Genomic DNA, 461373 nt, shown 5'->3' on the forward strand with positions numbered 1-461373 from the left:
ATTGCTGTTTGGGTAATTCTTCATTCCTCATTCTTCACTCCTCATTTTTTTATCGACTATGCTAATCAAAACCCGGGGCATCGTCCTCAGCTACCTTAAGTATCGCGAAACCAGCATCATTGCGCGCATCTACACCGAGCGCCTGGGCGTGCAAACCTACGTAGTGAACGGCGTGCGCAAAGCCAAGCCACCCGGGCGCATTGCGCTGTTTCAGCCCTTCACGCTGCTGGAACTGGTGGCTTACGTGGCGCGCGGCAGCAGCGGCCTCACGCGGCTGTCGGAGTACCGGTGCGCCGAGCCATTCCAAAGCCTGCCCTACGAGGTGCAAAAAAGCAGCGTGGCGCTGTTTCTATCGGAAGTAGTGGGGCGCGCCGTGCGCGAGGAAGAGCAGAATGAGCCGCTGTTTCAGTTCCTGCACGATTCCATGCTGGCGTTTGACCGGCAAACCGAGGGCGCGGAGAACTTTGCGCTGGTTTTTCTGCTGCAGCTGGCCATGTACTTAGGTTTCGGCGTGAGCAGCGGGGCCGAGCTGACGGACCAAGTCATCATGGCCGGGCACGCGCCGGTAGCGCCGGGCGCTAGCAATCCGGCCACGCTGCGGCTACGCGAGTTTGAAGGCTATTTTGACGAATTGCTGCGCGACCCCAGCACCAGCACCATCCCCAACGGCCGCGTGCGGCACGAATTGCTGAACGTGCTGATTCGCTACTACCAGCTGCACGTTGAGCAGTTGGGGGAAATTCGTTCGCTGGATATCCTGTCGCAGGTGCTGAATTGAGCCCAATAGAGGTTAAGCCGAAGATTACTGGAAGTCCACCAGCTCCACTTCGAAGCGGAGCACCGCATTGGCCGGAATATCGGCCCCGGCGCCGCGCGTGCCGTAGGCCAGGGGCGACGGGATGAGTAGCACAGCCTTGCTGCCCTTGTTGAGCATGGCAATGCCTTGGTCCCAGCCCTGAATAACCTGGCCGGCGCCCAGCGCAAAGGCAAAAGGCTCGTTGCCGTGCTTGGCCGAGGAGTCGAACTCCTGTCCGGTGGTAAGCACCGTGCCGCGGTAGAGCACGCGCACGTTCTGGCCTTTTTTTGGTGTGGGGCCGGTGCCCAGCTTCTTGAGGATGTAGTAAGTGCCACCAGCGGTTTTGCGAGCCGTGGCGTGATTCTTTTTCAGGTAGACCTGGATGATGGCGTCATCCTTGGCCAGCTGCCCGGCCGACTTGGCCAGTTCTTTCTTGGCAAACTCGGCCTGCAGCTTTTCGTGGCGCGCCGTCATTTCGGCCATGGTCACCAACTCCTGGGCGCTGGCCAGCACCACTAGCGTGTTGCCGCCCTTGCGCAAAAACGGCGGCACGGACTGCCGGAATGTGTTGGCAAAAATGGTGTCGGCCTGGAAGCGGAACACGGCGCTGTCGCCGGGCAGCAGCAGACCCAGGGCTTCTTCCAAGCCGCCCCGGGTGGGCTGCGCGGGCAGGGCCACGGGCTGCGGCAGGGGTTGCACAGCGCGCGATTTCATCAGCACGGAGTCGCGTCCGGTGCGAAATTCCATGAACACGGTGAGCACCTGGCCGGCGCGGCTGGCATAGGGCGCGTCGCTGGGGGCCAGGGCGCGGGGCTGGTAGCGGCCCCCGGCATCTTTGCGAAAAAGCCGGTACTCGGTGCCCGTGGGCAAGCGCGAAAAGCTGCCCTCCGAGGATTGGGCCACGGCCGCCCCCCCAGAAAATAACAAACCGAAAACCAGCGCAAACAGAACAGAACGCATCAATAACAAGAAATGGCGAGGCAGCCGTTGAAGAAAAATAGCAGTAAGCAAACAAGAGGTTGATGTACAGCGCGTCAGCGCACGCTCAGCACCTGCAGCTCAAACGTGAGGTCTGTGTTGGGCGCAATCAGAAACCGGGAGTCGTCGTCGGGGTGGCGCACGCCTTTGGCCCCGTAGGCCAGGGCCGCCGGTATATATACCCGAACGCGAGAGCCCGCCGGCACGAAGGGCAGCAGCTCTTCCCAGCCGGCAATGGTTTCGTGCCGCCCCACCCGGAAGCGAAACGCGGAGCCCCAGGCCTGGGTGGCGTCAAAAATGCGGCCATCGGGCAGAAAACCGGTGTAGCGAACGGCCACGCGGCTGCCCGGCACGGCCAGCGCCCCGGTGCCGCGCTCCCGAAAGGCATAGCGCACGCCGCTGGGCGTTTGCTGAAAGACGAGGCGCGTCGTGTCGGCGCCTTCTACGGGGGCGCTGGGCGCGGTGGGCACCGTCGGCTTGGCGCCCGCCTGCGCGTGGGCGGCGGTGGCGGCCAGCAATAGTGCCAGCCCCCAAACTCCACCCTTATACCGAAAAGCCCCGCTTCTTTTCACGCGCGTTTTAGGTTAGTTAGAGAACGTCGAGGATTTCCACGTCAAACATCAGGGCCGAATCTGGCGGAATGCCCGTGACGCCATTTGGGCCGTAAGCCAGGCGCGACGGCACCAGCAGCAGCTTGCGGTCGCCCTTGCGCATGAGGAGCAAGCCTTCGTTGAAGCCGGCAATGCCCCCGCTGCCCCCCGTGAAGACCACGCAGCCGCACTGCGTCTTGTTGTCGGCCGAGTTGTCGAAGATGGTGCCCTGGGGGTAACTGGGGTTGCCGGCAGAAGCCGGGTAGCCCGAAGAGGTGCCGGGGTTGGCGCCGTTGCTCAGGAAACGGCCTACGTATTTCAACCGCACCTGCGCGCCTTTGGTCACCTGCGGGCCCGTGCCGTCAACGATGGGCACCAGATACAGGCCCGAGTTGGTGCGCGTGGCGATGGCCAGCAACCGGTTACGGTTCAAGTAGTTCTTGATGGTGTCCTCGTCAATGGCCCGCATCTGGCTGTCGTGGTCGGCCAGTACCTTTTGGTTAGCGTTTTGGGAGTTGCAGCTCCACAGGGACGGGGTGGCCAGCAACAGGCACGCCGCCAGCACCCAATAGCGCGAACGGAGCAGAAGATTTTTCATGGCGAGGCTAAAAAAGATTCCGACCAACGGAGCCCGGGCAGCTGTGCCGCGATGCCCGTTGGCCGGAAGTTAATTGGGATTAAGTGGCCAATGCTGACTACTTAATACGATAAATGGCTATTGAACGTCAACAAGTTCCACCTCGAAGCGCAGGGGCGAATCGGCGGGAATGTCGGCGCCGGCGCCGCGGGGGCCGTAGGCCAGCGACGAGGGGATGAGCAGAATGGCGCGGCTGCCCTTGTTGAGCAGGGCAATGCCTTCGTCCCAGCCCGGAATCACCTGGCCCAGGCCGAGGGGGAAATCAATCGGCTTGCCCATCTTGTCCGACGAGTCGAACTCCTTGCCGCTGAGCAGCGTGCCTTTGTAGTTCACGCTCACCATCTGGCCGGTGTTGGGCTTGGCACCAGTACCCGGCTTCAGCACCTGGTAGTACACGCCCGAGGGCGTTTTCTGCATCGTCAGGTTGTTTTTCTTGATGTAGTCCTGCAGCACGGCGTCGTCCTTCTTCAGCTGGGCCTGCACGGCGGGCTCGGCCAGGGCTTTGGCCTGGGCGGCTTTCTGGGCCTCCATCTGCTTCTGGAACTCGGGGTCGGCCATGCGCTTCTTCATCTGCGTCATCATCGAGCGCTTCTGCAGTTCGGGCTGCATGGCCTGGGCCTCGGCTTCGGTGAGGAGCTTGGGCGTGGTGGCCACGTACATCAGCACCACGTTGCCGCCTTTCTTGATGAAGGGAGGGGCGGGCTGGCCCATTTTGGGCTTAAACAGCGAGTCGGCCTGGAAGCGGAACACACCGCTGTCGCCGGGTTGCAGCAGGGAGATGGCCTCGTCGGGGGCGCCTTTCTGCTTCAGCTCTTTCAGGGGCAGGGGCACGGCCATGCCCACGTCGCGCAGGCTGTTTTGCCACACCGAGTCTTTGCCGGTGCGCACCTGCACGTTGCCCAGCATCACCTTGTTCACCCGGTCTTTGTAGGTGGGGTCGCCCTCGGCGTTCACATCGGTGCGACGCTCGTAGCTGTTACCGACTTTCTTATAAATCTTGTATTCGATGCCGGACTTGGTTTTGGCAAATTCGCCGTTGTCCTTGTTGCAGGCCGTGAGCGAAGCGAAGCCCAGCAGGCCGGCCGCCAGGGCCAGCTGCCGCGCGGAGCGGGAGGTAAAACGCATGAAAATTAAAGAAGTGAAGAATCAGAAACGGTTCAAAGTTACGCCACCGGCGGCGCTACGGCGGCGGGCACGCCCGTTAATTGTTCCTTGTACTCGGGTAGGATGCCCAGGAAGCGCTCCACGGTTGCATCCAAGGTGTCGTAGCTGATGCCGCCGGACGCGTTGTGGTGCCCACCCCCGTCGAAATGGCGGCGCGAAAAGTCGCTCACCGAGAAGTTGCCCACCGAGCGGAAAGAGATTTTGACGGCCACGCCGCGGTCGATGAACACGGCCGCGAACTTGATGCCCTCAATGCTCAGCGCATAGTTCACCAAACCCTCGGTGTCGCCGGTTTTGCTCTGGTACTCGCGCAGCTCGTCCTGCGTGATGGCGATGTAGGCGGTGTTGAATTCGCGGTTCACCACCAGCTTGTCCTTCAGCACGAAACCCAGGAAGCGCAGCCGGATTTCGGAGTGCGAGTCGTAGATGAGGCGGTGCACCTTCGACAGGTCCACGTTCACCTTCAGCAGTTCGGCAATGATGAGGTGCACGTTGCGCGAGGTGCTGGGGTGGCGAAACGAGCCCGTGTCGGTCATGATACCCGCGTACAGGGCCTCGCCGATGCCCTTGGTGATGAGGTCCTGGTCGCCCAGGTCGCGGATGATTTCGAAAATGAGCTCGGCCGTGGCCGCCGCCGTGGGCACCGAGAAAACGATGTCGGCGAAGCTCTCGGGCTCCTGGTGGTGGTCGATGAGGACCTTAACCCCTTGGGCCTGCCGCACGTATTCGCCCAGCTCGTTGATGCGGCCCAGGCAGCTAAAATCGAGGCAGCAGATGACCTCGGCGCGGTTCACAAGGTCGCGCACCTGGCGGTCGTTCTGCCGGCGGTCGTACACGACTACCTCGTCGTTGCCCTCCATCCAGTTGAGGAAGGCGGGGTAGTCCGACGGCGTCACGACCGTGACGTGGTGGCCCTTTTGCTTGAGGTAGCCGGCCCAGGCCAGCGACGAGCCCAGCGCGTCGGCGTCGGGCTTGTGGTGAGTGGTGATGACAACCTGTTTGGGTTGGGCCAGCAACGCCTGCAGGGCGGAAATGGAACTAGACATCGACAACGTGAAAGGCCCGGCGCCGGATGAAAAGAGCGGAGGGCCGGTGGCTTACAAATATTTGGGCCGGCAAAAGTCGGAAGAAATCTTTTCTTAACAGTCAAGTCGGGCCCGAAGGTTCGGGCAAACCAGACGAGGGACCCAACAAAGCAGGCGAATAAAATGGTCCATTCCGCGGAAGCAGTTTTTTATGGCGCCGCCGCATTTGCACCGCAACGGGCAGAAAAACTGCCGCCGTCGGGTCCGGAGTTGGGTGCGGCCCACTGATTGTGGTAGTTTTGTGCCTTCAAATCTTTATTTCAAATTCTGAATTTCTTTAAAATGGCCACCAACCGCACGTTCACGATGATTAAGCCCGACGCCGTCCAGGAAAACCACATCGGTGGTATCCTGAGCATGATTGAGGCCGGCGGCTTCCGCATCGTGGAGCTTCAAAAAGTTAACCTCACCCCCGAGCGCGCCGGTCAGTTCTACGCCGTACACGCCGAGCGCCCCTTCTACGGCGACCTGGTGAAGTACATGTCGAGCGGCCCCATCGTGGCGGCCATCCTGGAAAAGGACAACGCCGTGGCTGATTTCCGCACCCTCATCGGTGCCACCAACCCGGCCAACGCCGAGGAAGGCACCATCCGGAAGAAGTACGCCAAGAGCATCGAAGCCAACGCTGTGCACGGCTCCGACTCTGACGAAAACGCCCAGATTGAAGGCGACTTTTTCTTCGGCTCGAAGTAATTTCGGCCGCCGCAAGGCAGCAAAAAGCCCGTTCTGCTTGAGCAGAACGGGCTTTTCCTTTGTGCTAAAAGCTGACTTTTTTTGTGCCAATCTTGTATTGACGAGCTTAAAATTAGCGGTTGAAGCCGATGGCTTTGGGTTTGGTAGGTTCGTTCACAAAGGTGGGTGTCTCGCGGTTGTAAAGCTCCGCCAAGGTGATGGGTTCGGTTACGGGCGCGGTTTGGCCTAGCTCCGTTGCAAGGGCTTGGGCTTTGAGCTGTGCTAATTGGCCAAACTCGTAGGAGGCAATGAGGCGGCCTTTGCGCAGCAGGGCCTGGTCGATGCGGGCCAGGTCGGCATTAAAGGTGCAGATGATTTGAATGTGGAAGCCGTCGGAAAGCAGGCCGTCGGACAGGTTCAGCAGGTTGCTCACGGCGTTGGTGCTGGTGTCGGTGCCGCGCTTGGCCAGCAGCTCCTCGGCGTCTTCGATGAGCAGAATGGAATTGGTGTTGTCGTGCAGCAGGTTGATGAACTCCGGGTCGGCGATGCGCTGGGCCAGGTTGGGCGGAATAAACAGCTTGGGCTTGTCGGTGAGGCCGCAGAGGTGACGGATGTAGCTGGTTTTGCCGGTACCGGGCGGGCCGTGCAGAATCACCAGGCCTTTGTCGTCGGGCTGCTGCAGTCGCTTCACGATGGCCTCGTGCACGGGCAGCAGGTCGTCGTTGTAGTGCGTGGCCAGGTCGAGGGAGGGAATGCGGAGCTTGAGCGGGGAGAATTCGAGCCGTCGGCTGGTCTGGCGTAGCACCTGAATGCGCTGGCGTTCCTGCTGGCCGGTGTCGAGGTGCGCCGAGAGCAGGGCGCGGACTTGCGTCAGGAGCTCCGCGTCGGTGTGCCGGGAGTAGTATAACAGCGCGCCCTGGTCGCCGAAGTAGTCGTTATCGGCAAAAAATAGCAGCAGATGCTGGCCCAGTTGAATGGCCTGCGCTTGGATTTCCGGGACTTGCCCCGGCTTCTCCACATAGACTGATTGCGCCACCGTATTCGCGGGCACATCCAGGAAGGTGGCCAGGTTGGTTAGAACGGTTTGCCGCGCTTCGGTTTCAGCTAAGTGGTAGATTTCCCGGTAGGGGTACTCCCCGAAGCTGAGCCAAAACCAGGCCAGCGGGTTAAAATAATGCTCGCCCAGGTGGGGGAGTAGCCCTGCCGGAGTTACGCCAGCAATCGACGGAGTAGGAGTCATTTAAAACGAATAAGCTCAGCCTAAGCCGCGGAAGGCACCACCTCGGGGTGCGCCATTTCGGCTTCCTGGGCCACGTGCTTGTGCTTGAAGATGAATACAAACAGCACCGCAATGGCCAGCGCGTAGCCCGCAAACGTGAGCCAGATGTTGTGCCAGTCCTTGTTACCGGCGGCATCGGTGAAGTATTCCTGAATGATGAGGCCGCTGAGCGAGCTGCCCAGCACGGCGCCGAAGCCGTTGGTCATCATCATAAACAAGCCCTGGGCGCTGGCCCGGATGCTGGGCTGCGTCTGGGTTTCGACGAACAGCGAGCCCGAGATGTTGAAGAAGTCGAAGGCCATGCCGTACACGATGCACGAGAGGATAATCATCCAGAGGCCGCTGCCGGGGTTGCCGTAGGCAAACAGGCCGAAGCGCAACACCCAGGCAATCATGCTGAACAGCATGACCTGCTTGATGCCGAAGCGACGCAGGAAGAAGGGAATGGCGAGGATGAACAGCGTTTCCGAAATCTGCGAGATGGACATGATGATGGCAGGGTACTTCACGGTCATCGTGCCCTGGTAGTCTGGGTTCTTGTCGAAATCGTGCAGGAAGGTGTCGCCGTAAGCATTGGTGAGCTGGAGAGCGGCACCGAGTAGCAGCGCGAACAGGAAGAAGGTGAGCATCTTGCGGTCGCGCAGAATGGCGAACGATTTGAGGCCCAGGATTTCGGCCAGATTCTGGCTGGAGGTGTTGGCCGACTGCGGCGGGCAGGCCGGCAGCGTGAACGAGTAGATGCCCAGCAGAATGGCCGCGCCGGCCGCCACATAGAACTGGCTGGCTGACTTCTCGAAGCCCAGCAAGCTCACCGTCCACATGGCCACGATAAAGCCCACGGTGCCCCACACGCGGATGGGGGGGTAGTCTTTCACCACATCGAGCCCCTGCCGTTTCAAGATGGAGTACGACACGGCGATGGACAGCGCCAGCGTGGGCATGTAGAAAATCATGTTCAGCAGAATGACCCAGAAGAACGTACCGGGGTCTGTGACCTGCGGGATGGCGAACAGCACGAGGCCGCCCAGAATGTGCAGGATGCCGTAGAGCTTTTCCGCGTTCACGTACTTATCGGCCACGATGCCCATGAGCGAGGGCATGAAGATGGACGCGATGCCCATGGTGGAGAAAATGGCGCCAAACTGCGCGCCGGACCATTGCTTCGTTTGAAACCAATAAGCGCCGATGGTGATGAGCCACGAGCCCCAAATGAAAAACTGGAGGAAGCTCAGGATGGTAAGGCGCAGCTTTGTATTCATGCTGGGAACAACAAGAGAGGGTGGGATAAGGCAAAAGCAAGCGCGGCGCAGGGGCCACAGCCGTCAAAGATAAATAAAAAAGCCCCTGCGAAGCGCCCCGTTGAGGGCGGGCTTCGCAGGGGCTTTTTTGGGTGTTGGGTACCAGGTTTTCGGTGTTGGGTTTTGGGCGTTGGAGGGCTTTAGCTGATAAAAAACGCGCAGCAAAACACTATGCTACACCGAAAACCTAATACCCAACACCAAAAACCTAACACCGGCCTACGCTTCGTAGGTGGGCGAGAACGTGCCGGCGGGCTGGCCGTCGGCCGTGGGGTAGTCGGTGTAGCCGTCGGCAAAGCCGTTGGGGCCGGGCGCGTAGAAGGTGGCGAAATCGGGCTGGGCCAGTTCTTGGCCGTTGCGCAAGCGCTCCACCAAGTCGGGGTTTGAGATGAAGGGGCGGCCGATGGCCACGAGGTCGGCTTTGTCGGCCAGGGCGGCCTCAATCTCGTCCGTAGTGGTGTAGCCGCCGGCCAGGATGAGCGTGCCGGTGAACTTCTGGCGGATGGTGGCCACGGTTTCGGCCGGCAAGGCGGGGGCGCCCATGCTGGAGTGGTCCACGAGGTGCAGGTACACCACGCCAATCTTTTGCAGCTCCTCGGCCAGGTAGGCGTAGGTTTCGTCGATTTCGGGGTAGTGCGGCATATCCGAGGCCACGCCCCAGGGCGAGAGGCGGATGCCGGTGCGCTCCTTGCCAATGGCTTCGGCCACGGCGCGGGTCACTTCGAGCACGAAGCGGGCGCGGTTTTGCACGCTGCCGCCGTACTCGTCGGTGCGCTGGTTGGAGTGGGGGCTCAGGAATTGCTCCAGCAGGTAGCCGTTGGCACCATGCAGCTCTACGCCATCAAAACCGGCTTCGAGGGCTAGCTTGGCGCTTTGCACGAACTCGTCGCGCACGCGGGCCAGCTCCTCGGTGCGCAGGGCGCGCGGGGTGGCGTTGGGCTGCATCTGGGCCTGGTCGGTCCACATGTCGCCGACGGCAGCAATGGCCGAGGGAGCCACGCCCTCGGCACCTTCGGGCAGGTTGTGGCCGTGGAAAATGCGGCCGGCGTGCATCAATTGCACGAAAATGTGGCCGCCGTGGTGGTGCACCGTCTCGGTGATGCGCTGCCAGTTGGTGACCTGCTCCTGGTTGAACAAACCGGGAATTCGGGCGTAGCCCAGGCCGTCGGCCGCGGGCGAAGTGCCTTCGGTGATGATGAGGCCGGCGGTAGCACGCTGGCGGTAGTACTCGGCCATTAGCTCGTTGGGCACGTTGCCCAGGGCGCGGCTGCGCGTCATGGGGGCCATCACGAGGTGGTTGGCGAGGGTGAGCGGGCCGAGTTGGGCGGGCTCAAAGGCTTTGCTTGACATGAGGTCGAATGAATTGGCGTCGTGCGTGCGTCGCCGGGTTGGATGAAACGCGGTAATAAAGCAGGTAGGTACACGAATTGTTTTCGACTGGATGTTGCTCCTGCAAAAGGCGCTTTTGTCAGAGAGAAGCTACACTATAGCCCCCTTAGAATCGAGACCAAGCTAAACTTCACTTGAAAGCAGTAATCTTTAACACGCAGGCCATATCTTGCTTTTAGCTTATAAATAGTGTTTTATGTTTTTATATTTACTAATGCCCAGCTTGATTGGATGGGGCCTATTTAGGCTAATCGGGTTATGGCTCAGCGACACGTTGCCATACTTCGCCCGCTGCGCTCGCATCTATGCCCGAGCGGCTATTTTGTGGGGGCCTCTACAGTTGGGCTGGTTCTATGGATTGAGCCAGAATTACAGCAGTTACGTTGCAGACACCAGTAAACCCCCTATCAGCAGCAGGTGGAGTAAAGGCGATGGCTATGTTAAAGGCAGCGATTCCGTGTTAGTATATACGTATCCGGAAAAATTGATTTACACGCCTACTTACCACTATGGTGTTGGTTATAAATTCAGCTTGGGCAATCCTATTGCCAAGTTCCTCTACGACCTGTTTGGCGGTTGGTGGGTGACATACTTCATGTCTTTCGTGGATGTGGTAATTATCGGTACTCTGTGCTGTGTATTCGTTAGGTTCGGTTGGTGATGAGCAGGAAGAGCCAAGGGGCATATATCATAGATGTTAAAGATAAACCTGTTTCTTAACACCAAAAAAAGGCCCGCCTCCTACCGGAGACGGGCCTTTTCACTAGCAACGCTACCGAAACTACGCCGGGTTAGCCGCGGCGTAGCGCTTGTTCACCTCGTCCCAGTTGATGAGGTTGAAGAAGGCGGCGATGTAGTCGGGGCGACGGTTCTGGTATTTCAGGTAATAGGCGTGCTCCCACACGTCGATGCCGAGGATGGGCAGGCCTTTGCAGCCAGAGTCCGGCATCAGCGGGTTGTCCTGGTTGGGGGTGGAGCAGATTTGCACCGAACCGTCGGCCTGCTTGCACAGCCACGCCCAGCCCGAGCCGAAGCGCGTGGTGGCGGCTTTGGTGAATTCCTCTTTGAACTTGTCGAAGGTGCCGAAAGCCTTGGTGATGGCGTCGCCTACTTCGCCGGTGGGCTGCCCGCCGCCGTTGGGCGAGAGGATGTTCCACCACAGGGAGTGGTTGTAGTGGCCGCCGCCGTTGTTGCGCACGGCCGCGGGGGCCTTGGCAATGTTGTGCAGGATTTCCTCGATGGACTGGTTTTCCATCTCGGTGCCGGCAATGGCAGCATTCAGGTTCGTCACATAAGCCTGGTGGTGCTTGCTGTGGTGGATTTCCATGGTTTGCGCGTCAAACGTGGGTTCGAGGGCATCGTAGGAATACGGAAGTTTCGGAAGTTCGAAAGCCATGATAAAAGGGGTTTGGGTGGTGAAGCGTACGAATGGTGCGTGGTAGTAAAACAGCCATTCCCGGGCATGGTTACGGCTGCCGTTTACTTAAGGCCAAAAGTATAGCATCACCACGGAATTTCGACAGGGCCGCGCGGCCGACCGCCGAAGCCTAACGCGACTGCCGCGCCAGAAACTCCAGCGTCTCGCGGTGCCGCTTTTCGGCCAGGTCCTCGCGGTAGGAAGCCACGGCCCAGATAGCGGCCGGAATCCAACCGATGAGCGTGATGTGCAGGATGCCGCACAAGAGGCCTTTGAGTACATGGCCCCGGAATATCATCGAGATGCCGGGCAATAGGATGGCGAATAACATAATTGCAGAAGAAAATGGGGAGGGTGAAGAAAAAGTTGGTGCCGAAACGGCCTGGAAAACTAAAAGAGTGTCATACAGCGCATCAGCGAAGCGTTTTATCGCGCAAGTCCAGGCTTTCGTTACACGGCGAAGAGGCTTCGCTAACGCTCTGTATAACGTTCAACTTACCGCCGCTTCGCGCTGAAAAATTGGCGCATGAGCGCGGCGCATTCTTCGGCGCGCACGCCGCCGCGTAGCTGGGTGCGCGGGTGCAGCAGCTGGCCGTGGCGCCGGTAGCCCACCTTGGGCTCGTCGGCTCCGAACACCACGGCTTTCAGCTGGGCCCAGTAGCTGGCGCCGGCGCACATCACGCAGGGCTCGATGGTGACGTAGAGGGTGCAGTCGGCCAGGTATTTATTGCCGAGATGGTTGGCGGCGGCCGTCAGGGCCAGCATTTCGGCGTGGGCGGTCACGTCGCGCAGGCGCTCGGTCTGGTTGAAGCCCCGGCCAATGATTTGGTTGTTGAACACCACCACCGCGCCGATGGGGATTTCCGCAGCGGCCAGGGCCTTCTCGGCCTCGGCCAGGGCTTGCTGCATGAAATAGTCGTCGGTCACGGCTTACTTCTTCATTGCAATGGCGCCCAGCACGGCCTGGGCCGTGGGCTGCCACTGGGCCTGCTCCTCGGCCGGAGCCACGAAGGTGAAGACGTAAAGCTGCGTGCCCTCAATCGCATATTGCACCGCCTGGTAGCGTTTGATGGGCGCCATCTGAGCGCCGGTGCGGCGGGCATCGGTCACGGTGGATACGAATTCAAAGTAAATGAAGTCGCGGCCGTTCACGGTGCGAATGTCTTCTTTCAGGAAGTCGACTTTGGTGTAGAGGCGCTGGATGCTGGCTTTGTAAATCTTAATCAGCACACCATAATCGAAGCTTTCGAAGGTGGTGGGGCGCACGGCCACGCTGTAGTCGACGCGCCCACTGGGGTTGGAAAACACGGCCAGCGGCTTGCGCGGCGAGGGGTATTTCACGGCAATGCCGTCGTCGGGCAGCGGGGCGAAGCCGGCCGGCACGCCCACGCTCAGGTTCGAGGCCAGCTTCACGGTGGTGAGCTTGGGCTTGGGCGCGAAAGCCGACAGGCTCAGGAACAGCAGAAACGACAGGATTTTCATGGATAATTCAGGAATAGCAGAATACAAAAGAACGTCATGCAGAGCGGAGCGAAGCATCTTTACCGCAATGCTAAATGATTAGTGGTAGCGGTAAAGATGCTTCGCTCCGCTCTGCATGACGTTCTAGCCAAGCGGGTTCGTTCAACCTAGCGGCGGATGGTGGGGTACTTGATGCGGACCTTCTTCCAGTACACGTAGTTGCCGGTTTTGGCCTCCACGAGGTAGGTGCCGGCCGGAATCTTGCCCAGGCTCACCGGGGCGCCGGTGTTGTTCTGGGGGTCGAGGTCGGTCTGGTATATCACCTTGTTTTTGTAGTCGGTCATCACCAGCGTGCCGGGCTTGGTGAACTGCTGCGTAAAGCTGAGCTGGATGTCGGTCGAGTTCGGCTTGGGGTACACGTCGATGCCCGAGAGGGTTTCGATGCGCTTGATGGGGCCGTCGAGCGTGACGGCGCCGGCCGTGCCTTTGGTTTTAATCTCGGCTCCGTCGGTTTTGGTTTTGGTCTTGATTTTGGTTTGGGCCTGGGCGGTGCCGGCGGCCAGCAGCGCGGCGGCCAGGGCCAGAGAGGGGAGGAGTTTCATGGGAAGTTTGAAGGGATTGAAGCGACAAAGGAACGCAGCTACCGCGGCCCTTTGCATATCCCGTACCAAAAACGGCCGAAGCGGGTTGCCCAGGCCGCCGTGCGCTGCCCGGCTGGATTTCCAACGGGCCGTCGCATTTTCCTGTGATGGTCCGTAGAACGTCCAACGAGCATCCACACTTTTCTGTAGTGGTCCGTCGGGCATGCTACGGGGCACTGGCTTTTTTTGGGCGGTCCGTAGGCTGTCCTACGAGGCATCACATTTTTCTGTAGTGGTTCGTCGGACGTCCGGAGGGCTTGCATGGGCTTTGATTTCCGCCCCGCCGCTGCGGTGGCTACCTTCGCACAAAAAAGCGGAGCAAGAACAAAGCTCTTCGAATCCGTTCTTATCCGTCAAATCCGTTAAAATCTGCGGTCCATGCTACGTACCCACACCTGCGGCGAACTCCGCGAAGAACACATTGGTCAAACCGTTACGCTGTGCGGCTGGATGCAGCGCACCCGTGATAAAGGCTCCATCCTCTGGATTGACCTGCGCGACCGGTATGGCCTCACGCAAGTCGCCATCGAAGAAGGGGTGGAAGCAACGGCCCTGCTCGAAACCGCCCGCGACCTCGGCCGCGAGTTTGTGCTGCAGGTAACCGGCAAAGTAGCCGAGCGCTACTCTAAAAACGATAAAATACCCACCGGCGCCATCGAAGTGCGCCCTGAGAAAGTGGAGGTGCTCAACCCCGCCAAGCTGCCGCCCTTCCTCATCGAAGACGACACCGACGGCGGCGACGACCTGCGGATGAAGTACCGCTACCTCGACCTGCGCCGCACCCCCGTGCGCAACAACTTGGTGCTGCGTCACAAAATGGCCCAGGCCGTGCGCCGCTACCTCGATGGCCAAAACTTCATCGAAGTGGAAACCCCGGTGCTCATCAAGAGCACGCCCGAAGGCGCCCGCGACTTCGTGGTGCCCTCGCGCATGAACCCCGGCGAGTTCTACGCCCTGCCGCAAAGCCCCCAGACGTTCAAGCAGCTGCTCATGGTGTCGGGCTTCGACCGCTACTTCCAAATCGTGAAGTGCTTCCGCGACGAAGACCTGCGCGCCGACCGCCAGCCCGAATTCACACAGATTGACTGCGAAATGGCCTTCGTGGAGCAGGAAGATATTCTGGATATGTTCGAGGGCTTGGTGCGCTACCTGTTCAAGGAAATCAAGAACCTCGATTTCCCCACCGTGCCCCGCATGACCTACGCCGACGCCATGCGCGACTACGGCAACGACAAGCCCGACACCCGCTTCGCCATGAAGCTCACCGACCTCACCGCCACGGCGCAGGGCCAGGGTTTCCCCATCTTCGACAACGCCGAGCTGGTGCTGGGCATCAACGCCGCCACCTGCGCCGCCTACACCCGCAAGCAAATCGACGAGCTGACCGAGTGGGTGAAGCGCCCGCAAATCGGCGCCACCGGCCTCGTGTACGCCCGCGTGGAAGCCGACGGCTCGGTGAAATCCTCGGTTGATAAGTTCTATTCGCAGGAGGAATTGCAGAAGTGGAAGGCCGCTCTGCAGGCCAACCCCGGCGACCTGCTGCTCCTGCTGGCCGGTGCCGAAGCCAAAACCCGCAAAGCCGCCAGCGAGCTGCGCCTCGAAATGGGCCGCCGCCTCGGCCTGCGCGACCCCAACTCGTTCTCGCCGCTGTGGGTGATTGACTTCCCGCTGCTCGAATTCAGCGAAGAGGAAAACCGCCACTTCGCCATGCACCACCCCTTCACCTCGCCCAAACCCGAGGACCTGGCCCTGCTCGACAACCCCGCCACCATCGGCCAGACCCGCGCCAACGCCTACGACCTCGTGATAAACGGCGTGGAAATCGGCGGCGGCTCCATCCGCATCCACGACCGCGCCGTGCAGGCCCGCATGTTCTCGCTGCTCGGCTTCACCCCCGAAGAAGCCCAGGCCCAGTTCGGCTTCCTGCTCGACGCCTTCGAGTACGGTGCCCCGCCCCACGGCGGCCTGGCCTTCGGCTTCGACCGCCTCTGCAGCCTCTTCGGCGGCTCCGACAGCATCCGCGACTTCATCGCCTTCCCCAAAAACAACTCCGGCCGCGACGTGATGATAGACTCGCCCTCGCCCATCGCCGACGCGCAGTTGAAGGAACTGAGCATTAAGACCGATGTGGTGGTGAAGTAGGGGAACGGGGATGGCTCTGCAAGATTATCCGCATAAGTTTTTCGGCTCCCGGTTGTACGCTTTCTTAAGTGTATTAATGGGTGCCGGATTTTTTGGCGTGATAGTATCTGGTGCAGCAAAAGGCCGTGTAAATGAAGGAGCTACTTTATTTATGCTTGCTATTGCGGCCTTCTTTTTCATAATTGGTTGGCGGCAGATGACGAGTAAAACACCTCATTTGCAATTTGGCCCTGCTGGATTCTGGACGCCGAAGCTAGGGCATCTGCCGTGGCACCAAATCACGCTACGAATAGGAAGTGTGCACACGGGCAAAACAGGAAGCATGGCTACCATATACATTCTCGAACGTCAGACCCGTCGACATATCGAAGGGATAGTAATTGGCGGTCTTGACCATTCCTCGAGCCATATTGAAGAAGCTTTGAGAAGCTACAAAAAGGCTGATATAATCACTTAGCAGAACTGTCCCCTTTCGCCCCGACATGCCCACTTTGCATCTGCGCCCATTTTGATAAAGAGTAGAAAATTGACAAACGAAAAGCGGCGACTGATTCTTCAGTCGCCGCTTTTCGTTTAACAATGCAGCCAGGCTTTTCAAGTTTATGCCTATTTACAACAATGCGTAAGCTCTTCTGTAAGAGCAAAATTCGCCGTTGCCTTACGAACCGTTCAACGGGTAATCAGCAGCTTTGAACGAACGGCAGACCTAGTTAGACGAAGCTCAAAATCCGGCCGTGCACCGACTTAGTAGGTTTGTATCAGTTAAGCACTTCAAGCCCCGCATATATGACTAAGCTGTACATCTTCGCCGCCGTTTTCCTGTTCTGGAGCGCCCTTGCGGCCTCCCTCATGCAAGTGCAGCTGGTTGCCTCATCGATGCACAAGATGCGGGTGCCCACTTATCGGTCCATGTCTATGCGCGCCACTGTGGTAGCGCAGACCAATACCCCTGCTACTACTATTGCCTATAACTAAACAACTCTATCAGCTATTCTATATTATAAAGCGAGTTGCTATAAACGATGCTATGTTAAAGCAGCAATGCCGAACCTGTCAGGTTCGGCATTGCTGCTTTAGGGCTCAAAGGGCGGACGGTGGCCAGTCAGCTACCGCCAGGCCGTGTTTTCCTTGAAATCGACTGGGTACATGTTCAGGTATTGCACGATGCGCGGGTAGCTGCCGCGGTTGGGGCTGCTGCCGTGCGGCAACGCGTGGTGCCAGATAACGAAGTCGCCGGCCTCGGCGGCGATGGGTACCACCTGCGCCTGCAGGTTCACGCGGCGCGGGTCGGTGCTGGCGGGCAGGCCGGCCAGCCAGCTTTCCAGCCGGCGGTGGAAGCCCGGCACGCAGCTAAAAGCGCCCTGGTGGGCCGGCGTGTCGCAGAGGTAGAGCAGGCCCTGGGTGCCGAAACGGAGCGGTGGTTCCAGGCTCATGTCCCAGTGCAGGGCCGTGCCCTGGTGCTGGTAGGTGGCCGTTTCGGGCGGGTTGAAGCTGGTGCGGTCGGTGGTTTTCCACAGGTCGGCGGTTTGCCAGAGTTGAGCGAAAGCTTTGTGAATCCGCTTCGACTGCCGGTTGGCCCGCAAGGTGGGGTGATGGTAAAAATCCATCATCATTCCTTTGCCAATGGCTTTCTCATACCACGTGGCGGGCTCGTGCGGGTCCATCCCCAGCTTTTCCCAAACAGCATTCTCTGTAGCCCGGGCCTGTTCTTTCGACACCGCCGCGCGCAGGATGACGTAGCCGTGCTCCTCCCAGAAAGCCAAATCCTCCGCGCTCAGCACGTCTTCCATTTCCTCTATCTCGCGCAGGTTTTGCCGCAATCCTTCCGGGTAGGGCTGGCCGGAAAATACACTGTTGAGCCGCGCCACATCCAGCGGGTCGAGCCGGCCCTGGTGCTTGCTCAGAATCCAGCTTTCAAACTCTGCAAAACCCGGGGCCGCGTTCATCAGGTACTGCATGGTTTCTTCGAGTGGCAGGCCCAAGCCATTCAAAAGCAAATTGTCTAGTCGCCAGTTCTGCTCCGTTTGCTCCACGAAAACCCCGTTGCGCTTGGCCAGCACCGTCGACCAAAAACGCTTCAGGTATTTCACGCCCAAGCTCCCGACTTCCTCGGTACTGGGTGCACTTTCTTTTGCTCTCGGCTTGAAAATATTCTGCAGAAACATAAAGCGGATTATTAGGTAGACACTCGATTGCCGCCAGCAAGTTAACAGCAGTGCATAAAAAAAAGCGGCAACTGAAACCTCAGTTGCCGCTTCTGATTCAAGCCGTTGCCCGCGCTTAGAAATTCCGCTCGCCCGTCTCGCGCTTGCCCAGCATCACCGAGCCCACCATGGCGGCCAGCAGCAGGATGGAGGCCAGCTCAAACGGCAGCGCGTAGTCGCGAAACAGCACCATGCCCAGCCGGTCCACCATGCCAATCTGCGAGTCGAAGCTGGCCGGGTCGTAGCCCGCGGGGTGCACGTTGCGCAGCGCCGCTACCAGAATCAGCAGCAGCGAGCCACCGGCAATGGCGGCGGCAAACTTGGCCAGTGCCGGCTTGTGCGGCTCCGTTTCCTCGTTCAGGTTCAGGAACATAATCACGAACAGGAACAGCACCATGATGGCGCCGGCGTACACAATGATGTTCACCGCCGCAAGAAACTGTGCGTTCAGCAGCAGGTAGTGGCCCGAGAGCGTGAAGAACGTGAGGATGAGGAACAGGACGCTGTGCACCGGGTTTTTGGCCAGCACCACGCCCAATGCACTCAGCAGGGCCACGAACGAGAGAAAAAGAAAGAGAGGGGACATTGAGGTGTCATGCTGAGCGGAGCGAAGCATCTTATCACGCTTGCGCCGCGAGGATTAACATATTCTGACGAAAGCAGCGGTGATAAGATGCTTCCTTCGTCAGCATGACAGACAAACTACGCCGTTTGCGTCCGCAGCGTGTCGGCCTGCTCGGGCGTGAGCTGAATGCCACGCTTGGAGCGCAGGTCCGGCGCCACGGGCTCCACCAGCCGGTCTTTGCCGTAGATGAACTCGTCGCGCTCGAAGCGCGGCGGGGCCATTTTGTCGGCTTGCAGGTACACAGCGGCCTTCGGGCAAGCTTCCTCACACAGGCCGCAGAAAATGCAGCGCAGCATGTTGATTTCGTAGCTCACCGCGTACTTCTCCTCGCGGTAAAGGTTTTCCTCGCCTTTCTTGCGCTCGCCGGCCACCATCGTAATGGCTTCGGCGGGGCAGGCCACGGCGCACAGGCCGCAGGCCGTGCAGCGCTCCCGGCCTTTCTCATCGCGCTTTAGCACGTGCAGGCCGCGGAATACGGGGGAAAAGGGGCGGGTTTCTTCGGGGTAGCGAATGGTTACCTGCTTCTTGGTGGCAGCCCGGAAAAAGTGCTGCATCGTAATCGACAAGCCCTGGAAGATGGCCGGCAGGTAAGCCCGCTCAGCCAGCGTCATTGGCTTTTTGGTCAGGACTTTGGCGCGTTTGCTTAAGGATTCCATATTGGTTATTGAATTACGCCGAACGTAATCAGGCCGCCCGTCAGCAAGATGTTGAAGATGGCCAAGGGGATAAGAATGGTCCAGCCCAAGCGCATCAGCTGGTCGTAGCGGAAGCGGGGGAGCGTCCAGCGCACCCACATGAAGAAGAAAATGCCGGTGAAAATCTTGGCGAACATGGCCACCACGCCCATCAGCACGAAGATGTTGTGAGCCCAATCAGCCGAGAGGCTGGTTTTGTTGGTCAGGAAATCCAGGAACTCATACTGGAACGGGTAGTTGAAGCCGCCGAAGTACAGCACCGACATCACGGCCGTGGCCACGAATACGTTCACGTACTCAGCAAACAGGTACAGGCCCATTTTCATCGAGCTATACTCTGTGTGGTAGCCGCCAATTAACTCGGTTTCGCACTCGGGCAAGTCAAACGGCGTGCGGTTGGTTTCGGCAAATGCGCAGACAATGAAGATGATAAAGCCCAGCGGCTGCTTGAACACGTTCCAGGTGAAGATGTCACTCAAGTGCCAGCCGCCGCCCACGTGCGTCTGCTGCAAGGTGATTTCGCGCAACGACAGCGTGCCCGACATCATCAACACGGCAATCAGGGCCAGGCCCATGGCTAGTTCGTAGCTAATGTTCTGCGAGGCGGCGCGGATGGCGCCCAGCAGTGAAAACTTGTTGTTCGATGCCCAGCCGCCAATCATGATGCCGTACACGCCCAGCGAGACAATGCCGAACACATACAGCATCCCCACGTTGATTTCGATGCCCTGCAGGTGAATTTCCGTATCACCAAACTTTAGGAAGTTGCCGAACGGAATTACCGCCGACGACATCAGCGCTGTAATCATGGCCAGGCAGGGCCCAAACACGAACAGCGCCCGGTTGGCACCAGCCGGGAAGAATTCTTCTTTGGTGAAGAGCTTCACGGCATCAGCCAGCGGCTGCAGCAGGCCGAAGGGGCCGGCGCGGTCCGGGCCCACCCGGTCCTGCAGGAATGCGGCAATTACGCGCTCGGCGTAGGTGCAGTAGGTGGCAATCAGCAGCGAAATGCCGAAGGTTGCCAGAACGACGAGGCCTTGCCAGCCCAGAGCGGGAAGAGTCATATTCTATATGTCATGCTGAACGGAGTGAAGCATCTTATCACGTTCGTGCAGCTATTGGGTTAGTGTTTCTGACGAAAGCAGCAGTGATAAGATGCTTCCTTCGTCAGCATGACAGACGTTTTTAGTTATTCAAGCCACCCAGCCGCAGCGGTGGGTTGCGCTCCAGTTCGCGGGTAGTGCTTTCGGGCAAATCCTGAATCACCTGCGGGTTCACCACCGGCAATTCGTAGTGGTTTTGGGCGATAACCGAAGCGCGGTTGATGTGCGCCGGACCTTCAAGCACCCAGTCAGCAGTTTCCTTTTTGTCGAAGCGGCACTCGTTGCAAATCCACTCCTTCACCTCGCCGTACTCGTCCTTGCGGGCCGTCACGCGCAGCACGTCTTTGCCTTTGTACCACAGCGTTACGCGGCCGCCGCACTTCTCGTGCGTGCAGTCGCGGTGCGCGTTCACCGGCTTAGTGAACCACACGCGCTGCTTGAAGCGGAAGGTCTTATCGGTGAGGGCGCCCACCGGGCACACGTCAATCACGTTACCCGAGAAGTCGTTGTCGATGATGTTCTCGATGTAGGTGCCGATTTCCGAGGCATCGCCGCGGCCCAGTACGCCGTGCACGCGGTTGTCGGTAATCTGGTTGGCCGTGTACACGCAGCGGTAGCACAGGATGCAGCGCGTCATGTGCAACTGAATGAGCGGGCCGATGTCGATTTTCTCGAAAGTGCGGCGCTCTTCTTCATAGCGGGTAGTGCCTACGCCGTGCTCAAAGGCAAAGTCCTGCAGGTCGCACTCGCCGGCTTGGTCGCACACCGGGCAGTCGAGCGGGTGGTTGATGAGCAGCATCTCCACGATGCCTTTGCGCACGTCGAGCACCTGCTGATTGATGGTGTTTTCCACCACCATGCCATCCTGCACCGTGGTGATGCACGAGGCCACCAGCTTGGGCATGGGCCGCGGGTCCTTGGCCGAGCCGGCCGACACCTTCACCAAGCAGGCGCGGCACTTGCCGCCCGAGCCCTTCAGCGGGGTATAGTAGCACATGGCGGGCGGCACGACGCCCCCGCCAATCTGGCGGGCCGCGTTCAGGATAGTGGTGCCGTCCGGAACCTCTACCTCAATGCCGTCGAATGTTATTTTAGCCATTGTATGGGAGGATAATCGTCAAGAATATTAAGCCAGTACGGCTGCGCCGCGGTAGGCCGCGCCGGGAGCCGTCGCTTCTTTGGGGTTGGTCACATGCCACTCAAACTCGTGGCGGAAGTGGCGCACGGCAGCGGCTACGGGCCAAGCAGCCGCTTCGCCCAGCGGGCAGATAGTGTTGCCCTCAATCTGCTTGGCCACGCTCACCAGCAGGTCGATGTCGTGCATCGAGCCATGGCCGTGCTCCAAGCGGTGCAGCACTTTTTCGAGCCAGCCCGTGCCCTCGCGGCAGGGCGAACACTGTCCGCAGCTTTCGTGGTGATAGAAACGCGAGAAGTTCCAAGTGTTTTTTACGATGCACGTGGTTTCGTCCATCGCAATGAAACCACCGGAGCCCAGCATGGTGCCCGTCACAAACCCGCCGTCGCTCAACGACTCATACGTCATCAGGCGGTTTTCACCCGCTGCAGTTTTCAGAATCAGTTCTTTGGGCAGAATTGGCACGGACGAACCACCGGCCACTACAGCCTTGAGGTCGCGCCCTTTCCAGATGCCGCCGCAGTACTCATCAGAATAGATAAACTCCTCGACGGGCACGCCCAACTCAATTTCGTAGATGCCGGGTTTGTTCAGGTGGCCGCAGGCCGAAATCAGCTTGGTGCCCGTGCTTTTGCCCACGCCGAGTTTAGCATATTCGTCGCCACCCTCGTTGATGATGGGCACCACTGCGGCGATGGTTTCCACGTTGTTTACCACCGTGGGGCGGGCGTAGAGGCCCTGCACAGCCGGGAATGGCGGCTTGTTGCGCGGGTTGCCGCGTTTGCCTTCCAAGGATTCCAGCAGCGCGGTTTCTTCGCCACAGATGTAGGCGCCGGCGCCGGGGTGCACGTGCAAATCAAGGGAGTAGCCCGAGCCGAGAATGTTCTCGCCCAGGAAACCGGCCGCGTAAGCTTCGGCAATGGCTTTTTCCAGAATGCGCAGCACGTACAACAACTCGCCGCGGATATAGATGTAGCTGGTGCGTGCGCCCAAGGCATAGCTGCCCGTAATCATGCCCTCGATGAGCAGGTGGGGCAGTTTCGACATCAGCTGACGGTCCTTGAAGGTGCCCGGCTCCGATTCGTCGGCGTTGCAAACGAGGTAGCGCGGCACGCCCTCGGGCTTGGCCAGGAAGCTCCATTTCATGCCCGTGGGGAAACCCGCGCCGCCGCGGCCGCGCAGGCCCGACTTCTTCACTTCTTCCACCACTTCGTCGGGCGTCATGGTTTTGAGCGCCTTTTCCACGGAGCGGTAGCCGCCGTGCTTGCGGTACACCTCGAAGGTATTGATGCCCTCGACGTTGATATGTTCAGTTAATAGCTTGCGGCCCATAGTGGTAAGCGTTGTGCTGATGGCCAGCCTTTAGTAATTTTTCAGCGAGTTCGGCAGGCCCGTTTCCTCCCAAGGGAGGATGGGGCGGTGCACCAGACTCTTCAACTCATTGAGCATGGCATCCACTGCTTCGGGCGTGTCGAGCTGCTCGTAGTATTTCTCGCGCACCTGCACTATAGGGGCAAAACCGCAGGCAGCCAAGCACTCCACTTCCTTCAGCGTGAAGGTGCCGTCGGGCGAGGTGCCGCCCACTTTGGCGCCGGTGATGCGCTCCAGGTGTTCGGTCAGCTCATCAGAGCCGCGCAGCATGCAGGGGCCCGTGCGGCAGATTTCTAGCACGTGCTTGCCCACCGGCTTCAGGTTGTATTGGGTGTAAAAGGACGAAACCTCGTACACCTCAATCGGCTTGATATTCAATGTTTCGGCTACCAGGTTCTGAACTTCGGGGCTCACCCAGCCGCCGAACTCGGCTTGCGCGATGTGCAAAATCGGCAGTAGGGCCGACTTGCTCCGGTCTTCTGGATAGTGCGTGAGCAGGCGCTTGATTTCCGCCTGAGCGGCAGGGGAGAATTGCGGTTTGGTGGGCGCGGTGGTCGGCTCCATAGCAGTCAATTTCAACAAAAACTAAGCGTCCAGCTCGCCGGCGATGACGTTCATGGACGAGAGAATGACAATGGCGTCCGACAGCGTCGTGCCCACGGCCATCTCGGGGTAAGCCTGGTAATAGATGAAGCAGGGTCGACGGAAGTGCAGGCGATAGGGCGTGCGGCCCCCGTCCGAAATCAGGTAGAAACCCAGTTCGCCGTTGCCGCCTTCCACCGAGTGATACACTTCACCAACGGGCGCGTCAATCTCGCCCATCACGATTTTGAAGTGGTAAATCAGCGCCTCCATATTCTTGTACACTTCCGGCTTGGTGGGCAGGTAGTAGTGCGGAGCGTCGGCGTGGTAGGGGCCGTCGGGCAGCTTGTCGAGGGCCTGGTTGATGATGCGCAGGCTCTGCCAGATTTCCTCGTTGCGCACGATGAACCGGTCGTAGGTATCGCCGTTGGTGCCCACCGGAATGTCAAACTCGAAGTCCTCGTAGCTCGAATACGGGTTCATGGCGCGCACGTCGTAGTCCACACCGGCGGCCCGCAAGTTGGGGCCGGTGAAGCCGTAGCTCAACGCTTTTTCCGCCGAAATTGGGCCCACGTTCACCACGCGGTCCATGAAAATGCGGTTGCGGTTGAACATGGCTTCAAACTCCTTCATCACCGCCGGGAAGCTTTTAAGCCAGTCGCGCAGCTTTTGCAGCGCCACGGGCGAGAGGTCGCGCTCCATGCCGCCCACGCGGCCCATGTTGGTGGTGAGGCGGGCGCCGCACACCTCCTCGTAGATTTCGTAAATCTTCTCGCGCTCTTGGAACACATACAGGAAGCCGGTAAAGGCACCGGTGTCCACGCCCAGAATCGAGTTGCAGATGAGGTGGTCGGCAATGCGCGCCAACTCCATCATAATCACCCGGATATACTGCGCACGTTTCGGCACGGTCACGCCGAGCAGCTTTTCCACCGTCATGTGCCAGCCCAGGTTGTTGATGGGCGACGAACAGTAGTTCATCCGGTCGGTGAGGGTGGTAATCTGGTAGAACGGCTTGCGTTCGGCCAGCTTCTCGAAGGCGCGGTGGATGTAGCCGATGGTGGGCACCCCGGACACGATGCGCTCGCCATCCATTTGCAGGATGTTCTGGAAAATGCCGTGGGTGGCGGGGTGCGTCGGGCCCAGGTTCAGCGTCGTCAGCTCCTGGCTGAAGTCGTTGAGAATGGGCATCAGCTGGCCGGGGCTCTGAGCGGCGGCCTCTTCGTGAATCTTGTGGGTGCCTTCCAGCGTGTCGTTTACTGCCATGATGTGATAATCAGGGGCCTAGCGGCCGAAAAACAGGTCGGTTTTGTCTTCGCGGGTGCCGTCTTCCACCGGGTATTCGCGGCGCATGGGGTGGTAGTCCATGTCTTCCACGTTGAGGATGCGAATGAGATTGGGGTGGCCGGTGAAGATGATGCCGAAAAAGTCGTAGGCTTCGCGCTCCATCCAGTTGGCCGTGTTGTAGAGGTCGGTGAGGGTGGGCACCACCGGGTCGGCAATCGGGAAGAAGATTTTCAGGCGGAGCCGGATGTTCTTCGTCATGCTGTGCAGGTGGTAAATCATGCCCAGTTCTTTCCCCACGTTCTCGGGGTAGTTGATGCCGCACATCGTGGTCAGGAAGTGAAATTTCAGTTCCTGGTCCTGCTGCAGGCCGGCAATGATGTCGTGGATGCGTTCGCGCGTGGTGGTCGCCGTGAGCAGGCCGTAGGGCTCGTGCACGTCGGTAAAGGTGCCCTCGCCAAACAGGCGGGTAAGCAACGCCATAACCTGCGCGTTCTGGGCCTTTATCGGGTCTTCGGCAACGGGCGCTTCGGGCGCGGCGGCAGCATCTAGAGGAGACATGTATTCTTGTTTTTGGCTTTGGGTTAGTTGTTCTCAGGCTATGTATGGCGCAAGCGTCTAAAACCCAAAACAACCAACCGTAAACCAGTCAATTACTTGATGTTGTAAGACGCCAGCAGGGCCTGGTACTCGGGCGCGTTGCGGCGGCGGAAGGATTCATTTTTGGCCAGGTCCTGCACGCGCATCAGGCCGTCGAGCACCTGCTCGGGGCGGGGCGGGCAGCCGGGCACGTACACATCAACCGGGATAATGCGGTCGATGCCTTGCAGCACGGAGTAGGAATCGAAGATGCCGCCCGAGCAGGCGCAGGCGCCCATGGCCAGCACCCAGCGGGGCTCGGCCATCTGCTCGTACACCTGCTTCACGATGGGCGCCATTTTCTTAGCAATGGTGCCCATCACCATGAGCAAGTCGGCCTGGCGGGGCGAGAAGCTGGGGCGCTCCGAGCCGAAGCGGGAAATGTCGTAGTGCGAGCCCATGGTGGCCATGAACTCGATGCCGCAGCAGGACGTGGCGAAGGGCAGGGGCCAGAGCGAGTTGGCGCGGGCGATGCCCACCACCTTCTCCAGCGAAGTGGCGAAGAAGCCAGCACCCTCAATGCCTTCGGGAGCCTCAACGGTCTTTATTTCAGGAACTCGATTATCAGTCATCAGTTCTTTTTTTCGTTGTTGGGTTGTGGCGGTTACGCTTGGCTTTCGTGCCGCACAGTGGGGCAGCTGGAAACCAAAATCAATCTGCCAAAAACCAAAGGTTAAGCGGCTTTCGCTATCTGAGCGGGTCGATTTTCCAACACCGGCGCGGCGGGGAAAGTTTGCCGTGAAGGCTCTTCATTCCAGCGCAAGATGCCTTTTTTGATGATGTAGAAGAAGCCGGCCAGCAGCAGCGTCATGAACACAATCATTTCGATGAAGCCGGCGCGGCCCAAGGCGCGGAAGTTCACGGCCCAGGGGTACATGAAGATAACCTCGACGTCGAAGAGCACGAACACGATAGCCGTGAGAAAGTATTTCACCGAAATCGGGGTGCGGGCATTGCCGACGGATTCGATGCCGCACTCGAAGGCTTCGTTCTTCACCTGGCTGGTGCGCTTGGGGCCCACTAGGTGCGAAACGACCATGGCGAAGGCCACAAAAGCCAGGGCCAGACCGAATTGAATGACAATGGGAAGATAGTCGGAGGGCTGATAATTGGCAGCCGGCAGGGCTAGGTACATAGTGGTCAATTATATAGCATTCAGGCCTCACGGGCGCTGAAGGGCAAAGGTAGCGCCCACGGGGTTGGGGCGCAATGTTGGCGGAGCTACCACGCCATTCAGACGTATATTTGAAGGGTTAGCAACAAGATATGGGACAAGCCGAACCGCAGCCGCGCCGCTACACAGTGGAAGAATACCTCGCTATGGAAGAAAAGAGCGAGGTGCGCCATGAGTTTTTCGAAGGCGAAATCTTCGCCATGGCCGGCGCCGATATATCGCACAATCTAATTGGAGTCAATCTGGTCAGTGCTTTTAAGCAAAGCTTGCGGGGGAAATCCTGCCGGGCTTTGATGGAAGGCGTGCAGCTAGCCGTGCAGGAGGGCCGGCACTACACGTACCCCGACGTGATGATAACCTGCGACGCGGCCGACCAACAGGCCAAGCGCATCGTGAAGGCGCCGGTGCTGCTGATTGAAATTCTGTCGCCATCGACTTCAGAGTACGACCGTGGCCGGAAGTTCAATCAATACAAGCAGCTGCCCTCTCTGCAACATTACCTGCTGGTATCGCAAACGTCGTGGCTGGTGGAGTGGTACCGCCGCGAGCCGGGCAACATCTGGAGCTTCACGCCGCTGGTGGAAGCCGAAGATGCGCTCTTTATTCCCGACCTAAACATCAACCTGACCGTGGCCGAGATTTACGAGGGCACGGATGTGGCGCCGCTGCGGGTGGCCGAGGAGCCCATTGCTGCTTACGCCGGGCAGCGGCCACAATAAAGCGCCTGAGCAAACCGAATAAATGAAAAAGGCCCGCATCGAGTGATGCGGGCCTTTTTGCTTACAAGCCTTTGTCGCGGTTCAGGTCCTCGGCGGGCTCGGAGCCGAGGAAGGGGTAGCGGTAGTCGGTGACGGGCACGAAGGTTTCCTTGATGGCGCGGGGCGACACCCAGCGCAGCAGGTTCAGCATGGAGCCGGCCTTGTCGTTGGTGCCGGAGGCGCGGGCACCGCCGAAGGGCTGCTGGCCCACCACGGCGCCGGTGGGCTTGTCGTTGATGTAGAAGTTGCCGGCGGCGTGCACCAGCTTCTTCGAGGCCAGGTCGATGGCATATCGGTCTTGCGCGAATACGGCACCCGTGAGAGCGTAAGGCGAAGTGGTGTTCACCAGGTCCAGGGTTTCCTCAAATTGGTCGGCATCGTACACGAACACCGTCACCACGGGGCCGAATAGCTCCTCGCACATCGTCACGTACTTCGGGTCTTTGGCCAGAATGACGGTGGGTTCGATGAAATAGCCTTTCGACTTGTCGTAACCGCCGCCGGCAATGATTTCGGCGTTGGGGTCGGCTTTGGCGCCGTCGATGTACTTGGCCAGCTTGTCGAAGGAAACTTCGCTGATGACGGCGTTGATGAAGTTGCCGAAGTCTTCCACGTCACCCATTTTGAAGGAGGCTAGGTCTTCCTTTACGTAGCCCAGGATTTCATCGGCCAGGTTGGAAGGCAGGTACACGCGCGAGGCGGCCGAGCATTTCTGGCCTTGGTACTCGAAGGCGCCGCGGGTGATGCCCACGGCTACGGCTTTGGCGTGGGCCGAGCGGTGGGCGAGGATGAAGTCTTTGCCGCCGGTTTCGCCCACAATGCGCGGGTAGGACTTGTAGTTGGAAATGTTCTGGCCGATGGTTTTCCAGATGCCGTTGAACACGCCCGTGGAGCCGGTGAAGTGAATGCCGGCAAAGTCGCGGTGCGAGAAAATGACGTCGCCGGCCGTGGGGCCGTCCACGTACACCAGGTTGATGACGCCATCGGGCACGCCGGCTTCCTTGAACAGCTCCATCAGCACCTGGGCCGAGTAAATCTGGGTGTTGGCGGGTTTCCACACCACCACGTTGCCCATCATGGCCGCCGAGGAGGGCAGGTTGCCGGCGATAGATGTGAAGTTGAACGGCGTGAGGGCAAACACGAAGCCTTCCAGCGGGCGCTGCTCCAAGCGGTTCCACATGCCGGGCAGGCTCTCGGGCTGCTGCTTGAAGATTTCCTGCATGAAGTACACGTTGAAGCGGAAGAAATCAATCAGCTCGCAGGCGGCGTCGATTTCGGCCTGGAAGGCATTTTTGCTCTGGCCCAGCATGGTGGCCGCGTTGATGCGGGCGCGGTAGGGGCCGGCCAGCAGGTCGGCGGCTTTGAGAAACACGGCGGCGCGGTGCTCCCAAGGCAGCTCGGCCCAGGCGGTGCGGGCGGCCAAAGCAGCCTCAATGGCCAGCGTTACGTGGCTGGCGTCGCCCATGTGGAAGTGGCCGATGGTGCGCTGGTGGTCGTGGGGAGGGCTGATGCGCTCCATCTTGCCGGTGCGCACCTTCTGGCCGCCGATGTACATGGGAATATCGAGCTCCAGCCCGCGCAGGCTTTTGAGCTGCTGCTGCAGCTCCAACCGCTCTTTGGAGCCGGGCGCGTAGCCTTTGACGGGTTCGTTGATGGGAACGGGGACGTTGAAAAAGCCGGTGGCCATAGGGTTTCGGGTTAGGTTTTGGGGGAAGGGTTGGGGTGGGAGAGGGCAAAGGTAGCAGTCAGGAGAGACTGCACTTTCTGTATAAGAATTGATGTCTACAGGCGTCAATTAGTTTGGGAGATACCCGTCGCGCCGCCGATTACGCCAAGCTCGATTCGAGGTTATTCCGTCATACATAAGCATGAGGGTAACTAAAGTCACTGCGAGTAACTTACCGTTGTAGATTGATTCAGTAGATAAAATAGCGCGTTTCGGGTCGTCGACGTAGTACACTTTCGTTTGTTGGCCTACAGCAAAGTTTTCGATGCTTGAATCCGTCTGAACTCTTGCGTAAAGTGTTTGACCCTGTGCGTGTTGGTACTTGACAATCATATAGCTAATGCCGCTCCTATTAGCTTTCCCATTGTATAGTTTTTGATGAATGTATGCTTGCGCAGCGGCGCCATGAAGCATTTGCCAATTCTGCACGACAACTTCAAGCAGTCCAAGCATCAAGAGAACCGAAACCGGCAGCAATAGCCAAGCCCGAAGCCAAAGTCCTATGCTTTTTAATTGAAGCATGTGTTCATCAAAAAGTCAGAGTATCACAGCCGCTCCAGCAGCGCCCGCACCTGCCGCGTCAGGTCCTCGCGCGAGCCGGTGTTGTGCAGCACACCATCGAAATGTGGGTAGTCGTCCATAGCGGTTTCGCTAGGGTGGTTGTCGTCGCGGGTGCCGTCGCCGCGCTGGTGCAGCGGGTCGCCTTCCACGCGCAGCATCAGGCCGCCGCGGGCCCGGATGGGGTCGGCCTCGTTGGCGAAGCGCACATCGGGCACCAGCACGAAGGCATCGCCCGGCAGGCCGGCAAAAAAGGCATCAACCCACACCAGCGGTTCCCAGGCGCGCAGGGCGCTGCCCACCTGCTGCAGCATCTCGCCCCGCGTGCGGCGGAAGGTGGGCACCAACTCGGCCTTGCCGCGCTGGGTGTAGTAGGGCGCCACGTCCTCGCCGGTGAGGGCGGCGCACACCGATTTAATCGAGTCGCCAAAAGAGCGAATTTGCCACTGGCGCTCGGGCTGCAGCTGTTGCAGGATGCGGGCTACGGTGTCTTTGCCGCTGCCGCGGCGGCCAGAGAGGCCAATTAAGTGAATCATGTTGGTGCTTGGTTGTTGGTGCCCGGTGCTTGGTCATTGAAGGGCCTGGGCTACTCAGCTACAAACCAAGCGCCAGGCACCAACAACCAAGCACCAATCACAAAAACGCCTTCAACTCGCTCAGGCAGCTGATTTCGTGCGTGGTTTGGGCAAAGTGGCGGCGCTTCTCGGGGTTGAAATACACTTGGTCGATACCAGCGTTGTAGGCGCCCAATACGTCGCATTCGAGGTTGTCGCCAATCATGAGGCTTTCAGCGGCCGCGGCGCCGGTGTGGGCCAGCGCGTGCTGAAACATGCGCGGGTCGGGCTTGAGGTGGCCGCTGTGCTCGGAGGTGATGAGCGACTCGAAGTACTGCGTCAGGTTTGATGAGGCCAGCTTGATGGCTTGAATATCGTTGAAGCCATTGGTGATGAGGTGCAGCCGGTACTTGGGTTTCAGGTAGTCGAGCACCTCGTGGGTATAGGGAAACACGGCCGATTTCAGCGGCAGCAAGTCGGTGAATTCGGTTGAGATGCTGGCGGGCACCTGGTCTTCGGGCACACCCAGCTTGTCAAAGGTGCGCGCAAACCGCACCTCGCGCAGCTGCGTCTGCGAAATTTTGCCGGCCTGGTACATGCGCCACAGCGCGTGGTTGACGTCACTGTACACCTGAATGAACTGCGCCGCCGAAAACGTCCCGAAACGCGCAAAATCGTGCTGCATATACAGCGTGTGCAGCGTGTCGTGGGCATTTTTCTCAAAATCCCACAGCGTGTGGTCGAGGTCGAAGAAGAGGTGGCGGTATTTCATTCTGGATATGGGTTGTTGGGCGTCAGCTGTTAGGCAGGTACGAAAGGCCATTGGTGCTGACAACCGACAACCAGCGACTAAAATTACACCGAACCCGCCAGCGCCATGCTGAGCACGCCCGCCAGCATAATGCCCTTGCACAGCGTGCTGAGCGTATGAAAATGCCGCCGCCGGTCGGCCCGCAGCAGGAGGCGCGCCAGCTGGGCCAGGGGCAGCAACACCAGCAGCGCCAGCCAGGTGCCCAGCGGCCAGTGCCCGCTGCTAAACAAGCGCGCCGTGGCGCCCAGCGTGAGCAGGGCCAGGCAGGCCAAGAAGAAGCCCGTCACCCATTTGGTGCGGGCCACGCCCCAAACGAGCGGCAGCGTGCGGCAGCCGTGCTGGGCGTCGCCGCGCATGTCTTCGATGTCTTTCACAATCTCGCGCACCATGGTGAGCAGGAAAGCAGCCAGCGCGTAGGGCCACACCACGCTGTGGGTTTCGTGGTGCGCCAGCTGCCACTGCAGTTCCGGCAGCAGCACCAGCGCCGCCGTGAGCGTGGCAATGCTGGCGTTGCCCACCAGCGCCACCCGCTTGAACCGCGCCGAGTAGCCCCACAGCAGCAGCGCCGTGCCCAGCGTGACGAGGCCCAGCACCGGGTGCAGCCAGCCAGCCAGCAGCACCCCGGTGCCGCTGAGCAGCATGTGGGCCAGCATGGCCTTGCGGCGGTTCACCACGCGGCCCACCACCAGCCGGTCGGGCCGGTTGATGGCGTCTATTTTGACGTCGTAGTAATCGTTGATGATGTAGCCGGCCGCGGCCACCAGCAGGGCCGACAGCACCAGCGCTCCGAAGCGCGCATCCAGCAACGACGCGCGCAGCGGCGCCCCGGGCAGCAGCAAGCCCGCCCGCACCAGCACCATGCACAGCAGCATAATGAGCAGGTTGGGCCAGCGCACCAGCGTGGGCAGGGCCGTGCGCAGCCGCTCTGGCGCGGGCGGGGCAGCGGCAGACGGCGGCTTGGGTGAGGGCGAGTTCATGGGTGGGGCGGCGTGGTGCAAAGGTCGGAGAAACCAACGGCCCCGCGCCACGGCGGCCGCGCCGGGCAACAAAAAAGCTTCTCCGAGACGGGAGAAGCTTTCTGGGCGGCAGATGCCGCTGGGGTTTAGGCGAGGTAGCTCAGATTTTGCGCACGTTCACGGCGTTGATGCCCTTGCGGCCTTCCTGTGTTTCGAATTCCACCCGGTCGTTTTGCTGCACCGTGAGGCCGTTGAGGCCGGTTACGTGAACGAAGAAGTCCTGTTTGGTTTCGTCGTCGGTGACGAAGCCGTACCCTTTGGCCTCGTTAAAAAATTTGATGGTGCCGGTTTTCATGCAAAAACAACTAAAAATGGAAAGGTGAAACAACTGCCGGGTAAAGGCGACGGCAAGGCCTGGAATGGGGTGGCACACCCCGTTCAGGGCAACTTACGCGGGAAAGCGGCCCGGGGTTGGCACCGGGCCCCAGGCGGGGCCGTGGGCTATTGGTTATCGCGCCATTCGTACACCCACTTGGCCTGGATTTGCTCCAGGTGGCCTTCGTTGGCCTGCTCGCGGGTGCCCTCAAAATTGTCGAGGCTCAGCACCCAGTCAATCAGGTCGGTGAAGCGGATGCGGTAGATTTTGGCCTCGGTGAAGTCGTCGCCGAACTTCTCGTAGAGCGCCATGGCAATGTCCTCGTGGTCGGCCCAGTGCATGGGCGGCTCAAAGTGGTTCATTTCAGAAGGGTTGAGTTTTGAGGGTTGAATGTTGAATGATAAGATGAGTGAGCAGCTATTGAACTCGACGAGTTGCTTCGTAGTCAAAGTGACGAGAGCAAGCCATTGAACCCTCAAAACTCAACATTCAACACTTCCAGAATTAGTGTCCCAAAAAGTGTTGGGGCGGGATGGTGACGACCAGCTGCATGTCCTTGTCTACCACGCACTGGCAGGCCAGGCGGGAGTTGATGCGCGGGTTTTCGGCGCGGTCGATGAAGTCTTCTTCCTTGTCCGAAATCTCGGGCAGGTCGTCGCCGCCGGTATTCACGTAGATGTGGCAGGTGCTGCAGCCGCACACGCCGCCGCAGTTGTGCTGCAGCTGAATGCCGTTGTTGAGGGCCACGTCGAGCACCGATTCGCCGGCGGCCGCCACGTGGGTTTGGGCCGGCTGGCCGTCGCTGAACTGGAAGGTGATGGTGGTGGCAGGAACAGACAAAACAGGAAACTTATAAGTCGAAAAAACACGGCGTTTGCAGCCGCAAAGGTACTCCGCCCGGCCCCGGCATCAAAGCTGCGCCTGAATGCTGGCCGTGAGCTGCGCGTAGAGCGTCTGCCAGGCCGGGTGCGCCGCCAGCGCCGCCGTGTGGGCGGCCAGCGTGGGTGCGTCGCGCCGCACGGCCGGCCCGGTTTGCACCGTGAAGGGCGGGTGGGCGAGGGCTTTGTCCACGGTTTCGCGCACCAGCGGGGCCAGCAATTCCGGCGGCAAGGCGGCTTCGGCCAGCAGAGCATCGGCAATGCCCAACAGGTGGTTGGTGAAATTGTTGGCAAACACCGCCGCTACGTGCAGCTTCAGCCGCTGGGCCGAGTCGAGCCGGCGCACGTGCCGGCTGAGGCTGTGGGCCAGTTGCAGCAAGGTGGCTTCCGAAGCTGCGTCACCGGCTTCCACGCACAGCGGCACGGTGGGCCAGTCGATGTCCCGGCCGGGGCTGAAGGTTTGCAGCGGATACAGCACCCCGCCCCGCACGGCCGGCTGCGCCTCAAAAACCGATAGCGGCAGTGCCCCAGCCAAATGCACCACCAGCGCGCCCGCGGGCCAGGCGGCGGCGGCCAGCAGGGGTGCCACGGCGGCGTCGGGCACGGCCAGCAGGTACACATCGGCCGGCGGCAGGGGAGGAGTGAGGGCGGGCAGCACCAGCGTCCCGGGCAGCGGGGCCGCCAGCGCCTGGGCGGGCGCCAGGCGGCGGTTCCAGACAAAAACGACCTGATGGCCGGCGGCTACCAGCGCCGGGGCCAGGTGGCGGGCCACCCGTCCGGCACCGAAGATGCCGATGCGCAGAACAGGAACAGATGCGGATGTTTCCAATCGAAAATCAGGTGCTTGATGTGCTGAAAAAGAAAGTAGTAAGGCGGGGGTAAGCCATTAAAAAAGTCTTAACCCGCGGCATGTATGGTAAAAGTTTAGCAACTTGTACCCTCAAAACTACTGTGGACGGTCCCGGCCCACCCGGGCTTCATGCTGAAGTTGCGTATTTCCCCTTTTCTTTCCCTTTTTCCTTTTTGTATTCACCCATTTTACCCCTTTTTCTATGAACCACCAATACGACCGCACGGGGCCAACCTCGCGCCTGCGGCACTGGGCTTTGGCTGCCTTGCTGGCAACCGGGGCCGTTGGCTCGGCGCATGCGCAGCTGGGTTACGCTGCCGCTAACGTCACCAACACGGCCGGCACCTACACCGACCTGGGCACCTCCGGCACGGCCATCAGCACGGCCAACAACGACGACGCCAACTCGGCCGCTACGCCCATTGGCTTCAACTTCGTGTTCAACGGCACGACGTTCACCAACTTCGTGCTCAACACCAACGGCTTCATCAAGCTGGGTGGCACGGCTCCCACCGGTGCGCAGTACACCGACGGCGGCCAGAGCATCATCAACGGACCCATCGACGGGCCCGACACCAACCTGATTCTGCCTTTCAACCAGGACCTCGGCCCCGGCTCGGCCGGCAGTACTGAGTACCGCGTGACCACTACGGGCACTTCGCCCAACCAGGTGTGCACCATTCAGTGGAAAAACGTGTCGGACAAGGCCCGCGGCGCCATTGGCACCCAGTACGCCAACTTCTCCTTCCAGGCCAAGCTTTACGAAAGCTCGAACCAAATCGAGTTCGTGTACGGCACGGCCACGCCCGGTGCCACCAGCGCCGACGTCGCCAAGTTCTGCTTGGTGGGCATCAAGGGCTCTACTACCGCGGCTTCCATTCTGGGTACGAAGGCTTCGACCACGCCGTGGTCGGGCACTGTATTTGCCGCTGGCGCCTATACCGCCAACGGCCATAACGTGCGCGTGACGCAACTGCCCGACCCGGGCCGTACTTACCGCTTCAGCATCCCGGTGGCCAACGACGCCGCAGTGTCGGCCATTCAGGGCTACGCTTCGGTGATTGTGCCCGCCAACAACCCCGTTACGCTGCGCGCCGTGGTGCGCAACGCCGGTACTACCGCCCTGACCACGGCCACCGCCGTGACACTGACCATCAGCGGCGCCAATACCTACACTGCTACGCAAAACATCGCCACCATCGCCCTCAATGGTTCGGGTGTGGCCACGTTCTCAGGCATCACGCTGGCCAACGCCGGCCAGAACACGGTAACCATCTCGGTGCCCAGCGACGGCAACAACACCAACAACACGTTGTCGCAGACGATGGAAACCAGCGCGACTACGTTCTCGGCCGCTACCCCGAACGCCTTGGCTGCCAACAGCGGTTTCCAGGCCGGCGAGGATGGCTACTACGCCACCAAGATGACCCTGAACACCCCGCGCAGCATCACGGCCGTAACGGCCCTGCTGACCGATGTGGGCAACCAGGCCACGGCCAAAACCTCGGTGGGTGAGCGCGTGTACGGCGTGGTGATTAACGCCACGACCGGTGCCGTGCTGGCCCGTTCGGCTGACTATACCATCACGGCGGCTGACTTCAACGTCTTCCACACGTTCACTTTCGCCGCGCCGGCCACGGTGCCGGCCGGCGACGTGCTCATCGGCATGGGCCAGGCGGCTTCCACCGGTACGCTGCCGTTCTATCCCTTTGGCGTGCAAGCCGAAGACCCTAACCGCCCCAATACTTATTACATTGGCGACGTAGTAGCAGTTGCGCCTCCCACGGCTGCCCTGACGGCTGCTACCCAAACCGGCTTCAAGTTTCCCTTCGGTGCCATCACGGCAGCTCCGGCCAACAACGACCTGGCTGTGAACGAGATTCAGGGCTACGGCTCTATCGCCGTGCCTGCGGGCAACCCGTTCACCCTGCGCGCCGTGGTGCGCAACGCCGGTATTGTTGCCGTTTCGGCCCCGGTGACGGTGACGCTGACCATCAGCGGCGCCAACACTTTCACCCAGACGCAGACCCTGACGTCGCTGGCCGTGGGCGCTACCAGCGTCGTGACCTTCAGCAACATCAGCCTGACCAACGTGGGCGCCAACACGGTGACTGTGACCTTGCCCAACGACGACGTGGCCGGCAATAACACGGTGACCCAGGCCATGGCCACCAGCGCCACGCGCTTCTCGCACATTGTGGCTGGGGTGCCCCCGGTTAGTGCTTACGGTGTTACGCCGGGTGCCGCCGCCACTACGCGCGCTTATTGCGTGAAGTACACGGTGAATACCCCGCGCGACGTGACGGCCGTGCGTGCTTTCATCTACAACGACCCGAATCTGGTGACCCGCAACACGAACGTGTACGGCGTGGTGCTGAACCCGACCACCGGCGCGGTTATCGCGCGCTCGGCCGACTACGCCATCACGACTGCCGACCTGGGCCAATTGCACACCTTCAACCTGTCGGGCAGCGTGCCCGCCGGCGATTTCCTCGTGGGGATGGCCATTGTGGTACCCGCGGGTGCTTCCACCGACATTGTGTACCCCATGGCTTACCAGTCGGAAGTGCCGGCCCGCACGGGTATGTTCTACTCGGCTAACATCACCACGCCGGCGGCTCCTGTTGATGTAGCGACGCTGAACGTTCGCTTCATGCTGGAGGCTGAAACGGCTGCTCCCGCTACCTGCCCGGTGCCCACGGCCTTCGTTTCGACGGGCTCGACGCCCACCACGGCTTCGTTCAGCTTCACGGCCGCCGCTGGCGCCACCGGCTACCAGATTGTGTACGGCCCGCAAGGCTTCACCCCGGGCGGTGCCAACAGCACCACCTCGCCCACCTTCACCGGCACCACCTACACGCTGAGCGGCCTGACGGGCGGCACGACCTACGAGTTCTACATCCGCACGATTTGCAGCGCCACCGACCAGAGCGCTTACGCCGGCCCGGTGCGCGTCATCACGGCCTGCACGCCGCCGGTTATCAGCACTTACCCCTACGCCCAGAACTTCGACGTGATTACGGCTGGCCAAACGCTGCCTTGCGGCATCACCGTGCTGGACAGCAACAACGACGGCTTCACCTGGCGCGCCACGGGTACCGTGGATGCCAGCCTCGCCACGGGCAACATCTCGCGCTCGAGCCCGAACGCCATGGTGTATAGCTACAACTCGGCCGACGTGACGGTGGGTGCCAACGACTGGTTCTTCAGCCCGGCCCTGACCATGAACAACACGCAGCGCTACCGCTTGCAGTTCTACTTCCGCGCCGCCGCCGGCTACCCCGAAGGCCTGGAAGTGAAGTACGGCACGGCAGCTACCGCCGCTGGCCAGACGACCACCATCTACACCAACACCAACATCACGAGCACGCTGTACCGTCCGGCCAACAACACCACCACGCCGGTAGTAGCCGACATCACGCCTGCCAACGGCACGTATTACATCGGCTTCCACGCCATCAGCGCTGCCAGCTCGGGCTTCCTGGCCGTGGACGACCTCACAATTTCGGCCGGTCCGCTGGCTACTTCGGAGGCGCTGAAGCGCGCCGTGAGCGTGTTCCCGAACCCGTCGAACACGGGCGTGTTCAACCTGGAAATCCACGGTGCCAACGCCAAGCAGGCGCTGGTGGTGGAAGTGACCAACATGCTGGGCCAGCGCGTGTACACGGGCACGGCCAAGGACAACTTCCAGAACAGCGTGAACCTGTCGAGCCTGCAGTCGGGCATCTACTCCATCACCGTGCGCAACGGCCAGGAGTACACCCAGCAGCAGATTGCGATTGTGAAGTAAGCTGCGGCTGATTTCTTGTTAAGGCAAAAGGGCCGCCCGTTTGGGCGGCCCTTTTTGTTTGGGTGATAAGACCGTTACTGAGCTCCCAGCTTTTGGGGTCTTCGTCCGTGGAGGCCGGTTGAACGACGTTGGGGCGGGGCCTGCCCCTGCCCGTTCGTCAAACGAAATTGTTAAACCGGCACGAATAGCCGGGCGGGGGCAAGCCCCGCCCCTACGTCGTTTGAACAAGCATCAGTGTCAAGAAATACATCGGATTGAAGCGCAACCTCCGGCCTATTCGGAAGCCCACTTCGCTTTAGCAGGAAGTACTTCCGGTACATGTAAAAGCCCACCCCGCCGAGACGGGATGGGCTTTTGGCATTTCAGCAGCAAGCTGCGGCTAGCTCACCGGTTGGGGGCGGGCGGCCCGGCGGCCGGCTTCTTCGGTAGCTTGGGCTTCGGGGGCTTCGTCGGCCACCACGCCTTTGCCGCCGCGCTGGCGCACACTCAGGCCGAAGCCTAGGGCCATGAGCAGGGTGCCGCTCCAAAGCAGGTTGATGAAGGGCTTTTCCATGGCCTTGAGGATGACGTAGTCCTTTTGGGTGGTGCTCACGCCGAAGGTGAACTTGCCGGCCGTGGGGTCGATGGCGTTGAGGGTAAGGCGCACGCCGAGGTCTTCCACCTCGTCGGGCACGCGGCCTACCATGCGGTTGCGCACTACAAACACGGGGTGGGCGTGGTACTGGCGCTTCTCACCGGTCACAATCATGTCGGCCTGCAGGGCCAGGTCGCCCTTTTGCAGGTTGAGGCCGGCGGTTTCGTGGGCCGGCTCAATGGCCCGGAACACGGCAAAGTAGTCGTTCAGGAAAATAGTGTCGCCCACGGCCAGCACGTGCTCGGTGGCCTCGCTCCAGGGCTTCTCCTTGCGCGGGTCGAGCACAGAGCTCACGTGGGTGTAGATGTCGTGGCCCCAGAACTTCTTGATGGCCGGCGAGGCCAGCAGGCCGCCGCCTTCGCCGCCGCCCATCTCGTCGTTCACCTGCGCGCGCGGGTATAGTGCAAACTGCTCGCCCGACTTCACATTCTTGTAGTTGATGCGGTAGTAGGTGTTTTCGGGCAGGATGTTCACCGTGTCGCCGGTCTTGTAGTAGGTCTTGCCGTCGACGGCAATGGGGGCGCGGGCCAGGGCTTTGTACTCGTCGTCGGTGCGGTAGAGGAACTGCTTGTCGACGTAGCCGGGCACGCCGGGCACCTCATAAAACTGGCCGGTGTAGGTGAGCTGGTAGCCGTGCATGGGCGTGGTTTCGTTGCGCCACAGCAGCACGTTGTCGCGGTTCAGGTCCTCGCTGAACTCGCGCGAGTACAGCAGGCCCGATACGTTGCGCGAAATGATGTTAGAGTAGCCCGCCGAGGCCAGAATGCCCAGCAGCATCAAGGCAATGCCCAAGTGGGCCACCGCGCCGCCCGAGAGGCGGACGCCGCGCCGCAGCAGGGTGAAAATCATCCCAAAGTTGGCCAGCACCCCAAACAGGCCCGCCAGCGTGAGCACCACGTAGGGTGCCGATATGGTGAGGCCATTGTAGCGCACCAGCAGTACCACCAGGGCCGTGCCCAGCAGGGCCAGCAGCGTGGGCGCGGTGAGCGAATTAATGACGGTTTCGCGGTTGTTGCGCTGCCACCACATTATCTGGGCGATGCCCGAGAGCAGGGCCACGCCCACGCCCATCCAGAGCTGCAGCTTGGAATAGTGGGCAATCTGGTCGGCGGGCAGGGCCACGTTGGTTTTGATGCCAATCAGTCCCATGAAGGAGTTATACACCGGAATGCTGGTGGTGAACAGCACCTGGAAGGCGCCCAGGCACAGCACCGTGGCCCCCACAAACACCCACAGCTCGGGGTTATACGCCGTCAGCTCTTTGGGCGAAACCGGAATCTCTTTCCAGCGCGAAATCAGCAGCGCCACCGCCAGCACCGCAAAGGCTGCGAGGTAGATGAACAGCTGTCCGCTCAGGCCCAAATCCGTGAAGGAGTGCACCGAGGCATTGCCCAGCACGCCCGAGCGGGTGAGGAAAGTGGCGTAAAGAATAAGCACGAATGTGGCTACCACCAGCGCAAAAGCGGTGCGCAGGCCGGTGCGGCGCTTCTGCCACAGCACCAAGGCGTGCAAGGAGGCCACCAGCACCAGCCAAGGAATGTACACGGCGTTTTCGACGGGGTCCCAGTTCCAGTAGCCGCCGAAGTTCAGGGTTTCATAGGCCCAGTAGGCGCCCATCACCACGCCCACACCCAACACGCCGCCGCCCACCAGCGTCCAGGGCAGGGCGGGCTTCACCCAACTGGTGAGCTCACGCTTCCAGAGGGCCGCGATGGCGAAGGCGAAGGGCACCAGCGTGAGCGCGAAGCCCAGGAACAGCGTGGGCGGGTGAATCACCATCCAGTAGTTCTGCAGCAGGGCGTTGAGGCCGGTGCCGTCTTTGGGCACGAAGTTGGGGTTCATCTTCCACACCGGTAGGTCGGTGAGGAACTCGCGCAGCAGGATGAAAGGGGAGGAGCCCACCTTCACGCCACCCAGCACCACGCCCAGAATCATGCTCACCAGAAACAGCTGCACACCGCTGAACACGGCCATCACCGGTGCCTCCCACTTGCGGTTGAAGCGCATGATGCAGAAGCCCAGCAGCACCTGCCAGAATATCCAGAGCAGGAACGAGCCCTCCTGGCCTTCCCAGAAGCAGGAAATCATGTACTCCACCGGCAGGTGGTTGGAACTGTGGCTCCAGGCGTAGTAGTACTCGTAGCGGTGGGCGTGAATGATGTTGAACAAGCACCCGATGACCACGAAAACAGCCGCGCCGTGCACGAAAAACGCGCCCCGGGCCAGCCGCCGCCAACTGGCGTCTTCCTCACCCAGCGCCCGGCCCCGCGAAGCCTGAAAGTAGCCGTACGCGGCCACCAAAGCCGCCGCAAACGCCAAGATGACGCTCAGGTGGCCGATTTGTCCTACTAATAAGTTCATAAGCTAAAGAATATCCGGCAAATTTACGGCCGCGCCGCCGGAGCCGGGAGCTTCAACAACAACCGGTCGGTGAAAAAGGCGCCCCGCGGCGGATGACAAGTGATTTCAACGGCAATTTTTTCCAGGCCTGCGTCCTGCCACTTGCGCACGGGCACCTCGGCCTGGCGCGCATCGCCGGGCTGATTAACGAGCTGCCGGGCCAGCAGCACCCGCCCGGTGCCCGGGTCGGTGATGATGACCGACAGGCGGGCCTTGTTCGGGTATTTGCGCAGGGGCAGCGTCACCACGTCGGTGCGCGGGGCGGTGCCGGGCAGAGGCGCGGTGGCAGCGGTGCCGTAGGCGTACCACCACTGGCGCAGGCGGTCGGCGGCCGGGCCGGCATCGGCGCGGGTGGTCACCACCTGGTAGTCGTAGATGCCGGGACCGGGCAGCGTGTCGGCCACGGCGTAGGCGGTTTCAGGGCGGCCGTAGGTGTCGCGGCGCACGGGCACGTAACGCACCTCGGTGCTGCGGTACTGATGAATCTCGCGGCGCATCACCCGGCAGCCGGGCGTGCTGGCCAGCGAATCGGGCACGGTCCAGCGCAGCTCTACGACGCGGCTGGCGGTGGGCAGCAGGCGGGTAGGGTTGGGCGGGAAGTAGCTCACGGGCATGCCGGTGGCGGTCTGGCTCACTTGCAGCGTAAACTGGCAGAAGTCCTTGAGGTAGCCGTCCACGTCGAGCAGGTAGGGCTGGCCGGCGCGCAGCGAATCCAGCGTCACAAACACGTCGTCCTGGGTGCCCAGGGAGGTACAGCTCAGAATGCGGTAGGTGGCCGGCTGGCAGGGCGTGCCCATGAGCACCACCAGCTGCACACCGCGCACGTCGCGGCACTTCTGCCCGCCAATGTTGATGAAATAGCGCCCCGCTGTTTTGGGTGTGAACTCAAACCATTGGTCGTTGTGGTACTCGATGCATTTACCGGTCAGACGCTCATCTACACAGCTGCGCTGCACGGTGCAGCCGGTGGTGCTGGAAGTCACAGTTTCTTCCGGGCGCAGCACGCGCCGGTTTTCGATGTTGTCGTTGGGCGCCTGGGCCGCGGCGGTAGCGAAGAAGCAAACCACCAGCCCCAATGAAAAAAGCACCCGGTTTCCGAAGCGACGTATCGTTTCAGAAACCGGGTGCCGGGGTGCTTGCGGGCGGGCCAACTACTACTGAACCGAAGCCGTGGCGCCTTCCAAATCCTTCTTCACGTATTTGCTGGGGCACTTCAGTAGAATTTGGTCGGCCATGAACACGTCACCCTTCATGGCGCCGGTGATGACCACTTGCTCTGAAGCGTCGAAATCTTGGGGCTTGGGGTTATTGTACACCACGCGCTGGGCAATCTGGGTGCTGTCCACGAGCGTGAAGGCGAAGTAGTTGGGGTCTTTCAGCGGGTCGTATTCCAGGCCCACGGGCTGCTTGCGGGCGTCGCGCGGGAGGCGACCCACCACGTGCACCTTGGTGGTGTTGCCCTCGGCGGCGCGGGCGCGGGCCTCGCCAAAGCCTACGTACATGCTGGCGTCGGCGGTGGTGCTGAGGATGATGGCGGCGGCCACCGCGATGATGGCAATGATAAACAGGCTAGACTTTTTCATTGTGAATCAGCAACAGGTTTGGGACGCGGGTGGTGCCGCGCAATGGCGAAAAAATCAGGAATTAGCTTCTTTTTCCAGTTTACTCACCTTCCGGTCGAGGGAGAACAAATACACCAACAAGCCGGCCACGATGATGACCACCACCGCCACCACCACGTAAATCTTACCGTTCTGGCGTAAGGTATCGGCCATGTCCACGCCGTCGGGCGTGGGGGCCTGGGCTGCCGCCCGTTGGGCGAATTGAAACAACAAAACCAGGAGGGCGCACGCGCGCAAAACGCTATTTTTCATCGTTGCGAATTTTCAGAAATTCCAGCCGGCTGCTGATTTGCGTCAGCCAGAAGGCAAAAAGTACCCAGCCGATGACGGCGGTGTAGAACACGGGCCGCATGGTGCTGTCAAGGTCGTATTGGTTGAAGCCGGGGTTGCCGGTTTGGCCGGGGTGCAGGCTGTTGCCCGACACGCGGGGCAGCACAAACAGCAGCGGAATGGCCGCCGCAAACGCGAAAATGTTGTAGATGGCCGACACCCGCGCCCGCTGCTGCTCGTCGCGGAACGAGCCGCGCAGTATCAGGTAGGCGCCGTAGATGAGCAGGGCCACGGCCGCCCCGTTGAGGCGCGGGTCCTCCTTCACCCACCACGAGCCCCAGGTGAAGCGGGCCCACAGGCTGCCCGTCATCAACCCCAGCACGCCCAGCACAATGCCGCTTTTCACCGCTTCGTGGGCCAGCACGTCGAGCCGTGTCGACGGATTGCGCAGGTACAGAATGGAATACCACACCGACACCATGAGCACCATGAACATGGAAAACCACATCGGCACGTGGAAAAACAGGTTGCGGATGCTCTCGTTCACAATGGGCAGGCGCGGCACCGGAATCAGCAGCCCGGCCACCGAGCCGGCCAGCAGCAGCACCGCCGTCAGCGCCTTCCACAGCATGCCCGGGGTGCGCTGCTCAATCAGCCGCTGGCCGCCCCAGATGCCCCCCACCGTGAAGGCGAGGCCCACAATGCTGCCAATGATTTTTGCGGTCGTCATACTATTCAACTGCTTGCGGCGCGGCTTAGCCCCGCCATAAAAAAGGAAACAACACGTACGAGGCTGCGCCCACTATCATATTGAGCGCCAGCAGCGTCAGCAACGACTGCTGGCTCACGCCGCGGTCCAGCCCGTCCAGCGCGTTCTTGCTCACCTTAATGAGCAGCAGCAGCATGGGCACCATCAGCGGGAAGCCCAGAATGGCCATGAGCGTGGCGCCGTTGCCACCGGCCTTGGCCGCAATGCCCGACACCAGCGTGAGCGTGGTAGCAAAACCCACGGCGCCCAGCAGCAAGTTCAGCACGAACAGCGCCGGGTCCTGAATGGGGTTGCCCAGAAAAACCGTGTAGAGAAACAAGCCGAGTAAGGCCACCGCGGTGAGCAGCAGAGCGTTGTAAATAATTTTGGCCAGAATGACGGCCTGGGGCCGCACCAGTGTGTAGTAATACAGCCGCTGGCCGGGGCTTTCCTGCATAAAGCCCTTGGCCACGGCATTGAGGGCGGCAAAGAGCAAAATGACCCACAGCAGGGCGTTCCAGGCCGGCGGTGGGGGCGTGCCACCGCGCAGGCTGAAGCTCAGGAAGCACACAAACACCGTGCTGCCCACGTAGAGCAGCAGCCCCCCCAGTGCCGCCCGCTGCCGCCATTCCAAGCGGAAGTCTTTGGCTAGCAGGGTGGAAATTTCGCGGAGTAGGGGCACAGTCGAAGGCTACGGTTCGGGCCGCAAAGATACGCCAGACCCGACCCGAATTATTCTCCCACCCGCACTTTTGCCGTGGCCGTTCGGTCTTGCTGGCTCACCGTCAGCACGTAGAGACCCGGCGGCAACTGCCCCGTCGGTACCGTGAGTTGGGCATTGCTGGGCGTGGTTTCGGTGGTGTAAACTGATTGCCCTAACGCATTGCGCAGCGTCAGGCTGGCCGAGGCGCTGGAGGGCAGGCGAATAGTCAGCGCTTCATGTACCGGGTTTGGGTAAGCGGCTAGTTCCAGAACCGCCGCAGCCTGACGTGCCTCCAATACGCTGGTGGCGCGCATAGGCATAAAGTTGAGCAAGCCAAGCGCCGCTTGGTCTACCTGGTGCACGATGTGGCTTTCGGCCACGGCGGCCGAGTTGGTACCCCAGTCGTTGTTCTGGGCCAGCATGTTGTCGGGCATGTTCAGGTAAAAGTCGTATACTTGGCCACCGTTGCCGTTGTTATAGAACTGGTTGAGGCCCACGTTGAGGCTGTCGGCACTGCTCACGTTGCCGAAGCTCATAGTGGGGCCGGGGTTGGTGCTGGTGCTTGAGGTGCGCAGCACCGTCACGCCCCACAGGTTGCCGCGCAGCACGTTGCGGCTGGCAACGCCGGTGAGCGTAGCGTTGCCCTGCAGGTTGATGCCGCTCCCACCGGTATTGGCGTTGGGGTTGATGTTGTTGTTCTCTATAACGTTGCGGGTGATGACCGCCTGAATGCCTGGTCCCTGCAGCACAATGCCATAGCGGTTGTTGGCAATGCGGTTTTGGCGGATGCGCACCACCGTATTGCCAGACACGCCCAGCAAGTTGGACACCGCCACACCGCCAGCCATATTGTATGGCCCCCCGATAACCTGGCAGCGCTCAATCACAATGGGCGTAGCGCCACCAATGCCCAGGTTAATCTGTGGGGTGTTGGCATTCTCGGTGTCGTTGTTCCGAAACAGGCAGTTCTGAATCACCGGCGAGGTATTGCGGTTGGACGGACTCTGGACGCCCGCGCGGGCGTTGGCATAAATGCGGCAATTGAGAATGCGCGGCGCCCCGCCCGACGGGCTGATGGCCCCGCTGTTGGTGGCGGTGCTGCCAATGCGCGCCACTTGGTAGCGCACCACGCAGCTATCCAGCAACAAGTCATTATCAAGAATGCGAATGCCGCCGCCATACTCCACAATGGTTTTGCGCAGCCGCGAGCCCTGGCTGGTGGCCGAAAACGTGAGCCCGCTAAACGGCGCCGTGCTGGCCTGCGCCGTGATTTTCACCGAGTCGCGCGGGTTCACCAGCAGCACGCCATCCACCGTGAGCAGGGCCGCCGCGGCCACGCGCAAGGTGGCGTTGGTGGTGATGGAGAGCGTATCGGTGGGGCTGAGGCGCAGGTTGCCGTTCACGGCGTAGGTGCCCGGGCCGGTGAGCACCACGTTGGAGCCGGTGGCAGCCGCCAGCTGGGCCAGCGTCCAGCGCACGCCGGTGCCGGGCGTCTGGTACTGGGCAAAAGCACTGGAAGCAGCCAGCGTGAGCAGGGCGGAGAGTAGCAGCTTTTTCATAGCGGAAAGGGCTTGGTGGACGACGGGCGAAGAACGGAAGTGCCAGGTTACCGGGCCGATGCAATATACAAAAAGGCTCCTGGCAACGAAGCCAGGAGCCTTTTCAACGCAATGACGAATTAAGCGCTAACAGTTAAAAGTCGTAGCCGAGCGTGAAGTAGAATTTTGGCCCCTTGGTTGTATAGTCTTCTTGGCCCCAGGCCACGTCTACTTTGCCGTAGAAGCCGAGCAAGGTGGTGCGCGCGCCCACGCCGTAGCCAATGAGCAAGGGGTTACGGAAGTTGATAACGGTGGCAGTGAAGTAGTTGCCATTGCCGCCCGCCTTCACGGTGTTGGCCGAGTTGTCGACGCCGAAGGGGTTGGTGCCCGAATAAGCCGTGCCGGCATCGGCGAAGCCCGTGAGCTGCAGGTTGCGGAAGAAGCCCGAGTAGATGGGCCGGTGCGCGAAGTACTGCACAATGGGAATGCGCAGCTCGCTGTTGAACAGCACGTAGCGCGGGCCGCTACGGGCGCTGTAGTTGAAGCCGCGCAGGTTGGTCACGAAGTCCTGGTTCATCACTTGGTCGGCAGCCGAGTAGCCAGGCAGGAAGCGAGCCTGGGTGTAGTCGGCGTTAAGCCAGTCGTCCATGCCGCCGATGCGGAACACCTGGGCACGCGGGCCAAAAAACTGCCCGTAGCTGGCCCGGTTGGCCCACACAATGGAGCGGCTGATTTTCTGATAGTGACGCAGGTCAATCACAAACTTGCTAAAGCTAAGGCCCTTGTCGCCCAGGCTATTCAGGCTCTGCAGGCTGGCTTTCAGGCGCGTGCCCACCACCATGTTCACGCCGGTGTTGATGCTGTTGTCGAACACCAGTTCGCCTTTGTAGCCAATGTAGTTGGTGCTTTGGTCATTGGCCGTCGATACATCGCCCAGCTGCGTGCTTGAGATATTCACAAAGCGCGGCCCGCCGCGCAGGCTCAGGTTGTGGGTGAGGGGGTAGGCAATGGTGGGCGCTACCTCGTGGCGGCCGTAACGGTAGTTATAAGAGCCAATGCCGAAGAAGTAAGCCTGCTTCTGATAGCCCACGCCCCAGTCGTAGCGCTTGGTGAGGTTGGTGTAGCCCACGCGGATGTTGCTAGTGCGCAGGTCGAACAAGCCAAAAATGCTGGCGTCGATGCGCTGGTTTTCCAGCACGTCGGTCAGTGCCGCCTTGAACTGCAGGCCCAAGCCCAGCAGCGGGTCCACGTACAGCGCCGTCGACACGTTGTCGGCCATGAAGCGCGTGTCGTACCGGAAGGGGCCCGTCAGCGGATTATCCACCTGGGACTGCGCGGTAGCGGCCGCAGCCGTCGAAGCAGCGGTGGGCGTGAGGCGCCGGCGCTTGGCGGCCGCGGCCTGGGCCGGCTCGTCTTCCTCAAATTGATAGTCGCTGGTGTTCACCTGGCCGGTCGATTTCCCCTTGGCTGGGGCATTGGCGGGCGCACTGGCGGAATCGGCCGCCGCCGCTGCCACCGACGATGGCGAAGGTGTAGGCACCGGCGCTGGCTTGGGTGGCGTCACGGTGCGCGGCGGAGCCGAACGGTCCTCCAGCGTTTGCTGGCGGGTGGTTTTGGTGAGGGGCAGGGCCGTGGGCGGCAGCGCGTACTCGGGGTAGAGATAGAGGATGTCGCGCGCCTGCGCCGGCGCCACAAACACCAGTGCCTTGGTGGTGGCGCTGTAGTCAAAATCCTGCGTGTTGGGCAGCCAACTGGTGAGAATGCCGCGCTGCTTGGTTTTGAGCGAGTAGCGGTAGATGGCCCGCACGCCGCTTTCCTCGCCCAGGTACAGAATCTCGTCGTCGGAAATGGCGCGCGGGCGCGTCTCGTTCGAAATGGTGCTCACCAGCGTCTCCACCGGAATGGCGCGGCCGTCGAGGTGGTACTCAAACAGGTCGTAGTTGTTCACCACATTCTGGAAAGTGGCCGGTCGGGCACGCCCCGCCGAGTCGAGGTAGCGGTTTGAGCTGAACACGATGCCCTGCCCGTTAGGCAAGAACACCGGCTGCACGTCGTCGAACAAGTCGTTGGTGAGCTGCTCGGCCTGCCGGCTACCGGCGCGCAGCACATAAATGTCGTTTTGCCCGTTGCACACAGCGCTAAAAGCCAGTGCCTTGCCATCGGGCGAGTAGCTCATGCTCAGCACTTGGTCGTAGGGCTCGAACAAAGAAGCGGGCCGCGAGAAGCGAATGGATTCGGCCACGCGGCGCACCAGGCCGCGGCCGTCGGCGTCGCGCAGACGCAGGGTCATTTTGCCCCGGCTCATTTCGGCCACGGCCACTTGCGCGTTGCCACGCCAGGCTATCACTGGCAGACGGGTTTCAATTTGCTGGTCGGGAGTTTTGTAGCCGCCGCGGCTCAGGGTGCGGCGGTGTGAGCCGTCGCGGTTCATCACTACTACGCGGTAGCGGCCCTGCTCATTCTGGGCGTAAGCCACCAGCTGGCCGTTGGGGCTCACCACGGGCTGCGAAAACACGTCGGCGTGGCGGTTGCGGCCGCCCAGCCGAAACTTCTTGTCGGGCTCGGTCAGCGAGGCCACGGCCGCGCCGTTCTGCTCGCGGTAGTACGCCAGCCAGTCTTTCAGAAAAACCTTAAACGGCACGTTCAGCGAGGAGCTGATGCCCACCTCAATATCGCGCGTGATGCGCGTCAGGTTCAGAATGTTCTGAATGGTGGTGTAGCCGTAGCGCTCAGCCACATAGTTCCAGATGCTCTGGCCGGCCAGCGTGGAGTTGCGCAGGAAAAACGGTGCCGTGCGGTTGCCGGTGGGGTACTGCTTCACCATGTCGCGCATGTAGCCGTCCATGTCCACGCTCCAGCCCTCGGCCGCATAGGCCGACGCTCCGCCGATAAACCAGTCGGGCAACTGGAGCAGGTAGCTGCTTTGCAGCACTTCCTTCAGCGAGCCGCCGTACATCATGTCGTTGAGCAGCACCTGAGTTATCTGGGTGCTCAGCTTGCGCTTGAACTCGGTTTCCTGGCCTTCGAAGGCAATCTGCACCTTGCTCATGCGGGCCAGCGGGGTTTCACCGCCGTTCACCTGCTGCAGGGTGGCCGTGAGGCCGATGTTGCTCTGCCGCAGGTCGCCCACCGAGTTATAGAACAGCAGCGTGGATTTCGAATAGGGATAGTAGCCAATGAGCGCCGTGATGCGCTGCAGCTCCTTCTCGGCGTACTCGGCGGCGCGGCGGGCACTGGCCTCGCCGCCTGCGTAGTACATCACGTTGAAGTTCTGGGTGCTGAGCTGCTGCCAGTTGAACTGCTTGTACTGGATGCGCACCCGCCCGAACGGTTCCTGCGCCGTCTGGGCCCGGGCCGCGGGGCTGTAAAGCAACGGCAGCAGCAGTGCCAGAGCTCCCAGCGTGCGCTTGGCGGATAATGGAATGGTCATAGAGAAGGCAACGAACAAGAGCGGATTTTAGTCCGCGGTAACGCATAGAAGTTGGCGAAGCCGGCGAAAGGTTCCGCCCCGGGAGCCAGTGGGCGCGGCCCGTTGAAGTAAAGGCATTTAGCCCGAAAATGTTCCACTGCCGCGCCGGGAATATCGGGACTCTTTCCCTGCGCTCCAATAGTACTCAAATTACGCCAACCGGCCGCAGGGCGTTGTAGCGCTGCAGGCTGGCGTCGGGCCATATTTCGGCGCGGCCTTCCAGGCAGTCGGCCAACAGCGTGGCCAGCCGCGGGGCCAGCATCACGCCCTTCGAGCCATAGCCGCCGCAAAAGCTCAGGGCCGGCACGGCAGGGTGGGGGCCCAGCAGGGGCCGGCGGTCGCGCACGGCGGGTCGCACCCCCGCCCGTTGCCCCAGCACCGCAAACGGCAAGTCGGTAATCACGCTCAGGCGCGCCGCCAGTTCCTCGCGCCCTACCGCCGTGATGCCCTCGCTGAACGGCGGCCACCGATAAGTAGCGCCCACCCGGAACTGCCCCGCGCCCAACGGCACCACGTAGGCGCCGCGGTTGAGCACCTGCGCGTCGCTCAGCCCCAGGCATTCCACGTCCAGCACCTCGCCCTGGTTAGGAGTGAGCGGCAGCCAGTCGAAATACGGGTTGCGCGCCGTCGCCGCGCCCTCGCAGCAAATGACGTGACGGGCGCGCACCTGCCCGGCATAGCTGGCGCCGTCGGCACCGATTTTCAGCTGCGTCCAGTCGAAGGCCTTGGCTCGCAGCCAGCCGGCGTTGTGGCCTTCGGTGGCCAGGGTGGCCAGCAATTCCCGCACGGCCACGTGGCCCCCACCGCGCAGCCAGGCCCCGCCGAATGGTGCGTGCACGCCGGGCAGGTTGGGGTCGGTGGTCGTCAGCTCGGCCACGAATTCGCCCCAAGGGCGGTCGGCGCTGCGGGCCAGCACGGCGTTTTGCTCTTCGAGCGAGTTGAAAAGCTTGAAAATGGGCGTTTCGTAGAAGAAAGTCTGGCCGTATCGTTGTGCCAGCTCGCGGTAGAAGGCGCCCGCGAAGGGCAGCAGCTCGGCCGCGCGCCAGGAGAGGGCAAAGCGCTTGCCCGCCACCGGGTTCATGAGCCCGGCTGCTACGTTGGAGGCGGAGTTGGCTTGGCCGGGGTCGAACACCAGCACGCGGTGGCCGCGCTCGCGCAGCACATACGCCAAGGTGGCGCCCGCAATGCCGTGGCCCACTACCAGAAAATCATAGTCCGTCATGGCTGGCAAGGTAAGGACGCTTCGCTTAATGAGGTGTCAGGTGTTCGGTGTTGGGTTTTAGGTATTGGATGTACATGAATGAACAACATCTTCCCAACACCGAATACTGAATGCCGAACACCAAATACCGAACACCCAATACCTAAAACCCGACACCCAACGCCCTTTCCCCATCGCGTCGTACCTTTCCGCATTGCTTCGAAACCCCTGCATTGTATGACTGTTGCCGGCTTTGCCTTCAATCCATTCTCCGAAAATACCTATCTGCTGATTGACTACGCCACCCGGCAGTGCGCCATCGTGGACGCCGGCTGCTACACCGCTGCCGAGCAACAAGCGCTGCGCAGCTATATCGAAACCAATCAGTTGCAGGTCAGCCTGCTGCTCAATACCCATTCCCATATCGACCACGTGCTGGGCGCGCAGTTCGTGCTCGACACCTGGCCCGGCACCCCGTTCCTGGTGCATCGCCTCGACCTGCCCACTCTGCGCGCCGTGCCCACCTACGCTTCCAACTACGGCTTCCCGCAGTACCAGCCTGCCGAGCCCACCGGCGAACTGGTGGCCGGCCAGCCCGTGCGCTTCGGCGAAACCGAGCTCGAAGTGCGCTTCACGCCGGGCCATGCACCGGGCCATGTGGTGTTTTACCACGCACCCACGGCCACCGTCATCGGCGGCGACGTGCTGTTTCAGCGCAGCATCGGGCGCACCGACCTGCCCGGCGGCAACCACGCTGAACTGATTCACAGCATCAAAACCGAGCTGTTCACCCTGCCCGACGACACGGTGGTGTACCCCGGCCACGGCCCCGCCACCACCATCGGCGACGAGCGCCGTCACAACCCGTTTCTCATTTAACAATTAACATTTATCATTTAACAATCCACCAAGGGGCCATTTCCGCCTCGTGGGTCGGGTTGAAGAAGATGAGTGGAGATGCGTGATTGTTAAATGTTAATTGATAATTGTTAAATGAAAAGACACCTGCCCAACGCCATTACCTGCCTCAACCTATTGTGCGGCTGCCTGGCGCTGACTTATATCTTCTCAGGCGACTTGGCCACGGGCGCCTGGTTTGTGGCCGCCGCCGCCGCCGCCGATTTTGCCGACGGGCTGGTGGCCCGGGCCCTGCGTGTGTCCTCAGCCATCGGCAAAGACCTGGACTCGCTGGCCGACATGGTGTCGTTTGGGGTGGTGCCGGGCGCCATTCTGTTTCACTTGCTGGGGATGGCAACCGGCCCCTTGCGGGAAACTTCAATAGCTGGCATGCCCATGGTTGCCGGAATAGTAAAAGCTGCCCATCCACCCCTGGTAGCATATGTAGGCTTTCTGGTCAGCATCTTCTCGGCCTTGCGCTTGGCCAAGTTCAACAACGACACCCGCCAAACCACTTCTTTTATCGGCCTGCCTACGCCGGCCTGTACGCTGGTGGTGGCCTCGCTGCCGCTCATTCTGGCCTACGACCAATTTGGGCTGCGCGACGTGGTGCTAAATCCGCTGGTGCTGCTGGGCCTCACGGTGCTGCTCTCGGGCCTGTTGGTGGCCGAACTGCCGCTGTTTGCGCTGAAGTTTAAAACCCTGCGCTGGGCCGATAATCGGCGCCGGTTTATTTTTCTGTTGCTGGCGGCAGGATTATTGCTAGCGCTGCGAGCCGCCGCCGTGCCCTTGGTGGTGCTGCTTTACGTGCTGCTCTCGGTGCCGAAGACGGCAGCCCGCAGCGGTTCGTGACGGCCCGTGCAATAAATAGACTATTTGATTGTTATGATAGCACTGTCGGGTGAACCTGAAGCCCGGCCGTGCTGTTGCCGGGCGAGGGAGGCGGCAGGACGTCAGGCAGGTATTTTAATGTAGTGTGTATGCGTCTTTTTTTTCTCTTCGTTGCAGTAGCGGGAATGATGGTAGGGGCGGTGGCTCCGGCGCGGGCTCAGTCGGGCGCGCTTGTCACCACGCACGGTACCATTCGCTGGGGGGGCTACACCGAGGTGCCGAGCCTCCGGGCCCGCAAGCAGAGGGTGCCCACTTTCAGCGAAGCCAAGCATGGCATGGACGAACAGGTGGGCTGGTACACGTTGCGCCTGGCGGGCGGCGCCGTGAGCCAGGGCGAACTAACAAACCTGGTATACGAGCCCTTCTCGGCTGACGACGCCAAGATGTTCGACGCCAGCCGACTGCCCGCCGGCCCTGACCCGCGCCTGAGCACCGGCACCGAAATGAAGCGCCCCGTGACGCGCCTGAGCCTGCGCCCCGTCCGCCGCAGCCCCCAAACCGGTCAGCCCGAACGCCTCGTGTCGTTCGATTACCAGTACGCGCCCGACAACAAAACCGTAGCGGCTCGCAGCACTGGTTTTCACAACTACGCCAGCAGCTCGGTGCTGCAAACCGGCGACTGGTACAAGATGGGCGTGGGCGAAAGTGGCATTTACAAGCTCGACAAAGCAGCGCTGGCCGACATGGGCCTGAATACGCAAACGCTCAACCCTAGAAACCTGCACATCTACGGCAACGCCATGGGCATTTTGCCCCAGCCCAGCTCGGTGCGGCGCCCCGATGACCTAGAGGAGAATAATATTATGTTCGTAGGCGACGGAAGCTCTACCCTCGACGACGGCGAATACTTCCTCTTTTACTCGCCCGGCCCCCACACCTGGGAGGCGCAAGGCGGCGTGTTTCGGCACCGCAACAACATCTACACCGACACGGCCTACTACTTCGTGACGGTCAACAACGCGCCCGGTCGGCGTGTGGCGCCGGCCCCGGCGGCGGCTGGGGCCATGCCTGCCAGCATCACCACCTTCACCTACCGCGACTTCGTTGAGCACGACTTGGTCAACCTGTTGCACTCGGGACGCACTTGGTTGGGCGAGGGCTTCCGGCCCGGCGGCCAGGCTCAGGCATTTTCGTTTAGCAACATTCCCGATTTGGTGGCCAATGTGCCGGTGAAGGTCACGAGCTCCCTGGTTGCTAGTAGCCTGTCGGCCAGTACGTTTCAGCTCACGCTAAACGGGGCGGCGCTGGGTACGGAAACAATACAAGAAATAAGCACGCAGGCTTTCACGCCAATTGCCAAGCAGGCCGTCACCACCCGGCAGCTCGCCTTGTCCAATCCGGGCACGGAGCTGCGGGTGGGGCTCACTTACAACAGCAACGACGGCAGTGCCAACGGCTACCTCGATTACCTGGAAATCAACGCCCAGCGCAACCTCCGCCTCAGCGATGCCCAACTGGAGTTTCGCTCGCTGAGCAACATCGGCCCGAACGCCCTCAACCAGTACATGCTGGCCAACAGCACCGGGGCGGTGGTGTGGGACGTAACCAATCCCCGTCGGCCCGCTTCCTATGTGCTGAACGGGGGCAGCTTCGTGGCTCCGGCCGATACCCTGCGTGAATTTGTGGCTTTCCTGCCCAACGGCAACCTGACGAAGAAACCCCGCAAGTTTGGCCGCGTGCCCAACCAGAACCTGCACGCCCTCGCATCGGCTGATTTGATTATCGTGACCTACCCGACGTTTCTGGGCCAGGCACAGCGGCTGGCCGACCACCGCCGCACCCACGACAACCTGCAGGCCGTGGTGGTGACCACCGCCCAGATTTACAACGAGTATGGTTCGGGCGGGCAGGACGTGACGGCCATTCGTGACTTCGTGAAGCAGATTTACGACCGTTCGCCGGCGGGCAAGCAGATGGAGCTGCTGCTGTTCGGCGACGCGTCGTACGACTACAAGTCGGACCCTTACAACCCGGATAAAACCGATGGCGTGTGGCCCGCTTGGTGGCGAAACCGGGTGCCGTTCCGCAACGATGCCGACTTTGACAAGTTCAACCAGAACTACGTGCCCACTTACGAGTCGCGCGAGTCGTTTGCGCCGTTCTACGGCGGGGTGAGCTACGCTTCCGACGACTTCTACGTGCTGCTCGACGACAACGAAGGCGAATGGCCGGAAGGCAACAGCAGTGAACTGCTGGATATGGGGGTGGGCCGCTTGCCCGTGCGCCAGCCCAAAAATCAGCTGGCCGACGTGACCCAGGCCCGCGAAATGGTCGACAAGCTTATTTCCTACGATTCGCCGCAAGGGTACGGCAAGTGGCGTAACCGCATCACGCTGGTGTCCGACGACGGCGAGGGCGACCTGTTTGTGAGCAGGGGCTCGGAAATTGTGGCCAACGGCATCCAACGCAATTACCCGGTTTACAACGTGCACAAGGTGTATCTGGACCTGTACCCGCAGGTGGCCTTGTCGGCGGGCCAACGCTCGCCCAACTGCGAGCGCGCCATCAACCAATCGGTGGAGCAGGGGTCGTTGATTGTGAACTACCTGGGCCACGGTGGCCCCAAGGGCTGGGCCGATGAGCAGATTCTGACCGATGCCTCAGTAATGCTCCTGCGCAACCCCAACAACTTCACCTTCTTCACCACCGGCACCTGCGACTTTAGCTATTTCGACAACCCGGACTTTACGTCGGCCGGCGAGAAGGCCCTGACCGACAACCCCACGGGCGGTGCCATTGGCTTGTTCACAACCACCCGCGTGGTCGACGCCGGCCAGAACGCCACCTTGAACGAAGCTTATTTCAACCGTGTGCTGCAGCCCATCAACGGCAAGATGCCGCGGATTGGCACCATCGTGATGATGAGCAAGAATGACCACCACGGAGTGGGCCCGGCATACGACCTCAACGACCGTAATTACACCCTGCTGGCCGACCCCAGCATGACGCTGGCCTACCCCGAGCAGACGGTGGTGCTCGACAGCGTGCGGCAACGGGTGCGGGGCCAGTGGCAGTCTGCCGATACGCTGCAGGCCCTGGCCCGCGTGCGGGTGCATGGCAAGGTGCTGAACGGCGGCGCGTTGAGCACAAACTTCACGGGCCAGGCGCAGGTCACCATTTACGACAAGCCTGGCACGGTGATGACCCTGGGCGACGAAATCAACGGTCCGTATGGTGCGGCCGACGGACCAAAGCCGATAGTGGTGCAGGAAAGCGTGATTTACGGCGGCCTGGCCAACGTGGTGAACGGCGAGTTCAACCTGACGTTTGTGGTGCCGAAAGACATCAACTACAACGTGGGCCTTGGCAAGGCCAGCCTCTACGCCTACGACCCCGCGCGCCGCACCGATGCCCATGGTTACCAGCTGAAACTGGTGGGCGGCGCCGATAGCAGCGCGCCCGCCGACGATACCCCGCCGGAAATCCGGCTCTTCATGGACGATGAGTCCTTTGCCTTCGGCGGTCTGACGGCGCCCAACACCACGCTGCTGGCCTTTCTCACCGACGACAACGGCATCAACACCACGGGCGCCGGCATTGGCCACGACATCACGGCCACCATCGACAACGACGTGAACAAGCAGCTGGTGCTGAATGAGAGCTATGTGTCGAGCCTAGGCGACTTCCGTTCGGGCAAAGTCACCAATCTGTTCAGGGGACTGGCCACCGGGCCGCACTCGCTGCGCCTCAAGGCCTGGGATACGTACAACAACTCGGCCGAGAAAGAAATCCAGTTTGTGGTGGCCACCAACGAGAAGCTGGCCCTCGACCACGTACTGAACTACCCCAATCCGTTTGCCAACGGCACCACGTTTATGTTCGACCACAACCAGGCGGGCGCCGAAGGGGGAATGCTTGACGTGCAAGTGCAGATTTTCACGGTGGCCGGCCGGCTGGTGCGCACGCTCACGGCGTCGGTGCCCAGCACCAAAGCGCACCAGGACGGCATTAGCTGGAACGGCCGCGACGATTTCGACGACCAACTGGCCCGTGGCGTGTACGTTTACCGCCTCAGCGTGCGTTCGGCTACTAACGGTACGGCGTCGAAATTTGAAAAGCTCGTCATCCTCAATTAATATAATCCGCTTTTATTTGCGCCCGGGCCGCGCATGGCCTTTTCTCCCACCAGTATGCAGTCACTCGTTTCCCGTTCGCGCATGGCGCTGGTTGCCGGCTTGCTGGCTTCGGCCGGCACGGCCCACGCCCAGCTCGACCCCCACGCCATCACCACGGCCGTGCCCATTCTCACCCTCAGCCCCGACGCCCGCGCCTCGGGCATGGGCGAGGCCGGCGTGGCCACTTCGCCCGATGCCAACTCGGCCTACTTCAACCCGGGCAAGCTGGGCTTTCAAAAGTATAAGTACGGGGCGTCGCTGTCGTACTCGCCCTGGCTGCGCAACATCACCGACGATATGAGCTTGTCGTACCTCTCGGGCTACGGCAAGGTGGGCCAGCGCTCGGCCTTCGGGGCCTCGCTGATGTACTTCGACCTGGGCAACATCGACTACCGCGACGGCCAGAACCTGCCCAACGGCAACTTCAACCCCAAAGAGTACGCCCTGACGGTGTCGTACGGCCTGCAGCTGACCGACAACTTTGGGGTGGGCGCATCGGCGCGCTACATCCGCTCCAACCTTATCGGGGCCATTGGCAGCAGCGATGCCAAGCCGGGGCAATCGGTGGCCGTGGACCTGGGCGCTTACTATGCCAAGGACGTGACCATTGGCTCGGGCCTGTACAATCTGGCCTTCGGGGGCACGATTTCGAACATCGGCAACAAGATGACTTACTCGGACCCCCAGAATCCGAGCTTTCTGCCCACGCAACTGAAGCTGGGCACGGCCATCACGCGCGAAATCGACCAGTACAATAAGATTACGCTGGCTTTTGATGCGACCAAGCTGCTGGTGCCGTCGCCATACTACGAAGACGGCGTGAGCCGGAACGACCCGCGCATCAAGGCTATCAATGCGGAGCGCAACAACCAGGCAATCATCGGGGCGCTGTTCTCATCGTTTAGCGACGCTCGGGGCGGCTTTAAGGAAGAGCTGCGCGAAATCAACCTCTCGACCGGCCTCGAATACAACTACAACGACCTGCTGTATGCGCGCGGCGGCTACTTTTATGAAGCGCCCGACAAAGGCGACCGCCAATACCTGAGCCTGGGCCTGGGCGTGCGCTACCAGGTATTTGGCATAGATGGTACCTACCTGGTGCCCACCGGCAACAACTCGCAAAACAACCCCCTGGCCCAAACCATTCGGGTGTCGTTGCACTTCAACCTCAATAAGCTGGCTGAGGCCTTCGACGAAAACGGCGCTGGCGGCACCAGCGGCGACGCTCCGTCCAACTAAACTTCTGGGGTGGCCAACCACTTTTAAACGTCATGCTGGGGCTCTGCTCAGCATGACGTTTTGCTTTTACATCTATAATTTTTTGAAAACCAGAATGCTTGACCGTACCATAGCGCCTCCCGTTCAACCCCTGGCCCGTGTGACGCTGCCCGCGGCCGATGTGTTGCCGTTGCCCAACGGCGCCCGCCTGCATGTGCTGGCCAACGACGCCCAGCCCGTGGTGCGCCTGCAGGCCGTGTTCCGGGCCGGTAAGCTGGCCGAGCCCAAACCGGGCCTGGCCACTCTCACGGCCCGCATGCTGCTGGAGGGCACCCGCACCCGCACCGCCCGCCAGATTGCCGACGAAGTGGCCTTCTACGGCGCTTCACTGGAGTGCGACGCGGGTTTCGACCGCGCCACGCTCACGCTGTATTGCCTCACCCGCCACCTGCCGGCGCTGCTGCCGCTGGTGCAGGACGTGCTCACGAACCCTGCCTTCCCCGAGTCGGAGTTGCAGCAGCTCAAAACCCGCACCGTCCAAAACGTGCGCGTCGAGCGCCAGAAAACCAGCTTTCTGGCTTCGGAGCGTTTCAATGAGCTGTTATTTGGGGAGGAAACGCCTTATGGCCGTGCCTTCGACGCCGAATCGTATCAGGCCCTGACGGCTGATGAAGCGCGGGCGTTTCACCAGAATACTTACGTGGGCGCCAACGTCGAAATCTTTCTGTGCGGCGACGTGGCCGCAGAGCAAAATATTGTCGCGGAGACTTTTCAGCAACTACCGACCGGTACGGCTTCGGCTGCTGCTTTGGCTACGGAGGCCACTTTTGCACCAGCAGAAACCAACCGGGTGCCGGTAGCAGGCAGCCTGCAGGCTTCTATCCGGATGGGCCGGCTGTGGCCCAGCCCCACGCACCCCGATACCCACCGGCTGAAGCTGCTGGCGAACGTGCTGGGCGGCTATTTCGGCTCGCGCCTGATGCGCAACATTCGCGAAGACAAGGGTCTGACTTATGGCATCTACGCCAGCGTAGCTCCGCGCGAGGCGGCCTCGTCGTTGGTCATCGGCACCGATGTGAAAGGCGAAAGCGCCGACTTTGCGGTCAGCGAAATTGAGATGGAGCTGCGCCGCTTGCAGGAAGAACTGATTCCGGCCGAAGAGCTGGAGACGGTGAAAAACTACATGCTGGGCAAGTTTGCCAATGAGCTGTCCACGGTATTTGAGCAGTGCGACAAGTACAAGAACCTGGTGTTCCTGGGGCTGCCGGCCGATTACTACACTGAGTTTGTGAGCCAGACCGAAGCTGCTGATGCCGAGTCGCTGCAGGCCCTGGCGCAGCAATACCTGGCACCCGAAGACCTGCAAACGGTGGTAGCCGGACCTAGGAATTAAGCTAAGAGTTAAGCATAGTGCATAGAAAAGGCCCGTCTGTTGAATCAGGCGGGCCTTTTCTATGCACTATGCTGCAGGTGTTTGAATGGCCGGCGGCGTGGGGTTGTACTCGGGGGTGGCGGTGCGGTGCTCGGCGCTTTTCTTGCCCTTGTCGTCCTTCACGTCTCGGCGGCTGAAGGGCCGGATGATAAGGCGCAGGGCTTGGTCGGTGCTGAAGTAGCTGAAGGCCCAGTCGATAAACGCCACCACCTTGTTGCGGAAGCCTACCAGTGTCATCAAGTGCACAAAAAGCCAGGTGGCCCAGCCGAAGAAGCCATTGAAATGTAAATTCTTAGGCAGGTCGACCACGGCCTTGTTGCGGCTCACAATGGCCATCGAGCCCTTGTTGTTATACACAAAATCTTTGGGCGTTTCGCCGTGCAGGATGCGCTGTAAATTCTCGGCCAGGTGGTCGGCGTGCTGCTGGGCCACGGGGGCCAGCATGGGCAGGCCGCGGGGCATGTCCTCGGTCACCATGTTGGCCACGTCGCCAATGGCGAAGACATTGGCCAGGCCCGGCACCTGGTTCCACAGGTTCACGTTGATGCGCTTGTTGCGGGTCACCACTTCTGCGGGTAGGCCGGGGACTTCGGCGCCGTTCACGCCGGCGGCCCACACCAGGTTTTCGGTTGGAATGTATTCGTTGTCGGTGTAATAAGCCCGGCAGTTCTCAAAGTTTTTGATGGACGTATTCAGCATCACCTTCACGCCCAGTTCGTCGAGGTAGCGCTTGGCGTCGGCTTGCGAAGCCGGCGACATGGGCCCGAGCAGCGCCGGCCCGGCCTCCACCAGAAAAATCTGCATGTTGCGCAGGTCCAGCTCCGGGTAGTCTTTGGGCAGCACGTGCTTGCGCATCTCGGCCAGCGAGCCGCTGATTTCCACGCCCGTAGGCCCGCCACCTACCACCACAATATTGAGCAGGGCCTGCCGCTCCTCGGGGTTTTCGGTGAGCAAGGCCTTCTCGAAATTCTGAAAGATGAAGCTGCGCAGGTTCAAGGCATTGGGTATGCTCTTGATTTGCATAGCGTTGCGCTCGATGCTCTCCAGCCCAAAGAAGTTGGTGAGCGAGCCCGTGGCCAGCACTAGGTAGTCGTAGCGAATATCGCCCACGCTGGTGACGACGGTGTTGGTGGCGGGCTCCACGCTGTGCACATCGGCCATGCGGTAGAAAAAGTTTTTCTGGCCCGCGAAAATTTTCCGAATAGGGTAGGCGATGCTGTCGGCCTCCAGCGCACCCGTAGCTACCTGGTAGAGCAGCGGCTGGAAGTTGTGGTAGTTGTTGCGGTCGATGACGACCACTTGGACCGGCGCTTTGCGCAGCGCCTTGGCCAGGCGCAGGCCTCCAAAGCCGCAGCCGATGATGACCACGCGGGGGTGCGCCGAGGCGGGAAGATTCGTATCCATGAGCTAGGAATAAAGCAGCGTGCAAACCATTGCTTTACCCCAAAAGCGGAGCATAAGTTGCCCCAAAATGCCCGCAACGGGCTACCGACGAGCTATTAGTCGTCGTTGTATTTCTTTTTAAACTCGCCGTTTTTCACCTGCTTCACCAGCTTCAGCCAGCTGAAGGGGTTGATGAGCGGGTTGTTGGCGTACACGCTGGGCCCAAAGCCGGCGCGCACGTCCTGGTTGTACTGCTGGTTTTGCATCGTCTGCCGGAAGTTGGCCACCGCGCCCATGGGCTGCGTCCGGAAAATGCGGTTCATTAGCTCCTCGTTGAGGTTGTCGGCGGCGGCGCTGCCTTTCTCGGTGGGCAGGCGCAGGGCCAGGAAGGCTTTCTTGAAGTCGCGCTCGGTGGTATAGGGAAACACGCGCACTTCGGGCAGCACGGTGGCGTCCTCAATCAACTGCACCACCACGGAGTAGCTCTGGCGCTGGTAGTCGGGCGGGATGATGATGGTTTGGTTGGCGTAGCCCAGCGAGCGGATGACGATGCTGTCGCCGGCGAGCACGGCCATGGAGAAGTAGCCGTAGGCGTTGGACGAGGTGCCGCGTCCGGCCCGGGGCACGTAGATGCTGGCGCCGGGCACGCCCAGCAGGCTGTCGCCGCTGGCCACGATGCCGGAAAACTGCACGATTTTGCGCTTGCCCTGCGCGTGCGCCGACGGGGCCGCCAGCAGCAGCGTGCCCAGCAGGGCCACGGCAAAGAAGAGGGAAAAGCGACGAAAGCGCAAGAAATCAGGCATGTTCGGAAGTCAAGTAAACAAATATACGGCTTTGGGGCCAGGGCCGATGGTACCTTTGGGCGCAAGCACCCGAGGCGGCCGTTCCTCATCACCAGACAGCAGATGCGCTTGAAACATTTCACGGTTGCTTTTGGTCAGCAACTTTTTAAATCGTTGGGCGACGAAAGCCGCGTCCGCATCCTGCATTTGCTATGGCGCAACAAGGAAATGGTAGTGGCCGATTTGGAGCAGGTGCTTGATTTCACCCAGACCAAAACCAGTCGGCAATTATCGTACTTGAAGAATGCAGGTTTGGTGAACGTGCGCCGGCTCGATAACTGGATGTACTATTTCCTCAAAGAAGAGGCGGCCGAGTTGTTGCAAGAGTTGCTTGGCTACATGGAAAAAGACCCGCAGCTGCTGCGCGACCAGCAGACATACCAAACCCTGTGGTCGAACCGCGAGCTGGCCGCGTATAAGCTGCAAAACCGGCACTGGCACGGGCTATGAAAGGCAAAAAGGTAAGAGGGTATGAGGGCAAATACTGCATCTAATGCTCTGTTTGTCAATCATGTGTTCTGTTAATTCCTGCCCCTGCACCCTCCCACCCCCATTCCCTAATACCATGAGCACCTCCCGCCGCTTCTTCGTGTGCACCAGGCAAAAATCCGAAGTAGGGGAGGACGTAGCCAAAGCTCTTAAAAAAGAGCTCAAGCACCAAGGGCTGAAAAAGCAAGTAGTTGACGGCCACAAGCAGCGCACTCAGGTGCAAACCTGCGACTGCCTCGACCTGTGCCGCGACTGCAAAAAAGGCCCCGGCGCGGCCCTTATCGTGTATCCCGAAGGCACGGTGTACGGCAACGTGCGCCCCGCCGATGCCGCCGAACTGGTGGCCGAGCACGTGGGCCGGGGCAAGGCCCTGAAGCGGCTGCGAATAGAAGAATAAGCTCATCATTGGGGGCGCCTCCAACCGTAGCGCGCTGTAATCCGTTGATAGGGCAATTCATCCGTTACTCATTCGCCGCTCCCATGCGCTTTTCTCTCGCAGCCCTGCTTCTGACCGGGCTGGCTTTCTCCGCTGCCGCCCAGCCGGCGGCCCCTTCCGATACCGCTTCTCTTGATACTGCCCTCCGCACCGGGCTGGCGCCGCTGGGCACCCGCACCGGGCTGGCGCCGCTGGCCACCCGCGCCGCGGCGCAGGCCCAGGGCACCAAGTCGTTTGGCCAGCTGGGCAGCAGCGGCCGTCTGAGCTTGCTGCCCATTCCGGTGCTGTTCTACCAAGCCGAAACGGGCTTCGGCTACGGCCTGGGCGCGCTGCTTAGCGGCCGCTTCTCGGCCGATACCCTCACGCGCCCGTCTAACGCCCGCGTGCAGTACTGGACCACCCAAAAGGGCCAGTCGCTGCTGCAGCTGGTGCACTCCGTGTACACGCCCGGCGAGAAATTCTATCTCAACGGCGAAATCAGCGCCTACGACATTTTGCTGTATTACTACGGCAAGGGACCGAACTCGCTCAGCGCCGATGAGTCGGAAACCAATTACAATCTGTTCATCATCAACCAGCGCCTGCAGAAGCAGATTGCGCCCAAGCTGTTCTTCGGTGCGCAGTACCGCTACACGGCCATCTCGAAGCTCAATATCCCGGGCCGCAACCTGGATAACACCGCCTCCAATATATTCAATACCGAGCCGCGCATGACCGAGCGCGAACGCCAGAACACCCGCGTGTCGGGCCTCGGCCCGGTTATTTCCTACGACACGCGCGACGTGCCCCTGGCCGCCTTCAAAGGCAACCTGCTCGACTTCGGCGCTACCTTCAATGGCACGGGCCTGGGCTCCGACTACCGGTTCGTGCGCTACCAGCTCGATGCCCGCCACTTCCAGCCCCTGGGCTCCAACCGCACCATTCTGGCGGCGCAGTTCCTCGGGCAGTTCCACACCGGCGACGTGCCCTTCCGCGAGCTGGCCGGCCTGGGTGCCAACCTCGGCGGCACGCTCTACAACAACGCCAACCTGCTGCGCGGCATCTACGAGCAGCGCTTCCGCGACCGGCAGATGATTATGTTTCAGGCCGAAATCCGACACAAGCTGTTTCCCAACGGCGGCGCCGTGCTAAGCCGGTTCGACGGGGCCATTTTTGGCGGCGTCGGCAACGTGAACAACTACATCGACAAGTTTGCTCTGAACGACACGAAGTACGCCGGTGGCGCCGGCATTCGCTTCAACTTCATCCGGCGCGACCGGGTGAACCTGCGCCTTGACTACGCCGGCGGCACGGGCAGCTCGCCGGGCATTTTGTTTGCTATTGGCGAAGCATTCTAATGCGCCTGAATCGACTGTTATCAAGCCCCTGCTTCCTTGGAAGCAGGGGCTTTTTTTGGTGTTTATACTTAACTTTTTAAGCATTAATACTTAAAAATTGTGGGCTGTCCTAGGATGTCGTATGGTTGAGTTTTGCCGATGAAAAAATGTGCATGGTTAAGCGCTGCATATTGAGGCAGTTAAGTTTCTAAAAAAGAATGCTGAAGTTAGGGAGTAGCTGAACTGTTGACGAGGGCTGCTAAGCTGGGCCCTATCCTTCTGATGAAAGTGGGCGTACACCCGCCCGATGAACCACGCTACGCCCGCCCGTTTCCTCGCGTCCGACGAGGGCGCTTTTACTATCCTTTCCCAAGCCACGGAATGGCTGTTTCCGGTGCCGAAGCGTGACCGCAGCGCCCGTCTGCTGCACCAGCAGCTGCCGTTGCCGCACCCCGGGCTGCGCATGAGCGTCATCATCCCGGCCAAGGACGAAGTGGCCAACCTGCCGGCCACGCTTGCCGCCCTGGCCGCGCAGGTTGATTTGCAGGGCCAGCCCTTGCCGGCGGGCAGCTTCGAGGTGATTGTGCTGGCCAACAACTGCACCGACCACACCGCCGACCTGGTGCGGGAGCAGGCCGGCCGCTTTCCGCACCTGGCGCTGCACGTGGCCGAGCTGTGCCTGCCCGCTGCCCAGGCCCACGTGGGCCGGGCCCGCCGCCTGCTCATGGACGAAGCCTGCGCCCGCCTGGAGCTGCTGGGCCGGCGCCACGGCATCATCGCCAGCACCGACGCCGACACCCGCGTGGCGCCCACCTGGCTCGCCGCCATCGAGGCCGAAATAACGGCGGGTGCCGATGCCGTGGGCGGGCGCATTTTCACCGAAATGCGCGGCCGGGCCCTGCAGCGGCTCCGCCGCATCCAGACGGCCGATGCGGCCTACCGCTTGCTCTGCGCCCGCCTCGAAGGCCTGCTCGACCCTGCGCCCGCCGACCCGTGGCCGCGGCACCACCAGCATTTTGGCGCCAGCCTGGCCCTCACCGCCCAGGCCTACCGGCAAGTGGGCGGCCTGCCCGAGGTACGTTTCCTGGAAGATGAGGCCCTGTGCCAGGCGCTACGGCAGCACGATTTGAAGCTGCGCCACAGCCCTGCCGTGCAGGTGCTTACCTCGGCCCGGCGGCAGGGCAGGGTAGAAGTAGGCCTCTCGTGGCAGCTGCGCGAGTGGCTGCACATGAGCCGGCAGCAGCGCGAGCCGCAGGTCGAAAACCCTGTGCAGCTGGCCCGGCGCTGGCAGGTGCGCCGCCAGCTGCGCGCCTGCTGGAGCAACAGCCCCGGGGCGGAAACTGCGGCGCTGGTCACGCGCCTGGGCCTGCCCAAGGCGAAGCTCTTAAAACACTTGCGGCAGGCTCCATCATTTGGGAAGCTCTGGGATTGGGTGTTGGCGCACAGCCCCGCGCTGGCCGTGGCACCGGTGCCGCTGTCGCAAGCGCTGCTACTGCTGCCGCGGCTTATCCAAAGCCACGTGGTGGCGGAGGGGCGGGCCTTGGCGGCCTAGCGCTTCTCCAGCAAGTCGAGCCGGTACTGCTCGTGCCGCTGGCCGGCAAGGTGGCGCAGGGGGCCGTCTTCCATTGTTTTGGCCAGGAAAAACGTGTGCACATCATCGCCCGTCAGGGGGTAGTCGTGCACCGGCGGCGTCCAGTGCACCAGCAGCAGCTGGCCGCCGGAGGGCAAGGCGGCAATCATTTTCTCCGCGGCACGGGCCAGGTCATCCGGCGACCAGTAGTAGCCTACTTCCGACAGCAGAATCAGGTTGAAGGTCTGGTCGGGAAACTCGTTGGGCACTTGCATCAGGCGGATTTCCACCTGCGGTAAATCGGCGCAACGGGCGCGGGCCTGGGCCAAGGCCGCCTCGCTTACATCCACCGCCAGCAGGTGGCCGCAGCGCGGCGCCAGCTGCGCCGTGAGCACGCCCAGCGAGCAGCCAATTTCAAAAACCTCGGCGTAGTGCAGATGCGGCAGCGCTGCCAGGGTCGCGGCGTACTTCTCGCGCTCGTAGGGGCTGGTTTCGAAATTCCACGGGTCGCGGTTGGCCTGGTACACGTGGTCGAAGTACTCTGGCGGCAGAGTATTGGGCTGGTTTTCGTTCATGGCGCTACGGCTTCAAAAAAGACTTCATAAGGCGTCTCAAAGTGCGCCAGCATTTCTGCTGACAATAAAAACCCTTCGGCATCGTCCATAAACACCCCCGGTGCCACCTGCGAGCGGTGCGCCGCAATGGCCCGCAGCTTCTGCGGCAGCCCAGTGGCAATGTCGAGCCGGAAGCCTTGCACTCCGTCAGAGGCCGTGGGCAGGTCGTCGGGGGCGGCACGCTCCCAGGCCCACACCACGTATTCGAGCCGGCGGGGCGGCTGGGGCATGCCGGCCAACGCGGCCGCCACCAGCTGGCTGGTAGCGCGGTGGTCGGGGTGAGGGTCGCGACGCCAGGGCACCAGCACGGTGGCCGCCGCCTGCTGCTGCAGGAACTGTTGCAATGCAGTCACGGCAGTAGTAAAGCCAGTTTCGGCGCCTGAACTGGGCACGCGGCTATCGGGCAGGCCCAGCAGTAGCGGTTCGTTAGCATCAAAACCGAGCAAGGTGAGAGCGTGCCTAAACTCGGCTTCACGCACCGCTTGCCGTGCTGCCAACGAAAACAATTGCGAACGGGGGTGAGACATTGTGCCGTCGCTCACCAGCACCGCGGCTACGGGCAGGCCCGCTTGGCGCAGTAGCGCCAGCAGGCCGCCGCAGCCTAGCGCCTCGTCATCGGGGTGGGGCGCCACCACCACGGTAGCGCCCAGCGAGGCGGCGAAACTGCCCGGCCGCACCGAGTAATTGTCGAAAGGAAGGGGATGCTCAGCCAAGGGAAAGCCGCTTTTGCGGGAAGGCTAGCTTACGAAGGTTTTGCCTTCGAGTACGAAACGGCCCACGTCGGCCAGGGCGCCGTCGGGGGCGGGCTGGCGCAGGTAGTGGGTCAGGTCGCGGTGCAAGCGCTCGAAGGGTAGGGGCTCCAGCAGGCCACGGGCACCCACGCAACGTTCGGCCAGTTGCAGCATGTTGAGGCAAATGGTTTCGATGGCGGTGCGCATCATGTTGGCATAAGCCACGGTGGCCTCAGCATCGGCGGTGGCGCCGGGGCGGGCGGCGTGCTCGGCCGCGCCGCGCAGCCACTGGCGGCCGCTTTCCAGTGCGATGCTCATCTCCCCCAGGCGCTGCCGCTGGTAAGGGTCGTCGATGCGGCCCAAACCCTGCAGAAAGCGACAGGTTTCCTCAAACACCGCCTCGGCGCCGCCCAGCTGCACCGCCGCAAACCGGATGGCGCCGCCGCTGAATGCCGGCTGCTGGTAGTAAGCATCGGGCGGGCCAATCAGGTCGTCGGGCCCAATTTCCAGCCCGGTTAAATCGGCCCGGAAGCTGGCCGTGGCCCGCATGCCCAGCGGCCGCCAGAACGAGCGGTCCAGCGCGGGCGCCTGCGTATCGGCGGGCAGCACGAAAAGCTGCCAGCCCCGGCCCTTCGGCAACGCCCCGGTGATGAGCGGCCGCGCCAGGTACCCCGCGCCCGAGGCAAACGTCTTGGCCCCGCGCAGGCGGTAGCGGCCATTGGGCATGGCCTCCAATCGTACGCCATCGGTTGCAATCTCGGTGTTCCACATCCCAAACAGCTTGCCGGCGCGGGCATCGGCTGCATAGCGTGCCGTCTGCGCCGCCGTACCCAGCTGCTGAATCAGCAGCAGCGCATTCAAATGACCTTCGTAGACGCGTCCCACAGCCAGGTTGCCGCGTCCAATGTGCTGCAGGGTGTGCAGCAGTGGTAGGGTGGCTGCCGGCACGTTGAGTCCCGCCCCGCCCAGGTCGGCGGGAAGTGCCGCCGTGAGCAGGCCAGCCGTTTGCAGCCAGGCAAATTCCTGACTAGGGAAAGCGCCTACCTCGTCGGTGGCGGCAGCTTGCGCAAACAGCTTGGGAGCTAGCTGGGCCGCCGCCATCTCGGCTTGCGCAGGTGTGGCGGGCCCGCGCGACGGGCCCGGCGAGTCGGCCGAGGCGACGGCTTCGGGGGCTCCGGTGCCCAGTTCGGCGCTAGGGCTATATATGAAATCGGCAGACATACACTTGCGAAAACGGAGTGGGAAGGATAAGCTATACCGTAAAATGCCGCACGTTGTTCATTTTTCCACATTGCTAGCCCCGCCGGCTATTGGCGGGTAATAATTCGGTAATGCGCGGGTTGGGAAGCCGGCGGGTGGGGGCTTTACCTTTGCGGCGGCAATTGTGCCCAGCTTTTCCCTTCTTTTTATGTCGTCTCGCCCCATTCGTGCCGCCCTGCTTTCTGTGTATCACAAAGACCGACTGGCCCCGCTGGTGCAAGTGCTGCGGCAGCACGGCGTGCAGCTGTACTCCACGGGCGGCACCCAGAAATTCCTGGAAGAAGAAGGCGCTGAAGTAACCGCCGTAGAAGACCTGACCGGCTTCCCCGAAGTATTTGGCGGCCGGGTGAAGACGCTGCACCCCAAGGTGTTCGGCGGCATATTGCACCGTCGCCACGAGGATGGTGACCTGGCCCAGGCCGAGCAGCACGGCATCCCGCCCATCGACTTGGTGGTGGTCGACCTCTATCCGTTTGAGGAAACTGTGGCCAGTGGAGCCCAAGAGCAGGACGTTATCGAGAAAATCGACATCGGCGGCATTTCCCTGCTACGCGCCGCTGCCAAAAACTTCCGCGACGTGCTGGTAGTCAGTAGCCGCGACCAGTACGAGGCCGTGACCGAGCTGCTAACCCAGAAGGAAGGCGCCACCGACCTTGACGACCGCCGCCATTACGCCGCCGCCGCCTTCGCCACCACCTCCCACTACGACACCGAGATTTTCAAATACGTGAGCCAGGACACGGCCGTGGCCGGCGCGGCCCTACGCCTCAGTGCCCAGCCCGCCACGCCCCTGCGCTACGGCGAGAACCCCCACCAGGCCGGCACCTTCTACGGCGACCTGTCGGCGCTGTTCGACCAGCTGCACGGCAAGCAGCTCAGCTACAACAACCTAGTGGACGTGGACGCCGCCGTGGCCCTCATGGCCGAATTCAGCGACGGCGCGCCCGCCTGCGCCATCCTCAAGCACACCAACGCCTGCGGAGTAGCCCAGGCCGCCACCCTGCGCGACGCCTACGTAAACGCCCTGAGCTGTGACCCGACGTCGGCCTTTGGCGGCGTCATCATCGTGAACAAGGAAGTGGACGCGGCCACCGCCGCCGAGCTGAACCAGTTGTTCTTCGAGGTGCTAATTGCGCCCGGTTTTGCGGCCGAGGCGCTGCCCGTGCTGCAGAGCAAGAAAAACCGCATTTTGCTGCGGCAGAAGCCGGTGGAGTTTCCAAAGAAGCAGATTAAGACGCTGCTTAACGGCATCATCGAGCAGGACGCCGACCGCCAGACCGAAACGGCCGCCGACTTCCGCACCGTCACCCAATCGGCCCCCACGGCCGAGGAAACGGAGGCGCTGGTTTTCGCCGCCAAAATTTGCAAGCACACCAAGAGCAACACCATCGTGCTGGCCCGGGCCGGCCAGCTGCTGGCCTCCGGCGTGGGCCAGACCTCGCGCGTAGACGCTCTACGCCAGGCCATTGAGAAGGCCCGCGCCTTCGGCTTCGACCTGCACGGCGCCGTGATGGCCTCCGACGCCTTCTTCCCCTTCCCCGACTGCGTGGAAATTGCCGGCGCCGCCGGCATCCGCGCCGTGGTGCAGCCCGGCGGCTCCATCAAAGACGCCGACAGCATCAAAGCTGCCGATGAGTTGGGCATGGCCATGGTGCTGACGGGCATGCGCCACTTCAAGCACTAGGGGATAGAGGCCGTCCGTCATTGCGAGTGGAGCGCAGCGGAACGCGGCAATCCGTCCGGTTCTCAGCGACCAAGTTTTCAATGTAACAACGCTCAAACAAAAGCCCCGGCCTTGCAAAAGGGCCGGGGCTTTGTGGTAAAAAAGGAGACTTTATCACAATTCAGGGCTGGTCGCAATAGAGGACGGATTGCCGCGTTGCGCTGCGCTCCACTCGCAATGACGGACTTAACATGTCTGCCGGGCAAGGCAGCCCCCTTAGCAGAATCCCATAATCCCGTTCACCAACCCGGCCCAAACCTTCCGTACCTTTGCCCATTATTTCGCTTCGGTCCCCGCCGACGCCTCGCCTTATTGCATATAACTCAATGGGTTTCTTTAATTTCCTGACCAGCGACATCGCCATCGACCTGGGCACGGCCAATACGCTCATCATTCACAACGACAAAATCGTGGTGGACGAGCCGAGCATCATCGCCAAAGACCGAACTACGAATAAAGTCATCGCCGTGGGCCGCCAAGCCCAGCAGATGCACGAAAAAACCCACGATAACATCCGCACCATCCGCCCGCTGAAGGATGGCGTGATTGCCGATTTCCACGCCGCCGAGGAAATGATTAAGGGCATGATTAAGATGATTGACACGCGCACGCGGTTGTTTCAGCCCTCGCACCGCATGGTCATCTGCATTCCCTCGGGTATCACCGAGGTGGAGAAACGCGCCGTGCGCGACTCCGCCGAGCACGCCGGCGCCAAGGAAGTCTGGATGATTCAGGAGCCCATGGCCGCCGCCATTGGCATCGGCATCGACGTGGAGCAGCCCGTGGGCTCGATGATTATCGACATTGGAGGGGGCACCACCGAAATTGCGGTTATCGCCTTGTCGGGCATCGTGTGCGACCAGTCGATTAAGACGGCCGGCGACGTGTTCAATCAAGACATCCTCGACTACATGCGCCGCCAGCACAACCTGCTCATTGGCGAGCGTTCGGCCGAGCGCATCAAGATTGAGGTAGGCGCCGCCCTCACCGAGCTCGACGTGGCTCCGCCCGACCACGAAGTGCGCGGCCGCGACCTGATGACCGGCATTCCGAAAGTTATCAAAGTCACGTTCTCAGAAATTGCCATTGCCCTCGATAAATCGGTGGCCAAAATTGAGGAAGCCGTATTGAAAGCCCTCGAAATCTCGCCGCCCGAATTGTCGGCCGACATTTACGAAAACGGCATTCACCTCACCGGCGGCGGCGCGCTGCTACGCGGCCTCGACAAGCGCCTCGCGGCCAAAACCAAGCTGCCCATCCACATTGCCGAAGACCCGCTGCGCGCCGTGGTGCGCGGCACCGGCAAAGCCATCAAGGACATTCATGCCTTCCGAGGTGTGCTACTGACTTAGTCTCAGAACAAAAATGCCAGCCCGTCATGCTGAGCGTAGCCGAAGCATCTCTACTGCGAAGAGTAATTAATTACTTCGGCACGCGAGAGGCTTCGGCTGCGCTCAGCATGACGTTCTTTTAGCAGTTGCTTTTCTAAATAATTAATTACCACCCGTGCGGAATTTATTTCTTTTCCTATTTCGCTTTCGCGGGGCGTTGGTATTCGGCTTGTTAGAAATAATTAGCATCTATTTATTCGTTACCAATAATTCGTATCAGCGAGCGGCGTTTTTTAATTCGGCCAATTCCTATGCGGGCATAGTGCTGGAACGCCGCACGCAGATAACGGACTACTTCCACCTGGCAGATTTAAATACGCAGCTGGTGGCCGAAAATGCGGCCCTGCGCCAGCAGCTGTACCCGCCCGACACCATGAGGCGCGAGGCCGACTCGGTGGCCGTGCCCCCGGCCCGTACCGATACGCTGCGGCGCGTGCGCTACCAGCGCCCCGCCAGCCGCCCCGATACCTTGCTGCTGGGCCTGCAGCGCCTAGCCGCCCGCGACCCGAGTTATCCACTCATTCCGGCCCGGGTTATCAACAACCGCCTCAGTAATGTAGATAACTTTTTTACCCTGAATGTGGGCACAGCCAACGGTGTGCAACAGGGCCTGGGCGTGGTGGCGGCGGGCGGCGTAGCCGGCCGCGTGCAGGCCGTGACGGAGCACTACGCCACCGTGGCCAGCCTGCTGCACTCCAAAACCACAATTGCCTCCAAAATCAAGCGTGACGGTACCTTCGGCACCATCAAGTGGCTGGGCGACGACCCCACCCACGCCCTGCTCGACAACGTGCTGCGCGAAACCAAGCTGGTGAAAGGCGACACAATAGTGACTTCGGGCTTCAACGCGGTGTTTCCGGAAGGCATTTTCATTGGCACCATCGATTCGTTTGTGAAGGAGCCGGACAAGAATTTCTGGACCATTCGGGTGCGGCTGGGCGTCAATTTTGCTAACCTGACCTACGTGTATGTGGTGACGAGCCGGCCCAAAGCCGAGCGCGACACCGTGGAAGCGCACGCGGGCATGCTGCCGGAAGGAGGGAAGCGCAAATGAGTGGCCTGCGGTTCATCTTCGTCCAAATACTGCGGTTTGCGATGTACGCGGGCCTGCACGTGATGCTCATTAGCCGGCTGGTGCTGTTCGACTTGGGCTGGTGCTTTTTCTATTTGGGCTTCCTGCTGTTTTTGCCCTTGCGCACGCCTATTGTGGTGCAGTTGCTGTTGTCGTTTGCGATGGGGCTGACGATGGATGTTTTCTACGACACGGGCGGGCTGCACGCGGCGGCCGCCGTGCTGCTGGGCTTCCTGCGGCCCTGGGTGCTGCGCCTGCTCACCCCGCGCGACGGCTACGATTCGGCCGATACGGTGAACGTGCACCAGATGGGCTGGCAGTGGTTCGCCGTGTACCTCACGCTGCTGGTGCTGCTGCATCACGCCGCCTTCTTCATTCTGGAGCTGGGCAGCTTCCGCCACATCGGCCTCACGCTAGGAAAGATATTTGTGAGCGCACTCTTTACCGGGTTGGCGTTGTTAATCGTGCAGCTTTTGTTTTTTCCGGTGCGCCGGGGACGGAGCTAGTGGTTTTGATAGAGATAGAAAAGAACGTCATGTCGAGCGCCGCCGAGGCATCTGGCGTGCCGAAGTAATTAAAACAGTGCAACGATGCGAGCGAAATGCCTTGGCGGCGCTCGGCATGACGTCCCAGAGAATACCGCGTAATGCAATACCTAGAAGGCCGTAAATACGTCGTACAAGGCATCTTCTTAATTGTGGTGCTCGTCTTCCTCACCCGCTTGTTTTTCATGCAGGTGATGGACGGCACATACAAGCTGGCTGCTGATAAGAACACCCTGCAGCGGTTGGTGCAGATACCCTACCGCGGCCTGATTTACGACCGCAAAGACCAGCTGCTGGTGCAAAATGAGCCCGTGTACGACCTTATGGTGGTGCCCCGCGAGGTGAAGCAACTCGATTCGGCCCGCTTTTGCGAGCTGCTGCAGATTCCGCAGGAAGACTTGCGCAATAGCCTGCGGATTGCCAAGAAGTACTCGCGCAACAAGCCCTCGCCGGTGGTGCAAAACCTGACTACGCGCGACCTGGCGGCTATTTCCGACCGGCTGGCTGACTTCCCGGGCTTCCGCGTCCAGGCGCGCATGGCGCGGGCCTACCGCACGGCCAACCTAGCCCACGCCTTGGGCTACGTGGGCTCCATCACGCCGGCGCTGCTGGAGAAGCCCAAGTATGCCAAGTATCAGCCTGGCGAAAACATCGGGATTTCGGGCCTGGAATCTTATTACGAGCCCATCCTGATGGGGCGGCGCGGCGTGCAGTACAAGATGGTGAACGTGCGCGGCATCGAGAAAGGCAAGTTTCGCGACGGCGAATTTGACACGCTTTCCGTGGCCGGGCAGGATTTGCACCTAAGCATTGACGCCGAGCTGCAGGCTTATGGCGAGAAGCTGCTGGGCGGCCGGCGCGGCTCCATCGTGGCCATCGACCCCAAGACGGGCGAGATTCTGGCCTTCGTTTCGGCCCCGCACTACAAGCCGGACTTGCTGACCGGTAAGGGCTCGGGCAACCGCTACATGGAACTGCTCAACAACCCCGAACAACCGCTGTTCGACCGCCCGCTGATGGCCACCTACCCGCCCGGCTCGGTGTTTAAGCTGGTGAATGAACTGGTGGCGCTGCAGCTGGGCGTGGTGCAGCCGGGCACCGGCTTCGAGTGCAACCAGCGGCTGGTGCGCTGCACCCACCGCCACGAGTACCCGGCCAACGTGAGCATTGCCATCAAAAACAGCTGCAACCCTTACTTCTACCAGGTGATGCAGGCGGCGGTGCTGCGCGGGCAGGGAAAGAATAAATACGAGGACACGCACATTGGCCTGGGCCAGTGGCAGAAGATGGTGAAAACCTTCGGCCTGGGTGAAAAGCTGGGCGTGGACATGCTCCAGGAAAAGCGCGGCCTGATACCCTCGCCGGAATTCTACGACAAGAAGTTCTTCAACAAGAAGGAAAACCGCCAGCACCGCTGGAGCTACCGCAACGTGTACTCGCTTAGCATCGGGCAGGGTGAAATCGGCATCACCGGCGTGCAGATGGCCAACGTGCTGGCCACCATTGCCAACCGCGGCTGGTACTACACGCCGCATTTCGTGCGCAGCATCGGCAACGGCGGCCCACTGCCGCAGTTTCGCCAGAAGCATTACACGGCCGTCGATACTTCGCTCTTCAAGTACATCATCCCGGGCATGCAGATGGTGGTGGACGGCAACGGCGGTACCGGCAACCTGGCCTCGCTGGCCGAGCTGGGCATTTCGGTGGCCGGCAAAACCGGCACCGTGCAAAACCCCCACGGCTTCGACCACGCCACCTTCGCCGCCTTCGCCCCGGTGAACGACCCGAAAATTGCCATCGCCGTGTTCATCGAGAACAGCGGTTTCGGGGGCACCAGCGCCGCCCCTGCCGCCGGCCTCATGATTGAGAAGTACCTGCGCGGCAAAGTGGCCGGCTACCGCCACCGCTGGGAAGATTGGGTGATGTACGGCGACTTTACCAAGAAGCTGCACTAGGCATCGGAAGCTGTTTATGTTCAGACGTGGGGCCTCACCCCTGACCCTCTCCCCGATGGAGAGGGAGCACCGGTTATGTACGAATGAGAAGTGGCCTGACTCCCCCGCTCCTTTGGGAGTGGGGGGCTGGGGGCGAGGCCCCCGTTAGAACTACGCTAACAATTAGCGCGCCTACCGCGTTGTAGCACCTCCCAAATCAACACCAAAAACACCATGGAATCCCTGCAAGGAAAAGTTGCCCTCGTCACGGGCGCCGGCAAAGGCATTGGCCGCGCCGTGGCCCTCGCCCTGGCCGCCGAAGGCGCGCAAGTAGGCCTGCTGGCCCGCACCGATAGCGACCTGCAAGAAGTAGCCGCCGAAATAATTGCCGCTGGCGGCAACGTGGCCACCGCCGTGGCCGACGTGGCCGACCGCACCGCCGTGAACGTGGCCGTGGCCAAAATCCACCAGGAACTCGGACCCATCGACATCCTCATCAACAACGCCGGCATCGGCAGCTTCGCCAAGTTTCTGGAGATGGAGCCCGAAAAGTGGGAGCAAATTGTACAGGTCAATCTGTTCGGTACCTACTACGTGACCCGCGCCGTGCTGCCCGACATGATTCAGCGTCAGGCCGGCGACATCATCAATATTTCCTCTACCTCCGGCCTGCGCGCCGCCGCCGGCAGCAGTGCCTACAGCGCCTCTAAGTTCGCCGTGATGGGCCTCACCGAAGCCCTGATGCAGGAGGTGCGCAAGCACAACATCCGCGTGTCGGCCCTCACGCCCAGCACCGTGGCCACGCCCCTGTCGATGAACAACAACCTCACCGACGGCAACCCCGACAAGGTGATGCAGCCCGAAGACCTGGCCGAATTCATTGTGTCGCAGCTCAAGCTGAACCGCCGCATCTTCATCAAGGAAGCCGGCATGTGGTCGACCAATCCGTAATTATTGCGGTTTCTTGAGTTGCCAAAGTGCCCCCGTAACGTGTGTTGCGGGGGCGCTGTGTTTTTCAGGAGTGCTATAAGCGCTCAAACGGCACGTCCTGAATCGGGTATGCCTTCCAATCCTTGTAGTCAAAATGCCACCACTCCGCCGGCAGCACCGCGAAGCCGTGGGCTTCCATGCGGGCGCGCAATAGGTCGCGGGCGGCCCGTTGGACTTGGGTGCCGCCCGCGTAGGCCACGTATGAGCGGGGGCTCATCTCGTCGTATTCGCCCGGCATCGGCACTTCCTTATTGGCCGCGATATCCCAGAGGCTTAGGTCAACGGCGCAGCCGCGGTTGTGGCGCGAGCCCTTGCGCGGGTCGGCCACAAACTCCCGCTTGGCTACCGGCGTGTGGTCCCACATCTGCTTGGTGATGCGCCAGGGCCGGTAGCCATCAAACACTAGCAGGCAGTAGCCCAGCGGCTTTAGCTCCGCATTCACTTGCACCAGCGCCTCGGCTGCCGGCCGCTGCAGAAACGCCCGCGCCTGCGGGTAGAGCACCCGGCCCATGAAGTTGTGCGCCGTGGCGTAGCGAATATCCAGCTTAATAGTGGGGTCGAGCTGGGTCAGTTCTACCAGTTCCGAAGCCCTAGAAACGCCCGTTTCGCGCGGTGGCTGGGCCGCGCAGCTGCTGAAGAGGCTCAGGCAACACGTCAGCCAGAGATACAGAAAGGGGTGGCAGATTTCCATTCGAACTGATATCACTGTTTGGGTCAATGATTTTATGGTTGCCGCATGCGACTGCCCTTGGGAAGCTTGCTGAACAAAATGCCAGGGGTAGCAGCGTAATGAAACCCTTGAAATACTCCGTAGTCTGCTCGCGCATTGCGTTCGGTAAGGGCCGAGTCGAGGAACAGGCCCGTGGGTCGGATTTCATAGTATAGCCGAGGATTGTAAACCATTCGACGGCGGCCTTAGGCGTCATCCCATTCCTCACCGGAATCTTCTATTCCATAGTACTCCAACTTGCCGTCATGGTCCCAGTCTTTGGCCGAGTCGTTGAATGCTACCAAGGTGTCAATTTTAGCAATCTGGCCGTTTACGATGTGGAAGCGTCGGGCTAATTCCAATGACGGACGGTTGTTGAAAGCAACAAGAAGCTCTCCATTGCCTTCGCCAGTGGGCACCCAGATGGGATAAAGTTTCTCGGTTGTAGGCAGCGCGTAATAGTCATACATCAGGCCATCATTAGCCGTGTCGCGGTAAATAATCCGGTTGTTGCGCTTGATGGTAAAGGTCAGTTTCAAATCACTCGGCTCGCGAATAATTACCGTATCTGCTGGCCGTATGGATTTGATAATAACGACCAAGCCAGGCGCAACAGCCTTCCGTTCCTCGAGCGGAATATGCAGGGCTGGTACGTCTTCCGAACGAAGCTCATCTGATGCATCCACGGTTGTATCGGTCGGGTGAGTTTGCGCGGCCACAAGTGAATCTGCTCGTTTCGGGGTGACTGCGGAGGCTGGTGTTTCTGCTGTCGAAGTTCTTTTGCTTTCGCAGCCAACTACTAAAAACCAAAAGAGGAAACCTCCCGCTATTGAGCGAATAAACAGACTCCGCATAATTGCCGGTGCTTTTTCTAAAGAACCAAGACGGAAGTTAGTAGTCGGTTTTAAATGACAGCAATGAACCAATAAAAAAGGCGACCCGTACGGGTCGCCTTTTCAGTATTTCGAAGGCGGGTTTCTAAAGCAGCCCGCTCAAAAAGCCCGGTGCAATGCCGAGGATGATGGTGAGCAGCGCCAGCACCACCAACGTCGCCGACTGAATACCGTCCACCGGCACGGGGGTGGCATTTTCGTCGGCCGGGCGCAGGTACATGGCGATGAGCGGGCGCAGGTAGTAATAGAGGCCCACCATGCTCATGATGACGGCGAATACTACAAGACCGATATAGCCCTGACCCACGGCCGCCGCCAGCAGGAAAAACTTGCCAAAGAAGCCCCCCGTGAGCGGGATGCCGGCCAGCGACAGCATGGCCACCGTCATCACAAAGGCCAGTAGCGGGTTGGTGCGACCCAGGCCGTTGAGGCCGGCGTAAGAGTCGTTTTGGCGGTGGTCGTTCACCAGTTTCAGCACGCCGAAGGATGCTACGGTAGCGATGGAGTAAGCCAGCGAGTAGAAGAAAATGGCGCTGGCGGCTTCGCCTTTCAGCACGCCTTTGCTGGCCACGAGGCCGATGAGCAAGTAGCCGGCATGGCTCACGCTGGAGTAGGCCAGCATACGCTTGGGACTGTCTTGGGCGGCCGCGCCCACGTTGCCGAGTAGCAGCGTGAGGGCACACATGGCCTGAATGGTGGGCATCCAGAAGCCCTGAGCCGCTGGCAGGGCCACGGCCAGCAGCTTGAGGAAGGCGGCAAAACCGGCCGTCTTCACCACCGTGCTCATGAAGGCAGTGAAAAAGGTGGGCGTGCCCTCGTACACGTCGGGCGTCCAGAAGTGGAACGGCGCGGCCGACACCTTGAAGCCGATGCCGATAATCATCATCAGAATGCCGATGTAGAGCATGGGCTGCAGGCTGGCATTGGCTGGGGCGGCCACGGCAGCGGCCAGCTGCGAGAGGGCAAAAGTGCCGGTAGCACCATAGAGCAGCGCCACGCCAAAGAGCAAAATGCCGGTTGCAAACGCGCCCATCAGGAAATACTTGAGGGCGGCTTCGTTGGAGCGCGAGTCGCGCTTGCTGCTGCCAGCCAGCACGTACATGCTGATGCTCAGGATTTCAATGCCCACGAATAGCATCAGCAGGTGGTCGTAGCCTATCATCATGATGGCGCCCACCAACGAGAACAGCAGCAGGGCGTAGTATTCGGCCAGGTTAGGCTCGCCCGAAACCACGTAGCTGCGCGAGAAGGGCAACAGCACAATGGCCGTGAGCAGCACAATGCCGGTGAAGGCCACCGTGTAGTGGTCGACCACCAGCATGTGGTTGAAGTACGACGCGGGCTCGCTGTTCCAGTCGGCGTAGTTGGCCCCGAACACGGCCAGCAGCAGCAGCATAGCGCCGGGCAGCAGCACCTTGTTCGAGCGCAGGAAGCCCAGGAACAGGTTGACGATGCCGAAGACGGAGAGGAGAATGATGGAGGTCATATCGGGTAACCCCACCCCCGGCCCCCTCCCCTCCGGGAGAGGGGGAGCCTGGAGATTTCAGGGCTTTTAACTGAAGTAAATCAAAAGCCCCTCCCCCGGAGGGGAGGGGATGGGGAGGGGTTAGCGGCCGCGGGCGACTACTTCTAATATGCTTGCAACGGCCGGCTCGGCCAGGTGCAGGAACGAGTTCGGAAACAGGCCAATCCAGAACACCAGCGCGATGAGCGGCACCAGCACCAGCAGCTCGCTACCGGTGAGGTCGGTGATGGTTTCGGAGAAGGCCGAATCGGGGCCGAGCATCACGCGCTGAAACATGCGCAGCAGGTACACGGCCGAGAAAATGATGGTGAGGCCGGCCACGGCGCCCACCCAGGCGTTGTATTGATACACGCCGGCCAGCAGCAGAAATTCGCCCACGAAGCCGCCGGTGAGCGGCAGGGCCACGGTGCTCAGCAACATCACCAGGAAGCAAACGGACAGCACGGGCGTGCGACGGGTGAGGCCGCCGAGGTCGGGGATGTAGCGGGTGCCGGTGCGGCGCTCAATGGCGTCGGCGATGAAGAACATGCCCACCACGTTCACACCGTGGGCCAGCATCTGCACCACAGTGCCCTGCAGGCCGGTAGCAGTGAGCGAGAACACGCCGGCAGCCATTAAACCCACGTGCGAGAGCGAGGAGTAGGCGATGAGGCGCTTCACGTCGCGCTGGCGAATGGCGATGATGGCGCCATAGATGATGCCGATGACCGAAAGGATGATAACCGGCTTCTGCCACTGGCTCACGCCCAGCGGCACGACAGGAAGCAGCCAGCGCATGGTGCCGTAGATGCCCATTTTCAGCATGATGCCCGAGAGCAGCATGGTGGCCGGGGCGGGGGCGTCGGTGTAGGTGTCGGGCTGCCAGGTGTGGAAGGGGAAGATGGGCATCTTCACAGCGAAGGCCGCGAAAATCAGCCAGAACAGCCACGACTGCTCGGCGGCGCTTAGTTTCAGGCTGTAAAAGGCCGACAGCTCCGAGGAGTGCGCGGCCAGCGAGCCGGCGGCAGGGCCGGTTTGCAGGTACAGGTACACGAAGCCGGCCAGCATCAGCAGCGAGCCTACCACGGTGTACAAGAAGAACTTGAGGGTAATGGCCACGCGACGCTCGCCGCCCCAGGCACCGGCCAAGAAGTAAATCGGAATGAGGGCCACTTCCCAAAAGAAGTAGAATAGGAAAGCATCGAGCGAGGTGAACACGCCCAGCAGGCCGGTTTGCATGAACAGCACGAGGGCGTAGAAGGCCGTCGGGTTGTCGAAATCGCGCTTGAAGGCGCTGAGCAGGATAAGCGGAACCAGAAAGGTGGTGAGCAGCACCAGCAGCAAGCTCAGGCCGTCGAGGCCAAGGTGAAAGTTGATGCCGGCCGAGGGAATCCAGCTGTAGTTGAGGTCGAAGCCGGCAGCGCCGCTGTTTTTGAAGGCGAAGGCGGTGTACACCGCGAGGCCAAATTCGATGAGCGAGGCGCCCAGCGCGAGGGCCCGGGCGGTGGCTCCCTTGGTGAGCAGCAGCAGCAGCGCGGCGGCCAAAGGGAGGAAAAGCAGAACAGCAGTCAGCATCGGCAATAGCAGAAGGGCAGCAGCGGCACCGGGAAACCGGCCCGCAAATTGAGCGCAAACTTACGCATTGACCCGCAAGGGTGCACTGTTTTTGTGCAAGTTCTACAGTCGGGCCACCCGGCGGCTGGCCAGCACGCGCCCCGCGGCATCAAGCCACTGCACCGTGTAAAGCCCCGGTGCCAAAGCCGCTACTGAAACGGAAGTCTCGATTCCGGCCGTCGGCTGGCGGCGCACTTGGCAGCCCAACGCGTCGAGCAGGCGCACGTTGACGGCGGTTGGGGCGGGCTGGCGCAGGGTAAGGATTTCGACGGCGGGATTGGGGAAAGCGCCGTAGCTGGCGGCTTCGGAAGAAGCTGCCGTGGCCATGGGGCGGCAGAACACGGCCATGATTTTCGTCCAGAGCTCGTTGTCGAACGACGACGCGGCCAGGGTGCGCTGGCCCGCCGACTGGCCCTGGCGCACCACCACGAGCCCCAGGCTGGGCACCACGTAAATCTTTTGGTCGTTTTTGCCAAGGGCGGCAATCATGTCGGCGGGTGCGGCCGGTGTGAAAGACCCCGAGAAAGTCAGCTGCGAGCCGGGCAGCTTGTAGCTGGCCTGGCCGTTGACCCACCAGAGGTAGCCGTAGCTGCGGTTCATCGTCTGGCTGGGGGTGGTCATGGCCTGGAAGTAGGCGCCATCAGTCATAATCTGAGTGCCGTTCCAGGCGCCGCGGGCTAGGATGAAGAGGCCGAACCGGGCCATGCTGCGGGCTTTGCTGTAATACACATCGTTGACCCACACGCCCGTCATGCCAATGCGGTTGCCGAGGCGCTGGTTGGTGTATTGCGTCATGCTACTGGCGCCGCTGGCTTGCGTGAGCACGTCTTGCAGGGTGCGGTAGGCGCCGGTGTGGTAGGCCCAGCGCGTGGCGGACGGGGCGAGGTAGCGCAGGCAGCTAGGCGTGGTGCTTTCGTTGTCGCAGGGCGCGGGCGGGGTGTCGTCGAGCCCGGTGGTCATCGTGAGTTGGTGCCGGATGGTAATCTGGCGTTGCTGGGGACGGGTGGCGCTGGTCCAGCGGCCCAGGTAGCGGGAGGTGCTGTCGTTGAGGCTCAGAATGCCGTCCTGCTGCGCCAGGCCCACCAGTGTGGCCGTGAGCGACTTGCCCGCCGAGGCCCAGTACCAGACTGAATCGGCGGTGTAAGTGCCGTAGTATTGCTCCACCACCATGCGCCCATCTTTTAGAATGAGCAGCGACTTGCTGCCCTTGCGCCCGGCAAAAGCCAGCAGCGAATCGAGCTGCGGCTGGCACCAGCCCAGGCTGGCGGGCGTGGTGCTGGCCCAGGTACTGCCGGTGAGGGAAGGAAAGTAGAGCGTCTGGGTTTGGGCCTGAGCCGGATTATCACTCAAAAGCAAGCCCAGGAGGCAGCAGCAAGCGAGTAGCAGTTTTTTCATCGGCGCAAAGGTCTTTACAATCGAATATCTACCTAGACTTGCTGACCAGCTACCGGTTTAATGGATTGACTAATCCAGCTAGCAACTGTTTTGCCATAGACATGAATCATCCCATCCTGCGCGTGGCCCGGCCCACCGATAACCTGCCTGCGCTGCTGCGCTTCTATTGCGACGGCCTGGGTCTCCAACAATTGGCTTCCTTCTCGGCCCACAACGGTTTCGATGGCGTGATGCTGGGCCACCCGCAGGCGCCCTACCATCTGGAGTTCACGCATCAGCCCGGCCACAGCGTAGGCCGCGCTCCCACAGCCGACAACCTGCTCATTTTCTACTTGCCCGACGCAGCGGAATGGCAAGCTGTGGTGCAACGTATGGCAGCTGCTGGGTTTGCGCCGGTTCCTTCTTACAACCTATACTGGGACCAGCAAGGCCGCACCTTCGAAGACCCCGATGGCTACCGCGTGGTGTTGCAGCAGGCGGCGTGGGCATTATAGCCCACAAAATCACCGGCTAGAATTGCGGATATAAATCCGATTGCTACTTTTGTGTAAGTGCTTACATAAAACAGCTATGGATTTCTTACAGCAGCTTGGGCCCGTAGCCCTGGGTAGCCGGTTGCGGCGGCTGAGCGAATATTTTACCAGCGAGGCGGCCACGATTTACACCGATTACAATTTAGAATTTCAGCCGCGCTGGTACCCGGTGTTTTATCTGGTGGCGCACCGGCCCGGCATTTCCAGCAATGAGATTGCCAGTCAGATTGGCCATACCCACGCCTCGGTCAGCCAGATTGTGAAGGAACTGGTGCGTCATAGCTTGCTGACCATGCGCACCGATGCGCACGACCAGCGCCGGCGGCTCATGACCCTCACCCCGCTGGGCCAGGAAATGCTGCCCCGGCTACGCGCCCAAACCGACGACGTGCGCCGCAGCATGCAAGCCTTGCTGGCCGAAGCCGATGTAGACCTATGGCAGGCCCTCGACCGCCTGGAGGCGCAGCTGCAGCAGCAAAGCCTGCGCACCTGGGTGGCGCAGGCCCGGCAGCAGCGCGAAGCCTCGCCCGTGACACTCCGCGACTTCCGGACCGGCGACCAGCCCGTTTTCCGGCAGCTAAATGAGGAATGGATTTCGCGCTACTTTAAGCTGGAACCGGCCGACTTAAAGGCGCTCGACCATCCTGAAGAATACATCCTAGAGCCGGGCGGCGGCATCCTGCTGGCCGAGCTGCATGGCCAGGTGGTGGGCACCTGCGCCCTAATTAAGATGGACGACGGCCGCAGCTACGAGCTGGCCAAAATGGCTGTGTCGCCGGCCGCGCAGGGGCAGCAGATTGGCTTTCTGCTGGGCCAGGCGGCCATCCAGCGGGTGCGCGACTTTGGCGGTACCCGCGTGTACTTGGAAAGCAACGCCATATTGAAACCAGCGCTGGCGCTCTACCGCAAGCTAGGCTTTCAGGATTTGGCCGAGCCGAATCCGTCGCCCTACGCCCGTGCCGACGTGCAGATGGAATTGCTGCTGCGCTAACTTGGCGGCCAATGGCTACTTCGGAACCCGTCGTTTCGCGCCTCGCGCCCACGCCCAGCGGCTACCTGCACCTCGGCAATGCCGTGAACTTTGTGCTCACCTGGCTGCTCACGCGCCAAGCCGGCGGCACGCTGCACCTGCGCATCGATGACTTGGACCGCGCCCGGCTGCGCCCAGCATATCTGGATAACATCTTCCGCGTCATCGACTGGCTGGGTATCAACTATGACCACGGCCCCAGCGGCCCCGACGACTTCCTGCGCCACCATTCGCAGCTGCTGCACCTGCCCGAGTACAACCGCGTGCTGCGTCGCTTGGCCCAGCAGCCGGGCTTGGTGTATGCCAGTCAACGTACCCGCACCGGTGGCCCCGAAGCCTTTGTTGCGCTCGAAATACCGGGCGCCGCGTGGCGAGCACACGTGCCGGCGCATACCGAAATCCGGTTCAAAGACGCTTGGCAGGGCGAAGCCAATGTTCCGCTGGGTGCGCTGATGCCAGATTTTGTCGTTCGCAAAAAGGATGGTGTAGCCGCTTACCAGGTAGCGTCGGTGGTGGATGACTTGCGCCTCGGCACCACGCTCATTGTGCGCGGGCTCGATTTGCAGCCCAGCACGGCCGCGCAATTGTGGCTAGCCGGCCAGCTTTCCGAAATGGCTGCTTTTAATGCTTTGCGCGTTCAGTTCGGCCATCACTCGCTGCTGACGAACGAGGCCGGGCAAAAGCTGTCGAAATCGGCGCAGCTGCCGGTGAATGCCGGCATCCTTGCGCAGCGCGAGGGCCAGCGGGCCGTGTTTGGGTCGGTAGCAGAGCTGCTGAAGCTGCCGGCCGCAGCGGGGGAGTCGTTGGAAACGTTGCTTCAGGCGTTCAGCCGCACGCCCGGCCTCTCTCGCCGGGAGTAGGACCGAGCGTTCGGTTTCGCGCGATTGATTTACCGCACCTCCTTTTTGAATTCTTCGGCCCAATGGTCGGCCAGGCGGGTGGGTTCGGGCAGCTTGTAGCCGCGCAGGCAGGCCAGCGTGAGGCGCGTGGCGGTGGCCTGGTCGCAGCGGTGGCCGGGGCTCACGAACAGCGGCAGCACCTTGTCTTTGCTGCGAATGACTTCGCCAATGACCTCGCCGGATTTAGTGTCGAGCAGTTCCGTGATGCTGCCGCGCGTTATGCCGGGCTCCTCAAACGCACCGGTCAGCTTCTGCTTGGCCACGCCGAAGGTGGGCATATCGAGCAGCACGCCCAGGTGGGCGGCAATGCCCATGCGGCGCGGGTGCGCAATGCCGTGGCCGTCCACCATCATTACATCGGGCTTGTTTTGGAGCTTGGCGAAGGTGTGGATGACGTTGGGCGCCTCGCGGAAGGAGAGGAAGCCGGGCACGTAGGGCATGTCGACGGGGCCGTAGTTGTACACTTTTTCGACCAACTCCAGCGAGGGAAATTTCAGCACCACAAACACCGACAGGATGGTGTCGGGCGTGGGAAATGAGGAGTCGCAGCCCGCAATGAGGCGCGGCTCCTGCGCCAGCGGCTCGTGGCGCACGCGCTGGCGCATTTCGTGTTGCTGCTCGGTCAGGCTTTTAACGAGGACGGGGTCGGGTGGGGGGCCGGGGGGGCGGTAGTAGGCCATTCGGGGAGTGTTGAGGATTGAGTTTTAAATGTTCAGTTCGGGAGGACTGCTTTTCAAAGTCGAAAAGCCCATCTGTAGCATCTTCCGGCGGTGCGGGGCGTATGAGGGCCATACGTTTCTTCGTTGGCTATGTCTGAACCCACTGCTGAGCAACCCGCTGCCACCGGCTCCGGCCCGCTGCTGGAGCGTCGCTATTTTATCGATGTTGCCCGCCCCCGCCTCACGCCCGCCCAGCTCATGGCCGAGGTGCAGGCCGACGTGCCCCGCTTTTCGCCTGGGGTGCTGGCCGATTTTAAGAAAAAAGATGGCGACGACGACCTGAAGGCTGGCGACGAGTTCAGCATCAAAATCCTGGGTCCCTGGAACGGCTGCGTGCGCGTCACTGACGTAAGCGCCACGGCGTTCGAATTCATTACCCTCGAAGGCCACCCCGAAGCCGGCCGTATCCGCTTCGAAACCCACTACCTCGACGAACGGCCCGACGTGCTGCGGTTTGAAATCCGCTCCTCGGCCCGCTCGCGCGACGGGCTGGTGGCCTTTGCCTACGATACCATTGGCGGCGGCAAGCTGCTGCAGGAAGCCACCTGGACGGAGTTCTGCCAGCGGGTGGCAGAAGCCAGCGGCGGCCAGGCCCTCGGCAACGTAGTGGTTGAAACCTTCCGGCACGACGAGGCCGGCCACACCGAGCATACCCGCCATGCCTGACCAAATTGCTGCCGTTCCCGCTTCGGCCAAGCCCGCCGCCTGGGAGCAGTACCGCGCCCAAATCGAGTCATACAGCGAGGCCAAAGTCAACTACGATTTTGCCCGCCAAAGCGAGTACACCAGCGAAACCGGCTGGCGCCTCGACGATTACGCCACCGACCTGCCCGCCGAAGCCCCCGGCCCGCCCGAAGCGGCCGGCTCCTTCGCTGCCGCGCAGGAGGTGCTAAAGCGTTACGCCTTCCCGCCGCCCGACCTCATCACCGGTTATTTCGACCCCGAAACCCCGCTCGAAAAGCGCATTATGGTGCTGCGGGCTCGCTTCCTTTTTTTTAATTTCTACTTCGGCGTGCGCGTGAGTGACGTGACCGACGAGGCAGCCCGCGACACGCCCGACGGCCCCGAGCGGGTGTGGGGCTACGGCTACCGCACCCTCGAAGGCCACTTCGAGCGTGGCCAGATTGACTTTACCATTCACAAAAACCTGACCACCGGGGCGGTGCAGTTCCGCATCCACGCCGTGTCGCAGCCCGGGCAGATTCGCAACCCGTTCTATTGGCTCGGCTTCAAGCTGTTCGGGCGCATGCTGCAGCGCAAGTTCGCCCGCGAGTCGCAGCGCCGGATGCGGGAATTGGTGGGCGCGCAGCTAGCCGGCCAGCCGCTGCCGCAAACCTTGAACGCGTCGGCGGGTTCTAGCGACACTTGAATACTCGGCATGCCGAGTACAACCAAGGCAGCTCGCGTACCGAAGTGAACCCAGTCGATGGAGTTACTACCGCAAGCGAGATGCCTCGGCTGCGCTCGGCATGACGTTCTCACTTCTCAAGTCAGTTCTTAACACTTAACCCTTCCCCAAATGCTTCCAACGAAAGCTTACGCCGCACCGGCCGTCAATGTCCCTCTAGAACCGTTCAACTTTGAGCGCCGCGACGTGGGCCCGCACGACGTACTGATTGATATTCAATTCTGTGGCGTGTGCCACTCCGACCTGCACCAAATCCGCGACGAGTGGGGCGGCTCCGTATTCCCGATGGTACCCGGCCACGAAATTGTGGGCCGCGTGACCAAGGTGGGCGACCACGTGAAGAACTTCAAAGTGGGCGACCTGGCCGGCGTGGGCTGCATGGTTGACTCCTGCCGCACCTGCCCCAGCTGCCAGGAAGGCCTGGAGCAGTACTGCGAAACCACCGGCATGGTGGGCACCTACGGCGGCATCGAGCCCCAAACCGGCCGCCCCACCTACGGCGGCTACTCCTCGCAGATTGTGGTGGATGAAAAGTACACCCTCAAGGTGTCCGACAAGCTCGACCTGGCCCGCGTGGCGCCGCTGCTCTGCGCCGGCATCACCACCTACTCGCCCTTGCGGCAGTGGAAGGTGGGCCCCGGCCACCGCGTGGCCGTGATGGGCCTCGGCGGCCTGGGCCACATGGCCGTGAAGCTGGCCGCCGCCATGGGCGCCGAAGTGACGGTGCTCAGCACCTCGCCCAACAAAGAAGCCGACGCCAAAGAGCTGGGCGCCCACAAGTTTGTGGTGACCAAGGACGCCGCCCAGCTGAAAGAAGTGCGCAACTACTTCGACTTCATCATCAACACTGTATCGGCCCCACTCGACCTGGCCGCCTACCTGAACCTGCTGCGCCGCGACGGCACCATGATTCTGCTGGGCGTGCCGCCCGAAGCGCCGCAGGTGCATGCCTTCCAGCTCATCGGTAAGCGCCGCCGCATTGCCGGCTCGCTCATCGGCGGCATTGCCGAGACGCAGGAAATGCTGGACTTCTGCGCCGAGCACAACATCATGTCCGACATCGAACTGATTGACATCAAGGACATCAACGAGTCCTACGAGCGCATGCTGAAAGGCGACGTGAAGTACCGCTTCGTGATTGATTTGGCCACGCTTGACAACTAGCGTTAGGCTCAGTCGAACATAAAAAAAGCCGGCCTCCCGTAAGGGAAGCCGGCTTTTTACTTTTCAATAAATTTATAACAACAGTTGGCTACTCAATTACAAGGCGCTGCCAGCTTTGGCCAGCCGTGGTGGTGGCGCCCAGCAGGTACACGCCGGGGGCCAGGCCGGTCAGCGGCACGGTGCTGCTGGCCTGGGAGAGCGGCCAGCGGCGCACCAACCGGCCTTGCAAGTCGTTCAGCAGCAGCGGGCCGGTGGGCGGGGCCGGCAGGCGCAGGCTGAGCCGCTCGTGGGCCGGGTTGGGGAACACCTCGGCCAGCGGCACGGCCGTGGCGGCGCGCGTGGCCAGCGCGGTGTTCACGAGGCGGGCGAGGCCGAAGCGCGGCTGCCCGGCCACGCTGGTGAAGTTGCCGCCGAGTACCACGGCGTTGGTGCCGGGCTGCAGGTAAACAATGGCCGCGGCGGGCGAAAACGACTCGTTGCCGATGGTGACGGGCTGAAAGCCCGCGTCGAGGCTGCCGGTGGTGGTGAGGCGCACCAGCCGCTCGGTTTGGGAGGTGGCGCCGGGCGCTACCACCAGCAGCTTGCCGTCCGGCTGCTCCACAAAGCTGTGGGCGGCGTTGGCGGCCGTGAAGCTGGCATCGGGGGCGCCGCTGGGCAGCAGGCGCAGCAGGCCGTTGGGCGCGGCCTGGCCGTTGAAGGTGGTGAAGTCGCCGTTTACCAGGATTTTGCCGCCGGTCAGGGGCCCAATGCTAAACAGCGAAGCCGGGCCGCCGCCGCTGCCAATGGAGAAGCTGTTGTCGATGGTGCCGTCGAGGTTCAAGCGCGTCACGTAGCTGCGGGTGGCGTCGTTCCACACGGCCAGCGTCTGGCCGTTGGCCAGGCCCACGGCGTAGCGGTAGCCGGCCGTGTTGCCCGTGCCCACGCTGGGCACTTGCCACGCAGCACCAGCGGGCGGCGCAAACTGGGTGTTAACGGTGCCGTTGGCGTTGAGGCGGGTCAGCACCGTGCGGCTCTGGCCGTTAACTTTGGTGGCATTGCTGCTCACCAGCAAGCCGCCGGCGGGGTGCAGGGCAATGGTGGCGCCCAAAGGGTTGTACGGATAGGGCCGGCTCCACTTCAGCTCAGCCGCCGTGAAGGCCGCGTCGAAAGTGCCATTAGCCAGCACGCGGCGCACCAGGGCGGTGCTGTCGCTGTTCTGGTAAACGGTGTAGAAAGTGCCATCAGGCTGCGGAAAGGCGCTGTATGGATACTCTGAGCCGCCGGTGCGGGTGTAGGCGGGCGGCAGCGCTATCTGCGTGTTGTAGGTACCATCGGCATTGATGCGGTGGAAGGGCGAATCAGTGGAGGTGCTTACCACCTGGCCATTGAAAGAGAGCGAAGTATAAGTATCGATAACTAGCTGGCCATTGTTTTGCGGCGTCAGCCCCGCATAAACGATGTTTTCCAACAGCAGCGAATAGCTGGTATCGGTAGCCCCGTTGGCCAGCAGGCGCGCCGCGCCGTTGGCATTCTGGCCGCCCAGCACGTTGAAAAACCCAATGGCTAGGTATTGGCCGCTGTTCAGCTCGCTTACGTTCATGATGGTGGCGCCGCTGTTGCCGGAGCTGGCTGGCGCCGCAAACGTGGCATCCACCAGCCCTATCGTGGTCAGGCGGGCCAGGCCGTAGCGGGGCTCGGTGCCCAAGGTGCTGAAAGAGCCCGATACCAGAATGGTGCCGTCGGCGCGCTGCCCCAGGCTGAACACCACGCCGCCCGAGCCCACCGTGGCAAAAACGGGGTCCAGCGCGCCGCTGGGCAGCAGGCGGGTCAGCACGTCGCCGCGGCTGGTGATGGTGGTGCCCCCCACCAGGATTTTGCCGTCAGCCTGCCGCACCATGTCGAACACGAACCCGGTGCTGGTGAGCGGCGAAGTGAAGGTGACATCGCGGGCGCCGGTCGGCGTGAGGCGCACAATGTTGAAACTGGTTTGCCCGTTCACGGCATCGAACTGCCCGGCCACCAGGATGTTGCCGTCGGGCTGCACAATGATGCGGCGGGCCTGGCCGTAGCCACCCGTGGGGCTGGTGAACCCGGTGCCAATGGAGAAGCTGGCGTCGCGCTGGCCGCTGGGCAGCAGCCGCACCATTCCGTTGGTGGGCTGCCCGTCGAAGGTGGACAGCAGCTCGCCGCCCACCAGAATATTGCCATCGGCCTGCACGGCCATGCTGCGCACCGGCCCACGCCACCCGGCCCCACTCGAACCAAACGAAGCATCGCGGCTGCCGTCGACGTTGAGGCGGATGATGTTTTGGGCCGCCACGCCGTTGTAGCCGGAGAGGTAGCCCTCGCCGGCCACCAGGATTTTACCGTCGGGCTGCTGGGCCAGGGCCGTTACGGTAGCGTTGGGGCCACTGCCCGCCTGCGCCCGAAACGCGAGGTCGGGGCTGCCATCGGCGTTGAGCCGGGCCAGGCAGGGCGACGGCTGGCCGTTCATCAGCTGAAAAAAGCCGGCAATGAGCACCTTGCCATCGGCCTGCTTGAGGCTGGTGAGCACGCCCCCGCCCGGCGCCGTGAGCCGGCTGGGGGCAAAGCCGGGGTCGAGCTGTTGGGCAACGGCCGAAAGCCAGCCGCTGCCGCTCAGCAGCAGGGCTAGTAGACAGGAGTAGAAAAGACGCATAAGATTAAAATGATAACTAAGCAGGAAAGACACACTTCCCTGCAAAGTTATAGATTAATCAGGCGTCAGGCCCTACGCGCTAGTTTTTTGTGAAGAGGTACGGGTCTTGCTCCAGTCCGTCGTTCACGCGGATTTCCAGCGTTTTCACTTGTCCGCCTTCCGCCGTGAACGGCGCCGGAAAAATCCCATAGGCCGCATTGGAAAAAGTACTGCGGAAGGTGTCGCCGTCCATATAGTCCAGCGTGGTGGTGAGGGCGGGATGGTGAGAGAAACGCACAAGCAGCTGCTTGCCCTTGGCCTCCACCGTGATGGGGCCGTAAACCGGGTGCGTGTAGGTGCCGGCGTAGTTTTTCAGGCTGCGGGCCGGCTTGCTTTTCTTGGCCACGCGGGCAGCTAGGTCCGCCACGTTCTTGGCGGTTTCGGCGTTGCCGGCCTTCGAAAAACCGTAGAGCTGGCGGCTGCGGTCCACGTAGGGCACGGCCAGGTAGGCCTCGAGCAGCTGGTAGCGCAGGGCCTCGAAAAAGCTTTGGTTGTCCTGGTTGGTGAGCACGGCAATGCCCAGGCCCTCCTCGGGCACGAAGCACACGTTGGTCACGAAGCCGTTGGCGCCGCCCGTGTGCCAGTAAATCTGGCGGCCGTTGTAATCGGCTGAGAACACGCCCAAGCCATAGGTGCGGAAGTGCATTGGGAAAATGGGCGACTTGCTAGTGCCTACGAGCGTGTTGCCCTCGCGGGTGCGGCGCAGCGTGGCCCAGGGCATGATGCGCTGGCCGTTGTACTTGCCGCTGTCGAGCTGGAAGCGCAGCCAATGGCCCAGGTCGTTCACGTTGGAAACCAGGCTGGCGGCCGGCCCGAAGTTGTCGACCTCATCGAACGGCACCCGCGTGAGCGGGCCAAAGGCCGTGGTGTAGGGCAGAGCGATGTTAGCCCGCTGGCTGGCGCCGGCCGTGCTGGGCGAGGTGCTCGTCATGCCCAGCGGGGTGAGGATGCGCTGCTGCACAAAATCCTGCCAGGTGGTGCCGCCCGTAGCCGCCGGAATAACTTCGCCCGCCGCCAGGAAACCGTAGTTGCTGTAGCCGTACTGCTGCCGGAACAGGCCCGTGGGCTTCAGGTAGCGCACTTTTTGTAAAATCTCCGCCCGGCTCAGGTTGGAATCCCAGAAGGTGAAGTCGCCCTGGAAGGTCTTGGTACCGAAATGGTGGCTGAGCAGGTCGCGCACCGTGAGCAGGCGCGTGCTGGTGGAGTCGTAGAGCCGGAAATCGGGCAGGTACTTCCGCGCCGGGTCGTCCAGCTTCAGCTTCTTCTCCTCCACCAGTTGCGAAATGGCGGTGCCGGTGAATAGCTTGGAATTGGAGGCAATGAGAAACAGCGTGTTGGCGTCTACCGGCTCGGGCTTGCCCACGGCGCGCACGCCGAAGCCCTGCGAAGCCACCACCTGCCCGTCTTTCACCACCACCACGGCCAGGCCGGGGATGTTCCAGAGCTTGAGGCCGCGCTGCACGTAGCGGGCCAGGCTGTCGCGCACGAAGGCGTTGCCGGTAGCGGCCGGGGTGGTTTGGGCGTGAGATGAAAACGAAAAAGCAGCGGCCGAAGCCAGGGCAGCCAAAAAATGTGGGAAGCGCATGGGCGAATAAGAAACAGCTTTGCAATACTGCCAAAGCTACGGCCAGGCCCGCACACCGCCTGGCCATGCTGCGCCCCAGGCTAGGGCCGAATGCGCCGGAAGCGCCCGGCCCGGTACGCATAGTTGCCCGGCGTGATAGGCGTAAATCCCCGCACGGCCTCGTCCTCAAACCCGCCTTCCTGCTGCACTTGGCCAACGATGACGCGCCCGCGGCGCACGGTAATTTCTCGGTGCGCGTAGGCGTAGTTGCCACCTTCCATCTCGTCACTTTCAATGACGGAATGAGGCGGAATTTCTTCGTCGCGGCCGTCCAGGCTGTGCCAAATGACGTGCGGTGGCCCGTCAAAGGAAATGAGCAAGGTGTGTTCTTCTTTTTCTCGGATGCCCGATGCGTAATTGCCGCCTTCCATTTGCACCAGCAGCTCTTCGGGCGGGCGCTGGTCCAGCTCCACGGCGCGGGCCGTGAGGTAGGGCAGCGACTTTAGTTCGCCAAACCACGCATTCAGGTCCAGCTCAACCCAGCGCATGGGGAGGCCGCGGGGCCGGTAAAACAAGAGCAGGCCCTCGAAATCTTCGGTTCGCAGCACTCGGCAGCGCGCGTCCCACTGCCCCCTGCCCATGACAACAGTGTCTTCGGGTGGCGAGGCGGCGCGTATGCTATCCAGCTGCGGGCCAGTCCAGTACTGAACAGCCAACTCAATGGGGCGTAGGGTATCCGGGAATAACGTCTGCTTCTCAGGGCGCTGGGCTGCTGGCCCGGCGCTGTCAGCCCGGGCCCTGGAGTTGGCTGGCGGTGCCTCCAACCGGGGCCGGGCCTGAGGCGCAGCACGCTCAGCATTGGGCTGCTGATGGGCCTGGCAAGCACCAAGCAACAGGGCCACTACAAAGCCACTGGCTCTGTTCCGGGCGCGTCTCCGCATCGTCAACATACCGGAAGTGAAATCATTGCCAAGGGGCGGTGCCTTACACCACGCGCCGCATCACGGGCGCGGGCGCACCGTCGGCGTACACCACATGCTCGTCGCGGAAAGGCTCTTCACCCCGAAATTTCTGGATGATGCGGGCCGTGGTGATGATGTCCTTCTGGCAGTAGTGGGCGATGCGCGGCAGGTCGTTATCATCCCAGTATACCCGCGCCACGTCGGCCCCGCTGATGTCGTCTTTGGGCGTGGGGATGCCGAAGATGGCGGCCAGCAGGCTGAGCGAGGTGTAGGATTTGTGGTCGCCGAATTTCCACAGCTCCATGGTGTCGTGGTGGGGCACTTCCCAGGGCTTTTTGCCGGCCAAGTCGAGCTGGGGGGGCAGCGGTAGGCCGTTTATCAACAAGCGCCGGCCGAGGTAGGGAAAGTCGAATTCCTTGCCGTTGTGGGCGCAGAGCGTGAATTTGGGCTTAAGCGCGAGCAGGGCAGAAAAGTCGCGCAGCAAGGTTTTCTCGTCGTGGTCAGCGAAGCTCTTCACCCGGAAGCGCCACAATTCTTCTTCCTTATCGAACACAAAGCAGCCCACCGACACGCACACTACCTTGCCGAACTCGGCGTAGATGCCGGCCTGCTCAAACAAGCTGGCGGCCGACAGCCGGTCGGGCAGGGGCTCGGCGGGCAGGGCGCGGCCGGTGTAGCCCTGCTGGCGGCGCAAGCTCTCGCTTTTGTGTTCCCACAGCAGCCGCAGCGTCTCGTCGAGGCTGTCGTGGCAGTCCACGCAGGGCACGGTTTCGATGTCGATGAAGAAGAGCTGGTCGAGCGGGGTGCGGTGGAGGTGCTGCATGGTAGAGGGCGCGGCGTCGGTATGAAGACCCCGAATATACACGAGGTTCGCGGCTGTGCCCAGGAAACGCCAAACAAAATCGGCCAGGCGGCCGGTAATGGGCACGTTGCCATCAGGTTGGCGATTTCGGTCCTTATTTTCGCCACTATGTTGTTCTATTTCGGCCCTCATAGCGGGTTGTTGCTGCCTTTTGTAGTGCCCGGCGCGGCGGCCACGCTGTGGCTGCTGGCCCGGGCCTGGCGGCGCGGCAACGCCTCCGATGCCCTGCTGGCCCTGCTCATCCTAGTGCCCACCCTGAGCGTGAGCCAGTGGATGCTGGGCTACGCCGGCTGGTTCGACAGCCACGACGGGCACTCCACGGTGATGTTTTACGTGCCCTGGCGGGCCAACATGGTGCTGGGCGGCGCCTATTACCTGTACTTCCAGAGCCTGACTAACCAAGATTTCCGCTGGCGCCCGGCCCTGAAGCACTTGCTGCCGGGCCTGGTGGAATGGGGGGCCTTCGCCGCCGTGGCGGTGTACGACCTCCTGTGGTGGCGCGGGGTGCGGGGCCGCCCGCTGCCCGATTTTTTCGGCACCAAAGGCGCGGGCGCTACGCTGCTCGACGAAACGGCTTTGCCCGCCGCCTTGCTCAGCTCGGCGCTGCTGCTGGGCTACGGCCTGCGCCTGCTGGCCGACTACCGCCGCTACCGCCGCTACCTCGACGACAACTTCTCCGACCCCGAGCGCCTGCGCTTTGCCGGACTGCGCCAGTTGCTGGCTCTGCAGGCGTTGGTGTTGGTGCTGAGCTTGTTATTTACGGGCCTTAACCAGATTTATGATTTCAGCTACGACGCGGCTTGGTACTTCTTCGCCCTGCGCGGGGTGCTGATTTACGGGCTGATTGTGGTGGGCATTCAGGCCAACTACGCGGCCGCCACCAGCTCCCTGCGCTTTGGGGCCGTGCCGAAGCCGATGACCGAAGCCGAACTGTCCGCAGGGTCGGTTTCGCTGCCCGGTGCTGCCGAAGCAGTAGCTGCCGCGCCGGTCGAAACACCGGTTGCCGGCACCGCTCCCGCCGCGGAAGAAGCCGGGTTATCCATTCGTGACGAGCCGGCCGTTTCCGCCGGAAGGGCCGCCCCGGAGCTGGCCCCAGAGCTGCTGCCGTGGCGCGAGAAGCTCCTGCACCTGATGAATGAGGAGCAGCCCTGGCTGGAGCCCGAGCTCACCCTGACCGAGCTGGCCCACCGCCTGCGCACCCACCCGGCGCTGCTGTCCAAGGTCATCAACGCGGGCTGCGGGCAGAACTTCAACGACTTCGTGAACACCTACCGGGTGCAGGAAGCCCGCCGCAAGCTGGCCGACCCACGCTTTGCGCACTACTCGCTGGTAGGCGTGGCGTTGGAGAGTGGATTTAACTCAAAATCAACGTTTAACCGCGTGTTCAAGAAGCTGCTGGACCAAGCGCCCAGCGAGGTGATACGGCCCAAATCATAAGTTGGGACGGGCCACATCATAGATTGGAGCGCCGCGCCTGGCCCCACGAAAGACCTTTGACGCAGTCTTTCACCAAAGCGCTGGCGGTTATGAAAAAAGGTATGGCAATGGTCCCCGCGGGGCGTGGGTTGGCACAAACGACCAAATGGGAAAAAGCCCCGGATTGCGGAGGGGTCGCAAATAATTGGGGCGGCTGTAACGTTTGCGTGTCGGCGCCGGTAACCACGGCGCTTCCGGCTAAAAAGTCCGGGCCCCCACGCAACTATGGCCGCCCGATTCGCATCTGTTGGCCCAAACTTCCCTTTTCTCTGCAAATGAAATCTTCTACCTGTTGTGCGCTACTCGCGCTGTTGGGATTGGTGTGGACGGCTCCGCGCGCGGCGGCCCAGGCGCCGGCGGCCCCGGCCGCAGCCATTGGCACCGGTTCGCTGACCGGGGTGGTGCTCGACTCGCTCAAGAAAGAGCCCGTGCCGTATGCCACGGTGGTGCTGCTGCCACCCGCTCCCAACGACAAGCCCATCACCGGCGTGGCAGCCGACGACAACGGCCGCTTCTCGCTCAACAAACTGGCGTCAGGCCCGGCCCGCCTGCGGGTGAGCTACGTGGGCTATGGTACCCAAACCAAGGACGTGACCATCACGGCCGGCGCGACGGACGCAGGCACGTTCCGGCTGCCGGTGGCGGGCACGGCCCTGGCCGAGGCCGTCGTCATCGGCACCAAGCCGGTGGTGGAAGTGAAGTCCGACCGCATCGTGTACAACGCCGACCAGGACGTAACGAACGCCGGCGGCACCGCCTCCGACGTGCTACGCAAGGCCCCGCTGCTGGCCGTAGACGGCGACGGCAACGTGAAGATGCGCGGCTCCAGCAACTTCAAGGTGCTCATCAACAACAAGCCCTCGCCTACGCTGGCCAGCAACCTGGCCGAGGCCCTGAAAGGCATCCCCGCCGAGCAGATTCAAAGCGTGGAAATCATCACCACGCCGCCGGCCAAGTACGACGGCGAAGGCACGGCCGGCATCATCAACATTGTGCTGAAGAAGGGCTCGACGCAAAGGCTGAACGGCCGGGTGAGTGCCTCGGGCGGCAACCGCAACTCGAACGGCAACGCCTCGCTCAACTTCAAAACCAAGAAGCTGGGCTTCACGTCGTCGGCCGGCACGGGCGGCTGGTACGGGCCCAGTGCCTACGACCGCACCCGCACCGACAAGCGCAACGGCTCCGTGTTGCAGCTCGACGGCGTGGGCAACTACGGCGGCCGCTGGAACTACGGCAGCCTGGGCCTCGACTACGACCTAAGCGAGAAGCAGAGCCTGTCGCTGGCGGCCTCGATAAACACCTACCGGGGCGCCGATTTTAACAACGTGGTGAACCGCTACACCGCTTTCAACCCGGCCAACAGCCAGCTGTATACCCGCAGCACCACCAACCGCTTCAGCGGCTTCAACGGCGAGCTGACGGGCACCTACACCAAAACCTTCGCCACGGCCCGCAAGGAGTGGAGCGTGCTGGGCCAGTACGCCAACAACAGCGGCACCTTCGGCTACGACTTCGACCAGTACGCCAACTCGGCCGTGAACCTGGAAACCGGCCAGGCCAGCTACCGCGAGCGCAGCCGGGGCCGCACGCCGGGCCACGAAATCACCTTCCAGACCGATTTGGTGCAGCCTTTCGGCGAGAAGCACACCCTCGAAACCGGCCTGAAAGCCATCTGGCGTCGCACCGGCTCGGTGGCCGACGTGGAAGGCAAGCAATTCAGCGACGGCGACTTTGTGCTGCTGCCCGCCCGTGCCACCAATTTTGACTACGACCAGAACGTGCAGGCGGCCTACGCCACCTACACCGCCAAGGCCAGTAAGAAGCTGAGCGTAAGCCTGGGCGGCCGCCTGGAGCGCACCTCGCTGGCGGCCCAGTTCCGCACCACCAATTCGGAGCTGCCGCTGCGCAGCTACCTCACGCTGCTGCCCAACGGCAACGCCCAGTACGCCTTCAGCGACAACAACAGCCTGCGCCTGGCTTATAGCAAGCGCATTACGCGGCCCTACATCGACTACCTGAACCCGTTCGTGGACCGCTCTGAGCCGCAGAACATTTCCTATGGCAACCCCAACCTCGACCCTGAGCTGACCGACTCGTACGAGCTGAGCTTCAACACCAACGGCAAGGCCGGCTCGCTCAATATCTCGGGCTCGCTGCGCCGCACCGGTAACGCCATCGAGTCCATCCGGAAGACGGCGGCCGAGGCGGGCTTCACCGATGCCGCGCCCGGCACCACGGTGCGCACTTACGCCAACGTGGCGTCCAACTCCTTTTACCAGCTCAATTTCTACGGCACGGCCAAGCCAGTTGAGGGCTGGGACATCAGCGGCGGGCCCGACGTGCAGTACATCGTGCGCCGCAGCCCGGCGTTGGGCATCGAGCGGCGCGGCTTCACGGCCGGCCTCAACCTAAACACGTCCTACAAGCTGCCCAAGAAATTCACGCTGCAGGGTTTCCTGTATAGCTCGCTGCCCTCGCCGGAGCTGCAGGGCCGGGGCGCGGCTAACCTCTACTACCAGATGGGCGTGAAGAAGACCTTCCTCAAAGACAAAGCCGACTTTGTGCTGAACCTGGCGTCACCTTTCAATAACTACTGGCGCTACCGCTCCACCACCGACACGCCCGATTTCAGCGAAGTATCCAACAACTACGGCTACATGCGCGGCTTCCGCGCCAGCCTCAGCTACCGCTTCGGCACCGAGCAGCAGGGCAAGCAGCGCAAGTCCATCTCGAACGACGACGTGAAAGGTGGCGGCGGGAAGCAGGGAGGGCAGTAGGAGGGAAGGGCACTAGCCCATGTCAGAACATCATGCCGAGCGCAGCCGAGGCATCTCGCTCGCGCCAGTAATCCTATTGATGGGGTTTACGGGCGCGAGCGAGATGCCTCGGCTGCGCTCGGCATGACCGTTTTTTCTCCCATTACCAGCCTTTTTTCAAGGCAACCCAACGGCTGGAAAGCGCATCAGTCAGGCAACAAGCTGTAATAAACCGGCGCGCCTTGCCGATAAATTGATAAACAGTACCTTGCGCCATCTCTAACCCGCTGCAAAAAAGTATGCCCCTCACCATTACCAACCTTTCCAAAACCTACGCCAACGGGGTGCAAGCCCTCAAAAACGTCAGCCTCGACATTCCCACGGGCATGTTCGGCCTGCTGGGCCCCAACGGCGCCGGCAAAAGCAGCCTGATGCGCACCATTGCCACGCTGCAGGACGCCGACACCGGCTCTATCATGCTCGATGGGCTGGACGTGCTCAAAGACAAGGACGGCGTGCGCCGCATCCTGGGCTACCTGCCGCAGGAGTTCGGCGTGTACCCCCGCGTGAGTGCCGAGGAACTGCTCGACCACTTGGCCGTGCTCAAAGGCATCGGCAACGGCAAGGAGCGCAAGGAGATAGTGGAGGCGTTGCTTCAGCAAACCAACCTCTGGAACGCCCGCAAGAAGAACCTGGGCGGCTACTCCGGCGGCATGAAGCAGCGCTTCGGCATCGCCCAGGCCTTGCTCGGCAACCCCAAGCTCATCATCGTGGACGAACCCACCGCCGGCCTCGACCCGGCCGAGCGCAACCGCTTCCACAACCTGCTGAGCGAGATTGGCGAGCACATCATCATCATTCTGAGCACGCACATCGTGAGCGACGTGACGGACCTGTGCCGCAACATGGCCATTATCAGCCAAGGGCAAGTGCGCCTCACCGGCGACCCGCTCTCGGTGATGGAGCAGCTGCGCGGCCGCGTGTGGCGCAAGCTGGTGAGCAAGGACGAGGTGGCCGCCGTGCAGGCTACGCACCACGTCATCAGCTCGCGCCTGTTCGCGGGCAAAACCATCGTGCACGTGCTCAGCGACGAGCGTCCGGATGCGGGGTTTGAGGAAGTGAACCCGGATTTGGAGGACGTGTATTTCGCGCAAATCAGCGAGCGGCCGGCGGCCGTGGCGGTTTAGAACGGCCTATTGGCGCAGGTGGGGCGCCTCACCCCCTGACCCCCTCTCCCAAAGGGAATGCAACCGAGCATTCTTCGGGGGCACCGGAACAGCTTCTGGCGTTAGGCTCCCCTCTCCTTGGGGAGAGGGGCCGGGGGTGAGGCCCCCCACCTGCGCAAACTCACTTTTCACCTTCCTCATCTGCAATCATGTTCCTCCCCATATTCCTTTTCGAACTAAAATACCGCCTGCGCCGGCCGGCCACTTGGATTTACTTCGGCGTGCTGCTGGTGATGGCCGCGCTGCTGTCGGCTGCGGCGGGCGGCATCTTCGGCTCGGGCGCCAACGTGAGCCTGGGCGGCGATGGCGGCCGCGTGCACGTCAACTCGCCGCATTCCATCGCCGGCACCATCACCATCCTGAGCTTGTTCGGCGTCATCATCACCTCGGCCATCATGGGCAACCCGGTGTACCGGGATTTTGAGCACCGCACCTTCTCGCTGTTTTACACCAAGCCCATCAGCAAGTTGGGGTACCTGGGCGGGCGTTTTCTGGGCTCGTTTGTGATTTGCCTGTTGGTATTCAGTGGCTTGGCGATGGGCTTGTTTATCGGCGGGCTGCTGCCGGGCGTAGAGGCCGACAAATTCGGGCCCTATCACCTGAGCTACTATTTGTGGCCCTACGTGGTGTATGTCATTCCCAATCTGCTGTTTACCGGAGCCGTTTTTTTCACACTTGCCACGCTCACACGCAACATCCTGAGCACTTACATCGGCTCGGTGCTGCTGCTGGTGGCCTACTTGATTGCGCAGTCCTTCATTCGCGACCTCGACAACATCAACCTCGCCGCGGCCCTCGATACCTTCGGTTCGACGGCCAGCTACTACACCACCCGCTACTGGACGGCGGCTGAAAAAAACACCCTGCTCGTGCCCCTCAGCCGCTACCTCGTGCTGAACCGGGCCATCTGGTTGGGGGCGGCAGTGGCGCTGCTGGGCTTGTGCTACGCCCGCTTCCAGTTCTCGGCCTTCGCTTCCGATAAAGCGCCTTCGAAGAAAGCCCGCGCCGCTGCTCAGGCCGACCTGCTGCCGGCCGCTGCCATGGGCGGGCGGCTGGTGCTGCCGCGCGTATCGCAGCTTTTTAGCCGTGGCATGAACCTGCGCCAATATTGGAGCCTCACCAAGCTGGAGTTTCGCGGCATCGTACGCAGCGTGTACTTCGCGGCCATCGTGGGCGCGGGCGTCATTTTCATCCTGGCCATCGGTTGGCAGGTGGGTAAGATGTACGACACCAGCACCTACCCCGTGACGGCCGAAATGGTGGAGGTGTTGAGCGGCAACTTCAGCCTGTTCATCCTCATCATCATTACCTACTACGCGGGCGAGCTGGTGTGGCGCGAGCGCGACGCCGGCGTGGCCCAGATTACCGACGCCCTGCCGGTGCCCAACTGGGTGCCGTTTCTGAGCAAGCTCTCGGCGCTAGGGCTGGTGCAGGTGGTGCTGCTGCTGGTGGTGATGGCCTGCGGCCTGCTGCTCCAAACCCTGAAAGGCTACTTCCACTACGAGCCCGGCCTCTACCTCGAAAGCCTGTTTGGCTTCAAGCTAATTGATTTCCTGCTGCTGTGCGTGCTGGCCATGCTGGTGCAGGTGATTGTGAACAACAAGTACCTGGGCCATTTCGTGATGATGGTGTACTACCTGTTCACGATTTTCCAGGGCCAGCTCGGCATCAACCACCACCTGCTCGACTACGCCGGCAACCCCGGCACGCCGTATTCTGACATGAACGGCTACGGGCACTTTGTGACGGGCTATAGCTGGTTTAAGCTGTACTGGGCGGCCGGGGCGCTGCTGCTGGCGCTGGCGGCCAATGTGTTCTGGGTGCGGGGCACCGACGCGGCCTTCGTGCGTCGCCGGGCCGAGGCCAGCCGCCGCTGGGGCCGCCCCGCCTGGACGGCCCTGGCCCTGGGCCTGCTGGTGATGCTGGGTGCCGGCAGCTTCATCTTCTACAACACCAACGTGGAAAACGTGTACCGCACGCCCAAGGAAACCGAGAAGCTGCAGCTGGGCTACGAGCAGAAATACCGCCGCTTCAAAGACTTGGCCCAGCCCCGTCTGGTGGCCGTGAACCTGAAAACCGACCTCTACCCCGCCACCCGGCAGGTGCACATCGACGGCCGCTTCTGGCTGAAAAACCGCCACACCCGCGCCCTCGACACCGTCATCATCCAGGTGCCGCAGGAGGCGCGCGTGCGCCGGCTCACGCTGGGCCGCCCCGCCGCCACCCTGGCCCTCAACGACAGCGCCGTGAACCTGCGCCTCTACCGCCTGGCCCGCCCCCTGGCGCCCGGCGACTCGCTGGAAATGACCGCCGTGCTCGACTTTGGCGAAACCGGCTTCCCCAACTCGGGCTCGAACACCGACATCGTGCAGAACGGCATCTTCATGAACAGCGCCACCTACCTGCCCGGCATCGGCTACAGCGAGCAGGGCGAGCTGGGCGACGACGACGTGCGCAAGCGCAACGGCCTCAAGCCCAAGGACCGCCTGGCCTCCGCCTCCGACCTCAAAGCCCGCCAGAACTCCGGCCTGAGCCAGGACGCCGACTGGATTCGCTTCGAAACCGTGGTCAGCACCAGCGCCGACCAGCTGGCCGTAGCCCCCGGCCGCCTGCTCAAGGACTGGACGCAGGGCAACCGCCGCTACTTCCATTACAAGATGGAGCAGCCTATGCTCAACTTCTACACCTTCCTCTCGGCCCGCTACAAGGTGTATAAGGATGCCTGGCAGGACTCGGCCGGCCACCGCGTGGTGCCCATCGAAATCTATTACCAACCCGGCCACGAGTACAACCTCAAGCGCATGGCCCAGGCCGTGAAGGAGTCGTTTGCCTATTACACCAAAAACTTTGGGCCCTACCAGCACCCGCAGGTGCGCATCCTGGAGTTTCCGAAGTACGCCAGCTTTGCTCAGAGCTTCGCCGGCACCATTCCCTTCTCCGAAAGCATCGGCTTCATTGCTAAAGTCGACCCCAACGACCCCGAGGACGTGGACTACCCCTTCTACGTGACGGCCCACGAAGTAGCGCACCAGTGGTGGGGCCACCAGGTGGTGGGCGCCAACGTGCAGGGCGAAACCATGCTGGTCGAAACCATGGCCCAATACTCGGCCCTGATGGTGATGAAGCACCACTACGGCCCTTACACCATGGGCAAATTCCTGGACTACGAGCTGAACAGCTACCTCTCGGGCCGCGCCTTCGAGCGCAAAAAGGAAGTGCCGCTGGCCAAGGTCGAAGGCCAGGGTTACATCCACTACCGTAAGGGCTCGGTGGTGATGTACGCCCTGCAGGACTACATCGGTGAGGAGAAGGTGAATACCGCACTGCGCAGCTTCCTGGACCAGCACAAGTACGAAACCGCGCCCTACTCCACCGCCCCGCAACTCGTGGCCGAGTTCCGCAAAGTGACGCCCGACTCGCTCCAAAACCTGGTCACGGACCTGTTCGACCGCATTACGCTCTACGAAAACCGCCTCACCGATGCCTCCGTGAAAAAGCTGCCCAACGGCAAATTCCAGGTGAGCATGACCGTGCAAAGCAAAAAGCTGGTGGCCGACAGCCTCGGCACCGAGCGCCCCGGGCCTGAAAACGACTACCTGCCAGTGGCCATTTTTCCCGCCCAAGGTAAGGGCCAGAAGCCCGTGCCGCCGCTGCTGCTCACCAAGCGCCGCTTCCACGCTGGCACCAACAAGCTGGAGTTTGTAGTAGCCACTGAGCCCGCCAAAGTTGCCATCGACCCCTACCACGAATTCGTGGACCGCGTGCAAAAAGACAACAGCAAAGAAGTGAAGTTGTAGCCACGCAGCAACCTGGCAATAAAAAAGCCCCGGCCAGATGGCCGGGGCTTTTGCTTTCTAATACAGGGCCGGATTAACCTTTCCGCACCTGTTTCAGGTCATGCTTCACTTGCTTCTTGGCGGTTTTGAGGTATTTCTTGAGTTGGTTCTTCCGCGACACCACAATCACCCGGGCGTGGGTCAGGCTCACCGTCGATTCTTCGGCGCTGGCGTTCAGGGTCATTTTCTCATCGGCGTAGCCCGCGTAGGTTACCACGGCGGCCAAAGCCCCGGCATTGGCCGGCACGGTAAATTCAAATTCGCCATCGGAGTTGGTCACAGCCATTTGTTTGGTGCTGGTGAGGATGACCACGGCGCCGGGCAGCGGGCCGGCTGGGCTGGTGATTTTGCCCACCAACAACATTTTCTCCGCTGGAGCATCGGCGCCCACCGCGAGGTCGTGGGAAGTATAGGCTGCGTTGCTGGCTAACGCTTGGGCTTGGCTGGTCAGGCCAGCAGCGAAGGTCAGGAAAGAAGCGAGGAGGAGAGCAAAGAAGCGCATGAGCAGTAAGAAAAAGGCCAGTTGGTTATGAAGTCGTTGTTGAATGATACAAATGTCGACTTGCACCGAAACCAGTTTCTTCAAGCTTCGTCCAACAATGGGATTTTGCCGGTGAATGCCGGGTTTCCGCTAGTCAGCAGAAAACACGCTGCTTTACCGCATTACCGCCACAGAAAAACCCCGACCATATGGGCCGGGGTTCTCGTTGTGGGACTGGCTGTGCAGAAGAAAAGGTGATGCTTTAAGCCAAACATGCGCGCGGTTGCGAACCGCACTACGCGGCTTTATTTTTTGAGCGCCTGATTGGCGTGCACCAGGTAGATGGAACCCATGGCCTGCACCGGCGTCAGAGTGAGCTCTTCTTCCTGCAAGCCGCCGTAGCTGCACACAAGCTTTACGGTTTTGGCATCGGCCGGCACTTGCAGCTCGAATGCACCCTCCGCATTGGTCACGACAATGGTACGGCTGCCTTTCAGCCAAACCGTGGCCCCCGGCAACGCGCCTTGCTCGTTCTGAATGACCCCGTGAATCAGCTTGGTTGCGCCACTGGCGGGCGCTTTGCCACCCTCAGGGTCGGCTTCGACAGCTAGTTCCTTAGGTTCAGGCACGCTGTTAAAAGCATACTGGGCATGGCCCTTAAAAGGAGCTATCGACAAAAAAAGAGCTGCTGCAGCAGCTGAAAAGCAAAGGCGGGTGATGCGTTGCATTAATACAAGTATTAATTGACTGATGCAAACATACAACCATCTAGCACATTTCTGCAAGAATTTGCCTTGTTAAATTCAATTTATTTCTGTGATTAAGCCAAAAACACAATGTTCTTAAATTGAAATAACCCCAAAACTCAACCTGCATAGTAAGAGGCGTTTTGGAGTTAACTAATTGACTATAAGAAATAGATTCAAGAATGGCTCGCTGTATCGGCTTGCTGTTGCTGCCGAAAAAGCCAATATGAATACCCGTAGCAAAAAAGCACAGTTCCAACTGTCAGGCCCAGTAGGGCAGGAAGCACCAGATGGCCTGGTAGCGCGAACGCCATCGCCACCGATAATGCACCCGCAACGCAGGCCAGCATGCCGCCAATCCGGTGCGTGCGTGCCCACACGGCAGGGCTTTCCAGCGTCCAGGGTGTGCGGATGCCCACAAAATAGTTGGGCTGAACCGTGCTGAGGTAATTGCCCATGAAAACGAAGAAGGTGCCTAGCAACACTGCCAGCCCTTTGCCGGGTGGCGTGCCGGGGTGCGCGCCCAGGTAAAGGCTAAAGCAGGCCAACCCACTGAGCAGCGCCACCAGCGCCAAACGCAGCTTTTGAAAGTTGGCGTTGTCGCCGTCGAGCCGGCGCTTGGGGTCCAGGTACGGCAGCACGCTGAGCAGCACGGTCGTGCCCAACGGCAGCCCCAGCGTGAGTAGCCACAGGTGTTCGCGGCCGGTGTAGCCATCGGCCTGCCCGCTGCTGTTGAAATGCGTGGGCACCTGCGCCGGCAGTGCCTGCCACACGGCCCACAAATACACCGACGGCAAGGCCACCACGACCAGCGTCAACAACTGCCAAAACAAGTTCTTTTTCATGGAGAAAAGCAAGAGCCCGCAATCAGGTTAGGATTTGAATTGATACAGCCAACCCAGTAATTCGTCAAACACCGTCATATTCAGGGTGTACACCACGAACTGGCCTTGTTTCTGGCTGGTCACGAGGTCGGCCTGGCGCAGCAGGTCGAGGTGGTGGCTGATGGTGGGGGCCGAAAACTGGAACTGCTCGGCAATGGCCCCGGCGGTGAGGGGCCCGGCGCGCAGCCGCTCCAGAATGGCGCGCCGCGTGGGGTCGTTCAGGGCTTTAAAAAGAGCATTCATAGTCGCGGTTCAATGTTTAGGCAAATGTCTAAATAAAACAGGCATAAAAAAGCGCGGCCTCTTTTCGAGAGGCCGCGCTGAAAATATTTTCGATGCAGCTTAATAAACGCTAATTAAGCCGGTTGCTGAACAATAGCTTCGGCGGGCTTCTCCGCGTGGCGGCCCCAACTAGCGCACCGGCTGCGCATTTGCTGCCGGAATTTTTCGCGGGCCTCGGGGCTCAGGTGCTCCATGCGGCCAGCCATGCGTTGCTGCCATTCGCGGCGCTTGCGGGCCCAGGCACCCGCGCGGCCCCCGCCCGGCTTGAAACCGAAGAGAATGCGGCTGAGCAGCAACAAGCCATATGTTTGCGTCAGACTGATGGCCGGTAAGTGGAACAGTTCCGGCATGAGCCAGTTCCAGAGGGCTTGCGTGACGAAGCCAATGGCGACGAGAAATAGCGCCGCGAAGAAGAAAAAGCGAAGGCCGCGCAGCAGCCAGAATTTACGGTCCATGATAGGTGAGTAATGAATTGGTGAACTGGTGAGTGGGAACTTGGAATCGGACGTGGCCGGCAGATGCCAGCAAAACATCAAACTCGCCATTTCACCCTCTCATCATTTCTCCTTTAGTCAGTGAATAATTCGGTATACAAGGTTTGCAGGCGCTTGCGCAGGTGCAGCACGGCGTAGTGCTTGCGCGAAATGAGGGTTTTGAGCGGCACGCCGGTTTCTTCTTCCATTTCGCGGAAGGTCTTGTCCTCCAGTTCGTGCCAGATGAACACCTCGCGCTGGGCGGCCGGCAGTTCGGCCAGGGCGTCGCTGAGGGCTTCCATCAGGGTTTCGCGCAGTAGGCGGTTTTCGGGCGAGTCGTCGGGGGCGGGCAGCAGGTCGGCCAGCAGCAGGCCCTCGCCGTCGTCGGAGGCTTCGGCGGCGCCGAAAGCTTCCTCCAGGCTCACCGGCCGCTTGCGGCGGTAGAGGTCGGTGATGCGGTTGCGGGCCACCCGGAAGAGCCAGGCCGCCGCCTGCTCCACGGGCTTGAGCAGCCGGTAGCTTTCCACGAGCTCGGCGAAGACGTCCTGCAGCAGGTCTTCGGCCTCGGCTTCGTCGGGAATGCGGCGCCGGATGAACTGCAGCAGGCGCGGGCGCTGCTGGCGCACGGCTTCGGCAATCTGGCGGTCTTGCTGCGAAGCCGTCATCGGCAAAAGAGGATTGGGGAGCGAAAGTGCCAAGGGTTCCATTGTGCCCAAGCAGACGCCGGGCCTTCGAAAATACTTTAAGAAATTTTGAGGCCCGTCTGTCATCCTGAGCGTAGTGAAGGACCTTTTCACCGCTGAACGATTAGCAGTAAGTTATTCCAAGCGTGAGAGGGTCCTTCGCTGCGCTCAGGATGACAGACGGACGCTAATGAAATCGAACCGATAACAAACGCAAATTCGACCTCACGTTTTTCGTTTTTCAGGGTACCTTTGCCGGCCGGCCGGCTGCACAGTGCCCTTTCGCCGGTTCATCTGCATGGACCCCACCGTTTCCCAGACCGTTCCCGAAGTTATTCGGACCGTTCCGCTTCAGTACTACGTGTTTTTTGCCTCGGCCCTGTTTGCCATCGGCGTAACGGGGGTGCTGGTGCGGCGCAACGCCATCATCATCTTCATGTGTATTGAGCTGATGCTCAATGCGGTGAATATCCTGCTGACTGCTTTCTCCGCTTATCGCGCCGATGCCAACGGGCAGATTTTCGTGTTCTTCATCATGGCCGTAGCCGCGGCCGAAGTTGCCGTGGGCCTGGGCATCATCGTCATGATTTACCGCAACTACCAGACCACCGACGTCAACCTGCTCAGCCGGCTCAAATGGTGAGGTGGTGAAATGGTGAAATGATGGGTTTGATGTTTTGGCCGCTTAAGCCGCGCATCCAACCTCTCCTTCGCCAGCGCACCGCATCAACCCACCATTTCACTACCTCACCATCTCACCAATGGAAACCGTTCTCCCCGGCGCCAACGCCCCGTATTCTACGTTTCTTTACGTTCTCATTCCGCTGCTGCCTTTCGTCGGCTTTCTCATCAATGGGCTGCTGAACAAGAAGCTGTCTGGCACCGTGGCCGGGCTCATTGGCAGCGCCACCGTGCTGGGCTCGTTCCTGATTTCGGTGATGCTGTTCCTGAATTTCCAGTACCAGTACACCGTGCAGCTGTTCGACTGGATTACGGTGGGCTCGCTGCAGATTCCTTTCCAGTACCAGATTGACCAGCTCTCGCTGATTATGCTGCTGCTCGTGACGGGCGTGGGCTTCCTGATTCACGTGTACAGCATCGGCTACATGCACCACGACGAGAACGTGGGCAAGTTCTTTAGTTTCCTGAACTTGTTCGTTTTCAGCATGCTGCTGCTGGTAATGGGGGCCAATTTCGTCATCCTGTTCATCGGCTGGGAAGGCGTGGGGCTGTGCTCCTACCTGCTCATCGGCTTCTGGAATAAGAACACCAACTACAACAACGCCGCCAAGAAAGCCTTCATCATCAACCGCATCGGTGACCTGGGTTTCCTGCTCGGCATCTTCCTGATTTATCTGACCTTCAACTCGGTGCAGTATGCCGAGGTGTTCCAGAAAGCCAGCCTCGGCCAGTTTGGTACCTATGGCGTGGGCGTGTGCACGTTCATTACGCTGCTGCTGTTTGTGGGCGCCATGGGCAAGTCGGCCCAGCTGCCGCTCTACACCTGGCTGCCCGACGCCATGGCCGGCCCCACGCCGGTTTCGGCCCTCATCCACGCCGCGACGATGGTGACGGCGGGCATCTACATGGTGCTGCGCTCCAACGTGTTGTTCACCCTCGCGCCGCATACGCTCGAAGTGGTGGCCATTGTGGGCGCGGCCACGGCACTGTTTGCCGCTACCATTGGCCTGGCGCAGAACGATATTAAAAAGGTGCTGGCTTACTCCACGGTGTCGCAGCTGGGCTATATGTTTCTGGCGCTGGGCGTGATGGGCTACTCCACGGCGCTGTTTCACGTGCTCACCCACGCCTTCTTTAAAGCGCTGATGTTCCTCGGAGCTGGCTCCGTGATTCACGCCATGAGCAACGAGCAGGACCTGCGCCGCATGGGCGGCCTGCGCAAGGCGCTGCCCATCACCTTCCTCACGTTCCTCATCGGCTGCCTGGCCATTTCGGGCATCCCGCCCTTTTCGGGCTTCTTCTCGAAAGACGAAATCCTGGCGCACGCCTACGAGCACAACAAAGTGCTGTGGGCCATGGGCTTGCTTACGGCTTTCCTGACGGCGTTCTACATGTTCCGCCTGCTGTTCCTGGCTTTCTTCGGCGAGTTCCGCGGCACCGCGGAGCAGAAGCATCATTTGCACGAGTCGCCGGCGTCGATGACGCTGCCGCTCATCATTCTGGCCGTGCTGGCGGCCGTGGGTGGATTTATGGGGGCGCCCATGTTCACGGGTGGGCACCACTACCTGGCCGAGTACCTGGCCCCGATTTTCACGTACTCGCAGCGCATCATGCCAGCCGCCTTTACGGCCGAGCCCGACCACAACACGGAGCTGATGCTCATAGGCTTGTCGGTGGCCGCTGGCGTGCTGGGCATTGTGCTGGCCTACGTGATGTACGTGGCCCGCGCCACGCGCCCGGCCGAAGACGAGGCCCAACGCTCGGCTCCCGAAAGCCTGGTGTACCACAAATACTACATCGACGAGCTGTACGACAACCTGTTCACCAAGCCGGTGATGTGGCTCTCGACGGGCCTCTACAAATTTGTAGAAAACGGCATCATCAACCCCGCCGTGGGCGTGTTTGGGCGCGCCGTGAACGGGGGCGGGGCCCTTCTGCGCTACGTGCAAACCGGCGCCGTGGAAACCTACCTCATCCTGATGGTTATCGGCATTGTGCTGATTCTGGGTTTAAATTTCGGTCGGTTTTAAGCTGCTAAACCTGTGAAAAATGCGCGCAACATGAATGCTTGGGCCCAACGGGCGCTGGTGGTTTTGCTGGCCGGCACCATGGTCAGCTGCGGTTCGGACAAGCCCAAGGCGCCGGAGGTGAATCCGCGCGACCAGTTTTTGGGCGAGTGGAAAAGCGACGACACCAATTCGCAGACCCATACCGTTATCCGGCGTAAGGGCGACACCTTTTTCATTCACGAGGGCCTGAATGACCTGACGGGCATCTACGATTCCACTGCCCAGGTCATTATGATAGATAACGGCATAAAGAAAGTGCCAGTCAAATACCTGCCCGAAACCAGCCAGCTTTTGGTAAGTGGTGGCAGCCGGGATGCTAAGTTTTCGCGGGTAAAAAAGTAGACGCCAGCGAGCGGCCTGCTTAGGCTTTGCCGGGGCAAACGCGCTGGCCATCATAGTCGTGCGCCTCCGCATTGAATGTTGCAAAGCTGCGCATTTACGGCGCTACGTAGTCTGAGCTATAAGGGTTTAGTTTTAATGAAAATGCTGTTGAGCTAGATAAGACGAACAACTTTTTTATGGGGATGGGGTATAGCAGCACATCCGAAACGGCCCGCCGGGTCGTGATTGGGCACGTGCTTTTTCTCCCACCATCACCTAAAAAATATGCGTCTGAAACCTCAACTCCTTCGGGGAGCCGCGCTCGGGGCCGTCATGCTAGGCATGAACGCTCCGCACGCGCAGGCTCAAACCGCCGATAAAAAAACGGCCATCAGCGGCTGGGTAAGCTCGCTGCAATACACCGGCAACCTGGGTTCCGACTTCTGGAAGCGCAGCGGCGTCGACATCGAAGTCGGCGGCGGCGGCGGCATCACGCGCTACCTCTCGCCATCCTTCGACCTGGGCGTGTACGGCAACTACGAGACCTACAAGTTCTCGTCGAACACCAAGCCGGGCGAAAACTTTGAAGCCCGCGTGGGCATGATTGATTTGGGCCTCAAGCTCAAAATGAACAACGGCAAGATTCTCAAAGAAGACTTCTTCCTGCAACCCTACCTGATGGCCGGACCGGGCCTGTTCATCACCAACAGCAAGGGGCGGTCGACCTCGCTCGGGCAGGCCGGCCCTACCGATTTCTTTCGCCAGATTCGGCGCGGTGAGGTGTTTGGCGCGGGCGGCTTGCGCTTCCGCCTTTCGCCCTCGGTGTTTGCCGATGTGCAGCTTGGTTACTTCTACCCCTTCACCGATGAGGTGGACGGCGTAGTGCAAAACGATGTGGACAGCCGCAACGACCGGTTTCTGCGCTCCCAGGCGGGCCTCACGGTGGCCTTCGGCCAAGCCAAAGACGAAGACAAAGACGGTGTGCCCGACCGCAAGGACAAGTGCCCCGGCACGCCCGCTGGCGTGGCCGTGGACCCCAACGGCTGCCCGCTGGATAAGGACGGCGACGGCGTGCCCGACTACCAGGACAAATGCCCCGACGTGAAAGGCCTGGCTGCCCTGCAAGGCTGCCCCGACCGCGACGGCGACGGCGTGACCGATGCCGAAGATGCCTGCCCCGATACCCCTGGCAAAGCCGAGCTACGCGGCTGCCCCGACTCGGACAACGACGGTGTGATTGACCAGAACGACAAGTGCCCCGGCACCCCGGCCGGTGTGCGGGTAGACGCCAACGGCTGCCCGCTTGACCGCGACGGCGACGGCGTGCCCGACTACCAGGACCGTTGCCCCGACCGCCCGGGCCCGGCCAGCAACAAAGGCTGCCCCGAGATTAAGGCCGAAGCGAAGAAGCGTCTGCAGGAAGCCACGAAGTTCATCAACTTCGAATTCAATAAGGCCGTGCTCCTCCCCAGCTCGTACCCGACCTTGAAAGACCTCGCGGCACTCATGTCGGAATATCCCGACTATACCATGAGCATTGCCGGCCACACCGACAGCAAAGGCGCCGACGACTACAACCTGCGTCTCTCGTATGACCGCGCTGCTTCGGCCCGCACCTACATGCTGAGCCAAGGCGTACCGGCCGACCGCATCGAGTCGCGCGGCTACGGCGAAACCAAGCCGATTGCCGACAACGCCAAAGCTGCTGGCCAGGCGCTGAATCGCCGCGTGGAGTTCGACCTCTACCTCACCGGCGAGCCCAACTCGGCCGAGGTGAAGTACGGCCCGGCGCCCACCATCTCGGAGCTGCAGAAGACGCCCGAAGGCCGCCCCACGGCAGGCAAGGCGCCCGTGAAAAAGGCTCCGGCCAAAAAGGCGCCCGTGAAAAAAGCTCCCGCCAAGCGCAAGTAAGCGACAAGGCATAGGTAAGAAAAAGGCCCGCTCTCACCGAGAGCGGGCCTTTTTTGTGTTCATTTTCCACTGGTTTCTTCCTCACAACAGCTGCTTAAAACACCGAATACGTGACTGCCAGGTAGTACAGCCCGCCCACGCTCGGCCCACCGAGGTAGGACACATAGTAACGGTTGAGTACATTGCTGGCCCCGAGCTTGAAGCGCACCTGCGCGGCGGGCACGGCGTAGCTCATCTGCGCGTCGAGCGTGTTGAAGGCGGGTACGGTGCCATTCACCAGAAACGTCTGGGAATAATAGCCCTTCTGCCAGCGGTAGTTGAGGCCAAAGCCGAAGTTGCGGTAAGCATTTTCGTTGGCTAAGCTCAGGTTATAGGTCCAGCGCGGGGTGTTGAAGCCGTCTTCCAGCCCGTCGCCGTTTTCGGTGCGGTCGAGGCGAGTATAAGTGGTGTTGGCCCCAAGAAGGTAGCCGCGCGCCACCTCGTAGCGCAGCCCGGCCGAGCCGCCGTAGTTGGACACCCGGCTCTGGGAATTGGTCCAGAGGCGGTAGCGGGCCTGGCCGTTGCGGGCATTCAAGGCCGTGGCAATGGTGTTGAGGTCGGCGCCGGTGTTGAGTGCCGCGCCGGCCGCCGTTTGGGGTACGTAGGCTTCCACCTGGGCGATGAAGTCGCGGTAGGAGTTGTAGTAAAAATCCACGTCGAGCAGCAGCTGGCCCGCATCGCCAAAGACCCCCTTGTAGCCTACTTCGTACGAGCGAATGTATTCTGGTTTGAGGTAGCTGTAGGGGTTCTTCACCAGCAGGTTCTGGCTTTGTGCAATGGCCTGCTGGCGCTTCTGGGCAGCCGTGGCACTTGAGTTATTGGCATTAATGGCCGCCGTCACCGCATTGTTAAAAGCATCGATGCTGGTGCGCAGGTAGCTATTCTCAAACACGCCGTCCGACATCACCCGCAGCCCGCCAATGCGCTTCACCTGCCCGCTGTTCACATTCGAGAAGCCCTCAAACAAGCTCGGAAAACGGTAGCCGCTCTGGTAGCTCACCCGGAAGTTTTGCTGCTGCGTACGCGAGAAAACGGCCGTGAAGCGTGGGTTGAGCTTCAGGTCGAAGTAGTCGTTTTTATCGGCCCGCAGCGTGGCTGTGAGGCGCAGCCGCTCGCCCAGCAGCCGGCCGCCGGCCTGCACAAAGCCGCCGGTTTTCGAATAAGTCAGGTTATCGGCCAGCGGGTCCTGGCCGGGGTTGGGGTTGATGAAATAGTTGCCGTCGGGCACCACGAGGTAGGTGCGGTGGTCGGCTCCGGCCAGCAAGTCGAGTTGGGTGGGCAGGGCGTGGCCGCCGCGCCGCAGGGCTTCTGCCAGGTTCACCTGGGCTTCGCCGTGCAGCAGGTTGGCGCGCACGCGCAGGGCCGCGCCCTGGTCCCAGTTGTTGATGCTTTGCAGCTCGCTCAGGCGTTGCGCGAAGGGCTCAGTGCCGGGTTGCAGGCGGCCGGCATCCGCAGCGGCGCGGGCGGCGGCGTGAGCCGTCGCCACGGGCTGGCCGGTGGCCACGGCGGCGTTCCAGGCGGTGGAGTAGTCGGCGTTCCACTGCGCATCGGGCTTGAAGCTGCGGTCGAGGTTCTCGCCCATGGAGCGCAGGTTGTAGCTCTGGCCGGTGTTTTCGCGGGTGAGGTAGGCGCGGGCCTGCACCACGGGCGTCGTCAGGGTGAGGGCGTGCTGCTGCAGGCAGTAGCCTTGCAGGCGGAAGCGGTTCGAGCGCTGGTACACGTTGTCGAACCCCGCCACGCGGTAGGTGTAGGCCAGCTCCGTGCCGGGGCGAAAGCGGTAGTGCACGGCCGCGTCGGCCTTCAGCAGCCGGATGTTGTAATCCACCAAATCCCGCTCATCGTAGCCGGTGCGGGCAACCGCGTACTGCTTGCCGCCCAGCGTGAGCGTGCTGCGGTCCGACGACTCGTTGCCGTAGCGGTTCACTTGGTCGGGCGCGGGGTTGTCGGCCCCCAGCAGGCCGGTGCTGGCGTTGCCGGTGGGGTTGAGGTCGGTCTGGTCGTTGGCAATCCAGTCGTAGGCCCGCAGGTAGGTGCTGTTGATTTTGAAGGCCAGTTTATCGGCCACCAACACTTTGGCGTAACGCACGCTGGTTTCGGAATAGATTTTCCCGGTGCTGCTGCCTGCGCCCAGCGTTTTCACGTTCGGGTCGTTCAGGTGGTTGAGGCCCGTTTGCTGCCGCACACTAAGTCCTTCCGAGCTGAACGGGTTTTTCGTCTGAAAATTCGCCAACCCGTTGATGGCGTTCAGCCCATACAGCGCCGAGGCCGTACCCGGTACCACTTCTACCGAACTGATGTCCAAATCGCTCGGCCCTAATACATTCCCAATTGGCCCGCCGATGTGCGGAGCTTGGTTATCAACGCCATCCACCAATTGGGCGAAGCGCACGTTGGTGGTGTTGGTGAAGCCCCGCGCATTGATGACCTTGAAGCCAAGGCTGGGCGTGATGACCTGCACGCCCTTCAGGTGCTCGATGGCGTCGAAAAACGACGGCGCGGGCGTGAGCCGCAGGGCACGCGGGTTAAGCTTCTCCACGGTCACCGGCGACTGCAAAAAGCTCTCTTCCACGCGCGAGGCTGACACGACAACTTCCTCCAGGCTCAGATTTTTGCGAGTAGTGTCAATGGGCGCTACGGCTTGGGCAAAAGCAGCTGATGCACAGCCCAGCGGGGCCAGCAAAACAATCGAGAAGCAGATGAAACGAGGCGTAGCGAGGGTCGCAGAATATTGCAAAGGAACAGCAGTTAAGTTGCGTTATATTGGCGAAGATATAACGCTTCGCGGCTTGCTAACTGCCCTGCAAACGCTTTGTTTCGGTGGCCATAAATTCCTGAAACCGTTCTTGCAGGGCTTTGAAGGCTGTTATGGCCTCCTGGCCCGCTTCCGTCACGGCGGCCCCGCCACCTTTGCTGCCGCCGGTTTGGGTGGCGACCAGCGGGGCGGTGGCCTGCGCGTTCATGGAGGCCACCAGGTCCCAGGCCCGTTTGTAGGACATGCCCATGGCCTGCGCGGCCTTCGAGATGGAACCCAGCGCGGCGATGTGCTCCAGCAGTTCCAGCCGGCCGATGCCGAGAAAGCGGCCGTCCTCGGATTCCAGCCAGAGGCGGCCGTTGAGGCGGTAGGTTTTGGCGGGCAGGAGCAGGTTTTTCATGCAGCAAAGATGCGGTGGCAAAGCATTTTGCCCGAATCTTACACGGAAGGAAACGCTAACCGCGGCCCAAAAAAGCCGTTGAGAGAAGCACATCATTTTCCACTTCTATCCTTCTTTCCTCAAAGCACATGACAGCGTTCAAAACCAAAGCCTACGGCGCCAGCGATTCTATTTTCAACGGTCTCTCCGAGATGGAGATTGAGCGCCAAGCGCCCAAGGCCGACGAAGTGCACATCGACATTCTCTACTGCGGCGTGTGCCACTCCGACCTGCACCAGGTGAAAAACGACTGGCACAACACCATTTACCCCTGCGTGCCGGGCCACGAAATCGTGGGCCGCGTCATTGAAGCGGGCAGTGCCGTCACCAAGTTCCGGGTGGGTGACATCGTGGGCGTGGGCTGCATGATTGATTCCTGCGGCACCTGCCCCAGCTGCCGGGAAAAAGAAGAAAACTACTGCGAAGGCCCCGTGAGCTGGACAGCTACCTACAACGGCTACATGAAGCCGCAGAACAAGGATTTCAACACCTTCGGCGGCTATTCGACCAACATTACGGTGAAGGAATCCTTCGTGCTGCGCATTCCCGATGCGCTGGACATCAAGGCTGCCGCGCCCATTCTGTGCGCCGGCATCACTACGTATTCGCCCCTGAAACACTGGAACGTAGGCCCCGGCAGCAGCGTGGCCGTGGTGGGCATTGGCGGGCTGGGCCACATGGGCGTGCAGCTGGCCCGGGCACTGGGCGCCACCGTCACGGCCATCACCCGCGACAAGGAAAAACAGGCCGACGCCGAGCGCCTGGGCGCCCACGAAGTCTTGATTTCGAGCGACGCAGCCGCCATGAAGGCGCACGAGTTGAAGTATGACTTCATCCTCATCACCATCCCCGACGCCTTCGAAGTGAACGACTACGTGACGCTGGCCAAGCGCGACGGCGTCATCACAACCGTAGGCCTGTTGGGGCCCTACAAAGCTCCGCTCAACAACCAGGAAGTGGCCATGCACCGCCGCTCGGTGGCCGGCTCCATTATCGGCAGCATCGCCGAGACGCAGGAAGTGCTGGAATTTTGCGCCCAGCACAACATCCTGCCCGAGGTAGAAATGATTGATATGCAGGACATCAACAAGGCTTTCGACAAAATGATGGACGAGGAAGTACGCTTCCGCTATGTAATTGATATGGCTTCGCTGAAGGAGAAGCAATAGGCCAGCCTCGTTAAAAATCGGAACGTCATGCTGAGCGTAGCCGAAGCATCTCTACCGCTGAAGAATTATTTACTCCCACAGTAGAGATGCTTCGACTACGCTCAGTATGACGTTCTTTTTGTGGTTTATGTCATTTAATTAACCACCCATCACACCATCCCCAGCATCTGCTGGGCGTTGCCAATGGCTGAGGCGTCGATATCATTGTTGAAGTAGAGGTACGCCTCCTGCACGCACGGCTGGGTGTTCAATTCATCCCGCACGCGGCGCAAAAATCCTTCGTCGTAGGGCGAGCGGTAGAGGTCGGGCACGCCGTGGAAGCGGTAGTAGAGCGTGGGCGCAGTGGCCACCACGGCATCGGGCAGCTGGGGGTGGCTTTGGCCGCAAAAGATGACTTGGCGACGCGCCAGCTCCTCGTACACCGCCGGCTGCCACCAGCTGGGGTGGCGGAATTCGAGCACGTTCTGGAAGCTGGGGTCGAGGCTGTCGAGGATGCGGGCGAGGCGGTCGGGCTCGTAGCTCATGCGGGGCGGCAGCTGGAAAAGGATGGGGCCCAACTTTTCGAGCAGGCCGCGCCCGGTGGTGTCGTAGAAGTCGGCCAGCAGCTGCTGCACGTTGTGAAACTGCTTGTAGTGCGTGATGAGCTTGGGCGCCTTCACCGCAAAGCGGAAACCCTCTGGGCTCTGCCGGTACCAGTTTTCGAGGAAAGAAAGCTGCGGGAAGCGGTAGAACGTCACATTCAGCTCCAAGGTGCGAAAGTGCTGGCTGTAGTAGTCGAACCACAGCCGCATGGGCATCTTTTCGGGGTAGAAACGCCCGCGCCAGTGGCGGTAGTGGTAGCCCGAGCAGCCGATATGAAAAGTAGCCATAGCTCGTGCAAACGCGGGCCCCGGCCGCGGGGTTAAAGCTGAGCTTGCAGCAGTTGCTGCATCTGGCGCGCATTTTCGACGCCCACGGCCCTGATGCCGTTGTTGAAAAACAGGTACACCTGGCGCACGTTTTCGGCGGTCTTGACTTCTTCGGCCACGCGGGCCAGAAACTCCGGGTTGTAGGACGACTTGTACAGCTCCGGTACGCCGTGGAAGCGGTAGTAAATGGTGCTGGTGTTGGCAACAACTTCATCGGGCAGCTCCAGCGGCAGCGGGTAGCTCTGGCCCACGAAGGCCACGCCGTGGCGGGCCAGCGTGCGCTGCACCTCCCCATCCCACCAGCTGGGGTGGCGGAACTCCACCACGTTCTGGAAAGCCGGGTCGAGGCTGTCAAGCAGGCGTTGGAGCAGCTCCTCGGTATAGGCGGCTTTGGGTGGCAACTGGAACAGCACGGGGCCAAGTTTCTCTTTCAAGCCCTCGACCACCGTGCCGTAGAAATCGGCCAGAATGGGCTGGGCCTCGGCGTTGAATTTCTTGTAGTGCGTGACCTGGCGCGGCGCCTTCACGGCAAAGCGGAAGCCGGCCGGACTTTGGGCGTACCAGGTTTCGAAGGCCTTGAGCTCGGGTATGCGGTAGAAGGTCACGTTCAGCTCCAGGGTGTTGAACTGGGTGCAGTAGTATGCAAACCACTTGCGCGGCGGCAGGCCTTCGGGGTAGAAAACGCCCTTCCAGTCGCGGAAGGAAAAGCCGGAGCAGCCGATGTAATAAGCAGGTTTCATCGCGGAAGGGGAGGAGCAGCGAGGGTAGGCTTCTACGCAGGCCAGCAAGTGTGCGACTGAAGGCCGCAGGTGCTACCTTTCGCAGGCGGCGGGTTGCCGTTCGATTTTCTTTTTCATTCCTGCGTATGAAAAAACTACTGCTTTCCGCCACCTTTCTGCTTGCCGCTGCCGTGTCTCAGGCCCAGGAATTTCAATACAAAACGCCGCCCAAGGCCATTCAGGACCTGTTGCTGGCGCCGCCCACGCCGCGCCTGAGCCTGGCTTCCGACGGACAGACCGTGGCCCTGCTGCAAGTGCAGGACTTCCCCACCGTAGCCGAGCTGGCCCAGCCCGAGCTGCGCCTGGCCGGCCTGCGCTTCAATCCCCGCACCAATGGCCCCAGCCGGGTGAGCTACGCCGTGGGCATCAAGCTGAAAAAGCTACCCAACGGCCCCGAAACCGATGTAAAAGGCCTACCTGCGCAGGCCCGCATCAGTAGCCCCAGCTGGTCGCCCGACAACCGGACCATGGCCTTCGCCCTCACCACACCTGGCTCCGGCGCCGACGGCAAAGTGGAGCTGTGGGTGCTAGACGTGGCCAGTGCCACTGCGCGCCGCCTACTGGCCCAGCCGCTAAACGATGCTTTCGGCAACTCCTTTGAGTGGGTGGCCGACAGCAAAACCCTGCTGGCCCGCACCGTGCCCGCCGGCCGCGGTGCCGCGCCCGCCGCCGACACCGCGCCCACCGGCCCGGCCGTGCAGGAAAGCGGCGGCGGCAAAAAGTCGGGCGCCCGCACCTACCAGGACTTGCTTAAAAACCCGGCCGATGAGCGGCTGTTCGATTACTACGCCACCTCGCAGCTGGTGAAGGTGAGCCTGGCCGACGGCGCCGCTCAGCCCCTGGGCCAGCCCGGCGTCATCCAAACCGCCTCGCCCTCGCCGAGTGGCCAATACGTGCTGGTGCGCACGCGCCACCGGCCCTATTCCTACCTGCTGCCCATCAGCAGCTTTCCGCAACGCCTCGACGTGCTCGACCTGAGCAGCGGCGCCGTGCTGAAAACCGTGGCCGACCTGCCCCTGGCCGACAACGTCCCCACCAACTTCGATGCTGTGCCCACCGGCCCGCGCGGCCACGCCTGGCGCGCCGACGTGCCCGCCACCATTGCCTACGCCGAAGCCCAGGATGGCGGCGACCCGAAAGTGAAGGCCGACATCCGCGACAAAGTGTACACCCTCACGGCGCCCTTCACCGGGCCGGCACAGGTGCTGGTGGCCCTGCCCATGCGCTTTGGGGGCCTCACCTGGGGCAACGACCAGCTGGCCCTGGCCGAAGGCTACCGCTGGGCCGACCGCCACCAAACCACTTGGCAGCTCAACCCCAGCGCACCCGCCGGCCCGCTCCGCGTGCTGTTCGACGGCTCGGAGCAGGACACCTACAAGAACCCCGGCACGCCCTACGAGCACCGCAACGCCCAGGGCAAGTACGTGTTGCTCACGGGCGGCCCCGCTGGCCAGAGCATCTACCTGCTGGGCCAGGGTGCCTCGCCTGAAGGCGACCGGCCCTTCGTGGACGAGCTGGATTTGGCTTCGAAGAAGACCACCCGCTGGTGGCGCTCCGAAGCGCCGACTTATGAAATCCCAGTGGCCATTCTCGATGCCAGCGGCAAGAAGCGCACGCTGCTCACGCGCCGCGAGTCGCTGACCCAAAACCCGAACTACTACCTGCGCGACGCCACCAAAAAGGATAAGCTCACGGCCATCACCAAATTCCCGAACCCCTACGCGGCCTTCGGCGGCAGCTTTAAAAAGCAGGTGCTGCACTACAAGCGCGCCGATGGCGTCGACCTCACGGCCGACCTGTATTTACCCCAGAACTACAAGAAGACCGACGGCCCGCTGCCCACGCTGATGGAGGCTTACCCCGTGGAATTCAAGGACAAGAGCAACGCCGGGCAGGTGAGCGGCTCGCCCTACACCTTCACGCGGCTGAGCTGGGCCTCGCCCGTGTTTTGGGTGACGCAGGGCTACGCCGTGCTGGCCAACGCCAGCATTCCAATAGTCGGGGAGGGTAGCAAAGAGCCCAACGACACCTACACCGAGCAGCTGGTAAGCAGCGCGAAAGCGGCCATCGACGAGGGCGCCCGCCTGGGCGTGGTCGACGCCAACAAGGTGGGCGTGATGGGCCACAGCTACGGCGCCTTCATGACGGCCAACCTGCTCTCGCACTCCAACCTGTTCAAGGCCGGCATCGCGCGCAGCGGCGCCTACAACCGCACGCTCACGCCCTTCGGCTTCCAGGGCGAGGAGCGCACGTTCTGGCAGGCGCCGGAGGTGTACAACGCCATGTCACCGTTCAACTACGCCGACAAAATCAAGACGCCCATTCTGCTCATCCACGGCGAGGCCGACAACAATTCGGGCACCTTCCCCATCCAGAGCGAGCGGTACTACGCGGCCCTGAAGGGCCAGGGCGCTACCGCCCGCTACGTGGTGCTGCCCGCCGAGGCCCACAGCTATGCAGCCCGCGAAAACCTGCTGCACATGCTCTGGGAGATGAATACCTGGCTGGATAAGTACGTGAAAGCGCCCGCCCCGCAGGCCAACTAAGACTGTTTCCCAATTGAAAGAACGTCCTGCTGCGATAAGTGCAGCAGGACGTTTTGCGTTAACGCTCCCAACCATGTCCGCTGTTATCGACAAAATAGCTTGGCTGCACCTGCGCGACGGCGAAGTACTGAGCACCCGCAGCCACGGCAAAGACCGGTATTATTTCCCCGGCGGGAAGCGCGAGCCCGGCGAAACCGACGCCCAGACGCTGCTGCGCGAAATCCGCGAGGAACTGACTGTAGCCCTCGACCCCGCCAGCTTGGAACCGGCCGGCACCTGGGAAGCCCCCGCTCACGGCCACCCCGCCGGCGTGCTCGTGCGCATGACGTGCTACTACGCCCGCCACACGGGGCAACTGCAACCGGCGGCCGAAATTGCCGAAGTAGTGTGGCTGCGCTACCGGCACCGGGCCGAGGTATCGGCCGTCGACCAGCTGATTTTTGATTGGTTGCGGGCGCAGAATTTATTGGCTGATTGAGGCGAGGGTCGGCGCAAGGCTAAGCTTAGGCGCAACTAATTCTGGTTGGGGAAGTAAAGTCAAGGGCCTGCTGCTTATTCGGCGGGCCTTGTGCGCTTATTCATTTCCTCATTTTATGACATTAACTAATTCCCGCTGGCTGCTGGCCGGCCTAGGTCTGCTGGCGGCCTGCGGCGGCCCCAGCAAAGAAGAAAAACAAGAAGCCCAGGCCACCACCCCGGCTCAAACCGTGGAAACGCCCGCGGCCGACTCGGTGCATCTGCCCGCGCCCTACGTCACGAAATCCGTCACGCACCGCGTCGACATCGAGCCCTGGCCCGCCGGCCGCACGCCCACCGCGCCGGCAGGCTTCACCGTGGCCGAATACGCGGGCAAGTTTCAGAGCCCGCGCTGGATGTATGTGGCGCCCAACGGCGACGTGCTGGTGGCCGAGGCCAACACCATCCCGACGACCATGACCAAAAAGGTGGCCGCCGAGCTGAAGCTGGACAAGTCTCGCTCGTTGCGCGACGAAAGCGCCAACCGCATCACGCTGTTGCGCGACACGAATAAAGACGGCAAGCCTGACGTGCGCACCACCTTCCTTGAGGGCCTGAGCCAGCCCTTCGGCATGCTCATCATCGGCAATAACTTCTACGTGGCCAACACCGACGGTGTGCTGCGCTTTCCCTACCAGCCCGGCTCCACCAAAATTACCGGCTCGGGCCAGCGCATCCTCGACCTGCCCAAGGGCGGCTACAACAACCACTGGACCCGCAACCTGCTGGCTAACGCCGACAACTCCAAAATCTACGTGACGGTGGGCTCGGCCTCGAACGTGCAGGAGCACGGCTCGGCCGAAGAAGTGCGTCGAGCCAACATTCTTGAAATCAACCCTGACGGCACCGGCGAGAAAATCTACGCCAGCGGCCTGCGCAACCCCATTGGCCTGCAATGGCAGCCCGGCACCCAGAAGCTTTGGGCCGTAGTGAATGAGCGCGACGAGCTGGGCGATGAGCTGGTGCCCGACTACTTCACCAGCGTGCAGCAAGGCGGCTTCTACGGCTGGCCCTACGCCTACTACGGCCCCACCGAAGACCCCCGCCGCAAAAACGAGCGCCCCGACCTGGTGAGCAAAACCCTGGTGCCTGACGTGCCGCTGGGCGCCCACGTGGCGGCCTTGGGCCTCACGTTCTACGACAAAGACGCCTTCCCGGCCCGCTACCGCAACGGCGCCTTCATAGGCGAGCACGGCTCCTGGAACCGCTCGCAGTACTCGGGCTACAAGGTCACGTTTGTGCCCTTCAAGAATGGCAAGCCCGGCAAACCCGAACCGTTCCTGACCGGCTTCCTAGCCGGTGGCGACTCCAACACCGCTTACGGCCGCCCTGTGGGCGTGACCACCCTGCCCGACGGCTCCCTGCTGGTGGCCGACGACGCGGCCGACCGTATCTGGCGCGTGAGCGCAACGAAGTAACAAGTGATTTCGGTAAAGAAAAAGGGTCTGCATCAACCGATGCAGACCCTTTTTGCATTTCATTCCTATTTCAAATCAATCTGGATACACGGGCTTGCGCAACTGGTAGCGCACTTGCCCGCTGCTGGCATCGACGTAAAATGTAGCCCGCGTACCCGATTCCGTTTCGAAGGCAAACCGGATTTCGGTGGGCCGCTGTGGCTTGCGAAACCGGGGGAGCTGGCGCAGCTTCAGCACGCGCAGTTGGGTGGGCTGGTCGCGCGGCACCACGGCCAGGCGGTCGTAGGTTTCGTCGTAGAGATAGTGCGCGCGGGTGCGGGGCAGGTAGGTGCTGAGCATGTGGTTGCCCAGGCCCCCGTCGATGCTGTAGAGGTAGAAGGATTTCAGCACGTGCCCATCGGTGGTTAGCAGCTGGGCGTTGGGGCCGCGCAGGGGTACTTCTTCGCCGTGCTTGTTGTAACCGGCGGCGTATACCACCAGGGCCGTTTGGTTGTTCACCAGCAGGGTGCCGGCCACCTCGCGGCCGGGCTTTTCGAGGTTGGTGACGTGGCCGTTGGCTTGCAGCAGCTCGCAGCTGGTGAGCAGCGTGCGCCCGTCGGCCGCGAGCACCGAATTGGAGTTGCAGCCGCCCGTCCAGCGGGCCAGGGCTTGGTGCCGCACCTTGCCCGTGGCAGCGTCGAGCAGCAGCAGGGCCTGGCCGCCGGCGTCGCTTTCGGGCGGGTAGAAGTTGATTTCAAACGCCAGGGCCTTAAACGCCGGCAGATAGCCCGAGAAGATGGGAGGCGTGGTTTCGGCCTCCACGGCCAAATCGGGGCTCACGGCGGCGGAAAAGCTTGTTTTTTTCAGCTGCCGCACAAACTGGGTTGTGCCGTCGGCCCGCAGCAGACGAAACGTGTAGTAGCCCTCGAAACCCGTCACGGTGTCGGCGGCGGGCGAGTCGGCGGCGGGGTCGGGCGGGAGGATGTGGCGCAGGGGCCGGGCGCTGTCGGTGCGGGCCGCTGCCTGCACGCGGTAGGGGGTGTTGTTGATGCGCACCAGGGGCGACGCCTGAATGGAATCGCCGATGCCGGGCAGGCGCAGGTAGGGATGGCCCGCATTGGCCGGGGCCGTCGCCCGGGGTGCCGTTTGGGTTGCCAAAACCGGGCGCCGGGTATGCGTGGCCGTTTCTTGCAGGCTGGCGGTGTTTTGGTCGCAGCCAGCCAGTAGCAGCAGCAATCCGGCAGCAACAACACAGGCACGCATCAGGCAGAAACAGTCGAGCATTTGAGGCAACAAAGTAACACCGGCCGCGGCTGATATGCCGGTAGCGTTAGTCGAGGCTGGTGGCCGGCTGTTATTGCTGGTAATATAATTTGGGTTCGTTGATAATGCCCCAGTAGGCCAGCAACTGGCCCTTGAGCTCCGACTGCCGGTAGTCGGTGAGGGGCTGCCAGTCAATCATGGAGCAAGTGGCGGGCAGGCGCACAATGGGCCCGGGCGCGGCGGCCAGCTGGGCAAACAGCTGCCGCTCGCAGGCGTTGGTGTTGGAGAGGCGGTGCTTGTCGGCAATGGTGAAAACGACCAGCAGTACCACCACCGCCCCGATGTAGCGCCAGCGGGCCGCGCCGCGCAGCTGCCCCAGCAAAAAATTGGTGCTCAGGGCAAAGCCGCCCAGCAAGGCGATGAGAACGGGCAGCACGGTATCGCGCCGCACGATGTAATGCCGGTACTCGCGGTAGCCTCCCAGCGGCAGTAGCAGCAGGTAAACCAGCGCGAAAAGGCCCAGCCAGCGCAACGCCACCCGCACGCGCCGGCCCTGTGTGGCGGGCAGCCGCTGGCTGATAAACCAGGCGTTAACGAACAGGAACGTGAGCAGCAGCGGCAGGCCGAAGCGCCCGGCCAGCCGGTAATCACCCGTCACAGCCTCCTGGCCAATGATTTGATACACCACGCCCAGCGGTAGCCGGACGTAGCGCTCGGCCAGCGGCAGCGGGGCCCAGAGGTTTTCCGAGTTGAAGCGCCCGATGTACACCGAATACAAGCTTAGTAGGGCCAGCCAGGCAAAAAGCGCCGTTTGGCCGGTTGGCAAGGCCCGCACCGCCCGGGCCACCCGCTGCCCCAAGGCCAGGGACCGGGGCTGCGCCGCAAAGCGCCGGTACCCAAGCGCCAGCACGGCCGCCGGGCACACCAGCAGCGCCGTGGCCGCCACCGTGGGCCCATTGAAGGCCAGCACCACCGCCAGCGCCGCCAAACTCAGGTAGCCCAGCGCCGATACCCGTGGGGGCGCGCCGTGCAAAGCCGCCTGCAGAAACGGCAGAAAAAACAGCAGCAGCAGGCTCTGCGGCAGAGCGTAGGCGCAGGCGTAGCTGATGGACTGGTCCACCACGCCCATCTGGCCGTAGAAGCCCGAGGCCTGGAGCAGGGGCGTGACCAGCGCGGCGGCCAGCAGGAAGCGCTGGTTCAGCACGTGGTTGCGGTTGCTCACGGCCGCGGCCAGCCCGTATACCAGCAGTGTGTGGCAAGCCAGCCGCAACAGCGCACAAGCCGTGTAAAGGCTGTCGACTGGCGACAGAAACGCCTGGAGCCAAAGCGGGACGTGCCGGAAGTATTCGAGTTGACAAAAATGGGCGAAAAACCGGTTGGTGGCCGCGTATACCTCGTGGTGCAGCAAGGCCCGCAGGCCAAACGGGTCGTGCAGTACGGAGGCGTAGTTATTGTCCGGCCCCACAATGGGCGCCATATCGCCATCGAGCGGAAACTGGAAGTACTGCCAGAAGGAAAAGGCTAGGTCGCCGAGCAGAAACGCCAGCAGCACAAGCCGCCCGTAGCGAGTCCAAAAGCGCGAAAGCAGAGCGAGGAAGGAGCGGATGGACGGAAATTGTTAGTTTTCGGTGCCAAATTACGGCACGGGGCCGGCGTCTTGTTGACCCGGCCAGTCCTCACGCTCACTTTGTTCCCATGAAACCACTGCACTATGCCTCCCTGGCGGCCGTGCTGGCCGGCACCGCCGCCCACGCCCAAACGCCAATTAAAACGCTGCCCTATCCGAAGCCCCGCACGGTTGATACCGTCACGACCTACTTCGGCACCAAGGTGGCCGACCCCTACCGCTGGCTCGAAAACGACCAGGCGCCCGATACCAAAAGCTGGGTGCAGGACGAAAACAAGGTGACGCAGGGCTACCTCAGCCAGATTCCCTTCCGCGAAACCATCCGCAAGCGCCTGGAAACGCTGTGGAACTACGAGAAGTACGGCGCGCCCTTCAAGGAAGGCAAGTACACGTATTTCAGTAAGAACACCGGCCTGCAAAGCCAGTCGGTGCTGTACCGGCAGCTGGGCGCCACGGGCGCGCCCGAGGTATTCCTCGACCCCAATAAATTCTCGAAGGACGGTACTACCTCGCTGGCCGGCATCAACTTCACCAAAGACGGCAGCCTGGCCGCCTACCAGATTTCGGAGGGCGGCTCCGACTGGCGCAAGGTCATCGTGCTGAACACGGCCAACAAGGCCCTGGTGGGCGACACGCTGAAGGACGTGAAGTTTTCGGGCCTGGCCTGGAAGGGCAACGACGGCTTCTACTACAGCTCCTACGATAAGCCCAAGGCCGGCAGCCAGCTGGCAGGCAAAACCCAGATTCACAAGCTCTACTACCACAAGCTGAACACGCCGCAGAGCAGCGACAAGCTGGTGTTCGGCGGTGAGAAAACGCCCCGCCGCTACATCGGCGCCAGCCTTACCGAAGACGAGCGGTTCCTGGTCATCACGGCGGCCAACACCACCACCGGCAACGAACTCTACATTCAGGATTTGAGCAAGCCGGCCAGCGCCATCGTGCAGGTGGTCGACAACGAGAAGAGCAACGTGAACGTGCTCGACAACGTGGGCAGCAAGCTCTATCTCGAAACCAACTACAACGCGCCCAACAACCGCGTGGTGACCGTGGACGCCGCAAACCCCAAGCCTGCCAACTGGAAAGACCTCATTCCCGAGACCCAGAATGTGCTAAACGCCAGCACCGACGGCGGTAAAATCTTCGCCAACTACCTCAAGGACGCCACCTCGCTCATCGAGCAGTACGACATGAGCGGCAAGAAGGAGCGGAGCATCACCTTGCCCTCGGTGGGCACAGCCGGCGGCTTCGGCACCAAGAAGGAGGAGAAGGAAACCTACTACACCTTCACATCCTACATCTACCCGCCCACCATCTTCAAATACGACATTGCCACCGGCAAATCGACCGTATTTAAGAAGGCCGGCGTGCAGTTCGACCCCAGCAAGTTTGAGTCGAAGCAGGTGTTCTACAATTCGAAGGACGGCACCCGCGTGCCCATGATTATTACCTACAAGAAAGGCACCGCTCTGAACGGCAAAAACCCCACGCTGCTTTACGCCTATGGCGGCTTCAACAGCAGCCTGACGCCCGCCTTCAGCACCTCCAACATCGTGCTGCTCGAAAACGGCGGCATCTACGCCGTGGCCAACCTGCGCGGCGGCGGCGAGTACGGCGAAAAGTGGCACCTGGCCGGCACCAAGCTACAGAAACAGAACGTGTTCGACGATTTCATTGCCGCCGCCGAGTACCTGAAAGCCAACAAGTACACCGACACCGACCACCTCGCCATCGCGGGCGGCTCGAACGGCGGCCTGCTGGTGGGCGCCACCATGACGCAGCGCCCCGACCTGTGCCGTGTGGCGTTCCCCGCCGTGGGCGTGATGGACATGCTGCGCTACAACCAGTTCACGGCCGGGGCAGGCTGGGCCTACGACTACGGCACCGCCCAGGACTCGCCCGAGATGTTCCAGTACCTCTACAAGTACTCGCCCTACCACGCCATCAAGCCGGCCAGCTACCCGGCCACGATGGTGACCACCGCCGACCACGACGACCGGGTGGTGCCCGCGCACTCCTTCAAGTTCGGCCAGCGCCTGCAGGATTCCCAGCAGGGCCCCGCGCCGGTGCTCATCCGCATCGAAACCAAGGCCGGCCACGGCGCGGGCCGCTCCACCGCCCAGGTTATCGGCGAGCAGACCGATAAATGGGCCTTCATGTTCCAAAACATGAACCTGACGCCTTACCAGAACAACTAGGTTTGGCGGGCGTTGCGCCTCAACGGAATGCGTTGGGTGCGACTGATTTTAGAAGGCAGGCTTTCCGATTGGAAGGCCTGCCTTTTGTGTTTTCAAGCCAACTTATGAGCTTGGGCAATGCGTAATAGGCCCATTAAATAGCGTAACGGCCACTCTGCCACGCGCCCAAAGCACGGCCATGGATTCCTCATTCATACAAGAGTTTTTTCGCAACCCGGCCACGGTGGGCTCCCTAATACCCAGCTCGCGGGAGCTGACGGAAAAGGTGATGGCGCCCATCGATTTTGCCACGGCCCGGTGCATTGTGGAGTATGGCCCCGGCACGGGCGTGTTCACCGACGTCATCATCGGGCGCCGCCGGGCCGAAACCGTGGTGGTTCTGGTGGAGGTGAACCGGCGGTTTTGCCAGTTGCTGCGGGCGCGGTATTCCAGCCAGCCCAACGTACACGTGGTGCACGGCTCGGCCGATAAAACGGCGGATTACTTAGCCGCCATTGGCGCGCCGCCGGCTGATTATGTGGTGTGCGGGCTGCCGTTTTCGTCCTTGCCCCGGCGGCAGGGCTGGCGCATTCTGGAACACACCCGGCAGCTGCTCTTGCCCGCTGGCCAACTCATCCTCTTCCAGTATTCGCTGCAAAACCGCAAGCTGTTCGAGCGATTCTTCCAGCCGCTCGACCACGCCCACGTGCTCCTGAACCTGCCCCCGGCGCACGTGCTGGTGTACGCGCCCACCCCAGAGGCACCGGCATCAGTGCCGCACGCGGCCGCTGCGGATGAGGGCGCCACCCGCTAGCACCAGCACCGCTCCGAAGCCCAGAAACGCCAGGTCGGCGGGCAGATGGTTGGCGGTGTATTCGTACACGTGGTGCAAGCCCAGCAACTCGTGGTCGATGATGCCTTCCACCACGTTGAACGCGCCCCAGCCCAGCAGCAGGGCGCCGAGCAGCGTGCGGCCCGAGTGCGGCACGTCGGGGCGGCCGGTGGCGGCCCACAGCAGCCCCAGTCCCACGGCCGTGAGCACCCACACGGCCGCGTGGAACACCCCGTCCCAGTACATATTCACCTTGGCGCGCACCAGCGTGTCGGGCGGCAGTTGGGCTGATAATAAGTTGTGCCACTGTAATATCTGGTGCAGCACAATGCCGTCGACGAAGCCGCCCAGGCCCGCGCCCAGCAGCAGGCCCGCCGCCAGCAGCGGTGTCCGGGTGAAACGGGCATTGGCAGGCATCATGCGCGGCGCTGGAAAAAGGGAAATCGAATGGATTTGGCAAAAAACAACGCCAGTCCGAGCGCCAGCAGCAAGGCCACGGGCAGCAGCACCAGCAGCAGGTTGGCCGAGTAGGCCGCGTTGTAAATGCCGGCCTGCACCTTGGGCCGGCACACGGCGCAGGCCCGCGCGGCCGACCCAGCCAGTAGCAGCAGCGAGAGCAGAAAAAGCCAGGTTCGCATCAGGCGTTGGCTTCGGGGCTGTTGATATCGCTCAGGCCATTGAGCACAATGGGCACCACGCCCCAGAAAATGGCCGCATACTTCTCTGCCTTGGGCCGCCGCGGCAGCAGCAGGCTGAGAGCCAGAAACACTGGCCCGCCCACTTGCCCAATGCGCACGTGCTGGCGGAAGCTGAGGAGTGGCCACAGCCCCGTCGGAAACCGGGTGACGTTGCCCACCATGCCCTCACCCAGCGCATTCACCAGGATAATAGCTCCCGCGGGCTTGCTGCGCCGAAACGCCCAAGCCGCCATGCCCAGCATGAGGGGCAGGCAAAGGCGGTCAATAATGGCATGGGCGCGGGGCGAAATCAGGTCGGTGGCGCCGCGCGTTTGTACGGTTGAAGCAGTCGGTTTCATAGCAGGGCAGGGTGAAGCTTTCCTGTCCTACGTGTCGAAAACAGCTCCGTTGCTGGCAAACTGAGCCGTAGAGGTCATTTTTATTTTTGCCGTTCGTTTGGCTAAGAGCTGCACGAGAGCGTAGCCGCGCCGGGCTTGTCGCGGGCCCAGTCGGGGCGCTTCGCTGCCAGGGCCTCGTGTTCGGGGTGCTCATCAAACGGCGTTTTGAGCACGTGCATCAGCCGTTCCAGTACCGACAAGTCCCCGGCCTCGGCTGCTTGGGCGGCTTGTTGGGCGAGGTAATTGCGCAGCACATACTTCGGATTGGCGGCCAGCATACCTGCTCTAATGGCATCAGCGCTGGCTGTTTCCTGTCGCAGCCGGGCGGCGTAGCGATGCAGCCATTTCAGCAGGTTCCGGTCCTCGTCGGGCGCTACGGAATAGGCCGCTTTCGCAATCAATTCCGCAAACAGCGCATCCTCATTACCCGACGCCGCCACCAAAGCGGGCGCTAGGTGCGAAAGCTGCCGGAAAAACCACGTCATGTCCATTTCCGGCTCCGACAATGCCTGGGGCAGCTCCTCCGTCAGGGCGCGGTCCTCGTCAGGGAATTGAGCAGTGAGGCCCAGCTTGCGCAGCATCAGCTCGTGCTGTGTATCGGCCAGCGTATTGGCGTACACATCGAGGCCGTTGCGCAGCAGCTGAGCATCGGGCAGCAGTGGGCCCAGCGCCTGGGCCAGGGCCATGAGGTTCCACATGGCCACGCGGGGCTGCTGGCCGAAAGCGTAGCGGCGCGAGCCGAAGTCGGTGGTGTTGGGCGTCCAGTCGGGGTCGTAGGGCTCCACCCAGCCGTAGGGGCCGTAGTCGATGGTGATGCCCAGAATGGACATGTTGTCGGTGTTCATCACGCCGTGCACGAAGCCTACGCTCATCCAGTGCGCCACCATCACGGCCGTGCGCCGGGCCACTTCCTCAAACCAGCGCACGTAGGCGTCGGGCCCGGGTGCGCCCAGCTCGGGGTAGTGGTGGCGCAGGGTGTAGTCGGCCCGGGCGCGCAGGTTGTCGATTTCGCCCAGCGCCGCCATTATCTGGAAATTGCCGAAGCGAATGAACGTGGGCGCCACCCGCGCCACAATGGCGCCCGGCTCTTCCTGCGGGTTGCCGTTGTAAAACATGTCGCGCACCACCGCATCGCCGGTCGCCACCAGGCTGAGCGCGCGCGTGGTGGGCACCCCCAGGGCGTGCATGGCCTCGCTGCACACAAACTCCCGCAACGACGAACGCAGCACCGCCCGCCCGTCGGCCCGGCGCGAGTAGGGGGTAGGCCCCGCGCCTTTCAGCTGAATCTCCCAAGGCGAGCCGTCCACCGCCCGCACCTGGCCCAGCGAGATAGCGCGGCCGTCGCCCAGCTGCCCTGCCCAGTTGCCGAACTGGTGCCCGCCGTAGCGCGCCGCAAACGGCTTCATGCTAGCCGTGACGAGGTTGCCGGCCAGGGCATCCACCGCCGGGCCTTGCTCGGCCGGCCTGGCTATGCCCAGGTACTCGCCCAACTCATCGGCCCAGGCCAACAGGCGCGGGGCTCGCACCGGCGTAGGCTGCACCAAGGAGTAGCAGTAGCCGGGCACCTGCCGCGAGCCTTTGTTGCCGGAGATTTCGCCCCGCAGCTCCTCAACAAACGGGTTTTCAAACGGGACTTGTTCTAGGGATGAACCACTCATGGCAGCACGGATTTTGGGTGACGGAACCATCACGCCACACCACCAACGGTGCGCGGACGGGCCATCTCCAAACGGCCCGGCGGCCCGCTTGTTTCGGCTGAGCTTAGCTACACAAGGCGCTACTGCCGCTGATGCTTGGCCATCAAGACGCTGCGAAAGAGGGATTAAGACAGCGCCTGCGGCGCGGGCGAGCCGCCCGTGCCGGCTGGCCGCGTGCGGTCGTCGGGCAGGGGCACAAATTCGGCGTTGTCGTTGGGCGGCAGCACAATGCGGCCTGCTTTCCAGTCGGCTTTGGCCTGCTCTATCCGCTCGCGGCGCGACGACACGAAGTTCCACCAGATAAACCGCTCGCCCAGCGGCTCGCCGCCCAGCAGCATCAGCGTGCTCGGCTCCTGAGCCACCAGCACCGGGTCGAGGCCGGGCGTGAACACCAGCAGCTGGCCGGGCGTGTACACGCGGCCGTTCACTTCCACGCGGCCTTTGGCCACGTACGCGCCGCGCTCGGGGTAGCCGCGCGGCAGGCCGAAGCGCCCACCCGCCTCCAGCACCACGTGCAGGTAAAACAGCGGTGAATGGGTTTTAACGCCGTTTTTCAGCCCAAAAGCGTCGCCCGCAATCAGCCGCATCCACACGCCCGTATCGGTGAAAATGGGCAGCTCCTGCGGCTGGTAGTTGGCGAAGGTGGGCGCCTGCTCCTCGTCGGCTTCGGGCAGGGCCACCCAGGTTTGAATCATCTCCAGGGCGCCGCCGGCCAGCGCGGCTGGGTCCTCAAACCGCTCGGAGTGGGCAATGCCCGAGCCGGCCGTCATCCAGTTCACCTCGCCGGGCCGAATGACCTGCTCCACGCCCAGGCTGTCGCGGTGCGTCACCTGCCCGCCAAACAGGTAGCTCACCGTGCTCAGGCCGATGTGCGGGTGCGGCAGCACGTCGAGGCTGTGCATCTGAGCGGGGGCCACGTTCACCGGGCCGGCGTGGTCCATGAAGATGAACGGGCCCAGCATGCGCCGCAGGCGGTAGGGGAGGATGCGCTGCACCGCAAACCCGGGCATGATGGCGGCCGGACGGGCGTCGATAACAAGGTCGAGCATGGGATGGATTGACTATTGGGGGCGGAAATAAATGGCGCCTTCCGGCCGGGAAAAATAGTCAGAAATGGGCTGCTTCGCTATCGAAGAGGCTGAGGCTGCCCCATCATGGCCCATAAAAAAAACGCGGGCACAAGCCAATGGCTCGTGCCCGCGTCGGAGCAATTGCTGGCAGGCAGAAGGTTATTCTACCACCAAGCGCGTGGTTTGGGCCACGTCGGCGGTTTCCAGGCGCAGCAGGTACAGGCCGGCGGCGATGCCGGTCAGCGGCAGGGCCTGGCCCTGGGCGCCCACACCCTGGCGAACCGGGGCAAACTGGCGCACCGTCTGGCCCAGCGTGTTTTGCAGCGTGAGGGTGGCCGTGCCGGCGGTGGGGAGGGTGTAGTTCACGTTGGCGGTGCCGCTGGCCGGGTTGGGGGCAATGGCGAGTTTCAGCACGGCGTCGTTGCTGTTTTTAGCGGCAGCGGCCACCGAGAACTGGTAGGCACCCGTCGAGCTGTTGAAGCGCACGGTGTAGCGGCCAGCGGTGGTGATGGGAATGTTGGGGCCGCCTTGCGTGCCCGTGCCGGTGGGGAACGTGTTGGCGCCCCAGTTCACCGTCCAGGCGTTGTCGGCGCGAAATTTTACTTCGCCCGCAGTCAGGTTCAGGGTAATGGTCCAGTCGTTGCCGGTCGCGGTGGTGCGGGTCATTGGCGTTGAGGCGTCCCAGCCGGTGGGGTTGGTGGCCGTAATGGGCGTAGCCGAGCCGATGATACCGACGGTGGTAATCGTTTGCGCCATCGCTGCCGCAGCCGAGAAGAAGAAGGCGAGCAAAAAGCTCAACTTAAGAGTAAAGTTTTGCATGATTGTGGGATTTTGAAAAATGGTGGTTAAGAGATTATACCCCAAAATTAAAACGCTTTTGCCGGTTATTCACCAATCTGAATGCATTATTTACAAGAAAAAACGTTTGCTCATTAGCGCGCCGCCCAGACCAGGCTGCCGCGTCGCAGCGGAGTTTTTAATGGCAATAAATGGGGAAGTGGGCCGCGCTGCAGTTGGCGCGGCCAGGCTTGCTATTCCCATGCTGCCTGCGGTTTAGCAAGCCAACGCCTTTTTAGCGGGTTTAGGCCATGGGGCAGCATTTGGCGGATGCGTAATAGGGGGCTGGTTTCCTAAGTGGAATAGGAGTGGCATCCGAAAAATAAAAACAAACTTTGCGATACAAAGTTCTTTTGCTTTCTTTGCATTGTCATCGTCAACGCTGTCTTGCAGGGCCTTCCCTGTTGGGCGCGCTACCAGGCGCCGGCCATGGAGGTTGGCCATTGGCGCTACCTGTTTCCTACGGTTTTCAAAATTCTTTCACCTCAAACCCCTATTCTCATGACTATTCTGCAAAGCATCACGCGCTTGGCGCTCGTGGTAACGCTTCTCCTCCTGATTCCGTTGGTAGCCATGCAATTCGACACGGGAGTGAATTGGTCGGCGTTCGACTTTATAGTAGCGGGCGGCCTGCTGTTTGGCGCCGGCCTCACGTTTGTGCTCATCGCGCGGAAGTGGCACAACACCGCGTACCGGCTGGGCGTGGGCGTGGCAGTGGCGGCGGGGCTGCTGCTGGTGTGGGCCAACCTGGCCGTGGGCCTGGTGGGCAGCGAAGACAACCCGGCCAACCTGCTCTACGGCGGGGTGCTTGCGGTGGCGCTCATCGGCGCTTTCGGGGCACGTTTCCGGCCGGTGGGCATGTCGCGGGCCATGTTTGGGGCGGGCCTCACCTACGTGCTGGTCACGGCCATTGCGCTGTTTGTGTGGAAACCCACCGGCGCGGCCGCCGAGCCCTCGGTGCACCTGCTGAATGTGCTGGTCGCGAATGGCGTTTTTGCCGCCCTTTGGGTGGTGGCCGGGCTGCTGTTTCGGCGCGCCGGCGCGAGCACAAACCACCAATTGGCTTAACTGAAAAAGCGTTGGCGCGGGCCGTGCCCACGGTGCGGCCACCGGCCCCGCGCCTCGTTTTTGACCCTCATGTCCTTTTTAGCTACGCTCGACCGCCTGCACGCGCAGGCCACGCACAACCGCTGGCTGCGGTATTTTGCGACGTTCTGCCGGGTGGCGCTGGCGGCGGGGTTTCTGCCGTCGGGGTTCGTGAAAATAATGGGGGAGCGGTTCACTTCCCTGTCCGACAATCAACCCATGGGGCATTACCTCGAAGCCCTGTCGCACACCGGCTACTACTACACCTACATCGGCATTGCCCAGATGACAGCGGCCGTTTTGCTGCTCATTCCGGGCACGGCCGTGCTGGGAGCGGTGCTGTACTTCCCCATTATCCTCAATATTTGCATCCTGTCGTTGGCGGTGCGGTTTGAGGGTTCGCTCCTCACTTCGCCGTTGATGGTGGTAGCCAATGTGTTTCTGCTTTGCTGGTACTACGACCGGCTGAAATACCTGCTGCCCTTCAGCCCTCCGCCCGCAGCCGTAGCATTGGCCGTGCCGGAGCGCATCAGCCAGAAATTTCCCAAAGCCTTCTTTGCCGGGTCGGTGGCCCTGGTGGCGCTCGTAGTACTGCTGACCCGCTTGTTTGACGTGATGCCGCGCAATACGCTGGCCGATTGCCGGTCGCAATTCAAAGGCACTCGCCGGACCGAGGCCGGCGCCGCGTTTTGCGACTGCATTCACCAACAGGGCCAGCCACTCGACCAAGCCCTCGACGCCTACCGCAAAGCCCCCGACGACGCCCGTTAAGTTTCGCCGCGTCGGCGCCAGGCCATGGGGCATTGAACAAGCTGCGCAGCCACTGGCTTAGCGCACTATCTCAAACCAGCCTTTGTAGGCGGTGCCATTGGCCAGCTGGCAGCGGTAGTAGTACACGCCGGCGCTGGCGCCTTCCCCGCCATACGTGTTGCCGTAGTTTGCCGAATGGTACACTTGCCGGCCCCAGCGGTTGTAAACGGTCAGGTCGGTGTGGGGGTAGCGCTCCACGTTTTCCACGGTGAACACGTCATTCTGGCCATCGCCGTTGGGGGTGATGACGTTGTAGAAAGCCAGGCAGGTGTTGTCCGGGCTGATTTGGACGGCGGTGCCCGCGCAGCCCGGAAACAGGGGAGAAACCACGCGCAGGCTGGCCGTGGCCCCCGGAATCACGTCAACGACTACTTCGTTGGTGCCTTGGCCGCTTGCAATGGTGCCGCCGCTGATGCTCCAGGCATAGGCTCTGGCGGGGCCACTCACCTGGTAGCGCAGGCCGGTACTGGCCTTGCGGCAATACACCGCGGGGCCACTCACGGCCAGCCCAGGCTCGATGGCCACTACCATGGCGCCCGACGCTGTGAAACAGCCCGCCCCCAGCGAGCTGCGCACTGATACCGTGCCCACGCCGCCCAGGCGACCCCATTGCACCTGCAGCGTTTGCCCCGTTGCCCCGCCCACCACTTGGCCGCCTTCCACTGCCCACTGGTAGCTGGCCTGGGGCGGCCCCACGGCCGTGTAGCGCGCTACGCCAGTGGCGCAAACCACCGAGTCGCCCACCACGCGCACCACGCTGGGGGGCTGCAGCACCGTGACGCGGAACACCGTAGCCGCGGACTTGCGGTTGCAGGCATCGTCGGTCGCGGTGGCAATGACGTCGTAGGGTTCGGGGCGCGCCAGCGCGCAGCTGCTCTGCAGCTGGAAGTTGGCCGTGACGGTGCCCGTGCCGGCCACCTGCACGCGGCCCACGGCGTTGGTGCTGCTGCCGTCGCCGGGCAGGCCGTTCACGCTGGCCTGAATGGGGCCTGCGCCGTCGAGCAACACGCTGCTCACGGCGAGGGTAAGGGACTGCCCCTCAGGGTCGGTGGCGCGGATGGGCAGGCTTAGGGTTTGGCCCTGGGTTATCTGGTAGTCGCGTTGCGCCGGCGTTGCGGCAAAGCCTGGGGCTTGGTTAGCCGGGCCCGTGCACATCCGGACAACCACCTGAATGTCGCGCCGCACCGTGCCCAGCAGCACTTCCCGGCCGTTTAGGTAGCGGTACTCGCTCACGTCCACGGCCAGCAGAAAGGCGCCCTGCGTGAGAGAGCGGTAACGGGCCAGACCCGTGCGCGCATCAAGGGCCACAAACCCGGTGGGCCCGAATGGAGCCGTAGCCGCGTAGCCCGAGGCATACACCACCGGGCTAAGGGTCAGGCTGTTGTTGAAGTTGCCCGCGGGGGTGGCCAGGCGGTAACTTAGCCGGTCGCCGTCGGCGTCGTAGGCGTTGTTGAGCTCGAGGCTGGTGTCGCCGAAGCAAATCTGTGCCACGGCCCGGTCCGAAAAAACAGGGGAGGAGTTGGGCAGTCCGCCCGGCGTCATATCCATAAACAGCGCCATGCCCTGCGATATCGGGTCCTGAATATTGCTGACCGAGATGGAGCGCGCCCGCACAATGGTGACGGCCGTGTAGCCCTCGGCCACAGCTGGCAGGTTCACCGTGGTTACGTACCGCGCCAGCGTGATGTCGGGTTGCTGCTGCTGAATGCACCCGGGCACCCCCAGCTGGGGCAGGTATTCGTTGGTGGTGCGCAGCAGCGGTATGGTGAAGAGCAGCGACCGGTCGGTTTTCGAAATAAAGCTCAGGGGAATGTTGGGGTCGCCGCTGGGCAGCGAGCTTTGGTCGTAGTAGACGCTCGCCGTGATTTCGTAGCGAAAAGGCCGGTCTGCGGGGCCCGTTGCGTCGAGGTAGCGGTACGTCAGCTCGCCGCCCGCCAGGTGGTTGGCCGTGGCCGAATGCAGCCCCGCGCCCAATCCAAAAATTAGCAGGAGAACCGTGCGCAGGTATAAGTAAAACATTGCAGATGGGTAGGATGTGGAATACGGCTTCAATATACTCCTACCCCCAAATACTTAATACGCGTACCTTGCCTCGCGCCTGCGCGGCCTTGCGGTAAGGCGCCTGTGGCGGGCCACCCCGCGGCACCCGGCTGGTGGTATCGCACGACGCGTATTTTCTGGCGCAGCTGCGGGTAAACCAAACCATTTTACTTGGCTAGCTACCAGAACCACCAAAGTTTTTTCGACAACAATGACGAACAGGCATGGATAGGACGAGCCTCGTCCATTGCTGAAGCGCCTTCATTGTACAATTTCAAACCACCCTTTGTAGGTGGTGCCGTCGGCCAATTGGCAATGGTAATAGTACATGCCGGCGCCGGTGCTTTCGCCGCCGTAGGTGTTGTGGTAATCGGCAGAATAATAGACTTGCCGGCCCCAGCGGTTGTAAATACTCAACCGTGTATTGGGGTGGCGCTCCACATTCTCGATGATGAATTTGTCGTTCTGCCCATCGCCGTTAGGCGTAATGATGTTGAAGAAGGCCAGGCAGGTGTCATCAAGGCCAATCGGGAAGGTGGTGCCCGGGCAGGTTGGGAAGCTTGGGTCAACCACGCGCAACGTCGCCGCCGCGCCGGGCGCTACGTCCACCACTACTTCGTTAGTCCCTTGCCCGCTCACGACGGTGCCGCCGCTGATGCTCCACTGATAGCGCGCCGCTGGTCCGTTTACCTGGTAGCGCAGGCCGGTGCTGGCCGCCCGGCAATACACGGCGGGGCCCGTCACCACGGGGCCCGTCACCACGGCGACCGGCAGGTAGGCCGGGGCGCTAAAGCAGCCGGTGCCAGTAGCGCCGCGCACTGATACGGCCCCGCTGCTGCCCGCCCACTGCACCAGCACGGTGCGCCCCGTGGCAGGGCCCTGAATCTGGCCACCTTCCGCCGTCCACTGATAGCTGCCAAAGGCCGTTCCAACCGCGGTGTAGCTCCTGGTGCTTTCGGCGCAAACGGTAGAGTCGCCCACAATGCGAACCAGCCCCGCCGGCGGCGCCACCACGGTGATTTGAAATGCCGTGGCGATGGTTTTGCGGCTGCACGGCTCGTCACTCGCCGTCACAATCACGTCGTAAGGCTCTGGCCGGGCCTGCGCGCAAGTGGCCGCGAACTGAAAACGGCCGGTGACCGTGGCCGTGCCAGCCACCTGCACCCGGCCCACCGGATTGGTGCTGCTGCCATTGCCGGGCTGGCCGTTCACGGTGGCTGCAATGGCGCCTGGGCCGTCGAGTAGCACGCTGCTCACGGTCATGTCCAGCGGTTGCCCTTCAGGGTCGGTGGCCGTAATGTCAACATTCAATACCTGCCCGGGTACTACCTGGAAGTTGCGCTGGGCCGGCGCCACTGTGAAAACCGGCGGCTGATTGACCGGCCCCCCACACACCCGCACAAAAACCTGGATGTCGCGCCGCATAGTGCCCAGCAGTATTTCCCGCCCATTAACGATGCGGTACTCGCTTACATCCACGGCCAGCAAAAAGGCTCCCTGGGTGCGGCCGTAGTAGCGCGCCAGCCCCGTGCGGGCGTCAATGCCGACGTAGCCAGCGGCTCCGAAGGGAGCAGCCGCGCTATAGCCCGGTGCGTAAACCACGGGACTGGCGGCCATATTGTTTACGGGGGCGGTAGGGGTGCCAAAGCGGTAGCTGAGCCGGTCGCCGTCGGCGTCGTAGGCGTTGTTGAGGACGGTGCTCGTGTCACCAAGGCAGATTTCGATAGCCGCGCGGTCCGAAAAGACGGGCGAGGAATTGGGCAGCGACGGTGGCGCAACGTCCACGGCCACACTCATCGACTGCAAGTCCGGCGCTCTCAGGTTCGTAAGCATCGTCGAACGATTATTGACGACTAGAACGGCCTCGTAGCCCTCGGCAACGGCCGGCAGCGCCACTGTCACCACATACTGCCCCAAGGTGACCCCGGGTGACTGCGGTGTGCACCCCGTGGCCGACTGGGAAAGCGCCTCCAGGCTGGTGCGCGTCACCACCAGTCTCGACAGCATCGGCCGGCCGGGGGCTTTCGAAAAAATAGTAATGGGGACGTAGGGGTCGCCGCCGGGCAGGTTTATATTGTCGTAATAAATGCTGGCAGTGAAACGGTAGCGAAAAGGCGCGTCACGTGTGCCTGCTGCATCAAGGTAGCGGTAAGTCAGCTCGCCGCCCATCAAGTGGTTGGCTGCTGCCGACCACACGACCCCAAGCCAGCATAGCAGCAAAATCCTGGTCTTGCGTAACAATCTAGTCATAATGGATGAGTTCAATAACGGGAAAGGTGTGGCAGTGCTGCGGGCTCATGTGAGGAGTGGGTAGTTAAAAAGTGGCAGTGGCCCATGAGCAAAAAATCTCTGGCCCTGGTTTGCCTTCCCATTTTACGGCCATTTGCCTCATAATTAACGACTCGCAGAGCAAGTTATGGCACCGCGGCTGCCTTTGCAACGCCAGCGGTACTGCAGCCGCAAGGTCTGCCTGCGGCGTCCTACGGCCCACCGCACCTCAGACGCACCCCCGGCCCGCGCGGAAGCTGCTGAGGAAACAGGTGCTTCTATAGGAGCTGCCAGATGCCACCCCCGCCCGCTGCCCGCGCCGCCAGAACGATACCACAGCTTCTCTCCAACAGCCCCAACGCCCCCCCGCCCGCTGCCCCGCCGCTGAAGAAACAGGAGCTTCTGAGGTAGCGGCAAGCAGGCGTCAGGAACTAAGCGGGAATTTCGTAGTTTTGGATAGCATGAAAGTCGCCCTCGAATTCCCTGACGAAAAAGCTGCCTTTGTAATGGAGTTGCTGCATAGCTTGCCCTACATGAAAGCACGGCCCATACGCTCCAAAACGATGGATGCCACGCAGCACCTGGAAAGCAACCCCGCCAATCATGCCCGCGTGCTGGCGGCCATCGAACGGCTCGAAAAGGGGCAGGGCGAAGTGCACGACCTGATTGATAATGAATAGAACGCTCTGCTGGGCGCCCGAAGCGTGGGAGCAGTACCTCTATTGGCAGCGCACCGACGCCAAGATTCTGGCAAAAATCAACACGCTGCTGCGTGAGTGCGCCCGCACCCCTTTCGCCGGTACGGGCAAGCCGGAGCCCTTGAAAGGCAACGCCTACAAGGGTTACTAGTCGCGTCGCATCACGCAGGAGCACCGGTTGATTTACAAAGCCGAAGGCGACAGCCTGCGCATCGCCCAGTGCGGTGAACACTACGGCGACAAATGACCTCGCCCGCCGCCCCCGCCGCCGGAACGATACCACAGCTTCTCTCCAACGGCTCCAACACCCCCACCCGCTTCCCCCGCCGCTGAAGAAACTGAGGGCTTCTACAGGAGCTGAGGCAGGCGTCAGGAACTAAGCGGAAACTTCGTAGTTTTGGATAGTATGAAAATCACGCTGGAAGTCCCCGATAACAAAGCGGCCTTTATGATGGAGCTGCTGCAAAGCCTGCCGTTCGTGAAAGCCACTCCGGCCCGCACGAAAGCCAAGCCGCAGGACGAAACGGAGTACTTGTTGAGCAACCCCGCCAATGCCCGCGAATTGCTGGAATCTATTGAGCAGATTCGGCAGGGGCAGACCGTGCCGATGAAAGAGCTGAGCTAATGCTGGTCAGCTTCTCCCAAAAAGCGTGGGCGCATTACCTGTACTGGCAGGAAACCGACCGCGACATTCTGCACAAAATCAACGACCTCATCAAAGAATGCACCCGCACGCCCCACAAAGGCATGGGCAAGCCGGAGGCGTTGAAAAATGAGTTACGCGGCTTCTGGTCGCGGCGCATCAATCACGAGCACCGCTTGGTGTATCAGGTGCAAGGCGAAACCCTGTTCATTGCCGCCTGCCGCTTCCACTACGAGAAGTAGCCCCCCCCCCGCCCGCTGCCCCCGCCGCTAGAACGATACTACAGCTTCTCTCCAACGGCCACAGCCTCCATCCACCCCCCGCCCGCCGCTCCCGCCGCTGAAGAAACGGGCGCTTCTGTGTAGCTTGCTTCTTTACTAGACACTTTAGTTTCCAGATATTCTGTTCATTACACTAGTTTATTGACGCATATGTGGCCATTTTCAAGTAGTAATTCTACGAATAAGATTTACACTAAAAAAAATAGACGCGCTTAATGACGCGATGAATTCAGTTTTGGTACATAACGGAAAGAAAAGTTTTTCGGAACAACTTGATGTTTTACTGAAAGAATATTATCAAGTGATGAATCTTCCTGGAAGTATAGCCTCTGAGGTGAAAGAAACAATTATAGAAAAAGGTTTTCCGCTTTTAAACAGAAGCGCAGGTATGTTGAACTATACTAAACAGAAGGCGCGCTTGATGAAGAGGATTTTGTTATTAGAATCAGCACTTATTCAGTTTTACGTGGATAAAAATCATAATAGATTTATGCTGTCAGACATAATTAATAAAGCAATGAGGGATGAGCCATCAAACATTTATGGCGTCTATGCAGGGCGTTATGAACAAATGCGGAAGATTGCCGAATCAGTTGATAGATACGAAGAATGTCAGTTGAAGCTGTTTAAAGACTCTCCTTATAGTTAATTGTTTGCTCATTTTGCAGCGCAGGTAATTCACTGTCTCTAATACTTAAACGATACCTACTTGTATGAATCATCTATGTGTGCGTTCAGTTGAGAAAAAAATATCTTCGTCGCAAAATGTTTATTTTCAGTTAAAAGTAAGTGTGGTATATATCTTAACTCTGCCCGAAGAGTTAGTTGACCTATACAATTTTGATGCATGGGTGGCAGCAAGAGAACCTGAATATAAAGTAAATATATTCTATAACGACGATAATAATGAAGTGATGAAATGGCGTTTTATTGATTATTATGAAGGTGATTCTGGGGATATTACTCTAGGGCTCAATATTGGTGAAATTAATGCGCCTTATAAACAGGGGAGTGAATTCTATTATGATAAAATAAAAAATTTGTATTCTGAATGTGAGAAAGGTAAAATTAAACCCGGGTGTTTGCTTTGTGGTACAATTGCTACCTTGAATGTTAGGCCTTATAAATACGATGGTAAGTTAGCGTCAAGTTATACCAGACCAATATTTTGGCCAGAAGAACTTTCTAGTGCTGAAATGAGGAAATTTATTGAAAATATTTTTGCTAAAAACGGAAAAATTGTAAGCAAAATTGACAAAACCTGGGATGAATTTGACGGGCCAGTAGAAGGGTCCACCAGATATAGTGATGGGTACGGCGGATATTTAGACGATGACTACATCAATGACGTATTGGATGGAGATGCAGATGCTTATTGGAATTTGGATTGAACTGCTTGTGACATATTGACCTATAATAAGTAGTTGAAAATTGTTATTTCCCGCCAAAAAGTCCGAAAAAGCCTTCTCGCACCCCGTTTGCTAGTCCCCTCGTACAAACTTCCTAACCCGAAGCACCTAACCGAGACTAAGCAACATGGACTTTAAAAACTTCACCATCAAGGCGCAGGAGGCCGTGCAGAAGGCCACCGAAATCGCCGGGGGCAACCAGCAGCAGGCCGTCGAAACGGGCCACCTGCTGAAGGGCCTCTTCCAGAGCGACGAGAGCGTCTTCTCGTTTCTCGCCAGCAAGCTCGGGGCGAACCTCAACATCCTCACCCCGCGCCTCGACGCCCTCGTGGCCGCCTACCCCAAGGTGAGCGGCGGCTCGCCCTACTTCGCCAACGAGGCCGCCGCCGCCGTGCAGCGCGCCAACGCCGCCATGAAGGATATGGGCGACGAATTCGTGTCCGTTGAACACCTGCTGCTCGGCATCCTCGGCGGCCGCGACGCCGTGGCCACCCTGCTCAAAGACACCGGCTTCAACGAGAAAGACCTCAAAGCCGCCATCAAGGAGCTGCGCGGGGGCCGCAAAGTCACGAGCCCGAGCGCCGAAGACCAGTACCAGAGCCTGAACCGCTACGCCCGCAACCTCAACGAGCAGGTGCGCACCGGCAAGATGGACCCCGTGATTGGCCGCGACGAGGAAATCCGCCGCGTGCTGCAAATCCTCTCGCGCCGCACCAAAAACAACCCCGTGCTGCTCGGCGAGCCCGGCGTGGGCAAAACCGCCATCGTGGAGGGCCTGGCCCAGCGCATCGTGGCCGGCGACGTGCCCGAAAACCTGCGCGACAAAACCATCATGAGCCTCGACATGGGCCTGCTCGTGGCCGGGGCCAAGTACAAGGGCGAGTTTGAGGAGCGCCTCAAGGCCGTCATCAAAGAAGTGACCGACTCCGACGGCCAGATTGTGCTCTTCATCGACGAGATGCACACCCTCATCGGGGCCGGCGGCGGGGGCGAGGGCGCCATGGACGCCGCCAACCTGCTCAAGCCCGCCCTGGCGCGCGGCGAGCTGCACGCCATCGGGGCCACCACGCTCAAGGAATACCAGAAGTACATCGAGAAAGACAAGGCCCTGGAGCGCCGCTTCCAGGCCGTGATGGTCGACGAGCCCTCGCAGGAAGACGCCATCAGCATCATGCGCGGCATCAAGGAGAAGTACGAGCTGCACCACGGCGTGCGCATCACCGACGACGCCGTGATAGCGGCCGTTGAGCTGAGCTCGCGCTACATCACCGACCGGTTCCTGCCCGACAAGGCCATCGACCTCATGGACGAAGCCGCCGCCAAGCTCCGCATCGAGCTGAACTCCATGCCCGTGGAGCTCGACGAGGTGCAGCGCCGCATCATGCAGCTCGAAATTGAGCGCGAGGCCATCCGCCGCGAAGACAACAAGGACCGCGAAACTGTCCTGAGCAAAGAGCTGGCCGAGCTCGGCGAGAAGCGCGACAGCCTCAAAGCCCGCTGGGAAAGCGAGAAAGGCGTCCTCACCGGCATTCAGGAGCAGAAAGAAGCCATCGAGCGCTTCAAAGTGGAAGCCGAGCAGGCCGAACGCCAGGGCGACTACGGCCGCGTGGCCGAGCTGCGCTACGGCAAAATCCAGGAAGCCGAGCAGAAGCTGAAGCAGCTGCAGGACCAGGCCAACGCCAACAAAGACGGCGGCTCGATGCTGCAGGAAGTGGTAACCTCCGAGGACATTGCCGAAGTAGTAGCCAAGTGGACCGGCATCCCCGTCAGCAAAATGCTGCAGTCGGACCGCGAGAAGCTGCTCAACCTCGAAGCCGAGCTGGGCAAGCGCGTGGCCGGCCAGTCCGAAGCCATAGCGGCCATCTCCGACGCTGTGCGCCGCTCCCGCGCCGGCCTGCAAGACCCCAAGCGGCCCATCGGCTCGTTCATCTTCCTGGGTACCACCGGCGTTGGCAAAACCGAGCTGGCCAAGGCCCTGGCCGAGTACCTGTTCAACGACGAAAACGCCATGGTGCGCATCGACATGAGCGAGTACCAGGAGCGCCACGCCACCTCGCGCCTCATCGGCGCGCCTCCCGGCTACGTGGGCTACGACGAAGGCGGCCAGCTCACCGAGGCCGTGCGCCGCAAGCCCTACTCGGTCATCCTGCTCGACGAAATCGAGAAGGCCCACCCCGACGTGTTTAACATCCTGCTGCAAGTGCTCGACGATGGCCGCCTCACCGACAACAAAGGCCGGGTGGCGAACTTCAAGAACACCATCATCATCATGACCTCCAACACGGGTGCCGACATCATTCAGAAGAACTTCAAGGAGCTGAACGACTACAACCACGACGAAGTGGTGGACCGCACCCGCGAGGAAGTAGTGGAGCGCCTCAAGCAGCACATGCGCCCCGAGTTCCTGAACCGCATCGACGAAATCGTGATGTTCCAGCCCCTCAAGCGCAAGGAAATCCGCCGCATCGTCGATATCCAGTTCCGCCAAATCCAGCAGCGCCTGGCCGAAGCCGGCATCAGCCTCGAAGCCACCGACGAGGTGCTCGACTTCCTCGGCGAGCAGGGCTTCGACCCGCAGTTCGGCGCCCGTCCGCTCAAGCGCGTGCTACAGCGCGTGATTCTCAACGAGCTGAGCAAGGACATCCTCTCCGGCCGCGTGCACAAAGACGCCGTGGTGGAAGCGGTGTTGGAAGACGGCGCGGTGAAGTTCGAGAACGTGGAGATGCCGGCGGTATAATAACCGCTCGGTTTTGAATGGGAAAGCCCCGTCAGCGTTGTGCTGGCGGGGCTTTTTATTTGTGATTTAGATTAGCTTGCAGTAATGAATATCTTTCCTATTGTAGCCGCAATCCTATCAGCAGCTTTTGTAGCTGTAAAACCTCCGTTAAAAGTTAGAGCGGTACGTCTTCATGCATACTCCCTATCAAGCTCAATATGGATACCAGTTGATACACTCAGTATTCAGAATTCAGCCCCTCTTAAAATAAAACTGAAAGAGCCAGCCCGATTTGTGGCGCAACTTGAGCAAGCCCTAGCCGCCCGCGACACTATACCTATGGATGGGTTCAAAAGTAGCTTTGTGCGGTTCTGGTTTCAGATATCATATCAAAATGGCACCATACGTTCTGTTTATTTAGCTCAAGGAAGTTCATTGCTAATTGGCACAAGGCTGTATAAATTAGATAATGAATTGAAAAAACTCATTCGTGAATATCTACCTGAGAAAGACACATATTTGCCCGTCTCGAGTAGAAAGTAGAAACTCCCGCTACCCTGGCCGCGGCGGCTACGGCGGCGGGGTGGGGAACAACTAAGTTTTTGCGGCTGGCGTTATCTTTACTCACCAAGCTACTGCACCATGCCTACGACTGCACCCAAAAAGAAAGCCGCGCCGGCCAAAGCGGGTGCGGCTAAGAAAGCAGCCGCCAAGCCGGCGAAGAAGTCGAATTTTATCCCCAACTTTTTGAAGGGAAAGGTGGTGCTGGCTCCTGATTTCTTTGAGGCCCACGAACGGCCGAAGAATTGGCCGAGCGGTGTATGAGGTATTTGCTGGATACCAATGCGCTATTGGTGGGCGGTTTGGCCTTTGAAACGCTGAAACCCAGTTACCAGCGTATCCTAACCGACCCGGCTACGGAATTGACGCTCAGTTCGGCCAGCATTTGGGAAATGGCAATTAAGGTTCGGCTGGGGAAACTGGACTTGCAAGGCGTCACGTTGGACGACTTGGCGGGCGAGTTCCGCCGGCGGGTGAAAATACGCTTGCTTCCCATCAAGCAAAGCCAACTGTTGCGTATTGCCACGCTGCCCAAAATCAAGGACCATGGCGACCCATTCGACTTGCTCATCATTGCGCAGGCGCTGACCTAAAACCTACCGGTGCTGACCTCTGACGGCAAGTTCCATTTGTACGGCGTGGAGGTGGTGAAGTAACGTTTGCAACTGCGCCCGCGAGAAACTTCGGCTACCCCGGCCGCGGCAGCCACGGCGGCGGAGGAACAAATGAAAGCCCCGTCAGCGCATAGCTGGCGGGGCTTTTTCATCTTGAAACGAAAAACCGAATTGTCAAAAGCTGCTCAGAAACTCCTGCAAGCTGACGACGAGCACCCTTGGAAACTCCAGTTGCTTGAGGACCTCAAAGTGGCGGTCGTTGGTGACCAGGTAATCGGCACTGGCGGCAATGGCGACGTCGGCAAACTTGTTGTCGTCGGGGTCGGCTTCAATCAGCTGCCATTTGTAGTAAGCTTCCTGAAACGAAATGTTGGGAGCGTTCAGCAGAATCTCGGTTACTCGCTGGGCGGTGGCTGCGGAGTACTGTTGGGTGAGCACCTCCTCATACTCCGTGAGGATTTCATTGCTGAGTATCCATTCAAATGCTTCGCTGATGAACAGCTCGTACAAGCGATGAAATGGGCTGTTGCGGTTGAGGGAAGCCAGCAGGCAATTGGTGTCGATAACTACTTGGCGCATCAGGATGGTGCATTGAGCATCCGCTCGTAGTCTTCAGCGGTGTAGCCGCGCTCGTTGTCAATGCGTTCCACTTCGGCTAGCATCTTTTTCGATAGATGCGCCACAATGACGCGGCGTAGTTCCAAAGTGTCTTCATCGCTCATGCCGCGTTCAAAAAGGCGGAGGAGGCTAATTTGCATGCTGTTGAGCCTGGTAGGTTGAATAGGGGCAGAAGTAGGCATGACGGTAGGAGGGTTGGTGCTGTAGCAAGTTAACGCCAAAGGTCTGCAAAAAGGTGCGAGTCTCTGACTGCACAGGGTACGTCCGCGAGAAACTTCCGCTACCCCTGCCGCGGCGGCCCCGGCGGCGCGGTGGGGGAGGCGGGAGTACACAGTTGTATACCTTCTACCTAAGTCCTGCGTATTTTTGGTAGCTCAGTTACACCCGCCGCTTATGGACACCGCCGCTATTACCGCCTACATTGAACTGAACCCGCAGGTGCGCTTCGGCAAGCCGGTGGTGAAGGGCACGCGCACGACCGTGGCCGAGGTGCTGGAAATGCTGGCCAACGACATGAGCGCGGCCGATATTCAGGAGGAATTTCCGGCCATTGGCCCGGCGCAGGTGCGCGCCTGCTTGCTCTATGCGGCTTATAAGGAAAGCGTGGTGCTGCTGGCGGCGTAGTTGAGTATGCGCCTGCTGCTGGATGAGAATATTTCCTGGCGTTTGGCGGCCTACCTGCGCCCGCATTGCGCAGTGGTGCTGCACGTTCGGGATATTCACCTCGATAACAGCCCCGATACCAGCATCTGGCGATACGCCAAGCAGCACAGCTACGATGTCATTACCAAAGACGAGGACTTCCTGCGGCTGGTACTGGCCGAAGGTTTTCCGCCCCGTGTGGTAGCCGTGCAAAATGCGCAGGTGCCGGTGGCCAAGCTGGCCGAGTTTCTGCTGGTGCGGCTGCCGCAAATAGAAACGTTTCTGGGTGAACAGACAGAGTTTGGCTTCTTGCAGCTTCGCCTGCCGTAACTGCGCGAAACCCTCGCCACCCCGGCCGCGGCGGCCACGGGGGCGGGGGAGTTGCAGAGCAATAAAAAGCCCCACCGGCCATGCGCCAACGGGGCTTTTTCAATTTGCAGCGAGGATTAATTCATAAAGTATTTTGCCTTTTTTAGGCGGCGCTGCACGTAGTGCGGCAGGCCTTTGCCAGCCTCTAGAGACCTGACGGCCGCGTCTTCGCGGCCATTGCTGAAACGCACCAGCTTGCCAATGCCGATGCCTGCCGGCACGCCGCCAAATACCAGAATGCCGACCGCTGTGCCGCCACCGTTGCCGGAGCTATTGCCACCGGCCGCGGCGCCCGCGATGCGCCCGGCGGCCGCCGCGCCGATAATGCTCCAGACGATTCCCCCGGTGCGGTGCTTGCTGAACAGGCGATGCACGGCCTGCACGCTATCGGCGCGCGACGGTATGGCACTGGGAACGGGCTGCTGGGCGAAGGCGGGTAGCGCCAGACTCAGGAAGAAGCCCGCGCAGAGTAATTGTTTTTTCATTAAAAGAGTAGAGTTGGGGTGTTAAAAGCAAAACATGACCACGGCGGCCTTATTGGCGACGGGCGGCCCGGCGCTCCAGGCGCTCGCGGTATTTGCGGCCGGCGGCCAGGTGCTGGGGCTTGAGCCTGGCGCGGATTTCGGGCGGCAGCGGGGCACCGGCCAGGTAGCTGGTGCGCAGGGCACTGAATTTCTTGTCGGAATAAGGGGCGTTGTGCACAAACATGTAGGTCACGCCGCCGGCCATCAGCAGCAGGCCAGCCGCCACTTGCCCGCCGGACGGGTCGCTACGCTGCGTTTGCACATAGGGCGAGGGCGATGGCGTCCCCGTTTTGGTGGCGCCCGTCATCAGGCGCAGGCCGGGCAGGGCCAACAAAATTGGTAGCTGCCCGCCCAGCCGTCTGGCGTTGAAAAAGCCCTGCACGGCATCCAGTGTATCCTGGCGGGCATCGGCCAGGGCTTGAACCGGAGAAGTGACCGGAACGGTTGCCGCGGCTGGTCGCTCGGTTTCCGGCTGAGTGGACGAAGGCGTTGCGACTGGGCTGACAGGCGCGGGGGCCAAGCCGTTGCTGGCAAGTGGGTCGGGGGCCGAGGCGGTGCCGTGCAGCGGCGCGAAGTTGCCGCGCAGGCGCCGCCGCACATCGCCTGGGAGGTGGCCGGTGGCGGCTAGCTGGCGGAGCACGCGGTGCTCGCGCCCCCAGCCAAACTGCACCAGCTTCTTAATGCCCAGAACCGAAAACCCCGCGCCAAACACCACGCCCGGCGTCCAGACGCCGGCGCTGGTAGTCTGCTGGGCCGGGATGATTGAAGCCGCCATGCCCGCCCCGCCAAAGGCCAGCCAGCCAAACCCACCGCCACGCCGCCGCTGAAACAGCTCGTGCACGGCCCGGGCCGTATCCTGGCGGGTGAGGGGAACCTGCGCAAAATTACTCATCGGGCCCGGCGCGGTTTGGGCTACTACCGGCCTGTTTGTCAACAGCGCAGCCAGGAGAAGCAAAGGGTAGCGGTGCTTCATAAAAGAAAGGCAGGGGTAAATTTCTCGCTAAGTTACCGGACTTTTGCGCGGCTTTGCTTCTTTCCATGTCCGTTTTTCAAACCTACCTGCAGCTCGGCTTCCTGCACATTTGCACGCCGCGGGCGGCCGACCACCTCACGTTCCTGCTGGCCCTGTGCGCGCCCTACGTGCTCAACGACTGGCGGCGGGTGCTGGCGTTGGTCACCAGCTTCACGGTGGGGCACTCGCTCACGCTGGCGCTGGCCACGCTGGGCGTGGTTGCGTTCAAGCCAGCCGTCATTGAGGCCCTGATTCCAATCACCATTATGACAACAGCGCTGGTGAATCTGCGCGGTGCGGGCCGGCTCATCACGCGGCGCATGCCCATATTTGCGGCCGCGCCCAATGCGCTGGCGCTGGGCTTTGGTCTGATTCACGGGCTTGGGTTTTCGTCTTATCTAAAGTCCTTGCTGGGGGCCAACAGCCGGCCGGTGGAGGAATTGTTTGCCTTCAATATAGGGGTGGAGCTAGGCCAGGTGCTAATAGTAAGCGCCATTCTGCTGCTGGGGGCGCTGCTGCTGGGCAGCCTGCGCGTGGCCCGGCGCGACTGGCTGCTCACCACCAGCGGCGCGGCCCTGGGCATTGCCACGGTGTTGCTGTTGCAGCAGTTGTGGCCGTGAGGGGTGGGAAAGAACGGTCATGCTGAGCGCAGTCGAAGCATCTCTACCGCACATCTAATCCTGTCGATTGGATTACCACTGCGGTAGAGATGCTTCGACTGCGCTCAGCATGACCGTTCTTAATTTAAGACGGCCGCCTCTCACCCCCTTGCCGCAACCCTGGCGTAACTTTAGCGACTTTCTCGGCTTTCGCTTTTTCTGATTTTTCAATTAACGCTTTCTCCATGCGTCGTTTTCTATTAGCCGGCCTGGGGTTGGCGCTGACGGGCCTGCTGCCCGCCGCCGCGCAAACCACCAACTCCGGTACCGATAAATTCGCGCAGCTCGAAACGATGCTGCCGACCCCCAACAGCTACCGCACCGCCAGCGGCGCCCCCGGCTCCGACTACTGGCAGCAACGCGCCGACTACGACATCAAAGTCACCCTGGATGATGCCAAGCAGGCCATCACGGGCCGCGAAACCATCACCTACACCAACCTCTCGCCCGACGTGCTGCCCTACCTCTGGGTGCAGCTCGACCAGAACATCTGGGACAAAAACTCGATGACGACGGCCACCGAGGTGAATTCGCTGAGCGACAAGGTGTCCTTCCGCACCCTCGAAACGCTGGTGGATGACTTCGACGGCGGCTTCCGCATCGAAAGCGTGACCGGCAAAGACGGCAAGGCCCTGCACACCGTCACGAACCACACCATGATGCGCGTGGACCTGCCCGCGCCGCTGCGGCCCCACCAGTCGGTGTCGTTCAGCGTGAAGTGGCACTACAACATCAACGACGCCACCAAGGGCGGCCGCTGCGGCTACGAGTACTTCCCGGCCGACAAGAACTACCTCTACGAGATGGCCCAGTTCTACCCGCGCATGGCCGTGTATTCCGATAACCAGGGCTGGCAGCACAAGCAGTTCCTCGGAACCGGCGAATTCACGCTGCCCTTCGGCGACTACAAGGTGAGCATCACCGCCCCGGCCGACCACGTGGTGGGCGCCACCGGCACCCTGCAAAACGCCGCCCAGGTGATGAGCGCGACGCAGCTGAAGCGCATGGAGCAGGCTAAAACGGCCAAGAAGCCGGTGCTCATCGTGAGCCAGGACGAGGCCGTGAAAGCCGAAGGCGGCCGCGCCACCGGCACCAAAACCTGGACCTACGTGGCCAAAAACGTGCGTGATTTTGCCTGGTGCAGCTCGCGCAAGTTCATCTGGGACGCCATGCAAATCACGCAGAGCGGCAAGCCCGTGCTGTGCATGAGCTACTACCCCAAGGAAGGCAACCCGCTGTGGGGCCAATACTCGACGCAGGTGGTGGCCCACACCATCAAAACTTACTCGAAATACACCATTCCCTACGCCTACCCGGTGGCCATTTCGGTGCACGGCGCCATCGGCGGCATGGAGTATCCCATGATTTGCTTCAACGGCGGCCGGCCCCAGAAGGATGGCACCTACTCGGCGCAGGTGAAATACGGGATGATTTCGGTGATTATCCACGAAGTGGGCCACAACTTCTTCCCCATGATTGTGAACTCCGACGAGCGGCAGTGGAGCTGGATGGACGAGGGCCTGAACTCCTTCACGCAGTTCCTCACCGAGCAGGAGTGGGAGCGCAACTACCCCAGCCGCCGCGGCGAGCCCCGCAACATCGCGGCCTACATGGCCACCGATAAGAGCCTGCAAACCCCGATTATGACCAACTCGGAATCGGTGCTGCAGTTCGGCAACAACGCCTACGGCAAGCCCGCCACGGCCCTCAACATCCTGCGCGAGACGGTGATGGGCCGCGAGCTGTTCGACTACGCTTTCAAAACCTACGCCCAGCGTTGGGCCTACAAGCACCCCACGCCGGCCGACTTCTTCCGCACCATGGAAGACGCTTCGGCCGTGGACCTGGACTGGTTCTGGCGCGGCTGGTTCTACACCACTGAGCACACCGACCTGGCCCTCGAATCGGTGAAAGCCTACAGCGCCAGCACCGGCAACCCGCAGGTGGAAAACGCCCGCCTGCAGCAGCAAAAAGCCGCCGCGCCGCAGTCCATCTCGGCCCAGCGCAACGCCACCGAAATCCCGAAAACGCTGGTGGAGGAGAAGCCCGAGCTCAAGGATTTCTACAACAGCTACGACCCGCTGGCCGTGACGCCCGCCGACCAGCAGCGCTACGCCACGATGCTCAGCACCCTCACCGACGAGCAGAAGCAGCGCCTCGGCGACGCGCAGAACTTCTACGAGCTGAGCTTCCGCAACGTGGGCGGTCTGGTGATGCCCATCGTGCTGCAAATGACCTACGCCGACAACACCCAGGAAATCCAGACCATCCCGGCCGAAATCTGGCGCCGAAACAACGCGGAAGTGACCAAGGTCATCGTGACCAAGAAGCCCGTCATCAGCTTCGTCATCGACCCCTTCCAGCAAACGGCCGACACGGATTTGAGCAACAACGCCTTCCCGCGCCAGCCGGCCGCCTCGCGCTTCGAGCTGTTCCAACAGCAGCAACAGCAGTCCCCGCCGAACCCCATGCAGCAGCAAACCAGCCGCACCAGCAGCCCCATGCAGAAGCTGGAGCAGAAGCCGGTAGGCAGCGGCCAGTAAGCAACGCAGGACGTCTGCCTGTCATTGCGAGGGCGAAGCCCGTGGCAATCCGTCCTCTCAGCACCAGACACGCCCTTTTGCCACAGAGCCCCGGTACCGCAATGGTGCCGGGGCTTTTTGTTGGCGTTGTCACTTATCAAAGCTAGTCGCGTGGAAAGGACGGATTGCTTCGCTGCGCTCGCAATGACAGACGAGCTTGGCCATTTGTCACGCAAAAAGCCGAAACCATGAAGCGCTGAATCAGGTACTTCGAAGCACACCAACGCCTGCCGTCATGCACTCCTTCGACCACGCCACTGCCGCTTCCCGCCGGGAATTTATTCGCACCTTGTCGTTGGGGGTGGGGGCCTCGCTGGTGGGAGCAGCGGCGCTGGCGCGGCCAGCTGCCAAGCCGTTGGGCGTGGCGCTGGTGGGCCTGGGTAAGTACAGCACCGGCCAGCTGGCGCCGGCGTTGCAGCAAACCAAGCTGTGCCGGTTGGCCGGCATCGTGACCGGCACACCCGCCAAGGCCGCGCAGTGGAAGCAGCAGTACAACTTGCCCGACGCCAACATCTACAACTACCAGACCTTCGACCGCATTGCCGACAACCCGGCCATTGACATCGTGTACGTGGTACTGCCGGTGGCCCTGCACGCCGAGTATGTGGAGCGGGCGGCGCGGGCGGGCAAGCACGTCATTTGCGAGAAGCCGATGGCCACGTCGGCCGAAGACTGCCGGCGCATGATTGCGGCCATGCAGAAGGCGGGCAAGAAATTCAGCATCGGCTACCGCCTGCACTTCGAGCCCCACCACCAGGAAATGATGCGTCTGGGCCAGACGCAGTCATTCGGCCCCATCACCCACTTGGCGGCCGACAACGGCTTTCGCTTCAACAACGACACCCCGTGGCGGGTGAGCAAGCAACTGGCCGGCGGCGGGCCCCTCATGGACATGGGCATCTACTGCGTGCAGGGCGTCATCTACACCAAGGGCCAATTGCCGGTATCGGTCACGGCCAAGTTTGCGCCCAAAACCAACCCCACGCTGTTCCGGGAAGTGGAGGAGGGGATGAGCTGGCAAATGCAGTTTGCCGACGGCGCCGTAGCCGACTGCCGCACCAGCTACGGCGAAAACCTGAGCAGCCGCCTGCGCGCCGAGGCCGCCAACGGCTGGCTGGAGCTGGAACCAGCGTTTGGCTACGGCGGCATTGCGGGCCGCACCCGGCAAGGCGCGATGAGCCTGCCCAACGTGCCCCAGCAAGCCCGCCAAATGGACGACTTTGCCGACTGCGTTCTCACCAACAAGCCTACCCGCGTGCCCGGTGAAATGGGCCTGCGCGACGTTCAACTCTTATCCGCCATCTACCGCGCCGCCGAAACCGGCCAGAAGGTGTCGACCAAAGACGTAGTGGCGGTGCTGGATAAGATGAACAGCCGTTAAAACGTGTACCTCAAAGCTCCGCTTCGGCTCGCGTTAGCATCGTTCAATGGAGCCGAAGCGGAGCTTCGGGGTACACGTTCTTATTTCTTCTCCTCGCCGCCCACCATGCGCGAAATGAGCCCGTGGTCCTCTTTCATTTCGGCCCACACCACGCCCACGACGTGAATCAGAATGAAGCCGATGATGAGGTACATCGTCACGTTGTGGGTTTCCTCGGCCAGGTGGTGAATGCCCTTGAGCCACGATACGTCCTCGAAAATCAGGATGAGGCCCGTCGCCACCATAATGGTGAGGAAAAGGTAGAACAAGGCGTAAGTGGTTTTGGCAAACAGAATCTTGCCTGCCTTGCTTTTGTCGGCAGGCGGGGCCAGGCGGTAGCGGCGCAGGACCCCCAGCAGCCGCGCCGAGAAACGCAGCTCCGACGGACCCGAGAGCTGCAGCACCAGCCAGAATACCCACAGTGCCACCAGGGCCCAGCCAAAGTAGATGTGCCAGGCCCAGATACGCTCGCTGATGATGTGCGCCAGCTCCCGCGCCTGCGGCACCGAAACGTCTTTGCCTGATGACTGCAGCTCCGTGACAGCCGACTTGGACTTGACAATCACCTTCTGGAACAGAATCGTCATCAACTGCAGGCTGATGAGCAAGGCGTTGGCCCAGTGCCAGAAGCGCAGCGTGCCGCGGTAATCTTTGGTGGGTGCTTCGACGGCGGGGGCAATGCGGGTGTCCATTTGCGATTGAATAGAGTTAAAATCAAGAAGCGGTGGCCGCTTCTGCAAGGCCCGCCGGTTGTGATGCTGTGCGGCCGGGGTATTGCAGCAAGGCCTGCGCCAGGCAGGTGAGCGCGGCGGCCAAATCAGTGCGGTTGATGACGTAAGCCAGGCGCACTTCCTGCCGGCCCAGGCCCGGTGTGTGGTAGAAGCCGTTGGCGGGCGAGAGCATCAAGGTCTGGTTATCAAGCGTGAAATCTTCCAACAGCCACTGGCCGAATTTCTCGGCATCATCCACGGGCAGGCGGGCCACTACGTAGAAGGCGCCGCCCGGCACAGGGCAGGTCACGCCGGGCATGGCTTGCAGGGCGGCCACGGTGAGGTCGCGCCGGGCCTGGTACTCGGCGCGGGTGCCGTCGAAGTAGGAGGCGGGCAGGTCGGCGGCGGCTTCGGCGGCCAGCATTTCGAGGACCGGCGGGCAAATGCGCATCTGCCCGAAGTGGAAGGCCGCCTGCCACACGTCGGGGTTGCGCGTGACGAGGGCGCCCACGTGGGCTCCGCAGGCGCTGTAGCGCTTCGAGATGGTGTCGAGCATCACCACGTGCTTTTCGCCACCGGCCAGGCTCAGGGCGCTGGTGGCCTGGGCGCCGTCGTAGCAATACTCCCGGTAAGCCTCGTCGGACAGCAGGTACAAGTCGTGCCGCTTGCACAAGCCCAGCAGGGCTTCCAGCTCGTCGCGTCGGTACACGTAGCCCGTGGGGTTGCTGGGGTTGCAGATGAGGATGGCGCGGGTGCGCTCCGTTATGACGGCCTCAAAGTCGGCCAGCGGCGGCAGGGCGAAACCGTCCTCAATGTGGGCCGTGACGGCCACGATACTCACCCCGGCCGCAATGGCGAAGGCTGTGTAGGTGCCATAAAAAGGCTCGGCCACAATGACTTCATCGCCAGGATTCAGGCAAGTGAGCATGGCGAAGTGAATGGCCTCGCTGCCTGCGGTGGTCACCATGATGTGCTCGAAGCGGGCCGGAATGCCGGCGCGCTGGTAGTAGGTTTCGAGCTTGCGGCGGTAGCTGTCGGTGCCAGCGCCGGGCGCGTAGCCCAGCACCTTCACGTCGGCGTGGCGCACGGCGTCCAGCAGTTCGGGCGGCGTCAGCACGTCGGGCTGGCCGATGTTGAGGGGGTAAACAATCTTGCCCTGCTGGCGGGCGGCCTCGGCATACGGCAACAGCTTGCGAAACGGCGAAACGGGCATGGCCTGCCCGCGCTTGGAAACCTCTAGCATAAAATCGACTTAAACCCCTGGCGCGCCCAGCTACTGCTATCGGGCTCTACCAGCGAAATATAGCGGCTGCCCGCCGCCTACAAGCACTTCTTGTACAGATTATACAGAATGCGGTTGTCGGCCTCCGTCAGCGGCCCGCCCACGTTCGTTTGAATGAAATGCAGCTTAAATGCCCGTACGGCCGCCGGCAAATCCTTGGTGTCGTAGCCGATGATGCGCAGGGCGTCTTTGGGGTTGAAGCTGGTAATCGGGCTGTTGAGGCGGGCCAGCTGGGCATCTACTTTGCTGGAGTCGACCGGCGCCTTGGGCGTCGTCAGGTCGTCCTCGGGCAGCGTCACGGTCGGGTTCAGCAGCCGGCTGGCCAGCGCGGCCGCGCTGTCGGCCACGAAGGGGCTGGGCAGCGGGCCGGCGTCGTACCATAGGCCGAAGCCATTGTCAGCCAGTCGCTTCCACGGAAAGAGGGCACTGGGGTCGTTCTTGCGGGTCGGGGCAATGTCGGCGTGGCCGATGAAATTGGCGGTGGGAATGCCGTAGGTCTTTTTGAGGCCAGCTAGCACGCGCACCAGGCTGGCCATCTGCGGCTCCGAAAACGGCTCGGTGCCGTTGTTATCGAGCTCGATGCCGATGGAGGAGGAATTGATGTCGGTGGTATTGCCCCACTTGGCCGCGCCGCCGTGCCAGGCCCGCAGGTAGTCATTCAGCATGTGAAATACCCGCCCATCGCGCCCTATCACGTAGTGCGCGCTCACCTGCGTGCGCGGCAGCGTGAACGTCTTGAGCGTCTGGGCTGTGGAGTCCTGCGCCGTGTGGTGAATGACGACGTAGTTGGGCTTGCGCAGGTTGAAGTTGGTGGTGCCCACCCAGTAGGCGCCTTGCAGCAGGCTGTCGGCGCCCGGCGTGGGCACGGGCGTGGCGCGCAAAGCCTTGGCATAGGCCTTCACCTGGGCTTTGTAGGATTTGTTGGTGGCGGAGTAGGGGTTGCGCTGGGCGGCGCAGGCCGCCATGGCGACGCTGGCAACCAGGCCCAGGCAGTAACGGAAGGTCATACCAGCAGCGGATTGGCGAGGGAAAGAAAAAGGGTCATGTGACCAATTGCGTGCAAAATACGCGTCCTAGCGTCCCTCGCCGGGAGCTTGGGCCTTGCGGAACAGGCAATGCGGAAAAATACTGATGCCAATGGTGGTGTAGCTCCGGCCCTGCTTCAGGTCGCGCACGCCCACCGAGTAGTAGGTGCTGCGGTCACTCTCGTTGTAGCCAAACGTGGCCGAGGTGCCCCAGGCAGCCTGCAGCTGCACGGGCCGGCTCTCGGTGGGGCCATCGCCCAGCCGCACCCGGAAGTAAACCATGGGCTCGCTGCGGGTCATGCGGCTGAGGCCGACGGGCAGGGCATGTTCGGTGAGCGTCGTGAAATTTACCTGCGTCACCCGGTAGGCGGCCCCGAACGACACGGCCTCGCTGGCCTGGAAAGTGCCATATACTTCCCCAAAGAGCTTGTTGTAGCGGGCATCGTACTCGTAGCGAGTCGAGGGAAATAAAATGGCCGTCCGCTCAAAGGCCGCGTTGCTGCGCGCTTGCCCAAAGCCGCCCAGCCCACCCACCAGCCATTGCTGGCCCAGCGGCCAGTAGGTGCCCACGCCCAGGTCGTACTGGTAGCCCCGGTAATAGGTAGAATCCTGCGGATTGCCGTGCCGGCTGCTGTAGGCGGCCCGCACCAGCAGGTGTCGCACCGGTGAGTAAGTGCCGGCCACTTCCACCCGGCCGCTGAGGTAGCTGCTTCCGCTGACTTCGCCCTGCTTTTTATCGGTGAGCTGCGGGGCGGCGCACTGCATGGGCATGTACACCACGCAGCTAGGCAGGAACAGGCTGCCGATGGCTAGTGCAAGAGTAAAGAGGGTTTTCATTGGAAGCGCAGAGAGATGCCGTCCGACTTTAGCCGTTCAAATTACGGCTTATAATTGCCAACTGTGGGCTGCACAATCTGAAGCAGTACATATGGGTACGGCGTCATGCCTTGCACCTCCTTCAAAGAGTGTGGTTGGGGCCCTTACGGACACTGCCGGGGCAGTACATCACCCCCACGTACGCCCGCAACGGCGCCTTTCCAAACACTGCTTCGTTGCTGATGCTACGGAGCGGCACATCATAGCTGCCTCCCGCTTGCCATTGCAGCCGGCGCCACAATGGCTGCTGCACCAGCACCGACGCCTGCAAGTAGTATTGCGAAGCCGGAGGCTGCGCCACGTCGTTCAGCAACAAGGACGTAAAGCGCGCCTGTGTCAGGCGCAAGGTGGCGCCAAACTCCTTTTCGGGGTGGCCGACGCTGGGCCACCGGGCCGTTACCTGGGCAAAACGCGTGTTGTAGTAGCCCCGCAGCTCGGGCACCGGCTGATATTTACCCTTGCCGCCACTGCTGCCGACAGTAGCGCCAATGGCAAGGCCGCCGCCAAATGAGTCCGGCGACGTGAAGCGGCCATAGCGAAAGCTGCGGCCCTGGCCCGCGCCAACGGCGGCACTGAGCCAAGTGCGACCCACCGTGAGGTAGCCGCCCAGGCCGGCTTCGTACTGGCGGTTCCGAACATAGTTGTTGGAGCTGTCGCGCTCGGCATTGTAGGCGTGCAATCCCCCAGCAGCCAGCACCAGCACATGGGGCAGCGGCGAGGCAATGGCCGCCGCCTGCCCACCGTACGGAAACTGCCAGTTGGCTGCGGCGGCCACGTCGCCGGGCTTGCGCACGGCCGGCAGCGTCCCCAGCATCGGCTGGTACAGGGTGCAGCCGCTGGCCGCAATGGCTAACAACCCAAAGTATAAACGACGCATAGGCCAATTGATTAGCGGTTAAGCACCCCTAGATAGGTGCGTCGCCACCTACCTCACAACCCAATAGTCAGCAAAGAAGGACTTCTGCTACGGCAATGCTTGCTGTAAAAAGAGCCTGCTCGAACTCCCAGGCATGTTTTCAATGCGGAAAATCAGACTTTGCAAAAAGCTGAAAATCAAACGCCCCCGCCAAATTCATGGCGGGGGCGTTTGGATTGTTTGATGAAATGCAGGGCTACTTCGCATACGCCACGGCGCGCATCTCCCGAATCACGGTGATTTTAATCTGGCCGGGGTACTGCATTTCCTTCTCGATTTTCTGCGAGATTTCGTAGCTCAGCTCATTGGCGCGCTCGTCGGTCACGTTCTCGGCGTCCACCATCACGCGCAGCTCGCGGCCGGCTTGAATGGCGAAGCATTGGTTCACGCCCTTGAAGCCGTTGGCGGTTTCTTCCAGCTGCTTGAGGCGCTTGATGTAGCTTTCCATCATCTCGCGCCGGGCGCCGGGGCGCGAGCCCGAAATGGCGTCGCAGGCCTGCACCAGCGGCGAAATCATGGCCGTCATCTCAATCTCGTCGTGGTGGGCGCCGATGGCGTTTACCACATCGGGGTGCTCTTTCCACTTCTTGGCCATCTCCATGCCCAGAATGGCGTGGGGCAGTTCGGGCTCCTCGGTGCTCACCTTGCCGATGTCGTGCAGCAGGCCGGCGCGCTTGGCTTTCTTCACGTCGAGGCCCATCTCGGCCGCCATGGTGGCGCAGAGGTTGGCCACTTCGCGGCTATGTTGCAGCAGGTTCTGGCCGTAGGAAGAGCGGAAGCGCATGCGGCCCACCATCTTAATCAGCTCGGGGTGCAGGCCGTGAATGCCGAGGTCGATGATGGTTTTCTCACCGATTTCAACGATTTCTTCCTCGATGTTCTTGCGGGTTTTGGCCACGATTTCTTCCACGCGGGCGGGGTGAATGCGGCCGTCTTTCACCAACAAGTGCAGCGAGAGGCGGGCAATTTCGCGGCGCACCGGGTCGAAGCCCGAGATGATGATGGCCTCGGGGGTGTCATCCACGATGATTTCGACGCCCGTGGCGGCTTCCAGCGCGCGGATGTTGCGGCCCTCGCGGCCGATGATTTTGCCCTTTACGTCGTCGCTTTCAATGTTGAACACCGACACGCAGTTCTCGATGGCGTGCTCCGAAGCCGTGCGCTGAATGGTTTCCAGCACAATCTTTTTGGCGTCCTTGGTAGCCGTGAGCTTGGCCTGGGCCACGGTGTCCTTCACGTAGGAGCTGGCCTGAATCTGAGCCTCGTTCTTGAGGCTTTCAACCAACTGCTCGCGGGCTTCGGCGGCGGTCAGGTTGGCGATGGTTTCGAGCTGGCGCTGCACGTTGTGCAGCTGCTCGTCGGCCTCGCGCTGCTTGGCTTCCAGCTCGGCCATGGTCTCCTCGTGGTCGAGGCGGCGCTTCTCGGCCTGGGCCTCGAGTTTGTCGCGCAGCTGCTGGGTGTCGGCCTGGTTTTTCTCGCGCTGGCGCTCCAGGTCGGCCTCCTTTTTCTGAAGTTGTTCGAGTTGGCGCTGGGTGGTTTCGGTGAGCAGCTTGATGCTCTGCTCCTGTTCGGTCACGCCCTGGCGGCGCTGGGTAAGCTCGCCATCCAGCTCGGCTTTGAGGCGCTTGCTTTCCTGGTCGAACTCGTTGCGCAGGCTCTTGAACTTGTTCTTGCTCTGCTCCAGGCGCTCGTCGGCCTGCTTTATTTTCTCGTCGCGAAGGCGGTTGCCTTTCTCCTCGGCCTCGCGGAGAATTTGCTGGGCGCGGGCCTGGGCCTCGCCTTCGTGGTCGAGCCGGGCTTTGCCGGCCAGCTGTTTACCAACCAGGTAGCCGGCCACAAGGGCGACCACCGCAGTGAGCAAACAGTATAATATGGTGGGTGACATGTAATTATGGTTTTTGGGGTGGGTAAAAAACCATAACCAGGTAGAACAGAAGTGCCCGGGCGGGGCGGAAGCGGCCGATTGCCGCGCCGCCCAACCGGGCCAACGAGTGTGTGGGTGCCGGGCGGGCTAACTCAGCCCGCCAGCACCACGCCGGCTAGCAGCTCGTCGAAACGAGCCAGCCGTTCGGTCAGCGCCGCATCGGTGCCATCCTTTTCCTTGCTCACTTTCAATTGGTCGGCCATGGTGGCAAGCGCTACCATGGCCAGCAAGTCCTGCTTGTCCTGAATGCCGTAGCCTTCCCGGAATTCGCGCAGCTTGTCGCCCAGCAGTCGTCCGGCCAGGCGCAGCCGTTCCTCATCCTGCACGTCCACGCGCATGGGATAGTCCCGGTCAGCAATACGAATTTTGATGGCTAGCTCGCTCATGCGGCAGAAGTTACGGCGGGGGAGGGGGGAAGGGTCAGTGGGTTAGTCTCTCAAATAGGCAAGACACTTGTCCAGTTCGCGGATGTATTCGTTGAGGCGTAGTTTAAGTTCGTTGGCGTGGGTGGGTTCCCCAGCTATGGTGTGTACAAGTTTAACAATATTTTCCTGGTTTTGTCGCTCCTTGAGCTGCCGGTCCTTCTCGCGCACGTCGGCCTTGAGCTGCTGAATGGTGGTGGTGGCATCGGCCATCTCCTCGCGCAGTTCCTGATAGGCAGCCACTAAGGTGGTAATCTGCCGCTCCAGGCGGTCGAGTTGCGCAAGCTGTTGGGAAGAGGCCACGGGCAGGAAATTTTTGCGTGAAGATAAAGCCGCCGGCCGAAAGCTACGCTTTACCCCGCACTTGCTCGCGGCTTGTGCCTCAGAGAGGTTTGATTATGAAGCGGGCGTGCACCAAAATAAAAACCGCCCAAAAAAGTAGAACGTCATGCTGAGCTTGTCGAAGCAGCTCCACCGCGCAGCAAATAATTACTGTTGCGGTAAAGCTGCTTCGCTTTCGCTCAGCATGACGTTCAATCAGCTACGTGCCTAAAGCCAGTAGCAAATGGTTCTGCCTACGACTTGCCCTTCTTGGTTTTCACCTTCAGCTTGCTGCCGTCATCGGCTTTGTCCTTTATTTTCTCGTCGGTGACGGGCATGGTCATCTGGGCTGGCGCGGCGTTGGGCATCTTCTGCATGTCGGCCGATGCCACGGGCTTGCCTTCCACGTCGAGCTGCACCACGGGGTAGCCCAGGGCCTGCAGCGAGGGCAACTGCTTCTCGTCGCCCACCACCACGATGTACATTTTGTCGGCGGGCAGGTACTTTTTGGCAATGGCCTGCACGTCTTCCTTCTTCAGGTTTTTCAGGATTTCCGTCTGCTGGTTCACGTAGGTCGGGTCGAGGTTGTACTCCACCAGGCGCGAGAGGAAGCCGGCTTTCTGCTGGCCGGTTTCGTAGCGCAGGGCGTCGCTCTGGCCAATGGACGACTGCGTGAAGGCCAGTTCCTCATCGGAAATACCATTGGGGTAGTTCGTGATTTCGCTCATGAACTCCTTCACCGAGGCTGCCGTGGCATCGGCGCGCACGCCGGCCGAGGCCGTGAACGGACCCGCGTAGCGCGTGCCTGCGAAGCCCGAGCGGGCGCCGTAGGTGAAGCCCTTGTTCTCGCGCAGGTTCAGGTTGATGCGCGAGTTGAATGCCTGGCCCAGCACGTAGTTCGAGAGGTAGGCTTTGTAGTACGGGCCGGTGGCGTCGTACTTCATGTCGGTGAGGTAGCCCACGCGGATTTCCGACTGCGCGGCGCCCGGCTTGTTCACGAAGTAGATGGTGGTCTTGTCGGGCTGCACGCCGGCCATGTCGGTCGGGATGGTCACGTCCTTCTTGGCCCAGTTTTTCAGGAAGCCCAGGTTGGCATCGAGGGTGGGCTGGTCCACGTCGCCCACGGCCACGAGGTAGCTCACGTTGGGTGCGTAGTAAGTGTTGTAGAAGCTCTTCACGTCGTCGAGCGTGAGGCTGCTCACCGAGGTCGTATTGCCGGCCACCGGCGTGCCGGCGATGTTGCCGGTGCCGTAAAGCAGGCGGCTATACGTTTGGTCGGCAATGACGGTGGGCTGGTTCACCGCGTTGGCAATGCCCTCAAGCTGCTGCTTTTTCACGCGGGCGAAATCGGCGGCGTCGAAGCGCGGGTGCAGCAGGCGCTGGTCGAGCAGGGCCATGGTGGCGGGCAGGTTCTTGGTCAGGCTCTGCACATACACCGTGGTTTCGTTGTCGCCGGCGTTCACCGACACCGACGAGCCCAGCTTGTCGAGGGCCGCCGTGAACTGCTCACTGGTGTACTTCTCCGAGCCCTCATTCAGCATGCTGGCCGTGAGCTGGGCAATGCCCGCCTTTCCGGGCATGGCCTGCTCCAGGCGGTGGCCGCCGCGGATGGTCAGGCGCATGGTCACGGCCGGAATCTCGGCGTTTTTCGTGCCCACCACTTTCAGGCCGTTGGGCAGGGTTTCCTGGTACAGGGCGGGCACTTTCACCACGGGGTTGGTGCCAGCGCCGGGCTGCTTGCTGCGGTCAAAATTGTCCGTCGGCTTCACGTATTTCAGGCCGGCGTAGCCGTAGTCGGGCGCTTTGTAGCCCGATTTGTCCACGGTGTAGTTGTCGGGTTTGGCCGCGGCCACGCCGCCGGTTTTGGGCACCACGCTCAGAATCACGGCGTGCTTGCCTTTCACGTACTTGTCGTACACGCGCTGCACGTCGGCCTTGGTGAGGGCGCGCAGCTCCTTCAACTCAACGGTGAGGTAGTTGGGGTTGTTGAAGTAGGTTTGGTTGGCGGCCAGCTGGCTCACCTTGCCTTGCACGCTGGCCAGGCTGTTGATTACCTGTGCTTCAGTCTGGGCCTTGAAGCGCTGCACGTCGTCGTCGCTCACGCCGCGCTTCTCAAATTCTTTCAGCGTGTTGCGAATGATAACCTCCGTGCTGTCGAGCGTCTTGCCGGGTAGGGGCAGCGCTATCAAATCGAGGAAGCCGCCCAGCTCCGAGTTTTGCTGGTAAGCCTGCGCCTGCACGGTTTTCTGGTTCTTCACCAGGTTTTTGTAGAGCAGCGAGGTTTTGCCGCCGCCCAGAATCTCGGCCAGTGCGTCGAGGGCCACGGCGTCGGGGTGGCCGTTGGGCACTGTCGGAAACACCATTTGCAGCATCGGGAAGCGCACGTTGTCCTGGTAGCTCACGTAGCGGTCGGCGGTGAGCACCGGGGCGGGCAGCTTCTGCACCGGCACGGCCGGCCCGCGCTTGATGGAGCCAAAGTATTTCTCGGCCAGCTTCACCACCTCGGCGGGCTTCACGTCGCCGCCCACAGTCAGGGTGGCGTTGTTGGGGCCATACCAGCGCAGGAAGAAGTTCTTGAGGTCGTCCACGTTCGAGCGGTCAAGGTCTTCGAGGTAGCCGATGGTGAGCCAGGAGTAGGGGTGGCCGTAGGGGTACAGCGTTTTCGAGATGTATTCGCTCGCCAGGCCGTAGGGGCGGTTGTCGTAGTTCTGGCCCCGCTCGTTTTTCACGGTCGAGCGCTGAATCTCGAACTTCTTCTGGCTCACGGCGTCGAGCAGGAAGCCCATGCGGTCGGCTTCGAGCCACATGCCGGTTTCGAGCTGGTTGCTGGGCAGCGTCTCGAAATAGTTGGTGCGGTCCTGGTTGGTGGTGCCGTTCAGGGTGCCGCCGGCGGCCGTCACAATCTTGAAGTGCTGCTGGTCGCCTACGTGGTCGGAGCCCTGAAACATCATGTGCTCGAAGAAGTGGGCGAAGCCCGACTTGCCAATCTGCTCACGGGCCGAGCCCACGTGGTAGGTCACGTCCACGTGCACCAGCGGGTCGGAGTGGTCTTCGGCCACGATGAGCGTGAGGCCGTTGGGCAGCACATACTTCTCGTAGGGAATGACGACCTGGCCGGGCTGCTTGGTCACTTTCTCGACGAGCTTGGTGCCGCCGGGCGTGGTCATCAGGGCCGCAGTTTTGGCCGTGCTGGCCTTGGCGGCCGGTTTTTGCTGGGCAAAGCTGACGGTTGTCATCAAGGCCAAACCCAGGGTTGAGAGGAAACGAAGGTTCATTTTTGGAGAAAAGGTGAAACAACTAGAAACGAGCGAAGAAATTCAAGCCGCAACTTACGGCTTCTGGCGCAACCACCACGCAAAGCGCGTGGCGCGGTTGAGCTTGCGCAGCAAGGTCAAAAACTACATCGACGAGGTTGCGTGGCAATTACCTGTTTTGGTGATAAAAAGGCAGGCCCTGAAGCACAAAAGCCGCAGAAGAAATTCTCCTGCGGCTTTTTCATTAAGAATTTACCAAAAACTATTTCCGAATCAGCGCGCCGGCCTGCTTCTCAAACTGCTGAATGAGCTTTTGCATCACTTGGTCGATGACCTGCTCGCTGAGCGTTTGAGTAAAGTCCTGCAGCGTGAAGCTCACCGAGTACGACTTCTTGCCCGCGCCCAGGTTCTCGCCGGCGTACACATCGAACACGTTGCTGCTTTGCAGCAGCTTCTTCTCAGTCTTCCGGGCAATCTGCTGGAGCTGGTCGAAGGTCACGGCCGCGTCCACCACGATGCTCAGGTCGCGGCGCACCTCCGGGAACTTGGGCAGCTCGCGGGCCGTCAGCGTCGGCTTGTATTTCTTGCTCAGGGCATCCCAATCCAGCTCGGCGTACCACACCGGCTGCGTCACGTCCATCTTTTTCAGCACCGAGGCCGCCACCGCGCCGAGCTGGGCCAGCGGCTGGTTGTGCACCAGCAGCGTGAGGCCGCCGGCCAGGTACGCGTGCTGCACCGGCTGCGAGGCCGCCCCGCCGAAGCCCAGGGCCGCCAGCACATGCTGCACCGCGCCCGCCAGGTCGTGGAAGGCTACTTTCTCGGACTTGTGCTGCCAGGTTTCGCCGCTGGCGTTGCCCGTCAGGTACAGCACCAGCTTGTTCTTCTCCTGGTACTTGCCGTTCTCGTTCTGCGAGTACACCTTACCGAACTCGTACAGCTTCAAGTCGCGCTGGCGGCGGTTGAGGTTGTGCCGAATCACCTCCAGGCCCGAGTGCAGCAGCGTGGGCCGCATCACGTTCAGGTCGATGCTGTTGTAGTTGAGAATGCGCACCAGCGAGGCATCCGTTTCGCCGTCCTTCTCAAAGTATAGCGAGTTGGTGAGCGAGTTGGTCAGAATCTCCGAGAAGCCCTGGCCGCTGAGCAGCGAGGCAATTTTCACCCGCGTCACTTCCGGGTCGGGGTTGGGGAATTTGGCCAAGAAGGAAGCCGAGTTGTTGGGCCGCAGGGCCACGTTGTTGTAGCCGTAGATGCGCAGAATTTCCTCAATCACGTCGGCCTCGCGGGTCACATCCACTTTGTGGGGCGGCACGGTCAGCGTCCAGGTGTCCTGGTCGCCGGCGTCGGGGTTGGCTTCGCTGATTTCAATGTCGAGGTCCGTCAGAATCTGGCGGATGCGCTCGGGCGCGATGTACTGGCCCACCAGCCGCTCCACGCGGGGCAGGCGCAGGCGCACCGTAGCCGGCGGCACGGGCGTGGGGTACTCGTCCACCACGGGCGCGGCCACGGTGGCGCCGGCCACTTCCTGCAGCAGCAGCGCGGCACGTTGCAGGGCCACGGGCACCATGTTGGGGTCGGTGCCGCGCTCGAAGCGGAAGGAAGCGTCGGTTTTCAGCTGGTGGGTTTGCGAAGTGCGGCGCACAGCGGCAGGGCCGAAGTAGGCGCTCTCCAGGAACACGCGGCTGGTGCCCTCGCTCACGCCCGAGGTTTTGCCACCGAACACGCCGGCCAGCGCCATCGGCGCGCCGTTGGCATCGGCAATCACCAAATCCTCGGCTTTGAGGCTGCGCTCTACGCCGTCCAGCGTCACGAACTTCTCGCCCGCCTCAGCGCGCTTCACGCGAATCTGGCCGCCGGTAATCTGGTCGGCATCGAAGGCGTGCAGCGGCTGGCCCAGCTCGTGCAATACGAAGTTGGTCACGTCCACCACGTTGTTAATTGGGCTCAGCCCAATGCTGCGCAGGCGGCGCTGCAACCACTCCGGCGAGGGGCCCACCTGCACGGTTGTAAGAAGCAGACCGGCGTAGCGCGGGGAGGCTTCCACGTCTTCAATCGTCACCTTGATATTAGAAGCCGCCGACTCTGGCGCCGCGAAGCCGCTCACGTCGGGCAGGTGGCAGGGCTGGCGCAGCAGGGCGCGCAGTTCGCGGGCCACGCCGTAGTGCGAGGCGGCATCGGCCCGGTTGGGCGTGAGGCCGATTTCGTACACCGTATCGGAGCCCAGGCCGAAGTAGTCGGCGGCGGGCGTGCCATTAGGCAGGTCGGTGTCGAGCACCATGATGCCGGCGTGCGAGGCCCCGAGGCCGATTTCATCCTCGGCGCAAATCATGCCCTCAGAGGCCGCGCCGCGGATTTTGCTTTTCTTGATTTTGAAGGGCTCGCCGGAGGCAGGGTGCAGCTCGGCGCCTTCGAGGGCCACCACCACGCGCTGGCCGGCGGCCACGTTGGGGGCGCCGCACACAATCTGGCGCGGGGTGCCGTCGCCCACGTCCACGGTGGTCAGACTGAGCTTGTCGGCGTCGGGGTGGCGCTCGCAGGTGAGCACCTTGCCCAGCACCACGCCGCGCAGGCCGCCGGGAATGCTTTCCAGCTCCTCCATGCTCTCCACTTCCAGGCCCGAGCCGGTGAGCAGGGCGCCAATCTCAGCGGCGGGTTTGTCGGTTGGAATGAGGGTTTTAAGCCAGTCGAGGGAAATACGCATTGGTCGTTGTTCGTTGCTAATTGTCAGTTGTCAGGCCGCTGACGACGGGGCAAAGGTACGGCGGGGCAAAATGACTGAATTGAAGGGTGCTGGCATATATTTGCTCGAGGCCGGTTTACGTTGTTTACATCCAATTCCCTCCCTGCATGCCCTTCGTCAACAAAGGCTTCCACGCCAAGCGGCCCACCGACGGGGGCCACAAACTGCCGCCCGGGCAGTACGAAACCCAGGATTTTCCGGTGCTCACGGCCGGGCCCACGCCGCGCATTCCGCTGGTGAACTGGGAATTCCGGCTGGAAGGCCTTGTGGAAAGCCCCGCCAAGTGGAGCTGGAACGAGTTCAACGCCCTGCCCATGCAGTCGTTCAACCCCGACATTCACTGCGTCACGAAGTGGTCGAAGTTCGACACCAAGTGGCGCGGCGTCAGCCTCGATACCTTGCTGGAGCACGTGCAGCTCAAGCCCGAAGCGCAGTTTGTGATGGCCTTCTCCTACGGCGGCTACACCACCAACCTGCCCCTGGCCGACCTGCGCGACGGCAAAGCCTTCATCGGCCTCGAGTATGACGGCAAGCCGCTGACGGCCGAGCACGGCGGCCCGGCGCGGCTGGTGGTGCCGCACCTCTACTTCTGGAAAAGCGCCAAGTGGGTGCAGGGCCTGCGCTTCATGGCCGAGGACGAGCCGGGCTTCTGGGAAGACAACGGCTACAGCATGCACGGCGACCCGTGGAAAGAGGAGCGTTACCGCGCCGACGACGAGCCCACGCCCGACAACGCCCGTTTCCGCCTGTGAGCCGGCCGCTTGACTGGCAGCTGGCCACCGTAACCGCCATTCGGCCCGAAACGCCCCGCGTCAAAACCTTTGTTCTTGGCTTGCCGCAGTTCAGGCCCCACCGCGCCGGCCAGCACTACGACCTGCGCCTCACCGCTCCCGACGGCTACCAGGCTGAGCGCAGCTACTCCATCGCCTCGCCCCCGGAGCAAACCGGCGAAATCGAGTTGACGGTGGAATTGATTGACGAGGGCGAGGTTTCGGGCTACCTATTCGATGGTGTGGCCGTGGGCGACCAGTTGGAACTGCGCGGTCCCATCGGTGGCTATTTTGTGTGGCCCGCTGGCCCGGCCGATGCGCCGCTGCTGCTGGTGGCCGGCGGCTCGGGCGTGGTACCGCTGATGGCCATGCTGCGCCACCGCCAGCGCGCCGGGCTGCGCAATCTGGCCGCGCTGCTGTTCAGCGTGCGCACGCCGGAAGAAGTCATCTACCAGCAGGAGTTGGAAGCGCTGGCGGCGGCCGACCCTGATTTCAAGCTGCTCATCACCTACACCCGCCGGGCGCCGCCCGGCTGGGCGGGCTACCGGCGCCGCCTCGATGCCGCCATGCTGGCCGAAGCCGTGGCCCTGCTGCCCGGCTCGCCGCAGTGCTACGTGTGCGGCCCCACGGGCCTGGTCGAAACGGCCGCCACGCTGCTGCAAGCCCAGGGCCTACCTGACGCAGCCATTCGCACCGAGCGTTTTGGGCCGACGGGGAGTTAGAACGTGTACCCCGAAGCTCCGCTTCGGCTCGCGTTTAACGATTCCAACGCGAGCCGAAGCGGAGCTTCGGGGTACACGTTCTGACGGCTTATTCGTGAAACGACTTTTCGCCGGCTGGGATGGCCACCGTCAGGCGGTTTTCGGCGGGCGGCACGGGGCAGCTGTAGTCGCTGTTGTAGGCGCAATAGGGGTTGTAGGCGCGGTTGAAGTCGAGGGTGAGGCCAGTGGAGTCGGGGGCGGGGAGGGGCACGTCGAGGTAGCGGCCGCCGCCGTAGGTTTCGTGGCCATTGGTGCCGTCGGTGAAGGGCACGAAGAGTGTAGAATCGCGGCCATCGGCTTTGCGAAACAGCGTGAGGCGCGTAGGCTTGTCCATGGTGCCCACGGCCACATCAAGTGGTGGGAAAAAGGAGGCCAAGCCCCAGCGCAGGTACTTTTCGCTGCGGTTGTCGCTCATTTGTAGGAGAACGGTGTCGGGACTGGCATTGCGCGAGAGGGCGCAGTGGAAGACGTATGCGGCGTCGGACGCGTAATATTTCAGGCTGTCAAAGGCCGCTTTCTGCTCCACCGAAAGCGGCGAATCCGGGGACTGCCGAAACGAGCGGTTCTTTTCGCTGCGAAACTTTTGCAACTGCGCGGCATACTGGCTGGCCGCCGACCCCGACCCGCTGATGGAGTAGACGATGATGCCGACGACGGCCGCCGCCAGCGCGAGTTTTTTAATCATAATCGGTCAATAATCGAAAAAAATGTAACCAACCCGATGCACCTCGAGTGTATCATTTGGCGCAAGTTCCGTCGCCGCTCCGTTCTTACCTATCTAATGCAAAAAAGCCTACTTCTGATTTTATTGCTGAGTCGCGTCCTCACCGGCTCGGCCCAACCAGCCACCCCCGCGCCCTACCACGAAGCCGCCCACCGGGTGAACGATTTGGTAGACACCAAGCTGGATGTCCGCTTCGACTACAAAAAGCGTTACCTCTACGGTAAAGCCGAATTGACCCTAAAGCCGCACGGAGTTGCAACAGATTCTTTGCGGCTGGACGGCAAAGGCATGGACATTCAATCGGTCGGCATAGAAGATGAGTCAGTGCATCCTCTCATATTTTCATTGCCTTTCAAATATGATGGTCGCCACCTGACGGTCAGGTTTTCGCAACCAATACCTGCCGGTAAGCTCTACAAAATTTACATAGACTACACTGCCAAGCCCGACGAGCTGAACGCCCAGGCCGGCAGCGCCATTCGCGGGGCCAAGGGCCTGTATTTCATCAACCCCGACAGCGCGGTGGCCGGCAAGCCGGTGCAAATCTGGACGCAGGGCGAACCCGACGCCAACTCCTGCTGGTTCCCGACCATCGACGAGCCGGGCCAGAAAACCACCCAGGAAATCGCCATGACCGTGCCGGCCAAGTACGTGACGCTGAGCAACGGCCGGCTGGTGAGCAGCGCGCCCGCCGGACCCGGCCTGCGCACCGACACCTGGAAAATGGACGAGCCCCACGCGCCCTACCTGGCCATGATGGCCGTGGGCGACTTTCGCATCACCAAGGATACCTGGCGCGGCAAGGAGGTCAATTATTACCTCGAACCGCAGTACGCGGCGCAGGCCCGGGCAATTTTCGGCAAGACGCCGCGCATGCTGGAGTATTTCTCGCAGCGGCTGGGCGTCGATTTTCCCTGGAACAAATACAGCCAGGTGGTGGGGCGCGATTTTGTGGCCGGCGCCATGGAAAACACCACCGCCTCGTTGTTTGGCGAGCACGCCCAGGGCTCGGCCCGCGAGCTGCTGGACTGGCCCTACGCGCTGGTGGAGCGCGAAATAGCCCACGAGCTGTTCCACCACTGGTTTGGCGACTACGTGACGGCCGAAAGCTGGGGCAACCTGACCGTGAACGAGAGCTTTGCAAACTTCAGCGAAGTGCTGTGGGCCGAGCACGAGTACGGCCCCGACGCCGCCGCCCAGCAGGCCGACCAGAGTATGCGCACCTACCTGCGCGACCCCGCCAACTTCCTGCAAACGGTGGTGCGCCCGCGCTACGCCGCCAAGGACGACCTGTTCGACGCCGTGATTTACCAGAAGGGCGGCAACATCCTGAATATGCTACGGGCTTACCTGGGCGAGGAAGTGTTTTTTACGGGCCTGAAGCGCTACCTCACGCAAAATGCCTTCGGCACCGGCGAGGCCCACCAGCTGCGCCTGGCCCTGGAAGAAGCTTCAGGCCAGGACTTGAACTGGTTTTTCAACCAGTGGTTTTTCGGCGCCGGCCACCCCATCGTCACCATCGACTACGCCTGGGACGCCACCCGCAAAGTGCAGTCCGTGACGGTGAAGCAGACGCAGGCAGGCCAGCCCTTCCAACTGCCCTTTACCATCGACTACTACGTGGGCGGCAAAGCCATGCACCAGCCCGTGACCATGACCGCCGTCACTCAAACCTTTACTATGCCCCTCGCCGCCCGGCCGGACCTGGTGAACGTGGACGCCCAGAAAATCCTGGTGTGGCAAAAGGACGACCACAAGTCCCTGGCCGAATTCGCCTACCAGCAGCGCTACGCCGCCCGCTACCTCGACCGCCGCGAGGCCCTGCGCGCCGCCGGCGACAAGGTGGCCGACCCTATAGCCCAGCAAATCCTGCTGGCCGGGCTGGCTGATAAGTCGCCTGCCCTCCGCGAGATGGCCATTGAACTGCTCGACCTTAAAAAAGCCGCGCTCCGCAAAGCAGCCACCCCGCGGCTGGAGAAGCTGGCCGCTGCTGATGCCGCTCCCCAAGTGCAGGCCACGGCGCTGGCGGCATTGGGCGCGCTCAAGCAAAAAAGCTACGCGCCATTATTCAGCCAGGCTCTCAGCAGCCGCTCCTACCGGGTGCAGGGTGCCGCCCTGGAAGCCCTGCTGCCCCTGAACCCCGCCCAGGCGCTGGCCCGCGCCAAGGCCTTCGAGGCCGATAACAAAGCGGCCCTCACCGGTGCCATGGTGACCGTGTTTGGAACGGCAGGAAGCGCCGCGCAGTGGCCGTGGGTGCGGGCCAAATACGACGCCGCCGACCCCGGTGGCCGCTTCCAGATGCTGCCGGGGCTGGGCGAGATGCTTGGCCGCCTCGACGACCCCACGGCCCTCACCGAAGGCATCGCCCGCATCCGCGACCTGACCGTGGAGTTTAAGCGCTACGTGGATGCCCCTCGCATCGTGGGCCTGCTGCGGCAGGTGCAGCAGCGGCAGGCGAAACGGCCGCAGGCGGCGCTGGTGGCCCGCTTGGTAGAGCAGGCGGCGGCGGCCATTGAGGCGGCGAAATAAAATCCCTGCCCGTCAGCGCAGGCCCCAACGTCATGGTGGGCCTGCGCTGACGGGCAGGGCTTTATTAGGAATAATGCTTGCTAAATTATTCCACCAGCAGCCGGGCGTTTCCCTGTGCCGAGGTAATAGCATATGCCCCGGATGGCAAACCCATGGGCAATGCCAGCATGGCTTCTCCGGTAGCGTCCGTATGTTGCCGTAGGAGCACGCGCCCCACGGCATCCCGCAACTGCAACTCCTGGTTGGCACCGAAACCCTGAAAGGAACTTGGCCGCTTTGCAGGGCGTGCTCAGTATTTGCTGCCTTGAACCCTGCCGGTACTGCCTTGGTGCCGAAACTTGGGCAGCCTGGATTGAATAAGCACGGCAATAAGGTGGGCGGTAATGTTGCGGCTAGCTCAGCCTGGTTCCTACTTTTGCGCATCATCGCTCTCCGTTCCGTCTAGTTTTTGGTTAGGGAGCTAAGCCAATCGAACTTACTGCCTGCCGCCATGGAATCTACCTCGCCTATCCGGCTGCTGATTGTTGAGAACCAGCCCCTCGCCGCCCGCGTGCTTGCGGTGCTGGTGCGCGGGCTGGGCTATGAGCCGGTGGGCCCCGCCGCCACCGCCGCCGATGCCGCCGACCTGTTCCGCGAAAGCCTGCCGCCCATCGACATGGTGCTGCTCGACATCAGCCTCGACGGCGACCGCGACGGCATTGAGCTGGCGCATGAATTGCGCGCCGTGCGGCCGCTGCCCATCATCTTTCTCACCTCCATGGCCGATGAATCGACTTTTGTGCGAGCCAAAATGGCCCGGCCCGCGGCTTACCTGCTCAAGCCCTACGATGCCGCCGCCCTGCAGCACGCCCTGGAGCTGGCGCTGCTAAACTACACGGCTGGCCAGACTGCCCCGCTACCGGCTGCCCTGGCCGAGCCCGCCGATGTCAACGGCCTGGGCGACGGAGCCGGGCTGCGTTGGAACCACGAGGTGCTGCTGAGCAACTGCATCTTTCTGCGCGACCGGGGCCGACTGGTGAAGGTGTGCCTGGCCGATATTCAGTACGTAGAGTCGGGCGACAAATACTGCACGCTCGTGACGGCCGCCGGCCGCTACCTCAGCCGGCAGCCCTTGCGGGAGCTGGCACTGGAGCTGCCGACCGGGCAGTTTGTGCAAATTCAGCGCGGCTACTTGGTAAATGTGACGCACATCGAAAGCTTCGACGAAGGCCAAACCACTGTGGTGGTGGCCGGGGCGGCGCTGCCCCTCAGCCGCAGCTACCGCGACAACCTGCTGAACCGCTTGCGGCTGGTGGGGTAGAGGGCGGAAGCACTTTCGGGGCCCAGCCGGCAACAGCAGTGTAGAAGCGCAGCACTTGGGTGCTTTGAGGCCAGACTACGAAAAGGCTAGTTATAAATTTCGGCGGCGGTGGGTTGGCCGGGCTTGCTGCTGGCACGCAAGCTAGCTCAGCACCAATAGGGCTACTTCTGGTTGAAAAGCACGGCCGGACAAGACACCGTGTCTTGTTCGGTGCTGCCAGTGGCTACCAATTCCGGCCGGAATCTGCTACCAAAAACGGTTGCTTAGGGGCGCTTTGGGGCAGGTTGTTGGCGTGACGGCGCCGGTGCGATGCCGCTCCTTCGCGGGCTGGGGTGGGCGTTCTTGCCTCAGTTGTTCTGCATGCCCGGAAGCCCATTGTCTGGGAAGGCTGAGAAAAGCGGCCCAACGCAGCACCAAATCAGCGTTTGGATTGCTGCTAAGGCTCAGTAGCCTGGTCCGTGCGCCCCCTGGATGCTATGGCCAGCTTTCGGCGCTGCGGCGGCCGATGCGCAGAACCCTAAACGGAAAAAGCATCTTTCGACCCGGCTTGGTCTGGGCGGGGCCTTTGCGTGGGCGAGCCGACGGACAGCTCCCATTCACGGACATATTTTGGTTACTCGCGCCGCCGGAGCTGCCACTCGCGACATTTTCGGGCAGCACAGCGGGAGCCGGGGGAATTTTGTAAGACTGTTCTACCCCAGCTTATTTAAATCCAACGGCATTTGGCTTCCTTCTACTTCTAGCCGGTCGGCTGCCACCGGCCTACCCGTTAAGCCCGCACATACTGAGGCCCGGGTTTCCGCCAGCAAAGGCAGGCGACGATGTGTGATGTAGTCTTTTGGGTGAATATAATGAGTTAGTAACTAGGGTTTTGATGTTGAATTAACGCTTTCTGCCATTTTTTTATTTCTTCATTTTTTCATGAAACACATTTTCTCAGATTGGGGCTTGCGCCTGAGCCGGCAGTTGCTGGTGCCGGCGCTGCTGGCCGGCGCTTCGGTGGCGGGCCATGCCCAAACCCTGGCGGGGCCAGCGGGCATCACGGCGGGCATTCGCACCTGGCTCGACGCCAGCGACGTGAACGCCGACGGCCTGCCCAACAACCCCGCCGACGGCGTGGCCATCACCACGTGGGCCGATAAGTCGGGCAAGAACCAGCCCGGCCAGCAGTTGGCGCCCTACGGGGCCGCTACCCTGGCTTCGGGCACCGGCAGCACCCTCAATGGCATGCCGGTGATGCGCTTTGCCAGCGGCAAGGTGTACAACTTCGCCGGCATCGACATCCGGGCCGCGGCCATGGAAGACCTCACCATCATCACCGTGTACCGCCAGGGCAACGCCGGCGGCACCGGCCTGTGGGGCAACGACAACGGCAACTGGGACCGGTTTATGTACACGGCTTTCAGCGGCACCAACGGCATCGCCTCGCGCGGGCCGGGGCAAAACCCGCCTAGCACGAGCATCACCGGCTCGGGCGTGCCCGGCAATACCTACCTCTTCACGGCGGTGTACGACGGCGCGGTGAGCGGCAACCTCAACAACGGGCCCGTGAACGGCTCGGCGTTTTACTTTAACGGCACCCTGCTCGGCAACTTCACCGACCGCACCGAGCCCAGCGCCGCGCAAACTTCGCTGCGCCTGGGCTTCGATGGCGACGGCGGCTTCTTCGTGGGCGACATCGCCGAGTTCATTGTGTACGACCGGGTGCTGACGCAGTGCGAAATTCAGTCGATTAACAGCTACCTGAGCCAGAAATACGGCATCACCTTCTCGGTGGCGTCGGTCACGGCGTCGGGCCCAACCTCACTGTGTGCGGGCAGCTCGGTGACGCTCACGGCGGGCGCCGCCGCCTCTTACCAGTGGCAACGCGACGGCCAGGACCTGCCCGGTGCCACCAGCGCTACCTACGTGGCCAGCCAAGCCGGCTCCTACACCGTGACCGTGCCGCTGAGCGGCTGCGGCACGGCTACCTCGGCCCCCACCGTGGTAACGGTGAACCCCCTGCCCACGCTCAGCTTCACGGTTGTGGATGCCAGCTGCAGCGGCACCCCCGGCAGCCTCACCGCGACGGCCCTCACCGGCACGGCTCCCTTCATGTACTCCATCAACGGCGGCGCCTACGGCAGCAGCCGGACCTTCGGCAACTTGGCCGCTGGCACCTACCAATTGCGTGTGCGCGATGCTAAAGGCTGCGAGAGCGTGGCCGTGGCCGCTACCGTGCGCGGGGCTGTCTCGGCCCCCGTGGCCGCGGCCCAGAACATGACCGTGCAGCTCGATGCCCGCGGCAACGCCACGGTAACGGCTGCCCAGGTAAACAACAACTCGGTGGCTTCGTGCGGCACGCCTACGCTGACGGTTGCACCCAACACCTTTACCTGCGCCAACGTGGGCCCGAACACGGTGACGCTGACCGTGACCGACGCCAACGGCCGCACCAACACGGCCACGGCTATCGTGACGGTAGAAAACAACATCGCCCCCGTCGCTGCTGCTCAGAATGTGACCGTGCAACTCGATGCCAGCGGCAACGCTACCGTAACCGCCGCTCAGGTGAATAACGGCAGCACGGCCAGCTGCGGCACGCCGACGCTGATGGTCTCGCCTTCGTCGTTCACCTGCGTTAATGTGGGCCCGAACGTCGTGACCTTGACGGCCACCGACGCGGCCGGCCGTACCAATACCGCCACGGCTACCGTGACGGTGGTGGATGCCATTGCTCCCGTGGCCGTGGCCCAGAACCTGACCGTGCAGCTCGATGCCAATGGCACGGCCAGCATCACGGCCGCTCAGGTCAATAATGGCTCGAGCGACAACTGCGGCGTGCCCACGCTCACGGTTTCGCCCAGCACCTTCACCTGCACTAATGTGGGCCCGAACACGGTGACGCTGACCGCCACCGACGCCAGCGGCCTTACGAACACGGCCACGGCTACCGTGACGGTGCAGTCGGCCCTGGCCCTGCTTGAAACCCACGCCGACGTGACTTGCTTCGGCGCGGCCAACGGCAGCATCAGCCTGCAGGTGGTAGCCGGCAACAACGCCACCTATGCCTGGACTGGCCCGAACGGCTTCATGGCCACCACCCAGAACCTGACCAACCTGGCCGCCGGCACCTACACCGCCACGGTGAGCGCCAATGGCTGCTCGGCTACCAAGACCGTGACCCTGACCCAGCCCGCCGACCAGGCCCCCGTGGCCAACCCCGACCAGTTGAGCACCACGGCCTGCACGCCCATCACCATCACGCCGGCCATGCTGCTCGGCAACGACACCGACCCGCAAGGCGGCACCCTGCAAATTGCCGAAGTGCTGACGCCCAGCAGCGGCACCATTGCGGCCAATACCAACGGCACCTACACCTACACGCCCGCACCGGGCTTCACCGGCACGGCCACGTTCACCTACGTGGCGAAGAAAAACGACGCCACCGTGGCTTACAGCGGCAACGGCCACTTCTACGAATTTGTATCGCAACCCGGCATTTGCTGGACAGCCGCCAAGACGGCTGCGGAAGCCCGCACATACCGCGGCCTGACCGGCTACCTAGCCACCATCACCTCGGCCGGCGAAAACGCCTTTGCCGCCAGCAAGCTGCAAGGCAACGGCTGGCTGGGCGCCAGCGACGCCGCCGTGGAAGGCGAGTGGCGCTGGGTGACGGGCCCTGAAGCTGGCCAGCTCTTCTGGCGCGGCGCTGCCAACGGCACCGGCACCGGCCTGGGCTACAGCAGCTGGGACGGGGGCGAGCCCAACAACTCCGGCAACGAGGACTACGCCCACTTCTACATCGGCACGGGCCGGTGGAACGACCTGCCCAGCTGCCCCGGCTCGGGCTGGATTAGCGGCTACGTGGTGGAATACGGCGGGCTCGATGCCTGCACCCCGCGCCTGACGGCTTCGGCGGTAGCCACTATCACCGTGAGCGGCCCCGTGCCGACCCCGGTGGCCCTGGCCAAGAACATCAGCGTGAACCTGAGCAACGCCGGCACCGTGAGCATTACGGCCGCTCAGGTAAACAACGGCTCGTCGGCCGCCTGCGGCATTGCCAGCGTTTCGGTATCGCCCAGCACCTTCACCTGCGCCAACATCGGCCCCAACACCGTGACTCTGACCGTGACCGGTGTGGCCGGTGGCACCGCCACCACCACCGCCGTGGTGACGGTGGCGGACGTGAACGCCCCCGTGGCCCGCACCAAGCCGGCCACCATCTACCTCGACGCCAACGGCCAGGCCAGCCTGAGCCCGGCCGACGTGGACAACAACAGCACCGATAACTGCGGCATTGCCACGCGCACGCTGAGCAAGACGGCTTTCACCTGCGCCAACGTGGGCCCGAACGCCGTGACCCTGACCGTGACCGACGCCAGCGGCCGCACCGCCAGCGCCGCTGCCACCGTGACGGTGGTCGACAACATTGCCCCGACCGTGACCTGCCAGCCCTTCACCGTGCTGCTCGATGCCAACGGCCAGGCCAGCATCAGCGTGGCTGACGTGGTAGCATCTTCTTCGGATAACTGCGCCGTGACCAGCCTGACGGTGAGCCCCAATACCTTCACCGCCGCCAACGTGGGCGCCAACACCGTGACGGTGACGGCCCGCGACGCCGCCGGCAAAGTGAGCACCTGCCAGGCCACCGTGACGGTGGTGGAGCCGGCGCCCGTGGCCGTGTGCCAGCCCGCTACCCTGCAGCTCGACACCAACGGCCGGGCCACCCTCACCGCCGCGCAAGTAGACGGTGGTTCTTACAGCCTGGTGGGCTTGAGCGGCATCTCTGTTTCGCCCAACACCTTCACCTGCGCCAACGTGGGTGCCAATATTGTGACCCTGACCGTGACGAACCGCTTCGGCCGCACCGCCAGCTGCCAGGCTGTCGTGACGGTGGTAGACGCCATTGCCCCCGTAGCCGTGGCCCAGAACGTGACCGTGCAGCTCGATGCTAACGGCCAGGCCATTGTAACTGCGGCCCAGGTGAACAACGGCAGCTCCGACAACTGCGGCATTGCCTCGGTGACGGTAGCTCCCAGCGCCTTCACCTGCGCCAACGCCGGTGCCAACAACGTGACCCTGACCGTGACCGACAACAACGGCCTCACCTCAACGGCTACGGCTGTGGTGACGGTGGTTGACAACCTGCGGCCCACCATCACGGCCCCGACCGCTGTTTCGGTAAGCGCCGACCCCGGCCAGTGCAGCGCCACCAACGTGGCTTTGGGCTCGGCCACCGCCGCCGACAACTGCTCGGCTACCGTGACCAACAACGCCCCCGCCACCTTCCCGAAAGGCACCACCACGGTAACCTGGATGGCAACGGACGCCGCCGGCAACGTGGCCACCGCCACCCAGACGGTGACGGTGAACGACACCGAGCGCCCTGTGCTGGCCGCCCTGGCCAACCTGAGCGTGAACGCCCCGGCCACGACCTGCGGCGCGGTGGTGAGCTTTGCCCCGACGGCCAGCGACAACTGCGGCGCCACGGTGACGACGCTCCCGGCCTCGGGCAGCACCTTCGCCGTGGGTACCACCACGGTGAACGTGACGGCTACTGATGCCGCCGGCAACACGAGCACCGGCAGCTTCACCGTGACGGTGCTCGACGTGACGGCCCCCGCGGCCCTGGCCAAAACCTTTGACGTGACCCTCGTGAACGGCGCTGCCACCGTGACGGCCGCCCAAGTGAACAACGGCAGCACGGACGCCTGCGGCATCCGCTCGCTGAGCCTGGACAAAACCAGCTTCGACTGCTCGAACATCGGCGCCAACCCCGTGACGCTGACTGTGACCGACAACAACGGCAACACCAGCACGGCTGCCGGCGTGGTGAACGTGCGCGGCGACATCCCCGTCGTGACCATTGCAGCCACCCCGGCCAGCGTGAACTACAGCAGCAAGTCGGTGGTGATTTATATCGGCTACGGTTCGCAAACGGCTACGCTCACGGCTTCGAGCGGCGCCCTAGCCGGCGTGCGCTACACCTGGGCCGCGGCCCAGGGACTGAGCACCCTCACCGGCGCCAGCACCGTGTTCACGCCCACCGCCGAAGGCACCTTCACCTTCACTGTAACGGCCACCAGCGCCACCGGCTGCTCCAGCACGGGCACGGTGAAAGTGTACGTGGAAGACGTGCGTTGCGGCAACCCCAACAGCAACAGCCTCAACGAGAAAGTGCAGCTTTGCCACAACGGTCAGACCATCTGCGTTTCCATCAACTCGCTGCAAACCCACTTGGGCCACGGCGACAAGATTGGTGACTGCAACGTGAGCTTCCCCCGCGGCACGGCCGAGGCCGCCCCGGCGCCGGCCGCTCTGCAGGCGGTGAACGAACTGTCGGCCTTCCCGAACCCGGTGACGGACATCGCCACGGTGCGCTTCCGCACCACACAGGACGGCCCGGCCCAGGTGCTCGTCTACAACGAGCTCGGCCAGCGCGTGGCCGTGCTCTTCGACGGGCCCGCCACGGCCGGCCAGCCGTACGCCCTCACGCTCAACGGCCAGTCCCTGGCTTCGGGCCTGTACGTGTGCCGCCTCGTGACCAACGGCAAAACCCAAACCCTGCGCCTGACCGTCGGGCACTAAGCTCCCGGGTTAGATTCAGCAAAAAGCCCCTGTCGGATGTTCCGGCAGGGGCTTTTTTGTGAGGGCCAGGAGTACTACTGCGCGGTGGGGTACCAGTTGCGCAGCCGCACGTCGATGTTCTTATTGCCTGCGTTCACGGTTTTCTTGAAGGCGGCCACGTCGCTCAGGCCGTTTTGGCCGCGGTAGTGGTAGGGGTACACTATGCCCGGCTTGAAGGCCAGCACGCCCTGCGCGGCCTGGTTCACGTCCATGGTGTAGGGCAGATTCATGCACACAAAGGCCACGTCAATGTTCTTGAGGGCGCGCATTTCCGGGGTGTCTTCGGTATCGCCGGAGAGGTACACGTTTTTGCCGCCAAGGTTCAGCACGTAGCCGTTGCCGCGGCCTTTGGTGTGCATGGCGTCCGCCGCTTCGGGCAGGTTGTACATAGGAATGGCCGCCACGCTCATGCCCAAGGTGTCGAGCTTCTGGCCGTTGCGCAGCACGCGCACGTGCCCTTTGTATTCGGCGGGCAGCTTCTCGGCTACTGCCGGGGGCACTATCATCAGGGCTTTGCCCACCGAGAGTCCAGCCAGCGTTTTGGGGTCGAGGTGGTCGGGGTGGATGTCGGTGATGAGCACAACATCAGCTGGCGCCAGTGCGGCGAAGCCCGCCGGGCCGCCGTAGGGGTCCACGTAAATGGTTTTGCCGCCCCAGCTTAGCACCACGCTGCCGTGGGTGATGGGCTGCACCTTGAGCGGGCCTTTCTTGGTGGCAATCTGGTCGGCTGCCGCGCGCGATGCGGTGGTTGCCGTCTGGGCTTGCGCCTGCACGGTGAAAGCCGCCAGCGCGGCCGTGAGTAGGAGGGTGAGTTTCATCGGTTTTTGGGGTGTGGAGTGAGCGATAGTGCCAGCTGTTTCCGGTGGCTGGGCCTTGCAGAAATATCGGCTGCCGAAAAATCGTGACCATAACCCGGTACCCGCGCACAAGTTCAGGTTGGCGGAGGAACAGATTTCTGAGCCCTATTCAAAAACTGTCCTCGGCACATGTATGTGACGCGTGCTGCTTGGTATTGAGCTTATAGCTCGCAATGGAACAACTCACATCAACGCCATTGAAACGTCGCTTACCTGAGCTACAGGCTCGGGCCAGGCAGGCAGCGCGTCTCAGATGCGCGCCAGCGTGATAAGCGCGTGTTTATTAAAATTGAACTACCGTTTTGGCATACGATTATCAAAGCGTGTGGAGCAGTTTCAGAGCGCAAATCTGCTTGCACAGTTCAACTACCTCTTCCCACCGGCTGTTACCTTTAATTGTTTCAACTAAGTCAGGGTGTTGCGTCAGATAATCCACTTTTCTTTCAACAGTAAGGCAGCGTTCTTTTATCTCGTGGGTAATGACACCTGCCGTTAGCAGAATGTCGAGGTTGACAGGATGGAAGAAGGAGCCAACACTGACCGCAAAATCCTCATATAGGAGCTCCAGCAGTTCCTCGGGGCCTTGCATGTCAATTCCACACACGTTCGCCGTGTTGTCAAAATCCCCAATTCTTCTTTCCAGTTCAGCCGCATCCATTCCGAAAACTAGCAATGGCAAACGAACGAGTAACTCAGCATCTAGGTAATCGCTCGTTTCAATGGCCTTGAGTCGTACATGGATAGTTACAGGCCTTGTAAGTGTATCAGGGGCTTTTCTTCCAAAAAGACGGATTTACACGCTGAGCCATCGGGTCGCGGGGATGGTGGAGTGGGCGGCGGGGTGGTGGGGCCAGGGCGGCAACCCTTGAGCGGTCCCGTTGTCCCTGGGAGGCCAACGGCTCGCTCATCTTTTCAAATGCTGCCTTTTAAAACCACTCTCCGTGCATTGTGCCTATTTGCCGTCTTGGGCAGCAGCATTACGCTGTCTCACGGCCAGCGAGCCCCAGCTCAGACTGCTCCCGCCCAACATGCTGAAAAAGTAGGGGTTGACAGCACCCACTATTACTTAAAACTGGTGCCGAAGGCAAAACCAATTGGCATCATCATTATTCTTCACGGTGGGGCAGAAGATGCAACAGGCGTAATGCATCAAATTACATTAGATGAAATTGCCCTTAAAAATAATTTCATCGTTGCTTTTCCAACGATTGAAGACGATGACTTTAAAATGAATGTCGCGCAGGGAGTAGTAGATAAGATTGCGAAGCAACTGGTTGACAAGTATCATGTATCAAAGGGCAATATATTCCTTGGTGGCCTTTCAGGCGGCGGCATGCAGACACTAACTTATGCGGAAAGAGCGATTAGGGACCGAAATACCTATTTCACACCAAAGGGAATTTTTGCCCTTGACCCACCACTCGATTATGAAAACATGTATTATCGTTATCAACGGGAAGTGGAAAGAAACTTTTCAGCAGTTGGCGTAAGCGAAGCGAAATGGTTTTTGGCAGAGATGGAGAAAAATTTGGGTGGAACACCGGAAACAGCCAAGGATGAGTACATAAAGAATTCAATGTTTTCCTGTCACCAAAAAGAGGGTGGAAATGCGAAATATTTGCTGACTATACCCATTAGGATTTATACAGAACCAGGGATAGAATGGCAGTTAAAAAACAGGCACAGAGATTTATATGACTTGAATTGCACAGACATTTCAGCCTTGATAAATTTCCTGCAACTGAACGGAAATAATAGCGCTGACATGGTCGTAACTCACGACAAAGGCGTAAGGCCAAATGGAATGAAACACCCTCATTCTTGGTCTATTATGGACTCAAGCAATTGCATGGCTTGGATTTTGAAACAGATGAAATAAAAAACACAGCCCCACCCTCAATTTGCAAAAGCAGGGCAAAAGGAGGCAATTAAGCGATTGTGTTTTTATCACTGTTTCGCTGAACGGCCACTGGTCTGGCTGATTGACGCGGTTTGTGAAGCTACAGTAAATGGCTATAGCCCGCTTGCCATTCCTGGCAAGCGGGCCGCCCTTATGGTGCCTGAGTGTCCGGGCCAGCGAGTGCTTCCGACGCTTTATCGTCTTTTCCCGACTCCTCCGGGGCAAAACGGGCCTTAAAGCGGGCATACAGGGCATTCATGCCGAGCAGCAGCAGCCCCATGAAAATGAAGACGAAGGCGCGTGTGATGGTCCCGCTGCGGCTCAGGTCGAAAAACACCAGCCGGAGCAGCGAGCCCAGCATGCCGGCCAGGGCAAGGTAGCGCAAATCCTGACGCCGCAGCAGCAGGCTGGTGCTAAAGACGGCCACCACTTCCAGCATAAGCAATACGGTGAGCACCGAGTGGTCGAACGACTGCACGAGCAGCAGCGTGAACGCCAGGAAAGCTGGATAAAGCAGCCAGGCTTCGAGCACGCGGCGCGGCGGGTGAATGAGCCGTTCCCAGGCGGGCGAGAGGCCGGCAGGAAGATTGACCGCTTGCAGTGCCCGGGCTATGTAGGCAAACAGCAACGCCACCGCCGCCGAAATCCCCCACCAATCGAAGCTCAGAAGCTGCTCCGGGGTGATGTAGCGCAGGCTGGCCAGGCTGGCCGTGCCAGCAGCCAGCCAATAGTAGAGCCGGCCGTACGCGGCCAAACGCCGGAAGCGCGCCGGGGTTCGGGAAGCCACTAGCGTCAGGAGCAGCGCGCCCGTTGCCCACAGCAGCGGCAGCCAGGGCGTGCGCACGTGGTGGCCCAGCGTGGCAGTGCCAAAGAGCAGCGCCGCCTCGGGTAGCCACGGATGCAGCCGGCGCCAGGAGTTGTATACCGGGCCCGTAGCGGGCGGGGCCGCCAACGCCAGGGCCGTCAGCGTGGCGAAGAGCAGCGTCGCCGTCGCGTATTCGGCGGGCTGGCCGAAAAACCGCTCATCAAGCGCGAGCAGGTACCCATGCGTGAGCAGACCCGCCGCCAGTAGCCCGTAGCTGAGGTGCAGCAGGTAGCGGTCGGGAAGGCCGGCCCGCCATACGGCCGACTGGTTGGGCAAGCGGCGGCGCCACACCTGGGCCGCGGCGAAGGCGGCCCCCGCCAGTCCGGTAAAGCCCAGCGCGAGGTAAGCCACGTGGCCCGCGGGCACGGCGGCCACCAACGCCACCACCAGGTGCAGCCCCAGCAGGTACACCCACGGACCGCGCACAAACCGTTGGGCCGGCGCCCACCACGACACCCGGGCGCCCACCAACGGCACGGCCAGCGTGGGCAGCAAGTAAAGCAGCACAGCTCCCGCGCTGGCCAGCTGCCCGGCCGGCGGCCGCAGCGCGTAGCTCCACTGCAGGCCCAGGTAGCCCACAGCGGCCAGCAGCAGGCCGGCCCACACGCCCGGCGCCACCACCCGGTGCCGCAGGTACAGCAGCGCGCCCAGCAAGCCCACCATGGCCCAGGCGGCCCAGGCTTGGTCGTATACCAGCGCGCCGCCACTGAGCAACAGCCAGCCCACGGCCAGCCCCAGCACCGGCAGGCGCAAGGTGCCGCCCAGCGGCAGCACCGCGTACTCTTCGTTTGCCTCCGGCCGCAACCGATGCCGCAGCTGGTAACCCACCGTGAGCAGGGCCGCCCCGACGAGCAAGGCCGCCCGCACCTCCGCTCCGAGGGCGCCCGGTGAGGTGTAGCGCACCAGCAGGGGCAAGAGGGCTGCGAGCAGCACCAGCAGGTAGGTCTGCAAGTGCAACAGGTCGTCTTCGTCACGGCCGCGTAACAGCAGCGCGGCCAGCATATTCTCAGCGTAAAGAACCAGTAGGGCGCCCGGCCAGCTCAGGCCGGCCTCGTGCAAGCCCAATGCGGCCAGCACGGTAAACGCCTGTCCCAACACCAGCTGCTGGCGCCGCACCCAACGGGGCAGTAGCCCGCGGGCATGCACCCAAGCCGCCAGGCCCAGCGCAATGCCTCCCATGGCCAGGAGAGCCCCCAGCAGCCAGGCCACCGGCGCGCCGGGTGTGCTGAACAGCGCCCGGCCCAGCAACAGCCCGGTGCCAGCCTGCAGCAAGCCCGCCAGCCCAACAATGCCGCCCAACAGGTCACGGTCGGTTTGCGCATCATCCAGCCCGTCGGCCTGCCGCGCTAGCAGTAGTTGGCGGTGGGTGAAATCAACCAATAGGATTCCGGCCCAGCCAGCCAACGCCAGCACTAAGGCGTCGCGGTAAAGCGTAGGCAGCAGGCTGTGGTCGGCGTTACCGATGGCCAGTAGCAGCAAACTTAATCCCGCGGAACAGGCTCCGGCCAGGGCAACCCGATAGATGAGGCCCTCCCGCTTCCGGGCGGCGAGCAGGACCACCGCCATGTTTTCGGCAAAAAGCAGGCCCAGCACCACCGACCAGCTCAGCCCCAACTCGTGCAATCCCGACACCGTGAGCAGGGCAAATGCCTGAGCCAGCAACAACTGCAGCGGCCGCACCCAGGCAGGTAACCGGGGCTCGGCGCGCACCCAAGTTGCAAGTCCCAGCGCCGCGCCGCCCATTACCAGGAGCGCGGCCAACAACACGGCTACCGGCGCCTGCTGCCAGCCAAACAGCACGCGCGCCAGCAGCAGGCCGGTGCTGGCTTGCAGCAAGGCGCCCAGCCCCGCAAAGCCACCAAGCAAGCGTTGGTTCGTGTCGGAAATTTCTGATGCGCCGGGAGCCGAAAGCTGCCGGTAAGCCCCGCGAAGGAACGCCAGGCTCAGCCAGCCGGTCAGGGCCAGCACCAGGGCGTCGCGGTACAGTTCACGGGGCAGCCCATGGTTTACCTGCGCCCAGGCAGTCAGCAACAGGCCGCCACCGGCGAGGAAGGCCCCGGCCTGGGCAACGTGGTAGAGCAGTGGCTCGCGCCGCCGGGCCGCCAACAAGGCCACCGCCACGTTCTCGGCGAACAGGATGCCCAGCACCACTGCCCAGCTCAGGCCCAACTCGTGCAGGCCCAGACCGGCCAGCACCGCAAAGCCCTGCGCTAGTAGCAGTTGCTGCTGTCGTACCCAGGCCGGGGTTTGGGGCGCGGTGCGTACCCAGGCCGCCAAGCCCATGGCGCCGGCACCCAGGGCCAACAGGGCACCGAGCAGCAACGCAACAGGCGCATGGTCCCAGGCAAACAGCACCCGGGCCAGCAGCAGCCCGGACCCCGCCTGCAACAGGCCGGCCAGCCCCGCAAAGCCCGCCAATAGGTTGCGGACCGACATGGCCGGAGAGTTCGCCCCCACCCACGGCTTCGCGTTGGGCCCCTCAGCTTGCAGCAGCGGCTGCTTGTACGTGAGCTGGGTGAACGCCAGGCCCGCCCAGCCTGCCAAAGCCAGCAAGAAGGCATTGCGATACAGCACCTGGGCCAGGCTGGAATCGGCGTTGAGGGCCGCGAAGAACAGCAGGCCACCGCCCGCCAGGCACGCGGCGAACAGCGCCACGCGATACACCAGCGCTTCGCGTTGCCGGGCCATTACCAGCGCCACCAGCAGTGTTTCGAGCAGCATAAACACGAGGATAACCGAGGGGGTGGCGTGCCAGCCCTGTAGCGACAGGGCCGTGGCCAACGCCAGAATAAGCGAGATGATGGTATCGGTCTGGAACAGCCAGCCGATGCCGAGCTTCTTGGCTTGACGCCCGGCCCAGAAGGTGAGCAGCGCGCCCAGGCCCAGCGGAATGGTTTTCCAGATAGAACCCGTGCTGTACAGGTACAGGTTGATGCCCAGACAGGTCCAGTTGAGTAGGTGGGCGGTAAAAAGCAGGGGTTCGAACCGGCGCTGGGCGTACACGCGGCGGTACTGCACCACGGCGGCGGCCAGGCCCACCAGCGCCACCAGCGCCATGGCCATCAGGCGCAGGGAGTTGGGAATGTCCGTCAGCTGCCGGTGCCAGTAGAGGTGGAAGGCGAAGAAGCTGACGATGCCGAGCAGCAGCTGGTATTTCCACCGCTGGCGGTAGGTGATGGCGATGGTGAAGGCCGTGACGGCCGCCGCGGTGCCCAGCGTAAGGGCCGTGGGCGGCAGCACCGCCAGGGCCACCAGGCTCAGCACGCCGTGCAGCGTGGCTACTTCCTCGCGGCTAGCGCGCCAGGCCAGGAGCAGGTTGGCGCCCATGCCCGTGAGTAGCAGCAGATAGTCCCAGGGCGCGGTGACCCAGCGCAAGCCCTCAATGCTCACGGCGGCTACGCAGGCAAACAGGAAGATGGCGGCCGCACTGCTCAGCAACCAGCCGTTGAGCTGCCGCGCGAAGCTTTTCTGGCGGAGCGCCCACCGCACGCCCAACAAGCCCGCCGCGAACGCACAAATCAACAGAAACCGCAACGGCGGACTCACCCGCAACGCCGCGTAAATGCCCAGGAAGCCGACGCCCGTAACCAGCACCACGGCCCCGAGGATGCCGGTCCAGTTTTCCAGGATAAGGGTGGCGGCCCGTTCCCACCAGGTGGGCCCGGTGGGCTCCGGCGGGGGAGGCGGGCGCCGCAACGGCCGGGGTGGAACTGGTGGGACGGGTGGCGAAGGTGGTGGTGCCGGGGCCGCTATTGCCGGCTCAGGGGCCGCCACGGGATTGGTCTCCGTCGTGGGGCTTGCCGCTGGTACCGTTACTTCAATTGGAATGACAACCGGCTCAGAAACAGGAATTACGATAGGCTCAGAAAAAGGCGCCGCCACCGGTGGCACGGGAACTACCGGCACGGATACCGGGACTGCTGGAACCGGTTCTGGTGAAACCGAAGCCGGTGCGGCGGCAGGCGCTGGCGTCGGGGCTGCCGGAACCGTTGGTGATTCTGGCAAGCGCGTTGGTTGCACCGGCGCCAGCGGCTCAGCTGGCAACATGACGACGGGCTCCGCATCCGCCGGCTTGACCGGAGCGGGTGCTGGAATAACGGGCGCGGCCACCGGCGCCACCGGCACAACCGGCTCGCGGACCGGCACAACCGGCTCGCGGACCGGCACACTAGCCGGAGCAGCGTCCGCTTTCGGAGCCCCGCCTGACACAACTGCAGAGGTTGCAGCGGTGCCTGGCCGAACCAGGGGCACGGCCGTGGGGACTGTTGCGGGCGGCGGCGCTGCTTCAACCAGACCGGCCACTTGTTCGCGCAGGCGCAGCAGCTCCGCTTGCATCTCAGCCTGCCGCTTGTTGAACTCGGCTTGGCGGATTTTCACTTCCTCCTCCAGCTCCTGAAGACGCTTGGGTAAACCCCACACCCGCAAGGCAACTACAACAGCAATTATTAGGGCTAAAACGAACGCATCCATGCGAGAGGGTTGTAAATAAACAATTGATTTTCAGTTGACACTTTGCCCTTATGCACCTGCTGGCTTCTCTGCTTGCGAAGGCGATACACACAGCGGACCTCTTGAGGCAATTGCCGTCGATGGGATTTGCTGCGCTCGTCGTTTTGCCAACGCTCGGCCGCCGCGGCCGCAAGGGTTGACGGTGACAAAAGGGGGACGCAGTGCCCGGCTGCGGATAGGATGGCACAATACTCCCCCGTGTTGAGCGCGTCGGAAAGTGCTTTCTGTCGAAGGCGGATTCCGGGGCAATGAATCGGGATAGAAGCCGGGTGAATTGGCCGACCGAATGCCGCTTTTCGCCGAACAACCCGGCCATTTTCCCTGGTTGCTCCGTGGCGGTCCCGAACCCTCAAGGCAGCGAACAGGCCATTGCCGCCCCGTCAGTCTTTCCGAGGCCTTCGCCCTGGCTGGCGCAAGGCCTCGTCTTAACCCGACCCTATGATTCGAAAAATGGCCTTGGCGGTACTGGCCGCCGCTGCGGTTTTCCTCATGGAGGTATTGGTGCCTTATGGGTGCGCTGGCCAGCTATGAGCTGCTGTTTGCCTTTTTACTGGCCAACTTATAGGGCCATGTACCCCTTGCTCGCCTCTTCGGGGCTGACCGCCTGACGACGCAGCTTGCCCCGGCCAAGGCCCTGTTGGAAGGGCAGCGCGTGGTGCTGCTTCATGAATACCAAATAACCAGGTCGCAGCTGGCTAGCTAACGCCCCGCTCGACTACGAGCGGCTGTTGGCCAAAGGCTGGGGCTTTCCGCCGGATGGCACCGCCTCATACTGGGTGCGCCTGTTCATGCCTCAGCCCAGAGATATAGAACCTCGTTTTTAATTTCGGCTCTCTTTTGCTAAACAGGCTTTTTCGTCCATTTAGCGGCAGAAGACGATTAGTGGAATGGTGTGCGACGGCCTTCGCCAGCGACTCGACGTAGGCGGCTGGTCCACGTCAGGAACGTGAAAAATGACGTCTTGACGGATTCGCTCCTTCATTTTGGCCAGCATCGGTGCGGGCACGGCTCGCGCCGCTTGGTGCAGTTGGACCCCGGTGATGGACTGAATCCGTCCATTGCCGTCCACTTGAAACCGGAACTCGATGAAGCCCCGGCCTTGTCGACACAATACGGCCCGTTCGGTCGCAGTAAGCGCCTTATTTGCCGCTTGGGCCACGGCGGTTGGCACTAGAGGCCGCATCTCGTCGGGGTCGGAATAGGCCCGGTTAGCTTTTGCTTGCCCGTAAGCGCTTGACAAGCCCCAACCGAAGCCAAAAAGTGTTGCGAACAAGATAACCTTAGGGGGCATGAAGCGAGCCGAGCACGGCGGTTTTGGCTGAAAGAGACAGGGTATATTTCAAGCAGTACCTGTCCAATCACAATATCCCCTCGTCGGCAAAGCTGTAATACCCCTGCTCCGCAAAAATGAGGTGGTCCAGAATCGGCAAATCCAGGAAGGTGCCGGCTTCTTTTAGCTTTTTGGTGAGCTGAATGTCGGCGCCGCTGGGGTTGCGGTTGCCGCTGGGGTGGTTGTGCACCAGGATGATGCTACTGGCCAGCTGCTCCAAGGCTTCTTTGAAAATCATTTTGGGGTCGGCCACGGTGCCGGCCACGCCGCCGCGGCTGATGGCGGTTTTGCGCATCACCACGTTGGCCCGGTTCAGCAGAATGACCCAGAATTCCTCGTGCGGCAAATCGAGCAGGTGCGGGCGCATCAGGTTGTAGATGTCGCGCGAGCAGGTGATGGTGTTGCGCGTCGGCGCATCGGCCTCCTTGCGGCGGCGGCCCAGCTCCAGGGCGGCCACCACCGTGATGGCCTTGGCCTCGCCGATGCCGGGGTGGCGGCAAAGCTGCTTCACGCTCTCGCGGGCCAGGGCGTTGAGGTCGTTGCCCACGCCTTGCAGCATGAGCTTGCCCACATCCACGGCCGTGAGCTTGGTGGTGCCCGAGCCGATGAGAATGGCCAGCAGCTCGGCGTCGGAGAGGGCGGCGCGGCCCTTGCTCATGAGCTTTTCGCGCGGCCGGTCGTCCTCGGCCCAGCTCTTGATGCCGGTAGTGGGCGTGGGGTAGGTGGGAGCGGGTTCGGGCAGCTGGTCAAGCGGTTCCATGCAGTGGGGCCGGGGTAGAAGGTAAAAAGTCAGCTAAATGTAAAGCAAAAGCGCGCCGGGCGCGTTTAAAGCCGGAGCCTGTGGCGGCGCTGTGCGGCCGGGGCGTTCAGAGTCTCCTTTAGAATATGCGAAATCCGTTGGTGTTGTGGTTGGTGTTGGGGCTGGTGGTGTTGGCCGAATGGTATGGGTATCAGGCGGCGCGCACGTTGGCGCAGCACCTGTCGCCGGGCGCCCGGCGCGGGGTAAGCATCGGTTATTGGGTGCTCACGGTGGTGGTGTGGGGCCTGGCCATTTGGGCGGGCAGCACGCGGCAGGCCGGCCACACCGTGCTCAAAAGCTACCTGATGAGCTTGCCCTTGCTGCTGCTGGCGGGCAAGCTGGTGATGCTCCTGCCGCTGCTGCTCGAAGACCTCACGCGACTGGTGCGCTCTTTCAGCGCTCCGCGCGCGGCCGATGGCACGCGCGTGGCCATTCCGCGCAGCGAGTTCATCGCCAAGCTGGCGCTGGGGCTCGGGGCCATTCCGTTTGGGGCGCTGTTATGGGGCATGGTGAAGGGCGGCACCGACTACACCGTTCGCCGCGTCACGCTGAAATTCCCCAACCTGCCGGCGGGCTTCGACGGCTTCAAGGTGCTGCAGATTTCGGACCTGCACACCGGCAGCTTCAACTCGACCGAACCGCTGGAGCGCGCTGTGGCGATGATAAACCGCCAGGGCGCCGACCTTGTCCTGATGACCGGCGACCTGGTGAACAACCGCGCCGAAGAGGTGGAGCCACACATCCCGGCCCTGTCCAAAATCAAGTCCGACCTGCCCATTTTCTCCAGCCTCGGCAATCACGACTACGGCGACTACGTGGCCGAATTCCGCGAAGACCGCGCCTTGTGGCGCCAGAACCTGCAGCGCCTCATGCAGAACCACGCCAAAATGGGCTGGACGCTGCTCAACGACACCACCCATTTCATCGAGCGCGGCGGCGATAAAATCGCCATTGTGGGCATCCAGAACAGCAGCTCCCATCTCAACTTCCACACCTACGGCGACCTGCCCAAGGCCCACGCCGCCAGTGGCGACGCGCCCTTCAAAATCCTGCTCTCGCATGACCCTTCGTACTGGGAAAGCCACATCCTGAACTACCCCGACATCGACCTCACCCTCAGCGGCCACACCCACGGCATGCAGTTCGGCCTCAACCTGCCTTTCCTGAAATGGAGCCCCGTGCAATACGCCTACAAGCAGTGGGCCGGGCTGTACGAAAAAGGCCGCCAGAAGCTGTACGTCAACGTGGGGCTGGGCTTTCTGGGCTACCCGGGGCGGGTGGGCTTCCTGCCCGAAATCACGGTGTTTGAGCTGCGGCGGGCGTAAGGGCAAGCAACGAAATATACCGTTGTGGTAACATCCGTTACGGCCGCGCCGTAAAGGCCCCTCATCCGCTCAGCCACTTACGGTTGGCGCCTTTTCAACCTCCCTTCTCATGAAAAATTCCCTCTTGATTCTCGCGGGCGCTGCTGCCCTCTCGCTGGCTTCCTGCTCGCAGGAAAAGACCACCGAAACCACCACCGCCCCCGCCGAAGGCACAACGACCACCACGACGACCACCACCATGGGCCCGATGACGGACGCCCAGATTGAGGCCCGCGCCCAGCGCATTGCCGACAAAATGGTGGCCGACATGAAAATCACGGACGAAGCCACGAAAACCAAAATCCGGACCGTGTACGTGAACCGCTACAAGCGCATGAACGACATGCGCAGCAAGTACACCACCGACACCACCGGCATGGCCGCCGCCATGCGCGATGAGCGAATGGCCGAAGACCAGGAGTTCAAGGTGATTTTTGTGGAGCCGGCGCAGTACCAGGCCTATGAGTCGAGCCGCTCGACCTACGATGACAGCAACTTCGCCGACGACAACATGTCCTCGGACATGAGCTCTTCCTCGGACATGAACTCCTCTTCGGACATGAGCAACACCTCATCGACCTCCACCTCGACGTCGGACGCTGCCGGCAGCAACATGTCGGCCGACGGGGGCAAAATGAAAGTGAAAGCCGACGGCGACATCAAAATCAAGGACGCCGCCGGCAACAAAATGAAAATGGACGGCGACGACGGCACCATCAAGGCCAAGCCCGAAGACGGCGGCAAAACCAAAATCAAGTAGCACCCGGCGCCCACGGCACCGAAGTCGAAAAGCCAGTGTTTGGTCGATGCAATTGGCCGAACCATCGTAGAAAAGCCTGCCCTTGCAACGGGGCAGGCTTTTTTTGCCTCATTGGGTTGCTACTTTGTAGTCAGGTTGTGTGTTATTAGTGAATGATTGTTGAACTAGTGTCTTGTGCGCGTGGCGGTTGGGCCAGGCAAAGCCCGCGCCGCTGGCTGCTGGCGCTGTTGTGCCTGCTGGTGGCCGGCGCGGCCCACGCCCAGGCGCCCAACACCGTGCGCCTGACGGGCACCGTGGCCGAAGCCACCTCGCGCCAGCCCGTGCCGGGCGCCACCGTGCAGGTGCAGCGCACCCGCCGCGGCATGGTCACCGATGCCACCGGCAGCTTCGGCCTCGATGTGCTGCCCACCGACACGGTGTTGTTTCGCGCGCTCGGCTTCAAAACCCAGCGCCTGCCCATGGGCGGTACGGGCCTCTCGCAGCTGGTGGTGCGCATTCAGCTGGTGCGCGACAGCGTGCAGCTGGGCGAGGTGCAGGTGGTGAGCGACCGCGCCGACCGCGCCGTCATCAACCGGGCCCTGCGCAACATCAAACGCCCCGCCCCGCCGGTGGTGAGCGGCGTGAAGCGCCCGCCCAAACCCAAGCCCCTGTTCGCCGTCGACTCGACGGCGCCCAAAGCCCCGGTGCCCACTATCCAGAGCCCGGTGAGCTTGATTTACGACCAGTTCTCGCGCGAGGGCAAGCAGCGCCGCAAGATGGAGGAGATTGAAGCCGAGCAGCGTGCCGAAAAGATTCGCAAAGCCCGCGCCCAGTACAACAAGGCCTTTAAGGACAACCGCGGCTACGAGCCTTAGGGCTGTACCGCCAGGCTATGCTTGGCCCCGTGTGCGCCCGCAAAACTCTCCGCGCTGCAGCAACGCAAGGCGAAGCACAGCTTCGCGGTACATAACTGGCCACTGCCCTTTGCCGTAAGCCCGAAGATGAAAATCGGGTATCCCTGCGTGAACGAGGCGATGGACTGCAGCGCCGCCAACACCTTTCGGCTGGCTTCCTACTCGGAGGAGCGTCTTATTGCGGCCGTGACGGCCAACCTGACCTGCCTGCGCCGCATGCTGGAATGGAACGTGGCCCAGGGCCTGCTCTTCTTTCGGATGGGCTCGGGCATTGTGCCCTTCGGCTCGCACGAAATCAACACCTTTCCCTGGCAAACGCACTTCGCCGCTGAGTTCCGGGCTATTGGCGACTACATCAAGGCCAACAACCTGCGGGTGAGCTTTCACCCCGACCAGTTTGTGGTGCTGAACTCGCCCAGCTCCGACATTGTGCGGCGCAGCATTCAGGAACTGGTGTACCAGGGTTCGATGCAGGATTTGATGGGCCTGGACGGCACGGCCAAGCTGCAGATTCACGTGGGCGGACTGTATGGCGACCGCGAAGGGGCCATCAGCCGGTTTGCCGAGGTGCACGCTACGCTGCCCGAGGCGGTGAAGGCCCGCGTGGTGGTGGAAAACGACGACCGACTGTTTTCGCTGCGCGACTGCCTGCACCTGCACGAGCTGACGGGCGTGCCCATTCTCTTCGACAACTTCCACCACGAGTGCCTCAACCACGGCGAGCCCATGGCTGAGGCGCTGCGCCTGGCCGCTGGCACCTGGCACCCCACCGCCGACGGCGTGCCCATGATGGACTACAGCTCGCAGGCCCTGGGCGAGCGCAAGGGCAAGCACACCGACGACTTGGTGGACGACTCGTTCCGCGAGTTCCTCACCAACCTCAACGGCCTCGATTTTGACATCATGCTCGAAATCAAGAACAAGGAAGCCAGCGCCCTGCGCGCCGTGGCCATTCTGCGCGAGCGGGGCCTGAGCGCGCCCGCACCCAACGTGCCCGTGCCGCCCCTCAACCTGCCGCCCGACCCCAACGCGCCCGCCAAAGCCAAACGTGCCAAGAAAGTGGCCAACAATTAACATCCCACCCACTCACCATTTCACCACCTCACCAATTCACCTCATGCCTTCCGACCACCTGAATGCCACCATCAGCGCCCTGAAAAACGGCCTCACCAGCCTGCCCCTGGGCTCGGCCATGGACAACACCGAAACCTGGCAGCAGCAGTTTCTGCAAAGCGGCCTGCCCGGCCTGCAGGACATTGCCCGTGAAATCGGCAACCTGCAGTCCTTGCTCACCAGCGGTGCTTTGAGCGCCACGGCCATCGGCAATTCGCTGTCGATGCTCGGCGACCAGACCAGCCAGATTAGCCGGCAGGCGGGAGACGACCTGAAAAAGCCACTGCAGGAACTGAGCGACCTGTTGCGAAAACACGGCAGCGACCTGCTGGCGCACGCCGCGAAGAAGCAGAAGAAGTAGACTGCTGTTTCCACTGCTAATGCAAAAAGCCCTATCCGGTAACAGGATGGGGCTTTTTGCATTGAAATGGCGACGGCCGCGCGGCTACGGACGTGCCACGTTGCTGCTGTTGCTGCGGCGCGAGCGGCTGGGCACCACGTCGGTCGATTGGCGGGAGCGGTTGTCGCGCATGATGGGCTGTTCGCGCACATCGGGCACGGTGTTGGGCGAGAGTTCGGGCGTACCGGCCGGGAGCACGGCCCCGCCCGTGTTGTCCAGCGGGCGGCTGCGCTGGGCGTCGCGGTTGGTGGGCGTGCGCTGCATTTCGGCGGGGCCCTGGATGGTGCTTTGGTTCAGGGCCGGGTTCACGGGCGGGATGGTGGTTTGGCCCTGGCTGCCGCCGCGCACCGGCGCGGAGGGGTCGAAAGGAACGGTTTGGGCGTGGGCGGCGGCACTTAGCAGCAGGCCGGCCATCAGCAGGAAGGGTTTCATGGGGGCGGGGGAAGGGGGTGGGAAACAAAAAAACCGGCTGCTTCGGGAGAAACAGCCGGTTTCTATACTTTATACGGCGCTGAGCCGCAAAGTGTTATTGCATCGACTTGGACTTCATTTTGCCCTTGCCGCCGTTCGTGCCGCCTTTGGATTTCATGCGGCCCGAGGTGGTGCCCGACGTGCTGCCCATGCTGCCGCTGGTGGAGGTCATCGTGCCCGAGGTAGAGCCCATTGAGCCCGAAGTAGAGCCCATGGTGCCGGAGCCCGAGGTGGTGCCCATGGTGCCGGTGGTAGTACCAGTGGTCATGCCCGGGGTGCCGCTGGTAGTGCCCGACGACGTGGTGCCTATCGTGGTGCCGGTGGTGGTAGAGCCGGCGGTGGTACCGCTGGTGGTACCCATGCCCGAGGTGGTTTGGGCGAAAGCGGCGCTGCTCAGGCCCATGGTCAGGAATGCGGCGAGGAGGATTTTGGTGGTCTTCATGATAAAACGGGTTGGAAATGTGGAAAGGGGTGAGATGCGAGGGAAGGCCGCGGCTGGCGCGGGTTTGTCGATACGCTAAGTTGTACCGTGGAGGTTGCGAAAATCAGCGGCCAATGTTCATCGAATACTCATAATACTCGTTGTTTGTTTTGGGTATTACTCACTGATTTTCAATTGGTATTGTGTGCTATGCAGGAGGTGAGTGGCGTTGGAATAAAAAATAATGTTCACCTTCCGGTAACCTTCCCGAGGTGGCGCGGTGTCCACACCCGAATACTCTCCCAACCCTGCTATCAGCTTGGACTCGTTCTCGGATAATGCCTTAATGCTGCGCGTGAAAGCCGGCGACGTCGACCGGATGGGGCTGCTCTTTGAGCGCTACCACCGCCCGCTCTTCGGCTTTCTCTACCACATGCTGGGCCGGGCTGATACCAGCGAGGACCTGGTGCAGAACGTGTTCTACCGCATGCTGAAATACCGCCACACCTTCACCGGCGAGGGCGAGTTTCGGACCTGGATGTACCACCTGGCCCGCAACGTGCTGGCCGACCACATCAAGAAAAACCGCCACGCCCGGCACCACGCCGACGTGGCCGACGTGGCCGAATACATCGGCGGTGGCGCCACCGCCGATGCTGGCCTAGAGCGCGCCCAGGAAGTGGCCACACTGCATCAGGCCCTGGCCCGCCTCACGCCCGAGCACCGCGAGGTGCTGGTGCTGAGCCGCTTCCAGGAAATGAAGTATGGGGAAATTGCCCAAGTGCTGGGCACCACCGAAGGCGCCGTGAAGGTGCGCGTGCACCGCGCCATGCACGAGCTGAAAAGCACCTACCACCGCATCGAAAACTGACCTGAATAATGAATTGTGAACACATTAAAGACCAGCTGGTCGACTACCTGAGCAGCCAGCTTTCCGAGCCAGAGCAGGCCGCCCTCACGGCCCACCTGGCCGAGTGCGCCGACTGCCGCGCCGAGCTGCAAGCCACCCAACGCCTGTGGCAAACGATGGGCGCTGTGCGTGTGCCCGAGCCCAGCGAGCACCTGCGCCCCGAGTTCTACGCCATGCTGGCCGGCTTCAAGGATGAAGTAAAAGCCACGCCCGATTATTCCTTGAAAGGCCTGTGGCAGTGGTGGCTGAATCTGGAAATTCCGCGGCCCATTCTGCGGGCGGTGTACAGCCTGTGTCTGGTGAGCGTGGGATTGATTGGCGGCTATTGGCTGAACAACAAGCCGGTCACTGCTACCGGCGAGCAAGAGCAGTTAGCCACCCTGTCGGCCCAGGTGAAGCAGATGCGGCAGGTGATGGTACTCTCGCTCATCGACAACCCCTCGGCCACCGAACGGCTGCGCGCCGTGGGCTACACCAAGGATATGAGCGCGCCCAATGCCAAGGTGGTGAGCGCCCTGCTGAGCACCTTGGATAACGACCCCAACGTGAACGTGCGCCTGGCCACCCTGGAAGCCCTGGCCCCGCTGGCCGACGACCCCACCGTGCGGCTGGGCCTGGTGCACTCGCTGCCCAAGCAGGACTCGCCGCTGGTGCAGTCGGCCCTAGCCGATGTGATGGTGCAGCTGCAGGAGCGCCGCTCGGTGCAGCCGCTGCGCCAGCTGCTGGAGCAGCCCAACCTCGACGAATCGGTGAAAGACAAGATTGAACAAAGCATCCAAACCATCCAAACGGGCCGGACCGCCGCGCCCCAAACCACTCCGCGCCATGACCAAACCCGCATTTCCGCGCAGCCTGAGCCTGCTGCTACTCTGGCTGTGTAGCGCCGCCGCCTGCCACGCCCAAAGCAAGAATGCCACCGAAAAAATCAGCCGGGAATTCGCCCTCACGGCCGACGCCAGCCGCAGCACGCTGGCTGTCTACAACATCTTCGGCTCGGTGCGGGTGGAGGGCTATGCCGGCAACAAAGTGCTGGTGGAAGCTACCAAGACGGTGAAAGCCGACGACGCGGCCACGCTGGCGCAGGGCCAGAAAGAAGTGAAGCTGGGCTTCACGCAGCACGGCGACAGCGTGGTGGTGTACATCGCCGAGCCCTACGACTCGCGCCCGCACGACCGCCACGGCCGCTGGAACAACCGCGAAGTCGATTACCACTTTGCCTTTGATTTCGTGGTGAAGGTGCCCTACGCCATGAACCTGCACGTGAGCACCGTAAACAACGGCTCGATGACCGTGGCCGATGTAACGGGCCTGCTGCACGTCTACAACGTGAACGGCCCCATCACCCTCACCAACGTGAAGGGCACCACCAAAGCCCACACCGTGAACGGCAACGTGGACGCCACCTACGCCGCCAACCCCGCGGGCGCCTCGTCCTACCACACCATCAACGGTAAAATCCGGGTGCACTACCCCGCCAGCCTGGGCGCCAACCTGCACTTCAAAAGCATGCACGGCGAGTTCCTGACCGATTTCCCGAACGCGGAAGTGCTGCCGGCACAGGTTACCAAAAACAAGGAGGGCGCTGGCGGCGGCACTGTGTACAAGCTCACCAAAGACACGGCCGTGCGCATCGGCAAAGGCGGGCCGGATTTCCGCTTCGAAACGCTCAACGGCGACGTCATCATCTCCAAGATTTAATTAAGCAATTCGTTATCATGAGTCATTTCCTTCGATTATCCCTCGCGCCCGCGGCGCGCCAGGCTACCCTTGCCCTTGCGCTGCTCGCCTGCGCCGTGCCCGGCCGGGCCCAGGACGCCAACAATTCCAAAGAGACGCTCACCGTGCCGCTGAGTGCCCCCGGCAAGCCCGGTACCCTCGAAGTCGGCCTCGTGTTTGGCTACATCCACGTGATGGGCTACAATGGCAAAGACGTGGTGGTGGATGCTTCTTTCCGGCCCAAGCAGGGCGGGCGACGCGCCGAACCAGCCCCGGCGGGCATGAAGCGCCTCTCCTCGGCCGGTGGCCTGAACCTGACCGTGGAGGAAAAGAACAACCACGTGGAAGTTTCTGTCGAAGTGCCCACCCAGCCGGTCGACCTCACCATCAAGGTGCCGCACAACTTTTCGCTACAGCTCACTACGGTGAACAACGGCGACATCACCGTGAACAATGTGAGCGGCGAACTGGAAATCTCGAACGTGAACGGCGCGATTCAACTCACCGACGTGTCGGGCTCGGCTGTGGCCAACACCGTGAACGGCAACCTCACCGCCACCTTCAAAAGTGTGAGCAGTGGCACGCCCATGGCTTTTTCTACCCTCAACGGCAAGGTGGACGTGACTTTCCCCGGCAACCTGAAAGCGGCGCTAAAAATGAAATCGGAGCGCGGCGAGGTATTCAGTGACTTCGACGTGGCCGTGGACAAAGCCGCCAACAAGGTGACGCGCACCTCGCAAAACGGCCTCACCCGCCTCAGCACCGACGACTGGACCTACGGCAAAGTGAACGGCGGCGGTGCCGAGGTGATGATGAAAACCATGAACGGTAACATCTACCTGCGTAAGGCCAAGTAGATTAGCGCTTAATACTGTCCTCCTGCTGCTTTCAATTTCTGCATGACTGTTCCGTCTTTCTCCGCAATTGCTGGCTTGTTTGCTTGCCTGCTGCAACTGCCCGCCGCGGCCCAGTTGCGCCCGAGTACCGCCGCAGCCACAACTCCGGCGGCGCTTGATGCGGCGGTGCAGCGCATTGGCAATGCCTTTATGCAGCAACCCGCCCGGGTAGGGTTGTCGGTGGGAATCATTAAAGACGGCCAGACCCAGTTTTACAACTTCGGCACCATAGAGAAAGGCAAAAGCCCGGCGCCGACCCAAAACACAGCGTACGAAATTGGCTCCATCAGCAAAACGTTTGGAAGCCTGCTGCTGGCTCGGGCCGTGGTGGAAAAACGGGTGAAGCTGACCGACGACGTGCGGCAGTACCTGCCCGGCAAGTACCCCAATCTGGCGTTTGCGGGACAGCCTGTTCAGCTGCTGCACCTGGCCAACACCACGTCGGGCTTACCCGATAACGTGCCTGACCGGTCGGCGGACTACCAGCGAGCCAACCCCGATTCCATCCCGTTTCTGATGGCGGAAGCGCTCAAGCACTACTCAAAGGAGAATTTCCTCGAAGACCTTCGTCAAGTGAAGCTCACCGCAGCTCCGGGCCTTGCGCCCCGGCACTCCAATGCGGCGGCTCAGCTGCTGGGCTACGTGCTGGAAAACGTGTATAAACGGCCTTTTTTCGAACTGGTGGCCACTTACATTAACAAGCCGTTGCGCCTGCAGGCTACTGCGCAAGGGCCGCTGCCGGTGGGCTACAACGAGCACGGCACCCCCATGCCGCGCTACAACGTGGCCACGATGTACGCTTCGGGCGGCCTGCAATACAGCACGGCCGACATGACCAAGTACCTGCAGCACCAAATCAACGAAACCGATGCCGCCGTGGCCCTGACCCACCGGCCCGCCTGGGGCCAGCCCGACGAAGACGCCGTGGGTCTGAACTGGGTGATTTCCAAAACGGTGGATAGTCAGCGGCTGCTGGACCACACCGGGGGCACCTTCGGCTTCGCGAGCTACTGCGCCCTGTATCCGGGCCTGAAATTCGGCATCGTGCTGCTCTCGAATGAGTCGGACCGCGGCACGCAAGGCAGCCTGCGGGCCATGGCCGAGGAGGTGCTGGAGGCCGCTTATGGCACGCCGCCCGCGCTAGTAGCCCTGCAAGCCGAGCTGCAGCGCCGCAGCTACACCGAGGCCGCAGCGGCCGTGGCCAAGGTGAAGCAGCAACACCCCGAACTGCACCTGACCGAAGATTACGTGAACACCTGGGGCTATGCCCTGGCCCGTCAAGGCCAACCCAAGCAGGCGCTGGAACTCTTCAAATTGAACGTGAGCCTGCATCCCAAGGCTTGGAACACCTACGACAGCCTGGGCGAAACCTACGAGCTGCTGGGCGACCGCACGCTGGCCATCAAAAACTACCAACAGTCGCTGGCGCTGAACCCAGACAACTCCGGCGCGGTAGAGCATTTGAAAAAACTAGCAGCCCCAGCTAATTAGCGAGCCCGGATACCAAGACTATTTTAACCGCAAAAAGCCCGTTGTGCTGAGCACAACGGGCTTTTCTATATCGCAAGGTTTAGCAATTGAACCGGTCGCCTGCTACCGCACCACCAAGCGGCTGGTAGCGCCATCGGCTGCGCGCAGCAGGTACAGACCGGCGGGCAGGCCGCGCACATCAAGCTTGTCGGTAGCAACGGGCAACTGGCGCACCGTGCGGCCCAGGCCATCGAGCAGGGCGCCGGCCACGGGGCGGCTGAAGCGCACCGCCGCATCTGAGGCAGCAGGGTTGGGGAAGCAGTAGAGGGCTTCGGGCACGGCTTGGCCGTTTTTCACAGCCGTCACGGTGCCGCGCAGGCCCACTTGGTACACCGCTACCGTGCTGCTCACTTCGTTGGCCAGCAGCAGGAGCGGGGTGCCGGTGGGGCTGTTGGCGGCCGAGACGAAGACGATGCCTTCGGGGCCCTGGTCGCCGGTGCCGGCAGTGAGGCTGCGGTTGTTGATGTACTGCACCAGGCGCGGGTTGGCCGGGTCGTTCACGTTTAGGACCACCAGGCCGCCCACGCGCTCCATGCTTACGAAGGCGTAGGTGGTGTCGCGAATCATGCCGATGGTGGTGCCTTCGGGCTCAGGGCCTTTGTCGTCGGAGCGGTTTTTCCGCACCGGGTTGCCGGTGGTGTTGCTGGCGTTGAAAATGCTGCCGAAGGCAGCGTCGGTGCTGGTCACGCGCTCCAGCAGGTCGCCGCTGTCGTGCACCAGCGCGCCGGTGTTGGCGTTGAGGATGCTAAACGAGCGGCCACCGTAGGCATAAATCTGGTCGAAGTCGCCGTCGCCGTCGGTGTCGCCCAGCTTGTTGGTCACGTTAAGGCGGCCCAGGGCGCTGGTGTTTTTCAGCATGGCGGCCTGCGGGAAAGCGGTGGGGTCGAGCACGTAGGCGGCATCGCCGAGGCGGTTTACCTCGCTCATGCCGGTGTATTCGCGGGCGTCGCCCTCGTTGGCCGTGATGAGGTAGCGCCCGCCACCCAGCGCCGTGGGCAACTCAAACGAGGCAATGGCATCGGGCTGGCGCATGCCGCGGATGGGCCAGTTGGCCATCAGCACCTCACCCGATTGGTCGGAAGCATCGAGGCTGAAGCCCGGCTGGCTGTGGTCCTGGAAACCGATGGGGCGCAGGCTGGTGAACTGCAGCGTGGTCAGGTCGAGCGTGGCCATGGCGTTGTTTTCTTGCAGGCCGATATAAGCCGTACGCGAGTCGGCCGAAACGGCCACGTACTCCGGCTCCAAGTCTTGAGCCACGCTGCTGGGCGTGCCGGCCGGGCCGCCGTAGATACGGATGCCGGACGTGCGGAGCGCGGCAGCTTGGGAATTATAGGCGCTGAAATCCAGCGTCGTCACTCGAGCCTGGGTCACGGCCGTGATGCCGCCGGTCATGTCTACCACCGACACCGAGCCGAGCGGGTCGTCGGTGTAGGCTTGGTTGGGCTCGCCTTCGTTGGCGGTGATGAGCTTCAGGCCATCGGGCGAAAAGGTTATCATGTCGGGCATGGCGCCCACTGTCACTTGCTTGATGAACGTGCCGTTCTGGTCAAAAAACACGATGCTGCCGTTTTGCTGCGGCGCCGCATTTTCGATGGCGCAGGCCACCAGCCCGTTACGCACCGCCACCGAGTTGATGCCGCCGTAAGGCGCCATGCTGATGGACGCCACCGACGTGAGCGCGCCGGGCGTGCTGAAGTTGAGAATATCGAGCTTGCCGCCCACCGAGTTGGCCACGTACAGGCGCTGGGTAGTGGGGTCGTGGGCCACGATTTCGGCCGAGTTAGTGCCGCTGGTGCCGTTCTGATAGCTGCCCAGCAGGTTCAGACGCAGGTTGTTGGTGCGGGCCGGGGCCTGCGTGTCGTTGTCCTTGATGAACACCATGAACTCCGTAGCGCCGGCCGTGAGCGTGGCGTTGCTGGGGTTCTGCAGGCGTACGGTGAAGTATTCGGCCGCCTCGGCCGTGGCATCGTCCAGGACGGGCAGCGTGAGCGTGGCCGTGGTGCTGCCCGGGGCGAAGGTGATGGTTTGGGCGCTGGCAAAGGTGAAATCGGAGCCGGCCGTGGCCGTGCCCAGCGGTGCCACCACTGCCTGCACCGTGCTGGCCGTGGTGCCCGCGTTGCGGATGCTGAGCGGAATAGCCACCGTGCCCGCGTTTTCATTCACAATAAGTGGCGTGCTGCTGGCAAATCCGAGGTCGGGCGTGACAACTGCGGCCGTGCGGCTCAGGCTGATTTCGTCGAAGGCCACCCAATCGTCGTTGCCGTTCTGGCGGGCGGCCAAGCGCAGGCGGGCGTGGGTGCTGCCGGCCGGTACCGATACCGTCACGGTGGTCCAGGCTTGAGTGTTTTTGTTGAGCTGCGTGTAGGTGCGCGGCAGGGCCCAGGTGCTGCCGTTATCGAACTGCACCGCGTAGGCCAGCGAGTCGGAGGTGTCGAAGGCGTTGCTGAAATATTTAAACGTGACGGTGTTGGCTGCCGTGCTGCCGCTGGCAATAGCTACCGGTGCGAAATCCAGATAGTGCCAGATGCTGAGGTCGTTGGTGGACGGGCCTTCCAAATCGCGCCCGCCCCAAAGGTTGGCGCCAGCCGAGGGCGTGGCCACCGAGAGACCGGTACCGGCCGTGCCAATGGTGGTGAGCATGGCCCATTGGTCGGTGAGGGCGAGGTTGTTGTAGGTAGCGGGCGTGGGGGTGAAGCTCCAGGTGTCGGCGGCGCTGCTCTCGAAACCCTGGGTTACGGTTTGGGCCTGGGCGGTGGTGCCGGCCACGCCAATGGTCAGCAGTAAAGCGGCCGAAATTGGAGAAAAGTAAGCGTGTAAGCGCATGAATTTTAGCTTAATAAAACAATGAGCCAAAACTATCGGGCGCCCGTTAGCTCAACGTGACAGACAGGTTACCGAATTGCGAACCATGCATTCCGCCCGGCGACCGCCTCACCTGATGCCCCAGCCCATCGGGCTATCCGCTAATTTCGCCGCCGTATCATCAGCCATTCCTCCCATGACTCCCACGCCCACCACCCAAGTCTCCAATCAAGAAGCTGAAAAGCGCCACGCCGCTGCCACGGCCCTGCGCTGGGTGCGCAGCGGCATGGTGCTGGGCCTGGGTAGCGGCAGCACCTCGGCTGCGTTCATCACCCTGCTGGGCGAGAAAGTGCAGGCCGGCGAGCTGCAGATTGAAGCCACCGCCACCTCCCGCGCCAGCGAGGCCCTGGCCCGCCAGCTCAACATCCCATTGCTGGAGCCGCGCCGCGGCCTGCGCTTCGACCTCACCGTGGACGGTGCCGACGAGCTCGACGCCCAGCTGCGCCTGATAAAGGGCGGCGGCGGGGCCCTGCTGCGCGAAAAAGTGCTGGAAACCGCTTCCGACTACCTGCTCATCATCGCCGATTCCTCGAAATACGTGCGCCAGCTCGGCCGCTTCCCGCTGCCACTGGAAGTGGTGCCCTTTGCCCTGCCTTGGGTGCTCGATTCCTTGGAAACCCTCGGCGGCGCGCCCGTAGTTCGCCCCAACGCGCAGCTGCCCGACGGCCTCTACCGCTCCGACCAAGGCAACCTGCTGGTGGATTGCCATTTCAATGCCATTGCCGAGCCCGAGCAGCTGGCCCTGCAATTGCAAGCCATCCCTGGCATCGTGGAGCATGGCTTGTTTCTGGGCATGGCGCAGGCGGCTGTAATGGCGCGCGGCGAGCAGGCGGAGGTGCTGCGGCCTGGGGTGGCGGCAGTAGATGCGGGGGCGTTTGCGGAGTTGCCGTAGGCTTGCATCGTTCAGGCGTGGGGCCTCACCCCCTGGCCCCCTCTCCCAGAGGAGAGGGGGCACCGGTTCGGTCACAACGATTTATAGAGAAACAAAAAAGCCCGCAGTTGCGGGCTTCTTGCTGAGTGATTCAGAAGAAAGTGCGGTGCCCCCTGTCCGCGGGAGAGGGGGGCAAGGGGTGAGGTTCCAGTGCGGCGGCTTTAGGCAAGCTCAGTCGCAGCGGCCTCATCCAGAAACCAATGCAACTCCCCAGCACGCGGGGCGATAAGCTGTGCTGGGAATTCTTCTACGTTGCGTGCGTCGCGCAACACGTGATGCACAGCAGCGGCCTTATCGCCCCCATATACTAGAAAGGCTACGGCCTGCGCCAAATTCAGTAGCGGCGCCGTGAGGGTGATGCGGTGCGCGTCCAGCTCGGGCACGAATACCGCGCTGGCGCCCACCGTGGCGTCGTGCAGCACGGCGGTGCGCGGGAACAGCGAGGCCGTGTGCGAATTATCGCCCAAACCCAGCAGCACGAGGTCGAAGCGCGGCTCGGCTTCGCCGAAGAAGTCATTGATAGTGTGGGTGTACTCGGCAGCCGCTTCATCCGGCGGCAGGACGGTGTTCACGGCAAAAACCTGCGCGGGCGCGATGTGCAGCGGTGCCAGCAGGGCCTCGGTGGCCATGCGGAAATTGCTTTGCGGGTCGGTGGCCGGCACGTTGCGCTCGTCGCCGAAAAAGAAGTACACCTGCTCCCAGCGCACCCGTTCGCAGTAAGCCGGCGAGGCCAGCAGCTCGTACAGCTTCTTGGGCGAGCCGCCGCCCGACAGCGCCACCGAAAACCGGCCCCGTGCCGCCGTGGCTCGGTTGGCCAGGGCCACAAACAAATCAGCCAAGCCGTGGAGGACTTCCTCCACGGTGGCGAAAACGTGCAGCTGCGGTTGGCTATTTCTTTCCATTGAGCGGGAGGGTGAACCAGTGGAAGCCGTCGCGGGCAATAAGGGCTTCGGCCGATTCCGGGCCCCAGGAGTCGGCCGAGTAGTTGGGGAAGTTCTGGCTGGTGCGGCCCTGCCAGGAGTGCAGAATGGGCATCACCAGGTCCCAGGCCGCCTCTACCTGGTCGCCGCGCATGAACAGGGTTTGGTCGCCTATCATGGTGTCCAGCAGCAGGGTTTCGTAGGCTTCGGGGGCTTCGTTGGTATAGGTGCCCTTGTAATCGAATACCATGTCCACGGTGTTCAGCAGCATGTCGAGGCCGGGGCGCTTGGCCTGCACCTGCAGCCGGATGCTCATCTCGGGCTGAATGCTGATGATGAGGCGGTTCTGGCGGTGCGACTCGGCGGCTTCGGGCGGGAAGATGAAGTGCGGCACATCCTTGAACTGTATGGTGATGACCGAGGCCGAGCGGTGCAGGCGCTTGCCCGTGCGCAGGTAAAACGGCACGTCCTGCCAGCGCCAGTTGTCCACGAAAAACTTCACCGCCGCGAAGGTTTCGGTGTTCGACGTGGGGTTGGCGTCCTTTTCCTCGCGGTAGCCGGGCACCTTTTTGCCCTCAATCCAGCCGCTTGCGTACTGCCCGCGCACGGTCGATTCGCGCACGGCTTCGGGCGTGAAGCGGCGCATGGCGCGCAGCACGTCCACCTTGCGGTTGCGCACCTCGTCGGCGTTGAAGTTCACGGGCGGCTCCATGGCCACCAGGCACAGCAGCTGCAGCAGGTGGTTCTGAATCATGTCGCGCAGGGCGCCGGCGCCGTCGTAGTAGCCGCTGCGGTCGCCCACGCCCAGCTGCTCGGTCACCGAAATCTGCACGTGTTCGATGTAGTTGCGGTTCCAGAGCGGCTCCAGCAGCGCGTTGGCGAAGCGGAAGGCCATGATGTTCTGCACCGTTTCCTTGCCCAGGTAGTGGTCGATGCGGTATATCTGCTGCTCGGCAAAAATGCCCGCCAGCAGCTTGTTCAGCGCCCGCGCCGATTCCAAATCGTGCCCAAACGGCTTCTCGATGACAATGCGCGTGCGGTCGGGGTCGTCGGCCAGCTTGCTCTTGGCCAGGTTGGTGGCGATGATGGGGAAGAACTCCGGCGCCACGGCTAGGTAGTAAATCACGTTGGCCTTGGCGTTCCACTCTTTTTCCAGCCGTGTAATGTGCTGGCTAAAAACCTTGAAGCTGTCCGCGTTTTTCACGTCGGCCACCTCATAGGTCACGTGCGGGGCGAAGGTGCTCCACACTTCCTTCTTGGGCTTGCCGGTGCGCGAAAACTGGCCGATGTCATTCAGCAGCTTGTCCTCAAATTGCTGGCTGGTGAGCTGGGTGCGGCCCGTGCCGATAATGGCAAATTGCTCGGGCAGCCAGCCGTCCAGAAACAGATTGTAGAGGGCCGGGCCCAGCTTGCGGGCGTTCAAATCACCGGTGCCGCCGAAGATGACGAAGATGGTGGGGTCGACTTGTTTATTGTTGTTCATGCCTAATTACAGGTGCAGTTGCAGAATATGTAAGCCCGTCATGCTGAGCGCAGTCGAAACATCTCTACCGCGAGAGTAAATGATTACGTTGCGTGGTAAAGATGCTTCGACTGCGCTCAGCATGCCAGCCGTTTTAATAGGAGCTTCTAGCTGTTCGGTGTCACGGGCTTTTCGGTTTTCACTTCCTCGCCCACTTCCACGTCCTTTTTATTGGCCGCATCCTCGTGCTCCGGCGTCCACTGCGTGTGGAAAACACCTTCTTTACCAATGATTTCGTAAGTGTGCGCCCCGAAGTAGTCACGCTGCGCCTGAATGAGGTTCGAGGGCATGCGGGCGGTGCGGAAAGAGTCGAAGTAGCTCAGCGCCGAGGAGTAGCCGGGCAGGGCTAGGCCCGCCGTCACGGCCGCAGCTACCACGGCGCGGCTGCCCGGCACGGCGGCGCTCACCACGTTTTTTACCTGCTCATCGAGCAGCAAATGGGCCAGGTCGGGTGCCTTCTGGTAGGCGTTGAAAATCTCGGTGAGAAAGCCCGAGCGGATGATGCAGCCGCCGCGCCAGATTTTGGCAATCTCATCCAGCTTTAAGTTGTAGGAGAAGTCCTTTGACGCCTTCGTCAGCAGCTGCATGCCCTGGGCGTAGGTAATGGCCATGCTGAAATAAAACGCCTGCTCCAGCTGCGCCAGGAAAGCTTCTTTCTCAACCTGAAACGCCCCGGCCGCCGGGCCATACATCCCGGCCAGCTGCTCGCGCAGGGCTTTGTACTTCGACAAGTCGCGCATTGAAACGGCCGTGTCGATGGTCGGAATCGGCAGCTCCAAGTCCATGGCCACCTGTGAGGTCCACTTGCCGGTGCCTTTCGAGCGGGCCTCGTCCTTGATATCGTCGAGCAGCAGGTGGTCGGTATCAGGCGCGATGAAGCCGAAAATGTCCTTCGTGATATCCAGCAAAAAAGACTGCAACCGGCCCGCGTTCCACTGCGTGAATACCTGCCCGATGGCGGCGTTGTCCATCCCAAGGCCGGTTTTGAGCACGGCGTAGGTTTCGGCGATGAGCTGCATGAGGCCGTACTCGATGCCGTTGTGCACCATTTTCACGAAGTGGCCGGCCGCACCGGGCCCGATGTAGGTTACGCAGGGCTCGTCGCCCACGCGGGCCGCAATGGCCTCGAACATGGGCTGCACCACGCGGTAGGCCTCTTTGTCGCCGCCGGGCATCATGCTGGGGCCGAAGCGGGCGCCTTCTTCGCCGCCGCTCACGCCCATGCCGAAGAAGTGCAGGCCCGCCGCCTCCAGGGCCGTGGCGCGCCGCTCCGTGTCGGTGAAGTGGGAGTTGCCGCCGTCGATGATGATGTCGCCGGGGGCCAGCAGGGGCTGCAGTTCGGCAATCACGCTGTCCACGATTTTGCCGGCCGGCACCAGCAGCATCACCGAGCGCGGCGTTTGCAGGCTGTTGATGAAGGGCGTTAGCTCAGAAAAGCCCACTACGGGCTTGCCGGCGCCTTCTTTGGCCAACAGGTCCACTTTGGTGGCGTCTTTGTCGTAGCCGGCCACGCCGAAATTGTGGTCGGCCAGGTTCAGCAACAGGTTGCGGCCCATGGTGCCGAGGCCAATCATGCCGAAGGAATACGCAGGGGAAGTTGTGCTCATGTCAGGTGTTTGTGTGAAAGAGGGCTGGGGTTCAAGGTGCAAACAAGGGTGAAAAGAAGCAGGCCGCCGCTAAAGTTTTGATGAGGGCGGTGGGGGAGGGCGACGGTTTTGGGTGTGGAGCCCTACCGGATACGGGAATCAGGACGATTGGGGCGGGTTCTGGCGGGGGCCTCACCCCCTGACCCCCTCTCCCAAAGGAGAGGGAGCACCGGTTATGCGTAATTGTAGCGTGGACTCTGCGAGTCCGCGTCTTGGCGAAAGATGCTCAATGTTCTGGCAGGCGCGGACTCACAGAGTCCACGCTACAAGTCGCCAGGCTCCCCTCTCCCTTGGGAGAGGGGCCGGGGGGGAGGCCCCACGCCAGAACGAACACACGTCGATAATTCCAGACAAGTAACCTTTTATGATTTTGAAAAAGGTTTATTACTTGATTGTTACGCATGATAAATCAGCCCCAATACCTTCCCTCAATAATTTTTTTTACACCCTCGTGTAACGAATAGCCCAACTCCCGGTACTCCTCTCACCTCACCCCAAAACCTTCACCCGTGACCCTCACGAGTACGAGCGACGAAGAACTGATGGCAGCCGTGCGGGCCGACGACCTCGACCAGCTCGTGCCCTTGTTCGAGCGCTACCACGGCCCCTTGTTCAACTACCTCACCCGCCTCACCAACGACCGCGACCTCAGCGAAGACCTCACCCAAACCGTGTTCGAGCGCATCCTTAAGTACCGCAGCAGCTACCAGCCCACCCAGCCCTTCAAGGCCTGGGTGTACCAGATGGCCCGCAACGTGCACGCCGACCACTGGCAGCGCCAGCAGAAGCTGCGCGTCGCCGACACTGACGTGGAGGACGTGGAGCGCACCGGGGCCCTGCGCGGCGGCGCCTTCTCCCAGATGCGTGTGAGCAACAGCCACGACGACCTGCACGAAGCCCTGAACCTGCTGCCCGTGCCCCAGCGCGAAATCCTGGTGCTGAACCGGTTCCAGGGCTTCGGCTACGAGGAAATCGGCAAGCTGCTGGGCTGCACCGCCGAAGCCGCCCGCGTGAAAGCGCACCGCGCCCTGCAGGCCCTGCGCAAAATCTATTTCGCCAATTAAGTTTATGAAAACGCCTGAACTATCTGCCTGCCACGAGCTTGAAGCGCTGCTGCCGGCCTACGTCGAGCACAGCCTGCCTGCCGCCGAGGCCGCGCGCGTGGCCGCCCATCTGCCCAATTGCCCCAGCTGCCAGCTGCAAGTCACCCAGCTCCGCGCCCTGACCAACGACCTGGACGCCGCCCTGCCCGAAGTGCCCCGCACCGTCCTGCGCGCCAATTTCATGGCCATGCTGGAGGAGCAAAAGCAACTGCTGAAACCCGATGCTGCCGTTGCCAAGCCGGTGGCCGCGCCAGCTCAGCCGGAAGCCAAAGTGGTATCGATGTGGCCCACGGCCGGGCTCAATACCTGGATGCGTGTGGCGGCCAGCATCGTGCTCATTGCCACTGGCGTGTTGCTGGGCCGCAACCTGCACTGGGGCCCGCAGGGCAGCACCGAGGTAGCAACGGCTGCTTCCGACTCCAACCAGCAAACCCACACCCAGCTGGCCCGGGCCCTGACGCCGGCCAACGGCCAAGTGGTATCGGCCAGCGACCGGATTCAGCTGGTGAATAACTCGACCAAGGAAACCGAGCCCGGCGACGCCACCGTGCAGGTGCTGCTCAACACCCTCAACTTCGACCCCAACCCCAACGTGCGCCTGGCCACCTGCGAGGCCCTCTACCGCCTGCGCGCCGACCCGCGGGTGCGCGAAGGCCTGGTGCACGCCCTGAGCGTGCAAACCGACCCCAACGTGCAGATTACGCTGATTGACATGGTGGTCTCGATGCAGGTGCGCCGCGCCGTGCCCCAGCTTGAAAAGCTATCCAAGCGCCCCGACGCCCTGCCCGTGGTGCGCGCCCAGGCTGAGGCTGGCATCGGCAAGCTGATTTAACGCCCGGTCAAAAGACATTTCAACCACCCGCTTTTCTCTCCTTTTTTCTGCACGCGGCGCCGCCCACCCCGGCGCCGCGCTAGGACTTCACTTGCTTAATTTTTACAACCATATGAAAAAGCTCATCCTCTTATCCTTGACGGCCGCCCTCGCAATTCAAACGGCTAGCGCGCAGGAATTCAAGACCAAGCTCGGCGGCAAAGACCGCAAAATCGTGCTCGAAATGCAGGGCAGCGACGTGACCGTGGAAGGCATCGACGGCACCGAGCTGGTGATTAAAGGCAACGGCTTCGAGCCGGCCCCCAAGCGCGCCGAGGGCCTGCACCCCATCTACAACACGGCCGTCGACAACACCAACATCGGCCTCTCGGTGACGCAGACCGACAACACGGTGCGCATTGTGCGGGCCTCGCGCAAGGACGCCAACTACGTGGTGCAGGTGCCCCGGGGCTCTAGCGTGCAATACACCCAAACCAACTGGAACAGCGGCGACTTGGTGGTGCGCGACGTGAGCGGCGCCCTGGAGCTGACCCTCAAATCGGGCGACATCAAACTGACCAACGTGGCCGGCCCGGTGGTGGCCACTACCGTGAGCGGCGACGTGCAGGTGAAGTTTGCGACCCTGCGCCAGGGCCCCAGCTCCATCACCACCGTGAGCGGCGACGTGGACGTAAGCATGCCCCCGAGCACCAAGGCCACGCTGAAGCTGCGTTCGGTGTCGGGTGAGGTGTACACCGATTTCGACCTGAGCCTTGGCAAGGGCGACGACAACATGCGCCACATCGGCGGCCAGGTGGTGGACGGCACCATCAACGGCGGCGGCAACGCGGTGTCGCTTAAGACGGTGAGCGGCGACATCTACGTGCGCAAAGCGAAATAGCCAGACCCCACCTCCGGCCCCTCCCCTCTGGGGGAGGGGTGTGTTCCGAAACATCCCGCGCCTGGCACCTCGTGCTCGACTAGGGTTGTTTTCACAGTCAAATGTGCATTCTGAAACATCCTGCGCCTGGCTCCCCTCCCCTAGAGGGGAGGGGCCGGGGGTGGGGTTAAGCCTTCCACACACCTTCCATCTTTCTGCAAAAACTCCCATGCGCTGCCTCCTATTCTTTCTCTTGCTGGCCCTCACCACAGTCGCCATCCAACCCGCCGCTGCCCAGAAAATTCTCGAAAAAAACGTGGACCTCGCCAAGGGCCAGCGCCTGTTTCTCAACCTGAAGCAGGCCAGCAACATCCGCATCCGGGCCGGGGCGGGCAATAAAGTGACACTCAAAGCTACCGTCAGCATCAACCAGAACCGGCTCAACGACGCCCTGCTGCTAAAGGCGGAACAAAGCAGTGATGAGGTGAAGCTGACTGCGGATTTCGACAAGGAAATGCTGCGCCAGGCCCAACCCGGCGACTGCCCCAGCAGCGGCACGCGCCAAGGCAATGTGTACATGAGCAACGGCCGCAACGACGATGACACCGGCTACCGATTGTGCGCCGACATTGCCTACGAAATCACGGTGCCGGCCGACGTGAATCTGCGCATCTACACCTACAGCGGCAACATCGACGTGGCCGGCCTCACCGGGCCCTTAGAGGCCAAGTCGCTGAGTGGCTTTGTGGACGTGGCCTGGCCCGCCAGCCAGGGCGCCGAGCTAGCCCTGAAAACCATCACCGGCGAGGTGTATACCGACCAGGACATCGCCTTCACCTCAACGCCGAAGAAAAACCCCATCGTGGGCTACCAGCTGCGCGGCACGCTCAAGGGCAGCGGCCCGCTCGTCAAGCTCGAATCCATCAGCAACGACGTGTATTTCCGCAAGCGGAAGTAACCATTCCCAACTTGGGCAGTTTCCCCGCAAAAGGACGCCGGTTTGGCGCCTTGATGGAAGGTTTTTGCCTGAAAATCAAAGGTATAATTTGGATATAAGCAAAAGGGGAAGGGCGCTGTGGCGGCAATTGGTCTGCAAGCCAGCCCGCCTGTGGAAAAGGTTTTAAAGTGGTTTTGGTGAGATGAAACAATACTGAAACCCTGCCCCATCCTTTTGCTTTTCCGGGCCTTTTCGGCCCTGCTTCCGTCGGATTTCTGCTGCTCATTTCTAACCCGACACTCTATGTCCACCACCTTTTCTCTGCGTTTTTTTGGATTGATGTCGCTGCTGAGCCTGGGCTGCCTGACGGCCCGGGCTCAGGGCGCATCTGTAGCTGTAGCGCCCGCCACGGCTGCCACCACCGCGCCCAAACGCCAGCTGGCGGCCCTGCGCATCGCCCAGCCCGTGAAGCTCGACGGCGTGCTCGACGAAGCCGTGTGGCGCGGGGCGGCCGTAACGGGTCAGTTCACGCAACAGCGCCCCAAGCCCGGCGTGCCCGAAAAATTCCCCACCGAAGTGCGCGTGCTCTACGACGACGCGGCCCTGTACGTGGGCGCCGTGATGCACGACGTAGCCACCGATTCCATCCCGCGTGAGCTGACGGCGCGCGACAACACCGGCAACTCCGACTTCTTTGGCATCTTTCTCGATACCTACAACGACCACCTCAACGGCTACGGCTTCATCGTGACCAGCAGCGGCGTGCAGCTCGACTCGCGCTACTCACCGGCTGGCGGCGAAGATTTCAACTGGAACGCCGTGTGGGAAAGCCGCGCCGCCCTGCAAGGCACCGATTGGGTGGTGGAAATGCGGATTCCCTACTCGGCCATCCGCTTCAGCACCGCCGATGTGCAGCATTGGGGCGTGAATTTCATGCGCCAGCGCAAGCGCGACAACGCGGCGTATTTCTGGAACGAGGTGAAGCCGCAGGTCGACGGTTTCGTGAACCAGTGGGGCGAGCTGACCGGCGTGCAGGGCGTGAAGCCGCCGCTGCGCCTCTCGCTCACGCCCTACGTGAGCGGCTACGTGAACGACAACCCGCTAAACGCGGCCGGTACCAAGCGCACCACCACGAGCTTCAACGGTGGGGCCGACATCAAGTGGGGCATCAACGAAAGCTTCACGCTGGATGCCACGCTGGTGCCGGATTTTGGGCAGGTGCAGAGTGACAACCAGGTGCTCAACCTCTCGCCGTTCGAAGTGCAATTCAACGAGAACCGGCAGTTCTTTACGGAAGGCACCGAGCTGTTCAACAAGGGCAACCTGTTCTACTCCAGAAGGGTAGGGGCCACGCCCATCGGCTTTTATGGCGTGACGGCGGGCACGAATGAGCGCATCGTGCGCAACCCCTCCGAAACGCGGCTGCTGAATGCCACTAAAGTATCGGGGCGCACCAGCAAGGGCCTGGGCATCGGTGTGTTCAACGCCCTGAGCAACGACATGTACGCCACCATCCGCAACACCGAAACCGGGCAGGAGCGCGAGGTGCTCACCCAGCCGTTTGCTAACTACAACATCGCCGTGCTCGACCAAAGCCTCAAGCACAATTCCTTCGTCTCGCTCATCAACACCAACGTGACGCGTGCCGGCAGCACCTACGACGCCAACGTGACCGGCGGCCTCTTCCGCTTCGCCAACCCCAAGAACACCTATGCCGTGGATGGCCGGGTGGTGTATTCGCGCCGCCGCGGCACCGAGTTCGGCAGCACCGAGGAAGTGTCGGACCGCGACGGCTATAAGTACCAAGTGGGGCTGAGCAAAATCTCGGGCAATTTCACCTGGGGCTACAACCACGGCATCGAGTCGGACACCTACAACCCGAACGATTTGGGCATCCTGTTCGGCAACAACAACATCACCAACTCGCTCGACCTGGCTTACCGGCGTTACAAGCAGTTCTGGAAGGTGAACAACTTCTACGTGTTTGGCAACGTGAGCCATACGCTGCTCTACAAGCCCACGCTCTACCAGGCTTTGAACTTCTATCTCGGCGCCAACACCACCTTCACCAAGAGTTTCAATCAGTTGGGCTTCGACCTGAACGTGGACCCCGTGACGCACGACTTCTTTGAGCCGCGCACCTACCCGCTGGGCGACTACTACGTGCGTGTGCCCGCCAACACCCGCTTCGTTTTCTTCTTCAACTCCGACTCGCGCAAGAAATTCGCCTTCAACTGGAACGTGGGCACCCAGCAATACGCCCAAGACGACCGCCTGACCAACCGCCCGCGCCGCACCGGCTACAGCCTGGGCGCCTATCCACGCTACCGCGTGAATGACCACCTCACCTTCCGCTACAGCGCGGACTGGAGTCTGCGCCAGAACCAGATTGGCTACGTGAACGGCGGCCTCTCGGCCAGCGAAATCCTCGACCAGCCCTTCACGGGCCAGACGCTGCTGGGCCGCCGCGACGTGGCCACCATCGCCAACGTGGCCTCGGTGGCCTACACCTTCACGAACCGCATGTCGTTCACGCTGCGCCTGCGCCATTACACCAGCAACGTGCGCTACTTCGATTTTGCCACCCTCGGCAAGGACGGCCTCGAAACCCCCGCCGCCTACCAGCGCAACCGCGACAATACATACAACGCCTTCAACGTTGATGCCGTGTATTCGTGGTGGTTCGCGCCCGGCTCGCAGCTGAGCATCGTCTGGAAAAATGCCAGCAACTCCACCCTCCTGGCCGAGCGGGCCACCCCGCAGTTCTTCGACAATTTCAACAACACCATCAACACGCCGCACAATAACTCGGTGTCGGTGAAGGTGCTGTACTACCTGGATTACCTGACGCTGCGGAAGGGACGGGCCGTGCTTCCCAAATAAAAAGGAAGCTGTGTAGACCATGGTCGTTTGCCGGTCGGGCGCCAGGAGCCGTCGAACGGAGTTGGGCCAACGGCGACCGGTCGGACGCCTAGGTCCTCGGACCGGCAAACGGTCGTTGCCTATACCGCTACATACGGTGAATCAGGTATGAAAAAGCCCCCTGAGTTTTCTCAGGGGGCTTTTTTAATAAGTAGATGGTTTGTCGGCTACTACTTGTTCACCATCAGGCGTTGGGTGCTGGTTTGGCCTTTCCCCACAAACTGGCAGAGGTAGAGGCCCGCGGGCCAGGTGGCCGCGTTTACTTCCAGCTGGTACTCCAGGCCACCCACGGCCTCGCCTTCAAACAGCGTGCTCACGAGCACACCCATCTGGTTGAATACCCGCACCGAGGCGGGCATGGTAATGGGCGTCTGGAAATTGACCGTGGTGGTTGTGGCCATCGGGTTGGGGAAGGCCGACAGGACCACACCGGGCGCCGGTGCAGGCATGCCGGCGCAGCTGCCTAGGTAGTCGTTGTGGTTGGAGCCGGGGCCGATGTGCGCCGCTACGGCATTGGGCGAGATGCAGATTTCGTGGCCGTTGTGGCACACCAGCACTTTGGGGTTCTTGGGGTTGTTGCCGCAGCTGGCATTCACCACCGTCAGCGTCACCGTAGCCGAGGCCGTGCAGCCGCTGGCGTTGGTAGCCGTCACGGTGTAGGTGTATTGGCCGGCGGCCACGGGCGCAAATACCGGGTTGGCAATGCCGGCGTTGCTCAGGCCCGCGGCCGGACTCCAGCGGTAGCTCACGCCGCCCACGGCCGTCAGGGTAGCCGTTTGCGGGCCGTAGCCGAGGAAAATGGTGTTCGGCTGGTCCGCGAATACCGGCGCGCTCGCCAGGGTTACCGTCACGTTGGGCGCCCGGAAAGGGGCGGGGGCCGTCAGGATGGCCTGCGTGGTGGCGGTGCAGCCATTGGCGTCGGTGGCCGTCACGGTGTAGGTGCCAGTGGGCACCCCGGTCAGGTTCTGCGTCGAGGCTTGGAAACGGTTAGGGCCCGTCCAGGCGTAGGTGACGGGGGCCACGGCGCCGGTCACGGCCAGCGCAATGCTGCCGGTGCTGCCCGCGCAGGCGGGCTGGGTGGGCGTAGCCACCACGGCCGTGCTGCAGCCCACCACGTTAATCGTAAATGACTGCAGCACGGCGCCGTAGCTGTTGCCGTGGTGGTAAATGTCTTCCGCTGCCAGGGTCACGCGGTGGGCGCCAATCTGGGCCGCGGTGGGCGTGCCGCTGAGCGTGGCCGTGCCGTTGCCGTTGCTCATAAAGCGCAGCCACGAGGGCAGCGTCGCGGCCAGCACATCGAGGCGGTCGCCGTAGGGCAGGTCGGGGTCGGTGGTGGTGATGTTGTACACGAAAGTGCGCCCCACCATCAGCGTCAAGTTGCCGGGCTGCGACGTAAACGACGGCGCCGAGTTAATCAGGAAGTTCAACGTGTGCGTGGCCTGGTCGCCGTGCGTATCGCGGGCCACGAAGGTGGCTGCGTGCGGGCCCCAGTCGGCCAAGGCCGGCGTCCAGCTCAGCTGGGTGCTCACGGGGTTGGCCGCTGCCGTCGGAATGGCGGGCCCGAAGCTGGCGCCGGCGGGCATGCCCGTCACACTGGCCAGGGTCACGCGGTCGGTGGCGTCGGGGTCGGAGGCCTGAATGGTGTAGCGTAGCGCCGTACCGGGCGTCACTTGCACCGTGCTGCGGTTGGCAGGCGTGGGCGGCACGTCGAAGCGCGGGCGCTGAGTCACTTCCACTGTCACCGACGTGACGGCCTGCACGCCGGACAAGTCCTGCGCCACAAAGGTGATAACCGTGGTGCCCAGGTTGGCCGCCGTGGGCGTCCAGGAAAAGGCCGTTTGCACCGGGTTGGCGTTGAGCGGCAGGGCCGGAGCCGTGCTGGCCGCCGAAGGCGCACCATAAGACTGCAGGTTCACCACGTCGCCAGCGTCGCTGTCGAGGGCCCGCACGCTGAAGTTTACCGCCTGGCCGGGCGCTACCTGGTACACGTAGCCGTGGGGCGGCGTGAGGCTGTAGTCGAACATCGGCGGCGTCGAGCTGGCCGTCACTTTCACCAGGAAATCTACCAGGATGCTGGTGCGCCCGTCGCTTACTTTCACCACCGCGTTAAACATCTGGCCCACCGTCAGGCCCACGGTGCTGAAGGACACCACGCCCGTGCTCGGGTTCACGGTCATGCCCGGAGCATTCGCGAAGGGGTTGTTGTTGAAGTCGTTGGGCGTGGCCATCGTGTAGGTGAGGGCGTCGCCATCGGGGTCGCTGGCCGGCAGCCGGAACGTGGCTGCGGTTTGGCCCACCGCCAGGTTCATCACCGGCACCAGCGTCGAAACGGGCGAGTTGTTACCCGAGCCCGCGTTCACCAGCGTGCTCACGTACATCACGCCGTTGGAGTTGTTGGTGAGGGTGCTCAGCCGGCAGCAGTCCGTGTAATAAGACCTGAAATCGCCGGCCGTGGCGTAGGTGTGCGTGATAGTGGCCTCGCCGTAGAAGCTGTCGCCCACCACGTCCACCGACGTCACGCCCAGGTTGATGGTGGCGTTGGTGCCGTCGCCAAATTCCAGCTGGCCGGTCACCACCGACGAGCCCACGGTGGGGTTCAGCCCGCCGAAGCTGGCGCGCCACGCCTGGCTCACCCGGAACTCCACCGTGCGCTTGCTGGGGTCGGTGGCCACGGTGCGCCACGTGAGCGAGCCGTAGCGGAAGTGGGAGGCCTGCGCCGGGGCCGCAGCCCCCAGGCCCAGCAGCAGGCAAAGCACTAGCACCCGCCACCCGGCAAACCGGGACCAGGAGCCCAGCCCCCAGGAACGAGTGTTAAAATTCCTTCCTACAAAGTCAAATTGTTTCATAAGAGTAAAAAATTGGAATTAGGGTGAAATATGATTTTTTAAAGTAAAAGGGAATTAGAAATAGCATTATTGACAAGCAAGTCTGTTTGAAATAATGATATCAATTTCCTTTTTAAATGCCACTATGGCGAAATGGAAGATGTATAATTCAAATTTAGATAAATGTTTAGGCCATGCAAGTGGTTGTAATATAATAATTCATTATTCTTTGGATTAGTATTTCATCCATGGGTTTTGTGCTATTCAGGGTTGGTTTCTGCTGCTCGAGCCTGCATCACGGACGCCGTGGCTGAAACTGGCCGGATTGTTCGACCTTTGCCGGGCGCTTCTTTCTTGCCTCTATGCTGCCCCCCGCTGCCCCCGAACTCCGCACCGTCGTGCTCACGCGCTACGTGACCCCGCTCCGCGAGGGCGGCTCCCTGCCCGGCCTCATGGAAGCCGACGACGGCTTTCTCTACGTGGTGAAGTTCCGCGGCGCGGGCCAGGGCGTGAAGGCCCTCATTGCGGAGCTGATTGTGGGCGAGCTGGCCCGCGTACTGGGCCTGCGCGTGCCCGAGCTGGTGTTTTGTGAGTTGGACGAAAGCTTCGGCCGCACCGAGCCCGACGAGGAAATCCAGGACCTGCTGCAGGGCAGCACCGGCCGCAACCTGGCCCTGCACTACCTCTCCGGCGCCATCACCTTCGATTCGTTGGTGACCACCGTGGAACCCCAATTGGCCTCGCTCATCGTGTGGCTCGACGCCCTGACGCTGAACGTGGACCGCACCGTCCGCAACACCAACATGCTCATGTGGCACAAGGAGCTCTGGCTCATCGACCACGGCGCGGCCCTCTACGTGCACCACGCCGGCCCCGAGTGGGCCGCGCCGCGCCCGCGCCCTTTCCCCCAGATTAAAACCCACGTGCTGCTGCCCCAGGCTACCGAGCTGGCAGCAGCCGACGCCCTGGGCCGCGCCCGCCTCACGCCCGAAGTCATTCGCAGCATTGTGGCGCTGGTGCCCGACGAGTGGCTGGCGCACGCCGCCGGCACGCCCGCCGAGGAGCGCGCCGCCTACGCCGGCTTCCTCGAAGCCCGCCTGGCCCAGTCCGAAACCTTTGTTCAGGAAGCCGAAAATGCCCGCCATGCACTTATTTGAGTACGCCGTGCTGCGCGTGGTGCCCCGCGTGGAGCGCGAAGAATTCCTGAATGTGGGCGTCATCCTCTACTGCAAAGACCAGCGCTTCCTGCAGGTGCAGTGCGCCGTGCCCGAAGCTCGCCTGCGCGCCTTTGCCCCCGACCTGGACTTGGCCGAAGTGGCCGCCCGCCTGCACGCCTTCGAGCGCATCTGCGAGGGGCGCGCCGCCGGTGGCACCATCGGCCAGCTGCCCATTGCCGAGCGGTTTCGCTGGCTCACGGCCACGCGCAGCACAGTGGTGCAGTGCTCGCCCGTGCACCCCGGCCGCTGCCCCGACGCCGCCGAGACACTGCAGCGCCTGCTGACGCAGCTGGTGCGGTGAGGAGGCTCAGGCTGTCAGTTGGAAGCGGCTGAAAGGCTAGTGGGGGAGTATGCCTTTCTCAATGCACAGCAGGCGCACGTCCCAGCGCAGCTTTTCGCTGTTGGCTTGCAGGAAAGCAGCTTTGCAGGGTTGGTCCACGTTGTAAGAAAACAGCTTTCTGTCTATTGGGCCGGTGCGTTGCCATCTCCCTTCAGTAAAGGATACTGGAAAACCTGCAGACCGTCTTCTGTTATAACAGTCCAACACCGAATCAATTAAGCCATCCTTCCGGTTGACCCAGACGGCTATGGTGACCGGTAAGCCGAACGCTGTATTTCCGTAGCGGTAACTGTTATTATAAAAGCGCAGAATTGTTGAACTGGGCCCTGCTAGCTTAAAGCGAAAGCAGGTAGTCAGTGAATCCTGCTTGATGGATTCGAGCTTGCGCCGCACAGCCAGCCACCCCCGCAGCGTGGCCGCCAGCGAATCATTCAGCGGTTCTTTTTTAAAAACGGAGCTGTCGAGTAGGCTGGTGTAGGTGCACCAGAGGGCGGTTTTGTAGTGGGCTTGCTCGTGCGCCGCCACCACGGACGGCGGGTAGACAAATGCAGGGTTGCGGTGCTCGGTACACGCCGCAACACCCGAAGCCAGGGAAGCCGCTATTCCTATTTTTCGAAGCTCCATTAGTGATGTGCAGGAAATGACAACGCTGGATTGTAACGAACAAGTAAGCAGGGTATTATGCTACTTCTTGCCTGTTATTTTGAGTGAAGCAAAGGAAAACTCAGCTGTTTGAAAAAATGTCATATTAGTTATTTTGTTTGGCAATATTTGACTGATAACTTGGCCGGGCTATTCGGCTGACTGGCTGACGCAACCCTGCTTTGCCACTCCACCCGGTAGTACCCACTAGGCTCCCCCCTTGGGTCAAGCCTGCTTCATTTTTCGCTACCATCCCTTTCCGTTTTTTCCTTGCCTGGCGCGAGGCCTTTTCTACCCTTTCATGATGCGGCCTGCCGGGCTTCATCACCCCGGCGCCGTTGGGCGCCCCAATCTGAATCCCGGGCGGCCGATGCTTCCGCTTGGCTCTCAGCTTCATTGCTTTCCTGTGCAAACTGCTTCGCCAGGCAATGGCCGCGCCCGTGTGCGTTCGGGGCGGGGCTCGGGCGGCGGCCGTTGGTGCACCGGCGGCGACTCCGGCCGTTGCGGGGAAGGCAAGTGCCTAGCTATTTCCATGGTTTACACCTTATTCCGACCTCCACATGGCAAACACCTACCAGATTAAACCCGGCGACACCCTCGGCCGCATCGCCGCCGCGCACCAGCTTTCGTTGGCCGACCTGCTGGCGGCCAACCGGCAGATTACCAACCCCAACAGCATACAGGTAGGGCAGATTATCAACCTGCCGGTTCCCGCTGCTACGCCAGCTTCGGGCACCGCCAGCAGTGGAACAGGCGCGGTAAACCTTGACGCGCTGAAAGGGCATATCAAACCCGAGGTGTTGGCACAAATTCCGGCGATAATTGACCGGTTCAAGATTAATACGCCCCTGGTAATGGCGCACTTTCTGGCGCAATGCGCGCACGAAAGCTGCGATTTCACTGCCGTGAGCGAGAACTTAAACTACTCGGCCGCAGCGCTGAAAAGCACTTTTGGCAAGTACTTCGCCACGGATGCCCTACTCGCCGCCTACGCCCGCAAACCCGAAGCCATTGGCGCCCGGGTGTATGCCTTGCGCAACGGCAACGGCAACGAAGCCTCTAAAGACGGCTGGAACTTCCGGGGACGCGGCTTCATTCAGCTGACCGGCAAATCCAACTACGCGGCGTTTGCCAAATTCGTCACCGATAACATCCTGGCCGTGCCCGACCTGGTGGCACAAAAATACCCCCTGCTTTCAGCAGCTTGGTTTTTCCACGACCGAAAGCTTATTGAAATGTCAGCCCTGGGTGCAACCGATGACGTGGTAACCAAAGTGACCAGGGTGGTGAATGGCGGCACCAATGGCCTGGCCGAGCGCATCAAATACTTTAAGACATACTACGCCCTGCTGCACCAGTAGCACAAAGTACGGGCACCTGGCCCGGCTGGCTATCTGACTTCTTTCGGGCAGGAGGCGGCCCAGCGTTTTTTGTTGGCGCGCCGTATGCAGCCCGGGTCGGCCGCTCGTTCACCTTATCCGAAGCGGCGGCGCTGCTTCGCCTTGTATATGAAATGTGCTTCTCTGTTGTTTGTTTGCGCTTTGGTCACGGCTTGTGGCTCGGAGCAGAAACCCCCGTCCACGCCGCCGGCTGCCGCCCGGCCAGCGCCGGCCGCTGCCACCACTTACCAGCGGCTGCAAGGCAAGTGGCAAAGCACCACCGACGCCCGAAGCGTGATTGAGCTAAAGGAACACCAGTACATCGATTACTACGATGGAAAAGAAGTTGGCGCTGCTGCTTTCATCCTCGACCGGGCCTGCCCCCAGGAAGCCGGAGCCGGGCACCCCGGCGACAACGAAAAATACCTGGTTCAGCCCAAGGAAGACATGTGTTGGGAGATAGTGGGCGTAGACGATGTGGGCCTGGAGCTGAGCTACACCGCCCGCGGCAACACCTTGAACTACCGCAAAGTCAAATAAGCCCACTCCGGACGCTGAAGGCGGCGCCCGGCGCGGGCTATTCGATGGCCGCCGCCACCTTGCGGCGAAGCATAATCAGCGCGTCCTGCTGCTGGGCGGGCGAGAGGGCGGCCAGCGGCTGCTCCACGTCATTAAGCGAAAGAATGGCCTGCAGGGGCGATTTTAGCCACTCGTCGCCTTCGAGCAGCAGCCACAGCAGCCGGCAGGTGCCCTGCTGGTGCTTGGCCAGCAGCCGCGGCAACTCTTCGTTTTGAATGAAGGTGGAAGCGAAAAAAGCATTGCTGACGATGAGGATGGCCACCGGTGCCTTGTCGATGGCCTCACTGATGTGCCGCTGATACGCGTCGCCGGGCTGCAGGCGGAAGTCGTCCCACACGGCCAGCTGGGCCCGGTGCTCTAGGGGGCGCAGGGCGCTGCGCAGCTTCAGCAGCCACTGCCGGTCTTCGTGCGCGTAGCTGATGAAGATGGGCGGCTTGGCGTCGGTTTTCGGGGCAAACTGGGCTTGCAGCAGGCGCATCAGGCCGCTGGCCAACTGGCGCGCCTGGGCTGCGTCGTCGGCCGGCTGGGCGAGGGTGGCTTCAAAGTCGGTGGCCGTGAAGCCTTGGTAGGGAAACAGCTCCCAGCGGGCCACACAGTCGGGAAACACCGCGGCGGCGTCGCCTCCGGTGCAGGGAATCGGAAACACGGGGCGTTGCTCCTGGGTGGCGTACCAGAAGGTTTCGCGGGTGCCGCCTTCGCCGCCCAGCAGCACCACGGCATCGGCATACTTGAGGGCTTCTACCCACTCGCGCACCCCCGTGGGCACCTCGATGAGGTAGCCGCCCTGAAAATCGGGGTAGCGGGCCTGGGCCGGGTACACCGCCGGCCGGCTGTCGGCCACCACCTGGATGAGGTAGTCGGCCAAGGGCAGCTGCCGTGCCTCCAGTGCCCGGGCGTAGCCCTGCGCCACCAGGTAGTCGACGCCCGGCCAGCCGCCCACCACCAGGCCAAAGCCTTGCTCAGCCAAGGCCTGGCCCAGGGCCTCGGCCAGCAGCAATACGGAGTTAGGCAGGCCCTGCTGCCGGCCCGTGCCCGCCACCAATACCCAGCGAAGTACTTCCATCGGTTAATGCGGCTTAAGCTGCGCTGGTGATAAACTGCAACGGATTGGTAGCCAGTAATTCGTTTAGCTTGGCCAGCTGCTCCTCGGTGCTGGCTTTCATCCACAGTTCCGGGGCCAGGGCGTAGGCTTCCTGCAGCGTTTGGTTGCCCTGCTCGGGCTGCCCCAGGCCGAGGTAGGCCTCGCCCTTGCTGGCCAGCACCCAGTAGCGGTTGGCGGCGTCCTTTTGCTGTTCCGGCCCGGCTGCAGGTTCGCCCAAGGCCTGGAAAGCGGCCTGGGTGGCCAGCCATTGGTCGCAGAGTGTAATGACTTCTTTGCGCACCCGCTGGGCCTGCACGTAGTCGGCAATGGCCTCGGCGGCCGACGCCGTGGGCTCGGCCGCCCGCGCGTTCAGCAAAAAGGCCAGGTTGATGCCGTTGTAATAGTCGTTGCGCAGGTAGAAGCCCCGCTCGTAGGCCCGCACGGCTTCGTCCAGATACCGCGCGCGGTCGGCCGCCTGCTCCGCCGCGGGCTTGGCCTTGGTCAGGTCCCACAGCCGCTTGTGAATGCTGCCCCACATGCCCAGGGTTTCGGTGTCGTTGGTGGTGGCCGGCGTCAGGGGCACCAGCAGCGCCCGGGCGTCCAGGAGGGCCTGTTCCGGGCTGGGCTCTTTGCTTTTGTAGGTAGCCAGGGCCAGCTGCTGCAAAATGTAGGGGTCCTCGCGGTCGTCCTGCGATAGCTGCACGGTGGCCGTTTGGCGGGCTTCTGCCCGGGCCTGCGCCTGGTTTTCGCGCACCACTTCCAGCAGCACCTGCATCTTAAACCACTTGCCTTGCTTCTGCGCCGCGCTTACCCGGTTCATCAGGGCCATGTGCGTTTGCTTGCTGGCAGCGGTTGATACCGCGGCCAGGTTGCTGGCGGCGGCCATGGTGATGAGGGCGGCTTCCTGCACTTTCTTAAGGGCCGGCGGGGTAAGGTCCAGAAAAGTATACACCGGGCTGTCGCGGCTCACGGGGTCGTTAGCCAGGATTTGCTCAATGGCGTCCGTCAGCATGGCCTGAAAGCGGCGTGCCTCCACGGCGTTGATGTCTTCGCCCAGGTGGTGGTACTGACGCACGGCCACGTGGTTGATGTCGAATGGAAAGGCCTTGATGCCGTCCTCGGCAATGATGATGGTGGTTTGCGGGCGCAGCGCGTGCCGCACGCCCAGCTCATAAAAGGCGTTTTTATTCGATGTAGATAGGTCGGCCACCACCACGTCGGCGTTGAGCAGGTGTTCGTACATGGGCACGTCAATCAGGCCCGAATGCACGATTTCATCGGCCCGAATGCAGCGCAGGCCGGCCGCTTCCACCGCCGGCTTTATCATGTTTTTGTAGGAGACGTCCAAATCCAGCAGGCGGCCGGTTTCGAAGGTCGGTCTTCTTGCCAAAGCCCATCACCACGAAACAGGTTTTTTGCTTTGGAGCAGGGGCGGTTTGTGCCATGTAAGGTGCCAAAAAAGAAATGAGGTAGCGAAGGAAAAGGCGGCTTTCCGGCAAGCCCGCCGCGGGGGCTACAGCTGCAAAAACGCTTGGTAGTGCGCCAAATCAACTTCTTTGGCCACCGCCTGGCCCACTTCCTGCAACTGGCTGATGTACTTCACCGAGTCCATCTGCTGCACCGTGGCGGGCTCGATGTGCGGCAAACCCAGGGCGTCGAGGCCCTGGCGCGAAAGGTCGGCGTTGTAGCGCAGGTAAGTGAAGTGCTTGCCCGGCAGCGAGCCCGGGCCGATGTCGCCCTTCAGGTCCATCACCTCCTGGTCGATTTCGCCGCCGTGCAGGCAGCGGCCAAACACGCGGCAGAGCATGTCTTGCTCGTTCGAGGCCGCGTACATCAGGGCCGAGGGCAGCGAGCTGGCGTTGTAGAGCAGGTTCATCTGGTCGGGGCTGAGGTGGGCGTTGGCGTCGGCCGCCGCGCCCGTGCCGATGGATACCAGCAGCATCTTGTCTTCGCCGGTGGGCCACTCCAGCCGGTAGGGCTTGAGGGTGGCCATGAGGAAAAGCTGAAACGCGGGGTTGTTGTACATGGTCACGCCGCCGTCCACGAACACGAATTCTTCCTTGCCCACGGTCACCACCTCGGGCGGGAAGTAGGTGGGGGCCGCCGTGCTGGCCCGCACCAGCTGCCACAGCGGCAGGCGCAGGTTGCAGTAGTCTTCGGCGCTGTCGTTGAACTTGGCGGCCGGGTTGTTCGAAATCGGCCAAGCCGAGTCGGTGCTGGCGTTGCGCAAGATGACCAGTAGGTAGGTTTGCAGGGCCTGGCTGCCCAGCGTGGCTTCCGGCTCGCCGCTGCGCTGCCGGATGACGTCCTGCAGCTGCTGGGCCAGGGCGCCGTCCTTGTACTTGTTGCGCAGGTAGCGCTGAAACAGCCCCGCTTTGTCGAACATGGCCGGGCCGCTGGCCAGGTAAAAGCTGCGGATGTCCGTCACGCGCATGCCTAAACTCAGGCAGGTGGCAATGATGGCCCCGGTGCTGGTGCCGGCAATGTAGTCGAAGTAGTGCGCGAGCACGAAGTCGGGGCCCGCGCCCAGGCGCTCCTGCAGCTGGCGTTCCAGCTCGGCTAGAATTTCCAGGGTGATGGTGCCCCGGATGCCGCCCCCGTCGAGGGACAGCAGCTTGCGCGGGCCGGTTTTGGCGTTTTTGTCTTGAATGGCCATGGGTAAGGAAGTTGGTTGAATAGTGGGAGACTTAGTCGTATTCGGCCGGGCGCGTCAGCTCGGCTTCGTCGTACTCGCGCCAGCCGTTGTTGGGGCGGTGGTCGTTGAGGTGCGCGATGCCGACCAGGATGGTGTTGTAATAGATTTGCCGGGAGCGAGCGGACGTGTAATCCGGAATTTGCTCCTTGGCACTGCCGGGGATATTGGTGAGGCCGTAGCCCCGGCACACCGCCATCAGCCAGTCGCTGGTGTTGGTAGCGCTCAGGATTTCATTATAGCCCAGCACCGACAAAAACAGGTTTTCGAAATACCACCCCACCGCCCCGACATCACCCATGGTCCAGTACGACAAGGTGATGACAATGGCAGGGGTCGAGAAGTCGCTGCGGCTTGCTTGTTTGCTGCTGGCCGCATTGTATTCCTGCTCGAGGGCCGTCAGCCTATCGAAGGCCTTGCTTCGGCGGTCGTTGATAAGCATGGCTTGCTCGCCGGCGCGCAGTTTGGTGGCCATTTCCAGCGGTTCGCCCAGCGCGTGGGCAATGTCGAAGGCTTCATCCAGCCGGCCCTCGCGGGCCACCGCCGCGGCCAAATCGGAAAAGGCGATTTGCAGCGGGAGCTCAAACTGGGTATGCGAAAATTTGGCCAGCGCCGGTTTCATGCGCGCGGCCAGCTGGTGCGTAGCCACGCTGTCCTGCAGGCGGCTATGGTTTTGAAGTGCCGACTCAATGCTGAGCAGCAATTCGTTGCGCTGCCGGCGGTCGCTGTCGGCGGCCGTGCCCACCCGGGCAATGGCCCGCATCCAGGCCAGGTTCGGCACATACTCGGCGGGGCGGGCCAGGGCTTCGATGTAGAGCGACCGGGTGCGGGTGGCGGAAAACCGGTCAGGAAAGGCCGCCTCCACAAAAGCCAGGCTGTCGAGGAATTGCAGCGCCACCTTATCGTGCTGGCGGGCCGCCCGCGTTAGCTCGTAGTGAAAAAACGCATCGAACGGGCAGGTGTAGTAGGTCTCAAAATTGAGGGTTTTGGGACGGATGGGCAGCCGCAGAAACGTGAGCGGGTTTTGGAAACCCATGGAAGCCTGCGTGGTGCCCGTGGTGCGCGGCAGCTGCTGCGGCAGGCCCAGGTTCCATTGCCGCGAGTTGATGACTTGTGGGGTGTGGGCCGAACTGCGTTCGTAGAGCGCGGCCTTGCCCTTCGGGTGCAGTGGAAGGTGCCGCCCCAGTTCCTCGAACGAAGCGCTGAACCTGCGGAATGCCACCCGGGCCCGCGAGGTATCGTGCCGAATTTCAGCCAGGTACACACCGTGCATCTTGGCCAGAAATGCCTCCAGAAAGTTCTGGTTGCGCTTGATGTAATAGCCTTCCGGGATGGCGTTGGCCAGGTCGTGGTCCTCGGTTTCGACGAAGATGGACTCTCGCCGGGCCACGTCCGGCACCGATTTCAACAGGGCGTTCCAGGCCACGTCGCGCGTGGCAACGGGCAGGGCAAAGCTGACCCGGTCGCCGCTGAGGTAGCCCGGCTCGTAGCCCGTGGCGCGGGCTTGCTTTTGGTAATCGGCGTTGCGGTCGCCGGCCGATTGATTGGCGTCGAAAATGTCCTGCGTCGGCTGCACGCTGAGCAGGCTGTACACCAGGCAGGCGTAAAGCTCGTTGAAAGAAAACCCGCCCGGCCGGGCGCAAGCGGCCAGGATGTCGTGCAGATTGCCCGGCGTCAGCCGCTGGTATTTCACCAGATAGGGCAGCAGGGCAATGCCGCTGCTGACGTCAATAAAGTCGGCTTTTTGCTGCGCCATCACCGCCAGGCACTTACGCATCGACTGCGTGCTGTCGAGGGCGGCAAAGACGATGGCCGCCATGGGGTAGCCCCCGCTGTTGGTGGTTTGGCCGGTGCGGTAGTTCGAGACGGTGGGCGGAAAGAAATGCTGAAACACCTGCTTCTGCGGGCCAAACGGGCTCAGGCGGCCAAGAAAAGCCAGGCTATCGGAGCGAAACTTCCCCTGGGCCAGCAACACGCGCAGGCAAAAAGCCAAATCAACCGGGTTGGGCGCCGGACCCGTGGTATCGGCTATTTCCCGCTGCAGGTGCGTGCGCAGGTACTGCAGCCGGCGCTGCTGGTCGTATCGGAAGCCGCGTTCTTCGGCCGAGTCGGTGTAAACTTTGGGGTGCTGTGCCTGCTGCTTCAGGTAGTAGGCAAAGGCCATGACGGTGCGCGCCGTGAGCACGGCATTGCGCCAGCGCGTTTTGCTGCGGGTCTTGGGCGTTTCGCCAGAAGCCGACGGCTTCGCCAGGGACCTCTCCAGCCGGGCATTCAGGTCCTTGAGTATTGGCCTGATTTGCGGATTTTCTGCCCCCACCGAATCGTACGACATGTTGTCGACGCAGGCGTACATGCTCAGCTCGATGTTCAGGGCCAGCGTGTCGTTGGACAGCGCGTTGAGCAGCGGCTTAAACTGGTAATCTTCCGGCCGGTCCTTGCTTAGCCAGGGCCGGTACATGTGGTGGCTGACCCGGTCGGCGTTCAATATGAAACGGGCCCGGTCCGCAATGTCGACAAAAGACGATTGAAAATCTGGATTCTCAAGGCCTTCCCGCACGATGGAATAGGCCACGTAGTCGCTCTGCACCGTCCGGAAGTGCCAGGCTTGCCGGCCCAGCCAGCCCAGCAGGGCCAGCACCAGCACGGCTGCCGCCAGCCGCCACGGCCCGTAGCGCGCTACCACCAGCGTGAAGCGCAGCCGCCGCTTGCTGGCGGCCAGAAAGCGCGTCAGCACGTTGTTTTCGGCCGCCATTTGTGCGGGCGTTGTCGCGCCCTCGGTGCCGGCATTGAGGTAGTAGGCCAGCCAGTTGGCCAGCCCTTTTTTGCCGGCGTGCCACTGCGAAAAGAACGTGTACAGGCCAATGGGCAGCAAAAAGTCCTTGCTTTCGGCGTTTTCCTGCCAGCGGCTGCTCTGCTGCATCAGGTTCTGGGCAATGCGCACGTCGGTGGCTTCGTTGCGCGCCCATTCGGCCAGGTGGCCCCAGTTCCGAATCAGGCTCTCGTGGCTGATGTCAAGCACGGTGTCGGGCGGAAGCACGGCGTGGCCGTCGCCGGCCGGGCCCAGAAACGGGGAAAGGAACGTGGTTCCCTCTTCCCGGAACGGGCGCAAGATGCGGCACACCACCGGCCAGGGCAGGGCCTCATCGGCCAGGATGGCCGTGATTTGGGCGCCGGTCAGGCGGTTGCGCACCACGCGCTTGCCGTCGGTGCGCGTCAGCACCCGAAAGGTTTGCTCAATGACCCGCTGGGCCGTGCCCGGCGGCAGCGGCGGCGAGAATTCGCGGTTGTAGAGGTCGTTGGCGTCGGCGAAAAGCTGGTTGGCGTGGGCATCGAGCACGTTGCGCAGCCCCGGGTTATCCAGCAAAAACGCCCGCTGCGGCTCGGTGAGCGTGGCGCGCCACTGCGCAAACCGCGCCTGGTTTTCGGGCGGCAGCTCGTCGGCCAGCCCGCCCACCATGGCGTAGTGCAGCAGGTCCATCTCCTCGCGGCCCTGGTCGGCGGCCAGCCAGATGCGGCGCAGCGCGTGCTGCAGCACCGGCAGCTGGTCCTGGCCCTGGCCGATGTCGTAGAGCAAGCGCTGCACCAGCCGCTCGCTGATGCGGTTGCCGCTGAGCAGCGCCGGCTCCCGGATGACCTCCAGGAATTCTTGGCGCAGCAGCCGGGGCACAAAGTACTGGCTGGCGCCCACCTGTTCAATCAGCCCCCGAAATTCGGCGCACTGCCCCACAAAGTCGGAGCGCATGGTGCACACTATGTAAATGGGCAGGTTTTGGGCCTGGGCCAGCCGGGTGGTTTCCAGCAGCAGGTTCACCACGGTTTGGGCGGCGGTGTTGGGCTGGTCGCCGTCGTAGTTTTCGGGGTTGGTGAAGAACTCTTCAAACTGGTCCACCACCAGCAGCAGGTTGGCGGCCTGCCGTTGCTGCTGGCGCTGCTCGGCGGTCGTGGAGCCTTCGGCCGGCGCGTCGGGCAGATGCAAATCCGAGGCCTGGTAAAGCTGTACCAGCGCCGAAAACCCGCGTTCCAGCTCCGTCTCCACCGAGCCGGCGCTGGGCAGCCGCAGGGCCGAAGCCACGGCCTGAGCCAGGTTGCGCAAGGGGCTGCGCTCGGGGCGGAAGGTAGCCACGGCCCAGTTACTGTAGCGGGCCCGCATGAAGCCCGCCCGCACCTCGGGCAGCATGCCGGCAAACACCAGCGACGACTTGCCATCGCCCGAGGCGCCGGTTATCATCACAAACCGCTGCTCCACCAGCAGGGCCAGGCACTTGGCCACGTGGCTTTCGCGGCCGCGGAAGTAGATGGCCTCGTCCTCCGTAAAAGTGCGCAGGCCGGCGTAGGGGCAAATAGGCTCATCAAGCCCCAGCAATGCCGCCGCGGAAGTATCAAAAGCTTCCATCTAAGCGGGCGTGTTGAGTCGCTGAAACACCCGCTGTACTTCCTCGCTCACGCCCTGGTGGGGCTGGATGCGCGAAATCACCTTCGGGGCCTTGAAGCTGTGCAGGCTGTTGTGCTCAGGGTCGTCTTCGCCCAAAAACAGGATGGGCGTGGGGGAAGCCGCGCCGCCCACCAGCTGCCATACCTGCTTCACAAAAGGCAGGGCCCATTCGGCGCTGTGCTTGAAATACACCACGGCCAGCTTGCTCTTGGGAATGGCATTCACCGTTTTCTCTTTATAAACCTCGGCGCTGTCGGGCTTGATGGTGAGCATGTCCAGCGTAAACGCCTCGCCCAGCTGGTCGGTAATTACATCGGCCTCGTTGCTGTCCAGCGCGTTGAACACGAAGCAAATGTCCGTGTCTTTCTCTAAGGTTTTGGGCGGCGGAGCGGCTTGTACCAGCATATTGCGCAGGTCTTCCACCACTTGCTGGGCATTGGTGGCGTTGCTGAAGGTGCACTGTGCCGTAAGCTCGTTGCGAATCTTGCTCACAAAGGCCTGCTGGTCGGCGTTGATGTCAGTGCCTGGGTCGGGGCTGAACCACACAAACTGCCGGAAAGTGGGCCGCCGGGCGGCTTCCAGCCGGGCCTGTTCGTAAGCGTATTTGGGCAGCGAGTTGGATTCGTCGTCATCGAAGCGCCGGCCAAAATCGTTGCCCAGCAGGTGCAGCGAGCAGGCCGCCTCGGCCAGCCCCTCCTGGGTGCGGCGCCGGAACTCGTCCTCGTCGGTGGGGCAGTCGGTGGCGGGCACCACCCGCAGGCCGGCCTTGGCGCACACCAGCGCCAGCTCCTCGCGCCGCGCCTTGAGCTTGCTCGACGTGGCCCAGGCCAGAAACACCACCGGGCCGGCGGGCGCTGCCACGGCGGGTGCCGCAGGCGCAGCGGGCGCCAGGCTGGCGGCCCACGCCGCCGGGGGCAGGGTAGCGGCCGGGGCCGGGCTGGTTTGCTGCCCCGCCACGGCCGGGCCCGCCGGTTGCGACTTGGCCGCGGCCGCCGTCACCAGTTCCTTGATGGCATTGGCTACCTTGTTCACCTGGTCATCGTAACGTCGCCCCACTTCCGGAGCATCGGCAACGCGCAACGGCCGGTTCACGCCAACCTCCGGCGACGGGTACACGAAGTCGATGGAGCGTAGCTGCCCGCCCAGGGTTTGCTCCAGCAGCTGCTGGTCCTGCGGGTCGAGGTTGTGCAGGCGCAAGGGGAGGATGCGGCTGGCCACCCCGCCGCCTGGCAAGCTCAGGTTCAGGCCCAAGCGGTCGGCGCTGGCCTTGTGCAGAAAAGGCAGGAACTCGCTCTGCCAGGAATACCGCTCGGGGTCGCAGTACGTCATCGACACCAGCGGCAGCAGAATCACGGAGCTAAGCACGCGGTGGTCGAGACTGGCTTGCACCAGGTGCGTGTCGCCAAGGCCATCGCGCGGGTCCTTGTCGTAATATATGCTCAGCGGTTGCTTGATGATGGTGCGCAGCTCGTTTTGCAGCCGGGTGATGAACTCGGCCATCCACTCACTATCGTTGTGCCGGTAGCTGATGAAGATGTCGTATTCGTAGTCGGGAAGCAGGGCCGCCATAAGGGAAAGGAGTGGGTAGAAGTAGCTCGCCGGCCGCAATTTATCCCGAAAAGCGCAATAGATTTTTGCGCTAAACGCCGCTTGCGCGCCTCAATTATTGCTTTATAAAAAGCGTTTTTGCAAGCGCAGGGAAAGGAGCCCAGCAGCCGTTCCTGTTAGCTGGCGCTGTTGCTCTTCCGGCCCCACCGGCCCGGACTTGTCCGGGTAGGTGACCAAAGCCGCGGGTGCCGCTCCCAACAACGACACCTGCGGCACCTTCCCGACTTTGCGCGGGTAGAGCGGCGCCGTTATCCAATTGCTGCTTCGCGAGTCTGTTGCCACGCTGCGGCCCAGGGCCGCCATAACCTGCCCCAACGCCGCATCGGCGGCCGAAGGAAGCTCTGCCGAGGCCCCAATTGCTAGCCACACAAAGTCGCAGGGCCTGATTTCCAAGCCACCGGGTAGCGCCTCAACGGAGGCGGTATCGGCAGTGGTAGCTAGCCTGACGGCATTGCGATTTTCAAATTTGAGTTGCAGCGCATCGGCGGTAGAAGTCGGCAGCATAGTAGAAATGCACTGATTTTGAAGGGCGAAGACACAAGGTTACACAGTATTTGCCGATTTAGTATAATTTATTAATGGTTTTTTCAAACCAATTTAACAGCGCGTCAGCATTGAAACGTTGATGCCATTTTGGATGAGCTTGTAAGACCAAGTATTGGTTTTGATGCGTTCAGCAACCGGCTGGCAGCTGTTCCGAGGCACAACTGGCAGAAGGTGCCGAACCTGCGCAGGCTTCTTGTGCTCGGTCAGATATCATTCGGCAGCAACACATCTGCAAGGCCCAAATCAGGTCGTGCATTTTGGCCGCATATCCGGGCCGCGCTGGAAGTAGCTTTTCACGACCGATACAGCCAATGCCCAGGCGAGGCCTGCGGCGGAACAAAACATTTTAAACGCAAAAAAGCCCCAAATCAGGCGATTCGAGGCTTTTAATTGAATTCTGCCAGGCAGAAGGTGGAGATGCAGGGATTCGAACCCTGGTCCAGACAAGGAAATCAACGTGCTTTCTACGTGCGTATCCAGACTTGAATTTTCGAGGAATCTCAGGCGTCAGTCAGGCCCTTGAGCTTCCCTTAGCTGCAGTTGGGTTTCGCCCCCGCATCACAGCTCTGCGAAGGCTATTTTCTACTTACGACGCTCCGAACTCCCAGGTGTAGAAACTTACCCGGGCGGAACGATGACGTTACCTAATTCTAAACTAGGCAGCCATGGCGTACGAATAGTCGCCGGTTGTTTTTCGATAGATTTTTTGACAGGAGAGCTTCCATCAACTCCTGGCACGCTTACCCGCAATTTGCGCAAGCTGTCAATTCCGGTCATCCCCAAATGGTAAAGAACGAGTTCCGCCGAAGCAGGCCGCGAAGGTACGCGGTTCGGGATAGAAACGCCAGGGGAGGAGGGAAGGTTTCTTTTTTCGCCCCTGTATTTGCCCTGCTTATACCTGTCATCCTGAGCGCCGCGAAGGACCTTATCACGGCTGAACGATGGGCGGCGACTCTCTTGTTGATGAGAAAAGCAGGTTGGATTTCTACTGCAAACTGTGCCAGCGTAATAAGGTCTTTCGCTGCGCTCAAGATGACAGATGGGGTCCAAACTGCTTCCAAAGCCGCCCATTTCTGGGTAACTTTGTAGACAGAACTTATGGATAATTTCGTCGTTTCGGCCCGCAAGTACCGTCCTTCCACGTTTCGCAGCGTGGTGGGGCAGCAGCACGTCACCACCACGCTGCAAAACGCCATTCAGAGCCACCACCTGGCCCAGGCGTTCCTGTTTTGCGGCCCGCGCGGCGTAGGCAAAACCACCTGCGCCCGCATCCTGGCCAAAACCATCAACTGCACCAACCTCACGGCCGAAACCGAGGCCTGCGGCACCTGCGCGTCGTGCGTGGCCTTCCAGGAAAATGCTTCGTTCAACGTGCACGAGCTCGACGCCGCCTCTAACAACTCGGTGGAAGACATCCGCTCGCTGGTGGAGCAGGTGCGCTACGCCCCGCAGGCTGGCAAGTACAAGATTTACATCATTGACGAGGTGCACATGCTCTCGAACGCGGCCTTTAATGCGTTTCTGAAGACGCTCGAGGAGCCGCCGAGCTACGCCATTTTCATCCTCGCCACCACCGAGCGCCACAAGATTATTCCCACCATCCTGTCGCGCTGCCAGATTTTCGATTTCAGCCGCATCAAGGTGGAGGACATGCGCGGGCACCTGCGCTACGTGGCTACCCAGGAAGGCATCACGGCCGAAGACGACGCCCTGCATCTGCTGGCCCAAAAGGCCGACGGCGGCCTGCGCGACGCCCTGTCGATGTTCGACCAGATGGTGACCTTCGGCGGCAACAACCTCACCTACAAGGAGGTGGTGCAAAACCTGCACATCCTCGACTACGACTACTACTTCCGCCTTGTTGACAGCCTGCTCACCGAAAACCTCTCGGCCGCGCTGCTCTTGCTTGATGAGGTGATGCAGAACGGCTTCGACCTGCACAACTTCGTGGTGGGCACCGCCGAGCACCTGCGCGGCCTGCTCGTGTGCAAAGACGCCGTGACCGTGCAGCTATTGGAAGTGTCCGAAGGCATCCGGCTGAAGTACGTGCAGCAGGCCCAGGCCGCGCCACTGGCCTTCTTGCTTTCGGCACTCAACCTCATCAGCCAGTGCGACCGGGAGTTTAAGCAAGCCAAAAACCAGCGTCTCCACGTGGAGCTGGCGCTGATGAAGCTGGCCTATCTGAATGGGGCCGTGCAGTTTGTGCGCGAACTCAGCCCCGCTAACGGCGAGGCTAAAAAAAAAACTAGCAGCCTGAGCGACGGGGCAGCGCCAGCGCCGGCCAGTAACGGCAGTTATGGCGGAAGCAGCAATGGTCACGCCCAGCCCGCGCCCGTGAATTCTCCCGCAGCTTCTCAAGCTGCTTCAGTGGCTTCGGCAGTACCCGCCCCAGTCGTTTCGCACGCCGCTCCTGCGGCCTATGCTACCGAGTCACCGGCTGCGGCTTACACCGCTGCCCCGCGTCCGCCCGCTGCGCCCGCACCCCTGCCCATGCCGGCCGCGCCCGTGGCCACCGGCCCGGCCCCGGCCGACGGCCCCGACCCGCTGCCCGTCGAAAACGGCGTGGACGAGCTGCACGAAACGCCCAGCATCGAGGACGACCCAGCGGCCCCCGTCACCGAGCGCCACCAGATGCGCGACACGCTGCCGCACGTCGAAATCGGCGTGCCCAGCTTTGAAGGCATCGAGCCCGCGCCACGCCCCACGCCGCAGGCGGCTTTCGCCAAAATTCCCAGCTTGGCCAGCAAGATTCCGAGCCTGAAAGACCTGAGCAGCCGCAACGCAGCCGCCAGCCAGGCAGCCAAAGATGCGGCTGCCTTGGCCGAGCCGCAGCACAGCGGGCCCGTGGCCGCCACCGACCCCGCCCTCCTGCAACGCGTGTGGAAAGAATTGGCTGAAGAGCGCAAGGCCCAGGACCGCATGAGCGAATTTTGGGTGCTGAACCGGCCGATATCGGCCAACGAAGAGCACGTTATTGATTTGGCCGTAGACAACCCCATTCAGGTCGACCAGTTCAATGAAATGCGCGTCGAGTTTCTGGCCGACCTGCGCCGCCGCACCGGCAACTCACGCCTCAACGTGCTGCCCTTCGTAACCACCGCCGCGCCCACGGCCCGCAAGCTCTACACGTCCACCGACAAGTTTGAGTATCTGGCCGAGCGGTTCCCTACCCTGCGCGACGCTAAACAGCGGCTGGGCTTGGAGGCCGAGTTCTAGCAGTAGAGGCGGGGCTTGCCCCCGCCCGGGCATCCGCGCCGCTGTAATGATGCCATTCGAAGGTCAGCGTAGCCAACGACGGGAGGGGCAGGCCCCACCCCCACATCGGTCATGTCTAGTTGTTGCAACCCCCTGCTGCTTACCGCGTCCTTACAGCCACGCTCGAGCCAGCCACGACAACTGTAAAATCAGCTGCTTGTGAGGCTTGTGTCTGCAAACGATTGGGGGATATGGTTGGGCAGCATAGGCGTCGGCGCTGAGCACACCGCAACCTTGCAAGATATGGCGAAATTTTGTTTTTTATTCCTCTATCACCCAGCTACCTTTGTTTTTTGAATCCCCTGTTGCACCCGCTTGCGCCTTTCGTGAAAAAGAATTTTTTGCTGTTGATTCCGGCCCTGACGGTATTAGGGGTTGCCACTCAGTGCCAATCGAGTAAAACGGCCAGCACGGCCTCGACGACCCCCGCGGCCGCTCCGGTTACCGCCGCTGCTCCGGCGGCTCCCAAAGAATACCGCTACGAATCGGTGCCCGGCGACCCGCTCGGTGTGCGCATCTACCACCTCGACAACGGACTGACCGTTTACCTGTCCGACTACAAAGACGCGCCGCGCATCCAGACCTACCTGGCCGTGCGCGCCGGCTCCAAAAACGACCCGGCCACTGCCACTGGCTTGGCGCACTACCTAGAGCACATGGTGTTCAAGGGCACCTCGCAGCTGGGCACGCAGGATTGGGCCAAGGAAAAAGTAGAGCTCGACAAGATTGAGGCGCTGTATGAAGTGTACCGCGGGCAGCGCAACGACCCCGCCGCCCGCAAGCGCACCTACCACCAGATTGACTCCATCTCGGGTGTGGCCGCGCGCTACGCCGTGCCGAACGAGTACGACAAGGTGATGGGCGCCATCGGCGCGAAAGGCTCCAACGCCCACACCTCGAACGAGGAAACGGTGTACCAGGAAGACATCCCCAGCAACCAGCTAGAGAAGTGGGCCGCCATCCAGGCCGAGCGCCTGCGCGAGATGGTGCCGCGCCTGTTCCACACCGAGCTGGAAGCTGTGTACGAGGAGAAGAACCGCGGGCTGGATTCAGACTTCAACAAGGAGTTTGAGGCGCTGAACGCGGCGCTCTACCCCACGCACCCCTACGGCACGCAGACGACCATCGGCACGATTGAGCACCTGCAAAACCCGTCCATCACGGAGATTAAAAAGTATTTCGGCCAGTATTACGTGCCGAACAACGTGGCGCTGTGCCTCAGTGGCGACCTGGACTACGACCAGACCATCCGGGTTATCGACAAGTATTTCGGCGCCATGCCGAGCAAGCCGGTGCCCGCGTTCAACGCGCCGGTGGAGAAGCCGCTCACGGCCCCGATTACCAAGGAGATTCTCGGGCCGCAGTCGGAAAACGTGATGCTGGGCTTCCGCCTGCCGGGCAAGGCCAGCAAGGACGGCGTGCGCCTGCGGATGCTGGACAAAATCCTGACCAACGGCCAGGCCGGCCTCATCGACCTCGACCTGAACCAGCAGCAGAAAGTGCTGGAAGCTGCCTCGTTCACCGACCTCAACGACGACTACTCCACGCACGTCATCTACGGCACGCCGCGCCAGGGGCAGAAGCTGGAAGAAGTGAAAGCGCTGCTGCTGGGCGAGCTGGACAAGGTGAAGAAAGGCAACTTCCCCGACTGGCTGATTCCGGCCATCATCAACAACGAGAAGCTGACGCGCACCAAGAGCTACGAAAGCAACGAGGCCCGCGCCAGCGCCATGTACGAGGCGTTTATTGAGCGTATCGACTGGAAAGACTACCTGCAGCAGCAGGACGATTTCGGCAAAATCACGAAGGCCGAAATCGTGAAATTCGCCAACGACAACTACGGCCCGAACGTCGTGACCGTGTTCAAGCGCACCGGCACCGACCCCAACAAGGTGAAGGTGGTGAAGCCCGCCATCACGCCCGTGCCGGCCAACCGCGACGTGGCCTCGGCCTACTACAAGCAGCTCACGGCCATGCCGAGCACGGAGCTGCAGCCAGTGTTTGTCGATTATAAAAAGGACATTCAGGAAACGGAAATCAAGCCCGGCCTGCCGCTGTACTACACGCACAACGCCGAAAACGGCCTGTTCAACCTGTCCTACGTCTTCGACCTGGGCAAGAATAACGACCCGCGCTGGAGCCTCGCCACCGACTACCTGCAATACCTCGGCACCGGCAACTACACCGCCGCGCAGCTGCAGCAGGAGTTCTACAAGCTGGGCTGCTCCTTCAACGTGAGCAGCGGCCCCGACCGCATTTTCGTGACCCTCAACGGCCTCGACAGCAACCTGGAGCCCGCGCTCAAGCTGTTTGAGCAGCTGCTGAACGCGCCTAAGCCCGACGCCGTGGCCCTGAAAGACATGGTGGCCGGCGTGCTCAAGCAGCGCCAGGACGCCAAGCTCGAAAAGCGCGTGATTCTGAATCAGGCGATGGTGAACTACGTGAAGTACGGCCCCAAAAACCCCTTCACGAACATTCTGAGCGAGAAAGAGCTGAAGGCGGTGAAACCTGAGCAGCTCACGGCGCTGCTAAAGAAGCTGCCGACTTACCAGCACCGGGTGCTGTACTACGGTCCGCGCACACGTGAAGATGATTTGAGCGCCACGCCACGCCCTGGTTCTAAAGGTCCGGGTCGTGAAGGAATGTATAAGCGTGACGGAGTAGTATCAATAATTGACCATCTGCACCAAACCCCTGCCAAGCTCACACCCGCCCCGGCCGCCAAAGACTTCGCCGAGCAACCTTTGAAGGATAAAAAGGTCTATTGGGTGGACTACAACATGGTGCAGGCCGAAATCCTGTTCCTGACCAAGGGCGACCTATACAGCAAGGAGCTGGCCCCCACGCTGGCACTCTACAATGAGTACTTCGGCGGCGGCATGGGCAGCATCGTGTTTCAGGATTTGCGCGAGAGCAAGGCACTGGCCTACTCGGCCTACTCCGGCTACAACAGCGCCGACAAGCTGGGCCGCTCCAACTACAACCTGAGCTACATCGGCACCCAGAGCGACAAGCTGCCCGAGGCCATGGCCGGCATGGAAGCCCTGCTCACCGACATGCCTGTGGCCGAAGCCAACCTGGAAATCGCCAAAAACGCCATCCGCAACAGCATCAGCACCGAGCGCATCACCAAGGAAAACATCCTGATGAGCTACGAGCGCGCCAAGCGCCTCGGCCTCGACTACGACATCCGCCGCGACGTGTACGCCAGCACCCAGAAAATGACTTTTGATGAGTTGAAGAAGTTTCAGCTGGCCAAAGTGCACGGCCAGAACCAGGTCATTCTGGTTATCGGCTCGAAAGACCGGCTGAATTTCAAGGAGCTGGCCAAGTACGGCCAAGTGCAGCAGCTCACGCTGAAGGAGATTTTCGGGTACTAACCGCCCTTACACACTGCGCGCCGCGAAGCACCTTATCCCGCCGGCCCGCAGTTGAATTTTACCTACCACCCCCTGACGCGATAAGGTCCTTCGCGGCGCTCAGGATGACAGATTTATACAACACACGACCCACATGGCAGAGCAAAAAATCACCATTAAAAACGGCAAGCTGACCGTTCCGGACAAACCCACCATCCCCTTCATCGAAGGCGACGGCACGGGGCCGGACATCTGGCGCGCCTCCAAGCTGGTGTTCGACGCCGCTGTTGAAAAAGCCTACGGCGGCAAAAAACAGCTGGTGTGGAAAGAAGTGCTGGCCGGTGAAAAGGCTTACAAAGCCACCAACAACTGGCTGCCCAACGATACCCTCGACGCCTTCCGCGAATACCTCGTGGGCATCAAGGGCCCGCTGACCACGCCCGTGGGCGGTGGCATCCGCTCCCTCAACGTGGCCCTGCGCCAGGAACTGGACCTCTACGCCTGCGTGCGCCCCGTGCGCTACTACGACGGCGTGCCCTCGCCGGTGAAGCACCCGGAGCTGACCGACATGGTCATCTTCCGCGAAAACACGGAGGACATCTACGCCGGCATCGAGTACATGAACGGCACGCCCCAGGCCCAGAAAATGCTCGAATTCCTGCAGGACGAGATGGGCGTGAAGAAACTCCGCTTCCCCGATTCGTCCTCGTTCGGCATCAAGCCCGTGAGCAAGGAGGGCACCGAGCGCCTCGTGCGCGCCGCCATCAAGTACGCCCTCGAAAACAAGCTGCCTTCGGTGACCATCGTGCACAAAGGCAACATCATGAAGTTCACCGAAGGCGCCTTCAAAACCTGGGGCTACGAGCTGGCCGAGAAGGAATTCGGCCCCAAAGTCTTCACCTGGGCGCAGTACGATAAAATCGTGGCCAAACAAGGCGTGGAAGTGGCCGAGGCCCTGCAGAAGCAGGCCGTGGAGCAGGGCAAGCTCATCATCAAAGACAGCATCGCCGACGCCTTCCTGCAGCAGATTCTGCTCCGCCCGTCCGAGTACTCGGTGGTGGCTACCCTGAACCTGAACGGCGACTACATCTCCGACGCCCTGGCCGCCATCGTGGGCGGCATCGGCATCGCGCCGGGCGCCAACATCAACTACCTTACCGGCCACGCCATCTTCGAAGCCACCCACGGCACGGCCCCCAAATACGCCAACCAGGACAAGGTGAACCCCGGCTCCGTCATCCTCTCCGGCGTGATGATGCTGGAGTACCTGGGCTGGAAAGAAGCCGCCGCCCTCATCAACAAAGGACTCGAAGCCGCCATCGCCAGCAAGCGTGTGACCTACGACTTCGAACGCCAGATGGAAGGCGCCACCCTCCTCAAAACGAGCGAATTCGCCCAGGAGATTGTGAAGAATATGTAGTAGCTTGGCCGCGGCCTAAGCACCTACAGAAACCCCCGCGTCGGCTGCAAGGCTGGCGCGGGGGTTTTGTGTATAACCACACAGTATAGAGAAACTTGTCTGCACTACCGTATATTGCCTCTGTAAAACTATATTTGGGGCAAAGCCGTTTTGCATAAAAAAACAACCATATGTCCTCTGAATCTTCCTTCGACCAACTAGTAGACGTAATCAACTCTAGTGCCGACATTCCCAAACTTTATGCAAACGAAGTGACAGGAGCGCTAAGCCCAGTAGACATAACGCTTTTACTTTTCCAAAATGACCGCTCAATAGCGTCATTAAATATTCCTTTGGGAGTTGCAAAAAAAATACAAAGGATGTTGGGAGAAATGCTGACAGAGTTTGAGAAGGTATCTGAAACAACAGTCAAAAGCTCGCGTGAACTTTCTGATAAATTTAAAGGAAGCTCGGAATGAAGAATTACAATGAATTTTCGGTAAGTCACTTCGTTGTGGGAGTTAATAGCGATGTTGTAAACAAAGCTATTCATACTGCTGTGTTGGAAGTTTTCACTGAAAAGTTGAAAGCGGTAACCTCTTTGAAAAAGGGATGGAAATATGGCGAGGGTGAATCCATCAGTGATAACGCAATTAATTACGCTAGAAGAATTTTTAATAGCGTATATCGAAGCTTTTACGGTATTCCATTTGACTTATTTCCGATTGCTGACGGAGGTATTTCGTTAGTATTTAGAAATAAAGATTTGTTCTTTGAATTTATCGTTGAGCCAAATGGTAACGTTGAGCTGGTGATAGAAAGAGGAGTAGGCAGTAATTACGATATCATTGAAGAAGCTGATGGTATTAATGTTGATAATGCCGTTGACTCGATACGTAATTTTATTGGCCAATATCAATCTGAATCCCAATGCTCCTCATACGAGTACTTCACTCCAAAGAATATGACGCTGCACGTAAGAGATTTGTTAGCAGTAGTTTCAGGAACTCATCCAACGGTAGTGGAATATCCGTCGTATGTAAAGAATGCGCTATTAAAACCAGTGGAGACATATGTTCACATCTCAGAGCATTCTATAAGTCAATCGCCAGCGACCCAATTCTCTTCTGGCTTCTTGATATCGAAGAAATTGGAGAAGTTAGATTGGAGCAAGAAGATAGCGCATCAGGTGATAAATGCCATTTAAATCTACAAGGTTTAACAAATGGTCAAGCTAGAAAATTGTTTAAAGACTCTTTTGATAGCGATGTGGACCCTGAGCTATTTGTTTGTGATGGAGTGATAGAAAAGAAAATCATGCAAAGTGATATTGAAAAATATCATTGATGATTTTTACATAGCGCACTGCGAGTCAATAGAAAAGGGCACCCACGCCACGCGGGTGCCCTTTTTTATGCCCAAAACACTTCTAGCAACCTACGGTATTTTCGTCGTCCCGCCGCCCTCGCCTTGCTCCTTGCGCACCTGTTGGCGCAGGTTGCGCAGGGTGTAGTCCTTGAGCCGGGCCTTGTCGCTTGTTTTGTAGAGGCTTTTGCCGTCGTCCATCAGCTGCTTCATCAGCTTATAGAGGGCTCGGAACAGTTTCACGTTATCGGCCGTGAGCAGGCGCTGGTCGCTGAGGCTGCTGCCCTGGGCCGTGCTGTCGGCCACCAGCTGGTCGTACAGCTCCTGGAGTTGGTCGATTTCGCCTTGGGTCTGGCCCTTGGCCAGCAGGGAGGCTTTGTTAGCCCCTATATTCTGGAGCAGGGTGTTCAGGGAGTCGGCCAGGCCCTCGTGCTCGTCGTTGTTGCGGTCGCGCCGCACCGGCTCGATGCCGAACTTCTTGGCCGCCACCGTCAGGCTTTCGGCCCGGCGCAGGCGCGCTTCGAGGCGGTTGAGCAGCTGCGGCAGCGCCGCCAGCAGCGCATCAATGCGCGCCGTAATGGCGCCGCGCTGGGCCACGGCCACGCTGCTGCGCGTCACCTTTTCCACGGCCTCCACGGCCGCGTCGTAGTCGGCCAGAAACTTGGGTTTGTAATCCTCGGGCAGCAGGTCCACGAAGTCGGCGCGGTCACGCACGTAGCTGGTGCGCAGCAAGCGGCCCAGGGGCAGCAGCTCGTTAATGCGGAAGTTGAAGGGTAAACTCAAATCATCCATTGATAAACAAATAAAAGGGTGAGAAGTGAAGCCGTAATGTTACTGATTTATCGCCATATCCAAACAGTAACACGCCAAACCCATCGGACGCGCTTCCGGACCCATCGGCCCGGCATCCGGAGCCATCGGCTGACCTGCGGGACCCGTCGGCCGCCGTTCCGGCACCATCGGACGGACTTCCGGACCCATCGGACAGCTCCCGGGGCCATCGGAGGCATTTCCGGAGCCGTCGGATGGCTTCCGGACTCATCGGACGAACTTCCGGAGCCATCGGCTGCCCCCAGCGGGGCGTTGATTTCCCAAACCGAACCGTTTATTTCGCGTATCCTTCCGCCCGCCCATTCGCCCGCGCCGCCATGCCCATCAACAGCCCAGGTTTTCGCCTCCTGCTTCTGGTATCCGCCTGTATGCTGCTTAGCGCCTGGCTGCCGGCGCACTTCAAGCTGTGGTTTGTGAGCGAAACCGGCAACGTTGGCCACGGGCAGACGATGAATGTGCTCATGATTCTGCTGCTGTTTGGCCGCTGGCGGCACGCCATTACGCTGGCCCTATTCGTGAACGGGCTGCAATTCCTGTTCGGCGCGTTGGTGCTGTACTGGAACTGGCAAGACGGCGGCCCGCTGCTGGGCCCCTGCCTCACGACGTTCTTGCATTTTGTGGTGCTCAAGGTGCTGAACGACTCCCGCGCCGTGCGCGCCTTCATGGAGGACAAACAGCTGGCTTAGTAGCTAGCTATTCTCCCGGCTTCAAGCGCTGGAAGGCGTTGTTCAGCACTTCGGCCCAGGTGGGGTGGGCCAGAATCATGTCTTCCAATTCCTGGTAGCGCAGCCGGCCCGCCATCGCCAGCTGGAACATGGTCATAATTTCGCCGCCCTGCTCGCAGAACACGGCCGCGCCCAGCAGGCGGTCGTCCTCGCCCACCAGCACCTCCACAAAGCCGTCCGTCTCGCCCGTTTGCACAGCCCGGCCGATGGTGCGGGCCGGCAGCCGGCTCACCCGGTAGGCAATGCCCTTCTCCTTGGCCATATTCTTCGAGAGGCCGATGCGGCCCAGCTGCGGCTCGGTGAACACCACGTAGGGGAGGGGCCGGTGCTCGGTGGTGCGCTGGCCGTGGTGCAGCAGGTTGTCGCGCACCACGCGGTAGTCGTCGTAGCTGATGTGGGTGAATTGCGGGCCGCCTTTCACGTCGCCCAGCGCGTACACGCCGCGCGTGCCGGTTTGCAGCTGCTCGTTCACTTCAATGTAGCCCTTTTTGTTGAGGGTGATGCCGGTGTTTTCGAGGCCAAGGTCGTCGGTGTTGGGAGTGCGGCCCACGGCCACCAGCAGGTGGCTGCCATGCAGGCGGCGCTCGCCGTCTTTGGTAGTTACAGTGAGGGTGATGGTGCCGTCATCGGCGCGGCTCACGCGGCGGGTTTCGGCGCCGAGCACCAGCTCCACGCCCGCGTCGGTGAGGCATTGTTCGAGCGGATGGCTCACGTCGGGGTCTTCGCGGGCCATCAGGCGTGGCTTGCTGTCGATGACCGTGACGTGGGTGCCCAGTCGCTTGAACAGCTGGCTGAACTCGACGCCAATGTAGCTGCCGCCCAGAATGAGCAGGTGCGCGGGCTGCTCTGTCATGTTCAGCAGCAGCGAGTCGCTGGTGTAAAAGCCGCTGTCGGCCAGGCCCTCGATGTCGGGCACGGCGGCCCGGGTGCCGGTATTGATGAAGATGAGCGGGGCCGTAACCTGCTGCTCGCCGCCGCCCACCAGCGCCACCTGCAGCGTGTGCGGCGCCGTGAACCGCGCCCGCCCGCGAATGAGCGTGATGCCCTCGCGGTCCTCGGTCAGCTTGCGCTTGAGGCTGTCGCGCGAGTTCTGGCGCAGGCGGTGCATGCGTTCAATCACGGCCCCAAAGTTCACCACCGGCTCGGGGGCCTCAATGCCCAGCTCGCCGGCCAGGCGCACGTGGTGGGCGCGCTGGGACGAGGCCAGCAGCGCCTTGGTGGGCGCGCAGCCGTAGTTAATGCAGGAGCCACCCAGCGAAGCGCTTTCAATCATGGCCACCTGGCGGCCGGCTTCGGCCAGGGCGTAGGCTAGGGGGGTGCCGGCCTGGCCGGCGCCGATAATGATGGCATCAAAGGAATCAGCGGGCATAGCGGCGCGGGGAAAAAGTGTAGCTAGGCATACGGCAGGGCGCGGGCAAGGGGCTGGCATTCCTCCTAAAAAAGCTGCGCCGTAGCGTCGGGCCACACGCAATCGGCGCCGGGCGCGTTAGCCCGGCGCCGCCGAATGCCGAATATTGCACCATGAAGTCACCTTTGCGTTTGTTGTGGGCCCTCGGGCCACTAGGATTATCAAGCTGCGCCTCGCTGTATTTTCCGCCTCCGCCGCACGCGCCCATGCTCACGCACCAGGGCGAGTTTTACGGGGCCGTGAGCACCAACCAGCACACCAACTACGCCATCCAGGGCGCCTACGGCCTCACCAACCACCTGGCCGTGGCGGGCACGTTCTCGTCGCTGCATCGCAAGAAATCCGACAAAACCGAAGACATCGACTTCGGCGAAGCCAGCCTCGGCTACTTCACCCGCCTGCCCGACAAGCGCGTGCTCGAAGTGTACGTGGGCGGCGGCGGCGGCGCCACCCGGCGCATCGAGCGCAACGAGGCGCAAATCGCCACGCGCACCCTCGACGGCAGCTTGTCCAAGTTCTTCGCCCAGGTGAACTACGCCAAGAAGAAGCAAAACACCCTGCACCTTTTCAACCGCGACTTCCCCCTGACCTATGGCGCGGCCATGCGCCTGAGCTACATGCAGCTCAACAATTTCACCATCAACGGCCTGCCCGCGCCCGGCGAAAGCAATGTGTTTTTTGAGCCCATCACTTTCACCCGCACCCAGATTGCGGGCCCGGTGCAGCTGCAGCTCATCAGCGGCCAGATTTTTGGCCTGCGCCGCAACGAGTTTTTGAAGGCGGCCAACTCGGTGTTTCAGGTCGGCATCGTCATCAATCTGGATAAGAACACCACGCTGGACGATTAGCCCTCCACTGGCATCAGCCCACAAAAAAGCCCTGGCTGTTCAGCCAGGGCTTTTTTGTGCGGTTTGGTTTTCCCGGGGTGTCGTCAGCATCGTTTGCCGACATGGCCAAGCATTATTTCGGTTGGCTCTCGAAGAAGGTTTTCACCGGTTTTTTGAACAGGCCGCCGCTGGTAGCCAGGAACACCGTGTCGCGCCAGGTTTCCAGGCCGTTCAATTCCAGGTTGGCAATGCCATCGTTTTTCAGAAGCCGCGCGCGGTAGCCCGTGCTGTTGACTTTCAGGGTAAACAACAGGTTGTTGCCCATGGCGTGGTAGATGCCCACCAGGCTGTCGCCCACGGGATGGATGGAGTTGAAGCGCAAAATGCCCGAGGCGCCCGACGTTATCTGCCAGGTCAGGCCGTTGTCGTCGGAAACGCCCAGCTGGTTGGTGCTCATGTGGGCATACACCCGGCCTTGCCACTTGTAAAACGTCTCCACGCCGTATGCATTCGTCAGGACTTGGCGATAGGTGCCGTTCTGCTCAATTCGATACACGCCCTGGTTGCCGCAGTCAACCAAAAAGTAGTTGTCGATGGCCGTAATCAAAGTAGGGTAGGAAGGGTACAAGCTGTAGCCGGCCACGGGCAGCGTGATGACGCGTGGCGTTGGCATGGGCTGCGACGGATAGCCGAAGGTCGTGTCGTAGGTGGGCACCTGTGCCAGCACCAAGTGCATTTGGTTATCGATGAAGAGGTTGGTGGTGAGGTAGGGAAACAACAGGTAGCGGTTGACGTTGATGGCCCCCATCTTAAAATAGGAACGGTAGCCTTTGGGTACCAGTTGGGCGCGTTGGTCCAGCCGTTTCAACCGAATGGTTTGGTAGGCTTGGCCATAAACCGGGTCTTTGGTGGGAATAATCGTCACCGTTGTGTCGCTGTAGGTGACAAAAAAGTCGGGCCCGATGGGCAGGCGCACGTTGACGTCGGTGGGAACAGGCGCCAGATACGATTGATAAACCGGGCGGCCTTGCTGTAAGGTCAGCGTAGTGAAGGCGCCGGGTTGCTGCATGTACAGCCCTTGCGGCCCCTGGCCGATGCCCAGAATAACGTTGTTGAAGCCCGTGAACTGGCCGGTAGGGGCCCAGCTGTACTGCCGGTCCTGCACCACTATTTTCTCAACTTCCTTTTTGCAGGAAAGGAGCAGAGAAAGCGATAAGAAAGCCAGATAGCGTAGTTTGAAAAGCATAGCGGAAAGAAGCGGCGAACAAAAAAAGTCCCGGCCGAAACCGGGACACTAAGTTAGCTGCAAAAGGATGCAAGAAACCATAAATCACTACCTCCCGTCTGGCAGGTGCCGTGCTGGCGGCCTACCGAGTAGCCAGCCGCAGCGTGCGCCGGCCCGATGGGGTTTCCACCTGCAGCAGGTAGAGGCCGGCGGGCAAACCAGCCGGTAGGTCCAGTTTTCCATCCGTAGGCAACGAGACCGGAACTGTCAGCTGCCGCCCGGCCAGGTCGTGCAAGCTGCACCGCACGGGGCCCGCGCCGGCGCCCTGCACCAGCACGCGGCCCTGCGTCGGATTGGGAAACACGCTCACGTCCGGCAACTGCTGGCCGGGCCGGGTGGCGGTGCCCACCCGGTAATCGGTGATGCCGATGTCATCAATGTTGATGCGCGGATTGGTGGCCGCGGCGGTGTTGGTGCTGCTGAAACGCAGGCGCACGTTGCCGGTCCGGTTGGCCGTGAAAGAATAAGGCGTGAGGGTGCCGGTAAGGGTAGGAGCGGGGCTGCTGCCCAGCAAGCTCGTGTAGGTCACGCCGCCGTCGGTCGAGATTTCAGGGATGAAGGAGGCCCCGCTTTCCGTGGCATAAGAGGCCGCGCTGACCGTCACCACGCCCGCGCCGTTGGGCTTGTCCACGTCCATCTCTACGAAGCCGCCCCCGCGCAACCGCGCCGACTTGAGGCCGTTGAATTTGTCGACGCCGGCCGTGGTGCCGATGAGGGCTTCGCCCAGGGTCCAGCCCATCGTAAACAGCAGTACTGACGCCGGGACGTAGCTGGTTTTGGTGCCGGTTTCGAAGTCTTCGAAAAAGACGGGCGGCACCACAAAGGGCGTGCTGCTGGTAGCAGTGCCGCCCGTAGTGGTGACGGTGATGGGACCGGTGGTAGCGCCTGCGGGCACTCGGACCGTAAGCTCGTTATTTGAAGGCGTGTATTGCAACTGCGCAAGTGTACCGTTGAAATACACCGCGTTCTGGCCCTGAGCGATAAAGCCTACGCCTCTAATCGTGACCAGCGTGCCCACCGGCCCTATGGTTGGGGAAAAACCTGTAACAGTGGGAGGCCCTGGAACAGCCGTAAACATGACCACGCCCGGCAATGTAGTGCCGCCACCGCCGGGGCCGGGGTTGCTTACTCCGCAGTAGCTCGAAATGGGGGCATTTACACCACTCGTGGTGATGGGAGCAGTGAGCTGAGTCGACGAAACGTAAGTAGTAGGCCCAATCGTGAACGGCCCGTTGTTGTAGATAGAAGCGGTAGCACCGGGCACAAAGTTGCGGCCATAGAAATTCACCACCGTAGTGCCAGGCATACCCGTTGCCGGCGAAACACCAGTAAGCGTCGCCGGCAGATTGGTTGTTGCCGCCACCAAGCCCGTAACGGGCACATCGACCGTAGTGGTGCCAGCACTGCTCAGGCTAATGTTGCCGCTGAAGGTGCCCACTGCTGCCCCGGTCAGGCGAAATAACACCGAAGCGTTGCTCACGAAGCCACCCGACTGCGGCGTTAGGCTCTGCGTAGCCGCGTAAGTTCCAACACTGGCTAATGCAACTTCAAAACCTGCAGGCGCGGCTACGGTGATATTTCCGGTCAGGCTGGAACCGCTCACCAACACCGTACCGGTGGCAGGCGAAGGGCTGCCGACTACCGCCGTGAGTGGCTGCTGCAGCAACAACGAATACGTAATGACGCCCAGCGGACGCCGTTGTGGCCGCAGCCGGTTCGAGGCTGCCTCTACCCGGTAAGACTCATCACAAAGAGGACTGATTGTAAGTCCGACGAACAGCAATAGCGGTAGAAATTTTATTGTTGCCATCAGTTCAGTGCGTGCGGATGAGATATGCAAAAGGCAGACTGAAAGTAGTGTTTTATAATTGAAAATTAAAATATTCTAACACAGGAAAAAGCAAAGGCCATAAAAAAGGCCCCAGCTGCTGCTGGGGCCTGCTCGTATTCAAACAGAGCGAATAATTACTTGCCGCCCAGCACGCGCAGCATGGTGTCGCCAATCTCGGCGGGCGAATCCACCACGTGGATACCGCACTCGCGCATGATGGCCATTTTGGCAGCAGCCGTGTCGTCGGCACCGCCCACGATGGCGCCGGCGTGGCCCATGCGGCGGCCGGGAGGCGCCGTCTGGCCGGCGATGAAGCCTACCACGGGCTTCTTGTTGCCGGTTTCTTTAATCCAACGAGCCGCTTCGGCTTCCATGCCGCCGCCGATTTCGCCAATCATCACGATGCCTTCGGTTTCGGGGTCGTTCATGAGCAGTTCCACCGCCTGCTTGGTGGTGGTGCCGATGATGGGGTCGCCGCCGATGCCGATGGCCGTGGTCTGGCCCAGGCCGGCTTTGGTGAGCTGGTCCACGGCTTCGTAGGTCAGGGTGCCCGATTTGCTTACGATGCCGATTTTGCCTTTCGAGAAGATGAAGCCGGGCATGATGCCCACTTTGCACTCGCCGGCGGTCATCACGCCGGGGCAGTTCGGGCCAATCATCGTGATGCCTTCCCGGTCTTTCAGGTAGTGCTTCACGGCAATCATGTCCTTGGTCGGAATGCCTTCGGTGATGGTGATAATCACCTTGATGCCGGCATCGGCCGCTTCCAGGATGGCGTCGGCCGCGAAAGCCGGGGGCACGAAAATGATGCTGGTGTCGGCGCCGGCTTTCTCCACGGCTTCGGCCACGGTGTTGAACACGGGACGGCCCAGGTGCTCGGTGCCGCCCTTGCCGGGCGTGACGCCGCCCACCACGTTGGTGCCGTAATCCATCATTTGCTGGGCGTGGAACGAGCCCTCGGAGCCGGTGAAGCCCTGCACGATAACCTTGGAATTTTTATTGACCAGAACGCTCATTCGGAGGTGTTTTTGAGGAATTTGGTGGGTGGGACGCCCTGGCCCGGTCGGGCAACGGCGCTGCAAAAGTAGGGCATTTTGGGGCTAGGGCAAGCTGCCCGCCGGAGAGAAGCCCTGCGTGCGCGGAAAAGCAGCGAAGCTGGGGCCGCAGCGGCCTATCAGGGCCTGAAAAAGAGTGAAACCGGGAAACAGGATGTCTGGCTAATACCGCGCTATATTAGAATAGCTCGGGCAGCGCCGCGCGGCGGCTTGGTTGGCCGGCGTATATTAGCGGCGTTGGCCCGGCGGCATTCTGCTTGGTCACTCGCTTGTTTTCTTCCTTGCCGTGGCTACCATCCCACTTCCCAACCTGTCCGCCGAAGAGGTCGCGCGCCTGCGCAGCCTGCGCGCCGCCGAACTGCTGCCGGCCCTCACCGAGCCGGTGTTCAACGAGTTTGTGGCCCTCACGGCGCGCATTTTCAGCCTGCCCATCTCGCTGATTTCGGTGGTGGAGGAAACCGACGTGTACTACCCGGCCAACGTGGGCATGCCCGACAACAAGCAGCAGCCGCGCATCGAGGCGCTGTGCGCCACCGCCATCGAGCAGGCCCACGCCGTGGTGTACCACGACCTGGTGCTGGAAGAAAACCCGGAAATCCCGAAGGAAGCCCTGCAGGCGGCCGAAGCCAACGGCCTGCGCTTCTACGCCGGTGCCCTGCTGCTGCTGCCCGACCAGCGCCCGCTCGGCACGCTGTGCGTCATCGACCGCGCCCCGCGCACCTTCACGGCCGAAGAGCAGCGCATTCTGGAGCTGCTGGCGGCCTTGGTGAGCCGCGCCGTGGCCGTGCGCCACCTGTGCCGCCTCCACCCCGAAACCGGCGAGGCGCAGTGGGCCCGCCTAAGCGCCGAGCTGGAGGAGGAGGTGCAGGCCCTCAACGCCCTGGTGCGCTACCTCACGGCCCGCCATGGCACGCTGGTGCCGGTGCCCGCCGCCTTTCTGGCCCAGGTAGAAAGCCGGCTGCGCGACCTGCAGGCCCTGCTCGACGCTTTTCACCCCAGCGCGCAATAGTACCGGGGGCCGCTTGGTGCCTACGGTTTTTGGGAGTCGGCAGCGGTGCGGCCTCACCACGCGGCGGGCGTTTGTACCTTTGTCGCCTCACCCGTCACCATCCCACCCGGTAAATTTTCATGTATTTCAACCACGTCATCGAGGCCGTTGGCCGCACTCCACTCGTCAAGCTCAACAAAGTCACCGACGGTATCAAAGGCACGGTGCTGGCCAAAGTGGAGTATTTCAACCCCGGCAACTCGGTGAAAGACCGCATGGCCATCCGCATGATTGAGGACGCCGAGAAGGCCGGCCTCATCAAGCCGGGCGGCACCATCATTGAGGGCACCAGCGGCAACACCGGCATGGGCCTGGCGCTGGCCGCCATTGCGAAGGGCTACAACACCATCTTCGTGATGAGCGACAAGCAAAGCAAGGAAAAGCAGGACATCCTGCGCGCCGTGGGCGCCCAGGTGGTGGTGTGCCCCGTCGACGTGGCCCCCGAAGACCCGCGCAGCTACTACTCGGTGGCCAAGCGCCTCAACCAGGAAACGCCCAACTCCTTCTATCCCAACCAGTACGACAACCTCTCGAACGCCGCCGCGCACTACGACACCACCGGCCCCGAAATCTGGGAGCAGACCGAGGGTAAAATCACGCACTGGGCGGCCGGCGTGGGCACGGGCGGCACCATCTGCGGCGTGAGCAAGTACCTGAAGGAGCAAAACCCCAACATCTTCACCCTGGGCCTCGACACCTACGGCTCGGTGTTCAAGAAGTACAAGGAAACCGGCATCTTCGACCACAACGAGATTTACCCCTACAAAACCGAGGGCATCGGCGAAGACATTCTGCCCAAGAACGTAGACTTCGATGTTATCGATTTGTTTCTAAAAGTGACCGACAAGGACGCCGCGCTGATGACGCGCCGCCTGGCCAAAGAAGAGGGCCTGTTTGTGGGCTGGAGCTGCGGCTCGGCCGTGCACGGCGCCTTGGAATACGCCCGTGAGCACCTTACGGAAGAGGATACCATGGTCATCGTGCTGCCCGACCACGGCACGCGCTACCTCGGTAAAATCTACAACGACGACTGGATGCGCGCCCAGGGCTGGTTGTAAAAAAGCTGAACAATTGCCGGGGCAATCTATGTTCGGTATCTTCGTGGAAGCTTAAATTAACTTCATTATCCATGTCTGCTAATTTGAACCACATTGTACTCGTCGACGACAACGAAACGACCAGCTTTCTCAACAACCGCCTGTTGGGCCGCCTGGCCGTGGCCGACCACGTGAGCACGTTCTCGCGCGCCGACGAGGCCTTTGAGCAGCTGTGGGGCAGCGCCAAGGGCGGCAGCTCGGCGCCCGCGCCCGACCTGGTTTTTGTGGATTTGAAGATGCCCGGCGTGTCGGGCTTCGAGTTTCTGGAGCTCTACAACGCCCTGCCCCAGCCGGTGCAGGACAAAACGGTGATGGCCGTGCTCACCACCTCCATGCACGGCGCCGACACCGCCCGCGTGGCCAAGTACCCCAACGTGGAGTACCTCACCAAACCCCTCACCGAAGAAAAAATGCTCAAGCTGCTCGAAAAGCGGTTTCAGTAATTAAAGGTCCCTTTCTGAGCTAAAAACAAACAGTAAAAAGCCCCGACTCAAGCCGAGTCGGGGCTTTTTATTTGCCCTTAATCTTGTCGAATACCCCTTGGAAGATGCCGGTGTTTTTCTGTTTGAGAATAATGTAGCGCACCGAGAAAGCCGTGGGGAAGCGGTTCCAGTCGGCGGAGTGGAATTCGATGGTGGGCTTGAAGTCGAACGCGAGCACAATGCGGGCAAACGGAATCTTGTACTCGGCCCCAATCATGCCGTCGAAGCCCCAGAAGTTGCCGTCGTCTTTGTGGGTGCCGAAGTGCCCGCCGGCCCCAAAATAGTAGTTGAGGCTGGGACCCAGAATGCCGAAGTGCCGCTCGGCCAGCAGGGTGGCGCTGCGCTCGCGCTCGGCCAGCATGCCCAGGCCCTCAATCGTGGTTTTGGGCAGCACGAGCTGCTGCACGGTGAGGCCGTAGCTGCCCCCGCCGCTGCGCAGGCCGGCGGCGGTGCGGTACTTCTGGGCCGCGGCCGGTTGGGCGATTGGGAATAATAACAGGCCGCAGACGAGGCCGTAAGGAAGGCGCGGTGAAATTATAAATAAGGCCATATGAGGTAGAGACGCATAATTGCGTCTCGTTGTTGAACGATGCACGAATTCGGTATTGGTCGTTCAACGACGAGACGCAATTATGCGTCTCTACTCCACCGCGTCGACGAACGTAAACTGCTGGCCGTCGAACAAGCCTTTGTCGCTCAGCTTCAGGCTGGGAATGACCAGCAACGCCATGAACGAAAGCGTCATGAAAGGCGCGCCCAGCGGGGAGCCAAACTCCTTGGCCAGGGCATCGACGGCTGCGTAGGCTTCGGCCACAGACGGCCCGGGCTGGTCCGACATGAGGCCGGCCACGGGCAGGGGCACGAGGATTTCGCGGCCGTCGGCGCCCACCGCGGCCAGGCCGCCCTTGGCCTCGATGACGAGGTTGACGGCGCGGGCCAGGCGCTCGTCGTCGCAGCCCACGGCGGTGATGTTGTGCGAGTCGTGGCCCACGCTGCTGGCCAGCGCGCCGTGCTGCAGCCCAAAGCCGCGGATAAAAGCGAGTGCCGGCGCCGCGCCCGGCTGGTAGCGGTTGATGACAGCCAGCTTGAGCACATCGTCGGCCACGTTGGAAACCACGAAGCCGTTTTCAACCGAAGCTGGCAGGTCGACGCGGGCCGTGATGAGCTGCCCATCAAAGCACTCGATAACGCGGGCCGTGGGCTGAGCCGAAGTGGGCGCGGGCAGCTGAAACTCGGCGGCCGTCACGGGTTGGGCGTGGAAATTATTGACCACGGCTACAGGCGCGGCCGGCAGCAGAGACTTTCCGTTTTCGGCTACCAGCACGCCGTTGAGGTAGGTTTGCTGCACCTCGAAATCGCGAAGGTCTTTCACCACGATGAAGTCGGCCGGGTCGCCTTCGCCCAGCAGGCCCACGGGCAGGTTGTAGTGCTTCACGGGGTTCACGCAGGCCACGCGCAGCACCTGAAATAAGTCATTGCCGAGCGCCACGGCCCGCTGCACCAGCTGGTTGATGTGGCCCAGCACCAGCGTGTCGGGGTGCTTGTCGTCGGAGCAGAACATGAGGTTGGCGTAGTGCTCGGGCAGCAGCTCAATCAGGGCGTCGAAGTTGCGGGCCGCCGAGCCTTCGCGGATGAGCACCTTCATGCCCACGGCCAGCTTGTCGCGCGCCTCGGCGGCCGTGAAGCACTCGTGGTCGGTGCTGATGCCGGCGCTGGCGTAGTGGGCCGCGTCGTCGGCGCGCAAGCCGGGGGCGTGGCCGTCCACGGGCCGGCCGGCGGCCTGGGCAATGGCAATTTTCTGCATCACGTCGGCGTCGCGGTGCAGCACACCGGGCCAGTTCATCATCTCGGCCAGGTAGCCGATTTTGGGATTTTCGAACAGTCGGGCAATGTCCTGGGCTGTGATTTCGGCGCCGGCTGTCTCAAACGGCGTGGCCGGCACGCAGCTGGGCGCCCCAAAGCAGAACTTGAAAGGGGAGTGGCTGGCGTTTTCGAGCATGAATTCCACGCCGGCCACGCCCAGCACGTTGCCAATTTCGTGTGGGTCGCTCACGGTTGCCACCGTGCCGTGCGTCACGGCTAGGCGGGCAAACTCGGTGGGCACTAGCAGCGAGCTTTCCACGTGCACGTGGGCATCCACGAAGCCAGGCAGCACGTAGGGAAGGGCCGGGTCGGCCTCGGCCTCATCGATGGGCGCAATGCTGGCGATGCGGCCGCCCTCCACCGAAACAATGGCGGGCTGAATGGAACGGGCGAAAACGTCGACGACGTTGGCCGTGAGCGAAAAAGCGGGAGTCATGCGTTGGCAATAATTAGAAGCAGCGGCCGGTGGGAAGGGGGCGCAAAGAACCTTAACTTTGAGTTAAAATAGATTGGCTATGAAAAAATCTTTGTCGAGCCTTGTGCTGCTGCTGGCGCTGCTGGTGCTGGGCGGCAGCCTGTTGGGAGGCTGCGCCCGCCGCACCGCGCAGCAGAAAAAAACCAGCTGGTACAAGCACCACAGCGGCGGCAAAAGCGTGCCGTGTCCGTGCGGGCACTAGCTGCGGCGCTCTTCGCTTTTTGCTGATTTTGCCAGCGCATTTGGACAAAAACCAATGGGCCACGTGGCGCCCGGCGCAACCCCGGCGCCCTTGGGGTTGTTAATTTGCCGGTCAGCCGGCTGCGCCCGGCCATTTCGCTACCCACGCTATTGCTATGCCCGATACCAGCCCCACGCCCCTCGAATCCATTCAGCAAGCCGCCGAACAGGTGCGCCAGCAGCTCAACCTGAAAACGTTTGACGCCGAAGCCGTGGCGCACCTCGACAACTTTATTGAAGCCCAGCGGGGCGTTTTGCCGGCCGCCGAGCGCGATGGCGTGGTGATGGCGCTGGGCTGCTTTCTGGGGCAATGTATGGTGCAGGTGTACCGGGCCGAATGGGGCACGGGCAAGGACGGCAGCACCGGCGTGGGCCTGGCCGGCAGATTTTTTTTCAACCCCTTTTATTTAGTCAATTCCCAACTGAATGAGGGAGAAACAGCTTCCGTAGCGGCTTTTTTTGCCTCGGTGCCCCAGCGTTTGAAGACCCCACCGGCCGCGCGTAAGACTTGGATTTCGTAATCTTGCGGGGCCAATGGCCGCCCGCGTCGTTATGAAACAACTCGTTATCGCCATTGACGGCTACTCCTCTTGTGGCAAAAGCACCACGGCCAAAGCCGTGGCCCAGCTGCTGCACTACGCCTACGTCGACACCGGCGCCATGTACCGCGCCGTGACGCTGTACCTGCTGGAAAACGACATCGCCTTTGATGACCTGGCCGGCATCGAAAAGGCACTGCACGACATCCACATCAGCTTCCGTCGCAACCGCCGCACTGGCCGCAACGAGCTGTTTCTGAATGGCGTGAACCGCGAGGACGACATCCGTCAGATGCGCATCTCCAACTCGGTGAGCGAGGTCTCGGTGATTCCGATGGTGCGGCACGCCATGGTGGCCCAGCAGCAACAAATGGGCCGCAAGCGCGGCGTGGTGATGGACGGGCGCGACATCGGCACCACCGTTTTCCCCGATGCGGAGGTGAAGATTTTCATGACCGCCGAGGTGGAGCTGCGCGCCAAGCGCCGCCAGGAAGAATTGGCCGAGAAAGGCGAAATCGTGCCGCTGGACGACATTATCGAGAACCTGCGCAAGCGCGACCACCTCGACTCGACCCGCGCCGAAAGCCCCCTGCGCCGCGCCCCCGACGCCGTGCTGCTCGATACCACGCACATCACCATCACCGAGCAGGTCGATTTCGTGCTCGACAGGGCCTCGTCGGCGCTGTTTGCGGCGGGCTGGGATTAAATTGGGATTAAAGGTGCCGGTATTTTGTAGGCCTTCCCGCTCGGCTGTTCCGTACCTTTGCCCCCGGCGAACCACTCGCCGCCGCAGTGGTGTTAAAGGCACAGCATGAAGGTCACGATTGATAAAAATTCCGGCTATTGCTTTGGCGTCGAATTCGCCATTCAGATGGCCGAAGACGAGCTGGCGCAGGGCCACAACCTCTATTGCCTGGGCGATATCGTGCACAACCGCATGGAAGTGGAGCGCCTGCACCAGCTCGGCCTGCGCATCATCGACCGCGAGCAGCTGGCTGAGCTGCACGACACCAAAGTCCTCATCCGGGCCCACGGCGAGCCGCCCGAAACCTATCAATTGGCCCTCAAAAACAACCTGGAGCTGATTGATGCGAGCTGCCCGGTCGTGCTCAAGCTGCAAAACCGCGTGAAGCACGCCTTCGACCTGAGCCAGCGCCAGGACGGCCAGATTGTGATTTACGGCCAGCCCGGCCATGCCGAAGTAGCGGGCCTCACGGGCCAGACCGGCAACCGCGCCATCATTGTGATGAACGAGGCCGACCTCGACCAAATTGACTTTGCGCGCCCCGTCACGCTCTTTAGCCAAACCACCAAAAGCACGGCCGGCTTCTACAAGATGAAGGCCCTGATGGAAGCCCGCATCCAGGCCGCCGGCGGGCAATTGGATAGCTTCGACGCCAACGACAGCATCTGCCGGCAGGTGAGCAACCGCGAGCCAGCCCTGGCCAAGTTCGCTGCCGAATACGACGTGGTGCTCTTCGTGAGCGGCCGCAAAAGCTCCAACGGCAAGGCCCTGTTTTCGGTGGTGAATGCGGTGAACCCGCGCAGCTACTTCATCGAAAACGCCGACGAGGTGAACGAGGACTGGCTGGCCGGCGCGCATACCGTGGGCATCTGCGGCGCCACCAGCACCCCGCTGTGGCTGATGCAGCAGGTGGCCGAGCGCGTGGAAGGCGTGGGCGAGCTGGCGTAGAGGCGTTTCGCATAGATTTTAACGTCTGTCATCCCGAGCGCAGCAAAGGACCTTCTCACATTGGAACGACTTGTTCTTCAGTGAAAAGGTTCTTCGCTGCGCTCGGGATGACAGACGTTGCCATTACTGCTCCGCCAGCGCCTCCTCGTATAGCCGCCGGTTTTCCTCGTCGAACACCACAAACACCACCCGCTGCGGCCACTCGTGCGCCGCCAGCCACTGCCGCACCTCACGCACGGCTATGGCAGCCGCTTCCTGCTTGGGGTAGCCGTAGATGCCGGTACTGATGCTGGGGAAGGCCACGCTTTCAAAGATGCGAGCTGTAGCAATTTTAAGACAGCTCTGATAACACGCCGCCAACTCCTCGGCTTCATGTTGGCTGCCGCCGTGCCAAACCGGTCCGGCGGTGTGAATAACGTAGCGCGCGGGCAGGTTGCCGCCGGTGGTTGCGACGGCTTGCCCGGGCGGAAGGCCCGCCGGATATTTTCGGGCCCGCAAGAATTTACACTCCTCCAGAATGGCCGGCCCACCGGCCCGGTGAATGGCCCCGTCGACGCCGCCCCCGCCGAGTAGGCTGGAATTGGCCGCGTTGACGATGGCCGAAACCGCCTGCTTGGTGATGTCGCCCTGCACGAGCTGGATGCGGTTGGAAAGGGTAGGAGTAGGCATGGCAATTTTGATGGCGGGTGTAATGGGGCACGCTGGACCACGATTCATGGCCTACGCTTCGGCCGCGTCAATTGATGCCTGAGCAGCCGCTTGCGACGCTTCGGCAACGGGAAATGACGCGCCCCGGGGCCCAAAATGTACCTTTCATCATCAATTCCAACCAACCTCAACCCCCAAGCTCATGGAACCCCTGCAACGCGACCCCTACCTGTGGCAAAAAGCGAAAGCCCGGGCTAAGTTTCAATCGCACCTGGTCACCTACCTGTGGGTGAATGCCTTGCTCTGGGTGATTTGGGCCCTCACCGACCGCTACCATTCCGGCGAAATTCCCTGGCCCATCTGGAGCACCGCCTTCTGGGGCTTCGGGGTGCTGATGAGCGGACTGGCGGCCTACGGTGGCCTGAGCCGTGAGCACCGCACCCAGCGCGAATACGAACGGCTGGTGCGCGAGCAGGGCGCGGTTGACCCACTGGATAAGTACCGCTAAGCGGTTTGCTGCCTGATAATTGTACCTCTCTTCTGCAAATAAGTAAACCGGTCTGGCCCCAACGGAAGGGCTTTCAACTCACTTTTAAGGACGTCTGTCTTGGCAGAAGTGCTTAATAACCGAGATGAAAGCCCTCCCATTGGGGCCGGCTTTCTTTCAATTGCCTTTTCGCCTGCATCAGCAGGGGAAGCCTTGCGGCTACGCTGGGCTAGCCGCCGCGGCCTATCTTCACCGCCATGAACCGCCCTCGCTCTCCCAAGCGCCTGCTCGGCCGCCGCGAACTGGTCGATTTTCCCGCCTTTGCCCTCGGCGGCATCGAGGCCAAGGTGGACACCGGCGCCTACACCAGCGCCATCCACTGCACCGATATTCACATCGAAACCGACGCCGCGCAGCGACCCGTGCTGCTTGTGCGCCTGCTCGACCCCGAGCACGACGACGCCAACGGCCGGCCGCTGGCTTTCTCCGATTTTGCGCTGCGCGACATTCGGTCTTCCAACGGCGAGGTGCAGGAGCGCTACGTCATCCGGGCCGTGGTGCAGCTCTACGGCGAAGATTTTGAGGCCGAATTTTCGCTCTCTGACCGCTCCGATATGAAGTACCCCGTGCTGCTGGGCCGCAGCCTGTTGCGGCAGGGCCGCTTCGTGGTGGACGTGGCCAAGCGCAACCTTTCCTACAAATCCCTGGCCCATGCCGCCGCGCGCCGCGCCCGGCCCTGAGTTAGTTTTGCGGCCGGAAGAACATTGTGCAGAAGAACGTCATGCAGAGCGCAGCGAAGCATCTTTACCGTAACAGTAACCCAATCGACAGGAATTACTTCTGAGGTAGAGATGCTTCGCTGCGCTCTGCATGACGTTCTTGCATTTCCCACCCGCCACCTTACCTCGTCCCACCCGCCCTTTCTCCACCCCCTCACCACCTCCACCCAATCCACCCCCGATGAAACTGGCCATTCTTTCGCGTGAGCCGAAATCCTACTCCACCCAGCGGCTGGTGGAGGCCGCGGCTGCCAAGGGCCACGAAGCCGTGGTCATCGACCACCTGCAGTGCAACATTGTGCTGGAAAAGGGCCAGCCCGGCATCATCTACCAGGGCGCCCGGCTCGAGGGCTTCGATGCCATCATTCCGCGCATCGGCGCCTCGGTCACGTTCTACGGCACGGCCGTGGTGCGGCAGTTTGAGATGATGAAGGTGCGTACGGCCATCGACAGCCAGGCCATTGTGCGCTCGCGCGACAAGCTGCGCTCGATGCAGATTCTGAGCCGCGCCGGCGTGGGCATGCCCAAAACGGCCTTCACCAACTTTTCCGAAGACGTGCCCACCATGATAGAGCAGGTGGGCGGCGCGCCGGTCATCATCAAGCTGCTGGAGGGCACCCAGGGCCTGGGCGTGGTGCTGGCCGAGTCGGCCAAGGCCGCGCAGTCGGTCATCGAAGCCTTTCACAACCTCAAGGCCCGCATCATTGTGCAGGAATTCATTGCCGAAAGCAAGGGCGCCGACCTGCGCGCCTTCGTGGTGGATGGCGAAGTGGTGGGCGCCATGAAGCGGCAGGGCAAGGAAGGCGAGTTCCGCTCGAACCTGCACCGCGGCGGCTCGGGCACGCTGGTGAAGCTCTCGCGGGCCGAAAAAGCGGCGGCGCTGCTGGCCACCAAAGCGCTGGGCCTGGGCATTGCGGGCGTCGACATGCTGCAAAGCAAGCGCGGCCCGCTGGTGCTCGAAGTCAATTCCTCGCCTGGGCTGGAAGGCATCGAGAAAGCCACCAAACAGGACATTGCCGGCCGCATCATCGACTACTCGACCACGCTGGCCACAAAGAAAAAGGCGAAGCCGAAGGCAAAAAAAGGGGCTGGGCAGGCCGTTGATGCCCAGTCGGACGTGCCGGCCGGGAAGTAGGGGAGGGCAGTGTATGGTTTAACTCCCCTCCTTACCAACCGAAGGTCGGCGAAGCCAAGGAGGGGATGCCGGCGCAAAGCGCCGGCTGGTGGTTGTGGGCGTTGAATGGCAGGCACAGCAATAGTACTTCCATCGTTCAACGCCCACAACCACCCCCGTCCGAGCCTGCGGCTCGAACATCCCCTCCTTGGTAAGGAGGGGAGTTTGTCGTTCCTTCGCCTTGCCCATGCCCGACGCCCCCGCTCCCGCCCCGATGTACCTCAACGACCTCACCATTCAGCCGGGCGAGCGGGTGCTCACGCGGCTGGTGATTTCGCGGCTGCCCTCGGGCACGGTGATTGACGTACCGGTGCACGTGCTGCGGGCCACGGAGCCGGGACCCACGCTGCTGCTCATGGGCGGTATGCACGGCGACGAGGTGAACGGCATCGAAACCATTCGGCGGCTGGTGCGGCGCGAGCTGCTCACGCCCACGCGCGGCAGCGTCATCGCCATTCCCATTCTCAACATCTACGGGTTTCTGAATTTCAGCCGCGAAGTGCCCGATGGCAAGGACGTGAACCGCTCGTTTCCGGGGTTTCCGCGCGGCTCGCTGGCTGGGCGGGTGGCCCACCGCTTCATGCGCGAAATCATGCCACTGATTGACTACGGCATCGACTTTCACACCGGCGGCGCGGCGCGGGCCAACTTCCCGCAGGTGCGGGGCCTGCTGGGCGTCGACCCCGAAGTGGACGCCCTGGCGGCCGCTTTTGCGGCCCCGTTCACGCTGCACGCTTCGTTGCGGGCGGGCTCGTTGCGGGAGGCAGCCCACGGGCTGGGCAAGCGCGTCATCGTGTACGAAACTGGGGAGAGCCTGCGGCTGGACGAGCCCGGCATTGAGGAAGCCGTGGCGGGCACTTTGCGAGTGATGCACCACCTGGGCATGGCCCCGGCGGCCCCCGCGCCGGCCCGGCCCAGCATCGTGTGCCGGCGGCATACGTGGCTGCGGGCGCGCTTCGCAGGGCTTTTCCGGGCGCACGTCGAGAACGGCCAGTTTGTGGAAAAGGGCCAGATTTACGGTTCCGTGGCCGACCCGTATGGGCAGCAGGCCGTGCGGCTGGAGTCGCCGCTGAGCGGCTACGTCATCGGTCTCAACCACATGCCGGTGGTGAACCAGGGCGATGCCCTGCTACACATTGCCGTGCCGGAGTAATTTTCGGCATGGAAATACCTTTTTCGATTGACGCCGGCCGGGTGCGCCTGCGCCACCTGCGGCCCACCGACCTGCCCATTTTTGCCGCCTACCGCGCCGACCCGGCGGTGTGCCGCTTCCAGGGGTTCGACCCGTTCGGCCTGGTGGAGGCCCGCGACTTTATTGCGCAGTACGCGGCGGCCCCCATCCCGGCCGCACCCGGGGAGTGGGTGCAAATTGCCATTGCCCGCAGTGCCGACGACCAGCTTCTGGGCGACTGTGCCCTACACCTGCAGGCCCACGAGCCACGCATAGCGGAAGTGGGCATCACGCTGGCCCCGCGCTGGCAGGGGCAGGGCTATGCCTCTGAGGCGTTGCAGGCATTGTTGAAGTTCTGCTTTGAGGAGCTGGCCCTGCACCGCGTGGTGGCCTTGGTCGACCCGCGCAATCAGCCGTCGGTAGCGCTGATGGAGCGCGTGGGGATGCGCCGTGAGGGGCACTTCCGGCAGAATGGCTGGTACAAGGGCGAGTGGTGCGACGAATACCAGTACGCCCTGCTAGCCGCCGACTGGGCCGCCGCGGGCTAAGCTGCGCCGGCCACTTACTTTTGTTTTTTCCTCATCTGTGCTCTTCAATGAAAAACCCCATTCAACTAACCATTAACGTTGTTTTGGCCCTGCTGGTGGCCGGGCTCTATTTTCTGCATTTCAACCAAAAGCCGGTGGCGCCGGCCATTGCCACCGATAAATCCACCGCCGTAGTGGCCTCGCCCGAGCTGAACACGGCCGACACCACGGCTGCCACCACCGAAGCTGCCGCCCCCGTAGCCGAAACCAGCGCGCCCGCTGCGGCTACCGCCGCCAGCAGCGAAGGCAAAATCGCCTACGTGGAGTCGAGCAAGATGCTGGATGGCTACCAAGGAATGAAAGACGCGCGGAAGTCCTTCGAGGCCAAGGCCCGCGGCTGGGAAAGCCAGAACCAGAAGCTGATTGCCAACTTCCGCACCGCCGTAGAAAACTACCAGAAGCAAGCCCAGGGCATGACCGCCGAGCAGCGCGCCGCCACCGAGCAGAAGCTGCAGGCCCAGCAGCAGGAGTCGGGCCAAGCCCAGCAGCGCATCCAGGCGCAGGCCCAGGAAGAAGAAGCCAAGCTGACCCAAACCGTGCTCGAAAGCGTGAACAAGAAGGTGGAAGCCTACGGCAAAGCCCACGGCTACAAGCTCATCCTCATTGCGGCCCCCAGCGGCACCATCGCCTACGGCCAGAAAGACCTCGACATTACGGCCCCGGTGCTGGCCTACCTGAACGCGGAATACCGCCGGAAGTGAGGCCGCTTAACGCCGGCAGGCAGCGGGAACCTGCTCGGCTGAAACCAAAGCATCTTAACTAACAGATGCTTTGGTTTCAGCCGAGCAGGTTTTTTTTCATCAAAAGCTCATTTTTCTGCTGATTAAAGCAACCCTGCTGGACGAAATTTGCTCACCAATAAAACTGCTTGGCGGCCGTTAGGCCGCTAGAGCTGGCTTTTCTCTCCTTTCCTTCTGCATGAAGCAATTTTTCCGCCTGGCCGCGCTGAGCAGCGCGGCGCTGCTAGCGGGCGCTACCGCCCACGCGCAGCAAACCAACCGATTCACCATCAGTGGCTACGTGCGCGACGGCGCCACCGGCGAAAGCCTGCCGGGCGTGGCCGTGGTGCACCCCGCCAGCGGCCAGGGCACCACCACCAATACCTTCGGCTTCTACTCGCTCACGCTGGCCGCCGGTGCCGACTCGGTAAAGCTGCTGGTGTCGGCGTTGGGCTACGAGCGGCAGCGGCTGGCCGAGAAGGCGGAACGCAGCTTCACCCACGATTTTCGGCTGAAGCCGGCCTCCGCTGAGTTGGAGGGCGTGGAGGTGGTGGGCAGCCGCGAAGAAAAAGTGGCCGAAAGCACCCGCATGGGCACCATCAACATTCCGGTGAGCCAGATAAAGCTGCTGCCCGCGCTGTTTGGCGAAACCGATGTGCTGAAGGCCCTGCAGCTGCTGCCCGGCGTGCAGGCCGGCGGCGAGGGCAGCAGCGGCCTCTACGTGCGCGGCGGCTCGCCCGACCAAAACCTGCTGCTGCTCGATGGCACGCCCATCTACAACGCCTCGCACTTGTTCGGCTTCTTCTCGGTGTTCAATGCCGACGCTATTAAGAACGTGGAGCTGATTAAGGGCGGGTTTCCGGCCCGCTACGGCGGGCGGCTGTCGTCGGTGGTCGACATCACCATGAAGGAGGGCAACATGCAGAAGCTGCACGGCGAGGGCGCCATCGGCCTCATTGCCTCGCGCTTCACGCTGGAAGGGCCCATCAAGAAGGACACGGCCTCGTTCATCTTCTCGGCCCGGCGCACCTACATCGACATTCTGGCCCGGCCGCTCATCATGGCCCAGGCCGACGGGCTGGTGGCCGGCTACTATTTCTACGACCTCAACGGCAAGCTGAACTGGAAGCTCGGCGCCCGCGACCGCCTCTACCTGAGCGGCTACCTGGGCTACGACGAGTTTTACGCCAACGACGAGAGCAAGCGCGACAACGGCGACACCTACAAGCAGCGCAACGCCCTGGGCTGGGGCAACCGCATTGCCGCCCTGCGCTGGAACCACGTGGTGAACGACCGGCTGTTCATGAACGCCCACCTCACCTTCACGCGCTACCAGTTCGATGTGGGCTCGACGCAGGAAAACCATTACCAGGACAACGGCCAGACCCGCGACGAGAAGTATAGCCTGAGCTACCTGTCGAATATTCAGGACGTGAGCGCGAAGGTCGATTTTGACTATGTGCCCAACCCCAGCCACTACATTCGCTTTGGTGGGCAGGCCATTCGGCACCAGTTCCGGCCCGGCGCTATGCAGAGCGAGGGCAATCCCGACCCCACCCAGAACCAGGCCGTGGGCCGCCGCATCGGGGCCAGCGAGGCCAGCCTCTACGCCGAAGACGACGTGAAGCTCAACGACCGCCTGAAGGTGAACGTGGGCCTGCGCCTGAACTCGTTTCTGGTAGAAAAAAAGCTGTACCCCAGCCTGGAGCCGCGCCTGGCCGCCCGTTTTCTGCTCACCGAAGACTGGGCACTAAAAGGCGCTTACGCCCGCACCACGCAGTACGTGCACCTGCTCACCAACAGCAGCATTGGCCTGCCCACCGACTTGTGGGTGCCCGCCACGGCCAAAACGTTGCCGCAGAAGGCGCAGCAGTTCAGCCTGGGCGCGGCCCGCACTGTGCGTTACAAGGGCGAGGACTTTGAGTTCAGCGTGGAAAGCTACTACAAGCCCATGCAGAACCTGATTGAGTTTCGCGAGGGCGCGGATTTCATCGGGACCACCGACGACAACTACGAATCTAAAATCACCAGCGGCCGGGGCTGGGCCTACGGCGCCGAGCTGTTTTTGCAGAAGAAAACCGGCAAAACCACCGGCTGGATAGGCTACACGCTGTCGTGGAGCAAGCGCCAGTTTGCGGCCCTGAACCAGGGGCAGACTTACCCCTACAAGTACGACCGGCGCCACGATTTCAAGTTGGTGGTCATTCACGAGTTCAGCCCCACGCTCACGCTCTCGGGCACGTTCGTGTACGGCTCCGGCAACGCCGTGACGCTGGCCCAGGGCCGCTACCAGCTGGGCCCCTACGACACCTACGACGATTACGGCTCGCGCAACAGCTACCGCATGGCCGCCTACCACCGCCTCGACCTCGACCTGAGCCACACCAAGAAAAAGCGCTGGGGCGAAGTCGTGAACAGCTTCAGCGTGTACAACCTCTACAACCGCAAAAACCCTTATTTCATCTATTTGGGCCGCGCCGAAGGCAGCCAGCAGCTGAGCTACCGCCAGGTGTCGTTGTTTCCCATTCTGCCCTCGTTCAGCAAAACGTTCCGGTTTTAAAGCAGCATCGGCTGTCATCCTTCCATGAAAAACCTCTCTGCCCTTGCGGCCCTGCTGCTAGCCGCCGCGGCGCTGGCCGGCTGCGAAACCAGCGCCGACCTGCCCGAGCCGCCGCACACGCCCCGGGTGTCGTTGTTCTACGTGCTCACGCCCACGCCGCAGGATTCGTCGTTTCTGGAGTTGTTTCAGCAGCGCCAGCTTTACGTGAGCAACAGCCAGCACGTGTTCAGCAACGACCGCCTCGTGGGCCGGGCCAATGCCACGGTGGAGCTGCGCGACGGCGCCGGCCGCGTGGTGGAGCGCTACCGGCCCGTGGGCAGTAATTATTCTTCAACCTACCGCAACGACCCGGGCTACTACCGCCCGGTGCTCGGTTTCCGGCCTCAGCCGGGCCAGCCCTACACGCTGCGGGCCTCCCTGCCGGGCCTCGAAACCGTCGAAAGCACCCAGACCTTGCCCACGGCGCCCACCATTGAAAGCGTCGCTTTTCAGAAGCGCGGGACCACCAACTACGGAAGCGCAACGGGCCGCCTCACCGTGACCGTGCGCGACGATGCCGGCGCCGATAATTACTACCTGGTGTTTGCCCGCGTCCTCAACGCGCAGGGCCAGCCCTTGCCCTACGGCGACCTGCAGACCGACGAGGACGACGACAGCGGCATCAGCATCGACCAGTTTCAGCTGTCGAATACCCAGCAGCAATACAACCTCGGGGCCTTCGGCATCCACCCCTACGCCGATACCAACCACGACGGCGAGCGCCTCACGCTCAATGCCGATGTGCGCTACAATACGGGCTGCTACTCGCCGGGCGCTTGCCCGCCGCCGGCCTTTGTCGAGGTCACGGTGAGCAGCCTCACGGCCGATGCCTACAACTTTTACCTCTCCAACCGCCGCTACTACGACGCTGACGGCAACCCCTTTGCCGAGCCGGCTCCGCTGGCCGGCAACGTGCGCCAGGGCTACGGCCTGTTTGGCGGCGCCACCAATGCCACCTATCGCGTGCAAATACCTTAACCGAACCATTAAACCCTGCCCGGCTGTTTTCGTCTAAAGCCTGTAAATTGTCTTCCATCATTCACTAGCGCGCTTCGGCGCACCATGTATTATGCGGACCAAGTCATTATTTCTCGCTTTTGGCCTGTGCCTGTTGCTGCTGAGCAGCCAGGCCGCGCAGGCCCAGGTTCGGGTCAATGTCGGCATTGGCTACCCGCCGCCCCGGGCCTACTACGGCCCCCGCTACTACCCGCCCCGGCCGCCGGTGGTGTACGCGGTGCCGCCGCCCCCGCCCGTGTACTATGCTCCCGGGCCGGTGTATTACGCCCCGCGCCCGGTTTACGTCGCTCCCCGGCCCTACGGCTACCGGGGCCGCGGCTGGGGCCACGGCCGCCGCTGGTAACACTGTTCGTTTTGCTCAAAGCCCCGCCCATTTCGGCGGGGCTTTTTGCTGCCCGTGGCGGTAGTGAGGGTGGGCAGCGGTGCCGAGCGTTAGCTTCGCGTCCTCTTCCCACCCTGTACTACATCGAGTTGAAAATTTCGCCTCCGCCGGCTAGCCGGGTGCTGCCGTTGGTGGTGGCCGCGCAATTCGCCTGCACTTCGCTCTGGTTTGCGGGAAATGCCGTGCTGCCCAGCCTGTTGCACGAGGCCCACCTGGCGGGCACGCCGCTCAGCACGGTGGTGTCGGCGGTGCAGTTTGGATTCATCGTGGGCACGCTGGTCTTTGCGCTGCTCGCGCTGGCCGACCGCATGTCGCCCTCTAAGCTGTTTTTGCTGTGTGCCATTGCCGGCAGCCTGTTCAACGCCGGCCTGCTGCTGCCGGGCCAGACCACGGCGTCGCTGCTGGGGCTACGGTTTGCAGTGGGGTTTTTTCTGGCCGGCATCTACCCCGTGGGCATGAAAATCGCCGCCGATTACGTGGAGGGCGGGCTGGGCCGCGCGTTGGGCTACTTGGTAGGGGCGCTGGTGCTGGGTACGGCCTTGCCGCACCTGCTGCGGCTGCTGGCCGCGGGCGAGGCCTGGCGCGGTGTGGTGCTGGGCACCTCGGGCCTGGCCCTGGCGGGTGGGCTGCTGCTGTGGTGGCGCGTGCCCGACGGCCCCTTTCGCCGCCCCGGCAGTCGGCTGCAGCCCGGCGCGGTCTGGCAGGTGTTGCGGAACAAGCCGTTTCGGGCGGCGGCGCTGGGCTACTTCGGGCACATGTGGGAGCTGTATACTTTTTGGGCGTTTGTGCCGCTGTGGCTGGCGGCGTATGCACAACGGCACCCCGGCAGTGCCCCGCTGGGGCCGGGCTGGGCGTTTGGCATCATTGCGGTGGGGGCGCCGGCCTGCGTGGCCGGCGGTTACCTGGCTCAACGCATTGGCAGCCGCCGCACGGCGCGGCTGGCGCTGGCCACTTCGGGTGCCTGCTGCCTGCTGAGCCCGCTGCTACTGGTGCTGCCCCTGTGGGCCTTTGGCGCCCTGATGGGCTTGTGGGGTATGGCCGTGGTAGCCGACTCGCCGCAGTTTTCAACGCTGGTGGCGCAGCAGGCGCCGGCCGCCACCAAGGGCACGGCCCTGACGCTGGTTACCTGCCTGGGGTTTGCGCTCACCATCGTGAGTTTGCAAGCGTTTGCGGCGCTGCACCCGCATCTGGACGCGCGCTATTGGTTCTGGGTGCTGGCGCCAGGGCCGCTGCTGGGCTTGTGGGCCACGCGCCAGGCAGATGCCCCCAGAATGCGGTAGTGCGCGGGCTTTTGCTTAATCTTGCTTTCCGAGCCAATTGGTTGGCCGAAGCATACTTTTTTATGAAACGCACTACCTTGTTTTTGGGCGCCATCCTCTCGCTGTTGGCGGCTGGCTGCAACCAGACGGCCCCCGTTACCTCGGCGCCCACCGCCACTCCCGAAACCGCAGCAACTCCCGCCGCCCAAGCCGATGCTGCTACTGCCACAGCCACCGCACCGCCCGCCGCCGCCGCTACCACAGCTGCGCCGGCCACTGCGCCCCAGCTAAAGGATGCCGAAACCCTCAAGCTGGCCTTCGCCTTCAAGCCCGCGCCCAACCCCGACGACCCCGCCCACCCGCGCACCAGCGCCCACCTGCTGCTGCAAGGCCGCAAGTCGCAGGACATCGACCTGGGCAAATTCGCCGGCAAGCCCGACGTGGTAGACGCCGCCAAGGCCAAGGCCGCCAACTTCCCGGCCGGCATGCTCATGGGCTTTCGCAGCTACCAGGCTGCCACGGGCACTAGCCAGGACTTAGCCGTGCTGAACGAGGACGGCCGGCACCTGCGCATCGTGCAGCGCAAGGTGGAAGAAACCGCCCCCGAAGCCGGCACTTTCGAGACGTCCCGCGAAATTCCGCTGCCCGGCAACACGATGGTGGTGGTAGCGCCTGCGAAAAGATAAGGCAAAATGCGTAGGTTAGGGCATGGAAAATTCCTCACTACTCGGCCCCATGAAGGGCGCCACGCGCCGCGAAGTCGGCGGCGTGCAGGTTGATGTCGTGCCCACCGGCAACGCCCGCGTGAAGCGCATTGTGTATCCGGTGGGCTTTCGCTGGTCGAAAAACCTGAAGGACATCGTGGGCACGCCACTCTGCACCCACGCGCATGTGGGCTTTCTGGCTAGCGGCCGGTTCAATATTCAGTACCCCGACGGTGTGGTGGAAGAGTTCGTAGCCCCGCAGGCCGTGGCCATCGCGCCCGGCCACGACGGCTGGGTGGTGGGGGAGGAGCCCGCCATTCTCATCGAGTTCGACTTTGAAGGCGAAACCGTAGAGCGCCTAGGCCTGCGCCGCGGCTAAGCCGACCGAACAAGTACCCCGAAGCTCCTGCTTCGGCTCGCGTCTGAATCGTTCAACGGGCCGAAGCAGGAGCTTCGGGGTACTCGGCCTTTCCTAAATCCGGGCAGGCGGTAGCTTTGACGGGCCAAAACCCAACAAATTCGCCCATGCCCACCGGCACCCTGCTGCTCATCGACGACGAAGCCATGCTGCGCCAGGCCGTGGCCCGCACCCTGGAGCTGGAAGGCTACACCGTGCATCAGGCCCCTGATGCCATGCGCGGCCTCGACCTGCTACGCCAGCACGCCGCCGAAATCCTCGTGGTGCTGAGCGACGTGAAGCTGCCCGACGGCCGCGGCCTCGACCTGCTGCCCCGCTACAAAACCCTCGCCCCCTTGGCCGAAGTGGTGCTGCTGACGGCCTACGGCACCATAGCCGACGGCGTGCGCGCCATGAAGGAAGGCGCCTTCGACTACCTCACCAAGGGCGATGCCGACGACCAGCTGGTGGTAGTGGTGGAGCGCGCCGCCGAAAAAGCCCGCTTGCAGCGCCGCGTAGCCGATTTGGAGAAGAAAGTGGGCGCCCAGTACAGCTTCGATTCGATGATTGGCCACGCGCCGGCCCTAGAGCAGGCCAAGCGCCTGGCCCAGCGCGCCGCCCCCACCGACAGCACCGTGCTGCTAGAGGGCCCCACCGGCGCGGGCAAGGAGCTGTTCGCCCAGGCCATTCACCAAGCCAGCGCGCGGCGCAGCAAGCCCTTTGTGGCCGTGAACTGCTCGGCCTTTCCGAAAGATTTGCTGGAATCGGAGTTGTTTGGCTACCGCAAAGGGGCCTTCACGGGGGCGCTGGCCGATAAGAAAGGCTTGTTGGAAGAAGCCAGCGGCGGCACCATTTTCCTGGATGAGATTGGCGAACTAGAACTGAACGTGCAGGCCAAGTTCCTGCGGGTGCTGGAGACGCAGCAGTTCACCAAGCTCGGCGACACCCGGCCCACCAGTGTGGACGTGCGCATCGTGGCCGCCACCAACCGCAACCTGCGCGAGGAGGCCGACGCCGGTAATTTTCGTCCCGACCTCTACTACCGCCTGGCCGTATTCATCGTCCCCGTGCCGGGCCTGAACGAGCGCCGAGCCGACGTGCCCGAGCTGGCCAATTACTTCCTGCAGTTCTTCGCCGCCAAGCTGCGCCGCCGCCTGCGCGGCCTGGAGCCCGAGGCCCTGGAGCAGCTCGTGTGCCACGACTGGCGCGGCAACGTGCGCGAGCTGAAGAACGTGCTCGAACGCGCCGCCATCCTCGCCGACGGCGACACGTTGACCGTGGACGACCTGCCGCCCGAGTTCCACCACCTGCCGCCCGCGCCCGGCCTCGACGAGGCCACCGACCGCAGCCTGCGCACGCTGGAGCAGCGCCAGATTCGGCAGGTGCTGCTCGACACCGGCGGCAACAAGATGGAGGCCGCCCGCCAGCTCGGCATCGGCACCAAAACGCTCTACCGCAAGATTCAGGAATACGGCTTGTAGCGCCGCTTTCCACCTGCTCAAACCGGGTTATTCTGACCGTCGCACCGGGTCAGAATGACCCGGTTTTCTGCGTTTGGGTCGGAATTAGATTTAGGAGATGTGAAAATTTAGATCTGATTATCAGTGCGGTAAAGGATTTTTGGGCGCATGGTAGCGCAGTTGGGCCCGGATTGGTAATGGGATTCGGGCAACCTCACAAAGTACCCGCTGATGCACCCGCTCCTGATGATTCCGCTGCTCACTGCCGCTGGCCTGGCCGGCTTCTGGCTCTTCTACAAATCGGTCGATTTTTTCGACCACCTCTAACCCCGCTTTGCCATGATGCTCACTCTGCTTTTCCTCTCCCTGGCCACATTCGGCTACCTGTGCTACGTGCTGCTGAAACCGGAGAAATTCTGATGTAAGGGACTGACACGGCCCCTACGATGCCCTCAATACACTTAATCATGAACAAAGAACTTCTCGGCCTCCTCGTCATCTTCGGCAGCACCATGCTGCTGGCGCTGCCGCTGGGCCGCTACCTGGCCACCGTGTACCGGGGCGATAAGAGCTGGACCGATTTCCTGGCGCCGCTGGAGCGGCTGCTGTTTCGGGCTGCTGGCATCGACGCCAACCGGGGCATGACCTGGCAGCAGCACCTGATGGCGCTACTCACCATCAACCTGGCCTGGTTCCTGTGGGCGATGGCGGTGTTTTGCCTGCAAGGCAGCCTGCCGCTCAACCCCGACCACAACCCGAGCATGACGCCCGACCAGGCCTTCAACACGGCCATTTCTTTTTTGGTGAACTGCAATTTGCAGCACTACTCGGGCGAGTCGGGCGCGACGTACTTCTCGCAGCTGTTTGCCATTACGTTCCTGCAATTTGTGACGGCGGCTACCGGCATGGCGGCCTGCGTGGTGGTGTTCAATGCCCTGAAAGAGGGCACTACGGAGAAGCTGGGCAACTTCTACAACTACTTCGTGAAGAGCATCACCCGCGTGCTGCTGCCCGTTGCCACGGTGGTGGCGTTGGTGCTGGTGTTCCAGGGCACGCCCATGAACTGGGGCGGCAAGGCCAGCCTCGTGACGGTGCAGGGCGACTCGGTGAGCGTAAGCCGGGGGCCGGCGGCGGCCATGATTGCCATCAAAGAACTGGGCACCAACGGCGGGGGATTTTTCGGGGCCAATTCGGCCCACCCGCTCGAAAACCCCACCTACCTGACTAATGCCGTCGAGAATTTTGCGCTGGTGCTTATTCCGCTGGCGATGGTGTTTGCCTTCGGCTACTACCTGAAGCGGCCCAAGCTCTCCTACATGGTGATGGGGGTGATGACGGTGGGCTTTCTCATGCTGCTGGCGCCCACGGTGTACTATGAAATGCACGGCAACCCCGCCATCGCGCAGATGGGCGCCGACCAGCGCCTGGGCGCGATGGAAGGCAAGGAGGTGCGCTTCGGCGCGGCGGCCTCGGCCTACTGGGGCATCACCAATACCGTCATTTCCTGCGGCTCAGTGAACTCCATGCACGACTCGCACATGCCCATCTCGGGCATGGCCGAGCTGCTGGGCATGATGACCAACGCCTTCTACGGCGGGGTGGGCGTGGGCTTTCTCAACTTCTTCGTGTTCGTCATCATCGCCGTGTTTATCTCGGGGCTGATGGTGGGGCGCACGCCGGAGTTGCTGGGCAAGAAGATTGAGGCGCGGGAGATGAAAATTGCCATCATCGTGGCCCTGCTGCACCCGCTGCTGATTCTGGCCGGCACGGCCCTGTCGGCCCACCTCTACGCTGGCAACCCCACCGAATACGTCGGCTGGTTGGCCAACCCCGGCTACCACGGCTTCTCGGAGATGCTGTATGAATTCACCTCCTCGGCCGCCAACAACGGCTCCGGCTTCGAGGGCCTGGGCGACAACACGCCCTGGTGGAACATCTCGACCGGCGTGGTGATGCTGCTGGCCCGCTACCTGCCCATCATCGGTCCGGTGGCCATTGCGGGGCTGCTGGCCCGCAAGAAGTATATTCCCGAAAGCGCCGGCACCCTGCGCGTCGACACGGCCACCTTCGGCGTGATGGTCTTCTTCGTGATTTGGATTATCGCGGCGCTGGCCTTCTTCCCCGCGTTGGCCCTGGGCCCGCTGGCCGAGCATTTCACGCTGTACTAAGCTGCCGTAGCGTGGACTCTGCGAGTCCGCGCCCGCCCGAACGACACCCCAACAATACCTGACCAGCGCTTGAAAACGCGGACTCGCAGAGTCCACGCTACACCGCTACGGCCTTTTCGCTGACACTTTCCATGGCAACTCCATCTCAATCCCTCTTTCAACCCGCGCTGGTCCGTGAGGCCGTCGGCCAGGCCTTCGTCAAGCTCGACCCGCGCACCATGTTTCGCAACCCGGTGATGTTCACCGTGGAAATCGGCACGGTGGTCATGTTTTTCGTCACCCTCGGCCTGCTCTTTAACCCCGATGCGGCGCAGGGCAGCTTCGGCTACAATTTTACCGTATTTGTGGTGCTGTTTCTGACCTTGCTGTTTGCCAACTTCGCCGAGGCCATTGCCGAGGCCCGCGGCAAGGCCCAGGCCGATTCGCTCCGCAAAACCCGGCAGGACACACCCGCCAACGTGCGCCTCGACAATGGGCAGATGCAACAGGTCAGCTCGGCCCGGTTACAAAAAGGGCAGATTTTCGTGGTCGAAGCCGGGGAGATTATTCCCACCGACGGCGAGATTATCGAAGGGCTGGCCACGATTGACGAGTCGGCCATTACCGGCGAGTCCGCGCCCGTGATTCGCGAAGCCGGCGGCGATAAGTCGTCGGTGACTGGGGGCACGAAGGTGCTCTCCGACCGTATTGTGGTGCAGGTGACCACGGCCCCCGGCGAGTCGTTTCTCGACAAGATGATTGCGCTGGTAGAAGGTGCTTCGCGTCAGAAAACACCCAACGAAATTGCCCTCACCATCCTGCTGGCGGGCTTCACGCTTGTGTTCGTGATTGTGTGCGTGACCTTGCAGCCTTTTGCCGAATACTCGAAGACGCCCATTGCGGTGGCCTCGTTCATTGCCCTGTTTGTGTGTTTGATTCCGACCACCATCGGCGGGCTGCTCTCGGCCATCGGCATCGCGGGCATGGACCGGGCGCTGCGGGCCAACGTCATCACCAAGAGCGGCAAAGCCGTGGAAACGGCCGGCGACGTGGACGTGCTGCTGCTCGACAAAACCGGCACCATCACCATCGGCAACCGCAAGGCCACGCACTTCTGGCCCGCGCCGGGCGTGGCCATGCCGGCGTTTATTGAGGCCGCCACCCTCAGCTCGCTCACCGATGAAACGCCCGAAGGCAAGAGCATTGTGGAGCTGGCCCGCGACAACAAGGTGGACCCGCAGCAGCTGCAAAGCCAACTGGCCGGGGCCGAGCTCATCAAGTTCACGGCCGAAACCCGGAGCAGCGGCGTGACGCTGGCCAGCGGCACCCGCCTGCGCAAGGGCGCAGCCGACGCCATGCGCCGCCTGGCCGAAGCCGCCGGCCAAGCCTACCCCAACGAGGTGGCCGAGCGGGTGCAAACCGTGGCCAAAAACGGCGGCACTCCGCTGGTGCTGAGCGAAAACGACCGGGTGCTGGGCGTGGTGGAGCTGCAGGACATCATCAAGCCCGGCATTCAGGAGCGGTTTGCGCGGCTGCGCAACATGGGCATCAAGACGGTGATGGTGACCGGCGACAACCCGCTCACGGCCAAATTCATCGCCGAAAAAGCCGGCGTCGACGACTTCATTGCCGAAGCCAAGCCGGAGGACAAGATGCAGTACATCCGGGCCGAGCAGCAGCAGGGCAAGCTGGTGGCCATGATGGGCGACGGCACCAACGACGCGCCCGCTCTGGCCCAGGCCGATGTGGGGGTGGCCATGAACTCGGGTACCCAGGCCGCCAAAGAAGCCGGCAACATGGTGGACCTCGACAACGACCCCACCAAACTCATCGAAGTAGTCGAAATCGGCAAGCAGCTGCTGATGACGCGCGGCACTTTGACGACGTTTTCGATTGCGAACGACGTGGCCAAGTACTTCGCCATTGTGCCGGCGCTGTTTATGGTGGCGATTCCGGCCCTGGGCGCGCTGAACGTGATGGGCCTGAAGTCGCCGCAGTCGGCCATCCTCTCGGCCGTCATTTTCAACGCCCTCATCATCCCGGCCCTGGTGCCGCTGGCGTTGAAAGGCGTGGCCTACAAGCCCGTCGGCGCCTCGGCCCTGCTGCGCCGCAACCTGCTGATTTATGGCCTGGGCGGGGTGGTGGTGCCCTTTATTGGGATTAAGATTTTGGACTTGGTGGTGGGGATGTTTTTGTAAAAGACTTCGGTAAAGCAAAAGTCCCGCGCAATGACGTAGCCCTCGCCGATAAGCAGCAGGTGGAAGGATGGTGTAACTGGTATGTCCTCACTGAGGCCGCCAATACTATAAGTTGACGCTCCATACTCCGTGCAAGTCGCGATGACATCTTTTGCAATTGTCACAGGGGCATCTTCCAATAACATTCCCGACCCATCAGTCAGGTTTTTGCGGAGCAGATTTTCGCTGCCTTCCCCTCTTCCAAATAACACGCAACGCCAATCACGCCACCCCTGAAAGCCGGCATGAATTCGCGCTTGAATCTTGAGAAAGAGTCCCTCCGGGTCTTGCGGCTTTGAATTGATATACACAGTAGCACTGCGGCTATTGTATTTCAGAAGCAATGGATGCTGTGAGTAACTGACAAACTCCCCTCGCATACCTGGCCTAAGACGTGCTTCTGCTTTCTCCAAATAATCGACGCGGTAATACTTCCCAAGTATTGTGAGAACCGCAAAAGTGGTTTGCGCTACCATGACGGTAACTACTTGATTATTTGAAATCGGGGCTTCGAGCATAAATCAAAATTACATCTGTAGCAACCCCATGAAAACCCAATTCCTTCCCGCCCTTCGCCTCACCTTAGTTATGCTGGTGCTGTGCTGCGGCCTGTACCCGGCCCTCATTACCGCCGCCGCGCAGCTTGCGCCGGGCCGCGGCGAGGGCGAACAAATCATGAAAAACGGCCGTGTGGTGGGCTTCACCAATGTGGGCCAGAAGTTTGACCGGCCCGAGTACTTCAACTCCCGCCCCTCGGCCGTCGACTACCACGCCGACGCTAGTGCCGGCTCGAACAAAGGCCCGAGCAACCCCGAGTACCTGGCCGCGGTGAAAGCGCGCCTCGACACCTTCCTGCTCGAAAACCCCGGTGTGCGTGCCGCCGACGTGCCCGCCGAACTCATCACCGCCAGCGGCTCGGGCCTCGACCCGCACCTGTCGCCGGCCGGGGCGCTGGTGCAGGTGCCCCGCGTGGCCCGCGCCCGTAAGCTGGATGCGGCCCGTGTGGAGGCATTGGTTCGGCAGCACCTCGAAGCCAACCCCATCGGCCCCGACCGCGTGAACGTGCTCCGGCTGAACCTGGCGCTGGATGCGCTGGCGGGCAAGTAATGGCCGAGGTTGACCCAGCGATATAGTGACTGTGCCCCAGTGGCGGACGTAACTTTTTTCTTACCCTTTTGGCCGCGCTCGGCGCCGGCCAACCCTCAATGAAAAACTTGCTAATTCCTGCGCTTGTGGCCTTAAGCACGAGCGCCACCCTGGCCCAAACCACGCCCACCACCGACCCGGCTTTGGCCGTGCCGCCCCCCGCCGCGCCTGCTTCGGCGGCTCCAGCGCCCGGCCCGCTCAGCACCTACGGCTTCGTGGATGCCTACTACGGTTACGACATCGACCATGCCAACGGCAACGAGCGGCAGTTCTTCCTCTACTCGCACGGTCGTCAGAACGAGTTCACCATCAACCAGGCCCTCATCGGCTTGCGCTACGACGATGGCCGGGTGCGTGGCGCGCTGGGCCTGCACGCGGGCACTTATGTGAGCGCCAACTACGCGGCCGAGGACCCCGTGCTCCGGCATGTGTACGAAGCTTCCGCGGGCTTCCGGCCCTTCGCCAAAGCCTGGCTGGACATGGGTGTTTTTGGCTCGCACATCGGGTTTGAGTCGGCCATTTCGAAGGATAACTGGACACTGACGCGCTCCATTATGGCCGAAAACTCGCCTTATTACGAAAGCGGGGCGCGCTTCACCTACGAAGTTGGGCCGAAGCTGACGCTGACCGGGCTGGTGCTCAACGGCTGGCAGAATATCCGCGAAACCAACCAGGCCAAAGCCCTCGGCACCCAGATTCAGTGGAAGCCGTCGGATAAGGTGCTCATCAACAGCAGCACGTTTTATGGCAACGAGCAGCCGCAGGACTCGCTCATTCGGCGGCGCTATTTCCACAATTTCTACATTACCTACGCCGCTTCGGAGCGCACCAATCTGGCGCTGGTGTTCGATGTGGGCAAGCAGCGCGGCCTCGGCCGGGAGAAGTACGACACCTGGCACACCGGAGCAGTTTTTATCAAGCAGCAGCTGGCTGACAAGCTCTCAACCACGCTGCGCGGCGAGTACTACTACGCCGAGCGGGGCGTCATCATCCGCAGCATCATGCCGCGGGCGCTGGACCAGAATTTTCGCGTGGCCGGCGGCTCACTCAACCTCGATTATTCACCAGCCAGCAACGTGGTGTTTCGGGTGGAAGGGCGGTATCTGAACGGGATGCGGGGCGTATTCGCCCGCGCCGACAACGCCGACAACCGCAGCTACGGCAACGTGACGACGAGCCTGGCGCTGTCGTTTTAAGGTTCAACCCCACCCCCTGCCCCTCCCCTCTGGGGGAGGGGGCTGAATATCATCCGTCAATTACCCTTCACTCATTATTCAGTATTCAATTCTTTACTTGGCTCCCCTCCCCCAGAGGGGAGGGGCCGGGGGTGGGGTTGAACGTCAGAACCCCATGCAGCCCGACCCCCGCGACCAATCCGCCGAGCGGTTCCTGCGCCTGGTGCAGGCCAAGCGGCGCGGCACGCTCAAGGTGTATCTGGGGCTGGCGGCCGGCGTGGGCAAAACCTTTCGCCTGCTGCAGGAAGCCCAAGAGCTGCGCCAACACGGCGTGGACGTGCTGCTCGGCTACATCGAGACGCACGGCCGCCCCGGCACTGTGGCCGAGCTACGGGACCTGCCGCTGCTGCCGCGCAAGCAGCTGTTTTACAAAGGCCGGGCGCTGGAGGAAATGGACCTGGAAGGCATCGTGCAGCGCCGCCCGCAGGTAGTGGTAGTGGATGAGCTGGCCCACTCCAACGTGCCCGGCTCGCGTCACGAAAAGCGCTGGCAGGATGTAGAATACCTCGTGGCCCAGGGCATTTCGGTGATTACGGCCGTGAACGTGCAGCACCTCGAAAGCCTGCACGACCAGGTGCTGCGCATCACCGGCACCGACGTGACCGAGCGCATCCCCGACCAGCTGCTTAAGCAGGCCGACGAGGTGGTGAACGTGGACCTGACCGTGGGCGAGCTGCGCGCCCGCCTGGAAGAGGGCAAAATCTACGACCCGGCCAAGGTGCCTACCGCGCTGGCCAACTTTTTCCAGGCCGAAAACCTGCTGCAGCTGCGGCGGCTGGCGGTGCGCGAAGTGGCCCAGCTGCTGAGCCGGCAGGTGGAATCCGAAGCCGGCGGCGCGCCCGCCGTGGCCGCGCCGCGCCGCAACGACGACCGCCTGCTGGCCTGCATCAATTCCAATGACGCCGCGGCCAAGGAAATCATCCGCAAAACCTCGCGGCTGGCCGACCGGTTTTCGGCTGCCGCCTGGTACGTGCTCTACGTGCAAACCGGCCGCGAAACCGCCGACCGCATCGGCCTGGCCACCCAGCGCCACCTGCTCAATAACCTGCAGCTGGCCACCGAGCTGGGCGCCCAGATTCTGCGGGTGAAGGACGACGACGTGGTGGGCGCCATCCGGCGGGTGGCGCAGGAGAAAAACGCCACCCTGCTGGTCTGCGGCATCACCCGTGAAAAAGGGTTGTGGGAGCAGCTGAGCCGGCGCGGCGTGACGGCGGATTTGCTCCGCGCTGTAGCGGATGATGGGTCAGACTTGGATGTGTATCTGGTGACGTATTGATTGTTCTGGCGCTTCACCCCCTCCCCCTCTCCCAAAGGAGAGGGGGAGCCTGGTAGTATTTAGTGTGAGTTTCACATGTCCGCGCTTTGCATAGAATGACCAAATATTCTTAATTAAATCGTCCACATGCGGACTCATAGAGTTCACACCACACAACCTGCGCCGCCTCGGCTCCCCCTCTCCTTTGGGAGAGGGGGCCGGGGGTGAGGCGCCCCGTCAGAACGAGAACTTAATCTCATGAACCTCAAAACCAAAATCACCACCGGCTTCCTGGCCATGCTGCTGCTGGTGCTCAGCATCGGGGGCTATGCGTACTACTCCCTGCGGCAACTCGACCGCAGCTCGCGCGATGTGCTCAAGGCCAACCTATACTCTATAGAGCTGGGCCAACGCATGCTCCGAAGCCTCGACCAGCTGGCGCGGCAGCCGCTGGCCGACACCGCCGGCACTGCCGCCTTCGCGGCGGCGCTGGCCGAGGAAGCCCGCAACGTGACCGAGCCCGGCGAGCAGCAGGTGGTGGACGACCTGCGCCGCCTCACCCAGCAGCTGCGGCAGCACCAGCAGCAGGCCCGGCGGGCGGTGGCGGCCGGACAGACCAGCCCGCTAGGCATCGAGGCCGAGCCGTATGAGTTGGGCGGCCTTACCTACCAGATGATGGCGCTGAATACCGACGCCCTGAACCGCAAAACCGAAGCCGCCAACCAGCGCGCCGACCAGGCCAACCGCAACCTGCTCCTGTTTGCCACCTTGGCCGTGCTGCTGGGCCTGGCCCTGGTGGCCAGCGTGCCCGAAGCCGCCGTGCAGCCCCTGCGCAAGCTCACCGCCGCCTTGGACCACGCCACCGAGCGCAACTTTTCGGCCAGCATTCCGCAGGAAAGCCACGACGAATTCGGGCAGGTGGCCCGCGCCTTCAACCGCATGCTGGGCCAGCTGCGCGAGTACCGCACTTCCACCGCCGCCGAGCTCATTACGGAGCGCAACCGCGCCGCCAGCATCGTGAACACCCTGGACGAAGGCCTGCTCTTGCTGGATGAAAACCGCACCATTCTGCTGGCCAACCCGGTGCTGTGCGAACTGCTGGGCCTGCCGGCCGAAAAGCTGCTGGGCCGCCCCGCTGCCACCGTGCGCCTCGAAAACGACCTGTTCCAGGCCATGCTCCGGCCGCTGGACGCGCCCAACCGCGAAGCCGCCGTGGCCGAAGCGCCGCTGCTGCACATCAGCCAGCGCGGCGAGGAGGCGTTTTATCAGCTGGCGGTGCAGGACTTGGTGTCCTTCAACGAAGCCACGGAGAAGACCGAGTTTGTGGGCCACATTCTCACGCTGCGCAACGTGTCCGATTTCAAAAAGCTCGACCAGGTGAAGTCGAACTTCCTGGCCACCGTAAGCCACGAGCTGAAAACGCCGCTTTCCAGCATCAACCTCAACACCAAGCTGCTGCAGGACGAGCGCCTGCCCGCCGACGAGCGCCAGCGCATCACCGGCTACATCCGCCAGGAAACCCAGCGCCTGCAGCGCATGGTGGCCGAGCTGCTTGACGTATCGCGCCTCGACGCGGGCGCCGGCATTCAGCTCGACGTGCAGCCCACCAACCTAGCCGACGTGGTGAGCTTCGCCACCGCCACCGTGCAGCCCCAGCTACACGACAAGCAGCTGCGCCTCGAATTTCACCAGCCCACGCGCCTGCCCGAGGTGCGGGCCGACGTGGAGAAAACAACCTGGGTACTCATCAACCTGCTGGCCAACGCCATCCGCTACTCGCCGGTGGGGGCGGCCCTCACGGTGCGGGTAGCGGTGGCCGGCGCCTTTGTGCGGGTGAGCGTGCAAGACCACGGCCCCGGCATCGCGCCCGAGCACCACGACAAAATTTTCCAACGCTTCGCCCAGCTGCCCGACAAAACCGGCTACCGCGGCGGCTCCGGCCTAGGCCTGAGCATTGCCCGCGAGTTCATCGCCACGCAGGGCGGCCGACTGTGGGTCGAAAGCGAGCTGGGCAGCGGCAGCACCTTCAGCTTCACGCTGCCAGTGGTGGGAGCGTAGCGTGGACTCTGCGAGTCCGCGCCTGTCTGCATTGTTCGCCCGGGCGCGGACTCGCAGAGTCCACGCTACTTCCTTCCCGGAATTTCCTGCAAGGTCCAGGTATTACCGTCGGGGTCTTTGAAGGCGGAGAACTTAATGCCGCCCATATCCTGAATTTCGCCCATAGCCACGCCCCGGCTGGCCAACTCAGCCCGGGCGGCGGCAATGTCGGCCACCACCAAATGCAGGCCGCGCAGCGAGCCGGCCGGCATGGCCAGGCCCGATAGCCCTTCGGCCAGCACGATGGAGCAGCCGGAGCCGGGCGGTGTGAGCTGCACCACGCGCACCGTGGCGCCGGGCCGCACGTCATGGTCGAGCCGGAAGCCGACTTGCGCGGTGTAGAATTGCTTGGCGCGGTCGATGTCGGCCACCGGCACCGGGATGAGTTCCAGTTTGAAGTCCATAAAAAACTAAGCGGTTGGCTGGTAGGTGAGTACCAGCACGCCCGTGCTGGTGGTGTGCGACGATTTTAACTTAAAGTTGGTGGGCGCTTCGGCAAACAGCCGCTTGCCGTGGCCCAGCACCACCGGAAACACCATCAGGTGGTACTCGTCAATCAGGCTGTGCTGGCGCAGGTATTCCACCAGCTGCGCGCTGCCGTAAATGAGCAGGTTCTGGCCGGGCTCTCGTTTGAGGCGGGCCACGGCGGCGGCTACGTTGCCCTCCAAAATTTGCGCATTCCATTCGGCCGTTTGCAGGGTGCGCGAGGCCACGTACTTGGGCAGGCTGTTCATGAGGTTGGCGCCGGGGGCGTCGGGCATGTTGGGCCAGGCGCCAGCAAAGGCCTCGTAGGTGACGCGGCCCAGCAGCAGGGCGTCGCAGGAAGCCATGAGCTCGCCCTGAAACTCGCCCAGCTCGTCGTTGAAATAGGGGGCAGTCCAGGCCGGGTTTTCCATCACGCCGTCCAGGGTGAGGTATTCGGCGGCAATTACCTTGCTCATGCCGTTTGGGCGCATGCCAGCTGAAACTTTTCCGCCGCAGCGGACTTGTCAAAATTGAACATCCACTCCGTGCCGAACCGGTCGATGAGCGTCCCAAACTTGCCGCCCCAGAACATATCGGCCAGGGGGTCGACGACGGTGCCGCCATCGCCCAGCGCCGTATAAAGCGTGTTGATTTCCTCCTCGCTGTCGCAGTTGAGGCACATGGCAATGTTGTTGCCGGGGGCGTACGGGCTGCGCGGGTCCAGGGCGTCGCAGGCCATGAGCACAAATTGGCCGGTCGTCAGGGTGCCGTGCATAATCATGTCCTGGGCTTCGGCGGGCATGTGCTCGGCCATGCCCGAGTCGCCAACGCGCATCAGCTTGAGCTCGCCGCCGATGCAGCTGTGGTAAAAGGAGAGGGCATCGCGGCAGGTGCCGTTGGGAAATGCGATGTGGGGGCTGAGAAGTGCCATGACGTTGGAAAGTTTGGGGGTTGGTGAATGGTTGAAGTTGAGAGAAGAAAAATGGAGTTGTGCCGCGCCGGACACGCTGATTACAGGGCCGCGGCCGGCGTCGCAAAAGCGGCTGCCGCTTCCGGGGCGGGCGCAAGAGTCCGGCTGGCGAGGTAGCGCTTCCACAGTGAGTAAATGCCGAACACTACCGCCAGCATCACCAGCGCCGGAAGCGTGCCCACCGCGCCCAGGCCGGCCAACGCCACCGATGCCGCCGCCCCAATGAAATCGATAACAAAGCCCGCAAAGGCCCATTCCTTGAGCGTGCGGTATTTGTTCTGGAGCAGGGCCAGCGCGCCCAGGATTTTGGCCGCGCCGGTGATGTCCATGAGGTAGACTGGCAAGCCGAGCGCCTTCATTCCGGCCACGCCGTTTTGCTCGTGCAGCAGGCCGGCCACGCCGTCGGCCAGCATCAGGAGGCTGAAGAGGATGGTGAGCGTCCAATAAAGGCGGGCGGTGGTGCGGGGTGTCATGGCGAAAGTTTTTGGGGTGAAAAAGGCGGGGTTGGCGACAAATATGCTAAAAATTTGATTGTCTAACTGGTTTAGCAAAGGTATTAGCAAAAGCCAGGCGCGCAAGGGGGTAATTGTGCCCAAATGCGGGGTTGAATGCGGCAGCCTGTTGCCTACATTTGAGCCATGAAGCACGTTTCTATTCTGGTGCCGGCCGGCGAGGCGGTGGTGGGCAGCATTGAGGGGCCGCACAAGGTGCTGAGCCAGGTAAATGACTTTTTGGCCAGCGCGGGACAAGACCCGGCCTTCCAGATTGAACTGGTGGGCCTCACCCGGCACAAGACCTTCAACCAGGGCCTGTTCACGCTGCACGCCCACCGCACCATCGACGAAGACTTTCGCACCGACCTCATTATTATCCCGGCCCCGCACGGCGACCTGGCGGAGGCCGTGGCCCTAAACGCGCCCTTCGTGCCCTGGATACGGCAGCAGCACGCCGCCGGCGCCGAGGTGGCCAGCCTGTGCCTGGGCGCGTTCATCCTGGCCGCCACGGGCCTCGTCGATGGCCGCAAGTGCGCCACCCACTGGCTGGCCACCCAGCAGTTTGCGGCCATGTACCCCGCGGTGCACCTCGTGCCCGAGCAGGTCATCACCGACGAGCAGGGCCTCTACAGCAGCGGCGGGGCCTATTCCTACCTCAACCTGGTGCTCTACCTCATCGAGAAATACGTGAGCCGTGACCTGGCCGTGTGCTGCGCCAAAGTGTTTCAGATTGATTTCGGCCGCCGCAGTCAGTCGCCCTTCGTCATCTTCCAGGGCCAGAAAGACCACGCCGATGAACCCGTGAAAAAGACCCAGGAATTCATCGAGCAGCACTTTGCCGATAAAATGTCCATCGACGAGCTGGCGGCCCAGGCCTGCCTGAGCCGCCGCAACTTCGAGCGCCGCTTCAAAAAAGCCACCACCAACACCGTGGCCGAATACATCCAGCGCGTTAAGATTGAAGCCGCCAAAATCAGCCTGGAGTCCTCCCGCGAGAACGTGAACCAGGTGATGTACTCGGTGGGCTATTCCGACACCAAGGCCTTCCGCTCGCTGTTTAAGCGCCTCACGGGTGTGTCGCCGTTGGCCTACCGCGAGCGGTACAGGCGCAAGGCGCCCGCGCTGGCGGCGTAGCGGGTTTTATAAACACGATTCGGCCCCCGGCAGCGCAGTGCAAGGCACTGCGTTGTCGGGGGCCGAATCACATGCGGCGGTGGGCCTCGTCGCTAAGCCCACCGCTTGGATTGAAGCGGTTAGCGGGTGGCCGAGGCCACCACGGCCGGCGTTTGGGCGGACGTCAGCTCGGGCACCGAGATGGTGGTTTCCTGGCCTTTGCTCACTTCCACGTTGTAGCGGTACCGCTCGCGGCCTACGCGCAGCAGCACGGCGTATTTGCCGGCCGGTACTTCGCGGAAGTTCAGCTTGCTGCCGTACGAAGCTTGGCGGTTGGTAGCGCTCGTCAGGTTGGCATTGTGCGTGAGGCACACCACATCCAAGTGCATGCGCTCTTGTTTGGGGTTTTCAACGGTGAGCCACAGGGCCTGGCCGTCGCCCTGCACGGCTTTTACCGAGGGAGCATCCTGGGCGAGGGCGGCGCCGGCGGTGCCCAGCACGGCCAGGCCGCCGAGCAGCAAGGCCCGCAGAACCGAAGCAGAGGAGGTGGCGCCAGTCAGTTGCTGGGCGGGGCGGAGGGAGATGGAACGTTTCATGGTACTTACAGAAAAAAGGTGAGAATGAAAGTTTTGCAGAAAAAAGGTGGGGGCTTGCAGAAAAAAGGCGGGGGCGGGTAGGGAGGAGAAGAGGTGTGGCTTATAGTACTGTGCGACGAACAGTACAAATGTATGGTAGGTACTTTGTAAAACAAGGTACTGTTTCAATTAAGTTGCCGTTTCCATATTGTTAAATCCGTTAATGATTGATAATCAGCGCGAAAATTTTACTTGAAAATTTTCATAGAAACGCTTCGGCGTGGATGAAGCGGGTGGAGGGCTGCGATTGGGATGGAAGGCTGACGGAAAAGCGCTGGTAGAAGGAGGGCGAGGGCTGCAAATCGTGAGCGTTGTCCGAAAGATGCACGACGAGGGCGGCGGGTTGCCTGGGTGGCTTTCGAATGTGGATACCGCCGATGCCGGCGAACGTTACACGGCGCGTAATTTTTTTTCCGGGCGTGCCTTGCCCCCGCCCAAAACGGGCCTATAGCGGTGCTGGCCATGCTAATACCGCCCCCGTGCGTGCCCGGCGGGGTGCCCGTGCAACCGTTGGGGAACGCTGCCGGTCAGCCGCTCAGTCATTCCTTTTTCTGCTCACCTGCTTATTCCCTTTCACCCCATGCCCCCTTTCTCCTCCAAACCCGCGCTGCTGAGCCTGCTGGCCGGCACCTTATTGTTCACCGGCTGCCATAAGCAAGATGTGGCCGTGCCCGCCCCCGTGGCCCCGCCCACGCGTCCGCTCACCGGGGCCGAGCGCAGCACCGTGAGCAGCGCCAACGACTTCGCGTTTCAGGCCTTCGACAAGCTGCGCACGGCCTCCCCGGCCGGCAACATGTGCATCTCGCCGCTGAGTATTTCGGCCGCCCTCACCATGGCCTACAACGGCGCCGACGGCAGCACCAAGGCCGCCATGAAGCAGACGCTGGGCTTCCAGCCGCTAACTGATACGGAAATCAACGAGGCTTACCAGAGCCTGTTTGCGCTGCTCGGCGGGCTCGACCCGCAGGTGACCTTTACCACGGGCAATTCCATTTGGTATGGGCAGCAGTACCGGCTGCAGGCGCCGTTTGTGCAGGCCAACCAGCAGTACTTCGGGGCCACGGTGCGGCCCATCACGTTTGGCGTGCCGGCGGCCACCAGCACCATCAACGACTGGGTGAATACCCAAACGCGCGGCAAAATTGCCACCATTCTCAACGGCACCACGTCCAACGACGTGCTGTACCTGATAAACGCCCTTTACTTCAAAGGGGCCTGGACCTACCGCTTCAACCCACAGAACACCCGGCCGGCCCCCTTTTATCAGGAAAACGGCACGTCGGCCAACACCGACTTCATGAGCTTGACCACCGGCCGCTACCGGTACTTCCGGGACGCCCAGCAGCAAGTCATCGACCTGCCCTACGGCAACCGCCGCTTCAGCATGACGTTTGTGGTGCCGCAGGGCCAGAGCACCCTGGCCAGCGTGGCCGCTCGCCTCACCCGCACCCAGCTCAACACCTGGCTGGCGGCGGCCGACTCGACCGGGCAAGAATTGCGCGTGCCCAGGTTCAAGTTTGCTTACGAAGAAGGCCTCAACGGCATGCTCAGGCAACTAGGCATGGGCGAAGCCTTCACGCCTCAGGCCAACTTCAGCCGCATGCTCGACGGCGGCCCGTCCAATCTGTACATCAGCGAGGTGAAGCACAAAACCTACCTGGAAGTGAACGAAGAAGGCACCGAGGCCGCCGCCGTGACATCGGTGGGCATGGTGACGACCTCCGTACCCATGGCAACGCTCATTAACCGGCCCTTCCTGTTCCTCATCCGCGAAAAATCGTCGGGCGCCATCCTGTTCATCGGGCAGCTGGTGAACCCTTAAGCGGTGCCCGAGCAATAAAAAAAACGTCATGCCGAGCGTAGCCTAGGCATGACGTTTTTTTTATTGCAACAGCTTGAGCTTCACCTCACTTATTAGCAGGCGCGCCGGTGCTGGTAGTGCAGCTGAAGCACGGTGTCAATTTTTTCAGCCGTTAGAGGCTTGTTAATGCGGCCGGCGGCGGGCAGGCCATCTAGCCGGTTGAGGTCGCGCGCGTCCATGGAAGTGGTGAGGACCACCACGGTGGTGGCGTGCCGCTGGGCCGGCGAAAGCTGTTGAAAAGCCTGCAAAAACTCGATGCCGTTCATGATGGGCATCTGAATATCAAGCAAAATCAGGGACGGGTAGCTGGGCTGCGGCCCTTGGCCCGCCTGCTGCAGCACCGCCAGCGCCTCCTGCCCATTGGCGGCCACCATGATGTGGTCGGCAACGTCGAGACGCTTGAGCAGGCGCTCGTTGAGGAAATTATTCGTTGGGTCGTCGTCGACCAGCAACACGCTGGTAAGTTTGGGCATAGCTGCTCCCTACGCAAAACTGCTCGGCCGGGTTTAGGCGCGGTTGGGCAGCTGCACCGTGAAGGTGCTGCCCACGCCGGGCGCGCTTTCTACCTGAATGGTGCCGCCGGCGTTTTCCACCATGCGCTTCACCATGTAGAGGCCCACGCCGGTGCCCTCCACGTGGGTGTGCAGGCGCCGGAACATCACGAAGAGCTTGCTTTGCTCGTCGGCCGTCAGGCCCAGGCCGTTGTCCTGCACTTCCAGCCGCACCTGGCCCGGGGGGCAGGTGGCGCGTAGCCGCACCCGCGCGGGCCGGTCGGGGGCGTGGTACTTGAACGCGTTGCTGAGCAGGTTGTAAACGATGCTGCGCAGGTTTTTGGGCGAGAAGCGCACGGTGGGGCAGGCGGCCACGTCCACGGATAGCTGGCCCTGGGCGGCGGCCACCACCGGGGCCAGGTCGAGGCGCACCGACTCGATGAGGGCGGCCAGGTCCACCGTTTCGGGTGGCTCGGCGTGGGCCGGCTGCAGCTTGCTCACATCGGTGAGGTGCACCAGGGTGCGCTGAAAGCGGTCGACGGAGCCCTGCATGAGGCCCAGCAGGTGGGTCACGTCGGGGTGGTGGCGCACGGGTTCGGGCAGCTGTTCCTGCAGGGCCAGCAACAGGCCTTCGATGTTGGCAATGGGCGCCTTCAGGTCGTGGCTGGCCGTGTACACAAAGGTGTCGAGGTCGACGTTGGTGTAGCTCAGGCGCTCGTTGGTGTCGCGCAGCTCGTCGTTGGCGGCCAGCATTTCCTCGTTGATGGCGGCCAGCTCCTCGTTCAGCTCCTGCACCCGCTCGCGGGCCTCGGTCTGGTCGGTAATGTCGGTGACGAGGGTGTAAAAGCCCAGCACTTCGCCATTCTTCACATCCGGAATGTAGTCGGTGCGGATGTGGCGCACAAAGTTTTCGCGGTAGGGCATCCAGCTTTCAAACGAAAGCCGCTCGCCGGCCAGGGCCCGCACAATGTAGCCTTGCGCATTGGCATAGGCCTGCTCGCCCACCACGTCGCGCACTTTCCGGCCCAGCAAGGCGGTGGGGTCGATGTTGAACCAGCCCCGGTAAGCCAGGTTGGCAAACTGGTAGCGCTGTTCGCGGTCGAGGTAGCCAATCAGTACCGGCAGGGCATCGGTGAGCACGCGCAGGCGCTGCGCGGCGGCTTCGGTGGCCCGGCGGGCGTGCACTTTGGCGGTCGAATCGACAATGAAAACCAGGATGCCGGTGGTTTGCCCCCGGTCGTCGCGCAAGGGTTGGTACACGAAGTCCACGTAACTCGACTGCGACTGGCCGGTGCCCGGGTCGAAGAGCTCGACCAACATTTCCTTGGCCTCAAACGGCTGGCCGGAGGTGTACACCTCGTTGAGCCGGCTCACAAAGCCCTGCGCTGCCAGCTCGGGCAGTGCCTGGGCCACGGGCAGCCCCAGCCGGGGGCGCTGGCCCGTGAGCTGCTGGTAGGGCTCGTTGAAAAAGGTGTAGCGGTGCTCGGGGCCGCCCAGCGTGGCAATGAACGCCGGCACCTGGCGCAAAATCTGACTGAGCATGGCCTGCTGCTGCAGCAGTTCGCGGGTGCGCTCGGCCACCCGTTTTTCCAGGTCTTGGTTGAGCAGGTACACCTCCTCCTGCGCAAGCGTGAGGGCGGTGTTGGTGGTCAGGAATTCGTCGTTGCTGGCCCGCAGCTCTTCGTTGATGGCGGCCAGCTCCTCGTTCAGCTCCTGCACTTGCTGGCGGGCCAGCACCTGGGGCGTCACGTCGTAGGCAAACACGAAAATGCCGTTGATAGCCCCCTGCCGGTCGTGCCGCGCCTGGTAGATGAAGTTGTAATACCGTTTTTCCAGCTCGCGCCGGTCTTCGTTGTCGTGGTCGAGCTGCACCAGCATCTCGTTGGCGCGGTAGGTTTCGCCGGTGCGGTACACGCTATCGAGCAGGTCGAAGATGGGCTGGCCGGCCAGCTCGGGCATGGCCTCGGCAATGGCGCGGCCCACCAGCGGGCGCGGCCCCACCAGCGCCTGATAGGGCGGGTTCACGAATTCGAACACGTGCTGCGGGCCCTGAAACACGCAAATCATGGCCGGGGCGTCACGGAACAGCAGTTCCAGCTGCCCGCGCTCCCGCTCTGCCACGGCGCGCGCTTCCAGCTCGCGGGCCTGGCTGATGCGCAGGGCCTGCTCGGTGGCGGTGCGGGGCTGGTCGTTGGTGTCGGTGAAGGTGACCACCAGCACATCGGCCTGGCGCCGGGCCATCAGCAGGAAGTAGCCGTCGAGGCTGTCGTGCTGGTAATTGTTTTCGCGCCGCGCGGTCTGGCCCGAGAGGAAGGCGTCGCGGTAAAACGCAAACACCCCCGCCGCGTCGGCCGTGGGGTAAATGGTGTGGAACGACGCGGCCGGGCGCTCGGGCAGCTGCAGCATCTGCTGCGCGGCGGGGTTGAGGTAGTCGATGCCAAAGTCGACGACGGTGGCACCGGTCGCATCGTACACGGGCCGCATCAGCATCACGCCGTTCTGCGAAATGTCGAGCAGCACACGCAGCAGGTCTTCCGACGGCGGGAAATCGGGCGGCAGCGCCGGTGGTAGGGATTGAGACATGAGAACGGGGCGAAGGCCGGAAAAACAGCAACTACAGCCACTAAGGTACCAGCGGGCGCGCAGCTTCGGTGGCCGCGCCGGCCCCCGCCGCCGCCGGGCCGTGCACTACCGGCGCTCCACAAACGTCAGGCGGTTGCTGAAGGGGTCGGTCACGGTCATTTCCAGGGCCGTGGGGTCGTAAAAGGGGGCGTCGAGGCCCGGCCGGTTGTATGTATAATGCTGGGCTAGCAGCTGCTGGTGAAAGGCCGCGAGGTGCTCAAAATCATCGATGAACACCCGCGCCCCCGGCGAGCAGTCGTCGTGGTGCTCGGAGAGGTGCAGCGTCACGTCGCCGCGGCTGATTTGCAGGTAGGCCGGGCTGCCGGCGGGCCGGTGCTCCCAGTCGAGGCGAAAACCCAGCCAACCGAGGTAAAACGCCAAGGCTTTGTCGTAGTCGAAGATGCGGAGAATGGGTTTGACGGTGGCCATAAGCAGCATGGAGAAGGTGCAGCGGCAAAAATAGTCCCACCCGCGGGGCGCCGTGCAACCCCGCCGCCGTCTCGCCGGTCAGGGCTGCGACGAGGGCGGTTGCCTCGCGTGTATCATCTTCAATTCCGTAGCCTTATGCGCTTTTCTTTCCTTTTTTCTGCGGCCATACTGACCGGAATGGGCCTGGCCGGCTGCACCGCCAAAACCGACGTCGAGCCCGAAGTACCCTGCGGCACCTACGCCACGGTGCGCCTGTGCCACGGCATGACGGCCATGTGCCCCACCGAGCACACGACCCTCGAACTGGCCGACAGCACCCGGCTGCACCCCACCGGGCCCCTGTGGGCGGCATACCAGCCGCACCAAACCGATGGACAGGTGCTCTACATTGGCTACTCCCAAAACAACCCACCCGTTGATGCGGCCGGCAACGTGCTGGCCAACATCACCTGCCTGGAGGAGCCTTTGCCCTTTTGCCCGCCTCCGGTGCCGGACGGCCGCTAATACCGGCGTCTGGTGCGGGTAAGCCTCTAAAAGCCCCGTCAGCTACTGGCGGGGCTTTTTCATGGCCGGCCGTAGGCCCTTGGCAACCCGATGACGGGCAGGCTAGTATGCTCAACGGTAAGCCTTCTACATTTTAAACCAGCCCAACATTATGGCCACCGCCCAGCATTCCGAATCCGCCGACATTTACGCGGCCTTCAAACAAGACGTCAACATGACCGCCAGCGAGCTGGAGAAGTGGCTCAAAACCGACGAATCCAGGTCGGTGGGCCAGGACAGCGGCGACGGCCAGAGCATCGGCCACCACTCCGGCGAGCGCATCGTCGAAATCCTGCACAAGAAAAAGGCCGACCTCACGCCCGACGACGAAGCCCACATGCACAAGGTGCACAGCTACGTGGCGCGCCACTCGGCCCAGGGCCCGCACCATCAAAAGGACGTGGAAACCTCCGCCTGGCGCTATTCGCTGATGAACTGGGGCCACGACCCGCTGAAGAAGTAGCTGGTTGCGGCTGCCAATTGGCGCATTCGTGTTGTTGCAATCAAAACTTGGTAGGGAAAACGCCCGGCCCAGCCGATAATCGGCGCCGTTTCGACGGTGAAACAATCGGAACGGAGCCCAGCGACCGGGCCGCGGCATAGGGCTTGCAAAGGGATGGACAAGCGCTTGACGATACCAACAACGGCGCGTAACCCCTCAAAAACCATTGCCATGAAAACCAAGCTTTTTTCGTTCGTTGCCGCCCTGGGTTTGTTTGCCACTACCGCTTCTTCGGCCGCCACTGCCACCTATCCTCCCTTCAAAGACCGTCGCGAACTGGCCCGCATCGAGCGCGAACGGGCCCTCGAACGGGCCCGCCGCGAAGCTGCCCAACGGGAGCAGCAACGCCTCGTTGCCGAGCGCGCCCGCTTCGAAGCCCAGCGCCGCGTCGAGCAGCAGCGCGCCGCCGAGCGCGCCCGCTGGGAAGCCCAGCACCGCTACGATGGCCGCGGCCGCCGCTAAGTAGTTGTTCATTCTAATGAAAAGCCCCGTCAGGATATGGCGGGGCTTCTTTTTAGTCAAAAACTTCGTCACGCCGAGTTCTTATATCGGTTTGGCTGGACTGCGTTGGCGATTCCCAAGCGAACAATAAATGCATGGTAGCAAGCCCCCTCTCGATACTAAACGGGGCTTGCTGCTGCTCGAATGTTGATTGCTGTCTACTCCCGCTCCAGCACCTGCCGGATGCCGCCCAGGCCGCTCGAAATATTCTCCAGCTGCGTGAGCACGCTGTGCAACTGGCCGCCGCTGCTGGTGCGCAGGTTGCGCACGAAAGTGGCTTTGATGGCTTCCCAGCGGGCTTTTTCCTCGGGCGTGAGCCAGCCCAGCAGCTCGTGTAGCTTGAGCAGGTTGGCCTCGGTGCCGCTGGTCAGGGTTTGGGCTTCGTTGTCGTAGTGGGTGGCCAGGAGGGTTTTTACTTCCTCGTCGTTCATCACGGGGCGCACCTTTTCGGCCAGCTTGGCCATGTTGCGGTAGGAGCCCTGCAGCTTGAAGGGCGGTTCGGTGCGGTACTCGTTGGCCTGCGCCGCCGAGCGGATGTACTCCTCGTTCACGCGGGCCACCACGTCGCGGATGCCTAGCAGCTTCTGCAGCACAGCCACGTACTCGTTGATTTCGGCAGGGGAGTGGTTGGCCTCGAAGGTGAGGCTGGTGCTGTCGCCGGTTTCGGCCAGCTTGATGAGCGGGTACACGTCGGCCTGGCTTTTGGCGGCGAGGCGGCTGAGCACGGGGTTGGCCACCAGCGAGTTTTCCACGTAGCTGAGCAGGAAGGTGTCGGCCGTGTCGCCGATGATGTCGCCGAGGTTGTAGATGTCGGCGCGGTTGGCCAGCATGTCGGGAATGCGGAACTGCTCGCCCGATTCCGTGTAGGGGTTGCCGGCCATCACCACGGCCACCTTGCGGCCCCGGAAATCGTAGGTGCGGGCGCGGCCCTGGTACACGCCCTCAATCTTGCGCTGGGCGTCGCAGAGCGAGATGAATTTCTGCAAAAATTCGGGATTGCAGTGCTGAATATCATCGAGATATATCATCACGTTGTCGCCCATCTCGAAGGCCAGGTTCAGCTTCAGCAGCTCCTCGCGGGCACCGGAGTTGGGCGCCTGAGCGGGGTCCACGCTCGTCACGGCGTGGCCGATGGCCGGGCCGTTGATTTTCATAAAAATCAGCCCCAGGCGGTTGGCCACGTACTCCATGAGCGTGGTTTTGCCGTAGCCAGGCGGCGACACCAGCAGCAGCAGGCCCATGAGGTCGGTGCGCTTGTCGGCCCCCGCCGTGCCGATTTGCTTGGCGAGGTTGGCCCCGATGAGCGGCAGATACACCTCATCAATCAGCTTGTTCCGCACAAACGATGAGAGCACGCGCGGCCGGAACTCCGCCAGCCGCAGCTCCTCGGCGAAGCGCGCCACCAACTCCTTTTTCAGCGTCCCAAACGACTCAAACAGCGGCACCACCGAGCGCACGTAGTGGTGCAGTCGCCGCCGGAACTCGGGGAAATGCAGCTGATAGCTCCGCTCATGAATGCGGGCGTGCGAGCCCTGCAGGCCGGTGAGGGTTTCGTGCAAGGGCGTGCGGATGATGCGCGCGGGGTCGAAGGTGGCAGTTATTAGCAGCGTCGCCGCTTCGTTCACCCCGTTAACCCCATCCCCCGGCCCCTTCCCCTCCTGGGGAAGGGGAGCCGAGGCGACGCTGAAAGTTGAGTTCGTCAGGCTCCCCTCCCCCGGAGGGGAGGGGCTGGGGGTGGGGTTTGGGTGCCGCACAAACGCCCCCAGCCACTGCCGCACCAGCTGGAACTGCGCGGCCGGCTGGTCGGCTAGCGCGGCCACGCTGGCTTCGTATTGCGGCGTGGCGTTGCGCTCCTTCAGCGACTGCTGGAACTGCTGGTACAGGTCGGCGGCTTCGGGGGCGATGACGAAGGTTTCGCCGCGGGTCAGCTCCTGAAACAGGTAGTCGCCAGCCTCGGCTACTTCGGGGAGGGTGAATAAGCTAGTGCCGGTAGCAAACTCCTCCACGGCCAGCTGCAACTCGGCTTTCAGGGGCTCGAACTCGCGGGAATCGGGGAAAACCTGGAGCAGGATGCCAATGCCCTGTAGCTGCTGCTGCCAGGCGGCCTTGCGCTTGCGGCCCGCGAAGCGCTGCCAGTAGAGCGCGGCGGCGGCGCGGGCGTTGGCCGGGTAGCGCAGCAAATCGGCGGTGCGGGTGAGGCGCACCAGCGCTTCGAGCAGCAGGGCGGCGTCGTGGTCGTGCACACCTTTGAGGTAGCCCTCGGCGTAGCGCGGGGCCATAAACTGCTGTACGTAAATAGTCAGCTCGGCCACGGTGAGGTGCGAGAGCTCAGCCAGCGACAGCACGGCCGCCGTGCCGGGCTGCGCCGGCGCGGGCCGCTGGGCCGCCTGCAAAATCAGCCAGGCCAGGTACTCGGCGCGGTACACGTCGGCGTTTTCCGACACCACCGTTTGGTCCCACACAGCGCGGGCGGCCAGGAAGGCAGGCTCGGTTATTTTCTGGAAGAAATTGGTGCCCGTGAGGTGGTAGTGTAGGTCGCCGTCGCGCAGTACTACGGTCAGGTCCAGCGGCTGGGTGTTGACGGTGAAGGCGTAGGGGCCGAATTTCAGGGCCTGGCCGCCGTCGGTAAACAGCTCGGCGCGGTCCTTGAGCTGGCGCACAGCGTCTTCCTTCACCGTTTTGAGGCGGCTCTGAATGTCGTCGGCCTTCACCGGGTCGCCGAGGCTGACCAGCTCCTGCACGGTCTGGCGCACCTTTTCCACCATCAAATCCGACGCGAAATAGCCGTTGATGTCGGCCACCGTTTCGAAGCGGCCCAGCCGGTTTTGCACCGCTTTCAGAATGCGTTCGGCCGATTGCAGCAGCGCCGAAGCCCGCTGATTCCGGGCCTCTACCAGCCCCACCTTGCGCGACTCAAACGCCTCCGAAACCTCCTCGCGCTTGCCCGCCAGCTGCACCAGAAACTGGTCAAATTCCGGAAATTTGCCTTCCAGCTCCTCCAGCTGCACCAGCAGCTTGGTACTGTACTCGTCGCAGCGGGCGGGCGTGTCGCACAGGTCCAGGTAGTTCACCAGCGCTTGGTCGAGGAGCTTGATTTGGGCCGTGAATTCGGCCTGCGCCTCGGTGCCGGCCAGGGCCTGCCGCCGCCGTTTCAGCGCCGCCCGAATCTGGTTGAAGCTGGCGTAAATCGTCGAGATGTTGTCGATGATGCGCGTGGTTTGCGTGGGGTCGGGCATCGGCAGGTTGCTCACCACCTCAATCAGCAGCTCCAGCTCGCTCGAAACCGCGTTGGCCAGCTTTTCCTGCTCGTTGGCTTCGGCCACTTTCTGCACCTTCTCAATGGCCTCGGCAATGGCCTGCACGCGCACGGTGTAGGGCTTCAGCGCGTCGGGCTTCAGCAGGAAATCCACCGTTTGGGCGGCCACGTCCTTGCTGGTTTGCTCCAGGTCGGCGGCGGCTTTTTCCACGGTGGGCAGCTCCACGTAGCGCAGCTCTTTTAGGGAAATGACCTCGCCGCGCACCGTGCGCAGCTCCGCCAGCATCTGCACGAACTCGTTCACGTCGGTGGCCGTGGTGCGCTTGATGCGGCCGGTCAGCTCGTCGGCTTTGGCCAGCACGCGCTGGGTTTCGGCGTCGGTGCTTTTGCGGATGCTTAGCACTTTGTCGAACTCCTCAACCGCCGCATTAGCTGCCTGCTGAATGTCGCGCAGCGGCTCGGCCAGCGCTTGAGCGGCCGGCTCGCGCAGCCAGTGGTAGGTGTCGGTGAGGGTGGTGGTGAGGCGAATCAGGTCGAGGTAGAGGCCGGCGTAGCTGTCGTCTTTGCTGAGCAGCGTCAGTACCTCCTGCGTTTCGGCCATAGCCCGCACTATTTCTTTGTTGCCCAGCTTGTAGAGGTAGGAGCCAGAAGTGACGGGCAGCTCAAAATCGGGCGCTACATAGGGCGTTTGCCAAATTTGTACCGCATGGTGCTTCTTCGGCTCATCATCCTTGCGGAAATAGCACAGCTCGCCGTTTTCAAACAGTGCGTAGCCGTGGCAATTAATGGGGTTTTCAACCCGCTGCGCGATGATGTTATAGGAAAATAATAAATACGCGCCGCTGTCCTTATTGTAGAAAACATACAGGGAATCTTCGCCGTTGGGCGAGGCTACGCGCTTCTCAAACAGCATGTCGCGCAGGCCGTTGTCAAATAATTTTCCCTCGCCGGTTTGCAGGTAAAAACCGTGCGAAAATATGAGTCCCTGGCCGTCGGGCAGCAGCACGCAGGCATCGGCCAGCGCGTCCAGGCGCTGCGCTGTTTGCTGCTTGGAGTTGTAAATGAAATACCGGTAATCGGGCTCCTGATAGGGCCGGATTTTCAGCAGAATTAAGTTACCGACAATGGCGTAATAAATCTCCGAATCGTCGAGCGTCTGGTCCTTATCGGCCACCGGCTCGGCGTAAATGCCGCGACCGGTGGCGGTGTTGTCCTCCACTTTGATGGTGAGGTCGCCGCCGATGGTTTCGACAAAAACCCGGTCCTCGATGCTGATGTGCGGGTGTTTGCCGCTCCGCTGCATGTCGCGCGTGGTGCGCTTCCAGGTGAACTCGTGCTGCGGCGGGTACACGTATTCGTGGTCGCTGCGGTTGTCGATGTAGGTCAGTGCCTCGTTCTGCAACAGCCACTTGAACGTCTTGATGTCGTTCACACTTTTGCCCACCCGAAACACCATGAACAGGTGGTTGCCGAGCACCGCGAATTTTACGAACTGCGTGTTCTTGTAATAACGGTACAGGTCGCGGAATTCGCCGGCAAACTGCGCGTTATTAATCAGGTCCAGCGGCAGCGGCTGAAACTCGTGGTTCACGTAATTATAGGCCCCGAAAACATCGGATAATTCCACCTCCGTTTTCAGGCCCAGCACCACGTTGAAGCCGAAGAGAAATTTATCGCCCACCGGCACCATGTCCCACGGCACGCAATTGTGCTCGGTGGTGATGCGCCCGGTCCCAATCAGCTTGGTATCAATCGCGCCAAACACCGTTTTGCGCTCGGCGTTCAGCTTGTCGAGGCGGGCTTTGAGGTCGGCGCCGCTCTTGTGCAGGCGGTTGCGCAGGATTTCGTAGGTGCCGCCTTCGAGTTGGACGCCGTTGACCCCATCCCCCGGCCCCTTCCCCTCCGGGGGAAGGGGAGCCGAGGCGGCGCGGGTTTTTTCTTTTTCGTTGGTAATGGCGGGGTTATTGCTATCGGGGCTCATAATTAGGGTAGAGGACAGCCAAATGCTCGGCAATTGTCTTTAACACTTTTGGGGTGTTATGCAGGACCTCCTCGTTGGTGAAGCGGAGGACCAGGAAGCCATACTCCTGCAATTCGTGGGTGCGGCCGCCGTCGTATTCGGCCTGGCTTTCGTCGCCATGGATGCTGCCGTCGACTTCAACAATCAGCCACGCGGCGAGGCATACAAAATCCACAATGAAAGACTCGATGGCGTGCTGGCGGCGAAAAGGCGCGTTCAGCTTATTGCCGCGCAGTTCTTGCCAAAGGTGGTTTTCGGCGGGCGTGGGATGCTTGCGGTTGTGCTGGGTGTAGGCTTTGAGGGACGTTTTCCAGCGCTTGGCGTCGGTGGTAAACATGCCGAAGGGGTAGACCTCAGCCCCGTTAACCCCATCCCCCGGCCCCTTCCCCTCCGGGGGAAGGGGAGCCCGACGACTATCGTCCGAAATTTCGTCAGCACTCATGACGTGACTTATTCAAACAAAAAAGAAGAACAAACTACTGCCAACCGTCCGTGCCGCCTCGGCTCCCCTTCCCCCGGAGGGGAAGGGGCCGGGGGATGGGGTTTACAACTGCAGCGTCTTCGCCGGCTTATCCCCAATGCCCAACGCCTTGGCTGTGCTGGCCAGCTGCGCGATGGTGCCGCGCGTGGACTCGTCGCCGGCCTTATTCATCATTTGCAGCAGCAGGGCCGACACGCTCAGGTTCTTCATGTCCTCGCTGCTCAGACCGAACTTATCCACGAAGCGGCGCAGGTTGGTTTTGAAATCCCCGTCGCCGTCGTGGCCGAAGAAGGCGTCTTTCACGGTGCCTAGCACTTCGGAATTGTGCACGGCGCGGTCCACCATTTTGCCCTTGGTGATGGAGCCGATAATCTGGTCGAAGAACATGGTTTCGCCGCCCACGATGTCGATTTTGGCCGACTTCAGGGCTTCTGAAATTACGCCAGCCTGAGCGCCGGCAATGTCTTTCTGGATGTTGATTTGGGCCAGCTCCACCGACTTTTCCTTGTCGAGGCGCAGCTTGAATTCCTCGTGGTCTTTGCCCACGCCGTCGAGCTTCTTCATGGCGTCAGCCTTGGCTTCGATGCCCTTGGCTTCCACGGCAAAGCGCTGCTCGTTCACGGTTACTTCGGCCAGGCCACGCTTCTGGTCGGCGTCGGCTTTGGCTTCGATGACGCTGGCTTCGGCCAGGCCTTTTTCGCGGTTCACCTTAGCGGCCACCACGCCCAGCTTCTCGTCGGCCTCGGCCTGGGCCGTGGCTTTCGCCTGGATGGCCTGTGCCTCGGCCGTGGCGGTTAGCTGCAACACGTTGGCTTCGGCCTCGCCTTCTTTCTGGCGGGCGGTGGCTTTGGCCTGCATCACCTGGGCCTCGGCCAGGCCCACGGCGCTGGCTTTGCTGGCCTCGGCTTCGGCCATGATGCGCATGGCCTGCGAGCGGTGCTCCGACGAAGCTTTCTCGGCTTCGGCATCAATCAGCGACTGCTTGGCGCGGAATTCGGCGGCCTGCTTGGCCATGTCGGCGTTGCCGACCAGCGCAATGGTGGCCTGCTCGGTTTCCTGCTGGGCCTTGGTCACGGCCACCAGCTTTTCGCGGTCGGCCGCGGCCTGGGCGCGGGTGTCTTTAATGCGCTCTTCCTCAATTACCGTGGCTTTTTCTACCGTAATGCGCTCGCGGATGATGCTCTGAATATTCTTGCGCTCCTCTTCTAAGGCCTTTTCTTTTTCAATCTGGGCCAGGGCCACGATGCGCTCCCGCTCGTTGATTTCGAGAGAACGGGCCTGCTCCACGCGCTCGGTTTCCACGGCATCGGTGCGCTGCTTGTTGCGCTCGGCCACCAGGATTTGCCGGTCGCGGTTTTGCTCCGAAATCTTGATTTCCTCGTCGGCGGCAATACGGGCTTTTTCGCCTTTCATGCGCTCTTCCTGGCGTACTTTCTCGGTTTCGGCCGCTTCCCGGGCCTTGATGTTGGCAATTTCGCGGAACTGCTTTTCCTGGTTTTCGGCCAGCTGCTTTTCAAGCTGCAGAATGGTTTCCTGCGCCTCCACGTCCTGCTTCTTGATGGTTTTCTGTTGGTCGCGCTGAATCTGGTTGGCCTGAATTTTCTGCTCCGAGGTCAGGGCAATAATCTTCTTGATACCTTCGGCGTCCAGAATGTTGTCCTGGTTCAGCGCCTGCAAGGGCGTCTGTTCCAGATAGTCAATGGCGCAGTCGTCAAGCACATAGCCGTTCAAGTCGGTGCCGATGATGCGCAGAATCTCCTGCTTGAACTGCTCGCGGGAGTTGTAGAGCTCGATGAAGTCGAAGTGCTTGCCCACCGTTTTCAGGGCTTCCGAAAACTTGGCGTCGAACAGGCTTTCGAGCGCCAGCGGGTCGGAGGCGCGGTGCGCGCCGATGCTCTGGGCCACGTTTACCACGTCCTCGTGGGTTTTGTTGACGCGGATGAAGAAGTTCACCTTCACGTCGGCCCGCAGGTTGTCTTTGCACACCAGCCCTTCGGAGCCGGCGCGGGAGATGACGATGGTTTTCAGCTTGATGTCCATCAGCTCCAGCTTGTGCAGGATAGGCACCACGATGATGCCGGAGAAGGACACCTTGGCGTCGCCCATGCCGGTGCGCAACAGGGCCTCGCCCTGCACGGCTTTCTTGTACATTTTGGCGATAACTGACAAAAAACCAAGGAGAAACAGGCCGACGATAATCAGGACGGCCCAGGAAAGGGATGCTAGCATATTCGTGGAATTTACCTCATCCCCCGGCCCCTTTCCCCGGAGGGGAAGGGGAGCCAGACGAAGAGCTTTTGTAAAAGGTTTTGAATAAAAGAGATGGTTAGAAGACGTCGTCTAAATTTTTGTCAGGCTCCCCTTCCCCTGGAGGGGAAGGGGCCGGGGGATGGGGTTAAGAAGTCTGGTAAGGCTCCACCAAATAGCAGCGCCGGGCCGCGTCAAAGTCAATCACCAGCCCGGTTTCGCCCTTGCGAAGCGGGGCGCTGGTGCTGCGGATATTGAGCATGAGCGGGGCGCCGTCGATGCGGACGGATGCCTGGCCGAGGTGGTCGGCGGTGGCGGGCAGCAGCACGGTGCACACCTTGCCGATGACTACGGCGCCGCCGTCATGGTCCTTTTCGAGGGCGGTGAAGAGCTTCACGAAAGGCAGCGTGAGGAATTTGGCCACGAACAGGCTGCCGACGAACAGCGGCAGTAGAAAGGCCAGCCCGAGCAGGAGGGAAGTGTTGCCGGTGTAGTAATTGGCCAGAATGCTGCCCGCCCACAGCGGCAAAAACACGAAGCTGAGGAACACCATCAGCGGGATGCGGCCCAGGTTGAAGAAGGCCAGCGCGCCGTTGAGCCAGCCGGCGGGGGCGTCGTGGTGCAGGTCGCCGGGGTGGTGGAAGTGGCCGTGGTCGTCCACCTCCAGGTCAAGGTCCACCGTTTTCATGTCCAGCACACCCACAATCACCGTGAGCCAGTAGAGCAACACGAACACCAACAAGCCGGTGGGCACCAGATTGGGCGGAGCAATGGCAGCTTTTAAAAGGTCGGTCATGGGCATATGCACGGCAGCTTAAAGGTAGGAGAATTGAGAGAACTCCGTGGGCGGCCCGGCCCGTTTTGCTTATTCGGTGTAGCCAAGCTTCGCTTTTAGGGCTTTGAGGTCTTCGCTGGCTTTGCTGGCACCGGTGCTGCCGAGGGCCTTGTCAATTTCGGCGTCGATGCTTTTGCCAGACTGGGCAATTTCGCCGTACGATTCGGCCAGGGCCTCCTGCACGGCAATCTTTTCCTTCATGCGCTCAAGCAGCGCCACCGTGCCCGACGAGTCGAGCTGAGCCATCTGCTTGTTGATGGCGATGGTGGCGGTGCTCACCGTCACGCGGGCCTTCAGGGTTTTCAGCTCGTTTTCCCACTGGCTGATGGTTGTTTTCAGCGTGGCCACGTTCTGGTCCATCTGGGCGGCCGACTGCTCAAACTTTTCCTGGTCTGAAGCGGCGCGGGCGGCCTGGGCTTCGTTTTCGGCCTTCTTGAGCAGGGCTTCGCCAGCCAGCCGGTCGGCTTCGGCGGCGTCCAGCTCGCCGCGGTGGGCGCGCTGCAGCAGGAGCACAGCCTTGCTCTCGTAGTCGGCCGCTTTGGTGCGGAAGCCCTCGCCCTCGTTGCGGGCCCGGATGGCCATGGCCTTCACTTCGGCCAGGCCGTGCAGGCTTTTGTCGAGGTCCTGGCGCAGGTCGCGCAAGCCCTGCTCGGTCATTTTGATGGGGTCTTCAAGCTGGTTGACGGCCGCGTGGGCTTCCGACTGGCCGATTTTGAAGAGGCGGTTGAGGATGTTCATGGCGTTGATGTTTAAGATGATAGTTTAATTTTCGGCTACGATAACCCCACCCCCGGCCCCTCCCCTCGTGGGGAGGGGAGCCTGACGGCTTAATGAATTCTTCAGCTGACATCTGCTGACGTCTGGCTCCCCTTCCCCCGGAGGGGAAGGGGCCGGGGGATGGAGTTTCGCGGCCTACTTCGAAAACGAAATCAGTTCCTCCGAAAACTCACTCAATAGCAAGCCCAGAGAATTTACGCAGGCTTCGAGTTCGGCAACGTCGAGGGTTTCGATTTGCAGGGTGTCGCGGAAGATGAGCTTGCGGCCGGTGTCATCGAGGGCGAAGGCGCCGTGGATGATGTCGCGGTTTTTTTGCAGCAGGCGCTGGTACACTTCCAGCGAGGGAGCGGGCAGGTCGAGCAGGTATTGCTCCATAATCAGCAGCGGGTCGCCGCAGCCAATGACGAGGTTCTTGATGGCCAGCTCCGGCTTGTCGACCACGAACACGCTTTCCCGCTCGTCGGCGTGGCAGATGTCGAAGCCCAGTTCCAAAAGGTAGCCTTTGATGGTAGCGAAGTAAGGGTTGGTCATGCAGGAAAAGGTGGAATTGAAATGCTGCTCAAAAAAGTAGCGACACAGGAGAAGGCTTCGCCGGACTTGTGGTAGTTTTACGACGCAATAATAAGCAAAGTTTTGGATGTGCTCATGTTTTGAGCGAAATAATATTGCCGTAATATGTCATTCGTTGGTAAGAATATTCGCAAGCTTCGCACGGTTAAGAAGCTGAGCCAGGCGGCTTTTGCGGAATTATTTGGCTTGGCCCGGCCCAGCGTGGGGGCGTATGAGGAAGGCCGTTCAGAGCCGAAGATGGAAACGCTCATACAGATTGCTCAGCATTTTGGCTTGTCGGTAGACTTGCTACTTACGAAAGAGCTCACGGTAAATGAGCTGTACCACTTCGACATCTTTAAAGAGCAGCTGCAACAGCCGGTGGCCGCGCCGGCTCCCGTTGCCAAAGCCGATAAGCAACCCAACGTGACGCCCCTGGTGTACCGCAACCGGGCGCTGGAATACATCGTGCGCCACCACGACCCCGCCTTCATCGACGGGCTGCCGTGGCTGCAGCTGCCGCACCAGCTTGCGGGGCCCACGCGGGCCTTCGAGGTGTCGGGGGCCGACATGCTGCTGCACCGCCAGGGCCTGCGCCACCAGGACATTGTGCTGTGCAGCCGCATCGACAAAGCCAAGCCCCGCCTGAAAGCCGGCAACGTCTACGTCTTCGTCACCCAAAGCAAAGTTCTCATCCGCCGCCTGGCCGAGCGCCCCGAAGAAAACCAGCCCCTCCGGCTGCGCGCCGACAACCCCGACTACGGCAGCCAGGAGCTGGAGCTGCAGCAGGCGCTGGAAATCTGGGAGGTGAAGGGCGTGTTCACCACGCACCTGCGCGCGCCCGCGCTGCTCGATGAGCGGGTGGCCGAGCTGGAACGCAAAGTGGAAGAGCTGGCCGAGCGGCTGGATAACCGATAGCCGGCCCCGCACATGCTGCGCGCAGCGCTGTATCCTGGCGGCTGAACGCACCGGCGAGAAACGAAACCGGGATGGGTTTCAGCGGACTAGCCCTTCGTGCCGCACTCGGCGCAGAACTTTTGCTCGGGCTGCAGCTTTGCGCCGCAGCCGGTGCAGTGGCGCTCCTGGGGCTTGGCAGCGGGGTTGGGGGTGCCGCAGCTGCCGCAGAATTTCTGGTCGGCCGTGAGCTTGGCCTGGCAGTTGGGGCACTGCAGCAGGGCGTCGCGGTTCAGGAAATCGATGTTTTGGGTGTAGTCTTGCTGGCGCGTTTTATGGCGAATTTGCTCTTGGGTGGCCTGGGCCTGGTGGGCGCGCAGCTCCTCCTGCTCGTCGGGGGCGCAGTCTTCGCAGAGGCCGGCGCTGTGGTTCCAGCAGGCATCGGGGCACACCCAGTGGCCGCAGCGGGTGCATTGCTTGAACTGCTGCTTGCCCTCGGCCACAGCCTTTTGCAGGGCTTCGTCGTGGGCCTTGCCGCCCACGGCGCGCTGGATGTGGTAAGCCGCATTCTCGGCTCCGCCCAGGCCGCCAAACAAACTGCCCGCCGCCTGCAGCAGGCTCCCGGCTATACCGATGGCGTTGGGCTGGAACCGCGACATGTAGCCGTTGCGGCACTTGTCGCAGTGAAACTTAAACTGAAAGCCTTTGTCGGTGGACAGGTCGTCGTAGTTGGCAACGAATTGGACGAGGTTGCTCATAGCGGAACGGGAAAGGGTATGGATGGACAAAAATAGAGGCAGCTCCGGTTTGGCGGTTAGGGAAGCCGGCATGCCCACTGCATCGCCGCGCGGCATTTTTTATTACAGCAATCAACTGTCGCTGCCATCACACGCATTGCCCGGCCCTCGAAGCCCAGCCTGGCGAAATCTGGTCATTTGATTTGCGTAGCTTCGGGTCATGGCCACTACCCACACCCTCGAAGACTTTTACCGCGTCAAAGTCAACTGGCTGCCCGACAACCTGCGCCAGGACCTCGGCCATTTCAACGTGTTTCGGCTCGATGACTTTGTGGGGCCAGCCGCGAGAAGCCTGCCGTATAGCCGCAAGGATTTCTATAAAATCACCTTCGTGGTGGGCCGGAGCACCTACCACTACGCCGACAAAAGCGTGGGCGTGGAAGGCAATGCCCTCTTCTTTTCCAACCCGCAGGTGCCCTACCATTGGGAGCCGTTTGATGAGCGGCAAAGCGGTTTTTTCTGCATTTTCACCGAGCATTTCCTGCAGCAGCACACCAGCATCCGGCTCTCCTATTTTCCCGTGTTTCAGCCCGATGGCCAGGCCATTTACCTGCTCGACGAAGCCCAGCAGGCCCATGTGCACCAGCTCTACCAAAAGATGTTCGACGAGCTGGATTCGGACTATGCCTTTAAATATGACCTGCTGCGGGCCTACGTACTCGAGCTGATTCACAGCGCCCAGAAGCTGCAGCCGGCCACCACGCTCTACCGCGGAAGCACGGCCGCTACGCGCATTGCATCGCTCTTTACCGAACTGCTGGCCCGGCAGTTTCCCATCGAAGTGAAAGGGCAGCAGGTGAAGCTGCGCACGGCGCAGGACTTCGCTGCGCAGCTGGCCGTGCACACCAACCACCTCAACCGCGCCCTCAAGGAAGTAACCGGAAAAACCACCACCCAGCTCCTGGCCGAGCGCCTGGTGCAGGAAGCCTGGGCCTTGCTCAAGCACACCGACTGGCCGGTGGGCCTCATTGGCTACAGCCTGGGATTTGAGGAGCCGGCGCATTTTAACAACTTTTTCAAGAAGCACACCGGCCACACGCCCACCGCCGCGCGGGTTGTTTGATTTTCGTAAGCATTGGTTTGAATGAGGCAAACGGGCGGGCCGGGGCCAGCCCGAACTTTGTGCTGTACTAATAGAACGATTTATGGACACCCCCCAAACCTGGTTTATCACCGGCGCCTCGCAGGGCCTGGGCTTGGCCCTGGCCACCCAGCTGCTGGCAGCCGGGCACCGCGTGGCGGCTACCTCGCGCCACTTGGCCGGCCTCACCGCCGCCATTTCAGAGCCCACAGCATCCTTCCTGCCGCTGGCCGTCGACCTGCCCAGCGAAGCCAGTGTGGCGCAGGCCATTGAAGTCACCCTTGCCACCTTCGGCCGCCTTGATGTGGTGGTGAACAACGCCGGTTACGGCATGGGCGGCAGCATCGAGGAAATGACCGATGCCGAAACCCGCCACAGCTTTGAAACCAACGTGTTTGGTGCGCTGAACGTTATTCGAAAGGCCCTGCCCCACCTGCGGGCGCAGGGCAGTGGGCACATCATCAACATTTCCTCCATTGCCGCCATGGCGGGCGCCACGGGCTGGGCTATTTATTCCGCGACGAAGGCGGCGATGAGTGCTTGCTCGGAAGTGCTGGCCCAGGACGTGGCCGATTTCGGCCTGAAAGTGACGGTGGTAGAGCCCGGCGCGCTCCGCACCAATTTCCTTGCGCCCGAATCTCTGGTGATGGCCCGCCAGCCCATTGCCGAGTACGAAGCCGTGCGCGCCTCCCACGCCCGCTACCTCACCATGAACGGCGCCCAGGCCGGCGACCCGGCCAAAGCCGCGGACGCCATCATTGGCCTGGCCAGTGAAAAAAATCCACCGTTACACCTGCTGCTCGGGACCGATGCCTACGAGCGGGCGCAAGCCAAACTGGCCTCACTCACTCAGCAGTTTGACACCTGGCAGGCCGTCTCAAAATCCATCGCCTTTGACTAAAGCCCGCGCCGGCGGCCACCAATAGCATTGAGCCAACTGCCCTACTCTCGGATAAGCTTCCAGTTCACCGACAGGTTGAACACGCGGCCTTCCACCGGCGCCCAGAGCTCGGGGAACGTAGGGTTGGCCCGGTCGCCGAACACCACGGCTTCGCGGCGGGTCTGGCGGTAGTCCAGCAGGTTTTCGCCGTTGAGGATGAAGGCCCAGGGGCCGGTAGCGTAGCGCACCAGGGCCGCCACAATGGGGTAGCCGGGGCGGGTGGAGCCGTCGTCGAGGTACTGGCGGCCGGTGTAACTGGCCTCGATGCCCAGCGCCAGGTGCTCGCCCACTTCCTGGGTGGCCACGGTGGAGAGCTTGTGGCGGGCGGCCAGGGGCACGTTGGGGTTCAGGGCGTCGTAGCGGCGGCGGGCGTAGGTGTAGAGGTAGCCGAGGTAGATTTCGGTGCCGTTGTAGCGCAGGCGGGCGTAGCTTTCCAGGCCCTGACTCACGGTGGGCGCGGCGGCATTGTACCAGCGCAGCGGCAGGAACGGGTCATTAGGGTCGATGGCCGCGGGTTGGGTGAGCGTCAGTGGGTCTTGCAGGCGGGTGTAGAAGAAGCCTTGGTTTAGGTTCAGGCTGAGGCCCGAGGCGAAGCGGTGCAGGTAGTTCACATCGCCGTTGAGGCCCTGGCTGCGCTCGGCGCCCAGGCCCCGCAGGGGCTGCACGCGAGTGATTTCGCGCTCGTCGAGGTCGTTCACGTAGGGCACGGGCACGCGGTAGCCGTAGCCGCCGTTCAGGCGCAGGGTGAAGTCGGCGCTGGCCTTAAAGAGCACGGCCAGGCGGGGCAGCAGGAAGGTGCCGTACCGGTTGTGGTGGTCGAGGCGCAGGCCGCCCTGCACGTTGAGGGCGGGCGTGAGCTGCCAGTCGTCCTGTACGAAACCGCCCACCGTGGCGTAGGTGTAGTCGTTGAGCAGGGGCGTGCGGCTTTCGGCCGGCAGCGGCTGGAAGTCCTCGCCCAGCACGTTGAGGCCGCCCACCAGCGTGTGGTGGCCGTAGCGGTGCAGGTAGCTCACCTCGGAATAATACGACAGCTGCCGGGCCGCGTAGGCCACGGTGTTGGTGCTCACCCCGCGCCGAAACCAGCTGGCGGTGCCTTTCACGGTGAGGCTGCCGCCGTTTGTGCTGTCCTGGGTGTAGATGAGGTCGGCGGAGTGGCGCTGGGTGCGGTTCGTGACGAAGAAGCGGGGCGAGGCGTCGGTGGTTTTGTTCTGCACCACGGCCGCGTCGCCGCCCTGGCGGTCTTCCACGGTGCCGGTGTAGCCAAGGGCCAGCTGGCCGTTTTTCGGATAATAAAACAGGCGCGGATGCACCGTGAAGTTGCGCAGCCGGGGCACGTCCACGAAGCCGTCGCCGTCCACGTCGGTGCTTTGCTGGCGGGTGCCGCCCGCAAACAGCGTGTAGCCCACCCGCTGGCCTCGCCCGCTGGCAAAGCCGTTGAGGTTGCTTTCGCGCAGCGTCGACTGGTTGGCCGTGAACGTGAGCTGCGGAGTGCCCAGCACCGGCGCCTTGCTCACCAGGTTTACCAGGCCCGCAATGGCGCCGCCGCCATACAGCGTGGAGCTGGAGCCCTTAATAAGCTCAATCTGGCGCAAATCGAGCGGCGGAATCTGCAGGATGCCGAACGAGCCTGAATAGCCCCCAAGCAGCGGCAGGCCGTCGCGCAATATCTGGGAATAGCGCCCCGGCAGGCCCTGAATGCGCAGGTCGGCATTGCCGGTAGTAGGGGAAGTGGGCTGAATCTGAGTGCCGGCCAGGTCGCCGAGCAGCGAGGCAATGTTGCCAGGCTTGATGCCGTTTTCCTCGGTCAATTCCTCCTCGCCAATCACTTCCACGCGGGTGGGCAGGTCTTCGAGGCGGGAGTTGGTGCGGGTGGCCGTCACCAGCACTTCTTCCTCAATGGCCTGGGCGCTGGCGGCCAGCTGCAGGATGAGCGGGGTGCCCGCGGTCGGGGCGGCCACCAGCCGCGCGCGGTAGCCCAGGGCCTCCACGCGCAGGCGGGTGCCGGGGGCCGGGGCGGGGGTGAGCACGGCCTCGCCGCGCACGTCGGTGGCGGCACCCACGCCGGTGCCGGGCACGCTCACGCTGCCCCCAATCACGGGCGCCTGGCTCAGCGAATCGCGCAAGATGACCGTGAGCGACTGCGCCCGGCCGCTGTCTGGCAACAGCCAGAATGCCAGCGCCAGCAGCAGGCCATTGCGCCGCCAGAAAGAAGTAGAAACAGCCATTAAGAAGAAGAAATGGTTGAAAAAACCGGCATACGGCAAACCGGCCCGTAGGGCCAAACCTCTTGCCCGGGTGGTGAAGGCGCCGTGAAGCACGCCGTCTAGCTTGGCGGTGCTTCACTGCGCGAGGGAAGCGCCTTGTCCCAACGGCTGATTCTTTCACGCCTGAAGTTCTTTCAGCAAGCCGCCGCTGAAGGCACCGACGCAGCTGGAAGGCCCCGAAACGGCTTAATTTGCACGGAAAGCCATTCTTCAGCCCTGCACGTAGCCCCATGAATCGCATCGACCGCCTGTTCGGCATCACCACGCTGCTGCAAACAAAGAAACACGTGCCGGCCGAGCAGATTGCCGAACGGTTCGGCATCAGCGTGCGCACCGTGTACCGCGACATCAAGGCGCTGGGCGAGCAGGGCATTCCCATCAGCTTCGAGCCAAACCGGGGCTACTTCCTGGTGCAGGGTTATTTCCTGCCGCCGGTTTCCTTCACCCCGGAAGAGGCCAATGCCCTGGTGCTGCTGGAAGCCATTGCCGGCGTGCTGGCCGATACTTCCATTCGAGCCCACAGCGCCACGGCGCTGCACAAAGTGAAAGCCGTGCTGCGGGCGCCGGCGAAAGACCGGCTGGAGCAATTCACCAGCCGCATCGAGCTGCACGTGCCCGAGTACGCGCCGGGGCCGGCCGACTACCTGGCCCCCTTACAATCGGCCATTGCCAGCCGGCACATTGTGGAGCTGGCCTATTGCGACAAAAGCGGCGTCGCCAGCCAGCGCCGGGTCGAGCCCATTGGGCTGGCTTTCTACAATTTTGCCTGGCACTTGGTGGGGTGGTGCCACCTGCGGCAGGACTACCGCGACTTTCGGCTGACGCGCATGCAGCAGCTCACGGCCACGACCAGCCCGTTCACGCAGCCGCAGCACATCACCCTCACCGAGTACATTGCCCGCCTGCACCGGCCGCAGGCGGTCTGATTTTTTTCTGGGGCGAAAATCGGACTGCCATAGGGCTGTCAGTGGGGGGCGCGTGCTTTGGGGCATCAATTCCAAACCCCCACTTTTTAACCGTTTTCGCTTATGAATTTCGCCTCCGTCCGGGTCATCACCGCCGACATCGACCGCCTTCTGCCGTTCTACGAGCAAGTGACCGGTATGCCCGCCACCCGCTTCACGCCCGATTTCGCCGAGCTGCGCACGCCCACGGCCACGCTGGCCATTGGCAGCACGCGCACCCTGCAGTTTGAGGGCGGCCAGGGCGCCCGCGCCGCCAGCAACCAGTCGGCCATTCTCGAATTCCGCGTTGCCGACGTGGATGCCGAATACCAGAAGCTGGCCGAAGTGCTCCGCGGCAGCGTGGTGCAGGGCCCCACCACCATGCCCTGGGGCAACCGCTCCTTCCTGTTCCGCGACCCCGACGGCAACCTGGTCAACTTCTTCGCGCCCGTCACGCCCGAGGCCATCCAGCGGTTTGAAGGGCGGTAGATAGCGGCCCAGGCTGCTCAGGTCAAAGCAACGAAAAGCCCCGTCGGTTACCGGCGGGGCTTTTTTGGGCGTGTTGGAAAGATTTTGCCAATAGAACATTATTTGATGCGTTCCAGCAGCCAGGTGCCCAAGGGCGGGCCATCGGGTGCGGTGCCTTGGGCGGGCGGCAGCAGGAGCGGGGCCACCGCGCCGCCGGGCAGCGTGGGCTGGTCGGGGGCGGTGAAGGTGGGGCCATTGTCGGTGCCGGCGTCGTAGGCGCGGGCGGGCACGCGGCGCTGCGTGGCCCATTGGCCGGTGGCGTCGAGCAGGTTCTCGGCTTCGAGGGCGGCAAACCAGTCGGGGCTGGGCGCAATCATCGTGACCAGGCTCAGGCGCGGGTGGGCGGCATCGAGGCGAATGGTGTCGGCCACGGCGCCCGGCGAATTGAAGTAGGGCGCTTCCATCGTGCGGAAAGCCACGCCGCTGCGTTGCAGGGCCGCTATTTCGGCGCGCAGGGCGGTATTGTTGCCTCGCTCGGCCATGTCCTTGATGCCGAGGCTGGCCGCCTGGCCGGGTTGGAACAGCAGCCCCCCGGCCGCGTGCGACGCCCCGATGACGTTTGAAAAGTGCGCGCCGGCCGGGAAGTTGGCATGGGTACCGGCGCTCCAGGTGGCCTCGAAGGTGACGCGGTAAAGGGCCGGGCCCGGCGTGGGCGCGGGCAGTATCTCGCCGGTATCGGCGGATTTAGAACAGGCCGCCAGCCCGACGACAAACAACGGCAAAAGGCGGTGGCGCGAACGAGGCATGGCGTAAGTGGAAAAGCAACCGAAGCACTTGCCAGGCCAGACGCCGGCTACTGACCATCCTTACGCCCAGGCCGGTGTTTTATTGTGAGGCCGTGAGCACCGAATGCCGCGCTGTCACGGCAATGCCAAGCTGACTGACCCGGTCCTGGCGCTGTTCAAGCAAGACGGCGGAAAGCCGTGGCAGAGCCGGAAAGGCCCGCCAGTTATTGGGCGGACTTTATCAATGAAAGCAAGTTGGGCAGCGCAGTCCGAGTCAAAGCGCAGCAGTGCTTCATCGGTGAAGCCTATGATACGGATAGGCGGCAGGCCAGCTGCGCCGGTAGCATAAGTCGGTAAGGTTTTGTTTGTCAACGGCGTTGGTGGTCCTTACATTAGCCGGCAGTTACTCCGCTGGAAATTCCTCACTGCCCCATCCCTTTCCGCATGAAAACACTGTCTACTCTTACTAGCTGCTTTCTGCTGGCGCTGGCCGGCCTGCTGGCGCCCATGACGGGGGCGGCCCAGGGTCCACTCTTTGCCCGGGTGGCAAACTATAACCCGGGTGCGTCCTGGGTGAAGGCGGTGGCGGTGGGCGATGTTGACAACGATGGCCAAATGGACATTGTAACGGCAAACCAGGGGACCGCCAATACGGTCACGGTGCTGCTGGGGCAGAGCAGCGGGGGCTTTGCCCGGAGCCTGCAGCTCCCCAGCGGCAACGGTACCCGCGATGTCGCGTTGGCCGACGTAAACGGTGATGGGCGACTCGATATTTTCACCGCCGCCGATTACGCAAGTGCCGTCGGGGTGCTGTTGAGCCAGGCCGGGGGTGGGTTCGCCCCGGTGGTGCTATACTCCACGGGGTTGGCCAGCAGTCCGCGGAGTTTGGCGCTGGGCGACGTCAACGGCGACGGGTGGCTCGACCTGGTTGTGGCCACGGGCGGCGATATTGTGGTGATGCCCGGGCTGGCCGGGGGGATGTTTGCGTCGGCAGTACACTATTCCACGGGCGTGGGTAGCAGCCCGCGGGGCCTGGCGCTGGGCGACCTGAACGGCGATGGCCGCTTAGATGTGGTCACGGCCGATTTTGCCAGCAATTCGGCTGCGGTGCTGCTGGGGCAGGCCGGCGGAACCCTGGGCCCGGCGGCGACATTCCCGGTTGCGGCTGAACCCACTTCCATCGCGCTAGGCGACCTGAACGGCGACGGGCGACCCGACTTGCTGGTGTCGCACGACGCAATAAGCAGCTACAGCGTCAGCGTGTTATACGCGCAGGCCAGCGGCGGCTACTCCCTCCAGCAGTATTACAATGACGGGAGTAGCTTCGACGTGGCGGCGGCTGATTTTAACGGGGACGGCCACCTCGACATTGTAGCCGTGGACCCTGCCTATCATGTCCATGTGCTGCTCTGGCAGGCGCCCAATACTTTTTCTCCCCCCACGCAGTACACCGCCGGCACTTTCCCCAATGACGTCGCGGTGGCCGATGTGAACGGAGACGGCCAACCCGATGTGGTGACGGCCAACAACAACGGCGGCACGATTGGGGTGTTGCTCAACCTGACTCCGGTGCCGCCGCCCGTCCTCCGCAGCGTGAGCCCGGCCAGTGGCCCGGTCGGCACCGTTGTCACGCTGACGGGTAGCTATTTGTCGCGGGCCTCGGCGGTGCAGTTTAACGGCGCGGCCGCGGCCCAGGTCACCGCCGTTTCGGCTTCCCAGCTCACGGTGGTGGTACCCGCCGGGGCTATTTCGGGGACTGTAACGGTGACCACGCCCAGCGGCGCGGCCACATCGGCCGGGACGTTCACGGTGTCGGCACCGTTGGCTTCGGCGGGGCCGCGTGCGGCCATGCTGGGCGTGCATCCCAACCCGGCCCGGGGCCAGGTCAGGCTGACTGTGCCCTCCGTTGCTCACGAGCGCCAGCTTTTCATCGTCGATGCCGTGGGCCGAACCGTGGCGCAACAGCTGGTGCAGCCCCACACCAGCGCCGTGGTGCTGTCTTTGGCGGGGCTGCCGGTTGGCGTCTACTCGGTGCAGTGCGAGGCAGCCAGGGCACGGCTACTTATCGAATAGAGTTGCTGGTATCTGTTCAAATTTAAAAAGCCCCGCCAGCTACTGGCGGGGCTTTTTGTTGGCGGCGCAAGGAGGCGCGCCGCCTGGTTACGCCAGGGCCTGCTCGCGGGCGCGCTGCTGGTACTTGGCCACGGCCGCGTCTTTGCCGGCCTGCAGTTCTTCCAGCAAGCCGGGGGCTACGACGGTGGAGCCGTGCCGGGCACCCCACAGCAACAGCTCCACAATGATGGGAACGGTATCCAGGCCTTTTTCCGTCAGGCGGTAGGTGAATTTCGATTTCTTGTCGGCGGCCACGGCCTTGGTTAAGAGGCCTTGCGCCTCCAGGAGTGCCAGGCGGTCGGCCAGCACGTTAGTCGCCATTTTCTCGGCTGACTGCAGGAACTGCCCATAGGTTGATTTGCCCGCAAACACGATGTCCCGGAGAATGAGCAGGGCCCATTTGTCGCCCAGCACATCAAGCGAGGTGCTGACCGGGCAGGTAGAACGCTGTTTTAGCTCTTTCATCACAATAAAATTATTTCACTTGCTATTTGCAAGCAATATGCAATATCTTTGCGCTATCACTTGCAAATAGCAAGTAAATATACGCGTTTTTTATTCCTCATACCATCATGATTTTAGTAACTGGAGCCACCGGTGGCCTGGGCCACGAAACCATCGACTTCTTGCTCAAGACCACCCCGGCCGCGGAAATTGCCGCCCTGGTGCGCGACGCCGGCAAAGCCACGGACCTCGTGGAGCGGGGCGTCGACGTGCGCCAAGCCGATTACTTCGACTTTCCCGCTTTGGTGCAGGCCTTCCAAGGCGTCGAGAAGGTGCTGCTGGTTTCGGCCGTGGCGTTTACCGACCGGGTGCAGCAGCACCGCAACGTCATCGACGCCGCCAAGGAAGCCGGGGTGAAGCACCTGTTCTACACCAGCATCCAGCGCAACTCGGACTTTGTGATGCCGCAGGTGACGGAAAGCGACCTGGCCACGGAAGCCTACCTCAAGGCGTCGGGGCTGGTGTACACCATTCTCCGCAACGGCTACTACTTCGAAGGCCTGGGCTACCTGATTGGGACCGAGGTGCCGGACGCGGAAATTCGTTTCCCGGCGGGCGAAGGCAAAATAGCGTTTATCAAGCGCACCGAGCTGGCCGCCGCCACGGCCACCCTGCTCACCAGCGAAGGCCACGACAACCAGGAATACACCCTGACCGGCAGCGAGGCCTATTCGTTTCACGACGTGGCCCGGGAACTCTCTGCGCTGGCAGACCGGCCCATTACATATAAAAGCAGCGAGACGGCCACCTACATCGCCCAGACGATAGCCGCCGGCTTCCCCGATTTCGTCGCCACCTTCTTTGCCCAGTGGGGTGATGCCGCTAAGCACGGCATGCTGGCCGGCACGGACGACACCGTGGAGCGCCTGCTGGGCCGCAAGCCCACGTCGCTGCGCGAGTACCTGAAAGCGACTTATTTCCCGAATGCCTGACCCTGGTGGCCAGTAAGGCGCCGCAATCGAAACGAAAAGCCCCACCAGTTGCTGGTGGGGCTTTTCGTTTCTATGAAGCTGTTTAGCAAATTATCAGCACGATGTAGAGACGCATATTTGCGTCTCGTCGTCCGCGCAAATCGGCTCATTTCGTTCATCGACGAGACGCAAATATGCGTCTCTACATCGTGCCAGCGACTTTTTGAACAATTTTTTTGCCCCGCGCCTAGTTCACCGGCTTGCCGGTGGCATCGAGCAGGGTGAGCTTGCCGTTGGCGAACTTCTTCACTTCCTCGTACTGGGTGGCTTTGTCGCCCACCACCACGTACACCAGGTCCTTCTCGGCCATGTACTTGCCGATGGTGGACTGGAAGTCGGCCACGCCCATCTTCATCAACTGTTGCTGGTCGTCTTCCAGAAACTTCGGCGACTTGTTGAACTTGCTGATGCGGCGCAGGATGCCCAGCTTCGCGCCCTGGCTTTCGTAGGCCAGGGTGTTGCCCTTCATGATTTTGCTTTTGGCCGTTTCCACGTCGGTGGGGCTGAAGGTGGGGCCGTAGTTGGTGAGCAGGTCGCGGATGAGCTGCAGCGAGGCCCCGGTGGCATTGGCGCGCACACTCGTGGACACCACGAAGGGCGCCATTTCCTGCTGTTCCTGCACCGCCGAGAAGGCTCCGTAGGTGTAGCCTTTCTGGATGCGCAGCAGCTGGGTGAGACGCCCGCTGGACCCGTTGCCGAGCAGAGCGTTGGCGAAGGTGGCCTTGGTCAGGTCGGGGTCGGTGCCGCGCAGGGCCAGCCGGCCGGCGTAGAGCACCGACTGCTTGGCGTCGGGCACGTCGATGAAGTACACGTTGCCGGCCGGCGCCTGGGCGGGAGCGGGCTGCTGGGCCACGCTCACGGGCTTGGCGGCCCAGCTGGTTCCCAGGGGCTTGAGCGCCGCGGCTACGGTGTTCTGGTCGATGGCGCCCACCACGTGCATGGCCGCGCCCGAGGGCGAAATGTTGGCGTTGTAGTAGGCCTTCAAATCATCGAGCGTGATGCCGGCCGTGGTGGCCAGCGTGCCCGACGTGGGGTAGCTCAGAATGTGGTTGGGGCCGTAGAGCAGGCGGTTGAAGTTTTGGCTGGCTATCACGGCCGCGTTGGCTTCCTGGCCTTTGAGGTTGGTGGCCAGGGAGCTTTTCAGGCGCGCAAACTCGGCCGCGTCCCAGCGGGGCTGCAGCAGCATTTCCTGCACCAGCGCCAGCGTGGGGCCAAAGTTGCGGGCCAGGCAGCGCGCCTGCACCCGAATTTCCTCGGCGGTGCTGTTCACCGAAATGCTGGCGCCCAGCAGGTCAATGGCTTCCTCCAACTGGGCCGGGGTTTTGCGGGCGGTGCCCTGCGTCAGCATCTGGGCCACCAGCGAGGCGGTGCCGGCCTTGGCCAGCGGGTCGAGGGAGTGGCCGCCGGGAATGGTGACGTCGAAGGTGACGAGCGGAATTTCGCGGTTGTCGATGCCGTACACTTTCAGGCCGTTGGCCAGTGAGGCGTTCCAGACGGCGGGCATCTTGAACAGCGGCGTTTGCAGGAAGCCCGGCTCCGAACGGTCGTTTTTGGTGACGGTTTTCTCAAATACGGCTTCTTTGCCCTGGCCCACGTCCTCGTTCTGCACGCCGGCCACCACTTTTTCCTGGTACACGGTGGCCAGCTGCGCGCCCGGTACCGCCAGGTTTTGCTGGCCCTTGGGCACCACGCTGGTCATCACGTAAGGCTTGCCCTTCAGGTATTGGTTGTACACGCGCATCACGTCGGCGCGGGTCACGGCCTGGGCCATTTGGGCGTCTTTGGTGAGGTGGGCCGGGTCGCCGGCAAACTCGTTGTCGCGGCCCATTTGCAGGGCCTTGCTCAGCACCGACTCCACGCCGGAGTACAGGTCGGTTTCGATTTTGGCGCGAATGCGGGCCAGCTCGGTGTCGGAAAAGCCCTGGGTTTCGAACCGCTTCAGGCCTTCCTCAATGGCGCTGTGCACCTGCTGCAGGCTGGTGTTGGGGTTGGCGCGCACCTGCACGGTGAATTCGCCGGCCAGCTCGCTGCTGTTCTGGTAGGCCACCACGCTGGGCGCCAGCTTCTGCTCCTCCACCATCACCTTATAGAGCGGCGAGGTGCGGTTGCCGGCCAGCAGCTCGCTCAGCACTTGCAGGGCGTAGGAGTCGCGGTGGTACTCCTGGATGCTGGGAAACACCATCTGCAGCTGCGGCAGGCGGGCAAAGTTGTCTTCTATATACAGCGACTTGGTTTGCGTGAGGCCGGCCGGACGGGGCTTGAGGGCCTGCACGGCCGGACCTTTCTTAATCTCGCCGAACCAGCGCTGCACCTTGGCCTTGGTTTCGGCAATGTTGATGTCGCCGGCAATGACCAGCGTGGCGTTGTTGGGGCCGTAGTACTGGTGGTAAAACTCCTGCACGTCGGGCAGCGTGGCGGCCTGCAGGTCGGGCAGCGAGCCAATCACCGTCCAGTTGTAGGGGTGGTCGGCGGGGTAGAGGTTTTTGCGCAGCACCTCGTTCACCGAGCCGTAGGCCACGTTGTCGTAGTTCTGGCGCTTCTCGTTTTTCACCACCTGAATTTCGCGGGCCAGAGCCTCGGCCGTCACGGTCTTAATCATGTAGCCGAGGCGGTCGGAGTCAATCCACATGATTTTGTCGAAGGCGTCCTTGGGCACCACTTCGTAGTACTGGGTGCCGTCGCTCCAGGTGCTGCCGTTGCGCTGCCCGCCCCACTCCTCAATGAGCTTGCGGTTGGCGCCCACGGGCGTGTTCTCCGAGTCGTTGAACGACATGTGCTCGAAGAAGTGCGCAAAGCCGGTTTTGCCGGGCTTCTCGCGGTTGGAGCCCACGTGGACCACCGTGGCGAAGGCCACAATGGGGTCGGAGTGGTCTTCGTGCAGCACCACTTCCAGGCCGTTTTCCAACGTGAATTTTTCGTAGGGCAGCGAAAAGGCGCCGGCCTTGGCCGCCGCCACCGGCTTGGGTTTGGCCTTTGCCTTAGTTTGGGCAGCCGCCGGGGAGGCCCCGCAGGCCGCCGCCAGGAGCAGGGCCGCCAGTATCGTAGTCTTATGGCGCATCTTTTTGATTTTAAGCGGGAAGAAGAGAAAGCAATATTAGCCGTTTTGGCAATAGTGTGATGAAACCGTTGAGTAGTTGCACGCCGCCCAACGTTTTTGCCAACCCGCCCACCAGGCCTGCAGTGTGGCCGCGCTTCCAGGGTTACACCAAGCGCATCATCCTCGGCAGGGGCGGCCCCCAAAACGACCCCGCCGCGAAGCCGGGCGCCTAAGCCGCGAGCGAAACGAAAAACCCCGCCGGCAGCTGGCGGGGCTTTGGGGGCCGCATGAGCAGCGCCGCGAGCCGCTCCAGCAGCGGCCGTGCGCCGGGACCGGCTGCGGGCCCGTGTCCTGCCGCCTTGCGGCCGTGAAAGCGGCTTCCGGGCCCGCTGCCAGCGCAGCCACACTCCGTGTGGGCCCGCCGACATACCGGTTGCGGTCGTTCACATACCGCGCTAGGGCAAAAACGGGACTGCCTTGTATTTTTGGCTGGCCATCGAAGTTCTTGCTTCAGTTCTTGTATCCGGTGCCTGCGCTTTTACTACTATGAATAAAAACTACGCCTGGAGCTGGCTGCTGCCGGCCCTGCTCAGCCTGCCGCTGGCCGCCACGGCCCAGTCGGTGGGCATTGGCACCACCACCCCCGACCCAAAAGCGGCCCTCGACATCTCGGCCACGGGCAAGGGCCTGCTCATTCCGCGGATGGATTCGGCGACCCGCGTGGGCATTGGCGCGCCGCCCGATGGGCTGATGGTGTTTCAGACCGACGGGCGCAAGGGTTTCTGGTACGCCATGAGCAACACCTGGCTTTACATCCCCGACAAAACCCGCTCCGGCGACAATCTGGGCAACCACACCGCCACCCGAACCTTCGACCTGAACAACGAACGGCTGACCGGGGCGGGCACCGCGTCGCTGGGCGACTCGACGGCCCAGGTGGAGCTCGGCGCCTACGTGCAAGGACCCAGCGCGGCCCTGATTACGCGCAGCAAATCCAACCGCTTCTTCAGCCGGACCATGCTTTCCGGCTACGGCCGCGGGCCTTATGGGCAGGACATCGACTACGCCGTGTGGGGCAACGCCTACCGCGCCGACGGCTGGGGCGGCATCTTTTCGGCGGGCAAGCCCGGCGGGCCCTACCGTTGGGTGGGGCTGGCCCAGCACCCGGGCTACGTGGGCGCCGGTGGGGTTATCCGCATCGTAGACGGCAGCCAGGGCACGGGCAAGGTGCTCACGTCCGACGGCGTGGGCTACGGCACCTGGCAAAACCCCAAGGCCAATGCCAACTTCGACCTCGGCCCCTACTTCCTGGTGGGCAACGGCGGCAGCGTGGGCCTGCGCATCAGCAACACCGGCAACGTGGGCATCGGCCCGGACGCGCCGCGGGGCAAGTTCGACGTGAACGGGGGCGGCGACGCCTACCTCGTGGACGACCCCAACAACGGCAGCAGCCAGAGCGTGTACCTGCCCGGCCACCTCTACCTGGCCCCCTACAACGGCACCAGCGGCACGGCCTACGTGCAGGCCCGCGTGCCCAGCCCCGGGGCCGGCACCAGCATCGGCCTGAACCTGCGCACCACCAACGCCGGCAACCTCGTGGAGGCCTTGGCGCTGAGCGCAAACGGCGACGCCCGCTTCGCCGGCAACCTCGACCTGGGCCTGTCCTTGACCTACACGGATTACACCCTCAACGGCAACAGCTACGGCCAGTTTACCGCCACCTGCCCCGCCGGCACTTCCCTGGTAACCGGGGGCGGGGGCCACCGCGACTTCAACAGCGCCCAGCAGGACATCACCGTCAACTTCAGCTCCCCGGACCCCAACGCGCCCACCACCACGTGGCTGCTGCGCGTGAGCAACAGCAGCGGCAGCTCGCGGGCCATTCGGGTGTATTGCAACTGCGCCCGCATCCGGTAGGGGCTTCTGGCGCCGCGGGGCGCCGGCTGCACCACCCGGGCGACACCAAGCGCGTCATCCGCGGCGGGGGCAAAGGCAACCCCCGCCGCGCAGTCAGCCGCTTAAGCTGCTGAGGAAAGGAAAAGCGCAGCCAGCTGCGGGGCTTTTTGGTGGGGTGGTTTGGGCAAGCTGGCTGACTGGTGCAAGATGGCTGAGCAGCGTTGCCGGGCCCGTGTAAACGGGCAGGAGCCCGCGCCCGCTACCGGACCGGCGGCAGGCCCCGGGCCTCCAACAGGCGGTTGAGGGGCGTGCCGGGGCGTAGCAGGGGACGCAGCTGGGCCCAGGTCAGGGTCACGGTGTAGGCGTAGAAGGGCTCATCTTCGGGCGCGGTTTGGTAGGTGGCTTGGCAGCCGGCGGGCGTGAGGGCAAAGTCCTCGTCGGGCAGGGGTAGCAGGCCCGGGCCGAGCTCCAGCAGGGCGGCATAGGTGGGGTCGCCGCGCCGGAGCTGGGCCGTGATGAGGCGCTGCACGATGGTATCGGCGCCCGGGCGCAGTAACTCCAGCAGGCCGAACTGCCGGCCGGTGCGCAGGTCATACACGATGTTGTTCCAGGAGTGCTGGGCGCGGCGGTGGTCCACCACGTCTTCCTGGGTGTAGGTGGCGCAGGCCAGCAGGTCCTGCTCGTTGAGCGTGACGTCGAGCGACTGGTCGTAGATGTTGGCCATGTCCTGGGCGCTGGCTACCTGGTCGAGGGCGTGCCGCTCGCGGCGGCGGCGCACCGGCCCCGGGCACTGCAGCCGCGCCAGCGCTGGGCGCAGGGTGTCGGCGCCCAGCAGGTGCAGGTAGGTGATGCTGATGGAAGAGCGGGCGGGGTTGCCGAAGGCGTTGATGCCCCGCCGGCCGGTGGTTTGCTCGGTCAGAAGTTCGAAGCGGGCCGCGCCGGCGTAGTCCTCGCGCAGGGCAAACGGCTGCGGCGGGCCCTGGGCGCGGGCCTGCCAAGTGCCGCTCAGCACGGGCCCCAGCGGCTGGGTGGCGTGCCACACCGCGCCCGCCACGGCCGGGTCGGTTTCGTCGCGCAGGGTGAGCGGGGCCGCTGGCTTGAACAGGCCCATGGGGCGCAGGTCATGCGGCGTTCCGGTGGCCAGGTCGTAGTACCGGCCCGTCAGGTCGAGCTGGACTTCTTTGGGCAGGCCCGTCAGCCGGCGAAAGGTGAATTCGACCACCACCGGCCGGCCCGCCACTTCGCCCCGGTAGCGGCGATAAAGCTCCTGGCCGTCGCGGGGCAGCCGCGGGCCGGTGGCGGGACGGGGCGGCAGCGCGGTGCCCGCCAACAGCAGGCCGGCCGTGAGGGCCCAAAGCGGAAACAGGGAAGAGGCCATAGCAGAGCCGCAAAATACGCATGGCCCCGGCCAGCGCCCCGCCGGAGACACGCGCCAGCAGCCCGAAGGCTTGTGCTTCGGCAGCAAGGTTTCCTGTTCGGCCCGAAGGTTTGTGCTTCGGCGCGAAGGTTTCCTGTTCGGCGCGAAGGTTTGTGCTTCGGCAGGCGCGGGCGGGGCTTCGGCGGCCGGGTTTGTGGTTCGGAAACGGTTGGCGGGGCTTCGGCGGGCAAGGTTTGTGGTTCGGAAGCCGTTGGCGGGCGTTCGGCAGCGAAGGTTTGGGCTTCGGAAGCGGTTGGCGGGCGTTCGGAAGGTGCTGGCGGTGCTTCGGAAGCCCGGGAACGTGCTTCGGAAGGCCGGGTCCGGCGTTCGGCGGGCAGGGGCGGGGCTTCGGCCGGCTATCTAAGCGCGGCAATACCAGAATATTTGCTACGTTTGGCGGATACATCTACCCCTAACGTTCAACTACATGGACAACAACAAGCTCGACGCCCAACTGCGGCGCGACACCGCCACCGCCAACGGCCTGCAAGCCGACAAGGCCCTCTACGCCGCCCTGGAAGACGACCTCGCGCCCCTGCGCGACGAGCACGCCGCCAACCTGGCCAAAGCCCGCCAGCTGGAAGAGGCCGTGATGGGCGACGACGCCGGCACCGTGACCGAGCAGAAAACCAGCGCCAAGGCCCTGCTCAAGCCGCTGGCCTACCGCCTGGCCGCCGCCCTACAAGGCTACGCCGCCAGCAAAAGCAATACCGACGAGGACCTGGCCGGCCGCGTGCGCTACTCGCGCAGCCAGCTGTCGGAAGCCGGCGATGCCAGCCTGGCCACCATGGTGGGCGCCCTGCTGAAGGAGGCCCAGCCCCTGGCCGCCCCGCTGGCCAAGCGCGAGTTCACGGCCGCCGACCTGGCCGAGACCACCCGCCTGCTGGCCCGCTTCGAGCAGAAGCACGCCAGCCGACGCCTGAGCGAGGTGGAAGGCAGCACCGAGCGCAAAACCCTCATCGCCCTGCTGCGCCGCAACGCCAACCTCATCAAGGAAATGCGCACCCAACTCAAGGCCTACGAAAACTCGCCCACCAAGCACGAGGTGTGGCTGCGCTTCCAGGGCTACACCAAGCTCATCGTCCTCGGCGGGGGCGGCGGCAAAGACGACCCCGACGCGAAGAAGCCCGCCTAAGCCGCGGGAGAAACGAAAAGCCCCGCCAGCAACTGGCGGGGCTTTTTATGAAGTTGTATTTAGATAAGGGAGTAACTTGTGGTAAGAATACCATCCTTTTTTTAAACACTCGTTCATCCTTCGGGCAACACCTTGGAATAGGGTGCTTACTTACGGTTTCTTCCCTGTTCTCATGCGACCTGTTTCACAAGATGTACTGCGCGGATTAATGGCCAAAGGGGATTCTTCCAATCCGGAACTCCTCGCGCTACTGCAAGCACTGGCCTCTTCGGCTACCATGGACTTTGTACTGCCCCGTTACCACTTATACGAGGTCTATAAGAACCGTATGGGACTGAATTACGACCCCACGCCTCAAGACATTGTCGCGCTAGACATCACAGCGGAATACTACGAAGGAATGATACAAAGTGTAAAAGCAATGGCTGCTAGCTCGCTGGCCAACATCCGTTTTCTCGAAGTCGAGTGCCTGGAGGCCAGTTGCGCACTATTTGTAGAGGAAAATCTGAAGGAGGTACTCGGCATTATCTACTTCCGGCATGATAATGAAGTGGAATGAACTTAATTAAATCCTCCTTTTCCTAAAGATGCTAAGTTAAGGCGCCCCGGCGCGAAGCCCGCCGCCTAAGCCGCCGGAGAAACGAAAAGCCCCGCCAGTTGCTGGTGGGGCTTTTTTGTGGAGCTGTTACTGTGTTATGGCTACTCGGCGTTGTGCGTTTGCGCTACGTCGGCCATATAATCCTTTAGCTGCTTGAGTTGCGTGGGCTTGTAGTTGCTCAGGCGCAGGCGCTTGAAACCGGTCACGCCCATTTCTTCAAACAGGGCACCAAGCGAGGAATTAAGAAACGAGCTGGAGAACCCAATGACGTCGGTTAGGTCGAGCGTGACGGGGCCCGGCTGCGCGGCCATGGCCTCCTTCAGTGCCAGCAACAGCTTGTAGCCGTCGGCGTTGGAAATGGTGCCGGGGGTGAGGGTAGCTACCGTCAGAACCGGGCTGGTAGGAGCTGTGGTGGACATGAGTTGGGGCGAGTGGTCGTTGGAATAATAAGCTATTATACGCCATTTTGGTTTAAAACAGCGCGGTTTCGTCTTCGAGCAGGTCGTTTTCTTCCGGGCGCATTCCATCCTGGTAAATTCTGGCGGCCAGGGTGGTGCCCGGGAAAGCAACGTCGGATAATTCGTGAATAAATTCGGTCCCGTCGCGGCTGACGTGGTAAATGGCCCGGGTGGTTTGGATGGTAAGCGTACCATTCAACTCCCGGACACCGGTGCGCAGGGTGTCGAGGCCCCGCCCCTGGTTGTGCGGCCGGGACTGTGCCGTGAAGCGAAACTCCAGCGCCTTGCGCAGGGCCTCGGGCGCTGTGACGGGCTCCTGCCGTTGGCTTTGCAGGTAGCGGTTAACCGTTTGGGGAATACCCATGCCAAAGTCGGAAACGGCAATGAGCAGGCGCTTGCTGTTTGGATAGTATTGCAACATCGCGAAGGCGACGCGCTCCCTAGCGGAAACGGCAAAGGCGTGGTCGAAAACGTTGTTGAACATCTCGCCCAAGTAGATGGTCAGAAAATCCAGGCTCTTGTCCTGAAAAAAGTACCCCTTGAAGTGCTGGTAAGCGCTATGCACGAAATCGTTCATGCCTTCTGGCTCTACCGGCCACAAGCCGAACGAAGTCGGGTCGTTCGGCTGCGTAAGCGCCGGCGCGGCCGCCGCGGCGGGTTCAGCGAAGCGCGCGAAGAAGTGAATGCCTTCCAGGTAGCGGTACACAACTGCATTGCCCGACTCAAACTGGATAGCTACGCCTGCGAGGCGGTATTCTTCGAGCAGGCAGGCGAGTGTGGTGACGTGATGCGGCTTGACCGTGAGCGCCCCACCGACTATCACCCGCACCCGACGAACACCGGGCGAGAGGCCATGAACCTTTTCCCAGCGGTTGTTAAGCAGGAACTCCGCCAGCGCTGGTGACTTATCGAAAGCCTGAAAAGCAATGGTGTGCTCGTTTTGGGTAGTTGCTGGTAACTGCATCGGGCAAAGCTAGTAGCTTCCCAGTTCAAGCGCCCCTGCTTCGAGAAAAAGCAGGAAAGCCAGCGCACCGCCGTGGTGGAAGGCAGCACCGAGCGCAAAACCCTCATCGCCCTGCTGCGCCGCAACGCCAACCTCATCAAGGAAATGCGCACGCAGCTCAAGGCCTACGAAAACTCGCCCACCAAACACGAGGTGTGGCTGCGCTTCCAGGGCTACACCAAGCTCATCGTCCTCGGCGGGGGCGGCGGCAAAGACGACCCCGACGCGAAGAAGTCCGCCTAAGCCGCCGGAGAAACGAAAAGCCCCGCCAGTTGCTGGCGGGGCTTTTTTAGCTATTGTTGTTTAGAAAATTTAGCACTAATGTCGTCAAATGTAGCTCTAGCTTGTGTTTCATTTTGCGGTGCCTCTAGCCATAATCTGAACATATCTCTGAGCATGTCTTCCTCATTGACTTCTAAAAATCTTGCTAAATCTGTAGGCCAATCATGATGATTACAGCCATCTAGGCTATTCAATGCGAATTTTAGATTCGATTCAGTAACAGCAAGTTTGTTTTCCAATCCATAAGTGTTATTTCTGAAGAAATCACGAAGCAAAATCTCAGGGGCTACTGGACCAGGTAAAAACAAGTACTCCCACTTGACTTTTTTGTCATCTATTACACTCTTTTTCTGAGGCCATATATCTCCGTCATAAACACCAATAATCTTCAACCATTCTTTAGATGGTTTTGGAAAATTATATAATACATTTGAAATGGCAGAGGAAGACCCTGCTTTCACTATATCAATTCTTCTAGAGATATCCCCATCAAAATGTTCTAAAATTGCACGAGTAAATACTTTACTAGCCATATCCTCCACAAAAAGAATTCCTGAATATGAAAAGGAAATGCCGAGTATCATATTTAACTGAAATTGGTTCGGCGTTTCTATTATGTCGATTCCATCGTGATTTTTTGATAATATTTTTATATGATTGAGGGGGATGTTAGAGACGATTCCCATAGAATGAGTAGTAATAACTAACCATATGCCTTTGTCTAAACTCACGCTGGCTATATAATTCATTAAGTTGACCTGCGCTTTGGGTGAGATAAATGATTCTGGTTCTTCTAAAAAGAAAATAGAATCTTGTGGGGCACGTTTTATTGACCAAATCAATAAGTGTGCAGCAAGCTCACCCAGCCCCATCATCTCTAACCCATATTCAGTGTTACTATCCACTACCTTGAAATATGGTATGACATCATCAAAACCACTTATAGCTTCCGGGTCAAAAGCATCAATTTCATATACATCGCATGAAGAATAGTTCTTTCCAGTCACATAAGAAATGAGTTTGATTTCTTCTTCGCTGTAATGTATTGGGTCAATACCTTCAAAGAGTTCTTCTCTATTTGTCATTTCAGAGAAAAAATCAATAAGTCTTGAGCTCTTGTGAGAAGAATCGATATAGCCTATTTCGACGCTGAGGCCAACTTCTTCGTCGGAACTTGATTTTAAATATGTGCGCTCTTCTCCATTTTCAATAGCGCTTACAAGCAAAACAGATGAATTAAATCTGCTTTTAATATTATGTGGAACCGGACTTACTATCGATTTTATCGACAGTAGTAAAGCATTGAGTAACGTTGTTTTGCCAACACCATTTGCTCCGCAAATTACCGTTATACCACCAGAAAAGGAAACTTTGCCTTTGCCTATGCCTGTGATTCCGTCAAATTCAAGGCTGGTTATCCTGTTTTTGAAATTTCTTTTATATAGGTTTCTCCAAGTATCCCCTGTCTTAGCGAGCCGCATAGCTTTAGTGTTTAATAATTTTGGAAATTATATTAATTGATTTCGCCGTTCCACCCAGCTTCTATCATTCTTGAAACATAATTATCAGCGTCTATTCCGTTGAATTTTCCAAAATTATGCAGTCCGTTCATTATTAGTGTGGTCTTTTTATGGTTGGCAGGTAGATACTCAAGATTCGTATCGTCAGATATTAGCACGAATAGAGTCCATATTACTAGGTCGCGTGATAGTACGGAAGATACATCAGCTACTCTAGCACTAGCTCTATCGTTGTAAACTTGCATTAAGCCTATTTCAAAGCCACCAGCTTTGTTAGAAGGTATTTCATCATATCGGAATTGGTGACCATATGCTCTCGGGTTGCCAAACGCCTTTGACATATTTCTCAGTCTCTCGAAATAGTCAATATATTTCGCGAAGTAGTATGGGTCAAAATTTGAATTGTATTTAATATTGTCACATACAAACCACAGCCATGAATATAAAGTAGCTTTATTGAAGCGAATAGTAGCGGGGCTTTGTTTTAAGGCATTGCCTAAAAAGTAGATGCTTTTTTCGGCAAGGTGTATAGTTTCAGAATTAAACGGTTCGTCAAATCTGTACCTATTTGCTAACGCTATTGAAGTGACCTTGTGTAGCAAGTCTCCTATTTCTAATGAAAAACAAAGTCTGGCTATAATATCGTCATAGGCCATTCTGGAATTTGAAAAACCTATAAACTCTTTGCTGATGCCTAAGTCAAGTAGTAGCTCTACAAGGCTCTTTATTTGACCTCTGGCCTCTCCATAAAATGCATTTCTTTGCTCTGCAGACGTCAGTGATGCTGGTTGGTTTAGCCTAAAAAATAACTCGCCTGGTTCTTGGGGTAAATAGTCAGTTATTTTGAACATTCTTATTGTGAATTGGTCAAACCGTCTTCGCCAATTATTAGGTAATGATTTGTAGTCTAATCCATTCAGGGCTTGAATTTCTTCGCTAAAAGGTGCGACGTTGCCATCAATAAATATTTCTCCATTAACAAAGTCGCGAATAGCTACTAGTCTTTGTTGGCCATCTAATACCTCTAATTTAGAAGAGTCTTTAAGCTCAATAACATGAATTGGCGGTATGTGCCAATCCCTCATAATGCTGTCTATTAACCGTTGTTTCTTCGGTGTGCTCCATACCTCACCTCTTTGAAAGTCTGGTTGCAGATTAATATCACCGTTATTAATTCTCGTTACAATAGTTCCGATATCCGGGTCAGACGGCAGTAAGCGCATAAGAAATGGTGTATTAACTAAGGTGATTGATGATTTAGATGCTCTTTGCTACCTGCTCATCTTGTTGTCATTGCCGTTTTGGACTGGCAATCTAAGGCCAATTTTTTTCTTTATACCATTAGATGATGATTCTCTTAATAAAGCCTATGCCCACCAAAAAAGCCCCGCCAGACACTGGCGGGGCTTTTTGCTGTTCAAGCGGCGGCGGGCTACTCCTTCACCAGGCGTTTCACCACCGTGCCTTCCTGGGCGTGGATGCGCACGGTGTACACGCCGGTGGCTAGGCCGTTGAGGTCGATGGTTTCGGAGAGGAAACCCTGCTTGGGGCGCGTGCTCAGCTGGCGCACCGTCTGGCCCAGCACGTTCACTACTTCCACTTTCACCGGGCCCTGCTCGCGCAGGCCGGCCAGCTCCAGGGTGGCGCGGGCGGTGGTGGGGTTGGGATAGAGGGCGGTGCGGGCGGCGAGCTGGCCGGTGGTGACGGCCGTGACGGTGCCGGCCACGAAGTTGAGGTAGAAGCGCTGGCCGGTGTAGCTGGCCAGCATCGAGAAGGCGTAGGTGGGGCTGGCGGCCAGGTTCTGGCGGCGGTTCAGCACCCGGTCTTCGAGCCACACCTGGGTGCCGGCGGGGGCATCGGTCAGGCCCGTGAGGGTCAGCTCGTGGGCGCCGTCCTGGCTCACGCGCACCCCGAGGGGGATGACGGGGGCCGTGGCCAGGTCGGGCAGGCCGTTGATGGCGAAGCTCTCGGCGCCGGCCTGGCTCCAGAGGCTGGGACGGCCGTTGCCGTTGAGCTGCACCTTGTAGGCGTCGTGCCGGGCCGAGAAGCCGAGGGCGGCGCCGGGCTCGAAGTACACCACCGTTTCATCGGCGGTGGCGGTGGCCAGGTTGCGGGCTTCGAGGCGCAGCACCGGGGGCGCCGTGGTGGTGCGGTTGAACACCGGCGAAAGGTAGCTGGTGGCGCGCACGGCGTTGGTGAGGCTCACGCTGGCCGTGGGGGCGGTGGCCCGCACGAAGAAGCCCTGCATGGCGGCCAGGTCCTTGGTGCCGCCGTTTTGGCCGAGGCCGTTCACGTAGGCTTTGTAGGTGCCGGTGTACTGGCCGCTGGGCTCGAACACGTAGAGGGCATCGGCCACTCCGCTGAGCATGCCGGTGGTGCTGCGGGCCACGTCCCAGTCCATGGGGGCGGGGTAGGGGTTGCCGAGCATGTGCCAGCCGGAGTTGGCCAGGCTGCCGCGGCCCAGGCTGTAGCTCACGTTGCCGGTTTGGAGCAGGCCCGAAATGTCCACCGTGGTGGTGGGCAGGGTTTGGGCGGTGTAGCCGCGCAGGGGCAGCAGGTCGTCGGTGGCGGTGGGCACCATCCAGCCGTCGTCGAAACCGGGTTTGGAGGCCGTGAGGCGGGTTTCGTCGTACTGGAAGAAGGTGGGGAACGGCGTGGCCGTGTTGCCGGCCGTGTTGTAGGCCGGGTTCAGCTCGAACACCGGCAGGTCGTCGGCAAACTCCTGCACGGTGGTGCTGATGCCGGCGGCGCTCAGCTTCATGGGCGAGGAGTAGTGGCGGTAGCCGGGCGCCCCGCTCAGGCCCGTAATGAAGCGCTCCATGGTCGAAACGCCCGTCACCACGCCGCCGCCCACGGGGTTCACCACCATGGCGGTGCCGCTGGCGTTGCTCGTGAGGGTGAGGTGGCCGTTGGAGGCCAGGTTGCCGGTGGTCAGGGTCAGCAGGTGGGTCAGGAACCAGTTGTCGGTGGCCGTCACGCCGCTGGCGTTCTGAATGAACAGGTCGTAGAAGCGCGTGGGCGTGGCCGAGATGCCGCCGATGGTCTGCGGGCCGGTGCCGATGCAGTACCAGCCGAAGGCGCCGCAGTTCACCAGGCCGGTGTTCACGAAGTTGCCGAGCAGGTACACCGGGCCGCTGTAGGTCACGCCGGCGGCGTTGGCGCAGTTCAGGCCGAAGAAGCGGATTTGCTGGGTGCCGCCGCAGGTCTGGGCCACCGTGCCGTTGAAGTACACCGTGTAGGTGGCCGGGTTGAAGGGCCCGTTGCAGAGCCAGTTGCCGGCCACGTAGATGTCGCCGCCCAGCACGCAGCCCACCAGGTTGGCCCACGTCACGTGGTGGAAGTAGCTGCGGGCCGCGGCGCCGGTGGTGGTGATGGTTTGCAGCGCCGTGCCATTGAAGGTGACGCCGAAGCCCTGGCCGTGGAAGATGCCGGTGTTGTTCCAGAAGCCGGCCACGGTGATGTCGCGCAGCAGCTGCACGTCCACCGCGTTGGTGATGCCCACGTTGTAGAAGGCGCTCAGCACCGTGCCGCCGATGGTTTGCAGCGCCGTCCCGTCGAAAATCACCGTCTGGCTGTTGGCCAGGTAGCCGCCGTTGTTCACCCACAGGCCGCTCACGTAGATGCCGTCGAGCAGCGTCACGCCGGCCGCGTTGGCAAAGGTGATATCGTGGAAGTGGGTGCGGCCCGAGGTGCAGGTGATGCTCTGGGCCACCGTGCCATTGAAGCGGGTGCGGAAGCCGCAGCCGCAGTAGCCGCCCTGGTTCACGAAGTTACGCGTCACGTCGATGTTCTGGCCCAGGCGCACGTTCACCGCGTTATTAAACGTCACGTCGTAGAAGGTCGTCAGGGCCGTGCCGGCGATGGTTTGCAGCGCGGTGCCGTTGAAGTACACCAGCAGGTTGTTGGGCAGGAAGCTGCCGTTGTTGGTCCAGTCGCCCAGCAGCGTAATGCCCAAGTCCTGACGCACCGTAGCGCCGGTGGCAATGGTGAAGTGGTGGAACACCGTGGCCACCGCGCCGCCGATGAGCTGCAGCACCGAGCCGGTGAAGGTCACCAGCTTGCCATTGGCCAGGAAGCCGCCGTTGTTGGTCCAGCTGCCGGTCAGGAAGATGTTGTTCTGCAGGGTCACGCCGGCCAGGTTGGCAAACACCACATCGTGGAAGGTGAGCGTGCCGGTGGAGTAAATTCCCTGGGCCGCGCTGCCGTCGAAGTACACCACGTAGCCGCCGGCCGTGAACAGGGCCAGGTTGCGGAAGTCGCCGCGCACCCGGATGTTCTGGCCCAGGGCCACGCCCACCGCGTTGTTGGTGGTGATGTTGCCGAAGATGGTGGTGCTCGTTCCGCCGATGTTCTGCAAGGCCGTGCCGTTGAAGGTGACGAGGTAATTGGCGCAGCTAAAGAGGCCATCGTTCACCAGGTTGCCCTGGATGAAAATGGGCCCGCTCAAACTCACGCCGCCCACCGTGTTCAGGATGTTGAGCCCAAAGAAAGTGGTGACGGCCGTGCCGCCAATCACCTGCGCCACGCTGCCGTTGAAGAACACCGTGTAAGTAGCCGGCACGAAGACGCCGCTATTCGTCCAGGCGCCCGCCACGCGGATGTTGCTGCCCAGCGTCACGGTGCCCGTGTTCAGGAAGGTGATTCCGGAGAAGTTCGTGACCACCGCGCCGTTGATGAGCTGGGCGCCGCTGCCGGCGAAGGTCACCGTGTAGTTGCCGTGCAGGAAGCTGCCGTCGTTCGTCCAGTCGCCGAGGATGGTGACCACGCGGGCCAGCTGCACGCTGGCGCCGTTAACGATGGTGAGGTGGTGGAACTGCGTGAGCACCGTGCCCGCAATGGTCTGCAACGCATTGCCGCTAAAGAACACCCGGAAGCCGTTGGCGACGAAGCCGCCATCATGCGTCCAGTTGCCATTCAGGTAGATGTTCGAGAGCAGCGTAACTGTCGTCGGATTATTAAAGCGCAGGTCGAAAAACCGCGTGCTCAGCCCCGCCGTGATGGTTTGGGCCGCCGTGCCGTTGAAGTACACCAGGTAGCCATTGCCGAGGAACACGCCCGCGCCGGCCCAGTTGCCGAGCACCGTCACGGCCTGCAGCAGCGACACCGAAACCGTGTTGGTGATGGTGACGTGGTGGAACACGGTAAGCACCGAGCCGCCGATGGTTTGGGCCACGTTGCCCATGAAATTGACGAGGTAACCGTTGGCCAGGTAGCCGCCGTTGTTCAGCCAGTTGCCCCACACGCTGATGTTCTGGTTGAGCGTGATGCCCGCCAGGTTGTTCCAGGTCACGTGCCAGAACTCGTACACCCCGCCGCCCGTCAGGCTCTGCGCCCCCGAGCCGCCGAAGGTGAAGGTGTAGCCCGTGTACACGCCGCCCACCAGGTTGTAGCCGTAGAACGTGCCCAGGTTGGCGAAGCCGCCCAGCAAGGTCACGTTCTGAATCAGCCGCACGTAGGCGCCGCTCGCCACATTCCAGCCGTAGAAGCTGAGCGCCGTGTAGCCGCCCACCGTCTGCACCACGCCGGGGCCTTCGTTGCCGTTGAAGTACACCGTGTAAGTGCCGGGGTTGAAGGTGCCCGAGTAGAGGTAGTAGTTGCCGGCGATGTAGATGTTGGTGGCCAAACTCACGCCCGCCGCGTTGTCGGCGTAGAAGTGGTAGAAGTAGGTCGTCTGGTTTGCTGTAATCACCTGCGCCGCCGTGCCGCCGAAGCGCACGAAGTAGCCCAGGGTGCTGCCGCCGCTCAGGTACCAGCCATAAAACACGCCCGTGTTCACGAAGCCGCCCAGCACGTAAATGTTCTGGTGCAGCGTCACCGAAATCAGGTTGTTGAAGGTGATGTTGTAGAAGTTCGTAACCGCCGTGCCGCCGATAATCTGAGCCACTGTGCCGGCGAAAATCACCGAATACGTGCCGCCCGCGAACAGGCCGTTGTTTATCCAGTCGCCGAGCACCGTGATGTTGCTCACCAGCGTCACACCCACTGGGTTGTTGATGGTGACGGTGTAGTAGCTGCTGCTGCCCGTGCCGCCAATGGTCTGCGCCACCGTACCACCGAACACCACGCCGTAAGTCACGGCTGAGAAGGTGCCGTTCACCACGAAGTTGTTCAGGAACACGGCGTTCAAACCCAGGTTCACCACCGCGCCGCTGTTCACATAAGCGTTGTAGAAGGTTGTCACGGACGTGCCGCCGATAATCTGCGTGCCGCCCGCGCCGTTGAAGTACACGTTGTAGAGCGGGCCGCCCACGAAGGTGCCGTTGTTGTACCAGTTGGCGTACACATTCAGCACGTTGTTCATCGTCAGGGTCGAGCCCGAGCTGATGTACAGATTACCCACCTGCAGCGGGTTGGTGCCATAAATGAACTGCGTAATCCCCCCCGTGAAGTACCAACTCGACGTGCTGCTGGCCACCACCGTGCCGTTCACCGTCACGTTGCCATACAGGTTGAAGATGCCGTTGTTGGTGAACGTCGCACCGCTGGCAATGGTCAGATTCAAGGCCAGTGCCGCCGTGCTCCCCGTGACAACCGGGTAGAAGCTCGCACCGCTTGGGATGGTGACCACGCTGGTAGCAGTAGGCACCTGTCCGCAGCTCCAGTTCGCGCCATTAAACCAGTCGGTGCTCACGCCGCCCGTCCAGGCATAGGTAAGCGCGCCGATGGTCAGGTTCGCGCCGTTGTCGGAGCCCACGGCGGCCGGGTTGTCGGCCACCACGCGCACCCGGTAACCGCTGCCGGCCGGGGTGCTGGTGGGGATGACGGCCGCCACAGTGCCGCTAGCCGCGCTGCTGCTCAGCGAACCAATGCTAACCGGCGAGGCGAACGAGCCGCTAGCGTTCGAGAGCTGCACCGTGAAGGTGTTGCCGCCGTTCACGCCGCCCGCCGTCACGGTGTAGGGCACCGCAATAGCCGAACCGGGGCAGAAGCCGGTGCTCACGTTGCCGGTGGCAAGCGTGAGCACCGGCGCGCCGACCTGCACCTGCACCTGCCGCGTCACCGAGCAGCCGTTGAGGCTGGCAGTGAAGCTGTAGGTGCCTGCGTTCGCCGCGTTCGCGTTGCTGATGCTGGGGCTGGCCTGGGTGCTATTGAAGCCGTTCGGGCCGGTCCACGCAATGGTGGCGCCGGTCGGTACGCCGCTGCTGCTAAACTGAATCAGCGCGCCCGAGGCCACCGGCGAGTTGGAGCCAGCCACCACGTTCGTAAGGTTCGAGATGGTCAGGTTGGTGCCGTTGTCGGCGCTGGTCAGGGCTGGGTTGGTGCTCACCAGCCGAATCCGGTAGCCAGCGCCGTCCACAGTAGTGGCCGGCAGGGTGAAGCCCAGGCTGCCCGAGCCGGTGCCATTGAAGTTGATGCTGGCCAACGAAACCGGCGCAGCAAACGAGCCACTGGCATCTGAGAGCTGCGCCGTGATGCTGCCGTTGCTCAGGCCCGCGCCAAACACGGTGTAATTCACCGCGTAGTTATTCCCCGCGCAAAACTGCCCGGAAAAGGCGCCCAGCGCCAGCGTGGCGGTGGCTGGCGGGTTCACCAGCACGCGCACGGAGGCCGAATCGGTGCAGCCGCCCTGCGTCACGTACACATAGTAGAAGCCCGATGAAGCCGTGGTTACGTTGTTGAACGTCGGGTTCTGCTGGTTGCTGATGAAGGAAATGCCGCCCGCCGTGTACTGCACGTACCATTGGTAGGTAGCGCCGCTCGGCCCGGCGTTCAGCTGCAAGGTGCCGCCCGTGGCAACGGGCGAGTTGCTGCTGGCCGTGGCCACCGGCGCCACCGGCACCGTCAGGTTGGCGCCGTTGTCGGTCGTGCTGATTACGCTTGGGTTCGAGCCCACCAAGCGAATCCGGTAGCCGGTGCCAGCCGGCGTATTCTGCGGAATCCGAGCCGTCACCGAGCCCGAGCCCTGCCCGGTAAACGGTTCCGAACCAATAGCCACCGGCGCCGCAAACGAGCCGCTGGCGTCGGAAAGCTGGGCCGTGATGGTATTACCGGTCCCGAAGGCATTGCCCGTCACCGAGAAATTGATGTTGAGGAAGGTGCCAGCGCACGTCGAGCCGCTAAGCTGCGCCATGGCCAGAATGGGCTGCGCCGACGGGTTCACCGTGACTTGCGTGGCCGTGCCGGGGCTCTGGCAGCCGTTCACCGTCACGTAGAGGGTGTAGGTGCCGCTGTTGCTGGGCGTGGCGTTGGCAATGGTCGGGTTCTGCTGGTTCGAGGAGAAGCCCGGGCCAGTCCAGAGGTACGAGGCACCGGCCACGGTCTGGGCCGTTAGCTGAATGGTGCCGTTGTAAGCCACCGGCGAGTTGCTGCTCGGCGTGGCCGTGGGCTGGGTCGTGATGCCGATGTTCGAGCCATTATCCGTCGTACTGGTTACCGCTGGACTGGAGCCCACCAGCCGGATACGGTAGCCGCTGCCCGTGGGGGTGTTCGTGGGAATGGTAGCCGAAATGGCTCCGCCGCCCTGGCCCGTGAAGGGCGCCGAACCAATCACCGTGGGCGCGGCAAACGAGCCGCTGGCGTCCGAAAGCTGCGCCGTAATCACGTTGCTGCTGCCGAAACTGTTGCCCGACACCGCGAAGCCGATGTTGAACGTGGCGCCCGCGCAGCCATTAAAGCCAAACTGGCCCATCGTGAGCACCGGCACCACGTTCGGCTGCACCAGCACCCGCACACTGGCCGAGTCCTGGCAGCCGCTGGTGTTCTGCACGTACACGAAGTACTTGCCACTCTGGCTGGGCTGGGCGTTGGTCAGGTTCAGCGTCTGGCCGCTGCCCACGTAGGCCGTGCCGCCGCTGGTGTAGGCCACGTACCACTGGTAGCTACTTTGGCCCGTGGGCTGCGCCGCCAGCTGAATGGTACCGTTGTAGGGCACCGTGGTTTGGGTGGCCGAGGCCGTGGCCACGGGCGTGGCGTAAATGGTCAGGTTCGTACCATTATCCGTCCCGGTAATGGCCGGGTTTGAGGCCACCACGCGCACGCGGTAGCCGCTGCCGGCCGGCGTGCGGAAAGCAACCGAGTCGCGCAGCACCCCGCCGTTGGCGTTAGTGCTAATCAGTGAGCCGTACAGCCGTGAATTCGCCGTAAACACACCGTTGGCATCCGAAAGCTGGAAGCTGAACTGATTGCCACCACTGTAGCTGGCCATGTTGGTCGTGAAGGGCACCTGAATGAGCGCGCTGCTGCAAAACGCCGTGGCCGACACCGTGCTCGTGGCAATGGTGGGCGGGTACACGTAGCTGGCCGCCGAGCACGCCGTGCCACCGGGCGTGGTCACGCAAATCTGGCCGGTGGTGCCGCCCGCCGGGGCCGGCACCGTAATCTGGGTGCCCGAATTCACCACAAAGCCCGGCGCGGCGGTGCCGTTAAACGTCACGGCCGTAGCCCCGGTCAGATTGGTGCCGCTGAGCACCACGCTCGTGCCCGGCCCGCCACCCGTGGGCGTAAAGCTGGTGATGGTCGGGCCCGCGCAGTTGAAGTAATAAGCGCCCGCACCGCTGACAATGGCGTATTGGCCAACAGAATTCTGCACCACCAGGCGCAGCACGCGCGCCGTGGTCGGGGTAGCCAGCGTCCGCACCACCGGCGTGGTGGTACCCACCGCGAGGCTCGTGGTGTAGGTATCCACGGTGCTAAAAGGTCCAGCGGTAGCGGCCGCCGTTTGCAGCAGCAGGGTGAAGCTGCTGCTGGCACTGGGCGTGAGCTTGTAGCGCACCTCGCTGAGGGTCTGGGCCGTGCCCAAATCAGCCTGCAGCAGACTGCCGTTGTAGCCGTAGAAGCTGTTGCTGGTGGTGGGCGCGGCCGGGTCGGCGTTGAAGGCCGTTTCGGCTAGGCCGTTGGTGCTGCCGCCGGAGTTGTAGCTGGTGCTGGCCAGGCCCGCCGCGAAGTTGGGCGAGGAGGCGCAGCCGTTCTTCAGGAAGCTGCGGCTGCTCACCAGGCTCCACTTGCCGTTGGCATCGCGCGAGCGGAAGAAGATGCGGTGCACGCCGTCGCTCAGTCCGCTGGCATCGGCCGCGAAGCTGAAATTGGCCAAATCCGGGGCCGGCGTAGGCACCGGCACATCCGTGGCGGAGCCAAAGCCGGGGTCGTTATCGAAGTAATATTCAATCTTGTTGATATTAGGCGCGGCGGCCAGTGCGGGCTCGTAGTAGAAGCTGCGCACGTTGGTCAGGCTCCATTTGCCATTGGCGTCGCGCGAGCGCACGCTCAGGCTGTGGAAGCCAGCTGTCAAACTGCTCAAGTTCACATTAAATGCCAACCCGCTGATGTCGGTGGCGGCCGTCACGGTCACATCGGTGCCGTTGCCGAAGCCCGGTTCCGCGTCGATGAAGTACTCCACCTTGGTCACGTTGGGCAGCGTATTGAGGGCCGCCGGCTCGTAATAAAACGTGCGCCGGTTGGTCAGGCTCCACTGGCCATTGGCATCCTGGCTGCGCACCCCAAGCTGGTGAAACCCAGCCGTCAGGCCGCTGATGTTCACGTTGAACGCCACGCCGCTGACATCAGTCGCCGCCGTCACGGGCACGTCCACTGCCGCCCCGAAGCCCGGGTCGCTGTCGATGAAATACTCCACCTTCGTGACATTCGGCAGCGTGTTCAGCGCGGCGGGCTCGTAGTAGAACGTGCGCCGGCTGGTGAGGCTCCACTGCCCGCTGGCATCGCGCGAGCGCACCCCCAGCTGGTGAAAGCCCGCGCTCAGGCCGCTCAGGCTCAGGTTGAAAGCCACCCCGCTCAGGTCGGTGCCGGGCGTCACCGGTACGTCGGTGGCGGCCCCGAAACCGGGGTCGGCATCGATGAAATATTCCACCTTGGTTACGTTAGGCAGCGTGCCGAGCGCCGCCGGCTCGTAATAGAAAGTACGGCGGTTGGTCAGGCTCCAGGCGCCATTGGCGTCTTGGCTGCGCACGCCCAGCGTGTGGAAGCCGGTGCTCAGGCCGCCCAGCGCAACGCTGGCCGACAGGCCCGACAGGTCAGCTGCCGGGGTGGACGGCAGCGTGAATGCGGTGGCCGCCCCAAAGCCGGGGTCGGCATCGACGAAATATTCGGCGCGGGCAATGGTGGCCTGGCCGTAGCTGCGCACAATGCCGCCAATGAGCAGCAGGAGCAGCAGCGCCAGCGGCAGCAGCCAGCCCGTGGGCCAGCGCCTGCCGCCCGGCGCGGGGCGGAAGTCATAAGAGCGGTGCATAAACCCGGCGCCGCTTAGTTGTTGGAGCGGGTGCCCAGGGTCACGTTCAGCGTGTTGCCGCTCACGGCCTGGTTGAGCTGGTAGATGGCCGGCATGGCCGGCAGCCCACCAAAGCGGTAGCCGTAGCCGGTGGCGCTGCCCGTGGCCCCGATGTCGACGCCGCCCTGGCCGGCGCCCACGGCGGGGTTGGTGCCGGTCTTCAGCTTGTACCAGCCGTCAAACTGTGGCGAGCCCGTGGTTTGGGCAAACACCGAGGCCAGCGGCACGTTGGCCGTGTTGTGGGTGCCGATGGTGCCCAGCGTGGGCAGCGTGCTCTGCGTAAAGAAGTTGTAGTCCCAGTTGGTGTTGGCCGTTGGGGTGAAGTTGTTGTTGAAATAGTTGTTGCGCACCGTGAAAGCGTTCAGCGACACACTCGTATTCACCACCGTGTTGTTGGTGAACTCGCCGGTGGTACCCACCGCCGTCAGGTTCACGTTGCCGTTGATGATGTTGTTGGTAATGAGCGAATTGGTGCTGCCGCTCGACGGCTGAATGCCGTCCATGTAGTTTTGCCGGATGACGGCGGAATTCGTTACCCGGTTGTAGCCCAGGTACAGGTAGCCCTGCAGGCGGCAGCGCTGCACGGTGATGTTGTCGGTGGCAATGTACCAGGTTGTGTTGCCAACCACGCCCGAAATGGTGCTGCCCGTGCTGCCGGGGTTGAACACCACCGTGCTCAGGGTCGCATCAATGGTGCTGGCTTGCAGGGCCGGCGGCTGGTTTTCGCCCAGGAAATACCCCGGCCCCACAATGGTGAGCGGCTTGGTGCAGGTAAGGTTGCCGTAGGCCGTTGTGGAAGGCTCCACCTGGATGATGTCGCCGCTGGCCGCTGCGTCGTGGGCCGCCTGCACAGTGCCGTAGATGTTGGTGCCCGTGATGCCCGAGTTGTTCACGCGGCGAATGGTTTGGGCCGAAGCCAGCTGGACAGCCAGCGCCAGTAGCAGGAAAAGAACGGAAGCGGAGAGGTTTTTCATAAAAAGAAAAAAGGGGTGAGGTTGGAAAAAAGCGCGTTTTGGCCCTGTAGCTCAGAACCCGCAAAACCCCCGCTGCCGCCCTTGCAAACACAGGATTTTGCAAGGGTAAAATTTGATTATGAACGAAAGGCGGGCAATCCGTACCAGCCCCGGTTTTTCCCCGACTTCCCCCTCCGTGCCAGCACGGATGCAGCTATTCCTTTTTATCCGTGCCAGCACGGAGGCGACCGGCGCGCCGGCAGACCGGGCACGGGGCCGCTGGCCGCTCGTGGGCGGGCTCAGATTCCCTCAATGGATGCGTAGCCGCGGGCTCGCGGCGTCAGGTGCGCGGCTGCGCCAACGCCAGCTCCGCCGACTCGTGCACGCGCACGCCACCGCCATCGTCCTGGGCGGCGTGGAGCATGGCGGCGGCCACGGCGGCCCCAGTTACGGGCCGGTACTTCAGCAGCGGGCCGCGCATCAGCGGGTTCAGGGCTTTCAGTACCACAGCGGCAATTCGCTCGCCCAGGCGGGGCTGCGCCCGCTCGCCGAGCAGCAGCGAGGGCCGGAAAATATGGATGGCCCGAAACGGCGTCTGGCGCACGGCGGTTTCCATCTCGCCCTTCACGCGGCTGTAGTAGATGCGGCTTTCGGCGTCGGCGCCCATGCTGCTCACCACCAGCAGCTGCGAGGCAAAGTTGCTGGCCGCCACCGCCGCCAGCTGCACCACGTACAGAAAATCAACCTTGAAAAACGCCTCCTTCGAGCCCGCCTGCGCCATGGTGGTGCCCAGGCAGCAGTACACGTCGTCGGCAATGAGCTTGAGGCGCACGTCTTCCAGCTTGTCCAGCTCCGTGGTCACCTGCACCAGCTTGGGGTGGAGGATGGGCACGGCCCGGCGCCCCACCACAATCACCTTGGCGTACCGCTCCGACTGCAGCAGCAGCGGCAGCAGTTGCGACCCAATCAGGCCCGTGGCCCCGGCGAGTAAAGCGGTTTTTTGCATAGCGGAAGTTTGGGCGGGGCCGTTTATCATTGCGAGTGAAGCGCAGCGGAACGCGGCAATCCGTCCTCTCTACGCAACTAGCCTTGAGATGTGACAAAGCCTGTTACCATGCCGACACACAACACGAAGCAGGCCAAGACGAAATACCTTACGCCAGAAAACGTGTCTGGTTAATCAGAAAAGGTCGCGCTTCGAGAGGACGGATTGCCACGGCCTGTGGCCTCGCAATGACAGGCGTTACTTCAACACCGTCGCCTCCGGCTCCAGCAGCACCAGGCCCTGCCGGAACAGCGCGCCCAGCGCCTTCTTGAACACCTTTTTGCTCATGCCCACGCGGCGGTACACGTCCTCGGCCAGGCTTTTGTCGCCCAGCGGCAGGCGGCCGCCCGGCGCGGCCTTGAGGGCCTTGAGCAGCGTGTCGGTGGCCGATTCCACTTCGCCGTAGCCGGTTTGCTGCAGGCGCACGTCGAGCTTGCCGTCGGCCCGCACTTGTTTGAGGAAGCCGGGCAGGGTTTCGCCCAGGCGCAGGGGCCGGAATACTTCGTTATGAAACAGCAGCCCCTGGTGCGTGCCGTTCACGATGACGGGGTAGCCCAGCTCGGTTTCGTCGGCCACCAGCAGGCGCACCTCGTCGCCGGGCTGGCCGGGAAAGGGCGTGTTTTTCAGAAACTGCTTCCACTTGGCCGAGGCCACCAGCCGGTCGCTTTCCTCGTCGAGGTACACGTACACCAGCACCCGCTCGCCCACGCGCAGGTCGCGGCGCTGGTTGCGGTAGGGCAGGAGCAGGTCTTTTTCCAGGCCCCAGTCCAGGAAGGCGCCGGCCGGGCCGTGGTCCTTCACGGTGAGGGCGGCGTAGCTATCCACCAGGGCCAGTGGCCGCAGGTTGGTGGCAATGAGGCGGTCTTCGGAGTCGCGGTACACGAACACGCGCACGATGTCGCCCACGCGGGTGCCGGCCTCCACGTACTTTTCGGGCAGCAGCAGGTCGCCGTCGTCGGAGGTGAGGTAGAGGCCGATGCTGGTTTCGCGGGCTACTTCGAGGTCGTTGTAATCGCCGAGGAGGAGGCTGGCCATAGCAAGTGTATTGTGGGGTGAAGGGGCAAAGGTCGGGCGAATTGCATGATGTTACGGCTACCCGGCCGGCCTGTTTAGCGCCCGCCGGGTAAGCATTGCGCGCAAGAAACCGTTTGCCGCTTATCCGGGCAGCTCGGCTAAGCTCACCGCCAGCACCTGTTCCAGCTCCGGGCGGTGGGCGTTGCCCCATTGTTCCATCACCTCAATCACGGGCAGCAGCGACTGCCCCAGGCTCGTGAGCTGGTACTCCACCCGGGGCGGCAATTCGGGGAAGATGGTTTTAGAAACTAGGCCGTGCTGCTCCATTTCCGCCAGCTGCACGTTGAGCACGCGCCGCGTAGCGCTAGGGATGGTGCGGTGCATGGCGCTGGGCCGCCGAATGCCCTGGGAAATGCACGCGAGCAAGGTTGATTTCCATTTGCCGTGCAGCACTTCCTTGGTTAGCACCGAGCCGCAGCTCAGCGTGTTGGCGATTTTTTTCTGATACATAAGAGAAGCCGGTTGGGATAAAGATATGGCCGGGGGACAGGGATTAAAACCGCCCTATGCGCTAAAAGTATCGGGTGCTGAATAAGTTTTCCCTAATTGTCAGGCCCCCACCCGCGCCGGAATTTTGCTCCGCGAACCACGCAACAGTTGCGCAGCCAGCGCAACGCAAGCCAACCACCTTCATCCACCACACCAGCATGGGAAAACTCACCGGAAAAGTGGCCGTCATCACCGGCGGCACGTCGGGCATGGCCTTGGCCACCGCCAAATTATTTGTGGCCGAAGGGGCCTACGTCTTCATCACGGGCCGCCACCAGGAAAAGCTCGATGCCGCCGTGCAAGCCATTGGCCGCAACGTGACCGGGGTGCTGGGCGACGCCGCCAACCTGGCCGACCTCGACCGCCTCTACGAGACCGTGCAGCGGGAAAAGGGCACCATCGACGTGCTGTTTGCCAGCGCGGGGGCAGCCGGCTTCGGCAAGCTGGGCGAGGTCACCGAAGAACTCTTCGATACCATCTTCGACCTGAACGTGCGCGGCACGCTCTTCACCGTGCAGAAAGCCCTGCCCCTATTCGCAGCAGGCGGCTCGATTTTACTCAACGGGTCGGGTGCTTCCATCAAAGGCTATCCGGCCAACAGCGTGTACAGCGCCAGCAAGGCCACGCTTCGGGCCTTCGTGCGGGGCTGGGTAGTCGACTTGCAGGACCGCGGCATTCGGGTGAACCTGCTGAGCCCGGGCGCCATTGATACGCCCATGATGGCCGCCACCGGCGCCGAGTTCAAGGCCCAGATTGCCGCCCTGATTCCGCGCGGGGAAATGGGCCGCCCCGAAGAAATTGCCGCTGCTGCCCTGTTCCTGGCTTCGGCCGATGCCAGCTTCGTCAACGGCATTGAGCTCTTCGTCGACGGCGGCATGGGCCAGATTTAGCCTTGTTTATTCAATATCCAGTGGCCGCAGTCTTCAGGGTAGTATAGGCTTTGTAGAGGCGGGGCGCCTTCTTGCGGATAGCAGCGCCGCCAATTAGCCGATTGCCGGCGTCACCCCCGCCTCCTGCAGCAGCGCCCGCACCTGCCGTCCCACCAGGTCGCGCACTTCGCGGAACTCGGCCGGTGCCAGGTGCTTGGGGTCGGGAATCTGCCAGTCGACGCGGTGCCGGGCCGCGATAAAGGGGCAGGCGTCGCCGCAGCCCATGGTCACCACGTAGTCGAATTGCTGGTCGCGCACCTCGTCAAGGCTCTTGCTGGCGTGGTTGCCCAGGTCGTAGCCCAACTCGGCCATGGCCGCCACGGCTTTGGGGTTGATGACACCCGAGGGGCGCGAGCCGGCGCTGTAGGCCGCCACCTGTGCGCCGCCGTGCATGGTGGCAAAAGCCTGGGCCATCTGGCTGCGGTTGGCGTTTTCGATGCAGACGAAGAGGAAGGTTTTCATGGAAGGTATTTTTTGAGTATGGTCAGGCGCCACGTTAGAATTTAATTCGCCGCCCGCGGCTGCAGCAGCCGGTCGCACGCCACGGCCAGCAGCGCGCCGGCCACCGGGCCTACGATGTACAGCCACCAGTCGGTCCAGACGCCGCTGAGCAGGGCGGGGGAGAGGGAGCGGGCCGGGTTCATGCTCGCACCCGTGAGCGGGCCGCCCACCAGCGCCTCCAGCCCCACCGTGGCACTGATGGCCAGTCCCGCCAGCATGCCCACTTCCTTCGAGCCGGCCGTGACGCGCAAAATCACCAGCATCAGCCCGAAGGTGAGGAAGGTCTCGATGCCCAGGGCCTGCATGGCGCCGTGGGCCGGCAGCGTGGCGCCCAGGTTCGAGCCCGGCGCGGCCACCAGCTTCACCAGCCCGCTGCCCAGGGCCGCGCCCAGCAGTTGCGCCGCCGCGTAGGGCAGCACCCGCCGCCCCGGGAACCGCCCCGCCGCCCAGAAGCCCACCGTCACGGCCGGGTTGAGGTGGCAGCCGCTGCTCTCGCCCAGGCTCTGAATCAGCAGGAACACCACCAGCCCGAAGGCCGCTGCCACGCCGCCGTGCCCCAGCGCGTGGGTTTGCTCGTTCACCACGGCCGCGCCGGTCCCGAAAATCAACAAGATGGCCGTGCCCAGCACCTCGGCCAGCAGGCATTGGCGTAAGGTTAGCGGCATGCGGCGGTCGAATTACAAGCTGCCACTTCCGTGCCCACTACGGCACTACGCCGCTCCAGCAGCAGCGTGTCGCGCCACTGCCCGCGCAGCTGGCCGATGCGCTCGCGCCGCCCCACCTGCCGAAAGCCCGCCGCCTCATGTAAGCGTACACTAGCCACGTTTTCAGGGAAAATGCCGGCCTGCAAGGTCCAGAGACCGTTTTGTTCCGACTCCCGCACCAGTGCTGCCAGCAGTGCCCGGCCCACGCCGCGCCCCCGGGCGGCCGCGGCCACATACACGCTCACCTCGGCCACGCCCGCGTACACGCAGCGCCCCGATACGGGCGAGAGCGCCGCCCAGCCCCGCACCGTTTGGCCGTCATCGTCCACGGCCACCAAGCGGCACGTGGGCAGGTGGCCGGCGTCCCAGTCGGCCCAGGCGGGAACGTCGGTGCTGAAGGTAGCTGTGCCGGTGGCGATGCCCTCGGCGTAGATGGCGCGGGCCGCGGGCCAGTGCGCCGCGGTGAGCGGAAGAATGTTCATGCGGTGAAATAACGGCAAGCAGGCGAAAGCGGATTGCCGGCCAGGAGCCGTGTGCTATTTATAACATGCTTGCACATCAGCCTCAGATTGTCATGCCTCGGCTGCGCTCGGCATCACGGCTTGCCCTTTCGTGTTTTCAGCAGCACCCGCCGCCCGGCGTGCACGTGGCCGCCGCAGCCGAAGTATCCACCAGCGTGAAGGCCATGGGCGCAGTGGTCAGCACCTCGGCAGTGGCCGGCGCCGCGGCCGGGGCAATGCAGCACTGGCTGCTGTCGCTGGCCGCATCGTACTCGTCCTGGTAGCGCGGGTCGTTGAACTCGGCATCGGCGTGGAAGTAGTACACCTCCCACTCCACGCCGTCTGGGTCGAGCACCCAGAACTTATCCTGCTTGGCGTAGCAGCAGTTGGTGCCCATTTCCTCGCGGCTCACCAGGCCCGCCCGCCGGGCAGCGGCCAGGCGCTCGTCGAGCTCGGCCACGGTTTCTACCTGGAAGCCCAGGTGGCCGAAGTGGCTTTGCACCCGCGCCGCATTCTCCACAAAGGAGATGATGAGCGAAGGCCGGTCAAGCACGTACTTGGCGTAGCCGCGCTTGATTTTAGCGGCTGGCTGCCCAAAGAAGGCAGTATAGAAGTTGACCGTAGCGGCCAAATCGGACACGTACAGCGAAACGTGCATGCGAGGGAAAACGGCGGGTTCCATAGGGGCGAAAGGTTTGGCGTGAAAGATTGAACAGCTAGCCCAGAAGAGGCAATGGTATTAGATGGGCTTAACAGCCACAATTGGCCGCTGCCGCCGGCAGCTCGGCCAGCAGGCCGCCCAGCAGCTGCCGGGCGCGGGCCCAACCCGTGGGCGAAAGGCAGTAGCACACGCGCGGGCCGTCTACTTCGCCCTGCACCAGGCCGGCGGCTTTCAGCTCCTTGAGGTGCTGCGACACGGTGCTCTGCGACAGCGGCAGCGCCAGCACCAGGTCGCCGCACACGCAGGCCTGCCGCTGGGCCAGTAGCCGCACAATGGCCACCCGCGCCGGATGCCCCAAAGCCTTCGCTAAGGTTGCCAGCTCCTGGGCCTCGGCATCAAATTCCTGGTGTTTGTGAATGGCCATGTGTCTTATTGCTTATCGCAAATTAACGATGAAAGGAGCGGGAATAAAAAGTTATGAAACGACAAGCATGATTATTCTTGGAATAGTTAAATGAATGTTTAGTTATTCTTAACTCGAAGGACATTTGCAAAGTCATAAAATGTATTAATTTTGCATTCGTAAAAAGGGTAATAAAATGCTTTAAACGCCTATTTTGGCTAATTGCAACATATGCAAGTGCACTATTAGGCTTTCCTTTTGATTAATAATGAAAAGTTTTTTTCTGACGAAAAGACAATTTTTGAAAAACATCTAGTACCTTTATTTCGTTAGAAGTTAGTAAGGCGCCAAGCTGAGTCAATCGATTTATATCTCACCATAGCTCATCTGCACGTGACCCATTCTCTACGATTCTTTTCTTTGCTGGGCCTGTTCGGGCTCCTGGGCGCGGGCCAAAGCCGGGCTCAGTCGGGGCCCTACGCTTCGATGCCGGCCCGCCCCGCGGCAGCGGTGAGCACGCCCGCCGCCGCGCCCGCGCCGCCCATGGTGCCGGCGGCCCCCACCATCAACCCCGATTCGGTCTTCATCAACCCCGAGGTGCGGCCCCAGTTTGTGGGGGGCGACAAGGCCTTCAAAGCGTATTTGGCCAAGTCCATCCGCTACCCGCAGCAGGCGCTGCAGCGCCACGTATCGGGCCGGGTGCTGGTCAACTTCGTACTCAACGCCCAGGGCAGAGTGACCGATGCCCACGTCATTAGCGGCCCCGGCAGCGGCCTCAACGACGAAGCCCTGCGCCTGGTGTGGCTGATGCCGCCCTGGGAGCCCGCCCGCTCGAACGGCCAGCCCGTGCGCGTGGCCTGCACCGTGCCCATCGCCTTCTCCGCCGACCGTTAATTTCCGCTGGTCGGTCCTCGCGGCCCAACTGGCTACTATTAGGTTACTAGTAAATACATCGTCCGCCTATTCGCCTTTATCTACCCTTTACCTTATCTAGTGTGTTGCTGTAAAGTGTCTTATCTAATGTGAAAGCAAAGCCCCGCCTCATCTAGAGGCGGGGCTTTGTGCTTGAAATGGCCGGGCTCCAGCTAATCTGCGGGTTGTACTATGCCAAAATCTGCCTGCCATCCTGAGCATTTGGCGCCCGGCACGGCCGTGCTACTGCTTACCCTGGCTGACTACTGATAAGGCGCGGTGCCGGGCGCGCCCAGGCCAAAGTCGGTAAACGTCACGGTTTCGCGGGTCGACTCAAACATGCGAATGCCGTTGGGCGCCGTGAGGCCGCGCGGGTAGAAGCCGATGAGCAACTGGAACGTGCGCAGGGCCGTGAACTCGTTGCGGAAGCGCAGCCCCAGGCCAAAGCCCGTGTAGGGCGCCCCGCTGAACGGCGAGCCCCCGCCGGGGCGGTCGCTCACCCAGGCGGCATCGGCAAAGGCCACGCCGGCCAGCCGGAAGCCCAGCAGCGAGAGCGGCGTGAACAGCGTGGTTTCGTAGTTGAGCACGAAGCGGCTGGTAGCCAGTACCGGCGAGGCCGGCGCAAAGCCGCGCAGCCCCCGGTCGTTGGTGATGCCCTGCAGCAAGTCGCCGGGCCGCCGGTCGATGCCGATGGTGCCCCGGCTGCTCAGGAAGTGCCGGTACTGCCAGTTGCCCACGTGGTAGAGGCGCGTGAAGGACGTGAGCTCGGTGCTGAGCACGCCCTGCTCCCAGCCGCGGGCTTGGTCGAGGCGCTGAAAAATGCCCAGGTCTACGCCCGCGTAGAGGTAGCCGCTGCGGGTGCTGAAGCCGGCGGCGGCCACGCGCGCGGCCAGGTAGCGGCGTGGCACCACGCGGTTCACGTCGTAGCCCAGGGTGAGGCTGAGCAGGGTGCCGGCCGGCACGTCCTCGGTGCGGCCAAAGCCAAACAGGTACCGGTCTTTGTAGTAACGGCGCACGGAGTAGCCCACGGTGCCCAGCACCAGAGTACCGTCGTGGTAGTCGGGCGTTTCGAGGCCGGTGCTGGGGTCGGGCCGGGGCACGGCGCTGAAGTCGGTGCGCAGGGCCCGGGCCGCCACAATCACGCGGCCGGGGTTTTCGTAGCCCAGGTCGTAGGAGCGCAGGCGCAGCGCGCGGCCCACCCACACGTCCTGCACCAGCGAGCGCAGCGGGTAGTATACGTAGGGCTGGCCCGGCGGCGGCGCCACCAGGGCAATGTTTTGGGAGTAGCTGTCGAGGCTGATGGCGCCGGCGTAGCGGGCGCTGGGCGAGTAGAAATCGCGCCGCAGCGTGACGCCGCCCGAGCGGTAGTTGTACTCGTTGCGGTAGCGGGCCTGGCCGTACACGAAGTTGCGAAACGGAGCCGTGTAGCTGCCCACGTAGGACCATTGCTGCGGGTTTTCGCCGTTGTCGGTGTTCAGGCCGCGCCCGTAACGGTACTCGTTGGTGAGCTGGTGGCCCAGGCCCAGGAAGTTGTCGTCGCCGAGGGTGATGAGGCCGGCCGTGGCCGAGCCCAGCTCGTAGCCGGCCGTGATGCTGAACACGTCGGTGGTGAGCACCGTGATGTCGACGCTGTCGCGGGTGCTGCTGTGCTCGTTCACCAGCACGCGGGCGTCCAGGATTTCGGGCGTCTGGCGCAGCAGGCGCTCCGACTCGGCCAGCTGCTGCGGCTCCAGCGCCTGGCCCGGCCGAAACAGCAGCACCTGCCGCACCCGCGAGCGGGCCGTTTTGAGGTGCAGGGCGTTGCCCGATTTCTCCCAGAACGAACGCGGAATCCGGGTCGAGTCGGAGAGGCTGTAGCCGAAGGCATCGAGCGTGCGAATGTTGATGCTGCGCACAATCTTGAAGTTGTGCTGGTCGAACTGCCGGTTGAGCAGCACGGCGTCGAGGCCGGCCTGCTCTTCCTGGCGCTGCGTGAAGTTGAGCAGGCCGGAGAGGGCCTTGCCCATGATGGTTTTGCGGCGCGAGTAAGCCTTGAGGCGGTTGAGGATGCGTTCCTCGTCAAAGCGGCGGCGCAGGGAGTCGGCGCGGTGGGGCAGGATTTCGTCGGCCGCCTTCAGCGAGTCGGGCGGAATGGCCGAGCGGGGGTCAAACGTCTGCGCCGAAACCGGCCGGACCCCCCAGCCCAACAGGACAAACAGCAACAGAAACCAACCGCTAAAGCTCATAATAAGGCGCAACGCTGCAAAGTACGAAAAGGAGCCGGGGCGGGGTTCGGGCGTTGCACACAAGGTGGGCCGTCTTTTTATTCTATTCCGATGCCAGCGAAAATCCGCCAAACCAGCGCAGGCTAAGAACAGGGCGGCTTCTGCTAAAAAAGCTGTGCAATCGGCCAGTGACGTTTTCTTAAAATAGGAAACTATTTCCAATAAAATTAGCTTAAATGCTTGTGCCTATTTGGCCGCTGTTTATTACTTTTAAGCCCGAAAGCCAGCCCTTCCTCATGAACGAGCGCATTCAAGAGAAACTAAGCATATTAGCTGATGCCGCGAAGTACGATGCTTCGTGCAGCAGCAGCGGTGCCAAGCGCAAAAACGAGAACAAAGGCCTGGGCAATGCCGAAGGCATGGGCATATGCCACAGCTACACCGAGGACGGCCGCTGCGTGAGTCTGCTCAAAATTTTGCTCACCAACCACTGCATCTTCGACTGCGCCTACTGCGTGTCGCGCCGCTCCAACGACGTGAAGCGCGCCGCCTTCACGGTGGACGAAGTGGTGGACCTGACCATCAACTTCTACCGCCGCAACTACATCGAAGGGCTGTTTCTGAGCTCCGGCATTTTTTCCAGCCCTGACTATACGATGGAGCGCCTCGTGCGCATCGTGAAGAAGCTGCGCACCGAGCACAAGTTCAACGGCTACATCCACGTCAAAACCATTCCGGGCGCTTCGGAAGAGCTAATTCAGGAGGCCGGCCTCTACGCTGACCGCCTCAGCGTGAACATCGAGCTGCCCTCGGAGCTGGCCCTCACGCAGCTGGCGCCGGAGAAGAACTACCAGGAGATTCTGACCCCGATGAGTCAGATTCGGGACGGTATCATTCAGAATAAAGAGGAAAAGGCGCTGTTCAAAAAGGTGCCAAACTTCGCCACCGCCGGCCAGACCACCCAGCTCATCGTGGGCGCCAGCGCCGAGACGGACCTGCAAATCATCAAGCTCACCGACTCCCTCTACCAGGGCTACGGGCTGAAGCGCGTGTATTACTCCGGCTATATCCCCGTGACCGACGACGCCCGCTTGCCCCAGGTGACGCAGCCGCCCGTCATCCGGGAGCACCGGCTGTACCAAACCGACTGGCTGATGCGCTTCTATGGCTTTCAGGCCGATGAAATCCTGGACCCCGCGCACCCGCACCTCGACCTCGAAATTGACCCCAAGCTTGCCTGGGCCCTGCGCAACCGCCACGTGTTTCCGGTGGACGTGAACACGGCCGACTTTGAGATGATACTGCGCATTCCCGGCGTGGGGGCCCGCTCGGCTAAGAAAATTGTGGCCGCCCGCCGCTTCGCCCGCCTCAACATGGAAACGCTGCGCCAGTTGGGCGTGGTGCTCAAGCGGGCCAAATACTTCCTCACCTGCGACGGCGAGCATCAGCCCCTCATCGGCGAGCTGACCGAGCAGCAAGTGCGCCGCCAGATTCTGTTTGGGGCCGGCTCGGTGCGCTCGGCCCTCGTCACTCAGCAACTCGACTTATTTGCCCAAGCTTCTTAAGCAATGAATTACGACGCTCTTTTTTCCAACGGCCCTGCTTCGCTGTCGAAAAGCAGCCTGGGCGGCATCCAAAACGACATCTTCTTTTCTGTCATGAAAGTCATTCACCGCCAACCCCAGCCTGCACCCGCTCCGCAATCCGACAACAAAGTGGCCCGCGTGGCCTGCGTGTGCCGCATCAGCGAGCTGATGCCCCTGGTGCGCCAGATGCACGAAGACGCCCGTGCCCGCTACCAGGCCGAGTTGGGCGAGCAACGTCAGCAGGCGGCGTAACATGGGCCGTAGCGTGGACTCTGCGAGTCCGCGCCTGCTGGTTTCGTTCAGGCAATGCGCGGACTCGCAGAGTCCACGCTACACGCAACCCCCGCCCGGCGTCTACGGTACAGCCATGCATGCCCTACGCCCTCGAACACCACCATGTGCCCACCAACGGCCTGCGCCTGCATGTGGTGCAGTGCGGCCCTGAGGCTGGCCCGCTGGTGGTTTTATTGCACGGCTTCCCGGAGTTCTGGTACGCCTGGCGCCACCAGATAGAGGTGCTGGCCGAGGCGGGCTACCGCGTGTGGGCTCCAGACCAGCGCGGCTACAACTTAAGCGACAAGCCGCGCCGGGTGCGCGATTACGTCATTGACGAGTTGGCGGCGGACATCATTGGGCTTATTGATGCCGCCGGGCGCGAAACGGCCGCAGTCATTGGACACGACTGGGGCGCGGCCGTGGCTTGGCACCTGGCCGCGCACTACCCCGGCCGTATCAGCCGGGTGGCTATCCTGAACGTGCCGCACCCGCGCGTGCTGGGTCGGGCCCTGCTGCGTCGGCCGGGCCAGTTGCTGAAAAGCTGGTACGTTTTCTTCTTTCAGCTGCCGTGGCTGCCCGAGATGCTGGTGAAAAGGCGCCGCTGGCGGTTTGCCCGGTGGGCCCTGCGAGGCACCAGCCGTCCGGGCACCTTTGGCGACGACGATTTGGCTTTGTACGAAGCGGCCTGGGCGCAGCCCAGCGCCGTGCGCAGTATGCTGAACTGGTACCGGGCCGCCGTGCGGTTTGGCAGCCGGCTGGGCAAAACGGGCCGGGTGTCAGTACCCGTCTGCATTATCTAGGGCGAGCGGGACGCTTTTCTGAAGCGCGAGCTGGCCCGGGAAAGCCTGGCTTTCTGCGATGATGCCGAGCTTACTTACCTGCCCGCCAGCCACTGGGTGCAGCACGAGATGCCCGCCGAAGTGAACAAGCTGTTGCTCAACTTTCTGAAATAGCTCATGGCCAATATTCGTCCTCTGCGCCGGCCTTCGGCGGCACCTGCGGCCCGCAACGGTGCGCCGCGTCGGCCGGCCCCGGTGCTCAGCGCGCCTGCCCGCGACTACACCTACGACGGCACGTTTGAGGGCCTGCTCACGGTGCTATTCACCATTTACGACAGCAAGGCCGCGCCCAACAGCATCCAGCCGGAGGCGGCGGTGCAGGGTGGGCTGTTTGCCGCGCCTGCGCCCACCGATACCAATGAAGCTCTGGCCGCCCGCGTGTGGGAAGGCCTGCTGAAAAGCATGGACCAGGAGGCCCGCACGCGCCTCTACCACGTGTTTCTGAGTGAGGATGCTGACCGCGAGATGCTGATTTTTCGCTACGTGGATTTGGCTTTGCGCTCGGCCCAGGACATTGCCGAGAACTACGCTAACGCCGACGTGCGCCGCGTGCAGCGCTTGGCCCAGATGATGTTTCGCGAAAAGCACCGCATGGAGGCCTTCGTGCGCTTCGAAAAAACGCAGGACGAGCTGTTCCACGCCACCATCGAGCCCGACATGGACGTATTGCCGCTCATTGCCGCGCACTTCACCAAGCGCTATGCCGACCAGCGCTGGTTGATATACGACCGCCGCCGCCACTACGGCCTCTACTACGACCTGACCCGCACCGACGTGGTGCAGTTTGAAAACCCAGTCGGCGCGAAATCAAGCGACATTTCGGCCACGGTGCTCGACGAGCGGGAGCCACTGTTCCGGCTGCTGTGGCAGTCGTATTTCGACCACGTGAACATTCCGGAACGCAAAAACCTGAAGCTGCACCGCCGCCACATGCCGCTGCGCTACTGGCGCTACCTGAGCGAAAAGCAGCCCCGGGAGCAGCGTTTCGTGCCCATCGACAACAAACGCCCGCCCGGCGACGCTAACTTGCGGCTCGAAAAAGAGTAAGCACAGTTGCGTCGATTATGGGTAGCGTATTGGTTTTTGGGGCCTCGGGCCAGTTGGGGCAATGTTTGGCGTACGTAGCGCAGGCGCGCGGCACGGCCGGCCTGGTGTTCTTGCCCGAAGCGCAGGCCAACATTCTCCACCTCGAAGGGCTGGCCGGCCTCTTTGCTCAGCACCAGCCGGCCTACGTAATCAACTGCGCCGCCTACACGGCGGTGGATAAGGCCGAGGATGAGCTGGACCTAGCCCGCAAAATCAACTGCGACGGGGTGGGAAACCTGGCCCGGCTCTGCGGCGAGTACGGCACGGTGCTCATCCAGATTTCGACCGATTTCGTGTTTGCCGGCACCGGCAACCAGCCCCTCACCGAAACCGACGAGACCGCGCCCATCAGCGCCTACGGCCTCACCAAGCTCGAAGGAGAACAGGTAATTCCGAGTCTGACCGAGCGGTATTTCACCTTGCGCACCAGTTGGCTATACTCCGAATTTGCGGGCAACTTCGTGAAAACCATGCAGAAGCTGGGCCGTGAGCGCGACGAGCTGCGCGTTATCTGGGACCAGGTGGGGACGCCCACCTACGCCATCGATTTGGCCGGGGTGATTCTGGGAATTATTGAAAGCGGCAGCACCGCCTACGGCCTCTACCACTACAGCAACGAAGGCCTGACGTCGTGGTACGACTTCGCCACGGCCATCTTCGAGCTGAGCGGTATTGCGGTGAAAACGACGCCCATCCGCACCAGCGAATACCCCACTAAAGCCACGCGCCCGCCGTTTTCGGTGATGGACAAAACCAAAATCAAAGCTACGCTGGGCGTGGCCATCCCACACTGGCGCGAAAGCCTGAAAGTCTGCGTAGAGCGGTTGGCCGCCGTGCAGTAGGCAGAAAGAAATACTTCGACATCAACAAAAAGGCCCCGCGCTACAGAAGCGCGGGGCCTTTTTTATCGCGTCTGGTACGACTACTCCCGCACCAGCTTTAGCTGCGCGTGCTGGGCACCCTGGCTCAAGCGCAGCACGTACACGCCGGTAGCCAGTGGGCCAAGCTCAGCCATGGGTAAGTCGGTGGTGCCAGCATTCAGGCCAAGGGTGCGGGAGAGGACCAGGCGACCCGTGGCGTCGTGCAGCACCAGCGTGGCCGGGCCGGCCGTGGCGGTGCGCAGGGTGAGCGTGGTGCCGGCCGCGCCGAAAGGCTGGGGCCAGGCTTCAGCCGCGAAGCTCATGGGGGCCGTCACGCGTACTTGGCGCACCGGCGAATAGCTGGCTGTGCCGTCCGTGTCGACCTGGCGGAGGCGGTAGTACACCGGGTCGGCCGCGTAGCGGGCAATGGCTTTATCAACCAACTGGTAGTTCTGCGGCTGGGTGGTGCTGCCGTGGCCGGTCACCGTGGCAATGCGGCGGAAGCTCTGGCCGTCGGCGCTGGCTTCCACGTCGAAATGGTCGTTGTTTTTCTCCGAGGCCGTGGTCCAGCGCAGCAACGCGTCGGCAACCTGCGGCTCGGCTGTGAAGCGCGTCAGTTCCACCGGCAGCGGAGCGCTGATGTTGCTGATGGTGAGGGCACCAAGCTGCGTTACATCGGCTGCGAAGCTGCGGCTGGCGGCACTGCCGGGCGCACCCTGCCGGGCCCACGGCCCGGCCGCCGAGCCTGCGCGCCATAGCTGGGCGTTGGAGCCCAGGGCAAAGCCGTTGTCGTCTTCGGGCAACCAACTCAAGGCCACGTTCACCGGGTTGCCATCGGTGGGCTGAGCGCCGGTGGCGGCCACGGTCCACACCCGGTCGATGCCTTTGGGAGCACCGCCTAGGTTCTGGCCGTAGCTCAGGTCGGCGGTTTGCAGGCCGGCGGTGCGCGTCATGGTCACGGTGCCCAGGTTCAAGCCGTTGGGAGTGAGAGTGGCACTGTTGGGGAAAATCACGGCCGCGCTGCCGCTCACGGCGGTGCGCACGGCGCGCAGGTTGCCTTGCACGTACTTGCCGGTCGTCTCGGGGCTGAGCGAGGCGCCGTCGGGCAGGGTAATGGTGGCTGCGGGAGCGGTGCGCACCAGCCCGGATGTGAGCGTGAGCTGATTGGTTACGGTCAAGTCGTTTGCCACGAGCACGCGGTTGCTGCCCGCGCTGCCGGTATTGGCCGCTTCCAGCCTGCCCAGGCTGGTGCCGGCGGCCGTGGTCAGGGTTTGGTCGGCACTGCCGCTAAAACGCAGCAGCCCCGTGCCGCTCAGGCTGGCCGCGTTGAGGAGGTCGCCGGTAAGCTGCACGGTGCCCTCGTTGGTGAGGTTGCTGCCGCTGTTGTTTTTTAGGCCCCCGGCCACGTAGAGCGTAGCCCCGGACTGCACGGTAATGGTGGCCCCGTCACTGGTGAGCGTCTGGGCCGTGGCGGCCAACGCCGGGAGCGCAAGCGCTAGGGTAAGAATTGGTCTCATGGGTACGAATGGTTTTGCCGTAAAGGAAAAGAGGCTAGCGGCTCAGCACCAGCCATATGGAGCCGTTGCTTTGCACGGTGAGGCGCGAGGCGCGCGGCACCTGGGTCACGCTGCCGGAGGCGTCGTCATACACCAGCGTGGCGTCGAGGCTGTTGGCCGGGGTGGCGGTGTAGAGCCGGGCGTTGGTGCTGCCGTAGTTAAGCAGCACGTACACCCGGCCCGTGCGTCCGGCTGGGTCCGGCAGGAAGAAGCCAAACAGGATGCCGCCACCCACGCCCTGCGGCGTGCCCGAACGCACGGTGTGGTCGGCGTCGGTGAGGACAACGCTCTGGTAGCTGCCAGCCACTTGGTTGACGGTGCGGATGGGCAGGCTCAGGCCCGCGGCCAAGGTCACGGCCCCGGTGCTGGCCACGCGCAGGCCCTGGGTACCGCCATTGCCCACCAGTTGGTTCGCCCCAAGGTTTAGGTTATTGCCCACGTTCACGCTGCCGTTGCCCGTCAATTGGTTGGTGCCCAGCTGCACGTTGCCGCCGGCCACAATGGCTCCGGCCGTCGTCACGGTGCCGGAATTGCTGATGCTTAGGCCGCTGCCGCCGTTGCCCACCAGCTGGTTGGTGCCCAGGTTCAGGTTTTGGGTGGCGGTGTGGTTGCCCAGGTTGTCGCTGGACAGGTTCACGAAGTTGCGGGCGTCGAGCACCGGGGCCGGTGTGTCGGCGTTGCGCAGGCGCACGTAGCCATAACCGGCTTGGTAGCCCTGGGTGTGTACCACGTTGCTGGTGCCCGCGCCGGCGTATGATGAGCCCCCGCCGCCGCCGCCGCTCGACAACAAGCTGTTGATGGCGCCGCTGCCCCCGCCGTAGTAGCCGCCGCCGCCGCCACCGCCCGTTGAGGAAGTAGCCGGCGCACCCAACGCGCCGCTGCCCGCCGCGCCGGGACTGAAGGCGCCCGTGCCGCCGGCACCGGGGGCCGTTTGGGTGCCGCCCCCACCGCCGACAAATCCGCCACTGCCCCCGATGAGGCCCCCGCCGTGGCCGCCGTAGCCGGCGCTGCCGCCGCCCCCGCCGCCACCCGCTACCAACACCCGGTCGGTCAGGCCACTGCCGCCGCGCCGGATATCGGTGGCTTCTCCACCGGTATAAACAACGCCGCCGGACCCGACAGATATGCTGCCGGGTTTCCCGACGTTGATGGTGAGCACCTCTCCCGGCACCACGGCCAGGGTGGCTTGCACCCGGCCTCCGAACCCGGACAGCCCCGAACCCATGCCGCCGGTAGCCCCTGCCATATCAACGAGCAGGCGCGTGATACCCGCCGGCACGGTGTAGGTTTGCGAACTGCCGGTATAACTGAATTCGACCGGTCCGGTATCGCTCTGGTCCGTAAGGCTGGCCACCCAGCCAGCGCCGTTCCACACGTTCAGCGCGCCGGTAGTGGTGTTGAAGACGGTGAGGCCGGCGGCCGGGTTGCGAATGGCGTCGCGTTGGGCCAAGGTCAGGCGCGGGGGCAGCAGGCCCTTGGGGGCGCTGGCGGCGTCGGGGCGCAGGTCGAGCACGGCCGAGGGGTCGGGCGCGCCGGGCGTGCCCACGCGCACGCCGCCGGTTTGGGCCAGCGTAGCCAGTGGAGCAGCCAGTAGCAAGGCCAGGGTATAGCAACGGGCGGCGTAGAGTTTCAGCATAAAGCAGAAGTAGCTGGAAGCCGCATCTGCGGCTTTGCTGCCCTGAAATTGCCCTTGCGCATCAGCTGGCTTCAATAAAAAATAGTAGAAAGCTCCAAATGGTAAGTGAGCGGCCGGCTATGGTATGTGAGCGGGGAAGGCACCGCCCGGCTCAAGGGGCAGTTGTATCTTGCATCACTGCCTAATTTGCCCCGATGCCCGCCCCCATTCCGCTCCTGCTCATCGAAGACGAAGCCGTGCTGGCCCTCGACCTTCGCGCCACTCTGCAAGCCGAGGGCTACGCCGTGGTGGGCATCGCCCCCAACGGACCCCGCGCCCTGGAGCTGTTTGAGCAGCACCCCGAAATCGCGGGCGTGCTGTGCGATATTCACCTGCAAGGCCCCTGGAACGGCATCGAGACTGCCCGGCGCCTGCTGGCCCTGCGCCCGGTGCCGCTCATCTACCTCACTGCCCTTTCCGACCAGGCCACCCTCGACCAGGCCCTTACCACCGGCCCTGCTGCCTACCTGCCCAAACCCGTGAGCACGGCCAGCCTGCGGGCGGCTCTGGCGCTGGCGTTGCACAGCATCGCCCGACCCGCGCCCGCCGCCCCACCCACGGCCGCCCTGCCCGAGCCCACGGCCGATGCCCTCACCCGCGACACCATTCTGCAGCTCGACGACCACGTGTTCATCAAGGACAGCCACCAGTTTGTCCGCATCCCGCTGGCCGACATTCTGTTGCTCGAAGCCGACAACACCTACACCGCCCTGCGCACGCCCACCCGCCGCTACGCCCTGCGCCTCACCCTGGGCGCGGTGCTTGAGCGGCTGCACTTTGCCCAGCTTGTGCGGGTGCACCGCTCCTTTGCCGTCAACATCCAGCGCATCGAGAGCTTCTCCGAAACCGAGGCCACCGTGGCCGGCCAAACCGTGCCGCTGGGCCGGCAATACCGCGAGGCGTTTCTGAAGCAATTCTTGTTTCGCTAAGCCGCCTGACAAACGACCCACTTACCAAATGCCGTCGTTCACAGGCCGGGCCGGGTAGTTGGCATCCTTTGCGGGCCGGGGGGCGGGGCCGGCGCCTACATTTGTTTTGAACCGGCAGCATCCCGCGCAGGAGCGTTTGCGGGCCAGGGGCTTAACTTAACGAACAAATGAATTGGACAGATAAGCGCCGGGCGCTGCCGCGGAGAATGGGGCTGTTGCTGGAGCTGTTGCTGGGGCTGTTGCTGGGGCTACTGGCCGGGCCGCGGACTGGTCGCGCCGCTAGTTCTCCGCCCCTCGACACGGCCACCGTACGCCGGCAGCTCGTGCTGGTGCGGGGCCTGCTCTCGCGCAGCAAAGATTCGGCTCTCGTGCTCAGCCGGCAGCTGCTGCGCGCCAGCCAGCACCTACGCTTTCCCTACGGCATGGCGCAAAGCAGCCTGATGCTGGCCACTGCCCTGCGCAACGCCGGCGAGTTCGATTCAAGCTTTTACTACGGCCGGCGGGCGCAGGCCCTATTCGAGGCCCAGCACCGGCCCGAGGGCGTGGCTTGGGTGTATTGCCTCAACGCCCAGACCTACAAGCGCATGGGCGACGCCCAGGGCGTGGCCGTGCTCTCGCGCAAGGGCCTGGAGCAGGCCCGGGCGGCGCTGGTGCTGGGCCGGCGCGGCCCGTACCCGGCCGCGATGGTGTCGGCGCTGATAAGCCAGGGCATCATTTACCGCGACCTGAAACAGCCCGACTCGGCCCGCGCCTGCTACGAGGAAGGCATGCGCATAGAGCTGCGCGACCGGCCCGTGCCCTCGGCGCTGGGCGTGCTGTATGCCAACTACGGGCAGCTGCTGTCGGAAAATGACCACAACCTGCCGGCGGCCATCGGCTACTTCCGGCGGGCGCTGGCCCAGCACCGCGTTGTGCGCAGCCGCAACGGCCAGGAGCACGCCTACCGCCAGCTCAGCTGGGCCTATCGCCAGCAGGGACGGTTTGCCCAGGCCGTGGCATTGGCCGACAGCAGCCTGGCCCTGGCCCGCCTCATCGGCGACCCGCACCGCCTCACCAACTCGCTCGAAACCGCCTACACGGTTTACCGCGACGCTGGCCGCTACCGCGACGCCTTGGCCCTAATGGACGAGCGCCGCCAACTCGACAACGACATCTACCGCCTGGAGAAAACCCAGGCCGTGGCCCGCATCGAGGCCGCCTACCGCCTTGAAAAGCAGCAGGCCCGCATTGGCGCCCTGGCCCTGGCCAATGACCGCAAACAAAGCCTGCTGCTGGGCTCGGCGCTGGGCCTGCTGGTGCTGGCCGGGCTGTTGGGCTTTGGCGCGTGGCAGTACCGCGCCCAGCGGCGGGCCAATGCCCTGCTGCGCGCCACCAACCTCACCATCGTCGACAACAACCACCGCATCGAGGAGCAAGCCGCCCGCCTGCGGCTGCTGCTGCGCGAGCTGCACCACCGCGTGAAAAACAACCTGGCCATCGTGAGCAGCCTGCTCAACCTGCAGTCGGGCAGCCTCACCGACCCCGTGGCGGCCCGCGCCGTGCGCGAAGGCCGGCAGCGCGTAGAAGCCATGGGCCTGGTGCATCAGTGCCTCTACCAGACCGAGGACGTGGTGAGCGTCGATATTCAGCCCTACCTTACGGCCCTGGTCGACAACCTGTTGTCTGCCTATGGCTTTGATGACGACAGGTTCGACCTGGTGCTGGAGCTGGACCTGCCGGCCGTGGAGGTGGACCGGGCCGTGCCGCTGGGGCTCATTTTCAACGAGCTGGCGACCAACGCCCTCAAACACGCCTATGCCCACGTGGCCCGCCCGCTGCTGCGCCTGCACCTGAGCGGCCCGGCCGGCGGCCTGCTGCTGGAAGTGGAAGACAACGGCCCCGGCCGCCCGCCGGGTTTCGAGAGCAGCGGTTCCTTCGGCACCCAGCTCGTGGTGGCCCTGAGCCAGCAGATTGGTGGCGAGGCCATTATGAGCAACCAACCGGGCGCTTACTTCCGGCTGTGGGTGCCCGGCGCAGGGGCCACGCCAACCCCGGCTGTGGCCGAAGCAGCCCGGGTACTGTAGCCGGCGCTAGCGGCTCTGCCCATAAAACCGACTCACCAAATACGCGGCGCCCGCGAAGGCGGCACCCAGCAGGCACACGCCGGGCCAGCCGCCGTGCGTCCAGGCCAGGCCACCGGCGATGGAGCCCAACGAGCCGCCCGTGAAGTAGCCGGTCATGTACACGGTGTTGAGGCGGCTGCGGGCCTCGGGTACCAGCGAGAAAATCTTGGTTTGGTTGGAAATGTGGGCCGACTGCACGCCCACATCCAGCAAAATGACGCCCAGCACCAGCCCGGCCAGGTGGTAGCCGGTGAGGCCCAGTAGCAAGTAAGCCGCTAGCGCCAGCATAATGCCCACGCCGATGGCGAAGTCCGGCCCGCGCGTGTCGGCGGCTTTGCCGGCCAGCGGCGCGGCCAGTGCCCCCACTGCCCCAATCACCCCAAAAAAGCCGGCCACATCGGAGCCGTAGCGGTAGGCGGGGCCTTCCAGAAAAAAGGCCAGTGTGGTCCAGAACACGCTGAAGGCGGCAAACAGCAGCCCGCCCACCAGCGCTGCGCGGCGCAGGGCCACCTGCTCGCGCGTGAGGGTCAGGATGGATTTCATGAGCGCGCCGTAGGAGCCTTCAAAGTGGGGCCGGTCCTGGGGCAGGCGCCAAGCCAGCAAGGCCAGCAGGGCCAGCATCAGCCCGGCCGCGATTTCGAACATGGCCCGCCAGCCCAGGTGAGCGCCCACGTAGCCGCTCACGGTGCGCGAGGCCAGGATGCCAATGAGCAGGCCGCTCATGATGCGGCCCACAATGCGGCCACGGTCGGCCTCGGGCGCCAGGTGGGCGGCCATGGGCAGCAGCAGCTGCGGCACCGCCGAGCAGATGCCGATGAGCACGCTGGCCGCCGCCAGCACCCCAAAGCTGGGCGCCCAGGCCGCCAGCGCCAGGCAGGCCGTGGCCCCAAGCAGCATAATCAGCATCAGGCGCTTGCGCTCCAGCATGTCGCCCAGCGGTACCACGAAGAGCATGCCCGTGGTGTAGCCAATCTGGGTGGCGGTGGCGGCCAGGCTGGCGCTGCTGTCGCTCAGGTGAAAGGTGCGGCCAATGGCGGCCAGCAGCGGCTGGTTGTAGTAGATGTTGGCCACCACAAGCCCGCAGGTGAGGGCCATGAGCCAGACCAGGGCGCTGCTGAGGACGGGGGCGGAGCGGGGGGAGGCAGTGGTAACCGACGCGGAAGAATTGAAGGAAGTATCGGACACGAAACGATAGGTGAAACCTGACAAAACGAGCCGCGGACAACGGCTACGGTCAGGTATAACCACAAAACGCTCCTTGCGGTTATGCCCAGCTTAGTGCCGGCCCAGCACCGTGCCCGCCACGTCGGCCTGGCGCACCCAGCCAATGTAGCGGGAGTCGCGAGCGTTCTGGCGGTTGTCGCCCAACACAAAATAGGCGCCGGCGGGGACCACCACGGGGCCGAAGTTGTCCTCGTTGCGCCCCACCGGGAAGGTGCGCAGAATGGCCGGATTGGGATAGCCGGCCGATTGCACCTGGCGCACGGCGCGCCGGGCCAGCCGGGCCGCGTCGGCATCGGCCAGCCCGACCCGATGTAGGCTGTCGTCCAGGGGCACGATGCCGGTGGTGTCCATCCACAGCGTGCGGGGCAGGCGGGCAAAGTCGGTGCGGGCCAGGGAGTAGTGATGGGCCAAGCGGAGGCCGGCATCCAGGTCCTGGCCATTGACGAAAAGCCGCCCACGGCGCAACGCTACAGTATCGCCGGGCAGGCCGCAGAGGCGGTTGATGAAGATGGTCGTTCCGTCTTCCGGCAGCCTGGTGCGAAAGACGATGAAGTCCAGCCGCTCGGGTTTCAGCAAAGGCGAGGCGAAGAACCGGTCGCCGATGTGGAAGGAGGGCGCATTGGAGTCCGAAGGGGTGTGGTAAAAATCGAAGGCGTGCGTGAGGCGCCCCGCCACCCACAGCACCAGGACCAAAGCTCCGAGCGCCAAAATGCTGCCTGCCGCAATAGCGAGCCATTTAAATACGTTTCCCATTGAAAGCACAGCCAGAAATGCGCGCTAAACATACGGCCTGGCAGGCACCCGCCAACCCTGCGGCGTGCCCCGCGTTCAACCCCGCATGAGCCGAGGATTTACCAAGGAAGACGACGCGCAGACGCCGCCCATCATCCCGCCCCGCGCGGCCCTGCCGCCCGGCACGCCCAACTACGTGACGCCCGTCGGCTTGGAGCAGTTGCGCGCCGAGCTGGCCACCCTCGAAGCCGAGCGCGCCCAGGCCGAGGCCAACCGCGACAACGACACCGACCGCACCCATCGCCTCTCGCTCTACAATGGGCGCATTGCCCTGCTCACCGAGCGCATCGGCAGCGCCAAAGTAGTGGACCCCGCCGGTCAGCCGACCAAAGAAGTGCGCTTCGGGGCCACGGTGCAGCTGCGCACCGTGCGCGGCGGGAAAGTGGGTTTTGAGCGAAAATTCACGATTGTAGGCGTCGACGAGGCCGACATTGCCGAAGGCAAGGTGGCGTTTGTGGCGCCCATTGCCCGGGCCGTGCAGGGCGCGAAGCTCAAGCAGCAAGTGCCGCTAAAGCTGGGGCCCCAGGAAGAAGTGGTAGAGGTGGCAGAGATTGAGTACGTGTGAAGCTCATGTCACCCGCTTACCGATTCGCCTCCGAGAGCCAGTGAAACTGCCGCTCGGCCAGCTGGAAATGGCGCTTCTGCCGACGCAGGGCCACGTATACCGAGTCGTTGCGGATTTTACCGCGCAGCAGCACGTGGTTGGTATCGGGCTGGGCGTAGCGCAGGGTGAAGAGGGGCAGCGAATCGGAAGCCATTTTTTTGAAGGCAATGGTGTGGTGGGCCGAATCGAGGGTGTAGGCAAAGTAGCCGCGGCGGTAGCGCTGCCGCAGCAGCGTATCGGCGGTGAGGATGCTGCCGGTAGGGTTGGCTTCGAAGATGACGTCCTTCCAGCGCAGGCTGTCGGGCACGTTGGCCTCGAACTTTTCCACTTCAAAAAAGCCCGTGGCGAGGCGGCCTTTGGCGGGCGCGCCGGCCGAGGCATTGCCCTGCGCGTACTGGTAGAGCGGCAGCAGGGCAAACACGCCAATGAACACGGCTTTGATTGTGAGCTGAGCCACGCGCCAGCGCCAGGGCAGCAACGGCGGGGCCGGCGCTGGCGGCGTGGGCCGGTTGAGCACGAAGAAGCTGAATAGCCGACCGGCATCGCCCAGCAGCAAAAACACGCTGAGCGCGAACAGGTGAATCGAGAAAATCTTCACCGGAATGTCGTAGCATAGGTTCAGCATCATGACGTTCAGAAACACGCTGGCTGCCACAAACGCCCCCAGTGTGCTGGTGCGCCGCCACAGCAGCAGCACCCCCGCCAGCACCTCTGCCGCCCCCGAAAACACTTGGTAGGGCTGGGAATAGCCGATGAAGTACCACGAAAAGCGCATCGGCAGGAAGTCGCCGAGCGGGGTGGCCAGCGCGCTGAGCGGGGGCGGCACCATCTGCAGGGCAAATAGCTTGAGGATGCCGTAGCCCAGGGCATTCAGGGCCACGAAGTAGCGCACCAGCACCAGCAGCCAGTAGTAGCCCCGGTTGTAATTAGGCCGTCGGCGGTCGAGCAGCACCCACAGACAGGCGCCCACCGTGGCCGCTAGGGCGAAAAGGCACAGTTGCGCGTATCCGTAGGAGGTGTCGCCGCTGCCGTTGAGGGGCACCAGCACGTCTTTCACGTGGAAGAGGTGCGCATTGCCCAGGTTCACCAGCCAGCCCTCGGCCGCGCCGTAGAGCCCGGCCACCTCGCCCAGCACCGGCACGCTGCCCAGCCAGTTCAGGGGCGAGGTGAATAGCAGCAGGTAGATGCACGAAAAGCAAAAGAGCCACTTGCGCCACAGCGGCCAGTGAAACGAGGAAGGCGAAAGGGCAGGCTGCATAAGTGAACGAACAGAACGGTTTGGTTGCGAAAATATAGAATTTATTCAATGCTTTCGCAACGTTGGGGTCGGGCCCGTTCGTAAGGGCAGGGCCTAGTGCGCACCCGGGCCGTGGGCGGCCCCGCCGCTAACTTGCGCCGGGGCAGCTCAGCCGCTTTTTTCTGTTTATGATAGTTTACAAATCGACCGACTGGGTGGAGGCCTTGCGCCACCTGCGTTCCTCCGACGTTATTCGCCTGCTGCTGAAGCGCGTGCTCTGGGTGGGGCTCTACGCGGCCATCGTCACGGGGCTGGTGGTTAGATTCGACAAGTTTAACCTGGCCGTCGACAAGGAATTCTTCTCCTTTCTGGGCATCATGCTCAGCCTGCTGCTGGCCTTCCGGACCAACACGGCCTACGACCGGTTTTATGAAGGCCGCCGCCTGTGGGGCCAGCTCGTGAACAACTGCCGTAACCTGGCCGTGCTGGTGCACGCCCGCCTGCCCGCCCACGACCTGGCCAACCGCGCCTACTTCGCCCGCCTGCTGTCCAACTTCCCCATCGCCCTCGACGGGCACCTGCGCAAAGGTGTACGCTTCGAGAAGCTGGAAGAAGCCGACGCCGGATTTGTGGAGCGCCTGCAGCAAGCGCGGCACGTGCCCTCGCGCCTCTCGGCGCTGCTGCAGGAGTTTTTCGAGCGGCTGCTGCGCGAGGAGGTGCTGCTGCCCAACCACCTCATCACCCTGCAGCGCCATCACGAAGCCCTGCTCGATGTGGCCGGCGCCTGCGAGCGCATCAAGGCCACACCCATTCCCTTTTCCTACAGCTACTTCATTAAGGGCTTCATCACCGTTTTCATCCTCGTCATGCCCTTCAACCTGCTCGATACCTACGAGTGGCTCACGGTGCCCATCACCATGCTGGGCGCCTACGCGCTGCTGGGCGTGGAGATGATAGGCGACGAAATCGAAGACCCCTTCGGCAAAGACAGCAACGACCTGCCGCTCACCCAGATTTCCAACCGCATCCGGGCCAACGTGCACGAAATCCTGGGCGTGGACCTGCATGAGGACGTGCGCACCCTGGCCGACGTGCCCTACAGCGTGGTGTTTTAGGACGGGTACCGCGAAATTATATTTCGCAGACGAGCGCAGCGAGTTCGGCCCAGCGTCAGCCCGAAACAGCGAGGCGTCAATCCGGCCCCGCCGCCTACTTCTGTGCGTACGGGAAGCCGCCCTTCATGTCGTGCGCCAGGGCCCGGGCCAGCGCCACCGGGCTGGTGCTGGGCTTGCCGCGCAATTCGTGGTCAAACTGCCACACCAGTCGCCCGTCCTGGGCGTCGTAGATGTCGAGGTAGGTCTGCACGGCATTGTCGGCCATGGGATTGGCGTTGTTGTTGCTGAGCACAAATACGGCAATGCTCACGCCGCCGGGCAGCAGCTGGCGCATGTATGTTTGACCCGTGAGCACGGCATCCACGCCGAGGGCGGCGCGCAGCTCGGCCATCGAGCGGGTGGGCAGGCTTTCGTAGGTGATGCCGGCGCGGGCCAGCCGCTGGTTGGTTTCGGCCGGGCTCTGGAAGGCGCTGGTGCTGGGGCGTTGGGCTTGCTGGCGCATGAGTTCGGCCTGCAGGGCGGCTTGAAGCTGGTAGCCCATTTGCCGGCGCTCGGCCGCCAGTGCGCCCTGGAGCAGGTTGCCGCCGGGCCAGGTGGCACCGGCGGCCCAGGCGCCGGGATGCGCCACGGCATCGCGCAGCCGCTCTAGCTCCACGGCGAAGGGCAGGATGGCCACTGTGCGGTGCGCGGCCAGCGCGGCCGGGGCCAGCGCCCGCCCCTGGAAGCTGCGCCGGGCACACCCCGACGCCAACGCCCCGGTAATCAGTGACAAAATGAGCAGAAAAAAGGTGGATGAGCGGGTCATGGAGAGAAGGCGCAGTTGGCAAGGTGAGCCCGAACTACCCAACAAAGGTAGAAGCCCCCAAAACCAGCCCGGTTCCCCTAAAATGAGGATTTCGACCTACTGGTAAACCGGTATTTTTTGCGCTCACCCGCCGGCTTCTCAGTGCTGGAGCCTACGCCGCCAGTTGCTTCTTGTACGCGCCCGGCGTCAGGCCCTCGTGCTTCTTGAACAGGGCCAGGAAGTAGGACAGGTTATTAAAACCCACCCGCAGGCCCACCTCGGCCACGCTGGCCAGCGGGTGGCGCAGCAGGCGCTTTGCCTCGCTCAGCCGCTCCCGGATGATGAACTCCACCGGCGTGAGGCCGAACTCGCGCTTAAACACCCGGAAGAACGTGGCCTTGCTCATGCAGGCCAATGCGCTGAGCTTGTCGATGCTCAGGTTTTCGGCGAGGTGCTCCTTGATGTAGCCCACCACGGCCGCAAAGCGGTGGGAGGTGAGGTAGCGGGCGTAGTCATGAAAAATGAGCTGGCGGGCCTGCGTCTGCATCAGGCGCACCAGCAGCTCCTGCAGCGTGAAGCCGGCCAGCACGTCCTTGTTCACATCCGAAGTGCGCGACACGGCCACCAGGCGGCCCAGCGTGTCGGTCAGCTCGGGGGTATTGGTGAGGTGGGCGTAGTCGGGGCCTTCGATGGCCCAGGGCTGGTGGGTTTCGGCCTTGGGGTAGCGCTCGTTCAGCAAGTCCACGGTGTGGCGGATGGTATCGGGCGCGATGGCCACGGCCAGGCACTGCGTGGGCTGGCACAGGCAGGCGTCGGGGAAGTCGATTTCCATCAGCTCGTCCTTGTCCACCACCACGCTCTCGCCGGGCAGGTAGTCGAAGGCGGCGCGGCCGGGCAAGTGCATCACTTTGCGGCCGCGCAGCATGGTGGTCAGGGCCAGGCCGTCGAGGCGCAGGGGCACGCGGGCAGCGGCGCGGTGCGTCTCAAACACGTTCAGCTCGAAGCCTTCCAGCGCGTACACCGTTCGGTTTTCGACCAGGGAATGCAGGCGCTCCAGGGCGAGCGGGGCAACGGCGGCGGGCAGGTGAACGCGGGACTGCATGGTGAGAACGAAATAGGTGAGGGAGTACACACTTGCAACAGCAGTGCTGGCTGGCAAGTTGCGACAATTTTCGCACACATTGATACAATACCACAACCCGGCGGCTCAGAGAAAAAGGACCTTTACATCGTTTCCCGTTCACCTAATTCCCACTCTCCTAAAGCCATGGCTGAAACCTTAGAAGCAACCACCACCGTGGTGGCCCGTCCCCAGTTCAAGAACCACTACGACAACTTCATCGGTGGCAAATGGGTGGCGCCCGTGAAGGGCCAGTACTTCGACAACCCGTCGCCCATCGACGGCAAAGTCTTCACCAAAGTGGCCCGCAGCACCAAGGAAGACATCGACTTAGCCCTCGACGCCGCCCACGAAGCCTTCGCCACCTGGAGCAAAACCTCGGCCACCGAGCGCAGCAACATCCTCAACAAAATTGCCAACCGCATCGAGGAAAACCTCGCCCACCTCGCCGCCGTGGAATGCGTCGAGAACGGCAAGGCCCTGCGCGAAACCACCTACGCGGATATGCCGCTTGTCATCGACCACTTCCGCTACTTCGCCAGCGTCATCCGGGCCGAGGAAGGCAACGTGACCGAGCTGAACAGCACTACGGTGTCGATGAACATTCAGGAGCCGCTGGGCGTCATCGGCCAGATTATTCCCTGGAACTTCCCGCTGCTGATGGCCACCTGGAAGCTGGCCCCCGCCCTGGCCGCCGGATGCACCGTGGTGATGAAGCCCGCCGAGCAAACTCCCGCCAGCATCATGGTGCTCATGGAGCTAATTCAGGACCTGGTGCCGGCCGGCGTCATCAACATCGTGAACGGCTTCGGGCTGGAAGCCGGCAAGCCGCTGGCCTCGTCGCCGCGTATTGCCAAGGCCAGCTTCACGGGCGAAACCACCACCGGCCGCCTCATCATGCAGTACGCCGCCGAAAACCTCATCCCCGTGACGATGGAGCTGGGCGGCAAGTCGCCAAATATCTTCTTCAAATCGGTGATGGATGCCGACGACGACTTCCTCGACAAAGCCATCGAAGGCGCCGTGATGTTTGCCCTGAACCAGGGCGAAATCTGCACCTGCCCCTCGCGCATGCTGGTGCACGAGGACATTTACGACGAATTCATTGCCCGCGTCATCGAGCGCGTGAAGGCCATCAAGTTGGGCAACCCGCTGGACATGGACACGATGATGGGCGCGCAGGCCAGCAACGACCAGTTCGAGAAAATCCTGAGCTACCTCGAAATCGGCAAGGCCGAAGGGGCTGAGGTGCTGGTGGGCGGCGAGGCTTACAGCCAGGAGGATGGCGCGCTGGCCGAGGGCTACTACATCCAGCCCACCATGTTCCGGGGCCACAACAAGATGCGCATCTTCCAGGAGGAAATTTTCGGCCCGGTGGTATCCGTCACCACCTTCAAAACCACGGAGGAGGCCATCGGAATTGCCAACGACACGCTCTACGGCCTCGGCGCCGGCGTGTGGACGCGCGACGCCCACGAACTGTACCAGGTGCCCCGCGCCATTGAGGCCGGCCGCGTGTGGGTGAACTGCTACCATGACTACCCCGCCGGCGCGCCCTTCGGCGGCTACAAAGCCTCCGGTTTCGGCCGCGAAAACCACAAGATGATGCTGAGCCACTACCGCCAGAACAAGAACATGCTCATCAGCTACAGCCAGCAGAAGCTGGGCTTCTTTTAGCAGCGTGGGGTAAGCTTCAGCTTGCCGTCAGGTTAAAAAAGAGCGTCATGCAGCGCACCGCCAAAGCATGACGCTCTTTTTACGCCGTGGCTTCAGCCGGTTTGGGCAGTGAAACCGGCCGTAGCAGCGCGTCGAAATAGGCAATGCCGTTTTCGTTCTTTTCACTGGTTTCAAAGGCGGCAGCCAGCGGCGGCAGCAGCAGCCATTCCTCGTCCTCAATGGCTTGGCGGGCTTGTGCGATGACGCCGGTATCGCCGGTGCCCCAGGCCAGCGGGCGCGGCTCGAAGTTGAGGTAGATTTCGCCTGCTGCATCGGTTTCGCCGAACAGCGAAACGCAGGGCACCTGCTCGCCCAGCCGCTCGGGGTGCACCGTGAGTTGCGGCGCCACTACCTGCTTCACGCCCCACACAATGCTGCCCGGTTCAGCGTCGTCATCGTCGCCGGTCCGCACGTCGGCCAGGCAGGTAATGGTGAGCGGGTTGAGGCTGGAGATGATGCCCGGAATCAGTAGGCCGTTGCGGTAGGCGTCGCCCTTGAGGGTTTGGGGCAGGCGCGAGGCAATGAACAGCACCGGCAGGGATAGGACCCCGAAAATGCTGCCCCATATCCGGTGCCCGAAGTACCACAAGCCCACGCCCACTGCCAGCAAGCCTAAGCCGGCCAAACCCCAGCTGCGCAGCAGCTTGCTGTAATTCTGATGGTAGATGTCGAGCTGTCGGACTTTGCGCATGTCCGGCTCAATGTTCACGGCCCGCGAAGCCATCGAGTTGTTCAGAAATTCGCCGGGGTCACTCACTGTTCGTTCCATGTGCGCCTTGGGTTGGGTTGTTGAGCCAACGGTAGGGCCCCAAATCAGGTTGTCGCGCTGCGTTGGGTTTCACGATGAAACCCACCTGCTATGTGCTGGCCGCCGAAGCATCTTTTTCATAGTAAATGCGTCTTGTACAGAACCTCAATGCATCAACTTATGAAACGTTTACTCTTGCTTTCTGTGCTGCTGAGCAGGGCCGACGCGGCCCAGGCCCAGTTGCTGCCCGTGCCAGGCAGTAAGAATCCGGACTGGAAAGTTGAAAAGAAAGAAGCTTTGCCGGAAGCGACTCCGTTTGATGAAGCACCCAAATTAGACCGCATGCCTAATGCGGCGCAAAAAAGCATCGCCAGCATCGGCAACCGCCACTACCATTGGGATGCCGAACGCCAACTGGCCTACCAGTGGCTGAGTCGCTCGGGCTCGGGCACCTTGGCGCCCGACAAAGAAGTGCTGGTGCGCGAAGAGCGCACGGGCATCACCTACACGTTTCGCCGCAAGCAGTAACCCCCAACCATTCTCCTCATGTCCACGCCCCGCGTCCTCGTCACCCAAGCCGCCGAAGCCACCATCGACCTGCTCCGCGACGAGCACGGCCCGCTCATGTTCCACCAAAGCGGCGGGTGCTGCGACGGCTCCTCGCCTATGTGTTTTGCCAAGGGCGAGTTTCGGGTGGGCAGCAACGACGTGTGGCTGGGCCGCATTCACGGCTGCGACTTCTTCATGAGCGCCAGCCAGTTTGCCTACTGGCAGCATACCCAGCTCACTGTTGACGTAGTGAAGGGCCGCGGCGCGAGCTTCTCGCTGGAAATACCGCTGGGCGTGCGGTTTCTCATTCGCTCCCGGCTGTTCACCGAGGACGAGGAAAAAGACATGGCGCCGGTGTACGCCGGAGATGAAGTGCCCGCGGAAACACTATAGAGAAGGCCGCTTTTCTACTTCGTTCTGCCAATAAAAAAAGCCCTGCCGATAAAGGCAGGGCTTTTTCGTGAAAATACAAAGCACTTATTTCACGTTCGTCTGCGTCGCCAGCTGCACCGTTTTCGGGTCCACCGTAATTTCCTGCAGGCGTTTGGCCACGGCCGGGCTCATGCTTTCCTGGTAACGGCCTTTCAGCTGGCTGGCCAGGAACTTCTCGGAGGCGGCAAACATGGCCATGTTGTTGACGGGGCGGGCGAAGCCGTGGCCTTCGTCGGGGGCGCAGATGTATTGCACGGGGTAGTTGCGGTCGCGCAGGGCCACCACTATCTGGTCGGCCTCGGCCTTGTTCACGCGCGGGTCGTTGGCGCCCTGCACCACCATGAGCGGGGTTTTGATTTTGTCGGCCGCCGTGAGGGGCGACATGCGGGCCAGCGCAGCGCGGCCTTCCTCCGTGCCGGGGTCGGCCATGCGGGCGTACATCTGCTTGCGCCCGGCCTCCCAGTAGGGCGGAATGGCGTTGAGCAGCGTGGTCAGGTTGGACGGGGCTACGATGGCCACGGCCGCGTTGTACACGTCGGGGGTGAAGGCCACGCCGGCCAGCGTGGCATAGCCGCCGTACGAGCCGCCCATGATGCCTACCCGCTTGGGGTCGGCAATGCCTTGGGCCACGAGGTACTTCACGCCCCAGGTCAGGTCGTCCTGCATTTTGCGGCCCCACTCGCCGTTGCCAGCGTTCAGGAACTGCTTGCCGTAGCCGGTGCTGGCCCGGAAGTTGGGCGAGAGCACGGCGTAGCCGCGGTTGGCCAGAAACTGGTGCATGGCGTTGAAACCGTAGGAGTCGCGTGCCCAGGGCCCGCCGTGGGGCAGAATGATGACCGGCAGGTTCTTCCCATTCAGCCCCTTCGGCAAAGTCAGGTAAGCGGGAATTTCCAGGCCGTCCGACGACTTGTAGCGCACCACTTTCATGTCGGCCAGGTCGGCGGCGCGGAGCTTGGGCCGCGTTTCGTACTGCTTGGTGAGCTTCTTGGTCTGGCGGTCGAACAGGTAGGCCACGGTGGGCTGGGTGGCCGAGGTGGCCGATACCAGCCACAGCCGCTCGTCGGTGGTGTGCGAGGCGGGGTACACGTCGAGGCCCGGCAGCTGCTTGCTCACGGCGGCAAAGTCCTGCTCCATGGCCTTGTCTTTCCACACGCGGCGCATGCGGTCGTCCTCGAAGCTCACAAACACTGGCTCGTGCGTCTTCTCCGATACCTGCAGGCTGCCCACGTCCACGCGCTTCAGCGGGTCGGCCTGGTAGGGCTGCTCCTGGCCGGTGGCGGGGTCGATGAGCACAATTTCGGCCAGATTGCGGCCGGTGCCTTTGTTCGTGGCCATGTACACGTGCTGGTTGTCCTTGGCGAAGGCAATGACGCCACTCTGCTCGTCAATCGACGTTTTGTAGAAGGGCACCAGCTTGTCGCCCTCCACGCGCAGCCATTCGGTGCTGCCGTCGGGGTTCGAGCGGGAGGCCAGGCGCAGCTGGTCGTTCCAGTCGAATTCCCAGGCGCCGATGCGGTCGTTGTTCTGGCGCACCAGAGTTTTCTCGCCGGTGCTCAGGTTCAATTTATAGAGGTCGTGCCAGGCCTTGTCGCGGTCATTGAGGCCGATGTAGAGCGTGTTTGGGTCGGAGAGGGGCGCGTTGAGCAACTGCACGCGCACGCCTTTGAGGCCGGTGAGGTCGCGGGCGGTGGGTACGGACTGGCCGGCCGCGGGTGCCTCGGCCGGATTCACGGCGTAGATGTTGAAGTTCTCGTCGCCGCCCTTGTCCTGGCTGTAGAGCAAGTACTTGCCATCGCGGCTCCAGAAGTAGCTGCGCACCGGGCGGGCCTGGTCATTGGTCATGGGCCGGGCCTGGTCGAAGGACTCGTTCAGACCCTTCACCCAGATGTTGCGGGTTCCGTTGTAGGGCCGAATAAAGGACAGGAACTTGCCATCGGGCGAAAGCTGGGCGCCCGAAATCTCGGGGTCGCCAAACAGCAATTCGCGGTCAATGATGGGCGGTTGGGCACCGCCTTTCGCGGCCTGCGCCATGCTGGTTTGGGGAGTGCTCAGGCTCAGCAGCAAGCCGAGGCCAAGTAGTAAATGTCTCATCAGTATGCAGAAAAAAGAGTGAATAGATGCCGCCAATGTAAACAAAAATGCCCGGGCCGCAAGCGCGGTCCGGGCATGTATTGCTATTGTCCTAAGTTAATATGTTACTACGCTTCCAGGAAATGATACAAAAAGGTGACCACGCCCGTATAGGCCGGCTTTTTCTGCCCTTCAATTTCCAGCGTCACGCCCACGCGGGCCTTGGCAATGCCACGCAGGTTGGCCACCGACAGCAGGCTGGCGCGCAGCCGCACTTGGCTGTCCACCGTCACGGCTTGGTTGAAGCGCAGGCTTTCAATTTCGTAGTTCACCTGCATTTTCAGGTTCTCGATGGCCACAATCTGCTCCCAGAGGTAGGGCAGGAGCGACACCGTGAGGTAGCCATGGGCAATGGTGGCCTTGAACGGCGACTCGGTCGCGGCCCGCGCCGGGTCGGTATGAATCCATTGAAAATCAAGCGTGGCGGCCGCAAACTGGTTAATCTGCTCCTGTGTGATGGTGTGCGGCTCAGACACGCCCAGTTCCTGCCCGGCGTGGGCTTCGAGCTCAGCCAGGCTGCGGATGGTAATTTTTGACATAAGAATAGGGGCGTATGGTTGCGGATGGAGGGCCGCAAACATACGCCGCCGGTACGCAGAGCGTTGGCCGCAAAGCCAAAGTAGCCTGGCCTGCACCGAAATAGTTAGCCCGGGTCAGGAAGCGGCTAAGATGCTATAGGGCCAAGCGCTGCCCGCGGAGGGAAATTGCGGACGCGTTATTCGTGGCGCTTTGTGCATTCCTTCTTTCCCTCCATTTATGACTTTCCCTTTCTCGTTTCACTTCCGCGCCTGGTCGCTTGGCTTCGGGTTGGGCCTGGCGGCAGTTGCGCCCGCCCGCGCGCAGCTGGTGGCGTTTCCTGGGGCCGAGGGCTACGGCCGCTTTGCCACCGGCGGCCGCGGCGGCCAGGTGGTGGAGGTGACCACCCTGGCCGACGCAGGCCCGGGCAGCTTCCGCGACGCCTTCAACCAGTATCCCGGCGAGCCCATCACCATCGTATTTCGGGTGGGCGGCATCATAGAGCTGAGGTCGGCGCTGAAGCCCACGCGCTCCAACGTCACCATAGCGGCCCAGACGGCGCCCGGCGACGGCATCTGCCTGAAAAACTACAGCGTGAAGCTGCACGGCCAGAACATCATTGTGCGCTACCTGCGCTCGCGGCCCGGCAACCTGTCGGGGGCCAACGTGGCCGGGGTGTACGGCCTGAACCTGGAAAACAGCCGGAACTTCATTGTAGACCACTGCTCGATGAGCTGGTCGATAGAGGAAGCGGCCACATTCTACGACAACAAGTACTCGACCGTGCAGTGGTGTATCGTGAGCGAAAGCCTCAACTCGTCTTTCAACGGCAAGGGCGACCACGGCTACGCCGGGGTATGGGGCGGGCAGTACGCCTCCTACCACCACAACCTGGTGGCCCACCACCACAGCCGCGCCATCCGCTTCAACGGTGCCCGCGCCCACGACACCACGGCGGTGGTCGACTACCGCAATAATGTGATTTACAACTGGGGCAACATGCACGCCGCCTACGGCAACGAGCTGCTCATCCGCGGCGGCCGGGGCGAACTCAACCTGGTGAACAACTACTACAAAGGCGGCCCCGCCACCCCGTCCGACAAGGCCGCCATCATCTTCGACATCACCCAAGCCTACGACCCCGCCGCGCCCGACAAGCCCGTGGCTACCGTGTACGCGGCCGGCAACTACGACGCCGGCCACCGGGCCGTCACGGCCGATAACTGGCGCGGCATCCGGCTGCACTACTACCCCAACACGTCCGCCAATCTGGCCCGTTTCCAGCAAGCGGCCGCCACGCCCAACCTGGCCCCCGTCACCACCGAAACGGCCGAGGCGGCCTACCAGAGCGTGCTGGCTGGGGCCGGGGCCATCGTGCCCGTGCGCGACGCCGTGGATGCGCGCATTGTGCAGGAAACCCGCACCGGCACCGCCACCGGCAGCAGCCCCGGCGGCAGCGCCACCTACGGCCAGCGTCAGGGCATTATCGACTCGCAGGCGGACGTGGGCGGCTGGCCCGAGTACCGCGGCGGCACCGCCCCACCCGATGCCGACCACGACGGCATGCCCGACGCCTGGGAAACCACCCACGGCCTGAACCCCGCCGACGCACGCGACCGCAACAGCACCGGCAGCAGCGGCTACACTCACCTCGAAGAATACCTCAACAGCCTCGCCAGCACCCAACCAGCAACCGCCGCGCCGAGCCCGCGCAAAGTCAAGGCCAAGCGAGGCTAGCAGCCGTTTGAAAAAACTACAAAAAAGCCCCTCCGAAAGCGTCGGAGGGGCTTTTTTGTGTTATTGTCTGCCTTGTTAGCTATTGCCACGCCCAAACACGCGGCGCAGCAACTCGGTGGTACGGGCCACCGGATTTTCGCGGATATTGGCTTCCTCTTGAGCAATGAGCGTGAACAGGCCATCAACAGCCTTGCCGGTGGCGTATTGGTTGAGGTCGGGTTGCACCTTTTGCACCAGCGGAATCTGGTTGTAGGTGGTAGCCAGTTGGGTGTAGTAGCGGGTGGCGCCAACTTGGTCAAGGCTCTTCTGCATGATGGGCGAGAAGGCCGTTACCAATTGCGTGGAAGTGGTGCGCTTCAGAAACTGTGTGGCGGCGTCCTTTTGGCCGGTCAGAATGTTCCACACGTCGCTAAACGTGAGACTTTTGATGGCCGAGATGAAAATAGGCTTGGCGCTGCGGGCGGCATCCTCAGCGCCGCGGTTCAAACTCAGCTCAAACTTATCGACCTGACTGCCCAGACCGATGCTGCGCAGGGTAGTAGCCACGCGCTGCGCATCGGGCGGGAAAGGGATGCGGATGAGTCGGTTGAGGTAGAAGCCGTCGGTTTGCGAGGCCTGGTCGGCGCCCTTGCCGATGCCTTGCAGCAGGGCTTCTTTGAGGCCATTGGCAGCTTCGGTGCTGCTCAGGCCGCCCACGCCGCCGCTGCTGGAAGTGGTAGTGCGGGCGCCGGCCTGCTTGGTGAGAATGTCTTTCAGGTCAGACAGGCGGAACTGGGCCGAGGCGCGGAAGGAAGTCAGCGACAACAGCAGCAGGGCAGCGAATGCAGTGGTTTTCATAGCTCAGGAAAGACAGGTGTCGAAACCTGTATTACAAGCGCCGTGCCGGTTTATGTAGCGTGGACTCTGCGAGTCCGCGCCTAGGCAAACATTCTATAATGCGCGGACTCGCAGAGTCCACGCTACAGCCTATTCAGCCGGCCGCCGTCCACGCGCACCTCGGCGCCTTGCACGAAGGCAGCATCATCGGAGGCCAGGTAGGCGATGGTGGCGGCCACGTCCTCGGGCCGGCCTACGTCGTTTTTGTCGATGACTTCGACCCCGGATTTTACGTTGGGGTTGTCCCAGAGCATGGGCGTGTCGATGGCGCCGGGCAGGATGACGTTGGTGCGGATGCCCTTGGGCTTGCCTTCCAGTGCCGAGGAGCGAGTGAGCGACAGCATGGCGGCCTTCGCCGCCGCGTAGGGCGCTACCAGCGGGCTGGTTTCGACGGCGTGAATGCTGGCCACGTTCACGATGGTGCCACCGGGTTTCATGTGCAAAAAGGCCTGCTTCGTGAAGAAGAAGGCCCCCAGCAAATCCACGTTTAGGATGCGCGTCCAGTCGTCGCCGGTCAGCTCTTCCAGGGGCTTGAACTGCATGAGCCCGGCGTTATTCACCACCACATCGAGGCGGCCGAATTTCTCCAGCGTGCCGGCCACGGTGGCGGCCACTTGGTCTTCTACCGACACGTTGCAGAGGCTGCCCCAGGCGTCGGGGGCGCCGGCGGCCTTCACCTCGGGCACGGCCGCGTCGAGGTTGGCCTGGTTGTAGTCGGCAATGACCACGCGGGCGCCTTCGGCGGCCAGGCGCTTGCATACGGCCAGGCCAATGCCGCTGGCGCCGCCGGTTACGATGGCGACTTTATCGGTAAAGCGGGTTTCCATAGGTTGGGAGGGGTTGAGGGTTGTTATTGCGGCGCGGGCTTGGGGCCTCACCCCCTGACCCCCTCTCCGAAAGGAGAGGGGACACCGGTCCTGCGCTTACGTCTGGCCCCCCTCTCCTTGGGAGGGGGGCTGGGGGTGAGGCCCCACGTCCTACGACTCTGGCGACGCGTTCGCGGCGGCGGTGGACTTGTCGGCAGTGGCTTCTTTTACGTCTTGTTTTTGCTCGTGGGCCCAGGCGTCGTTGCTTTCCTGGGGCATCACAATGGGCACTTGCAGGCACACGCTTTGGGAGGGCAGCACCTGCCGCCAGTCGGCGATGAGTTGCTTGTAGGCCGTGCCTACGGGGCGGATGTTGCGGTCAAGGTCGTAGAGGCCCACGGGGTTCAGGCGGTTGTTGTCTTCACGCAGGGCGGTGTCCCAGTCCACCTGGTCGGTGAGGGAGTACCAGGTGAAGCCAACCATGGGCACGCCGTCGTTGCGCACGCGCAGCACGTTGGCCCACTCTTTCCAGAGCCAGTTCACGGCCTCGTCGCCCTTGGGGCCTTCCCAAATGTTGGTTTCGGTGTGCATCACGGGCAGGCGGTACCGGTCGTGGTACTGCGAGGTGATGACGTGGTAGCCAAAGATTTCGCCCGAGGCGCGGGTGCTGCCGTCGGCCGACACGCGGTGCTCGTTGGTGTAGTAGTAGTCGTTGCCCATGATGCAGTGCCGCTTCATCTTGTTTTCCAGGAAGAAGTGGTACTCGGCGCGGGTCATGCCGTTGTCCATCAGAAACTCGTACATGCTGCTGTTCACGCGCTTGCCGTAGTTGAGGTCGAGCGACAGAAACCGCTCGGCGTTCATGGTTTCGGCGGGCTTGATGGCGGCCGGGTTTTCGGCGTGGAAATACTCCGACGACTCGCTCTGAATGAAGATGGCATCGGGCCGCACCTCCAGAATGGCCTTCATGGCCAGTACGTTGGCTTTCACAATGTACTTCAGGGCCGTCACGAAAGCTTTGTCGCCGGTCAATTGCTCGTTCCACCAGCCGTAGCGGGCCGAAAACACCGCGCAGATGTACATCTCGTTTACCGGCGTGTAGAGCTGCACCCACGGAAAGCGCTGCGCAAATGCCTTGGCATATTGGCCGAATAGCTCCGGAAACTCCGGATTCTGGAAGTTGCCAATCCAGTCGGGCACCCCAAAATGGCACAAATCCACAATGGGCGCGATGTTGCGCCGCAGCAAATCCTGAAACGTCACGTCGGCAAAGCTCCAGTCGTACTTGCCGGGCCCCAGCCACGTGGTGTGAATGGGCGGCCCGTAGCGCAGGAAGCTAATTCCCAATTCCTCAACCAGGTCAAAGTCCTTGTGCCACAGCTTGTAGTGGTTGCATTTCTCCAGCTCATCCACGCGCAGCTTGCCGTTTTGGATGGTGGGGTTGCTGTTTTCGATGCCGGTGGCGAAGAGGAATTGGGGGCCCATGTATCAGGGGAAGAGGGTAGGAGGGTATGGGGGCAAGAGGGGAAGCTTGCCGTTGCCAAGCGTACTCCATTAGCCTCGTCCGTGTTGCGTAGCTGGCACGCTACAAGGCAGCTGCAGTTGCGTCCCAATACTCGGGGTTCAAAATGAACTTAACCTGAATTCCGGCTTCTACGTTGGCAGAAGACCGTTTCGCTTTTGCCTTTCCCGCCGCTATGAATCCACTCGCTCACATTCTCGAACACAAAATCGTCGCCATCGTGCGCGGAGCCCACCCGGCCGACCTGCTCAAAATTGCCCAGGCCGTGCAGGCCGGCGGCGTCCGCATGATGGAAGTCACGTTGAATTCGCCCGGCGCGCTGGCGTCCATCACGGAAATCGCGCGGGAGATGGAGGGCAAGCTGCTCGTGGGCGCCGGCACCGTGCTCGACCCCGAATCGGCCCGCGCCGCGCTGCTGGCCGGGGCCAAATTCATCATTTCGCCCACGCTCAACAAGAAAACCATCCGCATGACCAAGCGCTACGGCGCCGTCAGCATTCCCGGCGCCTACACCGCCACCGAGATTCTCAAAGCCTACGAGTACGGCGGCGATATCATCAAAGTATTCCCGGCCGGGGCCAGCGGCGTCAGCTACTTCAAAGACATTGCTGGGCCGCTGCCGCACATTCCGCTCATGCCCACCGGCGGCGTCTCGCTCGACAACATCAAAGGCTTTGCCGAGGCCGGTGCCAAGGCGTTTGGCTTAGGAAGCTCGTTGGTGGATACCAAGCCGGCCATGACGGACGAGTACCTGGCCCAACTCACGGAGAAGGCGCGGGCGTTTGTGGCGGCCGTGGCGGGGTAGTTTTTCACATGAAGAGAGAACGGTCATGCTGAGCGCAGCCGAAGCATCTTTACCGCAGTAGTAATCCAATCGAGACAACGAAGCGGTAGAGATGCTTCGGCTGCGCTCAGCATGACCGTTCTGATTTATTCGTTTCCGCCCACCCCCATGAAAATCACCCGTTTCACTCTCTTCCAGGTGCCGCCGCGCTGGCTGTTTCTCAAAATTGAAACCGACACCGGCTTCGTGGGTTGGGGCGAGCCGGTGATTGAGGGCAAGGCCGCCACCGTGGCCACCGCTGTGCAGGAGCTGATGGAAAACCTCATCGGCAAAGACCCGCTCAACATCGAAGACCATTGGCAGGTGATGTACCGCGGCGGTTTCTACCGCGGCGGGCCTATTCTGATGTCGGCCATCGCCGGCATCGACCAGGCCCTGTGGGACATCAAAGGCAAGTACTACAACGCCCCCATTCACCAGCTGCTGGGTGGCCGCGCGCGCGACACCATGCGCGTGTACTCCTGGATTGGCGGCGACCGGCCGCACGACGTGGGCGCGGCGGCGGCCGACATGGTGGCCCGGGGCTTTACGGCCGTGAAAATGAATGGCACCGACGAGATGGGTTACGTCGATTCTTACGTGAAAATTGACGCCGTGCTGGCCCGCGTAGCCGCCGTGCGCGAGGCCGGTGGGCCGGGCCTGGGCATCGGCATCGATTTCCACGGGCGCGTGCACAAGCCCATGGCCAAGGTGCTGGCTAAAGAGCTCGAAGCTTACCGCCCCATGTTCATCGAGGAGCCCGTGCTGCCCGAAAACAACGAGGCCCTGCGCGACATCGCCAACCACTGCTCCATCCCCATCGCCACCGGCGAACGCATGTTTTCGCGCTGGGATTTCAAGCAGCTGCTCATCGACGGCTACGTCGACATCATTCAGCCCGACCTCTCGCACGCCGGCGGCATCACCGAGTGCAAGAAGATTATCAGCATGGCCGAAGCCTTCGACGTGGCCGCCGCACCGCACTGCCCGTTGGGCCCCATCGCGCTGGCCGCCTGCCTGCAGGTGGACGCCACCTGCCACAACGCCTTCATTCAGGAGCAGAGTCTGGGTATTCACTACAACAAGGAGAATGATTTGCTCGATTACCTGACCGATAAGTCGGTGTTCTTCTACGAAAATGGGTACTGCAAAATCCCGGAAGGGCCGGGGCTGGGCATTGAAATCAACGAAGAATACCTGCGGCAGCGGGCGGCCATTGGGCACAATTGGCACAATCCCGTGTGGCGCAATGTGGACGGCAGCGTGGCGGAGTGGTAGCGGGGCGTTCTGATGCCACGCCTCACCCCCGGCCCCCTCTCCCAAAGGAGAGGGGGAGCCAGGCGACTTTTTTCTCAAAACCCTCCGCGCCACCTCGGCTCCCCCTCTCCTTTGGGAGAGGGGGCCGGGGGGTGAGGCGAACCGCTAGAAAATGGATACCACCAACTTCTTCCTCAGCTGCGACTGGGGCACCTCGGCCTTCCGCCTGCGCCTCGTGGAGCGGGAGAGCCTTAAGATTCTGGCGGAGGAAAGCTCCAAGGAAGGCAACGCCGCCACGGCGGAGCTATGGAAGCAGGCCGGCCAGCCGCCGGAGCAGCGCGTGGCGTTTTATTTAGCCATTGTTCAGGCGTACCTGAAGAAGCTCGAAGAAGCCGTGAAAACCGCGCTGGACGACGTGCCCGTGGTGATTTCGGGTATGGCCTCCTCCACTATTGGTATGCTGGAGGTGCCGTATAAGCCGCTGCCGTTTGCCACGGACGGCTCCGATTTGGCTATCAAAATTTTGCCTGCTGCAACTGATTTCAGACACGCTGTGCTGCTGATTTCGGGCGTGAAAAGCGACGACGACGTGATGCGTGGCGAGGAGGTGCAACTGGTGGGCTGCTGCTTTGAAAATACCGCTGAGGCGCAGCTTTTCCTGCACCCCGGCACGCACGCCAAACATGTGCTGGTGCAAAACGGCCAGGCAACCTCGCTGAAAACATACATGACCGGCGAATTCTTTTCGCTGCTTTCCACCAAAAGCATCCTGGCCTCATCGGTAGAAGAAGGCGCTAAACTGCAGGAAGGGAAGAACCGGCAGTGGTTTGAGAAAGGCGTGCACGAGAGCCAAGAGACAAATCTGTTGCACAATGCCTTTCTGGTGCGCACCAACGACTTGTTCAGGAATGCTAGCAAGCCAGAGAATTATTTCTACCTGAGCGGTCTGCTCATCGGCAGCGAATGCCGCGACCTGCTGGCGCACCCGCCCGCGCGCATTACCCTGGCGGGTGAGCCTGTATTGGTGGCGCTCTACGGTGCTGCCCTCCACACGCTGGGCATTGATAAACAGAGTCCTGTGCAAACCAAAACCGCCGAAGAAATTACCCTTACCGGGCAGGCTGCCGTGTTGCAGCACCACCTCGCCGACCTGGAAGAAAGCCAACGCTAATGCTCTAACCATGTTTTAGAAATCACCAGTTAGAGAAAGCCCCAAACGAAACCGTCCGTAGCAAAAGCAGGGTTTTCACGCTTGCTTTTGCTACGGACGGTTTCGTTTGGGTTCTATGAATTACGCGGGTTGGGGCGCGGGTTCCGGGCCTTTTTCGCCTTCCTTGTGGCCGCCGTGCTCCTCATCGGGCTTGTAGTTTTTCTCCAACTCAGCCAGTTTTTCCTTGCCGTAGGCGAAGCGGGTAATGATGACGTAGAGCACCGGCACGATGAAAATGGCCAGCGACGTGGCCGCCAACATACCGCCGAGCACCGTCCAGCCCAGGGTTTGGCGGGCCAGGGAGCCGGCGCCGGACGCGAACGTGAGCGGCGCAATGCCCAGGATGAAGGCCAGCGAAGTCATGATGATGGGGCGCAAGCGCAGGCGCACGGCATCCAGCGTGGCCTCCACCAGCGGCATGCCTCTATCGACCCGCTCCTTGGCGAATTCGATAATCAGAATGGCGTTTTTGGCCGACAAGCCAATCAGCGTAATCATACCGATTTGGGCATACACGTTGTTGGTGAGCTTGGGCAGGAAAAACAGCGCCAGAATGGCCCCGAAGATGCCCACCGGCACCGCCAGTAGCACCGAGAACGGCACCGACCAACTCTCGTAAAGCGCAGCCAGGAACAGGAACACGAAGGCAATGGACAGCGCGAAAATGTAAATCGTCTGGCCGCTGGCCAGCAATTCCTCGCGGCTCAGGCCCGAGAATTCGTAGCCGTAGCCCTGGGGCAGGGACTTCGCGGCCTCGTCCTGCAGGGCCTTGATGGCGTCGCCGGAGCTTTTGCCAGCCGCCGGGTTGCCGTTGATTTCGGCCGAGCGGAACAGGTTGTAGTGCGAGATGAGCGGGGCGCTTTCGGTGCGCTTGTAGCTCGTCACGCTGCTCAGGGGCACCATGGTACCGGCTGCGTTGCGCACGTAGTACTGCCCGATGTTCGCAATGTCGCCGCGGTAGCTGCTGTCGGCCTGGGCCAGCACCCGGAAGTTGCGGCCGTAGAGGGTGAAGTCGTTCACGTAGGCCGAGCCGAGGTAGGTGCGCAGGGCAGTGGCGATGTCGGAAATGCTCACACCCAGCTTCTTGGCCCGCTCGCGGTCGATGGTGAGTTGGTAGCCCGGCGTGTTGGCGGTGAAGAAGGAGAAGGCGCCGGCAATTTCGGGACGCTTCCGCATGGCCCCGAGGAAGCCTTGCAGGTTGGTGTCAAAAGTCTTCACGTCGCCACCCTGGCTTTCGCGCTCCTGCAGCACGAAGGAGAAGCCGCCGGTATTGCCCAGACCCGGGATGGCGGGCGGCGAAATCACCACCGTGGTGGCTTCCTTGAACTTGGCCATGCGCTGCTGCACGGTGGCCATCAGCCCTTGCAGGCGCAATTCGGTTTCCTTGCGGTCTTCCCAAGGCTGCAGCTGGCAGAAAATGGTGCCGGAGTTTGATTTCGAGGAGAAGTTCACGGCGTTCAGGCCACCGAGGGCGGCGTAGTGCGCAATGCCTTTCACCTGCGAAAGCTCCTTCATCATTTCCTGCAACGTGGCCACGGTGCTGGCCGTGCTCGATGCCTCGGGCAGGTTGAAAGTGATGATGATGCGGCCCTCGTCTTCGGTCGGCAAAAAGCCGCTGGGCTTGCTTTTAAACAGCAAAACGGTGCCGGCCACGATGCACACCAGCACCACCACCACCAGGCGCGAATGCTTGATGCTGCTGGCCACGCCGTTGCCGTACTTGTCGGTCATGCGGCCAAACCAGTTGTTGAACTTGAAGAAGAACTTGTTCAGCCCCGTCGAGCTTTCGTCGCGCTTGGTGGGCTTAAGCAGCAGCACGCACAGCGCGGGCGTGAGCGACAGCGCTACAAAGGCCGAAATCAGCACCGAAATGGCAATGGTGACGGCAAACTGCTGGTACAAACGCCCGGTGATGCCCGGGATGAAGCCCACCGGCACAAACACCGCCGCCAGAATGAGGGCAATGGCAATAACCGGGGCCGAAATCTCGCGCATGGCTTCCAGCGTGGCATCGAGCACGTTCATTTCGCGCTCGTTCATATTGTGCTCCACGGCTTCCACCACCACAATGGCGTCATCGACCACAATACCAATGGCCAGCACGAACCCGAAGAGCGTCAGGGTATTAATGGTGAAGCCCAGCGGAATGAAGAACATGAACGTGCCCACGATGGACACCGGAATGGCCAGCACCGGGATGAGCGTGGAGCGCCAGCTTTGCAAAAACAGAAATACCACCACGATAACCAGCAGTAGGGCAATAACCAGCGTTTCCACCACTTCGTGAATGGACACCTTCACCACGCTGGCCGCCTCGAAGGGCACCACATAGCTCAGGTCGGTGGGGAACTGCTTTTTGAGCTGTTCCATGGTTTTGTTCACGTTCTCGAAGGTTTCGAGGGCGTTGGCGCCGGGGGCCTGGTACACCAGCAGGTAGGCGGCACGCTTGCCGTCCACATAGGAGTTGTTGCCGTAGTTGAACTTGCCCAGCTCCATGCGGGCCACGTCTTTGAGGTACACGATGCCACCGTCCTGGTCGGGCCGGCTTTTCACGATGATGTCGCCGAACTGCTCCGTAGTTGCTAGGCGGCCCTGCACCGTCACAATGTACTCAAACGTCTGGCCCATCTGCTGGGGCGGCGCGCCGATGGAGCCGGCCGCAATCTGGGCGTTCTGCTCCTGAATGGCCGCCAGCACGTCGTTGGCCGTGATGCCGAGCTGCGAAAGCTTGTCGGGCTTCAGCCACAGGCGCATCGAGAAGTCGTCGGCCCGGCTCACGATGTCGCCCACGCCCTTGGTGCGCAGCAGGGCGTCCTTGATGTACACGTTGGCGTAGTTGTCGAGGAAAGTGGCGTTGTGGGTGCCCTTGGGGGCAAAAAGCGCCACCAGCATCAGGATGCTCGGGTTGCGCTTGCGCACCGTGAGGCCCAAGCGCTGCACTTCCTGGGGCAGGGTGGGCAGGGCAATGCCCACGCGGTTCTGCACGTCGAGGGCGGCGATGTTGATGTCGGTGCCCACCTCGAAGTTCACCGTCATGCTCATTTGGCCGTTGCTGGTGCTGTTGCTTTGCAGGTAGGTCATGCCGGGCGTGCCGTTCACCTGCACTTCCACGGGCGTGGCCACTGTCTGCTCCACGGTCTGGGCGTCGGCGCCGGTGTAGGTGCCCGATACCGACACCGTGGGCGGCGTGATTTCGGGGTACTGCCCGATGGGCAGCTTCAACATGGCCAGCAAGCCCACCAGCACGATGACCAGCGAGCTGACAATGGCCGTGACGGGCCGGCGAATAAAGGTTTCTGCTATCATTTGCTATAGCTGGGGGCGGTGGGCGGGTAGCCGTTAGCCTATGGGATTCAATGGGTATAAGGGAGAAACGTCATGCCAAGCGCAGCGAAGCATCTGGCTCGGTTGTTCTGGCGGGCGCCTCACCCCCCGGCCCCCTCTCCCAAAGGAGAGGGGGAGCCTGGCGATTTGGTTGGTGGCGGGCAAGATGCTTCCCTGCACTCGGCATGACCTTCTAGTGGGTGTTTTGGCCTATTTCCCCGGCGCGGGCGGCGCTTTGGGCACTTCCGTGGTAATCTTGGCGCCGTCGCGTAGCTTCTGCACGCCTTCGGTCACGATTTTGTCGCCTTCCTTCACGCCTTCCATCAGCACAATCTGGTCTTTCAGGCGCGGGCCAAGCTTCACTTTGCGCTGTTGGGCAGTGCTGCTGTCGGTGGCAGCGTACACGAAGTTTTCGCCCATCTGCTCCACAATGGCCTTGAAGGGCACCACAATGCGCTGGCCCGACTGCGTATTCAGCACCTTCACCACGGCGCTCATGCCGTCTTTCAACTCCCGGTTGGGGTTAGCAAATTCTACCCGCACCGTGATGGTGGCCGTGCCGCTGTTCACGCCGCGGTCGATGGTGCGGATGCGGCCGGGTAGGGGGTAGGTTTTGCCGCCGGGCAGCACCAGGCGCAGGGTCGAATCGGCGCGGGAGGTTTTGGAGTTGAGCAGCGTGTTGAAACGCTCGATGTCCGTTTGGGTCACCACGATGTCGACGCCAATTGGGTCTTCGCTCGAAATGGTGTTGAGCAGCGTAGTGCCCGCGCCCACCTGCGAGCCCAGGCGCACCGCCGAGATGCCGATGCGGCCCGTGAACGGCGCCGTGATGGTGGAAAAGCTCAGGTTGTTGCGGGCGATGTTGACGCCGGCCTGGGCCTCGGCCACCTGGGCGCGGGCCGTGGCCAGGGCGGTGGTGGCGTTGTCGAGCACCTGCCGGGCAATGGCGTCCTGGCTGGCCAGGCGCTCGTAGCGGGTGGCGTTCACCTGGGCGTTGGTGGCGTTGGCCTGGGTGCTGCGCAGGCCGGCCAGCGCCTGCTGGTAGGCGGCCTCGTACTGGCGGCGGTCGATTTCATACAGCGCCTTGCCCTTGGGCACCACGTCGCCTTCCTTGAAGGAAATGCCGGTGACGAAGCCGGTCACCTGCGAGCGCAGCTCCACCACGTTGAGCGCCGTCACGGTGGCGGGGTATTCGTCGTAGTACACGGCTTCGGTGGTGCGGGCCGCCACCAGCGTCACGGGCGTGGGGGGCGGGGCGGCGTTTTTCTTCTCCTCGTCTTTTTTGCCGCAGGCGGCCAGCCCCAACAGGCCCAGCACCAGGTATTTCTTGTTCATCTTTAACATAGCTTGTCGCATTTGGCCGGTGGCCAGCCGCGTTTTAGAATTTTAGGGTTTCGTTCTGACGTGGGGCCTCACCCCCTGACCCCCTCTCCTAAAGGAGAGGAGGCACCGGTTATGCGCTTGCGTCTGGCTCCCCGAAGAATGCTTTGCCGCATTCCCCTTCGAAGAGGGGCCGGGGGTGAGGCCCCACGTCAGAACGAATTAATAATCCGTCGGCAACTCGCCGATGGCGCGGAGCAAATCCACCTTGCTGCCCAGCAGCTGGAACAAGGCCGTGTAGTAGTTCAGCTGCGAAGTGCGCAGGGTGGTTTGGGCCACGATGAGGTCGATGTAGGCCCGGATGCCTTCGCGGTATTGCAGGTTGACGACGTTGTACACTTCCTTGGAGGCTTCGAGGTTGCGCTTGCCCAGCTGGTACTCCGTGTAGTAGCCCTTGTAGTTGGCCAGGGCCGTGGCGTACTCCGTGTTTATCTGGTTGCGGGTGTTGGCCACGTCCTCGTCGAGGCGCTGGTTTTCGAGGCGGGCGCGGCGCATGTTCTGGGTGCGGCGGAAGCCGGTGAACAAGGGCAGGCCCAGCTGCAGGCCCGCGTAGGAGTTGGGGAAGCGCGTGCGGTACTGCTCGCTCACCTCGTTGTTCTGAAACACCGAGTTGTAGTTGCCAAACGCCGAGAGCGAGGGCAGAAAGCCCAGCCGGTAGTAGTCCACGGTGAGGCCCTGCAGCGTTTTTTGCGTCTCAAGCTGCTGGATTTCGATGCGGTTGGCCACGTTTAGGGCCACGGTGGTGTCCATCACGGCGTCCTGCTCCAGCTTCAGCGTGTCGTATTGCAAGGCCAGCTTGCGCTCGGGCGGCAGGCCCATGAGCTGCTTGAGGTAGGCCAGCTTGGCGTTCACGGCTTCGAGCGACTGCTTGCGGCCGGCCAGCGAGTTGTTGAGCGAAATCTCGGCCTGCAGGTACTCGGTTTTGTCGGCCACGCCGGTTTCGTAGCGCAAGCGGGCGTCGCGGTAGTTGCGCTGCAGGCGCACGATGTCCTGGGCAAATACATCCAGCTGGCGTTGCGAGAGCAGCACGTCGTAGAAGCCCTTGCTCACATCGGAAACGGTGTTGATGCGGGTTTCGACCGTGTTTTGCTGGGCCGCCTGGTTGTTGAAGCGCTTGCTGCGGGCGGCCAAGTACACATCGTTATTGTAAATGACCTGCGTGCCCGACAACCCCACCGTCGTCACGTTGCGCACCCCCAGCTGGCGCGGCTCGTTCAGGCCCGTGGCCGGGTTGGGGAAGATGGTGAACGGCAGGCCGAAATAGTGCTGCGCCGTGCCCGTGATGCCCACCTGCGGCAGCCAGCCCGCCAGCGCAATCTGGTTTGAGGCCTTAGTAATCTCCTGGTCGATGAGGGATTGCCTTACCAGCGGCTGGCTTTGCAAGGCAAAAGCGACGCATTCCTGCTGTGTGAGCGGCTTATCGGGCGGAAGAACGGGTTGTGAAAAGGCGTAGAAGGGAACAAATAACAGTAATCGAAACAGCGGTTTTAACGCCAGTTGTGTTTGTTTCATAGATAGATAAACAGAGGCAACTCATCCTTTGCGCACTAGCACTCGCGCCATTCGCCCCATCAGAAGCTGCTTAAACCAAGATTCGTTAACCTCTTTTAGAGTGAAAGGTTTTGACCGGTTGGCAGATGCGCACTATTTATCTATCAACACCGATATGTTGCCTATCAAGAGCTGTATGTTGTCTATTAATCAAGGTGTATGCCTCATAACTCGGCCACTTGCAATTGGATGTCTACGTTGCGGCCGTGGTCGTCGGCGCAGGAGATTTTGACCGTGCCGCTGGGCGGGCGGAAAAACACCCGCTCCGTCGCCGCTGCCGCCCGCAGAAACCGGTCGTTCACGTACCAGAACACCTGGCGCACCTCGCTGCCCGCCGCGCAGCTCAGCAGCATCTGCTGCTTGTCCTTGCGGTCGAGTACATATTCGGCGTGGTCGAGCGGCGAGGTAATGGCCAGGGCCGCGCCCGTGCCGCCGTCGGTGCGCACCAGCTGGCAGGCGGGGTTGTGCGGCGGCAGGCGGCTCGACGGCAGCCCCTGCGCCTCCCGAAACGCCAGCACCTCGGGCAGCGGGTTGGGGAAAAGCTGGCGCCGGAAGCCGGTGGCGGGCACGCAGGCCCGACAGTAAGCCACCGCCCCATCAGCCGAAACCAGCGCTTCTTTCTGGTGCTCACAGTGCCGGGCCGAGGAGGTGCCGGGCAAGTAGTAGTCGATGAGCTGGTTGGGACAATGCTCGCCGGGCACGAGGCCGGTTTCGGCGCACACCAGCCGAAAATCTAGTGTAGCCGGTGGCACGGCCCAGCGGTTGGGCGAGTTATAGGCCAGGGTGTTGAACAGGTCGAAGAGCAGGGGCGAGGCAATGTCGGCGCCCGTCAGGGCCGGGCTGCCCTGTCCGTTGAAGTTGCCCACCCACACGCCGATGGTATAATCGGCATTGTAGCCGATGCTCCAGGCGTCGCGGCGGCCGTAGCTGGTGCCGGTTTTCCAGGCGATTTTGGGCAGGTGGCGGCTGTTTTGGTAGCCCATGGGCAGGTCGGGCCGCGTGCGCTGGGCCAGAATGTCGGTAATGAGGAAGGCGGCGGCGGGGGAGACTAGTGCCTCACCACCCGACGAAACCTCACCCCCCCGGCCCCCCTCTCCGCGGGAGAGGGGGGAGCCTGACGATTTCCGTTCACTGGTGGCTGGCTCCTTTCTCCGCGGGAGAGGGGCCGCTCTTGAGGTGACCCGTGAGGTAAGCCGCACCGCCCGCCAGCGCCCGCCGTCGGCCAGCGCCGCGTACAGGCCCGTTAATTCTTCCAGCGTGGCGCCGCAACCGCCCAGAATGGTGCTCAGGCCCAGCCGCGGGGCCGCTTTGGCCACGCTTTTAAAGCCGGCTGCCCGAAGCTTATCGGTGAAAACCGGCACGCCCACGTCGGCCAGCACGCGCACGGCGGGGATATTGAGCGAGTAGGTGAGGGCGCGCTCCACGGTCACTTCGCCGGCGCAACTTTTGTCGAAGTTCTCGGGCCGGAAGCCGCTGAAATTGGTGGGCACGTCGGGCAGCTTCTGCTTTGGCGTCACAATGCCTTTATCGACGGCCAGGGCGTAGAGGAAGGGCTTGAGCGTGCTGCCCGGCGAGCGCACGGCCCGCACGCCATCGACTTGCCCACTGCCGGCCGCATCCTGAAAATCGGCCGAGCCCACGTAGGCCTCCACGGCGCGGGTGCGATTGTTCACGACCAGCACGGCGGCTTGCGAAATCCCCAGTTCGCGCAGGCGGCGCACGTAGTTTTGGGTGAGGTCCTCGGCCTTGGCCTGCGGGGCGCGCCGGAGCGTGGAATGGATGATGGGCTGCCCAGCCCGCTGTGCTACCAGCCGCCGGGCCAGGTGCGGGGCCAGCGTGGGGGCGGCGTGGCGCTGCGCATCCAGCGGCTCATTGATGGCATCTTCAACGTCTTGATTCGGAAACAGGCGCTCCCGCTGGAACTGTCGCAGCCAGCGGTTTCGCTCGGCTAGGATGCGGTCGTTGTTTTTGCCCAGTACCAGCACGCGCGGCTGGTTTGGGATGATGGCCAGCGTCACCGTCTGAGCCAGGGAGAGGTAATCGGGAGGTTGCTGGAAGTAGAACAGCGCGGCCGACTTCACGCCCTCAATATTGCCGCCATAGGGCACCAGGTTCAGGTAGAGCTGCAGGATTTCGGCCTTGCTGTAGTGGGCTTCCAACTGCACGGCGCGCAGCATTTCCTGCAGCTTGTTGCCGAAGGTGCGCTCCTTGGGCTCGAGCAACCGGGCCACTTGCATGGTGATGGTGCTGGCCCCCGTGGTACGGCCCTTACCAAATAGATTCCGGCCCGCGGCCTGCACAATGGCTACCGGGTTCACGCCAAAATGGTAGCGGAAATACCGGTCCTCTTTATGGATAATGGCCTGTTGCAGCGCGGGCGTGATTTCGGCCAGTTCGGTTTTCATGCGCCACTTCTGGGTCGGGTTCAGAAAGGCGTGAAGGACGCTGCCGTCGGCGGCCAGCACGATGGGGGAGTAGCGCGGCGCGGGCGGCAGGGGGAAAAGGCGGTCAAGCAAAAGAACCAGCAGCAGCCCGCAGGCCACGCCGATTCCACCCCGCACCCATTGCCGCTTGCTCATTCCGAAAGTTACTGCTGGGCGGCTTTTTCCCGGAAACGACGGCGGCGCAGGGTGTCGAAGCGCTGCTCCAGCGCATCATCAGCGATGAACATAGCCGGATTGAGGTCGGCATCGCGCAGCGAATCAAGCAGGGTTTTGGCCGCGTCGTATTGGCGCTGGTTCAGGAGGTTATCGGCCCGGCCGAGCAGTTGCTGGCCCCGGGCTTCGGCGGCCGGGCTGTCGGCTTCGCGCAGCACGTGGCCCCGGCCATCGGTGTGGAAATAGAAGAAGTAAGCCATCCACAGGACCATGCCGAAAAACATGACCAAGAGGATAATCAGGAGGCGTCGGTTGAAAACGAACATACTGTTATTTGATTAGGAATAAGCCTACTGCACGCGCACCACGCCGGCCCCGTTGTAGCTGTGGTACTCCGCGTTGTACATCGCATCGGCGTTCACCGGGCCCAGCTTGAAGGTGCCCTTGCTCACGGCGCGGCAGAGGTAGTAAAAATGCTGCGGCGTGCCTGTAGCGGTGGCGAATAGGTTAATCCGGTCATCCCGCACATCCAGATAATCCGGCGTGTTGGCATCCTTCGCCCAACTCAGCTCGCGCAAGGGGCCAATGCGCGGGTTCTCGATTTCGAGACCGGCGGGGAGTAGGTCGGTCACGGCCACGTTCTTGATGACGCCGACGGCTTCGCCGGCTTCCAGGGTCAGCTTCACCACCACCAAGTCGTTCTGGCGGAAGGTGGGCGTGCCCAGCGGCAGGCCGTCGCGGGTCAGGAACTGGCGGCGCACTTTCAGGTAGGAGTCTTCCTCGTGCACCTGGCCGCTGGCCGAGATGCCCTCGGTTTCCCAGAAGTAGTAGAGGCTGCCTTTACCGGCGCTGCGGATGCTCACGTTGCGGTTGGCTACGTTGCGCAGGGTGAGGTCTTTGCCGGTGAAGCTTCCGGCCGGTTTGCCGTCGAGGAACAGGCTGGCGGTGGCGGTGCTGCGGGCGTTTTGGCGGGCTATTTTGCCGAGGGCCAGCAGGGCGAAGGAGGTTTCCTGCGTGTTGAGCCAGTAGGCGGCCTTCATCTGGCGGCTGAGCTGGCGGGCCATGCCGGGGATTTGCGGGTTGTTGGGGTCGGTGCTGACGAGGGCGTTGAGGATGAGGCCCAGGTCGCGGATGGGGGAGTAGAACGAGCCGTCGAGGGCGCGCCGGGCGGCCCGCTCGCTGCCGAACTTAGTGGGCAGCAGCTCGCGGAAGGCGCGCTGGTTGCCGAGCAGGCTTTGGGTGCAGGCCAGCAGCACTTTGGAATCTTCGGTGAGCAGGGGGCGGTTGGCGCGGTAGTAGTTCAGGGCCACGGGGTCTTGGCGGCCGGCCAGGGCCAGCACGTAGAGCGAGTAGGCGATTTCGCGGCTGGCTATCGTGCGCTGGCGGGCGATGTTGCTCACGTCGAAGTACTGATAGGGCTCGGTTTCGCGCTTTTTGAGGCGGAAGGCCAGGTATTTCAGCACCTTGTCGAGCACGGATTTATTCACCGCGAAGCCAGCCTGCTGGGCTTCCTGCAGGAAGTGGGCGGCGTAGGCGGTGGCCCACCAGTTGTCGTAGTCGCCGCCCGGCCAGTAGCTCAGGCTGCCGTTGTAGAGCTGCATGCTCTCCAGCTTGCGGATGGCTTCCTGCACGTGGTAGTTGGGGTTGTAGCGCTGGGATTTGGCGGCGGCCCCGGTTTTCTGCTGCAAGGTGGCGGCCAAATCGGCGTAGTAGAGCTGCGGGAAGGCGGCCGATACGGTTTGCTCCAGGCAGCCGTAGGGGTATTGCAGCAGGTAGCGCAGGTCCTTGCTGAACTCGGTGAGCGGCGAGCGGCTCACCACCAGCCGGCTGGTGAGCGAGGCGGGCAGGAAATCGGTTTTCAGATTGAGCGGGAGCGTGGTGCCGCCGGCCAGCACGCCACTGCCGGTGCGCTTTTCGAGCGAGGCGGCGGGACGGACGGGGAGTTCGATGGTTTCGGAGAATTTCTCGCTGGTTTTTCCATTCGGCGACTTGACATAAATAACGATAGTAGCGTTACCGATACCAGTCGCAATGAATTTATAGGATTTACGACCCTCTCTGCTTGGCTCAAGTACTAAGCTTTCTTCTCGAGCCTCAAATGGTGCCTGATAAATCTGAGAAACTTCCGGTCTGGTATCTACTAAGGCTTTAATAGGGCCTTGTAACAAGCGGCCAACCTTAACACTCAAACTGTTCCTCGTCGTATTCGTCAGCGTCACCGGCACGTCAATCGTGTCGCCCGGGCTCATGAACCGCGGCAGCGCCGTTGAAATCACCACCGGGTCGGCTACCTTCATCGTGGCTTCGGCCGAGCTGAACGCATCGTCCTTATAGGCCACGGCCATGATACGCAGCGTCCCGCTGAACTGCGGCACGCGCACCCGGTAGCGCACCTTGCCGTCGCCGTCGGCGGTGAGCACGCCGCTCCATTTCGACACCAGCTTCACGCGGCGGTTGGGCACGGGGTTGGTGCGGCGGCGCAGGTCGGCGGCGTCGCCGCCGCTGCTGCTCGTGCCCAGCTCCGGCAAAATGAACGGATACACGTCGAAGGCCGCCACTTCGAGGGCGCGCTTCTGGTAGAAGTAGGCGTGCGGGTCGGGCGTCTGGTAGTTGTTGCGCTGCAAAATGCCCTCGTCCACCACGGCCAGCGTGACCTGCGCGCGCGGGGCGGTGCTGATTTCCACGGTTTGCCAGGTTTGGGAGCGGCTGGCGGCCGGCGCGGCCAGGGCCAGCGGCAGGCGCGAGTCGGCCTTTTCCACCGTCAGGGGCAGGAAGCCGCGGGCCACGGTGAGGGGCAGGTGGTCGCGGCCGTCGAGGGCGCGCACGGCCGTGGCCGTCACGTACACGTTGGGCACGTGCTCGCCCTTGATGGGCACCTTCACCTCGGCCGCCTTGCCGTCGGTGCTCACGTAGAAATGGTCGAGCACGTTGGCCCGCTCCACCGTCACGAGGATGCGGCCGGCGAAGGGCGCTTTCAGCAGCAGGCGGGCGGTTTCGCCGGGGTTGTACCTGGGCTTGTCGGCCTCGATGGTAACGGCGCCCTCGTTGTTCACCTCGAAGGAATTGGCCTGCGTGTCGCCGTAGCCGTAGGCGTAGAACTGCTGCGTGACGTAGGTGGCGGCGCCCGGCCGGCTCACCCGCACCTCGTACTCGCCCGAGTACACGGGCGTGAACGAGAAGCTGGTTTCGGCCCCCACCGGGCGGGTTTGGCTCAGAATGGTTTGCTCGCGGCGCTGCGACTGGTACACGTAGCGGCCGCCCTGGCGCTCCAGCACCGTTTCCCAGAGCTTGCGCACCACCTTCACCTCGGCCTGAGCCGTGGTGGGGCGGCCGGCGGGCGTGAGGGCCAGCAGTTTCACCGTGAGGGCCTGCCGGGTGCTGATGAGGTCGGGCAGGCTGGCGATGCCGAACATGGCGGCCTGCGTCTGCACGTCGAAGGTGGCGAGGCGGTTCACGGGCCGCCCGGTTTCGTCGAACACCGTGGCGAAGGCCACGCCTTCGAGCGTGCCCAGGTCGCGGTAGTCGGGCACGGTGTAGGTGGCCGTGCCGCGGCCGGCGGCGTCGGTGGCGCCCTCGCGCACGGTTTTCTCGAAGCGCGCGGTGAGGGCGCTTTCGCTGCTTTCCTCGCCGTCTTCGTCCAGGGTGCGGCGCTTTTCGCCGCTGTTGATGGTGAAGCTGTAGTTGGGGTAATTCTTGGGCGCGAAGTTTTTCTGCTTCAAGGAGAATTCGACCTCAAACTTGCGGTCGGCCGCCGGCGGGCCAAACAGGTTCACGGCCGCGATGCTGGCCGTCACGTCCTGCCCGGGCCGGAGCACGGCGGGGGCGGCCGTCACGGTCACCTTCAGGCGGTCGGGGATGAATTCTTCCACGCTCACGGGGCGCGAAGTCAGCAGCACGTCGTTGCCGGTCAGCACTTCCAGCGTGTAGAGGCCGGTCATGATGGTGGGCGGCAAAATGAAGCTGCTCTCGAAGCTGCCCGCCGCGCTCAGCTTCTGGCGCAGGCTGCTGTATTCCTTGCCGCTGGGCAGCAGGAGGCGGATTTTCACGGGCAGGCCGGTGGGCGGCGTCTTCCAGTCCTCGGTGCGGATGACGGCGTTGGTCCGCACCGTGTCGCCGGGCCGGTACAGGTTGCGGTCGCCGTACAGAAAAGCCTGGTAGTGCGCCGCGTTCGAGGTGAGCCCGCCCACCTCGTAGCGCGAGGTTTCGACCCGGCTTTTGGTCAAGTCCAGGAACGAAAAGTCGGCCTCCTTCGTGGCCGTAATCATGCCCAGTGTGAAGCGCTTCATGCTGGCTGCCGAGTCGAACTGCGCCACGCCGGATTTGTCCGTCGTGGTCGTGCTAATCACCTGGTTGTTTGAGCTCACGAGGTTCACCGTCACGCCGCTCAAGGGCTCGGCCGTGCGGATGGAATTGGCAAACACCGTGGTGCCGGCCGTGGCGCCCTGCTTCACAATCAGGCCGATATCGGTCACGGCCACCAGCTTGCTCACCTGCAGCCACTGCCGCTCCGTGTCCTGCACGCGGATGACGTACAAGCCCTTCATCGGTCCCTGAAACTCCAACGCCTTCAGGTCCAGGTTCAGCAGGCGCAGGCCGCCGTCTTTGGGCAGGGCATCGACGGAAATGGTGCGTTCCGACAGCACGTTGCCGATGTTCTCGGTGTCGTAGTACTGGAAGCTGCGGTCGATGTAGTCGCCGTTTTCGTCGGTGTTCGATTCGCGGGGCTCGTCCTCGTCGTATTCGGGGTAGCCGTACTGCTTTTCGCCGCGCAGCAGCTGTTGAATGTTGTTGGCGTACACCTTGGCAATGGTCACCTTCACCTTGGCCACCTGGTTGATGCGCAAACCCAGGTTGCGGGCGCCCAGCGCGTCGAGGTACATGGCCTTGTCGGAGCTGGTGAAGGTGAGGCTCGGCCGCTCGTCGCCAAACGACACGGCCTGGCTGAATTCCTCGCCCAAACTGCCGCCCAGCACGCCGCGCGTGCCGGCGGCCAGCGAAATCTGGTAGGTTTTGCCTACCTCGAAGCCGCCGCGCAGGGCCAGCCCGCTTTCCAGCGCCTCCACCGAAAACGCCACCGCCGGCTTCACCGTGAGGTAGGGTTGCACGTCGGCCACCCGCACCGGCTGGTTGAGCAGTACCGTCACCACCGGCTGCCCGTTCAGCAGCGAGCCCGTCAGCTCGCGCACTTCCAGCGTGCTTTGGTCGGGGATTTCGGCCTGGGCCGAGAGGGTTTGTTCGGTGGCCTTGGTGCCGGCCGCCGGGCGCAGGCCGGGCGCAATGTCAATCTGCACGGGCGTGCCCGGCTGCACGTCCTGCATAAAAGTGACGGCTACCATATCGTCGGGCTCGGCCGAGTTTACTTCCACCGCTACGGGCTTGCCGCCCTGCGTCACCTTCAGCCGCGATTTCACATCCGAAGGCCGCACCGGGTAGTTAAAAACCAGGTTGGCGCGCAATTCTGCCGTGCCCGCCGCCCGCTTCGAGCTGCCGTAGAACACCTGCGGCGCGGCCATGCTCAAATACGGCGTGTGAAATTTGGGCCGGTTCAGGGCCAGCTTCTGCTTGTCGCTGGGCAGCGCCTCGGGCCGCAGGCTGGCCGAGAAAACGGTGCTGGGGCGGAAGGGCTCCAGCGGCGAAAAGGTCAGCTCCCGGTCGCCGGTCCACTTAAACTTGCCGCGAATGTTGGGCGAGAACGTGACGTAGCGCGTGGTGTCCCAGCGGTTCTGCTTGTCCTCATCCACCACTTTTTCATCGAAGGTGAACACCAGGTTGGAATAGGGGTCGATTTCGTCGCCGTCGGTCTGGGCCGTTTCGGCGGCTTGTTCCTGAGCGGTTTTTTTCGAGCACGAGGCAGCCGCCAGCAGCACAAGCAGCAGCGGCAAAAAGCGGTAACGGGCCAGCATGGGGTGGGGTGGAAGGGGTAAAACCGGCCGGAAGGTAGCGAGAAGCCCGGATTCTATTGCAACGCGAAAAGCCGAACCGTATTAGGCCACGCAGGCGAATGTTTTACCGGTTACAAATAATGGCATGCTGGGCCATTTGAACGCGCAATTCAGCAATGCTTTTGCCCTCCAACTCCAATAATGCTACATAAGGGTCACCGGACAAACGTAACAAATTGGCAAACGCGGGCTCTGTTTTCATTCCCTGCTTTTTCAACTGCCGCACAGCGCGCCGCCACGCTTTGCCGCCGGCTTCCAGCACGGCCGCTTCCACCAGCAGGTGGCGAAAGCCATTCTGCCGCGCGGTGGGCACGGCCTGCCCAAATACTTCAATTTCCTGATTTCGGTAGCGAAAATTGCAGACAATGGATGCTTCGCCGTTGATGACGGGGCGCTTCAGGCGGAAGCCAGCTCGGTGGCCGTAATGTTTCTGGAGTAGCTCAGTGAAGCGCTGGGTGTCGGCTGGGACCACTTCGCACAGCACATCCAAATCACTCCCGGCAATGTCAATATTGAGCGGAATGGTGCCGGCCAGCACCGGCCGGAAATCGGCCAGTACCTTCCACAAATTCAGCGCCGTTAGGACGGCATGGGCTCGCTGCTGTCGGCGGCTGCCGTGCTGGATGTAACGCGGGTTGGTGAAGTCGGGCATTGTAATAATAAGCACTTCATGCTGGGCTAAGAATGCCTTGATGTGAGTTGCTGCGCTTCCTTTCCACTCGTTAACTACACATAGAAAAACACTTGCTATTATTAGGCTAATAAATTTGACAACTATGGGAATGCACCGAATAGAAATTGAGTTTGAAAATAGCGTGCCCTCATTTCAATCTATCAGTCAACGCTACGAGCAGCAGACCGGTTTGAATATCAGGCTTGTTGCTACAGTCAGTCTTGCCAGTGTTGGATTGGGGCAAGTGTTAAATCATCCATGCGAACTGCTTGCGCTGCTTCAAGCAGACTCAGAAGCTATATATACAATTGACACACAGTATAAAGCCACAAAGACTCTGCTTATGTCAACTCACGAATACGAAAAGGCGGCGTTTTCACGAGACCAAATCAAGCAAGAGAAGCGCCTTTTTAATCATATTGAGAAGGTCGAAATCATAGTCGGTAATGACTATCGTCGCTCAATAAATGCGTCGATTGAAGGTCGAGTAGTTACAGTCGAATATGAGAACGAGTCCTATGCCATTATCTCATTCATCAAAATAATGGTAGACTTAGGAGGTAAATATTTGGGCGGCAACGAGCTTCCGAAAAGTTGGTCCAAACTAAAGCAATGGCATAATTATAAGTGGTATAATCGGCCCCGCCTATGAGTTGCTTTGTGGTAAGCAATAATTTTATTTTAGATATTCCAGCACCTCCCGTAGCCGCTCCACCGTCTGAAACTTCACCCCCACCAGCAGTTCGGCCGGCACGTGCTCGTGTATCCAGTTGGCGTGGTAGGGCACATGGATGGCCGGGAAGCCCAGCTTGGCCACCGGCAGAATATCCGATTTCAATGAATTGCCAATCATCACGAAGTTTTCGGGCGTGGCGCCGAGGCGGGCAAACAGGCGGTGGTAAGTCGGCACGTCTTTCTCGCTCACAATTTCGACGTAGTCGAAAAAATCGCCCAGGCCGGAGCGGGCAATCTTGCTTTCCTGGTCGAACAAGTCGCCCTTAGTGAGCAGAATGAGCTGATGCCCGCGCTGCTTGAACTCTGTCAGGACTTCCACCACGTCGGGCAGCGGCTCAATGGAAAAGCGCAGCAGGTCCTTGCCCAAGTCCAGAATTTGCTGAATTTCGCGGCCCTTCACCTCCCCATTTGAGAGTTGAATGGCGGTTTCTATCATCGAGAGCATGAACGACTTAGCGCCGTAGCCGAACAGCTGCATGTTGGCCCGCTGCACGTCGTGGAGGCGGGCGTTACCGGTCGGCGCGTCGGCGTAGTGGGCCAGGATGGGCAGCAGCTGGGCTTCCACGTGGTCGTAGTGCGGCTGGCAGGGCCAGAGGGTGTCGTCGGCGTCGAAGGCGATGAAGGTTTGGGCAGGCATAGGACTGAAGCGCTGAAGTACCCAGAACGTGTACCCCGAAGCTCCTGCTTCGGCTCGCGTTGAACGACTTCTACCGGGCCGAAGCAGGAGCTTCGGGGTACACGTTCTGGCTTTCGCAAAGCTACCGACCTTTGCCCGCCATGAAACATCTCATCGACCTTGAAACCTGGCCCCGCCGCGAGCATTTCGCTTTCTTTTCTGCCTTCGAAGAGCCCTTTTTCGGTCTCACCGCCAACGTTGACTGCACCGCCGCGCAGGCCGAAGCCAAGCGGCTGGGCGTGTCGTTTTTCCTGTACTACCTCTACCACGCCCTCGAAGCCGCCAACGAAGTCGACGCCTTCCGCTACCGCATCGAAAACGGCCAGGTATACCGCTACGACCGCATTCACGCCTCCGCCACCCTCGGCCGGCCCGACCATACGTTTGCTTTCTCCTTCATCGAGCAAAATGATACGCTAACCGGCTTCGTCGCCAGCGCAGAAGCTGAAATTGCCGCCGTGCAGGCCAGCACCGGCCTGCGCCTGAACGACACCACCGGCCGCCCCGACGTGGTGCATTGCTCGGCCCTGCCGTGGGTGCGCTTCACCAGCCTCTCGCACGCCCGCAGCTATTCGCATCCCGACAGTTGCCCCAAAATTTCCTTCGGCCAGGTGTTTCAGGAAGGCGAGATGCGGCAGATGCCTGTCTCGGTGCACCTACACCACGGGTTGGGCGACGGTTACCACGTGGGGCTGTTTCTGGCGGCGTTTCAGCGACGGCTGGGGTTGTAGAGACGCATACTTGCGTCTCGTCGTTGAACGATGACGTGTGAACGGTGCGGTGCCAGTCGTTCAACGACGAGACGCAAGTATGCGTCTCTACCTTGATACCGCCAGCCTTGGCGTCCGTATAGCCCGCAGTTCCATTCGCCCCTTGTCATGCCAGCCGACCAAACCCGCCTGCGGGCCGATGTGCAGTTCCTGACCGCCCTGCAGCCCGCCCGCAACTGCCACAACCTGACCTCGCTCAATAAGGCCGCCGACTACATCAAAGGGTGCTTCGAGCAACTGAGCGGCACCGTGACCGAGCAGGCGTTTACGGCCGACGGGCGGCGCTACCGCAACATCATCGCCTCCTTTGGCCCGCCCGAGGCGGCGCGCATCGTCATCGGGGCGCACTACGACGTGTGCGGCGACCAGCCCGGCGCCGACGACAATGCCAGCGCCGTGGCCGGCCTGCTCGAAACGGCCCGCCTCGTGCAGCAAAACCAGTCCGAGTTGCGCCACCGCCTCGATTTCGTGGCCTACCCCAACGAGGAGCCGCCCTATTTTGCTACCGATTACATGGGCAGCGCCGTGCACGCCAAAAGCCTGCACGCGGCCCAGGTATCCGTGCGGGCCATGCTCTGCTACGAGATGATTGGCTACTTCAGCGACGCCCCCAACTCGCAAAGCTTCCCCAACGAGGCCCTGGCCCAGCGTTACCCCAGCACCGGCAACTTCATTGTGGTGGTGGGCAAAACCGGCCAGGAAGCCTTCACCCGGCAGGTGCACGCCCTGATGCAGTCCCACGCTGGCACCCTCGACGTGCAGCACATCAACCTGCCCGAAAGCATGGGCCTGGCCGGCCTTTCCGACCACCGCAACTACTGGCGCCAGGGCTACGACGCCGTGATGATAAACGACACCTCCTTCCTGCGCAACCCCAACTACCACCAGAAAACCGACACCATCGACACGCTGGATTTCGGCCGCATGGCCCAGGTGGTGGATGGCGTGTATGGCGCCGTGCTGGGACTATAAATTTAGGGTTGCGTTTTGAGGGTTGAATGTTGAGTTGACCCTTGCTCACGCAACCCTCAAAACGCAACCCGCAAAACTTTCCTCCTTGCTCTCGCACCCACACGAAGTCTTTTTGGAAGTAGCTCAGCGTTTGAGCTTCACCAAGGCCAGCCAGGCGCTGTTCACCAGCCAGTCGGCCGTGAGCAAGCAGGTAAAGGCCTTAGAGGAGCACTACAAAACCGGTTTGTTTGAACGCTTGGGCAGCAGCATTCAGCTCACGCCCGCCGGCCGCAAGCTCTACGAAAAGCTCTTGCAGGCCAAGCAACTGCAGCAGGAGCTGCACCAGGAAATGAGCGCGCTGAGTCCCGATTTTACGCCCAGCCAGCACCTGCTCATCGGAGCCAGCACCACCATTTCGCTCTATGTGCTGCCGCCCGTGGTGTCGGCCTACCTGCAAAAGCACCCCCATCACCAGCTCAGCCTCAAAAACCGTAACTCCGACAACATCCTGCGCGCCCTGCTCGACCACGAAATCGAGCTGGGCATCATCGAGGGCATCCACAAAGTGAGCCACGTGACCTACACGCCGCTGCTCACCGACGACGTGGTGGCCGTATGCGCCGCCGGCAACCCCTTGGCCCGGCGCACGCTTGAGGTGACTGACCTGCTCACCACCCCGCTGGTCCTGCGCGAAGCCGGCTCGGGCACGCTGGCCGTGCTGGAGGAGGCCCTGGCCCGGCACCGCATCAAGCTGGCCGCGCTGCCGGTGCGCGTGCGCCTGGGCGGCACCGAAGCCCTCAAAAACTTCGTGCGCGTTGATACCTGTCTGGCCTTCCTGCCCCGCCAGGCCGTGGTAAAGGAGCTGGCAACCGGTGAGTTCGTTGAAGTGAAAATCCGGAATTTCACGCTTAAGCGCGAGTTCAATTTCATTCAGCGCAAGGGCACCGAGAACAACGCGCCCTACAAAGAATTCCTGCAATTCACGCGGCGCTATTATTCCGGCAAGGCATAGCCTATTCCAAATACCCATCCCAGGCGGGCATACCCAAGGCAAAGCCGCTCCGTACTTTGCCCCATGAAACTGGTCGCCTCCGAATCCCTTTCCCGCCTCGCGACGCTGCACTGCTCCGCCTGCGGCACCGAATATTCTGCCTTCGACTTGCAGCGGGTATCGGCCTGCTGCCACGTGCCCTTGGTGGCCAATTACGACCTGCACGAGCCCCTGAGCCGCGCCGTCGTCGACCAGGCCGATGCCTCCATGTGGCGCTACGGCGCCGTGCTGCCGCTGCTGCACGAAGAAAACAAAGTCACCCTAGGCGAAGGCCTGACCCCGCTGCTGCGCTTGCCGCGCCTGGCCGCGCGCTACGACCTGACATCCCTTGCCCTCAAGGACGAAGGCCAAAATCCCACCGGTTCGTTTAAAGCGCGCGGCCTTAGCATGGCCGTTTCCAAGGCCAAAGAGCTGGGTGTTGAAGGCTGCATCATCCCCACAGCCGGCAATGCCGGGGTAGCCCTGGCCGCCTACTGCGCCCGCGCCGGCTTGAAAGCGGTGGTGGTAATGCCCCGCCACACGCCCGCCGCTTTCAAAGAGGAGTGCTACTGGTACGGGGCCGAAGTAGAGCTGGTGGACGGCCTCATCAGCGACTGCGGCGCCCGCGTGCGCCAGCGCAATGCCGATGGCGCCCTACTTGACATTTCGACCCTGAAAGAGCCCTACCGCCTCGAAGGCAAGAAAACCATGGGCTACGAAATTGCCGAACAGCTGAACTGGACGCTGCCCGACGTGCTGCTCTACCCCGCCGGCGGGGGCACCGGCCTCATCGGCATCTGGAAGGCGTTTCAGGAAATGAAGCAGCTGGGCTGGCTCGCGCCCGAGGTAAAATTGCCGCGCATGGTGGCCGTGCAAGCCGAAAACTGCTGCCCGCTGCTCGAAACCTACGAGGGCCGTCAGCCCAACTGCCATGCCTACCAGGGCCGCGCCACGCTGGCCAACGGCCTGGCCGTGCCCCACCCCCTGGGCGAAAACATGATGCTGCGCGTGCTGCGCGAATCCGGCGGCACGGTGGTGAGCGTGAGCGAAGAAGGCATGCTGGCCGGCATGCGCGACCTGGGCCAGCACGAAGGCCTCTTCGTAGCCCCCGAAGGCGGGGCTGTTTGGACGGCCGCCCGCCAGCTCCTCGCCACTGGCGAAATCCAGCCCCACGAAAACATCCTGCTCCTGAACACCGGCAGCGGACAAAAATACATGGACAACGTGGCCGGCCGGGCCTGGGGATAAGATTGCTAGGGTAGGAGGGTAGGAGGATAGGATGTGGCGCTACCAACTCAGGTCCTCTTACCCCCTTACCCTCCTGCCCTACCTTTGCCCCATGCGCATCCTTCACGTCCTTTCGGCTGAGTTTTTTGCGGGTTCGGTGGCCTACGCCGTGCAGTTGGCCGAAGCGCACCGCGCCCAAGGTCACCAGGTGTGGCTGCTGTCCGACTCCGACCAGCTGCCCACCGGGGCCACGCAGCTGAAGGCGCCCATTGTGAACCGTCGTTACGGCCAGCGCCTGCGCAACGCGCGCACCATCCGGCAACTCGTGCGGCAAGAGCAAATAGACGTGGTGCACGCACACTCGCGGGCCGCCAGCTGGGTGAGCTACCTGGCCCTGCGCGGCTTGAGCGTGCCGCTGGTGAGCACTGTGCACGGCCGCCAGCACTTGCACACCTCCACCTCGCTGTTCGACATCTACGGCGACAAAGTCATTGCCATTTGCGAAAACCTGCGCGAGCACCTTGCCGCGGAAGTAAAGATGGCGCCCGCCAAAATAGCTGCCATTCCCAACGGCGTCGCCTTCGGCCCGCCGCCCCTGCCGGCCGATGAGGCGGCCCTACGCGTCTCCTTCATCGGGCGCTTCAACGGGGGCAAGGGCGAGCGGGCGGCGGCGCTGCTGACGCAGGTGTTTCCGGTGCTGCTGCGCCAGTTCCCGGCCTTGCGGGTGGCCCTCATCGGGGGCGAGCTGGAACACTTGCCGGCGGTGGGCAAAACCGCGCTAACCCAGCTGCAGGCTGAGTTTGACGCGCGGGTCGAAGTCGTGGGCTTCACCGATGACGTGGCGGGTTGGCTGGCCCGCACCACGCTGACAGTTGGGGCCGGGCGCGTGGCCATTGAGGCGCTGGGCGCCGGCCGGCCGGTGCTGGCGCTGGGCGAGGCCAGCTACGCTGGGCTGGTGTCGGAAGCAACTTTTGCGGCGGCGGCCGCTTCCAATTTTGGCGATATCTCGGCCCGGCAGGCGGGCACGGCGGTCGACTTTGCGGCGGTGCTGGCCGATGCGCGAGTGTTTCTGCAAGCGCCGCAGCCGGTTTCGGCCGCGTTGCAGCAGCAGGTGAGGGCCCGCTACGACTTAGCCCGCGTGGCCGCCCGCGTGCTGGAAGTGTACCAGGCCGCGCGCATGCAAAAGGCGGGCATCGGCTACATCCCGGTGCTGATGTACCACAAAATCCCCGATGCGCCGCTGGCCACCAAGCACCAGATTTACGTCACGAAGGAGAATTTCGAAAAGCACCTGGCGTATTTCCAACAGCGCAAGCTCACGCCCATCACCTTCGCCGACTACCTGCAATTTGCCCGGGGCGAGCGGCCGCTACGTGATTTTCCCACCCGCCCCATCATCCTCACCTTCGACGATGGCTACACGGACAATTACACCAACCTGCTGCCGCTTATGCAGCAGTACGGCTACCGCGGCGTACTCTACCTACTGGGTGATTTCGATGTGCGCTATAACCAGTGGGACGTGGACGCCGACCCCACAGAGCCGCGCAGCGACATCATGAGCCCGGAGCAGAAGCGCGCCTTCGTGGCCGCCGGGTGGGAAATTGGGGCCCACACCATGCGCCACCCGCGCCTGAGCACCCTGCCGCTGCCCGAAGCTGCCGCCGAAATCAGCCAAAGCAAAGCCGCGTTGGAAACTGCCCTGCAAACCGAAATCGTCAGCTTTGCCTACCCCTTCGGCGACCTCAACGAAGACGTGAAAGAGGCCGTGCGGGCCGCTGGCTTCGCGCTAGGGGTTTCGACCGATACCGGCGGCCTCACCATCGAAGACGACCGGATGCAGGTGTTTAGGGTCAACATGTTCCCCAACGAATCGACCAGCAGCCTGTTCAAGAAAACCTCGACCTGGTACCGCAAATACTACCGCTGGAAACGGAAGAAGTAAGCTTACCGCAGGGCGAAAACCCAGGTGTAAATCAGCGTGCCGATGAGGAAGGCGCCGAAGGCCAGGTAGCCGCCTTCGAGGCCCAGCACCTCTAGCATCACGGCCAGCAGCCCTACGGCGGCCAGCCCAAAGCCCGCCCAGCGTGAGCGTTGCCAGGCCACGGTATGCTCTGGCAGTCGCCAGGTGCCCGCTAATGGGAAAAGCAGCCCGAGTGCGACCATGCTCAGCGTGCTGGCACCCGACAGACCGGGCACGGCCAGCCGCAGCCCCAGCCCGCCCAGCGCCACCGCCAGCAGCCCCAGAAACTGGTTGGAGTGCCGCGTCTGCCGTTCGCTCAGGGCCAGGCGGCCGTAGGCGCTGACACGCAGCAGGCTTTCGAACAGCACGTCGGAAAACCAGCTCATAAACACAAAGGCCAGGTATAGCGGCAGCAGCACCGGCACGAAGCGCACCACCACGTAGGCCCCCAGAAACATGCCGCGCCGCACCCCGTCGCTGAGCGTGCCCGACCAGTACACGAACCGCATAAACGACCGGTACACCCAATACCGCGCCTTCAGCGCTTCCACCAGGCCCTCGCGGGCAAAGTCCGATTCGGGGTCGAGGCGCAGGGCTTCGCGGAAGTGCTCCAGGGCTTCTTTAGGGCGGTTAGTTTCGAGGGCCACCCAGCCGGCCTGCGCCTGGGTGTGGCTGCTGCTGGCCGCGTAGCTCAGGGCCGAGCGGGCGGCCGAGTCGGCTTCGTGGGTGCGGCCCTGGCGGGCCAGGGCGCGGGCCTGCAGGCCGTGCAGCCCGGCGTGCTCGGCATCGACGCCGAGGCCGGTTTGGGCGGCTTGCAGAGCGGCCTGCCACTGTCCGCTTTGCAGGCGCAGTTGGCCCAACAGGTGGTAGTAGTCGGCGTCGTTGGGGTCGAGGGCCAGGGCTTCGTTGATGGCGGCCAGGGCTTCCTTGGGGTGGTGCTGGCGGTGCTCAATCAGGGCCAGCGCGTAGAACGCAAAGTCGTACTCCGGTGCCAGATGAATGGCCAGTTCTGCTTCCGCTTTGGCTTCGGCCAGCTGCTCCTGCTCCAGCAGGCACACAGCCAGCAGGGCGTGGGCCACAAAATCGTGCGGGTCGTGCGTGAGCTGGCGGCGCAGCTCCTGGGCGGCCAGGGCGTGGCGCTGTTGGCTCAAGAGCAGCTGCACGCGGGGCAGGTAGTCAGTGTCGGAATGATTCACGGCGGTAAGTGGTGCGGGCGCTGAATTCACAATTGAGAATTAGCCTTTTTGCCCAGCAGGTGAATAACGAGTTGAAAGAGGCCGCCCACCGCCAGCAGCCCCAGCATTTGGAAGATGGTCAGCGGCTTGCTGGCGTTGAAGAGCTTGAAATAATCGCCGACCAATATCAGAACGGGCACCACGATAATAAGCGAAGTCCACAGGAACTGCCAACGCCGCCAGCGTTGGGCAGGCGTGAGAGCAAACAACGGGTCGTGCCGGGTGTGCCACCAGGCCCGCGCCACCGCCCCCGTGGCCCATATCCGGTTCAGGAGCACGCCCAGGCCGGGGTCGAGGCCCCGGGCGCGCCGTTCGGCGCCCCGTTTTTCGCTGCGCAAAAACCAGTCGGGCCACAGTTGCCGACGGCGGGCCCGCCGGAGCAGGGGCACCAGTTCGGCGGCTAAGCCAGGGCTCTGGCGCAGGGCCTCGGTGAGGTGGTGGTCGGCCGCGACGGGCTGGTAGCGGTGCAGCAGCACGCGGCCCAGCCGGGCGTGCACCAGCGCGCTTTCGGGGGCCACGCGCAGCAGGCGGTCGAAGCTGTCGTTGGCTGCCGCGGGCTGGTAGAGGCTTTCTTGCGCGAGGGCGCGCCACAGCAGGCAGTCGGCGTGCTCGGGGGCCAGCGCCAGGCCCTCTTCGGCGCAGTCAATGGCCGCGTAGTAGCTGCGCTGCAGGTAGAAAAGCTGTGCTCTGAACGCATGGTAGCGGGGCCGCCGGGGGCTCAAGCGTAAGGCCTCACGCACAGCGGCTTCGGCACGGGGCAGGTGGCCCAGGCGGCCCAGCGCCTGGGCCAGCGCAAAGTGCGCCTCGGGCGCATTGGCCTCGGCCCGGATGGCGGCCGTAGCCGTGTCGGCCGCTTCAGCTAGCTGGCCTTGCTGCAGCTGGGCTTCGGTGAGCGCCAGCAGGGCCTCACTGTCGGTGGGGTCGGCCGCCAGCCGCTGCCGGGCCGCGGCTTCGGCCAACGCTGGCCGGCGCAGCTCCAGCAATTGCCAGATGCTGGCCAGCGACGGCGGACTGGGTGAAGTGGGAAGCATAGTAGAAAGAAGGCCTCCGAAAGCTATTTGATGGGTTGATAAAACTCAAAAACCAGGGTGTAGAGCACCATCGCGGCACCCACGCAGCCCAGGCCAAAACGAACCTCGCCCGGATTGGACCCCACGAGCCCCACCACCCAGTAGCCCAGTAGCGCCAGCAGCCCGGCCCAGGTCCACGACCAGCGCCAGCCCGCCTGGGGCGGTAGGCCGCGGTTGGCCAGCAGCGGGGTGGCCACCGCCAAACCCAGCGGCAGAAGGATGCCCACACGCGTGGTGGGGCCCGCTACTGCCGCCGCTACCACGGCGCCGGCGGCCAGAAACAACCAGAAAAGGTTGACGTTGGCGGCTTCCCGCGCGCTCAGCAGGTGGCGGGCGTCGGCATCAAACCGCACCAGCGACAAAAAGCTGAACCTGAGCGTCAGCACCACCAAAGCCAGCACCGCCAGCACCAGCAGCAGGAAATTCCAGGCGTCGCGCAGGCTGGCATCGGCGTCGAAAACCCCGGTGGCGCGGCCCACCAGCCACAAGCCCACGGCCAGGGCGGGTACCAGCAGCCGGGCCACTACGGCGCGGGTGCCGGGGCTCAGCTGCCAGAAGCTGCTGTTGGGAGCCCGCTTGCTCATATGCCGACGGCTTCGGCTCAGCACCCGGTACAGCCAGAACTTGTGCTTGAACGCTTGCAGCAGCCCGGCCCTTGCCACGTCGTCGTTGGGCTGCTGGCGCAGGGCGGCGGCAAAATGCGTGCGCGCTTCCTGGTGTTGGCCCGCATCCAGGTGCGTCAGGCCGAGGTTGGTGTGCAGGGCCGCGCTGTTCGGAGCGTGGGCCAGGGCATCGGTGAGCAGGGCCGCGCCGGCCTCGCCATGGCCCAGCGCCGCCAGGGCGCGGCCCTGCACGCTGTGGCACAGTGCTTCGGTAGGGTCGAGCGCCAAGCCCGCGCGGGCCGCCCGCAGCGCCTGCCGGAAACGAAGCTGGGCAAACTCCAGTTGGGCCATTTGCCCGTGAAACGGCGCGTGCTCAGGGGCCAGGCGCAAGGCTTCCGAAATGGCCAGGCGCGCCGCGCCCCAGTTCGCCAGCGCGGTTTCGGCTTCGGCTAGGCAGGCGTGGCCGTGCGGGTGCTGGGCATCGAGGGCCACGGCCTGGCGCAGCACTTCGACAGCGGCGGCGTGGTCGTCGCGGTCCAGTAAGCTCAGGCCCAGCAGCCGCATAGCGTGGGCGTGGCGGGGCTCCTGCGCCAGCACCCGGTGAAGCAGGGTGGCGGCTTCCTCGGGCCGATGCAGGTCGAGGAGCTGGGCCGCTTGCTGCACGGCAACATTCAGGTCGGCCATCACGCTCCGCCCGGCTTCTTCACCCCCAAGTACACCAGAATATCGTCGTAGAGCCCGCCCTCGTTCGAGTACAGCGCATAATTGCGGGCCGTGGCAAACCATTCCTTGGTGCTGGGCTTCACCAGCTTGGCGGCGTCGAGCAGGTGGCTTTGCTCGATAGGCAGGGGGCGCCCGCTACGCATGGAGGCGCGCAGGCACACGTCCACGGCGCCGTCCACCAGCGCCATCAGGTCGGCGCCGCTCAGGCCGGCGGTGCGGGCCGCCACGGCGGCGGTGTTCACGCCGGGCGCCAGCGGCTTGCCGCGCAGCAGAATGTCCAGGATGGCGGCGCGGGCCGGCTCGTCGGGCGGCGTCACCAGCGTGATGCGGTCGAAGCGGCCGGGGCGGCGGAAGGCGGGGTCGAGGTGCCAGGGCGCATTGGTAGCGGCCATGATGAGCACGCCCTCGTTGGAGCGCGTGGCCCCGTCCAGCTCCTCCAGAAACTGGTTGATGACGGTGCGGCCGGCGCTCTGGCGCAGGTCGTGGCGGTTGGCGGCCAGGGCGTCCACCTCGTCAAAAAACAGCACGCACGGCGCCTGGCTGCGGGCCAGCTCAAACAGCTGGTGCAGGTTTTTCTCGGAGTTGCCCAGCCACATGTCCAGAATGTCGGCAATGCCCACGCTAATGAAGCTGGCCTGCACCTCGCCGGCCGTGGCACGGGCCAGGTGAGTTTTGCCGCAGCCGGGCGGGCCGTAGAGCAGCAGCCCGCCGCCGCTGGCCTTGCCGTAGGCCTTGTACAGGTCGGGAAATTGCAGCGGGTGAATGATTTTGAGGCGGATTTCTTCCTTCACCGCCTCCATGCCGCCCACGTCGGAGAAGTTGATTTTAGGGCGCTCTAGGCCCAGCAGTTTGGCTTGGGCGCTGGGCTCGTTTTCGTCGGGCGAGGGGGCAGGGCGGTAGCCTCCGCCGGCGGGCGTGGGCACGCGTTTGGCGGGCGCTGCGGCTTCCAGGGCTTGGCCCAGGTCGCGGTCGGCCAGGCCGGGGTTCAGTTCGAGGGCGTGGGCGTAGGCCTCACTGGCTTCGGCGGGTTGGCCGGCGGCCAGCAGCAGGCGGGCGTGCAGCAGGTGGGCGGCGGCATTGTCGGGCTGCTGGTCCAGCAGCTCTTCCACCACCACGAAGGCGGCCGAGTGCTTGTTGCTGGCAAAGTAGGCTTCGGCCAAACTCAGGCGCAGGGCATCGTCGGTGGGATGCTGGCGCAGGCCTTCGCGGCTCAGTGTTTCGGCTTCCTGGTGGCGGCCGGCGGCGTTGAGCTGACGAGCCAAGTGCTGGCGCAGGGGCAGGTTGTCGGGCGAAAATTGCAGGGCGTCGAGCAGCGGCTGGAGGTCGGCAGACATAGCGGTAGGGGAGGGCTGAAAAATCCGAGCGGGAAGTTAGCACCCAGCGAGGGCTTGCCAGCAGCCGGTTCATTTGAGCGAGGACACCTGGGCCAGCACCAACTCGCCTTCCGCCTCGCTCACTCCTTCAATCTCCACTTTCTTAAACGGGGCCGTATGCCCGCTCAACAGCGTTACACGGCTCTTGGGTACGCCAAAAGTGGCAGCTAGAAAGGCCAGCAGCACGGCGTTGGCCTGCCCTTCCTGTGGCGGGGCTTGCAGGCGCACAGTCAGGCTGCCATCGGCCGCGCGCAACAGCTGGTTTTGCCGGGCATTGGGCTTGGCGCGTAGGTGCAGAATCATGCGTTGCAATTATTTTGAACACCAAAAGAACGTCATGCCGAGCGCAGATGAGGCATCTCGCTCGCGTCGTTGCAATTAGAATAATTGCGTTGCGCACGCGAGATGCCTCGGCTGCGCTCGGCATGACGTTCTTTCTACCACCTCACCACCTCACCACCTCACCACCCCACTACCCGCCCATCCGCGCCTGCCCAAACGGGCACTGGTCCAGCACCACGCAGCGCCCGCAGGCCGGCCCGCTGAAGTAGCAGCACTTTTGGCCGTGAAACATCAGCGCCTCGTGGTGGTCGTACACCTGCTGGGCGTCCCAGCCGGGCGGCAGCAGGGCCTCCAGCAGCTTGTGGGCCGCTGCTTCGCCCACCTTCGGCCCGATGAGGCCCAGGCGCTGGGCCACGCGGTGGTGGTGGCTGTCCACGGGCATAGCTGGGATGCGCAGGTTGCTAAAAAGCAGCGTGGCTGCGCTGGTTTTCGGTCCCACGCCGCTGATGCTTTCCAGCCAGGCGCGGGCCTTGGGTACGGGCATCTCGGCCAGAAAATCGAGCGAGCACGGCGCGTCCGACCCGCAGCGCTGGCTGATTTCGCGCAGCACTGCCTGGATACGGGGCGCCTTTTGCTCGGGCCAGGTGCAGGCCCGAATGGCGTGCTGTACTGCCTCGGTAGGCGCGTCGCGCACGGCCGCCCAGTCCGGAAAAGTAGCCGTCAGCTCCTGGTAGGCGCGGTGCGAGTCGGCGTTTTTGGTGCGGTGCGAGAGCAGCGCGCTCACCAGCTCGCTCAGTGGGTCTTTGGTGCTGAAGAAGCGGAAGGGCGCCCCGTACTCGGCGCACAGCCGCTCGTGCACCAGGAGGGCCTTGGCCTGACGAGCGGCAAAATCGGTGGCCGAGGCGTCGGTAGCGGAAGCGGGCAGTTTCATCCTTGCCCTACGCGGCCGGGCAGGGTAGGGGTTGCCGATGGGAGTGCAAACCTGTCATTGCGAGCGCAGCGAAGCAATCCGTCCTGTTCCTGGCGACCAGCCTTCAAATGTGACAAGCTCAAATGGAAAGCCCCGGCACCCTTGCGGTACCGGGGCTCTCTAATAAAAGAGCGTTTCTGGTGCTAACAGGACGGATTGCTTCGCTACGCTCGCAATGACAATTCCTCTACGGTCGTCCTCACTTGCCGGCATTGTACAGCGAAATGGCTTGGCGCTGGTTACTAGCAAGCTTGCCTTGGAGCACAATGGGCACGATGAGCACCGGAAGGGCCGCGTACACCAGCGGGGAGATGTTGCGGCCGGCATCCGTGGGCCGAATGCTCTGGTACAAGCCCGCTATGAGCAGGCCGCCGCCCACCACGTAGCTGGCCACGCTGGCCCGCTGGTAGCGCTGTGCCTCAGACAACAACTGCTGAGCCCCGGCGTTGTCGCTGGTGGCCAGCATCAGGTTGCGCGGGGTGAGGTTCTGGATGGGGCCGTTGTCTTTCGAGAAGTACTCGGTTTTGACGGTGCGGTAGCCGCCGTAGGGGTAGCCGCCAAAACCGCCGTAGCCGTACCCGCCGTAGCCATACCCCGGGTAGCCGAAGCCGCCCGGCCCCGATGCATACTGCGTGGTGGTGATGGAATACAGGCTGATGCGGCCGGTTTTCTCGCGGCGCAGCGTGGTCTCGCGCGACGAGCCCGGCAGGTTGGTGCGCACGTAGTGGCCCGTTTCGTCCTCGTAAAAACCCACCTCGGCCAGCTCAAACTTGCGCTGCCCATCGAGCAGCAGATAGGAGCGGCCAAACAGGGGATTTTTGGTTTCCACGTCGTTGGCGCTGTACACCATGCCGTTTTTCAGGCCCACCTGGAAGCGGGGCGGGCGGGTGTTGCTGCCCGGCAGCTGGCCCGCCGGGGTGGGCGCATACACCGGCGCCGGGGCGGCCTGCGGGGCCGGGGCGGCAGCGGCGCGGCGCGCCGTGTCGGGCGGGGCCACGGGCACGGCATCGAGCTGGCGCGGGGCGGGCGCCGGGCGCGGCCTGGGGGCGGTGGGCACGGCCGGCGGCGCGCCCAGCTGGCGCGGGCCATCGTCTTGCGCATGGGCCGCCGGCCCACCAAGCAGCACCACGGCCAACGCCGAAAAAGCAACGGGAATTCTCATAACTAAGGCAGTAGAAACGGCACGGAGCCCAGACAAGGTAGCAAGGGCCGGCAAATATGTTGAGCCCGGCCCGCAGGGTCTGCTCTTCCGCGGCTCCTCGAAAAATGAAACCACCGGAAGTTGCTACAAATTCAACGCGCCTTGGTGAAGGCCAGGTGAAAGGCTGGGTGCCGCCGCGGCCTTAGTTCAGCAGCTTCTCCAGCAGGCTTAGGCTGTCGGAGAGGTCGGTGCCGGTTTCAAAGTCCAGGGGCTTGAGAATGTAGCCGCTGATGCCCAGCTCCTCGGTGTTCAGCCGGTCCACGTCCATGCTCGACGTGGTGGTGATGAACACCGGAATGTGCTGAAAATCGGGGTTGGCACGCAGCTCGGTCAGGAATTCGACGCCGTTCATGCGCGGCATGTTCAAGTCGAGCAAAATGACTTCGGGCAGCGGGCGCAGGGCCTCGGTGCCGTTGCGGCCCAGCAGCAGGTCGAGGGCTTCTTCGCCGTTGAACGCGGTGTGCAGCTGGTGCGGCACGTTGAATTTGGCGAAGGACTTCTCCGCCGTCATGGTATCAAAAAGGTCGTCTTCGACGAGTAAAACAGAACGCATAATCTACAAGTAATAAGGAGCCCGCCAGCTCAAAAGCGGGCCCTGCATAAGGGTAATACGGGTCAGACAGGTTCCCGCGGGGCGAAGTTTACTTCGGCCACGTAAAGATAAAACCGGCGCCCTGGCCCGGTGCCGACTCCACGCGAATCGAGCCCTTGTGCTCGTCAATAATTTTCTGCACAATGCTCAGGCCGATGCCCGTGCTTTCGGCCGTGTGCCGGTCGCGCAGGGTCTGGAACAAGAGAAAAATCTTCTGGTGATATTCCGGCGCAATGCCCGGTCCGTCGTCCTGCACCCGGAATTCGTAGCAGCGGCCAATGTCGCGGCAGGTTATGTCGAGGCGGCCGGCGCCGCGGTGGTGGTACTTCACGGCGTTCGAAAGCAGGTTGGTAAATACCTGCTGCAGGCCCAGGCGGTCGGTGACCAGCGTGGGCATGTCGGGGCCGATGCGCAGCGTGAAGTTGGGCGGCACCACCAGCTCGGCCACTTCGCCCAGCAGCTGCGCCACGTCCACGGGGGCGGGCGGCTGGGCCGTGCGGCCCACGCGGGCGTAGGCCAGCAGGCCGTTTATCAGGTCTTCGAGGCGGCTGAGGCGGCCCTTCATCTGGTCGAGGTAGGTGCGCAGCTGGGGCGAGATTTCGGCTGATAGTTCGTCCTCAATCCATTTCACAATGGTGGTTACGCCCCGCAAGGGCGCCTTCAAGTCGTGCGAGGCCACGTAAGCAAATTGGTCGAGCTCTTGGTTGCGCTTTTCGAGGGCACTGAAGCTTTCGTCCAGCGTCTGGGTCATGCGGTTGAGCGAGGCGGCCAGGCTGCCGAGGTTATCAGTACCCGAATCGGTGATTTTAACGGTGTAGTCGCCCTGCACCACCTGCTCGGCCAGGCCCCGAATCTGGGCAATGCGCCGGCTCACTTCGGCGTTCACGCTGGCCAGCTCGCCCTGCAGGCGGCGGTTGTCGGCCAGCTCCCGCACAATTTTCAGCACCAGCCACACCACAATCACCACCGCCAGCACCGCCGACACCAGCACCACGATGGGCGTGGCTTTTTCGAAAACGTCCTGCAGCTCGGTGCGCTGGGCCAGCAACGCCAGCTCGTTGCGCCGGATGCGGGCGTACAGCATGCGCACCTGCTTCAGGGTTTGCCGGTCGGTGTCGAGCAGCGTCTGCATGGCCGACCGGCTCATGGAAGTTTTGATTTCGGTGAGCGGGCGCAGGATGCGAAACTCCTGCTCCACCAGCGCCTGCAGCGAGTCGAGGCGCGCCCGCTGGGCGGGGTTGTCCACCGTGAGGGCCACCATGCGCTCCAGAGCTTTAGGCAACTGGTTGGAGGCCACGCTGTAGGGTGTCAGATACACGGTGTCGCCGGTGAGGAGGTAGCCGCGGGTGCCGGCCTGCGCGTCCTTGAGCACAGCCGTGATGGCTTCGGCCTCCTGCAGCACTTGGTAGGTATGTTGCACGCGCTCGGTCTGCACCTTCAGGCCCCGGATGCTCCAGAACGAGGCCGCTGCCGTGAGCAGCAGCACGCCCACGGCCAGGGCCAGCCCGATGATGATTTTAGGGTCAACTTTTGATTTCATTAACGGCGAAGGTAATGGCCCGCCCTACGCCCGCGCGGCCGTCAGGGTTGGCCCGCGCCCGCCGCCGGGTATCTTTGCGCCCATGCCCTTTGCCCCCTCTGACCGCCTCAGCAGCCCCCAGAATCCCCGCATCAAGCAGCTGCTCAAGCTGCAGCAGAAGTCGACCGAGCGGCGCGCCCTGGGCCTCACGCTAGTGGAAGGCCTGCGCGAGCTCAGCATCGCCGTCGATGCCGGCGTGCCTGTCGCCACCTTCTATACCTGCCCTGAGCTGGCCGGCGAAACCGGCTTAGCCGAATTGAAAAGCTTGTTTGCCGGCAAGAAAGACGCGCCCGAGTGGTTTGAGGTCAGCCGCCCAGTCTTCGAGAAAGTGGCCTATCGCGAAGGTTCCGACGGCCTGCTGGCCGTGCTGAAGACGCCCGCCCGCACCCTCTCCGACCTGCGCCTGCCCGCCAATCCGCTCGTCCTCGTGCTCGAAGCCGTGGAGAAGCCCGGCAACCTTGGCGCCATCCTGCGCACCGCCGACGCCGCCCCGGTCGACGCCGTCCTCATCGGCGACCCGCGCACCGACCTCTTCAACCCCAACACCATCCGCTCCAGCATCGGCTGTGTGTTTTCAGTGCCCGTGGTGGCCGCCCCCATGGCCGAAGTTCTGGGTTTCCTGCGCGAGAAAGGCATCCGCAGCTACGCCGCGGCCCTCACGCCCAAAGCGCATTCCTACCTCGAGTGCGACTTCCGCCAACCCACGGCCCTCGTCCTCGGCACCGAAGCCGACGGCCTGACGCCCGCCGCCCAGGCCGCCTGCGACGAAACCATCATCATCCCCATGATGGGCCGCATCGACTCGCTGAACGTGAGCGTGGCCGGCGCCGTGCTGGCGTTTGAGGCCGTGCGCCAGCGCCGATAGGGCCGGCGCACTAGCGACCCGGCCCGGCCAAGCCGCCGGTAATGGCTGCCAAATGCAGCGCCAGCAGCTGAGGGGTAACAAAAGCCGGCAGCCGCCGGGTGGCGCGGTAGGTGCGAATGGCCGCATAAAGCTGCCGCCGGTTCCACTTCGTGGCCTTGCCAAACCCAAAGGCCGACACGCCCAACAGGCTGAAAGCCACTGGCGCTACCCAGGGGTCGTAATAGTAGGAGCTGTAGTTCGGGGCTACGTTGTAGGTGCGCGGGTCGGGATTATAGTGCTTGCCCACGACACTCACCACCGGCACCGGCACACCGGCGTACTGCATGATTTTTTTGCCTGTTTTCCACTTGGCGTAAAACAAATGAATCACGGCCCGCGCGGTGTCGTTGAACCCGTAGGCATCGTCGAAGCCGCGCTCCGTCAGGCGGTACGCATCGGTCGAAGGGTTGGCTACCATGGCGGAAGCCGCGTCCTGTGCTTGTGCAGTGCCTGCGGCAGTCAGGCCAAGCGCGAGCGCAATTGAGAATAGAGGTTTGGGCATAGAAATCAGGCAGGTGGATAGCAAAGCAAGCGCAAGCTACGGCGTGATTTCCTTCGCTACCATCTGCTTGAAAAGAAACTGATTTCAAGCCCGGCGGCCTCAGTAAACAGTGAGGTTAAAGCCCAGTTCCTTCGCTAGTTGGCGCGCTTCCTCTGCCTGCGCGTCGGCCACTACACCCAGCGGGTAGGAGTCGCTGTCCAAGGAAAATAAAACGAGCGCCAAGCCCTTCGCTTCCAGGGCGTCCTGCAAGGCATCCAAGGCCTCCGCGTTGCGGTTGTGGCCGCCGGGCAGCGTGCTGGTCGGCAGCACATAGCCGCGCTGTTGCCGCGTCAGTATCTCATTAAGGCCTTCCGCCATTTCAGCGGCATCTTCCTTCCAGTCATTTTCCCAGGCCAGGTCCTCCAGCGACAGTGCATCAATTAGGGCGATGTCGCGCACTTCCTGCTCGGGCAATTTCATGGCCGCCGTGATGCCGCGCTCGTCCAATTCTTCCGCAAACTGCTCCTGGTAAGCTGCCGGGTCACGCAACGCCAGCGCCAGCCGCTCGCTCACGCGCTGGATAGCGTCTGCATCATTGAGGGTAAACAGCTGCACGAAACGGCTCAGATTCTCTTGATTCATAATAGTAGCTTTTGGGTGAATGAAAAAGGGCGCGACCAAAGTCGCGCCCTCTTCAAAATTATTCAGTTCAGAACAATTACTCGGCCGTTTTGGCGTAGCGCAGGCGCTCGTTCTCGTCGAGCAAAATCTTGCGCATGCGCACCGATTTCGGCGTTACTTCCAAGTACTCGTCCTTCTGGATGTATTCCATGGCTTCCTCCAGCGAGAACTGGCGCTTGGGCACAATCTTGGCGTTTTCGTCGGAGCCGGAAGCGCGCATGTTGGTCAGCTTCTTGCCTTTCTGAATGTTGATGGTCAGGTCGTTGGGGCGGGTGTGCTCGCCAATTACCTGGCCAGCGTACACTTCCTCGCCCGGGTCCACGAAGAACGAGCCGCGGTCCTGCATCTTGTCGATGGTGTAGGCGGTGCCGGGGCCGGTTTCCAGCGAAATCAGCGAACCCGCGATGCGGCCCGGAATCTGGCCCTTGTGCTCTTCGAAATCGATAAAGCGGTGATTCATAATGGCCTCGCCGCCGGTGGCAGTCAGCACGTTGTTGCGCAGGCCAATCAGGCCGCGCGAAGGAATGCGGAATTCCAGGTGCTGCAGGTCGCCCTTGGGCTCCATAATGGTCATTTCGCCTTTGCGCATGCTCACCAGCTCAATCACCTTGCCAGCGGTTTCCTCGGGCACGTCTACCACGAGCAATTCCATGGGCTCCAGGCGCTTGCCGTTGTCATCCTCCTTGAAAATAACCTGGGGCTGGCCCACCTGCAGTTCGTAACCCTCGCGACGCATGGTCTCGATGAGTACCGACAAGTGAAGAATGCCGCGGCCGAATACGAGGAAGGTGTCTTCCTTATCGGTCGTCTGCACGCGCAGGGCCAGGTTTTTCTCGGTTTCCTTGAACAGACGGTCACGCAAGTGACGCGAGGTCACAAACTTGCCTTCCTTGCCGAAGAACGGCGAGTTGTTGATGGTGAACAGCATGTTCATCGTCGGCTCGTCGATGCTGATGCGCTCCAGGGCCTCCGGGTTCTCGAAGTCGGCCAGCGTGTCACCAATGTCGAAGCCTTCAATGCCCGACACAGCGCAGATTTCGCCGCTGCTCACTTCCGAAACCTTGTTTTTGCCCAAGCCTTCGAACACGTGCAACTCGCGGATTTTCACCTTCTTGATGCTGCCGTCGGCCTTCATCAGGCTCATGTTAGCACCTTCTTTCAGGGTGCCGCGGTGCACGCGGCCGATGGCGATGCGGCCCACGAACGACGAGTAGTCGAGCGAGGTAATCTGCATCTGGGGCGTGCCTTCCAGGTTCGGTGCCGGCGGAATCGAGGCCAGCACCGCATCCAGCAGGGGCGTAATGTTGTCGGTCTTCACCTTCCAGTCGGTGCTCATCCAGCCTTGCTTGCTCGAGCCGTACAGCGTCACGAAGTCCAGCTGGTCTTCGGTGGCGCCGAGGTTGAACATGAGGTCGAACACCTGCTCGTGCACCTCGTCGGGGCGGCAGTTTTCCTTGTCTACCTTGTTTACCACCACGATGGGCTTCAGGCCCAGGTCGATGGCTTTGCCCAGCACGAAGCGGGTCTGCGGCATGGCGCCCTCAAAAGCATCCACGAGCAGCAGCACGCCGTCGGCCAGCTTCAACACACGCTCTACCTCACCGCCGAAGTCGGCGTGACCAGGGGTGTCGATGATGTTGATTTTAACGTCTTTGTAGCGTACCGATACGTTCTTCGAAACGATGGTAATGCCGCGCTCGCGCTCCAGGTCGTTGTTATCGAGGATGAGGTCGTCGAACTGCTGGTGGGCGTCGAAAATTTTAGATGCGTGGATAATCTTATCCACCAGGGTGGTCTTGCCGTGGTCAACGTGAGCGATGATGGCAATGTTCCGGATATTCTGGGCCATAAGGGTTGGTTTTGCGGGTGCAAAGGTACGGATAAATTAGCGCAAAGCCTTGTGGTACTCAACTATTAACACGCAGCCAGCCGCGGCGTGCTCCGACGGCGCTGCTTTGAAGCCAAGCACGTCGCCCTAAATGGCTTAGCCGGGGTGTAAGGTTCCCGCCAGGTTTTCGTCTACCCCGCCGACCAAACCACGGCCCCGCGTCGTATGTAGGCCACTCTTCACTCAAGCCCGCCCCCAATCCATGCGTTTTTCTCTGTTGTTCCTGTTTGTTTCGGTGCTCACCCTCAACGTTGCCTGCTCGCAGAAGCGCGACGTGGCCGTCAACACCGCGCCGCCTGCCCGCACCGTGGGCGGCAAAACCTATTTCCAGCCCAAGCCCGTGACCGGCAAGCCCGACGAATTCCCGGTGCGCCACACCGAGGCCGAATGGAAAAAGCTGCTCACGCCCGACCAATACTACATCCTGCGCGAAAAAGGCACCGAGCGCGCCTTTACCGGCAAATACCACGACAACCACGCCGCCGGCACCTATTACTGCGCCGCCGACCACAACCTGCTGTTCACCTCCGACACCAAGTTTGAGTCGGGCACCGGCTGGCCCAGCTTCTACGCCCCGGCCACCGATAACAGCGTGAAAGTGGCCTCCGACAACACCTTCGGCATGAGCCGCGACGAGATAGTGTGCGCCAAGTGCGGCGGCCACCTCGGTCACGTGTTCGACGACGGCCCCAAGCCCACCGGCCAGCGCTACTGCATGGATGGCAATGCCCTCGTATTTGAGAAGAAAAAATAGAGCTGACTGCATTATTCTGAGAAAATTAACAAATGATAGCCCCTGCGAAAACCATTCGCAGGGGCTATTTCGTTGATGCACATAAGTGCATGGCCATAACGACGGTGTGCTTGTGATATATATTCCTCGGAATAATTAAACTCTTCTTTCCAGCGCAATGAAAACCGTTTCGGACCCCATCGCATTTTTACAGCAAGAAATGGCGCCTGCCCGTCGCCTGCTGCTCAACAACGACCTTTACCACAGCGTGAAGAGCCTCGCCGACCTGCGCCGCTTCATGGAGCACCACGTGTATGCGGTGTGGGACTTCATGTCGCTGCTCAAGGCGTTGCAGAAGGAATTGACGTGTGTGGAAGTGCCCTGGGTGCCCACGGCCGGCTCCGCCATGCGGCGCCTCATCAACGAAATTGTGTTGGAAGAAGAATCGGACGTAGACCAGCAGGGCCAGGCCACCAGCCATTTTGAGCTGTTCGTGCGCGCCATGGAGGAGTGCGGGGCCAATACCGCGCCCATCCGGCGGCTGGTGGCAGCCGTGGCCGACGGCCGCTCCATTGAGCGGGCTTTGGAAATAGCCGACGCGCCCGCTTCGGCGCGCGAGTTTGTGCTCACCACCTTTGACATCATCAATACCGGCAAGCCGCACGTGGTGGCCGCCGCTTTCACGTTTGGCCGCGAAGACCTGATTCCGGACATGTTCCGGCAGTTGGTGAGCGACCTGGGCAGCCGTTTTCCCGGCCAGCTCGACACGTTCACGTACTACCTCAACCGCCACATCGAGCTTGACGAGGACGTGCACGCCCCCCTGGCCCAGCAAATGGTGCGCGAGCTGTGCGGCGATGCTCCCGAGCGCTGGCTGGAGGCCCAGCAAGTGGCCATCCGCTGCATGGAAGCCCGCATGGCCCTCTGGGACGGTGTGAAGCTCGGCCGGCCGCGCGCCGCACTGGCTTAAATTCAGCCAACCACAAGGGGCTGTGTCGCGTTTGAAGTGGGCAGCCTGTTCCGGCTGACTTTCCAGGCGCAGCCATGAAACACTTTCCAATGACGCCGAGCCGCTCGTGGCTGGCATTTTGCCTGGCGCTGGCGCTTTCGGCCTGCACCGCCACCGAGCAAACCGCCGAAACCGCCGTGCCCACGTCGGTGAATTCCGACGCTGACCGCCGCGCCATCTACAACAGCAACGGCACAGGCGCCGTTGGCGGCCGCGAGTTGCCCGATGCCACGCCCAACCGCGTGCGCCTGGGCGAGCAAGCCGCCGACATCAACCGGCAGAAGCGCATCGAAAACGTGAATACCAACGACCCCAACAACACCACGCCGGAAACGCGCATGCAGCGCCTCAACTACGACCCACCCGTCGACACCGCTATCCGCCGGCCGTAGTGCCCGCCCTCATCAAAAAAAGCCCGCCCCGATTGCCGGAGCGGGCTTTTTCAACAAAAGCGTCTTCTTACAGGAGATAGGTTATGCGCTGACCTCGCCGGTGCTGGGGCTGTCGGCAGAGTTGAGCAGGCCGGTGGCTTCGGGCTCGGGTGCGGCCTGGGTGCGGGGCTTGGGGCCGCGCTTGGCGCCGGTAGCGGGCGTGCCCGGCTTGGGGCCGCGGCGGGCAGGAGCCGCGGCGGCGGCGGGCTTACGGCCGCGGGACGCGGCGGGAGCTGCCGGCTCTGCGGCATCATCAGAGGCAGAATCATCGCCCTCGGTGCGGGTGGCGCGTGGCTTGCGGGGCGTGCCGTCTTTGTTCAGGGTTTGGCCTTTTTTGCCACCGTGGCCCGAGTTGCGGCCACCATCGGCCTTGGATGAGCTGGCGCCGTTGGAGCCGGCAGCCGGGCCGGGCACGGAGTCGTAGTGGCGCACAATGGTGTGCAGCGCTTCCTCAAACATGCGCTCGGTATCGCTGTCGAGGCGGCGCGTGGCCTCTTTCACCACTTCCTTCAGCTTGGCTTTCGTTTCTTTGCGGATGCGAGCCACCACCTCACTCATGCGGTTGTTCAACTCTTTTTGCAATTGCTTAGCGGCCGTTTTGAGCGACTTTTTCTGGCTGGCTTTTTTGCTGGCCCGGTCATCGCTCAGGTCAGCGGAAGCACGCCCGGCTTTTTTCGCCGATTTACGGGCCGCTTTTTCTTCCGGCGTACGCTTGGCACGTTTTTCCGTTTGCGACGGAGAAGCAGGTTTTTTCATGTAAAAAAAATGGTTGAATGAAGGTGAAAAGGGTGGGATGGAAGTGCTTATTTGTACACCAATCTTATTTGGCTCCGCTCAAATATAAAATGAATTAGTTGTCAAACGGTTTCGCATGTTTTTAGGTTGAAATAAACCAGCCTGTTTTTACTGGTAAGTTGTTTTCTGCGGTTAGTTGATTCGTTTTTTTTAAGAAATTACGTTTTGTAAACCGTTTCTTTTTCTTGTTTTGTATGTCATCTCTTCCCAAACGTTATACCGTTACCGCCGCATTGCCCTATGCCAATGGACCCGTGCACATTGGCCACCTGGCGGGTGTGTATTTACCGGCCGACATTTACGTGCGGTATTTGCGGTCGGCGGGGCGCGACGTGAAATTCATTTGCGGCTCCGATGAGCACGGCGTTCCCATCACCATTCGCGCCCAGAAAGAAGGCGTGACGCCGCAGCAAGTAGTGGACAAATACCACGCGCTAATTCGGGATTCGTTTAAAGAATTCAACGTGTCATTCGACGTGTATTCGCGCACGTCGTCGGCCACGCACGCCGAAGTTTCGAGCGGGTTTTTTACCAAGCTCAACAACGAAGGCAAGTTCATTGAACAAACCACGCAGCAATATTTCGACGAAAAGGCCCAGCAGTTTCTGGCCGACCGCTACATCGTGGGCACCTGTCCCAACTGCGGCAACGAAAACGCCTACGGCGACCAGTGCGAGCGCTGCGGCACCTCGCTCAGCCCAACGGAATTAATTAATCCGCGCAGCATGCTCAGCGGCGCGCAGCCCATTTTGCGCGACACCAAGCACTGGTTTTTACCCCTCGACCAGTACGAGCCCTGGCTGCGCGAATGGATAGTGGAAGGCCACAAAAACGACTGGAAAACCAACGTGTACGGCCAGTGCAAGTCCTGGATTGACCAAGGCCTGCACCCCCGCGCCGTGACGCGTGACCTCGACTGGGGCGTGCCCGTGCCGGTGCCCGGCGCCGAAGGCAAAGTGCTCTACGTGTGGTTTGATGCGCCCATCGGCTACATCTCGGCCACCAAGGAAGCCTTCCCCGACGAATGGGAAACCTATTGGAAAGACAAGGATTCCAAGCTGGTGCATTTCATTGGCAAAGACAACATCGTTTTCCACTGCATTATTTTTCCGGTAATGCTGAAAGCGCACGGCGACTACGTGCTGCCGGATAATGTGCCCGCCAATGAATTTTTGAATCTGGAAGGCGATAAAATCAGCACCTCGCGCAACTGGGCCGTGTGGCTGCACGAATATTTGGCCGACTTTCCGGGCCAGGCCGATGTGCTGCGTTACGTGCTCTGCGCCAATGCCCCCGAAACCAAAGACAACGATTTTACCTGGAAGGATTTTCAGGCGCGTAATAACAACGAATTGGTAGCCACGCTCGGCAATTTCGTGAACCGTGCCGCTGTGCTCACGCACAAATTCTTCGAAGGCAAAGTGCCGGAACTGGGTGAGCTGACTGCTATCGACGAAGATGCTTTTGCACAGCTAGCCGACTTTCCCGCGAAAATTGGCGAGTTGATTGAGAATTATCGCTTCCGCGACGCGCTGGCCGAAGTATTGAACCTAGCCCGCTTGGGAAATAAATACCTGGCCGAAACGCAGCCCTGGCACCTCATTAAAACGGATGCGGCACGCACCGGCACGGTGCTGCACGTGGCCCTGCAAATTGCGGCCGCACTGGCCCCGTTGCTGGAGCCTTTCCTGCCCGAGTCGGCGCGAAAGCTGGCTGATATGCTAAATGCGGAATTAGGCAATTGGGCCAGCGCCGGCCGTCGCGATGCGCTTACTTCCGGCCACCAATTGCGCGAGGCCGCCTTGCTATTCGCTAAAATTGAAGATGCCGTGGTTGATACGCAGGTACAAAAGCTGCTCGATACCAAAAAGGAAAATCAATTGGCCAATACACCCGTGACGTCGGCTAAATCAGACGTATCGTTTGACGATTTCGGCCAAATGGATTTGCGCATTGGTACCATCGTAGCCGCCGAGAAAGTAGCCAAAACCAAAAAACTGCTCAAACTCACCGTTGATGTAGGATTAGAGCAGCGCACCATCGTGAGCGGTATTGCCGAATATTTCATTCCCGAAGCCCTCATTGGCCAGCAGGTACAGGTATTGCTGAATCTGGCGCCGCGCGAAATCAAAGGCATCCAAAGCCAGGGCATGCTGCTCATGGCCGAAAATGCCGATGGCACGCTGGCGCTCATGCAGCCCAGCGCGCCCGTGCGCAACGGCAGCGGCGTGGCGTAATTCCCGCCTGTCATTGCGAGGCGTAGCCGAGGCAATCCGTCCTCTTAAAGCCAGATACATCCTTTAACCAAAAAGCCCCGGTACCGCATTGGTGCCGGGGCTTTTTAATTGGCTTTTTCACATCATTAGGCTTGTCGCTGAGACCAGGACGAATTGCTTCGCTGCGCTTGCAATGACAAACTGCATTTTACTTCACATTCACCACATTCATGGCCCGCTCCAATCCCATAGAACCAAACGCTAAAACCGCCTCGCCTGCTTTTTCAATGCGCGTAGGCAATTCAATTTGCTCATCGGCTGAAAACGGATTCAGTACATAATCCACCTGCCGGCCTTTGGGAAAATTGGCATCCACGCCAAAGCGCAATCGGGCGTAGACATCGGTGCCCAACGTGGCTTGAATATCCTTCAACCCATTGTGCCCGCCCGCCGAGCCCTGACCTTTCAGCCGGAGCTTGCCAAAGGGCAAAGCCAAGTCATCTGTTACCACTACCATGTTTTCGGCCTGAATTTTCAGCGTGGCCAACCAGTGCGCGGCGGCTTTGCCGCTCAGGTTCATGTAGGTGGTGGGCTTCACCAGCACGTAGGTGTGGCCTTTGTGCTTAAATTCGGTGGTGTAGGCGTGCCGGCCAATTTCAAAGCGCGGCGCGTCAAATTTGGCCGCCAGGTAATCGGCCACCATGAAGCCGATGTTGTGGCGCGTGTCGGTGTACTCGGGGCCAATGTTGCCCAGGCAAAGAACAAGAAACTTCATCTAAACCGCAGATTTAACAGATTAAACGGATTACACAGATTTCGGCATCAATGCTCAGAACCTGCTGCTATTTGGCGTAGCAAAATGCGGAACACTTACTCACTCAAACAAAAAGCCGCCCCAAACTTGGAGCGGCTTTTTGGTCGAAACACAAATTGTCGGATAAAAGAATCTGTGCAATTCGTTTAATCCGTTAAATCTGCGGTTCAGACAAACTAGCGATTGGCGGCCATTTCGCCTTTCAGCGCACGCGGGATGGTGATGGTGGCAATGGGAGCCGCGGCGTTGGTCAGGATGGTGTAGTTGCTGGTTTCCACAGCACCCACCTTGATGGATTTGCCGAGTTCCAGGCCGCTGATGTTCACTTCCACGTAGTCGGGCAGGTTTTCGGCGGCGGCGCGCACTTTCAGTTTGCGCAGCTTGCTCACCAGTTTACCACCGGCCAGCACGCCCGGCGAAACGCCCACGAATTTCACGGGGATTTCCATTTTCACTTCTTTGCCTTCCTGCAGCTCCAGGAAGTCAACGTGTAGCAGCATTTCGTTCACAGGGTGGAACTGGGCATCCTGCACGATGGCGCGGTAGAGCGTGCCTTCCACGTTCAGGTCCACAATGTGAGCCTCCGGCGTGTACAACAGCTCGCGGAACAGGATGGCGGGCACCGAGAAGTGCACCACATCTTTGCCGCCATACAACACGCACGGTACCTGAGCATCCAAACGCAAAGCTTTGGACTCAGTCTTACCGAGATTCGCTCTTTTAAACCCTACAATCTCGAGGCTTTTCATAAAAAAGTGTTTTTGAGAAGATAAAAAAATGGCCCGTTTGCTCCCAACGTCGGGGGCAAACGGGCCGCAAAGGTAGGGATTCTGCTCGTAAAATCCTACGGCTGACTAGGTTTGAACGCAATGGTGCTGAAGAAATGCTTGGCATCTTCGATGGCCTCTTGCTCCTGTGGCAACGAATAGGAGCAGCGAAACACGTAAAGTTTGGCCCCCACCACCACCCAAGTCAGTTCCAGCGCGGCGGGCAGCTGGTGCTGCTCATCGAAGCCGCTGTATAGCTGGTGCATGGCCCGGCCGCCAGGTGCTGAAGGCAGCGTAACAGGAAAGCTGGTTTTGAGCTTGGCTTTGGTGAAAGCGGCATCCGGCAGGCGCATAAGCTGCGCCAGAAACTGCTCGACGTTGGGCACCCATACCTGTCCCGGTTTTAAGGGGTAAGCAGGGGGCGCGGGCACAAAAACCAGGGCATCGAAATTATTATCCGAAGTACTCGTTGTGAAGAGCGTGACCCCGGAAGAACTCAATTCATCGTCGTAAGAGCCGGCGTATGGCATGTGCACCGAAGCCACAGAATCGATTTGGGTGGTGGGCCATGGCACAGGGGCTTGAGCCTGTGCCGAAAACGGAGCGATTCCTAAAAAGCAGCCGAAAAAGGGCAGTCCGATAATGCGCAGAAGCATGCAATGCAGATAATTAATTGGAAGACGGCACGCTCTTAAGCTGCTCCTGCACCACCTGTTGCGCCTGCATGCGGTCATTCAGCACGCGCAGGTAGGAGCGAGCCTGTCCATTGTTGCAGGTAAAGGCCGATTTCTTGGCCCAGTCGATGGCGCCGGGCAGGTCGCCACGCACCTCGCTGGCCACGGCTAAGTTGTAAAAAGCCCGGCCGGCAATTTTGGGGTCGAGCTGGCGGGCCGACTGCTGCCAGAGCGTGGCCGCGCCGGCCCAGTCGCCGGCTTCGGCGCGCTGGGCGGCTTCCTTCATGCGCGTGTCTTTCTTGGCCGAGGTGAAATAGTCGCGGTGCAGGTCGATGTAGGAAGGCGCGATGCGGCGCGCGTAGCCGTCGCCGGCCCGCTGCGCCACCCGTCGGATGCACTCCTGGGGCGGGGGCAGCTGGCGCAGGGCCTGTTGGTAGGTGTCGCCCTCGCCCCGAAACACCAGCTGGTCCTCCTGCCGGGCCTGGTCGAGCACGAAGCCCTGGGCGCCGTAGGTGCGAAAGCCGCTCACAATTTTCATTATCATTTCCACCTGCACGGTGGGGACTTTCTGCTCCTTGCCTTCCTTGTCTTTATAGGTGCGAAAGCCGTTGGTGTGGCTCAGGGCCATGTCCGAGTCGAAGGCTTCAAGCACCACGAGGCCGTCCACCTGGGTGCGGCGGCAAAGGTCCTGCACATAGCGCGGCGCTAGCGGCGGCAGAAAAAACTCGCGGCTGCGGCCCAGTAGCTGCAGCTGTGCCTGCGTCACCTTGAAGCGGTAGCTGTTGTTGGCCAGCGCCTGGCCCACCACGTTCACGCACTCGTCGGCCCCGGCGCGGTCCACGCCCAGACCTTCGCCGGTGAAGGCGCCTTCGAGCACATCAAAAAACTTGTCGCGGCGCGATTCGGGAATAATGCGGTTGGCCGTGGCCACGCTTTGCAGGTTGGCCGGCATAGGCACGGCCGCCGGTGCCAGCGCCTTGATGTGAACCGAAGAAGCGCAGGCACCGAGCAGCAGCGCCGCGAAAAGGAGAAGGGCAGAGGTGTAAAGCTTGTGCATCACGTTTGCAGAAAAAGGTTCCAGTTGAAAGGTCTTTCTACAAAATTGTGCCAAAATCGTCTGTCGTTGCGAGTGGAGCGAAGCGGAACGCGGCAATCCGTCCTCTCTTCGCGACAAGCTTTGCGTAGCAATAAAGCCTTTTCAAATGCAAAAGCCCCGGCGCCATTGCGGTACCGGGGCTTTCTGGTAAAAGGACATGTCAGGCTTTGACAGGACGGATTGCCACGGCCTGCGCCTCGCAATGATAGCCGCCTACCAAGCTAGGCAACTTTACACAAACAGCGAGCTGATGCTCTCGTGCGTCACCACGTTGCGAATGGCGGCGGCAAACAGCGGAGCCAGCGAAATCACCCGGATTTTATCGTTCTGCTCGCGTAGCGGGATGGTGTCGGTCGTAATCAGCTCGGTGAGGGCAGAGTTGCGGATGCGCTCGTGGGCCGGACCGCTGAGCAGGGGGTGCGTGATGACGGCCCGCACCGAGTTCGCACCGCGCTCCATCACCAGGTCGGCGGCTTTGCAGATGGTGCCGGCCGTGTCCACCATGTCGTCCACAAACACCACATCCATGCCCTTCACATCGCCGATAATCTGCATCGAGGCAATTTCATTGGCCCGCAAACGCATCTTGTCGCAGACCACGATTTCGGCCCCAAACTTCTTGGCGAAGGCGCGGGTACGCACCACGCCGCCCACATCGGGCGAGGCGAAAATGAGGTTTTCGAGGTTAAGCGACTTGATGTAGGGCGCCGTTACGGTCGAGCCGTCTAGGTGGTCGACCGGGATGTCGAAGAAGCCCTGAATCTGGCCGGCGTGCAGGTCGCAGGCCATCACGCGGTCGGTGCCCACGCTCTGAATGATGTTGGCCACCACCTTGGCTCCGATGCTCACGCGGGGCTTGTCTTTGCGGTCTTGGCGGGCGTAGCCCATGTAGGGCATCACGATGTTCACCTTGTAGGCCGAGGCCCGTTTGCAGGCATCCACCATCAGCATGAGCTCCATGAGGTTTTCGGCGGGCGGGAAGGTGCTTTGCACCAAGAACACGGCGCAGCCCCGCACGCTCTCGTTGAAGCTCGGGCCCAATTCCGCGTCGGCGAAGCGCTGCAGGGTGAGGTCGCCGAGTTCGGTGCCGTAGGAGTGAGCAATTTTCGCAGCCAGCTCGCGGGAGGCGCTCCCGGCGAAGATTTTAACCTGTGAATCCATAACAAACGAGTGCTAACAAGGTGAAGCAGTGGGAAGAGCGTGGCGGCCCGGCCGAAACCAGAGCCCAAAACGAAGCAGGGCGAAAAAGCGAAAGGCGCTGACCTCTCCGGGAAGTGGAGAAGCCAGCGCCTTTCGTTTGCTATGCGAGCGGTGTCGTTGTCCGACCAGGGCTCGAACCTGGACTTTCTTGAATCAAAATCAAGCGTGTTGCCGGTTACACCATCGGACAATTTCCCAGTGGGCTACGTGCCGTTTGGGAGTGCAAAGGTAGGAAGGGAATAATTCAGCGCAAGGTTTCGCCGAAAAATTTTTGCAAGAAAAACGCCAGCCGATGGGCTGGGAAACCATCTGACAGGGGTTTTTGCCTGATATTCATAGGCTAACAAGTTGAAATAAATTCTTGGCCGGCGCCGGCCGCTGCAAACGTTAGGGTTGGAAAAACGGCGCCCCTGCCGTAATTTTGCGGCCTGAAAAACTGCATAACTTCATCATAAATACAACCAAATGGCCAATACCGGCAAAATCACTCAGGTCATCGGCCCCGTCGTTGACGTGAGCTTCGCGGGCGAGAACACGAAGCTGCCCAACATCCTCGACGCCCTCGAAGTCACGAAAGACAACGGCCAAGTGGTAATTCTGGAATGCCAGCAGCACTTGGGCGAAGACCGGGTGCGGACCATCGCCATGGACTCGACCGAGGGCCTGACCCGCGGCGCCGAAGTGCGCGACCTGGGTGCCCCCATCTCGATGCCTACCGGCGACGGCGTGAAAGGCCGCCTCTTTAACGTGATTGGCCAGGCCATCGACGGCATTCAGCAGCCCAAGAGCGACGGCGGCCTGCCCATCCACCGCAACGCCCCGGCGTTCGAGGACCTGGCTACCTCGTCGGAAGTATTCTTCACCGGCATCAAGGTGATTGACTTGCTCGCTCCTTATGTAAAAGGTGGTAAAATTGGTTTGTTCGGTGGTGCCGGTGTGGGCAAAACCGTACTGATTCAGGAGCTTATCAACAACGTGGCCAAGGCCTACGAAGGCCTGTCGGTGTTTGCAGGCGTGGGCGAGCGTACCCGCGAGGGCAACGACTTGCTGCGCGAATTCATCGAAGCCAACATCATCCGCTACGGCGAAGCCTTCAAGCACTCGATGGAAGAAGGCGGCTGGGACCTCTCGAAAGTGGACCTCGCCGAAATGGAGAAGTCGCAGGCCACCCTCGTGTTCGGCCAGATGAACGAGCCCCCCGGAGCCCGCGCCCGCGTGGCCCTGTCGGGTCTGACCATTGCCGAGAGCTTCCGCGACGGCGACGGCACCGGTGCCGGCCGCGACATTCTGTTCTTCATCGACAACATCTTCCGCTTCACGCAGGCGGGGTCGGAAGTATCGGCTCTGCTGGGCCGTATGCCTTCGGCCGTAGGTTACCAGCCCACGCTGGCCACCGAAATGGGTGCCATGCAGGAGCGCATCACCTCGACGAAGCGCGGTTCCATCACCTCGGTGCAGGCCGTGTATGTGCCGGCCGATGACTTGACTGACCCGGCTCCGGCCAACACCTTTGCCCACTTGGACGCCACGACGGTACTGAGCCGCAAAATCGCCGAGCTGGGCATCTACCCGGCCGTTGACCCGCTGGACTCGACCTCGCGCATCCTGTCGGCCGACGTGCTGGGTGCCGAGCACTACAACACCGCCCAGCGCGTGAAAGAGCTGCTCCAGCGCTACAAGGAATTGCAAGACATCATCGCCATCCTGGGCATGGACGAACTCTCCGAAGAGGACAAGCAGGTGGTGAACCGCGCCCGTCGCGTGCAGCGCTTCCTGTCGCAGCCCTTCTTCGTGGCCGAGCAGTTCACCGGCCTGCAAGGCGTGCTCGTTGACATCAAAGACACCATCAAAGGCTTCAACGAAATCATCGACGGCAAGTACGACCACCTGCCCGAGGCTGCCTTCAACCTCGTTGGTAACATCGAGGATGCCGTGGCCAAGGGCGAGCGCCTGATGGCAGAAGCGAAGTAATTATAGTGCTTGGAGCTTAGTGCTTGGTGCTTGGGTTGTTCTTGCAACTCCAAATGCCAGGCACTAGGCACCAAGCTCCAAGCACCAACAAAACATGCATTTAGAAATCATCACCCCCGACCGCAAGGTTTTTGAAGGCGAAGTGTCGTCGGCCCAGTTTCCGGGTGCCGATGGCGCGTTTGAAGTGCTGAACAACCACGCGCCCCTCATTGCCGCCCTCCGGGCCGGCGACGTGACGCTGACCGGTGGCGCCGGTGGCCGCGAGGTCATCCGCATCGAAGGCGGCGTGGTGGAAGTGCTGCGCAACAACGTGATTGTGTTGGCTGAAGGCGCTTTGTCGTAGCCAATACTTCCTTTTTAATTGAAAAAGCCGTTTCTGCTCAGCAGGAACGGCTTTTTTTATGGCTTGGTGCACGGCGTAAATCCCATATTGCCGTATAGATGCAGCGGCTGTTGCGCTTATTCTCCTCTTATGAAAGACACCCGTACCCCCTTTATGGCCGTCGAAAACATTTACACGCCGCGGCAGCGCTATGTGCTGCTGGTGTGCTCCATTCTGGCACTGGCCGGACTGATGCTATTCGGGCTGGCGCAGTACCTGACGGCGTTTCTGGCGGCCGGCATTCTGTTCGTGGTGTTCCGGCCTTGGTGGATAGCGCTGGTGCACAAGCGGCGGTGGAACCAGCGGCTGGTGACTATTGGCATCCTGCTGGTAACGGTGGTGGTGCTGGTAGTGCCATTCTACGCGCTCAGCTCGCTATTGCTCGACCGGCTGGTGACCTTCGCCAAAAATCCCGAGCAGATTCTGACAGTGGTGCACAAGATTGAAGCCGCTACGGGATTCAAAGTAGCCGAACAGCTGAACGTGCGGGAGATTTTGCTGCAGGGCGGCGCCAAGGTGAGCGGCTGGCTGCCCACGCTGGCCAATAGCGCCCTAAACTTCCTAGTGATTGTGGGTTTGATGCTGTTCACGATGTACTACCTGTTTATGCAGGAGACATACTTTCTGCTGGGCTTGCACCGCTACCTGCCCTTCCGCAACGAAACGCTTATTGAACTGGGCGAGTCGTTGAGGAACAACGTGAATGCCAACGTGCTGGGGCAGGTGCTGGTAGCCTTGGTGCAAAGTATCCTGACCGGACTGACGCTGTGGATTTTTGGCGTGCCGGACGCGCTTTTCTGGGGCGTGGTGGCGTTTTTCATGGCCTTTCTGCCGGTGCTGGGCACGCCTTTGGTGTGGGGGCCAGCGGCGCTGTACCAGTTTTCGCAGGGGCACAATGGGCAGGCCATTGGCATTCTGCTGGTGGGTTTCATCGTCATCATTAACGTGGATAACCTGCTGCGCATCATGCTGGCCAAGCGCATGGGCGACATTCACCCGCTCGTCACGCTGGTGGGCCTGGTGCTGGGCGTGGAGATTTTCGGGCTCATCGGGCTGGTGGTGGGGCCGCTGCTGGTGTCGTATTTCCTAGTGCTGATGGAAGTGTTCCGGCGCGAAAACCGGGCGCACAAAGCCAGCCTGGCTGAAGCGGGCAAAGCGGAGTAGGTGCGACCTTTGCGTCGCAACTCTCCTATTCCCGCCCTGATGACGCTCCCGGATATTCACCCCAAAATCACACCCATCTACCAAACATCCGTCTTCAAGTTTGAGGACCTGGATGCCGTGCAGCAGTACTTCGACGAGCCCGGCAGCCGCTACCTGTACTCGCGCAACGGCAACCCCAATTCCGATGAGCTGGCCGAGGCCGTGAACCGCTGGGAAGGTGGCGCGGGCGCCGTGGCCACGGGCTCGGGCATGGCCGCCATTTTCGCGGCGCTGATGACCTACTGCCAGGCCGGCGACCATGTGCTGTGCGCGGCCGACATTTACGGTGGCTCGGCGGCGCTGCTGAACCTGGAGCTGTCGCGGCTCGGCATCACGGTGAGCTACGTGCCGTTTGAGGAACTGTACGACCTGCAGGCGCATGTGCAAGCCAGCACCAAGCTGCTGCTCTGCGAAACCATGAGCAACCCGCTGCTACGGGTGGTGGACCTGCGGGCCGCGGCGGCTGAATGCCACCGCCACGGCCTAAAACTGGTGGTGGACAACACCTTCGCCACGCCGGTGCTCACCAAGCCGCTGGCTTTCGGGGCCGACCTGGTGCTGCACAGCGTGACCAAATACCTGGCCGGCCACTCCGACGTGACGGCCGGTGCCGTGGTGGCCAGCACGGCCGAAGACGCCGCCCGCCTGCGCCAAATAGGAACCGTATTTGGCCTCACCCTCAGCCCCATGGAAAGCTGGCTGAGTGTGCGCGGCCTCAAAACCCTACGCCTGCGCGTGGCGGCGCACAGCCACAATGCCCAGCAGATTGCCGAGTTTCTGGAGATGCACCCGGCGGTGGAGGCGGTGTACTACCCAGGCCTGCCCACGCACCCGCAGCACGCGCTGGCGGTGGTGCAGGGCCACGGCCTGTTTAGCGGGATGATGTCCATTCGGCTGGCCGATGATGCCGCGGCAGTGAACCGCTTTATGCAGCGCAGCCAGCGGTTTCCGTTTGCGCCCTCGCTGGCGGGCGTCGATTCGTCGTGCTCGCACCCGCTTTACACTTCGCACCGCGCCCTGACGGATGAGCAGCGGGCGGAGCTGGGCATCACCGTGGGGCTGGTGCGGTTGAGCGTGGGCATTGAGCCCGTAGAGGATTTGTTGGCCGATTTAGCGCAGGCGCTGGACTTGGTGAACCCGCCTTTGTAAATTCAGGGCGCCACGGCCGAGGGTGGTTCATGTGGTAATTTGCCCGAAAACACGGACTGCCCGCCGCTTTTTCCTAACACTCTTTCGCTATGAATGCTGCCTGGTGTCGTTTGCTGTTCGTGGGGCTTCTGCTTGGTTGCCGAGAAAAAGACGCTCCTGTGCCGGAGGCTGCCGTGCGGCCCGCTGTGCTGGTTTTTTCAAAAACCAATGGCTTTCACCACGCTTCTATCCCGGTAGGCATTCGAGCCATTCAGCAGTTGGGCCGGGAGAATAAGTTTCGGGTGGATACGACCACCAATGCAGGGAAATTCCGGCTCGACACGCTGCGGAAATACCAAGCCGTGGTTTTTCTGAGCACCACGCAGGATGTGCTGGATGCCACCCAGCAAACGGCATTCGAGCAATACATTCGGTTGGGCCGGGGCTTTGTGGGCATTCACGCGGCCACCGATACCGAATACAACTGGCCGTGGTACAATGGATTGGTAGGGGCGTATTTCAACGGGCACCCGGCCGTGCAGCAGGCCACCGTGCGCGTGACGGACAAAACCCACACCGCTACCAGCTTCCTGCCCGACAGCTGGGTGCGTACCGACGAGTGGTATAATTTCCGCAACATCGCGCCCGACCTGCATGTGCTGGCCACGCTGGACGAAACCACTTACACCGGCGGCACCAACGGGGCCACGCACCCCATTGCCTGGTATCACAGCTACGGCGGCGGACGGGCTTTCTACACCGCCGGCGGCCACACCGACGACAGCTTCCGCGAGCCTTTGTTTGTGCGGCATTTGCTGGGCGGCATCCGGTATGCCATGGGGCAGTAGGAATTGGATGCGCCGACAGTTCGGAAACCACATTTGAGACGACAAAAGACGGAAAGCGCAAAAGCGGTTCAATCTGAATCTTGGCGGACGGCTAACTGAGCGTTTGCAACACAAGGAAGCGCTGCGGTCAGCTGATTTTCTTGTTTTTTTCGGCGCTAAAGTGATGGGTGGTATGTACCTTCATAAGACCAATGAAGAGGCCCTCGATTTACGTAGAAACGCGCATCCGCAGCAGCATGGAGCAGCTGTGGGCGCACACCCAGCAGCCCGATTTGCATCAGCAATGGGACCTGCGCTTCACCGAGATAGAGTACCTGCCGCGGGCCTCGGAGGCCGAGCCGCAGCAATTTCTGTATGCCACGCGTATTGGGTTTGGTCTGGGGGTGGCGGGTTGCGGCGAGAGCCTCGGGACCAAGGAAAAGAACGGGGAGCGCACGTCGGTGCTCAAGTTTTGGTCCGATGAAAAGGTGTCACTCATTCGGGAAGGCGCAGGCTTCTGGAAATACGTCCCTACGGAGGATGGCTTGCGCTTCTTCACGCGTTACGACTACCAAACGCGCTTCGGCGTGGCAGGGGAGTGGCTTGACCGGCTGGCGTTTCGGCCGCTCATCGGCTGGGCCACGGCCTGGGGCTTCGACAGCCTGCGGCTGTGGCTGGAGCAGGGGCAGCGCCCGGCCGTGTCGCGGGCTCTGGGGCTGATAATGGCGCTGGTGCGCTTCACGCTCGGCTTTGTGTGGATATACCAGGGGGTGGTGCCCAAGCTGCTGTTTCCGGACACCGGCGAGCTGCGCATTCTGCAAGGCGCAGGTTTTTCGGCTGGCGCGGCGCACGGGGTAGCGGCGGCCGTGGGCGTGGGCGAAATCCTGTTTGGGCTGCTGTTCTGGCTGCTGCCGATGGACAGGCTGCGGCCGGTGTATTGGCTGAACCTACTGGGTCTGATGGTGCTAGGGGCCGGGGCACTGTTTAGCCAGCCGGCGGTGTTTGTGGCGCCCTTCAACCCGCTTACCCTGAACCTGGCCCTGATGGCGCTGGCAGGAGTGGCGCTTGTCATTCCTATAGAATTGGTTCCCAGCGCCACGCGCTGCCTGCGCCAGCCGCCCGAGGGTGTGCGGCCAGCCGCCAAAGTGCCACAGGAAGCTCCTGCGGCTGTCGCCTAATTACCCTTTGTCTCATGCCTTCCATCTATCAGCAGCAGCTCGGAGCCGACTTTGCGAAGCTTCACCCGCGCATTCAGGAGCGGCTGGCTTTTAGCAGCCACGACCACCGGGCCTTTGTGGGCGAGGGCGTGATGGAGCGGGTGTGGCACGGGCCGTTTTTCACGCGGCCGTTTTTGCGGGCCGGCCTGGGGCGCCAAATAACCTTCCCCGAAACGGGGCGCAACGTGCCGTTTCGCATCGAAAACTACGCCTACGTCGACCCATTGGGCCGCGAGACCGTGACCTGGATTCGGCGCTTCCATTTTCCGCTGCACACCCGCTGCTTCGACGCAACGATGGTGCGCAGCGCCGCCCGTCAAACCATCGTCGATTACCTGGGCACGCACCAGCACGTGGCCGTGGACATTGCCATGGCCGTGACGGCCCGCGGCGGACTCCGCCTGCGCGCCGGCGCCCAGCGCTTTCGCGAAGGGTGGTTAGCGTTTCGGCTGCCCAATGTATTTGCCGCACTGGCCGACGTGGAGGAATGGTATGACGATGCAGCCGCTTGCTACCGCATTGAGGTGGTGGTGCGGAATCCAGTTATCGGCAAGCTGTTTGGCTACAATGGCTCCTTTCAATCTAGCTGGCGTGCGGTGGAGCCGGAGCAAATTCCTATATACGCGCTGCCGCTGCGGTACGAGGCGCGGGAGTGAAACGATAAAGTCGGCTGTCATCCTGAGCGCAGCGAAGGACCTTCTCACGCCGAAACGACTGGCAATCATTTCAAACGACACGAGCGTAATAAGGTCTTCGCTGCGCTCAGGATGATAGACGAATACCCAAACGGCATCTAATCCAAACACTGACTCATTCCGCATGAAACTTGAACTCACTCCGGCCCAGCGGCACATAGAGCTGGCCCGGCCCTGGGTGCTGCTGGCGCTGTATGTGGGCCTGGCGCTGGCTGGCTGGTGGTGGCTGGCTGTGCCGCTGGCTGCTGTGGTGTGCCTGGCGGCCTTCGTGATGATGCACGACGCCATGCACAACTCGCTGGGCCTGAAGAAACCCACCAACGAGCGGGTGCTCACCCTGGCCGGCTTGCTCATCCTCAAAAGCGGGCACGGCTTGCAGGTGACACACCTGCGCCACCACGGCCGCTGCCTCACCGAGGCCGACCCGGAGGGCGCTCCCGCTACCTGGAGCTTCTCGCGGGTGCTGTGGCAGGGGCCCTGGCACACGCTGATGCTGCGGCGTGAGTCCTTGCGCATCGCGCCGAATACGCGGCGTATTCAGCTCATTGAAACGGGGCTGACGTTGGCGCTGCTGGGGGCGTTTGTGGCGCTGTACTGGGCCACGGGCTCGGCGGTGGGGCTGGTGTATTGGGGCGTGGCGTTTGTGATGAGTGCGACGATGCCCATCTGGGCATCGTACGTGCCGCACCACGTGTCGTCGCGCAACCCGGCGGCACGCACGGCCGCCGCCCTGGCCCAGGCCTGGACGCCTATCACGGCCTCCTTCGCCTTTCATCACCTGCACCACCACTATCCGCGCGTGCCCACGGCCCTGCTCTACCGGGCGGCAATTGAGTTTCCCCCGCCGCCTGAGGAAGAACACCATCACCATTAGGCACTAAAAAGCCCCGGCAGGTTTTCTGCCGGGGCTTTTTCAGTTAATGGCCTGTGATTCTTACAACTTGTCCGAAACCTGGTCGGAGAGCTGGCGGGCGGTGCGCAGGGTCTGGAACTCGGCCTGCTGGGCCCGGATGTTCACCTTGTCATCGAAAGAGAAATTGCTGCGGAGCTGGTCGTAGCGGGCATTGAGGGCGCTCATCACGTTGGCAGCGAGGGCCCAGTCGGCCGGCTTCCAGCCCGAACGGTCGTTGTGTACACGGTCCATAAGGCGGTTATAGGCGTCGAGCAGGCCAGCGGTGGTGAGGGTCGAAACCGTGGTTTTCTTCTTTAGAAAAGCCGTTACCTGGGCATCAGTGGCCGGTGAGGTGGGTAGGTCGCTGGCGGTGGTAGTCGTGCCGGATTTCGTAGTGGTGGGCGCCGGGGTGGTGCCGGTGGGCACGTTGATGGTGCGGGTGGTGCGCCGAATGACCTTGCCGGTAGCGGGGTCAAGCTCTTCCACTACTTCGGTTTGCTGCTGGGTGCCGGCCGGAGCGGGCGCGGTGGTCGTAGTGGTTTTGGCGGGGCTCGTGGTGGTGGGCGTGGTTTGCGCGGCGGCGGCCAGCGGCAGGGCCAGAAGCAGGGCAAAAACGGGTGACTTCTTCATGATACAAAAAAGATGGATGGGCCTTTAACGGCAAAAAGAGGCGCGACGGCCAGCCCAGGAGCCGGGCAAGAGGTTTTAAGGCAAGCTTCGCGCCACAAGCCACGGAATGGCAGTGAAATAATATGTGCCCCGACAGAAGCGTTGATGGTCAGCGTGCTGTCCGTTGTGCGGCACTGCTTTTCTCATTCCAGCTAAGCCTGGATTGAATGGTTGACCACGTTGCGCAAGATGGATTGCCGGAATAGCCGGCGGCAATGGAGCGCCTTTGGGGCAAGAGCGTTGCGCACCCGACTGCGGAGGCCGTACTTTGGGGTCACCAAAGCCACTCTACTCATTGCTTGCCGCTGGGCCACGGCTGCCAAGCCCATCCTTCAGCGCCGACATAGAGCGCCTTAAGCGCTAATAGGCAATTGGCCAGTGGATTAGCTAATGGACAAGTGTCTGATTAGCTCCTTTCGCTTTCCCAACTGATTCTGAAATTGGTCTGCATCATCGCCAGCCCAGCCGGCCCCAAGAAAATTCAGCTTCACCACCTGGCCGAAGCCAGTCACTACCAAAGGCCCAGCCGCAAGGGACGGGCCGGTCAGTAATCGCACATGTACAAAGCACTCGTCAAACCTGCCCTCTTCACCCTCGACGCCGAGCGCGCCCACCATTTGGTTTTCGACAACCTGCGGCGGGCGGCCCGCGTGCCGGGGACCAAGGCCATGCTCCGGGCTATGTACGATTTTCAGCACCCGAGTTTGGCCCGGGAGGTATTGGGGCTGAAATTTCCGAACCCGGTGGGGTTGGCGGCGGGGCTTGATAAAAACGCGGCCCTGACCGATGAACTGGCTACGCTGGGCTTCGGCTTTGTGGAAATCGGGACGGTGACGCCCCGGCCGCAGGCCGGCAACCCGCAGCCGCGCTTGTTCCGCCTGCCGCAGGACGAGGCCTTGGTCAACCGCATGGGTTTCAACAACGACGGCGCGGCGGTAGTGGCCGCGCGGCTGGCGCGGCGCCGGAACCGGCAGCTCATCATCGGCGGCAACATTGGCAAGAACAAGGACACGCCCAACGAGCGCGCCGCCGAGGACTACGTGGCCTGTTTTGAAGCCCTGGCCGAGCAAGTCGACTACTTTGTGGTGAACGTGAGCTCGCCCAATACGCCCAACCTGCGCCAGCTGCAGGAGAAAAAACCGCTCATTGAGTTGCTGCAGCAGGTGCAGGAACGGAACCTGAACCGCGCCCGGCCGCGCCCCCTGCTGCTGAAAATAGCCCCGGACCTGACCGATTCGCAGCTGGACGACATCCTCGACATCGCCCGCGAAACCAAGCTCAGCGGGCTGGTTTCCACCAACACCACCATCAGCCGGGAGGGCCTGGCCACGGATGCCGGGCAGGTAGCCGCGCTGGGGGCAGGCGGCCTGAGCGGGCGGCCGCTGCGGGCGCGCGCCACCGAGGTTATCCGCTACCTGCACCGGCGCAGCGAGGGGGCGCTGCCCATCATCGGCGCCGGCGGCATTCACTCCGCGGCCGATGCGCAGGAAAAATTAGCCGCGGGCGCGTCGCTCATTCAGCTTTACACCGGCTTTATCTATGAAGGTCCGGCGCTGGTGAGCCGGATAAATAAGTCGTTGGTGCAAGCCTAGCCGGCAGGCTGTTGTCATTGCCAAAACCTAGCGGGAATGCTCCTGAAACACGGGCTTAATCGCGCCCGGTGGGGCCTTACGAAAACGAAGCAGCCCCTGAAATACCAAGTACTTGAGGGGCTGCTTCGTTTTCGTAAGGCAGTGGCTCAGCCGCCGAGGCGGGCGAAATAAAGAGCCAAAGTTAAGGCCCATTGTGCTTGCGTAGCAATGGCTTACGCGGACTGTGATTTTTTTCGGGGGCGGAAGGATTGACAAAGAGCGCGTGGTTTAGGCCGTTAAGTCGGAAATAAAAGTTGAAAGAGCGGGCCCGAAAAAAAATTAACATTACCAATGAATAGCCCGGCTTAACAATTCCGTAGTTTTGCACCATGCTTCAACCAAAATACCTGTTGATGAAGCGCGGAACCTTGCTCGGCTGGGACCCGCGGGAGGACCGGAAGGTCCTCACCGCCGTCGGTTTTTCCGATTTCGCCGCAGGTGTTTCTGTTATTTTTTCTGCTTGTTGCCCCGCTGCCGTTTCGGATTCCGAAGCGGTTTTTTTATGCCCGTGAAGTTTGGCTGACGCCCACAGCCAGGCGAGGCATGCGGTGTAAGCGCTTTAAGAACAGCTCAACTACCGTTCCTCTTTTTTAATCCCACACTAATCTTCCTCCGCTTCGGTATGGCACGTAAAGACCTCCTCGACATCGCCTCGCTGCACCGTGAGGAAATCGAGTTTTTGCTCGACCAATCCACGTCCTTTAAAAAGCTGTTCACCCGCTCGGTGAAAAAAATCCCGGCGCTGGAGGGCAAGTCGGTGCTCATGCTTTTCTACGAGGCCAGCACGCGCACGCACTCGTCGTTCGAGGTGGCGGCCAAGCGCCTCTCGGCAGAGGTCACGAACTTCAATGTCGACCACTCCTCCATCACCAAGGGCGAGTCGGTGCGCGAGACCATTGAGACGCTCCAGGCCATGCGCACCGACTACATTGTGGTGCGCCACAGCCATTCGGGCCTGCCCGGCATGATTGCCCGCCAAACCACGGCGGCGGTCATCAACGCCGGCGACGGGGCCCACGAGCACCCCACCCAGGCGTTGCTCGACGCTTTCACCATCAAGGAAAAATTTCCCGACCCCCGCGGCAAAAAGGTCCTCATCATCGGCGACATTCTGCACTCCCGCGTGGCGCGCTCCACCAGCACGCTGCTGCAAAAGCTGGGCGTGGAGGTGGCCTACCTCGGGCCGGGCTCGCTGGTGCCCAAGTACGTGCCGGCCACCATTCCGCGCTTCACCGACTACGAGGCGGCCATGGCCTGGGGGCCCGACGTGGTGTACCTGCTTCGCGTGCAGCTGGAACGCCAGGACGTGCAGTTTTTCCCCAGCGTGCGCGAATACCACCGCGTCTACGGCATCACCAATACCCGGCTGGCCGAAATCAGCGACCGGGGCCTCTACATCATGCACCCGGGCCCCGTGAACCGCGGGGTGGAACTGTGCGACGCCGTGATGGACTATGAGCGCAGCCTCATCACCAACCAGGTCGAAAACGGGATTTCCGTGCGCATGGCCGTGCTCGACTGGCTTACGCCGGGCGGGGATTTTCCGCGGCAGGAATCGTATGTCGCCCCGCAGCGCGCCAACTCGACGGTAATTATGCCCTGAACGCCGCGCGGCGACTGACTTCCTTTCTTAACCTTTATTTCCCAGAACCCTAGCGGGTTTACAGCAATTAGCACTTCATGATTCTCCTTCAAAACGCCCGCATCGCCTCCGAAAACTCACCCACTCTGCTCGAGAGCGATGTCCTGATTGCCGAAGGAAAAATTCAGGACATGGGCAGCAAACTGGCCATTCCCGAGGGGGCCCGCGTCATCGACGCGCGCGGTCGCATCCTGATGCCGGGCATGTTCGATGCCCACGTCCACTTCCGCGCTCCCGGCTTTGAGAACAAGGAAACCATCACCACGGGCAGCGAAGCGGCCATCAACGGCGGCGTGACCGGCGTGGTGATGATGCCCAACACCCGCCCGGCCCTCGACTCGGCCTCGGCGGTGGATGCGGTGCTCGAAAACGCGCGCCACCGGGCCCGCATTCCGGTGTACACGTCGGGCTGCGTGACCAAGAACCGCGAGGGCAAGGAGCTGGCCGAAATCGAGGGCATGCGGGAACTCGGGGTGAAAATGCTCACCGACGACGGCGACACCACGGCCGACCCGGCCGTGCTGCTGCGGGCCATGCAGTACGCCACCGAGTTCGGGATGTTTTTTGCCAGCCACTGCGAAGTGCCGGAGCTGGCCGGGCCGCGCGCCCTCAACGAAGGCGTGATGAGCTACCGGCTCGGCATCAAGGGCTCGCCGGCCTGCGCCGAGGAAATCATCATCGACCGCGACATTCGCCTGGCCCGGGCGGCGGGAGCGCACGTGCACATTCAGCACGTGTCGAGCAAACTGGGCATGGAAACCATCCGCTGGTGGAAGTCGCGCGGCGACGTGAAGGTGACGGCCGAAGTGGCCCCGCACCACCTGCTGTTCACCGACGAGCACATCGGCGACTACGACACGAACTACAAGATGAACCCGCCGCTGCGCACGCAGGCCGATTGTGATGCGCTGCTCGAAGGCCTTAAAGAAGGCGTCTTCGACCTCATTGCCACCGACCACGCGCCGCACACGCCGTTCGAGAAAGCGCAGGATTTCGTCAGCGCGCCCAACGGCATTACCGGCCTCGACACGGCCCTGGTGTCGCTTTATCACCATTTTGTCGAGCCCGGTAAATTCGACTGGGACTTGGTGGTGAAGCGCTATTCAGCGGAGTCCCGCCGCCTGATGGGCCTGCCGGTGGCCGCCATCGAAGTGGGCCAACCCGCCGACTGCCTCTTGTTCGATACCGAAGCGGAAACCACCTTCACGAAGGATTTCATGAAATCTAAATCCCAGAACACACCCTTCATCGACCAGACACTGAAAGGCCGGGTAGATATGGTGATTCTGGGGACGGAGGTTCTGTTGGAGCGCTAAGGGTAACCTCACCCCCGGCCCCTCTCCAATAGAGAGGAGAGCCACGACTGCGCGGACGTCTGCACTCGTTCGGCTCCCCTCTCCGCGGGAGAGGGGCCGGGGGTGAAGTTGAACGGAACCGGCTCCCGAACGAGGGTTCGTCGCCACGCCCGAAATCAAGTTTATCCGAATACCCGGGGATGCCCGGCCCCTTTTACAAGGAACACCATGAGTACCTCCACTAATAACCCCAGTCCCAACGCCACCGCCGAAACGCCCTTAATCGGCGTGGTGATGGGCTCCAGCAGCGACTGGGACACCATGCAGCACGCCGTGCAGATACTCACGCAATTTGGCGTGGCCCACGAAGCGCGCGTGGTGTCGGCCCACCGCATGCCCGACGACTTGTTTGCCTACGCTGAGCAAGCCGGGCCGCGCGGCCTGCAGGCCATCATTGCCGGCGCGGGTGGGGCTGCCCACCTGCCGGGCATGCTGGCCGCCAAAACCACGGTGCCCGTACTGGGGGTGCCCGTGGCCAGCCGCCATTTGCAGGGAGTCGACTCATTGCACAGCATCGTGCAGATGCCCAAGGGCGTGCCCGTGGCCACGTTTGCCATTGGCACGGCCGGGGCGGCCAATGCCGCGCTGTTCGCAGTCAGCCAGTTGGCCCTGCACGACCCGGGCCTGGCAACGAAGCTGCAGGCATTTCGCGCCGAACAAACCGAGGCCGCTCGCGCCATGACGCTGCCGGTATGAATGACGAAATGCACATTGCCGCGATGACCCCGGTTTTTCCGGGCAGTGTAGACGCTGCGGGCCGGCCGGCTACCCTAGGGGTGCTGGGGGGCGGCCAGTTAGGCCGCATGTTTGTGCACGCCGCCCAGCGCCTGGGCTACTTCACTGCCGTGCTGGAGCCTGACGCGCAAAGCCCGGCCGGGCTGGTGAGCCATCACCACATCCAGACCGACTACGACGACCCGACCGGGCTGGCGCAGTTGGCCGAACTGTGCCAGGCCATCACCACTGAGTTTGAAAACGTGCCCGCCCAGGCCCTGCAAACACTGGCCAACACCCGCCCCGTGGCGCCGGGCGCGGCCGTGGTGGGCATAGCCCAAGACCGCATCGAAGAGAAAGCTCACTTTGTGGCCTGTGCCGATGCATCGGGAGTGACCTGTGCGCCCTATGCGGTGATTCAAACCCCAGCTCAGCTGCAGGCAGTCCTGGACGAGCGCACCGACTTGCTGCCCGGCATCCTGAAAACCGCGCGCCTGGGTTACGACGGCAAGGGCCAGGTGCGCGTTAGGACCGCCGAGGACCTTGCGGCCGCCTGGGTAGAGCTGGGCGGCGTGGCCTGTGTGCTGGAGAAGATGCTGCCGCTCACCGCCGAGTGTTCGGTGCTGGTGGGGCGGGGCTGGGACGGGCAGGTTGTGAGCTTTGCCCCGCAGCGTAATGTGCACGTCGAGGGCATTTTGGCCGTGACGCACGCCTACGAAGGCAACATGCCGCCTGCCCTGGCCACCAGAGCCCGCGACGCGGCCGTGGCCATCGCGCAGCAACTCGGCTATGTTGGGGTGCTGTGCGTGGAGTTTTTTGTGGTGGCCGATGGCAGTGCGCACGGTGGCCTGGTAGTGAATGAGATGGCCCCGCGACCGCACAACAGCGGCCACTACACCCTGGACGCCTGCGACGCCTCGCAGTTTGACCTGCAGGTGCACGCCATGGCGGGCCTGCCCTTGCCGCAGCCGCGCCAGCATTCGCCGGCTATCATGCTGAACCTGCTGGGCGAGGTGTGGTTTGACGCCAGCGGCCAGCGGCGTGAGCCGGACTGGTCAGCCGTGTTGCGCCTGCCGGGCACGCACCTGCACCTGTATGGCAAGCTGGACGCGCGCGCCGGCCGCAAGATGGGCCACCTGACCATCACCGGCCCAGACGTCGCCGGTGTGAAAGCGGTGGCGCGGCAGGCCGCTGATTTGCTCGGCTTGCCAGGGCTGGACGTTGGCTAGGGGCTCTTGCTCACTGGCCAGCCGCGCTTTAGCGCCTCTTTTTCGCTGCCCTTGTTCATCAAATGAGCGAATTTGGAGTGGCCCGCAAGAGCTCATAAGACGAGTCAGGGAATTGACCGTTTCGGTGAACGGGATTTCCAAAGCTGGGGCGTTACCTTGGGCGCATGAAAAAGCTTCTTATTCTGAGTGCGTGCCTGTTGGCCCTGTGGGCATCTCCCATGCCTGCGCTGGCCGGCGAGCCGAGCGTGGTGGTCGTGCGGATTGTGGACGGCGGCGGCCAGGTGTTTGTCACGCTGGCGGGCCCACATGGGCGCAAGGAGGAATTTACCTTCAAAAAAGAATCCGACAAAGCCGACGGCGCACTGTTTGGCGCTATGCACGCGGCCACGCAAGGGTATCAACGCGTGCTGGAAAAGCTTTACCGCGAGGGGTACGAATTGAAAAGCACTGTTCCCAGCAGCGCTACGGCGACAAACCCCTTCACCACATTGGTCTTTGTGAAGCCGGGGTAGCCGGTTGGCGCGGCCTGTGGGCCACCGGGGTGGAAATGCACCCGTGTGCTTCTCTTCGAAGTTTCCTTTTGCCCACAGGACTTTTCCGGCTGACGTAAAAATGCTTTCCTAAGTTTCTAAGCATAGGCAGCCGCTTCTGCAAAAGAAGCTCTGGCGGATGGTGTTGGTGACTACCCCAGCGCCTCCGTCAGTGCCTCTTTCACGCGGCGCAACTCCCCGTCGCCCATAGCGGTGCCGCTGGGCAGGCACAGGCCTCTTTCAAATAAATCGGCGCACACGGCACCGCCGTACACGGGCGCGTCGGCGAAGAGGGGCTGCAGGTGCAGGGGTTTCCAGAGCGGCCGGCTCTCGATGTTGCGGGTTTCGAGGTGCAGGCGCAGGGTTTCGGGTGTGAGGGCGCGGCCTGGTGCGCCGTCGGCGGTTGGGTCGACGGGGTTTATTAGAATGGTGGTGAGCCAGCGGTTGGAGCGGCTGTCAGCCGCCTCCGGCGCCGGGGCCACCGTGATGCCGGGTAGTGCCGCGAGGTGCTCGCGGTACCAAGCAAAGATTTCGCGGCGGCGCTTCACCCGGTCGGGCAGCAGCTCCATCTGGCCGCGGCCGATGCCGGCGAGGATGTTGCTCAGGCGGTAGTTGTAACCCAGCTGCGAGTGCTGGTAGTGGGGCGCGTCGTCCTTGGCCTGGGTGGCCAGGAAGCGGGCCCGCTCGGCCAGGGCGCGGTCGTAGGTGACGAGGGCGCCGCCGCCGCTGGTAGTCAGAATCTTGTTGCCATTGAACGAGAACACGCCCACCCGCCCGAAGCCGCCCAGCGGCTGCTGCTGCCACTCCGAACCCAGGGCTTCGGCGGCATCTTCGAGGATGGGAATGTCGAATTCCTTCGTCAAAGCCAGGATTTCGGGAAGCTTGGCGGGCATGCCGTACAGGTGCACCAGGATAAGGGCTTTGGGCTTTTTACCTTTCGCAATGCGGTCCATAATGGCTTCGCGCAGGCGCTCGGGGCACAGGTTCCAGGTGTCGGGCTCGCTGTCGATGAAAACGGGCGTGGCCCCCAGGTACACCACCGGATTGGCCGTGGCCACAAAGGTGAAGGAGGGGCACAGCACCTCATCGCCCGGCCCCACGCCCAGCAAAATCAGCCCCAGGTGAATAGCCGCTGTGCCTGAACTCAGCGCCACGCAATAGGGCACGCCCGTGGCCGCGCAGATGTCGGCCTCAAACCCCGCCAGGTTGGGCCCGGCCGGCGCCACCCAGTTGTCCTCAATGGCCTTGTGCACGTAGTTGAGTTCGTGCCGGCCGAGGTGGGGCGGGGAAAGGTAGAGACGGTCGTAATCCTGGCTGCGCATTTTAGGAAGTGTTGAATGTAGAGGGTTGAATGTTGAGTCGGAGAAGAAGCTGGTAGCTGGTTCACCCTTTATGATTCAACACTTAAATAAGAGAACGAGGGAGCAGAAAGGCGGCGGAATTAATTCAACACTCAACATTCAACCCTCAACACTCCCGATTGCTTTGGCCGGCACGCCTACGGCCGTGACGCCGGCCGGCAGGTCGCGCACCACCACGGCGCCAGCGCCCACAATGCTGCCCGCACCTACGGCCACGCTCTGAATCACGGTGGCGTTGGCGCCCAGGTAGCAGCCAGTGCCCAACTGCACCGCGCCGCTCACGTTGGCGTGGGGCATCAGAGAACAGAAATCGGCCAGCACGGCATCGTGGCCCACAGTGCAGCCCAGGTTGAGCAGCACGAAGCGGCCCAGCGAAATATCACAAGTCAACAGGCAGCCTTGCTGGATGATGCAACCTTCGCCCAGCGTGATGCGCTGGTAGGCAGTGGGTTCTACCTGAGGGTGCACCAGAGGCGGGAAAGTGAGCTTATCGGAGGTAAGGCGGCCCACCACGGCGGCCCGGCCAGCCGAGCTGCCCACGGCCACGGCCACGGCCAGCGGCTCGGCGGTAGCGTTGAGGTCGGCGGCGGTGCCGAGGTAGGGGAGGCCGGCCACGGTGGGCGTGGCCGGCGGCTGGTCGTCGTAGAAGCCGCGCACGTCCCAGGTGGGGTGGCGGGCGTTGAGCTGCCGCAGCAGCAGCAGCACTTCGCGGCCCAGCCCGCCTGCCCCGAAAATGACAAGCGGCGCGCCGGCTTCTTCGGCTTCGTATTCAGAAAAAAACAGAGAGGTCATGGGCATCATCTACGGAGAAACGGATGGGGGCGGCGTGCCCCGGAAGGGTATGGTAGTGGCCTGCCCGGGCGCCGTGATGCCGCTGCCGCGCAGCACGCGCCCAGCGGTGCGCCACAAGATGGCCAGGTCCAGGCGCCAGCTCAGGTGGTCGACGTACCACACGTCGAAGGCAAATTTTTCTTCCCAGCCGATGGCGTTGCGGCCGTTCACTTGCGCCCAGCCGGTGAGGCCGGGCCGCACCTCGTGGCGGCGGGCCTGGGTAGGCGAGTACAGCGGCAGGTACTCGGGCAGCAGCGGGCGCGGGCCCACCAGGCTCAGGTCGCCGCGCACGATGTTCCAGAGCTGGGGCAGCTCATCGAGCGAGGTGGCGCGCAGCGAGCGGCCCAACCGCGTCAGGCGCTCGGCATCGGGCCGGAGCTGGCCGATGGCGTCGCGCGCGTCGGTCATGGTTTGGAGCTTGTAGAGCGTGAATAGCCGCCCGTGCCAGCCCGGCCGCACCTGCCGAAACAGCCAGCGCCCGCGGTTCTGGGCCGCGGCCAGGGCCGCCGCGCCCGCCAGCAGCGGCAGCGTGAGCAGCAGCAGCGGCCCGGCCAGCGCCAGGTCGAGCAGGCGCTTGCCGTGGCGGACGTAGAAGGAGTTTTGAATGTTGAGGGTTGAATGTTGAGTTGCCTCAGCCATAAACAAAGGTAGGACTCGGTACTTTGCTGGCTGAAAGTAGGGAGAGCGTTGAGCCACTCAAATTCAACTCAACATTCAACCCTCAAAACTCAACCCTTCAAGGATGCTCGTCTTTCCCAACGCCAAGCTCAACCTCGGCCTCTACGTCACCCAGCGCCGGCCCGACGGCTTCCACACCCTCGAGTCCGTCTTCGTGCCCCTGCCCTGGACCGATGCGCTGGAGATTTTGCCTGCCGCGCCTGGCCAGCCCACCAGCATCACGCTCACCGGCCGCCCCATCCCCGGCGACCCAGCCAGCAACCTTTGCGTGCGGGCCTACGAGCTGCTGCAGGCCGATTTGCCGCAGCTGCCGCCGGTGCAGCTGTATCTGCATAAGATTGTGCCCATCGGCGCCGGCCTGGGCGGCGGCTCGGCCGATGCCGCCTTTGCCCTGAAGGCAGCGAATGACCTGTTTGGCTTGAATTTAACAGCCGAAGCCCTCGAAAGCTACGCCCGCCGACTGGGCTCCGACTGTGCTTTTTTCATTCGCAACAAGCCCGTGCTGGCCGTGGAAAAGGGCGACGTATTCGAGGAAATCGACCTGACGCTGACCGGTACGAGCTGCGTGGTGGTATATCCCAATCTGCACATCAGCACGGCCGAGGCATACATTCGGATTGTGCCGCAGGCGCCTAAGTTTCCGCTGCGCGAAGCTCTGGCCCAACCCATGAGCACCTGGCGCGAAACCGTCAGCAACGATTTCGAAACGGCCCTGACGCCCGCGCACCCGGTGCTGGCGGAAATTAAAAAGCAGCTTTACGAAGCCGGGGCCACTTATGCGAGCTTGTCGGGTTCGGGCTCGGCGGTGTACGGGCTCTGGGAAGCTGGGGAGCCGGCGGCTACGGTGTGGCCGCCTGAATATGCAGTATGGCAAGGCGTGCTGTAGAACGAGTACCCCGAAGCTCCTGCTTCGGGGTACTCGTTCTGCTTACACCGGCATTGCCGGCTCCAAATCCGGTTCCTTGTCCTTCATTAGCCGGGCCACCAGCGGGTGAATGAGCACGCTGAGAACAATGAGCAGCGTACCGATGTAAAACCCCGTGCTCATGCGCTCGCCGTTGAACTGCGGCGCGTGCAACAAGCCCTTGGTGTGTAGCCAATAGATGCCGGCCGCCATGCCGATGCCATACACCGGCTCCAGGTTGATGGTCAGGTTTACGGCGAAAGGGGAGATGCGCTTCATCAATTCTACCGAAGTGGAGAAGGCATACACTGTGCACACGCCGGCCAGCAAACCCAGCCACAGCCAGTCGTAGCCGTGCCAGGCCAGCTGCAGGCCCCGGCCCTGCGTGAAATAGCGGCTGTAGACGGGGAAGAACAGCGCGATGCTCAGGCAGGCACCCAGCATCTCATAAAACGTGAGCCGCAGCGGCGGATGCTGCTTAACCAACTTGGAGTTTAGCACGCTAAACAGCGCTGACAAGCCGGCCGACAGCACTGCCACGCCCAAGCCCAATAGTTGGTCCAGTTCGGCCTGGCTCACCAAGTACAACCCCGCCATTGTAATCAACCCGAGGCCCACCTCGTAGCCGCGCACCCGGCGCCAGAGCAGCAGCGGCTCCAGCAGCGAGGTCCACAAGGCCAGCGTGGCTAGTCCGGCCAAACACACGCTTACCGACGACAGCCGCGCCGCCAGAAAAAAGGTAATCCAGTGCGTGGCCACCAGCGCGCCCACTGCCAGCAGCCGCAGCGCCTGGCCTGCCGGGATGCGCCAGGGCATGCGCCGGGCCACCAGCAGCACCGCCAGCCCCGTGGACGCCAGCAGCGTGCGCCAAAACACCAGCTCCACCGATGGCAAGCTCAGCAGCTTGCCTAAAATGGCCGTGAAGCCCCACAGGAGCACAATGAAATGAAGCTTGAGGTAGTCTCTTAGCAAGGGTATAAGGGTAGGAGGGTGTGGGGGTATGAGGAATGAGATAGGTCGAAGGAAAAAGCAACTCATACCCTCCTACCCCCACACCCTCATACCCTAAATTACTTCGGCACAAACCGGTACAGCGCCAGGCCGATGACGCTGAACACCGTGGTGGGTACCCAGGCCGCTATCAGTGGCGATAGGCTGCCCACCTGCGCCAGGTTGCGGCTGAGCATCACGAAAATGATGAAAATAAAGGCCAGCACGAAGCCCAGCGCAATCTGCCCGCCCACGCCGGCGCGCGACTTGCGCGCGCTCAGGATGACGCCAATCAGGGTGAGCACCACGATGGCGAAGGGGTAAGAATACCGCTCGTATTTGTCGCTGAGGTAAATCTGCGTGTCATCGGCCCCGCGCTCTATCTTGGTGCGGATGAAGGCGTTGAGCTCCGGCAGGGTGAGGGTTTCGGCAATCTTGTAGTTGCTGGCGAAGTCCTTGGGGAATAGGTTCAGCGTGGTGTCGCGGGCCGGTATAGTTTGCAGCGTCTCGTCCTGCGCGCCGCGGAAGGTGCGCACCAGCTGCGGCGACAAATGCCACACGTGCTTCGTCGAATCCCAGTTGATGGCGTCGGCCGTCATGCGGCGGCGCAGGATGGTGCCGTCCACGGTTTCGAGCGCAAAACGAAAGCCCACGTTGCTCGTGTTGTCGTAGCTTTCCATGTACACGTAGCTTTTCGGGCCAATCTTGATGTGCACGTTGCGCCCCTGAAACCGGTACGGCAGCTTAATGTAGGCCCGCTCGAACGCCACGCGCGACTTGCTGCCCACCGGCAGCACCCAGCCAATCAGCCCAAATATCAGCAGCCCCACCACCGAGCCGCCCAGCGCATACGGCAGCATCAGCCGCTTAAAGCTCACCCCACTGGCCAGAATGGCCACAATCTCCGTGCGCGCCGCCAACTGCGCCGTCACAAATACCACCGCGATAAAGATGGTAATCGGCGAGAGCAGGTTGGCGAAATACGGAAACAGGTAGATGTAATAGCCGAAAATAATTTGCCCCATCGACAAATTATGCTGGATAAAGTCGTCGTTTTTCTCCGTGAAATCAATCACGCAAATCACCGACACGAGAATCACCACCGAGAAGAAAAACGCGGCCAGAAACTTCTTGATGATGTATTTGTCGAGGATATTCATTCCAAAATAATGTTGAGTTTTGAGGGTTGAGTTTTGAATGAGGTAATTGAGAAAAACAGCACTCAACATTTAAAACTCAACATTCAACACTTTCTACAAGCGCGTCATCACCTGCTTCACCATGCGCTCTTTCCAGGGGCCAAACGTGCCGGCCAGGATTTCCTTGCGGGCTTCCTTCACCAGCCACAGGTAAAAGGCCAGGTTGTGGGCCGAGGCAATTTGCGGGCCCAGCATCTCCTTGCTCTGGAACAGGTGGCGCACATAGGAGCGGCTGTAGAACGTGCTGGCGTGCCCGCCCAGTTCGGGGTCGAGGGGCGCGAAGTCCATTTCCCACTTCTTGTTGGTGATGTTCACGATGCCCTGCGTGGTGAACAGCATGCCGTTGCGGGCGTTGCGGGTCGGCATCACGCAGTCGAACATGTCCACGCCCAGCGCAATGTTTTCCAGGATATTGGCCGGCGTGCCCACGCCCATCAGGTAGCGCGGCTTGTCTTTGGGCAGGATGTCGCACACCAGTTCGGTCATCTCGTACATCAGCTCGGCCGGCTCGCCCACGCTCAGCCCGCCAATGGCGTTGCCCGCCCGGCCCTGCTCGGCAATAAACTCGGCCGACTTCACCCGCAAATCCTTAAAGGTGCTGCCCTGCACAATGGGGAAAAGGTTCTGCTCGTAGCCGTAGAGGCCCTCGGTGCTGTCGAAACGCTGGATGCAGCGCTTCAGCCAGCGGTGCGTCATGTCGAGCGAACGGGCGGCATAGTCGTACTCGCAGGGCCAGGGCGTGCACTCGTCAAACGCCATAATAATGTCGGCCCCGATGACGCGCTGAATGTCCATCACGCCCTCGGGTGAGAACAAATGCTGGCTGCCGTCCACGTGCGAGCGGAATTTCACGCCCTCCTCCTTAATCTTCCGGGTGTTGCTCAGCGAGTACACCTGGTAGCCGCCTGAGTCGGTGAGAATGGGCCGGTCCCAGCCGTTGAACTGGTGCAGGCCACCGGCCGCCTTCAGCACATCCAGCCCCGGCCGCAGGTAAAGGTGGTAGGTGTTGCCAAGAATAATCTGGGCGTTGATGTCCGTTTTCAGAGTTTGCTGCGACACTGCCTTCACGGTGCCGGCCGTGCCCACGGGCATGAAAATGGGCGTTTCAATGGTGCCGTGGGCCGTTTCGAGGCGGCCGGCGCGGGCTTTGGTGGCGGAATCCTGGGCGAGAAGGTCGAAGGTCATGCTATGTTGAACGGTCATTGGTTGTCTGTCATCCTGAGCGCAGCGAAGGACCTTCTCACTGCCGAACGGCTTGCAGTAATCAACCGACACAAACGTGAGAAGGTCCTTCGCTGCGTTCAGGATGACAGACGCACACAACTAAAGCGCAAAGATACCCCGGCCGCCCGGCGTCCCGTACTTTTGCGGGTCCATTCACGCCGCCGTTCCCTTGCCGATACCCGTACCCACTTCCCCGTTTTTCTGGCTGCTGCTGGCATGCGTGGTAGTGCAGCTTTTTTACGCCGCTTATTATTTCTGGCCCTTCGCCCAGCGCCCCCTCGAAGCCCCCGCCGACGCGCCCGGGCCCGATGCGGAGCCCGTTTCCATCGTGGTCTGCGCCCACAACGAGCTCGACAACCTGCGCCGCCTCATGCCGCTGCTGCTGCAGCAAGACTACCCCGCCGGCTTCGAAATCGTCCTCATCGACGACCGCAGCGACGACGATACCTACCTCTACGCCCAGCAGCTCACCCAGTATTACCACGAAAAAGTGCGCCTCGTGAGCGTGGCCCGCACCCCGCGCGGCTTCGCTCCCAAGAAATACGCCCTCACGCTCGGCGTCAAAACCACCCGCTACGCTCGCCTGCTCTTCACCGACGCCGACTGTATTCCGGCTACTAACCAGTGGCTGCGCCTCATGCAGCGCGGCTTTGCGCAGGGCAGTGGGGCCGACGTGGTGCTGGGTTTTTCGGCCTACACCCAGGCGCCCGGCTTCCTCAACCAGCTCATTCGCTACGAAACGCTGCTCACCGGCGCGCAGTACCTCAGCTTTGCCTGGCGCGGCCGGCCCTACATGGGCGTGGGCCGCAACCTGGCCTACACCCGCGCCTGCTTCAACGCCACCAAGGGCTACGCCTCGCACATGCGCCTGCTTTCCGGCGACGACGACCTGCTGGTGCAGGACGCCGTGCGCTACGGCCAGCGCGTGGCCGTGGTGGCCGACCCCAGCGCCCACACCCTGAGCGAACCCGCCGCCACTTGGCGCGCCTGGTGGCGCCAGAAACGCCGGCACCTCTCTGCCGGCCGGGCCTACCGGCTGCCCGACCGTCTGCGCATCGGCACGTTTATGCTGGCCAATATGTTGTTCTATTTGGCCACCGCCGCGCTAGCATTTTCCCCAAACAATTGGGTACCTTTGGCGGTGGTATGGGTTCTCCGGACTTTGTTCGTGAGCGCCGTGTATGCCCGTCTGAGCCGCCGGCTCGGGCAGCCCGTAATCGTCGGGCTCCTGCCGGTGCTCGACGTGGTTTATTTTTTTCAATACCTGGCCCTGGGAATCTCGCTGTTCCTCAACCGCACCCTTCGATGGAAGTAAACAACCAAGACATTCAAAAGCAGTTCTCAGCCAAAGCCAAGCACGACTTCAAGCTGATTCGCGCCGCCGTGGACCACGGCGACGAGAAAGCTTACGCCGAGCTGATGCACATCTACAAGAAGCCCGTGTACCACGTGGTGCTCAAGATGGTGCGCAACCAGGACGACGCCGAGGACCTCACCATCGAAGCCTTCGCCAAGGCCTTCAAGAACCTGCACAAGTTCAACCCCGAGTATGCATTTAGTACTTGGTTGTTCCGCATTGCCACCAACAACTGCATCGACTTTATTCGCAAGAATAAAATCAAAACCATGTCGATTGACTCGGCCATTAAGGTCGACAACGGCGATGAAATCACCATCGATTTCCGCGACAACGACCTGAACCCGGCCGAGCACGCCGTGCGCAACCAGAAAATCGAAATCATGCGCCACGTGGTGTCGCGCCTGCCCGATAAGTACCAGCGCCTCGTTTCGCTGCGCTATTTCGATGAGCTCAGCTACGAAGAAATCGCCACCGAGCTCAAAGCCCCCCTCGGCACCGTGAAAGCCCAGCTGCACCGCGCCCGCGAGCTGCTCTATGACATGGTGAAGCACACCAAGCAGATTATTTAATCATAAAAAAGCCCCGCTGCGAGTCGGGGCTTTTTTGTTGGTGTTAGGAATCGGATGGCGCGAGTACCCCGAAGCTCCTGCTTCGGCCCGTTGAACGATGCAGACGCGAGCCGAAGCAGGAGCTTCGGGGTACTCGTGCCATCCGGCGCGCGCCGTGCACCTTTGCACCCATGAATCTTTTGCAGCACCACTTCCCCGCGCTCACGCCCCGGCAGCTCCAGCTTTTCCAGCAGCTCGAAACCGAATTCCGGGCCACCAACGAAGCCATCAACCTCGTGTCGCGTACCGACATGGACAATTTCGTGGAGCGCCACGTGCTGCACTCGCTGGGCATCGCCAAGGTCGTTCAATTCCCTAAAGGCAGCGCCGTACTGGATGTGGGTACCGGCGGCGGCCTGCCCGGCCTGCCGCTGGCCATCATGTTCCCCGAAGTTCATTTTCACTTGGTGGACAGCATCGGCAAGAAAATCCGCGCCGTGCAGTTCATGGCCGCTGCCTTGGGCCTCGACAACGTGACGGCCGAGCAAACCCGCGCCGAGCAGGTGCGCCAGAAGTTTGACTACGTGGTGAGCCGCGCCGTGGCCCGCCTCGCCACCTTCCACCCCTGGATTGCCCACCGCTTCAAGCCCCAGGGCGCAGCGGGCTCAGGCCTGTATTATCTCAAAGGCGGCGACCTGGCAGAAGAAATTGCCGAGTCAGGTTTAAAGGCGAAAGTGACGGATTTGAGCGATTTTTACCAGGAGGAATTTTTCGAAACGAAGAAGGTCGTTTTCGTGCCTGCCAAGTAGGGGAGGGGCCTTGGTAGGCGGCTGTCATTGCGAGGCGGAGCCGAAGCAATCCGTCCTGTTCTCAGCGACTAGCCCCATAATGTGATAAAGCCCCGGTACTGCGCAGTGCCGGGGCTTTCTGGTAAAAGAATATGTCTGGGTTTGATAGGATAGATTGCTTCGCTCCGCTCGCAATGACAGACGAAAACATTAATTACCCCGGTACCTCGGCCGTAAGAAATTCTACCGCGCGGCGCTCTGAATAATATTCCCCGTTGCTCTCCGCAAAGCCCACGTGCCCACCTGCGGCCGGTGTTTCCAGAAACACATAAGGCGACTGCGCCGCTACCTCCCGCGGAAAGCAAGAAGCCGGCAGAAACGGGTCGTTTTGCGCATTTACCAGCAGCGTGGGCACTCGGATGCCGCTCAGGTAGCGGCCCGAACTGGCATATTGGTAATAGGCATCGGCCGAGTCGAAGCCGTGCATGGGCGCGGTGTATTTGTCGTCGAACTGCGGAAAATTGCGGAGCGCCTCCAACCCCTCTAAATCGACTTCGCCTGGGTTCTGGGCGGCTTTGTCTCTGATTTTCTGGCGCAGCGATTTCAGAAAGCGCCGCATGTATACCTGATTTTGGGGCCGGCCGATGTGCATAGAACTGGCCCGCAAATCTGTCGGTACCGAAAATACGGCTGCCCGCTCTACTTCGCCAGGCACGCGATTAGCATCTTCGCCCAGGTACTTCAAGGTCACGTTGCCGCCCGCGCTGAAGCCCAGCAGGTAGGCCCGGTGGTAGCGGTCGGTGGCCAAGGCGTGGCGCAGCACCGTGTCGAGGTCCTCGGTGTCGCCGAGGTGGTAGGAGCGGAGCAGGCGGTTCATTTCGCCGCCGCAGCTGCGGTAGTTCCACGCCAGCGCATCGAAGCCGGCTTGGTTGAGGGCGCGCACCATGCCGCGCACGTAAGGCCGCGAAGCGTCGCCCTCCAAGCCGTGCGACACGATGGCGAGGCCGTCGGTGGGGCGCATCTCGGGCAGGCGGCTCCAGTCTAAGTCCAGGAAGTCGCCATCGGGTAGCTCCAAACGCTCGCGTTGGTAGGTCACGTCGGGCACGGTGCGCCATAGGCTAGGCACAATGGTTTGCAAATGGCCGTTGAATTGATAGAACGGCGGCTGGTAGTGCGAATGCGCAACGAGGGGCATGGCGCAAATAACATAAAAGCGTTGTGAGGACGCGATGGGTAAAAAAGGCCTTGCTAAAGAGGTACAGGGTAAGGCTGAGGTGGTCTAGTTACGCTGGACAGTTTAGGGCACTAAATTTAAGAAGCTGTTGATGAGTGTGATACGGTGTCTGGTAGTCGATGCTGGAATGCAGGCGCTCGTGATTGTAGTAGTGAAAATAGGCAGCGGCGCTGGCTTGGGCGTCGGCTAGGTCGGCGAAAACGGGCCGCTCGCGGACTTCGAGCACCTCCGTTTTGAAGCGCGACCACAAACTCTCTGCCTGCGCATTATCGTAGCAGTCACCCCGGCGGCTCTGTGAGCGTAGCGCCTGGTGGTCGTGCAGCAGCTTGCGGTAGGCGTTGCCGCAGTACTGCCCGCCCCGGTCGGCGTGGACGACGAGGTCCGACGTGGGCGGCTGCGACCAAAAGGCTCACTGTAAGGCCCTGGTCACCAGTTCTTCGGGCATGGTAGCCCCGACCTGCCAGCCCACTACTTGCTTACTGGCCATGTCCTGAAAAGAGCACAGGTAGGCCCAGTCGCCGTTGGCCAACGGCAGGTAGGTGATATCGCTGACCCAGACCCGGTTGGCCTGGGTCGGCTTGAGCTGGTCGAGCAGGCGGTTCGGCGCGCAGCGCAGCCCGTGGGTCGAGTCCGTGGTGCGCGGGGTAAAGGCCTTGGGTTGCAGCGCATGCAGGCTCCGGCGGCGCATGGCGGTGCGTAGCCGCTGCCGCCCCACGCGGTAGCCCTTGCGGCGCAGTTTGACGCGCAGCCTGCGCGTCCCATAGCAGCGCTTATGCACTCCAAACGCCTTGACCAGGGCAGTTTCCCAAGCCGGCTCTCGCTGGGCTACCTTTTGGTGTTGCGCTTGTTGCCACGCGTAGTAACCGCTGGCCGGCACCGCCACCAACTGGCAGAGCAGGCGCACGGGATAATGGTCGCGTTGCGCCTCGATGAAACGGTAGCGGCTCATTGGTCCGGTGTCTGTGAGAGCCTGCGCGTAAAGCAGGCGCTGGCAATGGCTTTTTTTAAAATTTCCAGTTCCTAAGCCTGCCGCCGATTGGCGGCGCGCAGTTGGCGCAACTCAGCCGCCGTGGCCGGGTCCAACTCCGCCCCGCGGGCAGCCGCCACCGGCGTAAGCGCTTCCTTTTGCCACTTATAAATGCGTTTGGGGTCGATATTCAGGGCGCGCGCCGCGGCCTGTGTCGAGCGGCTTTCACTGGCCAAGCGCAGGGCCTCGGCCCGGAAGGCAGCATCATAGCGCCGACGTTTGGTAGGTGGGGGCTGTCTTTCATGACGTTCGAAAGATAAGACCCTATTCTGTCCACAATTACCCGACCACCTCAGCCTTGCTCTTTCGACTACCCCGTCCAGTTCTGAGATGTTTTAGCTAAGCAAAACATGGTCAAGAACTCATTTGAAGACAGGTTTTGAAGGGGGTGGGGCGAGGTAGCCCACGCCTGAGTGGCGTTGCTGCTATGCATCGGGCATAGGCGACATGGTGGCTGACTTAGGACAGTCTCTTGAAGCAACTCCAAAACGATTAAGCTAAGACGCTGCCTTAGCAATTGCCGAGCCAGCTTATGCTTTTGAGGTGGATAGCCGAAGGCGAACATAGATGCGTCACCCGGTGATGCATAGCAGTAAGTTCTATCAAAAAAAACGATAATCCCATCGAAAGTTGAAATTGTTATATAATTATTCTACGATTTTTTATTTATTATATGATTATTATTATAATATTCACAATAAGTATTGTAATATAACAAATAATTTAATACATTTGTTTCATCAAAAATCACAATCAATTCACCCCGCAGCACAATCATAAAATTATGAAGACGCTTAACACACTCACTTTGGTAGCTTTGGTTACCGGCTCTTTTCTTGCTTCTTCCTGCGAGAAAACCTCTGATTCAGTTGCTCCTCTGTCAGCAACCAGCGTGGCAAAAGATGCTCGTCCTGAAACTTTCTATCCCAATGGTGTAGTAGGTCAGTCATACGAACATGGGGCCATTGCAACGGGGCTCAACGGCTACCCGAATGCTTGGTTGGAACTGACCAAAGTTCAGGGCACTGGCAAAGGGTCAATGCATGTATATAAAGGTACTCTTGCCGCAGGAACCTTCCCTGTAGGTGGGTATGCTACGCCTTATACCAGCACATTCCCTTATGGTGCTCATGTATATGAAAGCGTTGCTACACTTGATGCCAGTGGCAAAATGGTAGTGAAACAGTACGTTAGCAAAGACCAATATTAGTATCCTGGCGCTACTGTCCGGAAATAAAGGAGCTGCCTAAATCAGTTCAGGTTGCTAAAACTGCTCGTTCTATCTGACCCTTGACTGGCCGGAATGACGTAAGAACCCCGCTCAGATTTTCTGACGGGGTTTTTTTCTTGACTGCGAACTCGATTGGACCTTAGGCAGTCCAGCGCTAAATGCGGATATTCTTCGTTGTAAGGCGTCCGGTTTAAGGTGTGCCGGGCGGCCTTATTTGGTCTTCGGGTAGTATAAACAGGAATTGGTCTTTGAGCAGGCCGTTGGCCCAGATGCCCGGTTGGTGACATTGCCGACTCACAGTTACTATAAGCCGTCGGTAAGGACGAGTCTCTAAGCAAAAGCAGCCGCTAGGCCTATTGGGGCGTGCCCAAGCGGCGCAGAGGGCCACGTGGTCCTCTATACACTCAGCCGCCCACTGGCGGCCCCATTCACGCCCGCCAACGAACAAGACCAGGTCCCCGTCAGCGCATTGGCCTAAGAAGTATCAACAGCTAGGCCTAGCTTAAGCCGTTCAGGGCTACACCGGCCAGGTACCCTCTCTGGCGGCTACCTTCCAAACATCAGCCTGCAAGTGGTCAAACTCGATTACGCTAACGACTGCTTCGTGCGGCTGCCTCGCCGCTTGTTTGCCGAGCGTAACCTACAGTAGGAACGTTCGTCACAAAATCTTTGCTCGCGGCGACGAACGTCTGGCCATCAGTTCGCAATCCCCTCACTTCTCAATTTTTACTTAGATAGCTTTTTGCCAAAGATTGAGGCCTTATGTGGCCCTCTGGTAATTTGAGTTAGCAGCAATTGCTGCCACAAAGGGAAAACACTGCAGCTACCTTTCTGCAATTCATACCGGGTGGGGGTTTCAATATCTTTTTCTTAGGGGTTTGAATTTGTCAGACAGATTCGTACCTTTGCCCTCCCAAACACAGAACTCAAGCATAAAGCTTTAATATATCTCCTGCTCATGGCAAACCATAAGTCGGCCCTCAAACGCATCCGCAGCAACGAAGCCAAGCGCGTGTTGAACCGTTACCAGCACAAATCCACCCGCACCGCTATCAAGAAGCTGCGCACGACAACCGACAAAACGGCTGCTCAGGAGCTGCTGAAGAAGGTGACTTCGATGCTGGACCGTCTGGCCAAGAAGAACATCATCCACAAGAACAAAGCTGCTAACAACAAAAGCAAGCTGACAAAACTCGTTAACGCGCTCTAGTGCGACTACGAGTCTAGGAAGGCCAGACTGCGCCGCCCCAAGGTCTGGTCTTCCGCTCATCACAGAAGCCTCGCTCGGAAACGTGCGGGGCTTCTTGCGTTTCGCTGGGCGCAGTAGTTGGCAAGCCCATTGGAATGTGTACCTTAAGGCACTTTTCCACCGCTAACTGCTCTGAAAGCATGAAACACACCTACCGCTGGCTGCGGCCCCTGCTGACTGCCTCGTTATTAACCTTGGGTTTTGGCGCCCACGCTCAACAGTTTTGGCGGCCGTTTCGGCCGGGGCTGATTTATGCCTTTCGGGAAACCTCGGCTAGCAATGCCAACCTTGTCAATACCCTGCGGGTCGATTCTGCTTTCGCTACAGCCAGTGGCGACTCGGTCTACGCATTCAATAGGTGCCTGAGGTACGCCACCGCCATGCCTGTTCTGGGGGGCTGGGTGAAAAGCCGGAATAATCTGTTAGGGGCCCAGATGCGTTGGCGGCCCGGGCAAGCCAGCTACACGCTGGAAGCTTTGGCCCAACCCAACGTGCAAGTGGCCGTCAGCCTCGAATTGTTTCCCCGAGCGGCCGTGGGCAGCACCTGGAACGCCAGCAGCCAGCCCTTGCGAACGGCCACCGTGGTCAGTCGTAGCTGGCAAACCATCCGCCCGGGCGTGCAGGACACAGTGGTGGTGATTAACGTGGTGGCTTCGGGCACCACGAGCACCATCCGGCTCAGCCGGCGCTACGGCCTGCTGACGGCGCCGCAGTGGCTGGGCGGTGCTACGGGTGTTCCCCTGGAGCAGGCGTATCTGCCGGCTCGGTTTGAGCAATCGATTTATAATCCGTTGCCGCTGTTCGATGTACAGCCAGGCGACGAGTTTGGGTATAACGAGGATTTTTTTATGAGTCTCATCCCGTGCGTCGACCACAAGATGCTGCGGCGCATCCTAACACGGCGGCTGACCGCCGACAGCCTAATCATTACTTACCAGGAGCAGCACCGCAGCCAGAGTTTTGGGTACGCGGGTATTTGCTCCGGAGGGGCGTCAATAAATTATTCCCCCATTACTATCAACCGATGGGCGGTGGCACTGGCGGGCAATCAATGGCAGCCGGGGGGCGCCAGAATGCAATTAGGGGCGTTGCGTTTGCTGACCAACGAATACGTTGCGGGTGGTTCGGGCAGTACTTACGGCTCCTATCTGTTGGTGGGAATGCCCATCAGCGGCGCGGGTGGTAGTACTTGTAGTGCCGAGCGTATCAGCTACACCCCTTACTATTGGCGCAACGCGTCAAATGCAAGCGCGGCCATTTATCAACCCGGAGTAGATTATGCCGCTTGGCAGTATAGCTTTTCGCCTGGTTTCACCACCACACAAGAAGAGCTGCTAGGACTAGTTTACTCGCGCCGCACGGTAAACGGGGGTGTTCGCGTATGCGGTACGCCGCAAGGTTTTGTCAACATGCTGCCCACCCGCGCCGCCCAAGCCGCCGCGCTGGCCACGCTGCACCCCAATCCCGCCACCGAAGCCGCCACGCTCACCCTGGCCCAGCCCGCCCGCGCCGGCCAAACCCTGCGCCTGACCGACGCGCTGGGCCGCACCGTATGGCAGTCCCCCGTGCCCGCCAGCCAAACCGCGCTGACCGTGCCATTGGCCGGACAACCCGCCGGCCTCTACCTGCTACACCTGAGCGGCGGCGAAGGCAGCACCGCCACCTGGAAGCTCACCCACGAATAACTAGACAACAAGAAAAAGCCCCCGCAGCACTGGCTGCGGGGGCTTTTTTATTTATCACGTTGAGCAATTTAAGCAATGCTCACTTTCACCATGTTGGCTTTGCCTTTGTCTTGCAAAGGCATCGAGCCGGTGGTGATGAACACGTCGCCAGCTTCGAGGTGGCCGGTGGTGGTCAGCACGTAGCGGATGTCGGTGATGGTGCTGTCGGTGCTGATGAGGCGGTCGTAGTAAAACGCGCGCACACCCCACACCAGGCTCAGCACCGTGAGCAACGGGCGGTTGTCGGTGAAGATGAAGATGTCGGCTTTGGGACGGTACTTGGCCAACTGGAAGGCTGTGTAACCGTGGTGCGTCATGCCGGTGAGGGCCTTGGCGCCGGTGTTTTTGGCCAAGTGGCAAGAGGCTGACAGGATGCTGTCGGCCATGAAGTTTGGCATGTCGGGCCGCACGGGCCACCATTTGTGGAAGAGCTGCGGGCTGCGGCTTTCCACGCTCAGGATGGTGCCCACCATCGAGCGAATCACCTCGGCCGGGTAGGCACCCACGGCGGTTTCGGCCGAAAGCATCACGGCGTCGGCGCCGTCGAGCACAGCGTTGGCCACGTCGCTGGTTTCGGCGCGGGTGGGTCGGGGCGCCGTAATCATCGATTCCATCATCTGGGTGGCCACGATGACGGGCTTGCCAGCGGCATTGCACTTGGCAATAATCATCTTCTGGGCCATGGGCACCTCCTCCATCTTCACTTCCACGCCGAGGTCGCCGCGGGCCACCATCACGGCGTCGGTGAGGGCAATGATTTCGTCGATGTTGCGAAGGCCGTCGGGCGTCTCAATCTTGGCCACCACGCGGGTGTTTTTGCCCGCCTCGGCAATCAGGTTTTTGATGAAGCGAATGTCGTCGGCCTTGCGAGCGAAGCTCAGCGCCACCCAGTCCACGTCGTGCTCCAGGCCGAATTTCAGGTCCTCAATGTCCTTTTCGGTCATGCTCGGGGCCGACACCTCGGAATCGGGCAGATTGATGCCCTTGCGGGGCTTCACCAGGCCGCCGTACACCACCTCCACGTCCACTTCCTGGTCGCGGTCGGTGGCCAGCACTTTCAGCTCAATCTTGCCGTCGTCAATCAGAATCATGTCGCCGGCCTTCACGTCGCGGGCCAGGCCCAGATAAATGGTGCTCAGGCGCGTGGCCGTGCTGATTTCCTTCTCGCCGCACACCAGCTTCAGCTTGTCGCCGGCCTTGATTTCGACCCCGCCGCCTTCGACCTCGCCGAGGCGGATTTTGGGGCCCTGCAAGTCCTGCAGCAAACCCACCGACGTTTTCATGTCCTTGTTTAGCCGCCGCACCGTGTTGATGACCGAGAGATGGTCCTCGTAGGAGCCGTGCGAAAAGTTGAGGCGAAACACATCTACGCCTTCGCGCATGAGCATGCCGAGGCGCTCGTAGGTGTTGGAAGCGGGGCCCACCGTGGCCACGATTTTGGTCTTGTTGAAAACGGGATGATTTTCCATGCGGGAGTCGTCGGAAACTAGCTAGCAGAACAAAAAAACTCCCCTCCTTGAAATTGAGGAGAGGACATTTCGCCGAAGGCTAAATTGAATGAGAATACGCGTAAATGAGGCCTGCAGGGGTAAACCGGAAGGCCCGCCAGCGCAAAAGTCGTTTAATTAAATGAAACTGCCTATTCGAAGTGGGCAGTTGATATGAAAACGTTTGCTCAATACGATGAAAGGTATTCCTGCTGCTGTTACCGCCAGGTAAAGTTTTGACCTGGAATATCATTCAGTCCTTACAGAATCAGATTCTCCTTGTATTTGAGCGAATTTGGGTCGAATTGGCAGACGTACTGCACGGCGTCGAGGGCGGCGAGGCGTTCGAGCAGGGCATCGTCGGCGAGGGCGCCGGTGCCGTTGCTCACGGCCAGCAGGTAGTCGTATTCCTTGATGTCGGGAGCCAGGAAGGGCTTTTTCAGGTTCGAGGGGTCTACCGAGCGGTTGCGCAGCAGCCGGAAGGTGAGGGCCTCGGTGGCGTGCAGGTAGTGCGTGAACACCAGCCGGCCGCGGCTGAGCAGGTTCAGCAGCAGCTCGGGCTGCCGCACGAGGCGCAGGCGCAGGGCGCGGTTCAGCGTCCAGGCCAGGGTGTAGTCGCGGGTGCTGCTCACCAGCCCAAACAGGGCAAAGTCGCACTCGTAGTCAACGTCGAGGGTGAAGGTCTTCATAGGAGCCGCCAAAAGGGCACCCGCGGGGCGGGCAGGGGCAAAGCTACGGCCCGCCGGGGCCCCTTGCCAGCCGCGCGGCCATAATGTTGTACCCGCAAATGAAAAGCCCCGCCGTGGGTTAGATGAAAATTCTCTCGTTACTTTGTGCCATAGTTTTCCTTAAACCCCCCACGGAGATGTCTGAAATCGCAGAAAAAGTAAAGGCCATTATTATTGACAAACTGGGCGTTGAAGCCTCGGAGGTAACTCCGGAAGCAAGCTTCACCAACGACCTGGGTGCTGACTCGCTGGATACCGTTGAGCTCATCATGGAGTTCGAAAAGGAGTTCAACGTGAGCATCCCCGACGACCAGGCCGAGAACATCGGCACCGTGGGCCAAGCCATCAGCTACCTCGAAGAGCACGCCAAGTAGTACCCATTTCATCCCGCGAAGCGAGAAATTTGAGTTGTAGCCTTTACGCTGATTTTTTGCTTTCGCGCGGCATGACCCTCGTTCTGCGCATACCGGCCGGCCCGCCGCCGGCCGGTTTTGCTGTTTTATCCCGCTTCATCTTTCGCGCCGCTGGCGCTAACTTAGTATGACGTCCATCCGACGGGTTGTTGTCACCGGCCTCGGGGCCATCACGCCCCTGGGCAACACCGCCCCCGCTTATTGGGAAGGCCTGCGCGCGGGTACCAGCGGCGCGGCCACCATCACCCGCTTCGACCCCACCAAATTCAAAACCCGTTTTGCCTGCGAGGTAAAGGATTACAATCCGGATACCTACTTCGACCGCAAGGAAGGCCGCAAAATGGACTTGTTCACCCAGTTCGGCGTCATTGCCGCCGATGAGGCCATTGCCGACTCGGGCCTGCTGGAAAGTGGTGTGAACAAAGACCGGGTGGGCGTGATTTGGGGCTCCGGCATCGGTGGCCTGAAGTCGCTGCAGGAAGAATGCTTCCAGTTTGAGCGCGGCGACGGCACGCCCCGCTACTCGCCCTTCTTCATTCCGCGAATGATTGCCGACTCCGCGTCGGGCAACATCAGCATCAAGAACGGCTTCCGCGGTCCGAACTTCGTGACGACCTCAGCCTGTGCCTCGTCGAACGACTCCATCATCGCAGCCTTCAACAACATCCGCCTCGGCCTGGCCGACGTGATGGTGACCGGCGGCTCCGAAGCGGCCATCACCGAATCGGGCGTGGGCGGCTTCAACGCCCTCAAGGCCATGAGCGAGCGCAACGACGACCCAGCCTCGGCCTCGCGACCCTACGACAAGGACCGCGACGGTTTCGTGCTGGGCGAAGGTGCCGGCGCGCTGGTGCTCGAAGAGTACGAGCACGCCAAGGCCCGCGGCGCCAAAATTTACGCCGAGCTGATTGGCGGCGGCATGTCGTCGGACGCTTACCACATCACTGCGCCGGACCCCACTGGCAGCGGCGTGGTGCTGGTGATGCAGAACGCCCTGCGTGACGCCGGCATTCAGCCCGAAGACGTGGACTACATCAACACCCACGGCACCAGCACCCCGCTGGGCGACGGCGCCGAAATCAAGGCCATTGAGCAGGTGTTTGGCGAGCACGCTCCGAAGCTGAACATCTCCTCGACCAAAAGCATGACCGGCCACCTGCTGGGCGGTGCCGGCGGTGTGGAAGCCGTGGCTTGCCTGCTGGCCATGCAGCACGGCCTGGTGCCGCCCACCATCAACCTGCACACGCCCGACCCGGAAATCAACCAGGCGCTCAACTTCACGCCGAACGTGGCGCAGGAGCGCGACGTGCGCGTGGCCATGAGCAACACCTTCGGCTTCGGCGGGCACAACACGTCGGTTATTTTCCGCAAGCTGTAGGCCTTGCATTCGAATTAAAAGGGGCGTCATGCTGAGCGCAGCCGAAGCATCTCTACCGCGCAAGTAATTCTCTCAATTGAATTAGTATTGCGGTAGAGATGCTTCGGCTGCGCTCAGCATGACGTTCTTTTTTGGCGTTACTTTTCTGCCAAATTTTTCTACCAAAATCTAATTTTCCTTTCCCTTGCTCGGTTTCGTTTCCCGTTTTTTTGCTTCTGATAAGGCGTTTCGGCAGGCCGTGGCGACGGTGACGGGCCAGACGCCCAAGAACGCCAAGCTGTACCGGCTGGCGTTTACGCACTCCTCGGCGGTGCGTCAGCAACCGGCCATGGGGCGCCACCAAACCAATGAGCGGCTGGAGTTTCTCGGCGATGCGGTGCTGGGCACGGTGGTGGCCGAGTATCTGTTTAAGAAATACCCCTACGAGCAGGAGGGCTTTCTGACGGAGGTGCGCTCGCGCATCGTGAACCGCGAAAGCCTGAACAACATCGCCCTTAAGCTAGGCCTTGATAAGCTGGTACAGCTGGACACGGGGCAGGGCCGCGCCGCCCGCTCGCGCTCCGTGAACGGCAATGCGCTGGAGGCCTTGGTGGGCGCGGTGTACCTGGATTTGGGCTATAAATCGGCCCGGAAGTTTGTGCTCACGCGCCTGGTGAAAGGGTTTGTGGACGTGCACACGCTCACGACGACCACGGCCAACTTCAAGAGCAAGCTCGTGGAATGGGCGCAGCGCCAAGGCAAAGCCCTGCGCTACGACATCACCGGCGAGGCCCGGCCGGGCGGCGCGATGGAGTTTACGGCCACTGTGCTGTTGAACGAGGAGGTCATTGCCACGGGCATGGGCCTGAGCAAGAAGCAGGCAGAGCAGCTGGCCGCCGAGCGGGCGCTGGCGGAGCTGGGAGTAGCTTAGAACAGTGTTGAGTTTTGAGGGTTGAATGTTGAGTGAGCTTTTGGCGCGAAATAGCTGGTATGCGGAGAAAGTGCTGCTTCGATAAAAACCATGTGGCTTTGCTCCCGTTGCTACTATTGAAGTGTTTGATTGACCTCACTCAACCCTCAACATTTAAAACTCAACCCTCCTGATGCGCATTGCCGGAGCCGCCCTCAACCAGATTCCCATTGATTGGGAAAACAACCTTCGCAACATCAAAACGGCCATTGAGCAGGCCAAAGCGGCCGGCGTGCAACTGCTGTGCCTGCCCGAGCTGTGCCTGACGGGCTACGCCTGCGAAGACCTGTTTTTGAGTGAC

The 461373-nt window shown here is 61.9% G+C and carries 393 protein-coding genes, 1 tRNA gene, 1 other RNA gene and 3 pseudogenes (1 of these 398 running past the window's edge); 190 read left to right on the forward strand and 208 right to left on the reverse strand.

Annotated elements, in window-relative coordinates; all coding sequences use genetic code 11:
* The first annotated feature begins 58 nt into the window (after positions 1-58).
* Positions 59-778 (forward strand): DNA repair protein RecO, encoded by a 720-nt coding sequence (gene recO / locus MTP16_RS09535; protein ID WP_243518844.1) that lies wholly within the window; start codon positions 59-61, stop codon positions 776-778.
* Positions 779-802: 24 nt separating this feature from the next.
* Here the strand turns inward: recO and MTP16_RS09540 are convergent, their stop codons facing one another.
* From MTP16_RS09540 to MTP16_RS09560, 5 genes are all read right to left on the reverse strand, one after another.
* A complete protein-coding gene (locus MTP16_RS09540; protein ID WP_243518846.1) occupies positions 803-1756 on the reverse strand; it encodes an FKBP-type peptidyl-prolyl cis-trans isomerase in 954 nt (317 codons plus the stop codon).
* 74 nt (positions 1757-1830) lie between these two features.
* Complete coding sequence (locus tag MTP16_RS09545) at positions 1831-2346, reverse strand: FKBP-type peptidyl-prolyl cis-trans isomerase (RefSeq protein WP_243518849.1); 516 nt, start codon at positions 2344-2346, stop codon at positions 1831-1833.
* A 16-nt stretch (positions 2347-2362) separates the two neighbouring features.
* Positions 2363-2962: an FKBP-type peptidyl-prolyl cis-trans isomerase gene (locus MTP16_RS09550; protein WP_243518852.1), complete on the reverse strand. Its 600-nt coding sequence runs from the start codon at positions 2960-2962 to the stop codon at positions 2363-2365.
* A 117-nt stretch (positions 2963-3079) separates the two neighbouring features.
* Positions 3080-4126: an FKBP-type peptidyl-prolyl cis-trans isomerase gene (locus tag MTP16_RS09555; protein ID WP_243518855.1), complete on the reverse strand. Its 1047-nt coding sequence runs from the start codon at positions 4124-4126 to the stop codon at positions 3080-3082.
* Positions 4127-4164: 38 nt separating this feature from the next.
* On the reverse strand, positions 4165-5211 hold the full coding sequence (locus tag MTP16_RS09560) for a DHH family phosphoesterase (RefSeq protein WP_243518858.1): 1047 nt from the start codon (positions 5209-5211) through the stop codon (positions 4165-4167).
* Positions 5212-5532: 321 nt separating this feature from the next.
* On the opposite strand from MTP16_RS09560, the gene MTP16_RS09565 reads away from it, so the two are divergent.
* Positions 5533-5943 carry a nucleoside-diphosphate kinase gene (locus MTP16_RS09565; protein ID WP_243518861.1) on the forward strand — a complete coding sequence of 137 codons (411 nt, stop codon included), beginning with the start codon at positions 5533-5535 and terminating at the stop codon, positions 5941-5943.
* Between the two features lie 112 nt (positions 5944-6055).
* On the opposite strand, the gene MTP16_RS09570 is transcribed toward MTP16_RS09565, so the two are convergent.
* The 8 genes from MTP16_RS09570 to MTP16_RS09605 all read right to left on the reverse strand — a co-directional run bounded on the left by MTP16_RS09570 (position 6056) and on the right by MTP16_RS09605 (position 13368).
* Positions 6056-7162 carry an AAA family ATPase gene (locus MTP16_RS09570; protein WP_243518864.1) on the reverse strand — a complete coding sequence of 369 codons (1107 nt, stop codon included), beginning with the start codon at positions 7160-7162 and terminating at the stop codon, positions 6056-6058.
* Positions 7163-7182: 20 nt separating this feature from the next.
* Complete coding sequence (locus tag MTP16_RS09575; protein WP_243518867.1) at positions 7183-8460, reverse strand: nucleoside permease; 1278 nt, start codon at positions 8458-8460, stop codon at positions 7183-7185.
* Positions 8461-8718: 258 nt separating this feature from the next.
* Positions 8719-9849 (reverse strand): alkene reductase, encoded by a 1131-nt coding sequence (locus tag MTP16_RS09580; protein ID WP_243518870.1) that lies wholly within the window; start codon positions 9847-9849, stop codon positions 8719-8721.
* 820 nt (positions 9850-10669) lie between these two features.
* Positions 10670-11284 carry a superoxide dismutase gene (locus MTP16_RS09585; RefSeq protein WP_243518872.1) on the reverse strand — a complete coding sequence of 205 codons (615 nt, stop codon included), beginning with the start codon at positions 11282-11284 and terminating at the stop codon, positions 10670-10672.
* Positions 11285-11435: 151 nt separating this feature from the next.
* Positions 11436-11636, reverse strand: coding sequence for a hypothetical protein (locus MTP16_RS09590; RefSeq protein ID WP_243518875.1), 201 nt, complete (start codon positions 11634-11636; stop codon positions 11436-11438).
* Between the two features lie 164 nt (positions 11637-11800).
* Complete coding sequence (locus MTP16_RS09595; RefSeq protein ID WP_243518877.1) at positions 11801-12232, reverse strand: nucleoside deaminase; 432 nt, start codon at positions 12230-12232, stop codon at positions 11801-11803.
* A gap of 3 nt (positions 12233-12235) precedes the next feature.
* A complete protein-coding gene (locus MTP16_RS09600) occupies positions 12236-12787 on the reverse strand; it encodes a hypothetical protein (RefSeq protein WP_243518879.1) in 552 nt (183 codons plus the stop codon).
* A gap of 146 nt (positions 12788-12933) precedes the next feature.
* Complete coding sequence (locus MTP16_RS09605) at positions 12934-13368, reverse strand: T9SS type A sorting domain-containing protein (protein WP_243518882.1); 435 nt, start codon at positions 13366-13368, stop codon at positions 12934-12936.
* A gap of 417 nt (positions 13369-13785) precedes the next feature.
* Here MTP16_RS09605 and aspS point away from each other — a divergent pair, with 417 nt between their 5' ends.
* The 3 genes from aspS to MTP16_RS09620 all read left to right on the forward strand — a co-directional run bounded on the left by aspS (position 13786) and on the right by MTP16_RS09620 (position 16524).
* Entirely contained in the window at positions 13786-15549 is a 1764-nt protein-coding gene (aspS, locus tag MTP16_RS09610; protein ID WP_243518885.1) for an aspartate--tRNA ligase, read from the forward strand.
* Between the two features lie 10 nt (positions 15550-15559).
* Positions 15560-16006 carry a hypothetical protein gene (locus MTP16_RS09615; RefSeq protein ID WP_243518888.1) on the forward strand — a complete coding sequence of 149 codons (447 nt, stop codon included), beginning with the start codon at positions 15560-15562 and terminating at the stop codon, positions 16004-16006.
* A 329-nt stretch (positions 16007-16335) separates the two neighbouring features.
* Complete coding sequence (locus MTP16_RS09620) at positions 16336-16524, forward strand: hypothetical protein (RefSeq protein ID WP_243518892.1); 189 nt, start codon at positions 16336-16338, stop codon at positions 16522-16524.
* A gap of 131 nt (positions 16525-16655) precedes the next feature.
* Here MTP16_RS09620 and MTP16_RS09625 read toward each other — a convergent pair whose 3' ends face one another.
* The 11 genes and pseudogenes from MTP16_RS09625 to MTP16_RS09675 form a co-directional block, all read right to left on the reverse strand.
* Entirely contained in the window at positions 16656-17714 is a 1059-nt protein-coding gene (locus MTP16_RS09625) for a phytanoyl-CoA dioxygenase family protein (RefSeq protein WP_243518895.1), read from the reverse strand.
* Between the two features lie 115 nt (positions 17715-17829).
* Complete coding sequence (locus tag MTP16_RS09630) at positions 17830-18339, reverse strand: NADH-quinone oxidoreductase subunit J family protein (RefSeq protein WP_243518898.1); 510 nt, start codon at positions 18337-18339, stop codon at positions 17830-17832.
* 116 nt (positions 18340-18455) lie between these two features.
* The gene (locus MTP16_RS09635) at positions 18456-19034 is read right to left on the reverse strand and encodes a NuoI/complex I 23 kDa subunit family protein (protein ID WP_243518901.1); all 579 of its coding nucleotides are present in this window, start codon (positions 19032-19034) and stop codon (positions 18456-18458) included.
* A gap of 5 nt (positions 19035-19039) precedes the next feature.
* A complete protein-coding gene (gene nuoH, locus MTP16_RS09640) occupies positions 19040-20137 on the reverse strand; it encodes an NADH-quinone oxidoreductase subunit NuoH (protein WP_243518904.1) in 1098 nt (365 codons plus the stop codon).
* A gap of 121 nt (positions 20138-20258) precedes the next feature.
* Positions 20259-21275, reverse strand: a complete 1017-nt coding sequence (locus tag MTP16_RS09645; RefSeq protein ID WP_243518907.1) for a 2Fe-2S iron-sulfur cluster-binding protein — start codon at positions 21273-21275, stop codon at positions 20259-20261.
* 27 nt (positions 21276-21302) lie between these two features.
* Positions 21303-22643: an NADH-quinone oxidoreductase subunit NuoF gene (gene nuoF / locus MTP16_RS09650; RefSeq protein ID WP_243518911.1), complete on the reverse strand. Its 1341-nt coding sequence runs from the start codon at positions 22641-22643 to the stop codon at positions 21303-21305.
* Between the two features lie 30 nt (positions 22644-22673).
* The gene (locus MTP16_RS09655; RefSeq protein ID WP_243518914.1) at positions 22674-23246 is read right to left on the reverse strand and encodes an NADH-quinone oxidoreductase subunit NuoE family protein; all 573 of its coding nucleotides are present in this window, start codon (positions 23244-23246) and stop codon (positions 22674-22676) included.
* Between the two features lie 21 nt (positions 23247-23267).
* A complete protein-coding gene (locus MTP16_RS09660) occupies positions 23268-24455 on the reverse strand; it encodes an NADH-quinone oxidoreductase subunit D (RefSeq protein WP_243520027.1) in 1188 nt (395 codons plus the stop codon).
* A gap of 93 nt (positions 24456-24548) precedes the next feature.
* Positions 24549-25109 (reverse strand): NADH-quinone oxidoreductase subunit C, encoded by a 561-nt coding sequence (locus tag MTP16_RS09665; protein WP_243518929.1) that lies wholly within the window; start codon positions 25107-25109, stop codon positions 24549-24551.
* A 92-nt stretch (positions 25110-25201) separates the two neighbouring features.
* Positions 25202-25759, reverse strand: a complete 558-nt coding sequence (locus MTP16_RS09670) for an NADH-quinone oxidoreductase subunit B (RefSeq protein ID WP_243518932.1) — start codon at positions 25757-25759, stop codon at positions 25202-25204.
* 182 nt (positions 25760-25941) lie between these two features.
* A pseudogene (locus MTP16_RS09675) lies at positions 25942-26322 on the reverse strand (NADH-quinone oxidoreductase subunit A); the annotation flags it as partial.
* Between the two features lie 131 nt (positions 26323-26453).
* On the opposite strand from MTP16_RS09675, the gene MTP16_RS09680 reads away from it, so the two are divergent.
* Entirely contained in the window at positions 26454-27080 is a 627-nt protein-coding gene (locus MTP16_RS09680) for a Uma2 family endonuclease (protein WP_243518935.1), read from the forward strand.
* Between the two features lie 61 nt (positions 27081-27141).
* Here the strand turns inward: MTP16_RS09680 and pruA are convergent, their stop codons facing one another.
* The 9 genes from pruA to MTP16_RS09725 all read right to left on the reverse strand — a co-directional run bounded on the left by pruA (position 27142) and on the right by MTP16_RS09725 (position 33807).
* Entirely contained in the window at positions 27142-28806 is a 1665-nt protein-coding gene (gene pruA / locus MTP16_RS09685; RefSeq protein WP_243518938.1) for an L-glutamate gamma-semialdehyde dehydrogenase, read from the reverse strand.
* A gap of 108 nt (positions 28807-28914) precedes the next feature.
* Positions 28915-29367 (reverse strand): DUF3592 domain-containing protein, encoded by a 453-nt coding sequence (locus MTP16_RS09690; RefSeq protein ID WP_243518941.1) that lies wholly within the window; start codon positions 29365-29367, stop codon positions 28915-28917.
* A gap of 23 nt (positions 29368-29390) precedes the next feature.
* On the reverse strand, positions 29391-29939 hold the full coding sequence (locus MTP16_RS09695) for a nucleoside/nucleotide kinase family protein (RefSeq protein WP_243518944.1): 549 nt from the start codon (positions 29937-29939) through the stop codon (positions 29391-29393).
* A 97-nt stretch (positions 29940-30036) separates the two neighbouring features.
* Positions 30037-30729 (reverse strand): YjjG family noncanonical pyrimidine nucleotidase, encoded by a 693-nt coding sequence (locus MTP16_RS09700; protein ID WP_243518946.1) that lies wholly within the window; start codon positions 30727-30729, stop codon positions 30037-30039.
* A gap of 83 nt (positions 30730-30812) precedes the next feature.
* Positions 30813-31745: a geranylgeranylglycerol-phosphate geranylgeranyltransferase gene (locus tag MTP16_RS09705; RefSeq protein ID WP_243518949.1), complete on the reverse strand. Its 933-nt coding sequence runs from the start codon at positions 31743-31745 to the stop codon at positions 30813-30815.
* A 139-nt stretch (positions 31746-31884) separates the two neighbouring features.
* Positions 31885-32079, reverse strand: coding sequence for a cold-shock protein (locus MTP16_RS09710; protein ID WP_243518952.1), 195 nt, complete (start codon positions 32077-32079; stop codon positions 31885-31887).
* A 146-nt stretch (positions 32080-32225) separates the two neighbouring features.
* Positions 32226-32462 (reverse strand): Fe-S cluster assembly protein IscX, encoded by a 237-nt coding sequence (gene iscX / locus MTP16_RS09715; protein ID WP_196288163.1) that lies wholly within the window; start codon positions 32460-32462, stop codon positions 32226-32228.
* A 142-nt stretch (positions 32463-32604) separates the two neighbouring features.
* Complete coding sequence (locus MTP16_RS09720; protein ID WP_243518962.1) at positions 32605-32940, reverse strand: 2Fe-2S iron-sulfur cluster-binding protein; 336 nt, start codon at positions 32938-32940, stop codon at positions 32605-32607.
* A 69-nt stretch (positions 32941-33009) separates the two neighbouring features.
* Positions 33010-33807 (reverse strand): DUF2520 domain-containing protein, encoded by a 798-nt coding sequence (locus tag MTP16_RS09725; RefSeq protein ID WP_243518964.1) that lies wholly within the window; start codon positions 33805-33807, stop codon positions 33010-33012.
* Positions 33808-34030: 223 nt separating this feature from the next.
* Here MTP16_RS09725 and MTP16_RS09730 point away from each other — a divergent pair, with 223 nt between their 5' ends.
* On the forward strand, positions 34031-37618 hold the full coding sequence (locus tag MTP16_RS09730; protein WP_243518967.1) for a T9SS-dependent choice-of-anchor J family protein: 3588 nt from the start codon (positions 34031-34033) through the stop codon (positions 37616-37618).
* Between the two features lie 379 nt (positions 37619-37997).
* On the opposite strand, the gene ccsA (MTP16_RS09735) is transcribed toward MTP16_RS09730, so the two are convergent.
* The 9 genes from ccsA (MTP16_RS09735) to MTP16_RS09775 form a co-directional block, all read right to left on the reverse strand.
* Positions 37998-40613 (reverse strand): cytochrome c biogenesis protein CcsA, encoded by a 2616-nt coding sequence (ccsA, locus tag MTP16_RS09735; RefSeq protein ID WP_243518970.1) that lies wholly within the window; start codon positions 40611-40613, stop codon positions 37998-38000.
* A gap of 23 nt (positions 40614-40636) precedes the next feature.
* The gene (locus MTP16_RS09740) at positions 40637-41719 is read right to left on the reverse strand and encodes a hypothetical protein (RefSeq protein ID WP_243518972.1); all 1083 of its coding nucleotides are present in this window, start codon (positions 41717-41719) and stop codon (positions 40637-40639) included.
* An 87-nt stretch (positions 41720-41806) separates the two neighbouring features.
* Positions 41807-42235 carry a cytochrome c maturation protein CcmE domain-containing protein gene (locus MTP16_RS09745; protein ID WP_243518975.1) on the reverse strand — a complete coding sequence of 143 codons (429 nt, stop codon included), beginning with the start codon at positions 42233-42235 and terminating at the stop codon, positions 41807-41809.
* Positions 42236-42289: 54 nt separating this feature from the next.
* The gene (locus tag MTP16_RS09750) at positions 42290-42484 is read right to left on the reverse strand and encodes a CcmD family protein (protein ID WP_243518978.1); all 195 of its coding nucleotides are present in this window, start codon (positions 42482-42484) and stop codon (positions 42290-42292) included.
* Positions 42485-42515: 31 nt separating this feature from the next.
* Complete coding sequence (ccsA, locus tag MTP16_RS09755) at positions 42516-43274, reverse strand: cytochrome c biogenesis protein CcsA (RefSeq protein ID WP_317244100.1); 759 nt, start codon at positions 43272-43274, stop codon at positions 42516-42518.
* A 25-nt stretch (positions 43275-43299) separates the two neighbouring features.
* On the reverse strand, positions 43300-43974 hold the full coding sequence (locus tag MTP16_RS09760; protein ID WP_243518981.1) for a heme exporter protein CcmB: 675 nt from the start codon (positions 43972-43974) through the stop codon (positions 43300-43302).
* A 50-nt stretch (positions 43975-44024) separates the two neighbouring features.
* A complete protein-coding gene (locus MTP16_RS09765; protein WP_243518983.1) occupies positions 44025-45554 on the reverse strand; it encodes a T9SS type A sorting domain-containing protein in 1530 nt (509 codons plus the stop codon).
* 133 nt (positions 45555-45687) lie between these two features.
* Entirely contained in the window at positions 45688-48963 is a 3276-nt protein-coding gene (locus MTP16_RS09770; protein WP_243518985.1) for a hypothetical protein, read from the reverse strand.
* Between the two features lie 184 nt (positions 48964-49147).
* Positions 49148-50224, reverse strand: coding sequence for an NAD(P)/FAD-dependent oxidoreductase (locus tag MTP16_RS09775; RefSeq protein ID WP_243518988.1), 1077 nt, complete (start codon positions 50222-50224; stop codon positions 49148-49150).
* Positions 50225-50440: 216 nt separating this feature from the next.
* On the opposite strand from MTP16_RS09775, the gene MTP16_RS09780 reads away from it, so the two are divergent.
* From MTP16_RS09780 to MTP16_RS09800, 5 genes are all read left to right on the forward strand, one after another.
* A complete protein-coding gene (locus MTP16_RS09780; RefSeq protein ID WP_243518996.1) occupies positions 50441-51082 on the forward strand; it encodes an MBL fold metallo-hydrolase in 642 nt (213 codons plus the stop codon).
* Between the two features lie 114 nt (positions 51083-51196).
* Positions 51197-51952, forward strand: a complete 756-nt coding sequence (locus MTP16_RS09785; protein WP_243518999.1) for a CDP-alcohol phosphatidyltransferase family protein — start codon at positions 51197-51199, stop codon at positions 51950-51952.
* A 128-nt stretch (positions 51953-52080) separates the two neighbouring features.
* Positions 52081-56067 (forward strand): type IX secretion system sortase PorU, encoded by a 3987-nt coding sequence (porU, locus tag MTP16_RS09790; protein ID WP_243519002.1) that lies wholly within the window; start codon positions 52081-52083, stop codon positions 56065-56067.
* A gap of 54 nt (positions 56068-56121) precedes the next feature.
* Positions 56122-57345, forward strand: coding sequence for a type IX secretion system outer membrane channel protein PorV (gene porV / locus MTP16_RS09795; protein WP_243519004.1), 1224 nt, complete (start codon positions 56122-56124; stop codon positions 57343-57345).
* Positions 57346-57439: 94 nt separating this feature from the next.
* Complete coding sequence (locus MTP16_RS09800) at positions 57440-58717, forward strand: M16 family metallopeptidase (RefSeq protein ID WP_243519017.1); 1278 nt, start codon at positions 57440-57442, stop codon at positions 58715-58717.
* Between the two features lie 66 nt (positions 58718-58783).
* Here MTP16_RS09800 and MTP16_RS09805 read toward each other — a convergent pair whose 3' ends face one another.
* Together MTP16_RS09805 and MTP16_RS09810 are read right to left on the reverse strand one after the other, a co-directional pair.
* Positions 58784-60160: an NAD(P)/FAD-dependent oxidoreductase gene (locus MTP16_RS09805; protein WP_243519020.1), complete on the reverse strand. Its 1377-nt coding sequence runs from the start codon at positions 60158-60160 to the stop codon at positions 58784-58786.
* 95 nt (positions 60161-60255) lie between these two features.
* Entirely contained in the window at positions 60256-60942 is a 687-nt protein-coding gene (locus tag MTP16_RS09810; protein ID WP_243519023.1) for a carboxypeptidase-like regulatory domain-containing protein, read from the reverse strand.
* Positions 60943-61044: 102 nt separating this feature from the next.
* Here MTP16_RS09810 and MTP16_RS09815 point away from each other — a divergent pair, with 102 nt between their 5' ends.
* From MTP16_RS09815 to MTP16_RS09830, 4 genes are all read left to right on the forward strand, one after another.
* Entirely contained in the window at positions 61045-61431 is a 387-nt protein-coding gene (locus MTP16_RS09815; RefSeq protein ID WP_243519026.1) for an ArsR/SmtB family transcription factor, read from the forward strand.
* Between the two features lie 115 nt (positions 61432-61546).
* The gene (locus MTP16_RS09820; RefSeq protein WP_243519029.1) at positions 61547-61867 is read left to right on the forward strand and encodes a (2Fe-2S) ferredoxin domain-containing protein; all 321 of its coding nucleotides are present in this window, start codon (positions 61547-61549) and stop codon (positions 61865-61867) included.
* 83 nt (positions 61868-61950) lie between these two features.
* Complete coding sequence (locus MTP16_RS09825; RefSeq protein WP_243519032.1) at positions 61951-63243, forward strand: BamA/TamA family outer membrane protein; 1293 nt, start codon at positions 61951-61953, stop codon at positions 63241-63243.
* Positions 63244-63529: 286 nt separating this feature from the next.
* Positions 63530-64774 (forward strand): glycosyltransferase, encoded by a 1245-nt coding sequence (locus MTP16_RS09830; protein WP_243519036.1) that lies wholly within the window; start codon positions 63530-63532, stop codon positions 64772-64774.
* Here MTP16_RS09830 and MTP16_RS09835 read toward each other — a convergent pair.
* From MTP16_RS09835 to MTP16_RS09845, 3 genes are read right to left on the reverse strand one after another with little or no spacing between them, the layout of a single operon-like run.
* The gene (locus tag MTP16_RS09835) at positions 64771-65367 is read right to left on the reverse strand and encodes a class I SAM-dependent DNA methyltransferase (RefSeq protein ID WP_243519039.1); all 597 of its coding nucleotides are present in this window, start codon (positions 65365-65367) and stop codon (positions 64771-64773) included. The genes MTP16_RS09830 and MTP16_RS09835 overlap by 4 nt on opposite strands.
* Positions 65364-66119 (reverse strand): PIG-L deacetylase family protein, encoded by a 756-nt coding sequence (locus MTP16_RS09840; RefSeq protein ID WP_243519048.1) that lies wholly within the window; start codon positions 66117-66119, stop codon positions 65364-65366. Before MTP16_RS09840 ends, MTP16_RS09835 begins: the two co-directional genes overlap by 4 nt.
* 24 nt (positions 66120-66143) lie before the next feature.
* Positions 66144-67358 carry an acyl-CoA dehydrogenase family protein gene (locus MTP16_RS09845; RefSeq protein WP_243519051.1) on the reverse strand — a complete coding sequence of 405 codons (1215 nt, stop codon included), beginning with the start codon at positions 67356-67358 and terminating at the stop codon, positions 66144-66146.
* A 187-nt stretch (positions 67359-67545) separates the two neighbouring features.
* On the opposite strand from MTP16_RS09845, the gene purH reads away from it, so the two are divergent.
* The 6 genes from purH (at position 67546) to MTP16_RS09875 (ending at position 75013) form a co-directional block, all read left to right on the forward strand.
* Positions 67546-69081, forward strand: coding sequence for a bifunctional phosphoribosylaminoimidazolecarboxamide formyltransferase/IMP cyclohydrolase (purH, locus tag MTP16_RS09850; protein WP_243519054.1), 1536 nt, complete (start codon positions 67546-67548; stop codon positions 69079-69081).
* A 365-nt stretch (positions 69082-69446) separates the two neighbouring features.
* Complete coding sequence (locus tag MTP16_RS09855) at positions 69447-70472, forward strand: rod shape-determining protein (protein WP_243519057.1); 1026 nt, start codon at positions 69447-69449, stop codon at positions 70470-70472.
* Between the two features lie 154 nt (positions 70473-70626).
* The gene (mreC, locus tag MTP16_RS09860; protein ID WP_243519061.1) at positions 70627-71565 is read left to right on the forward strand and encodes a rod shape-determining protein MreC; all 939 of its coding nucleotides are present in this window, start codon (positions 70627-70629) and stop codon (positions 71563-71565) included.
* Between the two features lie 41 nt (positions 71566-71606).
* A complete protein-coding gene (locus MTP16_RS09865; protein ID WP_243519062.1) occupies positions 71607-72089 on the forward strand; it encodes a hypothetical protein in 483 nt (160 codons plus the stop codon).
* A 140-nt stretch (positions 72090-72229) separates the two neighbouring features.
* Entirely contained in the window at positions 72230-74083 is a 1854-nt protein-coding gene (mrdA, locus tag MTP16_RS09870; RefSeq protein ID WP_243519064.1) for a penicillin-binding protein 2, read from the forward strand.
* Positions 74084-74296: 213 nt separating this feature from the next.
* Complete coding sequence (locus MTP16_RS09875; protein ID WP_243519066.1) at positions 74297-75013, forward strand: 3-ketoacyl-ACP reductase; 717 nt, start codon at positions 74297-74299, stop codon at positions 75011-75013.
* Positions 75014-75086: 73 nt separating this feature from the next.
* On the opposite strand, the gene MTP16_RS09880 is transcribed toward MTP16_RS09875, so the two are convergent.
* The 5 genes from MTP16_RS09880 to MTP16_RS09900 form a co-directional block, all read right to left on the reverse strand.
* Entirely contained in the window at positions 75087-75758 is a 672-nt protein-coding gene (locus MTP16_RS09880; protein WP_243519068.1) for a M15 family metallopeptidase, read from the reverse strand.
* Positions 75759-75967: 209 nt separating this feature from the next.
* Positions 75968-76615 (reverse strand): hypothetical protein, encoded by a 648-nt coding sequence (locus tag MTP16_RS09885; RefSeq protein WP_243519069.1) that lies wholly within the window; start codon positions 76613-76615, stop codon positions 75968-75970.
* Positions 76616-76739: 124 nt separating this feature from the next.
* The gene (locus MTP16_RS09890; protein ID WP_243519071.1) at positions 76740-78140 is read right to left on the reverse strand and encodes an NADH-quinone oxidoreductase subunit N; all 1401 of its coding nucleotides are present in this window, start codon (positions 78138-78140) and stop codon (positions 76740-76742) included.
* Positions 78141-78260: 120 nt separating this feature from the next.
* A complete protein-coding gene (locus MTP16_RS09895; protein WP_243519073.1) occupies positions 78261-79733 on the reverse strand; it encodes a complex I subunit 4 family protein in 1473 nt (490 codons plus the stop codon).
* A gap of 102 nt (positions 79734-79835) precedes the next feature.
* Positions 79836-81167: a serine hydrolase domain-containing protein gene (locus MTP16_RS09900; protein WP_243519076.1), complete on the reverse strand. Its 1332-nt coding sequence runs from the start codon at positions 81165-81167 to the stop codon at positions 79836-79838.
* Between the two features lie 101 nt (positions 81168-81268).
* Here MTP16_RS09900 and MTP16_RS09905 point away from each other — a divergent pair, with 101 nt between their 5' ends.
* The 3 genes from MTP16_RS09905 (at position 81269) to MTP16_RS09915 (ending at position 83590) form a co-directional block, all read left to right on the forward strand.
* The gene (locus MTP16_RS09905) at positions 81269-81661 is read left to right on the forward strand and encodes a VOC family protein (RefSeq protein ID WP_243519079.1); all 393 of its coding nucleotides are present in this window, start codon (positions 81269-81271) and stop codon (positions 81659-81661) included.
* A 76-nt stretch (positions 81662-81737) separates the two neighbouring features.
* Complete coding sequence (locus tag MTP16_RS09910) at positions 81738-82691, forward strand: bifunctional helix-turn-helix transcriptional regulator/GNAT family N-acetyltransferase (protein WP_243519082.1); 954 nt, start codon at positions 81738-81740, stop codon at positions 82689-82691.
* 11 nt (positions 82692-82702) lie between these two features.
* Positions 82703-83590: a glutamate--tRNA ligase family protein gene (locus MTP16_RS09915; RefSeq protein WP_243519096.1), complete on the forward strand. Its 888-nt coding sequence runs from the start codon at positions 82703-82705 to the stop codon at positions 83588-83590.
* Positions 83591-83619: 29 nt separating this feature from the next.
* Here the strand turns inward: MTP16_RS09915 and nfi are convergent, their stop codons facing one another.
* Positions 83620-84309, reverse strand: coding sequence for a deoxyribonuclease V (nfi, locus tag MTP16_RS09920; protein ID WP_243519099.1), 690 nt, complete (start codon positions 84307-84309; stop codon positions 83620-83622).
* Positions 84310-84438: 129 nt separating this feature from the next.
* On the opposite strand from nfi, the gene MTP16_RS09925 reads away from it, so the two are divergent.
* The 3 genes from MTP16_RS09925 (at position 84439) to MTP16_RS09935 (ending at position 86920) form a co-directional block, all read left to right on the forward strand.
* Positions 84439-85014, forward strand: a complete 576-nt coding sequence (locus tag MTP16_RS09925) for a DUF1990 family protein (RefSeq protein ID WP_243519102.1) — start codon at positions 84439-84441, stop codon at positions 85012-85014.
* Positions 85007-85717 (forward strand): DUF1990 domain-containing protein, encoded by a 711-nt coding sequence (locus MTP16_RS09930; RefSeq protein WP_243519105.1) that lies wholly within the window; start codon positions 85007-85009, stop codon positions 85715-85717. The genes MTP16_RS09925 and MTP16_RS09930 overlap by 8 nt, the downstream gene beginning before the upstream one ends.
* A 150-nt stretch (positions 85718-85867) precedes the next feature.
* Complete coding sequence (locus tag MTP16_RS09935) at positions 85868-86920, forward strand: NAD(P)-dependent alcohol dehydrogenase (protein WP_243519108.1); 1053 nt, start codon at positions 85868-85870, stop codon at positions 86918-86920.
* Between the two features lie 88 nt (positions 86921-87008).
* Here MTP16_RS09935 and MTP16_RS09940 read toward each other — a convergent pair whose 3' ends face one another.
* The 4 genes from MTP16_RS09940 to MTP16_RS09955 form a co-directional block, all read right to left on the reverse strand.
* Positions 87009-89576: a T9SS type A sorting domain-containing protein gene (locus MTP16_RS09940; protein WP_243519122.1), complete on the reverse strand. Its 2568-nt coding sequence runs from the start codon at positions 89574-89576 to the stop codon at positions 87009-87011.
* 79 nt (positions 89577-89655) lie between these two features.
* Positions 89656-91200 (reverse strand): serine hydrolase, encoded by a 1545-nt coding sequence (locus tag MTP16_RS09945; RefSeq protein ID WP_243519124.1) that lies wholly within the window; start codon positions 91198-91200, stop codon positions 89656-89658.
* Between the two features lie 80 nt (positions 91201-91280).
* On the reverse strand, positions 91281-91787 hold the full coding sequence (locus tag MTP16_RS09950) for a hypothetical protein (RefSeq protein WP_243519126.1): 507 nt from the start codon (positions 91785-91787) through the stop codon (positions 91281-91283).
* Between the two features lie 376 nt (positions 91788-92163).
* Positions 92164-92964, reverse strand: coding sequence for a 3'-5' exonuclease (locus tag MTP16_RS09955; protein WP_243519136.1), 801 nt, complete (start codon positions 92962-92964; stop codon positions 92164-92166).
* 147 nt (positions 92965-93111) lie between these two features.
* Here MTP16_RS09955 and MTP16_RS09960 point away from each other — a divergent pair, with 147 nt between their 5' ends.
* The 4 genes from MTP16_RS09960 to MTP16_RS09975 all read left to right on the forward strand — a co-directional run bounded on the left by MTP16_RS09960 (position 93112) and on the right by MTP16_RS09975 (position 102258).
* Positions 93112-94440 carry a helix-turn-helix transcriptional regulator gene (locus tag MTP16_RS09960; RefSeq protein WP_243519137.1) on the forward strand — a complete coding sequence of 443 codons (1329 nt, stop codon included), beginning with the start codon at positions 93112-93114 and terminating at the stop codon, positions 94438-94440.
* 314 nt (positions 94441-94754) lie between these two features.
* On the forward strand, positions 94755-97256 hold the full coding sequence (locus MTP16_RS09965; RefSeq protein WP_243519139.1) for a TonB-dependent receptor domain-containing protein: 2502 nt from the start codon (positions 94755-94757) through the stop codon (positions 97254-97256).
* A gap of 278 nt (positions 97257-97534) precedes the next feature.
* The gene (locus tag MTP16_RS09970; RefSeq protein WP_243519143.1) at positions 97535-98422 is read left to right on the forward strand and encodes an ABC transporter ATP-binding protein; all 888 of its coding nucleotides are present in this window, start codon (positions 97535-97537) and stop codon (positions 98420-98422) included.
* A 188-nt stretch (positions 98423-98610) separates the two neighbouring features.
* On the forward strand, positions 98611-102258 hold the full coding sequence (locus MTP16_RS09975; protein WP_243519146.1) for an ABC transporter permease/M1 family aminopeptidase: 3648 nt from the start codon (positions 98611-98613) through the stop codon (positions 102256-102258).
* A gap of 73 nt (positions 102259-102331) precedes the next feature.
* Here MTP16_RS09975 and MTP16_RS09980 read toward each other — a convergent pair whose 3' ends face one another.
* The 6 genes from MTP16_RS09980 to MTP16_RS10005 form a co-directional block, all read right to left on the reverse strand.
* On the reverse strand, positions 102332-102799 hold the full coding sequence (locus tag MTP16_RS09980; protein WP_243519149.1) for a carboxypeptidase-like regulatory domain-containing protein: 468 nt from the start codon (positions 102797-102799) through the stop codon (positions 102332-102334).
* Between the two features lie 284 nt (positions 102800-103083).
* Positions 103084-103506, reverse strand: a complete 423-nt coding sequence (locus tag MTP16_RS09985) for a carboxypeptidase-like regulatory domain-containing protein (RefSeq protein ID WP_243519152.1) — start codon at positions 103504-103506, stop codon at positions 103084-103086.
* A gap of 194 nt (positions 103507-103700) precedes the next feature.
* The gene (locus MTP16_RS09990) at positions 103701-104369 is read right to left on the reverse strand and encodes an SdpI family protein (RefSeq protein WP_243519155.1); all 669 of its coding nucleotides are present in this window, start codon (positions 104367-104369) and stop codon (positions 103701-103703) included.
* A gap of 27 nt (positions 104370-104396) precedes the next feature.
* On the reverse strand, positions 104397-104651 hold the full coding sequence (locus MTP16_RS09995) for an autorepressor SdpR family transcription factor (protein ID WP_243519157.1): 255 nt from the start codon (positions 104649-104651) through the stop codon (positions 104397-104399).
* Positions 104652-104764: 113 nt separating this feature from the next.
* Complete coding sequence (locus MTP16_RS10000) at positions 104765-105145, reverse strand: hypothetical protein (RefSeq protein WP_243519160.1); 381 nt, start codon at positions 105143-105145, stop codon at positions 104765-104767.
* A gap of 113 nt (positions 105146-105258) precedes the next feature.
* Positions 105259-105828 carry an RNA polymerase sigma factor gene (locus MTP16_RS10005; protein WP_196288108.1) on the reverse strand — a complete coding sequence of 190 codons (570 nt, stop codon included), beginning with the start codon at positions 105826-105828 and terminating at the stop codon, positions 105259-105261.
* A 316-nt stretch (positions 105829-106144) separates the two neighbouring features.
* On the opposite strand from MTP16_RS10005, the gene nuoK reads away from it, so the two are divergent.
* The 4 genes from nuoK to MTP16_RS26005 all read left to right on the forward strand — a co-directional run bounded on the left by nuoK (position 106145) and on the right by MTP16_RS26005 (position 110828).
* Positions 106145-106489, forward strand: a complete 345-nt coding sequence (nuoK, locus tag MTP16_RS10010; protein WP_196288107.1) for an NADH-quinone oxidoreductase subunit NuoK — start codon at positions 106145-106147, stop codon at positions 106487-106489.
* Positions 106490-106607: 118 nt separating this feature from the next.
* Positions 106608-108557 carry an NADH-quinone oxidoreductase subunit L gene (gene nuoL, locus MTP16_RS10015; RefSeq protein WP_243519163.1) on the forward strand — a complete coding sequence of 650 codons (1950 nt, stop codon included), beginning with the start codon at positions 106608-106610 and terminating at the stop codon, positions 108555-108557.
* Positions 108558-108569: 12 nt separating this feature from the next.
* Complete coding sequence (locus tag MTP16_RS10020; protein ID WP_243519166.1) at positions 108570-108938, forward strand: hypothetical protein; 369 nt, start codon at positions 108570-108572, stop codon at positions 108936-108938.
* Positions 108939-109202: 264 nt separating this feature from the next.
* Positions 109203-110828 carry an OmpA family protein gene (locus tag MTP16_RS26005; RefSeq protein WP_317244101.1) on the forward strand — a complete coding sequence of 542 codons (1626 nt, stop codon included), beginning with the start codon at positions 109203-109205 and terminating at the stop codon, positions 110826-110828.
* Between the two features lie 94 nt (positions 110829-110922).
* Here MTP16_RS26005 and MTP16_RS10035 read toward each other — a convergent pair whose 3' ends face one another.
* Together MTP16_RS10035 and MTP16_RS10040 are read right to left on the reverse strand one after the other, a co-directional pair.
* Positions 110923-113601, reverse strand: a complete 2679-nt coding sequence (locus MTP16_RS10035) for a TonB-dependent receptor (RefSeq protein WP_243519175.1) — start codon at positions 113599-113601, stop codon at positions 110923-110925.
* A 55-nt stretch (positions 113602-113656) separates the two neighbouring features.
* Complete coding sequence (locus tag MTP16_RS10040) at positions 113657-114019, reverse strand: winged helix-turn-helix domain-containing protein (RefSeq protein ID WP_243519178.1); 363 nt, start codon at positions 114017-114019, stop codon at positions 113657-113659.
* A gap of 128 nt (positions 114020-114147) precedes the next feature.
* Here MTP16_RS10040 and MTP16_RS10045 point away from each other — a divergent pair, with 128 nt between their 5' ends.
* Entirely contained in the window at positions 114148-115227 is a 1080-nt protein-coding gene (locus MTP16_RS10045; protein ID WP_317244102.1) for an NAD(P)-dependent alcohol dehydrogenase, read from the forward strand.
* Positions 115228-115376: 149 nt separating this feature from the next.
* On the opposite strand, the gene MTP16_RS10050 is transcribed toward MTP16_RS10045, so the two are convergent.
* The gene (locus MTP16_RS10050) at positions 115377-116096 is read right to left on the reverse strand and encodes a DUF72 domain-containing protein (RefSeq protein WP_243519181.1); all 720 of its coding nucleotides are present in this window, start codon (positions 116094-116096) and stop codon (positions 115377-115379) included.
* 32 nt (positions 116097-116128) lie between these two features.
* Positions 116129-116875 carry a DUF72 domain-containing protein gene (locus MTP16_RS10055; RefSeq protein ID WP_243519184.1) on the reverse strand — a complete coding sequence of 249 codons (747 nt, stop codon included), beginning with the start codon at positions 116873-116875 and terminating at the stop codon, positions 116129-116131.
* 125 nt (positions 116876-117000) lie between these two features.
* On the opposite strand from MTP16_RS10055, the gene MTP16_RS10060 reads away from it, so the two are divergent.
* The 3 genes from MTP16_RS10060 to MTP16_RS10070 all read left to right on the forward strand — a co-directional run bounded on the left by MTP16_RS10060 (position 117001) and on the right by MTP16_RS10070 (position 121394).
* Positions 117001-119460: a prolyl oligopeptidase family serine peptidase gene (locus tag MTP16_RS10060; protein WP_243519203.1), complete on the forward strand. Its 2460-nt coding sequence runs from the start codon at positions 117001-117003 to the stop codon at positions 119458-119460.
* A gap of 73 nt (positions 119461-119533) precedes the next feature.
* Positions 119534-119938 carry an NUDIX hydrolase gene (locus MTP16_RS10065; RefSeq protein ID WP_243519206.1) on the forward strand — a complete coding sequence of 135 codons (405 nt, stop codon included), beginning with the start codon at positions 119534-119536 and terminating at the stop codon, positions 119936-119938.
* A 115-nt stretch (positions 119939-120053) separates the two neighbouring features.
* A complete protein-coding gene (locus tag MTP16_RS10070) occupies positions 120054-121394 on the forward strand; it encodes a PQQ-dependent sugar dehydrogenase (protein WP_243519207.1) in 1341 nt (446 codons plus the stop codon).
* A gap of 75 nt (positions 121395-121469) precedes the next feature.
* Here MTP16_RS10070 and MTP16_RS10075 read toward each other — a convergent pair whose 3' ends face one another.
* Both MTP16_RS10075 and MTP16_RS10080 read right to left on the reverse strand, forming a co-directional pair.
* Entirely contained in the window at positions 121470-122636 is a 1167-nt protein-coding gene (locus MTP16_RS10075; protein ID WP_243519211.1) for a hypothetical protein, read from the reverse strand.
* A gap of 91 nt (positions 122637-122727) precedes the next feature.
* A complete protein-coding gene (locus MTP16_RS10080) occupies positions 122728-124188 on the reverse strand; it encodes a hypothetical protein (RefSeq protein ID WP_243519214.1) in 1461 nt (486 codons plus the stop codon).
* Positions 124189-124331: 143 nt separating this feature from the next.
* Here MTP16_RS10080 and MTP16_RS10085 point away from each other — a divergent pair, with 143 nt between their 5' ends.
* Both MTP16_RS10085 and MTP16_RS10090 read left to right on the forward strand, forming a co-directional pair.
* Entirely contained in the window at positions 124332-126461 is a 2130-nt protein-coding gene (locus tag MTP16_RS10085; protein WP_243519217.1) for a prolyl oligopeptidase family serine peptidase, read from the forward strand.
* Positions 126462-126639: 178 nt separating this feature from the next.
* A complete protein-coding gene (locus MTP16_RS10090; RefSeq protein WP_243519220.1) occupies positions 126640-127254 on the forward strand; it encodes a class I SAM-dependent methyltransferase in 615 nt (204 codons plus the stop codon).
* Here MTP16_RS10090 and MTP16_RS10095 read toward each other — a convergent pair.
* The 6 genes from MTP16_RS10095 to MTP16_RS10120 all read right to left on the reverse strand — a co-directional run bounded on the left by MTP16_RS10095 (position 127210) and on the right by MTP16_RS10120 (position 131933).
* Positions 127210-127692, reverse strand: a complete 483-nt coding sequence (locus MTP16_RS10095) for a DUF2243 domain-containing protein (RefSeq protein WP_243519223.1) — start codon at positions 127690-127692, stop codon at positions 127210-127212. The two genes, MTP16_RS10090 and MTP16_RS10095, sit on opposite strands and share 45 nt — an antisense overlap.
* Positions 127689-127910 (reverse strand): hypothetical protein, encoded by a 222-nt coding sequence (locus MTP16_RS10100; protein ID WP_243519226.1) that lies wholly within the window; start codon positions 127908-127910, stop codon positions 127689-127691. The genes MTP16_RS10095 and MTP16_RS10100 overlap by 4 nt, the downstream gene beginning before the upstream one ends.
* Complete coding sequence (locus MTP16_RS10105; RefSeq protein ID WP_243519228.1) at positions 127910-128308, reverse strand: hypothetical protein; 399 nt, start codon at positions 128306-128308, stop codon at positions 127910-127912. Before MTP16_RS10105 ends, MTP16_RS10100 begins: the two co-directional genes overlap by 1 nt.
* 101 nt (positions 128309-128409) lie before the next feature.
* Positions 128410-130005 (reverse strand): protein adenylyltransferase SelO, encoded by a 1596-nt coding sequence (locus MTP16_RS10110; protein WP_243519231.1) that lies wholly within the window; start codon positions 130003-130005, stop codon positions 128410-128412.
* Between the two features lie 164 nt (positions 130006-130169).
* Entirely contained in the window at positions 130170-131093 is a 924-nt protein-coding gene (locus MTP16_RS10115) for a pirin family protein (protein ID WP_243519235.1), read from the reverse strand.
* Between the two features lie 180 nt (positions 131094-131273).
* Positions 131274-131933, reverse strand: coding sequence for a T9SS type A sorting domain-containing protein (locus MTP16_RS10120; RefSeq protein WP_243519254.1), 660 nt, complete (start codon positions 131931-131933; stop codon positions 131274-131276).
* A gap of 519 nt (positions 131934-132452) precedes the next feature.
* Between MTP16_RS10120 and MTP16_RS10125 the strand changes: the two genes are divergently transcribed.
* Together MTP16_RS10125 and MTP16_RS10130 are read left to right on the forward strand one after the other, a co-directional pair.
* On the forward strand, positions 132453-133019 hold the full coding sequence (locus MTP16_RS10125; RefSeq protein WP_243519255.1) for a hypothetical protein: 567 nt from the start codon (positions 132453-132455) through the stop codon (positions 133017-133019).
* Positions 133020-133088: 69 nt separating this feature from the next.
* Positions 133089-133808, forward strand: a complete 720-nt coding sequence (locus MTP16_RS10130) for a DoxX family protein (protein WP_243519258.1) — start codon at positions 133089-133091, stop codon at positions 133806-133808.
* A gap of 57 nt (positions 133809-133865) precedes the next feature.
* Here the strand turns inward: MTP16_RS10130 and MTP16_RS10135 are convergent, their stop codons facing one another.
* Both MTP16_RS10135 and MTP16_RS10140 read right to left on the reverse strand, forming a co-directional pair.
* Positions 133866-135866, reverse strand: coding sequence for a T9SS type B sorting domain-containing protein (locus tag MTP16_RS10135; RefSeq protein ID WP_243519261.1), 2001 nt, complete (start codon positions 135864-135866; stop codon positions 133866-133868).
* A gap of 282 nt (positions 135867-136148) precedes the next feature.
* A complete protein-coding gene (locus tag MTP16_RS10140) occupies positions 136149-138137 on the reverse strand; it encodes a T9SS type B sorting domain-containing protein (RefSeq protein WP_243519264.1) in 1989 nt (662 codons plus the stop codon).
* Positions 138138-138616: 479 nt separating this feature from the next.
* Between MTP16_RS10140 and MTP16_RS10145 the strand changes: the two genes are divergently transcribed.
* The 9 genes and pseudogenes from MTP16_RS10145 to MTP16_RS10185 all read left to right on the forward strand — a co-directional run bounded on the left by MTP16_RS10145 (position 138617) and on the right by MTP16_RS10185 (position 145056).
* Complete coding sequence (locus MTP16_RS10145; protein ID WP_196294583.1) at positions 138617-138835, forward strand: hypothetical protein; 219 nt, start codon at positions 138617-138619, stop codon at positions 138833-138835.
* Positions 138828-139100: pseudogene (locus tag MTP16_RS10150) on the forward strand (Txe/YoeB family addiction module toxin). Before MTP16_RS10145 ends, MTP16_RS10150 begins: the two are co-directional and overlap by 8 nt.
* A 159-nt stretch (positions 139101-139259) precedes the next feature.
* Positions 139260-139478 (forward strand): type II toxin-antitoxin system Phd/YefM family antitoxin, encoded by a 219-nt coding sequence (locus MTP16_RS10155; RefSeq protein ID WP_190923451.1) that lies wholly within the window; start codon positions 139260-139262, stop codon positions 139476-139478.
* Positions 139478-139738, forward strand: coding sequence for a Txe/YoeB family addiction module toxin (locus MTP16_RS10160; RefSeq protein ID WP_243519267.1), 261 nt, complete (start codon positions 139478-139480; stop codon positions 139736-139738). Before MTP16_RS10155 ends, MTP16_RS10160 begins: the two co-directional genes overlap by 1 nt.
* A gap of 262 nt (positions 139739-140000) precedes the next feature.
* Positions 140001-140426, forward strand: coding sequence for a hypothetical protein (locus MTP16_RS10165; protein WP_243519270.1), 426 nt, complete (start codon positions 140001-140003; stop codon positions 140424-140426).
* Positions 140427-140490: 64 nt separating this feature from the next.
* On the forward strand, positions 140491-141168 hold the full coding sequence (locus tag MTP16_RS10170; RefSeq protein WP_243519273.1) for a hypothetical protein: 678 nt from the start codon (positions 140491-140493) through the stop codon (positions 141166-141168).
* A 145-nt stretch (positions 141169-141313) separates the two neighbouring features.
* A complete protein-coding gene (gene clpB, locus MTP16_RS10175; protein ID WP_243519276.1) occupies positions 141314-143923 on the forward strand; it encodes an ATP-dependent chaperone ClpB in 2610 nt (869 codons plus the stop codon).
* An 84-nt stretch (positions 143924-144007) separates the two neighbouring features.
* Complete coding sequence (locus MTP16_RS10180) at positions 144008-144445, forward strand: hypothetical protein (RefSeq protein WP_243519279.1); 438 nt, start codon at positions 144008-144010, stop codon at positions 144443-144445.
* A gap of 278 nt (positions 144446-144723) precedes the next feature.
* Positions 144724-145056, forward strand: coding sequence for a type II toxin-antitoxin system VapC family toxin (locus MTP16_RS10185; protein ID WP_243519282.1), 333 nt, complete (start codon positions 144724-144726; stop codon positions 145054-145056).
* A 195-nt stretch (positions 145057-145251) separates the two neighbouring features.
* Here the strand turns inward: MTP16_RS10185 and MTP16_RS10190 are convergent, their stop codons facing one another.
* On the reverse strand, positions 145252-145656 hold the full coding sequence (locus MTP16_RS10190; RefSeq protein WP_243519285.1) for a putative toxin-antitoxin system toxin component, PIN family: 405 nt from the start codon (positions 145654-145656) through the stop codon (positions 145252-145254).
* A complete protein-coding gene (locus MTP16_RS10195; RefSeq protein ID WP_243519287.1) occupies positions 145656-145877 on the reverse strand; it encodes a hypothetical protein in 222 nt (73 codons plus the stop codon). Before MTP16_RS10195 ends, MTP16_RS10190 begins: the two co-directional genes overlap by 1 nt.
* A gap of 211 nt (positions 145878-146088) precedes the next feature.
* Between MTP16_RS10195 and MTP16_RS10200 the strand changes: the two genes are divergently transcribed.
* Positions 146089-146319, forward strand: coding sequence for a DUF433 domain-containing protein (locus tag MTP16_RS10200; RefSeq protein ID WP_243519290.1), 231 nt, complete (start codon positions 146089-146091; stop codon positions 146317-146319).
* Between the two features lie 6 nt (positions 146320-146325).
* On the forward strand, positions 146326-146667 hold the full coding sequence (locus tag MTP16_RS10205; protein ID WP_243519294.1) for a DUF5615 family PIN-like protein: 342 nt from the start codon (positions 146326-146328) through the stop codon (positions 146665-146667).
* 116 nt (positions 146668-146783) lie between these two features.
* On the opposite strand, the gene MTP16_RS10210 is transcribed toward MTP16_RS10205, so the two are convergent.
* Together MTP16_RS10210 and MTP16_RS10215 are read right to left on the reverse strand one after the other, a co-directional pair.
* The gene (locus tag MTP16_RS10210) at positions 146784-147191 is read right to left on the reverse strand and encodes a hypothetical protein (protein WP_243519296.1); all 408 of its coding nucleotides are present in this window, start codon (positions 147189-147191) and stop codon (positions 146784-146786) included.
* Positions 147192-147240: 49 nt separating this feature from the next.
* Positions 147241-148203, reverse strand: coding sequence for a hypothetical protein (locus MTP16_RS10215; protein WP_243519299.1), 963 nt, complete (start codon positions 148201-148203; stop codon positions 147241-147243).
* A gap of 65 nt (positions 148204-148268) precedes the next feature.
* Between MTP16_RS10215 and MTP16_RS10220 the strand changes: the two genes are divergently transcribed.
* From MTP16_RS10220 to MTP16_RS10230, 3 genes are all read left to right on the forward strand, one after another.
* Positions 148269-148862, forward strand: a complete 594-nt coding sequence (locus MTP16_RS10220) for a HupE/UreJ family protein (RefSeq protein WP_243519303.1) — start codon at positions 148269-148271, stop codon at positions 148860-148862.
* Positions 148863-149086: 224 nt separating this feature from the next.
* Complete coding sequence (locus tag MTP16_RS10225) at positions 149087-151444, forward strand: M1 family metallopeptidase (RefSeq protein ID WP_243519306.1); 2358 nt, start codon at positions 149087-149089, stop codon at positions 151442-151444.
* Positions 151445-151718: 274 nt separating this feature from the next.
* The gene (locus tag MTP16_RS10230; RefSeq protein WP_243519309.1) at positions 151719-152864 is read left to right on the forward strand and encodes a Gfo/Idh/MocA family protein; all 1146 of its coding nucleotides are present in this window, start codon (positions 151719-151721) and stop codon (positions 152862-152864) included.
* 80 nt (positions 152865-152944) lie between these two features.
* Here MTP16_RS10230 and MTP16_RS10235 read toward each other — a convergent pair whose 3' ends face one another.
* From MTP16_RS10235 to pheT, 10 genes are all read right to left on the reverse strand, one after another.
* Positions 152945-153595 carry a cytochrome b/b6 domain-containing protein gene (locus tag MTP16_RS10235; protein WP_243519312.1) on the reverse strand — a complete coding sequence of 217 codons (651 nt, stop codon included), beginning with the start codon at positions 153593-153595 and terminating at the stop codon, positions 152945-152947.
* 22 nt (positions 153596-153617) lie between these two features.
* Positions 153618-154856, reverse strand: coding sequence for a pyridoxal phosphate-dependent aminotransferase (locus MTP16_RS10240; RefSeq protein WP_243519315.1), 1239 nt, complete (start codon positions 154854-154856; stop codon positions 153618-153620).
* 77 nt (positions 154857-154933) lie between these two features.
* On the reverse strand, positions 154934-155902 hold the full coding sequence (locus MTP16_RS10245) for an N-acetylmuramoyl-L-alanine amidase (RefSeq protein ID WP_243519318.1): 969 nt from the start codon (positions 155900-155902) through the stop codon (positions 154934-154936).
* A 66-nt stretch (positions 155903-155968) separates the two neighbouring features.
* Positions 155969-156757 carry a hypothetical protein gene (locus MTP16_RS10250; RefSeq protein WP_243519344.1) on the reverse strand — a complete coding sequence of 263 codons (789 nt, stop codon included), beginning with the start codon at positions 156755-156757 and terminating at the stop codon, positions 155969-155971.
* A gap of 121 nt (positions 156758-156878) precedes the next feature.
* Complete coding sequence (locus tag MTP16_RS10255) at positions 156879-157673, reverse strand: hypothetical protein (protein ID WP_243519347.1); 795 nt, start codon at positions 157671-157673, stop codon at positions 156879-156881.
* A 235-nt stretch (positions 157674-157908) separates the two neighbouring features.
* Positions 157909-159597, reverse strand: coding sequence for a ribonuclease Y (gene rny / locus MTP16_RS10260; protein WP_243519350.1), 1689 nt, complete (start codon positions 159595-159597; stop codon positions 157909-157911).
* A gap of 131 nt (positions 159598-159728) precedes the next feature.
* Complete coding sequence (locus MTP16_RS10265) at positions 159729-160022, reverse strand: cell division protein ZapA (RefSeq protein ID WP_243519352.1); 294 nt, start codon at positions 160020-160022, stop codon at positions 159729-159731.
* A 42-nt stretch (positions 160023-160064) separates the two neighbouring features.
* The gene (locus MTP16_RS10270) at positions 160065-160361 is read right to left on the reverse strand and encodes a hypothetical protein (RefSeq protein WP_243519355.1); all 297 of its coding nucleotides are present in this window, start codon (positions 160359-160361) and stop codon (positions 160065-160067) included.
* Positions 160362-160633: 272 nt separating this feature from the next.
* Positions 160634-163654 (reverse strand): M16 family metallopeptidase, encoded by a 3021-nt coding sequence (locus tag MTP16_RS10275; protein WP_317244103.1) that lies wholly within the window; start codon positions 163652-163654, stop codon positions 160634-160636.
* A 241-nt stretch (positions 163655-163895) separates the two neighbouring features.
* Positions 163896-166331: a phenylalanine--tRNA ligase subunit beta gene (gene pheT / locus MTP16_RS10280; RefSeq protein ID WP_243519358.1), complete on the reverse strand. Its 2436-nt coding sequence runs from the start codon at positions 166329-166331 to the stop codon at positions 163896-163898.
* A 146-nt stretch (positions 166332-166477) separates the two neighbouring features.
* Here pheT and MTP16_RS10285 point away from each other — a divergent pair, with 146 nt between their 5' ends.
* Positions 166478-167122, forward strand: coding sequence for a sulfite oxidase-like oxidoreductase (locus MTP16_RS10285; protein ID WP_243519362.1), 645 nt, complete (start codon positions 166478-166480; stop codon positions 167120-167122).
* Positions 167119-167862 (forward strand): ferredoxin reductase, encoded by a 744-nt coding sequence (locus MTP16_RS10290; RefSeq protein ID WP_243519366.1) that lies wholly within the window; start codon positions 167119-167121, stop codon positions 167860-167862. Before MTP16_RS10285 ends, MTP16_RS10290 begins: the two co-directional genes overlap by 4 nt.
* Positions 167863-167950: 88 nt before the next feature.
* On the opposite strand, the gene MTP16_RS10295 is transcribed toward MTP16_RS10290, so the two are convergent.
* Positions 167951-168586, reverse strand: coding sequence for a DUF1684 domain-containing protein (locus MTP16_RS10295; RefSeq protein ID WP_243519369.1), 636 nt, complete (start codon positions 168584-168586; stop codon positions 167951-167953).
* Positions 168587-168682: 96 nt separating this feature from the next.
* On the opposite strand from MTP16_RS10295, the gene MTP16_RS10300 reads away from it, so the two are divergent.
* From MTP16_RS10300 to MTP16_RS10310, 3 genes are all read left to right on the forward strand, one after another.
* Positions 168683-171154, forward strand: coding sequence for a M1 family metallopeptidase (locus MTP16_RS10300; RefSeq protein WP_243519372.1), 2472 nt, complete (start codon positions 168683-168685; stop codon positions 171152-171154).
* 490 nt (positions 171155-171644) lie between these two features.
* A complete protein-coding gene (locus tag MTP16_RS10305; protein ID WP_243519375.1) occupies positions 171645-172454 on the forward strand; it encodes a LytR/AlgR family response regulator transcription factor in 810 nt (269 codons plus the stop codon).
* A gap of 921 nt (positions 172455-173375) precedes the next feature.
* Positions 173376-179024, forward strand: coding sequence for an Ig-like domain-containing protein (locus tag MTP16_RS10310; RefSeq protein ID WP_243519377.1), 5649 nt, complete (start codon positions 173376-173378; stop codon positions 179022-179024).
* A gap of 74 nt (positions 179025-179098) precedes the next feature.
* Here MTP16_RS10310 and MTP16_RS10315 read toward each other — a convergent pair whose 3' ends face one another.
* Both MTP16_RS10315 and MTP16_RS10320 read right to left on the reverse strand, forming a co-directional pair.
* Positions 179099-179881, reverse strand: coding sequence for an MBL fold metallo-hydrolase (locus MTP16_RS10315; RefSeq protein WP_243519380.1), 783 nt, complete (start codon positions 179879-179881; stop codon positions 179099-179101).
* Positions 179882-180236: 355 nt separating this feature from the next.
* Positions 180237-180578: a hypothetical protein gene (locus MTP16_RS10320; protein ID WP_243519383.1), complete on the reverse strand. Its 342-nt coding sequence runs from the start codon at positions 180576-180578 to the stop codon at positions 180237-180239.
* A gap of 258 nt (positions 180579-180836) precedes the next feature.
* On the opposite strand from MTP16_RS10320, the gene MTP16_RS10325 reads away from it, so the two are divergent.
* Positions 180837-181799 carry a hypothetical protein gene (locus tag MTP16_RS10325; protein ID WP_243519386.1) on the forward strand — a complete coding sequence of 321 codons (963 nt, stop codon included), beginning with the start codon at positions 180837-180839 and terminating at the stop codon, positions 181797-181799.
* A 172-nt stretch (positions 181800-181971) separates the two neighbouring features.
* Here the strand turns inward: MTP16_RS10325 and MTP16_RS10330 are convergent, their stop codons facing one another.
* Together MTP16_RS10330 and radC are read right to left on the reverse strand one after the other, a co-directional pair.
* Positions 181972-186381, reverse strand: coding sequence for a DUF2339 domain-containing protein (locus tag MTP16_RS10330; protein WP_243519389.1), 4410 nt, complete (start codon positions 186379-186381; stop codon positions 181972-181974).
* A 2171-nt stretch (positions 186382-188552) separates the two neighbouring features.
* Positions 188553-189284, reverse strand: a complete 732-nt coding sequence (radC, locus tag MTP16_RS10335; protein ID WP_243519392.1) for a RadC family protein — start codon at positions 189282-189284, stop codon at positions 188553-188555.
* A 125-nt stretch (positions 189285-189409) separates the two neighbouring features.
* Between radC and MTP16_RS10340 the strand changes: the two genes are divergently transcribed.
* The 5 genes from MTP16_RS10340 to MTP16_RS10360 all read left to right on the forward strand — a co-directional run bounded on the left by MTP16_RS10340 (position 189410) and on the right by MTP16_RS10360 (position 193814).
* Positions 189410-190648: a metallophosphoesterase gene (locus MTP16_RS10340; protein ID WP_243519395.1), complete on the forward strand. Its 1239-nt coding sequence runs from the start codon at positions 189410-189412 to the stop codon at positions 190646-190648.
* A gap of 109 nt (positions 190649-190757) precedes the next feature.
* Positions 190758-191447, forward strand: a complete 690-nt coding sequence (locus MTP16_RS10345; RefSeq protein WP_243519397.1) for a hypothetical protein — start codon at positions 190758-190760, stop codon at positions 191445-191447.
* 152 nt (positions 191448-191599) lie between these two features.
* Positions 191600-192301 carry a carboxypeptidase-like regulatory domain-containing protein gene (locus tag MTP16_RS10350; protein WP_243519399.1) on the forward strand — a complete coding sequence of 234 codons (702 nt, stop codon included), beginning with the start codon at positions 191600-191602 and terminating at the stop codon, positions 192299-192301.
* A gap of 126 nt (positions 192302-192427) precedes the next feature.
* Positions 192428-193414, forward strand: coding sequence for a UV DNA damage repair endonuclease UvsE (uvsE, locus tag MTP16_RS10355; RefSeq protein ID WP_243519403.1), 987 nt, complete (start codon positions 192428-192430; stop codon positions 193412-193414).
* 43 nt (positions 193415-193457) lie between these two features.
* On the forward strand, positions 193458-193814 hold the full coding sequence (locus MTP16_RS10360; protein WP_243519406.1) for a hypothetical protein: 357 nt from the start codon (positions 193458-193460) through the stop codon (positions 193812-193814).
* 84 nt (positions 193815-193898) lie between these two features.
* On the opposite strand, the gene MTP16_RS10365 is transcribed toward MTP16_RS10360, so the two are convergent.
* Together MTP16_RS10365 and MTP16_RS10370 are read right to left on the reverse strand one after the other, a co-directional pair.
* A complete protein-coding gene (locus MTP16_RS10365) occupies positions 193899-194285 on the reverse strand; it encodes a hypothetical protein (protein WP_243519409.1) in 387 nt (128 codons plus the stop codon).
* A gap of 94 nt (positions 194286-194379) precedes the next feature.
* Positions 194380-194766 carry a hypothetical protein gene (locus tag MTP16_RS10370; RefSeq protein WP_243519415.1) on the reverse strand — a complete coding sequence of 129 codons (387 nt, stop codon included), beginning with the start codon at positions 194764-194766 and terminating at the stop codon, positions 194380-194382.
* Between the two features lie 325 nt (positions 194767-195091).
* Here MTP16_RS10370 and MTP16_RS10375 point away from each other — a divergent pair, with 325 nt between their 5' ends.
* From MTP16_RS10375 to MTP16_RS10395, 5 genes are read left to right on the forward strand one after another with little or no spacing between them, the layout of a single operon-like run.
* Positions 195092-195616, forward strand: coding sequence for an RNA polymerase sigma factor (locus MTP16_RS10375; RefSeq protein WP_243520037.1), 525 nt, complete (start codon positions 195092-195094; stop codon positions 195614-195616).
* A gap of 8 nt (positions 195617-195624) precedes the next feature.
* Complete coding sequence (locus tag MTP16_RS10380) at positions 195625-196536, forward strand: zf-HC2 domain-containing protein (RefSeq protein ID WP_243519418.1); 912 nt, start codon at positions 195625-195627, stop codon at positions 196534-196536.
* Positions 196481-197353 (forward strand): DUF4097 family beta strand repeat-containing protein, encoded by an 873-nt coding sequence (locus MTP16_RS10385; RefSeq protein WP_243519421.1) that lies wholly within the window; start codon positions 196481-196483, stop codon positions 197351-197353. The genes MTP16_RS10380 and MTP16_RS10385 overlap by 56 nt, the downstream gene beginning before the upstream one ends.
* A gap of 17 nt (positions 197354-197370) precedes the next feature.
* Complete coding sequence (locus MTP16_RS10390; protein ID WP_243519423.1) at positions 197371-198228, forward strand: DUF4097 family beta strand repeat-containing protein; 858 nt, start codon at positions 197371-197373, stop codon at positions 198226-198228.
* A gap of 42 nt (positions 198229-198270) precedes the next feature.
* On the forward strand, positions 198271-199758 hold the full coding sequence (locus MTP16_RS10395) for a beta-lactamase family protein (protein ID WP_243519425.1): 1488 nt from the start codon (positions 198271-198273) through the stop codon (positions 199756-199758).
* Positions 199759-199860: 102 nt separating this feature from the next.
* Here MTP16_RS10395 and MTP16_RS10400 read toward each other — a convergent pair whose 3' ends face one another.
* Positions 199861-202620: a choice-of-anchor I family protein gene (locus tag MTP16_RS10400; protein WP_243519427.1), complete on the reverse strand. Its 2760-nt coding sequence runs from the start codon at positions 202618-202620 to the stop codon at positions 199861-199863.
* A 175-nt stretch (positions 202621-202795) separates the two neighbouring features.
* On the opposite strand from MTP16_RS10400, the gene rpiA reads away from it, so the two are divergent.
* A complete protein-coding gene (rpiA, locus tag MTP16_RS10405; RefSeq protein WP_243519429.1) occupies positions 202796-203551 on the forward strand; it encodes a ribose-5-phosphate isomerase RpiA in 756 nt (251 codons plus the stop codon).
* Positions 203552-203751: 200 nt separating this feature from the next.
* On the opposite strand, the gene pgl is transcribed toward rpiA, so the two are convergent.
* The 3 genes from pgl to gndA form a co-directional block, all read right to left on the reverse strand.
* Complete coding sequence (pgl, locus tag MTP16_RS10410) at positions 203752-204492, reverse strand: 6-phosphogluconolactonase (RefSeq protein ID WP_243519431.1); 741 nt, start codon at positions 204490-204492, stop codon at positions 203752-203754.
* Positions 204479-205993, reverse strand: a complete 1515-nt coding sequence (zwf, locus tag MTP16_RS10415; RefSeq protein WP_243519433.1) for a glucose-6-phosphate dehydrogenase — start codon at positions 205991-205993, stop codon at positions 204479-204481. The genes pgl and zwf overlap by 14 nt, the downstream gene beginning before the upstream one ends.
* 146 nt (positions 205994-206139) lie before the next feature.
* Positions 206140-207639, reverse strand: coding sequence for an NADP-dependent phosphogluconate dehydrogenase (gndA, locus tag MTP16_RS10420; protein WP_243519436.1), 1500 nt, complete (start codon positions 207637-207639; stop codon positions 206140-206142).
* A 548-nt stretch (positions 207640-208187) separates the two neighbouring features.
* Between gndA and MTP16_RS10425 the strand changes: the two genes are divergently transcribed.
* The 5 genes from MTP16_RS10425 (at position 208188) to MTP16_RS10445 (ending at position 214292) form a co-directional block, all read left to right on the forward strand.
* Positions 208188-208742, forward strand: coding sequence for an RNA polymerase sigma factor (locus MTP16_RS10425; RefSeq protein ID WP_243519439.1), 555 nt, complete (start codon positions 208188-208190; stop codon positions 208740-208742).
* A gap of 4 nt (positions 208743-208746) precedes the next feature.
* A complete protein-coding gene (locus MTP16_RS10430) occupies positions 208747-209613 on the forward strand; it encodes a HEAT repeat domain-containing protein (RefSeq protein ID WP_243519442.1) in 867 nt (288 codons plus the stop codon).
* A gap of 112 nt (positions 209614-209725) precedes the next feature.
* Entirely contained in the window at positions 209726-210493 is a 768-nt protein-coding gene (locus MTP16_RS10435) for a DUF4097 family beta strand repeat-containing protein (protein ID WP_243519445.1), read from the forward strand.
* Positions 210494-210701: 208 nt separating this feature from the next.
* The gene (locus tag MTP16_RS10440) at positions 210702-211430 is read left to right on the forward strand and encodes a DUF4097 family beta strand repeat-containing protein (protein ID WP_243519452.1); all 729 of its coding nucleotides are present in this window, start codon (positions 210702-210704) and stop codon (positions 211428-211430) included.
* A 282-nt stretch (positions 211431-211712) separates the two neighbouring features.
* Positions 211713-214292 carry a DUF5916 domain-containing protein gene (locus MTP16_RS10445; RefSeq protein ID WP_243519454.1) on the forward strand — a complete coding sequence of 860 codons (2580 nt, stop codon included), beginning with the start codon at positions 211713-211715 and terminating at the stop codon, positions 214290-214292.
* A gap of 209 nt (positions 214293-214501) precedes the next feature.
* On the opposite strand, the gene MTP16_RS10450 is transcribed toward MTP16_RS10445, so the two are convergent.
* Positions 214502-217177: a putative Ig domain-containing protein gene (locus MTP16_RS10450; RefSeq protein ID WP_243519457.1), complete on the reverse strand. Its 2676-nt coding sequence runs from the start codon at positions 217175-217177 to the stop codon at positions 214502-214504.
* A 341-nt stretch (positions 217178-217518) separates the two neighbouring features.
* Here MTP16_RS10450 and MTP16_RS10455 point away from each other — a divergent pair, with 341 nt between their 5' ends.
* Together MTP16_RS10455 and MTP16_RS10460 are read left to right on the forward strand one after the other, a co-directional pair.
* Positions 217519-218313 (forward strand): HipA family kinase, encoded by a 795-nt coding sequence (locus MTP16_RS10455; protein WP_243519460.1) that lies wholly within the window; start codon positions 217519-217521, stop codon positions 218311-218313.
* Positions 218291-218674: a DUF3037 domain-containing protein gene (locus MTP16_RS10460; RefSeq protein WP_243519463.1), complete on the forward strand. Its 384-nt coding sequence runs from the start codon at positions 218291-218293 to the stop codon at positions 218672-218674. The genes MTP16_RS10455 and MTP16_RS10460 overlap by 23 nt, the downstream gene beginning before the upstream one ends.
* 36 nt (positions 218675-218710) lie before the next feature.
* On the opposite strand, the gene MTP16_RS10465 is transcribed toward MTP16_RS10460, so the two are convergent.
* Positions 218711-219337, reverse strand: coding sequence for a hypothetical protein (locus MTP16_RS10465; protein ID WP_243519466.1), 627 nt, complete (start codon positions 219335-219337; stop codon positions 218711-218713).
* A gap of 578 nt (positions 219338-219915) precedes the next feature.
* On the opposite strand from MTP16_RS10465, the gene MTP16_RS10470 reads away from it, so the two are divergent.
* Positions 219916-220716 (forward strand): LysM peptidoglycan-binding domain-containing protein, encoded by an 801-nt coding sequence (locus tag MTP16_RS10470; RefSeq protein WP_243519469.1) that lies wholly within the window; start codon positions 219916-219918, stop codon positions 220714-220716.
* Positions 220717-220863: 147 nt separating this feature from the next.
* Positions 220864-221274, forward strand: coding sequence for a hypothetical protein (locus tag MTP16_RS10475; protein WP_243519472.1), 411 nt, complete (start codon positions 220864-220866; stop codon positions 221272-221274).
* A gap of 37 nt (positions 221275-221311) precedes the next feature.
* On the opposite strand, the gene MTP16_RS25875 is transcribed toward MTP16_RS10475, so the two are convergent.
* The 6 genes from MTP16_RS25875 to MTP16_RS10510 all read right to left on the reverse strand — a co-directional run bounded on the left by MTP16_RS25875 (position 221312) and on the right by MTP16_RS10510 (position 231630).
* Positions 221312-222376 carry a TIR domain-containing protein gene (locus tag MTP16_RS25875; RefSeq protein ID WP_262922668.1) on the reverse strand — a complete coding sequence of 355 codons (1065 nt, stop codon included), beginning with the start codon at positions 222374-222376 and terminating at the stop codon, positions 221312-221314.
* A 13-nt stretch (positions 222377-222389) separates the two neighbouring features.
* Positions 222390-223784: a TRAFs-binding domain-containing protein gene (locus MTP16_RS10490; protein WP_243519474.1), complete on the reverse strand. Its 1395-nt coding sequence runs from the start codon at positions 223782-223784 to the stop codon at positions 222390-222392.
* A 123-nt stretch (positions 223785-223907) separates the two neighbouring features.
* Positions 223908-225050 carry a patatin-like phospholipase family protein gene (locus MTP16_RS10495; protein ID WP_243519476.1) on the reverse strand — a complete coding sequence of 381 codons (1143 nt, stop codon included), beginning with the start codon at positions 225048-225050 and terminating at the stop codon, positions 223908-223910.
* Between the two features lie 31 nt (positions 225051-225081).
* Positions 225082-229479, reverse strand: coding sequence for an nSTAND1 domain-containing NTPase (locus tag MTP16_RS10500; RefSeq protein WP_243519478.1), 4398 nt, complete (start codon positions 229477-229479; stop codon positions 225082-225084).
* Positions 229480-231087: a hypothetical protein gene (locus tag MTP16_RS10505; protein WP_243519480.1), complete on the reverse strand. Its 1608-nt coding sequence runs from the start codon at positions 231085-231087 to the stop codon at positions 229480-229482. It abuts the gene before it with no gap.
* 102 nt (positions 231088-231189) lie between these two features.
* Positions 231190-231630 carry a hypothetical protein gene (locus tag MTP16_RS10510; protein ID WP_243519482.1) on the reverse strand — a complete coding sequence of 147 codons (441 nt, stop codon included), beginning with the start codon at positions 231628-231630 and terminating at the stop codon, positions 231190-231192.
* A gap of 129 nt (positions 231631-231759) precedes the next feature.
* On the opposite strand from MTP16_RS10510, the gene MTP16_RS10515 reads away from it, so the two are divergent.
* Positions 231760-232062 carry a hypothetical protein gene (locus tag MTP16_RS10515; RefSeq protein WP_243519484.1) on the forward strand — a complete coding sequence of 101 codons (303 nt, stop codon included), beginning with the start codon at positions 231760-231762 and terminating at the stop codon, positions 232060-232062.
* Between the two features lie 19 nt (positions 232063-232081).
* Here MTP16_RS10515 and ssrA read toward each other — a convergent pair.
* Positions 232082-232453: a transfer-messenger RNA gene (gene ssrA / locus MTP16_RS10520) on the reverse strand.
* Positions 232454-232770: 317 nt separating this feature from the next.
* Here ssrA and MTP16_RS10525 point away from each other — a divergent pair.
* The 5 genes from MTP16_RS10525 to MTP16_RS10545 all read left to right on the forward strand — a co-directional run bounded on the left by MTP16_RS10525 (position 232771) and on the right by MTP16_RS10545 (position 240892).
* Positions 232771-234888, forward strand: coding sequence for a DNA polymerase III subunit gamma/tau (locus tag MTP16_RS10525; protein ID WP_243519486.1), 2118 nt, complete (start codon positions 232771-232773; stop codon positions 234886-234888).
* Between the two features lie 365 nt (positions 234889-235253).
* Positions 235254-238307, forward strand: a complete 3054-nt coding sequence (locus MTP16_RS10530) for a M16 family metallopeptidase (protein WP_243519488.1) — start codon at positions 235254-235256, stop codon at positions 238305-238307.
* 133 nt (positions 238308-238440) lie between these two features.
* A complete protein-coding gene (icd, locus tag MTP16_RS10535; protein WP_243519490.1) occupies positions 238441-239706 on the forward strand; it encodes an NADP-dependent isocitrate dehydrogenase in 1266 nt (421 codons plus the stop codon).
* A 170-nt stretch (positions 239707-239876) separates the two neighbouring features.
* Positions 239877-240164 carry a hypothetical protein gene (locus MTP16_RS10540; protein WP_243519492.1) on the forward strand — a complete coding sequence of 96 codons (288 nt, stop codon included), beginning with the start codon at positions 239877-239879 and terminating at the stop codon, positions 240162-240164.
* Complete coding sequence (locus MTP16_RS10545) at positions 240161-240892, forward strand: hypothetical protein (RefSeq protein ID WP_243519494.1); 732 nt, start codon at positions 240161-240163, stop codon at positions 240890-240892. The genes MTP16_RS10540 and MTP16_RS10545 overlap by 4 nt, the downstream gene beginning before the upstream one ends.
* 230 nt (positions 240893-241122) lie before the next feature.
* On the opposite strand, the gene MTP16_RS10550 is transcribed toward MTP16_RS10545, so the two are convergent.
* Positions 241123-241833 (reverse strand): hypothetical protein, encoded by a 711-nt coding sequence (locus MTP16_RS10550; RefSeq protein WP_243519496.1) that lies wholly within the window; start codon positions 241831-241833, stop codon positions 241123-241125.
* A gap of 416 nt (positions 241834-242249) precedes the next feature.
* Between MTP16_RS10550 and MTP16_RS10555 the strand changes: the two genes are divergently transcribed.
* Positions 242250-242567 (forward strand): hypothetical protein, encoded by a 318-nt coding sequence (locus tag MTP16_RS10555; RefSeq protein WP_243519498.1) that lies wholly within the window; start codon positions 242250-242252, stop codon positions 242565-242567.
* A 7-nt stretch (positions 242568-242574) separates the two neighbouring features.
* Here MTP16_RS10555 and MTP16_RS10560 read toward each other — a convergent pair whose 3' ends face one another.
* Complete coding sequence (locus MTP16_RS10560) at positions 242575-243975, reverse strand: mercuric reductase (protein WP_243519500.1); 1401 nt, start codon at positions 243973-243975, stop codon at positions 242575-242577.
* Positions 243976-244220: 245 nt separating this feature from the next.
* Here MTP16_RS10560 and MTP16_RS10565 point away from each other — a divergent pair, with 245 nt between their 5' ends.
* Complete coding sequence (locus tag MTP16_RS10565; protein ID WP_243519503.1) at positions 244221-244862, forward strand: hypothetical protein; 642 nt, start codon at positions 244221-244223, stop codon at positions 244860-244862.
* A gap of 112 nt (positions 244863-244974) precedes the next feature.
* Here MTP16_RS10565 and MTP16_RS10570 read toward each other — a convergent pair whose 3' ends face one another.
* From MTP16_RS10570 to sucD, 3 genes are all read right to left on the reverse strand, one after another.
* Positions 244975-246087 carry a hypothetical protein gene (locus tag MTP16_RS10570; RefSeq protein ID WP_243519505.1) on the reverse strand — a complete coding sequence of 371 codons (1113 nt, stop codon included), beginning with the start codon at positions 246085-246087 and terminating at the stop codon, positions 244975-244977.
* Between the two features lie 121 nt (positions 246088-246208).
* Positions 246209-247792, reverse strand: coding sequence for a T9SS type A sorting domain-containing protein (locus MTP16_RS10575; protein WP_243519507.1), 1584 nt, complete (start codon positions 247790-247792; stop codon positions 246209-246211).
* 299 nt (positions 247793-248091) lie between these two features.
* Positions 248092-248973, reverse strand: a complete 882-nt coding sequence (gene sucD / locus MTP16_RS10580) for a succinate--CoA ligase subunit alpha (RefSeq protein ID WP_243519510.1) — start codon at positions 248971-248973, stop codon at positions 248092-248094.
* A 325-nt stretch (positions 248974-249298) separates the two neighbouring features.
* On the opposite strand from sucD, the gene MTP16_RS10585 reads away from it, so the two are divergent.
* The 3 genes and pseudogenes from MTP16_RS10585 to MTP16_RS10595 all read left to right on the forward strand — a co-directional run bounded on the left by MTP16_RS10585 (position 249299) and on the right by MTP16_RS10595 (position 251600).
* Positions 249299-250021, forward strand: coding sequence for a GAF domain-containing protein (locus MTP16_RS10585; RefSeq protein WP_243519512.1), 723 nt, complete (start codon positions 249299-249301; stop codon positions 250019-250021).
* Between the two features lie 119 nt (positions 250022-250140).
* Positions 250141-251115: pseudogene (locus MTP16_RS10590) on the forward strand (PLP-dependent cysteine synthase family protein); the annotation flags it as partial.
* Between the two features lie 74 nt (positions 251116-251189).
* Positions 251190-251600, forward strand: a complete 411-nt coding sequence (locus tag MTP16_RS10595) for a response regulator (protein WP_243519514.1) — start codon at positions 251190-251192, stop codon at positions 251598-251600.
* A 67-nt stretch (positions 251601-251667) separates the two neighbouring features.
* Here the strand turns inward: MTP16_RS10595 and MTP16_RS10600 are convergent, their stop codons facing one another.
* Together MTP16_RS10600 and ade are read right to left on the reverse strand one after the other, a co-directional pair.
* A complete protein-coding gene (locus MTP16_RS10600) occupies positions 251668-252189 on the reverse strand; it encodes a hypothetical protein (protein WP_243519516.1) in 522 nt (173 codons plus the stop codon).
* A gap of 90 nt (positions 252190-252279) precedes the next feature.
* Positions 252280-253938 carry an adenine deaminase gene (gene ade, locus MTP16_RS10605; RefSeq protein WP_243519518.1) on the reverse strand — a complete coding sequence of 553 codons (1659 nt, stop codon included), beginning with the start codon at positions 253936-253938 and terminating at the stop codon, positions 252280-252282.
* A gap of 79 nt (positions 253939-254017) precedes the next feature.
* Here ade and MTP16_RS10610 point away from each other — a divergent pair, with 79 nt between their 5' ends.
* The 4 genes from MTP16_RS10610 to MTP16_RS10625 all read left to right on the forward strand — a co-directional run bounded on the left by MTP16_RS10610 (position 254018) and on the right by MTP16_RS10625 (position 256449).
* Entirely contained in the window at positions 254018-254179 is a 162-nt protein-coding gene (locus MTP16_RS10610; protein ID WP_243519520.1) for a hypothetical protein, read from the forward strand.
* A 154-nt stretch (positions 254180-254333) separates the two neighbouring features.
* Positions 254334-254738: a hypothetical protein gene (locus MTP16_RS10615; RefSeq protein ID WP_243519522.1), complete on the forward strand. Its 405-nt coding sequence runs from the start codon at positions 254334-254336 to the stop codon at positions 254736-254738.
* 31 nt (positions 254739-254769) lie between these two features.
* On the forward strand, positions 254770-255462 hold the full coding sequence (cmk, locus tag MTP16_RS10620; protein ID WP_243519524.1) for a (d)CMP kinase: 693 nt from the start codon (positions 254770-254772) through the stop codon (positions 255460-255462).
* A gap of 105 nt (positions 255463-255567) precedes the next feature.
* Positions 255568-256449 (forward strand): 4-hydroxy-3-methylbut-2-enyl diphosphate reductase, encoded by an 882-nt coding sequence (locus tag MTP16_RS10625; protein ID WP_243519526.1) that lies wholly within the window; start codon positions 255568-255570, stop codon positions 256447-256449.
* Positions 256450-256572: 123 nt separating this feature from the next.
* On the opposite strand, the gene MTP16_RS10630 is transcribed toward MTP16_RS10625, so the two are convergent.
* The gene (locus MTP16_RS10630; protein WP_243519528.1) at positions 256573-257118 is read right to left on the reverse strand and encodes an O-acetyl-ADP-ribose deacetylase; all 546 of its coding nucleotides are present in this window, start codon (positions 257116-257118) and stop codon (positions 256573-256575) included.
* A 181-nt stretch (positions 257119-257299) separates the two neighbouring features.
* Here MTP16_RS10630 and MTP16_RS10635 point away from each other — a divergent pair, with 181 nt between their 5' ends.
* From MTP16_RS10635 to kdpB, 16 genes are all read left to right on the forward strand, one after another.
* Entirely contained in the window at positions 257300-257605 is a 306-nt protein-coding gene (locus tag MTP16_RS10635) for a 2TM domain-containing protein (RefSeq protein WP_243519530.1), read from the forward strand.
* Between the two features lie 236 nt (positions 257606-257841).
* Entirely contained in the window at positions 257842-258324 is a 483-nt protein-coding gene (locus MTP16_RS10640; RefSeq protein ID WP_243519532.1) for an ATP-dependent zinc protease family protein, read from the forward strand.
* Between the two features lie 220 nt (positions 258325-258544).
* A complete protein-coding gene (rimK, locus tag MTP16_RS10645) occupies positions 258545-259498 on the forward strand; it encodes a 30S ribosomal protein S6--L-glutamate ligase (protein ID WP_243519534.1) in 954 nt (317 codons plus the stop codon).
* A 226-nt stretch (positions 259499-259724) separates the two neighbouring features.
* The gene (locus tag MTP16_RS10650; protein WP_243519536.1) at positions 259725-260690 is read left to right on the forward strand and encodes a succinylglutamate desuccinylase/aspartoacylase family protein; all 966 of its coding nucleotides are present in this window, start codon (positions 259725-259727) and stop codon (positions 260688-260690) included.
* A gap of 8 nt (positions 260691-260698) precedes the next feature.
* Positions 260699-261256 (forward strand): GNAT family N-acetyltransferase, encoded by a 558-nt coding sequence (locus MTP16_RS10655; RefSeq protein ID WP_243519537.1) that lies wholly within the window; start codon positions 260699-260701, stop codon positions 261254-261256.
* A gap of 47 nt (positions 261257-261303) precedes the next feature.
* Complete coding sequence (locus MTP16_RS10660) at positions 261304-261996, forward strand: OmpH family outer membrane protein (RefSeq protein ID WP_243519539.1); 693 nt, start codon at positions 261304-261306, stop codon at positions 261994-261996.
* Between the two features lie 217 nt (positions 261997-262213).
* Positions 262214-264574 carry a TonB-dependent receptor gene (locus tag MTP16_RS10665; RefSeq protein WP_243519541.1) on the forward strand — a complete coding sequence of 787 codons (2361 nt, stop codon included), beginning with the start codon at positions 262214-262216 and terminating at the stop codon, positions 264572-264574.
* A 24-nt stretch (positions 264575-264598) separates the two neighbouring features.
* Positions 264599-265591 (forward strand): DUF4249 domain-containing protein, encoded by a 993-nt coding sequence (locus MTP16_RS10670; protein ID WP_243519543.1) that lies wholly within the window; start codon positions 264599-264601, stop codon positions 265589-265591.
* 91 nt (positions 265592-265682) lie between these two features.
* Positions 265683-265973 carry a hypothetical protein gene (locus tag MTP16_RS10675; RefSeq protein WP_243519545.1) on the forward strand — a complete coding sequence of 97 codons (291 nt, stop codon included), beginning with the start codon at positions 265683-265685 and terminating at the stop codon, positions 265971-265973.
* 128 nt (positions 265974-266101) lie between these two features.
* On the forward strand, positions 266102-267292 hold the full coding sequence (locus MTP16_RS10680) for an MFS transporter (RefSeq protein ID WP_317244104.1): 1191 nt from the start codon (positions 266102-266104) through the stop codon (positions 267290-267292).
* Between the two features lie 62 nt (positions 267293-267354).
* Entirely contained in the window at positions 267355-267957 is a 603-nt protein-coding gene (locus MTP16_RS10685) for a hypothetical protein (protein WP_243519547.1), read from the forward strand.
* Positions 267958-267979: 22 nt separating this feature from the next.
* On the forward strand, positions 267980-268354 hold the full coding sequence (locus tag MTP16_RS10690; protein WP_243519549.1) for a cupin domain-containing protein: 375 nt from the start codon (positions 267980-267982) through the stop codon (positions 268352-268354).
* Between the two features lie 146 nt (positions 268355-268500).
* The gene (locus MTP16_RS10695; RefSeq protein ID WP_243519551.1) at positions 268501-269853 is read left to right on the forward strand and encodes a sigma-54-dependent transcriptional regulator; all 1353 of its coding nucleotides are present in this window, start codon (positions 268501-268503) and stop codon (positions 269851-269853) included.
* A 321-nt stretch (positions 269854-270174) separates the two neighbouring features.
* Positions 270175-270252: a K(+)-transporting ATPase subunit F gene (gene kdpF, locus MTP16_RS26090; protein ID WP_380286268.1), complete on the forward strand. Its 78-nt coding sequence runs from the start codon at positions 270175-270177 to the stop codon at positions 270250-270252.
* A 47-nt stretch (positions 270253-270299) separates the two neighbouring features.
* Positions 270300-272000 carry a potassium-transporting ATPase subunit KdpA gene (gene kdpA, locus MTP16_RS10700; RefSeq protein WP_243519553.1) on the forward strand — a complete coding sequence of 567 codons (1701 nt, stop codon included), beginning with the start codon at positions 270300-270302 and terminating at the stop codon, positions 271998-272000.
* Between the two features lie 131 nt (positions 272001-272131).
* Entirely contained in the window at positions 272132-274177 is a 2046-nt protein-coding gene (gene kdpB, locus MTP16_RS10705; RefSeq protein ID WP_243519555.1) for a potassium-transporting ATPase subunit KdpB, read from the forward strand.
* On the opposite strand, the gene MTP16_RS10710 is transcribed toward kdpB, so the two are convergent.
* Positions 274102-274734, reverse strand: coding sequence for a hypothetical protein (locus tag MTP16_RS10710; RefSeq protein WP_243519557.1), 633 nt, complete (start codon positions 274732-274734; stop codon positions 274102-274104). The two genes, kdpB and MTP16_RS10710, sit on opposite strands and share 76 nt — an antisense overlap.
* Positions 274735-274762: 28 nt before the next feature.
* Here MTP16_RS10710 and kdpC point away from each other — a divergent pair, with 28 nt between their 5' ends.
* The 4 genes from kdpC to MTP16_RS10730 all read left to right on the forward strand — a co-directional run bounded on the left by kdpC (position 274763) and on the right by MTP16_RS10730 (position 279910).
* A complete protein-coding gene (gene kdpC / locus MTP16_RS10715; protein ID WP_243519558.1) occupies positions 274763-275323 on the forward strand; it encodes a potassium-transporting ATPase subunit KdpC in 561 nt (186 codons plus the stop codon).
* Between the two features lie 125 nt (positions 275324-275448).
* Positions 275449-276558 carry a porin gene (locus tag MTP16_RS10720; RefSeq protein WP_243519560.1) on the forward strand — a complete coding sequence of 370 codons (1110 nt, stop codon included), beginning with the start codon at positions 275449-275451 and terminating at the stop codon, positions 276556-276558.
* A 154-nt stretch (positions 276559-276712) separates the two neighbouring features.
* Positions 276713-277873 carry a sensor protein KdpD gene (locus MTP16_RS10725; protein WP_243519562.1) on the forward strand — a complete coding sequence of 387 codons (1161 nt, stop codon included), beginning with the start codon at positions 276713-276715 and terminating at the stop codon, positions 277871-277873.
* A gap of 237 nt (positions 277874-278110) precedes the next feature.
* Positions 278111-279910 carry a HAMP domain-containing sensor histidine kinase gene (locus tag MTP16_RS10730; RefSeq protein WP_243519564.1) on the forward strand — a complete coding sequence of 600 codons (1800 nt, stop codon included), beginning with the start codon at positions 278111-278113 and terminating at the stop codon, positions 279908-279910.
* A gap of 65 nt (positions 279911-279975) precedes the next feature.
* On the opposite strand, the gene MTP16_RS10735 is transcribed toward MTP16_RS10730, so the two are convergent.
* The 4 genes from MTP16_RS10735 to MTP16_RS10750 form a co-directional block, all read right to left on the reverse strand.
* On the reverse strand, positions 279976-280353 hold the full coding sequence (locus MTP16_RS10735) for a VOC family protein (RefSeq protein ID WP_243519566.1): 378 nt from the start codon (positions 280351-280353) through the stop codon (positions 279976-279978).
* 6 nt (positions 280354-280359) lie between these two features.
* On the reverse strand, positions 280360-280890 hold the full coding sequence (locus MTP16_RS10740) for a dihydrofolate reductase family protein (RefSeq protein ID WP_243519569.1): 531 nt from the start codon (positions 280888-280890) through the stop codon (positions 280360-280362).
* The gene (locus MTP16_RS10745) at positions 280887-281345 is read right to left on the reverse strand and encodes a VOC family protein (RefSeq protein WP_243519571.1); all 459 of its coding nucleotides are present in this window, start codon (positions 281343-281345) and stop codon (positions 280887-280889) included. The genes MTP16_RS10740 and MTP16_RS10745 overlap by 4 nt, the downstream gene beginning before the upstream one ends.
* Positions 281346-281425: 80 nt before the next feature.
* Complete coding sequence (locus MTP16_RS10750) at positions 281426-281857, reverse strand: DoxX family protein (protein WP_243519573.1); 432 nt, start codon at positions 281855-281857, stop codon at positions 281426-281428.
* 165 nt (positions 281858-282022) lie between these two features.
* Between MTP16_RS10750 and MTP16_RS10755 the strand changes: the two genes are divergently transcribed.
* Positions 282023-283012, forward strand: coding sequence for a GlxA family transcriptional regulator (locus MTP16_RS10755; RefSeq protein ID WP_243519575.1), 990 nt, complete (start codon positions 282023-282025; stop codon positions 283010-283012).
* A gap of 119 nt (positions 283013-283131) precedes the next feature.
* Here MTP16_RS10755 and MTP16_RS10760 read toward each other — a convergent pair whose 3' ends face one another.
* On the reverse strand, positions 283132-283587 hold the full coding sequence (locus MTP16_RS10760) for a hypothetical protein (RefSeq protein ID WP_243519577.1): 456 nt from the start codon (positions 283585-283587) through the stop codon (positions 283132-283134).
* Positions 283588-284206: 619 nt separating this feature from the next.
* Between MTP16_RS10760 and MTP16_RS10765 the strand changes: the two genes are divergently transcribed.
* Positions 284207-285448, forward strand: a complete 1242-nt coding sequence (locus MTP16_RS10765) for a serpin family protein (protein WP_243519579.1) — start codon at positions 284207-284209, stop codon at positions 285446-285448.
* 92 nt (positions 285449-285540) lie between these two features.
* Here MTP16_RS10765 and MTP16_RS10770 read toward each other — a convergent pair whose 3' ends face one another.
* From MTP16_RS10770 to MTP16_RS10780, 3 genes are all read right to left on the reverse strand, one after another.
* On the reverse strand, positions 285541-285960 hold the full coding sequence (locus MTP16_RS10770) for a response regulator (RefSeq protein ID WP_243519581.1): 420 nt from the start codon (positions 285958-285960) through the stop codon (positions 285541-285543).
* Positions 285961-285993: 33 nt separating this feature from the next.
* Positions 285994-288561: a PAS domain-containing protein gene (locus MTP16_RS10775; protein WP_243519583.1), complete on the reverse strand. Its 2568-nt coding sequence runs from the start codon at positions 288559-288561 to the stop codon at positions 285994-285996.
* A gap of 105 nt (positions 288562-288666) precedes the next feature.
* Entirely contained in the window at positions 288667-289038 is a 372-nt protein-coding gene (locus MTP16_RS10780) for a glyoxalase superfamily protein (protein ID WP_262922669.1), read from the reverse strand.
* A 126-nt stretch (positions 289039-289164) separates the two neighbouring features.
* On the opposite strand from MTP16_RS10780, the gene MTP16_RS10785 reads away from it, so the two are divergent.
* The 3 genes from MTP16_RS10785 to MTP16_RS10795 all read left to right on the forward strand — a co-directional run bounded on the left by MTP16_RS10785 (position 289165) and on the right by MTP16_RS10795 (position 290536).
* On the forward strand, positions 289165-289533 hold the full coding sequence (locus MTP16_RS10785; RefSeq protein ID WP_243519587.1) for a hypothetical protein: 369 nt from the start codon (positions 289165-289167) through the stop codon (positions 289531-289533).
* A gap of 151 nt (positions 289534-289684) precedes the next feature.
* Entirely contained in the window at positions 289685-290035 is a 351-nt protein-coding gene (locus tag MTP16_RS10790; RefSeq protein ID WP_243519589.1) for a DUF3140 domain-containing protein, read from the forward strand.
* Between the two features lie 210 nt (positions 290036-290245).
* Positions 290246-290536, forward strand: coding sequence for a hypothetical protein (locus MTP16_RS10795; protein ID WP_243519591.1), 291 nt, complete (start codon positions 290246-290248; stop codon positions 290534-290536).
* Between the two features lie 197 nt (positions 290537-290733).
* Here the strand turns inward: MTP16_RS10795 and MTP16_RS10800 are convergent, their stop codons facing one another.
* From MTP16_RS10800 to MTP16_RS10825, 6 genes are all read right to left on the reverse strand, one after another.
* On the reverse strand, positions 290734-295812 hold the full coding sequence (locus tag MTP16_RS10800) for a DNA repair ATPase (RefSeq protein ID WP_243519593.1): 5079 nt from the start codon (positions 295810-295812) through the stop codon (positions 290734-290736).
* Positions 295799-296188, reverse strand: coding sequence for an endonuclease domain-containing protein (locus MTP16_RS10805; protein ID WP_243519595.1), 390 nt, complete (start codon positions 296186-296188; stop codon positions 295799-295801). Before MTP16_RS10805 ends, MTP16_RS10800 begins: the two co-directional genes overlap by 14 nt.
* Positions 296189-296395: 207 nt before the next feature.
* Positions 296396-298561, reverse strand: a complete 2166-nt coding sequence (locus MTP16_RS10810) for a flotillin family protein (RefSeq protein WP_243519597.1) — start codon at positions 298559-298561, stop codon at positions 296396-296398.
* A 166-nt stretch (positions 298562-298727) separates the two neighbouring features.
* Entirely contained in the window at positions 298728-299375 is a 648-nt protein-coding gene (locus tag MTP16_RS10815; RefSeq protein ID WP_243519598.1) for a hypothetical protein, read from the reverse strand.
* 69 nt (positions 299376-299444) lie between these two features.
* Complete coding sequence (locus tag MTP16_RS10820; protein ID WP_243519600.1) at positions 299445-300152, reverse strand: PspA/IM30 family protein; 708 nt, start codon at positions 300150-300152, stop codon at positions 299445-299447.
* A gap of 174 nt (positions 300153-300326) precedes the next feature.
* Positions 300327-300722 carry a YbjN domain-containing protein gene (locus MTP16_RS10825; protein WP_243519602.1) on the reverse strand — a complete coding sequence of 132 codons (396 nt, stop codon included), beginning with the start codon at positions 300720-300722 and terminating at the stop codon, positions 300327-300329.
* A gap of 144 nt (positions 300723-300866) precedes the next feature.
* Here MTP16_RS10825 and MTP16_RS10830 point away from each other — a divergent pair, with 144 nt between their 5' ends.
* Positions 300867-301658: an XRE family transcriptional regulator gene (locus MTP16_RS10830; RefSeq protein ID WP_243519604.1), complete on the forward strand. Its 792-nt coding sequence runs from the start codon at positions 300867-300869 to the stop codon at positions 301656-301658.
* Between the two features lie 86 nt (positions 301659-301744).
* On the opposite strand, the gene MTP16_RS10835 is transcribed toward MTP16_RS10830, so the two are convergent.
* Positions 301745-302392, reverse strand: coding sequence for a zinc ribbon domain-containing protein (locus tag MTP16_RS10835; protein WP_243519606.1), 648 nt, complete (start codon positions 302390-302392; stop codon positions 301745-301747).
* Positions 302393-302591: 199 nt separating this feature from the next.
* Here MTP16_RS10835 and MTP16_RS10840 point away from each other — a divergent pair, with 199 nt between their 5' ends.
* Both MTP16_RS10840 and MTP16_RS10845 read left to right on the forward strand, forming a co-directional pair.
* Positions 302592-303494, forward strand: coding sequence for a helix-turn-helix domain-containing protein (locus MTP16_RS10840; RefSeq protein WP_243519607.1), 903 nt, complete (start codon positions 302592-302594; stop codon positions 303492-303494).
* Positions 303495-303576: 82 nt separating this feature from the next.
* Complete coding sequence (locus MTP16_RS10845; RefSeq protein ID WP_243519609.1) at positions 303577-304413, forward strand: SDR family NAD(P)-dependent oxidoreductase; 837 nt, start codon at positions 303577-303579, stop codon at positions 304411-304413.
* 41 nt (positions 304414-304454) lie between these two features.
* On the opposite strand, the gene MTP16_RS10850 is transcribed toward MTP16_RS10845, so the two are convergent.
* Positions 304455-306677 carry a TonB-dependent receptor gene (locus MTP16_RS10850; RefSeq protein ID WP_243519611.1) on the reverse strand — a complete coding sequence of 741 codons (2223 nt, stop codon included), beginning with the start codon at positions 306675-306677 and terminating at the stop codon, positions 304455-304457.
* A gap of 269 nt (positions 306678-306946) precedes the next feature.
* Between MTP16_RS10850 and MTP16_RS10855 the strand changes: the two genes are divergently transcribed.
* Positions 306947-307642: a helix-turn-helix transcriptional regulator gene (locus MTP16_RS10855; protein ID WP_243519613.1), complete on the forward strand. Its 696-nt coding sequence runs from the start codon at positions 306947-306949 to the stop codon at positions 307640-307642.
* Positions 307643-307744: 102 nt separating this feature from the next.
* Entirely contained in the window at positions 307745-308149 is a 405-nt protein-coding gene (locus MTP16_RS10860) for a VOC family protein (protein ID WP_243519616.1), read from the forward strand.
* A gap of 98 nt (positions 308150-308247) precedes the next feature.
* On the opposite strand, the gene MTP16_RS10865 is transcribed toward MTP16_RS10860, so the two are convergent.
* Complete coding sequence (locus MTP16_RS10865; protein ID WP_243519618.1) at positions 308248-308934, reverse strand: spondin domain-containing protein; 687 nt, start codon at positions 308932-308934, stop codon at positions 308248-308250.
* A gap of 423 nt (positions 308935-309357) precedes the next feature.
* On the opposite strand from MTP16_RS10865, the gene MTP16_RS10870 reads away from it, so the two are divergent.
* Entirely contained in the window at positions 309358-310986 is a 1629-nt protein-coding gene (locus tag MTP16_RS10870; protein WP_243519620.1) for an FG-GAP-like repeat-containing protein, read from the forward strand.
* An 87-nt stretch (positions 310987-311073) separates the two neighbouring features.
* Here the strand turns inward: MTP16_RS10870 and MTP16_RS10875 are convergent, their stop codons facing one another.
* Positions 311074-311490, reverse strand: coding sequence for a winged helix-turn-helix transcriptional regulator (locus tag MTP16_RS10875; protein ID WP_243519622.1), 417 nt, complete (start codon positions 311488-311490; stop codon positions 311074-311076).
* A 107-nt stretch (positions 311491-311597) separates the two neighbouring features.
* Between MTP16_RS10875 and MTP16_RS10880 the strand changes: the two genes are divergently transcribed.
* The gene (locus MTP16_RS10880; RefSeq protein ID WP_243519624.1) at positions 311598-312461 is read left to right on the forward strand and encodes an SDR family oxidoreductase; all 864 of its coding nucleotides are present in this window, start codon (positions 311598-311600) and stop codon (positions 312459-312461) included.
* Positions 312462-312687: 226 nt separating this feature from the next.
* Here the strand turns inward: MTP16_RS10880 and MTP16_RS10885 are convergent, their stop codons facing one another.
* The gene (locus MTP16_RS10885; RefSeq protein WP_243519625.1) at positions 312688-315558 is read right to left on the reverse strand and encodes a M16 family metallopeptidase; all 2871 of its coding nucleotides are present in this window, start codon (positions 315556-315558) and stop codon (positions 312688-312690) included.
* Positions 315559-316083: 525 nt separating this feature from the next.
* On the opposite strand from MTP16_RS10885, the gene MTP16_RS10890 reads away from it, so the two are divergent.
* Positions 316084-317454 (forward strand): hypothetical protein, encoded by a 1371-nt coding sequence (locus MTP16_RS10890; protein ID WP_243519626.1) that lies wholly within the window; start codon positions 316084-316086, stop codon positions 317452-317454.
* Between the two features lie 238 nt (positions 317455-317692).
* Here MTP16_RS10890 and MTP16_RS10895 read toward each other — a convergent pair whose 3' ends face one another.
* Positions 317693-318811, reverse strand: a complete 1119-nt coding sequence (locus tag MTP16_RS10895) for a hypothetical protein (RefSeq protein ID WP_243519628.1) — start codon at positions 318809-318811, stop codon at positions 317693-317695.
* Between the two features lie 466 nt (positions 318812-319277).
* Here MTP16_RS10895 and MTP16_RS10900 point away from each other — a divergent pair, with 466 nt between their 5' ends.
* Together MTP16_RS10900 and MTP16_RS10905 are read left to right on the forward strand one after the other, a co-directional pair.
* Positions 319278-319985 (forward strand): hypothetical protein, encoded by a 708-nt coding sequence (locus MTP16_RS10900; protein ID WP_243519630.1) that lies wholly within the window; start codon positions 319278-319280, stop codon positions 319983-319985.
* A 172-nt stretch (positions 319986-320157) separates the two neighbouring features.
* Entirely contained in the window at positions 320158-320544 is a 387-nt protein-coding gene (locus tag MTP16_RS10905; RefSeq protein WP_243519632.1) for a hypothetical protein, read from the forward strand.
* A 140-nt stretch (positions 320545-320684) separates the two neighbouring features.
* Here the strand turns inward: MTP16_RS10905 and MTP16_RS10910 are convergent, their stop codons facing one another.
* Positions 320685-321002 (reverse strand): STAS-like domain-containing protein, encoded by a 318-nt coding sequence (locus MTP16_RS10910; RefSeq protein ID WP_243519634.1) that lies wholly within the window; start codon positions 321000-321002, stop codon positions 320685-320687.
* 52 nt (positions 321003-321054) lie between these two features.
* The gene (locus MTP16_RS10915) at positions 321055-322005 is read right to left on the reverse strand and encodes a hypothetical protein (RefSeq protein ID WP_243519636.1); all 951 of its coding nucleotides are present in this window, start codon (positions 322003-322005) and stop codon (positions 321055-321057) included.
* Between the two features lie 75 nt (positions 322006-322080).
* Between MTP16_RS10915 and MTP16_RS10920 the strand changes: the two genes are divergently transcribed.
* Positions 322081-322287, forward strand: coding sequence for a hypothetical protein (locus MTP16_RS10920; RefSeq protein WP_243519638.1), 207 nt, complete (start codon positions 322081-322083; stop codon positions 322285-322287).
* Positions 322288-322337: 50 nt separating this feature from the next.
* Here MTP16_RS10920 and MTP16_RS10925 read toward each other — a convergent pair whose 3' ends face one another.
* The 7 genes from MTP16_RS10925 to MTP16_RS10955 form a co-directional block, all read right to left on the reverse strand.
* Positions 322338-323807 carry an AAA family ATPase gene (locus MTP16_RS10925; protein ID WP_243519640.1) on the reverse strand — a complete coding sequence of 490 codons (1470 nt, stop codon included), beginning with the start codon at positions 323805-323807 and terminating at the stop codon, positions 322338-322340.
* Between the two features lie 32 nt (positions 323808-323839).
* Positions 323840-325069, reverse strand: coding sequence for a DUF262 domain-containing protein (locus tag MTP16_RS10930; protein ID WP_243519642.1), 1230 nt, complete (start codon positions 325067-325069; stop codon positions 323840-323842).
* 209 nt (positions 325070-325278) lie between these two features.
* Complete coding sequence (locus tag MTP16_RS10935; protein WP_243519645.1) at positions 325279-335028, reverse strand: T9SS type A sorting domain-containing protein; 9750 nt, start codon at positions 335026-335028, stop codon at positions 325279-325281.
* Between the two features lie 14 nt (positions 335029-335042).
* Complete coding sequence (locus MTP16_RS10940; RefSeq protein ID WP_243519647.1) at positions 335043-336041, reverse strand: right-handed parallel beta-helix repeat-containing protein; 999 nt, start codon at positions 336039-336041, stop codon at positions 335043-335045.
* Positions 336042-336360: 319 nt separating this feature from the next.
* Positions 336361-337026: an NAD-dependent epimerase/dehydratase family protein gene (locus MTP16_RS10945; RefSeq protein ID WP_243519649.1), complete on the reverse strand. Its 666-nt coding sequence runs from the start codon at positions 337024-337026 to the stop codon at positions 336361-336363.
* Between the two features lie 237 nt (positions 337027-337263).
* Positions 337264-338100 carry a CvfB family protein gene (locus MTP16_RS10950; protein ID WP_243519651.1) on the reverse strand — a complete coding sequence of 279 codons (837 nt, stop codon included), beginning with the start codon at positions 338098-338100 and terminating at the stop codon, positions 337264-337266.
* Between the two features lie 120 nt (positions 338101-338220).
* Positions 338221-338589 carry a winged helix-turn-helix transcriptional regulator gene (locus MTP16_RS10955; protein ID WP_243519653.1) on the reverse strand — a complete coding sequence of 123 codons (369 nt, stop codon included), beginning with the start codon at positions 338587-338589 and terminating at the stop codon, positions 338221-338223.
* Between the two features lie 197 nt (positions 338590-338786).
* On the opposite strand from MTP16_RS10955, the gene MTP16_RS10960 reads away from it, so the two are divergent.
* Positions 338787-339518: an SDR family NAD(P)-dependent oxidoreductase gene (locus tag MTP16_RS10960; protein ID WP_243519655.1), complete on the forward strand. Its 732-nt coding sequence runs from the start codon at positions 338787-338789 to the stop codon at positions 339516-339518.
* Positions 339519-339611: 93 nt separating this feature from the next.
* On the opposite strand, the gene MTP16_RS10965 is transcribed toward MTP16_RS10960, so the two are convergent.
* From MTP16_RS10965 to MTP16_RS10985, 5 genes are all read right to left on the reverse strand, one after another.
* Positions 339612-340019 (reverse strand): arsenate reductase ArsC, encoded by a 408-nt coding sequence (locus MTP16_RS10965; RefSeq protein WP_243519656.1) that lies wholly within the window; start codon positions 340017-340019, stop codon positions 339612-339614.
* A gap of 41 nt (positions 340020-340060) precedes the next feature.
* Complete coding sequence (locus MTP16_RS10970; RefSeq protein WP_243519658.1) at positions 340061-340723, reverse strand: MIP/aquaporin family protein; 663 nt, start codon at positions 340721-340723, stop codon at positions 340061-340063.
* Positions 340714-341244, reverse strand: a complete 531-nt coding sequence (locus MTP16_RS10975; protein ID WP_243519660.1) for a GNAT family N-acetyltransferase — start codon at positions 341242-341244, stop codon at positions 340714-340716. The genes MTP16_RS10970 and MTP16_RS10975 overlap by 10 nt, the downstream gene beginning before the upstream one ends.
* A gap of 136 nt (positions 341245-341380) precedes the next feature.
* Complete coding sequence (locus MTP16_RS10980; RefSeq protein WP_243519662.1) at positions 341381-341944, reverse strand: ArsI/CadI family heavy metal resistance metalloenzyme; 564 nt, start codon at positions 341942-341944, stop codon at positions 341381-341383.
* 67 nt (positions 341945-342011) lie between these two features.
* Positions 342012-342347 carry an ArsR/SmtB family transcription factor gene (locus tag MTP16_RS10985; protein WP_243519664.1) on the reverse strand — a complete coding sequence of 112 codons (336 nt, stop codon included), beginning with the start codon at positions 342345-342347 and terminating at the stop codon, positions 342012-342014.
* Between the two features lie 372 nt (positions 342348-342719).
* Here MTP16_RS10985 and MTP16_RS10990 point away from each other — a divergent pair, with 372 nt between their 5' ends.
* Positions 342720-343220, forward strand: coding sequence for an energy transducer TonB (locus MTP16_RS10990; protein ID WP_243519666.1), 501 nt, complete (start codon positions 342720-342722; stop codon positions 343218-343220).
* A 281-nt stretch (positions 343221-343501) separates the two neighbouring features.
* Here MTP16_RS10990 and MTP16_RS10995 read toward each other — a convergent pair whose 3' ends face one another.
* Positions 343502-345463, reverse strand: a complete 1962-nt coding sequence (locus tag MTP16_RS10995; RefSeq protein ID WP_243519668.1) for a BamA/TamA family outer membrane protein — start codon at positions 345461-345463, stop codon at positions 343502-343504.
* A 275-nt stretch (positions 345464-345738) separates the two neighbouring features.
* Here MTP16_RS10995 and MTP16_RS11000 point away from each other — a divergent pair, with 275 nt between their 5' ends.
* From MTP16_RS11000 to rfbD, 5 genes are all read left to right on the forward strand, one after another.
* On the forward strand, positions 345739-347007 hold the full coding sequence (locus MTP16_RS11000; RefSeq protein WP_243519671.1) for a putative DNA modification/repair radical SAM protein: 1269 nt from the start codon (positions 345739-345741) through the stop codon (positions 347005-347007).
* Positions 347008-347010: 3 nt separating this feature from the next.
* Positions 347011-347280 carry a hypothetical protein gene (locus MTP16_RS11005; protein WP_243519673.1) on the forward strand — a complete coding sequence of 90 codons (270 nt, stop codon included), beginning with the start codon at positions 347011-347013 and terminating at the stop codon, positions 347278-347280.
* Positions 347281-347399: 119 nt separating this feature from the next.
* The gene (locus tag MTP16_RS11010; protein ID WP_243519675.1) at positions 347400-348104 is read left to right on the forward strand and encodes an alpha/beta fold hydrolase; all 705 of its coding nucleotides are present in this window, start codon (positions 347400-347402) and stop codon (positions 348102-348104) included.
* Between the two features lie 156 nt (positions 348105-348260).
* The gene (locus MTP16_RS11015) at positions 348261-349190 is read left to right on the forward strand and encodes a TIGR03915 family putative DNA repair protein (protein ID WP_243519677.1); all 930 of its coding nucleotides are present in this window, start codon (positions 348261-348263) and stop codon (positions 349188-349190) included.
* A gap of 17 nt (positions 349191-349207) precedes the next feature.
* Positions 349208-350071, forward strand: a complete 864-nt coding sequence (gene rfbD, locus MTP16_RS11020) for a dTDP-4-dehydrorhamnose reductase (protein ID WP_243519679.1) — start codon at positions 349208-349210, stop codon at positions 350069-350071.
* Positions 350072-350151: 80 nt separating this feature from the next.
* On the opposite strand, the gene MTP16_RS11025 is transcribed toward rfbD, so the two are convergent.
* Positions 350152-351606: a T9SS type A sorting domain-containing protein gene (locus tag MTP16_RS11025; RefSeq protein WP_243519681.1), complete on the reverse strand. Its 1455-nt coding sequence runs from the start codon at positions 351604-351606 to the stop codon at positions 350152-350154.
* Positions 351607-351640: 34 nt separating this feature from the next.
* Positions 351641-353281 carry a glycine-rich protein gene (locus MTP16_RS11030; RefSeq protein ID WP_243519683.1) on the reverse strand — a complete coding sequence of 547 codons (1641 nt, stop codon included), beginning with the start codon at positions 353279-353281 and terminating at the stop codon, positions 351641-351643.
* A 194-nt stretch (positions 353282-353475) separates the two neighbouring features.
* On the opposite strand from MTP16_RS11030, the gene MTP16_RS11035 reads away from it, so the two are divergent.
* Both MTP16_RS11035 and MTP16_RS11040 read left to right on the forward strand, forming a co-directional pair.
* Positions 353476-354249: a response regulator transcription factor gene (locus tag MTP16_RS11035; protein WP_243519686.1), complete on the forward strand. Its 774-nt coding sequence runs from the start codon at positions 353476-353478 to the stop codon at positions 354247-354249.
* A 167-nt stretch (positions 354250-354416) separates the two neighbouring features.
* Complete coding sequence (locus MTP16_RS11040; protein ID WP_243519688.1) at positions 354417-356312, forward strand: sensor histidine kinase; 1896 nt, start codon at positions 354417-354419, stop codon at positions 356310-356312.
* 6 nt (positions 356313-356318) lie between these two features.
* On the opposite strand, the gene MTP16_RS11045 is transcribed toward MTP16_RS11040, so the two are convergent.
* The gene (locus tag MTP16_RS11045; RefSeq protein ID WP_243519690.1) at positions 356319-357536 is read right to left on the reverse strand and encodes an MFS transporter; all 1218 of its coding nucleotides are present in this window, start codon (positions 357534-357536) and stop codon (positions 356319-356321) included.
* 90 nt (positions 357537-357626) lie between these two features.
* A complete protein-coding gene (lepB, locus tag MTP16_RS11050; protein WP_243519692.1) occupies positions 357627-358283 on the reverse strand; it encodes a signal peptidase I in 657 nt (218 codons plus the stop codon).
* A gap of 130 nt (positions 358284-358413) precedes the next feature.
* On the opposite strand from lepB, the gene MTP16_RS11055 reads away from it, so the two are divergent.
* Positions 358414-358932: a GreA/GreB family elongation factor gene (locus MTP16_RS11055; RefSeq protein ID WP_243519694.1), complete on the forward strand. Its 519-nt coding sequence runs from the start codon at positions 358414-358416 to the stop codon at positions 358930-358932.
* A gap of 16 nt (positions 358933-358948) precedes the next feature.
* On the opposite strand, the gene MTP16_RS11060 is transcribed toward MTP16_RS11055, so the two are convergent.
* Entirely contained in the window at positions 358949-360229 is a 1281-nt protein-coding gene (locus MTP16_RS11060; protein WP_243519696.1) for a hypothetical protein, read from the reverse strand.
* A 167-nt stretch (positions 360230-360396) separates the two neighbouring features.
* Here MTP16_RS11060 and MTP16_RS11065 point away from each other — a divergent pair, with 167 nt between their 5' ends.
* Positions 360397-361323, forward strand: coding sequence for a bestrophin family protein (locus MTP16_RS11065; protein WP_243519698.1), 927 nt, complete (start codon positions 360397-360399; stop codon positions 361321-361323).
* Between the two features lie 94 nt (positions 361324-361417).
* Here the strand turns inward: MTP16_RS11065 and MTP16_RS11070 are convergent, their stop codons facing one another.
* On the reverse strand, positions 361418-362128 hold the full coding sequence (locus MTP16_RS11070; RefSeq protein ID WP_243519700.1) for a hypothetical protein: 711 nt from the start codon (positions 362126-362128) through the stop codon (positions 361418-361420).
* A gap of 151 nt (positions 362129-362279) precedes the next feature.
* Positions 362280-363209 carry an AraC family transcriptional regulator gene (locus MTP16_RS11075; RefSeq protein ID WP_243519702.1) on the reverse strand — a complete coding sequence of 310 codons (930 nt, stop codon included), beginning with the start codon at positions 363207-363209 and terminating at the stop codon, positions 362280-362282.
* 165 nt (positions 363210-363374) lie between these two features.
* On the opposite strand from MTP16_RS11075, the gene MTP16_RS11080 reads away from it, so the two are divergent.
* Positions 363375-364904 carry an aldehyde dehydrogenase family protein gene (locus MTP16_RS11080; RefSeq protein ID WP_243519704.1) on the forward strand — a complete coding sequence of 510 codons (1530 nt, stop codon included), beginning with the start codon at positions 363375-363377 and terminating at the stop codon, positions 364902-364904.
* Between the two features lie 79 nt (positions 364905-364983).
* Here the strand turns inward: MTP16_RS11080 and MTP16_RS11085 are convergent, their stop codons facing one another.
* Positions 364984-365712: a DUF3239 domain-containing protein gene (locus tag MTP16_RS11085; protein ID WP_243519706.1), complete on the reverse strand. Its 729-nt coding sequence runs from the start codon at positions 365710-365712 to the stop codon at positions 364984-364986.
* A gap of 159 nt (positions 365713-365871) precedes the next feature.
* Between MTP16_RS11085 and MTP16_RS11090 the strand changes: the two genes are divergently transcribed.
* Positions 365872-366219: a hypothetical protein gene (locus tag MTP16_RS11090; protein ID WP_243519708.1), complete on the forward strand. Its 348-nt coding sequence runs from the start codon at positions 365872-365874 to the stop codon at positions 366217-366219.
* A gap of 18 nt (positions 366220-366237) precedes the next feature.
* Entirely contained in the window at positions 366238-366633 is a 396-nt protein-coding gene (locus MTP16_RS11095) for a DUF779 domain-containing protein (RefSeq protein WP_243519710.1), read from the forward strand.
* Between the two features lie 84 nt (positions 366634-366717).
* On the opposite strand, the gene MTP16_RS11100 is transcribed toward MTP16_RS11095, so the two are convergent.
* Together MTP16_RS11100 and MTP16_RS11105 are read right to left on the reverse strand one after the other, a co-directional pair.
* Positions 366718-368763 (reverse strand): S9 family peptidase, encoded by a 2046-nt coding sequence (locus tag MTP16_RS11100; RefSeq protein ID WP_243519712.1) that lies wholly within the window; start codon positions 368761-368763, stop codon positions 366718-366720.
* A 107-nt stretch (positions 368764-368870) separates the two neighbouring features.
* Positions 368871-369341 carry a MaoC family dehydratase gene (locus tag MTP16_RS11105; protein WP_243519714.1) on the reverse strand — a complete coding sequence of 157 codons (471 nt, stop codon included), beginning with the start codon at positions 369339-369341 and terminating at the stop codon, positions 368871-368873.
* 217 nt (positions 369342-369558) lie between these two features.
* Here MTP16_RS11105 and MTP16_RS11110 point away from each other — a divergent pair, with 217 nt between their 5' ends.
* Positions 369559-371055 (forward strand): pectate lyase family protein, encoded by a 1497-nt coding sequence (locus MTP16_RS11110; RefSeq protein WP_243519716.1) that lies wholly within the window; start codon positions 369559-369561, stop codon positions 371053-371055.
* 75 nt (positions 371056-371130) lie between these two features.
* Here MTP16_RS11110 and MTP16_RS11115 read toward each other — a convergent pair whose 3' ends face one another.
* The 3 genes from MTP16_RS11115 to MTP16_RS11125 form a co-directional block, all read right to left on the reverse strand.
* On the reverse strand, positions 371131-371892 hold the full coding sequence (locus MTP16_RS11115; protein WP_243519718.1) for a DUF4197 domain-containing protein: 762 nt from the start codon (positions 371890-371892) through the stop codon (positions 371131-371133).
* A 122-nt stretch (positions 371893-372014) separates the two neighbouring features.
* Positions 372015-372758 (reverse strand): SDR family NAD(P)-dependent oxidoreductase, encoded by a 744-nt coding sequence (locus tag MTP16_RS11120; RefSeq protein ID WP_243519720.1) that lies wholly within the window; start codon positions 372756-372758, stop codon positions 372015-372017.
* A gap of 150 nt (positions 372759-372908) precedes the next feature.
* On the reverse strand, positions 372909-374222 hold the full coding sequence (locus MTP16_RS11125; RefSeq protein ID WP_243519722.1) for a family 1 glycosylhydrolase: 1314 nt from the start codon (positions 374220-374222) through the stop codon (positions 372909-372911).
* Positions 374223-374434: 212 nt separating this feature from the next.
* Between MTP16_RS11125 and MTP16_RS11130 the strand changes: the two genes are divergently transcribed.
* From MTP16_RS11130 to MTP16_RS11140, 3 genes are all read left to right on the forward strand, one after another.
* On the forward strand, positions 374435-375064 hold the full coding sequence (locus MTP16_RS11130) for a bifunctional 4-hydroxy-2-oxoglutarate aldolase/2-dehydro-3-deoxy-phosphogluconate aldolase (protein ID WP_243519724.1): 630 nt from the start codon (positions 374435-374437) through the stop codon (positions 375062-375064).
* Positions 375065-375211: 147 nt separating this feature from the next.
* Positions 375212-376360, forward strand: coding sequence for a galactonate dehydratase (gene dgoD, locus MTP16_RS11135; protein ID WP_243519726.1), 1149 nt, complete (start codon positions 375212-375214; stop codon positions 376358-376360).
* Positions 376361-376511: 151 nt separating this feature from the next.
* On the forward strand, positions 376512-377510 hold the full coding sequence (locus MTP16_RS11140) for a 2-dehydro-3-deoxygalactonokinase (RefSeq protein ID WP_243519728.1): 999 nt from the start codon (positions 376512-376514) through the stop codon (positions 377508-377510).
* Between the two features lie 120 nt (positions 377511-377630).
* On the opposite strand, the gene MTP16_RS11145 is transcribed toward MTP16_RS11140, so the two are convergent.
* The 7 genes from MTP16_RS11145 to MTP16_RS11175 all read right to left on the reverse strand — a co-directional run bounded on the left by MTP16_RS11145 (position 377631) and on the right by MTP16_RS11175 (position 392995).
* Entirely contained in the window at positions 377631-380855 is a 3225-nt protein-coding gene (locus MTP16_RS11145; RefSeq protein WP_243519730.1) for an efflux RND transporter permease subunit, read from the reverse strand.
* 228 nt (positions 380856-381083) lie between these two features.
* Positions 381084-382208 carry an efflux RND transporter periplasmic adaptor subunit gene (locus tag MTP16_RS11150; RefSeq protein ID WP_243519732.1) on the reverse strand — a complete coding sequence of 375 codons (1125 nt, stop codon included), beginning with the start codon at positions 382206-382208 and terminating at the stop codon, positions 381084-381086.
* 207 nt (positions 382209-382415) lie between these two features.
* Positions 382416-383765 (reverse strand): TolC family protein, encoded by a 1350-nt coding sequence (locus MTP16_RS11155; protein WP_243519734.1) that lies wholly within the window; start codon positions 383763-383765, stop codon positions 382416-382418.
* A 203-nt stretch (positions 383766-383968) separates the two neighbouring features.
* Positions 383969-386320, reverse strand: coding sequence for a penicillin-binding protein 1C (gene pbpC, locus MTP16_RS11160; RefSeq protein WP_243519736.1), 2352 nt, complete (start codon positions 386318-386320; stop codon positions 383969-383971).
* Positions 386321-386391: 71 nt separating this feature from the next.
* On the reverse strand, positions 386392-386727 hold the full coding sequence (locus tag MTP16_RS11165) for a hypothetical protein (protein WP_243519737.1): 336 nt from the start codon (positions 386725-386727) through the stop codon (positions 386392-386394).
* A gap of 24 nt (positions 386728-386751) precedes the next feature.
* Positions 386752-392304: an alpha-2-macroglobulin family protein gene (locus MTP16_RS11170; protein WP_243519739.1), complete on the reverse strand. Its 5553-nt coding sequence runs from the start codon at positions 392302-392304 to the stop codon at positions 386752-386754.
* Between the two features lie 103 nt (positions 392305-392407).
* On the reverse strand, positions 392408-392995 hold the full coding sequence (locus MTP16_RS11175; RefSeq protein ID WP_262922670.1) for a DUF4269 domain-containing protein: 588 nt from the start codon (positions 392993-392995) through the stop codon (positions 392408-392410).
* Between the two features lie 130 nt (positions 392996-393125).
* Here MTP16_RS11175 and MTP16_RS11180 point away from each other — a divergent pair, with 130 nt between their 5' ends.
* The gene (locus MTP16_RS11180) at positions 393126-393668 is read left to right on the forward strand and encodes a hypothetical protein (RefSeq protein WP_243519744.1); all 543 of its coding nucleotides are present in this window, start codon (positions 393126-393128) and stop codon (positions 393666-393668) included.
* A gap of 24 nt (positions 393669-393692) precedes the next feature.
* Here MTP16_RS11180 and MTP16_RS11185 read toward each other — a convergent pair whose 3' ends face one another.
* Positions 393693-394388, reverse strand: a complete 696-nt coding sequence (locus MTP16_RS11185; protein WP_243519745.1) for an HAD family hydrolase — start codon at positions 394386-394388, stop codon at positions 393693-393695.
* 140 nt (positions 394389-394528) lie between these two features.
* Here MTP16_RS11185 and MTP16_RS11190 point away from each other — a divergent pair, with 140 nt between their 5' ends.
* The 5 genes from MTP16_RS11190 (at position 394529) to MTP16_RS11210 (ending at position 400350) form a co-directional block, all read left to right on the forward strand.
* Positions 394529-395158, forward strand: a complete 630-nt coding sequence (locus tag MTP16_RS11190; RefSeq protein ID WP_243519747.1) for a chloramphenicol acetyltransferase — start codon at positions 394529-394531, stop codon at positions 395156-395158.
* Positions 395159-395305: 147 nt separating this feature from the next.
* On the forward strand, positions 395306-396169 hold the full coding sequence (locus MTP16_RS11195) for a M28 family peptidase (protein ID WP_243519749.1): 864 nt from the start codon (positions 395306-395308) through the stop codon (positions 396167-396169).
* Between the two features lie 85 nt (positions 396170-396254).
* Positions 396255-397160: a LysR family transcriptional regulator gene (locus MTP16_RS11200; RefSeq protein WP_243519751.1), complete on the forward strand. Its 906-nt coding sequence runs from the start codon at positions 396255-396257 to the stop codon at positions 397158-397160.
* 63 nt (positions 397161-397223) lie between these two features.
* Positions 397224-398426 (forward strand): threonine synthase, encoded by a 1203-nt coding sequence (locus MTP16_RS11205; RefSeq protein WP_243519752.1) that lies wholly within the window; start codon positions 397224-397226, stop codon positions 398424-398426.
* Positions 398427-398517: 91 nt separating this feature from the next.
* Positions 398518-400350 carry a polysaccharide deacetylase family protein gene (locus MTP16_RS11210; protein WP_243519754.1) on the forward strand — a complete coding sequence of 611 codons (1833 nt, stop codon included), beginning with the start codon at positions 398518-398520 and terminating at the stop codon, positions 400348-400350.
* 2 nt (positions 400351-400352) lie between these two features.
* Here the strand turns inward: MTP16_RS11210 and MTP16_RS11215 are convergent, their stop codons facing one another.
* From MTP16_RS11215 to MTP16_RS11255, 9 genes are all read right to left on the reverse strand, one after another.
* Positions 400353-401564 carry a tetratricopeptide repeat protein gene (locus tag MTP16_RS11215; RefSeq protein WP_243519756.1) on the reverse strand — a complete coding sequence of 404 codons (1212 nt, stop codon included), beginning with the start codon at positions 401562-401564 and terminating at the stop codon, positions 400353-400355.
* A gap of 26 nt (positions 401565-401590) precedes the next feature.
* Positions 401591-402634 (reverse strand): tetratricopeptide repeat protein, encoded by a 1044-nt coding sequence (locus MTP16_RS11220; protein WP_243519758.1) that lies wholly within the window; start codon positions 402632-402634, stop codon positions 401591-401593.
* Positions 402635-402657: 23 nt separating this feature from the next.
* Positions 402658-403959 (reverse strand): tetratricopeptide repeat protein, encoded by a 1302-nt coding sequence (locus MTP16_RS11225; RefSeq protein WP_243519760.1) that lies wholly within the window; start codon positions 403957-403959, stop codon positions 402658-402660.
* Positions 403959-405332: an ATP-binding protein gene (locus MTP16_RS11230; RefSeq protein WP_243519762.1), complete on the reverse strand. Its 1374-nt coding sequence runs from the start codon at positions 405330-405332 to the stop codon at positions 403959-403961. Before MTP16_RS11230 ends, MTP16_RS11225 begins: the two co-directional genes overlap by 1 nt.
* Positions 405333-405401: 69 nt before the next feature.
* Positions 405402-405674, reverse strand: a complete 273-nt coding sequence (locus MTP16_RS11235; RefSeq protein WP_243519764.1) for a DUF167 domain-containing protein — start codon at positions 405672-405674, stop codon at positions 405402-405404.
* A gap of 169 nt (positions 405675-405843) precedes the next feature.
* Positions 405844-406584 (reverse strand): endonuclease III domain-containing protein, encoded by a 741-nt coding sequence (locus MTP16_RS11240; RefSeq protein WP_243519766.1) that lies wholly within the window; start codon positions 406582-406584, stop codon positions 405844-405846.
* A gap of 238 nt (positions 406585-406822) precedes the next feature.
* Complete coding sequence (locus MTP16_RS11245) at positions 406823-407785, reverse strand: hypothetical protein (RefSeq protein WP_243519768.1); 963 nt, start codon at positions 407783-407785, stop codon at positions 406823-406825.
* A 181-nt stretch (positions 407786-407966) separates the two neighbouring features.
* A complete protein-coding gene (locus MTP16_RS11250) occupies positions 407967-408377 on the reverse strand; it encodes a response regulator (RefSeq protein WP_243519770.1) in 411 nt (136 codons plus the stop codon).
* An 88-nt stretch (positions 408378-408465) separates the two neighbouring features.
* Positions 408466-409956: a sensor histidine kinase gene (locus tag MTP16_RS11255; RefSeq protein WP_243519772.1), complete on the reverse strand. Its 1491-nt coding sequence runs from the start codon at positions 409954-409956 to the stop codon at positions 408466-408468.
* 82 nt (positions 409957-410038) lie between these two features.
* Here MTP16_RS11255 and MTP16_RS11260 point away from each other — a divergent pair, with 82 nt between their 5' ends.
* Positions 410039-410860: a TrmH family RNA methyltransferase gene (locus MTP16_RS11260; protein WP_243519775.1), complete on the forward strand. Its 822-nt coding sequence runs from the start codon at positions 410039-410041 to the stop codon at positions 410858-410860.
* 10 nt (positions 410861-410870) lie between these two features.
* Here MTP16_RS11260 and MTP16_RS11265 read toward each other — a convergent pair whose 3' ends face one another.
* From MTP16_RS11265 to typA, 3 genes are all read right to left on the reverse strand, one after another.
* On the reverse strand, positions 410871-411401 hold the full coding sequence (locus tag MTP16_RS11265; RefSeq protein ID WP_243519777.1) for a hypothetical protein: 531 nt from the start codon (positions 411399-411401) through the stop codon (positions 410871-410873).
* Between the two features lie 99 nt (positions 411402-411500).
* Positions 411501-412022 (reverse strand): DUF6630 family protein, encoded by a 522-nt coding sequence (locus MTP16_RS11270; protein ID WP_243519779.1) that lies wholly within the window; start codon positions 412020-412022, stop codon positions 411501-411503.
* Between the two features lie 76 nt (positions 412023-412098).
* Positions 412099-413910 (reverse strand): translational GTPase TypA, encoded by a 1812-nt coding sequence (gene typA, locus MTP16_RS11275; protein WP_243519781.1) that lies wholly within the window; start codon positions 413908-413910, stop codon positions 412099-412101.
* Between the two features lie 241 nt (positions 413911-414151).
* On the opposite strand from typA, the gene msrB reads away from it, so the two are divergent.
* From msrB to MTP16_RS11290, 3 genes are all read left to right on the forward strand, one after another.
* Positions 414152-414703 (forward strand): peptide-methionine (R)-S-oxide reductase MsrB, encoded by a 552-nt coding sequence (gene msrB / locus MTP16_RS11280; protein ID WP_243519782.1) that lies wholly within the window; start codon positions 414152-414154, stop codon positions 414701-414703.
* A 157-nt stretch (positions 414704-414860) separates the two neighbouring features.
* A complete protein-coding gene (locus tag MTP16_RS11285; RefSeq protein WP_243519784.1) occupies positions 414861-415652 on the forward strand; it encodes a DUF3050 domain-containing protein in 792 nt (263 codons plus the stop codon).
* Between the two features lie 74 nt (positions 415653-415726).
* Positions 415727-416083 carry a hypothetical protein gene (locus MTP16_RS11290; protein ID WP_243519786.1) on the forward strand — a complete coding sequence of 119 codons (357 nt, stop codon included), beginning with the start codon at positions 415727-415729 and terminating at the stop codon, positions 416081-416083.
* An 81-nt stretch (positions 416084-416164) separates the two neighbouring features.
* Here MTP16_RS11290 and MTP16_RS11295 read toward each other — a convergent pair whose 3' ends face one another.
* A complete protein-coding gene (locus MTP16_RS11295; protein WP_243519788.1) occupies positions 416165-416878 on the reverse strand; it encodes a hypothetical protein in 714 nt (237 codons plus the stop codon).
* 233 nt (positions 416879-417111) lie between these two features.
* On the opposite strand from MTP16_RS11295, the gene metG reads away from it, so the two are divergent.
* Positions 417112-419154: a methionine--tRNA ligase gene (metG, locus tag MTP16_RS11300; protein ID WP_243519790.1), complete on the forward strand. Its 2043-nt coding sequence runs from the start codon at positions 417112-417114 to the stop codon at positions 419152-419154.
* A 187-nt stretch (positions 419155-419341) separates the two neighbouring features.
* Here metG and pth read toward each other — a convergent pair whose 3' ends face one another.
* From pth to MTP16_RS11330, 6 genes are all read right to left on the reverse strand, one after another.
* The gene (gene pth / locus MTP16_RS11305) at positions 419342-419908 is read right to left on the reverse strand and encodes an aminoacyl-tRNA hydrolase (protein ID WP_243519792.1); all 567 of its coding nucleotides are present in this window, start codon (positions 419906-419908) and stop codon (positions 419342-419344) included.
* A 215-nt stretch (positions 419909-420123) separates the two neighbouring features.
* Positions 420124-420696: a 50S ribosomal protein L25/general stress protein Ctc gene (locus MTP16_RS11310; RefSeq protein ID WP_243519794.1), complete on the reverse strand. Its 573-nt coding sequence runs from the start codon at positions 420694-420696 to the stop codon at positions 420124-420126.
* Positions 420697-420791: 95 nt separating this feature from the next.
* The gene (locus MTP16_RS11315; RefSeq protein WP_243519796.1) at positions 420792-421259 is read right to left on the reverse strand and encodes a hypothetical protein; all 468 of its coding nucleotides are present in this window, start codon (positions 421257-421259) and stop codon (positions 420792-420794) included.
* 124 nt (positions 421260-421383) lie between these two features.
* Positions 421384-422445, reverse strand: a complete 1062-nt coding sequence (locus tag MTP16_RS11320; RefSeq protein WP_243519798.1) for a DUF6340 family protein — start codon at positions 422443-422445, stop codon at positions 421384-421386.
* Between the two features lie 270 nt (positions 422446-422715).
* Complete coding sequence (locus MTP16_RS11325) at positions 422716-423645, reverse strand: ribose-phosphate pyrophosphokinase (RefSeq protein WP_243519801.1); 930 nt, start codon at positions 423643-423645, stop codon at positions 422716-422718.
* A 156-nt stretch (positions 423646-423801) separates the two neighbouring features.
* Positions 423802-423874 (reverse strand) — tRNA-Gln (locus MTP16_RS11330).
* Positions 423875-424149: 275 nt separating this feature from the next.
* Between MTP16_RS11330 and atpD the strand changes: the two genes are divergently transcribed.
* From atpD to MTP16_RS11370, 8 genes are all read left to right on the forward strand, one after another.
* On the forward strand, positions 424150-425655 hold the full coding sequence (gene atpD, locus MTP16_RS11335; protein ID WP_243519803.1) for a F0F1 ATP synthase subunit beta: 1506 nt from the start codon (positions 424150-424152) through the stop codon (positions 425653-425655).
* 94 nt (positions 425656-425749) lie between these two features.
* Entirely contained in the window at positions 425750-425998 is a 249-nt protein-coding gene (gene atpC, locus MTP16_RS11340; RefSeq protein WP_243519805.1) for an ATP synthase F1 subunit epsilon, read from the forward strand.
* Between the two features lie 129 nt (positions 425999-426127).
* Complete coding sequence (locus MTP16_RS11345) at positions 426128-427201, forward strand: AI-2E family transporter (protein WP_243519807.1); 1074 nt, start codon at positions 426128-426130, stop codon at positions 427199-427201.
* Positions 427202-427240: 39 nt separating this feature from the next.
* Positions 427241-428389, forward strand: coding sequence for a trans-sulfuration enzyme family protein (locus tag MTP16_RS11350; RefSeq protein ID WP_243519809.1), 1149 nt, complete (start codon positions 427241-427243; stop codon positions 428387-428389).
* Between the two features lie 185 nt (positions 428390-428574).
* Positions 428575-429216, forward strand: coding sequence for a ThuA domain-containing protein (locus MTP16_RS11355; RefSeq protein WP_243519811.1), 642 nt, complete (start codon positions 428575-428577; stop codon positions 429214-429216).
* A 191-nt stretch (positions 429217-429407) separates the two neighbouring features.
* The gene (locus MTP16_RS11360) at positions 429408-430373 is read left to right on the forward strand and encodes a DoxX-like family protein (protein ID WP_243519813.1); all 966 of its coding nucleotides are present in this window, start codon (positions 429408-429410) and stop codon (positions 430371-430373) included.
* A 14-nt stretch (positions 430374-430387) separates the two neighbouring features.
* Positions 430388-431068, forward strand: coding sequence for a DUF4166 domain-containing protein (locus MTP16_RS11365; protein WP_243519815.1), 681 nt, complete (start codon positions 430388-430390; stop codon positions 431066-431068).
* A 163-nt stretch (positions 431069-431231) separates the two neighbouring features.
* Positions 431232-431981, forward strand: a complete 750-nt coding sequence (locus MTP16_RS11370) for a fatty acid desaturase family protein (RefSeq protein WP_243519817.1) — start codon at positions 431232-431234, stop codon at positions 431979-431981.
* 60 nt (positions 431982-432041) lie between these two features.
* On the opposite strand, the gene MTP16_RS25880 is transcribed toward MTP16_RS11370, so the two are convergent.
* Positions 432042-432629, reverse strand: coding sequence for a hypothetical protein (locus tag MTP16_RS25880; protein WP_262922671.1), 588 nt, complete (start codon positions 432627-432629; stop codon positions 432042-432044).
* A 596-nt stretch (positions 432630-433225) separates the two neighbouring features.
* Here MTP16_RS25880 and MTP16_RS11380 point away from each other — a divergent pair.
* The 7 genes from MTP16_RS11380 (at position 433226) to MTP16_RS11410 (ending at position 439751) form a co-directional block, all read left to right on the forward strand.
* Positions 433226-434260 carry a quinone-dependent dihydroorotate dehydrogenase gene (locus MTP16_RS11380; RefSeq protein WP_243519819.1) on the forward strand — a complete coding sequence of 345 codons (1035 nt, stop codon included), beginning with the start codon at positions 433226-433228 and terminating at the stop codon, positions 434258-434260.
* A 368-nt stretch (positions 434261-434628) separates the two neighbouring features.
* On the forward strand, positions 434629-434811 hold the full coding sequence (locus MTP16_RS11385) for a hypothetical protein (RefSeq protein ID WP_243519821.1): 183 nt from the start codon (positions 434629-434631) through the stop codon (positions 434809-434811).
* A gap of 110 nt (positions 434812-434921) precedes the next feature.
* The gene (locus MTP16_RS11390; RefSeq protein WP_243519823.1) at positions 434922-435902 is read left to right on the forward strand and encodes an aspartate carbamoyltransferase catalytic subunit; all 981 of its coding nucleotides are present in this window, start codon (positions 434922-434924) and stop codon (positions 435900-435902) included.
* Positions 435903-435979: 77 nt separating this feature from the next.
* Complete coding sequence (locus MTP16_RS11395) at positions 435980-437257, forward strand: dihydroorotase (RefSeq protein WP_243519825.1); 1278 nt, start codon at positions 435980-435982, stop codon at positions 437255-437257.
* A gap of 207 nt (positions 437258-437464) precedes the next feature.
* Positions 437465-437992 (forward strand): 5-(carboxyamino)imidazole ribonucleotide mutase, encoded by a 528-nt coding sequence (purE, locus tag MTP16_RS11400; RefSeq protein ID WP_243519827.1) that lies wholly within the window; start codon positions 437465-437467, stop codon positions 437990-437992.
* Positions 437989-439239, forward strand: coding sequence for a 5-(carboxyamino)imidazole ribonucleotide synthase (locus MTP16_RS11405; protein WP_243519829.1), 1251 nt, complete (start codon positions 437989-437991; stop codon positions 439237-439239). Before purE ends, MTP16_RS11405 begins: the two co-directional genes overlap by 4 nt.
* Before the next feature lie 164 nt (positions 439240-439403).
* Positions 439404-439751, forward strand: coding sequence for a hypothetical protein (locus MTP16_RS11410; RefSeq protein WP_243519831.1), 348 nt, complete (start codon positions 439404-439406; stop codon positions 439749-439751).
* A gap of 170 nt (positions 439752-439921) precedes the next feature.
* Here the strand turns inward: MTP16_RS11410 and MTP16_RS11415 are convergent, their stop codons facing one another.
* From MTP16_RS11415 to MTP16_RS11425, 3 genes are all read right to left on the reverse strand, one after another.
* Positions 439922-441091: a DegT/DnrJ/EryC1/StrS family aminotransferase gene (locus MTP16_RS11415; protein ID WP_243519832.1), complete on the reverse strand. Its 1170-nt coding sequence runs from the start codon at positions 441089-441091 to the stop codon at positions 439922-439924.
* Between the two features lie 138 nt (positions 441092-441229).
* The gene (locus MTP16_RS11420; RefSeq protein WP_243519834.1) at positions 441230-441922 is read right to left on the reverse strand and encodes an acetyltransferase; all 693 of its coding nucleotides are present in this window, start codon (positions 441920-441922) and stop codon (positions 441230-441232) included.
* 9 nt (positions 441923-441931) lie between these two features.
* Positions 441932-442600, reverse strand: coding sequence for a sugar transferase (locus MTP16_RS11425; protein ID WP_243519836.1), 669 nt, complete (start codon positions 442598-442600; stop codon positions 441932-441934).
* Between the two features lie 103 nt (positions 442601-442703).
* Between MTP16_RS11425 and ispE the strand changes: the two genes are divergently transcribed.
* Positions 442704-443525 carry a 4-(cytidine 5'-diphospho)-2-C-methyl-D-erythritol kinase gene (gene ispE, locus MTP16_RS11430; RefSeq protein ID WP_243519838.1) on the forward strand — a complete coding sequence of 274 codons (822 nt, stop codon included), beginning with the start codon at positions 442704-442706 and terminating at the stop codon, positions 443523-443525.
* 42 nt (positions 443526-443567) lie between these two features.
* On the opposite strand, the gene MTP16_RS11435 is transcribed toward ispE, so the two are convergent.
* From MTP16_RS11435 to tgt, 3 genes are all read right to left on the reverse strand, one after another.
* Positions 443568-444515: a DMT family transporter gene (locus tag MTP16_RS11435; protein WP_317244105.1), complete on the reverse strand. Its 948-nt coding sequence runs from the start codon at positions 444513-444515 to the stop codon at positions 443568-443570.
* Positions 444516-444613: 98 nt separating this feature from the next.
* Positions 444614-445693 carry an LptF/LptG family permease gene (locus MTP16_RS11440; protein WP_243519841.1) on the reverse strand — a complete coding sequence of 360 codons (1080 nt, stop codon included), beginning with the start codon at positions 445691-445693 and terminating at the stop codon, positions 444614-444616.
* A gap of 93 nt (positions 445694-445786) precedes the next feature.
* Positions 445787-446917: a tRNA guanosine(34) transglycosylase Tgt gene (tgt, locus tag MTP16_RS11445; protein WP_243519843.1), complete on the reverse strand. Its 1131-nt coding sequence runs from the start codon at positions 446915-446917 to the stop codon at positions 445787-445789.
* 208 nt (positions 446918-447125) lie between these two features.
* Between tgt and MTP16_RS11450 the strand changes: the two genes are divergently transcribed.
* From MTP16_RS11450 to rsmG, 3 genes are all read left to right on the forward strand, one after another.
* Entirely contained in the window at positions 447126-448271 is a 1146-nt protein-coding gene (locus MTP16_RS11450; RefSeq protein ID WP_243519845.1) for a glycosyltransferase, read from the forward strand.
* The gene (locus MTP16_RS11455; RefSeq protein WP_243519847.1) at positions 448262-448885 is read left to right on the forward strand and encodes an RNA polymerase sigma factor; all 624 of its coding nucleotides are present in this window, start codon (positions 448262-448264) and stop codon (positions 448883-448885) included. The genes MTP16_RS11450 and MTP16_RS11455 overlap by 10 nt, the downstream gene beginning before the upstream one ends.
* Before the next feature lie 170 nt (positions 448886-449055).
* The gene (gene rsmG / locus MTP16_RS11460) at positions 449056-449673 is read left to right on the forward strand and encodes a 16S rRNA (guanine(527)-N(7))-methyltransferase RsmG (RefSeq protein ID WP_243519849.1); all 618 of its coding nucleotides are present in this window, start codon (positions 449056-449058) and stop codon (positions 449671-449673) included.
* Positions 449674-449866: 193 nt separating this feature from the next.
* On the opposite strand, the gene MTP16_RS11465 is transcribed toward rsmG, so the two are convergent.
* The 4 genes from MTP16_RS11465 to MTP16_RS25885 form a co-directional block, all read right to left on the reverse strand.
* Positions 449867-450847: a YheT family hydrolase gene (locus MTP16_RS11465; RefSeq protein WP_243519851.1), complete on the reverse strand. Its 981-nt coding sequence runs from the start codon at positions 450845-450847 to the stop codon at positions 449867-449869.
* An 88-nt stretch (positions 450848-450935) separates the two neighbouring features.
* Positions 450936-451211: an integrase core domain-containing protein gene (locus MTP16_RS26095; protein ID WP_380286270.1), complete on the reverse strand. Its 276-nt coding sequence runs from the start codon at positions 451209-451211 to the stop codon at positions 450936-450938.
* A gap of 84 nt (positions 451212-451295) precedes the next feature.
* Entirely contained in the window at positions 451296-451871 is a 576-nt protein-coding gene (locus MTP16_RS11470) for an IS3 family transposase (protein ID WP_262922677.1), read from the reverse strand.
* Positions 451872-451906: 35 nt separating this feature from the next.
* A complete protein-coding gene (locus MTP16_RS25885; protein WP_317244108.1) occupies positions 451907-452245 on the reverse strand; it encodes a transposase in 339 nt (112 codons plus the stop codon).
* A 452-nt stretch (positions 452246-452697) separates the two neighbouring features.
* On the opposite strand from MTP16_RS25885, the gene MTP16_RS11480 reads away from it, so the two are divergent.
* From MTP16_RS11480 to MTP16_RS25890, 3 genes are all read left to right on the forward strand, one after another.
* Positions 452698-453123: a hypothetical protein gene (locus MTP16_RS11480; RefSeq protein ID WP_243519857.1), complete on the forward strand. Its 426-nt coding sequence runs from the start codon at positions 452698-452700 to the stop codon at positions 453121-453123.
* Between the two features lie 979 nt (positions 453124-454102).
* A complete protein-coding gene (gene rpsT, locus MTP16_RS11485; RefSeq protein WP_168674786.1) occupies positions 454103-454354 on the forward strand; it encodes a 30S ribosomal protein S20 in 252 nt (83 codons plus the stop codon).
* Between the two features lie 179 nt (positions 454355-454533).
* On the forward strand, positions 454534-456078 hold the full coding sequence (locus MTP16_RS25890; protein ID WP_262922672.1) for a T9SS type A sorting domain-containing protein: 1545 nt from the start codon (positions 454534-454536) through the stop codon (positions 456076-456078).
* A gap of 68 nt (positions 456079-456146) precedes the next feature.
* Here MTP16_RS25890 and pyk read toward each other — a convergent pair whose 3' ends face one another.
* A complete protein-coding gene (pyk, locus tag MTP16_RS11495; protein ID WP_243519859.1) occupies positions 456147-457586 on the reverse strand; it encodes a pyruvate kinase in 1440 nt (479 codons plus the stop codon).
* A gap of 278 nt (positions 457587-457864) precedes the next feature.
* Positions 457865-458293: an IPExxxVDY family protein gene (locus MTP16_RS11500; RefSeq protein WP_243519861.1), complete on the reverse strand. Its 429-nt coding sequence runs from the start codon at positions 458291-458293 to the stop codon at positions 457865-457867.
* Positions 458294-458469: 176 nt separating this feature from the next.
* Between MTP16_RS11500 and MTP16_RS11505 the strand changes: the two genes are divergently transcribed.
* The 4 genes from MTP16_RS11505 to nadE all read left to right on the forward strand — a co-directional run.
* Positions 458470-458706, forward strand: a complete 237-nt coding sequence (locus tag MTP16_RS11505) for an acyl carrier protein (RefSeq protein ID WP_019948606.1) — start codon at positions 458470-458472, stop codon at positions 458704-458706.
* Between the two features lie 166 nt (positions 458707-458872).
* Complete coding sequence (fabF, locus tag MTP16_RS11510) at positions 458873-460123, forward strand: beta-ketoacyl-ACP synthase II (protein WP_243519863.1); 1251 nt, start codon at positions 458873-458875, stop codon at positions 460121-460123.
* A gap of 184 nt (positions 460124-460307) precedes the next feature.
* The gene (gene rnc / locus MTP16_RS11515; protein ID WP_243519865.1) at positions 460308-461033 is read left to right on the forward strand and encodes a ribonuclease III; all 726 of its coding nucleotides are present in this window, start codon (positions 460308-460310) and stop codon (positions 461031-461033) included.
* Between the two features lie 172 nt (positions 461034-461205).
* A protein-coding gene (nadE, locus tag MTP16_RS11520; RefSeq protein ID WP_243519867.1) for an NAD(+) synthase crosses the window boundary here: on the forward strand, positions 461206-461373 show its start. It continues 1746 nt past the right edge of the window; only the first 168 of its 1914 coding nucleotides appear in the window; the start codon lies at positions 461206-461208; its stop codon lies off the right edge, out of view.

This window comes from Hymenobacter monticola (genome assembly GCF_022811645.1).
Taxonomy (GTDB): Bacteria; Bacteroidota; Bacteroidia; order Cytophagales; family Hymenobacteraceae; genus Hymenobacter; species Hymenobacter monticola.

Bases quoted from the DNA above. Each gene is read 5' to 3' on its own strand.
- recO (WP_243518844.1), top strand. From the start codon at position 59: ATGCTAATCAAAACCCGGGGCATCGTCCTCAGCTACCTTAAGTATCGC.
- MTP16_RS09540 (WP_243518846.1), bottom strand. From the start codon at position 1,756: ATGCGTTCTGTTCTGTTTGCGCTGGTTTTCGGTTTGTTATTTTCTGGG.
- MTP16_RS09550 (WP_243518852.1), bottom strand. From the start codon at position 2,962: ATGAAAAATCTTCTGCTCCGTTCGCGCTATTGGGTGCTGGCGGCGTGC.
- MTP16_RS09555 (WP_243518855.1), bottom strand. From the start codon at position 4,126: ATGCGTTTTACCTCCCGCTCCGCGCGGCAGCTGGCCCTGGCGGCCGGC.
- MTP16_RS09560 (WP_243518858.1), bottom strand. From the start codon at position 5,211: ATGTCTAGTTCCATTTCCGCCCTGCAGGCGTTGCTGGCCCAACCCAAA.
- MTP16_RS09565 (WP_243518861.1), top strand. From the start codon at position 5,533: ATGGCCACCAACCGCACGTTCACGATGATTAAGCCCGACGCCGTCCAG.
- MTP16_RS09570 (WP_243518864.1), bottom strand. From the start codon at position 7,162: ATGACTCCTACTCCGTCGATTGCTGGCGTAACTCCGGCAGGGCTACTC.
- MTP16_RS09575 (WP_243518867.1), bottom strand. From the start codon at position 8,460: ATGAATACAAAGCTGCGCCTTACCATCCTGAGCTTCCTCCAGTTTTTC.
- MTP16_RS09580 (WP_243518870.1), bottom strand. From the start codon at position 9,849: ATGTCAAGCAAAGCCTTTGAGCCCGCCCAACTCGGCCCGCTCACCCTC.
- MTP16_RS09585 (WP_243518872.1), bottom strand. From the start codon at position 11,284: ATGGCTTTCGAACTTCCGAAACTTCCGTATTCCTACGATGCCCTCGAA.
- MTP16_RS09590 (WP_243518875.1), bottom strand. From the start codon at position 11,636: ATGTTATTCGCCATCCTATTGCCCGGCATCTCGATGATATTCCGGGGC.
- MTP16_RS09600 (WP_243518879.1), bottom strand. From the start codon at position 12,787: ATGAAAATCCTGTCGTTTCTGCTGTTCCTGAGCCTGTCGGCTTTCGCG.
- MTP16_RS09605 (WP_243518882.1), bottom strand. From the start codon at position 13,368: ATGAAACTCCTCCCCTCTCTGGCCCTGGCCGCCGCGCTGCTGGCCGCC.
- aspS (WP_243518885.1), top strand. From the start codon at position 13,786: ATGCTACGTACCCACACCTGCGGCGAACTCCGCGAAGAACACATTGGT.
- MTP16_RS09615 (WP_243518888.1), top strand. From the start codon at position 15,560: ATGGCTCTGCAAGATTATCCGCATAAGTTTTTCGGCTCCCGGTTGTAC.
- MTP16_RS09620 (WP_243518892.1), top strand. From the start codon at position 16,336: ATGACTAAGCTGTACATCTTCGCCGCCGTTTTCCTGTTCTGGAGCGCC.
- MTP16_RS09625 (WP_243518895.1), bottom strand. From the start codon at position 17,714: ATGTTTCTGCAGAATATTTTCAAGCCGAGAGCAAAAGAAAGTGCACCC.
- MTP16_RS09630 (WP_243518898.1), bottom strand. From the start codon at position 18,339: ATGTCCCCTCTCTTTCTTTTTCTCTCGTTCGTGGCCCTGCTGAGTGCA.
- MTP16_RS09635 (WP_243518901.1), bottom strand. From the start codon at position 19,034: ATGGAATCCTTAAGCAAACGCGCCAAAGTCCTGACCAAAAAGCCAATG.
- nuoH (WP_243518904.1), bottom strand. From the start codon at position 20,137: ATGACTCTTCCCGCTCTGGGCTGGCAAGGCCTCGTCGTTCTGGCAACC.
- MTP16_RS09645 (WP_243518907.1), bottom strand. From the start codon at position 21,275: ATGGCTAAAATAACATTCGACGGCATTGAGGTAGAGGTTCCGGACGGC.
- nuoF (WP_243518911.1), bottom strand. From the start codon at position 22,643: ATGGGCCGCAAGCTATTAACTGAACATATCAACGTCGAGGGCATCAAT.
- MTP16_RS09655 (WP_243518914.1), bottom strand. From the start codon at position 23,246: ATGGAGCCGACCACCGCGCCCACCAAACCGCAATTCTCCCCTGCCGCT.
- MTP16_RS09660 (WP_243520027.1), bottom strand. From the start codon at position 24,455: ATGCCCATTCTCAACGACTTCAGCCAGGAGCTGACGACGCTGAACCTG.
- MTP16_RS09665 (WP_243518929.1), bottom strand. From the start codon at position 25,109: ATGTCTCCTCTAGATGCTGCCGCCGCGCCCGAAGCGCCCGTTGCCGAA.
- MTP16_RS09670 (WP_243518932.1), bottom strand. From the start codon at position 25,759: ATGACTGATAATCGAGTTCCTGAAATAAAGACCGTTGAGGCTCCCGAA.
- MTP16_RS09680 (WP_243518935.1), top strand. From the start codon at position 26,454: ATGGGACAAGCCGAACCGCAGCCGCGCCGCTACACAGTGGAAGAATAC.
- pruA (WP_243518938.1), bottom strand. From the start codon at position 28,806: ATGGCCACCGGCTTTTTCAACGTCCCCGTTCCCATCAACGAACCCGTC.
- MTP16_RS09690 (WP_243518941.1), bottom strand. From the start codon at position 29,367: ATGCTTCAATTAAAAAGCATAGGACTTTGGCTTCGGGCTTGGCTATTG.
- MTP16_RS09695 (WP_243518944.1), bottom strand. From the start codon at position 29,939: ATGATTCACTTAATTGGCCTCTCTGGCCGCCGCGGCAGCGGCAAAGAC.
- MTP16_RS09700 (WP_243518946.1), bottom strand. From the start codon at position 30,729: ATGAAATACCGCCACCTCTTCTTCGACCTCGACCACACGCTGTGGGAT.
- MTP16_RS09705 (WP_243518949.1), bottom strand. From the start codon at position 31,745: ATGAACTCGCCCTCACCCAAGCCGCCGTCTGCCGCTGCCCCGCCCGCG.
- MTP16_RS09710 (WP_243518952.1), bottom strand. From the start codon at position 32,079: ATGAAAACCGGCACCATCAAATTTTTTAACGAGGCCAAAGGGTACGGC.
- iscX (WP_196288163.1), bottom strand. From the start codon at position 32,462: ATGAACCACTTTGAGCCGCCCATGCACTGGGCCGACCACGAGGACATT.
- MTP16_RS09730 (WP_243518967.1), top strand. From the start codon at position 34,031: ATGAACCACCAATACGACCGCACGGGGCCAACCTCGCGCCTGCGGCAC.
- ccsA (WP_243518970.1), bottom strand. From the start codon at position 40,613: ATGAACTTATTAGTAGGACAAATCGGCCACCTGAGCGTCATCTTGGCG.
- MTP16_RS09745 (WP_243518975.1), bottom strand. From the start codon at position 42,235: ATGAAAAAGTCTAGCCTGTTTATCATTGCCATCATCGCGGTGGCCGCC.
- ccsA (WP_317244100.1), bottom strand. From the start codon at position 43,274: ATGACGACCGCAAAAATCATTGGCAGCATTGTGGGCCTCGCCTTCACG.
- MTP16_RS09765 (WP_243518983.1), bottom strand. From the start codon at position 45,554: ATGAAAAAGCTGCTACTCTCCGCCCTGCTCACGCTGGCTGCTTCCAGT.
- MTP16_RS09770 (WP_243518985.1), bottom strand. From the start codon at position 48,963: ATGACCATTCCATTATCCGCCAAGCGCACGCTGGGAGCTCTGGCACTG.
- MTP16_RS09775 (WP_243518988.1), bottom strand. From the start codon at position 50,224: ATGACGGACTATGATTTTCTGGTAGTGGGCCACGGCATTGCGGGCGCC.
- MTP16_RS09780 (WP_243518996.1), top strand. From the start codon at position 50,441: ATGACTGTTGCCGGCTTTGCCTTCAATCCATTCTCCGAAAATACCTAT.
- MTP16_RS09785 (WP_243518999.1), top strand. From the start codon at position 51,197: ATGAAAAGACACCTGCCCAACGCCATTACCTGCCTCAACCTATTGTGC.
- porU (WP_243519002.1), top strand. From the start codon at position 52,081: ATGCGTCTTTTTTTTCTCTTCGTTGCAGTAGCGGGAATGATGGTAGGG.
- porV (WP_243519004.1), top strand. From the start codon at position 56,122: ATGCAGTCACTCGTTTCCCGTTCGCGCATGGCGCTGGTTGCCGGCTTG.
- MTP16_RS09800 (WP_243519017.1), top strand. From the start codon at position 57,440: ATGCTTGACCGTACCATAGCGCCTCCCGTTCAACCCCTGGCCCGTGTG.
- MTP16_RS09805 (WP_243519020.1), bottom strand. From the start codon at position 60,160: ATGGATACGAATCTTCCCGCCTCGGCGCACCCCCGCGTGGTCATCATC.
- MTP16_RS09810 (WP_243519023.1), bottom strand. From the start codon at position 60,942: ATGCCTGATTTCTTGCGCTTTCGTCGCTTTTCCCTCTTCTTTGCCGTG.
- MTP16_RS09815 (WP_243519026.1), top strand. From the start codon at position 61,045: ATGCGCTTGAAACATTTCACGGTTGCTTTTGGTCAGCAACTTTTTAAA.
- MTP16_RS09820 (WP_243519029.1), top strand. From the start codon at position 61,547: ATGAGCACCTCCCGCCGCTTCTTCGTGTGCACCAGGCAAAAATCCGAA.
- MTP16_RS09825 (WP_243519032.1), top strand. From the start codon at position 61,951: ATGCGCTTTTCTCTCGCAGCCCTGCTTCTGACCGGGCTGGCTTTCTCC.
- MTP16_RS09830 (WP_243519036.1), top strand. From the start codon at position 63,530: ATGAACCACGCTACGCCCGCCCGTTTCCTCGCGTCCGACGAGGGCGCT.
- MTP16_RS09835 (WP_243519039.1), bottom strand. From the start codon at position 65,367: ATGAACGAAAACCAGCCCAATACTCTGCCGCCAGAGTACTTCGACCAC.
- MTP16_RS09845 (WP_243519051.1), bottom strand. From the start codon at position 67,358: ATGTCTGCCGATTTCATATATAGCCCTAGCGCCGAACTGGGCACCGGA.
- purH (WP_243519054.1), top strand. From the start codon at position 67,546: ATGTCGTCTCGCCCCATTCGTGCCGCCCTGCTTTCTGTGTATCACAAA.
- MTP16_RS09855 (WP_243519057.1), top strand. From the start codon at position 69,447: ATGGGTTTCTTTAATTTCCTGACCAGCGACATCGCCATCGACCTGGGC.
- MTP16_RS09865 (WP_243519062.1), top strand. From the start codon at position 71,607: ATGTACGCGGGCCTGCACGTGATGCTCATTAGCCGGCTGGTGCTGTTC.
- mrdA (WP_243519064.1), top strand. From the start codon at position 72,230: ATGCAATACCTAGAAGGCCGTAAATACGTCGTACAAGGCATCTTCTTA.
- MTP16_RS09875 (WP_243519066.1), top strand. From the start codon at position 74,297: ATGGAATCCCTGCAAGGAAAAGTTGCCCTCGTCACGGGCGCCGGCAAA.
- MTP16_RS09885 (WP_243519069.1), bottom strand. From the start codon at position 76,615: ATGCGGAGTCTGTTTATTCGCTCAATAGCGGGAGGTTTCCTCTTTTGG.
- MTP16_RS09890 (WP_243519071.1), bottom strand. From the start codon at position 78,140: ATGACCTCCATCATTCTCCTCTCCGTCTTCGGCATCGTCAACCTGTTC.
- MTP16_RS09895 (WP_243519073.1), bottom strand. From the start codon at position 79,733: ATGCTGACTGCTGTTCTGCTTTTCCTCCCTTTGGCCGCCGCGCTGCTG.
- MTP16_RS09900 (WP_243519076.1), bottom strand. From the start codon at position 81,167: ATGAAAAAACTGCTACTCGCTTGCTGCTGCCTCCTGGGCTTGCTTTTG.
- MTP16_RS09905 (WP_243519079.1), top strand. From the start codon at position 81,269: ATGAATCATCCCATCCTGCGCGTGGCCCGGCCCACCGATAACCTGCCT.
- MTP16_RS09910 (WP_243519082.1), top strand. From the start codon at position 81,738: ATGGATTTCTTACAGCAGCTTGGGCCCGTAGCCCTGGGTAGCCGGTTG.
- MTP16_RS09915 (WP_243519096.1), top strand. From the start codon at position 82,703: ATGGCTACTTCGGAACCCGTCGTTTCGCGCCTCGCGCCCACGCCCAGC.
- nfi (WP_243519099.1), bottom strand. From the start codon at position 84,309: ATGGCCTACTACCGCCCCCCCGGCCCCCCACCCGACCCCGTCCTCGTT.
- MTP16_RS09925 (WP_243519102.1), top strand. From the start codon at position 84,439: ATGTCTGAACCCACTGCTGAGCAACCCGCTGCCACCGGCTCCGGCCCG.
- MTP16_RS09930 (WP_243519105.1), top strand. From the start codon at position 85,007: ATGCCTGACCAAATTGCTGCCGTTCCCGCTTCGGCCAAGCCCGCCGCC.
- MTP16_RS09935 (WP_243519108.1), top strand. From the start codon at position 85,868: ATGCTTCCAACGAAAGCTTACGCCGCACCGGCCGTCAATGTCCCTCTA.
- MTP16_RS09940 (WP_243519122.1), bottom strand. From the start codon at position 89,576: ATGCGTCTTTTCTACTCCTGTCTACTAGCCCTGCTGCTGAGCGGCAGC.
- MTP16_RS09945 (WP_243519124.1), bottom strand. From the start codon at position 91,200: ATGCGCTTCCCACATTTTTTGGCTGCCCTGGCTTCGGCCGCTGCTTTT.
- MTP16_RS09955 (WP_243519136.1), bottom strand. From the start codon at position 92,964: ATGCAGCACCTCCACCGCACCCCGCTCGACCAGCTCTTCTTCATCGAC.
- MTP16_RS09960 (WP_243519137.1), top strand. From the start codon at position 93,112: ATGTTGTTCTATTTCGGCCCTCATAGCGGGTTGTTGCTGCCTTTTGTA.
- MTP16_RS09965 (WP_243519139.1), top strand. From the start codon at position 94,755: ATGAAATCTTCTACCTGTTGTGCGCTACTCGCGCTGTTGGGATTGGTG.
- MTP16_RS09970 (WP_243519143.1), top strand. From the start codon at position 97,535: ATGCCCCTCACCATTACCAACCTTTCCAAAACCTACGCCAACGGGGTG.
- MTP16_RS09975 (WP_243519146.1), top strand. From the start codon at position 98,611: ATGTTCCTCCCCATATTCCTTTTCGAACTAAAATACCGCCTGCGCCGG.
- MTP16_RS09980 (WP_243519149.1), bottom strand. From the start codon at position 102,799: ATGCGCTTCTTTGCTCTCCTCCTCGCTTCTTTCCTGACCTTCGCTGCT.
- MTP16_RS09985 (WP_243519152.1), bottom strand. From the start codon at position 103,506: ATGCAACGCATCACCCGCCTTTGCTTTTCAGCTGCTGCAGCAGCTCTT.
- MTP16_RS09990 (WP_243519155.1), bottom strand. From the start codon at position 104,369: ATGAAAAAGAACTTGTTTTGGCAGTTGTTGACGCTGGTCGTGGTGGCC.
- MTP16_RS09995 (WP_243519157.1), bottom strand. From the start codon at position 104,651: ATGAATGCTCTTTTTAAAGCCCTGAACGACCCCACGCGGCGCGCCATT.
- MTP16_RS10000 (WP_243519160.1), bottom strand. From the start codon at position 105,145: ATGGACCGTAAATTCTGGCTGCTGCGCGGCCTTCGCTTTTTCTTCTTC.
- MTP16_RS10005 (WP_196288108.1), bottom strand. From the start codon at position 105,828: ATGACGGCTTCGCAGCAAGACCGCCAGATTGCCGAAGCCGTGCGCCAG.
- nuoK (WP_196288107.1), top strand. From the start codon at position 106,145: ATGGACCCCACCGTTTCCCAGACCGTTCCCGAAGTTATTCGGACCGTT.
- nuoL (WP_243519163.1), top strand. From the start codon at position 106,608: ATGGAAACCGTTCTCCCCGGCGCCAACGCCCCGTATTCTACGTTTCTT.
- MTP16_RS26005 (WP_317244101.1), top strand. From the start codon at position 109,203: ATGCGTCTGAAACCTCAACTCCTTCGGGGAGCCGCGCTCGGGGCCGTC.
- MTP16_RS10040 (WP_243519178.1), bottom strand. From the start codon at position 114,019: ATGAAAAACCTGCTCCTGCCCGCCAAAACCTACCGCCTCAACGGCCGC.
- MTP16_RS10045 (WP_317244102.1), top strand. From the start codon at position 114,148: ATGACAGCGTTCAAAACCAAAGCCTACGGCGCCAGCGATTCTATTTTC.
- MTP16_RS10050 (WP_243519181.1), bottom strand. From the start codon at position 116,096: ATGGCTACTTTTCATATCGGCTGCTCGGGCTACCACTACCGCCACTGG.
- MTP16_RS10055 (WP_243519184.1), bottom strand. From the start codon at position 116,875: ATGAAACCTGCTTATTACATCGGCTGCTCCGGCTTTTCCTTCCGCGAC.
- MTP16_RS10060 (WP_243519203.1), top strand. From the start codon at position 117,001: ATGAAAAAACTACTGCTTTCCGCCACCTTTCTGCTTGCCGCTGCCGTG.
- MTP16_RS10065 (WP_243519206.1), top strand. From the start codon at position 119,534: ATGTCCGCTGTTATCGACAAAATAGCTTGGCTGCACCTGCGCGACGGC.
- MTP16_RS10070 (WP_243519207.1), top strand. From the start codon at position 120,054: ATGACATTAACTAATTCCCGCTGGCTGCTGGCCGGCCTAGGTCTGCTG.
- MTP16_RS10075 (WP_243519211.1), bottom strand. From the start codon at position 122,636: ATGCGTGCCTGTGTTGTTGCTGCCGGATTGCTGCTGCTACTGGCTGGC.
- MTP16_RS10085 (WP_243519217.1), top strand. From the start codon at position 124,332: ATGAAACCACTGCACTATGCCTCCCTGGCGGCCGTGCTGGCCGGCACC.
- MTP16_RS10090 (WP_243519220.1), top strand. From the start codon at position 126,640: ATGGATTCCTCATTCATACAAGAGTTTTTTCGCAACCCGGCCACGGTG.
- MTP16_RS10095 (WP_243519223.1), bottom strand. From the start codon at position 127,692: ATGATGCCTGCCAATGCCCGTTTCACCCGGACACCGCTGCTGGCGGCG.
- MTP16_RS10100 (WP_243519226.1), bottom strand. From the start codon at position 127,910: ATGCGAACCTGGCTTTTTCTGCTCTCGCTGCTGCTACTGGCTGGGTCG.
- MTP16_RS10105 (WP_243519228.1), bottom strand. From the start codon at position 128,308: ATGAAACCGACTGCTTCAACCGTACAAACGCGCGGCGCCACCGACCTG.
- MTP16_RS10110 (WP_243519231.1), bottom strand. From the start codon at position 130,005: ATGAGTGGTTCATCCCTAGAACAAGTCCCGTTTGAAAACCCGTTTGTT.
- MTP16_RS10115 (WP_243519235.1), bottom strand. From the start codon at position 131,093: ATGCTCGACCTTGTTATCGACGCCCGTCCGGCCGCCATCATGCCCGGG.
- MTP16_RS10120 (WP_243519254.1), bottom strand. From the start codon at position 131,933: ATGCAAAACTTTACTCTTAAGTTGAGCTTTTTGCTCGCCTTCTTCTTC.
- MTP16_RS10125 (WP_243519255.1), top strand. From the start codon at position 132,453: ATGACTATTCTGCAAAGCATCACGCGCTTGGCGCTCGTGGTAACGCTT.
- MTP16_RS10130 (WP_243519258.1), top strand. From the start codon at position 133,089: ATGTCCTTTTTAGCTACGCTCGACCGCCTGCACGCGCAGGCCACGCAC.
- MTP16_RS10135 (WP_243519261.1), bottom strand. From the start codon at position 135,866: ATGTTTTACTTATACCTGCGCACGGTTCTCCTGCTAATTTTTGGATTG.
- MTP16_RS10140 (WP_243519264.1), bottom strand. From the start codon at position 138,137: ATGACTAGATTGTTACGCAAGACCAGGATTTTGCTGCTATGCTGGCTT.
- MTP16_RS10145 (WP_196294583.1), top strand. From the start codon at position 138,617: ATGAAAGTCGCCCTCGAATTCCCTGACGAAAAAGCTGCCTTTGTAATG.
- MTP16_RS10155 (WP_190923451.1), top strand. From the start codon at position 139,260: ATGAAAATCACGCTGGAAGTCCCCGATAACAAAGCGGCCTTTATGATG.
- MTP16_RS10160 (WP_243519267.1), top strand. From the start codon at position 139,478: ATGCTGGTCAGCTTCTCCCAAAAAGCGTGGGCGCATTACCTGTACTGG.
- MTP16_RS10165 (WP_243519270.1), top strand. From the start codon at position 140,001: ATGAATTCAGTTTTGGTACATAACGGAAAGAAAAGTTTTTCGGAACAA.
- MTP16_RS10170 (WP_243519273.1), top strand. From the start codon at position 140,491: ATGAATCATCTATGTGTGCGTTCAGTTGAGAAAAAAATATCTTCGTCG.
- clpB (WP_243519276.1), top strand. From the start codon at position 141,314: ATGGACTTTAAAAACTTCACCATCAAGGCGCAGGAGGCCGTGCAGAAG.
- MTP16_RS10180 (WP_243519279.1), top strand. From the start codon at position 144,008: ATGAATATCTTTCCTATTGTAGCCGCAATCCTATCAGCAGCTTTTGTA.
- MTP16_RS10185 (WP_243519282.1), top strand. From the start codon at position 144,724: ATGAGGTATTTGCTGGATACCAATGCGCTATTGGTGGGCGGTTTGGCC.
- MTP16_RS10190 (WP_243519285.1), bottom strand. From the start codon at position 145,656: ATGCGCCAAGTAGTTATCGACACCAATTGCCTGCTGGCTTCCCTCAAC.
- MTP16_RS10195 (WP_243519287.1), bottom strand. From the start codon at position 145,877: ATGCCTACTTCTGCCCCTATTCAACCTACCAGGCTCAACAGCATGCAA.
- MTP16_RS10200 (WP_243519290.1), top strand. From the start codon at position 146,089: ATGGACACCGCCGCTATTACCGCCTACATTGAACTGAACCCGCAGGTG.
- MTP16_RS10205 (WP_243519294.1), top strand. From the start codon at position 146,326: ATGCGCCTGCTGCTGGATGAGAATATTTCCTGGCGTTTGGCGGCCTAC.
- MTP16_RS10210 (WP_243519296.1), bottom strand. From the start codon at position 147,191: ATGAAAAAACAATTACTCTGCGCGGGCTTCTTCCTGAGTCTGGCGCTA.
- MTP16_RS10215 (WP_243519299.1), bottom strand. From the start codon at position 148,203: ATGAAGCACCGCTACCCTTTGCTTCTCCTGGCTGCGCTGTTGACAAAC.
- MTP16_RS10220 (WP_243519303.1), top strand. From the start codon at position 148,269: ATGTCCGTTTTTCAAACCTACCTGCAGCTCGGCTTCCTGCACATTTGC.
- MTP16_RS10225 (WP_243519306.1), top strand. From the start codon at position 149,087: ATGCGTCGTTTTCTATTAGCCGGCCTGGGGTTGGCGCTGACGGGCCTG.
- MTP16_RS10230 (WP_243519309.1), top strand. From the start codon at position 151,719: ATGCACTCCTTCGACCACGCCACTGCCGCTTCCCGCCGGGAATTTATT.
- MTP16_RS10235 (WP_243519312.1), bottom strand. From the start codon at position 153,595: ATGGACACCCGCATTGCCCCCGCCGTCGAAGCACCCACCAAAGATTAC.
- MTP16_RS10240 (WP_243519315.1), bottom strand. From the start codon at position 154,856: ATGCTAGAGGTTTCCAAGCGCGGGCAGGCCATGCCCGTTTCGCCGTTT.
- MTP16_RS10245 (WP_243519318.1), bottom strand. From the start codon at position 155,902: ATGACCTTCCGTTACTGCCTGGGCCTGGTTGCCAGCGTCGCCATGGCG.
- MTP16_RS10250 (WP_243519344.1), bottom strand. From the start codon at position 156,757: ATGAAAACCCTCTTTACTCTTGCACTAGCCATCGGCAGCCTGTTCCTG.
- MTP16_RS10255 (WP_243519347.1), bottom strand. From the start codon at position 157,673: ATGCGTCGTTTATACTTTGGGTTGTTAGCCATTGCGGCCAGCGGCTGC.
- rny (WP_243519350.1), bottom strand. From the start codon at position 159,597: ATGTCACCCACCATATTATACTGTTTGCTCACTGCGGTGGTCGCCCTT.
- MTP16_RS10265 (WP_243519352.1), bottom strand. From the start codon at position 160,022: ATGAGCGAGCTAGCCATCAAAATTCGTATTGCTGACCGGGACTATCCC.
- MTP16_RS10275 (WP_317244103.1), bottom strand. From the start codon at position 163,654: ATGAACCTTCGTTTCCTCTCAACCCTGGGTTTGGCCTTGATGACAACC.
- pheT (WP_243519358.1), bottom strand. From the start codon at position 166,331: ATGCGTATTTCCCTCGACTGGCTTAAAACCCTCATTCCAACCGACAAA.
- MTP16_RS10285 (WP_243519362.1), top strand. From the start codon at position 166,478: ATGCCCTTCGTCAACAAAGGCTTCCACGCCAAGCGGCCCACCGACGGG.
- MTP16_RS10295 (WP_243519369.1), bottom strand. From the start codon at position 168,586: ATGATTAAAAAACTCGCGCTGGCGGCGGCCGTCGTCGGCATCATCGTC.
- MTP16_RS10300 (WP_243519372.1), top strand. From the start codon at position 168,683: ATGCAAAAAAGCCTACTTCTGATTTTATTGCTGAGTCGCGTCCTCACC.
- MTP16_RS10305 (WP_243519375.1), top strand. From the start codon at position 171,645: ATGGAATCTACCTCGCCTATCCGGCTGCTGATTGTTGAGAACCAGCCC.
- MTP16_RS10310 (WP_243519377.1), top strand. From the start codon at position 173,376: ATGAAACACATTTTCTCAGATTGGGGCTTGCGCCTGAGCCGGCAGTTG.
- MTP16_RS10315 (WP_243519380.1), bottom strand. From the start codon at position 179,881: ATGAAACTCACCCTCCTACTCACGGCCGCGCTGGCGGCTTTCACCGTG.
- MTP16_RS10320 (WP_243519383.1), bottom strand. From the start codon at position 180,578: ATGGATGCGGCTGAACTGGAAAGAAGAATTGGGGATTTTGACAACACG.
- MTP16_RS10325 (WP_243519386.1), top strand. From the start codon at position 180,837: ATGCTGCCTTTTAAAACCACTCTCCGTGCATTGTGCCTATTTGCCGTC.
- radC (WP_243519392.1), bottom strand. From the start codon at position 189,284: ATGGAACCGCTTGACCAGCTGCCCGAACCCGCTCCCACCTACCCCACG.
- MTP16_RS10340 (WP_243519395.1), top strand. From the start codon at position 189,410: ATGCGAAATCCGTTGGTGTTGTGGTTGGTGTTGGGGCTGGTGGTGTTG.
- MTP16_RS10345 (WP_243519397.1), top strand. From the start codon at position 190,758: ATGAAAAATTCCCTCTTGATTCTCGCGGGCGCTGCTGCCCTCTCGCTG.
- MTP16_RS10350 (WP_243519399.1), top strand. From the start codon at position 191,600: ATGATTGTTGAACTAGTGTCTTGTGCGCGTGGCGGTTGGGCCAGGCAA.
- uvsE (WP_243519403.1), top strand. From the start codon at position 192,428: ATGAAAATCGGGTATCCCTGCGTGAACGAGGCGATGGACTGCAGCGCC.
- MTP16_RS10360 (WP_243519406.1), top strand. From the start codon at position 193,458: ATGCCTTCCGACCACCTGAATGCCACCATCAGCGCCCTGAAAAACGGC.
- MTP16_RS10365 (WP_243519409.1), bottom strand. From the start codon at position 194,285: ATGAAACCCTTCCTGCTGATGGCCGGCCTGCTGCTAAGTGCCGCCGCC.
- MTP16_RS10370 (WP_243519415.1), bottom strand. From the start codon at position 194,766: ATGAAGACCACCAAAATCCTCCTCGCCGCATTCCTGACCATGGGCCTG.
- MTP16_RS10375 (WP_243520037.1), top strand. From the start codon at position 195,092: ATGCTGCGCGTGAAAGCCGGCGACGTCGACCGGATGGGGCTGCTCTTT.
- MTP16_RS10380 (WP_243519418.1), top strand. From the start codon at position 195,625: ATGAATTGTGAACACATTAAAGACCAGCTGGTCGACTACCTGAGCAGC.
- MTP16_RS10385 (WP_243519421.1), top strand. From the start codon at position 196,481: ATGACCAAACCCGCATTTCCGCGCAGCCTGAGCCTGCTGCTACTCTGG.
- MTP16_RS10390 (WP_243519423.1), top strand. From the start codon at position 197,371: ATGAGTCATTTCCTTCGATTATCCCTCGCGCCCGCGGCGCGCCAGGCT.
- MTP16_RS10395 (WP_243519425.1), top strand. From the start codon at position 198,271: ATGACTGTTCCGTCTTTCTCCGCAATTGCTGGCTTGTTTGCTTGCCTG.
- MTP16_RS10400 (WP_243519427.1), bottom strand. From the start codon at position 202,620: ATGCGCTTACACGCTTACTTTTCTCCAATTTCGGCCGCTTTACTGCTG.
- rpiA (WP_243519429.1), top strand. From the start codon at position 202,796: ATGACTCCCACGCCCACCACCCAAGTCTCCAATCAAGAAGCTGAAAAG.
- pgl (WP_243519431.1), bottom strand. From the start codon at position 204,492: ATGGAAAGAAATAGCCAACCGCAGCTGCACGTTTTCGCCACCGTGGAG.
- zwf (WP_243519433.1), bottom strand. From the start codon at position 205,993: ATGAACAACAATAAACAAGTCGACCCCACCATCTTCGTCATCTTCGGC.
- gndA (WP_243519436.1), bottom strand. From the start codon at position 207,639: ATGAGCACAACTTCCCCTGCGTATTCCTTCGGCATGATTGGCCTCGGC.
- MTP16_RS10430 (WP_243519442.1), top strand. From the start codon at position 208,747: ATGAAAACGCCTGAACTATCTGCCTGCCACGAGCTTGAAGCGCTGCTG.
- MTP16_RS10435 (WP_243519445.1), top strand. From the start codon at position 209,726: ATGAAAAAGCTCATCCTCTTATCCTTGACGGCCGCCCTCGCAATTCAA.
- MTP16_RS10440 (WP_243519452.1), top strand. From the start codon at position 210,702: ATGCGCTGCCTCCTATTCTTTCTCTTGCTGGCCCTCACCACAGTCGCC.
- MTP16_RS10445 (WP_243519454.1), top strand. From the start codon at position 211,713: ATGTCCACCACCTTTTCTCTGCGTTTTTTTGGATTGATGTCGCTGCTG.
- MTP16_RS10450 (WP_243519457.1), bottom strand. From the start codon at position 217,177: ATGAAACAATTTGACTTTGTAGGAAGGAATTTTAACACTCGTTCCTGG.
- MTP16_RS10455 (WP_243519460.1), top strand. From the start codon at position 217,519: ATGCTGCCCCCCGCTGCCCCCGAACTCCGCACCGTCGTGCTCACGCGC.
- MTP16_RS10460 (WP_243519463.1), top strand. From the start codon at position 218,291: ATGCCCGCCATGCACTTATTTGAGTACGCCGTGCTGCGCGTGGTGCCC.
- MTP16_RS10465 (WP_243519466.1), bottom strand. From the start codon at position 219,337: ATGGAGCTTCGAAAAATAGGAATAGCGGCTTCCCTGGCTTCGGGTGTT.
- MTP16_RS10470 (WP_243519469.1), top strand. From the start codon at position 219,916: ATGGCAAACACCTACCAGATTAAACCCGGCGACACCCTCGGCCGCATC.
- MTP16_RS10475 (WP_243519472.1), top strand. From the start codon at position 220,864: ATGAAATGTGCTTCTCTGTTGTTTGTTTGCGCTTTGGTCACGGCTTGT.
- MTP16_RS25875 (WP_262922668.1), bottom strand. From the start codon at position 222,376: ATGGAAGTACTTCGCTGGGTATTGGTGGCGGGCACGGGCCGGCAGCAG.
- MTP16_RS10495 (WP_243519476.1), bottom strand. From the start codon at position 225,050: ATGGCCATTCAAGACAAAAACGCCAAAACCGGCCCGCGCAAGCTGCTG.
- MTP16_RS10500 (WP_243519478.1), bottom strand. From the start codon at position 229,479: ATGGAAGCTTTTGATACTTCCGCGGCGGCATTGCTGGGGCTTGATGAG.
- MTP16_RS10505 (WP_243519480.1), bottom strand. From the start codon at position 231,087: ATGGCGGCCCTGCTTCCCGACTACGAATACGACATCTTCATCAGCTAC.
- MTP16_RS10510 (WP_243519482.1), bottom strand. From the start codon at position 231,630: ATGCTGCCGACTTCTACCGCCGATGCGCTGCAACTCAAATTTGAAAAT.
- MTP16_RS10525 (WP_243519486.1), top strand. From the start codon at position 232,771: ATGGATAATTTCGTCGTTTCGGCCCGCAAGTACCGTCCTTCCACGTTT.
- icd (WP_243519490.1), top strand. From the start codon at position 238,441: ATGGCAGAGCAAAAAATCACCATTAAAAACGGCAAGCTGACCGTTCCG.
- MTP16_RS10540 (WP_243519492.1), top strand. From the start codon at position 239,877: ATGTCCTCTGAATCTTCCTTCGACCAACTAGTAGACGTAATCAACTCT.
- MTP16_RS10545 (WP_243519494.1), top strand. From the start codon at position 240,161: ATGAAGAATTACAATGAATTTTCGGTAAGTCACTTCGTTGTGGGAGTT.
- MTP16_RS10555 (WP_243519498.1), top strand. From the start codon at position 242,250: ATGCTGCTTAGCGCCTGGCTGCCGGCGCACTTCAAGCTGTGGTTTGTG.
- MTP16_RS10560 (WP_243519500.1), bottom strand. From the start codon at position 243,975: ATGCCCGCTGATTCCTTTGATGCCATCATTATCGGCGCCGGCCAGGCC.
- MTP16_RS10565 (WP_243519503.1), top strand. From the start codon at position 244,221: ATGCTCACGCACCAGGGCGAGTTTTACGGGGCCGTGAGCACCAACCAG.
- MTP16_RS10570 (WP_243519505.1), bottom strand. From the start codon at position 246,087: ATGCTTTTCAAACTACGCTATCTGGCTTTCTTATCGCTTTCTCTGCTC.
- sucD (WP_243519510.1), bottom strand. From the start codon at position 248,973: ATGAGCGTTCTGGTCAATAAAAATTCCAAGGTTATCGTGCAGGGCTTC.
- MTP16_RS10595 (WP_243519514.1), top strand. From the start codon at position 251,190: ATGTCTGCTAATTTGAACCACATTGTACTCGTCGACGACAACGAAACG.
- MTP16_RS10600 (WP_243519516.1), bottom strand. From the start codon at position 252,189: ATGGCCTTATTTATAATTTCACCGCGCCTTCCTTACGGCCTCGTCTGC.
- ade (WP_243519518.1), bottom strand. From the start codon at position 253,938: ATGACTCCCGCTTTTTCGCTCACGGCCAACGTCGTCGACGTTTTCGCC.
- MTP16_RS10610 (WP_243519520.1), top strand. From the start codon at position 254,018: ATGAAAAAATCTTTGTCGAGCCTTGTGCTGCTGCTGGCGCTGCTGGTG.
- MTP16_RS10615 (WP_243519522.1), top strand. From the start codon at position 254,334: ATGCCCGATACCAGCCCCACGCCCCTCGAATCCATTCAGCAAGCCGCC.
- cmk (WP_243519524.1), top strand. From the start codon at position 254,770: ATGAAACAACTCGTTATCGCCATTGACGGCTACTCCTCTTGTGGCAAA.
- MTP16_RS10625 (WP_243519526.1), top strand. From the start codon at position 255,568: ATGAAGGTCACGATTGATAAAAATTCCGGCTATTGCTTTGGCGTCGAA.
- MTP16_RS10630 (WP_243519528.1), bottom strand. From the start codon at position 257,118: ATGCCTACTCCTACCCTTTCCAACCGCATCCAGCTCGTGCAGGGCGAC.
- MTP16_RS10635 (WP_243519530.1), top strand. From the start codon at position 257,300: ATGGAACCCCTGCAACGCGACCCCTACCTGTGGCAAAAAGCGAAAGCC.
- MTP16_RS10640 (WP_243519532.1), top strand. From the start codon at position 257,842: ATGAACCGCCCTCGCTCTCCCAAGCGCCTGCTCGGCCGCCGCGAACTG.
- rimK (WP_243519534.1), top strand. From the start codon at position 258,545: ATGAAACTGGCCATTCTTTCGCGTGAGCCGAAATCCTACTCCACCCAG.
- MTP16_RS10650 (WP_243519536.1), top strand. From the start codon at position 259,725: ATGCCCGACGCCCCCGCTCCCGCCCCGATGTACCTCAACGACCTCACC.
- MTP16_RS10655 (WP_243519537.1), top strand. From the start codon at position 260,699: ATGGAAATACCTTTTTCGATTGACGCCGGCCGGGTGCGCCTGCGCCAC.
- MTP16_RS10660 (WP_243519539.1), top strand. From the start codon at position 261,304: ATGAAAAACCCCATTCAACTAACCATTAACGTTGTTTTGGCCCTGCTG.
- MTP16_RS10665 (WP_243519541.1), top strand. From the start codon at position 262,214: ATGAAGCAATTTTTCCGCCTGGCCGCGCTGAGCAGCGCGGCGCTGCTA.
- MTP16_RS10670 (WP_243519543.1), top strand. From the start codon at position 264,599: ATGAAAAACCTCTCTGCCCTTGCGGCCCTGCTGCTAGCCGCCGCGGCG.
- MTP16_RS10675 (WP_243519545.1), top strand. From the start codon at position 265,683: ATGCGGACCAAGTCATTATTTCTCGCTTTTGGCCTGTGCCTGTTGCTG.
- MTP16_RS10685 (WP_243519547.1), top strand. From the start codon at position 267,355: ATGAAACGCACTACCTTGTTTTTGGGCGCCATCCTCTCGCTGTTGGCG.
- MTP16_RS10690 (WP_243519549.1), top strand. From the start codon at position 267,980: ATGGAAAATTCCTCACTACTCGGCCCCATGAAGGGCGCCACGCGCCGC.
- MTP16_RS10695 (WP_243519551.1), top strand. From the start codon at position 268,501: ATGCCCACCGGCACCCTGCTGCTCATCGACGACGAAGCCATGCTGCGC.
- kdpF (WP_380286268.1), top strand. From the start codon at position 270,175: ATGCTCACTCTGCTTTTCCTCTCCCTGGCCACATTCGGCTACCTGTGC.
- kdpA (WP_243519553.1), top strand. From the start codon at position 270,300: ATGAACAAAGAACTTCTCGGCCTCCTCGTCATCTTCGGCAGCACCATG.
- kdpB (WP_243519555.1), top strand. From the start codon at position 272,132: ATGGCAACTCCATCTCAATCCCTCTTTCAACCCGCGCTGGTCCGTGAG.
- MTP16_RS10710 (WP_243519557.1), bottom strand. From the start codon at position 274,734: ATGCTCGAAGCCCCGATTTCAAATAATCAAGTAGTTACCGTCATGGTA.
- kdpC (WP_243519558.1), top strand. From the start codon at position 274,763: ATGAAAACCCAATTCCTTCCCGCCCTTCGCCTCACCTTAGTTATGCTG.
- MTP16_RS10725 (WP_243519562.1), top strand. From the start codon at position 276,713: ATGCAGCCCGACCCCCGCGACCAATCCGCCGAGCGGTTCCTGCGCCTG.
- MTP16_RS10730 (WP_243519564.1), top strand. From the start codon at position 278,111: ATGAACCTCAAAACCAAAATCACCACCGGCTTCCTGGCCATGCTGCTG.
- MTP16_RS10735 (WP_243519566.1), bottom strand. From the start codon at position 280,353: ATGGACTTCAAACTGGAACTCATCCCGGTGCCGGTGGCCGACATCGAC.
- MTP16_RS10740 (WP_243519569.1), bottom strand. From the start codon at position 280,890: ATGAGCAAGGTAATTGCCGCCGAATACCTCACCCTGGACGGCGTGATG.
- MTP16_RS10745 (WP_243519571.1), bottom strand. From the start codon at position 281,345: ATGGCACTTCTCAGCCCCCACATCGCATTTCCCAACGGCACCTGCCGC.
- MTP16_RS10750 (WP_243519573.1), bottom strand. From the start codon at position 281,857: ATGACACCCCGCACCACCGCCCGCCTTTATTGGACGCTCACCATCCTC.
- MTP16_RS10755 (WP_243519575.1), top strand. From the start codon at position 282,023: ATGAAGCACGTTTCTATTCTGGTGCCGGCCGGCGAGGCGGTGGTGGGC.
- MTP16_RS10760 (WP_243519577.1), bottom strand. From the start codon at position 283,587: ATGAAACGTTCCATCTCCCTCCGCCCCGCCCAGCAACTGACTGGCGCC.
- MTP16_RS10765 (WP_243519579.1), top strand. From the start codon at position 284,207: ATGCCCCCTTTCTCCTCCAAACCCGCGCTGCTGAGCCTGCTGGCCGGC.
- MTP16_RS10770 (WP_243519581.1), bottom strand. From the start codon at position 285,960: ATGCCCAAACTTACCAGCGTGTTGCTGGTCGACGACGACCCAACGAAT.
- MTP16_RS10775 (WP_243519583.1), bottom strand. From the start codon at position 288,561: ATGTCTCAATCCCTACCACCGGCGCTGCCGCCCGATTTCCCGCCGTCG.
- MTP16_RS10780 (WP_262922669.1), bottom strand. From the start codon at position 289,038: ATGCTGCTTATGGCCACCGTCAAACCCATTCTCCGCATCTTCGACTAC.
- MTP16_RS10785 (WP_243519587.1), top strand. From the start codon at position 289,165: ATGCGCTTTTCTTTCCTTTTTTCTGCGGCCATACTGACCGGAATGGGC.
- MTP16_RS10790 (WP_243519589.1), top strand. From the start codon at position 289,685: ATGGCCACCGCCCAGCATTCCGAATCCGCCGACATTTACGCGGCCTTC.
- MTP16_RS10795 (WP_243519591.1), top strand. From the start codon at position 290,246: ATGAAAACCAAGCTTTTTTCGTTCGTTGCCGCCCTGGGTTTGTTTGCC.
- MTP16_RS10800 (WP_243519593.1), bottom strand. From the start codon at position 295,812: ATGAGCCCCGATAGCAATAACCCCGCCATTACCAACGAAAAAGAAAAA.
- MTP16_RS10805 (WP_243519595.1), bottom strand. From the start codon at position 296,188: ATGTTTACCACCGACGCCAAGCGCTGGAAAACGTCCCTCAAAGCCTAC.
- MTP16_RS10810 (WP_243519597.1), bottom strand. From the start codon at position 298,561: ATGCTAGCATCCCTTTCCTGGGCCGTCCTGATTATCGTCGGCCTGTTT.
- MTP16_RS10815 (WP_243519598.1), bottom strand. From the start codon at position 299,375: ATGACCGACCTTTTAAAAGCTGCCATTGCTCCGCCCAATCTGGTGCCC.
- MTP16_RS10820 (WP_243519600.1), bottom strand. From the start codon at position 300,152: ATGAACATCCTCAACCGCCTCTTCAAAATCGGCCAGTCGGAAGCCCAC.
- MTP16_RS10825 (WP_243519602.1), bottom strand. From the start codon at position 300,722: ATGACCAACCCTTACTTCGCTACCATCAAAGGCTACCTTTTGGAACTG.
- MTP16_RS10830 (WP_243519604.1), top strand. From the start codon at position 300,867: ATGTCATTCGTTGGTAAGAATATTCGCAAGCTTCGCACGGTTAAGAAG.
- MTP16_RS10835 (WP_243519606.1), bottom strand. From the start codon at position 302,392: ATGAGCAACCTCGTCCAATTCGTTGCCAACTACGACGACCTGTCCACC.
- MTP16_RS10840 (WP_243519607.1), top strand. From the start codon at position 302,592: ATGGCCACTACCCACACCCTCGAAGACTTTTACCGCGTCAAAGTCAAC.
- MTP16_RS10845 (WP_243519609.1), top strand. From the start codon at position 303,577: ATGGACACCCCCCAAACCTGGTTTATCACCGGCGCCTCGCAGGGCCTG.
- MTP16_RS10850 (WP_243519611.1), bottom strand. From the start codon at position 306,677: ATGGCTGTTTCTACTTCTTTCTGGCGGCGCAATGGCCTGCTGCTGGCG.
- MTP16_RS10855 (WP_243519613.1), top strand. From the start codon at position 306,947: ATGAATCGCATCGACCGCCTGTTCGGCATCACCACGCTGCTGCAAACA.
- MTP16_RS10860 (WP_243519616.1), top strand. From the start codon at position 307,745: ATGAATTTCGCCTCCGTCCGGGTCATCACCGCCGACATCGACCGCCTT.
- MTP16_RS10865 (WP_243519618.1), bottom strand. From the start codon at position 308,934: ATGCCTCGTTCGCGCCACCGCCTTTTGCCGTTGTTTGTCGTCGGGCTG.
- MTP16_RS10870 (WP_243519620.1), top strand. From the start codon at position 309,358: ATGAAAACACTGTCTACTCTTACTAGCTGCTTTCTGCTGGCGCTGGCC.
- MTP16_RS10875 (WP_243519622.1), bottom strand. From the start codon at position 311,490: ATGAAAGAGCTAAAACAGCGTTCTACCTGCCCGGTCAGCACCTCGCTT.
- MTP16_RS10880 (WP_243519624.1), top strand. From the start codon at position 311,598: ATGATTTTAGTAACTGGAGCCACCGGTGGCCTGGGCCACGAAACCATC.
- MTP16_RS10885 (WP_243519625.1), bottom strand. From the start codon at position 315,558: ATGCGCCATAAGACTACGATACTGGCGGCCCTGCTCCTGGCGGCGGCC.
- MTP16_RS10890 (WP_243519626.1), top strand. From the start codon at position 316,084: ATGAATAAAAACTACGCCTGGAGCTGGCTGCTGCCGGCCCTGCTCAGC.
- MTP16_RS10895 (WP_243519628.1), bottom strand. From the start codon at position 318,811: ATGGCCTCTTCCCTGTTTCCGCTTTGGGCCCTCACGGCCGGCCTGCTG.
- MTP16_RS10900 (WP_243519630.1), top strand. From the start codon at position 319,278: ATGGACAACAACAAGCTCGACGCCCAACTGCGGCGCGACACCGCCACC.
- MTP16_RS10905 (WP_243519632.1), top strand. From the start codon at position 320,158: ATGCGACCTGTTTCACAAGATGTACTGCGCGGATTAATGGCCAAAGGG.
- MTP16_RS10910 (WP_243519634.1), bottom strand. From the start codon at position 321,002: ATGTCCACCACAGCTCCTACCAGCCCGGTTCTGACGGTAGCTACCCTC.
- MTP16_RS10915 (WP_243519636.1), bottom strand. From the start codon at position 322,005: ATGCAGTTACCAGCAACTACCCAAAACGAGCACACCATTGCTTTTCAG.
- MTP16_RS10925 (WP_243519640.1), bottom strand. From the start codon at position 323,807: ATGCGGCTCGCTAAGACAGGGGATACTTGGAGAAACCTATATAAAAGA.
- MTP16_RS10930 (WP_243519642.1), bottom strand. From the start codon at position 325,069: ATGCGCTTACTGCCGTCTGACCCGGATATCGGAACTATTGTAACGAGA.
- MTP16_RS10935 (WP_243519645.1), bottom strand. From the start codon at position 335,028: ATGCACCGCTCTTATGACTTCCGCCCCGCGCCGGGCGGCAGGCGCTGG.
- MTP16_RS10940 (WP_243519647.1), bottom strand. From the start codon at position 336,041: ATGAAAAACCTCTCCGCTTCCGTTCTTTTCCTGCTACTGGCGCTGGCT.
- MTP16_RS10945 (WP_243519649.1), bottom strand. From the start codon at position 337,026: ATGCAAAAAACCGCTTTACTCGCCGGGGCCACGGGCCTGATTGGGTCG.
- MTP16_RS10950 (WP_243519651.1), bottom strand. From the start codon at position 338,100: ATGGCCAGCCTCCTCCTCGGCGATTACAACGACCTCGAAGTAGCCCGC.
- MTP16_RS10955 (WP_243519653.1), bottom strand. From the start codon at position 338,589: ATGTATCAGAAAAAAATCGCCAACACGCTGAGCTGCGGCTCGGTGCTA.
- MTP16_RS10960 (WP_243519655.1), top strand. From the start codon at position 338,787: ATGGGAAAACTCACCGGAAAAGTGGCCGTCATCACCGGCGGCACGTCG.
- MTP16_RS10965 (WP_243519656.1), bottom strand. From the start codon at position 340,019: ATGAAAACCTTCCTCTTCGTCTGCATCGAAAACGCCAACCGCAGCCAG.
- MTP16_RS10970 (WP_243519658.1), bottom strand. From the start codon at position 340,723: ATGCCGCTAACCTTACGCCAATGCCTGCTGGCCGAGGTGCTGGGCACG.
- MTP16_RS10975 (WP_243519660.1), bottom strand. From the start codon at position 341,244: ATGAACATTCTTCCGCTCACCGCGGCGCACTGGCCCGCGGCCCGCGCC.
- MTP16_RS10980 (WP_243519662.1), bottom strand. From the start codon at position 341,944: ATGGAACCCGCCGTTTTCCCTCGCATGCACGTTTCGCTGTACGTGTCC.
- MTP16_RS10985 (WP_243519664.1), bottom strand. From the start codon at position 342,347: ATGGCCATTCACAAACACCAGGAATTTGATGCCGAGGCCCAGGAGCTG.
- MTP16_RS10995 (WP_243519668.1), bottom strand. From the start codon at position 345,463: ATGAGCTTTAGCGGTTGGTTTCTGTTGCTGTTTGTCCTGTTGGGCTGG.
- MTP16_RS11000 (WP_243519671.1), top strand. From the start codon at position 345,739: ATGAACGAGCGCATTCAAGAGAAACTAAGCATATTAGCTGATGCCGCG.
- MTP16_RS11005 (WP_243519673.1), top strand. From the start codon at position 347,011: ATGAATTACGACGCTCTTTTTTCCAACGGCCCTGCTTCGCTGTCGAAA.
- MTP16_RS11010 (WP_243519675.1), top strand. From the start codon at position 347,400: ATGCCCTACGCCCTCGAACACCACCATGTGCCCACCAACGGCCTGCGC.
- MTP16_RS11015 (WP_243519677.1), top strand. From the start codon at position 348,261: ATGGCCAATATTCGTCCTCTGCGCCGGCCTTCGGCGGCACCTGCGGCC.
- rfbD (WP_243519679.1), top strand. From the start codon at position 349,208: ATGGGTAGCGTATTGGTTTTTGGGGCCTCGGGCCAGTTGGGGCAATGT.
- MTP16_RS11025 (WP_243519681.1), bottom strand. From the start codon at position 351,606: ATGAGACCAATTCTTACCCTAGCGCTTGCGCTCCCGGCGTTGGCCGCC.
- MTP16_RS11030 (WP_243519683.1), bottom strand. From the start codon at position 353,281: ATGCTGAAACTCTACGCCGCCCGTTGCTATACCCTGGCCTTGCTACTG.
- MTP16_RS11035 (WP_243519686.1), top strand. From the start codon at position 353,476: ATGCCCGCCCCCATTCCGCTCCTGCTCATCGAAGACGAAGCCGTGCTG.
- MTP16_RS11040 (WP_243519688.1), top strand. From the start codon at position 354,417: ATGAATTGGACAGATAAGCGCCGGGCGCTGCCGCGGAGAATGGGGCTG.
- MTP16_RS11055 (WP_243519694.1), top strand. From the start codon at position 358,414: ATGAGCCGAGGATTTACCAAGGAAGACGACGCGCAGACGCCGCCCATC.
- MTP16_RS11060 (WP_243519696.1), bottom strand. From the start codon at position 360,229: ATGCAGCCTGCCCTTTCGCCTTCCTCGTTTCACTGGCCGCTGTGGCGC.
- MTP16_RS11065 (WP_243519698.1), top strand. From the start codon at position 360,397: ATGATAGTTTACAAATCGACCGACTGGGTGGAGGCCTTGCGCCACCTG.
- MTP16_RS11070 (WP_243519700.1), bottom strand. From the start codon at position 362,128: ATGACCCGCTCATCCACCTTTTTTCTGCTCATTTTGTCACTGATTACC.
- MTP16_RS11075 (WP_243519702.1), bottom strand. From the start codon at position 363,209: ATGCAGTCCCGCGTTCACCTGCCCGCCGCCGTTGCCCCGCTCGCCCTG.
- MTP16_RS11080 (WP_243519704.1), top strand. From the start codon at position 363,375: ATGGCTGAAACCTTAGAAGCAACCACCACCGTGGTGGCCCGTCCCCAG.
- MTP16_RS11085 (WP_243519706.1), bottom strand. From the start codon at position 365,712: ATGGAACGAACAGTGAGTGACCCCGGCGAATTTCTGAACAACTCGATG.
- MTP16_RS11090 (WP_243519708.1), top strand. From the start codon at position 365,872: ATGAAACGTTTACTCTTGCTTTCTGTGCTGCTGAGCAGGGCCGACGCG.
- MTP16_RS11095 (WP_243519710.1), top strand. From the start codon at position 366,238: ATGTCCACGCCCCGCGTCCTCGTCACCCAAGCCGCCGAAGCCACCATC.
- MTP16_RS11100 (WP_243519712.1), bottom strand. From the start codon at position 368,763: ATGAGACATTTACTACTTGGCCTCGGCTTGCTGCTGAGCCTGAGCACT.
- MTP16_RS11105 (WP_243519714.1), bottom strand. From the start codon at position 369,341: ATGTCAAAAATTACCATCCGCAGCCTGGCTGAGCTCGAAGCCCACGCC.
- MTP16_RS11110 (WP_243519716.1), top strand. From the start codon at position 369,559: ATGACTTTCCCTTTCTCGTTTCACTTCCGCGCCTGGTCGCTTGGCTTC.
- MTP16_RS11115 (WP_243519718.1), bottom strand. From the start codon at position 371,892: ATGAAAACCACTGCATTCGCTGCCCTGCTGCTGTTGTCGCTGACTTCC.
- MTP16_RS11120 (WP_243519720.1), bottom strand. From the start codon at position 372,758: ATGGAAACCCGCTTTACCGATAAAGTCGCCATCGTAACCGGCGGCGCC.
- MTP16_RS11125 (WP_243519722.1), bottom strand. From the start codon at position 374,222: ATGGGCCCCCAATTCCTCTTCGCCACCGGCATCGAAAACAGCAACCCC.
- MTP16_RS11130 (WP_243519724.1), top strand. From the start codon at position 374,435: ATGAATCCACTCGCTCACATTCTCGAACACAAAATCGTCGCCATCGTG.
- dgoD (WP_243519726.1), top strand. From the start codon at position 375,212: ATGAAAATCACCCGTTTCACTCTCTTCCAGGTGCCGCCGCGCTGGCTG.
- MTP16_RS11140 (WP_243519728.1), top strand. From the start codon at position 376,512: ATGGATACCACCAACTTCTTCCTCAGCTGCGACTGGGGCACCTCGGCC.
- MTP16_RS11145 (WP_243519730.1), bottom strand. From the start codon at position 380,855: ATGATAGCAGAAACCTTTATTCGCCGGCCCGTCACGGCCATTGTCAGC.
- MTP16_RS11150 (WP_243519732.1), bottom strand. From the start codon at position 382,208: ATGAACAAGAAATACCTGGTGCTGGGCCTGTTGGGGCTGGCCGCCTGC.
- MTP16_RS11155 (WP_243519734.1), bottom strand. From the start codon at position 383,765: ATGAAACAAACACAACTGGCGTTAAAACCGCTGTTTCGATTACTGTTA.
- MTP16_RS11165 (WP_243519737.1), bottom strand. From the start codon at position 386,727: ATGTTCGTTTTCAACCGACGCCTCCTGATTATCCTCTTGGTCATGTTT.
- MTP16_RS11170 (WP_243519739.1), bottom strand. From the start codon at position 392,304: ATGCTGGCCCGTTACCGCTTTTTGCCGCTGCTGCTTGTGCTGCTGGCG.
- MTP16_RS11175 (WP_262922670.1), bottom strand. From the start codon at position 392,995: ATGCCCGACTTCACCAACCCGCGTTACATCCAGCACGGCAGCCGCCGA.
- MTP16_RS11180 (WP_243519744.1), top strand. From the start codon at position 393,126: ATGCACCGAATAGAAATTGAGTTTGAAAATAGCGTGCCCTCATTTCAA.
- MTP16_RS11185 (WP_243519745.1), bottom strand. From the start codon at position 394,388: ATGCCTGCCCAAACCTTCATCGCCTTCGACGCCGACGACACCCTCTGG.
- MTP16_RS11190 (WP_243519747.1), top strand. From the start codon at position 394,529: ATGAAACATCTCATCGACCTTGAAACCTGGCCCCGCCGCGAGCATTTC.
- MTP16_RS11195 (WP_243519749.1), top strand. From the start codon at position 395,306: ATGCCAGCCGACCAAACCCGCCTGCGGGCCGATGTGCAGTTCCTGACC.
- MTP16_RS11205 (WP_243519752.1), top strand. From the start codon at position 397,224: ATGAAACTGGTCGCCTCCGAATCCCTTTCCCGCCTCGCGACGCTGCAC.
- MTP16_RS11210 (WP_243519754.1), top strand. From the start codon at position 398,518: ATGCGCATCCTTCACGTCCTTTCGGCTGAGTTTTTTGCGGGTTCGGTG.
- MTP16_RS11220 (WP_243519758.1), bottom strand. From the start codon at position 402,634: ATGCTTCCCACTTCACCCAGTCCGCCGTCGCTGGCCAGCATCTGGCAA.
- MTP16_RS11225 (WP_243519760.1), bottom strand. From the start codon at position 403,959: ATGGCCGACCTGAATGTTGCCGTGCAGCAAGCGGCCCAGCTCCTCGAC.
- MTP16_RS11230 (WP_243519762.1), bottom strand. From the start codon at position 405,332: ATGTCTGCCGACCTCCAGCCGCTGCTCGACGCCCTGCAATTTTCGCCC.
- MTP16_RS11235 (WP_243519764.1), bottom strand. From the start codon at position 405,674: ATGATTCTGCACCTACGCGCCAAGCCCAATGCCCGGCAAAACCAGCTG.
- MTP16_RS11240 (WP_243519766.1), bottom strand. From the start codon at position 406,584: ATGAAACTGCCCGCTTCCGCTACCGACGCCTCGGCCACCGATTTTGCC.
- MTP16_RS11245 (WP_243519768.1), bottom strand. From the start codon at position 407,785: ATGAGAATTCCCGTTGCTTTTTCGGCGTTGGCCGTGGTGCTGCTTGGT.
- MTP16_RS11250 (WP_243519770.1), bottom strand. From the start codon at position 408,377: ATGCGTTCTGTTTTACTCGTCGAAGACGACCTTTTTGATACCATGACG.
- MTP16_RS11255 (WP_243519772.1), bottom strand. From the start codon at position 409,956: ATGAAATCAAAAGTTGACCCTAAAATCATCATCGGGCTGGCCCTGGCC.
- MTP16_RS11260 (WP_243519775.1), top strand. From the start codon at position 410,039: ATGCCCTTTGCCCCCTCTGACCGCCTCAGCAGCCCCCAGAATCCCCGC.
- MTP16_RS11265 (WP_243519777.1), bottom strand. From the start codon at position 411,401: ATGCCCAAACCTCTATTCTCAATTGCGCTCGCGCTTGGCCTGACTGCC.
- MTP16_RS11270 (WP_243519779.1), bottom strand. From the start codon at position 412,022: ATGAATCAAGAGAATCTGAGCCGTTTCGTGCAGCTGTTTACCCTCAAT.
- typA (WP_243519781.1), bottom strand. From the start codon at position 413,910: ATGGCCCAGAATATCCGGAACATTGCCATCATCGCTCACGTTGACCAC.
- msrB (WP_243519782.1), top strand. From the start codon at position 414,152: ATGCGTTTTTCTCTGTTGTTCCTGTTTGTTTCGGTGCTCACCCTCAAC.
- MTP16_RS11285 (WP_243519784.1), top strand. From the start codon at position 414,861: ATGAAAACCGTTTCGGACCCCATCGCATTTTTACAGCAAGAAATGGCG.
- MTP16_RS11290 (WP_243519786.1), top strand. From the start codon at position 415,727: ATGAAACACTTTCCAATGACGCCGAGCCGCTCGTGGCTGGCATTTTGC.
- MTP16_RS11295 (WP_243519788.1), bottom strand. From the start codon at position 416,878: ATGAAAAAACCTGCTTCTCCGTCGCAAACGGAAAAACGTGCCAAGCGT.
- metG (WP_243519790.1), top strand. From the start codon at position 417,112: ATGTCATCTCTTCCCAAACGTTATACCGTTACCGCCGCATTGCCCTAT.
- pth (WP_243519792.1), bottom strand. From the start codon at position 419,908: ATGAAGTTTCTTGTTCTTTGCCTGGGCAACATTGGCCCCGAGTACACC.
- MTP16_RS11310 (WP_243519794.1), bottom strand. From the start codon at position 420,696: ATGAAAAGCCTCGAGATTGTAGGGTTTAAAAGAGCGAATCTCGGTAAG.
- MTP16_RS11320 (WP_243519798.1), bottom strand. From the start codon at position 422,445: ATGCACAAGCTTTACACCTCTGCCCTTCTCCTTTTCGCGGCGCTGCTG.
- MTP16_RS11325 (WP_243519801.1), bottom strand. From the start codon at position 423,645: ATGGATTCACAGGTTAAAATCTTCGCCGGGAGCGCCTCCCGCGAGCTG.
- atpD (WP_243519803.1), top strand. From the start codon at position 424,150: ATGGCCAATACCGGCAAAATCACTCAGGTCATCGGCCCCGTCGTTGAC.
- atpC (WP_243519805.1), top strand. From the start codon at position 425,750: ATGCATTTAGAAATCATCACCCCCGACCGCAAGGTTTTTGAAGGCGAA.
- MTP16_RS11345 (WP_243519807.1), top strand. From the start codon at position 426,128: ATGAAAGACACCCGTACCCCCTTTATGGCCGTCGAAAACATTTACACG.
- MTP16_RS11350 (WP_243519809.1), top strand. From the start codon at position 427,241: ATGACGCTCCCGGATATTCACCCCAAAATCACACCCATCTACCAAACA.
- MTP16_RS11360 (WP_243519813.1), top strand. From the start codon at position 429,408: ATGAAGAGGCCCTCGATTTACGTAGAAACGCGCATCCGCAGCAGCATG.
- MTP16_RS11365 (WP_243519815.1), top strand. From the start codon at position 430,388: ATGCCTTCCATCTATCAGCAGCAGCTCGGAGCCGACTTTGCGAAGCTT.
- MTP16_RS11370 (WP_243519817.1), top strand. From the start codon at position 431,232: ATGAAACTTGAACTCACTCCGGCCCAGCGGCACATAGAGCTGGCCCGG.
- MTP16_RS25880 (WP_262922671.1), bottom strand. From the start codon at position 432,629: ATGAAGAAGTCACCCGTTTTTGCCCTGCTTCTGGCCCTGCCGCTGGCC.
- MTP16_RS11380 (WP_243519819.1), top strand. From the start codon at position 433,226: ATGTACAAAGCACTCGTCAAACCTGCCCTCTTCACCCTCGACGCCGAG.
- MTP16_RS11385 (WP_243519821.1), top strand. From the start codon at position 434,629: ATGCTTCAACCAAAATACCTGTTGATGAAGCGCGGAACCTTGCTCGGC.
- MTP16_RS11390 (WP_243519823.1), top strand. From the start codon at position 434,922: ATGGCACGTAAAGACCTCCTCGACATCGCCTCGCTGCACCGTGAGGAA.
- MTP16_RS11395 (WP_243519825.1), top strand. From the start codon at position 435,980: ATGATTCTCCTTCAAAACGCCCGCATCGCCTCCGAAAACTCACCCACT.
- purE (WP_243519827.1), top strand. From the start codon at position 437,465: ATGAGTACCTCCACTAATAACCCCAGTCCCAACGCCACCGCCGAAACG.
- MTP16_RS11405 (WP_243519829.1), top strand. From the start codon at position 437,989: ATGAATGACGAAATGCACATTGCCGCGATGACCCCGGTTTTTCCGGGC.
- MTP16_RS11410 (WP_243519831.1), top strand. From the start codon at position 439,404: ATGAAAAAGCTTCTTATTCTGAGTGCGTGCCTGTTGGCCCTGTGGGCA.
- MTP16_RS11415 (WP_243519832.1), bottom strand. From the start codon at position 441,091: ATGCGCAGCCAGGATTACGACCGTCTCTACCTTTCCCCGCCCCACCTC.
- MTP16_RS11420 (WP_243519834.1), bottom strand. From the start codon at position 441,922: ATGACCTCTCTGTTTTTTTCTGAATACGAAGCCGAAGAAGCCGGCGCG.
- MTP16_RS11425 (WP_243519836.1), bottom strand. From the start codon at position 442,600: ATGGCTGAGGCAACTCAACATTCAACCCTCAACATTCAAAACTCCTTC.
- ispE (WP_243519838.1), top strand. From the start codon at position 442,704: ATGCTCGTCTTTCCCAACGCCAAGCTCAACCTCGGCCTCTACGTCACC.
- MTP16_RS11440 (WP_243519841.1), bottom strand. From the start codon at position 445,693: ATGAATATCCTCGACAAATACATCATCAAGAAGTTTCTGGCCGCGTTT.
- tgt (WP_243519843.1), bottom strand. From the start codon at position 446,917: ATGACCTTCGACCTTCTCGCCCAGGATTCCGCCACCAAAGCCCGCGCC.
- MTP16_RS11455 (WP_243519847.1), top strand. From the start codon at position 448,262: ATGGAAGTAAACAACCAAGACATTCAAAAGCAGTTCTCAGCCAAAGCC.
- rsmG (WP_243519849.1), top strand. From the start codon at position 449,056: ATGAATCTTTTGCAGCACCACTTCCCCGCGCTCACGCCCCGGCAGCTC.
- MTP16_RS11465 (WP_243519851.1), bottom strand. From the start codon at position 450,847: ATGCCCCTCGTTGCGCATTCGCACTACCAGCCGCCGTTCTATCAATTC.
- MTP16_RS11480 (WP_243519857.1), top strand. From the start codon at position 452,698: ATGAAGACGCTTAACACACTCACTTTGGTAGCTTTGGTTACCGGCTCT.
- rpsT (WP_168674786.1), top strand. From the start codon at position 454,103: ATGGCAAACCATAAGTCGGCCCTCAAACGCATCCGCAGCAACGAAGCC.
- MTP16_RS25890 (WP_262922672.1), top strand. From the start codon at position 454,534: ATGAAACACACCTACCGCTGGCTGCGGCCCCTGCTGACTGCCTCGTTA.
- pyk (WP_243519859.1), bottom strand. From the start codon at position 457,586: ATGGAAAATCATCCCGTTTTCAACAAGACCAAAATCGTGGCCACGGTG.
- MTP16_RS11500 (WP_243519861.1), bottom strand. From the start codon at position 458,293: ATGAAGACCTTCACCCTCGACGTTGACTACGAGTGCGACTTTGCCCTG.
- MTP16_RS11505 (WP_019948606.1), top strand. From the start codon at position 458,470: ATGTCTGAAATCGCAGAAAAAGTAAAGGCCATTATTATTGACAAACTG.
- fabF (WP_243519863.1), top strand. From the start codon at position 458,873: ATGACGTCCATCCGACGGGTTGTTGTCACCGGCCTCGGGGCCATCACG.